This is a genomic window from Treponema sp. B152, assembly GCF_024181665.1.
In the GTDB taxonomy this organism is placed as follows: domain Bacteria; phylum Spirochaetota; class Spirochaetia; order Treponematales; family Treponemataceae; genus Treponema_B; species Treponema_B denticola.
In genome coordinates, this window is the sequence record NZ_CP058668.1 from 2,421,951 (window position 1) to 2,758,702 (window position 336,752).

The 336,752-nt window shown below is 37.7% G+C and carries 301 protein-coding genes, 6 tRNA genes, 2 other RNA genes, 5 pseudogenes and 1 riboswitch (1 of these 315 only partly in view); of the genes and pseudogenes, 187 read left to right on the top strand and 127 right to left on the bottom strand.

The window, feature by feature from the left end; genetic code table 11:
- The 9 genes from HYB91_RS11365 to HYB91_RS11405 form a co-directional block, all read left to right on the top strand.
- On the top strand, positions 1-842 hold the 3' end of the coding sequence (locus HYB91_RS11365; RefSeq protein WP_253719533.1) for an ABC transporter ATP-binding protein. It extends 922 nt beyond the left edge of the window; 842 of the gene's 1,764 nt are visible here — the last part of the coding sequence; its start codon lies off the left edge, out of view; it ends in the stop codon at positions 840-842.
- Positions 839-2,605 (top strand): ABC transporter ATP-binding protein, encoded by a 1,767-nt coding sequence (locus HYB91_RS11370; protein WP_253719534.1) that lies wholly within the window; start codon positions 839-841, stop codon positions 2,603-2,605. Before HYB91_RS11365 ends, HYB91_RS11370 begins: the two co-directional genes overlap by 4 nt.
- Complete coding sequence (locus HYB91_RS11375) at positions 2,602-3,216, top strand: L-2-amino-thiazoline-4-carboxylic acid hydrolase (protein WP_253719535.1); 615 nt, start codon at positions 2,602-2,604, stop codon at positions 3,214-3,216. Before HYB91_RS11370 ends, HYB91_RS11375 begins: the two co-directional genes overlap by 4 nt.
- Positions 3,217-3,515: 299 nt before the next feature.
- Positions 3,516-3,803, top strand: coding sequence for a hypothetical protein (locus HYB91_RS11380; RefSeq protein ID WP_002666388.1), 288 nt, complete (start codon positions 3,516-3,518; stop codon positions 3,801-3,803).
- Entirely contained in the window at positions 3,796-4,053 is a 258-nt protein-coding gene (locus HYB91_RS11385; RefSeq protein ID WP_002688983.1) for a hypothetical protein, read from the top strand. The genes HYB91_RS11380 and HYB91_RS11385 overlap by 8 nt, the downstream gene beginning before the upstream one ends.
- Positions 4,054-4,363: 310 nt before the next feature.
- On the top strand, positions 4,364-4,579 hold the full coding sequence (locus tag HYB91_RS11390; RefSeq protein ID WP_252507686.1) for a BrnT family toxin: 216 nt from the start codon (positions 4,364-4,366) through the stop codon (positions 4,577-4,579).
- Positions 4,521-4,811, top strand: a complete 291-nt coding sequence (locus tag HYB91_RS11395) for a BrnA antitoxin family protein (protein WP_002676616.1) — start codon at positions 4,521-4,523, stop codon at positions 4,809-4,811. The genes HYB91_RS11390 and HYB91_RS11395 overlap by 59 nt, the downstream gene beginning before the upstream one ends.
- Before the next feature lie 66 nt (positions 4,812-4,877).
- Positions 4,878-5,432 (top strand): GNAT family N-acetyltransferase, encoded by a 555-nt coding sequence (locus tag HYB91_RS11400; protein WP_002676615.1) that lies wholly within the window; start codon positions 4,878-4,880, stop codon positions 5,430-5,432.
- A 98-nt stretch (positions 5,433-5,530) separates the two neighbouring features.
- Entirely contained in the window at positions 5,531-6,604 is a 1,074-nt protein-coding gene (locus HYB91_RS11405) for an NADase-type glycan-binding domain-containing protein (protein ID WP_002676614.1), read from the top strand.
- Between the two features lie 77 nt (positions 6,605-6,681).
- On the opposite strand, the gene HYB91_RS11410 is transcribed toward HYB91_RS11405, so the two are convergent.
- Genes HYB91_RS11410 through HYB91_RS11420 form a run of 3 tightly spaced genes read right to left on the bottom strand, consistent with a single transcriptional unit; the run spans position 6,682 to position 8,525 of the window.
- Positions 6,682-7,140: a flavodoxin family protein gene (locus HYB91_RS11410; RefSeq protein WP_002666402.1), complete on the bottom strand. Its 459-nt coding sequence runs from the start codon at positions 7,138-7,140 to the stop codon at positions 6,682-6,684.
- Positions 7,137-8,048 (bottom strand): 4Fe-4S dicluster domain-containing protein, encoded by a 912-nt coding sequence (locus HYB91_RS11415; RefSeq protein ID WP_002676613.1) that lies wholly within the window; start codon positions 8,046-8,048, stop codon positions 7,137-7,139. Before HYB91_RS11415 ends, HYB91_RS11410 begins: the two co-directional genes overlap by 4 nt.
- Positions 8,049-8,060: 12 nt before the next feature.
- Positions 8,061-8,525, bottom strand: a complete 465-nt coding sequence (locus HYB91_RS11420) for a MarR family transcriptional regulator (RefSeq protein ID WP_002676612.1) — start codon at positions 8,523-8,525, stop codon at positions 8,061-8,063.
- A 262-nt stretch (positions 8,526-8,787) separates the two neighbouring features.
- Here HYB91_RS11420 and HYB91_RS11425 point away from each other — a divergent pair, with 262 nt between their 5' ends.
- Genes HYB91_RS11425 through HYB91_RS11440 form a run of 4 tightly spaced genes read left to right on the top strand, consistent with a single transcriptional unit; the run spans position 8,788 to position 12,354 of the window.
- On the top strand, positions 8,788-9,540 hold the full coding sequence (locus tag HYB91_RS11425; RefSeq protein ID WP_253719536.1) for a class I SAM-dependent methyltransferase: 753 nt from the start codon (positions 8,788-8,790) through the stop codon (positions 9,538-9,540).
- Between the two features lie 21 nt (positions 9,541-9,561).
- Positions 9,562-10,176: an MptD family putative ECF transporter S component gene (locus HYB91_RS11430; protein WP_253719537.1), complete on the top strand. Its 615-nt coding sequence runs from the start codon at positions 9,562-9,564 to the stop codon at positions 10,174-10,176.
- A gap of 55 nt (positions 10,177-10,231) precedes the next feature.
- Positions 10,232-10,930 carry an energy-coupling factor transporter transmembrane component T gene (locus HYB91_RS11435; RefSeq protein WP_253719538.1) on the top strand — a complete coding sequence of 233 codons (699 nt, stop codon included), beginning with the start codon at positions 10,232-10,234 and terminating at the stop codon, positions 10,928-10,930.
- A complete protein-coding gene (locus HYB91_RS11440; RefSeq protein WP_002676608.1) occupies positions 10,930-12,354 on the top strand; it encodes an ABC transporter ATP-binding protein in 1,425 nt (474 codons plus the stop codon). Before HYB91_RS11435 ends, HYB91_RS11440 begins: the two co-directional genes overlap by 1 nt.
- 128 nt (positions 12,355-12,482) lie before the next feature.
- Here the strand turns inward: HYB91_RS11440 and HYB91_RS11445 are convergent, their stop codons facing one another.
- A complete protein-coding gene (locus tag HYB91_RS11445; RefSeq protein ID WP_002676607.1) occupies positions 12,483-13,976 on the bottom strand; it encodes a hypothetical protein in 1,494 nt (497 codons plus the stop codon).
- A gap of 293 nt (positions 13,977-14,269) precedes the next feature.
- On the opposite strand from HYB91_RS11445, the gene HYB91_RS11450 reads away from it, so the two are divergent.
- The gene (locus tag HYB91_RS11450; protein WP_002666415.1) at positions 14,270-15,649 is read left to right on the top strand and encodes a tryptophanase; all 1,380 of its coding nucleotides are present in this window, start codon (positions 14,270-14,272) and stop codon (positions 15,647-15,649) included.
- Positions 15,650-15,730: 81 nt separating this feature from the next.
- The gene (locus tag HYB91_RS11455) at positions 15,731-17,056 is read left to right on the top strand and encodes a sodium-dependent transporter (RefSeq protein WP_002673012.1); all 1,326 of its coding nucleotides are present in this window, start codon (positions 15,731-15,733) and stop codon (positions 17,054-17,056) included.
- Positions 17,057-17,222: 166 nt separating this feature from the next.
- Here the strand turns inward: HYB91_RS11455 and HYB91_RS11460 are convergent, their stop codons facing one another.
- Complete coding sequence (locus tag HYB91_RS11460; protein WP_002666418.1) at positions 17,223-17,786, bottom strand: flavin reductase family protein; 564 nt, start codon at positions 17,784-17,786, stop codon at positions 17,223-17,225.
- Positions 17,787-17,888: 102 nt separating this feature from the next.
- Positions 17,889-18,257, bottom strand: coding sequence for a DUF488 domain-containing protein (locus tag HYB91_RS11465; protein WP_002676606.1), 369 nt, complete (start codon positions 18,255-18,257; stop codon positions 17,889-17,891).
- Positions 18,258-18,587: 330 nt separating this feature from the next.
- Here HYB91_RS11465 and HYB91_RS11470 point away from each other — a divergent pair, with 330 nt between their 5' ends.
- From HYB91_RS11470 to HYB91_RS11500, 7 genes are all read left to right on the top strand, one after another.
- Positions 18,588-19,157, top strand: a complete 570-nt coding sequence (locus HYB91_RS11470; protein WP_002676605.1) for a TetR/AcrR family transcriptional regulator — start codon at positions 18,588-18,590, stop codon at positions 19,155-19,157.
- A 152-nt stretch (positions 19,158-19,309) separates the two neighbouring features.
- On the top strand, positions 19,310-21,028 hold the full coding sequence (locus HYB91_RS11475; RefSeq protein ID WP_002676604.1) for an ABC transporter ATP-binding protein: 1,719 nt from the start codon (positions 19,310-19,312) through the stop codon (positions 21,026-21,028).
- Positions 21,029-21,039: 11 nt separating this feature from the next.
- Positions 21,040-22,764, top strand: coding sequence for an ABC transporter ATP-binding protein (locus tag HYB91_RS11480; RefSeq protein ID WP_002676603.1), 1,725 nt, complete (start codon positions 21,040-21,042; stop codon positions 22,762-22,764).
- Complete coding sequence (locus tag HYB91_RS11485; RefSeq protein ID WP_002676601.1) at positions 22,752-24,227, top strand: ABC transporter ATP-binding protein; 1,476 nt, start codon at positions 22,752-22,754, stop codon at positions 24,225-24,227. The genes HYB91_RS11480 and HYB91_RS11485 overlap by 13 nt, the downstream gene beginning before the upstream one ends.
- A gap of 1 nt (position 24,228) precedes the next feature.
- A complete protein-coding gene (locus HYB91_RS11490; protein WP_002676600.1) occupies positions 24,229-24,939 on the top strand; it encodes an energy-coupling factor transporter transmembrane component T family protein in 711 nt (236 codons plus the stop codon).
- A 10-nt stretch (positions 24,940-24,949) separates the two neighbouring features.
- Complete coding sequence (locus HYB91_RS11495; protein ID WP_002676599.1) at positions 24,950-25,552, top strand: MptD family putative ECF transporter S component; 603 nt, start codon at positions 24,950-24,952, stop codon at positions 25,550-25,552.
- A gap of 267 nt (positions 25,553-25,819) precedes the next feature.
- The gene (locus HYB91_RS11500) at positions 25,820-26,020 is read left to right on the top strand and encodes a hypothetical protein (protein WP_080612178.1); all 201 of its coding nucleotides are present in this window, start codon (positions 25,820-25,822) and stop codon (positions 26,018-26,020) included.
- 67 nt (positions 26,021-26,087) lie between these two features.
- Here the strand turns inward: HYB91_RS11500 and HYB91_RS11505 are convergent, their stop codons facing one another.
- Genes HYB91_RS11505 through HYB91_RS11525 form a run of 5 tightly spaced genes read right to left on the bottom strand, consistent with a single transcriptional unit; the run spans position 26,088 to position 32,235 of the window.
- Positions 26,088-27,458, bottom strand: coding sequence for an ABC transporter ATP-binding protein (locus HYB91_RS11505; protein WP_002676598.1), 1,371 nt, complete (start codon positions 27,456-27,458; stop codon positions 26,088-26,090).
- Positions 27,452-28,090 carry an energy-coupling factor transporter transmembrane component T gene (locus HYB91_RS11510; RefSeq protein WP_253719539.1) on the bottom strand — a complete coding sequence of 213 codons (639 nt, stop codon included), beginning with the start codon at positions 28,088-28,090 and terminating at the stop codon, positions 27,452-27,454. The genes HYB91_RS11505 and HYB91_RS11510 overlap by 7 nt, the downstream gene beginning before the upstream one ends.
- Before the next feature lie 50 nt (positions 28,091-28,140).
- Positions 28,141-28,728 (bottom strand): MptD family putative ECF transporter S component, encoded by a 588-nt coding sequence (locus tag HYB91_RS11515; RefSeq protein ID WP_002676596.1) that lies wholly within the window; start codon positions 28,726-28,728, stop codon positions 28,141-28,143.
- Between the two features lie 21 nt (positions 28,729-28,749).
- Positions 28,750-30,474: an ABC transporter ATP-binding protein gene (locus tag HYB91_RS11520; protein ID WP_253719540.1), complete on the bottom strand. Its 1,725-nt coding sequence runs from the start codon at positions 30,472-30,474 to the stop codon at positions 28,750-28,752.
- 3 nt (positions 30,475-30,477) lie between these two features.
- Positions 30,478-32,235: an ABC transporter ATP-binding protein gene (locus HYB91_RS11525; RefSeq protein ID WP_002676591.1), complete on the bottom strand. Its 1,758-nt coding sequence runs from the start codon at positions 32,233-32,235 to the stop codon at positions 30,478-30,480.
- Between the two features lie 225 nt (positions 32,236-32,460).
- Here HYB91_RS11525 and HYB91_RS11530 point away from each other — a divergent pair, with 225 nt between their 5' ends.
- From HYB91_RS11530 to grdD, 5 genes and pseudogenes are all read left to right on the top strand, one after another.
- Entirely contained in the window at positions 32,461-33,456 is a 996-nt protein-coding gene (locus HYB91_RS11530) for a helix-turn-helix domain-containing protein (RefSeq protein WP_002684831.1), read from the top strand.
- Between the two features lie 239 nt (positions 33,457-33,695).
- Positions 33,696-33,896, top strand: a complete 201-nt coding sequence (locus tag HYB91_RS11535; RefSeq protein WP_002676589.1) for a hypothetical protein — start codon at positions 33,696-33,698, stop codon at positions 33,894-33,896.
- Positions 33,896-34,414: pseudogene (locus HYB91_RS11540) on the top strand (MptD family putative ECF transporter S component); the annotation flags it as partial. The gene HYB91_RS11535 and the pseudogene HYB91_RS11540, both read left to right, overlap by 1 nt.
- Positions 34,415-34,581: 167 nt before the next feature.
- Complete coding sequence (gene grdC, locus HYB91_RS11545) at positions 34,582-36,120, top strand: glycine/sarcosine/betaine reductase complex component C subunit beta (protein WP_002676587.1); 1,539 nt, start codon at positions 34,582-34,584, stop codon at positions 36,118-36,120.
- A 12-nt stretch (positions 36,121-36,132) separates the two neighbouring features.
- Positions 36,133-37,287, top strand: coding sequence for a glycine/sarcosine/betaine reductase complex component C subunit alpha (gene grdD / locus HYB91_RS11550; protein ID WP_002676586.1), 1,155 nt, complete (start codon positions 36,133-36,135; stop codon positions 37,285-37,287).
- Positions 37,288-37,370: 83 nt separating this feature from the next.
- Here the strand turns inward: grdD and trxA are convergent, their stop codons facing one another.
- On the bottom strand, positions 37,371-37,694 hold the full coding sequence (gene trxA / locus HYB91_RS11555; RefSeq protein ID WP_010956703.1) for a thioredoxin: 324 nt from the start codon (positions 37,692-37,694) through the stop codon (positions 37,371-37,373).
- A 237-nt stretch (positions 37,695-37,931) separates the two neighbouring features.
- Between trxA and rny the strand changes: the two genes are divergently transcribed.
- Positions 37,932-39,461, top strand: coding sequence for a ribonuclease Y (gene rny / locus HYB91_RS11560; RefSeq protein WP_002676584.1), 1,530 nt, complete (start codon positions 37,932-37,934; stop codon positions 39,459-39,461).
- Positions 39,462-39,505: 44 nt separating this feature from the next.
- On the opposite strand, the gene HYB91_RS11565 is transcribed toward rny, so the two are convergent.
- The 3 genes from HYB91_RS11565 to HYB91_RS11575 are packed head-to-tail and all read right to left on the bottom strand — an operon-like array spanning position 39,506 to position 42,020.
- Positions 39,506-39,916: a type II toxin-antitoxin system VapC family toxin gene (locus tag HYB91_RS11565; protein WP_002676582.1), complete on the bottom strand. Its 411-nt coding sequence runs from the start codon at positions 39,914-39,916 to the stop codon at positions 39,506-39,508.
- The gene (locus HYB91_RS11570; RefSeq protein WP_002676581.1) at positions 39,900-40,151 is read right to left on the bottom strand and encodes a hypothetical protein; all 252 of its coding nucleotides are present in this window, start codon (positions 40,149-40,151) and stop codon (positions 39,900-39,902) included. Before HYB91_RS11570 ends, HYB91_RS11565 begins: the two co-directional genes overlap by 17 nt.
- Positions 40,152-40,208: 57 nt before the next feature.
- Entirely contained in the window at positions 40,209-42,020 is a 1,812-nt protein-coding gene (locus HYB91_RS11575; RefSeq protein ID WP_002676580.1) for an ABC transporter ATP-binding protein, read from the bottom strand.
- Positions 42,021-42,202: 182 nt separating this feature from the next.
- Between HYB91_RS11575 and HYB91_RS11580 the strand changes: the two genes are divergently transcribed.
- Positions 42,203-43,336: a Fic family protein gene (locus HYB91_RS11580; RefSeq protein ID WP_002676579.1), complete on the top strand. Its 1,134-nt coding sequence runs from the start codon at positions 42,203-42,205 to the stop codon at positions 43,334-43,336.
- Here the strand turns inward: HYB91_RS11580 and HYB91_RS11585 are convergent.
- A complete protein-coding gene (locus HYB91_RS11585; protein ID WP_002676578.1) occupies positions 43,329-43,859 on the bottom strand; it encodes an O-acetyl-ADP-ribose deacetylase in 531 nt (176 codons plus the stop codon). The genes HYB91_RS11580 and HYB91_RS11585 overlap by 8 nt on opposite strands.
- Before the next feature lie 270 nt (positions 43,860-44,129).
- On the opposite strand from HYB91_RS11585, the gene dnaN reads away from it, so the two are divergent.
- The 9 genes from dnaN (at position 44,130) to HYB91_RS11630 (ending at position 52,758) form a co-directional block, all read left to right on the top strand.
- Positions 44,130-45,233 (top strand): DNA polymerase III subunit beta, encoded by a 1,104-nt coding sequence (gene dnaN / locus HYB91_RS11590; protein WP_002673039.1) that lies wholly within the window; start codon positions 44,130-44,132, stop codon positions 45,231-45,233.
- An 8-nt stretch (positions 45,234-45,241) separates the two neighbouring features.
- On the top strand, positions 45,242-46,315 hold the full coding sequence (locus HYB91_RS11595) for a DNA replication/repair protein RecF (RefSeq protein ID WP_002676577.1): 1,074 nt from the start codon (positions 45,242-45,244) through the stop codon (positions 46,313-46,315).
- Positions 46,316-46,486: 171 nt separating this feature from the next.
- Positions 46,487-47,947, top strand: a complete 1,461-nt coding sequence (locus HYB91_RS11600; RefSeq protein WP_002694042.1) for an ATP-dependent nuclease — start codon at positions 46,487-46,489, stop codon at positions 47,945-47,947.
- Between the two features lie 104 nt (positions 47,948-48,051).
- Positions 48,052-49,959, top strand: coding sequence for a hypothetical protein (locus tag HYB91_RS11605; RefSeq protein WP_002676574.1), 1,908 nt, complete (start codon positions 48,052-48,054; stop codon positions 49,957-49,959).
- Positions 49,960-50,216: 257 nt separating this feature from the next.
- The gene (locus HYB91_RS11610) at positions 50,217-50,876 is read left to right on the top strand and encodes a hypothetical protein (RefSeq protein WP_002676572.1); all 660 of its coding nucleotides are present in this window, start codon (positions 50,217-50,219) and stop codon (positions 50,874-50,876) included.
- A gap of 24 nt (positions 50,877-50,900) precedes the next feature.
- Complete coding sequence (locus HYB91_RS11615; RefSeq protein WP_002666489.1) at positions 50,901-51,425, top strand: GNAT family N-acetyltransferase; 525 nt, start codon at positions 50,901-50,903, stop codon at positions 51,423-51,425.
- Positions 51,425-52,087 carry a hypothetical protein gene (locus HYB91_RS11620; protein WP_002676571.1) on the top strand — a complete coding sequence of 221 codons (663 nt, stop codon included), beginning with the start codon at positions 51,425-51,427 and terminating at the stop codon, positions 52,085-52,087. The genes HYB91_RS11615 and HYB91_RS11620 overlap by 1 nt, the downstream gene beginning before the upstream one ends.
- Before the next feature lie 27 nt (positions 52,088-52,114).
- Positions 52,115-52,255, top strand: coding sequence for a hypothetical protein (locus tag HYB91_RS11625; protein WP_002676569.1), 141 nt, complete (start codon positions 52,115-52,117; stop codon positions 52,253-52,255).
- 20 nt (positions 52,256-52,275) lie between these two features.
- The gene (locus tag HYB91_RS11630; protein WP_002676567.1) at positions 52,276-52,758 is read left to right on the top strand and encodes a DciA family protein; all 483 of its coding nucleotides are present in this window, start codon (positions 52,276-52,278) and stop codon (positions 52,756-52,758) included.
- A gap of 242 nt (positions 52,759-53,000) precedes the next feature.
- Here the strand turns inward: HYB91_RS11630 and HYB91_RS11635 are convergent, their stop codons facing one another.
- The 4 genes from HYB91_RS11635 to HYB91_RS11650 form a co-directional block, all read right to left on the bottom strand.
- Complete coding sequence (locus HYB91_RS11635; protein WP_002676566.1) at positions 53,001-53,519, bottom strand: methylated-DNA--[protein]-cysteine S-methyltransferase; 519 nt, start codon at positions 53,517-53,519, stop codon at positions 53,001-53,003.
- A gap of 13 nt (positions 53,520-53,532) precedes the next feature.
- Positions 53,533-54,762: a class I SAM-dependent methyltransferase gene (locus HYB91_RS11640; protein WP_002676565.1), complete on the bottom strand. Its 1,230-nt coding sequence runs from the start codon at positions 54,760-54,762 to the stop codon at positions 53,533-53,535.
- Between the two features lie 239 nt (positions 54,763-55,001).
- Entirely contained in the window at positions 55,002-56,420 is a 1,419-nt protein-coding gene (locus HYB91_RS11645) for an MFS transporter (RefSeq protein WP_002673064.1), read from the bottom strand.
- Positions 56,421-56,435: 15 nt separating this feature from the next.
- Complete coding sequence (locus tag HYB91_RS11650) at positions 56,436-57,611, bottom strand: M20 family metallopeptidase (protein ID WP_002673066.1); 1,176 nt, start codon at positions 57,609-57,611, stop codon at positions 56,436-56,438.
- 170 nt (positions 57,612-57,781) lie between these two features.
- Between HYB91_RS11650 and HYB91_RS11655 the strand changes: the two genes are divergently transcribed.
- From HYB91_RS11655 to ssrA, 12 genes are all read left to right on the top strand, one after another.
- Positions 57,782-59,125: a hypothetical protein gene (locus HYB91_RS11655; RefSeq protein ID WP_002673079.1), complete on the top strand. Its 1,344-nt coding sequence runs from the start codon at positions 57,782-57,784 to the stop codon at positions 59,123-59,125.
- Between the two features lie 173 nt (positions 59,126-59,298).
- Positions 59,299-59,383 (top strand) — tRNA-Ser (locus HYB91_RS11660).
- 26 nt (positions 59,384-59,409) lie between these two features.
- Positions 59,410-59,496 (top strand) — tRNA-Ser (locus tag HYB91_RS11665).
- Positions 59,497-59,505: 9 nt separating this feature from the next.
- Positions 59,506-59,579: transfer RNA gene (locus tag HYB91_RS11670), tRNA-Arg, on the top strand.
- 41 nt (positions 59,580-59,620) lie between these two features.
- A tRNA-Ser gene (locus HYB91_RS11675) sits at positions 59,621-59,705 on the top strand.
- A gap of 47 nt (positions 59,706-59,752) precedes the next feature.
- A tRNA-Ser gene (locus tag HYB91_RS11680) sits at positions 59,753-59,839 on the top strand.
- Positions 59,840-59,938, top strand: an RNA gene (gene ffs / locus HYB91_RS11685) — signal recognition particle sRNA small type.
- A gap of 49 nt (positions 59,939-59,987) precedes the next feature.
- On the top strand, positions 59,988-60,932 hold the full coding sequence (locus HYB91_RS11690) for a cyclic di-GMP binding protein (protein WP_002666501.1): 945 nt from the start codon (positions 59,988-59,990) through the stop codon (positions 60,930-60,932).
- A 44-nt stretch (positions 60,933-60,976) separates the two neighbouring features.
- Positions 60,977-62,119, top strand: coding sequence for a tetratricopeptide repeat protein (locus HYB91_RS11695; RefSeq protein ID WP_002676563.1), 1,143 nt, complete (start codon positions 60,977-60,979; stop codon positions 62,117-62,119).
- An 82-nt stretch (positions 62,120-62,201) separates the two neighbouring features.
- The gene (locus HYB91_RS11700) at positions 62,202-63,179 is read left to right on the top strand and encodes an ABC transporter substrate-binding protein (protein ID WP_002666505.1); all 978 of its coding nucleotides are present in this window, start codon (positions 62,202-62,204) and stop codon (positions 63,177-63,179) included.
- The gene (locus HYB91_RS11705) at positions 63,151-63,882 is read left to right on the top strand and encodes an ABC transporter permease (protein ID WP_002676562.1); all 732 of its coding nucleotides are present in this window, start codon (positions 63,151-63,153) and stop codon (positions 63,880-63,882) included. Before HYB91_RS11700 ends, HYB91_RS11705 begins: the two co-directional genes overlap by 29 nt.
- Positions 63,883-63,953: 71 nt before the next feature.
- Positions 63,954-64,304, top strand: a transfer-messenger RNA (tmRNA) gene (gene ssrA, locus HYB91_RS11710).
- A gap of 5 nt (positions 64,305-64,309) precedes the next feature.
- Here the strand turns inward: ssrA and cobO are convergent.
- From cobO to HYB91_RS11730, 4 genes are all read right to left on the bottom strand, one after another.
- A complete protein-coding gene (gene cobO / locus HYB91_RS11715) occupies positions 64,310-64,825 on the bottom strand; it encodes a cob(I)yrinic acid a,c-diamide adenosyltransferase (protein WP_002666509.1) in 516 nt (171 codons plus the stop codon).
- Positions 64,826-64,894: 69 nt separating this feature from the next.
- Positions 64,895-66,181 carry an ArsB/NhaD family transporter gene (locus HYB91_RS11720; protein ID WP_002676561.1) on the bottom strand — a complete coding sequence of 429 codons (1,287 nt, stop codon included), beginning with the start codon at positions 66,179-66,181 and terminating at the stop codon, positions 64,895-64,897.
- Between the two features lie 46 nt (positions 66,182-66,227).
- Positions 66,228-67,394 (bottom strand): glycerate kinase family protein, encoded by a 1,167-nt coding sequence (locus HYB91_RS11725; RefSeq protein ID WP_002676560.1) that lies wholly within the window; start codon positions 67,392-67,394, stop codon positions 66,228-66,230.
- 23 nt (positions 67,395-67,417) lie between these two features.
- A complete protein-coding gene (locus HYB91_RS11730; RefSeq protein WP_002666512.1) occupies positions 67,418-68,773 on the bottom strand; it encodes a GntP family permease in 1,356 nt (451 codons plus the stop codon).
- Between the two features lie 184 nt (positions 68,774-68,957).
- On the opposite strand from HYB91_RS11730, the pseudogene HYB91_RS11735 reads away from it, so the two are divergent.
- A pseudogene (locus HYB91_RS11735) lies at positions 68,958-69,749 on the top strand (leucine-rich repeat domain-containing protein); the annotation flags it as partial.
- A 143-nt stretch (positions 69,750-69,892) separates the two neighbouring features.
- Here HYB91_RS11735 and HYB91_RS11740 read toward each other — a convergent pair.
- Both HYB91_RS11740 and HYB91_RS12960 read right to left on the bottom strand, forming a co-directional pair.
- On the bottom strand, positions 69,893-70,705 hold the full coding sequence (locus tag HYB91_RS11740; RefSeq protein WP_002676558.1) for a DNA adenine methylase: 813 nt from the start codon (positions 70,703-70,705) through the stop codon (positions 69,893-69,895).
- Between the two features lie 158 nt (positions 70,706-70,863).
- A complete protein-coding gene (locus HYB91_RS12960; protein ID WP_256489021.1) occupies positions 70,864-70,995 on the bottom strand; it encodes a hypothetical protein in 132 nt (43 codons plus the stop codon).
- Positions 70,996-71,085: 90 nt separating this feature from the next.
- Between HYB91_RS12960 and HYB91_RS11745 the strand changes: the two genes are divergently transcribed.
- Positions 71,086-71,904, top strand: a complete 819-nt coding sequence (locus HYB91_RS11745) for a hypothetical protein (protein ID WP_253719541.1) — start codon at positions 71,086-71,088, stop codon at positions 71,902-71,904.
- 239 nt (positions 71,905-72,143) lie between these two features.
- Here HYB91_RS11745 and HYB91_RS11750 read toward each other — a convergent pair whose 3' ends face one another.
- The 16 genes from HYB91_RS11750 to HYB91_RS11825 all read right to left on the bottom strand — a co-directional run bounded on the left by HYB91_RS11750 (position 72,144) and on the right by HYB91_RS11825 (position 87,304).
- A complete protein-coding gene (locus HYB91_RS11750; protein ID WP_002676555.1) occupies positions 72,144-72,980 on the bottom strand; it encodes a hypothetical protein in 837 nt (278 codons plus the stop codon).
- Positions 72,981-72,991: 11 nt separating this feature from the next.
- Positions 72,992-75,358 carry a hypothetical protein gene (locus HYB91_RS11755; RefSeq protein WP_002676554.1) on the bottom strand — a complete coding sequence of 789 codons (2,367 nt, stop codon included), beginning with the start codon at positions 75,356-75,358 and terminating at the stop codon, positions 72,992-72,994.
- 5 nt (positions 75,359-75,363) lie between these two features.
- Positions 75,364-75,945: a hypothetical protein gene (locus tag HYB91_RS11760; RefSeq protein WP_002676553.1), complete on the bottom strand. Its 582-nt coding sequence runs from the start codon at positions 75,943-75,945 to the stop codon at positions 75,364-75,366.
- Between the two features lie 11 nt (positions 75,946-75,956).
- Positions 75,957-76,394: a hypothetical protein gene (locus HYB91_RS11765; protein WP_002676551.1), complete on the bottom strand. Its 438-nt coding sequence runs from the start codon at positions 76,392-76,394 to the stop codon at positions 75,957-75,959.
- Position 76,395: 1 nt separating this feature from the next.
- Positions 76,396-80,100, bottom strand: a complete 3,705-nt coding sequence (locus HYB91_RS11770) for a phage tail tape measure protein (RefSeq protein ID WP_002676550.1) — start codon at positions 80,098-80,100, stop codon at positions 76,396-76,398.
- An 8-nt stretch (positions 80,101-80,108) separates the two neighbouring features.
- Entirely contained in the window at positions 80,109-80,273 is a 165-nt protein-coding gene (locus tag HYB91_RS11775; protein ID WP_002676549.1) for a hypothetical protein, read from the bottom strand.
- A gap of 17 nt (positions 80,274-80,290) precedes the next feature.
- On the bottom strand, positions 80,291-80,680 hold the full coding sequence (locus HYB91_RS11780) for a hypothetical protein (RefSeq protein WP_002676546.1): 390 nt from the start codon (positions 80,678-80,680) through the stop codon (positions 80,291-80,293).
- 71 nt (positions 80,681-80,751) lie between these two features.
- The gene (locus HYB91_RS11785) at positions 80,752-81,597 is read right to left on the bottom strand and encodes a hypothetical protein (RefSeq protein ID WP_002676544.1); all 846 of its coding nucleotides are present in this window, start codon (positions 81,595-81,597) and stop codon (positions 80,752-80,754) included.
- 22 nt (positions 81,598-81,619) lie between these two features.
- A complete protein-coding gene (locus tag HYB91_RS11790; RefSeq protein ID WP_002676543.1) occupies positions 81,620-82,072 on the bottom strand; it encodes a hypothetical protein in 453 nt (150 codons plus the stop codon).
- Positions 82,062-82,688, bottom strand: a complete 627-nt coding sequence (locus HYB91_RS11795; RefSeq protein WP_002676542.1) for a phage virion morphogenesis family protein — start codon at positions 82,686-82,688, stop codon at positions 82,062-82,064. Before HYB91_RS11795 ends, HYB91_RS11790 begins: the two co-directional genes overlap by 11 nt.
- A 10-nt stretch (positions 82,689-82,698) precedes the next feature.
- Entirely contained in the window at positions 82,699-83,172 is a 474-nt protein-coding gene (locus tag HYB91_RS11800) for a hypothetical protein (protein WP_002676540.1), read from the bottom strand.
- A 23-nt stretch (positions 83,173-83,195) separates the two neighbouring features.
- The gene (locus HYB91_RS11805; RefSeq protein ID WP_002676539.1) at positions 83,196-84,188 is read right to left on the bottom strand and encodes a major capsid protein; all 993 of its coding nucleotides are present in this window, start codon (positions 84,186-84,188) and stop codon (positions 83,196-83,198) included.
- Positions 84,188-84,547: a head decoration protein gene (locus tag HYB91_RS11810; protein WP_002676537.1), complete on the bottom strand. Its 360-nt coding sequence runs from the start codon at positions 84,545-84,547 to the stop codon at positions 84,188-84,190. The genes HYB91_RS11805 and HYB91_RS11810 overlap by 1 nt, the downstream gene beginning before the upstream one ends.
- A gap of 28 nt (positions 84,548-84,575) precedes the next feature.
- Positions 84,576-85,571 (bottom strand): hypothetical protein, encoded by a 996-nt coding sequence (locus HYB91_RS11815; RefSeq protein ID WP_002676535.1) that lies wholly within the window; start codon positions 85,569-85,571, stop codon positions 84,576-84,578.
- Positions 85,572-85,685: 114 nt separating this feature from the next.
- Positions 85,686-86,294: a hypothetical protein gene (locus tag HYB91_RS11820; RefSeq protein ID WP_002676531.1), complete on the bottom strand. Its 609-nt coding sequence runs from the start codon at positions 86,292-86,294 to the stop codon at positions 85,686-85,688.
- Positions 86,295-86,455: 161 nt separating this feature from the next.
- Positions 86,456-87,304 (bottom strand): helix-turn-helix domain-containing protein, encoded by an 849-nt coding sequence (locus tag HYB91_RS11825; RefSeq protein WP_002676527.1) that lies wholly within the window; start codon positions 87,302-87,304, stop codon positions 86,456-86,458.
- A gap of 638 nt (positions 87,305-87,942) precedes the next feature.
- On the opposite strand from HYB91_RS11825, the gene HYB91_RS11830 reads away from it, so the two are divergent.
- Positions 87,943-88,242, top strand: coding sequence for a hypothetical protein (locus HYB91_RS11830; RefSeq protein WP_002676524.1), 300 nt, complete (start codon positions 87,943-87,945; stop codon positions 88,240-88,242).
- On the opposite strand, the gene HYB91_RS11835 is transcribed toward HYB91_RS11830, so the two are convergent.
- A complete protein-coding gene (locus HYB91_RS11835) occupies positions 88,217-88,684 on the bottom strand; it encodes a hypothetical protein (protein WP_002676522.1) in 468 nt (155 codons plus the stop codon). The genes HYB91_RS11830 and HYB91_RS11835 overlap by 26 nt on opposite strands.
- 367 nt (positions 88,685-89,051) lie before the next feature.
- Between HYB91_RS11835 and HYB91_RS11840 the strand changes: the two genes are divergently transcribed.
- The 25 genes and pseudogenes from HYB91_RS11840 to HYB91_RS11960 form a co-directional block, all read left to right on the top strand.
- Positions 89,052-89,342 (top strand): hypothetical protein, encoded by a 291-nt coding sequence (locus HYB91_RS11840; protein WP_002676520.1) that lies wholly within the window; start codon positions 89,052-89,054, stop codon positions 89,340-89,342.
- Positions 89,339-89,572, top strand: a complete 234-nt coding sequence (locus HYB91_RS11845; RefSeq protein WP_002676519.1) for a hypothetical protein — start codon at positions 89,339-89,341, stop codon at positions 89,570-89,572. Before HYB91_RS11840 ends, HYB91_RS11845 begins: the two co-directional genes overlap by 4 nt.
- 15 nt (positions 89,573-89,587) lie before the next feature.
- The gene (locus HYB91_RS11850; protein WP_002676518.1) at positions 89,588-89,905 is read left to right on the top strand and encodes a hypothetical protein; all 318 of its coding nucleotides are present in this window, start codon (positions 89,588-89,590) and stop codon (positions 89,903-89,905) included.
- Positions 89,906-90,106, top strand: coding sequence for a hypothetical protein (locus HYB91_RS11855; protein ID WP_002676513.1), 201 nt, complete (start codon positions 89,906-89,908; stop codon positions 90,104-90,106).
- A gap of 3 nt (positions 90,107-90,109) precedes the next feature.
- Entirely contained in the window at positions 90,110-90,766 is a 657-nt protein-coding gene (locus tag HYB91_RS11860; RefSeq protein WP_002676512.1) for a DUF2786 domain-containing protein, read from the top strand.
- 161 nt (positions 90,767-90,927) lie between these two features.
- Positions 90,928-91,248, top strand: coding sequence for a helix-turn-helix domain-containing protein (locus HYB91_RS11865; protein WP_002676510.1), 321 nt, complete (start codon positions 90,928-90,930; stop codon positions 91,246-91,248).
- Positions 91,245-93,143, top strand: a complete 1,899-nt coding sequence (locus HYB91_RS11870) for a Mu transposase C-terminal domain-containing protein (protein WP_002676509.1) — start codon at positions 91,245-91,247, stop codon at positions 93,141-93,143. Before HYB91_RS11865 ends, HYB91_RS11870 begins: the two co-directional genes overlap by 4 nt.
- Positions 93,125-94,066 (top strand): AAA family ATPase, encoded by a 942-nt coding sequence (locus HYB91_RS11875; RefSeq protein WP_002676508.1) that lies wholly within the window; start codon positions 93,125-93,127, stop codon positions 94,064-94,066. The genes HYB91_RS11870 and HYB91_RS11875 overlap by 19 nt, the downstream gene beginning before the upstream one ends.
- A gap of 3 nt (positions 94,067-94,069) precedes the next feature.
- A complete protein-coding gene (locus HYB91_RS11880; RefSeq protein WP_002676507.1) occupies positions 94,070-94,792 on the top strand; it encodes a hypothetical protein in 723 nt (240 codons plus the stop codon).
- Positions 94,789-94,983, top strand: a complete 195-nt coding sequence (locus HYB91_RS11885; RefSeq protein ID WP_002676506.1) for a hypothetical protein — start codon at positions 94,789-94,791, stop codon at positions 94,981-94,983. Before HYB91_RS11880 ends, HYB91_RS11885 begins: the two co-directional genes overlap by 4 nt.
- A 34-nt stretch (positions 94,984-95,017) precedes the next feature.
- Entirely contained in the window at positions 95,018-95,530 is a 513-nt protein-coding gene (locus HYB91_RS11890) for a host-nuclease inhibitor Gam family protein (RefSeq protein ID WP_002676505.1), read from the top strand.
- A 65-nt stretch (positions 95,531-95,595) separates the two neighbouring features.
- Positions 95,596-96,051 (top strand): phage protein GemA/Gp16 family protein, encoded by a 456-nt coding sequence (locus tag HYB91_RS11895; protein WP_002676504.1) that lies wholly within the window; start codon positions 95,596-95,598, stop codon positions 96,049-96,051.
- A 211-nt stretch (positions 96,052-96,262) separates the two neighbouring features.
- A complete protein-coding gene (locus tag HYB91_RS13040) occupies positions 96,263-96,448 on the top strand; it encodes a helix-turn-helix domain-containing protein (RefSeq protein ID WP_371922099.1) in 186 nt (61 codons plus the stop codon).
- A gap of 110 nt (positions 96,449-96,558) precedes the next feature.
- Positions 96,559-97,113 (top strand): peptidoglycan recognition protein family protein, encoded by a 555-nt coding sequence (locus HYB91_RS11905; protein WP_002676499.1) that lies wholly within the window; start codon positions 96,559-96,561, stop codon positions 97,111-97,113.
- Between the two features lie 29 nt (positions 97,114-97,142).
- The gene (locus HYB91_RS11910; protein WP_002676497.1) at positions 97,143-97,433 is read left to right on the top strand and encodes a hypothetical protein; all 291 of its coding nucleotides are present in this window, start codon (positions 97,143-97,145) and stop codon (positions 97,431-97,433) included.
- Positions 97,417-97,713, top strand: coding sequence for a hypothetical protein (locus HYB91_RS11915; protein ID WP_002676496.1), 297 nt, complete (start codon positions 97,417-97,419; stop codon positions 97,711-97,713). The genes HYB91_RS11910 and HYB91_RS11915 overlap by 17 nt, the downstream gene beginning before the upstream one ends.
- 43 nt (positions 97,714-97,756) lie before the next feature.
- Positions 97,757-97,972, top strand: a complete 216-nt coding sequence (locus HYB91_RS11920) for a hypothetical protein (protein ID WP_252508174.1) — start codon at positions 97,757-97,759, stop codon at positions 97,970-97,972.
- A gap of 2 nt (positions 97,973-97,974) precedes the next feature.
- Entirely contained in the window at positions 97,975-98,367 is a 393-nt protein-coding gene (locus HYB91_RS11925) for a hypothetical protein (RefSeq protein ID WP_002676494.1), read from the top strand.
- Positions 98,364-98,654, top strand: coding sequence for a hypothetical protein (locus HYB91_RS11930; protein ID WP_002676493.1), 291 nt, complete (start codon positions 98,364-98,366; stop codon positions 98,652-98,654). The genes HYB91_RS11925 and HYB91_RS11930 overlap by 4 nt, the downstream gene beginning before the upstream one ends.
- A 17-nt stretch (positions 98,655-98,671) precedes the next feature.
- Entirely contained in the window at positions 98,672-99,208 is a 537-nt protein-coding gene (locus HYB91_RS11935) for a phage protein Gp27 family protein (protein WP_002676492.1), read from the top strand.
- Entirely contained in the window at positions 99,208-100,728 is a 1,521-nt protein-coding gene (locus tag HYB91_RS11940) for a hypothetical protein (RefSeq protein WP_002676491.1), read from the top strand. Before HYB91_RS11935 ends, HYB91_RS11940 begins: the two co-directional genes overlap by 1 nt.
- An 18-nt stretch (positions 100,729-100,746) precedes the next feature.
- A complete protein-coding gene (locus HYB91_RS11945) occupies positions 100,747-101,157 on the top strand; it encodes a hypothetical protein (RefSeq protein WP_002676490.1) in 411 nt (136 codons plus the stop codon).
- On the top strand, positions 101,158-102,399 hold the full coding sequence (locus HYB91_RS11950) for a phage portal protein family protein (RefSeq protein ID WP_002676489.1): 1,242 nt from the start codon (positions 101,158-101,160) through the stop codon (positions 102,397-102,399).
- 191 nt (positions 102,400-102,590) lie between these two features.
- On the top strand, positions 102,591-103,865 hold the full coding sequence (locus tag HYB91_RS11955) for a phage minor head protein (RefSeq protein WP_252508173.1): 1,275 nt from the start codon (positions 102,591-102,593) through the stop codon (positions 103,863-103,865).
- 410 nt (positions 103,866-104,275) lie between these two features.
- A pseudogene (locus tag HYB91_RS11960) lies at positions 104,276-105,286 on the top strand (leucine-rich repeat domain-containing protein); the annotation flags it as partial.
- Between the two features lie 12 nt (positions 105,287-105,298).
- Here the strand turns inward: HYB91_RS11960 and HYB91_RS11965 are convergent.
- Both HYB91_RS11965 and gltX read right to left on the bottom strand, forming a co-directional pair.
- Positions 105,299-106,363: an adenylate/guanylate cyclase domain-containing protein gene (locus tag HYB91_RS11965; protein ID WP_002676481.1), complete on the bottom strand. Its 1,065-nt coding sequence runs from the start codon at positions 106,361-106,363 to the stop codon at positions 105,299-105,301.
- 55 nt (positions 106,364-106,418) lie between these two features.
- Positions 106,419-107,939, bottom strand: a complete 1,521-nt coding sequence (gene gltX / locus HYB91_RS11970; protein WP_002676480.1) for a glutamate--tRNA ligase — start codon at positions 107,937-107,939, stop codon at positions 106,419-106,421.
- Positions 107,940-108,064: 125 nt separating this feature from the next.
- On the opposite strand from gltX, the gene HYB91_RS11975 reads away from it, so the two are divergent.
- Positions 108,065-109,087: a hypothetical protein gene (locus tag HYB91_RS11975; RefSeq protein ID WP_002676479.1), complete on the top strand. Its 1,023-nt coding sequence runs from the start codon at positions 108,065-108,067 to the stop codon at positions 109,085-109,087.
- Positions 109,088-109,266: 179 nt separating this feature from the next.
- Here HYB91_RS11975 and HYB91_RS11980 read toward each other — a convergent pair whose 3' ends face one another.
- Positions 109,267-109,545, bottom strand: a complete 279-nt coding sequence (locus HYB91_RS11980) for a flagellar biosynthesis anti-sigma factor FlgM (RefSeq protein ID WP_002676478.1) — start codon at positions 109,543-109,545, stop codon at positions 109,267-109,269.
- A 73-nt stretch (positions 109,546-109,618) separates the two neighbouring features.
- Positions 109,619-110,275: a 16S rRNA (cytidine(1402)-2'-O)-methyltransferase gene (rsmI, locus tag HYB91_RS11985; RefSeq protein WP_253719660.1), complete on the bottom strand. Its 657-nt coding sequence runs from the start codon at positions 110,273-110,275 to the stop codon at positions 109,619-109,621.
- 76 nt (positions 110,276-110,351) lie between these two features.
- Between rsmI and HYB91_RS11990 the strand changes: the two genes are divergently transcribed.
- Complete coding sequence (locus HYB91_RS11990; protein ID WP_002673097.1) at positions 110,352-110,762, top strand: hypothetical protein; 411 nt, start codon at positions 110,352-110,354, stop codon at positions 110,760-110,762.
- Positions 110,763-110,766: 4 nt separating this feature from the next.
- On the opposite strand, the gene HYB91_RS11995 is transcribed toward HYB91_RS11990, so the two are convergent.
- From HYB91_RS11995 to HYB91_RS12005, 3 genes are read right to left on the bottom strand one after another with little or no spacing between them, the layout of a single operon-like run.
- A complete protein-coding gene (locus HYB91_RS11995; protein WP_002676472.1) occupies positions 110,767-111,756 on the bottom strand; it encodes an asparaginase in 990 nt (329 codons plus the stop codon).
- A gap of 9 nt (positions 111,757-111,765) precedes the next feature.
- Entirely contained in the window at positions 111,766-112,146 is a 381-nt protein-coding gene (locus tag HYB91_RS12000; protein WP_002676471.1) for a PIN domain-containing protein, read from the bottom strand.
- Positions 112,146-112,340: a type II toxin-antitoxin system VapB family antitoxin gene (locus HYB91_RS12005; protein WP_002676470.1), complete on the bottom strand. Its 195-nt coding sequence runs from the start codon at positions 112,338-112,340 to the stop codon at positions 112,146-112,148. Before HYB91_RS12005 ends, HYB91_RS12000 begins: the two co-directional genes overlap by 1 nt.
- A 145-nt stretch (positions 112,341-112,485) precedes the next feature.
- On the opposite strand from HYB91_RS12005, the gene HYB91_RS12010 reads away from it, so the two are divergent.
- The 9 genes from HYB91_RS12010 (at position 112,486) to HYB91_RS12050 (ending at position 120,882) form a co-directional block, all read left to right on the top strand.
- Entirely contained in the window at positions 112,486-113,019 is a 534-nt protein-coding gene (locus HYB91_RS12010; RefSeq protein ID WP_002676469.1) for a GNAT family N-acetyltransferase, read from the top strand.
- Positions 113,020-113,079: 60 nt separating this feature from the next.
- Positions 113,080-114,222, top strand: coding sequence for a vWA domain-containing protein (locus tag HYB91_RS12015; protein WP_002676468.1), 1,143 nt, complete (start codon positions 113,080-113,082; stop codon positions 114,220-114,222).
- A 104-nt stretch (positions 114,223-114,326) separates the two neighbouring features.
- The gene (locus HYB91_RS12020; RefSeq protein ID WP_002676464.1) at positions 114,327-116,348 is read left to right on the top strand and encodes a hypothetical protein; all 2,022 of its coding nucleotides are present in this window, start codon (positions 114,327-114,329) and stop codon (positions 116,346-116,348) included.
- Positions 116,349-116,380: 32 nt separating this feature from the next.
- On the top strand, positions 116,381-117,145 hold the full coding sequence (locus tag HYB91_RS12025) for a prolyl oligopeptidase family serine peptidase (protein ID WP_002676463.1): 765 nt from the start codon (positions 116,381-116,383) through the stop codon (positions 117,143-117,145).
- A 10-nt stretch (positions 117,146-117,155) separates the two neighbouring features.
- Positions 117,156-117,584 (top strand): GNAT family N-acetyltransferase, encoded by a 429-nt coding sequence (locus tag HYB91_RS12030; protein WP_002676461.1) that lies wholly within the window; start codon positions 117,156-117,158, stop codon positions 117,582-117,584.
- 11 nt (positions 117,585-117,595) lie between these two features.
- Positions 117,596-118,615, top strand: coding sequence for a virulence RhuM family protein (locus tag HYB91_RS12035; RefSeq protein WP_002676459.1), 1,020 nt, complete (start codon positions 117,596-117,598; stop codon positions 118,613-118,615).
- Positions 118,605-119,165 (top strand): protein adenylyltransferase Fic, encoded by a 561-nt coding sequence (fic, locus tag HYB91_RS12040; RefSeq protein WP_002676458.1) that lies wholly within the window; start codon positions 118,605-118,607, stop codon positions 119,163-119,165. The genes HYB91_RS12035 and fic overlap by 11 nt, the downstream gene beginning before the upstream one ends.
- A 22-nt stretch (positions 119,166-119,187) precedes the next feature.
- A complete protein-coding gene (locus tag HYB91_RS12045) occupies positions 119,188-120,075 on the top strand; it encodes a DMT family transporter (RefSeq protein WP_002676456.1) in 888 nt (295 codons plus the stop codon).
- A gap of 18 nt (positions 120,076-120,093) precedes the next feature.
- Positions 120,094-120,882, top strand: a complete 789-nt coding sequence (locus HYB91_RS12050) for a sulfite exporter TauE/SafE family protein (protein WP_002673114.1) — start codon at positions 120,094-120,096, stop codon at positions 120,880-120,882.
- A gap of 1 nt (position 120,883) precedes the next feature.
- Here HYB91_RS12050 and HYB91_RS12055 read toward each other — a convergent pair whose 3' ends face one another.
- Together HYB91_RS12055 and HYB91_RS12060 are read right to left on the bottom strand one after the other, a co-directional pair.
- Entirely contained in the window at positions 120,884-121,783 is a 900-nt protein-coding gene (locus HYB91_RS12055; protein ID WP_002673116.1) for an adenosine deaminase, read from the bottom strand.
- 108 nt (positions 121,784-121,891) lie between these two features.
- On the bottom strand, positions 121,892-122,659 hold the full coding sequence (locus tag HYB91_RS12060; RefSeq protein WP_002673118.1) for an alpha/beta hydrolase: 768 nt from the start codon (positions 122,657-122,659) through the stop codon (positions 121,892-121,894).
- Positions 122,660-122,855: 196 nt separating this feature from the next.
- Between HYB91_RS12060 and HYB91_RS12065 the strand changes: the two genes are divergently transcribed.
- The 9 genes from HYB91_RS12065 to HYB91_RS12105 all read left to right on the top strand — a co-directional run bounded on the left by HYB91_RS12065 (position 122,856) and on the right by HYB91_RS12105 (position 136,459).
- The gene (locus tag HYB91_RS12065; protein WP_002676454.1) at positions 122,856-124,181 is read left to right on the top strand and encodes an outer membrane protein assembly factor BamD; all 1,326 of its coding nucleotides are present in this window, start codon (positions 122,856-122,858) and stop codon (positions 124,179-124,181) included.
- A 168-nt stretch (positions 124,182-124,349) separates the two neighbouring features.
- Positions 124,350-126,158, top strand: a complete 1,809-nt coding sequence (locus HYB91_RS12070; RefSeq protein ID WP_002676452.1) for an ABC transporter permease — start codon at positions 124,350-124,352, stop codon at positions 126,156-126,158.
- Positions 126,158-127,807, top strand: coding sequence for an ABC transporter ATP-binding protein (locus HYB91_RS12075; protein WP_002676451.1), 1,650 nt, complete (start codon positions 126,158-126,160; stop codon positions 127,805-127,807). The genes HYB91_RS12070 and HYB91_RS12075 overlap by 1 nt, the downstream gene beginning before the upstream one ends.
- 55 nt (positions 127,808-127,862) lie before the next feature.
- Positions 127,863-129,953 carry a methyl-accepting chemotaxis protein gene (locus HYB91_RS12080; RefSeq protein ID WP_002676449.1) on the top strand — a complete coding sequence of 697 codons (2,091 nt, stop codon included), beginning with the start codon at positions 127,863-127,865 and terminating at the stop codon, positions 129,951-129,953.
- Between the two features lie 359 nt (positions 129,954-130,312).
- The gene (locus HYB91_RS12085) at positions 130,313-132,409 is read left to right on the top strand and encodes a methyl-accepting chemotaxis protein (RefSeq protein ID WP_002676448.1); all 2,097 of its coding nucleotides are present in this window, start codon (positions 130,313-130,315) and stop codon (positions 132,407-132,409) included.
- A 72-nt stretch (positions 132,410-132,481) separates the two neighbouring features.
- Complete coding sequence (locus HYB91_RS12090) at positions 132,482-133,156, top strand: DUF969 domain-containing protein (RefSeq protein ID WP_002676447.1); 675 nt, start codon at positions 132,482-132,484, stop codon at positions 133,154-133,156.
- Positions 133,149-134,147 carry a DUF979 domain-containing protein gene (locus tag HYB91_RS12095; RefSeq protein WP_002676446.1) on the top strand — a complete coding sequence of 333 codons (999 nt, stop codon included), beginning with the start codon at positions 133,149-133,151 and terminating at the stop codon, positions 134,145-134,147. The genes HYB91_RS12090 and HYB91_RS12095 overlap by 8 nt, the downstream gene beginning before the upstream one ends.
- A gap of 17 nt (positions 134,148-134,164) precedes the next feature.
- Positions 134,165-134,818, top strand: a complete 654-nt coding sequence (gene pcp / locus HYB91_RS12100; protein WP_002676445.1) for a pyroglutamyl-peptidase I — start codon at positions 134,165-134,167, stop codon at positions 134,816-134,818.
- A 177-nt stretch (positions 134,819-134,995) separates the two neighbouring features.
- Positions 134,996-136,459, top strand: coding sequence for a lipoprotein 17-related variable surface protein (locus HYB91_RS12105; protein ID WP_002676444.1), 1,464 nt, complete (start codon positions 134,996-134,998; stop codon positions 136,457-136,459).
- A gap of 98 nt (positions 136,460-136,557) precedes the next feature.
- Here HYB91_RS12105 and HYB91_RS12110 read toward each other — a convergent pair whose 3' ends face one another.
- From HYB91_RS12110 to sbcD, 5 genes are all read right to left on the bottom strand, one after another.
- Entirely contained in the window at positions 136,558-137,994 is a 1,437-nt protein-coding gene (locus HYB91_RS12110) for a nicotinate phosphoribosyltransferase (RefSeq protein WP_002676443.1), read from the bottom strand.
- 23 nt (positions 137,995-138,017) lie between these two features.
- Positions 138,018-140,531: a DNA translocase FtsK gene (locus HYB91_RS12115; RefSeq protein ID WP_002676442.1), complete on the bottom strand. Its 2,514-nt coding sequence runs from the start codon at positions 140,529-140,531 to the stop codon at positions 138,018-138,020.
- Positions 140,532-140,555: 24 nt separating this feature from the next.
- Complete coding sequence (uppP, locus tag HYB91_RS12120; protein ID WP_002676441.1) at positions 140,556-141,365, bottom strand: undecaprenyl-diphosphatase UppP; 810 nt, start codon at positions 141,363-141,365, stop codon at positions 140,556-140,558.
- A 78-nt stretch (positions 141,366-141,443) separates the two neighbouring features.
- Positions 141,444-144,536: an AAA family ATPase gene (locus HYB91_RS12125; RefSeq protein ID WP_253719543.1), complete on the bottom strand. Its 3,093-nt coding sequence runs from the start codon at positions 144,534-144,536 to the stop codon at positions 141,444-141,446.
- Between the two features lie 24 nt (positions 144,537-144,560).
- Entirely contained in the window at positions 144,561-145,712 is a 1,152-nt protein-coding gene (gene sbcD, locus HYB91_RS12130) for an exonuclease subunit SbcD (protein WP_253719544.1), read from the bottom strand.
- Positions 145,713-145,757: 45 nt separating this feature from the next.
- Between sbcD and HYB91_RS12135 the strand changes: the two genes are divergently transcribed.
- From HYB91_RS12135 to HYB91_RS12150, 4 genes are all read left to right on the top strand, one after another.
- On the top strand, positions 145,758-147,446 hold the full coding sequence (locus tag HYB91_RS12135) for a methyl-accepting chemotaxis protein (protein WP_371922100.1): 1,689 nt from the start codon (positions 145,758-145,760) through the stop codon (positions 147,444-147,446).
- A 64-nt stretch (positions 147,447-147,510) separates the two neighbouring features.
- On the top strand, positions 147,511-147,870 hold the full coding sequence (locus tag HYB91_RS12140) for a GntR family transcriptional regulator (RefSeq protein ID WP_002666597.1): 360 nt from the start codon (positions 147,511-147,513) through the stop codon (positions 147,868-147,870).
- Positions 147,871-147,887: 17 nt separating this feature from the next.
- Positions 147,888-148,589, top strand: coding sequence for an ABC transporter ATP-binding protein (locus tag HYB91_RS12145; RefSeq protein WP_002687566.1), 702 nt, complete (start codon positions 147,888-147,890; stop codon positions 148,587-148,589).
- Position 148,590: 1 nt separating this feature from the next.
- Positions 148,591-149,412 (top strand): hypothetical protein, encoded by an 822-nt coding sequence (locus HYB91_RS12150; protein WP_253719546.1) that lies wholly within the window; start codon positions 148,591-148,593, stop codon positions 149,410-149,412.
- 23 nt (positions 149,413-149,435) lie between these two features.
- Here the strand turns inward: HYB91_RS12150 and HYB91_RS12155 are convergent, their stop codons facing one another.
- A complete protein-coding gene (locus HYB91_RS12155; protein ID WP_253719547.1) occupies positions 149,436-150,290 on the bottom strand; it encodes an Rpn family recombination-promoting nuclease/putative transposase in 855 nt (284 codons plus the stop codon).
- A 169-nt stretch (positions 150,291-150,459) separates the two neighbouring features.
- Between HYB91_RS12155 and HYB91_RS12160 the strand changes: the two genes are divergently transcribed.
- Together HYB91_RS12160 and HYB91_RS12165 are read left to right on the top strand one after the other, a co-directional pair.
- Entirely contained in the window at positions 150,460-151,044 is a 585-nt protein-coding gene (locus tag HYB91_RS12160) for a DUF3793 family protein (RefSeq protein ID WP_253719548.1), read from the top strand.
- Positions 151,045-151,078: 34 nt separating this feature from the next.
- Entirely contained in the window at positions 151,079-151,516 is a 438-nt protein-coding gene (locus HYB91_RS12165) for a flavodoxin (RefSeq protein ID WP_253683009.1), read from the top strand.
- Positions 151,517-151,619: 103 nt separating this feature from the next.
- Here HYB91_RS12165 and HYB91_RS12170 read toward each other — a convergent pair whose 3' ends face one another.
- The gene (locus HYB91_RS12170; protein ID WP_253719549.1) at positions 151,620-158,303 is read right to left on the bottom strand and encodes a FlgD immunoglobulin-like domain containing protein; all 6,684 of its coding nucleotides are present in this window, start codon (positions 158,301-158,303) and stop codon (positions 151,620-151,622) included.
- Positions 158,304-158,594: 291 nt separating this feature from the next.
- Here HYB91_RS12170 and HYB91_RS12175 point away from each other — a divergent pair, with 291 nt between their 5' ends.
- Complete coding sequence (locus HYB91_RS12175) at positions 158,595-159,629, top strand: NADase-type glycan-binding domain-containing protein (protein ID WP_253719550.1); 1,035 nt, start codon at positions 158,595-158,597, stop codon at positions 159,627-159,629.
- A gap of 210 nt (positions 159,630-159,839) precedes the next feature.
- On the opposite strand, the pseudogene HYB91_RS13045 reads toward HYB91_RS12175, so the two are convergent.
- Positions 159,840-160,669, bottom strand: a pseudogene (locus HYB91_RS13045) (Rpn family recombination-promoting nuclease/putative transposase).
- 216 nt (positions 160,670-160,885) lie between these two features.
- On the opposite strand from HYB91_RS13045, the gene HYB91_RS12190 reads away from it, so the two are divergent.
- Together HYB91_RS12190 and HYB91_RS12195 are read left to right on the top strand one after the other, a co-directional pair.
- The gene (locus HYB91_RS12190) at positions 160,886-161,347 is read left to right on the top strand and encodes a hypothetical protein (RefSeq protein WP_002692056.1); all 462 of its coding nucleotides are present in this window, start codon (positions 160,886-160,888) and stop codon (positions 161,345-161,347) included.
- Entirely contained in the window at positions 161,337-161,561 is a 225-nt protein-coding gene (locus HYB91_RS12195) for a hypothetical protein (RefSeq protein ID WP_002681036.1), read from the top strand. Before HYB91_RS12190 ends, HYB91_RS12195 begins: the two co-directional genes overlap by 11 nt.
- Positions 161,562-161,603: 42 nt before the next feature.
- On the opposite strand, the gene HYB91_RS12970 is transcribed toward HYB91_RS12195, so the two are convergent.
- Positions 161,604-163,376: a KHG/KDPG aldolase/sugar kinase fusion protein gene (locus HYB91_RS12970; protein WP_305880077.1), complete on the bottom strand. Its 1,773-nt coding sequence runs from the start codon at positions 163,374-163,376 to the stop codon at positions 161,604-161,606.
- 197 nt (positions 163,377-163,573) lie between these two features.
- Between HYB91_RS12970 and HYB91_RS12210 the strand changes: the two genes are divergently transcribed.
- The 7 genes from HYB91_RS12210 to HYB91_RS12240 all read left to right on the top strand — a co-directional run bounded on the left by HYB91_RS12210 (position 163,574) and on the right by HYB91_RS12240 (position 172,821).
- Complete coding sequence (locus tag HYB91_RS12210) at positions 163,574-163,861, top strand: TRL domain-containing protein (RefSeq protein ID WP_010693835.1); 288 nt, start codon at positions 163,574-163,576, stop codon at positions 163,859-163,861.
- Positions 163,862-163,915: 54 nt separating this feature from the next.
- Entirely contained in the window at positions 163,916-164,440 is a 525-nt protein-coding gene (locus HYB91_RS12215; protein ID WP_253719551.1) for a hypothetical protein, read from the top strand.
- A 74-nt stretch (positions 164,441-164,514) separates the two neighbouring features.
- Positions 164,515-166,386, top strand: coding sequence for an adenylate/guanylate cyclase domain-containing protein (locus HYB91_RS12220; protein ID WP_253719552.1), 1,872 nt, complete (start codon positions 164,515-164,517; stop codon positions 166,384-166,386).
- Positions 166,383-168,458, top strand: a complete 2,076-nt coding sequence (locus HYB91_RS12225; protein WP_253719553.1) for an adenylate/guanylate cyclase domain-containing protein — start codon at positions 166,383-166,385, stop codon at positions 168,456-168,458. The genes HYB91_RS12220 and HYB91_RS12225 overlap by 4 nt, the downstream gene beginning before the upstream one ends.
- A gap of 22 nt (positions 168,459-168,480) precedes the next feature.
- Positions 168,481-170,178: an FAD-dependent oxidoreductase gene (locus HYB91_RS12230; protein WP_253719554.1), complete on the top strand. Its 1,698-nt coding sequence runs from the start codon at positions 168,481-168,483 to the stop codon at positions 170,176-170,178.
- Positions 170,179-170,188: 10 nt separating this feature from the next.
- The gene (locus tag HYB91_RS12235; RefSeq protein ID WP_002676417.1) at positions 170,189-171,544 is read left to right on the top strand and encodes an APC family permease; all 1,356 of its coding nucleotides are present in this window, start codon (positions 170,189-170,191) and stop codon (positions 171,542-171,544) included.
- Positions 171,545-171,564: 20 nt separating this feature from the next.
- A complete protein-coding gene (locus HYB91_RS12240) occupies positions 171,565-172,821 on the top strand; it encodes a YeeE/YedE family protein (RefSeq protein WP_002676415.1) in 1,257 nt (418 codons plus the stop codon).
- Between the two features lie 47 nt (positions 172,822-172,868).
- On the opposite strand, the gene HYB91_RS12245 is transcribed toward HYB91_RS12240, so the two are convergent.
- The 3 genes from HYB91_RS12245 to HYB91_RS12255 are packed head-to-tail and all read right to left on the bottom strand — an operon-like array spanning position 172,869 to position 175,871.
- A complete protein-coding gene (locus HYB91_RS12245) occupies positions 172,869-174,176 on the bottom strand; it encodes a YhjD/YihY/BrkB family envelope integrity protein (protein ID WP_002676414.1) in 1,308 nt (435 codons plus the stop codon).
- An 11-nt stretch (positions 174,177-174,187) separates the two neighbouring features.
- On the bottom strand, positions 174,188-174,793 hold the full coding sequence (locus HYB91_RS12250) for a response regulator (RefSeq protein WP_002666641.1): 606 nt from the start codon (positions 174,791-174,793) through the stop codon (positions 174,188-174,190).
- Positions 174,774-175,871, bottom strand: coding sequence for a sensor histidine kinase (locus tag HYB91_RS12255; protein ID WP_002694001.1), 1,098 nt, complete (start codon positions 175,869-175,871; stop codon positions 174,774-174,776). The genes HYB91_RS12250 and HYB91_RS12255 overlap by 20 nt, the downstream gene beginning before the upstream one ends.
- A 153-nt stretch (positions 175,872-176,024) precedes the next feature.
- Between HYB91_RS12255 and HYB91_RS12260 the strand changes: the two genes are divergently transcribed.
- Positions 176,025-177,227 (top strand): M20 metallopeptidase family protein, encoded by a 1,203-nt coding sequence (locus tag HYB91_RS12260; protein ID WP_002676412.1) that lies wholly within the window; start codon positions 176,025-176,027, stop codon positions 177,225-177,227.
- A 52-nt stretch (positions 177,228-177,279) separates the two neighbouring features.
- Here the strand turns inward: HYB91_RS12260 and HYB91_RS12265 are convergent, their stop codons facing one another.
- From HYB91_RS12265 to HYB91_RS12275, 3 genes are all read right to left on the bottom strand, one after another.
- The gene (locus HYB91_RS12265; protein ID WP_002676411.1) at positions 177,280-177,912 is read right to left on the bottom strand and encodes an ABC transporter ATP-binding protein; all 633 of its coding nucleotides are present in this window, start codon (positions 177,910-177,912) and stop codon (positions 177,280-177,282) included.
- Positions 177,913-177,968: 56 nt separating this feature from the next.
- Positions 177,969-179,651, bottom strand: coding sequence for an ABC transporter permease (locus HYB91_RS12270; protein WP_002676410.1), 1,683 nt, complete (start codon positions 179,649-179,651; stop codon positions 177,969-177,971).
- Entirely contained in the window at positions 179,635-180,645 is a 1,011-nt protein-coding gene (locus tag HYB91_RS12275; protein ID WP_002676409.1) for a thiamine ABC transporter substrate-binding protein, read from the bottom strand. The genes HYB91_RS12270 and HYB91_RS12275 overlap by 17 nt, the downstream gene beginning before the upstream one ends.
- A riboswitch (TPP riboswitch) is annotated at positions 180,633-180,749 on the bottom strand. It overlaps the preceding gene by 13 nt.
- Positions 180,750-180,881: 132 nt before the next feature.
- On the opposite strand from HYB91_RS12275, the gene HYB91_RS12280 reads away from it, so the two are divergent.
- The gene (locus HYB91_RS12280; protein WP_002676408.1) at positions 180,882-183,344 is read left to right on the top strand and encodes a hypothetical protein; all 2,463 of its coding nucleotides are present in this window, start codon (positions 180,882-180,884) and stop codon (positions 183,342-183,344) included.
- Between the two features lie 90 nt (positions 183,345-183,434).
- On the opposite strand, the gene HYB91_RS12285 is transcribed toward HYB91_RS12280, so the two are convergent.
- The 8 genes from HYB91_RS12285 to HYB91_RS12320 all read right to left on the bottom strand — a co-directional run bounded on the left by HYB91_RS12285 (position 183,435) and on the right by HYB91_RS12320 (position 192,901).
- Positions 183,435-185,195, bottom strand: coding sequence for an FAD-binding oxidoreductase (locus HYB91_RS12285; RefSeq protein WP_002676407.1), 1,761 nt, complete (start codon positions 185,193-185,195; stop codon positions 183,435-183,437).
- Positions 185,196-185,210: 15 nt separating this feature from the next.
- The gene (locus HYB91_RS12290; RefSeq protein ID WP_002676406.1) at positions 185,211-186,770 is read right to left on the bottom strand and encodes an FGGY-family carbohydrate kinase; all 1,560 of its coding nucleotides are present in this window, start codon (positions 186,768-186,770) and stop codon (positions 185,211-185,213) included.
- Positions 186,767-187,123: a DUF1667 domain-containing protein gene (locus HYB91_RS12295; protein WP_002676405.1), complete on the bottom strand. Its 357-nt coding sequence runs from the start codon at positions 187,121-187,123 to the stop codon at positions 186,767-186,769. The genes HYB91_RS12290 and HYB91_RS12295 overlap by 4 nt, the downstream gene beginning before the upstream one ends.
- Positions 187,113-188,519: an NAD(P)/FAD-dependent oxidoreductase gene (locus tag HYB91_RS12300; protein WP_002676402.1), complete on the bottom strand. Its 1,407-nt coding sequence runs from the start codon at positions 188,517-188,519 to the stop codon at positions 187,113-187,115. Before HYB91_RS12300 ends, HYB91_RS12295 begins: the two co-directional genes overlap by 11 nt.
- Positions 188,516-190,267: an NAD(P)/FAD-dependent oxidoreductase gene (locus HYB91_RS12305; protein WP_002676401.1), complete on the bottom strand. Its 1,752-nt coding sequence runs from the start codon at positions 190,265-190,267 to the stop codon at positions 188,516-188,518. The genes HYB91_RS12300 and HYB91_RS12305 overlap by 4 nt, the downstream gene beginning before the upstream one ends.
- 56 nt (positions 190,268-190,323) lie before the next feature.
- Complete coding sequence (locus HYB91_RS12310) at positions 190,324-191,073, bottom strand: FadR/GntR family transcriptional regulator (protein ID WP_002676400.1); 750 nt, start codon at positions 191,071-191,073, stop codon at positions 190,324-190,326.
- A gap of 156 nt (positions 191,074-191,229) precedes the next feature.
- Positions 191,230-191,517, bottom strand: a complete 288-nt coding sequence (locus tag HYB91_RS13050) for a CC/Se motif family (seleno)protein (RefSeq protein WP_331470850.1) — start codon at positions 191,515-191,517, stop codon at positions 191,230-191,232.
- A 10-nt stretch (positions 191,518-191,527) separates the two neighbouring features.
- Positions 191,528-192,901, bottom strand: a complete 1,374-nt coding sequence (locus tag HYB91_RS12320; RefSeq protein ID WP_002666653.1) for an L-cystine transporter — start codon at positions 192,899-192,901, stop codon at positions 191,528-191,530.
- A 296-nt stretch (positions 192,902-193,197) separates the two neighbouring features.
- Between HYB91_RS12320 and HYB91_RS12325 the strand changes: the two genes are divergently transcribed.
- The gene (locus HYB91_RS12325; protein ID WP_002676399.1) at positions 193,198-194,805 is read left to right on the top strand and encodes a bifunctional aspartate carbamoyltransferase catalytic subunit/aspartate carbamoyltransferase regulatory subunit; all 1,608 of its coding nucleotides are present in this window, start codon (positions 193,198-193,200) and stop codon (positions 194,803-194,805) included.
- On the opposite strand, the gene HYB91_RS12330 is transcribed toward HYB91_RS12325, so the two are convergent.
- Together HYB91_RS12330 and HYB91_RS12335 are read right to left on the bottom strand one after the other, a co-directional pair.
- A complete protein-coding gene (locus HYB91_RS12330) occupies positions 194,802-197,207 on the bottom strand; it encodes an EAL domain-containing protein (protein WP_002676398.1) in 2,406 nt (801 codons plus the stop codon). The genes HYB91_RS12325 and HYB91_RS12330 overlap by 4 nt on opposite strands.
- 175 nt (positions 197,208-197,382) lie before the next feature.
- Positions 197,383-197,697 (bottom strand): helix-turn-helix domain-containing protein, encoded by a 315-nt coding sequence (locus tag HYB91_RS12335; protein WP_002673197.1) that lies wholly within the window; start codon positions 197,695-197,697, stop codon positions 197,383-197,385.
- A 162-nt stretch (positions 197,698-197,859) separates the two neighbouring features.
- Here HYB91_RS12335 and HYB91_RS12340 point away from each other — a divergent pair, with 162 nt between their 5' ends.
- From HYB91_RS12340 to HYB91_RS12360, 5 genes are read left to right on the top strand one after another with little or no spacing between them, the layout of a single operon-like run.
- Positions 197,860-199,506 carry a hypothetical protein gene (locus HYB91_RS12340; protein ID WP_002673198.1) on the top strand — a complete coding sequence of 549 codons (1,647 nt, stop codon included), beginning with the start codon at positions 197,860-197,862 and terminating at the stop codon, positions 199,504-199,506.
- Entirely contained in the window at positions 199,466-200,602 is a 1,137-nt protein-coding gene (dgcA, locus tag HYB91_RS12345; protein WP_002676397.1) for a diguanylate cyclase DgcA, read from the top strand. Before HYB91_RS12340 ends, dgcA begins: the two co-directional genes overlap by 41 nt.
- A 21-nt stretch (positions 200,603-200,623) precedes the next feature.
- Entirely contained in the window at positions 200,624-201,253 is a 630-nt protein-coding gene (locus HYB91_RS12350) for a rhomboid family intramembrane serine protease (RefSeq protein WP_002666681.1), read from the top strand.
- Positions 201,254-201,273: 20 nt separating this feature from the next.
- The gene (locus HYB91_RS12355; protein ID WP_002666686.1) at positions 201,274-201,954 is read left to right on the top strand and encodes a hypothetical protein; all 681 of its coding nucleotides are present in this window, start codon (positions 201,274-201,276) and stop codon (positions 201,952-201,954) included.
- Positions 201,955-201,957: 3 nt separating this feature from the next.
- The gene (locus HYB91_RS12360) at positions 201,958-202,971 is read left to right on the top strand and encodes a tRNA-dihydrouridine synthase family protein (protein ID WP_002676396.1); all 1,014 of its coding nucleotides are present in this window, start codon (positions 201,958-201,960) and stop codon (positions 202,969-202,971) included.
- Between the two features lie 40 nt (positions 202,972-203,011).
- Here the strand turns inward: HYB91_RS12360 and HYB91_RS12365 are convergent, their stop codons facing one another.
- Complete coding sequence (locus tag HYB91_RS12365; protein ID WP_002676395.1) at positions 203,012-204,577, bottom strand: LTA synthase family protein; 1,566 nt, start codon at positions 204,575-204,577, stop codon at positions 203,012-203,014.
- A 22-nt stretch (positions 204,578-204,599) separates the two neighbouring features.
- Positions 204,600-205,799 (bottom strand): coenzyme F420-0:L-glutamate ligase, encoded by a 1,200-nt coding sequence (locus tag HYB91_RS12370; protein ID WP_002666702.1) that lies wholly within the window; start codon positions 205,797-205,799, stop codon positions 204,600-204,602.
- A 199-nt stretch (positions 205,800-205,998) separates the two neighbouring features.
- Here HYB91_RS12370 and fliS point away from each other — a divergent pair, with 199 nt between their 5' ends.
- Together fliS and HYB91_RS12380 are read left to right on the top strand one after the other, a co-directional pair.
- On the top strand, positions 205,999-206,439 hold the full coding sequence (fliS, locus tag HYB91_RS12375) for a flagellar export chaperone FliS (RefSeq protein ID WP_002666704.1): 441 nt from the start codon (positions 205,999-206,001) through the stop codon (positions 206,437-206,439).
- Positions 206,440-206,449: 10 nt separating this feature from the next.
- Positions 206,450-206,923, top strand: coding sequence for a hypothetical protein (locus HYB91_RS12380; protein ID WP_002673209.1), 474 nt, complete (start codon positions 206,450-206,452; stop codon positions 206,921-206,923).
- Here HYB91_RS12380 and HYB91_RS12385 read toward each other — a convergent pair.
- Genes HYB91_RS12385 through HYB91_RS12395 form a run of 3 tightly spaced genes read right to left on the bottom strand, consistent with a single transcriptional unit; the run spans position 206,920 to position 209,393 of the window.
- Positions 206,920-207,834: a tetratricopeptide repeat protein gene (locus HYB91_RS12385; protein WP_002676393.1), complete on the bottom strand. Its 915-nt coding sequence runs from the start codon at positions 207,832-207,834 to the stop codon at positions 206,920-206,922. The two genes, HYB91_RS12380 and HYB91_RS12385, sit on opposite strands and share 4 nt — an antisense overlap.
- Before the next feature lie 22 nt (positions 207,835-207,856).
- Entirely contained in the window at positions 207,857-208,738 is an 882-nt protein-coding gene (locus tag HYB91_RS12390) for a nickel/cobalt transporter (RefSeq protein ID WP_002676392.1), read from the bottom strand.
- Positions 208,739-208,745: 7 nt separating this feature from the next.
- A complete protein-coding gene (locus tag HYB91_RS12395) occupies positions 208,746-209,393 on the bottom strand; it encodes a DUF1007 family protein (RefSeq protein WP_002676385.1) in 648 nt (215 codons plus the stop codon).
- 103 nt (positions 209,394-209,496) lie between these two features.
- Between HYB91_RS12395 and HYB91_RS12400 the strand changes: the two genes are divergently transcribed.
- Positions 209,497-209,916: a metal-dependent transcriptional regulator gene (locus HYB91_RS12400; RefSeq protein ID WP_002676384.1), complete on the top strand. Its 420-nt coding sequence runs from the start codon at positions 209,497-209,499 to the stop codon at positions 209,914-209,916.
- 1 nt (position 209,917) lies between these two features.
- On the opposite strand, the gene HYB91_RS12405 is transcribed toward HYB91_RS12400, so the two are convergent.
- From HYB91_RS12405 to HYB91_RS12420, 4 genes are read right to left on the bottom strand one after another with little or no spacing between them, the layout of a single operon-like run.
- Positions 209,918-210,832: a PSP1 domain-containing protein gene (locus HYB91_RS12405; RefSeq protein ID WP_002666715.1), complete on the bottom strand. Its 915-nt coding sequence runs from the start codon at positions 210,830-210,832 to the stop codon at positions 209,918-209,920.
- 10 nt (positions 210,833-210,842) lie between these two features.
- Positions 210,843-211,403, bottom strand: coding sequence for a YaaR family protein (locus HYB91_RS12410; RefSeq protein WP_002666717.1), 561 nt, complete (start codon positions 211,401-211,403; stop codon positions 210,843-210,845).
- Between the two features lie 9 nt (positions 211,404-211,412).
- Complete coding sequence (locus HYB91_RS12415) at positions 211,413-211,832, bottom strand: bactofilin family protein (RefSeq protein ID WP_002676383.1); 420 nt, start codon at positions 211,830-211,832, stop codon at positions 211,413-211,415.
- Positions 211,833-211,834: 2 nt separating this feature from the next.
- The gene (locus tag HYB91_RS12420; RefSeq protein WP_002676382.1) at positions 211,835-212,866 is read right to left on the bottom strand and encodes a M23 family metallopeptidase; all 1,032 of its coding nucleotides are present in this window, start codon (positions 212,864-212,866) and stop codon (positions 211,835-211,837) included.
- A 250-nt stretch (positions 212,867-213,116) separates the two neighbouring features.
- Here HYB91_RS12420 and HYB91_RS12425 point away from each other — a divergent pair, with 250 nt between their 5' ends.
- Positions 213,117-214,664, top strand: coding sequence for a phenylalanine--tRNA ligase subunit alpha (locus tag HYB91_RS12425; RefSeq protein ID WP_002693992.1), 1,548 nt, complete (start codon positions 213,117-213,119; stop codon positions 214,662-214,664).
- 72 nt (positions 214,665-214,736) lie between these two features.
- Here the strand turns inward: HYB91_RS12425 and HYB91_RS12430 are convergent, their stop codons facing one another.
- A complete protein-coding gene (locus tag HYB91_RS12430) occupies positions 214,737-215,051 on the bottom strand; it encodes a hypothetical protein (protein WP_002676380.1) in 315 nt (104 codons plus the stop codon).
- Between the two features lie 182 nt (positions 215,052-215,233).
- Between HYB91_RS12430 and HYB91_RS12435 the strand changes: the two genes are divergently transcribed.
- The 10 genes from HYB91_RS12435 (at position 215,234) to HYB91_RS12480 (ending at position 226,744) form a co-directional block, all read left to right on the top strand.
- Positions 215,234-216,859 carry an alpha-glucosidase gene (locus tag HYB91_RS12435; RefSeq protein WP_002676379.1) on the top strand — a complete coding sequence of 542 codons (1,626 nt, stop codon included), beginning with the start codon at positions 215,234-215,236 and terminating at the stop codon, positions 216,857-216,859.
- 94 nt (positions 216,860-216,953) lie between these two features.
- Entirely contained in the window at positions 216,954-217,958 is a 1,005-nt protein-coding gene (locus HYB91_RS12440) for a lipoprotein TP_1001-related protein (protein ID WP_002676378.1), read from the top strand.
- A gap of 177 nt (positions 217,959-218,135) precedes the next feature.
- Positions 218,136-219,380 carry a DUF3798 domain-containing protein gene (locus HYB91_RS12445; protein WP_002666734.1) on the top strand — a complete coding sequence of 415 codons (1,245 nt, stop codon included), beginning with the start codon at positions 218,136-218,138 and terminating at the stop codon, positions 219,378-219,380.
- Positions 219,381-219,498: 118 nt separating this feature from the next.
- Positions 219,499-221,079: a sugar ABC transporter ATP-binding protein gene (locus HYB91_RS12450; protein ID WP_002676377.1), complete on the top strand. Its 1,581-nt coding sequence runs from the start codon at positions 219,499-219,501 to the stop codon at positions 221,077-221,079.
- A 1-nt stretch (position 221,080) separates the two neighbouring features.
- A complete protein-coding gene (locus HYB91_RS12455; protein WP_002673231.1) occupies positions 221,081-222,121 on the top strand; it encodes an ABC transporter permease subunit in 1,041 nt (346 codons plus the stop codon).
- A gap of 6 nt (positions 222,122-222,127) precedes the next feature.
- A complete protein-coding gene (locus tag HYB91_RS12460; protein ID WP_002676375.1) occupies positions 222,128-223,264 on the top strand; it encodes an ABC transporter permease subunit in 1,137 nt (378 codons plus the stop codon).
- Positions 223,261-223,665 carry a DUF6672 family protein gene (locus tag HYB91_RS12465; protein ID WP_002676372.1) on the top strand — a complete coding sequence of 135 codons (405 nt, stop codon included), beginning with the start codon at positions 223,261-223,263 and terminating at the stop codon, positions 223,663-223,665. Before HYB91_RS12460 ends, HYB91_RS12465 begins: the two co-directional genes overlap by 4 nt.
- Positions 223,666-223,833: 168 nt before the next feature.
- Entirely contained in the window at positions 223,834-224,556 is a 723-nt protein-coding gene (locus HYB91_RS12470; RefSeq protein WP_002676371.1) for a 5'-methylthioadenosine/adenosylhomocysteine nucleosidase, read from the top strand.
- A 17-nt stretch (positions 224,557-224,573) separates the two neighbouring features.
- On the top strand, positions 224,574-225,605 hold the full coding sequence (locus HYB91_RS12475) for a 3-dehydroquinate synthase (protein ID WP_002676369.1): 1,032 nt from the start codon (positions 224,574-224,576) through the stop codon (positions 225,603-225,605).
- Positions 225,602-226,744, top strand: coding sequence for a cysteine desulfurase family protein (locus HYB91_RS12480; RefSeq protein WP_002676368.1), 1,143 nt, complete (start codon positions 225,602-225,604; stop codon positions 226,742-226,744). The genes HYB91_RS12475 and HYB91_RS12480 overlap by 4 nt, the downstream gene beginning before the upstream one ends.
- Positions 226,745-226,770: 26 nt before the next feature.
- Here HYB91_RS12480 and HYB91_RS12485 read toward each other — a convergent pair whose 3' ends face one another.
- Positions 226,771-228,063 (bottom strand): cyclic nucleotide-binding domain-containing protein, encoded by a 1,293-nt coding sequence (locus HYB91_RS12485; RefSeq protein ID WP_002676366.1) that lies wholly within the window; start codon positions 228,061-228,063, stop codon positions 226,771-226,773.
- 63 nt (positions 228,064-228,126) lie between these two features.
- Between HYB91_RS12485 and glgX the strand changes: the two genes are divergently transcribed.
- Together glgX and HYB91_RS12495 are read left to right on the top strand one after the other, a co-directional pair.
- A complete protein-coding gene (gene glgX, locus HYB91_RS12490) occupies positions 228,127-230,271 on the top strand; it encodes a glycogen debranching protein GlgX (protein WP_002676365.1) in 2,145 nt (714 codons plus the stop codon).
- Positions 230,272-230,341: 70 nt separating this feature from the next.
- Positions 230,342-232,312, top strand: coding sequence for an alpha/beta hydrolase family protein (locus HYB91_RS12495; protein WP_002676363.1), 1,971 nt, complete (start codon positions 230,342-230,344; stop codon positions 232,310-232,312).
- On the opposite strand, the gene HYB91_RS12500 is transcribed toward HYB91_RS12495, so the two are convergent.
- Positions 232,302-233,588, bottom strand: a complete 1,287-nt coding sequence (locus HYB91_RS12500) for a site-specific DNA-methyltransferase (protein WP_002676362.1) — start codon at positions 233,586-233,588, stop codon at positions 232,302-232,304. The genes HYB91_RS12495 and HYB91_RS12500 overlap by 11 nt on opposite strands.
- 131 nt (positions 233,589-233,719) lie before the next feature.
- On the opposite strand from HYB91_RS12500, the gene HYB91_RS12505 reads away from it, so the two are divergent.
- Complete coding sequence (locus HYB91_RS12505) at positions 233,720-234,439, top strand: DUF3298 and DUF4163 domain-containing protein (protein WP_002676361.1); 720 nt, start codon at positions 233,720-233,722, stop codon at positions 234,437-234,439.
- Positions 234,440-234,527: 88 nt separating this feature from the next.
- Here HYB91_RS12505 and HYB91_RS12510 read toward each other — a convergent pair whose 3' ends face one another.
- The 4 genes from HYB91_RS12510 to murB all read right to left on the bottom strand — a co-directional run bounded on the left by HYB91_RS12510 (position 234,528) and on the right by murB (position 237,992).
- Complete coding sequence (locus tag HYB91_RS12510) at positions 234,528-235,052, bottom strand: DUF1697 domain-containing protein (protein WP_002666760.1); 525 nt, start codon at positions 235,050-235,052, stop codon at positions 234,528-234,530.
- A 139-nt stretch (positions 235,053-235,191) separates the two neighbouring features.
- Entirely contained in the window at positions 235,192-236,526 is a 1,335-nt protein-coding gene (gene nox, locus HYB91_RS12515; protein ID WP_002676360.1) for a H2O-forming NADH oxidase, read from the bottom strand.
- Positions 236,527-236,706: 180 nt separating this feature from the next.
- The gene (locus HYB91_RS12520; protein WP_002673249.1) at positions 236,707-236,850 is read right to left on the bottom strand and encodes a hypothetical protein; all 144 of its coding nucleotides are present in this window, start codon (positions 236,848-236,850) and stop codon (positions 236,707-236,709) included.
- 170 nt (positions 236,851-237,020) lie between these two features.
- Complete coding sequence (murB, locus tag HYB91_RS12525) at positions 237,021-237,992, bottom strand: UDP-N-acetylmuramate dehydrogenase (RefSeq protein WP_002676359.1); 972 nt, start codon at positions 237,990-237,992, stop codon at positions 237,021-237,023.
- A 51-nt stretch (positions 237,993-238,043) separates the two neighbouring features.
- Here murB and HYB91_RS12530 point away from each other — a divergent pair, with 51 nt between their 5' ends.
- The 4 genes from HYB91_RS12530 to HYB91_RS12545 are packed head-to-tail and all read left to right on the top strand — an operon-like array spanning position 238,044 to position 242,424.
- Positions 238,044-239,522, top strand: a complete 1,479-nt coding sequence (locus HYB91_RS12530; protein WP_002666765.1) for a cysteine--tRNA ligase — start codon at positions 238,044-238,046, stop codon at positions 239,520-239,522.
- A gap of 44 nt (positions 239,523-239,566) precedes the next feature.
- Positions 239,567-240,109: an RNA polymerase sigma factor gene (locus HYB91_RS12535; protein WP_002666766.1), complete on the top strand. Its 543-nt coding sequence runs from the start codon at positions 239,567-239,569 to the stop codon at positions 240,107-240,109.
- The gene (locus HYB91_RS12540) at positions 240,093-240,755 is read left to right on the top strand and encodes an anti-sigma factor family protein (protein ID WP_002673255.1); all 663 of its coding nucleotides are present in this window, start codon (positions 240,093-240,095) and stop codon (positions 240,753-240,755) included. Before HYB91_RS12535 ends, HYB91_RS12540 begins: the two co-directional genes overlap by 17 nt.
- Positions 240,745-242,424, top strand: coding sequence for a transglutaminase domain-containing protein (locus tag HYB91_RS12545; RefSeq protein ID WP_002676356.1), 1,680 nt, complete (start codon positions 240,745-240,747; stop codon positions 242,422-242,424). Before HYB91_RS12540 ends, HYB91_RS12545 begins: the two co-directional genes overlap by 11 nt.
- 32 nt (positions 242,425-242,456) lie before the next feature.
- Here HYB91_RS12545 and HYB91_RS12550 read toward each other — a convergent pair whose 3' ends face one another.
- The gene (locus HYB91_RS12550; protein WP_002676354.1) at positions 242,457-243,899 is read right to left on the bottom strand and encodes a TrkH family potassium uptake protein; all 1,443 of its coding nucleotides are present in this window, start codon (positions 243,897-243,899) and stop codon (positions 242,457-242,459) included.
- A 7-nt stretch (positions 243,900-243,906) separates the two neighbouring features.
- Complete coding sequence (gene trkA, locus HYB91_RS12555) at positions 243,907-245,307, bottom strand: Trk system potassium transporter TrkA (RefSeq protein WP_002676352.1); 1,401 nt, start codon at positions 245,305-245,307, stop codon at positions 243,907-243,909.
- A 127-nt stretch (positions 245,308-245,434) separates the two neighbouring features.
- Here trkA and HYB91_RS12560 point away from each other — a divergent pair, with 127 nt between their 5' ends.
- From HYB91_RS12560 to HYB91_RS12585, 6 genes are all read left to right on the top strand, one after another.
- Positions 245,435-248,266 carry a PD-(D/E)XK nuclease family protein gene (locus tag HYB91_RS12560; RefSeq protein ID WP_002676350.1) on the top strand — a complete coding sequence of 944 codons (2,832 nt, stop codon included), beginning with the start codon at positions 245,435-245,437 and terminating at the stop codon, positions 248,264-248,266.
- A 23-nt stretch (positions 248,267-248,289) separates the two neighbouring features.
- Positions 248,290-251,703 (top strand): UvrD-helicase domain-containing protein, encoded by a 3,414-nt coding sequence (locus tag HYB91_RS12565; protein ID WP_002676349.1) that lies wholly within the window; start codon positions 248,290-248,292, stop codon positions 251,701-251,703.
- A gap of 140 nt (positions 251,704-251,843) precedes the next feature.
- Positions 251,844-253,628 carry a phosphoenolpyruvate--protein phosphotransferase gene (gene ptsP, locus HYB91_RS12570; RefSeq protein ID WP_002676348.1) on the top strand — a complete coding sequence of 595 codons (1,785 nt, stop codon included), beginning with the start codon at positions 251,844-251,846 and terminating at the stop codon, positions 253,626-253,628.
- Positions 253,615-255,045, top strand: a complete 1,431-nt coding sequence (gene der / locus HYB91_RS12575) for a ribosome biogenesis GTPase Der (RefSeq protein ID WP_002676347.1) — start codon at positions 253,615-253,617, stop codon at positions 255,043-255,045. Before ptsP ends, der begins: the two co-directional genes overlap by 14 nt.
- Positions 255,046-255,047: 2 nt before the next feature.
- A complete protein-coding gene (locus HYB91_RS12580) occupies positions 255,048-255,374 on the top strand; it encodes a MerR family transcriptional regulator (RefSeq protein WP_002666779.1) in 327 nt (108 codons plus the stop codon).
- The gene (locus HYB91_RS12585) at positions 255,358-256,743 is read left to right on the top strand and encodes a small ribosomal subunit Rsm22 family protein (RefSeq protein ID WP_002676346.1); all 1,386 of its coding nucleotides are present in this window, start codon (positions 255,358-255,360) and stop codon (positions 256,741-256,743) included. Before HYB91_RS12580 ends, HYB91_RS12585 begins: the two co-directional genes overlap by 17 nt.
- 24 nt (positions 256,744-256,767) lie before the next feature.
- Here the strand turns inward: HYB91_RS12585 and HYB91_RS12590 are convergent, their stop codons facing one another.
- The 5 genes from HYB91_RS12590 to HYB91_RS12610 all read right to left on the bottom strand — a co-directional run bounded on the left by HYB91_RS12590 (position 256,768) and on the right by HYB91_RS12610 (position 264,529).
- Entirely contained in the window at positions 256,768-258,906 is a 2,139-nt protein-coding gene (locus HYB91_RS12590) for a methyl-accepting chemotaxis protein (RefSeq protein ID WP_002676345.1), read from the bottom strand.
- A 78-nt stretch (positions 258,907-258,984) separates the two neighbouring features.
- Positions 258,985-261,225: a peptidase U32 family protein gene (locus HYB91_RS12595; RefSeq protein WP_002676344.1), complete on the bottom strand. Its 2,241-nt coding sequence runs from the start codon at positions 261,223-261,225 to the stop codon at positions 258,985-258,987.
- Between the two features lie 60 nt (positions 261,226-261,285).
- Positions 261,286-262,113, bottom strand: a complete 828-nt coding sequence (locus tag HYB91_RS12600) for a sigma-70 family RNA polymerase sigma factor (protein WP_002673287.1) — start codon at positions 262,111-262,113, stop codon at positions 261,286-261,288.
- A gap of 145 nt (positions 262,114-262,258) precedes the next feature.
- Positions 262,259-263,275 (bottom strand): KamA family radical SAM protein, encoded by a 1,017-nt coding sequence (locus HYB91_RS12605; protein ID WP_002676343.1) that lies wholly within the window; start codon positions 263,273-263,275, stop codon positions 262,259-262,261.
- Between the two features lie 18 nt (positions 263,276-263,293).
- Positions 263,294-264,529 carry a M20 family metallo-hydrolase gene (locus HYB91_RS12610; RefSeq protein WP_002676342.1) on the bottom strand — a complete coding sequence of 412 codons (1,236 nt, stop codon included), beginning with the start codon at positions 264,527-264,529 and terminating at the stop codon, positions 263,294-263,296.
- A 157-nt stretch (positions 264,530-264,686) separates the two neighbouring features.
- Here HYB91_RS12610 and HYB91_RS12615 point away from each other — a divergent pair, with 157 nt between their 5' ends.
- From HYB91_RS12615 to HYB91_RS12630, 4 genes are read left to right on the top strand one after another with little or no spacing between them, the layout of a single operon-like run.
- Complete coding sequence (locus tag HYB91_RS12615; RefSeq protein WP_002673293.1) at positions 264,687-265,934, top strand: Crp/Fnr family transcriptional regulator; 1,248 nt, start codon at positions 264,687-264,689, stop codon at positions 265,932-265,934.
- 14 nt (positions 265,935-265,948) lie between these two features.
- On the top strand, positions 265,949-266,539 hold the full coding sequence (locus HYB91_RS12620) for a hypothetical protein (RefSeq protein WP_002676341.1): 591 nt from the start codon (positions 265,949-265,951) through the stop codon (positions 266,537-266,539).
- On the top strand, positions 266,529-267,053 hold the full coding sequence (locus HYB91_RS12625; protein ID WP_002676337.1) for a DUF192 domain-containing protein: 525 nt from the start codon (positions 266,529-266,531) through the stop codon (positions 267,051-267,053). The genes HYB91_RS12620 and HYB91_RS12625 overlap by 11 nt, the downstream gene beginning before the upstream one ends.
- 28 nt (positions 267,054-267,081) lie before the next feature.
- Positions 267,082-268,398 carry an ATP-dependent 6-phosphofructokinase gene (locus tag HYB91_RS12630; protein WP_002676336.1) on the top strand — a complete coding sequence of 439 codons (1,317 nt, stop codon included), beginning with the start codon at positions 267,082-267,084 and terminating at the stop codon, positions 268,396-268,398.
- Positions 268,399-268,433: 35 nt separating this feature from the next.
- On the opposite strand, the gene HYB91_RS12635 is transcribed toward HYB91_RS12630, so the two are convergent.
- Complete coding sequence (locus HYB91_RS12635; RefSeq protein ID WP_002676334.1) at positions 268,434-269,921, bottom strand: DUF5312 family protein; 1,488 nt, start codon at positions 269,919-269,921, stop codon at positions 268,434-268,436.
- A gap of 180 nt (positions 269,922-270,101) precedes the next feature.
- On the bottom strand, positions 270,102-270,593 hold the full coding sequence (locus tag HYB91_RS12640) for a PTS sugar transporter subunit IIA (RefSeq protein WP_002666808.1): 492 nt from the start codon (positions 270,591-270,593) through the stop codon (positions 270,102-270,104).
- A gap of 195 nt (positions 270,594-270,788) precedes the next feature.
- Here HYB91_RS12640 and HYB91_RS12645 point away from each other — a divergent pair, with 195 nt between their 5' ends.
- Both HYB91_RS12645 and HYB91_RS12650 read left to right on the top strand, forming a co-directional pair.
- Positions 270,789-271,835, top strand: a complete 1,047-nt coding sequence (locus HYB91_RS12645; protein WP_002676333.1) for a Fic family protein — start codon at positions 270,789-270,791, stop codon at positions 271,833-271,835.
- A 59-nt stretch (positions 271,836-271,894) separates the two neighbouring features.
- Positions 271,895-272,209: a hypothetical protein gene (locus HYB91_RS12650; protein WP_080612172.1), complete on the top strand. Its 315-nt coding sequence runs from the start codon at positions 271,895-271,897 to the stop codon at positions 272,207-272,209.
- 445 nt (positions 272,210-272,654) lie between these two features.
- On the opposite strand, the gene HYB91_RS12655 is transcribed toward HYB91_RS12650, so the two are convergent.
- The 7 genes from HYB91_RS12655 to fliQ form a co-directional block, all read right to left on the bottom strand.
- Positions 272,655-273,332 (bottom strand): hypothetical protein, encoded by a 678-nt coding sequence (locus HYB91_RS12655; protein WP_002676328.1) that lies wholly within the window; start codon positions 273,330-273,332, stop codon positions 272,655-272,657.
- Positions 273,333-273,530: 198 nt separating this feature from the next.
- On the bottom strand, positions 273,531-274,517 hold the full coding sequence (gene miaA / locus HYB91_RS12660; protein ID WP_002676327.1) for a tRNA (adenosine(37)-N6)-dimethylallyltransferase MiaA: 987 nt from the start codon (positions 274,515-274,517) through the stop codon (positions 273,531-273,533).
- Between the two features lie 22 nt (positions 274,518-274,539).
- Positions 274,540-274,746: a DNA-directed RNA polymerase subunit omega gene (locus tag HYB91_RS12665; protein ID WP_002666823.1), complete on the bottom strand. Its 207-nt coding sequence runs from the start codon at positions 274,744-274,746 to the stop codon at positions 274,540-274,542.
- 44 nt (positions 274,747-274,790) lie between these two features.
- Positions 274,791-276,887 carry a flagellar biosynthesis protein FlhA gene (gene flhA, locus HYB91_RS12670; protein WP_002666825.1) on the bottom strand — a complete coding sequence of 699 codons (2,097 nt, stop codon included), beginning with the start codon at positions 276,885-276,887 and terminating at the stop codon, positions 274,791-274,793.
- An 8-nt stretch (positions 276,888-276,895) separates the two neighbouring features.
- Positions 276,896-278,068, bottom strand: coding sequence for a flagellar biosynthesis protein FlhB (gene flhB / locus HYB91_RS12675; protein ID WP_002673317.1), 1,173 nt, complete (start codon positions 278,066-278,068; stop codon positions 276,896-276,898).
- A complete protein-coding gene (gene fliR / locus HYB91_RS12680; RefSeq protein WP_002676324.1) occupies positions 278,065-278,859 on the bottom strand; it encodes a flagellar biosynthetic protein FliR in 795 nt (264 codons plus the stop codon). Before fliR ends, flhB begins: the two co-directional genes overlap by 4 nt.
- A 17-nt stretch (positions 278,860-278,876) precedes the next feature.
- Positions 278,877-279,146 (bottom strand): flagellar biosynthesis protein FliQ, encoded by a 270-nt coding sequence (gene fliQ / locus HYB91_RS12685; RefSeq protein ID WP_002666830.1) that lies wholly within the window; start codon positions 279,144-279,146, stop codon positions 278,877-278,879.
- A 130-nt stretch (positions 279,147-279,276) separates the two neighbouring features.
- Here fliQ and HYB91_RS12690 point away from each other — a divergent pair, with 130 nt between their 5' ends.
- From HYB91_RS12690 to HYB91_RS12720, 7 genes are all read left to right on the top strand, one after another.
- The gene (locus tag HYB91_RS12690; RefSeq protein ID WP_002676322.1) at positions 279,277-280,428 is read left to right on the top strand and encodes an iron-containing alcohol dehydrogenase; all 1,152 of its coding nucleotides are present in this window, start codon (positions 279,277-279,279) and stop codon (positions 280,426-280,428) included.
- 1 nt (position 280,429) lies between these two features.
- Positions 280,430-281,218 (top strand): TrmH family RNA methyltransferase, encoded by a 789-nt coding sequence (locus HYB91_RS12695; RefSeq protein ID WP_002673320.1) that lies wholly within the window; start codon positions 280,430-280,432, stop codon positions 281,216-281,218.
- A gap of 193 nt (positions 281,219-281,411) precedes the next feature.
- Positions 281,412-282,302, top strand: coding sequence for an Rpn family recombination-promoting nuclease/putative transposase (locus HYB91_RS12700; protein ID WP_002676321.1), 891 nt, complete (start codon positions 281,412-281,414; stop codon positions 282,300-282,302).
- Positions 282,303-282,677: 375 nt separating this feature from the next.
- On the top strand, positions 282,678-283,313 hold the full coding sequence (locus tag HYB91_RS12705) for a hypothetical protein (protein ID WP_002676320.1): 636 nt from the start codon (positions 282,678-282,680) through the stop codon (positions 283,311-283,313).
- Between the two features lie 25 nt (positions 283,314-283,338).
- Entirely contained in the window at positions 283,339-284,580 is a 1,242-nt protein-coding gene (gene hutI, locus HYB91_RS12710; protein WP_002676319.1) for an imidazolonepropionase, read from the top strand.
- Between the two features lie 69 nt (positions 284,581-284,649).
- Entirely contained in the window at positions 284,650-285,291 is a 642-nt protein-coding gene (locus HYB91_RS12715) for a cyclodeaminase/cyclohydrolase family protein (protein ID WP_002676318.1), read from the top strand.
- A gap of 94 nt (positions 285,292-285,385) precedes the next feature.
- On the top strand, positions 285,386-287,230 hold the full coding sequence (locus HYB91_RS12720) for an ABC transporter ATP-binding protein (RefSeq protein ID WP_002676317.1): 1,845 nt from the start codon (positions 285,386-285,388) through the stop codon (positions 287,228-287,230).
- 29 nt (positions 287,231-287,259) lie between these two features.
- Here HYB91_RS12720 and HYB91_RS12725 read toward each other — a convergent pair whose 3' ends face one another.
- From HYB91_RS12725 to HYB91_RS12735, 3 genes are all read right to left on the bottom strand, one after another.
- Entirely contained in the window at positions 287,260-289,143 is a 1,884-nt protein-coding gene (locus HYB91_RS12725) for a tetratricopeptide repeat protein (protein ID WP_002676316.1), read from the bottom strand.
- A 4-nt stretch (positions 289,144-289,147) separates the two neighbouring features.
- Positions 289,148-290,155: a phosphate acetyltransferase gene (gene pta, locus HYB91_RS12730; protein WP_002676315.1), complete on the bottom strand. Its 1,008-nt coding sequence runs from the start codon at positions 290,153-290,155 to the stop codon at positions 289,148-289,150.
- Positions 290,156-290,276: 121 nt separating this feature from the next.
- Complete coding sequence (locus HYB91_RS12735) at positions 290,277-291,314, bottom strand: biotin--[acetyl-CoA-carboxylase] ligase (protein ID WP_002676314.1); 1,038 nt, start codon at positions 291,312-291,314, stop codon at positions 290,277-290,279.
- 135 nt (positions 291,315-291,449) lie between these two features.
- Between HYB91_RS12735 and HYB91_RS12740 the strand changes: the two genes are divergently transcribed.
- The 15 genes from HYB91_RS12740 (at position 291,450) to HYB91_RS12810 (ending at position 306,500) form a co-directional block, all read left to right on the top strand.
- The gene (locus HYB91_RS12740) at positions 291,450-293,102 is read left to right on the top strand and encodes an AMP-binding protein (RefSeq protein ID WP_002676313.1); all 1,653 of its coding nucleotides are present in this window, start codon (positions 291,450-291,452) and stop codon (positions 293,100-293,102) included.
- A gap of 160 nt (positions 293,103-293,262) precedes the next feature.
- On the top strand, positions 293,263-294,498 hold the full coding sequence (gene fabF, locus HYB91_RS12745) for a beta-ketoacyl-ACP synthase II (protein ID WP_002673329.1): 1,236 nt from the start codon (positions 293,263-293,265) through the stop codon (positions 294,496-294,498).
- Positions 294,499-294,735: 237 nt separating this feature from the next.
- Positions 294,736-294,984 (top strand): AbrB/MazE/SpoVT family DNA-binding domain-containing protein, encoded by a 249-nt coding sequence (locus HYB91_RS12750; protein ID WP_002666876.1) that lies wholly within the window; start codon positions 294,736-294,738, stop codon positions 294,982-294,984.
- Positions 294,981-295,400: a putative toxin-antitoxin system toxin component, PIN family gene (locus HYB91_RS12755; protein ID WP_002676312.1), complete on the top strand. Its 420-nt coding sequence runs from the start codon at positions 294,981-294,983 to the stop codon at positions 295,398-295,400. Before HYB91_RS12750 ends, HYB91_RS12755 begins: the two co-directional genes overlap by 4 nt.
- Before the next feature lie 39 nt (positions 295,401-295,439).
- Positions 295,440-295,865 (top strand): HIT family protein, encoded by a 426-nt coding sequence (locus HYB91_RS12760; protein ID WP_002666879.1) that lies wholly within the window; start codon positions 295,440-295,442, stop codon positions 295,863-295,865.
- A gap of 66 nt (positions 295,866-295,931) precedes the next feature.
- Positions 295,932-296,768 carry a PD-(D/E)XK nuclease family protein gene (locus HYB91_RS12765; RefSeq protein WP_002676311.1) on the top strand — a complete coding sequence of 279 codons (837 nt, stop codon included), beginning with the start codon at positions 295,932-295,934 and terminating at the stop codon, positions 296,766-296,768.
- Between the two features lie 107 nt (positions 296,769-296,875).
- Positions 296,876-297,613 (top strand): hypothetical protein, encoded by a 738-nt coding sequence (locus HYB91_RS12770; protein WP_002676308.1) that lies wholly within the window; start codon positions 296,876-296,878, stop codon positions 297,611-297,613.
- 16 nt (positions 297,614-297,629) lie between these two features.
- On the top strand, positions 297,630-298,349 hold the full coding sequence (locus tag HYB91_RS12775; protein WP_002676306.1) for a response regulator transcription factor AtcR: 720 nt from the start codon (positions 297,630-297,632) through the stop codon (positions 298,347-298,349).
- Positions 298,349-299,095 carry a histidine kinase AtcS gene (locus HYB91_RS12780; RefSeq protein WP_002676305.1) on the top strand — a complete coding sequence of 249 codons (747 nt, stop codon included), beginning with the start codon at positions 298,349-298,351 and terminating at the stop codon, positions 299,093-299,095. Before HYB91_RS12775 ends, HYB91_RS12780 begins: the two co-directional genes overlap by 1 nt.
- A gap of 134 nt (positions 299,096-299,229) precedes the next feature.
- The gene (locus tag HYB91_RS12785; RefSeq protein ID WP_002666892.1) at positions 299,230-299,490 is read left to right on the top strand and encodes a hypothetical protein; all 261 of its coding nucleotides are present in this window, start codon (positions 299,230-299,232) and stop codon (positions 299,488-299,490) included.
- A 127-nt stretch (positions 299,491-299,617) separates the two neighbouring features.
- Positions 299,618-300,397: a prolipoprotein diacylglyceryl transferase gene (locus HYB91_RS12790; protein ID WP_002676304.1), complete on the top strand. Its 780-nt coding sequence runs from the start codon at positions 299,618-299,620 to the stop codon at positions 300,395-300,397.
- A 206-nt stretch (positions 300,398-300,603) separates the two neighbouring features.
- Entirely contained in the window at positions 300,604-302,382 is a 1,779-nt protein-coding gene (locus HYB91_RS12795; RefSeq protein ID WP_002676303.1) for an ABC transporter ATP-binding protein, read from the top strand.
- Positions 302,383-302,395: 13 nt separating this feature from the next.
- Positions 302,396-304,270, top strand: a complete 1,875-nt coding sequence (locus HYB91_RS12800) for an ABC transporter ATP-binding protein (RefSeq protein WP_002676302.1) — start codon at positions 302,396-302,398, stop codon at positions 304,268-304,270.
- A gap of 69 nt (positions 304,271-304,339) precedes the next feature.
- Positions 304,340-305,323 (top strand): DHH family phosphoesterase, encoded by a 984-nt coding sequence (locus HYB91_RS12805; RefSeq protein WP_002676300.1) that lies wholly within the window; start codon positions 304,340-304,342, stop codon positions 305,321-305,323.
- A complete protein-coding gene (locus HYB91_RS12810; RefSeq protein WP_002673350.1) occupies positions 305,310-306,500 on the top strand; it encodes a TraB/GumN family protein in 1,191 nt (396 codons plus the stop codon). The genes HYB91_RS12805 and HYB91_RS12810 overlap by 14 nt, the downstream gene beginning before the upstream one ends.
- A gap of 97 nt (positions 306,501-306,597) precedes the next feature.
- Here HYB91_RS12810 and HYB91_RS12815 read toward each other — a convergent pair.
- Positions 306,598-306,669, bottom strand: a tRNA-Cys gene (locus HYB91_RS12815).
- 82 nt (positions 306,670-306,751) lie between these two features.
- On the opposite strand from HYB91_RS12815, the gene HYB91_RS12820 reads away from it, so the two are divergent.
- The 3 genes from HYB91_RS12820 to HYB91_RS12830 are packed head-to-tail and all read left to right on the top strand — an operon-like array spanning position 306,752 to position 309,788.
- Positions 306,752-307,210, top strand: a complete 459-nt coding sequence (locus tag HYB91_RS12820; protein ID WP_002666899.1) for a hypothetical protein — start codon at positions 306,752-306,754, stop codon at positions 307,208-307,210.
- An 8-nt stretch (positions 307,211-307,218) separates the two neighbouring features.
- Positions 307,219-308,892, top strand: coding sequence for a glycoside hydrolase family 3 protein (locus HYB91_RS12825; RefSeq protein ID WP_002676297.1), 1,674 nt, complete (start codon positions 307,219-307,221; stop codon positions 308,890-308,892).
- Positions 308,892-309,788: a GNAT family N-acetyltransferase gene (locus tag HYB91_RS12830; RefSeq protein WP_002676296.1), complete on the top strand. Its 897-nt coding sequence runs from the start codon at positions 308,892-308,894 to the stop codon at positions 309,786-309,788. The genes HYB91_RS12825 and HYB91_RS12830 overlap by 1 nt, the downstream gene beginning before the upstream one ends.
- A gap of 31 nt (positions 309,789-309,819) precedes the next feature.
- On the opposite strand, the gene HYB91_RS12835 is transcribed toward HYB91_RS12830, so the two are convergent.
- The 3 genes from HYB91_RS12835 to HYB91_RS12845 are packed head-to-tail and all read right to left on the bottom strand — an operon-like array spanning position 309,820 to position 312,815.
- Complete coding sequence (locus tag HYB91_RS12835) at positions 309,820-310,389, bottom strand: hypothetical protein (RefSeq protein ID WP_002673380.1); 570 nt, start codon at positions 310,387-310,389, stop codon at positions 309,820-309,822.
- A 56-nt stretch (positions 310,390-310,445) separates the two neighbouring features.
- A complete protein-coding gene (cpt, locus tag HYB91_RS12840) occupies positions 310,446-311,447 on the bottom strand; it encodes a 1,2-diacylglycerol choline phosphotransferase (RefSeq protein ID WP_002676293.1) in 1,002 nt (333 codons plus the stop codon).
- A 12-nt stretch (positions 311,448-311,459) separates the two neighbouring features.
- Positions 311,460-312,815: a glycine--tRNA ligase gene (locus HYB91_RS12845; protein WP_002666912.1), complete on the bottom strand. Its 1,356-nt coding sequence runs from the start codon at positions 312,813-312,815 to the stop codon at positions 311,460-311,462.
- A 127-nt stretch (positions 312,816-312,942) separates the two neighbouring features.
- Here HYB91_RS12845 and HYB91_RS12850 point away from each other — a divergent pair, with 127 nt between their 5' ends.
- From HYB91_RS12850 to HYB91_RS12860, 3 genes are all read left to right on the top strand, one after another.
- Entirely contained in the window at positions 312,943-314,646 is a 1,704-nt protein-coding gene (locus HYB91_RS12850; RefSeq protein ID WP_002673385.1) for a formate--tetrahydrofolate ligase, read from the top strand.
- Between the two features lie 91 nt (positions 314,647-314,737).
- Complete coding sequence (locus HYB91_RS12855; RefSeq protein ID WP_002666914.1) at positions 314,738-315,238, top strand: LysM peptidoglycan-binding domain-containing protein; 501 nt, start codon at positions 314,738-314,740, stop codon at positions 315,236-315,238.
- 136 nt (positions 315,239-315,374) lie between these two features.
- Complete coding sequence (locus tag HYB91_RS12860; RefSeq protein ID WP_002676286.1) at positions 315,375-316,403, top strand: M42 family metallopeptidase; 1,029 nt, start codon at positions 315,375-315,377, stop codon at positions 316,401-316,403.
- A gap of 78 nt (positions 316,404-316,481) precedes the next feature.
- Here HYB91_RS12860 and HYB91_RS12865 read toward each other — a convergent pair.
- From HYB91_RS12865 to HYB91_RS12875, 3 genes and pseudogenes are all read right to left on the bottom strand, one after another.
- Positions 316,482-317,804 (bottom strand): annotated as a pseudogene (locus HYB91_RS12865) (AAA family ATPase); the annotation flags it as partial.
- Entirely contained in the window at positions 317,797-318,834 is a 1,038-nt protein-coding gene (locus tag HYB91_RS12870; protein ID WP_002676283.1) for a lipoprotein, read from the bottom strand. The pseudogene HYB91_RS12865 and the gene HYB91_RS12870, both read right to left, overlap by 8 nt.
- 19 nt (positions 318,835-318,853) lie before the next feature.
- Positions 318,854-319,471 (bottom strand): TP0733 family outer membrane beta-barrel protein, encoded by a 618-nt coding sequence (locus tag HYB91_RS12875; protein ID WP_002666925.1) that lies wholly within the window; start codon positions 319,469-319,471, stop codon positions 318,854-318,856.
- A 200-nt stretch (positions 319,472-319,671) separates the two neighbouring features.
- Here HYB91_RS12875 and folD point away from each other — a divergent pair, with 200 nt between their 5' ends.
- Positions 319,672-320,553: a bifunctional methylenetetrahydrofolate dehydrogenase/methenyltetrahydrofolate cyclohydrolase FolD gene (gene folD, locus HYB91_RS12880; protein ID WP_002676282.1), complete on the top strand. Its 882-nt coding sequence runs from the start codon at positions 319,672-319,674 to the stop codon at positions 320,551-320,553.
- 85 nt (positions 320,554-320,638) lie between these two features.
- Here the strand turns inward: folD and HYB91_RS12885 are convergent, their stop codons facing one another.
- From HYB91_RS12885 to HYB91_RS12895, 3 genes are all read right to left on the bottom strand, one after another.
- Entirely contained in the window at positions 320,639-322,093 is a 1,455-nt protein-coding gene (locus HYB91_RS12885) for a carbon starvation CstA family protein (RefSeq protein ID WP_002676281.1), read from the bottom strand.
- Positions 322,094-322,205: 112 nt separating this feature from the next.
- Positions 322,206-322,853 carry a peroxiredoxin gene (locus HYB91_RS12890; protein ID WP_002666928.1) on the bottom strand — a complete coding sequence of 216 codons (648 nt, stop codon included), beginning with the start codon at positions 322,851-322,853 and terminating at the stop codon, positions 322,206-322,208.
- Between the two features lie 261 nt (positions 322,854-323,114).
- Positions 323,115-323,681, bottom strand: coding sequence for an NUDIX hydrolase (locus HYB91_RS12895; RefSeq protein ID WP_002676280.1), 567 nt, complete (start codon positions 323,679-323,681; stop codon positions 323,115-323,117).
- Positions 323,682-323,765: 84 nt separating this feature from the next.
- On the opposite strand from HYB91_RS12895, the gene HYB91_RS12900 reads away from it, so the two are divergent.
- Entirely contained in the window at positions 323,766-324,587 is an 822-nt protein-coding gene (locus tag HYB91_RS12900) for a cytidylate kinase family protein (protein WP_002676279.1), read from the top strand.
- 107 nt (positions 324,588-324,694) lie between these two features.
- Here HYB91_RS12900 and HYB91_RS12905 read toward each other — a convergent pair whose 3' ends face one another.
- Positions 324,695-327,325, bottom strand: a complete 2,631-nt coding sequence (locus HYB91_RS12905; protein WP_002676278.1) for a heavy metal translocating P-type ATPase — start codon at positions 327,323-327,325, stop codon at positions 324,695-324,697.
- A gap of 133 nt (positions 327,326-327,458) precedes the next feature.
- On the bottom strand, positions 327,459-328,313 hold the full coding sequence (locus tag HYB91_RS12910) for an Rpn family recombination-promoting nuclease/putative transposase (protein ID WP_002676277.1): 855 nt from the start codon (positions 328,311-328,313) through the stop codon (positions 327,459-327,461).
- A 164-nt stretch (positions 328,314-328,477) separates the two neighbouring features.
- Between HYB91_RS12910 and HYB91_RS12915 the strand changes: the two genes are divergently transcribed.
- Together HYB91_RS12915 and HYB91_RS12920 are read left to right on the top strand one after the other, a co-directional pair.
- Complete coding sequence (locus tag HYB91_RS12915) at positions 328,478-332,128, top strand: DEAD/DEAH box helicase (protein WP_002676276.1); 3,651 nt, start codon at positions 328,478-328,480, stop codon at positions 332,126-332,128.
- A 69-nt stretch (positions 332,129-332,197) separates the two neighbouring features.
- Positions 332,198-333,253: a threonine aldolase family protein gene (locus HYB91_RS12920; protein WP_002676274.1), complete on the top strand. Its 1,056-nt coding sequence runs from the start codon at positions 332,198-332,200 to the stop codon at positions 333,251-333,253.
- 17 nt (positions 333,254-333,270) lie between these two features.
- Here the strand turns inward: HYB91_RS12920 and HYB91_RS12925 are convergent, their stop codons facing one another.
- The 3 genes from HYB91_RS12925 to gyrB are packed head-to-tail and all read right to left on the bottom strand — an operon-like array spanning position 333,271 to position 336,644.
- Positions 333,271-333,945: a hypothetical protein gene (locus tag HYB91_RS12925; protein WP_002673400.1), complete on the bottom strand. Its 675-nt coding sequence runs from the start codon at positions 333,943-333,945 to the stop codon at positions 333,271-333,273.
- Positions 333,946-333,985: 40 nt separating this feature from the next.
- Positions 333,986-334,705 carry a DUF5058 family protein gene (locus HYB91_RS12930; protein ID WP_002676271.1) on the bottom strand — a complete coding sequence of 240 codons (720 nt, stop codon included), beginning with the start codon at positions 334,703-334,705 and terminating at the stop codon, positions 333,986-333,988.
- A 22-nt stretch (positions 334,706-334,727) separates the two neighbouring features.
- A complete protein-coding gene (gene gyrB / locus HYB91_RS12935) occupies positions 334,728-336,644 on the bottom strand; it encodes a DNA topoisomerase (ATP-hydrolyzing) subunit B (protein WP_002676270.1) in 1,917 nt (638 codons plus the stop codon).
- Positions 336,645-336,752 lie beyond the last annotated feature (108 nt).

Sequence of the window (336,752 nt, forward strand, 5' to 3'; positions counted from 1 at the left end):
GTCTTGCAATGGTAGATTCTACCGTAAAAGAAATTGCAAAACTGTTGGAAGCGGAAGAAATGAACCGTCCGAAAGAAGTTGTACCGCTTAAAGAAAATACTATTGCATTTTCGCATGTGTCTTTTTCATATAGCGATACGGAAGTTCTGCACGACATTTCATTTCAAGCGGTTCCGAATGGGATGACTGCATTTGTCGGTCCGTCGGGTTCGGGAAAATCTACCGTTGCCCGTTTAATCGCCTCGTTTTGGGAAGCGAGTACAGGCTCGGTTATGATAGGCGGCTGCGATGTACGGAACATTCCGCTTTCGCAAGTGATGGAACGTGTCGCTTATGTTTCACAGGATAATTATTTATTCCATTTGTCCATTCGGGAAAATATACGGATTGGGAAACCGGACGCGACGGATGCTGAGATAGAACAAGCTGCAAAGAAAGCAAGCTGTCACGATTTTATCAGCGCACTTCCTCAAGGGTATGATACGGTCGCAGGAGACGGAGGGAATAATCTTTCCGGCGGCGAGAAGCAGCGCATTGCAATCGCGCGCGCAATACTAAAAGACAGCCCCATCATTGTGCTGGATGAAGCGACAGCTTTTACCGACCCCGAAAATGAAGCGGTTATTCAGCGTTCCATCGGAGAACTGGTCGCAGGAAAAACATTGATAGTCATTGCGCATCGGCTTTCGACTATCACGATGGCGGATAAGATTATCGTTATGAATCACGGAAGAATTGAAGCAGAGGGTGAGCATCAATCGCTTTTGGAATCGTGCGAACTGTATCGCACACTTTGGAATGCGCACATCAGCGTAAGCGACAAAAAGGAGGAGGCTGTATGATTAATATGTTTAAACGATTGTTGAATTTTTCAGGTGCGGAAAAAAGAAGATTGATACTCTCTTTTATTTTTCATATCGGTAATTCGTTTTTTGAGATGCTTCCCATTATGGCAATCTTGACTGTTCTCTCCGGAATCCTTTCCGCCATTTCAGGAAATGGGATGCCGTACAAAACGATTTGGGTATCTCTCGGAATTATGCTGCTCAGTGTTGTAGGGAAAATCGTTTTTATCAATATAGCTTCCATAAATAGAACATTGGGAAGTTTTGCTATGTGCAGCGAGTGGCGGATGAACCTCGGTGAAAAATTAAAGCGTGCACCGATGGGGTATTTTAGTGAGCATCGTTTAGGAGATATTACCGCTGCGGTTACCACCACACTCGGCGATCTTGAAACAAGTGCGGTAACGGTGCTGGAGGCGGTTGCAGGCGGATTTATTCACGCCTTTGTTATCAATGTATGGTTGTTGGTTTATGAATGGAGAATCGGATTGCTGATGCTCGCAGGTCTTTTAATCTCGTTCTTTATTTATGCAAAAACACAAGCCGCGGGAAAAAAATATTCGCCGCGCAGGCAGGCAGCGCAGGCACAACTGGTAACCGGCATTTTGGAATACATTCAAGGGATGACAGTGGTAAAAGCATTCGGACTCGGCGAACAATCCGGTAAAACGGTTGATGCAGCAATCAGTGAAAGTGCAGCGGCAAATATCATTTTGGAAAAAATTTTTTCCGAACTCGCGGCTGCTTTTCAGACAGTATTCAAAGTGGTTAGAGCTGCGATGCTGATTACGGTTCCATATCTTTTAATGCATGGAAACATAACACCGGAAAAGTGTTTGTTGCTGACTGTTGCAAGTTTTATGATTTATGCAACTGTGGAGCTTGCCGGAAGTACGGCAGCTGTTGCACGGGTAGTTGATGCCTCTCTTGACCGGTTGGAAGAAATATCGGATATGCCGCTGTTGGACGAAAACGGTACGGATCATATTCCGAATAATTATGACATTACGGTTCGGAATATTTCTTTTTCTTACGATAGGGATGACACAAAAGAAGTGATACGTAATGCCGATTTTACGGTGCCGCAGAAAACAAGCTGCGCGATTGTCGGGCCGTCAGGTTCGGGAAAAACAACACTGTGTAATTTAATTGCTCGCTTTTGGGATGTCGACGATGGTGAAATTTTACTTGGAGGTATCAACGTTAAAGATTACACATGCGATAGTCTTTTAAAAAATTTTTCTATTGTGTTTCAGCACGTATACCTGTTTGAAGATACGATAGAAAACAATATCCGTTTCGGTAAGCCGGATGCAACGATGGACGAAGTGATTGCCGCAGCAAAAAAGGCCTGCTGTCATGATTTTATCACTGCAATGCCGGACGGCTATCAAACTAAAATCGGCGAAAACGGAGCAACATTGTCGGGAGGAGAAAAACAGCGTATCTCCATCGCGCGGGCAATTCTCAAGGATGCGCCTGTTGTTATTTTAGACGAAGCGACTGCCAGTGTCGATCCTGAAAATGAACACGAGCTACAAAAAGCCATAGAGGAGCTGACTAAAAATAAAACGCTCTTGATGATTGCGCACCGTTTAAATACGGTACGCAAAGCGGATCAAATTATTGTACTTGATGAAGGACGCATTGTGCAGCGGGGTACTCATGCCGAACTTATGCAGCAGGATGGGCTATACCGGAGATTCGTCGATATCCGCGAAGAAGCAATCGGATGGAAGATTGATCGGAGAAATGTATGAAATATAAAAGATTTTATTCACGCAGAGGGTTTGTCAGTTCAGGGAAATTAACGCCGCACATATTAGATCATATAGACACAACCTATAAGGAAAAAATGCAACTGCTTATTCAAGAACTCGATCGCGGAGCATGGACAAAAAAACAAAAGGAGCGGCAAAAGAGCAGTATCATATCAAACATAGCGCTTTATAAAACTTTTATCGACAATGGAATTCCTGCGCAAGAGGCAAAGGAACTGGTAAAAGAATATTCTTTTTATATTGCAGGAAAAGCTCACCGTATTTTGAACGCATTGTTCCATATTCCCGGCTTTTTTAAACTGTTCCGTTTTTTTATGAGAAAGGGAATGACCGGTGAAGAAATTTGGATAAGTAAAACTTTAGCCGACAATGCGAATGAGTATTCTACGGATGTTTTAAAATGTCTTTGGTTTGATACCTGTACCTATTTTAACTGTCCTGAAATCTGTGAGATATTTTGTTTATGCGATCATATCGTCTTCGGAAATATAAAAAAATTGCAATTCGACAGAAGCGAAACCTTAGGAATGGGCGGCAACAAATGCGACTTTTGTTTTCATTCTAAGACAAAGTCCGTGAAGAGGTTTTAAACTCATGGCCTAAACCACGGCGGACTAGACATTCAAAGCCCTATAGACAGGATGTGATTTATAATATCTACTTGTATGAGAAAATAAAACTTTTATCTGTGGATTTTAAAACTTATTAAGGAAATCAACTAGTTATAAGTCCTTCGGATGGTCGTGGTAACTATTATAATTATTTGTGAAGAAAATAAAACTATAGTTTTTATGTTTTAATATTGTTATGTAATAGTATAAAAATAAAGTTTATTTGTAGTATTAGGTTTATTGTTAAAAGATTGAAAAAGTGATATATTATTTATAGTATGATATTCGATTGGAATAATGAAAAAAATATGATGCTTAAAAGAGATAGAAATATATCGTTTGAGCGGATTATTGTGGCAATTGAGCAAGATAATTTATTGGATATTTTAGAGCATCCAAATAAAGAAAAATATCCAAATCAACTTTTGCTTCTTGTAGAAATTGATAGATATGTATATGTAGTTCCTTGTGTACTTGAAAATGATGTTTGTTTTTTGAAAACTATTTTTCCAAGTAGAAAATATACGTCGAAATATTTTGATTGGAAAGGAGAAGAAAATGAATAGTGAAAAAGAGTTGTATGAATCTATAGAAAATGATGAATGGAAATCGGTAAAAAATTTTTATGATCTTAGTAATGATTTTAAAAAAGCGGCTGAAAGTATGCTTATGAAAAGCGAGAAGATAGATATAATGCTTGTCAAGCAAGATATGAATAATCTAAAGGCCAAAGCTTTTGAAGAAGGTATGGACTATGAAGTTTTTGCAGGAAGTATTTTACATAAATATTTAACCGGAAAGCTGATAGAAAGATAAATAATTCAATGCGTCTAACACCCGCTTCAGCTCTGACAAACGGGACTATGCCCGTTTGCAGGTTAAGCGAATGTTAGGTTGACCAGCCTAAAGGCAGGCAGGTGCAGAACCGACCTATAATGTTTTCTTCGATTGAAAAATATTGTTAGGAAGCCAAGTATTATAAAGCAGCAGAATAACTATATAAAATATTATTTTCTAAAATAAAAATATATATATTGAAAATATTGCAAAAAGTATGTATAATATACTGTGACATTTGAATGAGATAAGAATAAGAATAAAAATATAAGAAAACATAATATTTCATTTGAAGAAGCTCAGGAAGCTTTTTGATAAAAATAGAGTTATATTATATGATGAAAGACATTCGGATAAAGAGAAAAGATATTTTTGTCTTGGTAAAGTTGAAGATAAAATATTGACGGTACGTTTTACCTTGCGTAATGAGAATATTAGGATAATAGGTGCCGGATATTGGAGAGAAGGAAAAAGAAAATATGAAGAAGAAAACAGAATACAGTGATGCTCCTAAACAAGTAGCTGAATCAATATCATTATCGGAAAGGATAGATGATTTTCTACCACCACCTGACAGATTAATAAGAAAATCTGAAAAAGTAAAAATTACGATAACGCTTGACTGTGAAAGTGTTGCATTTTTTAAAGCTTCGGCAAAGAAAAATAATGTAAAATATCAAACAATGATAAATGAAATATTAAGCAAGTACGCTGAAAGATATAAGTACACAATTTGATAATTATAAAATCTAACACCGCGTCAACGCTGAAAATATTTATTTAAAATGTATGAGAGGAATGATATGAGTTATTTTATGGAGAGTGAGAGAATAAAACTTCGTCCGGTCCAAAAAGATGATCTTAAAAAATTGGCTGAGTTAATGTCCGATAGAGAAATAGGAGTATTAAGCGGAGAAGTATATCCAATAACTGAAAGAGAAATGGATAACTTTTATGATCGATGTCAAAAAACAGATGACAGGATCTGGTTTGTAATTATTGATAAGGAAACAAATTCAATAATTGGAGAAACCGGTTTCCTAAGAATTTTTATGCCATGGAGAACGGCAGATTATTCGCTAATGATTTGGAATAGAAATTATTGGGCTAAAGGTTATGGAAAAGAAACTGCGAACTTAATGCTTGAATATGGTTTTAATAGCTTAAATTTCCACAGAATAGCAATTGGAGTTGTGGGAAGTAACGAAAGAGGATTAAGGTTCTGGAAAAGTATAGGATTCAAAGAAGAGGGTAAGCAAAAGGATGGATTCTTCAATAATGGCGAATATTCGGATTTTATAATGATGTATTTGCTAGATGAAGAGTACAGAGTTACTCGAAACAATAATAAAACCTAACACCCGCTTCAACGCTGACATTGCGGACAAGCCGCAAAATAGTTTAAGTAGTTGTTAAACGAATATGTCGCCGACGTACTAATTTTTAGGAGGAAAAAGTGAAAAAAATAATCTTATTTTTATTGTTAATATTTACTACAATTCCAGGTTTTACTTATGAGTATAGAGAAATTCTTTTTGGAAATAATTATGAAAATATCACAGAATGTACGGATGACGAAATATTAAAATATTTTAAAAGTCAAAAAAGCATACAAGATGAGGATTATGGAGATAAATATGTACGTCTTTTTGAAGAAAATTATGAAAATGGAACTATCTATCGGCTTTTAACAAGTTATGAAACTTTGAATGATGAAAATCTTTCAAAAATATATGAAAATAAAATGAGACTTAGACAATGGGTTTATATAAAAGTTAATGGGGTTTTCCATGAAATATCATATGGATATATTTATATACGGAATTCAGGTGATGGCACGGTAACGAGCTGGAATGAAGATAATTACGGCAATGTATCGGTTATAGAACGAAATAATAACATCATAGGAATTCTGGAGTTCAACAGCGCTAAGCGTGTAATATCTCATTCTGCCGATTCGGATGATGGTGAAAGCTGGGAAACAACAGAACGTTCTACTTCCGCAAATTTTAAATATTGGAAAGATTTACAAAATGAATCTTTTTATAAAAACTGGTTGGGAGATGAATGTTTGCATTTAATAAGGAAAGATGTAGAAATTCCTGTAATTAATATCGATTATTCATATCCTCTTATTGATAAAGTTCGTCCGTTTAAATATACAATTCAAAATGCTTTTGATGGTAATCCATCAACAAGTTATGTAGAAGACACGGAGGATAGCACAATAAAAATTTCATTATATTCAAAAAATCTTAATTCAAACTGCATAAAAATGAAAATCATAAATGGATATGCTCAAAATGAAATGCTTTATAAAAATAATAATCGGATAAAAGTCATTGATTCATTTAATGAAAAATCTACGGCAGTTACCTTAAAAGATAAAAATCTTGAACCGCAAATTATAAATTGGATTGATTATGGTTTTTATGTAAAGGAATTTTATAAAGGGAAAAAATATAATGATACATGTATTGCCGAATTAGATTTTCAATCAGAAAATGGAAATTGGATATTTGAAAAATAATCGTCTAACACCACTCTTAGAGTAGTGTTAGAAAAGGAATAATTTTCAAAATCTATGATCCAGCCTTTATAAAGCTTTTATGCGTTTATAATATTTTTCCCAAAAAAATCGATTGCATTTTTAAAATCGTCTTCGTTAGGTCGGCCTTTGTTTAAACCGCCGATAAGTTTTAAAGGACCGAAGGTGTCAAAGCCTTTGCAGCCGAATATGCCCATACAGATTTTTCCGCTTTGTTCGGTTTTTTTGCGCAAAGTTTTTTCAAAACCGGCATTGACCGCGCCGGCGGTGTAAATAAAAAACAGCTTTTGTACACTGCCCACAAGCGCTTGTTCAAATAACTTATCGACCGGTTTTGCAAATTTAAGGTAAAAAATTCCTGAAGCAAAACCGATTGCTTCATAGCGATTAAAATCATCAGGATTAAAATCACCGGCCTTTATCAAAACCGTTTCAGGAAACTTTTCCTTTATTTTGTTCAGTACCTTTTCGGTATTTCCATGATGTGTTGAACTGTACACAATACATACGTTACTCATAGCAGATCTCCTTTATTATTTATATAGCCGTATTTTTTAGGATATATGGCCGATATATCTTCTTCAAAAACAATATTTCCATCGTTTAATCTTTTTTGTGCAACCGTTCGGTATGCAAAATCGATTGCGTTGCAGCCGCAGTTATAAAAACACTCTCCGCATAATATACAATTTTTTTGATTTTTTATCGATACCCTACCGTCTGTAAATATAAAATTGTTAATGGGGCACACTGAAATACATTTTTTGCATGCACTGCACTTTTCCCGTATAATCGATACGGTTTTAAACTTTCCGTGTATTTTTTCCTGCGAAAGGAGCTTCAGCATAAAGCGCATTGGACCTTTGGTATAGGCAAAAGAAGCACTATTGTCTTTTATGTGTTCTTTATGTGAACACAGAGCAAACACTTTATTTACTGCCGTTTCTATTAAACCCTCTTCCATATCGCCGGGTTTGTTCTCCAGTATTTTGGTATGGAAAAATCTGCTAAGTGTATGAAACGAAGCAAGTTTGATTCCTAAAACCGGTACATATTTTTTCTTCTTTAATGCCCTTCCCATTTCTTCCAATGCGATAAACGAATGTGCTCCTCCATAAGTAATAAACGGAACTGCAATTTTTAAACATTGTTGATCCGGCAAAGGCAGAGCTTCGATGATACTCAGTATGTGGCTTTCAGCGTGTCCTGCGTATACCGGCGCTCCTACAAAAAGTACATCGAAATCTTGTAAGCGTTCTTCCAAGATTTTTTGCCTTTCGGATCTTGAGGCAAACAACAGGCTGTCATCTTTTGTAATATTTATGATATCAGCCGCGCCGCCTTTATCTTTAATTTTTTTCTGAATCATATGTGCAGCAACCAATGTATGTCCTGACGGACTGAATACTATGATAACAGCTTTCATAATAAAACCTCCTTAAAATAAACCCTCCTGTGTACTTAAATCGGGGATGTTGTTGTCTACCAATTCCGCCAAACGTGCAATCGCATCGAACTCTTTTTTTGAAAGAGAACTCAAATATGCTGCAAGTTTCTCGTTAAAACCGGCATGGAATTTTTCGTGATTGTTATATGCAACGGTTCCTTCTTTTGTCAGCTTAAAATAAACGGTTTTTTTGTTATCCGCTTTTTTATATTTTTCTATCAATTTTTTCTTTAGCAGCTTATCTGCAACTTGTGTTACGGCACCGTTTGTAATGCCGAGTTTTTCCGAAAGCTCGGAAGCGCTGTATCCACCGTCTAAACCTATTGCTTCTATAAAATGAATTTCGCTTTGGTACAATTTATGCTGCGTACCGAAAGTTCTGGGTTTTTTATCATTGGCGTTTACTTTGTACTGAATTTTTGCCGTCCGTCGTATAAGGCTTTCTACATCATTCATTGGCATATCCTTTTTATTTTAGTTGCTAAAATAAATATACATCAAAATACTTTTTTTGTCAATATGTTTTAGCATCTAAAATATATTAATATAAGTCTATAATTGCAAAGACATCATTTTCCTTAAATATTAAAAAAATAACACCGCTATCTTGACAATCAAAAAGAAATTATATATACTAAAAATAACATTGCTATTTTTTATTAAACCGCGCAATATTGTGCTTTGCCGGAATCCGTAAATAAACAATCAGAGGAAAAAAATGGATATAAAAGATTTAATGAAAAAATGGTCTGAACAGGCAGAAAATATGCGGATGTTTCACATGCAGGAATTAAAAGAAAACGGGAGTGAATGGAAAAAACTGCTTCAGGAAAATCTCAAGGACTGCAAGGGAAAGAAAGCTTTGGATGCGGGGTGCGGTACAGGCTTTTTAGCCATTTTACTTGCACAAGACGGCTGGGAAGTTACCGCCATAGACAGCAGCGAGGCGATGCTTGAAGAAGGAAAAAAAACAGCGGAAGAATTGGGGCTTTCTGACAAAATCACCTTTTTGCTTAAAGATGCTCATTCAACGGATTTTCCTGAACGTTTATTTGATGCTGTGGTTTCCAGACATGCTTCATGGCTATTCACTGCGCCGGAAACCGTATACAAAGAATGGAAAAGAATACTAAAGCCCGAAGGAATCATGCTGAACATTGACGCTAATTGGCTTAAACCGATGTGGAATACAGATGAGTTTGAAAAATTTAAATCATGCGAAGCGGAGCTTGTTAAGCAATGCGGCGAATTCAGAGATTATTATCATGATGAACAGATTATAAACATTCTGAAAAAATTTCCGCTTGCCTACATAAATCGTCCTGAATGGGATGAAAAAATGCTGAAAAAAATCGGCTTTAAGGAAATTGCGAGCAGGCTTCTTTCCAAAGAGAAATATATGGATGCTTTTCAAGCGGCGAGATATAAAACCATACCTATGTTCGTGATAAAAGCAAAAAACATAGAATAAACAGAAAAAGAGGAGATTCAAATGAATAAAAAAATGAACACAACAGCCAAATGGACGATAAAAGATGTAATAACTACGGTTTTATTAAGTGCTCTTCTTGTCGTTATGCAATTTATTGTAAATATTGTGTGCATGGCAAACCATTTTGTCAGTATGACATTATCAGTCGGTTTTTCAGTATTTATCTGCGCGCCGGTTTATTTTCTCATGGTACAACGGGTGGGAAAACGGGGCGTGTCTTTTATCTACATGACACTTCTCGGCATCATTTTTCTAATAATGGGAAACTGGTATTTATTGCCGTATTACATCGTTATCGGCTTAATATGCGAAGCCATTTTATGGAAACATGGAGCCTATCAAAATCCGCGCCGGCTTACGGCTGCATGGACGGTTTCCAGCCTGTTATTTAACGGAACAAATTTGCTTCCGATCTGGTTCTTCTGGGATGCTTATTATGCCTTTGCCGTTTCAAGCGGAATGAGTCAAGAATATATTGACTCATATGTTCGGTATTTTACCGTTCCTTATTGGATTATTTTTATCGTTGCTTTTACAACCGCCTGCGGTTTTGCAGGAAGTCTGATTGCTTCAAGGTTGATAAAAAAACATTTTGAAAAAGCGGGCGTATTATAAAAACATTTGCAAAAAGCTCATCAGAGTTTTTAAAAATGCCTTGTTAAAAAATTAAATGAAAAAGGTTTCAAAAGATTTTACGGCTCCGGTAAAATTGTGGACGCTTTTGTGCGTTATTGTAAGCTCATTTTTTATCGCCGATTACAGGATAAACGGTATTCTTTCGCTTATCGGACTTTTATATCTTGCCGTCCAGTGTAAATGGCGGCTGCTGATATCATTCGGCCTCTTTTATGCGCTGCTTTTGCTTCTCTTAATAGGTATCCGCAGATATGGTGTTAGAACAATCATCATACCGGAATTCTATATTTTTTTATGCTGGAACCTCTTGCCTGTTATGCTTATAGGATGGGATGTGATAACAACGCCGCCCGGAGAGATTGCAGCTTTCCTTTCCCGTATCGGAATGCCGGCCTCCGTTATTTTAGGACTACTCGTTATTTTCCGTTTTATACCGGTGATGAAAGCGGAAGTAAAAAAGCTCCGCCTTTCAATGAAAACCAAAGGCCTTTTGGACCCGGCCCGCATCCTAACTCATCCCTTAGAAACGGGAGAATATGTACTGATTCCTCTGCTTTTACGCTGCATTCAAATTGCCGATCAACTCGCAGTCTCGGCAGTTGTGCGGGGTATTCAGTGTCCGGTAAAACGGAGCAGCTATTACGGAAAAAAGATGCGGACCTTCGACTATATCGCTGCCATTGTGTGGAGCACTACTATGGCTGCGGTTATCATAGTAAGGAGTCTTGCTTGATGATACGGATGGAAAATGTAAGTTTTCATTATGAAAACAGTGAAAGAGGTGTATCGGATATAAACCTTACAATTAACGAAGGCGAATGTACGGTTCTAACCGGCCCGTCGGGCGGCGGTAAAACAACAGTATTGCGCCTTTTAAACGGATTAGCACCGGGTTATTACAGCGGCACGCTTTCAGGAAATATCTCTATCGGCGGAAAAGATATGTCTTCTACCCCATTATGGGAGAGGGGCAAATTTATAGGCAGCGTGTTTCAGGAACCGCAAAGCCAGTTCTTTTCTTCCGAACTTGCAGGTGAGATTGCTTTTTCATGCGAAAATTACGGACTGGCACAACACGAGATCATCGCCCGCACAGAGGGGGCAATCGAAGCATTTCATCTTGCGGCATTACGAGAGCATACGCTTGACACCTTTTCAAGCGGAGAAAAACAGCGCGCTGCAATCGCTTCGGTCTATGCCCTATCGCCTTCAATATACGTATGTGATGAGCCGACTGCTAATCTCGATGAAGAAAGCTCTATAAGGCTTTCTCATGTTTTAAAGAAGCTCAAAGAAGATGGGCGAACTCTGATTATTGCAGAACATAGGTTAAGCTGGCTGTACGGAATTGCCGACCGTTTTATCTATATAGATGAAGGGACAATACAGTGGGTGCATACGGCTCAAGAAATGCAGAAAATGACGCTTGAGCAAAAAAAGCATTTTGGATTGAGGTCATTTACGCCTGCTCTAAAACCGGCTCTTACCCCTCCTTCATCAAGAGCCTTATCTTCCGGTACGGCAAATGAACCCTTACTGCAAGCAGACGGGATATACCGCAAAGAAAAGGGGAACCTTATTTTGCAAACAATATCTTTTTCCGTATGGCGCGGACAGATTATTGCGCTTACCGGTAAAAACGGAGTTGGAAAAACAACTCTCGGCCTTATTTTGAGCGGGCTTAATAAAGAGTCGGGCGGCACGGTATTCCTTAACGGAAAAAAAAGCAGGCTTCGGGCGCGTCGCAAAGCGGTATGGTACAGCGCCAACGATACTGGAACGCAGTTTTTTACCGAAAGCGTTTCCGAAGAAATTCTATTGAGTATGATGAACACCCCCGATAAGCTTGAACGGGCGCGGAATGTCTTACAGACCATGGGGCTCTATGACCTCAAAGATGTTCACCCTGCAACGCTTTCCGGAGGACAAAAACAGAGGCTTTCCGTTGCCTGCGCCCTGCTGTCCGGCCGCGAAATACTCATTTTCGATGAGCCGACCAGCGGTTTGGACGGCTATCACGCAGACATCCTTGCAAAAGCTTTTTTGGACGCGGCGGCTTGCGGTAAAACGATTATCGTTATTACGCACGATTTTGAACTTATCGCTGCATGCTGCAGCTATGAAATTGTGCTTGGAGGAGAAGCTCAAACGAAATAAAAGTTATTTTTTGATTATACCATAATCCCCAAATTATTTTCAGAATCCTAATATTTCAAAATCTTCACTGTCATATTTATTTATGCCTTTTAACAACAAGACCTTAATCTCTTCAAACATTATTTATCCTAAAAATCCCGTGTCGTATCAAAAATTTCCAAGAGTTTTTCTTTATTGATAGATAGAGAAGGCGGTATTAAATCTAAAAGTTCTGTAAGAGCACAATAAATATCTTCTCTTTCTACTGTTTCAATAAAATACTTGCGTTTGTCCATTTTATTAAAACTTTCGGTATATGCCCTCACCAAAGCTTCGGCAGTCCGGGCAGCTTCGAGCGGCGAGCTTTGTTCCAATTTGAGGATTTCGGCTCTTGTTTTTTTATATACATCTGCTGCTTTCTTGGCATTCGCTGCAGAGATATTTTCTTGTCCGTCCCATGAGCGGAACGGATTGTCAAGGTTCTGCGCCAACCATTCCGGTTTTCGCGGCTTTTGTATCCAAAGGTCAAGCCCTTCTTCTGTTCTCTTTTTATAAAGATGTTTAGCTTTTTTGGCTGCATTTTCCGGCAGGCTGCTCATCCAAAACCAATGTAAGTTAGGTAAATGTTCCGGCTCCGGAATGTCTTCGGCAGAAAAACCGAATAAATCAACCGTAGTAAAGCCCTCCAGTTTTGTAAATTGGGATAGCATAGAAAGGTTAGAAAGAATACCGGGTTTGCCCCATAGCCGCAATTCCCGCAGCATCGGGTATGCTTTTAAAATCTCGGCTACATCAAGTTCTGTAATCTCTGAGCAATGCAGTTTGCCCAAGTCTTTTAGCTCCTGTATTTTAGGCACTATTTTAGTTGCTGTTAAAAGTAATAAAGCTCCGTTTTCAACAGCATGTATTTTACAGTTATTTGTTACTTCACCTAACAGAATAAGTTCTTCCAATTCGTTATTCAGATACAGTTCTTCCACGCCGTTCATATCAATAGAAAGTCTGTGCAAATGCGCATTGGAAAAATCCAATCTTTTTTGCTGATGATTTTCAAGTACCAGCTCATCTAAAAACGGACATGATTGTAAATATTCATATAAACCGATATGCCATTTTTTACATGCCAAATAGGATAAGCATGGAAAGGCTTTTAATTCCAGCACATTTTCAAAAGGAACATCATCATGTATGCGATGTCTGGAAACCGCCATTTCTTTTCCGGCAAATATAATTTTTTCCTTACTGCTCTCCGCTTTTTTAAACGCATCTCTTTGCTCTTTAGGAATTTCCTGCCATTTAAGTTGACGATATACTTCGTATCCGTTTCCCCAAGACCTTGCATAGGTATTTGTGCTTTCATCGGTTAATGGCTGCATGTTACCGATTAACATATGGTTCGCAGGCACCATGACATCAACATTACAAAGATGCAGACCACGTTTCCAGTACATAAAGTCCTGATAAAGCGGCTTTAGTAAAGGTAATTCTTCCTCTTTGAGAGGCTGTTCACCCGACCAATCTAAAGAGAGCAGCACTGCTTTCGGTTTTTTCTCACCTTCCTCTATCTTGGTTATTTGGCACGCAGTATATTTTTTTAAATATGAATTATACACACAATACACATCTCCGCTTTTAGCTTTCATTATCGGAATTCTCCTTGTCTTTTTTTTATTTTCTATAACTTCGTATCTTTCATATTGGAGCTTTTTTGTTCTATAAAACATCTGATTGCTTTTTTAAATTTTATAGCGGTTTATAATTTTTTTCCGTAAGATAATAAATAAAAATCATTGCCGCACCATTTAATATCAAAAGTTATAGATAATATATCATATATTTTTTACCTTTACAATAGAATGATAAAAAAAGAAGACCTTGACAGTACAAAAAAGGCATGGTACACTAAAAGCTATAATAATTTATAGGAGGCTTTTTAATGAAAAAGTATGTACCGGAACCTTTTAGAATTAAGATGGTTGAACCTATCAAAATGACAACACGTGAGGACCGCATTAAGTATCTTGAAAAAGCAAAATACAATATGTTTAACTTACGTGGAGAAGATGTCTACATTGACTTATTGACAGACAGCGGCACAAACGCAATGAGCGATAAGCAATGGGGAGGCGTTATGGTCGGAGATGAAGCCTATGCCGGAGGAAAAAGCTATTTCAAATTGGTTGATGCCGGAAAGGATATCTTCGGATATGAATTTATCCAGCCCGTCCATCAGGGCCGAGCAGCAGAAAAGGTTTTATTCCCCTTGTTGCTCAAAAAAGGCCAAGTTGCTATTTCAAATATGTTCTTTGACACAACCAGAGCTCACGTAACTCTGGCCGGAGGAAGACCTCTCGACTGCGTATGTAAGGAAGCAAAAAAACCTTCCGAATATGCACCTTTTAAGGGAAATATGGATGTTGAAAAGCTTGAACAGCTTATTAATGAGCATGGAAAAGAAAAGGTCGGAATGATTGTAATGACTATTACAAACAACTCTGCCGGAGGACAACCTGTTTCAATTCAGAACATCCGTGATGTTGCCAAAATTGCAAAAAAATACGGCATTCTGTTCAATATTGATGCAGCACGATTTGCAGAAAATGCCTACTTTGTAAAACAAAGAGAAGAAGAATTCAAGAACAAGCCTATTAAAGAAATTATTCGTGAAATGTTCAGCTATGCCGACACCTTTACGATGAGTGCAAAAAAAGATGCTATCGTTAATATGGGCGGTTTGATAGGTATTAAAAACAATCAAGAAATCTATCAGATGATTAAGGGCAACTGTATTTCTTTTGAAGGATTTATTACCTACGGAGGTCTTTCAGGACGCGATCTTGAAGCATTAGCCATAGGTTTATACGAAGGTATTGATGAAGAATATTTAAAATACCGAAACGCTTCTATGGAATACCTAGCCTCTCAGCTCCTTGATGCAGGCGTTGCCATTCAAAACCCTGCAGGAGGACACGGTGTTTATGTTGATGCCAACGCCATGTTCCCGCACATTCCCTATTATCAATTCCCCGGCCACACTCTTTGCGTAGAGTTATACAAAGAAGCCGGAATCCGAACATGCGACATCGGTTCCTTTATGCTCGGAAACGATCCCGAAACAGGAGAACAGATCAAATCGGAATTCGAATTTGCCCGTCTTGCAATTCCGAGAAGAGTATACACCCAATCTCACTTAGACGTTATTGCAGGAGCTTTAATTAACATTAAAGAAAGAGCCTCTCAGGTTAAGGGCTACAAAATTATCTGGGAACCCTCGATTCTTAGACACTTCCAAGCTCATTTGGAACCCATAAAATAACCATTTAGCGGATGGATAGCCGTTAATTATCCTTCCGCCGGTTTGTATTGTATGTTGTATTTATAAAATAAGGAGGTCTATATGGCAAACACAGAATCAAAGCGAGATCAGTTTAACTCAAAGTGGGGCTTTATTCTTGCTTGTATCGGGTCCGCTGTCGGAATGGGAAACATCTGGCTTTTCCCATTCCGTGTCGGACAATTTGGAGGTGCGGCTTTTTTAATTCCATACATTATTTTCGTTGCCGTTATCGGTTATACCGGCGTAGTTGAAGAAATGTGTTTCGGTAGGGCTATGAAAACCGGCCCTCATGGGGCATTTTTAAAAGCAACAAGAATGAGAGGAAGCGAAGCCGGTAATTATATCGGTTGGATTCCCGTTATCGGATCTTTAGGTATTGCTATCGGATACACTGTTGTTGTGGGATGGATTATCCGATTTGCAGTAGGAGCTTTTACAGGTTCCATGCTTGCTGCAGAAAACAGCGGTGCATATTTCGGCACTATCGCCGGACCCTTGTCAAGCTTACCTTGGCACATCATTGCTATTGCATTTTCATTCTTTGTAATGGTTGCAGGTGTTTCAGCAGGTATCGAAAAAATAAATAAAATTATGATGCCTACATTCTTTACCTTATTTATTATTCTTGCAATCCGGGTTGCAACACTGCCTAAAGCTTTGGACGGTTATAAATTCCTTTTTAAACCGGATTGGTCTGCATTAGCCAATATCAAAACATGGGTATTTGCCTTAGGCCAGGCATTTTTTTCTCTTTCATTAGCAGGAAGCGGTACCGTTGTATACGGAAGCTATCTAAATGACAGTGAAGATGCTCGGACCAGTGCAAAGTACACAGCAATCTTTGATACCCTTGCAGCTATGATTGCAGCCTTGGTTATCATTCCGGCAGTTTTTGCTTATGGACTGGAGCCTGCCGCAGGACCGCCTTTGATGTTCATAACAATGCCTATGATCTTCAAAGAAATGCCCGCGGGAACCCTCTTTTCAATTATATTCTTCATTGCCGTATTATTCGCAGGTATTACATCTCTAATAAACTTATATGAAACCCCTGTAGAACTTATGCAGCAAAAGTTTAATCTCAGCCGAAAAGCAGCTCTCGCAATAGTTCTTGGCCTCGGCTTTGCAGTAGGTTTAGTAGTTGAGGACGGAAACGTACTTGGTACATGGATGGATGTAATTAGTATTTACATAATTCCTCTGGGAGCCTTACTTGCCGGAGTCATGTTCTTCTGGGTTGCCGGTAAAGACTTCGTTCTTAATGAGGTTTCAAAAGGCAGACTGAAAAGAGTCGGAGATTCGTATGCTATTCAGGGAAAATATATATATTGCGGTTTAACCTTAATAGTTTATATTCTCGGTATCTTCTATGGAGGCATCGGCTAGAATAAGCCGATCTTTTAAAGACTCAAACAAAAAACCACCGATTAGTCTTGTAGGCTAATCGGTGGTTTTTAACATTCTGATGTTCCTTTGTTCCTTCAGAAAAGGCGCCAAAATACTGTAAACAAATAGAACTTATTTTAAATGAATATTATTAAACACCGGCTTATTATTTAAGCTTTAAACCGTCTTTAAAGGCTTCACCGACACGCTCTGATACTTTGTAATATCCGTGTGTATATGGATCGAAGGCTATGGCATTTACTAACGACATATCAAGCTTTCCATTCGGCATAACACTTTCGTCAGCAGTTACATTGACAACCTTTCCTATAACACCGCAACCATATTTATTATCTTGATACTCAATAAATTCACATTCCAGACAAATCGGAAATTCGTTTATAACAGGAGCGTCAACGGTTTCCGCCTTGCTTGCGGTAAGACCGGTCTTCTCCAGCTTATTAGGAACCTTATTGCCGGAAGCAACACCAAAGTAGTCGGCTTCAAGTACATGAGCAGCATCAGCAATACTAACGGTAAAAGCGCCTCTCGCCTTGATATTTTTTACTGTCTTATGTGTTTCGGTCAAATTAAGAGCTATAATGGAACGTTCTTGCATAGTTCCCCATGCAGCGTTCATAACATTTATGCTTCCATCATCGTTATAGGTAGCAACCATTAATACGGGCATAGGAAAAATTCCGTCGGTAATATTTAATTTTTTTCTCATAGAAACCTCTTCTATACATAATTATATTCAAATTAACAGAAAAAACAAGTCTGATTTGCGCAAGATTTAATTGTATCAATTAAGATTACAGCAGCAGTGCTTTCAGCCGTTCAGAACTTTTTCGATAAAGCGTTGCAAAACGGGAATATGGCTTTGTTCAACATCTTTATTCGCATACAAAACTGTAACATTTCTATTTTTTAATTCGGCCTTGATTTTATCCGTAAAATCTTTTGTGCATGGATTTTGCACCAACTCTTTTGTGTACAGCTCCGAAAAAGTTTTGTAATCGATTTCGTCACGGTGATAAGCTTGCCGTAAACCTGACGAAGGTGTAATTTCCTTTGCCCATTCGCTGATGCAGGCCTTTTCTTTCGAAATTCCGCGCGGCCACAACCTGTCCGCCAAAATCCTAAACCCGTCACCTTTTTCCGGCAGATCGTACACCCGCTTCCACAACAATTTTCCCATAATTTCCCCTTTATTAATACTTATTATACGGCTGTTCTTTCATAGCTGCAAGGGCTCCATCCCTAGATATCCCGGTCCAAAAATGCTATACTCAAATCATTATGAAAAACTATCCCTTTACGGCAATCTTGGGGCAAGATGAAATGAAAGAAGCCTTGATTCTTAATTAAACGTTTTTTATCTTTTATGTTAATCTTTTTAAGAGGCATAGAGGTAAAATAAATAAAATTTGTTTACCTCTATTGACAAATATCGAATAAAGATTTATTATTAAATTATAATTCAGTATTGACAGAATAGAAAGGAGAACGTTTCAGGCGTGCAGGCGGTATGCAGGTATTAAAAGAAGAGGTCAAAAGTAGAATTCTGACGGCTGCGGAAAAAGTATTTTATGAACAAGATTATAGAAGTGCAAAGCTGACGGATATTGCAGAACAGGCTAATATTCCTGTTGCGCTTATTTATACCTACTTCAAAAACAAAGAAGGATTATTTGATGAAGTAGTCGCAGGTGTGTTGGATAACATCATTAAGATGATGGAAGATGAGGAAAAGATGGAAGCCGGAAGCCCCTATGAAAGATTTAATCGGGGCGGAGCATCTCAACTTCCCAAACTGTTAAAGAGTAGAATAAAACTCATCATTTTGATCGACAAGAGCTCGGGAACGAAACATGAGAATGCAAAAGATATGTGGGTTAAACGATTGGAACAGCATATAAAAGACGGTTTAAAGAGATATTCAAAAACCAAGCACGATCCAATGCTTGCTCATATTTTGGCAAATAATTATGTTGAGGGGCTTATGGAAATTGCACGGCACTATAAAAATGAAAAATGGGCAGAAGATATGCTCTTTGTTCTTAATAAGTGTTATTTTAATGGAGTTGAATCATTGTAAGCTGTAATTACAGTAGTATAAAAGAGAATTTATTTTAGGAGCGTTCAATCGCTCCTCATTTTATCTATCAATATTGAATAAATATTCAATATTATTTGGTTTTAAAGATAAACGAATATACATGCGCATTATAGATGTAGAGAGGAGTAGATATGACTGAAAAGGAATTGAAAAAACAGGTAACGGGTAAAACCTTTTTGTCCAATGTGCTGCTTGCGCTTAAAATAGTGTTTGACTTACTACCGCAGGTTTTATTGGTACTGGTGATAAGCAGCTTGTTTTCGGGCAAAGCGGAAAGGGAATATTTTAAAATGATTGCCGTAGGTATTTTCATCTCGTTTATGCTCAAGGCGTGTTTTAATTATCTTGCCGTAAAGACAGCTCATGACAGGGCTTTTAGTACATTGACGGAATTACGGCTTGCCATAATTGAACACCTCAAAAAATTGAATTTAGGATTTTTTAAAAAGCATACTACCGGCGAGCTTACAAGCATTGTTGAACACGATGTAGAACAGATTGAAATATATCTGGCGCACGGTCTTCCGGAAATTATGGCGGCAACACTTCTTCCTGTTCTGGTTTTTATTGCAATGCTTTTTATAGATTACCGGCTCGCATTAATAATGATTGCAGGGGTACCGCTCATGTTCCTTGTACAACAATTATCTGCAAAGACCATGCAAAAAAAATTTCAAATATATTTTGAACGAGAAATGCAGATGAGGAAAGACATGATGGAATATGTAAAAAACATTGCCGTCATAAAGGCCTTTGCAAAAGAAGAGTGTTTTAGCGGCAGGACTTTGGATTCCGCACGCTCTTATGTGCAAGATGTAAAAAAGAGTATGGGTGCCGTTACGGGCCCAATGGTGCTTATAGATATTTTTATGGAAGCCGGAGCGGTATCGGTTATGATGTTAGGAAGTATACTGCTCTTACATAACAATATTTCTACCGCTCAGTTTATACTGTCCGTTATCTTATCTTCGGTATTTGTGTCGGCAATAAGTAAAACCGCAACGCTCCATCATTTTTCCATCGTGTTTACTGAAAAGCTCAAAAGCATAGCGGTGATTCTCTGTGCACCTCTTGCAAAAGAAAAGATCAGCGAAAAACTGAAAACGGGAGATATAGAATGCAAGAATGTACATTTTAAGTATGAAAAAGACAGCTTTGCGTTAAAAAATATTACTGTACAATGTAAAGAAAACACTTTAAATGCGCTTGTCGGGCCGAGCGGCTGCGGTAAAAGCACGCTTGCGAATCTTATCATGGGTTTTTGGGATGTTGATTCAGGTGTGCTCACAATTTCGGGTAAAGATATTTCACGCTATGATACGGACAGCATTTCCGCTCTTATCGGAAGTGTTCAGCAGGAAGTAATTCTTTTTAATATGAGCATCTTTGAAAATATCGCGATCGGTAAGGAGGGCGCTTCGGAAGCGGAAGTGATAGAAGCCGCTCAAAAAGCACGATGTCATGATTTTATTTCCACCCTGCCTCATGGCTACAACACACGGGTGGGAGAGATGGGCGTAAAACTTTCGGGAGGAGAAAAGCAAAGAATATCCATTGCCCGGATGATTCTTAAAAATGCCCCAATTCTTATTTTAGATGAAGCGATGGCTGCCGTAGACAGCGAAAACGAAAAACTCATAAACGAGGCGATCGAAGAATTAAGAAAAAACAAAACGGTCATCACGATTGCGCATCACCTGAACACTGTACAAAACGCGGACAAAATAATCGTTATTGATAAAGGCCGCATACTGGACTTTGGCACACATGAAGAATTGATTTCGCGATGCACCTTTTATAAAGAAATGGTCGAAGCCCAAAACAAAGTAGACAACTGGCGGGTGGGGTAAAGGAGACATTTATGTATAAAGAATTATTTGCATTTTTGAGTAAGAGGGGAAAAATCGATGTATGTATTTCTTCTCTGTTTTTTACCTTGTACGGGTTGAGTTCCGTGGGGATGTTACTTACGGTGTTTTCGATTTTGTTTAAGATTGCTGCCGGGACTGATATGCAGGGGCTCTACGGGGCTTTTGCAACGCTGATAGGCTTGGTCGTTTTTAAGGGACTTTGCAATATGATTGCCGACTTAAAAAAGCACGGAGCCGGCTTTGATGTGGTGCAGCAAATACGGGAGCGGATGATTGTAAAATTAAAGCTGTTTAGTTTGGGATTTTATACGAATGAACGGCTGGGAGAATTAAATACGATTCTTCATAAAGATGTGGACAATATGTCCATGGTAGTCGGTCATATGTGGCCGCGGATGTTCGGTGATTTTCTCATTGCTTTTACGGTATTTATCGGCCTTTGCTTTATCAATCTTAGTGCAGCCCTTGTTATGGCCGCGTCGATTCCGCTTCCGCTTGCCTACCTTTTTTACACAATTAAGGGAGCACAAAAAACGGAGCATAACAATAATTCCGCACTTGCCGATATGGTGAGCTTATTTGTCGAATATGTACGCGGTATTCCGGTGCTCAAAAGTTTTTCGCATAATAAAAGTCTGGATAATGAACTTTTTGAAAAGACAAAAAAATTCGGAGAAACAAGTAAGGCTGCGTCCCATTTTAAGGCAAGACAGCTTTCGGTTTTTGCATTTTTAATCGATGCAGGGTATTTTGTTCTTTTCATTTATTCAGGTCTTGCCGCGTTATGTGGAAGCATTGATGTGCTCAGCTTTATGATTATCGCAGTCATTTCAAAAGAATTTTATAAACCTTTTGCAGCGATGGAAACGCACTATATGTATTATGTGTCTGCCGTAGACAGCTATCACCGCTTGGGAAAAATTCTTCATGCTGAGGTAATAGCCGATAAAACGGACGGAGTTACTCCTGCGCAAAACGATATTGTTTTTAAAGATGTAGAGTTTTCTTATGAAGAAGATGAGTTCAAAATGAATGGGGTAACTTTTTCCGTTCCGGAAAAAACGATGACCGCGCTTGTAGGAGAATCGGGAAGCGGTAAGACGACGGTTACGAATTTGCTTTTGCGGTTTTACGATGTGCAAGGCGGAAGTATTACGCTCGGCGGAATTGATATACGGGATATTCCCTACGATGAACTTTTGGATCGCATCAGCATTGTTATGCAAAATGTGCAGCTTTTCGATAACACCATCGAAGAAAATATCCGAGTAGGAAAAAAAGGAGCAACAAAAGAAGAAATCATCGAAGCTGCAAAAAAGGCAAGGATTCACGATTTTATTATGAGCTTACCGAAAGGCTATGAAACGGATATTGGAGAAAACGGAGGTCTCTTATCCGGCGGACAAAGACAGCGGATTTCCATTGCACGCGCCTTTTTAAAAGACGCTCCGATTTTAATCCTCGACGAGATGACCAGTAATGTCGATCCCGTAAATGAGGCTTTAATACAGGATGGCATTACCGAACTTGCAAAAAACAGAACCGTACTGGTCATTGCTCATCATCTCAAGACTATTCAAAAGGCAGATCAAATCCTTGTGTTTCAAAAAGGCTGTCTTATCGAAAAAGGAAAACACGATGAACTTTTGAAAAAGGACGCTTACTATGCTCGGCTTTGGAAAGCACAATACGGGAGCGGAATGTGCTCTCGCTAAAAGATATTTCGTATAAAACAAGGACAGGTCTTCTCATTCTCGACAATATAAACCTCGAAATAAAAAAAGGAGAATTTGTTGTCATTACCGGAAAAAGCGGAAGCGGGAAGAGCACACTCGGCTCTGTTATCAACGGCCTTATCTCGCATTACTATGACGGAGTTTTAACGGGAGAGGCTTGTCTAAACGGAAAAGATATACGCACTATGGAGCTTTCACAAATAGGCTGCATGGTAGGCTGTGTATTCCAAGACCCGCGAAGTCAGTTTTTTATGACCGATCCTTTTAGTGAAGCGGCATTCGGCTGCAGCAATATGCTTTTGAACAGGGAAGAAATACTGAAAAAGGTAGACAACAGTTTGAAACTGCTTGGAATAAATCATCTAAAAGAGAAGAGTATCTTTAAACTTTCAAGCGGTGAAAAACAAAAACTGGCTATCGCGTCATGCTATGCGATGTCGCCTGACATTTTTTTGTTCGATGAGCCTACAGCTAATCTGGATATTCATTCCATCTTTGATTTGGAAAACATATTACGGAGCTTAAAAGACGAAGGGAAAACCATTATCGTTTTGGAGCATCGATTATTTTATCTTTCGGCCTTATGCAGCCGTATGCTCGTTATGGATAAGGGAAGAATTACGGGCGAATACTCAAAAGACGAATTTTTTGAGCTGCAAAAAAACAATAAAAATATTCGACCCATATATTTGGAAAATCTCGATACGGTTCATTCTAAAAGTATTATCGATAAAACCACCCCATTGCTTGAAATAAAAAATATTTCATATTCACATTCAAAACAGGAAAAAACCGATGTGCTTAAAGACATATCGATAAGAGCTTATGAAAAAGAAGTTATCGGCATTATCGGTGAAAACGGAGCGGGTAAAACAACTCTCGCTAAATTGTGTACAGGCTTATTAAAAGAAAAAAGCGGAAGCGTTTTGATTAAAGGAGAAAAGCGGAGCTATAAGAAAAGGGCGGGGAGTATATATTTTGTCATGCAGGACTCCGACTATCAACTTTTCGGTAATACCGTAGAGGATGAATTGGATATAGGGAAAAAAGGCGGCGGTTTGAGCGGTACGGAAAAAGAAACCGTTTTATCGGATTTTGAAATTCTTGATTTAAAAGAATGGCATCCGCTTGCCCTCTCAAGAGGTCAAAAGCAACGGCTTACCATTGCAGCGGCTTTTTGCAATAACTGTAAGATACTTTTTTTAGATGAACCGACAAGCGGCTTGGATAAACATTCTATGGATTTGGTTTCTAAAAGTATTCTCACTGAGGCAAAGGCAGGTAGGCTTATATTTGTAATATCGCATGATTATGAATTTTTACTGTCTGTCTGCAACAGAATTATTTATTTAAAAAGCGGAATGGTTCACGCTGATTTCAATTTAAATAATGATACCAAGAAAATGCTCTGGGAGCTTTTAAGTAAAAAAGAGGAAATGTGAAGTGAATACAAAAAGAAAAGCGGATCCGAGAACGGTACTCGGCATTGTATTTATTTTTATCTCGTTTGGTCTTGCCGTCAATAAGCCTCTCCCCTCACATGTTTTACTTATTATTTGTAATTTCTATTTATGGGATGTACGCGCTTACCGTGAATCCGTTTTATACAGCGGAATGTATAGTATCATTGCTGTGTCGATGTTTTATATTCATTATATTCCGAATTCGACAATTGCTCTCATGATTGTATCTTTAAGTTATTTTATTCAAAAATTCGTTATTGCGGTTATGATGATTATATTCTTGAAAAAGAAAACTTCCATGCCCTCTATTATATCGGCTATGCAGACGATGAAATTTCCAAACATAATAGCAATTCCCTTAATCGTTGTATTTAGGTATTTACCGTCCTTAAAAGAAGATTACGGCTGTTTAAAAGATAGTTTAAAAATAAGAGGGATTTTTATTTCGGGCATACGCTTTTTAATGCATCCCATTCGTTCTTTGGAACTTATAATTGTTCCGATTTTATTTAGAAGTCTTCGCATAGCTGAGGAACTTTCCACATCGGTTTTGCTGAGAGGAATTGAAAATTATAAAAACAGAACAAATATCTATCCGCTCAAATTTACGAAAACGGATTTTGTATACGGATTATGTACGGCTATTGCTGTGGGTGCGGTATCGTACTTACAGTTTAGTAATATTTTTTAAGGAGAATGTCATGGAAACAAAGACAAACAAATTGAATGCACGGGATTTTATTTTTATCGGAATCTTCGCTGCGGTTGCACTATTAATTTTCTTTATTACGGGAGCACTCGCTGCATTAACACTTTTCGGAACGATAGCCAATATCCCGATTACGCTGTTTTTTGTATCGATAGCATTTATGCTGGCGGCATCAAAGGTAAGAAAAACGGGCGTCTTTTTTATTATGGGGATAATTATCGTTTTACCGGGATTTATGGCGGCAAACGGAATAGGTGTCGGCCTTTCAATTATCGGCTGGTTCATTGCGGAGACTCTTGCGTCAACGATGAAGTACAAAGATAAAAAAGCAATTATTCTGTCCTATGTGCTGGGCTCCACGTTGCAGACAGCCTTGTTCACCCTGCCCATGTATGTTTCGCATGGAGAATACTTTGTGCAAAGAAAGGAGATTTTACATTTAACGGATGAAGCTTTACAACAGTATTTGCACGTTGTAGGCTCATGGCAGATGTACGGTTCTATGATTGCATTGACGGTTATAACAAGTTTCGCGGGAACGTGGCTTTCTATGCGGATATTAAAAAAGCATTTTGAAAAAGCGGGGATGGTATAGGGGGAATTAGCAATGGGTAATTGTAAATTGAACTTCTGAATCCTTTGCGTTTAAATTCTATCACATATACAGGGCAATCGCACCATAAATAAATCAACATACCCCGACGCAAGCGTCGGGGTATTAAACCCTCCGCACGAATAAAGCATTCTGTACATAACTGTTTTTACCATTGCCGTGAACCGTCCATCTAACTACCGCTTAACCTGCATTTGCGGCTTTGCCGAAGCGCCGGTGATTATATCAGGCGTGCGCACATCGGCGGTGATGATTATCGGTACGGCAACACTTGCCGCGCTTATCGGAGCGGTCAGCTCTGCGGCGCTTGCCGGATTTACGCTGGAGTTTAACGACAGGGATGACGGCACGCGCGGCTTAAAACGCCTCTATGGTCTTAATTTGAATGTAAAGACGATGGAACCGGCGCTCCGGTATCAGGCGCTTGAAGCGGGCAAAAAATTATGTTGATAGTATGTTGATAGTATAATACAGGAATTGGAACCAACTACGCAGGCACGTCAAAAATATACGTCTCCTATAAATGTATAACATAATCAGCTATCGAATTTAGAAATTCTTGGTCATGGGAAACAATGAATATTATTTTCTTATCATTTTTGCATTTATTGATTAGATTGGATATATTCATCATATTGTAATAATCCATTCCACTTGTCGGTTCATCAAAAAATAAAAGCTTGGAATTTTTACATAATACAGACGCTATTGCTACCCTTTGCTTTTGACCACCCGACAAACTCATCGGATGACGATCTTTCAATTCATACAAATCAAGTTTTCTTAGAATATCTTCAACATAACTGATTTCAATATTTTTTATTCCAAGGCATACTTCATTTATAACAGAATCGGTAAAAAGCTGATGATTAACATCTTGCATTACAAGAGATGATATTTTCAGCCTATCTGTTTTTGAAAGCCTTTTACCATCCAAATAGATTTCATCTTTAGATTTCTTTTCGCAACCTATAAGACACCTCAGCAAAGTAGATTTACCAAGTCCATTTGTTCCCACTATGCCATATGTTTTACTCATTTCAAATAAGATATTTTTAAAAATCAATTCGTTATCTACACCATTAAACTTAAATTCAATATTTTTTACTTCAAAATTCCCCTTTTTTTGAATCTCTGGTACTATAAGTTTTGTTTTACTCTTATCTCTTAAACCTAACTCATTAAGTTTTTTAGATGGTATTTTCAGAAAATCTATTTTCGTATATTCCTTTTGTATTATACCATCTTGGATAAAAAAAACTCTATCTACAATATCCATAAGATAAAATATTCTATGCTCTGAAATTATAAGAGTTTTTCCCGTATCTTTAAGTTTTATAAGCATTTCTTTTATAATCATAATATTTTCTTCATCAAGATTTGACGAAGGCTCATCTAAAACTATTATTTCCGTTCCCGATATATAACTTGCAGCAATACATAAAATCTGCTTTTCTCCACCTGAAAGCTTGAAAATATCTCTATTTAAAAGGTGGTTTATTGGAAATACCCCCAACATATCATTTAGTCTTTCATCCATTTGTTTTTTTGAAAGCCCTATGTTCTCTAAATAAAAAAGTAATTCAAGGGTAGTATTTATATTGAAAAAGTGTGTCTTTGGATTTTGAAATACGCTTGATACTAACATAGATATTTCATACAATTTAAGATTTTTAATATCTTTATTACCTATCCTGATGGTTCCCTCCGTAGAAGCCCCATCATATCGTACAGCTAATCCATTGATAGAATTTATAACTGAAGATTTTCCGCTGCCGCTTTTCCCGGTAAATAATACACATTCACCCTTTTTTACATTTAAAGAAATGTTTTTTAATACTTTGGAGGAATTTCCATAAGAAATAGATAAATTTTTGATTTCTACCATAAAATTCCGCCGATAATCATAATCAGTATCAAAAACACATAAACAAAATCGACTGTTTTCATTTTAACAGATATATACCTTGTTTTTTTAGTAGGATTTTCAATACATTTTGTTTCTGCTGCCTTTGCAATATCATCAGAAATATTAGACGATATAATAAGTAAAGGTACCATTACATACTCAATGTATGAAATCGGATTTTTAAATGTAATTCCTCTTATCCTCATAGCAAGTTTTATATTCCGGCTTTCTTCTTTAAATGATGGGAAAAACCTAAACATTACAGCAATTGGTATGGAAACAGTGCGAGGTAATTTAATTTTATCCATCGAAGATATTACACTTCCTACATCTGATGTTTTTACAAAAAAACTACCTGCACTAAATGGAAGATAAAACATCCTGCATACGGCAAACAACATAAAAAACATCATCAAAATTGCATTCATGTTTCTAATTACATCAAGATTAGGTATTATTGAAGAAAAAACACCAAAAAACAATATATTTTTCAAGGCTTCTTTCTTCAATCCATTCTTATAAAAAAGAAACGAAATGAGAAGTATAATACCCCATTCAAAATAAATATTTACCTTCTGGAATACAGCAAACCCAAGTAAAAAAGTTACCAAAATCTTACTAATAGGATTGGGGTTATATGGGTTGTCCAAAAAAATGGGCATTATACAATACCTGCTTTTTCAAAATGTTTTTTCAAAAAAACTTTACCGATATATGCACCGACTATTCCACCGGCAATTGCACCGATATATACCAAAATCATGCTTCGATAATTCACAAGTGCGATGAGTTTCATTATATAATCATGTCCCATTCCTCTTGTTTCAGCCAGTCCAATAACCTTATCTTTAGCCAACAATATTTGCATAAGGAAACCGCAAATCCAAGTATTGAACACGGCAAAGGAAAGCATATTACATTTGAAAGATTTATATTCTCCTTTTTTTCTTAACAGTTCGGCAATCGCCATGCTTATTGCAACATGTATCAATATTACATAAGTGTTTCCCATTGCAATAACAATAAAACCGCAAATCAGACCAAGTATAAACAATCCCCACGGCTTTTGAACTTTTGCCATAAAAAGCATAATGACTATACCTGTTATAATCCCCGCCAGTGTAGGATATGCCAAGTATAAAATCGGCACCATACCAACCATTCCCGAAAGGAACATAAGCACAAAATATATTACTGTAAACACGCCTATTGTAACTAAATCCTTAATTACTAATTTTTCCATTTTCATAATATCCTCCTAAATAAACTTTTACCGAACGTTTGATTTTTCAAGCATCGCTTTATAAAATTCCGATGTTTTGCAAAGTTCATCGTCTGTACCGACCGCCTCTATTTTTCCGGCATGTAATAAAACAATTTTATTTGCATTTCTTATTGTTCTTAGTCTATGAGCAATAACTATGACTGTTTTTTCTTTGATAAGTTCGGATAAAGCTTCTTGAATAAGACTTTCATTTTCAACATCAAGAGATGCCGTCGCTTCATCAAGCAGTATAATCGGTGCGTCTTTCAAGATAGCCCTTGCTATTGATATTCTTTGTCTTTCGCCGCCTGAAAGTCTTTGTCCGTTCTCACCTATTAGCGTATCTATCCCTTCCGGCATTTTATTGATAAATTCATAGCATTTTGCTATTTTAGCCGCTCTCATAATTTCTTCGTCTGTAGCATCCTTTTTGCCGATTTTAATGTTATCTTTTATGCTTGAATTAAAGAGGGTAACATCTTGAAATACTATAGAAAAATTTTTGAGGAGCGTTTCCGGATCAACCTTACCGATATCCTCTCCGCCTATCAAAATCTTCCCTCTATCTATATCCCAAAATCTTGCGGCGAGCTTGGTAAGAGTTGTTTTTCCGCTTCCGCTTGAACCGATGAGCGCAGTGATTTCACCTTGCTTTGCGGTAAAACTCACACCATTTATTACGGAATAATCATCATACCCAAAATAAACATCCTTAAATTCGATATCATAATTTTTAATTTCCATACTCTTTTTGCCTTCTTGAATAGGCATGGTTTTTATTTCTTTTATTCTTCCAACCACAGCATCGAGCATAACTATCATGGACATAAAAGAGATTATCCCCTCTATAGGAAGATATATGCTTGTCGTCAGCATTAAAAAAACTATATACACCAGCACGCTTACTTCACCGGTCATAAGCATATTTACACCGATAACGGCAACACTTATAATACCAAGTTTTAAAATTGCAGTAGCTATTCCTATAAGTATTCCCGCAACAATTTCACCCTTCGTTTTCTGTTTTGTAGACATATTTAATTTTTTAAAAAAATCATTGAGCATTCGCTCTTCTAAATTGTAAGATTTTATTTGTTCTATCTGCTCGATCTTTTCCTGCAAATCATCAAATACCTTGCGATTATCATCTATCCACTTTTGTACTATTTTTTTCTGACTTTCCCTTGATAAGAATATTATTAGGAGTGAAATCGGAATGACCCACAATGCTGCAAGAGCCAATTTCCAATTATAGATAATAAGCATTAAAGCGATAACGCTTGTGGAGATAGCAGTTGCGTATATATGAGGGACGGCATGAGAAAAAATTGTTTCATATAAGTTCATGTCATTCATCATCGTTTCTGCAAGGTCTGCCAAATCTCTTTTACCAAAATAAGAAAGAGGCAATTTCTTTAATCTTTCCGCCAAATCGATCCTTGAATCCGCACTCTCGTTATACACATTGGTATATAGTCTTACATAATCCCATCTTGCGATGAAAAACATCACAATCATCATTACTACAATGAGCGCAATGTAATGGATAGGAGTAAAATGATAACTTTCAATACCTTTTAAGATTCCGATATACTGGAACAAAAACATAAAGGCAATCATCGGTGCAAATAATTTTGTGATATTAACAAAGGTATGCGACAAGATTGCTTTTTTTAAATTAATTGCACCTTTCTCCGACATAGCATATCTTTTCATAAAATAAGAAACCATGTTTTAACCCCCTATCTTCCAATTTACGGATTTTTGATATTCTTCCCAAAGCTTTTTATAATGCCCATTCATATTTATTAAATCCGCATGTTTGCCTTCTTCTATAATTTTACCTTTATCAATAACGAGAATCTTGTCCGCATCTATTACTGTAGATAGTCTGTGAGCAATCATTAGTGTTGTCTTGTTTTTTGACAACTTCTTAAAAGACTCCTGAATTAAATGTTCATTTTCGGGATCTGCAAAAGCGGTTGCTTCATCTAAAATGATAATATCCGCATCTTTAAGAAAAGCTCTTGCGATAGAAAGCCTTTGAGCTTCTCCGCCCGAAAAATATGTACCCTTTGTTCCGTAAACGGTATCAAGACCGTTTTCTAATCTTTCGATTATCTCTTTAGATCCTGAATTTATCAAAGCGCTCTCTATTTCTTCATCTGTTGCATCAGGCTTTCCGATGAGAAGATTTTCTCTTAAACTCATTTTAAATAGCTTTGAGTTTTGAAAAACAAAAGCGATTTTTTTCATTAAAGATTCTTTTTCGAAATCTTTTATGTTAATCCCCCCAATAAAAATTTCACCTGACTTAGTATCATAAAATCTGGCGGCAAGCCTTGCTACAGTAGTTTTACCGCTGCCTGATGAGCCGACTAAAGCAACTCTTTCTCCCTTGTTTACTTTAAATGAAATACTATCTAAAACATTTTCACCGCCATAAGAAAAACTTACATTTTTAAATTCGATTCCAACATCAGAGCTTGTCTTATCTCCATACATGAAATCATCAAATTCAAGTATATTTTCAATTTTGTTTAAAGCAAGCTCTGCAAAATAGCTGAATTGTGTAATCGTCGCCGATCTCATAATAAAAACGGCAAATGTCGGCCCTATCAGAAAATAAATCACAGAATCCGCAACCACATTAGATAAGTTGCCGTTACATTTTATTAACAATAAAGCTACGGGCACTAAGAAAAATGCTGTCGATGTGGAAACAGTTTCAAACCATGACATTTTATTCGTATAGCTCATTGTAAGCTTTAGTACGCCGTCTTTTATTTTTATGATTAATGAATATAGCTTATTAAAACTTTCGACACTTTGTGCAAATGTTTTTACAACAGGAATTCCCCGAACATATTCCACAGTCTGAGAAGACAATTCGGAAAGTTCTGCATAATATTCATCTTTCATTTTCTTGGTTTCGGATGTCATCATCGCTGACATTAATATCATGCCGATAATCATCGGTATCATACTTGCAAGTCCTAATTTCCAATTAAACATAAAGAAAAACACAAGCAGAACTATCGGCGATATAATCGTCATCGCCATATCCGGAAGCTGATGCGCTAAAAAAGAATGGGTTTCAGAAGCTCCGGAGACAATGACATTTCTTATCCTTCCGCTTTCTTTGTCGTCAAAATATCCGAGCGGCTTATGTATCAACTTTTTTACCGAAGTCTTAATGATAGTGTCTTCCACTTCAAATGCGAAAATATGGGATAAAACAAGACCGATAAGATATATACATAAACCCAACCCCGCGAATGCCGCTGCGTAAATTGAATTTTCCCTTACATAAGAAAAATCTACCGTTTCATTTAAAATTAAAGTATTTACAATCCTATGAATAAAAACCATAGGCATTAAAACCATAATACCTGAAACAGCAGACATAACCATGGCGATATAAAGCAAGACACTTTTTTTACCGGCATAAGGCATCAGTCTTTTTAGTATTGATTTTTTCTTATTCTTCAATGAATAATTCCTCCTTTCCTTTAAATCAGTAAGCTATATAAATATCCCGTTTAGACTAATCGGAAGAGCTGTCCTTTAAAACGTTTTAATATCATGTAGCTTTTTACTTGTTTTTATTTTTTATTTATTATATAATTAACAAAGAGTTCAGTCAATTAGCTATAGCTAACTATGTCTATTCAGGATAATGTCTATTCGGGATAAAAATATAAAACGGAGGTAGGCATGAGTGATTTTTACACCTTTGTTAAAAACTTTTTTTCTACAAATGAATGCACTGAGCATACGAAATACTCCTGTGCAGGACATACATTCTATTTTAATACGGATGATGCGGAAGGCATATATTGGTTTTATGAAGGTAAAAATTTTATAATTGATATTCATGATGTTTTCATAAAACAAGAGATTATCCACACAAGTTTTTCCGGTTTGGAGAATTTCTATTCCTTTTATTCATCTTATTTAGTTACGGCAAACGGAGAATGTTTTAATCCTTATCAAAATCTTTCTTCAAACTCGCTGTATATTGTAAATACAAAAAATTCTAAAAACTATCGGTTTATATTACACAAAAATTCTCCCTATTTAGGAATAGGTATAAATTTCGAACAATCTATGATAGACAAATGTCTCGCCTCTTACAAAGACAAAGTTTGTAACTATGAAAATTTATTTTTTAATACCAGCACTATTATAAACAAGCCCCTCGAAAGAATTGCAAAAGATATACTAAATTGTAAGATGGTGTCTCCTGCTGCTGAAATCTTTTTTGAGTCAAAGGCAAAAGAATGGTTGAGTATAACGATAGACGCATTTTTACATAAGTACAATAATCCAATATTCATCGCCGATGATAAAGCTTTGGAAATTGTCGCTAATTATATAGACGATCATTATGCAACCTCAATTCCGCAAAAAACTTTGGAAAAAATAGCGGCCATGAGCGGTACAAAGCTTAAAAAATTATTTAGACAAAAATATCAATGCACAATTACCGAATACACTCAAAGACGGCGAATGAATATGGCAGAAATTCTTCTATTAAATTCCTCTCTTAAAATTCAGGATATAGCTGAAGCTGTCGGTTATTCTTCTCATAGCAAATTCAGCACTTGCTTCAAAAAATACAAAGGAATGTATCCCAAAGATATAAAAAAACATAGCGTTAAGAATGCTTCTGTTTCCGATTGTACCTGTTCGAAAAAAAATACAATTTAACAAGAGGACAACCGTATTGGGAACCTCTAAAAACTTCAGTTTTGAGAGGTTTTCCTTAGATTTAATTTGCGCTACTGCCTAGAACCACCGCCATCCGTGGCGGGGCTGTTCCGCAGGAATGGAGCGATAGCGGAACCCCGAAAAGCCTGTTTTTTGCGATGTGTCGCAAAAAGTCGCCCTAAAAATATAGTATGATAAAACAAAATATTCAAAGCAAATATAAATATAAGGAGAATGTCATGGAAACAAAGACAAACAAATTGAATGCACGGGATTTTATTTTTATCGGAATCTTCGCTGCGGTTGCACTATTAATTTTCTTTATTCGTGCGGAGGCTTTAATACCCCCGATGCTCTGCGTCGTAATAAAGGGTATTAAAGCTGACTGCAACCACCTTATAAGAACAACATACCCCGATGCCCTGCGTCGGGGTTGTTGATTACGGGAGCACTCGCTGCATTAACGCTTTTCGGCACGATAGCCAATATCCCGATTACGCTGTTTTTTGTATCGATAGCATTTATGCTGGCGGCATCAAAGGTAAGAAAAACGGGCGTTTTTTTTATTATGGGGATAATTATCGTTTTACCGGGATTTATGGCGGCAAACGGAATAGGCGTCGGCCTTTCAATTATCGGCTGGTTCATTGCGGAGACTCTTGCGTCAACGATGAAGTACAAAGATAAAAAAGCAATTATTCTGTCCTATGTGCTGGGCTCCACATTGCAGACAGCCTTGTTCACCCTGCCTATGTATCTTTCGCATGGAGAATACTTTGTGCAAAGAAAGGAGATTTTACATTTAACGGATGAAGCTTTACAACAGTATTTGCACGTTGTAGGCTCATGGCAGATGTACGGTTCTATGATTGCATTGACGGTTATAACAAGTTTCGCGGGAGCGTTGATTTCTATGCGGATATTAAAAAAGCATTTTGAAAAAGCAGGGATGGTATAGGGAAAATTGGCAATGGGTAATTATAAATTGAACTTATGAATCCTTTGCGTTTAAATTCTATAATATATAGACCCTTGAATAATAAACGAATTTAATATAGAATAAAAAAGCCATCATTATTAATTGGCAAAGCATTTTAAATTTTATATAAATTTTTTGGAGGCATTATGGCAAAAGTCGCTATAAAAGGAGCAAGCTACATCTTAGTTCATGCTCCCGATCTTCTTTTTCACAACGGTTCAACTCAAACAGGCACAAGGCTTGCAAACCCTGAGGATGAATATTTAAAGGCAATACCCTCTCACTTACGCAGCTTTGAAGAGGCAGTAAACTATCCGCCTAACCAAGTTTATATCGGAAATATGACTCCCGAAGACTTGGAAAAAATCCCCGAACCTTGGTATAAGGATGCAAAAAAGGCCGAAAGAAAGGGTAAATTCGGCGAAATTATGACTCAGGCCGAGTTCTATATTTTGATGAAACATGCCGATGTTTTTGAGCTCGTTTACTTCTCAAAAGAATTCACAGCTCAAGCTGCAAAACTCATCGAAAATCACCCGATGATGAAAACTCAAGACATTAAGCTTGGAGAAGGCCACGACATTGCCGAAATCAAAAAAATGGTTGATGCCCACACAGCAGAAGGTCTTTACGAACAGGGAAAACTCATCGGTTGTGTAAAGCAGGCTCACGATACGGACGAAAACTTAAGTGCCCACACCATGCTTGAAAACCTCGCCACAAAGGCTTCCGGTATTCTTTCCGCATGGCACATGGGAAAACTCGAAGGCATCGATATGAAAGATGTCGAATACATCATCGAATGTTCTGAAGAAGCAGCCGGCGATATTAACCAGAGAGGCGGCGGAAACATTGCAAAGGCAGTCGGAGAAAAATCGGGCTGTGTAAACGCAACAGGTTCAGATGTTCGAGGCTTCTGTGCAGCTCCCGTTCATGCAATTATCCACGGAGCAGCCCTTGTAGCAGCCGGTATCTTTAAAAACGTAATGGTCGTTTCGGGAGGCTCGGTACCCAAGCTCGGTATGAACGGAAAAGACCATGTAAAAAAAGACCTCCCTCTCTTTGAAGATATGATCGGAGGCTTTGCCGTTATGCTCAGTGCGGACGACGGAGTAAACCCCGTTATCAATACCGAAGTTGTAGGAAAGCACGTAATTTCTTCCGGTTCCGCCCCTCAGGCCGTTATGAGCGTATTGGTTTATGATCCTCTTAATGCAGCCGGTTTAAAGATGACCGACATCGAAAAATACTCGGCAGAGCTTCAAAACCACGAAATTACCGCTCCCGCAGGTGCAGGTAACGTACCCGAAGCAAACGTAAAGATGATTGCCGCTTTAAGCGTTATGAAAGGCCAGCTTGAAAAAACTCAAATTGCCGAATTCGTAAAAAAACATGGAGTTGTAGGTTTTGCTCCCACTCAGGGACATATCCCTTCGGGTGTTCCCTTTATCGGACATGCACGCCGCGATATGATGGCAGGAAAACTCAAAAATACAATGATAATCGGAAAGGGAAGTTTATTCCTCGGCCGTCTTACAAACCTCTTCGACGGCTTAAGCTTCTTAATTGAAGCCAATGACGGAAAAGGCTCCGCATCTGCCGGTCAGGACACAGCCGGAATAAAGAAGATTGTTGCCGAAGCAATGAGAAACGTAGCCGAAAATATTCTCAAATCCCAAAACTAAGGAGATAAGAATATGGCAGATAAAAAACAAATTGCTGATTTATTTTTAGGACTTGCCGAAGGGCTTGAGGGCGGCTCCTTTGCCGGCCGATTCCCTGTCGGTTTAACCATTCCGGGAAGCGAGCACGGCGAAGCGGAACTTGTTTATGCCGCAGAGCTTGCCGCAAAAAGAAATCCCGATCTGGATGTGATCCTCATCGGAGGACCGGAAGCAAAAGGCTTAAAACATTTCCCCGCAGCAACTCTCGAAGATGCTCATAAAGAAATGGAACGCCTTTTTAAAGAAGGAACAATTAAGGCTTGTGTAACCATGCACTATAACTTCCCCTTGGGCGTAAGCACCGTAGGAAAGGTTGTAACCCCCGGAAAGGGCCGCGAGATGATTCTTGCTACCACCACGGGAACAACCGATGCAAACCGCTACAAGGCCATGCTTTTAAATGCTATCGGCGGTATTGCCGTTGCTAAGGCTTCCGGAATAGCCGAGCCCACCGTAGGTCTTTTAAACATTGACGGTATCGCCGTTATTGAAAAGGCTCTAAACAAAATGAAGGAAAAGGGCTACAAGGTAAACTACACCGAATCGAACCGTGCAGACGGAGGTGTCCGCATGAGAGGAAACGACCTCTTGCAGGGAACTCCCAATGTAATGGTTTGCGATACCCTCACGGGAAACTTGCTGATTAAGCTCTTTTCTTCCTTTGTAACGGGCGGAAGCTATGAAGGCTCAGGCTTCGGTTATGGCCCCTGTATCGGTTCGGGCTATGATGATGTTGTCGGAATTATTTCGAGGGCATCGGGAGCTCCGGCCATAGCCAATGCCTTAAAATTCGTCGCCGACTGTGCAAAGAACAATGTTCACGGTATCTATGCAGAAGAACTCAAGGCCGCTAAAAAGGCCGGCTTGGATGAGCTTTTGGAAGATATGCCCGGAGCAAAGCCCGTTGCAGCAGCCGCTGCCGAAGAGGTAAAGGCTCCGCCTAAGAAAACCGTTGATGCCGGTATTCCCGGAATCGATGTTATCGAAATCGAAGATGCATGCAAGGCTCTTTGGAAGGAAGGCATCTATGCCGAAACGGGCATGGGTTGTACCGGCCCCGTAATCATGGTAAGCGAAGAAGACTTACCTAAGGCAAGGGATGTACTCCATAAGGCTGACTATATTTAAAAATATCCGGTTTTAGAGATACTCTTTAAACCGATATAAAGCACAAAAAAGGCGGGGGCTTTTAAAGCTTCCCGCCTTTTCTTTTAGATATGCTTTGAAACAAAGTTTACAAGGCTCTTTTTATCCATATAACCTGTGTGCCTATCCACCTCTTTTCCGTCTTTTAAAACGATGAGGGTAGGAATTGACATAAACTTAAATTTTACTGCCAATTCTCGTGCATTATCCACATTAGACTGTGCAATCACAGCCTTGTCGCCGAGTTCCGCCTCGGCAGCCTGCAGCTCAGGACTGAGCTGTACGCATCCCGGTCACCACGGTGCCCAAAAGTCAATTAAAACGGGCTTGGCGGTTTTTACGGTTTCATCAAAATTAGCATTTGTAATATCCAATACTGCCATAATCATCTCCTTATAATCTTAGATTAGAAAAAATCTTTTTTCCCGATTAGTTACAATATACAATATTCTAAAATATAGGGCAAGCCGGAAAATCGATTTATTCGTGCAGAGGGTTTAATACTCTGTTGCCGTGCAACGTACGACAAAAATTTTTTATAACTTATTTTCAACATTTTATTGACTTTTTTTTCAATTGCCTGTATTATGAGACTGGACAGTAGTACACTTTTTAGGAGCATACCGATGAATTGGATTTTGTATGTCATCCTTCCTGCTGTCTGTATAATTCTTGGATGGACGATTCGCTGGCTTTATGCCAGATTTCAACTATCTGCTTCTGAACAACGTGCAGAACGGATTTTACAGGAGGCAATAAAAGATGCTGAAGCTCAAAAGAAGGAATTCCTTCTTGAAGCAAAAGAGCAGCTGATTCGGGAACAAAAACAGCAGGAACGGGAAAATAGGGAACGCAGGAGTGATCTCCAGCGTTTCGAACGCAGATTGGCACAAAAAGAGGAACTCCTCGATAAACGTGTCGAAACTGTAGAAAAACAAGAAAAAGAGCTTGTCAAGAGAGAAGCCGCACTTGATGAGCGGACTGAAATTTTAAGCGGTGAAGAAGAAAGATACAGGGAAGAATTGGAAAGAATTTCCGGTTTGACCCAGCAGCAGGCAAAGGATTTGATTATCCGTGACTTGGAAACTGAAGCAAAGCATGATGCGGTTACTATCATAAATAAGATAGAACAAGAAGCTCAGCTGACGGCAGAAAAAAAAGCACAGGATATTCTGATTACGACGATTCAACGTCTTGCAACGGAAACGGCCAGCGACATTACTGTCTCAACGGTCAGCTTGCCCAGCGATGAGATGAAAGGAAGGATTATCGGCCGCGAAGGCCGCAATATCCGAGCCTTGGAAACTCTTACCGGTGTAGACATAATCATCGACGATACCCCTGAGGCTGTTGTAGTATCTTGTTTCGACCCTGTACGCAAAGAAATTGCAAGGGTTGCCTTGGAAAGATTGATTCTTGACGGCCGAATTCACCCGGCTCGTATTGAAGAAATTGTACAAAAGGTAACCAGAGAAATTTCGCAAAAGGTTTATGAAGAAGGAGAAAGAGTTCTATTCGATCTCGGCATCCATAATATGAACCAAGAAGGCGTAAGAGCCTTGGGAAGGCTTTATTTTAGAACAAGCTATGGGCAAAATGTGCTTCAGCATTCTAAAGAAGTAGCCATAATCGCAGGAATGATTGCAAGCGAAATCGGTGCAAATGTCGAAATCGCAAAACGCGGTGCCCTACTGCATGATATCGGAAAGGGAGCAGAAACCGATTCCGATAAAAACCATGCCGAAATAGGAATGGAGCTTGCAAAGAGGATCAATGAAGATCCGAGGGTTGTCAATGCCGTAGGTGCTCACCACAACGATATAGAGCCTACCTGCATTGAATCGGTAATCGTACAGATTGCAGATGCAATTTCGGCTGCAAGGCCTGGTGCAAGACGCGAAACTATGGATAACTATGTTAAGCGGCTTGAAAACCTTGAACAGCTGGCTGAAGGCTTTAACGGAGTTGAAAAAGCTTACGCAATTCAAGCCGGAAGGGAATTACGGGTTGTTATCAACAACGAGAAGATTTCCGATGCCGATACCAAGATTTTGGCTCGGGACATTGCAAAAAAAATCGAAAACGATTTGCAGTACCCCGGAAGAATCCGCGTAACCCTTATACGCGAAACACGTATCGTAGAATACGCCCGCTAAAAAAATCACTCAAAAAAAGCCCTCGAAATCGAGGGCTTTTTTGCTTATAAGCTCTTTAAAAACTCGGAAGGTGTATAAACCGGTATTTTTGAAGAGAAAAAATTTTTTTTATTCCGTGTAATTATACAGTCAACAAATTCTTCTAAGGCACATTGATATTGCAATCCGTCTTCAAAATCAGTAAATTCCGTATTTTTCAAGGCCTCCAAAACGGAATTCTTATCGGCTCTTCCAATTTCAATAATTTCAAATAAATTATAAAAAATATCTCTCAAGGTTTCCGGTGAAACATATTTTTTTAATAAATAAAACAGAGTAGAAACCGTATGAACTGCCACTATGCCTATTATTTCTCCATCTCTGCATTTACTTATTATTTTTTCAGCCTCATTAAAAAACACTGGCCGTTTTGATAGAAAATCGACTATTATGTTCGTATCAAGTAATACTTTCATATTTTTTTAAAGCCGCTTCCATATATTCCTTTTTATAATCAATATCGGAAGGTATGCATCCTGTATAGTTTAATAAATTTTCATATGCAACAATTTTTTCTTTGCGGCCATTTTTTTTAGAGCAGCCTTTATTATTTTTTTTTGATTTTAAGAGCAAGTATTCAATATAATTTTGAACCTCGCTCTGAAATTCTTTTGGAAGTAAATTATATCGTTTCAATAACAAATCACTCATAAATGCCTCCACTAATAATATACTTTATGCCCTCATATCTGTCAATATATTAATTTATCAGCCATACCGGGCACTTTGTTTTTTAAACATTTCGGCATAGCGGCCGTTTTTGTTTATAAGCTCGGTGTGAGTGCCGGTTTCGGCGATTGAGCCGTCTTCAACTACGATTATTCTATCGACACTGCGGCAAAGGGCTAGCCTGTGTGTAACGACTATCGCCGTTTTTCCTTTCATAAGTTCAATCATAGCTTCAAGAACCTCGTGCTCGGAATCGGGATCAAGAGCCGAGGTAGGTTCGTCCAAAAGGATTATTTCCCTATCCGCCCAAGCACAACGCATTAGGGCAAGCCTCTGCCATTGGCCTCCCGATAAATCAAGCCCTCCTTCAAACTGTCTGGTAAGCAGGGTTTTAGGTTCTAACATAGAGTTTGCTATCGGAAAACACTTACAAAGCTCTTCAAATTTAAAGGCATCTATCTTAAACTCTTCTCTTTCAGCTTTAAAAGAATCCGGCTCATCATTAAACTGCTCGGCAATCTCGGAAATTGCCGCATTTTCTTCAAATGTCATAGGAAAACGGGCAAAGTCTTGGTAAACGGCCGCAAAAGACCTTCTTAAATCATTAACCGCAATCTCTTTTGAATTTTTCCCATTAAAAAAATAGGCTCCTTCAAAATCGGGATACATTCCGCTTATGATTTTAATCAAAGTAGATTTACCGGAACCGTTTGCCCCGACAAGGGCTATTTTTTCTCCTTTTTTAATTTCAAGGTTTATATCTTTAAGAGCCTTTTCTTCACATTTAGGATAAGAAAATGAAAGAGATTTTAAAACTATAGCATTTTGTGCTGTCTGAGGAGGATTTATTTTCTCATCATAGAACTGACTTTTTTCGATCATAGTTTCATCGTAGTTTATAACATCAAAATAAGGCTTTAACCTGTTAAAATCGCTTTTAAGATCGACACCGAATAAAAGCACAGTAAAGGCATTTTGCCGTAGCTGAATAACCGCCGTAACCGCAAAAACGAAGGCTCCCGTTGTTAAGGCGTTTCGGCTTACAAGCATATATAAGTATGCAATCACAGCACAATCTACAAGCCCCTCAAAAATATGGGCTAAAAGGGTCATTCCCATGCTTTTATTTCTAAGACGGGAAGTTTCCCTTAAAAGATTATATCTATTTTTCTTCCATCTTTTTAGAATAAATGAAGCGGCATTCCACAGGCGTATTTCTTTTGCAAAGGCAGAATCCAAAAGAATGTGCTCATGAACAGCGGCCTCCTTATAGGACTCTCCGTTTTGAATTTCCAATGCCCATAGCCTTTCTTCAAGATTCCATTTTATAATTAAACTCGGTAAAAAACCCGTTATCAGAGCAAGGGGCACCCACCAAGCTGTCGTAATTCCAATCCATAAAAAAGGCAAAGAACCCAACACTCCCGAAAAAAGCATAGCAAGAGAATTAAAAAAGCTGTTAAATTTGGGAATGAGTTGATCGGCCAGTCTTAGCTTATTTAAAAAATCCGGATTTTCAAAGATGTCTATGTACGCATATTTTGAAACCTTTTCCAAAAGCCTTTCTTTCATTTCCAAAAAGATTTTCCCTTCCATATAGGTAGAATAGGTCCAGCGGATAGCTTCAAAACTGTCGTTTGTAACTAAAAATGCCCCTATAAAAATTATGTATAGAATGACATTTTGAATTTGGGAAATGCTTGAAAGAGCATCGATTGTTTTTGAAAGAGCCCAAAAACTCACAAAGGGAGCCAAGGCCGACACAAGGGCCAAAAAGAACAAGACCGAAAGCTGTCTAAAAGGCAATATCGAAAAAAAATTATTTTTAAAGTTTAAAGTCTTAGGAGTCATTTAAATTTACCTAAATTGAGTACATTATAAATAAAGAAATTATATTGTCAAGCACGAAAATACACCAAGAATCGTCGTTAAAGTAAATTATAAATTCTCATAATTTACTTTAAGCCTTTAAAGTAAATTATAACTTGCTATTTTGCTAAATTTATGTTAAAATAAATCCATTGGGAGAAAAAATGGATATAAAAGACTTTAAATCCGGCAGCTTAAAACAAGGATATAAATATCAATATTTTATGCCTGAAAAGATAAATCATGATTTTTCATGGGAAGATACCTCTATTAACACTCTTTTAGAAAAAGCTTCTTTTCATTTAGGAGCCTTAAATTCTTTTTCATCTCTGGTTCCTGATGCAGATATGTTTATCATAATGCATATTTTTAAAGAAGCCGTTATATCAAACCGTATTGAAGGAACTCGAACAAATATTGAAGAAGCATTAAATGAACAAGACAATTTAGACCCCGAAAAAAGAAACGATTGGCAGGAAGTTCATAATTATGTAAAAGCCATGAATAACGCAATACAGGAGCTTGAAAATTTACCCCTTTCAAATCGTCTGATTAAAAATACTCATAAAATATTGCTTTCAACCGGAAGAGGAGAACATAAAAGTCCGGGAGAATTCCGGATTTCTCAAAATTGGATAGGCGGGACAACTCTTTCGGATGCAGTTTTTATTCCTCCTGCACATGAAGAACTTCCCGAGCTTTTATCGGACTTGGAGCTTTTTTTAAATAATACCAATATCAACATTCCGCACTTAATACGTATTGCAATAGCCCACTACCAATTTGAAACAATACATTCATTTTTAGACGGAAATGGACGAATCGGCAGACTTTTGATAAGTCTTTATTTGGTACACAGTAAGGTCTTACAAAAACCTCTTTTATATCTTTCCGATTTTTTTGAAAAAAATAAAACCCTTTATTATGATAACCTCACCTTTGTGCGGACAAAAAATGATATGTCTCAATGGATAAAGTATTTTTTAGAGGGAGTAAGTCAAACTGCCGAAAATTCGGCACAAACCTTAAAGAAAATAATTGAGCTAAAAACCGATTTGGAAAAAAACAAGCTGCTTTCTCTTGGTAAACGTACCAAAACGGCAAACGAATTTTTATATTTCCTTTTTCATAGTCCCGTTATTACAAGTACTGCCCTCCAAAAAGAAATGAAAATTACAGCCAAAACAGCCAATAGCTTAATAGATGCCTTTATCGGACTGAATATACTCAAAGAACGTACAGGATATTCACGAAATAGAATATTTGTTTTTAATAAATACGTCGAACTTTTTATGTAGTATAATTTTTTTCCATTAATTTTTTATAAATCTCCTCATTTTCTTTTCCAAAGCAGACGATAAAAACCTTCATACAATACTTATGTTCTTTTAAAAATAAGGAAATCTCATTTAAGGCTATTTTTGCAGCCTCTTCTTTAGGATAACCGTAAACTCCGGTACTTATACAGGGAAAAGCGATGGATTTACAGCCGTATTCAAAAGCTAAATTCAAACAAGACCTATAAGAATTCGCTAAAAGTTCCGCCTCTCCGTTTTTTCCGTTCTTATAAACAGGGCCGGGAGTATGAATCACATATTTTGAAGGAAGTTTATAGGCTCCCGTTATCTTAGCTTCCCCTGTTTTACAGCCCTTTAAGGTTCTACATTCTTCCAATAATTCAGGGCCTGCAGCGGCATGAATAGCCCCGTCAACACCGCTTCCGCCTAAAAGAGTAGTATTTGCAGCGTTTACGATAGCATCTACTTTTAATTTTGTAATATCGGCATTTATTATTTCTATTAAAGTACTTGTATTTTCCATAATTATAGATTATAACATAAAAGTCAAAATAAAACACCATATTTTGACTGTATAACCTCTGTATTTTTTTTAGAATATATGTTAATATATAACCAAGTTTTGTGGATAACTTTTTTATTGCTGTATAACCAGTAATAAGGTGTTTATAATTTTACGGACTTATAAATATTTTAATTCCATATTCAATATAGAATTAAGTAACTTATCAACAAATTCACATGGCTTACTACTATAACTACTAATTATTATAAAAGATATAAGGAGAAAAAAATGAAAATAAGTTTTGACAGAGACACTCTTTTAAAAGAAATATCCATCGCTCAGGAAATTATCGCTACAAAAACGGCTTTAACGATTCTTTCAAATGTATTGTTATCGGTTAAAGACGGAAGCCTTACAATAAAGGCTACCGATATAAAAGTCAGCTTTGAAACAAAAATACCTGTAAACATAATAGAAGAAGGCTCAACAACTGTTTTTTGCGATAAATTCGCAGGTATTCTTTCATCTCTGCCTTCTGGTGAAGTAGAAATAGAACAAAAAGACCAAAAACTCACGATAAAATCGGTAGTAAAAAAAGCAAAATTCCAACTTAAGACAATACCTGAAAACGACTTCCCTGCATTTACGGAACCCACAAATGTAAACTTCTTTAATATTCCTACAAAAGAATTTAAAGAAATGATTCATCAAACTATCTTTTCGGTTTCAGATGATGAAACACGCTATTTTATGAACGGTGTTTATATCGAAAATAAAGAAGATACCTTATATTTTGTTGCAACTGACGGAAGACGTCTTGCTCATATTAAGAAAAATTTCGGAATACCTATTCCCGAGTTTAAAGGAGTAATTGTTCCTCCTAAAATTTTGAACATCATCAACAAAAGAGCATCTGATGAAGGAAATATAGAAGTAGGAATCGGTGAAAAAAACATATTCTTTAATTTTAATTCTTATAAATTCTCTTCTGTTTTGATTGACGGTCAATTCCCCAATTATGAAAGAGTAATCCCTGAAAATCAGAACCTTTCTTTTGAAGTTTCAAGAACTGAATTTATAGAAGCTTTAAAACGAGTTTCTCTTTTAGTAGAATTAAAAACAAGAAGAATATTTTTAAACATTCTTCCCGGCTCTCTTATTATTTCTTCTCAAGAAAATGAAATAGGAAGTGCACGCGAAGAAATTCCTTGTAAATATGACGGTCAAGAAGTTATGCTGGCCTTAAACTATGTTTACATAGAAGATCCTTTAAAGACCATCACTTCAGACAGAATAAAGGTAGAATTTACCGAAGCTATGAAAGCTATAACTTTAAAACCTGAACCTGAAGAAGACTTTTTCCATATAATAATGCCTATGCAGACGGAGTAAGGTTATAAGTGCCCTTTCTTTCCGCTTCTTTCTATAATTTTAGAAATCTGGAAAATGCCACAGTAGATATTTCTTCCCCTGAAGTTTTTTTAGTAGGAAAAAACGGACAGGGGAAAACTAATTTTTTAGAAGCTCTCTATGTTTCTTCCTATGGAACTTCATTTAGAACCCGTTCTTTAGCTCAGATATGTACAAAAGATGAAAAAGAATTCAGTATAAGAGCTCTTTATAAAGAAAGCGATAATATAAGTCATACTATTTCGATAATAATTCAAGATAAAAAAAAAGACATTCAAAAGAATTTTAAAAAAATTAAAAATTCTAAGGAATTGATAAGCACTATTCCATGTATTTTGTTTCATGGGGATGATATAGAATTTGCAGTCGGAACTCCTTCAAGAAAGAGGTTTTTTATAGATCAATCGGTTTCGCTGTGTAATTCCGACTTTATAGAAGCCTTAGTAAAATATTCAAAGGCCTTAAAATCAAGAAATATAATTTTAGAACAAAAAAAAGCTTCTCTTTTAGATTCTATAGATGAAATTTTTGCTTCCCTTGCTCTTTTAATCACAAACGAAAGAAAAAATATTGTAGAAGAGTATGCAAAGCATTTTTCTTTAATTTATGAGGAAATAAGCGGCGTTTCCGGTGTAGAAATGGTTTACCGCCCTTCGATTAAGGTAGAAAGTGAAGAAGATTTGCTTATCTTGCTTGCAGAAAAACGCCAAAACGATTTGATTGATAGGACAAGTTCTATAGGCCCCCACCGTGACCGCATTCATTTTATAAAAGATAAAAAGCCCTTTACCGAAAGAGCCTCAAACGGCCAAAGGCGGCTTATCTCCCTTGTTTTAAGAATGATTCAAGCTAAAATCTATTCCGAAAAAACCGGCCGAAAACCCATTTTTTTGATGGACGATATTCTTTTAGAACTCGACCCCGAAAAACGCCAAAAGTTCATGGAACTCCTCCCCCCCTACGAACAACTCTTCTGCACCTTCCTCCCCGGCGAACCCTACAAAAACTACCAAAAAGAAACCACCAAAATATTTTTCGTTGAAGATGGTAGGTTTAGTGTGTAGAGGGAGTAGTATTTTTGTTATTATTAATATAGTAAAAAAGTTTAATTTATAAATTTTTATCATTTTATATTGAACCAAATTGATTTTTATGGTATAGTGAGGAAGAGTTGAAATGATATTATGCTTACACGATAGGGTTGTGGTAGTTTAATAAACTATGAAGAGAAAATTATGGATTCACTGAAAATAAGTATTAAAAATATTAAAAACATTAAAGAAGGGTATTTTGAATTTCCTTTACAAAACAGTTTAAATTTAATTGTCGGTAATAATGCATGTGGAAAAAGTACGCTTTTACTTACTTTATCACAAGCACTGTTGAAAAAGAATTTTAAGGGATTAAAAAATGATGATTATAATCAAGATTCTATTGTAGAGACTGATATTGATGGACAGAAAGATAAATGGTGTGCGAAAAATGGTTGGAGATTGAATAAAATAAATAATGCTTTAAATGGTATGTATGAGGGAAGTCTTTTTTACGGGACAAGATTTGATAATTCTAAAAAAATTGACCAAATATTAAAAGAAGGCAGACTTGATATCAACAATATTGTTGATGCTGATGACTATGTAAAAGAAAAATTAAGTTTTATTTTACATGGAGTACCTAATAAATATCCAAAACTTAAAAGAATTAAAAATAAATATATTACAGAAAGATATAAACTTAATAATACGCCTTACTTTAATGAGATTGATAAACATTTAATAAGTCAATATAGAATGAGTTCTGGAGAGTGTTTACTTGTTTCTCTTTTACACTTTATTTATAATGCTATAATTAGAAAATCTCTGCCTACAGATAAAATAGTTTTGATTTTAGTCGATGAAATTGAACTTGCTCTTCATCCAATTGCTGTTAGTAGATTTATAGATTTATTAAATCAGCTTGTTAATGAATATAATAATCTTATGGTCATTTTGACATCACATTCTCCTGAAGTTATACAAAAAATAAAGCCAAATAATATTTATAAAGTTGAAAATGAAAATGGTATTATAAATGTTGTAAATCCTGGATTTCCAAGTTATATTATACGCGATGTATATCGTCATGATGGTTATGATTTTCTTTTTTTAGTGGAAGACCAATTAGCAAAGATTATTATAGATAAATTATTTGCTTCTGAAAACCTTTGCTCAAGTAAACTTATTCATGTAACTCCAGTTGGAGGATGGGAGAATGTCTTAAGATTACAAAAAGATTTATTATCAAATAATGTACTTGGTGTTGGCAAACAAATAATTAGTATTCTTGATGGAGATATAAGAGACCATGTACCAAGCGAGTATAAGGATTTGAAAAAACTATTTTTACCAATCCAAAGCGTTGAAAAATTTCTGTATGATGTTATTATAAAAAATCCTGATATAAAAATAAAGAAAATAATTAATGATAAGTATTTTAATGTTAATAGTTTAGATACGTTAATTTCTGAATTTTATGAAAAATATAAGGAGGATGTTTCTCAGCCAGATAAAAAATTATATTTTAAATTAAGAAAAGATTTGGAAAATAGACATATCTCAGAAGATGTATTTATAAATAGATTATCTGATGACATTATGAATAATATTAGTTTTGATACATTAAAAAATAATTTAAATAAAATCGTTATGTCTAAATAGTTATATTAAAAAAGCATAACACCGTTTTTAAAGCCGACATTGCGGACAAGCTGTATTGCAGTTTGAAACTCTGTTAGGATCTTTTCGGGCGGAGGTTTTTAGTCTTGGAAAGATGTAGAATAAAATATTACAGCCCTTCTGATCTCGCGACTTCGTATAATATACACCTTGCTAAATCTATATTAAAGAAAATCGACTTTTCATCCGATTTAAAAAATCTGAATGATGTTTTAGAGTTATACTCTATTTTGAAATACATTGATGCAGGACTTATAGTTGATTGGAAAATAGGAGTTGAAAATGATATAAAAAAAATGATAAAATCCTTTTTGTTATCAATTAAAACGAAATCTCTTAGTACATTATATCTATCAGTTGAAAAAGAATATTATTCTGAGTTTTGGGAATTTATTACTCAATACAATATATATAAAAACTTCAGTAATGAAGAATTTTATGCATTTCTTAATATGGAAAAACCTCATATAAACTTGATATTACAACATGAAAAAATCGTGAAACAATTTGATACATGTTTAGGAGTATATTTTAAAAATGATCCTAGTAATGCAACCATAATTTTAGATATCTATGAAGCAGATGCCTTTGTAAATACAGAACATCTGTATTTACCAGCATCTATAACAGAAAACGATAAGGAAGAATTATTAAAAGGCTATATTGAAAGTGATAATCCCAATGTTAATTATCTTGAATTAATCACTACAATAATAAACCGTAAAGGATTAAGAATTTCGGATAAAACGAAATTACTTGCATCAAAGAGGTTTGATAAAGAATGTAATTTATTATTCAAAAATAGTTATAAGTTTACTACTGGTATTAGTATTGAATACTCAAGAGATACTTGTGTAGAATCTCTTGTTACACATGAAAACGGAGTAACTCATTTAGTATATAGTTATAATTGGGTAAAAGATAATTTAGACTTTAATACACTATTGAACAACTTTATATACTTATTTGAATATGCAGATGAGCAAATGCGAATAACTCTCACAAGTAAAGATAGTGAAGCTGGAATAACAGAAAAATTTTTTGGCGTAAAGGGTAGAAACAACTATAATGTTAATATGTTTTTTCACCAAAAAGAATACATAGCCGATATACAATTACATACGTACATACATTTACTTAAATCATTTAATATAAATATTGAAAATGTTCTGTCATGGTTTTTTACAGATTACCTTCCTGAATATTTTCAAGTAGATAATTATTCTATTATCTTACCAACATATGGTACGACATATTTTGAAAAATGCAGAACAATAGTTCCGGAACTTGAAGGATTATTGAAAAAGTTCAATCTATTGGTTGAAAATGGATATATCGACAAAGATTTGTTAGAAATCTCCACAAATGCCTTATCTTTCTCTAGTTGTAAAAGTTTTTTTAAGAAGAAGTACGTATACCCTAAAAGTAAGGAATTCAATCAAGTATGCTATCTTCTGTTTTCAGATCAGTGTATGCTTAGTTATATTGAAAATGACACGGTAACTTATAAATGTTTTTTCGATTTAATCCGTAAACGCATAGTGCGTCGTTCTGATTATAACGATTATTTACAGAATAAGATAGACTGGCTGCTTGAGAAACAAATTCTCGCAGAAAACAGTAATAATGAATTAGTTTTGAAAGATATTTCTTTTATTAAAATTATTTACGAACTATATTATTATGAAACAATTAATTACTTAAATATCCCTACTCTCTTACAACGAAAAGTTGATGAACTAATTGCTGCTGATTACCTTTATTTTGAAGGAACTTTGTTTTCTCAAAGTGAACAGGATTATTTAAATTACTATCTTAATAGGTCTAAATATGGGAATTCACTTGATTTACGAAATAGATATGTGCATGGTACACAACCTCAGGTAGATAAGAGTAGTAATATATATTATAATCATTATTTGACGTTTATAAAAATACTTGTAATTTATATAATAAAAATAAATGATGAATTATGTAATATAAATAAAACCTAACACTCGCTCCAACGCTGACAACTTCTATAAACATGCAATATAGGATAGCAATTGATTTTCAGATTGAAAATGAAACAATAATTCCAATAAACATTGGCGATCGTAAATTAATTTACGGATAGAAAAAAATCTTATAGACTTTGCTTCTGCAGATATAAACAATAGTCTTTATATATAATATTATTGTTTCAAAACCTTGTATTTTTGTGCAAAAAGCGATATTATTATATAAAAATATTACTGAGAAGGGGAATAAAATGGCTATTCGTAAAGTTATTTTTTTAACACTCTTAATTATGATGCTTTCAAGCTGTACAACCTCCGGTTATGATAGTTTTCGAACAAGAGAAAGCTCCTTTAACCAAACACAAATCGTTACGAGTAATTCTGCTTTTTCAAAAGAAATGATAGCAACAATCCTTGAAACGAAATTTCCTCCAAATAAAATTGTTTCTATAGCGATTTTATTTATAGATAAGCAAAGTCCATATTCTGCAGATTTTTCTATTGAAATAATGAAAAAAAGTAATTTAATAAACGGAGTAGAAAAATTTGTTTCTGTACCATCAATAATGATACCAAATAAATTAACTTTTGATGATATTCAGCAAATTGGAATTCGCTCACTTTGTGAATATACTTTAGTCTTTTATTCAGAATCAAGAACAGAGATGTCATTCACCCAATTTATAAAAGGAGAGATAGAATTTAAATCTGATGTTGAATTTTCATTAATAGATAACCAAACGACTGCAGTAATTGCTTCTGATAGACTTGTAACAAAGATAATGAAAAAAAATAAGTTTTTTAACGATAAAATTATTGAACAAGCAAAAAATGAAGTATTTAATGAACAAGCAAATATTTTAGCAGTTAAATTAAATGCCCTTTTTAGTAGTAAATACCAAAAAAAGTAACCACTTAAAACAGATATATAAAGAATGAGTGATACAAGAATTATTAACATTTCTAAAATAATAGCAAATGACTGTTATGAAATTTCAAAAAGCTTTGAAGAACAACAATGGCAAAAACCAATTGAGCAATATATCCAATACATGGATGATCAAAACAATGGTTTAATTGATGTTCTATTGGCTAAAGATAATAATAAATTTGCAGGATATTGTATAATTCAATGGAAGTCAGAATACACATTCTTTTATAAAAATGATATTCCTGAAATAAAAGATTTGAATGTCTTAAAAAAGTACCAAAGAAAGGGAATTGCTACGGCATTAATGGAAGAAGCGGAAAGACGAATATTTTATAAGAGTAATTTATGCGGTCTTCAAGTTGGTTTAACAAATGATTATGGAAAAGCTCATCAACTGTATATAAAAAGAGGATATGTCCCTGATGGAAACGGATTAATTTATAAAAACATAAATGTAAAATACAATGAGAGGGTTGTTGTAGATGATGATCTTACTATTGCATTGTTAAAAGCAAAAAAGGAGAACTAATGCAGCAAACCTTTTCAGACCTAAAAACAAAAATAGATAATCTCTTAAAAGAAACATCACATAAAAAAATAGTTCTTATCCTACAAGATATAATGTACACCCTTTTATCGGGTTATGTATTTAAAATACAAGGAAATAAGGGCTTTGTTACAATTGATCCCATCGAAATAGAAGCGTATTTTTTTAAAGAAGCTTGCTTTGAAGATGATTGTGTGCATCGCAATGAGAAGCAAAAAAACAATTTCGGGAAGCTCTATGTGCATAAAACTAAAAACAATCACTTAAAAGGCGGAACAAGGAAGGGAATGGACTTTTGTCTTTCCGACAGTGAAAGCTATACCCTTGCCTTCTTAATAAGAAGTGCCTATGTAAACAGCATGAAAAACAGGATTTGCGGTCCTTCTTTGTTGACTGATGGAGTATTTGAAGAGCTCGGATTCGATTATAAAAAATACTATAATAAACTTGAATCCCAACTTGTGCTTTTCAAAGAAAAAAAGCCGGAAGCCGAATTTTACATAAGTACAAGAATAAATGTAAATTCAAAGATGCAGAGCTCTCTTTTAAGAATGGTGCGGATAAAAGATAATTATTTTACAGGCTTAAAAGAAATTAATAAACTTAAAGCCGGCCTTTCTCCATTGTTTAATCATATAAAATGATGTATAGTGTATGCAAGGAGGTGCGATATGCCGCTATTGCAAGTAAGAGAATGTCCTGAAGATATTTATAGAAAAATTACTTATGCCGCAAAAAATGAAAATAGAACTATTGCACAGCAAATCATTATTTTACTTGAAAAAGCCTTGGGGCAAATTGTATTAAGTTAAAATCTTTATGAATAAAAAATATGAAACTTTTTAAAACATCAAAAGAAATAGTAGATAATTTTTCTCAAAAGTTTAATGAAATGGCTGAAATTTCCTCGAACCTTAATAACGAGCAAGCCCTATCCGTTTTTGAAGGATGGGAAAAAGTCATAGGCGATAAAAAATTGGCTGCATATTGCGAGCTTTATGATATAAAAAATGAAACGGCAATCATAAAAACCGAGCATACAGGCTGGAGTCAGCAGCTTTTAATACGGAAGAAAAAAATCATATATAATTTTAACAAATTTTATCCGGCATTAGATGTAAAAAATATTTCGATTTTTGTTGACTCCGAATTTGAACTAAAGAGAAATTCTGATGTATCTGAAAATCTTAATCAGAACTTATCTATAGATATTGAAGAAGATAATCCAAAAACAACTGATGAACCCGATAAACATCTTCCGCCCGAATTAGTAAAAGCTTTAAAAGCTCTAAAAAAATCCATATTAAAAAAATAAATAAAAAGAAATATATTCACAGTTATTCAAATTTAATAAACAAGTTATCCACAGGCAAAAATTAGAATATTTTATAAAATATTTTTATATCAATATCTCTTTTTTGAAAAAGGAAGAAAAAAGGTGATAAAACTCTAAAAAGTCCACCAAAAAGGCTATTTTATGCTTATTTTTGCTTATGCCGCAACTAAAAATGTTTCACGTGAAACATTGCTTTGATGCTAAATTTTAACCTAAGTTTATCACAAGTTATCCACAAGAGGAATTAACTCGATTTGACACTCTTTTTGCTCAAGACTCAGAAGAAATCTTTTGCGATCCAAACCTGCAGAAAAACCGCCTAATTTTCCGCCTGTGCAAATTACTCTGTGACATGGAATTATAATTGGGATAGGATTTTTTCCATTAGCATTTCCTACGGCTCGGCAAGATTTGGGATTATTTATATTTGCTGCTATTTGTTTATAGGATAGAGTTTTTCCATAGGGAATTTTACAAAGCTCTTTCCACACGGACTTTTGAAAATCCGTACCTTCAGGAGAAAGCTGTACCGTAAACTGTTTTAAACTTCCTTCAAAGTATTTTTGTAATTCTTCTTTGGCTTGTTGGCATATTTTTACGGCCTTTGTAAAATTATCTTGAGTTTGTTCAGGTAGATTTGTAATGGAATCTTTTTTTATAAATCTTAACTCTTTTAGACCTGAATTATCTGCAATAATTAGTATCTTTCCAATCGGACTATCAAAATTTTTGTATACCATAAATACCTCAGTCTTAGTTTTCATTTAAAAGTTTTTCTAGACAAGCTTCAATTAAAAAAGCTTTTTTTATCTCTTTAAATTCTTCTTTGGCTTTTTCAATAAGTACCGTTTTACTTTTTGCCTCATCATCAAGTTTTATCGCCTTGATTAAAATATTTTTAGGCGTATGTTCCGTTTCGATAAACTCTTCAACGCTTACCTTATACCCTTCCGATTCCAGTAATTTTCCTCTAATCGTATCTGTAAGCAAGGATGCAAATTTTTCGGTAATAATGCCGTAATCAAGTATCGGGGATAGCGACTTTATTATCTTCTCCTTATTTTTACGAATTTGAGTGTTAAGCTCATGCTGGCAGCAGGGAACTGCGAATATTATTTTTGTATTGCTTTTGACAGCCTTGGCTATAGCTAAATCCGTTGCCGTATCGCAGGCATGGAGGCTTATCACCATATCCGGCGGTGTATTAAACTTAAATCGGCCTATATCTCCGACTTTAAAGACTAAATTATCAAAACGGCATTCCCGGCTTAATTGATTACAAAAATCTATTACATCTTCTTTTAGATCCAAGCCGCATATCTTAACGGGTAATTTTTCGATTTCAGTTAAATAATAATAAAGGGCAAAGCTTAAATAGGCCTTTCCGCAGCCGAAATCAACAATCTGCAGCTCTTCCTTTTCTTTTAAAATATCTTTTAGTTCAGGTAAAACGGATTTTATAAATTCCAGATATTTATTTATCTGCCGGAATTTATGGTATTTGCTTTGAATAATCTTTCCGTCATCGGTAAAAAAGTTAAGTTTTTTTAAAAAGAGCGGCATTTCGGAAGTGCTTAAAATATATTCTTTTTGCTTATTGTGTTCAAAACTTTCGTTTATCGATGCATTCCCTTTACTTAAAAGTTTTTCTTTTTTTATCGGTTTTGTCTTAAAATGAATAACCCCTTTATTATTTTGCAAAAAAATAAGTTGATTATTTGAAGCGTTAAATTCTGCAATCTTAAATTCAAAAAAAAGATCTTCAAGTTCTTTTTGAAGATTTTGAGGTAAAAGATTTTTATGAAAAACCTTTGCGGCTTCAAAGATTTCTAATTGATATTGTTCTTGATTTTTTAACATTATTTTTCTTAATTTTATTTTTTGAATATGTGAATCTTTTTTTACCGGCTTTGAAAAAAAACCTGAAATAATATTATGCTCAATACAAAGTTTCGCTGCTTTTTCTATTGATACTGTATTCATACAATGCTCCGGTAATATCTTATCATAAAACCTTATGTGATACAAGAATGCAAAATGTTTCACGTGAAACATTTATGTTTTAATTATATAGATAGCTAGTAATATGTAGTTTAAAAAGAAGTTCTATATAGTATATTTATTTTACTAGGGTAACTCCACAAGAATCAAATGCTTTTTGAAAATATACTCTGTAAATCGAAAGATTTACAGAGTAAAAAGTTATTATGTTTTATAATTTTTTAATTGGAAGAAGCTTTTGCCGTATCTTTTTTATCTTGCTTTCTTACTATAAAAGCGGCTATGAGCACTCCCAACAAAGATACGGCTGCAGTAAGCGTAAATATCTTATTTATAGCTGTACCCATATTATTTTTATTTGAGTCAAATATTATTCCTGTTGCAGTAGCCGCAACAAGGGAAGAAATGGAATTCATGAAAGTAATTAATGATGTTCCGATACCAAGTTCTTGCGGCTGCAATGTTGCCTGTGCTGCCGGCGTTATTGATACAGATCTAAAACTTTCTGCAATACCGGTAAGAGAAATTGCGATATAGAACAACAAAACCGGAGAGGCTGAATTTGTAAAACTTAATGAAAGAAAAGCTATAAAAGGTATGCCTGCGGCAAATGTAATGGCAAGCCAATATTTATCTTTTCTTTTGCCGAGCCATGTTCCGAAAATAATCGGTAAAATCATTGTAATAATTGTTCTGGGCAGTTGTAAAGCTCCGGAAACCGTTGCCGATTTATTAAGTATATTTTGAATCGCCAAAGGAGCATATACATTCATTTGATTTTGATAGAAATAACATATAATACCGACAATCAATAAAACCGAATACTTTTTATTTAGGAATAAATGTAATGGTATTATCGGTTCAAGTGATTTTTTTTCCGTTTTGATTAAAAGGAATAAAAATACAATTGAAGATAGTAAAGCCGTAATAATGATTATATTGTTCCAGCCTATTTTCGGTCCGTAATTTAAAGATAACAGTAAGGAACTTAAAAAGAGAGCCAAAAACAATATACCTAAAATATCTATAGATGATTTTTTGCCTTTCTTTCTATTGGGAAGATTTAAAGCTATTAAAATAATTCCAGCTAATAAAGGTATAGAAGGAAATAAAATCGCTGCTTTTAACAAGCCTCTATCGCTTAAGAATCCTGCAATGATACTGCTCCCAAAACCCCCTACCGCTATAGCACTTGATAAATAACCCATACTTTTTGGAATATCCTTTTTTTCATTAATTTCACCCATCAATATATATGGTGCGGAGATAAATGTTCCCTGAGCGACTCCCAGTAATAATCTTAATGTCATAAAGATAAAAGCATTGTTTGTTAAAGCCATACCTACACCGCATAATACGGCTATTAAACCCGATATTATTATAATATTTCTTCGTCCGTAAAGATCTCCGAGTTTTCCTCCTATGGGCGTAAGTATTGTCAAGCCTAAAGATGCAAATATAGTCAATGTAGAAAAGTAATTCATTGCATTCATACTTTCTAAAATTCGCCCCTGCAGTAAAGCCAGACTTAAACCAAAACCTGCAACCGAAAACATCAAGAAAATTGAGCCCAATATAACAGCAATTTTTTTATTTCGCTGAAGGGGGATGGCAACTTCGTATATAGTATTGTTATTCATAAAATTTACTCCTATTTAATTATTTTTTAACCATTCTGTTGCGCAATGCGCAAGATAAGCGGCTCCTATCGGAAGGACATCTTCATTAAATATAACTTTGGGATTATGGGCTTGATATGTTTGCCTATCTGTAAAACCGGCAGATAAAAACATATATGTACCTGGTACTTTCTCTAATATTAATGCAAAATCTTCAGAAGCACTCGCTTGTATACCGCCGATTGCATTTTGGTTAGGAACATTAACCTGCTTCATATATTTTAAAATTTCATCGGTAAATGCCGTATTACATAAAAGAGGCGGTACATCCGATGTAATTTCTACCTCGGCACGGCCTCTGTATGCTTTTGCTATATCAGCACTGAGTTCTTTTAACCGAGTTGTTAATTGATTCTTTAACTCGGTGCTGACTGTTCTAAGGGTCCCTTCAAGCTCAGCTGTTTCAGGTATGGCATTATTTGCCTGCCCTGAATTGAATTTTCCTATTGTCAGTACACATTTTGCCGCAGGATCGGCTTCCCGTGCTATTAATTCCTGTAATGCTAAGTAAGTGTGTACAGCAATATTAATAGGGTCAACGGAAAAATGAGGGTATGCTCCGTGGCCTCCTTTTCCTGTGATTTTAATTTTAAATCCTGTATTGGAATACAATAATGCCTCTTTATTATTGTATAAATGAATACCTATGGGCATATTTCCTGCACCTACATGGTATGCAAGAGCTGCATCAACCTTAGGATTTTCTAAAAGGCCGTCTTCAATCATTGCCCTTGCTCCTGCAAAAACCTCTTCTCCCGGTTGAAACATTAATTTTACTGTTCCGGCTAAATTTTTTTCATTTTCTTTAAGCATTTTCGCTGCGGTCAAAAGCATGGCACTGTGCATATCATGTCCGCATGTATGAGCTGAATTTGTATTAATGCTTTTAAAATCCAGATCATTTTCTTCCGTCATTGGAAGAGCATCCATATCTGCTCGTAAAAGGATTGTTTTCCCTTTGGGACTGCCGACAAGTGCGACGATACCTCCTTTTTTCGGTTTAGTCGGGCTGTACCCCATTTCCGAAAGTCTGTTAAACACATACTCGGTAGTATAGGGTAAATTCATTCCTGTTTCGGCATGGGAATGGATATGCCTTCTGTCCTTAATAAGTTGTTCGGATAATTCCCTTGCTCTTTTTAAATAATCCATATCTTTCCTCCTCATAATAAAAGTTATGTCTTTTAATGTCTTTTAATATTTTAATAGAAATCATCTGTTCTGTCAACAAAATTTTATTATAAATTACATAAAATACTTGTATATTTTTATATACTGTGTTATAACAAGACTTGTGTTGTAAAGAAAATAGGACTTGATAAATGAACTGTACAAATACGAAAATAACTATAGGTTTGATTATAAGCGAAGGATATGAAATATATTTAAAAAAAATTGAAAAAGATATATCTAAGGACTGTAACTTATTATTTTTGGTTGTAAAAAATAACCTTGATATAATCACATATTTTCAACAAAATTATGATAAAGTCGATGCTTTTGTATTTAGCGGTATTATGCTATATAACTACATTGAAGATAAAATAAAAGAATGTAATAAGCCATGCTATACTATAACGGATGATATCGCAAATATATACAAAGAATTATTAAAAATTTTTGTTTTAAATAAAAAGTTAAAACCTGAAAGAGTATATATAGATATTGAAACGAAAAACGGAGATCTGGGATTGAAGTCGATTTTTCCTGAAAATAAAAGGCCATATATGTTTCCGTGGGATGTAGGAACTCCCGAAAAAATTATATCGACTGTTTTTGAAAATCATAAACGATTATGGCGGGAAAAAAAGATAGATTTATCAATTACAAAATTCGGGATGCTCTTGAGTGATTTTAAAAATGAGCAAATAAAATATCATTTTATTTACCCGTCGAAAACATATTTACTGGATTTTTTTAAAGAAATTATAGATGAAATTCAAATAAAAAAAGTAATAAACAATAAAATTTTTTCGGCTTATATATATGCAGATTCAATTTCGTTAAATAAGGCGGGATGTCTCGAAAATGATATTATTCAATTAACATTACAAAAAAATTTATACCTGTTTATAAAAGACCGCAACCCTGAAATTATTTTACAAAAAAAGGAGACGGGTTTTTATCTTTTTACAACTATCGAAGATTTACCTTGTTTTATACATGATATGACGAGCTGTAATTTGCAAAACTTTTTAAAAATGGAAAATATTAGTATTACCATAGGTTATGGGAGCGGGAAGACTATAAGCCAGTCAAAGCGTAATTCTATCAATTCTTTTGATTTAGCTAAAAAATATGGAGGAAATTGTAGTTTTTTTATTTCCGAAAACCAATGTATAACGGGACCATTAACTGGTGATAGACAGTGTACAGTTTATAATGCGAACCCTTGCATAGATAATCTTGCAGAAAAAATGGAAATCGATAAAATCTATCTATACAAGATAATATCATATATAAAAAAGACCGGTGATAATGTAATAACTGCAAAAATTTTATCGCAAATACTGAATGTTACAATCAGATCTTCGAATAGAATCTTAAACGAATTACAAGATAACTCATATGTAAGAGAATATTCACATAAGATAAATCCAAATAGGGGACGGCCTTCTAAATTTTATAAATTATTATGTGTCGATTCACAAGGGAATATAATCTAAAAAACTTAATATTTTTTTTAATTTAAGATAAATTTTCCTCGAATATCAGAGGTCTAGCAGTATAGGTATATTTATTGTCATATTAAAACAATCGCATAAACTTTCAAGAATAAAACAAAATTTTACCTATTGACAAAAACCATATTTTTAGGTTAATATATACCCTACATTTTGGAGCGATGGCCGAGCGGTTGAAGGCGGCGGTCTTGAAAACCGTTGTGCTGAGAGGTACCGGGGGTTCGAATCCCTCTCGCTCCGATAATGTTTGTAACTGTACAAACTCTGGAGTGGTGCGAGAGCGGCCGAATCGGGCTCCCTGCTAAGGAGTTGTACCCTTACGGGTACCGGGGGTTCGAATCCCCCCTACTCCGAATAGTTTTGAGGCTATAGCTCAGCTGGATAGAGCGTCAGATTGCGGATCTGAAGGTCGGCAGTTCGAACCCGCCTAGCCTCGTTAAAAGCCGGCTGAAGATTTCAACCGGCTTTTTTATTTTTGGAGAGATGCGAGAGCGGTCGAATCGGGCGGTCTCGAAAACCGTTGTACCGCAAGGTACCGGGGGTTCGAATCCCCCTCTCTCCGTTTTATGACGGAGAAAAGATTGTACTGTAAACGCATTCCTTATTTTTGGAGAGATGTCCGAGTGGTCGAAGGTACACGATTGGAAGTCGTGTGTGCCAGAGATGGTACCGAGGGTTCGAATCCCTCTCTCTCCGTCCCGGGGCCTATGCAAAAAAGGTTTTTCGAACCCCGTCAGATCCGGAAGGAAGCAGCGGTAGATTAATTCTTTTTGTGCCGTAGTGTTCCCGGGTTTTTTATTTTAGCCTTATTGACCTTTTAACAAATAACTATTATCATATAAGTATGGCCTTTGCAGCAAGTCAGCAGTTAAACAGATATTATAATCTATATAAAAATATAGATGTAACTTTCTCAAAAGAAGTCGTTTCTACCCTTAATTTTGAGCCTAAACAGGTTTTTGTTCGTTGTTCCGGCGGACAATGGCCATGTATTATCAATTCGGCTTCTATGACAAAGGCTAAAATAATTTGCGGCAAAAAAAGCGGTTTTCTGGCCAGGTTGAGGAGCGGCATAACATCCGTAAATATAAGATTTGCCTTTTTTGATACTGAAGGAAAAGATTCTCTTTCTTTTTTTGTTGCAGCTAAGTTGGTCGGTATTTCTTCTTATGAAGCCGGAAACCAAGATCTTGTTTTAATAACCTTCGAATATACCCAGAGAGCTCCGGATGATTTAATAGAAAAATTAGGCATCTTACTTGAAGCTAATATCAATTCACAAAAACGCCAAAATGAGCGAGTTGTTATCACTCCCGAGATAAGCAGAAAAATAGGTCTTGTAGAAAAAGGAACGGTTGTATATATTGATGCCGTTCCCAGACGCTGTCTTATTAGGGACCTTTCTTTTTCGGGCGCTAAAATTCTTCTTGTCGGTATTGCTAACTTTTTAATAAATAAAGAAGTAATTCTCCGCTTTGCTTTTGATGATCCGCAGTCTGTTTTTGGAATAAAGGGAAAAACTGTGAGAACCGAACCTGTTGAAGGTAGAAAAGACTTGGTTGCTCTTGCAGTTCAATATTATCCGAAGAATATCCCAATGATGTATAAGATGTACTTAAATAAGTATTTTTCCGTTGTGCGTAAACCTGCTTCGGATGGTTTTGGTGATGACTTCTTGGAAGATGTGGCTCCTGCTTCATCCTTTGCGCCTGTTTCTTCTCCAATCGGTACCAATACGGCTCCTCTAACGCCGCCCCCTGCTGATTCTGCTCCGGAACAAATTTCTTAACAATGACCTGCTGAAATTTCAAATTACCATATTTAGGAGATAAAATGCAAAATCCTATCGATTCGCTTTTATATGTAAAAATATCGGCTGAACAAGCCGGCAAGATTTTTGAAAATCTTGAGTCTTCAATTCCTCTTCCTATTCAATTATCCGAACCCGGCCAAAAAGAAGATTTTAAGGCCGAAAATATAAAGCCGGAAATGATTTTAGCCGGAATGCTTACCGTTTTTGCCTATGACAGGGAAAATCCAAATATTCAGTATTACAGAAAAATATTTAATTTACTCCGTCCCGATATCCGTAAAGAAATGACTGAGGCTGCAATTATCAAAATCAAAAATAATGATTTTGATATGGCTGAAGAGATTTTACTTTCTCTTGAAGGTTTAAATCCGGATGACGGTATAACCAAATTAAACCTTGCTCTTTTGATGGAGGAACGTTCTCAATTCTGTGAGATGAGAGAACTTTTTGATGATGCTTTGAGCTTTAATAAAAGAGCCGAAGAGCTTTATTCAGAGCTTATACTTTTTGAGCCTCCATTGCCGGGCGTTTTTTTTAATGCTGCATATTTTTTTATAAAACAGAAAAACTATATAAAAGCCAAATCTCTTTTAAAAACATATTTGGAAATAGAAAATGACTGTGCAGAAACAGCCGAATTCCGAAAAGCTAAGGCTTCCGAGTTGCTTAAAATTATTTCGGAACAAGCCCTCGACGATGAACTTTTCCAAAAAGCCTATAAATATATTGATTTAGGCGAAGAAGAAAAAGCCGCCGAAAGTATAAAGCTTTTTTTGCGAAAAAATCCTAAGGTTTGGAATGCTTGGTTTTTGTTGGGCTGGGCTTTAAGACGGATGAGCAGATGGGAAGATGCCCGATCTTCTTTTTTAAAAGCTATTGAACTTTTAGAAAATTCCGAAATTTCAGACAAAGCACCTCTTTGCGATGTTTACAATGAGCTTGCAATTTGTTTGATGGAGTTAAAACTTTTTGATGAAGCTGAAAAACATCTTATAAATGCCCTGAGTTTAGATTCCGAGAATATAAAAATTATTTCCAATCTTGGCACCCTCGCTCTAAAACAGGGAAAACAAGAAGAAGCAGAAGCCTTTTTTAGAACCGTTTTAGAAATAAATCCTGACGATAAAATCGCTTTAAATGTTTTAGGTAAATCGCGGGCGTAAGTTAAATCAGGTTAGTCTCTTGACCTAAAAAGATTATTTGTAGTATTCTTATCCGGCCGGAAAATCGGCATTGGAGGAAAGTATGAAAAAAATATATTCGAGTTTCTTTTTCTTGTTTGTTGGCCTTAGCTTACTATTTGCAGGCGGAACCAAGGAAAAATCTGTAAATGACAGCTTTAAAGTTAAGGTTGTATTACCCGCAGGAGCTCCTGCTGCAGCTCTTTCAAAACTTGTGTATGAAAAAACACAGTTTGATAATTCTGAAACGGAATATGAAGTTGTTTCAGGTCCGGAGCTTTTACAAGCGAGGGTTTTATCTGGGGAGGCCGATATTATAGCCGTGCCTACCAATCTTGCATCGGTCTTATATTCCAAACAGAAAAATATAAAATTGTTGGCTCCCATTGTTTGGGGAAATCTTTATTTTATAAGTTCGGAGCCTGTTTCTTCGATAGCAGACTTAAAGGGCAAAACTATTTATTCTTTCGGAAGAAATAATACCCCCGATTTGACAGCCCGCGAAGTGCTGAAGAAGAACGGTATTGATCCTGATAAGGACGTGAGTTTTGAGTATTTAAGTGCTGTCGGGGATATTCCCTCTGCTTTTATAAGCGGGAAAGCGAAGTATGCCCTTGCTGCAGAACCTTCTCTCAGCATGATCATGACAAAAAAGCCCAATACTAAGATTGTTGTTGATATTCAGGAAGAATGGAAAAAAGCTTTTTCAGGAGCGTCTTATCCTCAAGCTTCTTTAATTGTAAACGCCGAATTTTTACAAAAACATCCCGAATATGTAAGTGCTTTTTTAGATAAGGCTAAAGAGTCTTCCGAATGGGTAAAGGAGAACCCTCAAAAGGCTGCCGAGTATGCTTCCAAAATTGCTGCATTGCCTCCTCCGCCCATTTTATCCAAGGCTATTCCTAAGCTGAACATAGTTTTTGTTGAGGCCGGAAAAGCAAGACCTGCTGTAGAAGCTTATTTGAAGGTTTTGGCTGAAGCCGATCCTAAATTTATAGGCGGAAGTTTGCCTGATGATGCTTTCTACTATAAAGCAAAATAAGTTTAAAATAGGCGGGGCTTTTTTTTGCCTTATCCTTTGGGAAATATTTGCCCAAGGCTTAAAAGCTCCGCTTATTATCCCCCCTATAAAAGAAATATTATCAGCTCTTTTTGTTATTATAAAAGCTCCGGAAACTTATGTTTTTATTTTAAGCACCCTTATAAGGATTTTTATAACATTGACCATAGATTCCTTTATTGCCTTTCTTTTAGGCATAGCTTCCGGCTTAAATAAAAACATTGAAGATTTTTTATCGGTTCCCGAAAATATTTTAAAATCCAGCCCTACAATATCCGTTTTGCTTTTAGCCTTAATTTGGTTTAAATCGAATATGACGCCCATCTTTGTAACAAGTTTGATTGTTCTTCCTCTTCTGTATAGAAACATTGTAGACGGAGTAAAAAACATAGATAAAGGTCTGATAGAAATGTCTTACGATTTTAATGTTCCTTTCGGTAAAAGATTAAAAAGTTTATACCTTCCCTGCATAAGACCTTTTTTGAAGAACGGTTATATTTTAAGTACGGGCTTTGCCGTGAAGGTTGTTATAATGGCAGAGGTCTTAAGCCAGCCGAAATACGGCATAGGCTCTGCTTTTCAAACAGCTAAGATTCAGATAGAAACCGCTTCTATCTTTGCATGGACGGGAATAGCCGTCTTACTTGCCTCCCTCTTACAAAAGGGAGTAAAAAAAATTTTATAGTATAATTTTTCGATTTTAGTTTTCTGTATTCTTGACTTTTTAATATAAATATAGTAATTTATTCACAGCTTGGGGATGTTCCGGTTTCGACCGGAAAGACGGAGGCTTAAGCTGCAGGCGGAGTGCCGATCTCCTGATTCGGCAAACACTATAACTGCCGAAAATAACGACAGTTTCGATTACGCCTTAGCTGCATAATCGCGGAATCTGCTTTGCACTGCTCCGAGCGGAGCATGATTCCGACGCCAATCGGGGCTTGCTTTTTAGCGGTGTGTAAACGTTAAAAGGGACTTTTTTTACACTAAGGATTCGACGCTTTCGGTGCTGCTACCGGATCCCTACAACCACCTCGCACCGATAAGCCTGTAGACGCTTCTGATTCCCTTTTCGGGACGGGGGTTCAATTCCCCCCATCTCCATCGGCTTTTTAAGATTCTATACCACGCCTTGCTTGTACACCGTCATTAAAATAGTGCTTTATCATCTTCATTTCGGTTACAAGGTCGGCCGCTTCAATTATTTTTTTATTTGCATAGCGGCCGGTTAAGACGAGTTCTACGGATTCGGGCTTATTTTTGATAATATGCAGGATGCGTTCAATATCAAAAAGACCATATAAAAGGGCAACATTTACTTCTTCCATAATTACAACATCGTACTCGCCCGACATAATTATCTTTTCAATCTTATCCAAGCCTTCATTTGCTCTTTGAATATCCTTTTCCGTAGGATCATTATGAACAAAGTGAGCTTCTCCGTATTGCTCTATTGTAAGATTGGGAAGGTACTCAGGGGCTTTTAACTCGCTGTAATTCATTCCCTTTAAAAATTGCCCGATATAAACCTTGTATCCGGCACATACGGCTCTAAGAGCAAGCCCGAAAGCTGCTGTCGTTTTTCCCTTACCGTCTCCGGTATAAACTTGGACATAACCTTTTTTCATATTTCCCTCCAGAAAAATTAAGCAAATTCGCTATGCCTTGATTATACCAGCTTTTTATTAAAGATACAATTACACGCCGTAACAAAGCCAAATAAGAATATAACCTATTACAACTGCAGTAAGGGTGTAAGGAACGCTCATCTTCATAAATTCGCTGTTTTTTACCTGATGGCCTTCGTTTCTTAAAATACCGAGAGATGTAATATTTGCAGAAGCCCCAATGGGCGTAATGTTCCCGCCGAGGGTTGCACCTGAAAGAAGTCCGAAAAACAAAATGGGCGAAGCTATATTAAGGCCTTCCGAAAGTATTTGTATAATAGGTATCATGGCAGCAACATATGGAATATTATCTACAAATGCAGAAATTAAAACCGAACCCCAAACTATTATTGTGTAAATTAAAAATACATTTGAGCCGAGGGTCAAAAACCAGTCGGCAATGGCCTGTATAACTCCTGCCCTTGTAACGGCTGCAATAACAGTAAAAAGGCCCATCAGTAAAAAGAGAGTTTCAAAGCTGAGTTCTTTTTTGACGACTTTTAAAATATCAAGTTTTTTTGTTTTTATGATATTATAGATAATGCCTGCTATCATAAGGCCTGTACAAATTAAACCGTTTATTGTTTGAGGCTTTTTGTCTTCCGGCAAAAATGAGGCACCAATCATAAGCACTATCATTACGAGAAGTAAAATTGAAGGGAAATAATCCGTTACCTTGGTAAGTTCAACCTTATCTGGCTTTTGGACGGCTTTTCGGAAAATAAAATAGATAATTCCGGTGGCGGCAACAGCTGCAATTTCGACGGCAAAGAAAAGAGAGGGTTTTCCCAAATACCAAAAAAAGTCGAAGAAGGTCATGTTTAAATGGCTTCCTAAAAGAATTGAGGTAGTGTCTCCTACCAAGGTGGCTGCTCCTTGAAGGTTTGCCGAAATCGAAATAGCAATTATGGGTTTAACAGGCGACATGTTGAGCTTTTTCGATAATACAACAGCAATGGGAGCCAGCATTAAGACTGTGGCAACATTATCCATAAAGGCTGAAATAAAACCCGCAAAGAGGGATAGACATACTATAATCCATTTTACATCGGGTACATTGTTTATAATCTTATCTGCAATGCGTTGCGGCATTTTAGATTCGGTAAAAAGGGCAACCAAGCCCATTGTTCCTGCAATCATTAAAATAACATTCCAGTCAATGGCAAAAAAAACTTCATTATAAGGGAGTATCCCTAAAAGTACGAAGATTAGGGCCGATGAACAGGCCACTATCGGCCTGTGGTTTGTCAAGGTAATCATCAAAACATAGGTCAATCCGAATAAGACGGCCGCTAAAATGAGAGGATCTGTAACCATGGTAATCTCCTAAAGGGTAAATTTTTACACTAAATGAGAAAATTTGTCAACATATGGAAAAAATCCTGATTAGGCGCAAGACATCCTTTATTGTTGAGGTCAAATCCGTTTCGGCTGTTTTTTTTGCTTGGCTGAATGGGACGGCAAGACGGTTTATACTGAATACGGCAGAAACTCCCATTTTATAGATATCGTCTATGCCCTCTTCTGCATCGCCTACGACAGCTATTACAGGTACATTTTTCTTTTTGGCTCTTTGGGCAACGCCTGCAATAACCTTTCCTCTTAAACTTTGACTATCCAATTTGCCTTCTCCCGTAAAAACAAAATCGGTATTATCCAGTTTTTTCTCAAAGTCAACCGTATCAAGAACAATTTCAATACCCATTTTTAACTCGGAACCTAAAAAGACAAGAGTTCCGTAGCCCATGCCTCCGGCAGCTCCTGCACCGGGGATTTCGGCCGTTTTAGAACCGGAATTGAGGGATTCGGTTTTTCCTGCAACCAAGGCCAGATGTTTTAGGCCTTGGTCGAGTTCTTCAACCATGCCGGGATCTGCACCTTTTTGCGGAGCAAAGATGTAGGCTGCTCCGGTTTTTCCGAAAAGGGGATTATCTATATCGCACATAGTCGTAAACTTTGCTTTTTTTACAAGAGGGTTTAGGCCTGTCATATCTATGCGTTCAATATTTTTTAAGGTTCCGCCTGCCGGAATAAAACTTTTTCCTTCCTTATCAAAAAACTTAACTCCCAAGGCTGCTGCAGCTCCGCAGCCTCCGTCATTTGTCGCACTTCCTCCCAAACCGATTATAATATTTGTACATCCGTTTTTAAGGGCATCGGCTATGAGTTCACCTACTCCATAGGTCGTGGTAAGGGATGGATTAAGCCTTCCTATCGCAAGAGGGAGACCCGCACAGGCGGCCATTTCAATTACGGCAGTCTTTTCGGCATTCGGCTCTTCATTTTTTAAAATACCGTAAAAGCCTTCCATTTCTTCAAAAAAAGGATTTTTGACTTTAACCGTTTTTCTTATTCCGCCTACAGCTTCTAAAAAGGCGTCGACACTGCCCTCCCCGCCGTCTGCGACAGGGATTGAAAGGGTTTGAGCTTCAGGGAAAATTTCTTTTATCGCATTTTTCATCAAAGTGCATATTCGAGCCGAGCTCATTGTTCCCTTAAAGGAATCGGGGATAAGCAGTATCTTTTTCATCTTTTAACCTCTTTTAAATCGTTCTATAAAAATAAGGATATGATAAATATACCTATAATTGCGGCAATACCGATTACAAGAGTCATAAGGGTTTGCGTCTTGTATCCGTCTTCAGCTTTTAAACCGCCGAAGGTTGTGACTACCCAGAAATAACTGTCATTTGCATGAGAAACGGTCATTGCTCCTGCTCCGATTGCCATAACGGTTAAGGCCGATAGAGGAACGGTAGCAAGGCCCAGGGGAGCCATAAGAGGAGCAAGGATTCCTGCAGTAGTTGTAATCGCAACCGTCGATGAACCTTGTGCAGATTTTAAAATAGCAGCCAAGAGGAATGGGAAGAAAATGCCGACGGTTTTTAAAACGGCAGCATGTTCAGTAATATAACCTACTAAGCTTGATGAAGCTATAACCTTGCCTAAAACACCGCCTGCGGCAGTTACAAAGAGAATGGGGCCTACAACCTTTAAGGTTTCATTTGTGAGAATATAAAAGTCCTCTGTCTTTTTTTGGCTTGCAAAAAGAATGACACCGAAAATGAGACCTACCGCTAAGGCCATAATCGGAGCTCCCAGGAATTTTAAGATATCGGCACCGGTACCGCTCATATTTGCCATAGAAGCAACTGAAGAAAGAGCCATGAGGAGGATCGGCACAATAATAGGAGCTATGGCAGTAAAACCGTTTGGAAGAGTTCCATAACTTGCAACCAGTTCTTCATAGGATTGTGAAACCTCATCTGTAGAGCTGTCTTCTGAAGCCTTTACCTTAGTTCCTATATATCTTGCAAAAAAATAACCTGCAATGAGGGGGAAAATAGAAGCTAGGGCTCCCATGCCGATTACTAAAAGAAGGTTGTTTCCTATGCCGAGAGAGCTTGCAGCTGCAATAGGCCCGGGTGTAGGCGGAATAAATACGTGAGAAATATACAAACCGGCCGATAGGGCTACAGTCATTGCAACGCTCGATATTCTTGTTCTTTGAACAAGAGCCTTGCGTATCGGGTTTAGAATAACAAAACCGCTGTCACAAAATACGGGAATTGAAACTATCCAGCCCATAATCAGCATAGCAAGTTCAGGATGCTTTTTACCTACAACCTTGATAACCATATCGGAGAGCTTTAGGGCTGCTCCTGTTTTTTCAAGGATTGTTCCGATTAGGGCACCAAGAATAATAACAATACCGATACTTGTAAAAGTTCCGCTAAAACCGGCTCCTATTGTGCCGGGAATCTTTACCAACGGTATTCCTGCGGCCAGAGCCAAAAGGAGCGAAACTCCCATAATCGATAAAAAGGGATGAATTTTCAGCTTTGAAATAGCGAAAATCATAAGAGCAATAGCAATAACAAATGTAATAATAAGTGCTATACCTTGCATATAAACCTCCGGACATTTAATAAATGTAAGAAGAATTATATCATATAAATGTTTATAATGCAAATTTAAATATGGTAAAGGCTTTCAGTTTTATGTTTCAAGTTGATAAAGTCTTGACATCATTTTGAAAAACCGTCATCATAGCCTTATCATGTTTAATTATTTTAATGCGAGGTTTTGTTTTATGGGTATAAAAAAACTAAAGAAGACTATAATTTTTATGAGTTTTATTTTTCTTGTTGCGGCTTGTTCGGATAATAAGCCGGAGAAAGAACAAGATATAAAAACTGTTGACGGCAAAAACGATGTTAAAGAAGAAGAACCCATAAATTTGCCTAATACGGAATCTATAAGCTTGACCACGGCAAAGTCAAAGGGTGAAAAAATAAAGCTTAGGGTTGAAAGATTTGTTTCCAATCGTGAGCCTATATGGATCGATTTAAATTCAAATAAAAAAATGGATGAAAATGAAGATATAACGCCTTTTGTTGTACCGGGTATGTCCGCTTATCGTGATTATACTATTGATAGTGAGGTTATAACTATATATGGTAAAATAAATAGGTTTTTTTGTGAGGGAAACCGTATAACAAGTATTGAGTTAGCTAATAATCCTTCATTAACACATCTTTCTTGTTCCGATAATAACCTTCAAGACTTATCTCTTATAAATAACAGGAATCTGGTATATTTATCTTGCGGTAAAAATAATTTGACTTCTATAGATTTTAGCCAAAATTTCGATTTAAAAGAAATTTTTTGTGATGAAAATCTAATCAGAGAACTCGATGTTTCTCATATTAAGGGGTTAAGAACTTTAGAAGCTCAAAAAAATAAATTAAAATTTCTTGATATGTCGAAAAATACTTCTCTTATAACTTTATATTGCTATGAAAATGAGCTGACATATTTAAATACGGATAATTGTAAAAATTTAAAATTTCTTGCTTGTTCCGAAAATGCTCTTACATCCATATGTAACGGGGCGCAAAAAATGGCAAAATTTTGCATTTAGTTTGGCAAAATAGCGTGTTTTTTTATGTTTTATACTGTTTTTTCGTGCATATAAGTAGTGTTCTATAAGCTTTTTACGGCCGATAGAACACTTTTTACTTTTGGCTATAACAATTGAACCTCATTATCGACGAGCCCTATAGGATAGTTTGCCGTTAGAACTTCTATTTTAGTTCTACTTGGAGAAGATGCTGCTCCAGGATGATTGTTTATTTTAAGTTCAATTTGATACCAGTTATTTTCTTTTACAGATACTGTTAAAGATTTGTTTCTGTAAGAACTTAAAAGGAATTTACCTTCAATTTTTGAAAGTTCTGTAATTAAGGCATTAAAGTCTTCTTGAGTATAACCATCATAATGCCCTTGATCTGCTCCGACATACGGCGGGTCGAGATAAAAGAATGTGTCTTTATTGTCCCTAGATCTAATGATTTTTAAAGCATCGCAACATTCGATTTGAACATCCTGAATTCTCATGGCCAATTCTTTTTTAAAACCAGCTCTTTTCATAGACAACGAGCGTGTAAGCTTACCTTGTTTATCATGGGTAAAGCCACCTGTCATAGAGTTATTGAAAGACATATTTGCCAACATCCATATTGCCCAAGCCCGTTTTACGCGGTCAAACATTTCAGGGTTGTCATAGATGACTTGCGCATGTTTATGAAGTCTTCGGCTGTGGAGGCTTATAGCAACTTCCGATTGCAAGGCTGTAAAATCTCTCTGTAAGACTTCATAAAAATTAACGATTTCGGAGTTGATATCGTTGATGATTTCCGACTGTGATTTAGGCTTTGCAAAAAAGACTGCTGCCCCGCCTATAAAAGGTTCACAATAAATCCTATGCTCAGGAATAAGAGATACAATCTTGGAAGCAAGTTGTTGTTTGCCGCCATAATAGGTCAAAGGTGTTTTCATAACACGCCTCCTAAAATATAAAATTTTAGGGCTTAATCAAAAGACAAAAATAACCGATACTTTTATTACCTATGCGCTTAGGTCGGGTGAAAGCCGGTTATCCGGTAAGTGCCGATAGCACTTGTCGGCGTGGACTGAACGCCGATTTTTGCCCGTTATTAAAGCAAATTAATATCGCTTACATAATTCTTATAAAACTTCCACCCCCTTGCTTTAGCCCCATTAAAAGCCTCGACCAGCTCAGGCGGGCGGGTAAAGTCTTTGTAGTTGTTGTCATTGTCATTATACACAACAGCTTCTCCGTTTTCTGTTTGAAGTAGATTATTAAATATATTTTTAAAATTTTGAGCAGTAAGCTGATTAGAGGAGCAGTTAAGAGATTGCAAACTATTCAAGCCTTGGACATTAAGGTTTGTAAGCGGATTATAGGAGCAGTTAAGAGATTGCAAACTATTCAAGCCCTGGACATTAAGGCTTGTAAGCTGAGTAGAGGAGCAGTCGAGAGATTGCAAACTATTCAAGCCCTGGACATTAAGGCTTGTAAGCGGATTAGAGGAGCAGTTAAGATATTGCAAACTATTCAAGCCTTGGACATTAAGGTTTGTAAGCGGATTATAGGAGCAGAAGAGATATTGCAAACTATTCAAGCCCTGGACATTAAGGCTTGTAAGCTGATTAGAGGAGCAGTCAAGAGATTGCAAACTATTCAAGCCCTGGACATTAAGGTTTGTAAGCTGATTAGAGGAGCAGTTAAGAGATTGCAAACTATTCAAGCCCTGGACATTAAGGCTTGTAAGCTGATTAGAGGAGCAGTTAAGATATTGCAAACTATTCAAGCCCTGGACATTAAGGTTTGTAAGCGGATTATAGGAGCAGAAGAGATATTGCAAACTATTCAAGCCCTGGACATTAAGGCTTGTAAGCTGATTAGAGGAGCAGTTAAGATATTGCAAACTATTCAAGCCTTGGACATTAAGGTTTGTAAGCGGATTATAGGCGCAGGAGATATGTTGCAAACTATTCAAGCCTTGGACATTAAGGTTTGTAAGCGGATTATAGGAGCAGTTAAGAGATTGCAAACTATTCAAGCCTTGGACATTAAGGTTTGTAAGCTGATTAGAGGAGCAGTCGAGAGAAGTTATATCTTTCCCTTTAATAATAACAGCTTCATTTTTATTAGGTATGGGAATAGATGTTGATTGATAATTATTTAACACACCTATCTTATTCCCTGCATTCCAGACTTCACATGGACTGAGGTCTTTCGTTTGTACTGTTATGGTTATGGAATCTTGTAAAATCCGCATTGTAACAGTATTATTAAACTGAACCTTTTCAAAAACAATTACACCGTTTACAAGCACTTTATCTAAATCTACCCCGTTAAATTTAACATTTTTAATTTCGGTTCCGTTTACTTTAAGCATAGTTTTACCTCTTATATCGTAATTTCTAATGTTGTATCGGTTAATTTAAAAGAAGCTTTTGCAATAAACTTTTCATCCGTTTCTTGTTTTGTGTAACGGTTTGCAAGAGCTGCGTTGATGGCTGTTATGCCGTCTTTGTTTTCGGTGAGGGCATCAGCGAGTTCTTTTAATGTGTTTAAGGCATCGGGAGCATTATCAATGAGTTCTTCTATTTTTGTGTTAATTTGATGAGTCAGCTCATCTTTAGCTTCTTTTAGTTTGGCGGACATTTCGCTTTTTGCGTCACTTATTTGATTTTTTGTTTGAGCAAAAGTTGTTAGGTCATCATCATTTTGAGCAGCTGAAGCTTTTAGCGTTCCGGAGTCTGTACGAAGAGCAATTGAATTATTAACGACACTTTCAGTTGCAGCATGGGCAGTTGTTTCGTTAATATGCTTTGTCATTTTTTTTGATAGGTTTTCGACTCTCCCGGAAATTTCTTTAGAAGTTTGAAGAACCTCATCTACATTATTCAAAAACTTATTAAAGGTATCCGCAGATACAAAATCTCCATAGGAATGATAGTCTATGTAAACATCAGAGAAAGATTTTAAAAATAGAATAGCTCTATAACAATCTTTATTTGATTGTTCCGAAGCAATAGAATCCAAAATATTATACTCATAATCAAGACCGAGGACTAATCTTTTCGTTTTAGAAATATCTTCAAAAACAGAAAGAGTTTCAGCAAAATAAATGCTGTGCTCAACATAGTACGGATTATTCGGAACAATATTTGATATTTTTTCTCCTCGAATATAGTTTTCGGGGTTTTCCATAAAAATATCTGCATTTAAAAGTTTACTCATTTTAAATCTCCTTATATAAACTGTAAAAGTTTTTTATCTTGTAATGGTCTATCAGATAAAACAAAGTGTGAAAAAATTCTTGAATCTCTATTATGTTTCTTTGTTTGCCGGATCTTTATTTTTTGAGAAAGAGAACCGTTATATTCAAGTTCAATTTCGTCTATAATGCCTTGGACGAATCCATAGCCTCTTAAACTTTTAAAAGCGATTAAGTCAAAGAGAATAAGCCTAGGATCAGCCCATGCTTGAACCGATAAATTGTTAGAAAATTGTCTGTAATAATAAGCCATAGAATTTAAGACAGTCCGCGCAATGTCATCGCTTGCTAAAGCTCCGACTTCTATATTTTTAATTATTTCTCCATTGACTTGTATGTCATCATTATTTCTAGCTGTAATGGTTTTCTTTTCCTTTCCGGGAATAAGCCTATTGCCATAAATATTAACCGTTAAAGTTTGAGGAACATCGGGAAAGTAGTTCCAGACTTTGACATGAAGTCCTTCGGCTGTTTTTCGATAAGAGAATTCGAATTTATTTTTTAAAAACTTATTCGCAATTTCAACAGAGGAAACGCTTACAGAATCCTTTAGTTCTATTTTAAATTCTTCAGGTTTATTTTTTTCGTTTCTGCTTTCAACAGCTGTAGGATCGGCTATATCAAAATTTTCATTTTCATCAGGAATTATGTAAGTTTTGGGCATTTTGGGAATTTCAAAATTTTCTTTTTTTAAAAGGATCTGAATAGGCTTTTCCTTAATCATAATAAGAATTGAAAGCTGCTCCCCTTCATTTCTTGTGATAAAATTCCAGACTTTAACGGTGGCCTTAGTAGCTTTCCCTTCCGGAGAATAAGAATACTCAATAGAATATTCTAAGCCCTTTGGAATAAAAGTGTCAGAAAATTCTATTGCTTCAAAGTTAGATGGAAGATTGAATACTTTAGTCCAAGAAGGAGAAAGCCCGCCGCCAATAGGATATTCTCCATAGGGCGTATTTTTATATTGTTCAGGGAAATCGAGTTTACCGATTTCAGAATATAAGACGACATCCTTTTGACCGATTTGATATTCTCCTTCATACTCATAATTTGAGTATGAAAGATTTATTATATTGGGAGCAGCACTAGATGATTCGCCTAAATTGTTTGATTTAAACTCATTCAGTAAAAAGTATCTTACGGGATAACGGACTGATCCATGTTTAGAAAGAATAAGAGAGGCGATAAGAGCCGATCCTGTTTCATCGCAGGAGCAAAAAGCGTTCGTTAAAATGCAAAGATTATTTAAAAGACTTCCGACCGTTCCGTTTAAAGGGAGTCTTTTTAATTTTATAAGTTTTAAACTTTGGTCAATTCGAGAAGCTGAAAGACTTAGAGCATTTGCAATTTTAACAAAACAAGAGTAAGCATCGGAATTATCCTGAATACCAAGAGATAGATAGTTATTCTTATTAACACCGATATAGTCTTGAGCTTTAATCGATACGGTCGCTTTTTGCTCAGCATTTTTTATATTCATAATATAAAATGAACCGAAGTTTAAATAAAATGGTTTATTGTGTTTGCTCTGTTTTAATAAAAGCGAAACTGAACATGTCGTATTTGAATTGAAAAAACCGAACAAAGGGCTGTTTATATTTTGATTATCATAAAGCCTTGTAAGGTTGTTTAATTCCAAGTCTAAAGAATTAACATAGAGCCTGCCAATAGAGCCTTCTTTGTTTTCGGTTTTTCTTTTTTGATGTTTAATTTTCACAATATCGTTTTCATGTATTAAAAATTCAAAACCCGGATAAAAGGCTAAAATCCATATATGCTTATCCGGAGTTGCCTTAGTAACATGAAGCTCCAATATACCGGCCTTATCACAAGGTAAATCGAATACTATTTTATTTTTTAAGTTGTTTGTAATTGTAAAACTCGCAATAGTTTTACCGAATCGAGTTTTAGCTGTAATAACAGCGTTTGTGATAATTCTATTATCACTTGTTATTAAGGTTATTTTTTTTAAAGAAGTTTCAGGAAGATAAAGAGTAACTGTGTCATCTACATCCCCTGTTTGAGAGGCTTTTTTCCCGATATAGCCGATTCGTGAGTAAGGCCTATTTTTTACAGGATGAAGCCTTCCGTCTTTATGAATATTTTCAGCATTCGGAAAAAGACGGGAAGCAAAATTACTCCGGACAAAGAAACGGTTTTGAATATAAGATAAAAAGGGAGAAACAATCTGGTCGGGGACAGAACCCTTAACGGCATTCGGAGCTTGAATTTTAATGCTTTCAGGAATTTTGCAGGAGAGGAAATTAAAACATACAGAAGCTTTGTACAGTCTGTTATTTCCGAGGATTGTTTTCTCGGTTTCTTTTTTTACGGGTATCATAACATTTATCCTGCGTAAATATAAAGTTCTATAGTTACATTTGAGGGTCGAGTTTCTTCTCCTGTTCTACCGCTTGCGCCTCCTGTTGTCTTTGAAGAAGAAGAGCTTGAACTTGCCCAATAATCATAATCTGCAAGCCATGACCCACCCCAACCTCCGATGTGTTCATCGGTGTATGGGTGCGTGTGATTTTGCATTGTATCTATCTGACCTCCGCCGTCTCCTTTGATTCCGGGATCATGGTATATAGATGTTCCCGATTCTTTAAACTTGCTTGCATTTCCGCCTGCAAGACGCATAAAATCTCCGGGATAAAGAGCATGAATAGCTTTCCATTGGGCTTCAGTTGTTTGAGGATATTTTTCCCAAGGAACAGACATTCCGGGGCATCTAAAATAAGGAAAGCCGGGTAAAGGTATATCCGGCGGAAGTTCTTTTATTTTTTTTAAAGCTTCGGTTAAAAGTTTAATTGAAGTACAGACGCTGTTCCAGTTGTTTTCCAAAAGCGGTTCATCGCTTAATACGGTCGTTGGAACATTAGATTTTAATTGTAGTAAGATTTGTTCAAGCTCGGGGCGTAGTTCCATTTTTTTCTCCTTTAGTTCAATTTTAAAGTAATTCCTGAATACAAGAATTCGGAGTTTTTTCTGAAAGAATGAGAGTATTTAATAGGGTGTACAATGTCTATTTTTATGGCTGTAAAAAAGGCTTTAAAATCACTTTGAGGACTGATCGGCATGTTTTCTTTTTTTAAAAACAGATATTTCGAGCTATCATAAAAAGCATTGTCGATTTTTGTTATAATTTCACAAACACTCTCGAAGTCTTTTTGCGGCAAAACAGAAAACTTGATAGAGGCTGATTTATATTTACGGATTATATCTTTCCGCTTTGAACCGTCGGCCGTTGTAAAAGTTGAAGATATTTGTTTATCCTCGATGTCGATTTTACCGCCTTTAGGGAGAGGAAAAAATTCATCCTGTATACAAATAAAATCATGCGGATAATGATTCTTTAAATATTCTGTTTCAGTCATTTTAACCTCCAACAAACCAATTTTGTTTACCTGTCTCAACGATGTTTAAAAGTTCTCTGTCATGAGAGCGAAGCACATTAAGCAAAGCTTCATCTAAAGACTTTTCACTATTTTGACTTATTTCGATACTGTATGACGGAGAGTAGCTAAATGATTTTGAATTATCTGTTTGATTTAGCCCTGCAGCCTTAAATACATTTTGCAAATTAGGAACATTTATCGGAAGAACGAGCTCAGGTAGGCCTGCTTCTGCAACAAGCCCCGCATTTCCGTTAGGCAGTGTAATCCCTGTCCCTGCACTTGAAGGCATGACGATACCGCCTTGCGCAAATTTAATTAACCGCGGGGCCGGCGGCAAGGGCTGTTGTATATAGTCGGGAGGTGCAGGTTGACCCGCAATAACACCAGCCTGAATACCTGCAGCAACGGCCGCGGCAATACGGGCCGGAGCTTCTATAGCACCGGATGGATCACCTCCAAGAGCTCTAGCAATAGCTACTGCTGCAAGAGCTGTTTGTTCAGCTCCTTTAATAGACATGCTTATAATTCCTTGAGCTTTTTGCCATTTAGCTGCCTGCTGAGCGGCCTTTGCGGCTGCATCACCTGAAGCATTTTCCGTTTGGATGCGAGCTATGGCAAATTCATGTTCGGCTTGAGATTTTGCATTTAACAAAGATATCTCATAAAGACGGGCTTCTTTATCTCTTTTTTTCTTTTCATCATCTTCTTTTTTGCGTGCAGACTCTTCGGCTTTTTTCTTTTTTTCGGCTTCAAGCTGTTTTTCAAGGTTGCGTAATTTTTCAAGATTTGTTTCGGCCTCAAACTGTCCCTGAAGTTCCTGAATATTTCGCTCAGAGGATAAAAGTCTTTTTTCGTATTCTTCATTACGCCTTTGTTCTTCCCGCTCGGAATCTTCCTGTTGTTTTTGTTCTCTCATTTCAGAAAGTTCATTATCAAGTTCTAAAAGAGTTTCATTTTTTTCGCGTTCTATTTCGGCCAATTTTGCTGCTGTTTGAGCCTTACGCTCAAGTTCTTTGTTTTCAATCGACGCTTTCGCAGCATCGGCAATTGAAGAAAAGACTTGTACAACTGAATTGCCTATTGCAGAAATTTTATCGGCTATGTCTTTGGCTGCTTCAGCAAACGACTTTTTTATTTTTTTACTTGATTCTTGTCCTTCATCAGCAAGAGCCCCTAACGCTTCAACCTGTTTTTTTATAAGGGCAGCTTTTTCCTTGTCCTTTTCATTCCCGGAATTGATAAGGTTTAAATACTCGCCCATGAGTTCTTTTTGTTTTTCCAAATAAGCTTTAGTTTTTTCGAGTTCCGCATTGCGTTCTTTTTCTTTATCTGTGTTGCCGGCAATTTGCCCTAGTTCTTTTTTTAATGCGATTTCATCTTCAACAGCCTTTTTTGTTTTTCCGGCTATCGCATTTATATCGTCTATTTCTTTTTTATGTTTTTCATCGGCAATACGGGATAGTTCTGCATTTGTTTTTTCTGTTTCGGTTTTTATACTTTCATTTGCAGCACCTACTATCTCTCTTTGAGATTGTGCAAATGTTTTACCTTTTTCCAGATTTTCATTATGAAATTGCTCAAGAAGATTAAGCCTATTGTTATAGTATTTTTCTTCGGCAGCTTTTAATTCTTCATCTTTTTTATTTTTTTCGATATTGCGATTTGAAATGATTTCTGTTTCTCTTTTAAAGGCCGCATCTAAATCATCTAATTTTTTTGCATGTGCAGATTTTTCATTTTTGCCGGCATCCGGTTTTTCTTTGGTTTCAGAGTCCAATGCAGTTTTACTGTCTTTTAATTGGGCAAGTAAAATCTCATTTTTTGAAATTTCTTCCGAAAAGATTTTTTCTTTTTCAATTAATTCTTTTAAAGCAGCCTCTTCTTTTTTTATTTGTTTATCGTTAATACCATAACCATAATCACCTTTTGCATTTACTTTATATTCGTTTGTTTGTTTTAATAATTCAAGGTGCTTTTTATTATCTTCTATAATTCTTGAAATATTTCCATGAGCGGTTTTTGCATTTTGAATATTAAGTTCGATCTCTTTTATTTTTTCGGCATTAAAATTTTTTAAAACTTCTAAATTGTTTTTATAACCGGATTCTTCCAGTGATAACTTACCTGCAAGTTCAGGAGATAATTGTATAAGCTGCTCGGTTTGCTTTTGAAGTTTTAGTTTTTCTTCCGCCGTTAAGTTTGTTTTGTCTGCCAGTTCTATGTATGCTTTTGAAAGATAGATTGCACTTTCTGCTTCTTTAGGGAAAGAAAGAGATGAGCGAAGAGCTTGGCGTTCTACTTCTTTTTGCTTTTCGGAAGCACGGTCTAACCAAGAACAGAGTTCTTTAATGGCAACTATTGCAGTTGTTACACCAACAACAAAAAGACCAAAAGGATTTGCAGCAAAGGCTCCTTTTAATGCAATCATCGAAAGTTTAACGGCATCGACAGCTTTTTTTACACCCATGACGACAGCCGTTAATGCTGTTGCAGTAAGAATTATTTTACCGACGCCGACTATAGTTTTAATTGTTTGAGCATCTAAATTTTTTAAATATTCAATGCCTTTAAAAAGAGGATTTAAAAGAGATTGTAAGGTAGGAATCAATTCTTGTCCGACTTTAACGGCAAAGGCTTGAGCATTCAGGCTTGCTTGTTGTAGTTGAAAGCCGAAGGCGTTAGGGCCTTCGGTCGTGGCGTCTTTAAAAGCCTGCTCGGTGGCTCCTGCTGCCTGATTCATAGCTTGAAGGTCGCTTGTAAATTTGGCAGCACCTTCCCCTGAAGCATAGAGAGCGAGTTTTCCGGCTTCGGCAGAACCGAAAAGATTGCTTATAGGTTCTCCCGTTTTTTCGGCTTCGGATTTTAAGGCCTGCAATGCACCTTGAAGACCTCCAAAGTTTTCGATAAGTTCAGTTCCTGATTCGACACCAAGAGCCTTGAAAGTTTTTGCGAGCCTGTCCCCCGGCTTTTGCATTTCGGTAAGCAGTGCAGAAAATTTTGTCGAGACTTCCGCAGCTCCTCCTATAACACCGGTACCGGAAGAGAATACGGAAAACAATTCTTCTTGACTTATTTTTAAAATATTGCTTTGAGAGGTAACACGCTGAATTGAAGCGGCAAGTTCCGGAAAAGAAGTTTGTCCGAGTTTTACGGTTGTGAAAGCAAGGTCTGAAACTTTTTTTTGAGCGATGTTAGATGTATCGCCATAACCTTTTGTAACGGCTGAAAGAAGAGCTATAGAGTCTTTTGTGGTCGCTCCTCCTGCCGTGGCACCCTTTGCGGCAAGCTCCAAGTTTTTAGCACTGTCGGCACTGTCTCCGAAGGCAGAGATAACTTCGTAAAGACCGTCGGTTAAATCTTTTGTGGTTTTCCCTACGGCAGGAGAAAGGTTTAAAATTTCATCTTGGAATTCTTTTACCCGTTCTTTTGCACCCGGAATGAGGGTTTGTACTTTTCCGAAGCCTTCGTTAAAGTCTCTAGCCATTTTTGCGGCCGCAATCCCCAAAGCGGCTATTGCCGTACTTGCAACGGCCGCTTGCTTGGAGACTTGGCCAAAAAGTTCGTTAGCGTCCTTTGTTTTCTTTTTAAAATCATCAAGCCGGTTTGTGCTTTCTTCTACAGCCTTATTAAATTGCTCCGAGTCGCCTATTATTTTAAATAAAAGTTCCCTTGCCGTTACTGCCATTTTTATTCCTAATTATAAAGTTTACTTATTTCATCATCACTTAAAGGCTTTTCTTTTTTTTCTTTTACAACACCTTTTTGTAAAAGAATAAAGTCAAAGCCGTGTCGTACCTTTTTTATAATAGTTTCTAAAGACCAAGTTTTTAATATAAGATCTTCTGAAACTCCATACATAAGCATTGCCTGATCTATCAGTTCTCCCCAGTCGTTTTTTTTTCAACAGAGGTAGAAGATTCAGAATCATCATTTGAGACTGCCGCAGAAAAGTTTTTAAGTATTGCTAAAACGATGAGCTGATACATTTGCTCGATTTGTTTATCGCTTGCTTGTTTTGATAAAAACTCTTCGGTAAAATCCGGTTCATAAAATGAGCAAAAAAGAGAAACGGATTTTATATTGTCCTTTAAAAGCTTTTCCTGACTATCACTTTCTTTTTGCTCTTTTATGTTTTTGTTATGATTTTCGATCAAAGGGATTGCAAGCCCTGACGGGATATAACCTACTTCAAATTCTTTTCCTAAAAATTTAACCTTTTGACTTTCAGAACGCAGAAGATCAAGATTGATTAAGTTTTTTGCCATTTTTTTTATCTCTCCTATATTTTAGCTAGGAATTTGGGTTAGAGCCAATTCCTAGCTATATGTTTTTTTTGTTAATTTTCAGGGGTTTCCTTGTAAAGACTTTCCGATTCCATTTCATTATCTAAGACCAAATCGGGGTGCGGGGAAAATTCAAAGCTGACAGGAACTTCAGCAACATTATCCGAATCGTTTTTTGATTTGAAAGTGATTGAATCTTCACCGTCATAAAAGCCGTAAGGGAATGCAAAAGTGCGGGCTATAATTCTGCCGTCTTGAGACTTACGATTATTTGTAAGCTTTAAAGCGATAGGCTCTACAACCCCGCCTGAACCTTTACAAAGAGAATAGGCTTTAATGCGTGTAACCTCATATTCTATTGTAACAGGTTTTGAAACATCCAAAGTACCTGCAGCGGGGAATTTATAACCCCATATATCTGCCGAATTTTTCTCAACGATATAATCGGTGTTTGAGGTTAAAGTTTTCGTGCCCTGTTTAATGACAATATTTTCAGGTTTGGAACCGTCATAGTTCGCATACTTAAATTCGTAAAACTTATCTTTTTCGGCGGTAAAAACTTCCGTTTCTTTTTTCTTGGTACCCGGAACAATTTTAACGGTAACTATTCCTTTCATGATTTTCCCCAAAAGAGGAACATACCGTTCAAGCAATACAAATTCGACTTTTGCTTTATTGTCGATTTGACCTTTTAATGGAACGGTGCCGTTATCGGCTTTTACATCGATCTTACTCGACGAAAAAGAAATCTTAATTCCTCTTGCTAATCCCAGATCTTCAAGATCTTTAAAATCCCAAGTTTTTTTTATTTTATCGATTTCAATCCCTTGAGTTGAAAGTTCAATTTTAGCAGAACCCAGAACCATGCTGTCGGGGTTTTGAGATTTTGTCAAATCCATAGTTTTTTTCTCCTTAAAAAATTTAAATAAAATCGTCTGAATTGATTTCCAATTCAACGAGCCAGCTTTCGTTATACGAAAATGAACGATCTTCAGTTTCCTGTAAGTCGGAAAAAAGATCGTCATCTTCCCGAAGGGATGTGTGATAAGCCATGCCGTACACAGCCTGTCCCTCATGTGATTGCTCGCGGACGGTAAAACCTTCCGCTTGGTCAAAGAAATTTGCTAAAAGAACGGAGCGCTTTAAGCAGTCGTTTATACCGGGATCACTTGCGGGGATTTCGGCGTAGACGGTTGCTCTAAGTCTAAGACGGATTCTGCCGTTGCCTACGATAACAGGATGAGGTAAAAGATTAAGCTCCACATGGAACTTTTCACTTTTAAGCAATGACGGCATGATAACAGCCTGAGTGCCTGTTTGTGATTGTAAGTGTGCTGCATAGGCTTTGACTGCTTCAAGGAAATTAGGCTTCATAATATTCTCCTATCCTTTGTTCTATAGCTGCGATTACTTCATCAGGCAAAAACATAAAAGGACGAACCGGAATCTTTATGCTTTTTTTTAAAACAAAAACAGCAAAAGGTTCTTTGCCTTTTTCTTTTGCCATAATTACATTGCTGCGTTCCCCGCCGCCTCTTTTGTACGGGCGATAAACCGCAAAGCCTTTAGCTTCAAGAGCTGCAATTACTTCACGAGGAGACCAACCGTATTTCCGGAAGAGTTTACGAGTTTCGGGCCCCGCGGGAACACATAAAAACTTTGCATTTTTAGGACGGATTACGGTTTCCGTTCTTCCGTCTTCGGGATTGTGAATATGAGCGTAAAGTACATTTGTACCTACAACTGCTTCCGTATCCGAATGACGGGCTGTTAGACTTGCCCTAAGGCGGCCTGAATCACGCAAGGTATTATTGCCCTGCTTTACAGTCTTAGTTAAGGGTGCATTATCGGGCTTTATACCGCCTTCGATGTTCTTTTGAATTGCCGATAAAGCTTTAAGAGACAGCTCTTTCATTAAGGGTTTAGGGTTCGCAAGACGATTGAAAAAACTTCCTTTTATGTGTTCTTCAAATTCGATTTTTACCTGCATTTACTTTCTCCTATTTAATTTTAAAGCTTTCTTTTTTGGCTTTTGAAACAGCAATAAAAGGAATTGCAGCTTCTCTTTCTTTTTCGATTGAACGGTAACGGTCGCTTATTAACCGTTCGGCTTTTTCCATGTAGCCCTTTGCTCTGTAACGATCACCGTTATACATATAAAGTTCGTAGACCGTAAGCGTTTTAATAATTTCAGCTTGGGTTTTGCTGTACTCGTTTAATTTTTCGTCCACGAGATGAAGCATAGTTTCGGCTAAGGCGGTTGCCTTGACGATACAGTCTTGAGTTACTTCTTCTGCACTTCGGTTTTCATCCCAGCTTAATTCACCGTAGAGCTTAGGGCTTATGAAATCTTTTATGTCGGATACGGAGATTGAAAAGCGAAGAGGATTATTTTCTTGCTTGAGCGGCTCATGAGCGGAGGGTTGCTCATTTGAGTAAACAGGGGTTGAAGGCAAATTAAACATATCACTCATCGCTTTTTTCTCTCTTCTTTTTTTTACGCAAGGTACTTGCGGTCAACCGTTTTTGAGACTGCAACGGCAGGGAACGGCTTACTCATTCCGATTATTTTGTAACCGGACGGATCTTTGCTTTCTACCTGTTTCGCAAAAAACGGCATGGATCTTAATCCTGCATCAAGGTCATCAAGAGCAAGGTAAAAAAGAGTTCCGGGATTTGCAAGGTCTATCGTCTTTATCGTTTTTGATTCGATAACATTGGTAAGACTTGTCGAGCCCGGGACTGCATAGGTTGCACTTAAGGGCATGATTTTGTATTTGCCGAAAAGAACGCAGCCCCAATCCGTCCACTGTACGGGAATGCTTGCGTTTTGAGTGCCGGATATTATTTTGACAATTTCTGCGTAAGCATCACTTCCTGCAAGGAAGCGGATATCGGCTGAATAACCCGTTTTCATTTGCTCCAAAAAATGCTGCTCAAGATTTGCCTGCAATATGTTGATAGCCTTACCGGTGATGTCGGTGTCTGTCATTTTTTGAGCCTTGCCGATTTCGACTTTGTAGGTGTCGAATGCACCGCCTGCAGTTGCAGCAGGGTAAGCGATAGTTCCAGAAAGAGATTGAGCACAAAGAATTTCCGTTGAGGTTATGATTCTGTTTCTAAGCTCTTCTACCTTGTCGGTGAGCTTTTCGTTAATGCTTTGAACATCGCCCAAAGCAATAGAATCGTTTAGGTCTCTTGCGGAAATAAAACTTGATGGCTTAAAGCCTTCAGGCTGAATGAGTTCTATTTCTTCAGAACCGGACCCGACGGGGTAAGAGGCGGCCCCTCGCTTTACAACGGGAACAGCTCCCGTTACATCTTTAACTTCCGAGACTGAAAGAAAGGGAGATGTCTTTTGTTTTTTGTTGCTCTCCGAAAAGAGTAAGTCCTTGATAGAGCTTTTCGGTTTAGGCATCTTAAGCAAAACATCTTGAATGTTTCGGGGCGTAAAATACGCGCTCAATGTTGATTGAATGTTTAAAGGCATTATTTTTCTCCTTTGGTTGCATAAATTCCGTTTTTGCGCAATGCCTCAACCTGTGCATTGGTAACGGCGGTTCCGTCCTTAAAGGTTAAGGCTTCTCTTTTTACCCTGCCGAAAACGATAACTACGGCGGAGGTGTCTTTGCTTTCTCCGTCGATTGTTTCGTTTAAAACGGCAATCGGATCTTCCGAGCCTGTGCCCTCAAGGTGTTCCAACTTTTCGCCGGCTCCCATTTTTAAAATGGTTCCGGCAAACAAGTTTTTCATGCCGTCTTTTAAAGGCATTGTTTCAGTAAAGAAATTTTCGCCAACGACAACTGCCGTTTCGCTCACCTTTACTTTTCCTAAATTTCCAAGTATCATTTTTTTCTCCTTATGATTTTAATACATGCTAAATGCAGCCCATCATTTTAGCGGCACTTACCGGCTCTTGGGTTTTACCCGAATCGGGATCGGATAGCCCTATAACTTCCTGCGTTAAAACTTGGTCGGGGATAGCGTTTAAGATATCTTTAACCAAATCGAATCCTGTAGTTTGCTTGCCGTCCGAAAGGGCGATAGTTCCTGTTGCAGGCAGCATACCGGCAAGGGCCGACACAGCACCATGAGCTGCAGGCGGAAGTTTTGCCTTTGCCAAGCCCAACAAACTTTCAGTTTTGGTCTTGCGGATTTCGGACAAAAGCGCTTTGGTTTGCGGATTTGAATCGGAAAGAGCCAAGTCCTCTTCCGGATATTTTTCCGCGAGCTTTGCGAGTTTTGTTTTAAGCTCCTCGTTTTCGGCTTTGAGCTTTTCGGTACTTTCCGAAGAGCCTCCTGTCTGTTTTGCTTTTTCAAGCTCCTGTTTAAGAGTTGCATTTTGAGCTTCAAGCTCTGCAATTCTTTTTTTCAATTCCTCTTCGTTCACTTTTGAACCTCCTATATCGCTTAATGCGATTGTTTTAGATTTGATGGATGGGAAAAACAACACATCCTTTATGTCCGAAGCTGCTATTGCAGCAAGGGATTCGGTAATTGAAGAACGCAAATTTTTAATTGCAGGAGGCTCTTCTCCCAAATAGGCGAGATGATGAAGATAGAGTTTTCCAGTTTCGGCAGAACGCTTTGCTCCGATTGAAAGGTCGGGAAAGAAGCCTTGCTCTACGGCATCGGCAAGAGCATCCTGCTCTTTTGTAATACCGTACAAAAAGCCGTCTTTAAGCTCCAAGCCGACTACTTCACCGAAGCGGGGATTGCTTCCTGAAAAGTCGTGTCCCAAAACAATGGGACTGGAATTCATTTCTGCAAAAGATTCGTAGATTTCTTTTAAGTCTTGTTCCGTTACAGTCTGCGGGTTTTCGGTTGAACCGAAAATACCAGCCCGTGCAATTTGTCTTATTCGTGTTTTCATACGGGCAGTATACAAAACTTAAAAAAGGCTTAACGGAGCATAGCTAAAGGATTGTGTATTTTTATGAAAAAGGTTTTGGATAAAAAAAAGCCCCGCAAGATGCGGGGCCGTTGGTTACCAGTTTTTACTGGGTGTTGTTATTATTTCGCTTTTTATAAATTCTTTGATTTTTTGTATTGCTTCTTCCGGTAGTTTGATTATGGGAGAGCCTGTGTATTGGATGGACAGGCTCTGAGTATTTAATAGGCTTTTAATATCATCTTCATTTGAAAGAAAAAAGTCAGCCTTCTCTACACAAAAAACAGTACTGAGTGTGATGGTATGTCTTTCAGGATTATTATCTTCAAGGTTAACAATTCTATCATCAGTTTTAAAATTTAACTTTTTTATAAATTGCCAATCCTTTCCCTGGTAATTAACAGAAAAATAATAAACGGCGTCAAAGTTATATCCTGCTTTTTTTAAAGCAGACATTCTTTCATCGCTTGGTTTTCTCTTACCTATTGATACTATATTCATAGTCGCAAAAAGCTTATTGTAATCTTTATAAATAGGCATGATATTATTTATCCACGATTCCTCTATATTTTCATGAGTCTTTACTAATATTTCGTAAGGTTGCGCCCAATATAATCTAGCGGCTTTTGTTGTTGCCATTGAAGCACATCCAATAAGTAAAATTAAAGTAAAAAGACTACAAATTAAAATTACCGTTTTTTTCATTTTTTCTCCTAGTTTCGTGTTTTTTTTATTATATCAGCCATAAGCCGAATTTACAAGCTGTTCTCCACCTAAAATACCCCTATTCGAACGAAATTCTAACAGTTTTTTGGCGTTTTATTTTAAAAGCCGTTAAATGTTCCGACTTAACCCCAAAAGACGCGTTATTGGCGTTTTTTGGGCAAAACCGCAACGAACCGCCCCTTGACTTCCCAGTCCCCATCTTTAAGCTCTATTTTTGCCCCGGAACCGTCTTGATATAAAAGTTCCCATTCTCCTTTTATGTTTTGATGTAAGAGTTTAAGCGTTGTGTTTGAGTTGTAACTTACGACCATAATATCTCCGTCGATGGGCTGATCGGTGTATTCCAATAGGACGCAGGAGCCGTTTTCAATTCCTGCTTCGGTCATACTGCTTCCTTTAATCTTTGCAACACAGTATTTTTTTCGTTTATTGGGGATTAGTTTTTTAGGCACAGGAAAGGTGTCGTTTACATCTGAGGCTTCAACAGGAATACCGGCTGCAAGATTTTGAGCCAACGGCAGGTCTACAGTTTCTTCCGGTTCTTCATAGGCTGCGGTATACGACGGGGCAGGTTCGGAGACGCTGTCAGGCTGCGGAGGTTCGTTTTTAAATTTTTGTTCATACAGAGAGCGGAGTTCTCGAAGTTCTGCTTCTATTTCTGTAAAACGGTTTTCGTGTTCTGCAAATTTTTGAGCCGTTGCTTCTACAGCCGTTTTTTCAAGTTCTTGTAAGATTGCAGGTTTCTCCGACTCGCTTCCTTCTTTTAGAAAAGGTTCTCCTTCACCTGTAAGGAGCCAATGAACATTTATTCCTTTTTCGCTTAAAATAAATTTAATATCATCGGGTAGTGCTGTAGAACCATTCTCATATTTTGATAATGTGGTTTGATTTGTATTCAAATCTAAAGCAAAAGTAGTCTGATTTAGCTTAAAATATCTTTCTCGTATATATTTTAAGCGATTTCCGATTATTTTTTGTAAATTTTCCATCTTTTTTCCTTAAATTATTCATTTTCCGCTTGACATTATTCTAAAATAGCGTATACTATAAACATATCGGCGAACATTTTTCGCCACTTTACCCAACACTTGGGAAAAACGGCGAATATTTTTCGCCACAAGATTATACCCTAAAACGGGATAATTTAATAGAGGGGAACGGAGCAGGTTCCTAAAAAGACTATTAAAAGATATTTGACAGCGGTTTTATTATTGCAATGCGATAGGCAAGGATAAGACCTGACAAAACAGAAAAGCGTTTTAAGAGACCGACTTTTAGCGTAACCGCTTATACCGATGTGCGGCTGTTTTGCCAAAATAAAAAAACGGAATCACGCTCCGGAAGGTTTCTTAAAGGAAAGCATAATTCTCCTAAATATTATGATTTAAAAAAGTCAATAGACATTTCTTTAATGCAGGTTCAAGTCCTGCACGGGGCTTAGCGGAGATTTTTCGCTTATGGAGGGTTTATTTATGATTAGCATAAAAACATTTTTATATTATTGCTTATTGGGTATAATAGGTATTTGCGCCGGATCTTTAGCTTTTGCTATTATGATTTATTTTATGAGGCTTTGGGATGAGATAGAGGACTTATTGAGTTAAAAATAAAACAGGAGGGTTTATTTATGAGTGATATAATAAGGGATTATTATTTATTTAAAAAATGGGAAAAATCGTGGGAAAGATATCCTGTAAGAAAGTCTCTTAAAGCATTGGCTTTGTGGGCATCCGACTACGATCCTCAAAGGTTTTCTGCAAAGGTTAAAAACGGATGTATACAACACAATCGGCGACATTACAGTAATGAAACACTACGAATGTTTGAGAACCGTACTGTTGTCGCCGCTCCGAACAGGGGGAAAAAATCTTTATTAGTATGTACAAAAAAATCTAAGGAATTTATTTGTTTTGCAAATGTTCTTTGATTTCTTTAGGAATTTTAGGTTTTGGACAAGGTTCTTTTTCTTCTACCGGATATTGGGCTAAAAAACTTTCAGGAAGATTGAATGATTTCCGTTTTATTTCATAATCGTGAATTTCCTTATAGCCTTTTAAAGCAAGCTCCGCAGCTTCAACAAGGCTGTCTTGAATTAGCCCATCAATCATACTTTCAGGATGTTCATTTGCCGTGCTTTCAATCAGCCGAAATTCGTTTGTATTTAAAGCCCGCATAAAATACAAGGTTTTGTAATATTTCCAAAAATTAGACGGATCTTTTACAAATTGATAAACCGGTTTTAAATGCAAGTCAAATTTTTTTTGATCCTCGCATTCTTCATCATTGAAGTTTCTTAAAATAAATCCTGATACGGCTGTAGCAAGGATTTCGGCAAAGGGATAAAGATTTTCTTTTGTTCTGTAATTCATAATTTCACTCCTTAAATTTTATAGGTTTTCGACAAAGGCATTATATCAAATTTAAGGGTGTTTTTATAGCCTTAAAGCATTGATTTTAAGGCTGCTCCGATTGGTTTTTAGACCTTTTTTGCCCGTTATTTTAAAGGTTTATGCAGGTTCAAATCCTGCACGGGGCTTATTCAATTTTTAATTATAAATGCTTAATTAGGAATTGGAGAACCTTTCGGTTAGCCGCGAAAGGCAGCTAGATGACGGCGGCACCGTAACCCGTTAGGGGGATTCGTAAACCCACGCTGAGCCGCAGGCGGTCCGGCAAGGGACAATACTTGCAGCGGCATTTTTTTAGAGGAAGTTTTTCACAATGGAGGAATAAGATATGAAAACGAACCAAATATTTTCTAACAAAAGATTTCCTGATAAAGATTTTTGTGTTGTATGGGTTTTATTAAACAGCATAGATAACAATTGGAGTCTGGCTCTTTATGACAAAACAGGAAACGAACAGGATTTTTATCTTTTTGGATCCCCTTGCACAGAGCACGTGATAGCATGGAAATATGCAACGAAAGCAGAATTAAGAAGCGACAAGGGACATAAAGAACTCACAAAAAAAGAAAAGATTTTTATTTCATCACTTGATGATAAAAATAAGGAGGTAGAAAGATGAGTCAACTAACCGAACGACTAACCGGCTTACAACAGGCAATCGCTCAAAAAGAAGAACGCAGAGCTTCAGGCGAAAAAGAGCCTTGCACCATCGACCTAATCAGGGCAGATAAGGAAAAAGCGCTTTCAATCATAAACAGCTGGCGTAAAAATGCTGTTCTCTATAGTAAAAAGCAGGCAATAGAGGACTGTAATTTTTTAATCAAATTTTTAAACAAACTAATGAAATAAAGGAGTAAAGAAAATATGGATTTTGATTTTTCAACCTATACTAAAAAACATAATCTTCAACGATTTGTCGCTAAAATAACGGTAGAATTTGAATATGACCAAACCACCGTTTTCAATGAAGTTATTTACGCAAAAACAAAAGAGGATGCAGAAAAAATTCTTCAACAAATGGTTGATACAGATGTTCCAATCCAAAAAGGAGAAAAACCTCCGGTAATAACTTTTAAGGTTTTTCCTTCATCTCTTACAAATAATCTTATCAAAGGACACAAAGAATTTTCGAGGTTAGCTGAGGGAATGACAATGAGCTTTTATGGACTGGAGGATGAGTAAATGAGTTCAATCTTTTTAAACGGTAAACATCCGCCTTACATGGAAGGCACTGAATACCTTGCACTATCTAACGGTCAAATCCAACACGCCGTTATGTCAATGACTTATTCAGGCAAAGAACGGGCCGCCGCTGTTGCAATCTTAACATTAAACAAACAAGGCTTAACCCCCGCACAAATTGTATCATTACTTGAGGAATAAAAAATGAATGAACAAATAAAGAAAAAGATAAAAAAATTATTGGCACTTTCCAAAAGTCCGAATGAAAATGAAGCTATGGCAGCATTGGAAAAGGCTAGAAAACTTATGGAAGAAAACGGATTAAGCGAGCAGGACTGCAATGTCTATACAGAAGAAACAAAGTATTTGAAATCACGTCCTCATTGGCAATATATAATAGCAAAAGGTGTTGCTTGGATAAACGGCACCGTTATTAGAATTGTTAATGACTACAATTCGCTGGTTGTCCGCTTTCACGGAGCCGAAACTGATGTATTTATCTCTAAAGAAATGTACCAATATCTTGTTAAGACCGTAAACAGGATGGCAAAGCAAAACATAAGGAAAAATGCCAAGAAGCCTTACATAAATTCTTATAAAGAAGGTATGGCAGCGTCTCTTTACAAAAGAATGCTGCAAGCAGGAGAACTTTATTCTTGGGCAAATAAAAGAGAAAGTCAGTTAGAGGCAATAGAAAAATATATTGTTGAGCTATACAAAGTGCATTATGAAACAAGCAGGATTAAAAGTAAAAACCAAAAGACCAATAATATTGCTTTTTATCGGGGCGCTAATGACGCAGAAAGAATCAACTTAAACAGGCAGACAACAGGAGGAAAACAAAAATGTATAGACAGATAAAAAAGAAGCCGTGCGGATTTGAGGCTGCACGGCTTGACAAACAAGTAATAGGGCACAAAGCCCTAACAGATGAGGATATTATAACAGAAAACAAGAAATTATGCAAGAGCTTTTATTTAAGCTTAAAAAAACAGCAAAATTTATTTTAAGCGGAGGTTACTATGGCTTTAACTTATGAGGAGTTTAGAAAATACAAGGTTACCCAAAGACCTTATCCAAAGGATATTGAAAGGCTTTTTAATGTAAAAAAAGCAATGGTAAAATTTAAGATTGCAAGCGTTTCCGAATTAGCCGTAAAATTAAAAATAAACTACACAGTTTTAACTGAAATAATAAACGGAACAAGGCGAAGTCCCATAAATGAAAAACGGATTGCAGCCTTTTTTAAAATGCCGGTATCAGAGCTTTTTCCGCCTAGAACTCAAGATGAAATAGCAGAGATGAATAAAAAAGAACAGGAGCGGAATAAGGGGGCAGCATGAAAACGGTAGCAACTAAAGACATCGCTGAAGTTTTGGACTTGAGTAAAAAAAGTATCTTGGAGCGGGCAAGGAAAGAGCATTGGCAATACATGAAGAAAAAAGGTGCGATGTTTTGGCTTTGCGATAAGCTTCCTGCAGAAGTACAATTGGCTTTAATCCAAAGAGGAAAGACTATTGTATCCGAAACAAAGGAACCCTTAACTTTTTTACAGGCTACTGAAGTCGAACGCAAGACAGCAAAACTAAAGGCAGGAATAATAAACAGCTATAAGTGTGCAGGATTAAAAGTTCAGGATTTTTGTATAGCATTTAATGCAGGAAGGATAAGTATTGCATATAGAAAAAAATATGGGAAAGAGTTAAACGACAGAACTCTGTACCGATGGCTTAAGGATGAAAAGGAGACCGGCCTTTCCGGCATTACACCGCTTTATTCAAAAAGCGGTAAGGAATGTGGGGCAGGATCCAGTCTTACTGCAACAGAAAAAGAATCTCTTATATTCTTTTATCTTGATTATACCAAACGGAGTATAAGACATTGCTTTTTAAGTATGAAAGCTAACATAAAGGAATCCACAGCAACATACGCCACCTGTAGAAGGTATTTAAAAAGCCTTCCGGAGGTTATGGTGGATTTTTATCAGTTGAGTCAAGAAGCTTTTGAGGCTAAGCATTTCCCATATATAGAGAGGGACAAAAAGTTATTAAAAGCTATGGATCAGGTACAAGGCGACCATCACAGAATTGACCGCGTTGTAATGCACAACGGGAAACTTGTAATTCCTTGGATTACTACTTTTGCTGATGTACGATCCGGGGCTATTTTGGGCTGGTGTGTAAGTATCAATCCGAATTCTCAAACAATTTTAGCGGCTTACTACATGATGATTATGCGCTTCGGAATTCCTGAAATGGTGCATGTCGACAACGGAAAAGACTATAAGGGAAAAACTATCAAGGGCCAAAAAATAAAGATGAAAGCTATTGATAAGGACGGAATAGAGCATGAGGAAGAAGTTATCATCACGGGAGCAATAGTAACATGCGGAAGCAGACTTCAATATGCAAGAGCCTATCATGGCCAATCAAAGGGTGTCCAAGAAAGGTTTTATAAAATCCTTGAAGAGTATTATTCCAAAAATACAGGGAACTATATCGGCAGTAATACGGCAGCAAGAGTTGACGAGCAAAAACTTTATTGGCGAGCTATGAAAGGAAAAGCTAAGCGAAACGATGTAGGAAGCTGGGAAGACTTTATCAAAGAAATTACCTATTGGGTAAATTGGTACAATACCGAATGGGTTAGCGATGCTAAAGATAGAAAAGGCTTAACCCCTGAACAAGCATTTATTCAAAATATGCCTGAGGCAATAAGAAAGCCCGATCCTGCAACCGTGCAGCTTGCACTGACACGCGGTGAATTACGAACCGTCAGAGAAAACGGAGTAAGTGTAGGAGGAGCCGATTACTGGGCAGAAGAGCTTATAGGGCTTACTGGCCAACAGGTTATAGTCCGCGTAAACCTTACAAACAGGAACGAGGCTTTAATCTGTAACAATAAAGGACAACTTCTTTGCAAAGCTTATGCAGATGTCTTTATGGAAACGGGAAACATGGAAAAAGATAACGAGTTTGTAAACCGTGTAAGAAGGGATATAAGGCAGAAAGTTAAAGAGCAAAGCAGATTAACTCACCTTACAACAAAACCTAAAAACATGCTTGAAATTGCGATGGAAGCTACAGGAGTTGAAATTCCGCGTGTGGAACAATATATTCCGCAGATTGAAGAAGAACCAAAAGCAGCCGGAGCAGAAGACAGGCAGATAACCAAAGGTAAATATCAAAATTATTTTAATATTGATGAGGAGGCATTTATATGTGCGACAGACAAGTAAAAGAGAATCTTTCTATAAAAGAAAGATTAGCGGAAACTTTAGCCCGTTACGAAATAAGTCAAAACAAGGCGGCTAAAGAAATGGGTTATACGTCAAGCGTTTTAAGTCAATACTTAAACGAAACGTATAAGGGAGATACGGCGAAGGTTGAAGAGGCTATCATTAAATGGATAGCCAGAAAGACTGAAGCTGCAGAGCGGAAGCATGTTCCAATTGTTGAAACTTCCGTAATGAAGCAGATGACACGTGCTATCAGACTTGCGCATGATGAAAAGGATATTGCTTTAATTGTATCCGATGCAGGAGGCGGAAAGACGACAACCGCCGAAAGGTATGCAGAGGAGAACGAAAGGAATACAGTCTTAATAAAATGTTCCGGGGCAATGAATAAAAAAGTTATGACGCAAGAAATAGCCAAGCAGCTGGGGCTTGATACATACCGGATCAATTTTGATGCCCTTGTTAATAATGTAACAAGCACATTAAAGGACAGGGATATGATTGTTATTATTGATGAAGCGGACGGGTTAAAAAGTGATGCATTGGAGTTCAGCCGTCGGCTTATAAATGACTTGGGGGAAACAGGCCTTGTGCTTATCGGCTTACCTAAACTGGTTTGGACTATTCAGAATTTAAAGAATGACCACAGACAGCTTGAAAGCCGAATAGGTGTTTTTTTGAGACTGGACGGGCTTACAAAACCGGATGCACAAAAGATTGCTGTAAGTGTTTGGGAAAATGCTTCAAAAGAGGTTATCGATTCGATTTATGAGATAAGCCGAAAAGATGTAAGGCAATTCGTAAAAATTATCAACCGTGCACAAAACATTATGACAGTGAACAAAATATCAGAGCCTGATGTTGAAGTTATCGAAATGGCAGGAAGCATGATATTACGCCGTAATTATGGGAAAGGAGTGTAAAACATGGATAATTCAAAAAGCCTTGTAAATATAAAATCTTTATATAAGGATGAGGCAAAAGAGATAAATAAAAATCATAAAAAGCTTTATGATCTTATGAAAAAAGGTGTTTTAATAGCCTTTGAAATTGGAGAGCAGCTTGTTAATGTTCAACGATTTTTAGCTTCAAACGACAGAAATGCTTTTAAGGTTTGGGCCGAATCTAATCTTGATATATCTCCGGCAACCATAAGAAACTATATAAAGCTTTACGATTATTTTTATGACAAGCCCGAACTTTTAAACACTCTGACTTTAATGGAGGCCTATTCGGAAGCCGGCATATCAACAAGGAAAGCTCTTCCGGCTCCTTGTGATGAAGAAGACGGGAAGATTTATACCGCAGGATTGGAAGATGATGACGGGACTTATGATGAGGAGCTTGCAACAATTTTTAAGCGTAAAACAAGAAGCGGTATTAAACTTGAAAATTACCGTGTAGAGATTTACGGCGAAGAATTGTGGGGATTTCGGCGTGGTATGGGCCGTTTCCCCGTTGCTGATATTTTGTTTACTCGCCCAGCCGGATTACCGGAAATTGAATGGCAGGACATGCAAAAGAATGTTTGTATGGCTTTTGAGGCATATTACGCAAAAATCGAGATGTACGAAAATAACGGGAAAATAGAGGCTCCGGAAGATACAAGATTCGGGACAATGATGGAAAGTAAGGGAGGTATAAAATGAAAGTAAATGAAAAAGCTTACGAGCTTTTGATGGACAAACTTTTGCAAATTGAAAATACGGCATCGTGCGGTATCATAGAAGATCAGGGCACTGAATCCTGTTTAGTTATCCGCAGTCTGGTATTTGATATACGCAAAATTATCAATGATAATTTTTATGTTGCAGGTGATGATGAACCGCCTGCAGCGTAAAAGAGAAAAATATTTTATTACAAGGAGATGTTTTATGGCAAGAACAAAATCAAATGCAGCAACGATAACGACTATCGAGGAAGCTGAAAAGATTTTAAAAGAGATGTGCGAACTTGAAGCACAGTGGGAAAAGATTGATAATGCTGCAAATAAAAAAATTGCAGACATTAAAGAAAAAGCGGCAAACGATGGAAAGGTGTTAAGAGATACATACAAGTCGCATGTGGATTCTTTAAAAGCCTATGCCGTTTACTTTAGGTCCGAATTATTTCAAGACAAAAAAACTATTGATTTACAATTCGGTTCTATAGGATTTAGAAAGGCTCCGGATTCGATTTCATGTACAAAACAGACAGCAGAGCTTTTACAGAAACTAGGCTTAAAAGAATTTGTCCGTGTTAAAATTGAGCCGGATAAAGAAAGAATGTTAAGCCTTGATGATGAAACATTGAGCCAAGTCGGAGCTGCGAGAAAATCTAAAGAAGATTTTTTTGCAGAAACCAAAAGGGATTTGGTCAATCAAGAGCTGGCAAAATTAGCAGGCTAAATATTAAAAAAAAAGATGTAAGGAATACTAAAAAGTATTCCTTACATTAAGATAAGGAGGGGAAGATGCTTAAAGACAGAAATAAAAAACTAGCAGCAATACATATTGCAAAAAAAGAATTAAAATTAAATGAAGAGGCATACAGAGCCCTTCTTTCCGGGGCGGGGATTTATTCGGCTTCAGAAATAAGAACAGAAACTCAATATAAAATAATAATGCAGGGCTTTAAAAATTTGGGTTATACATTCAAAAAAGAAAAGAGAAGTAATTATTCTTTTAAAAATCAACGAAGCGGAGGCGGGAAAGATCGTCTTACAAAAAAACAAGAATACTATATAAGAGGTCTTTGGGATTTAGCTTCCCGTGTAAAAGATGAAAAAAGTTTAAATGCCTTGATTTTAAGAATAGGTAAAGTCATAGATATATCGCATTTAACCGTATTTAATGCTAGCAAGGTTATTCTTGCATTAAGAGATATTTGTAAAAAAGCGGGATTTAATCCCGATTCAAAATATAGTTAAAAGGGGGGGTAAATGTTATTAACACCAATTGAAACGGCAATAATCATGACGGCTGTTGAAGGAAAACTTGTTACAACAAGACAAGTTTATTACAGATTAGAAATGTATTTAATACTGGGCGTTAAAGTAGGCACAGCATTAAGAATTCCTGAAAAAGAAATAGAGGTTTATTATGACGATGTTGGAAAGCGAGGGTTTGGAAGAAGAGTTAATGAGTTTACAAAATACTTTAAGCATCTCGGAAGCAGCATTCTTTCTGAGAGTGAACTATCATACGATTTACCGCCTGATTTGTTCAGGGCAATTAAAAGCGTCCAAGAATGGAGACGAACAAAACTGGAGGATAAGCAAAGAAAGCTTAATCCGCTATTCGGAAAAACACGAAACAATCAATTAGAATTTAATTTTGCAGCTTGAAAAAAAACACCGCACTTTTTTGTGCGGTGTTTTTTTATTCCGGTTTTACTACGCTCCGTTTATTTTTTCTTTAAAGATTAAAATATAGTTATGAAAATTGAAAGAAAATTTTTAACGGAGAATAAATTCTCTAGGCCCAATAAGAACCTTATAGGGGTAAAGGGAATCGTTATTCATTGGGTAGGAAATGCCGGAACTTCGGCATTGGCAAACAGAAACTATTTTGAAAATCTTAAGAACCAAAAAGATATTAAAAAGGCAAGATATGCGTCTGCTCATTTTATTATAGGCTTGGATGGAGAAATAATACAATGTCTGCCGGTAGACGAAATGGCTCATCATGTAGGTGCTTATTCCTACTGTCAGGGAATAAAAGAAAGTCTAGGTTATTATCCTAACAACAGCACTATAGGGCTTGAGCTTTGTCATCCTGATTGGACGGGCCGTTTTACTAAAGAAACATACGGTGCGGCAGTTGAGCTTACAGCTACATTGATAAAACAATTTAATTTAAATCCGCAAAAAGATATTTACAGGCACTTCGACGTAACAGGGAAAATATGCCCTAAATATTTTGTCGAAAAAAATGAAGCTTGGAATAACTTTAAAGCAGATGTAGAAAAGTTTTTAATAAGCATTTTATAAATGCTAAAAAATAAATAGGAGGTCTTGTTATGGGATCATTGATTGGATTTTTACCGCTGTTTGTGGTTATAGCGGTACTGTTGACGGTTATCTTTACCGAGCTCGTTAAGAAGCTGGATAAGAAGGATAAGCTTACGGGCTATCGAGTCTGGATACCTGCCTTATTCTCGGCTTTCTTTGCATTCCTTTTATGGCATGGAGCTTTTTTTGCTCCACGGGAAGTTTGGTTTTGGTGGGCGACTATATTCGGCATAAGCGTATTCTTTTATGAAGCTATTTTAAAAAAATTAAAAGAAGCGTGGCATGAAAAACATACTTAGTAAGATTGTAAAAACTGTTGCAGCCGTGATGTCCGCGGCTGTGGCTTTCTTTGTGTTTATTTTTTTTAATAACAGAAAAAAAACAAAACAAAAAATTGATGAGGCAAAAATAAAAGCTCAAGATAAAAAGGAAAGTGTTTATGAAAAAATTAAAAAAAGCGATGGCAGCGATCTTGTTGACACTGCGTGTAATGCAAATGAGTTACACGCAATCACAGGAAAGCTCAAACAAGATGCAGCCGAGTCAATTCAACATAAAATTAGCGAAGCAGGTTTATAGCAAAGAGGAAGTAGAAAAAATTTTACTTATCTGTTTAGGCGAAATGAACAAGAACATAGATGCTTCTTTTGCAGAAGGCTATAAACAAGGATTGCTTGCAAGTGCTCCCGATGCAGAATATTACAAAACACTTTCTTTAGAAATTGAAAGAGAAGTCAAAAGATTAAACCATAAGATGAATGTTCCGTGGTGGAGTATTCCTATTTCTATTTTAGGCGGGACAGCATTAGGGTTCGGATTAGCTCAAATAAGGTGGTAGACATGGGATTTGAACAACTGATTATTGCAGCAAAAGACTGGGGGCCTACAGCGATAACTACAATTATCGCTTTTGTTATTTCGTATCTTTTTAAGCAGCAGACAAAAAATGCGGCTGAAGATGCAAAGCGGTCAAATGAGTTTAAAGAGAGCTTATCAAGCGGGTTAAGCAGGCTTGAAGAAAATTTCAATAAAACAATTTTTGACCTAAAAAAGGAAATTGATGTGCACCGAAAGGAAATAGGTGCTTTAAAAATGGATAAGCTTGAGAAAGATGATTTTTATAAAGACATGGGCGGATGGCGCAGTGAATTAAACCGTGTACAAGATTTAATCATTGCTCAAAATAATACGACACTTGAAAAAATTATTGAACTTTGGAAGGGACAGAAATGAAAGTAAAAACTGCATATTTGAGAGGCGAACTTATTACCTTTTTACACACCGTATATCCTGACGGAATCCCCGAACAGGTTATTGTACGGGCTTTTTACGATTATAACGAACGGGATGTTATTATCTCATCGCTTGAATATCTGGCTGAAAAAGGCTATGCCGAAAAAAAAGAAATTCCTCACCCCTATAAAGAGCGTTCTTTTGTGCGTTGGTTTAAAATCACCGCAAAGGGAATCGATTTAATTGAGGGAAATATCGAAAGCGATGCAGGCGTGAATATTCCTTAATCGAAAGGCAGGCAAGTATGGGAGCTAAGAGTAAAGCACAGGAACACGGTCTTGTAGAACTCATTATCGATAAATGGGACGGCGGAAAAAATACGATAGTCTATGTTACCGAAGAGGTTAATAAAAAAATTCAGGAACTGGGCCTTAAAGTAACAATCAGCCGTGAGGGAATCCGCCGTGTAATAAAATCGCATAAAGAAGAAATCGAGGATACTCAAAAAGCAATAGAAGCTGCAAAGGCAATGGCAGAAGTTTTAAAGGACTACCCCGGAACGGAAATGAGTGAAGCCGTTCTTATGCAGATGACAAGTCTTATTGCTAAAGACTTACGAACTATAGACAGCTTGGAATTTGATGATCCCGTCGACTTATTCCAGTCTGCCGCTCGTGTTGCAGAAGCTCAATTAAAACTTTCCAATTATCGAACCAAAGCAATTAAAGCCCTGGAAAAAGCAAAGGAAGAAATAAAAAAAGAATTACAAAATGCAATTAAAAACGACACTGACCTTTTACAAAGGCTTTATGTAATCATCGATAAGGTTGAGGTTAAATAATGAGCGATATTTTAACAGAACTTGTCGGGGATAACACAAAAGAGGTTTTAGAAAAGAAAGCACGTCTTGCAAAAGCCGAAAACGATTTTTTTTACTTTTGCAAAACGTACTTGCCGCATTACTTTTCTTCGGAACCGGCACCTTACCATAAAACTTTAATTGATATTGCAAACACTCAAAGCCTTACACAAAAGCATATTGAAGAAATTAAACCTCTTATTAAAGAGCAGTATCATTCTTATTTGATACCCTCCGAAAAAGTAAAAGCCGTTGTAGATATTGAACCGCGCGGATTTTCAAAATCCACGCGCTGGGCATTGGCGTTTCCGCTTTGGCGGATTCTTTTTAAGAAAAATAATTTTGTTTGTATTTTTTGCGCTACTCAGGATATGGCAAACAGAGCCTTACAAAGTATAAAAGATGAAATCGAGGGAAACGATTTTATCTTTGAAGACTTTGGAGCAATGGAAGGTAAGGTTTGGAAAAGTGATTTTATTACATTAAAAAATGAGACTGCAATTAAAGGGTTCGGTTCAGAGGCCGCCGTGAGAGGCGTTAAGTTTAGGCAGCATCGTCCCGACTTAATTATTTGCGACGACATTTTAAAAGATGAGGCGGCCCGCACTTTCACCCAAAGAGATAAAATATATCAGTGGTTCTTGCGTGCTGTTATTCCTCTAGGTCAAGATGTTTTTACAATTATTATAAATACTATTTTTCATTCAGACGATGTTCCGAGCCGCTTATTAAAACGCATTGCAGACGGAGAACTTACAAATTGGATAGGCTTACGCTTTGCAGCCTTTACGCCGCAAGGGACTTCTCTTTGGGCTTCATATTGGACTGATGAAAAATTAAATACAAAAAAAAGAGAGATAGGCAGTGCCGCATTCAGCACAGAATACATGAACGAACCTTTAAGCGATGAGGAGCGTATTTTTAAACCTGAATGGTTTATCCGGTATAACGCAGTCGACATAAACACCTTGCGTGTTTATATGGGCGTCGATCCGTCGGCAGGGAAGCATGACGAATTTGCAATCTTTATTTTAGGTATTGCGGAATCAGGCGAATTGTACGAGCTTGACGAATGGGCACAATGCTGCTCCGTTGATATGGCAGTAAATAAATTGATTGAAAAATATTTAATTTATAAACCTATTTTAATAGGCTTTGAAGAGGTCGGTTTTCAGTCAATCTATAAAAAGCACATTATGGAAGCTGCCGCCCAAAGGAGCGTTTACTTACCCATTAAAGGGCTTTCAACACGGGGGATCGGAAAAGAAAGAATCTTATCCTTATCTCCTTTAATTGAAAACGGCTTTTTCAAATGGAAAGAAAATCACAATAAAACGATTGATCAATTAACGATGTATCCTAAAGCGGAGTTTGACGATTTGCAAGATGCATGTTATTACGCTTGGGAAGTTTCGCAAAATACAACAAACGAAGTATTTGCGTTTAAATTGCAAACAGCCCCGACAAGGCTTAAGGCTGCGTTAAGCAGGTTCAGACATTAAATAATAGGAGAGAGGAAAATGAAATTTGATACGACCAAAGTTTATACAGCGTTAAACGCTGATGAGTTGAAAGTTGGTTCAAAAGTTATATGCGGAAATACATTAATGGAATTAAAAAAAAAGGTTCATTCAGCTGAAGACATTAAGCATCTAAAAAGAATAAATGATGAATTTAAGGAGTATCGTTTTTACTGCGGAGCAGACAGCTACTCATTGGCTTATCTCATAGAAGTTCCTGATAATATAGAATCCTATGAACAATGGGAAGCGATATATAACGAAAACCGCCCTATCGAGCCATACAGTATTGATTCAGAAGGTGCTGCCGTATTGTATGAAGCCATTGCTGATTATGCAGAACGTAATTTGAAAAACGCATTTATTGCAGGACAGCAGGTAGAACGCTTGAAAAAAATAACGGAGGAATAAATGAAACACGAATTAGCAATGGAGATTATACAGCCGGATCAGTTTTGGTCGGTTATTTCTTATTTACCGAACCCTGCCGATTTATGGGCGGATAAGGTAAGTTTTTATAGAACAGTAGACGAAATGATTTTAGACGCTAAAATCGGTTCGCACTTACGGCTTAGAAAAGACATCGTTACAAGTTTTCCTTTTGTAATTAAGCAGGGAAACGCAAGCGATGAGGTGTATGAATTTATCCGCGATAATTTAACGGCTAATCTAAATTGGGAAACGGATGTTAAAGAATTTTTAACGGCAATAGAATACGGGCACTCATTCAGCGAAGTTTTGTGGAAAGAAAATGCGCAAGGTAAAATCGTTCCCGATTCTTTACGGAATAAATACCCTGAAGACATAGTATATAAAATAGGTTTTGTAAAAACTCAAGGCGGTAAAAAATCGGTCTGGGTTCCTGTCTTGAAAAAGACAAACGAGGAGTTAAACGCTTCTTATAAGTTTTTAACTTATCGAAATAATCCGAGAGCCGAAAACCCTTACGGGTTTTCCGACCTTTTGATGTGCTATTGGCCGTGGAAGTTTAAACAATTAGGCTGGGAGTTTTGGCTTAAAGCGGCACAAAAAGCCGGTGTTCCGTCGTTGGTAGCTTTATTTGACGCTCCCGATGGAGATAAGGCCAGGAAGAATGCGCAAGTTATTTCCGACACTTTAAGCGAGTTAGGCGGCGGGGACGGGCTTGCTCTTGCAAATGTAAAAGAACTAAAAGTGCTGGAAATGTCCGGAGCTTTGCGCGACCATAAAACGCTTATCGACACATGCAATCAGGAAATCAGCTTTGCCCTTACAACTCAATCATTAAGTACACAAGAAGGCGAATTCGGCACAAGAGCGCAGGCAACCGTTCACGATGAAAATTTGGTGCGCGTATGCCACGGGGACGCTCTTGCATTGCAGGGAGTGTTTCAATCGCTTATAGACTGGATGGTGGAGCTCAATTTCGGTAAAGAAATTCCTTCACCTAAAGGAGAATTCGATTTACAAAGTTATGCAAGTTTTGAAGAAATCATGCAGGCAATTCAAAATAAAATTCCCGTATCAAAAGAAGCCTTATACACTCGATATAAATTGCCGAGACCAAAGAACAGTGAAGATGAATTCATGCTTCCTGAAATTCAAAACGAGGGCTTTGCCTTGTCGGATAAACCTTCAAAAAAAAAAGACCGCTTACCCGCACGAGTGTTTTAGAGCAAGAAAAAGCAAAAGCAGCGGAGCTTGAAAGTCTTGCGGCCGCTTCAAAAAAACGATTCTTAACGGCTATTCAAAATACGGTTAAAGCCTTTTTAAATACTCTTTCACAAAACGGTGAGCCGCCTAAAAAAGAAGATTTAAAGGCGGCTCCGCTTCCCGACTTTAACAGTGAACTTTTCTCAATGACAATGAATACTTTTGCATCGTCCTTGCTTATCGGGATGGAACATGCCGCAGGGAATATAAGTCTTGCAGATGACACAGGACAGCCCGATTTGGATATTTCTTTTTCAGTCGAGCATTTACCTTTTGAAGAAGCTATAGATTTTTTTAAGGGTAAGGTTTCTTTGATAAAAAAAGAGTGGGAAGAACTTGAACCTAAATTAAGGTTTAGGGCTTTTACGGTCGCCCGACTTGCAGAGGCTGACCATATCGAAATGCTTAGAGGCAGGCTTTTACATGCAATGGAAAAAGGAGAATATTTTACCGAAACTTGGAAAGATATAAAGGCTTTTACCGAAGATGCAGGTCAGCCTTTTTCGGCTAGGTATTTTGAAACAGTTTACCGTACTAATATGCAGTCGGCGTATAATGCGGGACGGCTCATGCAGTATCAAAACAATATGCCGCCTGCGTGGGAACTTCTTTTCATTGAAGACGGCCGAACAAGCGATATTTGCCGTGGGCTTGCCTCTATTGCCGGAAACGGGAAAGCCTTAGCAGCTTCACATTCATTCTGGAGTACATACGGGTTTCCGCCTTATCACTTTAATTGCAGGACAACTTTCCGAGCCGTTTATGATTATGAAATCGGGCATGGAATGGAAATTGAAAATGTTCCGATGAAACAGATAAGGCAAAATTTTAAACCTCAAGACGGCTTCGGCGGTAATCCGATTGAGAAAGAGAGCTGGTGGAAGATAACGCCTGCAATGCTTGAGCGTGCGGATAAATACGGTGTTACTGCGGATATAGTTGCACAAGCTAGGGATTTAGACATGCAAAGTTATTTCCCCGAATTATTACAAGATTATGATGTTATGTATAAAGGTAAAAAAGGCGGTTATGTTCAAATAGCTAAAACAAATAAGAAAAATAAAAATAAAGTAGAGCATAATGACAATGAAATTGCTTCAGCTAAACGGCTCGCAGACTTGGGACATAAAGTTTATTTATTGCCCCGTTCTGATTTTGCTTCAAGCCCCGATATGTTAATTGATAATGAAATAGGAGAAATGAAACACATAGAAACTATAAAACGAGGTACAATAAGGGAACATATAAGAAAAGGCGGAGATAAACAAAGAGCTAGAACTTTATATATTCAAATTCAATCACAAAAACAAAAAGATAGATTGCTTGAAGTAATGAAAGAAGAAATAGAAAATCTTCCGACACAGACATTGTTACTTGATTTTAACGGATCTATTATCAAATACGGTAGAAATTTCTTCTTAAGATAAAAAAAGGGCCCCGCCCATCTTCGCTAAAAGCTACTTAGACGCAACCCTTTTATAACGGTATAGCAATCTACCGTGTTTATTATATTATACCCTATTATCGGTAAAAGTCAAGTGTTTTATAGTCTTATTTTGCAATATTTTAAATAAAAAAAGGTGTTTAAACAGGTATTTAAAGACTGAATAATAAGTTTTTAAATGGATTTTTAATTTATTTTTTATAGGTAACGGAAAGGGTAACGATACAGGCAGAAAAAGGGATTTTTTAGCCGTTTTTGGCCTAAATTCGCTAAATTTCAGGCTTTTTTATGTACACGGGAATTTTAAGGTATTGGCTTGTAAGTTTATGCTCAATATAGAATTATAGAATTTATATATTAAAGTGGGGATTGCCATTGTGTGTGTAAAATAACACCATAGATATAAGTTCAAATCCTATTTTGCGTAAATTATGGTGTGCAAATAATAAACTTAAAAATATCGATTTATCGAAAAATGTGAACCTTACATTTCTTGTGCTGAATAATAACTTATTATCGGAATTGGATATAAGCAATAATCCCGGCTTAAAAGAGTTTTGGTGCTATAAAAATAATCTAACCAATTTATCTTTAGATGGTCATGAGAATCTTGAAATATTATCTTGTTATGATAATCAACTGAATTCGCTTGATATTTCTCATCTTCCGGAATTACAAGAATGCTATTGCTACAATACAAATATAAGCGAGCTGGATGTATCTAAAAATAATAAGTTGATAAGATTGTCTTGCGGTAAAAATAATCTTTCTCAAATAAACTGTTCTAATCTTAAAGATCTTGAGTTTCTTTATGTATCTGAAAACAGCCTTTCAGCTTTGGATATAACGCAGAATTTAAATCTTACGGAGCTTGATTGTGGAGGAAATATGTTGACAGAATTGAATATAAACAGTAATAGAAAACTAAAAGAATTATATTGCAGAAATAATAAACTAAAGGCTCTTAATACATCTAATAATGTAAAATTAATTTATCTATACTGTAAACAAAATGAAATTACAGATATCGATCTTACAAAAAATACGGAATTGCAGTTTTTGTCTGTAAGCGAAAACCGTTTGAAATTTTTGAATTTACGAAATAATGTAAAATTGGAAAAGCTATGGTGTTACGATAACTTACTCATGGGGCTTAGTGTTTTAAATAATAAGAATATAAAACTTATATCTTGTTATAATAACCAAATAAAAGAAAAAGAGATGGATAGGCTCATAAAATCTTTACCGACCCGTTCAAGCGAAGAAAATGGAAGATTTTACGTAGTCGATAGACGGGAAAATAGTACAGATAATAATATCTGTACTATTCAGCAGGTTAATGATGCAAAGAAAAAACATTGGAATGTTCTAAAATCCGATAGCGGCGAATTTACGGGCCATTAAAAATTTTATAGGCTAATCTTTAACCTTTATGTGGTAAATCGTCGATTCTTCTTTTATTCCCTTAAAAGTAATACGTTGGCGCTGAACTTTGTTTGTGATTGCTGCTATGGATTTTTGTATTTCGTTATTGTTAAAAAGTTCTTCTGAAATTACTACCTCATTCGGCTGAGCTGCATTTTGGATACGGGCAGCCATATTTACGCTTGTACCGAAGTAGTCTAAGCGGTTGTTTAAGGTAACGACCAGAGCGGGGCCTGCATGAATGCCGATTTTCACTTCAATTTTTTCGATTTCGGGGTTGTTTTTATAATGCTCGTGCAATTCTTTTTGCGCTTCAATGCTTGCATCTACGGCATTTTTAGAATTCATAAAAACGCCCATAATTGCGTCTCCTATGGTTTTTACCGGTACACCTCTAAACTTTTTTATTACATTAAATAGAATTATAAAATGATCTCTGACAAGGGCAAAGGCCTTTGCATCTCCTAATTCAGAATACATAAGGGTTGAACCCTTAATATCCGTAAAGAGAATTGCAGCTTTCATTACTTGGAGGGATTGCCCCGGTATTAAAACATCCGATCCCATGAGGTCCCTGTAAAGGTTGTTTTGAATTAAATCGATTCCCTTTATGGAATTAGGGGTTTTCCAAGTAAGATAGTTTCCTTCATTTACATCAGTTTCTATTTTTGCAAGATAGTTTTCCTTCAATGAAGAATCCAAGGGTAGTATATTCGGGTGAATGGAGAAGAAAACTTCAATATTGTCGTCTAAGGTATTGTTAAAGTTTTTTTGGCAAGCCGGACAATAGTTTTCTGAAACAGCTTCATGTATTGAAAGGGTTTCATGAGCTACACTTCCGCAGGTCGGGCAATGATATATCCAGTCGATTATAAAAAAACCGTCATATACGCCTTGGATAAAAATATTTAAGGCTGTTTCTCTGCTTAGACTTAATTCTTCTGCAAGACCATACACATCTATGTGAAATAATTTTTCTTCTTGCAGTGCCGATAAGGATGCAGCAATTTTATCTGCTGCTTCTTGATTTTGATTGTATTGTAAATTTAAATTCATATAATAACTCCGAAGATTTAACCCGGAGTTATTATAAAAGTTACAAATTCGATATTTAAAACCTTTCTGCTATAGCTTTTTCGATGCGTTTAATAGCTTTTTCTATCCCTAAAATTTGGATTGAGCCCACAAGGGGCGGGCTTATTCTGCTGCCGGTAACGGTCATTCTGACAGGCATCATAAAATCTCCCATCTTAATACCCATAGCATCGGCTTCCGCCCTAAAGACTTCTCCGCCTGTATGGTCGTCAAGACCCGCAATTTTGGGCATTACTTCGATTGCCTTTTGAAGAACTTTTTTTGTAGTTTCGGCATCAAGTTTTTTCGGTATTATTTCTTCTGCCGGAGGAACAGCCGGTTCTTCAAAGAGAAAGCGAACCATTTCGGTTATTTCGCTTAAAAGGTGAAGTCTCTCTTTTACCAAAGGCATCACCTTCATTAAAACTTCTTTTTGTTCTTGAGTCGGCTTTAAATAGGTTTGATTTTCAAAGCGGCATCCGGCTTTTTTCAGCTCTTCTTCATCTACTTTTCCGAAAAGGCCTGAGTTTGCAATATAGGGCCATGTAAGAGCAAAAAGCTCTTCATCGGTTTTTTCCCGCATATACTGACCGTTAAACCATTCCAGCTTTTTATAGTCGAATACGGCCGGAGCTTTGTTTAGATGCTTAATGTCAAATAGTTTTTCCAAGTCTGAAAGGCTGTACATATCACGGCCGTCTTCATAAGAGCAGCCAAGCATAGCAACATAATTGATAATGGCTTCCTTTAGGTAGCCCTTATTTCTGAATTCGTTGCAGCTGGTGGCTCCATGCCGTTTTGAAAGCTTTTGTCCGTCATTTCCCATAACCATGGGCAAATGGCAAAATTGAGGCGGTTCCCAGCCGAAGGCCTTGTACATTATAACATGCATTGGGGTGGATGGGAGCCATTCTTGGGCACGCATAACATGGGTTATGCCCATAAGGTGGTCATCTACTATGTTTGCCAAGTGATATGTCGGGAACCCGTCGCTTTTTAAAAGGATTTGGTCGGGGTTTATATCTTCATTTTTCCATTCAATATCGCCTAAAAGGGCATCTGTAAATTTGGTGCTGCCTTCAAGCGGAACCTTTAAGCGGATAACATAGGGAATACCCTCATCCATTTTAGCCTTAATTTCTTCATCGGTTAAATTGCGGCAAGCCCTGTCATAGCCCGGAGGCATCTTATTCATTGTTTGAATTTTTCGGATTCTGTCGAGCCTTTCCGAATCGCAAAAGCAATAGTAAGCAAAGCCCTTATCGACAAGCTCTTGGGCATATTTTCGGTAAATATCGAACCTTTGAGACTGAATATAGGGTGCACAGGGGCCTCCCTTTGGTCCTCCTTCATCCCATTCAAGGCCGAGCCATTCAAGGGTATCATAAAGGTTCTGTTCATATTCTTCGCTGTATCTTGTTCTGTCGGTATCTTCAATACGCAAAACGAATTTTCCGCCTTTTGAGCGGGCAAAAAGGTAATTAAACAAGGCTGTACGGACTCCGCCTATGTGCTGAAAGCCGGTGGGAGAGGGAGCATATCTGACTTTAACTTGCATAGTTACAAAACCTCCTAACTGTTATAGATAATGTCAAGTTTATTAAGGGGCCTATTATACATTTTTTTAGTCTTAGGTGCAAGGCTAAATTAAAGCTTATTTTTTTTAAGCCGATACAGGTACTAATGAAGACTTCTCGTATTAAATTTGCCATTAGGCTAATGTTTTTTTTATTTTGTGTTTCAGCCGTTTTTTCCGAATCCGGAGATATAAAGCAAAATATTCCGGTTACTTCGATGCCTCCTAAGTGGGAACCCTTGTTTCCGTCAGCTTTGTGGGTAAAAAATATTCCAATCAAACAAGAAGTTTTGATACAAACTGTAAAAACAAAAGAAGAAATGGATGCTTCTCTTAAATTTGACGAATCAAAGCTGCAATCCGTTTTATTGAATAACGATATTTTTGCTCTTTATGGAAAACCGGGAGCCTATACTATGGGCATTTTAGGAAGATATTCTCCTGAAGAAATCGAACCGATTATGAATGAGTTTATAATAACTTATGATGAAGTAAACAAGGAAAGAGGAATTATACCGGCTTTTTATCTAATTTACGGAACATGTTGGCCAGAAGGCGAAATCGGTCTTCTTCGCTTATCCACTGTCAAAAAATATATAGAATTTGCCGCCGAAAGAGGCTGGTATGTATTTATTGACCATCAAATCGGAAAATACACGGTAGAACAGGCTATGAATGCAATCTTGCCTTTTTTGAAGTACCCAAACGTGCATTTGGCTCTGGATCCCGAGTGGCGTACAACTCAGCCGATGAGGGTTATCGGCTCGGTTACGGGTGATGAGATAAATAAAGCTCAAGAAATGATGGATAAATACATAAAGGAAAATAATATTACGGGCAGAAGAATGCTTGTAATTCATCAGTTTAATTCTATAATGATTAAAAAAAGGGCTAATGTAAGAAGCGATTATGAAAGAGTTCAGCTTATTCACTGTGCGGACGGATTCGGTTCTCCTCAATTAAAGAAAGATTCTTATGCCTATAATGCTCTAGCACAAAATATTCCGCTTAAATCTTTTAAGCTTTTTTCAAAACCGACTGTTGCAGGTGCAGGTTATGACCAGCCCATGATGACCCCTGATGAGGTCTTTAACTTAAACCCTCGCCCCTACCTTATAATGTATCAATAAAAACACCAAATCAACAACCCCGATGCTCTGCGTCGGGGGATTGATTAAACCCTCCGCACGAATAAAAAAGGCTGTAAGCTCATAAAGAGATACAGCCTTTGTTGTTTTAAAGATGATATAGAAACCATGATGTCGGTTCGGCACGGTTTATCCATGCTTTTATCAATAAATTATTCTAATTAAAATCCTAAAGAGTCTAAAATTTTATCTGCTGTTTGATCCAAAATACTGTCTATATATGAAGGATCTTGAAGTTTTCTTGCAACTTCTTCTATCTTTTCCCGGCGGATATCCGGAGCAGCCTTTACTGCATCCATTGCAAAATAAATTTCCGATAATTTTTGAGCCTCAGGAGATACTTGCACTGAATCGGAAACTTCTACCTTTTCCATTCTTCTTGGTTTTTGAGTGTTTTGTAAATTTTTGATCGGATCAATTCCGCCCAATTTTTCTATCATCATGTTTTCCTGCCTTCCTAACCGATTATCGGTTAATCTTAGTCAAAAGTTAAGGTTTTATTTTTATAAAAGTCTATTTTCCTGTAACAAAAACAGAAAATTCCCCTTTTATCGAGGTCCTTTTTTCAAAGTTTTGTAAAACTTCAGCAGCCTGCCCCTTGATAATCTCTTCATGGAGTTTTGTAAGCTCCCTCCCTACAATAAGCTCACGGTTACTATCTATTTCGGCAATATCGGCTAAGAGCTTTACAATTCTATAGGGCGATTCGTATAAAACAAAGCCTGCCCCAAAGTCAAATAGCTCTTGAAGCCTCCGTTTGCGTTTTCCTGCCTTAGGCGATAAAAAGCCCTCAAAAACTACAGTTTTGTCGTAGGTTCCTGCTATACTCATTATAGCACCAAAGGCTGAAGCACCCGGAATCGGAATTATTGTATGCCCTGCTTCCCTTGCTGTCCTTACTAAAATAGAACCCGGATCACTGATTGCCGGTGTTCCCGCATCGCTTGCATAGGCTATTTTTTTCCCTTCATCTAAAAGTTTTACAATTTTTTCGGAGGCAGCGGCTTCATTTACAGCCCTGCACGAAATTAAAGGCTTTGAGATCTCATAATGAGTTAAAAGGCCTAAAGTGTGCCTCGTATCCTCACAGGCGATAAAATCGGCTTCTTGAAAAGTCTCTAAAGCTCTAAAACTGATATCTTTTAGATTGCCTATAGGAGTGGCAACCACAAATAAAATTCCCACTTATTCATTATATCATAGTTTTAGTATTGAATCAATAGAAAAAAAGGTGTATGATGTATTTATGACGGATTTACAGCCTTTATCATGGATGATATTAGTTTTTATAGGGCTCTTTTTAATTGTATTCGCTTATGTTCTTTTCAGTGCCTCTGCAAAACATGCAAGCGGCAAAAAGATTAGGCAAACGGGGAAAAAAGGTGCCCCCGGAGTTTGTCCCGTTTGCGGTACTGTTTTGGCTAGAGATGAACAGGTAAAATCGGCTGTGTATCCTGGAGCAGATGATCGATTATGCTATATATACGGCTGTCCGCATTGTTATCCCGGTTGTGAAAAGGGTGTGCAGCGTCAATGTCCTGTTTGCCATAAGACTGTTCCAAATGAAGCTCATCTAATTGCAAGATACTTCGACCGAAAAAAAGGAAAAAAACGGGTTCACATTCTAGGCTGTTCAAACTGCCGTTTTATGAGTTAAAAAGTTAAAACTGAGGAACAACCTCTCCTGCTATTTCGCCTCTGTGATTTTTGATGTTTTTATCGGCAATGCTATCAAAATATTCGTAATCGGCTTTATCAATTACACCGAGTTTTTTTAACAAGTGAACCAAAACGATATCTCTGGTTTTTGAAATTCCGTCATAGGTTTTGACGGCAATGCCGTATTTTTTATCGGGTAAAAGGCCGCCGAAATATCCGTTTGCTCCCGATTTTACAACAAGTTTTCCGGGATATTTTTTGACCAAAAGATGGTCTATTCTATCAGTACCGGAAGTGTATTCGGAACAGGCTGTTATGGAATCTATTATGTCTTTTGCATGAGTAGATACATTTTGAGGCAAATTTTCATAGTCGGCCATTCTTGCCATTCCGAATGCAAAATTGTAGAGGGGCAGAGAGTGAACCGGAACTCCGCAGCCGTCAACCGAGATATTATCATCGGGAATCTTGCAATCGCAGATCAGCTCTATCATTTCTCTTATTTTTTGCTGAACGGGATGCTGAGGTTTATAATAATCGTCAGTGGAAGCCTTCATTAATACGGCTGCCGCCAGCATACCGGAATGTTTTCCGCTGCAATTATTGTGAATGTCGCGAGGTTTTTCGTTATTTACCTTCATTCTCAATTCTACTTCCGGTTTAAAAGGGTAGTGAGGGCCGCACTTTAAAGCTCCTTCGTCAAGCCCGATTTTTTTTAATATTCCCGTTACGGTTTTTATATGAAAATCTTCTCCTGAATGGGAGGCACAGATTTGAGCTATTTCTTCATGGTTTAGATTGAACCTTTCCTTGGCACCCAATGAAAGAGGCACCAGAGCCTGAATAAGTTTTGCACTTGAACGCGGAAAGGAAACTTCCTTTGGGTCTCCTGCCGAGTATACAATCTTGCCATTCTTATCGACTACGGCGATTGAACCGAATGTATAAAGGTCTTCAATTTTTCCTCTGTAAGATTTTAAAAGTATTTCCATTTTGATCTCCTATTTATGTATAAGTTTTAGCCCAAATAATGAGCTCATTAATTTGAAATGTTTATCTAAACTATAAAGATGTAAATTGGTTTGTATAGCATTTTGTGCTATAATCAAATCCGGAATGCCGACTTTGTTTATTCCGTTTTGCAGATTTAATGTTTGCATTTGAATCAAACCGTTCCAATCTATATTCATCTTTACCCTGTCCAAGTTCAATAACAGTTTTTTTAGCTTGTTTTCTTTTTTTTGTATTATAAATGGCAATAGTTCTGTTAAAATCAAATCATTTATCGCAAGAGTATTTGAATCTATAAGGTCATTTAAATTTTTAACCTGTTCGTTCCCTCTAAAATATTCAATCCAAACAGACGTATCTACTAAAACCATTAAGCTCTATTCCTTAAAGTATCAAGGTTTATTTCTAAGTTGCATTTACCAAAATAGTTTTTTAGGTCTTGAATTTGATATTTTTTTATTAAATTATCAATGGCAACTTCAATAAGCTCTGTTTTGGTTTTTATTTTTGTCAATGCAAAAGCTTGTTGAATCTTTGAATCATTTAATACAATAGTTGTTCTCATTTTATCCTCCATACATAATTCTATTATACTTTATGCATATAGTCAATAGTGATTATATGTCTTTGTCAAGAATATTACAGGAAAGCCGAAAATAGCATTATTTTTATACTTGAAATTTATACATAAATCTTATAGTATGTCTTCTATGAAATTCGAACCTATAAAAACGAGCAGGCTGGTTATTGTTGAATATGCTCCGGAATATTTAAATGAGGTGTTTGCATACCGTTCCCTTCCTGAAATTTATAAACCTTACACTGCAAAAATGGATAGCCCTCAAGCTCTTGCAGAATATTTTGAAGAACAGATTACCGAATTTGATAATCCCGAAGGCGGTTATTCGGTTTTTCTTATTCTTTTAAATTCAAAAGTAATAGGGGAAATTACCGTATCGTTTTGGGATCATAATAACGAAATTAATGAAATAGGTTTTGCCGTTCATCCTGATTATCAAAAACAGGGCTTTGCCTCTGAAGCATTAAAAGCCTTTATCGATTTTCTTTTTAAAAAAATGAAACGGAACCGTATTCAAGCAGGCTGCGATTATGACAATATAGCTTCCAGAAAATTACTCGAAAAGGCAGGGTTAAAAATGGAAGGACATTTCCGCAAGTCTAAATATGACGGCGGAAAATGGGTTGATACTTGTTATTATGCGGTTTTAAGGGATGATTTATAAAATATTTTTTGCATAAAAATTTCTATTTACAAAATAATAATTTTATCCGATAATTAATATATGCAAAAAAGAAAGTTTTTATGGATTCTTGTTGTCGGATTTCTTTCTGTTTTTCTTGAGGCTGAAGATTTAAGCCTTTCAAAAGAAGATTTGCTTGTTATACAAAACCCCAAGGGCGGCTACCATTTATATATAAGAGCCAAACCCGATATAAAAAGTGTTCTTTTAACGGAGACGACAAAGGATCCCGATTTAAAATTGGATAACTATGCCTACCGTGATCCCAATTATAATGAAATAAACGGAGATGAAAAAAGGCTTTTAAACGGTGAATTTTTGCTGCCCGAAAAAAAACTTTACAGCCTTATAGATTCTACTCCCGAAAAAAATACGCCTCTGGGGGAGGCCTATCATATTTGGATTCCCTATATAATTTTGTACGGGTATGATTGGTCGCGAAGCGGCGAAATCGAAGTAAAAGACGGAACCTTTTTTAATATAAGAACCTTTGCAAAACCTTACGGAGATTATACGGGAAATTTTCAGGATAATCCTTTTACCTTGAGGGTAACCCAAAAACCTGTTGAAAAAGACCCTCCCCCTGATCTTTCGTATAGTGATGAGGCCGTAAAAACTTTTACGGATTTAGCCGACACGACTGAAGGAGAAATGATTTATGCAAAGGGGCCTGAGGATATTCTTTCAACAATAAAAGAAATTTTAAAAAAGGGAGAAAAGGACCATCTTGATTTACTCTTTGCTTTAGATTCCACCGAGAGTATGAAGGATGATGTTGAAGAAGTGCGTAAAAATATCAGCTCAATGCTTGCCGAGACTTTGCCTCAATATAAAACTTATAGAATAGCCTTGGTTTTATACAAGGATTACCGTGAAGACTTTTTAGTGCGGGAAGCCTGCGTTTTTACCGATAATTTAAAAAAATTTGAAAAAGCCTTATACGGCTTTAAAGTTTTCGGAGGGCGGGATATTCCCGAAGCCGTATATGAGGGTATCTTCTTAGGGCTTCGTCAGTCATGGCGCGCCTTAGATGCCAATGTTGATAAAAAACTTATTCTTATAGGAGATGCTCCTCCCCATCCCAAGCCTCGAGGCAAGGTAACAAAAGAAGATGTAGATAAACTTGCTGCAGAAAAGGGAGTAAAGATTTACCCCATAATATTGCCGCATACTTTGTCGTATTAAGAGCTTTTAAGGCCGTCAATTTAGCCTCCTCCTACTTTTATTTTTTCATCTTATGTGATAAAATATCACCTCGCTAAAAAGTTTTCGATAAGAGGAGGTAAAAGATGAACCCCAAAGATGTTGCCGAATGGCGGGAAAACATTATAAAGTTGCCCGATCATCATTTTTTTGATTTAATACAGCTGTATTTGGGAAAAATTAAAACCCCCTTTAATAAGCAGCGTCTTGCGGAACAGCTCAGTGCTTTCTTGCGAAAACCGGCAATACAAGAAAAAATTGCAGAAAGTTTGGATTCTTACGATATATTGATTTTAAAAGCCGTAAGCGAAATCCCCAATCCAACACAGGCGATGCTGTCTATATTTTTTTCAAAAAAAATATCTTATTCCGAATTGTCCGAAAAACTTTTAAATGCGGAAGAGCGCCTTCTTTTGTACCGTGTTCAAAACAATGACGGGGATAAGATATACAGGATAAATCCTATTTTACAAAAAATTATAAACCCCTTTTTATCAACCAATCTTTTTTTTATGCCGGAAAAAACAGGACAGGTAAAATCGAAAGAAATAAATATAAACGATACGGCCCTTGCCGGAATTTATTCCTTTTGTATTCATAACGAAGTCGTTTTAAAAAATGACGGTTCTTTTAAAAAAAAATACGAAGATTTAATCAAAGAAGTTTTTCCGTGGCTTTCGGAAAAGACAAAACATATTGACTCTATTTTTTTAGCATGTGAATCTTTAGGGCTTGTTTTTAGAACCGAAAACGGATTTGCAGTTCAAAAAGCAAAATGGGGCGCTTTTTCGCAATTAAGCAAACTTGAGCGTTTGGTATATTTTACGGCTGCATCTTTATTTAAAATGAGGAAAGAAAATTTACAAAAACTTGTTATAATCCTTTTCGAATTTTTAAATAGTTTTTATCCCGATGCATATTATGAAGAAGAAGATGTAGAGCAATTCTTTCTTCTTTTGTATATGCAGAATTTTTCTTCGGCAGTACAAAATGAAATTGGAAACGAGAATATTTTACATACAAACTTTATCGACACCGCAGAGCTGTTCGGAATTTTATGCAGAGAGAAAAATTTGATTTATTTAAATCCCGAATTGTTTAAAAATGCGGAAGAACCTCAAAAGCCTCTTTTAATTGACCCCTCATTTGAAGTTACGGTTTTGCCCGACAGCAACTTAAAACATCTTCTTCCTGCAGCGGAGTGTATGGAGCCTGTTTTAATTCAAACGACAGGAAAATTCGAAATCACAAAAAAAGCTTGTTCCAAAATTTTTCAGTCGGAATTAACTTCCGAAAATATATATAAAATCTTATCTGATGCAACAGGGCATGAGATTCCGCAAAATATAAGAGTTTCAATAAACGAGTGGTATAAGAATTTTACTTCATTGGAATTATATAGCGGCTTTGTTGTTTCAGTAAACAAGGAAAAGGAAAAGTTTTTTGAACTTGATACGCCTTTAAAAAAACTTGTCCGTAAAAAAATAGCGGAGGGCGTTTATCTTTTAAATGTTCAAGATTTAAAAGATTTTGAACAAGCTGTTTATAAAAGCGGTTTGGAATTTATCTTTTATAAAAATAAACCTCCTCAATCCTCGTCCATAAGAAATTTTCAAAAGTTGAATTTATTTTCTCAAAAAGAAAAAAAAGATTATACAAGAAAGCTTGATTGGGTAAAGCAGCAAAAAGAAAGAGAAAATAAATACTCAAAAACTTTATCTCAATTAAGTGCAATACTAAAAGATTTGCACTTAACAAAGGAAGATGCTAAGGCCGTAAGCAGCCGCATAAACCGTAAAGCTATAATTACGGAGGAGCAGCTTAAAGACGGAGTTTTTAAATTTACAAAAAAAGAAGCTTCCGGCCTTGATTTTTTAGGGAAACAAAAAATAGCAGAACAGGCAATCTTAGGAAATCATTCTCTTGAGATAGAGCTGCACACTGAAAAAGGAAAGGAAAAGATAAGCGGGGTTCCTGAAGATATTTTAAAACAAGAAAAAGATGCTGTTCTTATACTTGCATGTGATAATCTTAAGGACAAGCTGAAAATTTCTATTGCCCATATTTCAAAAATAAAGCTGATTCAAAATTCTATTTTTTCGGAATAAGGGGAGAGACAGGATAAAAAGGGGGCAAAGCTATGGGTAAATACAAAAATCAAAACATAATCGAAGAACGTATAGAAATTGAGGGCATACCTTGCTTGCGTTTTTACCCTTCAGAAACAAGCGGCTTTGTTTGGCCTTTCCCTACCGTATTTTATTATCACGGCTGGTCTTCAGAAAAGAATAAGCAAAAGCTGATGGGCTATGTTTTTTCAACTTTGGGTTATCAGGTAATCTTACCCGATGCAGTCCATCACGGTGAAAGAAATAAATTTGAAGATTATGATAAGGCTTTAAACGAATTTTTTTTGCCTACAATTATGCAAAACCTTGCCGAGTTTCCCGTACTAAAAGATTATGCCGTCAAAAATTGTAATGCCGATAAAAACAGGATTGCCGTTTCCGGGCATTCTATGGGCGGCTTTACTACGGCAGGAATCTTTACCCATAATCCAAGCGTAAAAACTGCGGTCGTTTTTAACGGTGCCTGCGATTGGCAAAATGCAATCCTTCAAATTGAAAAAGAGTATGATGAAGCCCATATCGAATTTGATGAGGCAACAAAAAAAGCCGACCCCGCACAAAACATCGATAAACTCCTAAACCGTCCTCTTTTCCTCTTACATGGAATAAAGGACTCCCTTGTTTCTTATAAGATTCAAAAACAATTTTACGATTCAACCTTACCGCTTTATAAAAACAAGGAGCTTTTAAGGCTTATGAGCGTCGAAAGAATGAACCATTATATAAGCATTCAAATGCTGGATGAGGCCATTCTATGGCTGAACGAAAATCTATGAGGAGGCTGTTATGATAATACGAGAAGTTACTATAGATGATTATAAAGATATCCGGAATTTAAATAAAAATGCTCTGGGTTATGATTTTCCTTTGGAAAAAACAAAAACACAGTTGGAAAAAATTTTGACCGGCAAGGGAGCTAAAATTTTTGGAGCCTTTGTTGACGATAAATTAATCGGCTATGTACATATTGCCGATTATGAATGTTCTTTTAATGACAGTTTGAAAAATATCATGGGTATTGCCGTTGACCCCTCATATCGAAAGCAGGGAATCGGGCGTGCCCTTCTTACTAAGGCTGAAACTTGGGCAAGGGATACGGGAGCCGCAGGTATAAGACTTGTTTCGAGTGTAGGCCGCATCGAGGCCCATAAATTCTATGAGGCAATGGGATATACCAGCAAAAAAGAACAAAAAAATTTTAGAAAAATATTTTAGAGGGTTGAGCTATGAAAGAACTAAAAGAACTTTCGTTTTTAATGTACACCTCAAAAGAAGAAAACATATCGGTTAATGTTGTTGTAAAAGATGAAACTATTTGGCTTACCCAAAAAGCCATGGCTGAACTTTTTGGTGTGGGAATTCCGGCCATATCCAAACATTTAAAAAATATCTTTGATGAGGGAGAACTAGACCGTTTTTCAACTATTTCCATTTTGGAAATAGTTCAAAAAGAAGGGAATCGGAATATAAAACGAGATACTGAATTTTTCAATTTAGATGCAATCATCTCGGTCGGTTACCGCGTAAATTCCCAAAAGGCAACTAAATTCCGTATTTGGGCGACTGGAGTTTTAAAAGAATATATGATAAAAGGTTTTACCCTTGATGATGAAAGATTAAAACAGGGTAAAACACTTTTCGGTCAGGACTATTTTAGAGAATTATTGGAGCATGTCCGCTCAATCCGTGCAAGTGAAAGGCGTATATGGCAGCAGATAACCGATATTTTTGCTGAATGTTCCATAGATTATAATAAAGACGATCAAATTACAAAAGATTTTTATGCTATGGTGCAAAATAAATTCCATTATGCTATAAGCGGAAAAACTGCTGCTGAAATTGTATATGAAAGTGCAGACAGCAAAAAGGAAAATATGGGACTTATGACATGGAAGAATTCTCCTAAGGGGCGTATTTTAAAATCTGATGTCAGTATTGCAAAGAACTATCTTGATGAAAAATCCATAAAAAGACTTGAACGGGCTATTACCGGATATTTTGATTATATTGAAGACATAATCGAAAGGGAGAATACCTTTACCATGCAGGAATTTGCCCACAGTGTAAATGAATTTTTAGCTTTCCGCCGATATGATATTCTTCAAAATAAAGGAAAAATTTCACATGCTAAGGCAAAAGAAAAAGCCGAATCGGAATATGATATATTCAATAAAACACAAAAAATAGAATCGGACTTTGATCGGGAGTTAAAAAAGCTTACAAAGGAGATGAGCCATGAAAGATGAAGAAAAGCTGACAAAGATGCGGGCTCTCGAACTTTGGGATAAAAATTTAATTGACAATATTGAAGTTGGAACCTTTAAGGGCTTGCAAGAAATACATAGGTACCTGTTTCAAGATATTTTTGATTTTGCAGGAGAGATTAGAAAGGTAAATATTTCAAAGGGGAATTTCCGCTTTGCTCCGATTTTATTTTTGGCTGAAAACCTTAAAATAATCGATAAGATGAAGTCGGAATCCTTTGACGAAATTGTGGATAAATATGTAGAACTAAATGTTGCTCATCCTTTTAGGGAAGGCAATGGAAGAAGTATGAGGATATGGCTGGATGCTCTTTTAAAACACCATCTGGGACGCTGTGTTGATTGGTCAAAGATAGATAAGTTTTCTTATTTAAGTGCGATGGAGCGCTCTCCGATAAACAGTCTGGAACTTAAGGTTTTATTGGAATCTGCTCTGACTGATGATATTCAAAATAGGGAAATTTATATGAGGGGTATACAGGCATCTTATGAATATGAAGGCATGAGCAGTTATGATATAGGGGATATGTAAAATTATTTAGGAGTTGAAAAAAATGAAATTAACATCGAAACAAAAGGGTATTATGTTTTTAATTTTGTCGGCTCTTTGCTTTGCATCGATGAATTTATCGGCAAAGCTTGCCGGTAGTTTGCCTTCAATGCAAAAGGCTTTTTTTAGAAATCTAATAGCGGCTGCTGTATCCTTTGCCGTGCTTATAAATTCAAAGGAAAAATTTCATTTGAATAAAAAAAATCTGCCCTTCTTTTTTATGAGGGCAATTTTCGGAACTATGGGCATTGTCGGGAACTTTTATGCGATAGAGCACATGCTTCTTGCGGATGCTTCTATTCTTGCAAAACTGGCACCTTTTTTTGCCATTCTTTTTTCTTTTTTATTTTTAAAGGAAAAAATAAAACTATATCAAATCCTTGCGGTAATTACGGCTTTTTCGGCAAGCCTTCTTATAATAAAACCGACTTTTGCAGACACAGGCCATGTGATTGCAGCTCTTGTAGGGGCGTGCGGAGGAATGATGGCCGGTGCCGCCTATACTTGCGTCCGCTGCCTTTCTCTTAAGGGTGAAAAGGGGCCTCTCATAGTCTTTTTCTTTTCATTTTTTTCGATTTTAATGCTGTTTCCGCTTTTTATCATCTTTTATCATCCGATGAGCCTTTATCAAATCATTATGCTATTGATTGCGGGTTTTTTTGGAACAGGAGGTCAGTTTTGTGTAACCGCAGCTTATGCTTATGCTCCGGCCGGTTCAATCTCGGTCTATGATTATACCCAAATAGTTTTTTCTGCAATTTTCGGTTTTGCTTTTTTAGGAGAGCTTCCCGACCGATGGAGCCTTTTAGGTTTTGCCATAATTTTTGCAGTGGCTCTTTTTATGTTCTTACACCATGAAGATAAGACAGAAGTTCATGTAGATTTAAATTGATATAGAGGAGAATAATTTATGTATATATCTTTACAGGCAATGATTTTTTTATGTTTTTGTGTTTTTCTTGCAGGTTTTGTAGATTCGGCTGCCGGCGGCGGAGGCCTTATTTCTATTCCGGCCTATTTTTTTGTAGGGCTTCCGGCTCATACGGCTATAGGCTGCAATAAGTTTTCGGCAGCATGCGGGACAACTTTTTCGGCTTTTCGATTTTTTAAGAATGGAGCTCTTGAGTGGCGTATAGCCTTAGTTTCTGCCTTATTTTCTTTTATTTCTTCCTATCTGGGAATGAAAATTGCCTTGGGAATAGACCAAGTTTTTTTAAAAAAAGCTATGATTTTAATACTTCCGGCAATAGCTGTTATTCTTTTGCTAAAACGGAATTTCGGCAATGAAAACAAATCAAAGGAAATACCTCAAAAAAAGACCTTTGTTTTGGCGGCCTTGATAGGTGCTTGTGTAGGTTTTTATGACGGGCTTATAGGTCCGGGAACAGGTACGATTGCAATTATTGCTTATTCTGCATGGATGAAGTATGACCTAAAAACGGCATCGGGGAATGCTAAACTTTTAAACCTTGCTTCAAACTATGCTTCGTTGACAGCCGTTCTCATAAATAATAAGGTTATTTTTTCAATTGCAATTCCTGCTGCTGTTTGCGGTATTATCGGTAATTACTTAGGTGCCGGATTTGCTTTAAAGAAAGGAGCTGCATTTATCAGGCCTCTTATGATTGTTGTTATAATTTTATTGTTTGCAAAATTATTTTATGATGTATTCGGTAAGATGATATTAGGATTATTTTAAATTATCTAATTGCCATCAACTGATCGGCTTCTTCCTCGGTTATAACTTTTTCGCTTACAAGGTCGTAAAACTGCTCGCTATTTGTTTTTCCGAAGAACAGAATATCATCGGTTCCTATGCTTATAGGAACTCCTGCATCCATCATTTTACGTAACGGATGGGATTTTAGGTCTTTGGCTGCCCCCAGCATGATATTGCTTTGCGGACAAACATTGCAGCGTATCTTTCTGTCGGCTAAAAATTGCAACACCTTATCGTTTTGGGCGGCCCCTATGCCGTGCTGAACTTCGTCTAAATCAAACATTTCAACAAAATACTTGACTGATGCCGCATCTGAAAATTCTCCGACATGAGCCTTCTTTTTTAAGCCGTATTTTTCGGCCAATTTAAAGATATATACGCATTGTTCAATACCCTCGGAAACTTCAGGCCCGTAAAGGTCTATATTTTTAAAAACCTTTGATGATATCATGGGTTCTATCCATTGTTTTAAAAAACTTTGATCTATGGTCTTTGATATTCCCAGTTCAGGAATGATTTTGATTTTATTTTTATATTTTTTTACTATACCGCTTATCCCTTCCAGAAAAGCATCCAAATTCTCATTAAACTGCTTTATAAAGCCAATATCGACGGATCCTTCGATACAAACAACATTGTCTTTTATTGCGGTCATTATGGACATTTCTATTAGATCTATTACATGTTGTGCCGTAGTACATGCAGGGCGAGTATATTGTCCGATTATTTCATGCATTTCATCAAGACCGTTCATTTTGCGGGGAAAATTGGGAATTTCAAAGCCTGCCCATTTTTTATAGTCTGAATACTCCATACTTAAATTCAGATGATTATGAGTATCAGCCTTGGGCTGCTTTTTATAGTAATCAAAATCTCTCATTAATACTTCCTTGTAACCATATAGTATAAGTATATCACTCTTTTTTAAAAAAGTCATATCAAATATACAATAATCCTGCAATATTATCGGTAAATTTTATTAAAAAGTTTAATCCTTTAAGAATTCTATTATTTTTTTTGCGACAAGCTCCTTTTCAACATCATTTGTAACTATGTGACTGCTTTTTTCAAGGATTAGATAGTCGTTTTGATTTCTTAAAGTCTTATCTATGAGGTCTTTTACCTTAAAGGGCACTAATTTATCGGCTTTTGATAAGACTGTAAGGCTTTGCGATCTTATAAAAACCATATTTCTTAAGGCTAATCTTTGTAATTTATAAAGGTCAGCCGTTTTTGCTAAGTATTCTACACCGTTATAGTCCGATATGGCTCTGCCGTATTCGGGGTCATTTTCATAAGTTTTTTTGACGGTTGCTATTTTTTTGACAAAAAACTTTAAAAAAGGAGTAAGTTTTATTCGATTATCCGCTGCTATAAAAGCCGGAGCACATAAAAATATCTTTTCAGGGTTAAAACGGGCTGCAATCAGAGAGGTTAATACCCCTCCCATTGAAAGGCCCCCTACAAAAACTCGTTCATACATTGCACAGAGGTCAATATACTCATCACAAACCTTGCGGAGCCAATCTTTCCAATTAGTAGTCAAAAAATCATTCTTATTTGTGCCGTGTCCGGGAAGCCGAGGAATATATATATTGTAGCCGGCTTCATTTAGCTGATGCCCCAGCCAAATCATATCTCTGGGAGAACCCGTGTAACCATGAATCAGCAAAATAGCCGGAGCGGTTTTCAGACCTTTTAAAAAAAAGGGTTTTGTTGTATCTGAAAGTTTGATAGGATAATTGTCAAAAAACACGAAAAATCTCCTTTAAGTCTAAGTACATTCTAACATTATATACCTTTTTTTGCAAATAAACTAGGTATTATACCGTAAATTTTTAACCTTTTCAAATAAGGAGAATCGCTTATTTTATAACTTAAAGGTAATAGCCCTTGTGTATTTAAAGAATATGTAATATATTTAATATTATAAAGATATAAGGAGACTTTAAATGAAAAAAATTATTTCAGTATTATCAATCGCAGCGCTATTATTTGCAATTTCCGGCTGCGGAGGCAAATCGGAAAAGAACAACACTGTTCTTAAAGTAATAAAGGAAGCCGAAGGTATGACTCTTGATCAGCTTTTCGAAAAGGCCTATCAAGAATCAAACGGAAAGGTTCTAAAAGGTTTGGGTAACTCAAGCCGAGGTAAGACTGCAGGAGAGACCTTTGTTGAGGCAATGAAGGCAAAATATCCCGACTATACCGGAAAAATAGATTGGTCTCAGCCTAAGAACAATACTATTTTTGACCAGCTTACAAACGATAATAAGAACGTTAATCCCGAATTTTCTATGACTCTTATTCAGGATGGAGCTCAGATTAAGGCTAAGATGATTGATACGGGCATCTTACATAATTTTGTTCCTAAAGAGTGGAAGGAATCTGCGGGTACCGACATGAAAGAAAACGGAAATCCCTTGGCCTTGCAAACTTTGAGCAAAGTTTTTATGTACAATAATGTTGAAGCTTCAAACAAGTTTTTAAATGTCTGGGATTTTGTAAAAGAAGGTCAAAGTCCTTTGTTTATGGGATTGGAATCCGAACCTATCGGAAAAAACTTTTTGCTCATGCTTACTCATGAAAAGTATTCGAAGGTTGTAAAAGCCGCTTATGATGCTTTGCCTGAAGCAGATAAAGCTTATTTTAAGCCCATTGTAGACGGCTTGGAAAAAACAGCTAAAGAACTTGGTTTAAACGAAAACGGAAAATATGCCCTCGCATGGATCAAACTATTTGTTTCTCAGTTTAACTTAAAAACCGATGACGGCCCCATCAGCGTAGATTTGGTAAAAAAATCTTCTAAGGATCAAACTGGTTTATTGGTTTACTCCAAATTGCGCTCAATTAAAGAAACAGACGAATCTTCCGTAAACAATATTACCGTTGCTGCCTATCAGGACGGATATACCGGCTTTGGAGGTTATGCATATAAGCACTATTTGCAGGTTTTAAACAATGCTCCTCTTCCTTGGACGGCATGTGCCTTTATTGCTTACATGGTAACAACAAAAGAAGGCTTCCATCCTTGGGGAAAAGACATGGGAGGATACAGCTCCAATCCTGCTATCAATCAAGATCACAGCATGGACGGCTATGTTGATGAAGAAGTAAACGGCGAGACCAAAAAAATAAATAAATTCCCCGCTAAAAACGATAGGGGCTATGACTGGTGGACAGGCGAAGGAAAAGGCGGTTTAATTGTCGAAGAGCCCGTATACTGTGCAAGTGTAACATTTACCGTAGGTGAGTGGATCAGCTCCTTAAGAAACTAAAAGATTATTAAAAAATTAATCTGAATTTATAAAGCCTCTAAAAACTATGTCAGGTGTTTAGAGGCTTTATTATTAAATGTATGCTTCCGCCTATACATCCGCCTGTGCAGTAAAGAATAATATTGCGTAAAAGCTCGAGTTATAGTATAATCGTAAGGAAGTTAATTTATGGAGGAGACTTTGACTAAGACAATTCCGGTTTTTTTAAATCAAAGTAAGGATTTTTTTAGAAAACCTCAAAACCTGATATTGCTTATATTCGGTGTTGTGCTCTCTGTTACGACTATAGCTCCGGTAGTAACTATTCTTTTGGACACGGTTGCGGTTCATCCCGGGACCATAGATGCTATGCATGGGCCGAACGGTTTTACCGTCTTTAATTGGAAAGATATTTTTACCGGCTCCCTTTCGTCGAGAAATTTTTGGAGTCCGCTTACAAACACGCTGTTGCTTTCGATATTCAGCTGTATAGGAGCTATCTTAATAGGCGGAGTTTTTGCATATTTGATTACACGCACAAATATAAAATGCAAAAAATATCTGAATGTTGTTTTTATTTTTCCGTATATAATGCCTCAGTGGACATTGGCTCTTACTTGGATAAACTTATTTAAGAGTACTGCCGTCACGGGAGGCTCTAACGGAATACTTGCAGACCTTTTCGGAGTTACAATGCCTGCATGGTGGGCTGAGGGCCTATTCCCCGCAATTGTTGTACTGTCCTTGCACTATGCAGCCTTTGCCTATATTTTAATCGGCGGCATATTTAAAAATATGGATTCCAATTTGGAAGAAGCTGCCTTGATTTTAAATACCTCAAAATCAAAAATTTTCCGCAAAGTAACCCTTCCATTATTAAGACCTGCCATCCTATCTACCATCTTGCTCGTTTTCGGCAGTGCTATGGGAAGCTATCCTGTTCCACACTATTTAAAACTTACAACCCTTTCCACCAAATATATAGACTTAAAGGTTGTAAGGACGGGGCAGGCAAGTATTATCGGCGTAGTGATGATGCTCTTCGGAATTTTAATTCTGATTACAAACAGGCTCAGCATGAAATCCCGAAAAAACTATACCACAATTACCGGAAAGAGCGGACAGGTCAGCAAGGTAAATGTGGGAAAAATCGGGCAATATTTAATTCCTGCTATTTTAATTATCTTTACCTTATTTACCGGAATATACCCCGTTATTTCCTTTGCCTTTGAAACCTTTTTGCCCAACCCCGGAGACTACAGCTTTTTTCGGACAGGTAATTTTGCAAACCTAACCTTAAAATGGTGGACTCATCACTCGACCGAAGATGTCGGTATGTACGGACAATTCGGTATTTTATATAACCGCGCCTTTTGGATGAGTTTTAAAGGAACAATGATTGTTGCCTTTTTCTGCGCCTTCCTTGCAGGAACGATAGGGCTTTTGATAGGCTATTCGGTAAGCAAGCACAGAAGAAACAAGTTTGCAAATTATGTAAACGATATAGCTTTTTTGCCCTACCTTTTGCCTTCGCTTGCAGTAGGCATAGCCTTCTTTATATTTGGGTCTATGCTGGGAATCTATGATACCTTTTTGCTTTTAATAATAGTCGGAACAATTAAGTATATTCCTTTTTCATCGAGGAGCTCTCTTAACTCGATGCTTCAAATCAGCAATGAAATAGAAGAGTCGGCTTTGATACAGGACACGCCTTGGCATAAGCGTATGACAAGGATAATAATTCCCATTCAAAAGACGGCAATTTTAAGCGGCTATCTTTTGCCATTTATAACATGCGTTCGGGAATTAACCTTATTTATGCTTTTGTGCAGTCAGTCCAAGATAAGCACAACCATGCTTGACTATTACGATGAAATGGGCTTATACGCCTTTTCAAGTGCAATCAACTTAATTTTAATTATATTTATTTTGGCCGTAAATTTCGGATTAAACAAGCTTACAAAGGCCGGAATCGATACGGGTGTAGGAGGTCAATAATGCCTGAGATAATTTTACAAAACCTTACAAAAAGATGGGGAAAATTTTACGGAACGGATAATTTAAATTTAACCATAGAAAATAATTCGTTTATTACCCTGCTGGGGCCTTCAGGCTGCGGCAAAACAACAACTCTTAGAATGATTGCCGGTCTTGAAACTCCGACAAGCGGAAAGATAATCATCGACGGGGAAACGGTTTTTGACAGCGAGCAAGGTATAAACATTCCTGCAAACAAAAGAAAGGTCGGTTTTTTGTTTCAAAACTATGCCCTTTGGCCGAATATGACCGTTTATGAGAACATAAGTTTCGGCTTAAAAAACATCAAAGAAATCATGCCTCTCTGCGATTTTGAAATTAAAAGAATAGATGACTTAAAAAAGATTTTAAATGAATGTGAAAAAACTGTGGAAATTATCAGTGATTCTCAGACTAAAGATAAGAAAAAAGGTAATAAACTTGACGAAAAAACTGCCTTGATAAAGTTAATAGACAACTTTATTATTTCGGAATATACGGCAAAAACGATTTTGTCTTACGGGCTTGAAAAAGCTGAAAATCGTGAAGAAAAAGTAAGATCAATAATTTCCGGTTTGGATGAAAAGAGGGCATCTCTTTTAGAGAAGCACAAGAAAACCGGATTCTCGGTAAATAATAACTACGAACTTGTAGATGAAAAAGGCGAAGTTATAAAAAAAATACGCAAGCTTGAAAACGAAGAAATAGACTTAATAGTTCGCCGTGTTTCCCGCATCGTAAAAATCGGAATGTTTATGGATCGGTATCCCAATGAGCTTTCAGGAGGACAGCAGCAAAGGGTTGCCATTGCCCGAACCCTGGCTCCCGGGCCCAAGGTGCTTTTTATGGATGAGCCCCTTTCAAACCTTGATGCAAAACTCCGGCTTGAAATGCGGAGCGAATTGCAGCGCCTTCATTTGGATACAAAATCGACCTTTATCTATGTTACCCATGATCAGCTGGAGGCTATGACTCTGGCGACAAAGATATGCTTGATGGATAACGGTCTTTTACAGCAATATGATGCACCATTGGATATCTATGAAAAACCGGTAAATTTATTTACCGCAGACTTTATAGGAAATCCTTCGATAAATTTTATAGAAGCTGCGGGTGAAACTTCTGCAGACGGAGATTTTAATTTAAGCTGTTTAGAAGGCTTGCAATTTAAGTTTAAGCCGGCTCAAAAAATCGATTATAAAGAATGGCTTTTGAAAACGGAGGCCGAAATTAAAAAACAAAGAGAAGAAGAAGCCGAACGCACAAAAAATGCAGAAAAGGAAAATAAGATTTTGCCTTTTAAGTATCACATTGCAAAGGCCGATGAAGCGGAGTTTGATTTAAATTCTCCCATACCGACTGAAAAAGATTTTATCATCGGAGTCCGCCCTGAGTTTATTAAAATACACGAAAACGGAAAACTGACAGGTTCTATATACAGCTCGATGCCCACAGGTATGGAAACTACCGTCAAAATTAAGGTGGGGAACCTTCTTTTAACGGGTGTCGTGTTTTTAAATATAACCTACAAAATAGGCGAAAAAATAAAATTCGACATTGAAGGCGATAGAATTATGCTCTTTTCAAGCCTTAATCAAAGATTGATTTCCTTGGGATGCTTGGAAAAATAAGATATACATCATGTCGTGGATTGAGACCCATCAATCTAAAAAAGGAGTACCATAAATGAAAAAACGTTTTTCAATCCGCTACAAACTGATTATTGTCTTCGGAGTATTGATAGCCATCGCTTCTTCGATGGAAGGTTTTCTTGCAACTCGTACTGCCCGCAATGCGTTAGCCGAAAAAGTCGATACGCATTTACTCGACAAGGCGGCCGATATTGCAGAAATTATTGATGGGCGCGTTACTGCTCTTTTTCAGTTTCTCGAGGGCATTGCCCGTATGCCTGAGTTGTCTGGTTCTTCTTATTCTTATAGCCAAATAGTATCCTTTTTACAAAAAGAGTCTCGTTTTAACGACCGTATAAAAGAATTAGATATAACGGATACAAATGGAACCTTTTATTATGCGGGAGGTTCAGTTCAGGTAAGCGACCGCGAATGGTTTAAAGCGGCTCTTGCAGGAAAAAAATTTGTTACTGAACCGTATATAGAAAGGGCAACCGGAACACTCGTAACAACATTTGCCGTCCCTATTCTCGATTCTACCAATACCATAGTCGGAGTTTTGTCCGCCGACGTTAAAGGCTTACTGTTATCGGAATATATATCTGACATAGTTGTCGGGAAAACCGGTATTTGCTACATTTTAGGGCTTACGGGAACTACCATTGCCGATAGAGATGAAGAATTGGTAACCGGCCATATGAATTTCAGTGAAGAGGCAAAAAAGAATGCAGCTTATGCTTCCCTTGCAGAATTTGAAAGAATGGCGGTAAAAGCCGACGAGTCTTCCATCGGTTTTTATGAATACAAGGGCGTAAGTAAAATCGCTTCACATGCTAAGATGAAAACTACCGGCTGGACTATTGTTATAAATGCCCCCGTAAACGAATTTATGGGATCGGTAAATACCCTGGGTACTTCAATGATCGGTACAGGTGTGATAACCTTTTTGATTGCACAATTAATTGTCTTTTTTATAGCCGGCACCATAGTAAAACCGATAAAAACTGCCGTTTCTGCATTGAAAAATATTGCACAAGGAGAGGGAGATTTAACTGTGCATCTTCCGATACGCGGTAACGATGAAATTACCGATTTGTCGGGATATTTTAATCAAACTATTTCAAAGATAAGTTCATCGGTTAAACAAGTAAGTCTAAACACCGGGAATATGGAAGATATCGGCAACGAGCTTGCGTCGAATATGACCGAAACCGCCAGTGCCATACATCAAATAAGTGCCAACATTGACGGCGTAAAGCAGCAAGCTCTTACCCAAGCGGCAAGCGTTAGCGAAACCGCAGCTACCATCGAAGAAATTATCCGCACAATAAAACAGCTGAACGGAAGTATTGAAAATCAGGCAGCGAATGTCGCAGAATCTTCTTCAGCTATCGAGCAGATGGTAGGAAACATAGCTTCTATTACACAGACGCTCGGCAAAACCGATGATGTTATAAAAACGCTTGCGTCCGCTACCGCTGACGGTAAAGACACTATTACCGGAGCAAACAGCGTTACGCAGAAAATAACGGAAGAATCGGGTGGTTTATTGGAGGCCTCTAGTGTCATTCAGCACATAGCCTCACAGACTAATCTTTTGGCGATGAACGCTGCCATCGAAGCTGCTCATGCAGGAGAAGCAGGCAAAGGTTTTGCCGTTGTAGCCGATGAAATCCGAAAGCTCGCAGAAGAATCCAGCAGCCAAGGAAAGGCAATCACTTCTACCCTCAAACTTCTGTCGGGAGAAATTGAAGCTCTTTCATCCTCTTCAAAAACGGCAGAAGAAAAGTTCAACGCTATTTTTACCCTTTCGGAACAAGTCAAAACGATGAGCCAAAACCTAATGGACGCTATGCGTGAACAGGAAAACGGCAGCAAGGAAGTCTTGTCGGCTATTCGCGATATAAACATGGTAACCAGTCAGGTAAATGACGGTTCCGCAGAAATGCTGCGAGGCGGTGAGAATGTAGCTAAAGAAATGCAAAAACTTGACGCTCTGACCCGCATAATTACCGACAGTATGAACGAGATGGCTGCCGGTGCGTTGCAGATTAGCAATGCCATACAGGAAGTAAACGATATAAGCCAAAAAAATAAGGCCAGTATACAAAATCTTGTGGAAGAAGTTGGGAAATTTAAAGTGTAAGCCGGTGTTGTTTTTATTGAATTTTTGGATGATGTTTTTCTATCTTCTCAAGGAAGCGCTTGAAAGTTCAGAAAAACTAAAAAAAATTCTTTTAAAGCTTGCAGTATGCGGGAAGGCATGGTATACTTTATAACAATGATAGAGAAGTACTTCAATAGCAATTACAAGTCTTCTCGCAAAAAAAGTGCAAAAAGTTTTTCAAAAATACTTGGCATAAAACGTGCATGCCGGATAAAATTCGAAGCCTAGCAGCCGAGGGATGCCTCTGACCAAATATTTTTAAATAGCTACAGCTCTTTGATAAGGTATACATCGTGTCTTGGATTGAGACCTGTCAATCTAAAAGAGGAGGACCATAGATGAAAAAACGTTTTTCAATCCGCTACAAGCTAATCATAGTTTTTGGTCTATTGATAGCCATAGCTTCTTCGATAGAAGGCTTCCTTGCGACCCGTATCGCCCGTAAAGCCGTTACCGAAAAGGTGGAAGATCACTTAATCGACAAGGCGACTGATGTTGCCGAAATTATTGACGGGCGCATTACCGCCTTATGGCAATTTCTTGAAGGTATTGCACGTATGCCATTCTTACGCGATATGCAAATGCCGTATATTGAAAAAATGAAAAAACTCGCTGAAGAAGCGCAATTCAACAAAACAATACGCGCCTTATACATAACGGACGAAAAAGGCATTATTCAGTTTTTGGATGGCTCTACACCATCCTGTGCGCAAGAGCAATGGTTTATTGACGGAATGCAGGGCAAACGATTTTGCGGTGAGCCGTACATTGATGCTCGTACAGGTAATTCTTTTGTTGCCGATATTGCTGTACCTGTGTATGATGATAACAAAAAAGTTATCGGAGTACTCATTGCCGATATGGATGCCTTTTGGTATTCCGATCAAATAGATGACATAGTTGTCGGCAAAACAGGTAATTGCTATATAATGGGAGATACAACAAACATTGTTGCAGATAAAGATATCGAGCTGGTTAGAAATCAAGTGAGCATTATCGAGATGGCAAAAACGGACAAAGAGCTTGCTTCGTGTGCCGATTTTTTGGAGTATGTTTGGGATACAGATGAAAGCGAGGTCGGCTATTACACATACAAAGGAGAATCTTACATAGCTTCTTTTGCCACAATGAAAACCACTGGTTGGTCTGTTATTATCCGCGCACCGGTAAATGAGTTTATGGGAGCAGTTAATACTTTGCGTAGGTCGGTGTTCGGTATCGGAACAGTGGTTATATCTATTGCACTGGTCATCGTTTTCTTTGTAGCCCTTGCATTGATTAAACCCATAACGGCTATCGTTTCCGCACTTAAAGACATCGCAGAGGGTGAAGGCGATTTAACGGTACGCCTTCCTGTACACGGCAATGACGAGATAACCGACCTCTCAGAATACTTTAATCAGACTATTTCGAAGATAGGCTCATCGATTAAGCAAGTAGGCCTTAACAGCGTCGATATGGAAAATATCGGCAACGAGCTTGCAAGCAATATGACCGAAACCGCCAGCGCCGTACACGAGATAAGCGCCAACATCAACGGTGTAAAGCAACAGGCTCTTACCCAAGCGGCAAGTGTTACCGAAACGGCTGCAACCATTGAAGAAATTGTTCGTACGATTAAACAGCTAAATGGAAGTATCGAAAATCAGGCTGCCAGCGTCGCCGAATCCTCCGCTTCAATCGAACAGATGGTTGCGAATATTGCATCCATCACACAGACGCTGGGTAAAACCGATGACGTTATAAAAACTCTTGCTTCCGCCACAGCCGACGGTAAAGAAACAATTTCAGGAGCAAACAGCGTTACTCAGAAAATAGCAGAAGAATCGGGCAGTTTATTGGAAGCCTCAAGTGTTATCCAGCACATTGCAAGCCAAACTAACCTTTTGGCAATGAATGCTGCAATAGAAGCCGCTCATGCAGGAGAAGCAGGCAAGGGGTTTGCCGTTGTAGCCGATGAAATCCGAAAGCTTGCAGAAGAGTCTTCCGCACAGGGCAAAACAATAACTGCAACGCTTAAAGCGCTTTCGGGTGAAATAGAAGCTCTTTCCACCTCGTCAAAAACCGTAGAGGAAAAATTTAACGCTATTTTCAATTTGGCCGAGCAAGTTAAATCGATGAGTGATACTCTTACCGAAGCTATGCATGAGCAAGAGAAAGGAAGTAAGGAAGTTTTGTCTGCCATTAAGGGTATCAACACGGTAACGGTTGAAGTGCAGGCAGGCTCTGAAGAAATGCTGAAAGGAGGGGAGAGTGTTGCCGAGGAGATGCAAAAACTGGATGGACTGACCCGCGTTATAACTGACAGCATGAACGAGATGGCCTCCGGTGCGGTACAGATTAGCAATGCCGTACAGGAAGTAAATGATATAAGCCAAAAAAATAAGGCCAGCATCCAAAACCTTACGGAAGAAGTTTCTAAATTCAAAGTGTAATTATTTATAATAGACAAAGCTTTATTTTTTTGGTAAAATACGCCGGATATAAACCAATAAAAGGAGAATTGTATGAACTATTTGGTTTTAATAGGCGTTGCAATTATTATTGCCGGTTTTATTTTAAAACTCGATGTAGTTGCAGTTGTTTTGATTTCAGGTCTTGTAACAGGCTTGATTGCAAAGATGGGATTCGTTGAAGTCCTTAATGCAATAGGTACAGGTTTTGTCAACAACCGCTACATGAGCTTGTTTTTTATTTCTTTTCCTGTAATCGCTATTATGGAGCGTTACGGATTAAAGGAAAGAGCTGCAGACTTTATTAAAAAGATAAAGGGAGCAAGTGCCGGTATGGTTATTTGGCTCTACATTCTTATACGAACAATTGCTTCTGCATTTTCTATTAGATTGGGCGGTCATGTTCAGTTTATAAGACCCTTAATCCTCCCCATGGCTGAAGGAGCTGCTCAAAAACATGTAAAGCTTACCGAAGATGACATCGAAAAAATTAAGGGGCTCGCAGGAGCTTCCGAAAACTACGGAAACTTTTTCGGTCAAAATATTTTTCCTGTTGCATCTGGTGTTCTTTTAATTACAGGAACTCTTAAGGAACAAGGCCTTGATATTACAAATACTGATGTAGCTAAGTACTCAATTTTAGCCGGTGTTGCAATGGTTCTTATAGCCTTGGTGCAGTGCTGGCTATTTGAAAAGTCACTTAGAAAAGGAGAAAAGGCAGATGTTTAGTTTTATTCATAATAATACAATGATTATAGATGAAATTGTTTACGGCCTTTGCGGTCTAGTTTCTATTATCACAGCCGTAATCTCCTTAAAAGATAAAAAGAATCCAATCGGAACATTTTTGTTCTGGGGCATCTTAGGTCTCTTGTTTATGTTCGGTAAAGTTATCGTTCTTAACGTACCTTACGGAGGTGCCATTATCGGAGGCTTACTCATTGTTTTGGGCGGTTTTACTCTTACAAAACAAGTAAAAGTTGCAGATATTAAGTCGGCAACAAAAGAAGAGATTACCGAAAATTCAAAAAAGGTAGGCAACAAGATTTTTATTCCAGCCGTTTTGATAGGTGTTGTTGCGATGTTATTGGCTCAAATGAAGAGCTTTAAAATTTCGCTTGGAACAAATGCTGCCGGAAAAGAAATAATCTTCGGTTTTTCTACTGCACAAGTTGTAGGCCTTGCTTCGATAGTTGCCCTCATTTTTGCAATACTTTTAACCAAACCTAAGATGAAGGATACTATCAACGATACTTCAAAGATGCTGATGCAGGTAGGCTCTTCAAGTTTACTTCCTCAGCTCCTCGGCGTTTTGGGTGCAATCTTTGCAACTGCCGGAATAGGCAAGATAATCGGCCATTTTGCAAGCGGTATTGTTCCTCAGGGTGTTCCCGTATTGGGCGTTATCGCTTATTGTCTTGGAATGGTAATCTTTACGATGATTATGGGAAATGCTTTTGCCGCTTTTACCGTTATTACAATCGGTGTAGGCGTTCCCTTTGTAATTGCTCAAGGCGGAAATCCTGCTGTTGTAGGAGCCTTAGGTATGACTTGCGGATACTGCGGTACTCTTTTAACACCTATGGCTGCAAACTTTAACATTGTTCCTGCCGCAATTTTGGAAACTAAAAATAAATATACATTGATTAAGGCTCAAGCCCTTATGTCCTTTGCTTTGATTATTGTTCATATTATTTTGATGTTGATATTTGCGTTTTAAAATTAGTGAGGAGATAAATGAAAATTTTAGTTACCGGTTTTGATCCTTTCGGCGGTGAAAAGATTAATCCGGCTCTTGAAACAATTAAACTTCTTCCCAATGAAATTTTGGGAGCAAAAATTATCAAGCTGGAAATTCCGACAGTTATCGGAAAATCAGTAGCAAAGATAAAAGATATGATCGAAAAAGAAAACCCTGATGTGGTTTTAAGTATCGGTCAAGCCGGAAACCGGGCTGATATTTCGGTTGAAAGAATCGGTATAAATATTGATGACTGCCGAATTCCCGATAACGAGGGTAATCAGCCCATTGATGAACCCGTTGTAAAAGATGGGCCCGCTGCCTACTTTGTTACTCTGCCCATTAAGGCCATTGTCGAAAAGATAAAAGCCGGTAAAATACCTGCTTCAATATCGAATACGGCAGGAACTTTTATCTGCAACCATGTCTGTTACGGTGTAGCTCATATTGCTGCGGCAAGAACGGCTCAGGGCAAACCGATGAAAAGCGGTTTTATTCATATTCCGTTTTTACCCGAACAGGTTATCGGAAAGCCCGCTTTAACGCCTTCAATGAGTTTGGAGATGATTGTAAAAGGAATTGAGCTTGCAATCGAAGCTATTGTCCAAAATAATTCCGACATAAAAGTTTCGGGCGGTAAAATTTGCTAAAATACATTTTTTAAGAATTTATCTTAAGTTTTAAAAACGCCTATTAGGATTAAATATCTTAATAGGCGTTTTTTATGCTGCTATGTAACTTTTTTGCTTTATTACTTGTTATGGAATTTTTGCCGGCTATCTTATAATCCGAATATATAAGTAGTAGGCAGTTAAGGATATTTTAGTATGGATAAAATAAAACACAAAAAAATTATATTACCTTTTATTTCTGGTTTGCTTTTACTGATTTCAGGCTGTGCGCAGAATTATAATAATAAAACAACTTTTACTCAAGATGAACTTTTGGCTGCTTTAAACATGGTACGGGGTGAAATTACCGCCTCGGATGCCGCTAAAAAAATTGCCGAAAAAAACGGCCAAAACATTGGTAACCTTGGGTTCACGGAAGCGAAGTATCTTGCCTATGACGATAAGGCCGGAACCTTTACCGTAAAAGTAAAAGGTACAAAGGATGGAACCCCCTTTGATACAACTTTTAATGTAAGCGGTTTTATCCATCCGTATCGTAATACGCTTCTTAATTCGCCTGTGTATCAAGAGGGCAATAAACTTATATTCAATAAGGTGATTGAAAAAAATACCGGTCTTCAAGAATTTATTGCTGAAGCAAATGCGGCCAAGGGGATAGGTTATACTTCTTTTTCTTACACATTGATGGGAAGCGATAAAACCGTTTCTATCGGAGACCATTCCGCCTATAAGCTTGTTGCTGGTTTTAGTGAAAATGCAGGTAAAATAAAAATAGAAGCAAAATATTATATAAAATATAAAACATATACGGGAAGCGGCGAAGAAAATGTTGAGACAGATCCCGTTTCAAATAAAACGGTATCGTCAGATGAACCTTATTTTGCAAAAGAAGATGTATTTAAATATATTTTGGACGAGGTAAAAAAAGATGATGGTTTTATTCAAACAGGGAATAAATTCGCTTCCGAGTTTTATGCCCGCGCCGTAACCTCGAATAAAACGCCTGCCGGTTTGTTCGATACATCAAAACTGCAAAAATATCGGGATGTGTACAAACCAGGCTCCGGCGGATATCTTGTTTTGCCGGATATCGATGCTGCCGTATATGATCCGCGCAATAACGGTATAAAAGCCGACGATTTTGCAGGCACTCTTCATTTAACTTATTATATTGCCACACAGGATTTAATAAATAATATCGGTTCCAACGGTTTTATTCCTAAAACCCTTGAAACAACAAAGACCGGTTTTAGAAAAATCGATGAAGCGACGGCAAAGGATTTGTTTTCTTTTGCTCTCGCAAAATCGATCGGTAATTTAACCGATTGGAAAGCGTCATCTATATCTGAAGATTCTTTGATAAAAGAACAAGGTACTTTTAGCGATATGTCTTGGCTTACTGTTCTTGAAAATGTTGTATTGAAGGGATATACACTCTCTTTAAACGGCTATTCAAACTTTGTTTTTGATAAGGTTTTAGCCGATAAAAATAACGCCTTTCTTTCGAAGGGCAGGAACGGTGAGTTGATGCTTATAAAGAGTATCAAATTTTCTAAAGAGGCGAATACGCAAGCTCTTAAGATAAGTATAATATTCGAAGGTAAAAATAACGGGACAGACGGAGAACCGATAGTGTTAACCGCAATTCCTAATTTTTAATTGACTTTTTATAAGAGAATTTTTATGAATAACATAAAACGAAACACTTTTATATTCGCGGTTATTATCCTTTTTAAAAACTAAGGTTCGGCAGAATATCAGTTTTTAAAAACCGGTTTATTTTTTATCAGCTGCTGTTTTAAATCCCTCATCTTTTCGCTTAAAGAAACCTTGTATATGTGAGGGTTTAAAAGGCGCTTTGAAGTGTAGTCCAAACTGTCGAGCTGTTTTTCAGCATAGGCTTTGATTTCTTTAAGACTTGGAGCCTTGCCGACAGCCTTGCCGTTTTCAATACGTTTTTCTAAAAGAGCTTCAACCTTTGCCGGTGTAAATGTAAAATTCTGATAATCGTTTGCAGGATGATAAAAAGTTTGTTCCACACCCTCTTCAATTTTTTCCTCTTCAAGGGTCAACACATCTGCCTTAAAGGTTCCGTCGGGATTGTATAGGCGCCAAACCTGTTTACATGCAGGGTTAGTCATCTTTGCGGGATTATCCGAAAATTTCATAACAGGAGTCCATTCCGTTTCTCCTAAACTCTTGCGTGCTGCCATTTTGTATACGCCTGTAAGAGATGCTTCATTTCCGCCCGTAACCATGTGAGTACCTACTCCCCAAGAATCTATAGGTGCATTGTTTTGAACTAGGGATTCTACAATTTCTTCCGTCAGTTCGTTTGAAACGGAAATCTTTGCTTTAGTACAACCTGCTTCATCAAGCCGCTTCCGCACATCTTTACTCAAATAATAAATATCGCCCGAATCGAGGCGCACTCCGAAGTTTTTCCCCTTTTCTTGCAGCCGCTTTCCTACCTTGATAGCATTTACAATACCCGAACGGAGCGTATCATAAGTATCTATTAAGAATATTGAATTGTCGGGATACATGTCGGCATAGGCCTGAAAGGCATCTTCTTCGCTTTTAAAAGACATTATCCATGAGTGAGCCATTGTTCCGAGGGCGGGTATGCCGAGTTCCTTGGCAGCAAGGGAATTGCTTGTGCCGAAGGCTCCGCCTATGTAAGCAGCTCTTGTTGCACTCATAGCACCGTCATTGCCTTGAGCTCTGCGGAGACCGAATTCCATTATAGATCCCTTTTTTGAGGCCAGCCAAATTCGGGCTGTTTTGGTTGCTATAAGGGTTTGGAAATTTATCATGTTTAAAATCAGGCCTTCCAAGAGCAGGGCTTCAACCGTATCAGCTTCGATACGGATTAAGGGTTCATTCGGGAAAACGAGACTGCCTTCTTTCATTGCCCAAATATTGCCCGAGAATTTAAAACCGGCAATATATTCTAAAAAATCTTTTTCAAATATTCCTAAAGACTTAAGCCAGTCTATATCGCTTTTTTCAAAGTGAAAATTTTGAATGGTTTTTAAGAGGGGTTCAAGGCCTGCAAAGACGGAATAGCCCCCCTTAAAAGGATTTGATCTAAAAAACATTTCAAAAACGGTTTTTGTGTTATTTCCTTTTTTCCAAAAACCTTGAGCCATTGTCAATTCATAAAAGTCTGAAAATAAAGCATTATCAATCATAAATTTTACCTCACATAATTATTTTAAGAATGCGTAATTACTTCCCTCGGTTTTGAGCCGTTTGCAGGGCCGACTACTCCGCGTTCTTCCATTTCTTCTACTATTCGTGCAGCACGATTATAGCCTATTTTAAGCCGCCTTTGAATGTAAGAGGCTGAGGCTTTTCCCTCTGCCAAAACAATCTCTAAAGCTTCATCATAGAGCGGATCGCTTTCTTCTCCGAAGAGGGTTCCTTGCGAATATTCTTCATCGTCTACAAATATTTCGTCATCTATGTAATCGGGTTCTCCGAAGGTTTTTACACATTCCACGACTTGCTCTACCTCATCATCGGAAACAAAGGTTCCTTGGATTCGGGCGGGGAAGGGTTTGGTTGTACTTACGTAGAGCATGTCACCCTTTCCTAAAAGCTTTTCGGCTCCGATGTTATCGAGGATAATTTGGCTGTCTACACGGGAGGCGACCATAAAGGCTATCCTGCTTGGAATGTTTGCTTTAATTAAACCTGTAATTACATTGGTTGAGGGCCTCTGGGTTGCAAGTACCAAGTGAATACCTACGGCACGGCTCATGGCACAGAGCCTTGAAACGGTAGCTTCAAGTTCCTTTCCTGTAGTAGACATAAGGTCGGCGAATTCGTCAATTATTATTACGATGTAGGGCAGCGGTTCGGCTGCAATCTTTTCTCGTTTTATTTTTTTATTGTAGCTTTTAATATCTCGAACGCTCATGGAGTCAAGCATCGCATAGCGCCTTTCCATTTCGCAGATACAGTACTGCAAGCCTTGAAGAGCTCTTTTGGGTTCTGTAATAACCGGAGTCAATAAATGGCCGATGCCGTTATAAAGTTTAAGCTCTACTATCTTTGGGTCAACCAATAGGAGCTTTACCTCTTCGGGGCTCTTATTATAAAGAATTGAAAGAATAATGGAGTTTACACAAACGGATTTACCTGAACCGGTAGCTCCCGCTATCAAAAGATGAGGAGTCTGACAAAGGTCCAAGGTTTGAGGTTCTCCCGTTACATCTTTTCCAAGAACTATAGGTATGCCCATTTTTTCGGTTTCGGGAATTTGAGTTTCGATTAGCTCTCTAAAGCCGACTATTGCCCTCGATTCGTTAGGAACTTCAATACCGACAGCTTGTTTTCCCGGAATGGGGGCGACAATACGAACGCTTTGAGCAGCAAGGCGGAGGGCTATATTATCTTGAAGGGCTGTAATTTTACCCAGTTTTATTCCGGGAGGAGGCAAGACCTCAAACATGGTAACTACAGGCCCCTTCCTTATACCTGTAATTTCAATTGCTATATTAAATTCTTCAAAGGTGTTTTTTAATGCTACTGCGGCTTTTCGGGTTGAATCGTCAACTATCCAGTATTCGTTTCCGGGATATTTTGTTAATAGGTCATAAGGAATATGGTAGCCCTTTTTTTTATCTTTGGAGTCCTTTTTCGGTTTTAAGGGCTGGGCCGCACTGATTTCTATATCGCCGCTCAATTCTTCTGAAAGAGGAGCCTCTGCTTCATCTTGATCCTCATCATCAGTATCGATATCGTCAACATCGGTATTTTCAGAATCATCATCATTTTCAAGATCGTCGTCTTCAGCAATTTCAGGCTGTTCAAATTCAGCGTATTCAGTAAGGTCATTCTCATCGCTTTCTTCTTCTGAAGATGATAAAAATACTTCATCTTTACCGTCATCTATGGAGTTAAGCTCTTCTAAGTCCTGTTCAGTGTTTATATCTTCTATTACGACAAGGGATTCTATAATGCTTTTTTTGGATTCTTCAGGAGCTGCGCTTCCTATGTCTACCTGTATATCTGCATCTATGTCTTTAAGAGGGGGGGGGGCTTCTTTTGGTTCTTCTGTTCTGCTATTTAGCTGAGATTTTATAAACTGACTTCGTGTAAGGCCGGCCTCCGACATAGTTTGTCTGTTGGTCTCCAGGGCTGTCTTTATATTTGATTTTAGCCAAAATCCTGTTTTGACTGTCTCTTTCCCTTCTCCGAAAACCATGGGTGTTTCTGAAGAAGAATAGCTGTCACCTATGATATCCTCTATTTCGTCTTTTTCTTCAGGTTGAACAGAGGCTTTTTGATGGATTTTTTCACTTAATATAAGGGTAAGAAATACCTCCATCAAGAGTAAAAGGCCTGTTGCAAGAGTTACGGCAATTTTTGTAAATTCTTGAACCGTGTTATTTGCAATTTTAGGAAGTAGAAAATAAACTAGGTGCTCTCCCATAACACAGGTTAAAAAATACACCGGCATAAATGACAATAAAAATTTTGAATGAAGAGACCAGCCCGGAATCATCAATAAAATTGAAGAATAAAGAAGAATAATAGGTATCAGCAAAGAAGAAAATTTATATGTGGAAAAAAGAATCGTGCCTATTGTTTCAAAGGGGAATATATAACCTTTAAAACCGAAAATAGGTAAGAGAACCGCCAAGGCTATGTAGATTGCGATCATAAAAATTAAAATACCCAAAGTAATTGATATGACCCTATATTTTGATTCTTCTATCAAATTTTAACTCCGAAAACGTAAAAATTATCCGGCAAAACCCCAAAAATAAATACTAAGACCGAGTCCCAGCGGAATCAGATAGAAAGCAAAGTACATAAGCTTTCCGTTTTTTATAAGTTTAAGTAAAAACCGGAGAGAAAAATAACCTACAACAAAGGCGCTTATCATTCCGGATATTAGGTTTATAGGGCTTACACCTGCAAGAAGATTATCGGCAGATTTGATTTCAAGTATAAATGCGGCAAGAATTGCCGGTATTGATAATAAAAAGGAAAATTCTCCGGCCTTTTCCCTATCAAGACTTGCAAAAAGAGAGGCCGAAATGGTGCTGCCCGAACGCGAAATACCGGGGATAACTCCTATGCCTTGAGCAAGGCCTGTAATAGCTGCCGTAAGGAGAGTTACGTTTTTTGCCGGTTTATTGTGTTTTATCTTAGACGATGCGATTAAAAGGAGCCCTGTTATTATAAAGCAAAGGGGGATAATACGAATGTCGATGGTTTTTACCCAATCTTTTAATAAAAGGCCTATTACACCTGTGACTGCGGTTGCAACTATAATGGCTGCTATCATCATAAGGTCGCCCTTATCTTCAGGCTTGGATTTTCTGATGATAAATCGGCCTAAAACACAAAAAAGGCCGGCAATTCTTTTTGCAAAAACCGTACAGACAGCTGCAAGGGTTGCGACATGCAGGAGAATATCAAAGAGGATAGGAAGGTCTTCTTGTTTAAAAAAATATTCTACAACGGCTAAATGACCGGAACTGGAAACAGGCAGAAACTCGGCTAGGCCTTGAACCGCCCCTAAAATAATAGCTTGAAAAATCGACATAAATTTCTCCCGAAAGGTTTTACATACGATAAAGCAACACTATATCACAAAAAAGAGAAAATTTCCAGCAGGGAATGCTTAACCCCTTATTTTTATTGCCGAGCCGTTGGCGGTTTTTTCTATTTCGATTTTTTGGGGGATGCGGTTTTTTAGCTCGCTGACATGGGAAATTATCCCGACCATGCGGTTACCCCTTACCTCATCGAGAATGCTTATGGCGTTTTCAAGGCTTGCTTCATCGAGGCTGCCGAAGCCCTCATCTATAAACATTGAATCCAATCTTATGCCTCCGCTTCTTGTTTGAATGGAGTCGGCAAGGCCTAGGGCTAAGCTTATGGAAACCATAAAGGTTTCTCCTCCCGAAAGACTGGCTGTGGGGCGGATGCCGCCCGTATAGGCATCATAAATTTCCATGTCCAATCCGGAAAGATTGTTACCCGAAAGCTCCTTGCTCAACTTTAAGACATAGCGGCCTCCGCTCATGCGTTCAAGACGGGTGTTGGCATAGACGATTATTTCGCGTAAAAAGGCCGAGAGCATCCAAATATCGAATTTCAGTTTGTATTTATTGCTGCCGTTTAAACTTAAAGAAAGTTCGGTTATAAGTTGAGCCTCTTCGGCCCTTTGTTTTAATTCGTTTAAAAGGGTCTGTCGTCTTTCAAAAAGGTCTTTGAGTTTGTCGAGGGAGCTTTTTATTTCTGCAAGACGGTCTTGCTCTTCATCAAGATTTTTTTGCAAGATTATAATTTCGTCTTCGAGCTTTTCGGGCTGAATAAAAGTTTTGCCTTCAATATCTTTTTTGAGGCCGGCAGCGGAATGTTCCAAGGTAATTTTTTCTTCTTTAAATTTCGTTATGGTTTCTTCAAAATCGGAGATTTTTTCTTCGGGCAAAATAGAATCTAAAAGCTCTTTTAAGGAAGAAAAGCCTTTACGCTCAAAAGAATCTTTTAAATTTTCTTCTTCTTCCAATAAAGATTTTTCCCACTTGGCCAACTGCTCCTGCCTTTGAATAAGGCCGGCTTTTATGCTTGTATGACGGTCATTGCTTTCTTTGAGCCTTTCCTCATAGCCGCTGATTTTGCGGTCGGAGGCAAAAATCATTTCATTACAGCCTTCGATAGTGTCATCTATATTTCCCTTTTGGATATCGGAGGGGATAGACTTAAAGGCTTCATCATATTGTTTTTTCTTTTCATGGAGGATTGTGTTTAACTCGCTTTCTTTTATCTTGATATTTGTAAGAGCCTCTGTAAGAGCTTCTTTTTGGGTTTGGATAGAAGAAAGCTTTTGCTCCAAATTTATTTTTGCAGTATTTGCGGTTTGGGCTTCTTTAAAAAGAAGGGAGTCTTTTTCGGCTTCCTTTCCGGCTTGCGGAAGGAGGTCTTCTACTGTTTTTTCCGAGGGCATCTCTTTAAAAATAAAAGAAGCGTTTTTAAATTCTTCATTTAGGTTGAAAAAAGAGCGGTCAAGCTCTTCCAGCTGCTCCTTGTGCCAGTCTGCATCTTTATTGCGGGCTGTGAGGCTGTTGCTGAAGTTCTCCTTATCGTGATTAAACTTTTCGATGCTGCGTTCGCATTTTTGTATTTTTTCGTCCAGCGAAAAAATACTTTCCGTATTTTCGACGGCGGGGGAAGGATGATGGATTGAGCCGCAGACAGGGCATGGCTCTCCGTCTTTTAAGTGAACGGCAAGGGCTGAAGCCTCTGCATTTATTTCCAAATCTTTTTTTTCTTTTTTAAGTTTTTCAAAAAGCTCTTTTTCTATTTCGATATCCTTTAAAATTAACTGTAAATCGTTGTAGTTTTTTTCGGCGGCTGCCTTATGGGTGGTGTAGAGCTTTGAGGTTTTTTCTTTTTTTACGGCAATATCAAAAAGTCTTTTTAGGTAAGAAAGTTTTTGGCTTGAGGTTTCAGCCCTTTCTTTTCTGTTATCGAGTTCGCTGATTATTTCAAGGTATTCCGAAACTTTGTCTTTTAGTTCCTGAATGTTTTTTTCGGTTTGAGCAAGTTTTTCGGTGTTTTCTTTTTTTTGTAAAGAAAGGCCTTTTTTTTCATAAGAGCGTTCTTCTATTTCTTTGTATACCTCGGCAGCCCTTTTGAGGCGGTCGAGGCTTTGCTTTAGGGCAGCATTGTTTTCTTTTTCGGCTTCGATTTCTTTTTCTTGTGCTTTAAGAGAATCCAAAACTTGGGTTACGGCATTTAAGTCTTTTATCTTTTTTTCGATGTCGGCTTTATATTCGGCTATGTTGTTTTTCAGTTTTTTTACGGAATCGGCAAGCACTGCAAGAGAGGAGGCTCTGCGGGCTTTTTCGACAGCTTCTTCCATCAGGCCTATTTCCTCTTTATGGGCATTAAGATTTTCGAGCCTTGTTTTTATTGTTATAAGTTCTTCCTTTTTTTCTTTGAGAACCTTGGCCTGTTCTTTTTCCGAGATTTTTTCCTCTATTTTTTTTGATATTTTGTTATAATTTTTTTTGATAAGTTCTATCTCTTTTTCAAAACTTTCTTTTTTTGAAGGATAGGAATCGGCATCGAATTCTTTGCCGAGGGCTTCAAGGGCATCTTCCGTGTTTTTTATTTTATAGGACTCCGCTTTTTCTCTTTCCTTTAGATTTTCCATTATTTTGGTATAGCGGGAAATCGGAAAAAGCTCTTCAAGGGTTTCTTTTTTTTGGCTTGAGTTTTCGCGTAAAAAAGCGGCAAATTCGCCTTGGGGGAGGAGGACAATGCGGGCAAATTCTTTTTCGTTTAGGTTTATTATGTTCAATATTTTTTTATCCGTGTCCCGCTTATTTGTAGAGCTTAAATCTTTCCAAGTTTTGCCGTCCCATTGGGTTAGGGCCGATTCTTCAGGGCTTTCGTTTTTCTTTCCCGGGCGTAAAAAAGGGAGCCGCCTAAAAATCCTGTATTTGGAAGGTCCCATAGTAAAGATAAGCTCAACCTCGGCCGTTTCCTCCTCAGGGGCAAACTGACTGCGGAGGCTGCGGGTAATTTGGGAGCGGCTCCCTAAAGGCTTTGAATAAAAGGCATAGGAGATTGCATCGAAGATGGTTGTTTTTCCGGCACCGGTTTTTCCGCATACCAAAAAAATAGAATCCATGAGGCTAAAGTCTATTGTATGAGTTCCTCGAAAGGGGCCTATATTGGTTAGTTTTAAAATTTCAGGCTTCAAATTTATTCCTCCGGTAATGTCTTCTTATGTAAACTGCTCCCTGCAAAGGCTTTTGAAAAGTTCCTGTTTTTTTGCGGAGGGCTCTTCGTCTATGGCTTTTTCAAAAAGCATAAAGTTTTCGAAGATAACATCTTCGTCTTCAATGTTCTTTTTTAATATATGAATTTGCTCCTCGTCTTTTAATTCGGCGGCGACGGCTTCTTGATGCAGGTTTAAAAGATAGGGAAATTTTTGCTGCAAAAGGCTCATAGGGCTTTGAATGACGGCGGAACCTGTAAGATTTATTTCTAAAAAATCGTCTTTATAGGCATCGAATTTATCCGTATTAAAAAAATCGAAAAAACTGCCCTCTAAACGGCTCATCTTCCGCAATGGGCTAATCGGAATTTTTTCTACCCTTACGGGGAAGCCTTGCGTTTTACAGTCTATATCTACGGATAGGACAACTTTTTCGGTTGAACATTCATCAAAGGCGTATGTAAGGGGGGCTCCGGAATAGTACATTCTGTCGGTAACTTTCTGCATTTTGTGCAAGTGTCCCAAGGCCGTATAGGTAAAAAAATCGAATAGAGCGGGCGAAACATATTCCGCAGTGCCTAAAAAAGCTCTTTCAGAGGAGGAGCTTTCTCCGTTTAGGGTAAAAATATGGGCTGCCAAGACCGAAGGCATTGAGGGGTCTACGGCTTCTTTTAAGCGGCGGGAGGCTTCTTGAGCCATCTCGGACTGAGATGTCAACTTTAACTCCGAATTTTCTTCGGAAAATGAGCCTAAATGTAAAAAAGGCATTAAAAAAAATTGAACTTTTTCTCCATTTTGTGCTATAATGATAGGCGAGCATAATTTGCCGATGTCTGCAGCAATGTGGATATTACTCGAACTCAAAATTTTGGAGCCGAAGGAGAGCCTTTCGGCGGAGTCATGGTTTCCGGGTATGATAAACACGGCTGTATTGGGACAATCCTTATGGACGGCGGATAAAAATGAATCGAAGAGAGCTACATATTCTGCAGGAGGAATAGAACGGTCGTAGATATCGCCTGCAATAATAAGGGCTGCATAATCATCTTTTAGAAGAATTTTATGAATATCATCGAGCATTTTTTTCTGTCTTTCTATCTGGGGAGATTCATATAGGCTTTTCCCCAAATGCAGATCGGCGGTATGCAAAATTTTCATACTTCTAATGTATGGGTATTTAAGGATTATGTAAAGGACCTTGGAATGAAAAACTACATAAAAATTGTTTTTGCTTTGTGCGGTATTGCTTTGGCGATAGGGATAGGAGGAGCGGCTTTTTTTATTGCTGCAAAACCTTCGTCGGATTTTCAGCTCAAGACGGATTATTTACTTGAGTACAGGTTTTATCTTGCAAGTTTAAAAGCGGATATGTATAGAACTGCATGCAAGGATGGGGAATTTTCGGTTCAAAACCTTAAAGCAAAAATAAAAGAAACGGCCAATTCTTTTGAAAATTTAAAAAAACTTTCAGCTGCCGACAAAAATGATTCTAACTTAAGGTTTGCATACAATGATTATGAGAGCTCGAATGATAAACTTTTTAAAAGCATAGAGTCCTGGAGGCAGGAATTTGAACTCACCGGAGATTCTTCAGCAAAAACTTTTTTTCCTGTTTTAAAAGAATTCGATGCCGTACAAAACAGTTTTGAAAGGCTTAAAACGGAATATAAGGATGGCTTTACAAAGCAGGAGAAAAGGTCAAAAACTCTTGCCGTCTTATTGATTGTTTTAGCCTGGGGCATAGGCGTGTTTTTAACATGGTTTGTTTCTTCGGTTATATACAAACTTTATATAGAAAGAGAAAGGGCTAAAAAAGCAAAGCTCAGGCTCCATGTCGGGCCTAAAACCGAGGTACAAAGACCTTCTCTTGATGGACCTGCGGATAAAATATTGTCTGCACAAAGCCCAAGTTTAAGCAGTCCTTCGGTAAGTACAGCTACGCTAAACACTGTTTCGCCGAACACTTCTTCGATAAGCAACGTTTCGGTAAATGCCGCTTCAGTAAGTGCAGCCTCAGCAAGCTCCGCTCCGCTAAAAGCTGATTCGATAAGCTCTGCTTCGGTAAGCTCTGCTACTATAAGCAAGGCAACGGCCGAGATACATGAAAAAAGCATCCGGCCGCCGGTTATGGGGCAAGGCTCTTATACCGAAACGGCCCCTGTCCGCATAGGGGAACCACCTGTTTCTATAGAAAGTTCGCCCGTTTATCTCAAGCTTCAAAACGATTATAAAGAATTAAAAGAAATGTCTGACGAATTAAACGGCGCTTATAATGAACTGCAAACAAAATATAATGAGCTGGGTTCATCGTATAAGGAGCTGCAAGAGTCTTTAAAACAAGGCGATGAAAAAAAGGCCGAAAAATGTGAAACGGTAAAATTATTTTTGAGCGATATACAGATGGAAGCTGCCGAAGCCCAAGAAGATGCTCAGGCTGCACAGGAACTTGTCGATACCTTCCAGGGCGGGCATAAGCTCTTTAAATCTACTTACGAAAAAATCGTTCATATAAATCAGAGCATTGCGGATATACAGGAAATGGCGGAGGTAATAGCCGGTATTGCCGAGCAGACAAAGATGCTTAGTATGAATGCCGCCATCGAAGCCGCCCATGCAGGAGATGCCGGAAAGGGATTTGCCGTTGTAGCCGAAGAGTTGGGACGCTTGGCCGCAGCTTCGGTTGAAAGCTCTGCCGGAATAGGAAAAACGGTAATTGAGGTGGTAAAAAATATTTCGTTTATGGCAAAAAGCAGCGAGGATTTGGATAAGGCCTTTAACGATATAAATATAAAAACAAATCAGGTCTATACAACCGTTATGAATTTTTCGGATAGAATGATTCAGACCTTCCAAAAAACAGACAATGTTTTAAAAGGACTTGACACAATTTAGCAATTATAGTATTATAGACAGATAGAAGAGTCGTTTTACTCAAACTTTGCGGAGGTTCTTTTTTGTGAAAGTTATATATGATCAAAATCGTCCAATATATTTACAAATAGTTGAAAAAATCAAATGTAAGATTGTCTATGGAGAGCTTAAACCGGGGGATAAAATCCCTTCAATGAGCGACATGTCCGTTGAGATGGATGTAAATCCGAATACTATATTCAGAGTATATAAGCAGCTTGAAGGTGAAGGTATAACGGAATCGAAACGCGGCCTAGGCAGTTTTGTTGTAAATGAGCCTGATTTGGTAGGAAAATTGACGGAAGAGATGGCGGATCAGATTATACTGCCGGCTATTGAAGGCTTAAGGAATTTGAAGTTTTCTGATGAACAAATAATTGAGTCTATAAAGGCAAAGCTAAAATAATTTTTTTGGAGAAAAAAATGAGTACAATACTTGAAACGGAACACTTAAAAAAAACATACTTGGGGAAAAAAACTGCTCTCTATGATGTCAGTCTCAAGGTAGAAAGCGGAAGAATCTACGGCCTTTTGGGGCCGAACGGTTCGGGAAAAACAACCTTTTTAAAAATAATTGCCGGGCTTATAAAACCGACTGCCGGCAATTTTAAGGTATGCGGAAAAGAATTCGGCATAGATACAAAAAAGATTGTAGCCTTTTTGCCGGATAAAAATGTCGTATATCCTTGGATGACCTCGGAAGATGCCATTAATTTCTATGCAGATTTTTTTGAAGATTTTGATAAAAACAAGGCCTTGGAAATGCTTAAATTTATGAAGCTGGAACCTAAACAGACCGTAAAAACTATGTCGAAGGGTATGATTGAAAAACTTAATTTAAGCCTTACCTTTTCGAGGGCTTCAAAGCTGTATATTTTGGATGAACCGCTGGGAGGCACAGACCCTGTAGCCAGAGAGCAAATTATTAAAACTATAATCAAAACATGGACCGAAGAAAGTGCAATCCTAATAACAACTCACCTGGTTTCGGATATAGAGCATGTGTTTAATGATGTAGCCTTTTTAAAAGAAGGCGAGATTGTTTTGGAAGGCGATGCGGAAGATTTGCGTACCACAAGAGGCAAATCTATTTATCAAATCTATCTTGATGTTTTTGGAGCATAAAATGGGAAGAATTTTTAAATATGAAATAAGGCGAAGACTGAATACTATTTTAATTTTAAGCGGAACTATGGCTGTATTGGCAATCGGGTCAATGATTCTGTTAGGCATCTTTAAAACGCCCTTCTGGTCAATGGGAACGACGGGAAACCTTTGGCTGGGACTAACTTTTTTTGCCCTTGCCTTTATACCCATCGTAATGTTTTTTACATGCAGTAACGGGCACATAGATGAGCTTTTGTACAAGGATACCAACTACCTTATGCTCACCATCCCTATAAGAAGCGAGGCTATACTGGGAGGCCGAATTCTCGCAGGTTTTGTGGAATATTTAATATATGCTCTGATTGCATGTATATTTTTTATAGTAATCGGAGCCCAGCAAGCCGTTTTTTATGGAACTGCCGGACAAAATCTTATATCGGTTTTGGGAGATATATTCTATCAAATATTTGCACAGAATTTTCTTCCCTTTCTTTACGGCGTTTTATTATTGGTTTCATCATTTTTACTTGTGGGAACGGCTTTTATGTTTGTTAAGGCTCTGACGCGTTCTTTTATAAGAAAAAAGATGGCAGCTCAAATTATTGCAGTAATTCTTTTTATCTTAATTTTTGAACGAATAATAGCCTTAGGAACTTATTTAAGTACAAGGTGGGATCTTGTGCAATACATAGACCTAAGACTTATGTCTTCCCAATATGATGCCTTTGTAAATATCCAGCCGATGCCGGTTCATTTGGTTACGGTAATTATGACCATGCTTATTTCAGCCGGATTTTTTGCAGCTACAAGTTGGTTATTTAATAAAAAGGTTGAGCTGTAATTTAACTGCGGCAAAGGAGATTCTTATAGGGCTTCTATTTCTTCAACAGGAAGCCCTGTTCCTTCGGCTATTTTATTGATATCAAAGCCAAACTGCTTAAAAGCCTTAGCCGTTTCAAGAGCTTTTTGATGGGCCCCTTTATCAAGACCTCGTTGATAACCTTCATTTATACATGAAGCCCTATCATGTTCATATTTCATACGGGAATCATAAAGCCATTTATCTCTAGGACTCATTTCCATTATTGTAATAGTTTCATTTGCCTTTCTCATCATCTGTGATTCTTGTGCCAGCATATTACGTACCTCCACATTATCAGTTTCGATAAATTTCAACCAATTTAATAAGCGTTTTATTTTATTATTTTTATATTGACCTTCCTTTAAGAGCCTTGCCTTTTCAAGGTTCAATATATGAATCTCAAGTTTTGAAACTAAAGGCTCTTTTGTGTCTTGTTCTAAAACAAGATACTTATTGTGCAAACGTTTATTTTTATCAAAGCCTTTTCCTATCAAGTTTATTGTAATACACTTTGGCAGTTTTGTATAGTCTTGACCTTGTTTTATGTTTTCGTTGTACATCTTAGACCAATAATACAAGGTCCTTTCAGGAAAATCAAAATGCCAACTGTTTTGAATTTCAATGTCGACAAAGGTTCCGTCTTTTAGTCTTAACTTGATGTCCAATATACCTAGCTTTTCACTTAAAAGTTCCTTATGAAACTCCTTATCCAGAAGTTCCAAACCTGCGATATTCTCAGGCGGAATATCCAGTATACATTCCAACAAATCCTGAAGAACGTCCTTGTTTTCTTCCACTCCGAATACACGTTTAAAAGCGTAGTCGTTTTGGAGGGTAATTTTAAAAAGTTTTTGCATGTTTAACTCCAATAAAATTATTTATAAAAAGAAAGATTTTTCCCCTTTCATAATTATTATAGAAATTGTTTGTAATAAATAGTAAAATTTAAAATATTAAGTCTATAATTTGATAAATATTTAGTAAGCAATAGTTGACATTATTTAAAATCTGTGCTTAAATAGGTTTATGTTGAGTATTGCTAACATCGAGTACAATTTAGCTTATTCTTGCGCCCCCTGTTTGGCAGGGATTAAACCCTCAAATTTATTTTCTATTTCGGCAGAGGATTTTAAGCAATTCTTTTTGCTTGATAAGGATTTGTTTGAAGCTAAGGGGTTCTTCCTAAAAGTGTTGTGTGCCTGTGAACGGGGCGTACAGATTCTTCTGTATAAAAAAGATGCTCTTGAGGCTTTGATTAAAGAAGAAAGGGTACAAGCTGCTTTATTAATGTTCGGGTATGAGCCGGGGATGAGTTTGGAAGATATGCTAAATCTTTTAGCGTCCAGAATGCACAGCTCGCAGGCAGACAGGCATTGTAAGAGATGCTGCTCTTTTCCGCATGAGATAGGGCTTTTTTTGGGTTATCCGGTGTACGATGTTTTGGAATATTACAGACGGAATGGAGAAGGCTGTATTTTTTCGGGCTATTGGAAGGTTTATTCAGATGCTGAAAAGGCAGCCGAAACCTTTGAGCAATATAATGAATGCAAAAAGCATTTTGCTTTGCAGATAGAAAAGGGCTTAAGACTTTACGATTTGTTAAGTGCTTAATCTTTAATTAATTTTTAACCATTGGAGGTTTTTTATGGCAAAAATTGCTGTTATTTATTGGAGCGGAACGGGAAATACTCAGTCAATGGCTGAATCCGTTCTTGAAGGTTTAAAGGCCGGCGGAGCAGACGCTTCTCTTTTTACCGTTTCGGAATTCGGATCAAAAAGCATTGATGATTATGACAAGATTGCATTCGGATGCCCCGCTATGGGAGCCGAAGAGCTTGAGCCGGATGAATTTGAACCCTTCTTTGCTTCTATTGAAGGAAAATTGTCCGGCAAAAAAATTGCCTTGTTCGGTTCATATGAATGGGCCGGTGAAGGTTCGGGCGGAGAATGGATGAGGAACTGGGAAGCAAGGTCTAAGGATAAGGGCGCCGACTTATTTGAAGAAGGCTTGATTATCTATGATGCACCCACTGCCGCCGGAAAAGATAAGTGTAAAGAATTCGGCGAGAGATTTGCAAAATAAATTCAGATAAATCCTGTTTGTTTTTATAATTAAAAAAGTTTAAAAATTGATTTTTTAGGGCTTAGAAAACGGCAGTCTAAACTGCCGTTCTTTAGGCCTTTTTTTATTTAATAATCAGAATTTTTCTCACTTCGTCAATTTCGGGGCCGGCAATTCTGACAAAATACATACCGCTTGCAACGGGATTTCCGCCATTGTTTCTTCCGTCCCATAGATAAAAGTGGTCACCTGCATTGTGGTGAGAACGGGTTAAAGTGCGTACTATATTGCCGTCCAAGGTCATAATCTGAATTGTAAGCATTCCCGATTTTTTTAGGTGCGCAGCTATTGTGGCAGACTGCCCCTTGTGAGGATTTACAACATTGTCAAAGATTGACACGCCGCCCTTTTGCATTCGTACTCCTACAATTTTAAAATTCCAGACATCGAAGGAAAGGATATCGTTTGGTTTTCGGAGTCTTGCACAGGGAAGCCAATTATTATAGACATACATAAACTGCCCCACCTTTCCTTCTTTTAAGGAAGGATCAGTTGATGGAATAATGGAGGTTATAAGGTTACCATTCAATGTAGGAGAATAATTTGTTGTGCCTACCTGAGAATTTGCAAAAGAAGATAAATTAATTGGAGGCAGACTTGGCGGTGGGGGCATAGTACTTGGGTACCAAAATTCATGCTCCGCAGAGTTTTTGGAGAAAAAGTGCAAGATGACATTGGAAGAAGAAGGTGCTTTTTCGGCGAGGACTCTAACATCAAGTGTAGGTAAGGCCGGGTCATTATCACCTGCATCAAAGTTACGTAAAACTATCGAGTTAGAAGCCGTCAAAGGTTCTACCATTCCGATTCCTATATCTGAAATATAATTTTTTATTTTATGTGTGCCGAAATAATTTAAATCTACCTGATAGGCGGAATTAAGAATATCATCAGGATTAAATTTTTGAGTTCCGTCAAGTTGAATCTTCCATAAAGAATGTCCGGAAGGTATATATAAACTTGGTTCCTCGTCGACTGTTTGCAGATCAGAGCTATAATTGGTGCCTCCTCCTGTAATTTGTAAGGAATGGTTTAAAGCTTTTAAACTACCAAATTCTTCTGTAGATAAGCTGTTGTCATCAAACAAAAGATAGATATGGTTATCGTTGGGTTTAGCAAAGGAATTTACTATTTGCAGACTATCTTTATAAAATATCCAGCCGTTTTTACTAATTTTTTTGCCGCTATCATCTTTACTGTCTTTTACGACATAGTATTTACCTGTAGGTTGAATCCTTACTTTGCCGGTATATATCATTAGAAAATTTCCTTTTGCAGTACCTGAAGTTAAACCATGGCTGTCGGTTAGATGAATTTCGGCACTATTAGAGCCGTCTATTGTTAATGGCTTACCACTTGCTCCGGAGAGAGTTAACGTTCCGGTTACAGAAATTTTGCCACTTATGTTAAGAGTTTTTGGGGTAGTACTTGTTGTACACTCAAGGTTGCTGAATTTTGTATTGGCTGGATTATTTGTGCCTGTAATCGTATGATTCTCATTAGTCAGTGTTACTGTGTGTGCGTCGGCATCAAAGATTCCATGATTGGTAAACTTACTTGCAATGGCAACAGGAGAAAGTAATTTTACCTTTGCAGAAGTGTTGATTATAAGATTAAAAATATTTTTCTCGCCGCTGCCCGTAAAGTGCAGGTTCTGATCAGTTGAACCGTTAAAGGTAAGAGTTCCGCTTGTTTGATCAAATTTACCGGCGGTCAGGTTGCCTTTAAGTTTTATATCTCCAGCTGTAGACTTCCATAAATGAGTATTACTGACTGTGATGTCTTTACTTGCTGTAATATTTCCTGAAGATATCCAACTATTGTTAGCAGTAATATTCTTTGCTGTAATGGTGGAGCCTTTAGAGTCCCAAGCTCCCGTAACGGTAATATTATTTTCGGCATTAGTTATAACTCCGTCTGCAGAAGTCCATTTAGCTGCTTCTATGTCTGTGTCGGCTGTTATATTACCGCTGGTTGAGTTCCAGTCTCCTAGTACCTTAATTTTATTTGCTGTAATATTGTCTTTTGTAGTTATTGTTGAACCTTCGAGAGTAATATCTTTCCCTGTAGCATTTATTGCTCCATTATAAGTTTGAGTTGCAGTACCGCTATTGATGGTAACATTGGAGCCTTTAACAGTAAGCTCTCCGTTTACTTTTAAATCACTGTTTTGTGTTCTGCAGGTTCCTATATTGTTTAAAATCAATTTATTATAACCTGCCGCACCTCCGCCCCATAGCTTTATTATTGGCGGTGCACTGTAATATTCAACCGTAGAATTTTGGGTTATTGTCATTTTGTTTGAAGGATTAGAATGTTCAAACCAGCTTTTTTGACCATCTGTGCCTTTGAGTCTGAGGGTGCCTTTGGCGGTAAGTTCTGCGGTTGCAGTTTTTGCCATATTTGAGTATATAAGTTTATCGGCTAGATCGAGGGTTGCGGTGCCTACAACTTCTACTTTTTTCGCATAATAATCTCCGCTTCCCAATATGGGGTGGTTACCGGCTGCGACTGCACGCACTGTTGCAAATTGAGTTGGTTTAGGGGCATGAGAAGTTCTGGGTCTCCAGTTATTTGGATTATTCCAGTTATTATCGTTAGCCTCACCTGTCCATCTTAATTCATATACATTTGTGAAAATCCAGTTTTCAGGTTTACCGGCTATTATAGAATTAATGTTTCCGGTAGGCTTACTTTCGTCAGTGGTACAGGTATACGTAGAAGAAGTCAGAGATTTTATCGGAAGATTTTCAGCAACACCAAGCCACTTACATTCATAGCCTGAGGCGGTTCCCTGATTTGACTTTACATAAATTTCGGCATCATTATCTGTTCCCGATATATTAAGCAAGTTACTTATGCTCGATCCTTGCAAGGTTAAATTACCGTGTACGGAAATCTTTTTGTTAAATTGGATTTGCTTTCCGCCCGCATTAATACAGACGAGGTGGTGGAAGTCGGTGTTGTTTTGTGTACCTATAGCCCCTGCTGCCGTATTGCCTGTAATCTTGTGGTTGACATCATTCGTCAGAGTTACCGTATATCCGGGAGCTGTTGTTGCGTCAAAGGTTCCGTTGTTGGTAAAATTACCCTGAATCGTAATATCCGAGGCGAGTTTTACGCTTGCATTGGTATTTATTACAAGACTCTTTATTTTTGAATCGGATGAATTTGTGGAAAGCTGCCGGTTTCCCGTACCGTTAAAGATAAGATCTCCCTCAGTTTGAACAAATTTTGCGGCGTCCAAATTACCGGTAAGAGTTATTGTTCCTTTTTTGGATGTCCAGCTTCCTCCTAATAAAACAGTAACCGTTTGCGCGTTAACAGTCGAGTTACTTGTCCAATCTCCGTTTACAGTGATGTTTGCAGCGGTAACCGCCGTCAAGTTGGCGGGAGTGTCTTTCATTGTTTTTAGAGAAGCTGTTTTAAAACTGAGATTGATTCCTGTTGCAGTAATACTGCCCTTGTAATGTTGCGCTCCGGTTCCCGTATCTATTTCAAATATTGTAGGCGGTGTAGTATGAGTAACTTTAAATGTACCTTCAACGGTAAGAGGGGCTCCTCCCGTTACTAATTTATTCCTATTTTGGACTTGCAATTTATAATAAGTTCCGCCCCAGATATTGGCTGTTGAATTATCATAGTATACAACAGTTGAAGTGTTTTGAAGAGTAATTTTATCGGCAGGAGAGGCGGCTGCAAACCAATTTGTTTGGTCAGCCGTACCTTTTAGCTTTAGCATTCCATGAACGGTAAGCGGACTTCGTCCAGAGTTATCACTTATAACAAATCCGGCTATGTTCAAACTTGCGTTACTCTGCACGGTAACGGTGTTTGCTTCCGCATTAGTGCTAAGCAGGGGATAGTGGTGAGCGGATTCCGTTTTTTGCGGAATGGTTACATCCGTATTTTTTCCCGGAATCGCAAGAGCCGGCTCCCAGTTTCTTCTATTGTTCCAATTACTGTCAACAGAGCCTTTCCAAGTTAAAGTTCCATTATAATTCGTAAAAATCCAGTTTTCGGGTTTACCGGCTTGTATATCGGTATCCGAACCATCAGGCAGACTGTCTTCTGCCGTATAGGTACCGCCTGTAATTGGTATATTGGTTCTGACTTTGAGATATTGACCATGTGCTGAATTGGCTGTGGTAAGTGCAATGCTAGAGTTGGTTGAGATGCCCTCGATAGTGAGCTTATCCGTACTTGTTCCTGTAAGGGTTAAATTCCCCAATACCGATATTTTTTTGTCTATAGTAAGCGTTTTCCCGCCTGCACCTGTAAGGCTTAGATTATGAAACTTTGTATTGCCCGCATTGCCGGTACCTGTAATCGTATGATCCGCGCCATTAGTCAGTATGACGGTATTGTTTGTTCCGGCAGCAAAGGTGCCGCTGTTGGTAAAGGTTGTGCCGGTAAAAGTTATGTTGTCGGCATTGGCATTGAAAGTTCCGCTGTTGGTAAAAGAGCTGTTAAATGTAAGTGAGTTATTTGTACCATCTGTGGAATTAAAAGTGCCGCTGTTGGAAAAGGTTCCGTTCAGAGTTATATTATAAGTACTTGCATTAAATGTTGCTCCGTTGTTATTTATAAAGGCTCCTCCGACTGTTATATTTTTATTGAGGGTTACACTTTTACCGCTTGCTACGCTCAAGTTGTTAAAGTTTGTGATTGTGTTTCCGCCTATAGTGGAGGTGCCGTTAAAGGTTACGATATTGGAACCCGGCGTAAAGGCACCGTCATTCGTAAAATTACCGCTGAAGGTTATATTTTTATCATTTGCATTAAACGTTGCTCCGTTGTTATTTATAAATGCTCCGCCGACTGCTATATCTTTATTAAGGGTTACACTCTTACTGCTTGCTACAGTCAGGTTGTAAAAGCTTATCGTTCCTGTTCCGCCTATAGTTGAAGAACCGTCAAAGATGAAGGTTCCTGCCGCTTGAGCGAAAGAAGCAGAGGCAACGGTAAAGTCTTTATTTATGGTTATAGACGCAGCTCTAAGATTTTGTCTTGTACCGCTTACTTTCAGATTTTCGTAAGGGCCTGCCCAAATGTTTGCATTGGAAGGGGGGGCATCGTAATATTCAACAGTGGATGTGTTTCCGAGTGTTATGTTATCGTTATTTCCCGCACTAAACCAGCTCAACTGATCTCCGCTTCCCGTCATTTTAATAGTACCATTATTGGTAAGCTTTGCTGTAGGGGGGCCTTTTTTTATAGTATAATGAGTCAAGTCAAGTTCCGCTCCCGCGTTCACCGTGACGGATTTAGCAGATACGTTCGCTGTAAGTTTGGGATAACGGCTTGTTGTCTGAATAGTAACGGGTGTATGGATACCGGGGATTCCATTGGGAGACCAGTTTGCATAATCGTTCCAGTTTTGTGTTGGATTTCCCCCTGTCCACGTCATATCACTAAGGCAATCTTCAAATATCCAATTAGCAGACGGGATTCCTTGAGGTTTGCTCTGGACTACAGTATATGTTCCTCCGGCTATTGGAATACCAGCTTTTACCGTTAAATATTTTCCTTTGGGAGGGGTGCCTGTTATAGGCGTGGGAGGGGTGTAAAAGTTAATCTTTCCGGCACTTTCCGGAGATACCGTAAGAGGATCTTTACTTGGAGGAGAAGCAGTACTTCCTTCTAGTTCAAGACCTTTTTCCGCTACTGAGATTTTGTTTTTTATTTTAAGCGTTTTATTTCCGCCGTTTATCAGCTTAAGTTTATAAAATTTAGTGTCGGTCGCATTGCCGGTGCCTGTAATTGTTACGGTATTGCCGGAAGGTATAAGTTTAACCGTAGATGTTTTTGGTTCAAAGGTTCCGTCAGTATTATCAAATTCTTCTGTAACAGTTATTTCTGTACCGCTTCCTGCATTAAAGGTTCCCTTATATATATTTTTAAAAACTTTAATTTTTATTTTTTTGCCATCCGCAAGTGTTACCTTGTTGTAAGGCGGGGGCGCAGGCAATTCTCTTTTATCTATTGCCAACGTTGAAAATTCCGTTTCGGTTGCGGTGCCTGTAATTTCAGATCCGAATCCGACAAAGGTTACCGCTTTGCCGTTGTGAGTAAAACTTCCGTTATTTGTAAACGTCCCTGCAACTTTAATATTGCTCCCAAGTTGTAATCCTGCACTGCCCGCTATCGTAAGGTTCCAAAACGTTGGTTCCGAATTAACAGGAGCAGTTATTGTTGAAGTCGAATTGGTAAAAGTAACGGTTGTATTATTGTTTGCATAAAAACCGCCGTTTTTTGTAAATGTGCCGGCAATCTTAATATTTTTTTCAAGTTCTAACTTTGCAGGGTTTGCAGCTACCGTCAGATTCCCAAACAGCGGTTCCGAACTGCCTGTACCTGTTATTTTGGAGTTGCTGCCGTTAAATATTACTGTGGTGTTAGGCCCTGCACTAAATGTTCCTCCGTTATGTGTGAAATTGCCGGAAAGGGTTAGGTTTGTGTTTCCCGTTATGGTAAGAAAACCTGAATTAATTTTAAGTGAATTTAAATTTATAGGTATGGAAGTGTTAAGGACAGGCGCGTGTCCGTTAGAAGTTATAATCGCAGTATCGGAAGAAGTAGAGGGATATCCCAGATGGCCGGGAGGAAGCGTTCCCGAAGGTGTCCAGTTGCTTGAAGCATTCCAGACTGAGCTATTGCTTCCGTTCCATGTAAAATCTGCAGCAAATCCCGCCGCCATCATTAAAAAAGTAAGTGAAATTGCAAAAAATGTTTTCTGTATTTTCTTCATAACATTATAATTATACATCTTTTTTTCTGAAAAATCCAGTCCGGATATGGAGAAATTTGAGAAGTACGATGTTTAACCTCAAAGGGCGCTAACACCGCGAAGATGATATTTTTTTAATATGTCATTAAAAAAATATCTAAAATTATTAGGTTAAGGGATTGAAAAAATAGGTTTTTGGGGTATATTTATGAGGACATGTTTAATATGTATTATACAGACAGCTCGGTGAGCTGCTTGTTTGAAATATAGACATTTTAGTAGAAAAATAAACTATTGCCGGAAGGGGGAAAAATGAAAAAGAACTGTTTATTAATCTTATTGATTGGATTTTTGTGTACAAATGTATTTTCACAAAGTTATGACGAGCGAAGAATCCTTTTTGGTGAAAACTATCAGGCGATTCAAAAAATCTCAAAGGAAAGTGAATCCATAATAAAAGATTCCTATTCGAACGTGCTTGCTTTTGCAAATAAATTTCATTTTTTTTCAGACTCTTCATTGATAGAACATGGTATTTATAAGGAAGTCCATAATTCATTTGTTTTTTATAGGTTTTTATTTACCGATAATCACACGTATGGAACTTTTGTTTTTAACTATTTGCAAATTTTTTGTCTTGCATACAAAAACAAACTTTACATCTTGGGTTCTTCTTATTTGCATGAAGAACATTTGATAGAGGAAACGATTCACGGATCTGATGAACATATATATTCAAATTATTCTGTCATTCAAGAGAAGGGCGGACTTGAAATTATCATGCACCAAACAAAAGACAAAACCGAATTCTATGCTGATGAGGAAGATGATTCAGAAGAAACTATTAAAGTACCAGGAGCAGGAGTCGCGTATTTTTATAAAATATCGGATATTCTTAAAAGAATAGAAAAAAGTGATAGTATAACAGATACTATCGCGCAAGTAGAATTGAAAGAGTATAAAACGGTACATTGCGACAGCACATTGATTGATGAGAAACGTCCGTTTTTATATACAATTCAAAATGCATTTGATAAAAATCCTGAGACAGCTTATGTAGAAAAGAGTGAAGATGATGACATTAGTATTTCGATAGTGAGTGATAAAAAAATAAAACGAGTCGGTATCATAAATGGGTTTGTAAAAACTCAAAATCTCTATGCAAGTAATAATCGTATCAGAAAAATAGATATTAATTGTAAGCTTTTTGAGTTAAAAGACATGCATTCAAAAGATTTCGTGTTTTTCGATATTCCGCTTTCTTCCGACATTTATATTCAAACTGTAGAATTATATAAAGGAAACCGTTATTCCGATACTTGTATTGCAGAAATACAAATTGAATAGTAAGCAACATATAACACCCGTTTCAACGCCGACATTGCGGACAAGTCGCAAATGCAGGTTAAGCAAGTATTATATAAATACTCTTTGTGCATGTAGAATAAAAACATGAAAATTTCTAATGAGCATGGATTTCTGTATAGCAGCAAAGCTTCAAGGCTAAACCCTGCTCTGACTTGAAAAGCCCGTAAGGGACGGGGCTCCTACCCCTGATTATAGAGCCTCTACTTCTTTAATGCTTAAACCTGTAGCTTTTACAATATTTTGAATGGGAAAATTCATTGCAAGCAAATTTTTTGCCGTTTCAAGCTTGGTTTGGTATGCACCCTTTTCAATACCCTTTATTTCACCTTGCAACATTCCTTTTTCAATACCCTGCCGATAACCTTCACTTATACATGAAGCCCTGTCATGTTCATATTTCATACGGGAATCATATAGCCATTTATCTTTAGGACTCATTTCCATTACAGAAATAGCGGCATTTGCTTTTTTCATTATCTCTGAATTTTCTGCTAACACTTCTCTCACCTCCCAATCAATTAGGGGAGGAAAGACAACCCGACAGAACAGGTTTTCTTTCCTCCCCTATAACCCCTCCTATCTTTTCCGTCTGCCAAAGGGAGTTCCCTTTGGAAACCCCTTCTTAACTTTTGATATATTAAATTGTATTCCCATTATTATAATAACATTCGGCTAAAAATTTTACAATAGTCTTGACCTTGTTTTATGTTTTCATTATACATCTTAGACCAATAATATAGGGTTCTTTCAGGAAAATCAAAATGCCAGTTGTTTTGAATTTCAATATCGACAAAAGTTCCGTCTTTTAGCCTTAACTTGATATCCAAAATACCTAGCTTTTCACTTAAAAGCTCCTTATGAAACTCCTTATCGAGAAGTTCCAAGCCCGCGATTGTTTCAGGCGGAATGTCTAGGATACATTGCAGTAAGTCCTGTAGAACATCTTTATTTTCCTCCGCTCCGAATACGCGCTTAAAAGCATAGTCGTTGCGGAGAGTTAGTTTAAACAATTTTTTCATTTTTTGCTCCAATAAAATTATTTAAAAGAAAAAATTTTTCCCCTTTCATAATTATTGTACGAAAAGTTTGCAATAGATAGTAAAATTTGAAAAAAGGAATTTCGATACGAGATATAATAATTTTCTATATTATCAGACTTTATTCTAGAAAAATGGCGGACACCAGATAACGTTCAATTTAATATAGTGCAAGAATTTTCAAAATGTGATATAATTATGACCATGAAAGTTTATCTTGATAACTGTTGTTACAATCGGCCATATGACGACCAAAATTATTTGTCGATTTCACTTGAAACACAGGCAAAGTTGCTTGTTCAGTTGCTTATAAAAGAAAAACATCTGGAACTAGCTTCTTCGTTTATTTTAGATTATGAAAATTCTTGTAATCCCTATATGGATAGAAAAACTGCCATAAAGAATTTTTTAAACGACAATGTTTCTGATTATGTCTGTAGTGAAAAATCGGAAGAAGTCATTACAAAGGCAGAAATAGTGATGGCAACGGGAGTAAAGATGAAGGATTCTTGTCACATAGTTTGTGCTGAAATGATGAAATGTGACTATCTTTTGAGCACGGATAAAGGTATGTTGAAATATAAAAGCGATACTTTAAAATTACTTAATCCGATAGAATTCATAGATTTATTAAATGGAGGTAATAAAAATGATGACTGAAATGATTGTACCGCCGACTACGATAGAGCTTCTCTCTCGTGGTATGGAATGTCTGATAGAAACAATGGGTGTCGTTGAAGCAGAATACTTTATTGCTGCTGTACGAAGGGAACGATTCGATTATACAAAATGGCAAAGAGAATATTTTGACAAAATGGATTTAAAAACTTTTGTTAATAATGCAAAATCTCATGCTCAAAGTATGGAAAAATAAAATTACCCACCACCCGCCTCAGTTTACGCTTTTCCTATCCCCCTACCGCTGCACCCTTCCCGATGCATCTCCTTGGGCAAGAGTTAAAACTTCATCAAAAGAAACTTGGTTAAAGTCGCCGTTTATAGAGTGTTTTAAGCAAGAGGCGGCTGAAGCAAAGTCGATTTGTTTTTGAGGTTTAAAGCCTTTTAATTCGGCACAGATTAAGGCTGCAGCAAAACTGTCACCGCCTCCTAGCCGGTCAACAACCTGCATTGTGTATTTTTTGCTAAAATATGCTTTACCTTTTGTATAAAGCATGGCCGACCAGTTGTTTTCACTGGCTGATGTGGATTCTCTCAGGGTTATTCCTACTTTTTGAAAACCGAATTTTTTGCATAACTTTGCAGCAACCTCTTTGTAGCCTTTTTCATTTAACTTGCCGGAACTTACGTCCGTGTTCTTTGAGGTTATACCGAAAACCTTCTCAGCATCTTCTTCATTTGAAATACAGATATCGACAAATTCGCAGATGCGGCTCATTGTTTCTTTTGCTTCATCGGGGGTCCAAAGTTTTTTGCGGTAGTTGAGGTCGCATGAAACGGTAATACCCATTGATCTTGCCGTTTTGCAGGCTTCAAGGCAAATTTCGGCAGCATTTTTGCTTAAAGCGGGAGTAATTCCCGTAAAATGAAACCATGAGGCTCCTTTAAAAATTTCTTTCCAGTTAAAGTCGCTTGGTGCTGCCTCAGCAATGGCAGAATTAGCCCTGTCATATATTACCTTTGAGGCACGCTGGGAGGCTCCTTTTTCTAAAAAATAGATACCTATACGCTTCCCTCCGCGGATTATGCCTGAAACATCTACCCCGTATCGGCGCAAAGAGTTTACTGCCGCTTGGCCTATCTCATGGGCCGGCAGTTTTGTTATGTATGAGGATTGCATTCCGAAGTTGGCTAAAGAAACTGCGACGTTTGCCTCCGCTCCGCCGAAAACCAATTCCAGTGCGTCGGCTTGAACAAAACGGTTAAAACCTGTGGGTGAAAGGCGGAGCATTATTTCGCCCATTGTTATAACTTTGGGTGCTTGGTTTGTTTCAATGCTTCCGCTTAAAGAGCTTTCATTTGATGTTGAGGCTTTTGTTTCTGTTGAAGTTTTTGGGTATGAAAATGCAGTTAAAGCGCTTGGACTTTTTTTAGGATTACGAGCCTCTTTTACTGTTTGTAGTGCAATGATAGACTCTTCTTCTATTTTTTTAAAATCTTTTGAAGCTATAAGCTCTTTTGAAACCATCCAGCTTCCGCCGCAGGCTATTACCTTTGAAAAGGCTGCATATTGCGCAATATTTTGAGCATTTATTCCTCCGGTCGGCATAAATTTTATATTCGGGTATGGTGCGGAGATAGCCTTTATAAATTTTAAGCCTCCTGCAGCCTCAGCCGGAAAAAACTTGACTACTTCAAGGCCGAAGCTCATAGCCTGTTCGATTTCTCCTGCGGTGGAAACTCCGGGAATTATCGGGTAGCCTGACTTAACGCAGTGCTCTACAACCTTAGGATTGAGTCCGGGGCTGACGATGAACTTGGCTCCTGCAGCGATAGCTTTGTCGGCTTGTTCCGGGGATAAAACCGTGCCCGCTCCTACAAGAAAATCCGGAAAGTTTTTTGAAAAAACTTTAATAGCTTTTTCGGCTGCTTCCGTTCTAAATGTGATTTCGGCACAAAAAAGGCCGGCAGCAGAGAGGGCTTTCCCCAATGGAAGCGCATCTTTTTCATTGTCTAGAATGATGACAGGTACGATGCCTATTTTTTCTATTTGTTTAAAGATTTTATTCATAATAGCCCCTTATTAAGTTTATTTTGTATTTAAGATTTATATCGAGATATTTTAGCATAATTCTTATTGTTTGTCACTTAAACTACAAAAAACGATAAATTTTTTAAAAAAATATGTAATAATGAGTGATCCCCATGTTGACATAAATATAAAAAAATGGTAAGCCTCTATTAGACTAATAATTTAAGGAGTGACTAATGAAAAAAATTGCTTTAGTTTTGTTTGTTGTACTTGCTGCTGTTTTAATTGCATCATGTTCAACAGTAAGACCTGTTGCAGGTGCTTCAGGTGTTGTAGGACGAAAAACCGGTGAAGCTTCTCAGGCATTTTTTGCTGCTTTCCCTATAAAAGGTGAAGGCGGAATTGCTCAGGCTGCAAAAAATGGCGGTATCACAAAAGTAGGAACAGTTGACATTAGAGTTGACTATCCTGCCAGTCCTGCTATCCCCTATTATATTGTAACTACAGTTGTTACAGGGGAATAGGCTATTATAGCTTCGACAACCTCACTAGTTTGATAGTGGGGTTTTTTTTATTGTATGAAAAAGTATTTTTTTGTTTTAATATCATTTTTGTTTTTGTTTTCTTCATGTATAAGCACCCTTCCTTCAGGGAAGGAAAAGGTTATTACGGCTTATATGGAATCAGGGAATATGAAATACTATATCCGTCCCGAAAAAATGGTGCTAAAGGGTGAAAAAGACACCTCAAGCCATGTAATGGCCGATTTTACCTATCAAATGAAGCAAAGAGAATATGTTTCAGATGCATATTTTAATTTTACCTTACATAATAAAGCCGATGCCTTTATTTTAAAAGCCTATTTTATTTTAGATTCTAAAGAAATTGTAGAACTTTTTGACCTTAATACTCTTGATAGAAATCTTTCTTTAGGATATGTGCGAGTTTCCACGATTGTAAAACAAGAAAAAGTTAAAGACGTGTTGCTTGGAATTCATAAAGGGTCGGCTGTACTAAAGGTGGTGCTTGATAATAATACCGAAATGGAATTCATAGCCTCGAAAGAGTTAATAAGCCGTATTGAAGAAGCTTTTTATAAATAATCATCACCTATTGACAATATCCATTATTGAGTATATGTTTTTACACTCAAGATCCCCGCTTGTGGAGTAAGTGTGTGAAAAAGTTTACTCTGATTTTTATCTGTTCTCTATTTTTAGCTTCGTGTATAAAGCCTGCCGAGCCTAGTTTAGATTCTGTTGTAAAAGGTGTTTTTGATGCTGAAAATATATCCGTAGGTGGTATAAAGGTATTGGAAGGAGAATGGATTTTTATTCCAAACAAATTTGTCAGCCCTTTGGAAGATTTTACTAAATATACCCGTTATGAGAATATAAATACATCTTGGCATAAGTATGGGGACGGTTTGTCGATTTACGGATATGGTACCTATGCTTTAAGAATAAAAAATCTTTCTACAAGCGGTGTATATGCAATAAAAACGGCAACAGTTTCTTCCGCTTTTATTGCATATCTTGAAGGGAAGGAAATTTATAGAAGCGGTGTTGTGGGTAATTCCCGTAAATTTGAAGTCTTTAATTGGGATGCCCCGTTTATTATCCTTCCGACTTTCGGGAAGGAAGAAGTAACATTAGTTTTTCATGTTTCTAATTTTTGTGATAATAAGGCCGGGTTTTTAAAGCCTATAGAATTCGGTTTTTACTCTGATCTTTTAAATGCAAAAAATGCAAGTGTTTTAACTCTGACTATATTGGCCGGTATACTTTTGTTAGCCGCTGCATTTTTTATTTCTTTGTTTATTTTTTATCCTAAAGAAAAGCAATCACTTTATTTCGGTTTGTTGGCGGCTAATTTTTCTTTAAGAATTTGCTGCTATGATGAATTTTTGCTTGCAACAATAATACCCGGTATTAGCGGGGAGGCTCTTTTCAGAATAGGTTATATGACACTTTCATTGGGTATCATATTTGCAGCATTGTTTATAAACAACCTTTTTAGCAAAATAAAAAGCAGATATTGGTTTATTATGCTTGTTCCCGGAATATTGTACATTATCATAAATATTTTTGCTCCTATCAGAATTTCGGCTGCGCTGCTTCAGCCTGCGCAAATCTATGTTTTATTGTTTGCAGCATATAATGTAATAATTGTTATGAAAGCCGCTTCACGGAAAGATGCATCAGCAATCCTTTTTTTGACGGGGTTTTCAATCTTTTTAATTTTAGGTGTAAGAGATGTTTTAATTGCAAATAGGATTATACAGGGCTTTTTCCTATCACATATAGGTGTTTTGGTCTTATTGATTCCAATGGCCATTGTTGTTTTGCGTAATTTTAGAGACAGCTCTGATAGGGTTATCGGAATTACGAAGCAGATAGAAGCTACAAACGAAGCTCTTGCAAAATTTGTTCCTAACGAATTTATGAATTTTTTACGAAAAAAACACGTTGATATTAAGTTAGGAGATAATATTTTAAAAGACATGTATATAGCTTTCATTCATTTAGGTGTTTATACAGATTTAGAAACAGAAAAAGACAGACTGGGTCTTCTTAAAATTTATAATTATACTCTGGCAAATATCAATCCTATTATTCAGGCCCATAGCGGATTTATTGATAAGTATTTAACTGAAGGCTTAATGGTTCTTTTTCACGGCTCGGCAGATGATGTTATAAAGTGTATGCTTGAAATTAAATCCGTAGTTCAACTTGAAAATATGGATAGAGAAATAAGTAAATTGCCTAAAATAGACCTTGCTGTAGGTATTCATTATGGAAGGCTTATGCTTGGTACGATTGGAGAAGAAGAAAGAATGGACAGCACCGTTATATCCGATGTTGTTAATGTTGCTTCCAGACTTCATTTTTATGCTCTAAAAAAAAGAGTAAATATTTTTATCAGCGAAGTTGTTAAAAAGAATATAACTAATCTTCCCATAAATGAAGTTAAATTTGAATATAACGGCTTGGTAAGATTTAGAGGAAAAGATGAACCGGTTAGAATATATGAGGTAAAAAAATTATGACAATAGAAAAGAAAAGGTTGTTTTTAGGGTCTATTCCTTTTTTTTGTTTGTTTATTCTTTTATATCTAACTAATTTGTTTAAACTTGTTTATGAACAAAAAATCATAGATTTGGAAGTAAAAAACGGTAAGGTGTCTATTCCCGCGAAGACCTTATCAAAGTCCTCTCTTTTTTCTTTAAGCGGAGATTTTTATTATACGCCTAATCAGTTTTATTCTTTAAAAAATAGCCATGAAGAATCTTATGCTAAGGTTCCGGGTGATTTTGCAAGTAAGGATTTAGGGAATGTTTTTGGTTACGGTTCTTACGGTTTAGAATTATATGGTTTAGATCCCGGTACCATTTATGCAATTCATGTCCCCCATATTTTTAGCAGCTGCAGTATTATAATAAATGGAATAGATCGTGAAAGTCAGGGGCAGCCCGGTATAGATCGGGAGACAGAAAATCCGGGAACCAGATCATCTCAAATAGCTTTTAGACCCTTAAAAGACGGAACAGCTACTATAGTTATTAATGTTTCTAATTTTTTTAACAAGAAAGGTTATATTTCTTCTCCGATTATTTTAGGTGAAGCCTCTCAAATAGGACTAATGTTTAGAGGTGATTTGATCTTTTATGGTACTATATTTGCCGTGACTTTTTCGGTTGCTTTATTTTTCTTTATGCTTTCCTTTTTCCATAAAAACTCCTTTGTAATTTGGTTTGCATTAACGTCCATGGTTTTAGCCGTTCGGGGAATTTTCTTTTATCCTCATATTTTTATGATTTTATTTCCGGACATTCCATGGATTGCTACTTTTATTATGAGGTATATTACCGTTCCTCTTCCTATAATTTTGTTTACGGTTTTTATAAGTATGGCTTTAAAATTACGATATAAGATTCCTTATGCAATTATATTATCGGTATCTATCTTATATGCGGTTTCCACTATAGTTTTTCCGCCTGAAGTTTCAACGTTTTTATTGATTTACTATCAAATCTTTGCGTTGTTTTGTGTAAGTTATATTATTGTTATTGCAATAATAGGCTTGAAAAAAAAGAAAGAATTTGCTGTTTGGATATTTACGTCAACAGTTGTTCTGTTTTTATTCGGTGTTTATGACTTGTTGGTTTCTTTAGGTATTATACCGGGAGAATTTTTTCTTCAGATAGGAACGGTTTTTGCCGTTATTATTTTATCTGTAATGGTATTGGATGATTATTCGGGTTCAATAAATAAAATAGAAGATCTAAGTGTAGAAATGAAGCTTATAAATCGATCTCTTATTAGGTTTGTGCCTGATCAAATTGTAGAGCTTTTAAATAAAAAGTCTATAACGGATGTTAAACTGGGAGATAATGTTGAACTTACAATGCCAATCCTTTCGATAGATATCCGTTCCTTTACTCACACTTCAGAAAAACTTGCACCCAATCAAGTTTTTGAATTATTGAATGAGTATTTTGCATTGGTAGCTCCAATTGTTCGGAAATATAATGGTGTAATAACAAAATACTTGGGGGACGGTTTTTTTGCTTTATTTCCTGACGGAGCGAATTCTGCTCTTTTATGCGGAATAGATATACAAAAGGCTATCCGAGATAATAGTATTGCAGTTCCTAACTCATCCCCTATAAAAATAGGTATAGGAATTGATATGGGGGATATTCTTTTAGGTATCATAGGTAATTCGACACGAATGGATAGTATTATTATTTCCAATTCTTACCACATTGCAGAAGTTTTGCAGGAATCTACAAAAAAATATTCTTCCTATATGATTATTTCCGATAGAATTTATGAGGCCCTTAATGATATTTCTGAGCATTATATTAGACCTATACAAAGGGTTAAAAATTCATCGAACAAGGAAACATTCTTATATGAAGTTTATGATTGTGATGATGGTTTTATTCGTGATTTAAAGTACAGCTCTCAGGGCTACATGGAAAAGGCTTTAAAAGCTTTATCGAACGAGGGGGTTGGATCTGCAGCTAAATATTTTGATAAGGTTTTGAGTATATTCCCGGACGATCCTGTATCTCTCTATTATAAAAAAATGTTTGAAAAAATCAATTTAGAATAAATTTTATTTTAAGGAGTAGTTTATGGCAAAGAAAGTTGTAATTGTAGGAGGCGTAGCAGGCGGAGCTTCAGTTGCCGCGAGAGTTAGACGCTTGGATGAAAATGCTGAAGTTATTATGTTTGAAAAAGGTCCCAATGTATCCTTTTCAAATTGTGCTTTACCCTTTTTTTTGAGCAGGATTGTTCCTGAAAGCGAGAATCTTGTTTTGATGACTCCCGAACGGTTCAAAAAGCAATATAATATTATTGCAAAGACTTCTCATGAGGTTTTGGCTGTCGATTCATCAAAAAAAATCGTTAAGGTAAAAGACTTAAATACCGGAACGGAATTTGAAGAATCTTATGATGTTTTAGTTCTTTCTCCGGGGGCTGCACCTGTGGTTCCGCGTTCAATAGCGGGATATGATAAGCCTCATGTTTTTACCGTAAGGAATGTTGTAGATATCAAAAAACTTGATGATTATGTTAAAGCCAATAATGTAAAAGATATTGCGGTTATAGGTGCAGGTTTTATCGGTATTGAGGTTGCAGAAAACTTTAAGCTTGCAGGTAAAAATGTTTCCCTTGTAGAAAAACTTCCGCAGGTAATGGCTCCGTTCGATTATGATATGGCCCAAATTCTTCATAAAGAGTTGTACGATAAGGGCGTAAACTTAGTTTTAGGCGACGGTATAAAAGAGATAGGAGACGGTTTTATTATCCTCGAGAGCGGCAAAAAGCTTGATGCCGGAGCTGTTGTTCTGTCGTTGGGTGTCCGTCCTGAAGTTGCTTTAGCTCAAGGTGCAGGAGTAAAACTTGGAGATACGGGAGCTATTTTAGTAGATCATAATTACCGCACCAATGTAGATGGCATTTATGCTGTAGGAGATGCTATTGAAGTAAGTCATTTTATAACAAGCAAAAAGACCAGGCTTACTCTTGCAGGCCCTGCACAAAGACAGGCCAGAGCAGCTGCAGATGATATGTACGGTATTCCTCATAGAAATACGGGAGTCATCGGTTCTTCGGTTATCCAATGTTTTGATTATAATGCCGCATGTACGGGTCTCAATGAAAGAGAGTGTCAGGCACAGGGAATTAATTACGACTTTGTCTATGTTATTCCGGGAGATAAGGTAGGTCTTATGCCGGATTCGCACCCTCTTTTCTTTAAGCTAATTTTTGCCAAGCCTTCCGGTAAGATTTTAGGAGCACAAGCAATAGGAAAAGGAAATGTCGATAAGCGTATAGATGTTATAGCTTCGTTTATTATGTTGGGCGGAACTTTGGAAGACTTAAAAGAGTTGGAGCTCTGCTACTCACCGATGTTCGGGACTGCAAAGGATATTGTTAACCACGCAGCCCTTGTAGGTTTAAATATTTTAAACGGAGTGTATAAGCAGATTCCCGTTACAATGGTAAGAGAGCTTGTAGAAAACAATGCTTTTATTGTTGACGTCCGAGAGCCCAAGGAATTTGAAGCGGGCCATCTTTTAAATGCCGTAAATATTCCTTTGAGCCAATTACGTGAAAGAATGGATGAGATTCCGAAAGATAAACCGGTATATGTACATTGCCGCTCAAGCCAGAGAAGCTACAATGCTCTTTGTGCTTTAAAAGGAAAAGGATATAAGAACATAGTAAATATTATGGGCTCATTTTTAGGGATAAGTGTTTATGAATACTTTAATGACATTACTCAAAACCGAAAGCCGATAGTTACTAAATATAATTTTAGATAGGAAAAAGCTTTTGGAAGATAAAAAAATACCGGCAAAGGTAAAGGGTCTGTCAAAATTCGATGTTTTAAATCTTGTAATAGGATCTATTATCGGATGGGGTTCTTTTATTTTGCCGGGAACTCTTTTCTTACCTAATTCGGGGGTTATAAATACCGTCCTTGGTCTTTGCATAGGAGGCCTTTTTGTTATAGTAATACAAAAGTCTTATCAGGTTATGCTTAGAAATCATGTAGGCGAGGGCGGTGAATTTTCCTATACCTTGACAAATATGGGAAAGGTGCACGGTTTTGTTGTAGGCTGGTCATTGAGTCTTTGTTATTTGAGCATGATTCCTTTAAATGCAACAGCTTACGTTCTTATATTGCGTAAGATTTTCGGTAAAGCGATGCTATGGGGCTATATGTATGATTTCGGACCTACAAGCGTTTATCTTGCCGATATTCTTATAGCCTCAGCTCCGATTATAGTTTTCACTATAATCAATTTAAGAGGTCTTTCCTTAAGTTCAAAGATACAAAACATCATGAGCTCTGCACTTGTTCTTATCGTTATAGTTTTATTTTTTATAATTTTGGGAAAAAGCGATTTGAAAGTCTTTTCCGATAATTATTTGGGCTATGATAAAATATCTTTGGCAAAAACCGCATCGATAATAGCTATAATTCCTTTTTTGTTTGTGGGCTTTGATGTAGTTCCGCAAGTGTCCTGCGATTTGGGCTTTGCTCCGTCTAAGACACATTTGCCTACGATTATTTCCATAATTTTCGGCATCTTGCTATACAGCCTTTTAAACATGATAGGAGCTTTGAGCTATGGCCCTGAAGAAGCTGCTAAGGTTGAGTGGGCGGTCGCCTCATCAGTAACAAGCAAGACCGGCTTTATCGGTTTTTTCTTTTTACTCATTGCAATTTTTTCGGCTGTTACCGGAGGTATTAACGGCTTTATGATAAGCAGCAGTAAATTGCTTGGAGCCTTGTCCAATGAAAAGCTTTCTCCGGCTTTTTTGGGTAAAAAGAACGATAAGAATTTATACCCGAATGCAATTTTGTTTATTGCGGGCATAAGTTTAATAGGGCCGTGGATAGGACGAGAAGTAATTATTTTGATTGTGGATATGGCCTCCGTGTTGGCTGCATTGGCTTATACCTATGTGGGTATAATAGGAATTAGAAAAGGTAAAAATTTATTTGAAAAAACGATGTGTGCTTTTTCGGGTCTTATAGGTTTGATATTTATAGGCCTTCTTTTAATTCCGGGTTCACCGGCACAGTTGACAAAGGGTTCAATATTTTTTTTGATAGCTTGGACGTTGCTGGGTTTTCTATTTTATAGATTCGGTACCCGCCGAAAAGAAAAAAGTACATAATAGTTTATAAGGAGTTTTGTATGAAAAAAATCGAAAACATTATCGGTTTTGCAGTGCTGATTTTAAGCATTGTTTTGGGTTCCGCTTTATTAAAGACGGATATGTTATTTTTTAGATGGGTTATAGGAATAGCCTTAGGCTATGTTTTAACCCGTTCATTGTTCGGCTTTGCAGGAAGTGTAAACAGAGCATATCGAACCGGCTCTACCAAACTTATGAGAGCTTTGATGTTGATGTTTGTAATTTCTGCAATTCTCACTTCTGCCTTTCTTATTTTTGGAGACGTTAAAAACTATGACCTTTGGATTAATCCTATCAACTTAGGCCTAATCTTAGGAGGCCTCCTATTCGGTTTCGGTATGAGTTATTCTTCTTGCTGTGCAACGGGAACTCTTACGGACTTGGTTACGGGTTTACCGAGAGCCCTTATTACCCTTTTATTTTTCGGAATAGGTGTTTTTGTAGGTCTTCCCATTCAGGCTAAGCAGTCATGGATCAGAGATTCATTATTTAAAAGCGGAACAGGCAGCGGCGTTTTTATACCCGATTGGTTTGCTTCAAATGGAAAGGGCGGATATTTAGGTGCAATCATTGTAACTGCTTTATTTGCAGGCATTGTTGTTGTAATTTCATATATGTATGAAAGTAAAAGGAAAAAGCAAAACAAATATTCAGGTGTAGGCTCCGAAAAAGATCAGGACGCAGTAAAAGAACTTGATACACATAACTATAAATTTTTTAGTGCAACAACTTATAAAAAACTTTTTGTTGAACCTTGGTCTTTAACTATGGGAGCTGTTTTACTTTCGGTTTTGTTTACTCTTTTGATGGGTGTTACAAAGGAAGGTTGGGGTGCCTCAACTCCTTTTGGTTTTTGGTTCGGAAGACTGTTAAAGTTTTTTGGAATGAGTGTTGATTCCATTGTTGCTTTTACCGGAGGTAAACCGAAGCCCTATACAATGCCCTTCTTTGAACATCCGGTTTTCGTTCAAAACATAGGTATTGTAGCCGGTACCGCAATATGTCTTCTTCTTGCAGGAAGCTTTACAAAAAGCTTTACATCGGAGTTAAAAATTAGAGTAAAAGACGTTATCGTTTTTGCAATCGGCGGTTTTGCGATGGGCTTTGGAACAAGGCTTTCAAACGGATGTAATGTCGGCGCCTTGTATACTCCAATTGCAAACTTTTCACTTTCAGGATGGATATTCTTAATTTGTCTTGTCGGCGGAGGTTTTTTAGGAAACTATACCTTAAAGCTGATCAATAAAAAGAAATAAATTTAAAGAACCTCGAAGAAGCTCTGCTCTTCGAGGTTCTTTAAATTTCAGTTTTGGTCTATTAAAGATTCGGCTAAAATTTTTAAAGCCTGCCTTGAAACATTTCCGTCGATTGAAATTGCTTCTAAAAAAATATTTTCCGGAACAACGGCTAAAAGACAGTCTGTTACTGCAACAGCCGTACCCGTCCTCTTTCCGTTTAAAAGACATGCAAACTCTCCGAACAAGTCGCCTTTTTCGAAATTCAAAATTTTGTTTAACCTTGTGACTCTTACGCTTCCTTCTATTATGTAGTAAATCTCACTTGATTCATCTTCATAATTAAAAATAGTTTCTCCCGCTTTTATTTCTATAGCTTGTTTTCTGTATTCTTTTGGCGGACTAATAAAAAGATGCCTTAAAAGCTGATTAAAAAAACCGGGAGCATCTTCTTTTGGGAGTCTGTAAAGTTGTGATATTATAAAGCTGTTGAAAAACTGATTTACATACATAAACTGTGCAAAAAATACAAAAAAGAAAAAGAAAAACCAGACCTGAATTAGGACAAGGATTACATTTGTAAAAAGACCGTATACAAATGTAAATTTAACCGTAGACCTAAAAAAAATAAAAAATATCTTTACAAAATAATAGGATATAGTGCAGGCTGCAGATGAAAGCAAAGCCGTTTTAAAAGAGGGTTTTATAGGCGGCATCAAATAATATATCAAACAGACAAACAGCTGCATAAAAATGACGGGAATAAATCTAAATAGATTTCTTAAAAGACTGAATAAATTCGGCGAAAAAACAGGCTGAGCAAAATCGCTTCTAAATACTGCAGAGCCTGTTATCAAAAATATAAATAAAAAAACAAGCAGGATGACAACAATTATTTCGCCTAGAATAACTATAAGACTGGTTTTTAAAGGGGTTATTTTTATTTTCTTACGGTATACTTTTCTGATTGAATGCTGAATGGTTGCAAAAAAACGTCTGGCCATCCATAAAACAAAAATCAAAACAATGAACTCAAAAAAAGAGAAACTATTTACATTCAATAAAAAATGGAAAAACCTGTCAAGATTAACCGTGTTTTGAAAAATTGAAAGAGTTCTGAGAGCTTCTTTTATTTGCTGAGGACTTTGCTTTAAGACACGGAGTAAAATAGTTAATGTCAAAATAAAAATAGGAAGAGCGGACATTAAAAAATTATATGCCCCTGCTGCCGCAGTAGTTAAAAGATCATTATTTACAAAACTTACAATTGTAATATATATTTTTTGGTTAAAGTCATAGAGCCCTTTTTTTTGTTCTTGAACAACTCTTTCATACCAAGCTAAAAATTTCTGACTATTGCTTTTTTCTTTTTTCAATCAAGGTCCTCCTATTTTGTGTAATAATATACAACTAATTGTGTTCTATCTCTTAAATTCAGTTTTTCGAGTATGGAAGAAACATAATTACGGACAGTTCCTTCACTCAAACTAAGTCGGTTTGCTATTTCTTTATTATTAAGCCCATCTGCAACCAATTCCAAAATATCGGTTTCTCTATCGTTTAAATCTTCTTTAAATTGTGAGCGCGCCGGTTTTGTTTGAGGGATTTTTGATATTATCTCCGAATCGAATACGATGCTCCCTGCGCCGACTGCATTTAATGCAGGTACCAAAGAATCTATGTTTTGTTTTAATATATAACCCTTACATCCGAAGTTAATTGCTTTTGTAATATATTCTTCATCGTTAAAAGTTGTAAGCAATAATATTTTTGCATCGCTATGTTCGGCTAGAATTTTTTCGCTTGCTTCTATTCCGGTCATATTTTGCATTCTGATATCCATTAAAAGAATATCCGGTTTGTATTCATTAAAGAGGGTAATCGCTTCGTTTCCGTTTGAGCCGGTTGCAATAATATCGAATCCGTTGGCTTTTAATATTGTCTTTAAAGAGGAAACGACAAGACAATCATCATCAACTATTATTATCTTCATTGTATTTATCCTTTATTTTTGGAAATATAATATGAGTTTTAAATCCGTTTTCGGAATAAAATTTAATTATGCCTCTATGTTTTTCTACAAGGTCGGCTATAACCTTTAAACCTATTCCATAATTTAGATTTCTGATTTGTTTTCCTGAAAAGCCTCGCCCATTATCTTTTATTATAAGAGAGTAAAAGCCGAGGTGTTCCAGTACGCTCAGATTCAATTCACTTGCTCCGCTGTGTTTGATGGTATTTGAAAGGCTTTCTTTTACTATTGAAAAGATATCGTATTTTAGCTCATAGGGTATAGAGTCTACCTTATATGTTAATTGTATTTTAGTTTTTTTTGTGCTTTCAACAAGTTCTTCCAATCCTGTTTGTAAATTAAAAGAATCATTATGCATATTATGAAGACATTCTCTTATTTCGGTCATACCGTTTTCTAAAGAATTTTGTAAAATATTTAAACTTTCTTTTACGTCCTCTTGATTTGAAATATATTTTAGCGCATTCACCTGTAAAATACCGGCACTAAGTGTATGACCTATGGAATTATGAAGACTTCCTGAAATTCTGTTCCGTTCGGCGAGGATTAAAACTTCAGCATTTTTTAAAACCTCGTTTTCTAAAATTCGTTCCCTTTTTTCCGAATTAATTTTGCTTTCGGCAAGTTTATCTTTTAGTCCGGTTACTTCCAATGTTTTAAGTAGATAGTTTTCTTTAACACCCGAATAGAAGAATATAATCAAAGTAAATAGAAAGAAAATAAGATCGAAATTAAAAAACACACACAATAAAGGAAGAAATTTAAAAATAAGGGACAAGTGCTTTTGATTTTCTTCGGCTTCTAAATTCATGGCGATAAAAACGGGAGAAAAAAATGCAAGATTTTTATTGAATGCTGCTGTAAATATGACAAAGACGATAAAAATAAAAGGCTTTATATTGCTGTGTATCATACCGCTCCATAGCCCCATAGAAAAAAATATTATAAAGCAGGGAATAACTATAAACGATCCGGTTTTAGAAAATACAAAAAGAGAAGAAAAAAGAACTATCAAAAAATTTTCTAAAAATAAAAGCATATAATTACAGAGCTCTCTATTAAAATATCTACCGTTCATTAAGTATAAAGGAAAATGCTAAAAAAATCAATAAAGAAAAAATTAGTGTTGACTTTTGCAAAAGACTATGCAATACTTTATTATACAATTTACATAAGGAGGTTTAATTTAAATATGTATAATATAATTGATTTGGTCAAACAAAAAGAAGCTAAGATTATTCAAATTAGGAGGGACCTGCATCAGATTCCCGAATTGGAATTATCCCTTCCAAAAACTGTGGACTATGTTTGCAAGCAGCTTGATGCTCTGCAAATACCCTATCATAAACTTGTCAACGGGAATGCTATTGTTGCCCTCATTGAGGGAAAAGAAAAGGGCAAATGTATAGCAATTAGAGCCGATATGGATGCCTTACCTATAAAAGAAAATACGGGCCTAAGTTTTGCCTCAAAACATGAGGGCTGTATGCATGCCTGCGGTCATGACGGACACATGGCTATGGCTCTTGGAGCCTGTATGGTGCTTAAGGAACTGTCATCTGAATTTAAAGGCTGTGTAAAAATTCTTTTTCAACCGGGAGAAGAGTATCCCGGAGGAGCACTCCCTATGATTGAAGAAGGCTGTATGGAAAATCCAAAGGTTGATGCCGTAATAGGCCTTCATGCAGGTTATATTTATCCGGGTGTTGAAAAAGGAAAGATAGGTGCATGTAAAGGGCCTTTTTTTGCCGCAGCCGATAAATTCAAGATTATCGTAAAGGGATATGGTGCGCATGGGGCTTATCCGCATCTTTCGGTAGATCCTGTTCCCATAGCTTGTGAAATAGTTTCCGGTTTACAAAAGATTATAAGTCGTGAGCTTCCCCCAACTTCTCATGCCCTGATTTCCGTAGGACAAATACATGGCGGATCCGCTTTTAATATCATACCCGAGGAAGTTTTTATTGAAGGAACGGTACGTTCTGCTGATGAAAAAGAACGCAGCTTTATTGCAGAAAGGATTGAAGATCTTGCTTCGGGTATTTCAAAATCTTACAGGGCCGAAGCAAAAACGGTTTATGATTTTAGGTATCCTGTTTTGCTAAATGATAAAGGTTTTACGGAATTTTTTATTGAAAGTACAAAAGAAATTTTGGGAGAAGATTCTATTCACGAAATTTCGGTGCCTACAATGGCCGGTGAAGATATGGCCTACTTTTTGCAAAAAGCTCCTGGTACGTTTTTTGTCTTGTCCAATCCTATAATACAGAAGGACGGTAGTATTTATCCTCATCACTCAGATAAATTTGATATGGATGAAAGTTTATTTTATAAAGGGACCACAGCTGTACTGGCAGCTGTCCTAAAATATTTGAATTTAGGCGGCTTAAAATAAAGCCTCCCACATAGTTTCTGCATATAAGTTTTTGATTTATATGCAGAAAGGCCTAGCCCATGTAGAGTACCTCATCGGCAAGAGCGGCTGCCTCATCTTTGTCATGGGTAACGTAAACGGCTGTGTAGCCCAAGCTCTCCTGCTTGGCTCTTAATTCTTTACGCAAGTGCAGGCGAAGGTCTGCATCGAGGGCAGAAAGGGGTTCATCAAAGAGGATGAGGGAAGGATTTACTGCAAGGCTCCGTGCTAGAGAAACCCTTTGTTTTTCCCCGCCCGAAAGAAGATCCGTTTTGCGTTTTTGTAAGGCTTCCAAATGAAAGAGCTCGACGAGGGGGGCTATGGCCTTGCGGGCTTCCTTTTTGGACATGCCTTGGGAAACCAAACCGTAGATAATATTTTCTTCAACATTGAGATGAGGGAAGAGGGCGTAGTCCTGAAAGACCATTCCGATTCCGCGTTTGCCGGGAGGAGTGTGATTGATATTTTTTCCGTCCAAAATGATTTCGCCCGAATCCGGAGGGACAAGGCCTGAGATTATTTTTAAAACCGTTGTTTTGCCGCAGCCCGAAGGCCCGAGGAGGGCAAGAGCTTTTCCTTTTTTTAATTCAAAGGAAATGGAAATATCTTTTTCGGTAAAATGTTTTTTTATGTTTTTAAGCTGTAAAAATGCTTTTTCGTTTTCCATCGGTTTCTCCTATAAAAATTTTTTGCAAGGATTATCAAATCCTGAAAAAAGTTTTTTCAAGTTTCTTTTTCCTGTAAAAAGAAAACAAAGCCGGTTATGAGGCTTAAGACGACTGCAACTGCAGAAGATTCTACAAAGCGGTATGAAGAAGCGTAATCGAAAATCAGCAGGGCAAGGTTATTAAACCGCGGTATGTTTAAAACTATTGGTAAGGAAGCATCTCCCGCACTTATGGCAAAGACAAAGGCCAAGGCGGAAAAGATGCCCTTCTTGCACATGGGTACTATCACCTTAAAAAAGGCCGTTTTTTTGTCCGGTGAAAGCAAGACAGCTGCATTGATAATATTTTGAGGAATGCGTAAAAGCGAGGTCTGTATTTGAGTCCACGCAAAGGGCCATGCAAGGGAGCTTTGTGCAAAGATTAAAATGAGCTCCGTTCCGTTGGGTTTTAACAAGAGCCAGCCGAAGCCTAGCATTACTGATGAAACGGCCAAGGGCAGATAAGGAACCGCATATATTTTTCTCAGGTTATAAAAGACGGTAATGTATGCAAAGAACAAAGAAGCTATCAGGCTTACAATGGCCGTAAGAACGCCGATTTTGATGCTTGTCCAAAGAGCCGTCCAAAAAGTTCGGGATAAAAAAATATTTTTCCATGCTTTAAAATAAAAGAATTTATTAAATATAGAAGTATAATTTACATTATATGTAGAATGTAAAAAGATAGAAAACAAGGGTGCTATTAAAAAAAGAATAATTATAAAAATCGTAAAACTAAAAAAGATTTTTTGTCCAAAGCCCTTTATTGCAGTCCGCTCCCCTATTCCCTTTAGGTTTTCGTTTTGTACCTTCATCTTTTTTTGCAGGTTAGAATAGATTAAGATTAAAATTAAGGCCGCAGAGATTTCGGTGAGGGCTATCTTTGCGGCAAGGTTCATATCCAATTTTGTGCGGGCGGCCTTGTAAAGTTCTACCTCTAAGGTGGTAAGGGCAAGGCCTCCGAAAAGCAGGATTATTATAAAACTAAAAAAGCAAAAAAGGAAAATCAGCAAAAAGGAAACGGCTATCGAATTTAAAAGAGCCGGAAAGGTTATGGTTTTAAAGATTCTAAATTTACTTGCCCCTAAAAGGAGGGCAGCATTAGGTTCATCTTCGCTTAAGCGTTCCCAAACTTGAGAAATTGTTTTCATTGCAAGGGGAAAGTTGTAAAAGCCGTGGATTATAATTACTCCTGTCATCGAAAACACAAAATTGACAGGCGGTTCGTCTTGGTTTAATAAGCTCTTTAAAAAAGAATTTAGGATGCCGTTATTTCCGAAAAATATTATAAAGGAAAGAGCAACGATTATTGCAGGCACGCAGAGGGGGACGCTCGACAGAGCTATTAGAAATTTTCTACCCCGAAAGTTTTTTCTTGCACAAAAATAAGCTGCGGCAAAGCCTACCGTGCAGGCAAGGGCTGCGGAAAAAAAGGCCTGAGAAACCGTAAAGGCTGCAATCCTAAAAATCTGCGAAAAATCAAAGGAGCTTTTTACTCCCGTAATATACGAAAAGTCAAAGCGTGAAGAAAATAAGGGAACAAAGCTTAAAATCAGCGGAAGAAAAAAAGAAAGCAGAACAAGAAAAAAGATAAGGCCGCCGAGCGGTAAAACAAGACGGCCTACGTTTAATAGGCCGCTCGGCTGAGAAACTCGGTCAGGCCGAGTATCTCGGCCTTTCTGTTTATTTTTGTAAAACATTGATTACGGCATTTACCGATTCGGTTTGATCTTCTGAAGGAATACGCAAAACTTTTGCAGGTTTGGGAACATCCTTATAAGAAGCAGGAAGGGCAAGCCCCTTGATGACAGGATACATAAACTGGGTTTCGGGAAGGAGGCTTTGAGCTTCTTCCGTCAGCATAAAGTCTATAAATTCCTTTGCTCCTTTAGTATTGGCTGCATTGGCGGCAATACCCATGCCTTCAATCTGAATAATATGCCCTTCTTCAAAAATCAATGGTTGAAATCGGTTTGTTTTGTCATATAAAACATGGGAGGCTAGGCTGCTTGTGTAAGAGATGGCTATGGGAGCTTCTCCGGCTGTAAAATATCCGTAGCCCGTACTCCACTTGGGGGCCATGGCAAAGATATTCGGCTTGAGGGCTTTCCAAAAGTCTAGGTAATTATCTCCAAATACAGCTCTTGTCCAAGCGGCCAAGCCAAGCCCCGTTGTGCTGGAACTCGGATCCAAAATGACAATCTTTTTTGCATAAACAGGCTCGGTCAACTCTTTTAAGGATGAGGGCTTTTTGATTTTAGCTTTTGTGTCGAACATAAAGGCAAAATAGCCGTAGTCGAAGGGTGTTAAAAGCCAGTCATCGGCAATAAGAACTTCCGAATCTATCTTATCTGAGGCCGTAGGTTTGTAGGCTTTTAAAACCTTTGCTTTGCGGGCCTTTTCGATAAGATGGTTATCTATTCCGATTAGGACATCCGCTGTAGAAGCCTTGCCTTCCAATATGACCCTGTTTAAAACGCCTTCTTTGCAGATAACGTACTCAACTTCTTTGCCCGTTTTTGCCTTAAAGAGTTCGGCAATTTTCGGACCTGGGCCGTAGTCGGCAGCAAAGGATTTTGTCGTGTAAACCACAACCTTTGTTCCGTCAGATTCTTTTGCACCGCCTGCAAAAAGAGCGGCACAACCGATAATTAAAAAAGAGAAAATTAAAATAGAGCGTAAATGATTTTTCATATGCTCCCTCCGCCGGTATTATCCGGATCAGGTAATAGGGCATCCGTGCGGACAGCCCTTTGCGGGTATGTTCTCAGCTTGTAAAAGCACCCCGGCAATATGAGTTTAGCATAAGGAAAATAAAAATTCAATAGGCGGACAAAAATACAAATATTTGTTATACGAACTTTCCGGAGTAGACAAAAACTTAAAAATAGCTTATGCTTTTTAAAACTTAGATTAAAGGAGACGTATTAATGAATAGAAGGTTGTTTAATTTTTTTGTGATTAGTGCTCTTTGTGCTGTGATTTTTAGTGCCTGCGGTCATAAGCCGAATTTAGACGGGGGGAGTACTCCTTTAATTACTCCTAAACCTGTAAAGGTTACTTGGTCTATTGATGGAGGCGGGGCAGAAAACCCAAAAGCTTCAGTAGAGAAATCAACAAACTCAGGATGGACTCCTCTATCATCAGGTGATGAAGTCTATACAGGCTCTGTGCTTGCATTGGATGCATGGAATGAGGGCTCAACAAGGTATTCCATTGACAGAGATAAAACAAAGATAAACGGAAAAACCGTAGCAGAGCTGGGTAAAGCTATTGCGTATTTTACGGACCAGGGTTGGATCAAATATACTATTCCACAAGATACAAAAGCAGTAAATATAGAATTTGTGCTTAAAAAAGCTGACAACATGCAAGTTGAATGGAAGAGCAAAAACCCTGCGGATGGTGAAGTAAAAAAATGGAAAGAAAACGATCCATCCAATAACCCTATATATGATACTGCATCAATCGGTAATTTTTTTGAAGGAACAACACTACGCTTTGATGCTTTACCAAAAACAGGAAAGATTATTAAAAAATGGTACATAAACGGCAAGATTCAAAACAATGCTGGGACTAGATTTTGGTATAATGTTCAAAAGGCAGATCTTGTTGACGGCAAAATCCTGATAGAAGCCGAATTCGGAGATAAGGAAACAGAGATACCTGTTTATTGGAAGAGCTTGGATGAAACAAAGGGAACTGTCTATGCCGGACGGCAAATCAATGGGCAATGGAAAACTTTCACCTCAGGTGATAAATTTGAAGAAGGGTATTTCTTTTATGTCAATGCAAATGTAAAACCGGGCTTTATCTCGGATAAATGGTATATAAACGGAAAAGAAGTTCCTGCTACAAATATTAATCAGCTTAGATATACAGTAGCGTCAAAGGACATAAAGGACGAAAAAATAGAGATAAGCGTCAGTTTTAAAGAAGCTCCGAAAATTAAGGTAGAATGGTCTGTAGATGAGACGGACAAAGGAAGTATTAGGGCAGAACAGCTTATAAACAATAAATGGACTGAGGTTCAATCAGGAAATCTTTTTGGTCAAAGCTCAAGAATCCGTGTTATTGTAGAACCTAAAGAAGGCTTTGCTCCCGATACATGGTATATCAACGGCAATCAGGCTGGGGAATGGACTGAGGGAGAACTTGAGTTTTGGTATGAAGTCGATATTAATGACATAGTAAACGGCAGTATCAAGATAAGTCATAATTTTAAAAATGCTGAAAAAATCGATATGGAATTTACCATAGAAGGAAGCGGAAAAATAAGTGTTTATAATTCAAAAACCGGAGAGCTTATTACCGATACTCAAATATACGAGGGTACGCAGCTGAGAATAAAGGCGTTTCCCTTTTTAGGCTTCAAGTTTAAACAATTTGAGCATAACGGCACGAAAATAAATTCTTGGAATTGGGGAAATGGAGCTTACACCGCAAATTATATGGTAAAAGGAAAAGATAAGGATAAAGATACAGGTAAAATCAGCATAAAAGCCATTTTTGAAACCGATCCTGATGCCCCTCAAGGTACCATACCTGTAGAATTTAGTGTTGCATCAGGCCATGAAGGAAACGGCATAATTATTGCAAAATTTAAGGAAAAAGAATTTGCAAGCGGTTATAAATTTAAAGAGAGGGATGATGTTGTCTTTTATGCCCTTCCGAAGGCTGGTTATCAGGCTAAATGGTTTGTAAACGGAAATGAGCATCTTACAGGTAATAGAATTTGGTTGCGTGTAGATAATCCGTTTATTGGAGGAGACGGAAAAGTATCCGTAAAGGCTCAATTTGTTCCTGCTAATCCCGTAAAGATTAATTTCAGTACGGAAGGACAGGGATCAGTAAAAGTCGAAAAGCTCATGGGAGACGAATGGCTTACTATCAAGTCCGGTGATACGGTTTATGAAGGAACTTCGGTACTTATTCAGCCTGATACTTCTGCAGATAATATTGCAGATTGGTTTATAAATGACACAGATGCAAATAATGAAATGAATGGCGATGGAAATTTATATTTAAATAATATTATTGGTTACGCTCAAAGCGGAGTCTGCAATATTGAGGCTAAGTTTAGGGCTGCCCTAAATTATTCTGTTTCATTTAAGATTGCAGAAGGCGGAGAGGGTAAGGGAAACCTTTCAATTAGGTACCGGGATATAGAAACAAAAAAATGGATAACCTTACAAGGGCAAAATATATCCCTTAAGGAAGGTTCAAGTAATTTAAGATTTATGGTCAGATTAAATAGCAGCGCACAGGTAGAAAAATGGACTATAAGCGGAGAAGATAAAAATTATACTTCAGAAGAGTTTTGGTTCGGAGTCCTTCATAAATCTAGACTAAAGGGTAAAGACAAGCTGGAAGTTGTTGTACATCTAAAATAAAAAGACTTAATTAAAAAAGCCGATTTGGACATGCAATGTCTAATCGGCTTTTTTTTGTATACAGTTTTTTTGAGTAAACTTTATAAGCTGCTAAAAATTTTCCTCCCAAGTTTTTCCGGCGTATTTAGGTTTTCTCTTTTGGTCTTCCGTCATGTCTAGGCCAAGGGTCCCGCCCGGATTCATTATATTGTTCGGGTCGAAGTGTTTTTTTAGAGCCTTAAAGATTTCAAAATTGGTTTGTCCTATGGATTCTTCTACCCAAGCTGCCGTCATCTTGCCTACACCGTGGTGGTGGCTCATGGCCGCCCCTGCCTTCATTATGTTATCGAAGATGCCGTACTGGTATTCTAAATATTCTTCCTTGTTTTTAAAAAGGCCTATAAAGATAAAGTACAGGTTTGCCCCTTGCGGATAGGCATGGGAAAGATGGGTCATGCAGACCGTGTGAGGGCGGGATTTTGCAAATCTTCTTACCTCTTCGTGAACTTTCGGCATCATATCCCATGTTACGCTGCATTCCATTGTGTCTATTATTACTCCGTAATCTTGTAAGGATTCTCTTAAATACGGATCCGTAAAGCGGCCGTGCTCCCAGCCGTCTACAGGCTTGCCTGTTAAAAAGAGTCCTCCGTTTTGTTTACATATTCGTTTTACCTTTTTGTAAAGCTGCTTTGAAAATTCTTTAGCACCCTCGCTCCAGCCTAAAAAGAGGCAGCGTTTCATCGGCTTATATCCCATTAGGTTCATCGCTGTTTCGGCTATGGTGCCTTCAACTCCGTAGAGCTTTAACGCCATGTCGGTTTCTTCCGCATCCGAAAGCCTAAACACCGAGGGAAAGCCCGATTCGTTTTGCATAATCTCTCGGCAAGCCTTCATTCCGTCTTCCCAAGTTTTAAATATAAAGCTGAACTTTTTGCGGGTTTCCGGCCTGTATTTAAAAAACCGCAAGGTAACATTTGTAAGAATTCCGAAAGAGCCCTCGCTCCCCATCATGAGCTCGTCTATGTCCGGTCCGACCGCATGGGCGGGAAGCCCGTAGCTTTTAACGGTGCCCGCAGGAGTTACATATGTTTGTTGAAAAACTATGTCTTTTATGTTCCCGTAGTATGTGGAATTTTGTCCTGCCCCGCGCGTAACTACCCAGCCTCCCACGGAAGAATATTCAAAGGATTGCGGGAAGTGTCCGCAAGTGTAGGCCATCTTTGCATTGAATTCTTTTTGAGCATTGTTTAAGTGAGCTTCCAGTTGGGGCCCCGACATTCCGGCTTGAACCGTAATTGTCTGGTCAGTTTCGTTAAAGGCTAAAACCTTGTTAAAGTTTTTACGCATATCGAGGGATATGCCGCCCCTTACGGCCTCAACGCCTCTGGTAACGGAAGAACCGCCTCCGTACACATAGAGGGGAATTTTGTTCTCATTTGCATATGTTACGAGTTTAACTATTTGGTCATGATCGGAAGGGTATACTACAACATCGGCGATGTTTTCAAGGATGCCCTCACGGAGGCGGTAGGCATCGTACATGGTTTTTCCGTAAGCAACCGATACCCTGTCCTTAACGGCTGTGCTGACATCCGCCTCTCCGAAAATTTTCTTTAAGGCCTCAATATGTTTTTGGTCGAGGTTTACTGGAAGGCTTTCAGGCAAGGCTTCAAGTCCTTCAAACCGCTTTTGTTTAAAAACCTCATCTCCTATGCCGAAGACCGTTTTCATATATTTATAAAGTCTTTCGTTAGGCTCCTTAAATTCGTTTGGGTCTCCCCACTTTGCCGCTTCTCTAAAAGAGCCCTTTGGAGGCGGTACCTGTTCCCAAACCGGTTTAAAATCCTTGTACTCATATCTTTTTCCCATAGCTTTCTCCTTATCTTACCCGTTCATCTTTTTTGTTTCGGGATAATTTGTTACTCTTTGTATATCCTTATAAATATCTTTTAGTGCAGGATATATTTTTTTATATACGCTGAAAAGGCCGTCATAAAGGGTGCGGTGTTCATGGTTCGGTGTAAATTCCTTTTCGTATAAGACCATTTCCTTTACGGCATCTTTGATTGAAGCATACTCCCCGATTCCTGCAGCGGTTATGATTGCGGCTCCTAGGGAAGAAGCTTCCGGCGTTTTTCCCCGTACAAGGGGACGGTTTAAAATGTCTGCGGTAATCTGGCAGATTGCATCGCTTTGAGAAGCCCCCCCTGAGGCTGCAACTTTTTCGCATCTTAAATTTCCTTTTGCTTCGATTAATTCCAAACCTTCACGCAAGGAATAGGCAAGGCCTTCGATTATAGCCCTGTATAAGTCTTCTCTTCCGTGAACATCGCCGAAGCCTATGATACTCCCCTTTGCATAGCGGTCAAAGATACTTGCTCCCCAGTAGGGCTGGAGCATGAGGCCCCTTCCGCCCGGAGGCGAGGCATGTAAAAGTTTATCCAAAATAACTTCAGGGATGATGCCCTTAGATTCGGCTGCCTTACATTCTTCCTTGCCCAGCTCTTCCTTAAACCAGCTTATCATCCAATAGCCTCGGAAGATTTCCAATTCCGAAAGCCATGTATCGGGGAGAATGCCGCAATAGGCAGGAAAGAGTTTTTTATATTCAAAGTATTTTTTTGAGCAGACTTCGATTGTGGCCGTTGTACCGAAACTTAAAGAGGCCATGGAAGAGTCTATTACGCCTGCCCCTATGGTCTCGCAAGCCTTGTCGCTTCCGCAGGCAACAAGAGGAATACCTTGCGGGAGTCCCAATTCTTTTGAAACTTCGTCCGTTAAAGTGCCGATTATTTTTCCGCTTTCTATAAGGCCATGCCTTTTTTCGTTTTCTAAGGGCATGAGAGTTTCTTCAATCGAATGTTTTTTTGCCCATGTTCTTTTTCGGTTTACAAAGGGAATGTAGCCTACCATCGAGGAGACTACATCGCAAGGCTTTCCTGTCAGCTTATAAATAAACCAACCCGAAAGAAAAAACATCTTCCATGTTTTATCCCATATTTCAGGCTCGTTTTCTCTAAACCAGTTTATCTTACAATTTGATTGAACCGTAACTATAGAATCATAAACTCCCGCAGCATGAAAAGCCGTGCGTATAAGACGGTTGGGATGATAGGGGCCTCTGGCTGTTCTGTTGTCGAGCCATACGATTGCGGGCCTCAGCACCTTTCCGTCTTTGCCGACAAGAACCGTTGTAGCCCTCATCGAAGAGATGCCCATTCCGGCAATATTTTCAAAGTGAAGAGGCTCTTTTTCTTTAAGACCGGCAAGGCCTTCTTTTAGAGCATTCCAGTAAACTTCTACATCTTGTTCGGCCCATGCAGGTTGAGGGCTTGTATGAGGCTTATACGGAATGCGGTTTGCCGCCAAGATATTCCCCTTTAAGTCAAAGAGCATTGTACGCAGACTTTGGGTTCCGCAATCGACCGTTAAGATGGTTTTCATAGGGAGCCTCCTGCTGCGATTAAATCTGCCCCGCTTTCGGCAAAGTTTTTTACGATTATGTCGCCGGGCATTTTTGGTGAGTCCGCTTTAAGCTTGCGGATAAGATGCATATATTCTGAAAAGTTTTTTAAGGGAACTTCTACGCTTGTTTTTACGGGGAGCCTCGGAAAGCCTTCTACCGAAGATGCTATCGTGCTTGTAAGAATTCTCATCGGGCAGACGGCTTCCGATTTTCCGTAGGAAAGGCCCTTGGGACATTTATTCCCGGAAACGCTGATGTTTCCATTTTCGATTTTTACGCTCAAGCGGCAGCCTCTGGGGCAGGCTGTGCAGATAAGGCTTTTAGTTTCCATTATCGACCTCCTTTTTTTCCGATGGAGTTTCGATGCCTTTTTGTGGAGATTCGCTTAAAACTATCTCAAGCTTTTCGGCTCCTCTTAATTTTTCGCAAGGCAGAATAAAGCGTTTCATTTCGGGAGGTTTAAGCTCCTCGTATTTCCGCTCAAAGACGGTTTTGCCGTCTGCTTTTAAGCTTAGGCTGGTGTTTTGCATTTCTTCTGCGGCTCTAAAATAAAAGATAATAGAGCCCTCTGCCTCAGTATCGATTTTTTGCGGAACAACATAGAGAATTTTTCCGATGATATTTAAAGGCAAAAGTTTTTTAGTCTTATTGCTTATTTTTAAAGGTAAAAGTTTTTCGGCCCCGGCACTAATCTTTAACGGCAAAAGTTTTTCAGACCCGGCCCTCATGTTTAAAGCAAAATCGGCGGCTGCTTCTCCTGCGATTTTTCCCGACTCGGAAACATAATCTACAAGGTCGTTTACATGCAAGGCATTTCCGCAAGAAAAAAGTCCCGCAGCTTCCGTGTGCATAAACTGGTCAACGATGGGCCCCTTTGTTCTTCCGTCTATAGGAACATTTAAGCTTGACAGTATATCGTTTTCGGGGATGAGGCCTACGCTTAAAATCAGGGTATCGCAGGGGATTCTTTTTTCGGTTCCTGCAATCGGCTTCATTTTTTTATCTACTTGGGCAATCTTTACAGCCTCGACTCTTTCCCTGCCCACAACCTCGGTAACCGTCGCGGATAGATGGAGGGGAATGCCGTAGTCATTAAGGCATTGCACGATATTTCGGCTGAGGCCTGAGGGGGTAGGCTTAATTTCGTATACCCCCTCTACATGAGCCCCTTCAAGAGTAAGGCGGCGGGCCATTATAAGGCCTATGTCTCCCGAACCTAAGATTACGCATTTTTCTCCGGGCATGAAGCCGTGCAGGTTTATGAGGGCTTGTGCCTGTCCTGCCGTAAAAATACCTGCGGGCCTTTCCCCGTGAATGTTTACCTGCCTGTCTGTTCTTTCGCGGCAGCCCATAGCTGCAACAAGACTCCTTGCCTTTAGCTCAAAAATTCCGTGTTCGGGATTTGTAAATTCCATGCAGAACAAATCATTTTCTTTTTTTAGCTTGGTTAAAAAGGTAAAAAGAAAAATATCTATATTTTCTTTTGCTTCTGCCATTTCTTTATAACGCCACGCATATTCGGGGCCGGTTAAGCGCTCTTTAAAACGGATTAGACCGAAGCCGTCATGAATGCACTGTTTTAAAATGCCGCCTATCTGCCCCTCTCTTTCGATAAGGGCAATTTTCAGTTTAGGATTTTTTTCTGAGGCAGCCAGAGCCGCGGCCATTCCTGCAGGGCCTCCGCCTATAACGATAACATCATAATCGGTAAATGCAAGTGGTTTCATTTTTCGCCTCCGCTAAAGGCTTCAAACTTTTCTATCGGCTGAACAATCTCGGAACCCTCACCCTTTTTTGTAAGCTTTTCTATCGGGATGCCTTTTTCTTCCGCAATAATTTTTAAAATATGGGGAGTACAAAAGCCTCCGTGACATCTGCCGGCTCCGGCTCTTACTCTTCTTTTAACGGAATCAAGGGTAAATACGTTTAGGGGATTGTTTACCGCATACCTTATTTCGCCTTCGCTGACCTGTTCGCAGCGGCAGATGATTTTTCCGTATTGGGGATTTTTTTCGATTAGTGCCTTCCTTTCATTAGTTTCCATTTCGGAAACGGGCTTCATAGCCTTTCGGACGGGTGAAAAAGTTTCTTTTAAACTTACATCTATTTTTTTCTTTAAAATTGAAACGGAAATCTTTACGATGTCCTCCGCAATGGCCGGAGCGGAAGCAAAGCCCGGGGACTGAATCCCTGCAGCGTGTACCAAGTTATCGACCCGCTCTGAAGCTTCAACGATAAAATCTTCTTCCCATGTGCAGGCCCTTGTTCCGCTGTAGTAGGTTATTATGTCTGAAGGCGAAACCTTTGAATTAAGCTTTAAGTGTTTTTTTATTTCTTCAAGGGCTTCGGGTTTTGTAGAAAAGTCCTCCCTATCCATAACTTCTACTGCATTAGGGCCTATTAAAAGATTGCCTTCAACACAGGGCATGATGCCGCCTCCCTTTGAGTGCCCCTTGCGCAGTCTTAAAAGATTCGGCATGGCGGAGCATGTTTTTTGTAAACCCTTTAGACTCTTATCGAGAATAGCATCCGTTCCCTTGCGTGCATGTATCGAAAAAAATCTGTCGCCGGCAAGGCCTGCAACCTTATCGGCCCAAACCCCGGCAGCATTTATAAGAAGTTTTGTTCGGCAAGTGCCGCGGTTGGTTATAAGTTCGGTAATAGTGTTGCCTTCTTTTTTGATGCCGATAAGGGCAGTGTTAAAAAAGAATTCGACTCCGTTTTCGCAAGCGTTTTCTGCATAGCAAATAGTAACCTTCATGGGCGAAGCGACTCCCGCCGAAGGAAGCCAAAAGCCGCCGTAGTTTTTATCGGTCATAAATGGGTCTGTTTTTTTTACTGCTTCTCGGGAGCGGTAGCCGTAATCTCCGTCCACCCCGTTGAGGCGACATCTTTTTTTCATGATGGGAACCAGTAATTTTAAAATAGGATGGTGAAAAAGAAAAAAACTTCCGCAGCGGTTTATTTCAAAGCCCAGCTCTTCTGAAACCTTTGTGTACATCCTGTTTCCGCGAGTGTTAAGCTTTCCCTTTATTTTTTTAGGATTATCTGCAAAGCCCGGATGAATCATTCCGTCATTGTGTCCCGAAGCCTGCATCGCAACATCGCTTTCTTTTTCAAAGAGGGCTATTTTTAAATCGTAGCGGGATAGTTCGCGGGCGATAGAACAGCCTATTACTCCTCCGCCTATAATTACCGCATCAAAGTTCCTGTCCTCTAAAAGAGAATCCTGGATTTTGGGTAAACGCATAGGTTCTTCTCCACGGCCGTTTATAGTTAAATCGTTTACAACTCCCTTAAACCCGCAGCGGGCAGCCGCATAACCTGCTTCCATTCTTTCTTCCATTGAAGAAACATCGCCTTCTAAAATAACGGATTTTACATCGAGGGAAATTTTAACCTTTTCGCTGAGATTAAGCCGCTTTAATTTTTTTTGTAGAAGTGAGAGCTTCTTTTTAAAATCCTCTTTTTGCATAATTTTATTCGTGCGGAGAGTTTAATACCCCGACGCTTGCGTCGTAACGAAGGGTATTAAAGCCGCCTGCAACCTCCCCTCATACTGTTATCGAGCTCCGCATCTCTGTATGTTTCGGGCTGAGTTAATTTTATCATTACTTTTATGGAGTTTTCTTCATCCGCCTCGATGAGGGCATTAAAGAAAAGTTGTTTGTATTCAGGGATTCTATCTGCATAGGAGATATTTTCGCATAAAAATTGTTTAAATTGGTATTTATAAATTTCTTTTGCCGTTTCAAGGCTGAGTAGAAAAATAGGACTGTCCGATAAATCTATTAAGGTACGATAAAATTCAAAGTCTTCAATTGCCGAGGTTTCAATATCTTCAGATCGGGAAAAGTGTATTTTATTTTTTAAAGGAAGAAAAAAATGGTAGCGCTCTTTTACCGATAATTTTGAAATTCGATTTATAAGTTTTTTTATAATGTGAGTTAAAATAAGCTGCCTAAATTCGACCAGCCCGGCTTCAATCTTTTCGGGTTCCGATATCTGTTTGTTCCGATAAAGCTCGGTTAAAAGCCTCATCGATATGGAGGAACTAAGGTCGTTTACAATGCATCCGTGACGCGGACGCATTGTTATGAGCCCCTTGGATTGAAGAATCAGCAGAGCTTCATGCACTACGGGTCTTGATACGTCAAAACGATCTGCAAGCTCTCTTTCAGGAAGAAGATATTCTCCGACTAAAAATCGGCCGGTTAAAATTTCATCCTGAATAAGCGATGCAATTTTTTCTTTTTTTAAACTCTGTTCCTCCGATTTCATAACATACTCCCGATACTTGAGCTGTGGTCTTACCACCAACATATTAACATAGAGGCTGAAATTTGTCAAGTTTTATTTGCTAAATCTTAGAAAAATAAAAAAGCGGCAGAGACCGCAAGATCTTTCTGCCGCTTTAATTAGTTCTCGGTAAATTCTTTAAAAGACGATACCTTCGACGATTAGTTTTTCGGAAAATAATACCTTCTTGTATTTTACAAAAAGAGTATCGTTTGATGCGTTGATTTTATTTTTTACATAAACATCAATATCTCCCGACTTTACCAATTTGAATTCTTCCTTATCTTTTTTGGGCTCTACCGGTGACACGACCGGCTGGGGTTCTCCCACGCCTCAGGAAGCGCAGCCTATAAGGTCAATAGTTATGGCCTTAGAATTAATTTTTTTTAAATAATCCAAAACTTTGTCATCAATATTTATTGTCATAAATCACTCCTTATTCAACAATAATTTCTTTTCTGTTATAGATAGATTCATCCAATTCACCTGTTCTTTTTGCTGCAATTACGCCTGAAAGAAGAGAATCGCTTACGTTTAAGGCTGTTCGGCCCATGTCGATAAGGGGTTCAATAGCAACAAGAAGACCTGCAAGAGTTATCGGAAGTCCCATTGAGGATAGAACTATGATTGCGGCAAATGTTGCTCCGCCTCCTACACCAACGATTCCGAAACTGCCCAAGGCTGTAATTACGATAAGCTTTACAAGGAAGACAGGAGCCAGTGGATTGATTCCTAAAGTGGGTGCAATCATAACAGCCAACATCGCAGGATAAATTCCTGCACAACCGTTTTGTCCGATACTTGTACCCAAACTTCCTGCAAGGTTAGCGATACCTTCCGGAACTCCTAAGTTGTTTACTTGGTTTGAAACGGTAAGAGGAAGAGCTCCTGCGGAAGACCTTGATGTAAATGCAAACATGAGGTTTGAAACACTTTTCTTAAAGAAGGTTATGGGGTTTAATCCTGCCGTAAGCAAGTATAATCCGTGTACAACAAACATTATGATAATTGCAATATAGCTTGCTCCTATAAATCCGATAAGCCTTAAAATTTCAGAGAAATTTGAGGTTGAGGTGATATTAATCATAAGAGCTAAAACTCCGTAAGGCGTAATGCGGAGAACCATTCGGACAAGCCTCATTACTACATCGGAGCAAGAATTAAGCCATTTAATAAATACGTCTGCACTGTCGGGATTGCTTCGTTTTAAGAATAAGGCTGCGAAGCCAAGCATTGCCGAGAAGAAAACCGTAGCCAAGGTTGCATTTGAGCCTTGACCTGAAAATGCGTAGAAGGGATTGGTCGGGATAATTTCAAGAATTTGCTGCTGAATCGGTTTTGCCTCAAAGTCATGAAGTCTGCCTTCCATTGCCTTTCCTCTTGCAATTTCACTTTCACCGGCTGTAAGATTTTCTGCCGATAGGCCGAACGCAGAAGTTGTAAGAGCTCCCACAAGTGCTGCTATTGCAACAGTTATTACAAGAACAGCTAAAATCCTTCCTGCTGCTTTTCCGATATTTTGTTTTTGTGTAGCAATTGATTTTGTAATGCTTACAATGATTAGAGGATAAACAATCATTCTAAGCAATCTTACATAACCGCTTCCTACTAAAGTAATCCAGCTCATAGCCTTTTTTATCAGAGCTGAATCTTTAACTGTAAGCTGTAGTATTGCACCAAAGATTATGCCTACAACAAGAGCTGTAACTACACGTACATTAAAGCTCATATTAAGTTTTTTCATGTATCTAATTCCATACATGAGTAACAACGCTGCGGCTACAATGCCGCATACCCAAATTATATCCATCTAAGACTCCTAATATAGTGGTATTTTATAATGCGCAGCGAGTTTATCATAATACAAGATTTTTTACTAGATGGGGTAAAATAAAACTCAATAAAAAAAAGTCTATTGACAGTTTTTTTATTTTTTGATAGAATCCCTTCCAATATGTACGGTTGAGTCCGTATCTTCATGGAGGGGCCAAGATGATTTATTCCTTAATTACTAGAAGCTGCAAATTTTGCCACCCTCGTTTATTTTGATAACATCGGTTTTGCCGATGTTTTTTTTTGCATTTTTGTTTTTAACAGGAGTTTAAAATGGAAAACAAATTTATGGGGCGTTCATTGACGGTTATCGATGACTTATCGATCGATGAAAGAAAATACCTTTTTGACAAGACAAAGCGCTTAAAAAAAGCCATTCAAGAAGATGATCAAAGGGTTATGGGTGAATTTAGAATTAACGACAAAGATTTCGGTATTTATGAGGTTTTTTTGGAACCCAGTACCCGCACAAAGGAATCATTTAGGAATGCAGCCAAATTTCATCAAGTAAAATTAAGCGATTTAGCCGCTGAATCTTCCTCTTTTAACAAGGGAGAAAGCTATGCCGACACCTTTAATACTCTTGCAGGTTATCAAAACAGCATTTTTATTGTACGCAGCAAGGTAGAGGGGGTATGCCGCTGGCTTGAAGATGAGGCTCAAGCCTTTTATCAAAGAAATAACTTAAAAAGAAAGCCTGCCTTTATAAACGCCGGAGACGGAAAGCATGAGCATCCCACTCAGGAGCTGCTTGACGAATTTACCTTTATCGAAGATAATAACTGGTCATTCGATAAGATTCACATAGCCTTAGTAGGCGACTTGTACCACGGAAGAACTGTACACTCAAAGGCTGACGGTCTTAAAATCTTTAAGTCCGTAAAGGTTGACCTTATAGCTCCTGCCGAACTTGCTATGCCTGAATATTACAAGGTCAGGATGCAGGAAAACGGCTTTACCGTAAGGGAATTTTCTTCGATAGAGGAATATCTGAGACAACCCGATGTCGCTCTTATTTGGTACTTTACCCGTCCCCAGCTTGAAAGAATGGGCGAGCAGGTTTTAAAAAAGCAAGACGAGCTCCGCCGCTCCATAACTTTCCGAAAAGAATTTATCGAAAAACTTCCCAAAAATACCCGTTTTTATCATCCTCTCCCAAGACATCGTGTACATCCGACTATTCCTACTTTTTTGGATGCAACCCCTCTTAACGGCTGGGAAAGACAGTCCATAAACGGAATGTACGTCAGAATGGTACTTCTTTCGATGATAGCAGGTAAAATAGGCGATGACTATAAGGGTCCTGAATCTAAATCTTGTGAACGTGCCGCAGATGAAGACTACATAGTCGAAGTTCCCATAAGCAATTCCAAAGAAAGCAAGGTTGAAACCTTTTCCGAAGGTGTACGTCCCATACAAAACGGAATAGTTATTGACCATATTTGCCGAGGAGAGAAGCCTTCAGTAATCAGGCATCACATGTCCAAGATTATAAACGTTATGGGACTTGAAGAAGGCAAGGGCGGCGAATGGGTGTCAACTTCTACAAAAGATAAGGGAACCTTTAAAGGTATAATTTTCCGACCGGGAGAGTATAAGTTTTCGAGGGCAGACTTAAAGAGGCTGTCTGCCGTTGCTTCGAGCTGTACCCTCAACCTAATAAAAGACGGAAAAATTCAAGCAAAGTACAGGACGCACCTTCCGCCCCGAATTTACAACTTTGAAGACTTGATTTGCAAGAACGAGGCCTGCATTTCACATCCGGCACAATCGGAAGGTGTCCCTGCAATTTTCTACCGCACTATCGACAATAGATATACCTGCCAATATTGCGGAACAATACATACCTTTAAAGAAATATGGGGCGAAAAAAAGAACTAAAATCTATATCCGTTCCTATCGTTTTGAAGCTTTATAGCTTCTGCGATAGGAATAGGCTTTTGAAAAGCATACCCCTGTCCGTAATCGACACCTATATCTTTTAAGATTGAAACTATTTTCTCGCTTTCCGCATATTCGCCTATTGTGTAAAGACCTAAATGGTGGCACATATCTCTCATGGTCTTAACCATAGAAAAATCTATATAGTCTTTATCTATGGACTTTATAAAAGACCCGTCAATTTTTACGTAATCTATGGGAAGAGTCTTTAAATAAGGGAAAGAAGAAAAGCCTTTTCCAAAATCGTCCAATGAAAAAGAGAAGCCTTGTTTTCTCAATTCGGTAACAAATGTTGATGTCGCTTCCAAGTTTCTTACTGCACAACTTTCCGTTATTTCAAAGCAGAAGTTATGAGCCGGTACATTTAATGTTTTACGGCTTTCAGCTATGAATTTTACAAGGTCATTTGAGAAAAACGAGTCTGCCGAAATATTAATTGAAAATATTGCATCTTCATTTAAATCCCCTTTACTTGTAGCTTCTGCAAAAAAGGCAAAAGCATTTCTTATAACCCACTTATCTACTTCATATATGAGATTATATCTTTCGGCTATAGGAATAAAGACATCGGGCATAATAATATGATCATCATTAGTTTTAAGTCTTATTAAAATTTCATACTTAGGATGGTGAAGCAAATCATTTAGAGGCATAATTGCCTGTGCATATAAAACGAACTTATTTTCTTTAAGAGCTTTTTGGATTGTGTTTAACCAAAATGAAATATTTCCTCTGGAGAAGCCTGCTATTCCTGAAGACAATAAAAGTTCGTAACATCCTCCGCCTTTTCTAAAGGCTATAGAGCAAGCATCATATGCATTCGATATTATTTCTTGAGAGCTCTGGGGTATTTTAGGAATATTTACAATGCCGACACTTATGGAAATAGTCAATTTTTTTTCGTTCCAAGTAAAGTGTTCACTATTTATTTTATCGATAAGGGTTTGTGTAAACCGGCATACTTCTTCCTCGTTTCCGAAATAAAAGATTGAAAATTCGTCACCTATGACATGCATAAAAGAGTCTTCAGGAATATTAAATGATTTTATATGAGCTAAAATCATAGAATATATGTGCTGTATTAGGGCATTTCCTGCATAATATCCCCAAAGTTGATTTATAGTTTTAAATTTATCTATATCCAAATATAAGAGATAGACCTCTTCATCGGCATTCATGTTGATAATTATGTTATCTATTTTTTGAGTCAGAGTGGTTGAATTTAGGGTAAAATTTGCGCCATCCTGAAGATTCGATTTTGCATTTTTCACTACGGAATTAAAACTCTTTGCAATTCTTGCAAGTTCGTGATTTTGCCTATCTAAAAAATCGAACTTAATAAGCTCATTGTTTTTTGCAGCTTTTTCCAGTCTGTTTGTAATAGTTTCTATGGGTGAAGCTACTTTTTTTGCTATTAGGAAAGATAGGATACTTACGAAGACAATAAAGATACATGCAAATAATATTGCTCTGAATTTTAGACCGTTTATAGGACGATAAAAATCCGATGCAGGTATTGTAAAACCGACCGTCCAGCCAGTAGTTTCTGACCTTGCAAAGTAAAAGAACCTTTCAACTCCGTCATAATCTTTTACTATGGGTAAGCTTCTGTTATAGCCGTCATCGATTTTTAATTTGGCTATATATTCTATAAAATCTATACCGCCTTCAATATTGTAAATCTCCGTAAAATTATCAAGATTGAATTGATATTTTTCATTAGGATGAGATAATATGCGGTAATCTTTCCCTATTAAAAAAGCATAACCCCCGTCTTCATTTTTAAATTTTTCTATAAGGGATAAAAGTTCCTTTATTCTTATTTCGCCTAAAAAGACTCCATCAACTCCGCTTTTTGTAGTAAATTGTTTTACAATGGAAAACGCTATTGAGTCAGGGCGGGAGCTTATGCTGTGATACGGATTGGTTATGATTGTTTCTTTGGTGCTTTTTGCTTCAATGTACCAAGGCCTTTTTCGAGAGTCATAAAAAGCCGGAGGAACCCAATTTTGACCGTTTGCAAAAAGTCCTGTTTCGTAAAATACAGCATAATCGGTTTCAGGGTTGAGTCTATTCAAGTTTGCCAAAAAATCGGTACATTTTTCATAATCGGTAATGTCCATATAAATCAGAGTATCTATGGTTTGCTCTATAACAGTTTTTTTTTCAATAAGCCATTCGTCTATCTCTTGGGCTATAAGCTTAGCCTTTAATTTATTCTTATTGTTGAGATTTGTTGAAAAAATATTTGCCGCATAAAAAAAGTTTAAAAATACTGAAATAATTATAAGAGCACTAAATACTATTGCATTTGAGAGAACAATTTTCTGCTTTAATCTCATGCCTCCCTCCTTCAACCGGATGCTAAAATTTATGCATAAATCTATATAATTGATTTAAAATAGATATGCTGTATTGTTCTTGCTGAAATATAACTAAATTTCAAACTAAAAGTTACTTGTTTTTCTTTATTATCTTTACAAAGTAAAATTGTTGATATTTATCTAAAGACTCATCTTAAAAACAATTGGAGGTGTATTTTTTTAATAACTTATTCAAATCTTTTATAAGCTCATCATGGCGCCCTGCTATTATCGTTAAGTCTTCTTGGCTGATATCATCTGTAAGAAATAGTTCATAAGGAGTGGTATTGAGTGCATCTGTTATTTTTGATAAGGTTGCGGCGGACACCCATTTTTGTTTGTTTTCGATTGCATTAATAAATGCAATTGACACATCAGCCCTTAGAGCCAATTCCATCTGAGAGATTTCCAATTTATGCCGAATTCTTCTTATATTTTTAGCTAAAATAGATTCATAATCATAACTCATAATTAATAATACCTCCAAAATTTGATGACAGCAAAGAGCTAATGGTGTAATAAAATATTCTATCAGTTGAAGATCTGAATCTTAACTAATGGATAATTTAAACTTTGTAGAAGAATTAGATAGCTATCTTGAAAATAAGAGTAATTTTTGATAATATAGAAAGTGTTAATTTTATCCAATTTAATTCAGCATATAAAGGAATTCTTCTACTCCTTGTTTTACTTGAGTGAAGAAGAGATAAGCTCCCAAAATGCCCTGCGCAATATTGTTCAAGAACTAAAGCGGTGTAAGTACCCCGTATATCGTAATGATAATACCGTTTTAGCCGGCTTACCGATAATTATCTATGAGATTTATAGGATAAGCTTGCCCCTTAAACATATTTTACAAGAGACCATCTGTTCCAATGATATCAGGCTTTCAGCTTTATTTTTAGATAAGCTGGTAGAGTCTTCATTTTCGGATAATCAAAAAATTCTAAAGGAGAATCTGTCTTTTAGCAGCCGGATGGAAAAGATTTCGGATTTGATGAGGGAGGATTTTGACCAAAAACTTAAGGACCAGACAAACGAATTCGATGAACTTATATTTTCCTTGACCGATCCTGTCTTTAAACCTGTAGATGTTAAAATAAACAAACTGTTTGCATTTTTTGATTTTTGCAGTTTTCAATTTAATACTTTTTTTGCTTATTTTGATCCCGGTTTTAATACGATTGTAAATACGGACTCTGTGAGAGATCATTATAACTTTGAAAATGTAGACGGGATGATTGTTCTTCAAGAGATTCTTGATTTGGATTATCTTATTCGGAATATATCTATAGATGAACAGCTGGTGGATGGAATCTTGTTTTTAAATTCCGTCCTTCCACAAGATAAGCAGCTTGATGAGGTTTATATAAAAAAGAATTTAAAGAATTTTTTCTCAAAGCTTGAAAATAGTCTGGGTAAGGATACGCTAAAAAATATTGCGAAATTGATTAAAAAGGATCCTAAGTTTGAAGATAAAACAAAGGCGCCACGTGTTTTTTCGGAAATAGAAGAGTACAAAGCGCGCTTTACTACGAATTTTAGTGCAGATACAAAAAAAATACTTAAACTAAGGCAGGATGTCCAAATGTCATCGCTTATCAGCGGTTTATTTGGAGATATTGAAATCCTCAAGCTGGATGTCTATAACGAAGACTTGAACAGCAAAATTCAAGCTTTAACCGGCCTTTCATTAGATTGGATAAAACCCTTGGAAATTTTAAAAACATATACAAAAAATTTCTTTCAGCCTTCGATAGAGCCTTTTTTGAGGGAGCTTTTAGTAGAAGGTCTTTTTGAAGATAAAAAAATGAAGTCCGACTTTGCGGCAAATTATTATTATTGCTCGGCTGTTGCAGACAAAATAGATGAACTGGAAAAAGTAATGTATGGTAAGAATGAGTCTTCAGTAGAACTTATAAGAGGTTATTTAACAAGAATTGAGGCCGGCGGTGATTTTGAAAGACCTTTATCAAAAATTATCGACGAGATTAACCTTCGTGCAAAGAAATTTTTGGAAGATTCCGGCAAGCACTATTTGGACCTTCTTAAATTTTGTAAGTTAATAATAAAGGATACGTATCGACCGGTACCCGAAAATGTGCATAATATAACGACAATGATAAATTCCACAAAAAATAAAGAAAGATTCGCTGTTTTTGCAAATGGAATGGAGAATTTTGAAAAAATGATCGAACTTTTAAAAAGATATGTTGTTATCGATATATCGGAGCTAAATGAAAAGGCTGGTAAAAATTATGAAAACAACTCCAAATGAAAAATTATTAAAAAAGGCATTGCACTCATGCAATAATAAAAAATATGCCGATAAAATTCTTCATCAGGAAAAAGAAATATTTGATTTAAAACAACTGCTGCAAATTTCAAAAAGTTTAAATTCTGTTTTGGAATTTGACCGTCTTATTGAAGCAATATTATATATAGTTATGGCTCAGCTAAAAACCCTCGGAGCCGCAATTTTTACAAAAAAATCCTTTGATGATAACCTTTTTGTATTAAATAGGGACCATTACGGTTTTGATATAATCCGCGATGCTCAATATTCTATAAATGTAGATCATCCGCTTATAAATTTTTTGGATAAATCCGATTCGGGATGCACTCCCGATGAGATAAGTAAGAACATAAAAACGGATAAGATAGTAAAAGACTTATTCAGTCTTAGCCCTTCTTTTTTTGTACCCCTAAAAGCAAAAAATAGGATGATAGGTTTTTTGCTTTTAGGTGAAAAAATGGAAAGTTCCCATCAATTTACGGATTATGAAAAAAACATTATAGAAAACATAGCTTCCTTAGCTGCTATAGCCATAAACAATTCTCAGCTTTTAGAAATGACTACAACCGACATAATGACTCACCTAAAACTAAAGCATTATTTTTTTACTCTGTTGATGGAGCATTTGTATACTATAAATTCTTCAGGCGAAAAAAAAGAAACTCTTTCAATTTTGATGATTGATATAGACTTTTTTAAGAATATAAACGATACCTATGGTCATGCTGCCGGAGATATTGTTTTAGAAGAGGTTGCAAAAATTATAAAATCATGTACAAGGAATGCAGATACGGCTGCAAGGTATGGCGGAGAAGAATTTGTAGTAATGCTTAACAATACTTCGGCTAGCGCTGCTATGGCTGTAGCCGAAAGAATAAAAAAATCCGTAGAAGAGAAGTCCATTATGTACGACGGTAAAAAAATTAATGTAACTATTTCCATAGGGGTATCAAGTTATAACTTTGATCTTGAGTCGGCAAAGTCTATAGTTGAAAGAGCTGACAAGGCCCTATACGAATCCAAGCAAAACGGACGGAATCGTGTAACATTATCCAAAAATAACTTGCCTAAAGCTTAATAATTTTCGATATTTTATAGTATGAAGTATTTAAGAAAACCTTTTAAATATACATATAAGAATGCCGTACTTATCATAGCCCTGATAAATGCCGGTGTTTTTGTTTTTACAAGTCTTTTTAGAAATTTAAGTGCATATTTAGGCCTTGTACCTATTCTTGTAGTGGAAGCACAAACTTATTGGCAGTTTTTCACTTATCAATTTGTCCATGGGGACTTTTTTCATTTGGCATTTAATATGCTTGCCTTATTCTTTTTCGGCGTTCCCGTAGAACGCAAGATTGGAACAAAGGAATTTATACTTTATTATCTTTTGATAGGGACAATTGGTGGGATCTTGAGCTTTTTGGTATATGCTGCAACAGGCTTTTATACTATTACCCTTATAGGTGCATCAGGAGCAATTTTTGGAGTTTTACTTTTATATGCAGTGCTTTATCCCAATTCTGTGATCTACATTTGGGGTGTGATTCCCGTGCCGGCCCCTCTTTTGATTTTAGGTTATGCCGTAATCGAGTTAATAAGCATTTTTTCCATAGGTGACGGAGTAGCTCATTTGACGCATTTTATAGGACTCATTGCAGGCTGGGTATATATAAGAATCCGTTTCGGAATAAAACCGCTTAAAGTCTGGAATTCAACGGGGCGGTAAAACTGTCCGATAATTAGGCTATGAGAAAGTTCATTGCGGTCCTTCTGTTTTTTATAAGTTTTTACCTATATGCGGATACCTATTCCGGATCTTCCGATAGCGATGCTTTGATTGTAAGAGCTCCTGTGTGGGTATTTGTAGAAGAAGCACCCAAAGGAATCGATGATGAGAATAAGGCTAAATTTACTCCGCCTAAGGAGGCTTTGCTTGAGCTTTCAGCCTATATTTTATCAGGCATGACCTACGGTTTAAACTTTGTATATACTCCTTTAGACAAAAAACGTAATGTAGAGGAGTACTTTGAGCTTGAGCCTGTTTTTAAACCAAGTACCGAAAATATAAAAATTACGGATGTAAGGGTTAAATATCCTTATTGCTATTCTTGGGCCGAATACGGTATCCCCGAATCCTATGCAGGGCATTTTAAACTTTGGACAAAAAATGCTCATAAGACGATAAAGGGAAGGGGAAAGGGAGACCGATTTGATGAGCTTGAAGGGGTCTATGCCGCTTATACTGAGGCGGTAAAAAATGCTGTTCGGGAGTATGCGAGAACCTTTTTAAAAAATAAACCCAAGGAAATTCGAGGGGCCGTTTTGATAAAATCTCCTCCCCGCCTTTTTGTAGAATCGGGCTTTTTTAAGGCGGAGCTTGAACTTTATATCCAAATAGATGAAATCATAAAATATACGGTTTTTTAACTTATGAAATTGATATCGGCACCCATGGCTGCAATAACTCATTCCGCTTTTAGAAGGCTTACAGCCTGCTTTAAGGAACCTGACGAGTATTTTTCGGAAATGATACATGCTCCCTCGGCTATTTCAGGCGGGGGTTTTGAAAAATGGTATTTTAGATCAAATCCGTCTCCTGAAAAACTTGTTTGGCAGATTACAAGCCCTGATGAAAAGTCCGCTGCTGCTTGTGTTCCTCTTTTGCTTCAATACGGAGGTTTCGGCATCGACCTAAATATGGGCTGCTGTGCTCCGCAGATTGTAAACACCGGAGCCGGTTTTGCATGGATGAAAAAGCCGCTTTCAGAGACGGCCTCATTGGTAAGCAAAGTCAAAAAAGCCGTCCTCTTGTATGATGAGCAAAAGGCCGGGCCGCAAACGGAGCCTATCCGCCTTAGTGTAAAACTGCGCTTAGGCGAAGAAGAAAACTATGATAGGCTTTTATCCTTTTGTAAGATGCTTGTTTCGGAAGGCGTAAACCTAATTACCCTCCACCCCCGTACCCAAAAGCAAAAATACTCACGCCCCTGTAAGCATGAGTACACAGCCCGCCTTGCCTCCGATTTGCCGATTCCGGTCTACGGTAACGGAGATATAAATTCCCTTGAAACCTTAGAAAAAATCGCCTCAAAATATCCGTGTTCCGGCTGGATGATAGGAAGGTCTGCCGTGCAAAAGCCTTGGATTTTTTATGAACTTTCAAAAGGTATTTTAAAAAACGGAACAGCCGAAGATAAGGACGAAAAAATCGAAATAGATTTATTAAAAACGGCGGAACTCTTTTTAAGTTTTTTAAGGGAAGAACAGCCTCAAGAGTTTTACCTTACAAGGGCTCAAAGGTTTTTTGCTTTTTTTTGCGATAATTTCAGCTTTGCCCACCACATAAAAAGCAAGGTTCTAAATTGCAAAAATCTTGAAGATATGCTTCACAGTTTAAGTGACTATTTTGAAGAAGTACCCGAAGACAGGTTGATAAATGTTTAGTTCTTTTGATGTGAACATTCTAATAATACATATTCATAATTCAGTGTTTTTTCATCAGTTTTTCTTCATAAAAGATTGAAGGCTTTTCAATTTCGGAGTTAAGCTTCTTTAAGCCTTTTTCTTCAAGAAGAGTTTTTTCGCCCGAAAAAAGAGAGCGGCCGAGGCCTAAGCCCTTTGCATTGAATTCGATACCCATACTTTCTACGACTGTGGGAAAAAGGTCAAAGGTTGTAAACAGCCTATTTTTGTTCTTATCCGTGGTCTTTGCAGAATTTATAAAAGCATTGTAGGGGTGCCTATCTTGTAACTTTACGGTCGGCAGGTATAAATCTCCGCCCATGTACAAGTGATCTCCCAAAATGACTATTGTGGTATTTTCATAAAAGTCTTGAGTTTTAGCCCATTCTACAAAATCATAGGCTTTTTTTGATGCCCCGGCGTATACGTTGTGTATTTTTTCAAAATAAATGTTGGGGCATTTTTCATCGGCATAACCGTGGGGAGAGTGTGTATCGGCAGTAAAGAAAATATAGGCAAAAGGTTTATCTTCTTTTGAAAGCTTTGTAAGGTCTTCCCGTGCAAATTGATAGAGCTTTTCGTCTTCAAAACCCCACCATACACTGTAGCCTTGAGGAATTCTTCCGTTTTCAACAAAATAAGAATAATCCTGAATTTTAAAATTTTTATGACCGGTCAAAAAGTTTCCCAAACAGCCGAAATCTTTGTCTCCTGCCATACTGAACACCAGATTGTAACCGTTATCATATAAAAGGTCTCCAAGTCCGTAACCTCCTTCCATAAACCTATCGATTTTTATTGAGGCGGTACTCAGAGATGAAATTTTTAAAGAAGACGAATCAAAAGAAGGAAGATTTAAAATTAACGGGACTCCCATGTTGAGGGAAGTAAGGGATGCTATGGAATGTGATGTTCCCATAACTTGGGTCCCTCCGCCCAGCTTTTCACAGTGGCTGAATGAGAGGTTTTGTTCGGCTATCCCGCGTAATTCGGGAATAAGATCGTAACGGGATAAGCCTCCGAATTCTTTTGATGTAGCAGTTATTTCCATCGATTCAAGGTAGAGGATTATAAGGTTTCGCTTTTTTTGAGGAAAATGAAATTCTACCTTTGAAGGGTCTATATAGTTAGTTTCATAAAGGTCCGTTGGGGGGCTTAATTTATAATAAATATATTGAATGTACCCGAATTTATATTGGCTGTAGCCTAAAAAAATACAAATGTAAATTAAAATATAAAGGCGGGGCCTTCTTATCAAAACAGGGAAGATGCGGTAAGTCTTTCCTTTCTTTGTTTTTAAAACAAGTTTTACTTCTTTTAGGATTAAAACAAGATTTATCAATGATAGGATTATCGGAATTACAAGGGCTTTTAGATAAAAACTTAAAAGGATCTCACTGCTTGTACCGTCAATGGGCGTTACGGCAGTAAAGATAAGCTGATCTATCTGGGCATGAGGGAAAACTCCCAAAAGCCAAATTATTAACATTATAAGAAAAGAATATAAAAGTACGAAGAGGCTGCCTAAAAAAGCCAGCTTTTTCTTTTCTTTTTTATTTGTGAATTCAATTTTTTCCCGTATAAACATAGCACATCTTCAAGTTAAAAAATTATCCCGTATATTTGTCGAAATATCCCTGTATAAATATTATAGGGGTTCCCTTGTCTCCGCTTCCCGATGTAAGGTCTGAAAGTGAACCGATTAGGTCGATAAGCCGCCGCGGGGTCGTTCCCTGAGACTCCATAGAGTCTATATGGGAGGCGGTTTCTTTTTGATGTTTTTCGATATATTCTGCGATTTTTTTCTTTTGCTCTTCTTCGCTAAGGCCTTTGAAGTTGTTGTCTGCCAAATACTTTAACTTTACCTCATTGGGTTTGCCTTCGAGTCCCTTTGTATAAGCAGGCGAAACAACCGGATCGGCAAGCTCCCAAATTTTCCCTATCGGGTCCTTAAAGGCTCCGTCTCCGTAAACCATAACCTCGATGGTTTTTCCTGTTTTTTCTTTTATTATAGCCTGTATCTTATCGACAATAACTTGTGCATTATGGGGAAAGAGTTTTACTCTATCTTCCCCGGACTTATTGGAACCAAGAAGTCCGTAATCCGAATTAAAGCCGCTTCCATTTACCGGACTGCTTAAAATATCGTCGAGGCCTAAAACGGTCTTTGCACCGGCCTTTTTTAAAAGTTTTTTTGTTCTATTCCGCGTATGAATATCGCAGGCTAAAACCGAATCGGTGTATTCTATTATTTTTTTCGGATCATTGGACAGGATTACAAAGGATTCGGGATTATGTTTTTTGATTATCGAATCATAATATTCTATATAATCCATTCCCGTGAATTTATGCTTGTGGTCTCCGAATTTGCTTCTAAATTCTTCTCTTGTAAAGGAATTTGTCCATGGGTTTACATCGGAGTCTTCAAAAACGTCCGGGTCAATCAGATGGTTGCCTACCTCATCACTGGGATAGCTTAACATAATGATGAGTTTGTTTTTTGAGCGGGCTATGCCTTCCAAACAAACCGAAAAACGGTTCCGGCTTAAAATCGGAAAAATTAGGCCTATACATGAGTTTCCGAATTTTGCCTTTATGTCGGCTGCTATATCGTCGGCTGTTGCATAGTTCCCCTGTGCACGGGCAACTATGGACTCAGTAACGGAAAGAATATCTCTGTCTTTTATTGTAAAGTTCTCAGCTTTTGCGGCATTTAAAAGAGTTTCGGCTGCAATGGAGGCTATGTCATCCCCCTCGCGGATTATCGGAGCAATTAAGCCTCGCGATATAGTTCCTACAAATTTCTTCATTTTGAACCTCAGAAAAGTATTATAGGTTCTTTTTTTTTGTTTGTCAATAAGTTTTAAGTAAGGCTCTTTTATGTAACTTTTTGTATTTTAATCTGTATTTTAAGGTAAATGGTAAATTGAAATAAAGGCTTTTTCTAAAGCCCTTATTTTAAATACCGATAAATTTAGGAGATACCTATTTTTATTTTTGGAGGGGGGTATGAGTTATAATAGTCAGGCTGCAGCAGCTTACAAAGAAACAAGTGTTAAAACGGCAAGTCCGGGTTCTCTTATTCTTATGCTTTATACTGAGGGGATAAAAGAAATAAATCTGGCAATTTCAAAGATGCGTGTGCCTAAGATTCCTGCAAAGGATATAGAAGCCATCAATAATCACATAATTAAGGCTCAAGAGATTATAACGGAGCTTATGGCAGCCTTAGATATGGATATAGGCGGAGAAATAGCTGCAAATCTTCTTTCAATTTATTCATATTTTAATCAACAGCTTTTAACTGCAAATCTAAAAAAAGACTATAAACCCTTGTTGGATGTAAGCTCTATGATGCAGGAATTATATGACGTATGGAAGCAAATTCTTGAATCTCAGCCCGTACCTCAAAGGTCTGAGGTTTCCGTAGGCGTAAACATAGCCGGATAAGGAGATTCTTATGAAGCAAGTATTAAGCCGACAAGAAATCGATCAGAGGGTGGCTGTTCTCAAGAGGTTTAAAGCCCTTTTACAAGAACAAAGAAAAAAATTCAGCGACTATCTTGTTGTTCTTGAAACGCAGGAACGCAGTATTCATGAGGAAAATATAGATGCTCTTGTGCATCACACGGAGTTGGAGCAGTCTATAATAGGGGATATTTTTACAATTCAAAAGGTAATAGATCCGATAGAAGAAATGTACCGTTTAGGTATGCCCGATAAGGACGATACCGAGGTTGTAAGGCTTAAATCCGATCTTAACAAACTTCAATCCCAAGTAATTGATCAAAATCAAAAAAATAGAGAGCTTTTGCAGTCCAGAATGGCCGATTTACGCCAAGAGATGATATCTATAAAGCCGGACTATCGATACTCCAAACAAGCTCTTTCAAAGCAAGAAGTTTCTGCAAGTTTGGTGGATATCAGCATTTAATTTTTAGCTTTTAAATATTCAATATCTTCTTTTATTGTTTTAGCTCTAAAGGAATTAGGAGCTTTTTTTAAGGCTGCTTCAAGATATCCCAGTATCGTTTTTATTGGAGCATTCGGCAGTCGGGAATAAAATGAAGCTATATTGCACAAGGTAAGCTGCTCTTCTTCGGGGCTTAAAAAACCTGTTTCTAAAATCTTTTTTAATTCTGCTATTATTTCCGTATATTTTTGCTGTTTAAATAAGGGTTCGATGTTTAGGCTGGTTCTGGCAAGTATAAATGAGCCTACTAAGCCGCTTTCATTTGAAGGATCGCTTGCTATGCCCTCATCAAAAAGAGGCCGGTATTTTTCTGAATCGACAAGATAAATTTTATCAAAAAATGCGTTTATAGCTTTTATTTTTTCGGGGCCGTTTACCTCATTGATGTTTTTTCGTAAATTTTCTACGGTTAGCCTCTTTTCCTTTAGTTTATTCAAATGGTCTAAAAATGAAGAAGGGGTATTAATCTGCTCGGGAATCAGATCAGAATGGTAGACGTCTCCATGTTCATTAATCAAGCAAAGATAGGGTACTTGAGTAATATTATAATCGGAAAAAAGAATATAGTTTTTTTCCAATTGGACCGAATCAGCCGAGCCGGCTTCTTTTACTATATCTATATTATAAAAAATAAAATCCTTATTTATCTTTGAAAATAAGCTGTCCGTAAAAACATTTTCCAATAAGTTTTTACTTTGCGGATCCGTATCGGAGGCGCTAAAAAACATGAGGCCTTGCTTTTTTGATAAGGCTATGTCCTTTTCGATAGTTGAACCGTCTGTTTTCCAATTCTTTTGTATGCTTGAACAGCTTGTAAGAAACAGAATAAAAAATACAAACAGGCAAATTTTCATAAAGTTTATAGATTTCATATTAACTCCCGCAAAACAAATTCTATTTTAGCATTCTAAACAAACTTAGAATAAAAGGCAAGGCCGTTTTTACCGAAATGTAAAGTAAAAAGCCGTAAGCTGCAATTTGGAGGATAGAACCTATCAGGGCTATAATCCTTTCTTTTCCCTTTAATTTGTAAAAAAGCCCCGTTCTTCCGGCCCAAGCCAAATATCCCGAAGCTATTATCGGAATACTCATGCCTACGGACATAGCTATTACTGCAAAGATTCCTAAGGCTAAGAGATTTAGGCTTACGGCTAAGACCAAAACAAGCATTGCTGCAGGGCAAGGATAAATACCGCTTAATAAGATTGCTCCAAGTTTAAGCTTTTTATGGTTTGAATCTTTTTTTGTATTTATATCCTTTACCGCATCGATTATTCCGTAAAGGGATAAAATTATTAAGATTAAAAAAGAAGCTCCCTCCATATATATCATTGCATCATTTGAGCGTGAGAGGATGGCTCCGGAAAGGCCCTTGAAAATCATCATTAGGACTATGGCTGCTCCTCCATGCATTCCTGCCAAAGCAAGGCCTGTAAAAAGAGGTTCTAAGCGTTTTGATTCTTTTGTAAGGTAAAAAGAGAAGATAATGGTTTTACGGTGTCCCGGACCTGCCGCATGTACCAAGCCGTATAAAAATGAAAGGGCCAGAATGGACAATAAAACAGCAAAATTTTTATTTTCCTTCCAAGCGTTTATATAGTCTCCCAGCTTTTGGTTTAAAATACGCTGTCCCTTTAAAATATTTTCTGAAGGCTGTCCCTGATATACGGGTGTGGGTGAATTTTTTTTCCCCGTAAAGGGATTTGCAGACAGTTTTGCAGATAGCAAGGCGAGATTAAGAATAAAAAGAATGACAAAAATACCTTTTTTTTTCATAAGCGTTTTAAAACCTGATTCTTACCTCTTTTGGATAATAGGTATTAAGGCCGGGTGCCCACTTATAATATATTCTATTATCATCCATCGCTCCCAGAGGGTCATAGTAAACGGGATAGTTTTTATTTTCGATAATGGAGTATGAGGGGCTTATTAGACTCTTGTCATATATGAATTTTGCGGCCGTATTTTCAGGATAGGTAATATCGCAAAAGAAAGTATAATCGTAACAGGCTAAAAAGATTTCCTGACCCTTAAACCCGCTTAAATCTATAAAAAAGCGGTAACTTACAATCCCCTTATTTTGCCAAACGGAAAAGGAAGCCTTTTCAATATGTTCGGGACTTGTACGCTTTTCTCCCTGCCTTATAAATGTAAAATAGTAATAATTTTCAGTATAACTAAAAGCATTTTCGTATACATCAGCTGTTTCCGCTGCACTAAATATACCGTCTCCGTTTAAGTCATAACCGCTTATAATATCCGCACTAAAAAATCTATCAAAGGTCCATGTAACATAGGCTCCTTTTAAGGTTTTCCCTGCAAAAATGACTTCAAGAGAGCTGGTAAACCACATATGAGGGTGAGAAAAGGATTGAAAATTTATCAAAACTAAAAAGGTAAATAACAGTATATTTTTTTTTGATCTTAACATATTTCTATCTTGCCGCCGGAACATAAAGTTAGAACAAATATTCTTTTGATATGATACAAAAAAGTTCTTGTTTTGTCAAAGGAAATAGTGTATAATATGAAATATGAATAAACGAATACATGTAACAGGAACTATTACTTCCTCAAAAGAAGATTATCTCGAGCGGATTTACGACTTATCTTTGATTGATGAGCAGGTAAGATCAATTGATGTTGCAAGGGCATTGAATGTTTCTCGGGCAAGTGTTAATAAATCGCTTGGAGGACTAAAAGAGGACGGATATATTGAACAAGAACCTTATGGAACAATAACCTTAACAAAAAAAGGCAGAGCCATAGCAAAAGATGTCCGTACCAGACACAATGCGCTTAGAACTTTTTTAACTCAAGTTCTTAAAGTAGATTACGAAGTTGCGGATGTTGATGCCTGTGAAATGGAACATGCAATAAGCAAGCATACCGCAGATAAGCTTTATGCCTATTTAAAAAAACTTGGTATAACGGAAGATGATGCTGGCAAATAGTTTATCTTACTTGCCACTTTCCTCCGATATTGACCACACGCTTTGAGGGCAAAGAAAGGATTCGTCCGTCTTCTCCCAATAAGGAAACCATTTGGGTAAGAAGATTTACCTCGGTAATCTTAAAGGTTGTGCCGTCATATGGGAATCTTGCGCCTTCAGGCGGCATTAATCTTCTAGCTTCTGCATACCAATCATATTCATAAGACAGGCAGCATAATAACCTTCCGCACTGTCCCGATATTTTTGATGAATTGAGCGATAGGTTTTGTTCCTTTGCCATTTTTATAGAAACAGGTTTGAGTTTATCGGTTACGTTATGGCAGCAATAGGGCCGTCCGCAGCAGCCGAGGCCTCCTATAATGCGGGATTCATCCCTAACGCCTATTTGCCTTAATTCAACTCTTATTTTAAAAACGGAAACAAGATCCTTGACCAATTTTCTAAAATCAATCCGAGTATCGGCACTGAAAAAGAACAATACCTTAGGTTCATCAAGTAAAAAATGGCAGCCTATAAACTTCATTTCCAAGTTATTTAAGGCAACCTTTTCTTTAAAAATCTTGGCAGCTTCTTTTTCTTTTTTGTTGTTTTCCTCCAATATGCTCTCTTCTTCAGCATTTATTTTTCGAATAATTTTTACAACCTCATCCGGATTGGCATTGATGGGAGCCTTGACAGGACCTCCGAAACGAGCTGCATCATTACCGTACCGTGTAGGCACAAGAACAAAGTCGCCCGTTTTAAATTCTTGATGTTCATCAGCTGTCGCATAAAAGCTTTCTTTTGAGTAATCCAAATTAAGCTCATATAGGGGTTGAGGAAAATCGTTGGGATTTGAGCTCATTTTTACAGGTCTTTGATCTTTATCTTCAAGAGATTCAATATCTTCTATATTTTCGTTAATATCATAATCCATTATTGCCCCGCTATGTAGTCAAGTTGACTAAAAGACCTTTTATTTCATCCAGTTTAGCTAAGATTTGCAGTTTTTCAAGTTGATTAAATAAAAGTTCCTGTGTTAGTTTGTCTATTTTTTCATCAATGACTTTTACTATTACATAATTACGCTGTTTTAGCGGATTTAAACCGCCTGAAGTTACCGCTTTTACATTAAGTGAATGTTGAAGTGCAAAGTTTACAAAGCTTTTGACTGCTTTTTTATATTTGTTTATTGTTTCCTCATTTACGTTTTCGGCCAGATTAGCCCCGCTGGAATAAACCTCGTCCTGTAAGACGGCTAAAATATCGTCTACAGCTTTTTTTCTTTCTTCAGGATTAAGACCTTCCAGTTTTTTTTCGTAATAGGATTCCTCAGACTCCTGAATATTGCTATCCAAAATTGTATCTAAAAAAGTTTTTTGCTTTTTTACTTTGGTATTTTCCGTTTTTCGTGTTTGATTTTTTTGAATGTGCGAATCTTTGGCTATTAGAGGCGCGGCGGTATTAAGAGCGGAAACATAGTTGCTTGTATCCACGGAGTTTCCCATAATTTAACCTCACCTGGAATGTACAAGAGCAGAAGCCGCAAGGCCCTGTCTGTTTTTGTATTCTTTTTCCGCCTTTTCAAATTCGGCCTGATTATCTACGGCAAAGCAGTAGCCGTGTAAAAATACATCATCATCTAAGCGTATTTTTTTTGTCAAAACCGAGCCTAAAATAAGGCCTGTTGACAGGACGATCACGCTTTCCGGAGCTATAACATCGCCTTGAACCATTCCGCCTATGGTTATCGACTTGGCATGTACGTTTCCTCGGACTCTTGCATTCTCTGCAATTATAACTCTTCCGGGGGTTTTTATGTCTCCGTTTATATCTCCGTCTACACGTAAAAATCCGGGTACGGTTAAGCTTCCGTTTACAAAGGTTCCCGGGCCTATGATTGTGTTTATGGAAATATCGTCAATAAAATCAGCCATGACTATTTTTTTCTTCCGGTATTTTTTATGTTAAGATATTTCATAGGATCTACAACATCGGAACCTATGTGAACCTCATAGTGTAAGTGGGGGCCGGTAGATATACCTGTGTTGCCTATATAGCCTATGACCTGACCCTTTTGCACATGCTGTCCTCGTGTAACCCTAAATGAGCTTAGGTGAGCGTATCTTGTAAAGAAACCGTGCTTATGCTTAATAATAATATAGTTACCCCAGCCCGGATCCGTTTCTACCGTAATAACCTGTCCGTCAGCCGTAGCCATAATCGGATCGCCTGAGCGGCCTGTTGCAAGGTCTATACCGGTGTGAATATACCATTGGCCGGTAAAAGGATGGCGGTTTTGACCGAAGGCCATCGTGATATGTCCGATGCCGCCCTTAATGGGCCAAAGACTCGGAATATCCGAAAAGAGGGCTGTTTGAGTGTCCATCAGTTTTGCCATTTCCTGTACGGGCTGAATGGTGTCCTGTAAATAGGCTGAAAGTTTTTTAAGCTCGCTTACTTCTCTTGCCGTTCCTTGGGCCTGTTCTTGGACATTAAACAGGAGTGAAAGGTCGCTTGAATCGTCGTTTTCTGCACCTGTTTCCATAATGGACTGTAAACCCAAAGATGTTAATGTAGAAGAAAGAGTGGATTGAAAATTCTTTGCATTTTTTAAGAGGTCATTGGTTTCATTTTTTAAAACATTAAGGCTGGCTTGAGTTTTACGTGTTTCTTCCTTTAGGTTGGCCAGTTTTCTGGCAGAAGCTACAGATTCGGCTGCAAACCAAAAAAATGAAGCTAAAATACCTACAAGCAAAACCGAAACAAAAACAATCGAAAAAATACTTGCCTGAAAATTTACGATCCTCTTTTGAGAATGCGGAACAACCATTACGGTAAGCTTTTTGCGTCCGCCGTTGATGAATTTCATTACACCCTTGGATACGCTTGTACAAAAAGCCTTAAAAAGCTCATTAAAATAGCGTACCAAGTTGTTTTCTGCCCGTTTATATGTTCGTGTTCTTGACACTTTAAACTCCTCTTCTGACTATACCATAATTAAATAATAAAAAGTACAGATTAAAATTCCAAAAATTAAAGGTATTGTCTTTTTTTTATCGGCTTTTTAAACCAAATTATTTAGCACACAACCGACACAATATTATACAATAAGTAAGATTTTTTGTAAAGTCCTAAAAAATTATATAATCCGAATTGTGTACAAAGAATTGAAAATGTGCTATAATCCCTTATCTTTTTAGATGAATTTCGGAGTAAATATGGATATCAAAAGCATTATAAAAAATCTTCATCCTCTTGAGATTAAGGTTTTAAAAAATTTTAAAATAGGCGAGTATCTTGATAATAAAAAACTTGAGCTTAAACTTTCGTATAAAGAAGGTCATGCAAATCAGGTTTTTTCGTGGCTTAAGATGAAGGGCTTAATAAAAGAAACCGACCGCAAAAAACACATATTTTTTGAACTTACAAATATCGGGACAGATTTTGCCGAACGCGGTACTCCGGAACAAAGAATTTTACAGCTTTTAAAAGAAAAAGGCGAACTGAAGCTTCCTGAAATTGCTGAAGCCCTTAATTTGGAAAATAAGGATGTAGGTTCGGCCTTCGGTGTTCTTTCAAAAGAAGGTGCCGTCAAGATGAATGAAGAAAAAAAGGCTTCCTTTGTGCAAGAACCGCAGTCAAAACGCTTTAAGATAACCGTCGAATTGTTGAAAAAAGGCCTTAAAACCGAAGGCCATATCATAGCCGAGGAAGATCTTGATGATGAAGAACGCGAGATTATCAACTCAATTGCAAAAAAACGCGGAGCAGCCGACAGCCCTTATAAGATCGTAGAGCGGGATTCGGTTGTTTACGGGTTTACTGACGATGTTCCTTCTCTTCAAAAAGAGCTTGAATCAGAGGGGATTACAGGCGATGAGACGGGACAGCTTACAGCCGAGAGCTTAAAAACCGGAAGCTGGAAAAATCAAACATTTAGAAGCTACAATATAAATCTCCCGCCTGCCCGTATAATTTCGGGAAGGACTAATCCCTATTGCGACTTTTTGGAGGGAGTAAAGGACAAGCTCGTAGGCTTAGGCTTTGAAGAATTTGACGGCCCTCTCGTAGAAACCGATTTTTGGAACTCGGATGCTCTTTTTATGCCCCAATTTCATGCTGCTCGTGATATTCATGACGTTTACTACATAAAAAATCCGACTCATGCAAAGAGTATTGAAGAGCCTTTTTTATCCCGCGTTGCCGAAACCCATGAGACAGGAGGAAATACAGGAAGCCGAGGCTGGAATTATTCCTTTGACAGAAACTTTACAAAACGCCTCTTGCTTAGAAGCCAAGGTACGGTTCTTTCAGCCCATCAGCTTGCAAAGGCAAAGATACCCGGCAAATATTTCGGCATAGCCCGATGTTTCCGGTACGATAAGGTGGATGCTACCCATTTGTCCGACTTTTATCAAACCGAAGGAATAGTTTTAGGCGATGAGGTTAATTTAAAAACCCTTTTAGGCATCCTCAAAATGTTTGCCGTCGAAATAGCAGGCGCTACCGAGGTTAAATATGTCGGCGGCTATTTCCCCTTTACCGAACCTTCGATTGAAGTGCATATAAAACACCCTGTTTTAGGCTGGTTCGAGCTTGGCGGCTCAGGTATTCTCCGCCCCGAAGTATCCAGAACAATGGGAGTTGATGTCCCCGTATTGGCTTGGGGGATAGGCATTGACCGAATGGCCCTCATGGCTCTTGGCTTAAACGATTTGCGAGAGCTTTTCAGCTCGGACATTGAGGGAGTCAGGCTCAGGAAGTAAAAAAAGCCCCATCGGAGGACGGAATCTTCCGATGGGGATAAAACTTTGCTTGATAAAAAACAGGTTTTGCAGTTACTTTATCTTCTTGGGTACAAAGCGTTTTCTTAATTCAGCTGCTTTAGTACCTGTTGCGATATCTGTGCCGGGTTTTTTATCTATAACTTGATAATTTAAATTTTTTGCAAGGGCATCTATATTAACTGCCCCAAGTGCTTCTACTACAACTTGTGCATCTATTGGATTCCTTTCTGCATCCTTTTCAAGCACTTTTATAAACGCTTCATAATGTGCTTTTTGTGCAGTATTCATTTTAAAAGCACAAGAAGTAAACAACAAAGCGGACACAGCCAACAAAAGTACAACTGTAAAAATTTTTTTATTTTTCATAAATAACTCCTTATAAAAACTTTTTGCAAGTGTTTATACAACCATACTATACTACACTATACGTACTGTCAAGAGCCCGCATATTCTCTATATCTTTTTGAAATATATATCCCTTAAATATAGACAAATAATAAAAAACAATTAAAATATAAGTTAGATAAAATTTATTTAGGAGAAAATGTATGGAATGGTGGAATAAAAGGGTTTTTTATCAGATATATCCCAGAAGTTTTTGTGATGCAAACAATGACGGGATGGGGGACATTCAGGGTATTATCTCAAAATTGCCTTATTTAAAGGAACTGGGTATAGGGGCAATTTGGCTTTCTCCCGTAACCGCATCCTCCGATTATGATAACGGCTATGATGTTTCCGATTATTGCGATATCAATCCTAAATTCGGCACAATGGATGACTTTAAGTCTCTATTAAAAGAAGCAGATAAACTGGATATCAAGATTGTGATGGACTTGGTTATAAACCATACAAGTGATCAGCACAGATGGTTTATAGAATCTAAAAATCCCGAATCGCCCTACCATAATTATTATGTTTGGAAAGAACCTAGGCTTGTAAAGAGTAAAAAGCTGCCCCCAAATAACTGGGACAGCCTTTTTTTGGGTTCTGCATGGAAGTATTGCGAGGAAAACGGACTCTATTATCTTCACCTTTTTACCGAAAATCAGCCCGATCTAAACTATAACAATCCTGCGGTTATTGAAGAAGTAAAAAAGATATTGAAGTTTTGGCTGGATATGGGTGTTGCGGGTTTCCGCTGCGATGTTATAAACTGCATTTATAAAACCTCTTACGAGGATGCAAAAAAAAGAAGGATTAAAACAGGCAAAGAGTTTTATCTTTCTCAAAAGGGCTGCCACGATATTCTAAAAGAATTAAATAGAGATGTCCTAAAACCCTACAATGCCTTTACCGTAGGAGAAACTATGGATGTTTCTTTAGAAGAAGCCAAAGATTTTATTCAGGACGAATTGACTCTTGTTTTTCCTTTTGAACATCACACGGGGGTAGACTGCTGGTTTCAAATTCCGGTTTTAAAACGGAAATATAAACCTTTCCGAATGATTAAAATCCTAAAAAAATGGCAGACTAAAATGTCGTGGACTCCTCTTTTCTTTGAAAATCACGATCAGGTACGTTCCGTTTCGCGGTTTGGGGATGAGGGAAAGTACTACAAAGAAAGCGTCAAAATGCTTGCAACGGTTCTTTTAACCCAAAGAGGAACTCCCTTTATTTATCAAGGTGAGGAAATCGGGCTTACCAATACCGATTTTAAAAGCATGGATGAAATCGACGATATAGCCACAAAGAATATTTATGACACTCTCCGCCGTCTTAAATTCGGTAAAAAACGGGCCTTTAAAATGACAATGAACTATGCCCGGGACCATGCAAGAACTCCCATACCGTGGGATGATTCCGAAAACGGGGGCTTTTGTACCGTAAAGCCTTGGCTGCGGCTTAACGAAAAATATAAAGAAATAAATGTAAAGAAGAATCTATCGGAATCCGATTCCTGCTTTAATTATTATAAGAAACTGATAGCCTTAAGAAACGAGGAAGAAGCCTTACAGCTCGGCGATATAGAATTTGCGGATTTGGGAAAGGATATTTTTGCATATTACCGTAAAAAAGACGATAAAACTTTTTTTATTGTTTCCAATATGTCAGGCAAGGCTCAGAAGATAAGGGAAGAGGTTAGAGGTCTTCCGATTCTATTTAATTATAGAAACTTTAACCCTCAACAGAAGATTTTACGTCCCTTTGAGTCTGTAATTACAAGAATTTAGGGTATCTCTAAAAAACTTATTGGATTTTAAGAAATATTTTAAAATTTTACTATAAAGGCTAAAAAAAACATACAAGATAGGTAGGAGGTCTTTTATGAAAAAAAGATTTTTTTTATCTGTTTTGTTGGTTTTGAGTTTATGTGCTTCTTGCAGCGGAATGATTGAACAGCCGGGCTTTGTTTCAATTTTTCTTGGTGATGGTGAGAGCATTACTCTCAAAGAATTTGAGCAGTCCCCAAATAATGAGATAACTCTTATTTTTGAAGGGCGAGTCACCGGTCTCCAAGCTTATGCCTTAAAAGGAAATTTACCCGAAGAAATTTTGTGTACTGTTGAAGAGATTGAAGCAGCCGATTTTTCGCAGGACAAGGCTTATAAGGCTAAGAACGGAGACCTTTCCGTTTTTAAGATTAAGCCTGGTGCAAGCTTTGAGATAGGCGAAGATTTTAAAATATGCGGAAAGGTTAAAGCTCAAAATCAATTTCTTGATTTTGAGCTTCCCTTTAAGGGTGCAAACACTAGGCCTGCAAAGCTGTCTTTTTCTTCTTTAAAGCTAGGCTCCGCATCTAAAGAGGGCTTTATAAGATTCAGCGTAAAAAAAAGCGGAAACTTATTCGGGATAAGTCTTGTAAATGCGGGAAACTCAAAAGAACCTGACTATGTGTTTCCTGCTTTTGAGGTAGAAGCAGGAGATATAATTGTATTCTATTGGTATTTACCGCTAGACGGTTCAATGCCTGAAGACGGTATTTTAGTTTCCGCCGATGCTTGTAATGCTCTTGAGCCGGGAGAAAAGGCTTTTTGTTTTTGGGCTAAGCTGCAAAAGTTTCAGCCGAAAAGGACGAATGCCGTTCTTATTAGAACAAGTCAAAATGAGGGTTTACAGGATGCCGTCTTGTTTAGGAATCCCAAGGATGAGGAATGGGGAAGACCTGAAATTGAACGAGCTGCATTGGAAGCTGCCGAAGCCGGTTTATGGCAGCCTGATGGAGATATTTTAAATGCAGTACAAGCAAATATAACTCCTACAAAAATGATTAAACGGATTTCGCAGGTAACAATAAATCATAATGCAGCGGACTGGGTTTTAACAAAATAAATTTAAAAAAAATTATAAAAAACTTGACGGCTAAATACATGTGTGCTACAATTTTAACCAACAGTTTAAAAGTGTCTATTTTGTCTTTAAGATACTCTCTTAATTAAGCAGGTAATACACAAAAAGCTGCAAAATTTTTAAACTTTTATAGTTTTCTTAAAAAATGGAGGTTCATTTATGAAAAAGAGAACTTTGGTGTTCGGTGTTTTTTTGATAGCATTGTTTGCTTTTATCGCAGGATGCAGCAAAGAAACTGAGGAAAAAGGATCTGCAAAAACAGAAACTAAAGGTCCGGCATATCACATTGGAATTATGACCGGAACAGTATCGCAATCTGAAGATGACTTGCGCGGAGCTGAAGAGCTTATCCGCATTTACGGTTCTGTAAAAGACGGAGGAATGATTCAGCATATTACCTATCCTGATGATTTTATGTCTCAGCAGGAAACAACAATCTCTCAGATTGTAGCTCTTGCGGATGATCCTAAAATGAAGGCTATCGTTACAAATCAGTCAATTCCGGGAACAGCAGAAGCTTTTAAACGCGTAAAAGAAAAGAGACCCGATATTCTTTGTTTTGCCGGTGAAGCTCATGAGGATCCGCTTGTAATTGATGCCGCCGCCGATATGGTTGCATCTCAGGATTTTATTTCTCGAGGATATACAATCGCTTGGGCTGCAAAACAAATAGGAGCAAAACATTTTGTTCATATTTCTTTCCCCAGACACATGTCATATCAGACCTTAGGCTTACGCCGACAGCTTCTTGAAATTGCTTGTAAAGAGGATTTGGGTATGGAATTCCATTTTGAAACAGCTCCTGATCCCACAAGTGATGTCGGAACAGCCGGTGCTCAGCAATTCATTTTGGAAAAAGTTCCTCAGTGGATTGAAAAATATGGAAAAGAAACCTGTTTCTTCTGTACAAATGATGCTCATACGGAACCTTTGTTAAAGCAGCTTTTTGCTTACGGCGGTATGTTTATTGAAGCAGACTTGCCCTCACCATTGATGGGATATCCCGGAGCTTTAGGTATCGACTTATCTGCAGAGCAGGGCGACTTCCAGAAAATATTAAAGAAAGTCGAAGATACTGTTATTGCAAAGGGCGGAAAAGGAAGATTCGGTACTTGGGCATATTCTTTAGGTTTTACCGTTTCTGCAGGTTTGGGCGAATATGCCCGCCGTGTTATTGACGGAGAAGCAAAACTACATAATATGAAGGATTTGTCGGAAGCCTTTAATAAGTTTACTCCGGGAGCAAAATGGAAGAGTACTGCATATGTTGATGCAAGCACGGGCGTTCGCTCAAAGAATCATGCCTTGATGTTTATGGATACATATGTTTTCGGTCAGGGTTATCTGCCGTCTACAGCACAGGAAATTCCGGAAAAATATTATACCACTAAATTCTCCAACTAAATTGGGGCTAATTATTGGTTAATTTATTTTTAAAGGATTATTTAATTTTCCTTAACTCGTAATTTTATAGGGGCGGATTAGCTTCGCCCCTTACTTTTTGATTTAGGACAGAACTGTTATGAATGACAATAAAGATTTTTTGACATTGGAAAATATCACAAAAGATTTTTCCGGTACACAGGTTCTGCAAGGTGTGAATTTTTCGTTAAAAAGAGGAGAAATAATCGGTTTGGTAGGAGAAAACGGGGCCGGTAAAACAACTCTGATGAGCATCTTGTTTGGAATGCCTGTTATTAATGATACAGGAGGATATGGCGGACGTATTTTGATCGAGGGAAAAGAAGTCAAATTTAAGTCGCCTTTTGATGCTTTGGATGCCGGAATCGGAATGGTTCACCAAGAATTTTCGCTGATTCCCGGATTTTCGGCAATGGAAAATATTATGCTGAACAGGGAGCTACAAACCCCTTCTATCCTTTCAGACTTATTTACCCCCCGATTAAGTTTATTAAAGAGAAAAGAAATGAATGATAGAGCTCAAGCCGTTTTAAACGAGCTTGGCGTTTCAATAGATGCCCGCACATTAATTTCGGAAATGCCTGTAGGCCATAAGCAATTTACCGAAATTGCACGCGAAATAGACAGAGATAATGTAAAACTTTTGGTTTTAGATGAGCCGACTGCTGTTTTAACCGAATCCGAGGCGGATATTCTTTTAGCGGCAGTAAAAAAACTTGCAGATAAGGGAATAGCCGTAATTTTTATTTCGCATAGATTGCAGGAAGTTATAGACATATGCGATAGAGTCGTAATCCTAAGAGACGGAAAAACGATTCAAGATAAAAAAACAAGCGAGATAACAATTCCTGAAATTGCTGCAGGTATGGTAGGCCGCGAAATTTCCAATACGGAAAAAAAAGACAAGGAAAAAAAGACAGGGTCTGTAGTGCTTGATGTAAAAAATCTTTGGGTCGATATGCCCGGTGAGATTGTCCGAAATGTAAACTTTTCAGTTCACGAAGGCGAAATCTTCGGTATAGGCGGTCTTGCAGGTCAAGGAAAGGTCGGTATTCCCAACGGAATTATGGGTATCTTCCCGGCCGGAGGAACTGTAACCTTTAAAGGAAAAGAGCTCTCGTTAAATAATACTAAGCAGGCCTTACTGGACGGATTAGCATTTGTTTCTGAAGACAGACGAGGTGTAGGTCTTCTTCTTGATGAAAGCCTTGAGTGGAATATCGCTTTTACGGCTATTCAATCTAAAAGAGCATATCTAAAAAGTTATTTGGGCGGGCTTCTTAAAATAAGAGATGAAAAAGTGATGAAATCTCTGGCAGACAAATATATAGATATGCTTCAAATACGATGTACGGGAAGTCATCAAAAGGCAAAGGAGCTTTCGGGCGGAAATCAGCAAAAGATTTGTTTGGCTAAGGCTTTTTGCCTTGAGCCTGAGATTCTTTTTGTTGCAGAACCTACGCGAGGTATTGACGTAGGTGCAAAAGCCCTTGTTTTGGATGCCTTGAGAAAAATAAATAAGGAACTCGGTACTACAATCATTATGATTTCAAGTGAGCTGGAAGAGCTCCGTTCCGTCTGCGACAGGGTTGCAATCGTTTTCCACGGAGAGATTTCAGGAATTTTGCCGCCGGAAGAAAAACCGGCAGAATTTGCTTTATATATGGCGGGGGTAAAATAGTATGGAAAAGTTTAAAAAAATACTTGCGGATTTCGGTATACCTAGAATAATTATTCTATTATTTCTTCTCAGCCTTTTTATAATTGCCCCCTTTGTTAAGGTAAGCATAGGAGCTTCTCTTTCGGACGTTGCAAACCGTTTCGGTATGAATGCCTTGATGGTTTTGGCCATGGTTCCGATGATTCAAACAGGCTGCGGTTTAAACTTCGGTCTTTCATTAGGAGTTTTGGGAGGGCTGCTAGGTTCTACTTTAGCAATGCAATTCGGGCTTGTCGGTATTGCAGGCTTTTTTACTGCCGTGTTTCTAACAATTATTTTTTCAGGAATAATAGGCTTGGGTTATAGTCAGATATTAAATAAGGTTAAAGGAGAAGAGATGACAATAGCCATGTATATCGGCTTTGCATCGGTTACCTTTATGGCTATTTTATGGATAGTACTTCCTTATTCAAATCCGAGTATGGTTTGGGCTTATTCGGGACAGGGCTTGCGTACAACAATAACTCTTGATGGGTATTGGGTAAATATTTTAAATGATTTTTTACCAATTAAAATCGGCTCTTTCAAATTCCCTACTGGTGTAATATTGTTCTGTGCGGTATGTATGTTCTTAATGAAGCTTTTTATGAAAACGAGAACAGGTACGGCATTGACGGCTGTCGGTTCAAATCCCGATTTTGCAAGGGCAAGCGGCGTAAGTATAAACAGGGCAAGAACTATCAGTATAGTCCTTTCAACGATATGCGGAGGAATAGGAATCTTATTGTATCAACAAAGTTTCGGTTTTATTCAGCTTTATAAGGCTCCGCTTTTTATGGCCTTCCCGGCAGTAGCTGCCATTCTTATAGGCGGAGCTTCGGTCAATAAGGCTTCAATTTTAAATGTCGTTATAGGTACTGTTCTGTTTCAGGGAATTTTGTCGATGACACCTTCAGTTATAAACAGTATTTTGCAGACCGATATGTCCGAGGTTATCCGAATTGTGCTTTCAAACGGTATGATTTTATATGCTCTGACAAGAAAAACACAAAAGACGAGGTAATTGATTATGAATAAAATAACGGAAAAATTAAATAAAAAATTAAAGAAATTTTCGGTACTCGATTTTTTGGCTGATAATCTTGTTTCGCTTATTTTCTTATTGATTTCTTTTGTGGCTATTCCCGTATCAGGCCTTTCGGCTCATCATATTATAGGTGAGATTTTAACCCGAATAGGAAGAAACTCCTTTTTGGTATTCTCCCTTATCTTACCTATTATGGCCGGTATGGGTATAAACTTCGGTATGGTTTTAGGTGCAATGGCAGGACAGATAGGCTTAATCTTTGCGATGGACTGGGGTATCGGCGGTATTTACGGTTTGGTATTTGCAGCCTTGATAGGAATGCCCATTTCGGTACTGCTCGGCTGGATTGCCGGCTCAATATTAAACAAAGCAAGAGGCCGTGAAATGGTAACAAGTTATATCTTGGGTTTTTTCTTTAACGGCGTATACCAGTTCTTTGTTTTGTATCTTATGGGTTCGGTTATACCGATGCACAACAAAGCTATAAAACTTTCGCGCGGTTTCGGTGTGCGGAATACTCTTGAGCTTGCCCCTGTAAGACAGGTATTGGACACGACTTTCTCATTCAATATAGCAGGGTTACGTATACCAGTCTTATCCTATCTTATTATTATTGCTCTTTGTTTATTTATCGTATGGTTTAGAAAAACAAAGCTTGGACAGGATATGAGGGCCATCGGACAAAATCAATCGGTTTCAAATTCGGCCGGTATCGCCGTTGAACACACAAGGATTATTTCGATTATAATTTCGACTGTATTGGCCTGCATAGGACAGATTATTTTCTTACAGAATATGGGAAATATGAGCACTTACAATGCCCATGACCAGACGGGCTTTTTTGCCGCCGCCGCTATCTTGGTTGGAGGCGCTTCGGTCAGCAGGGTAAGTATAAAGAATGTTTTTATAGGCGTTGTTCTCCTCCACTTCTTGTACATTGTTACCCCGATGGCAGGTCAACAGCTTCTTGGTTCTGCAATGATTGGAGAATACTTTAGAGATTTTGCCGGTTATGCGGCAATAGCTCTTTCATTGGTGCTCTATGCTGCAAGAAATCAGAGAAATGCGGAGAAGAAACGTTCCGAATTACGTTTGCAAACTGAAGGAGAAAAAAAATGAGAATACAATCGAAAAAAACGGTTTTAGCAATAAGAATTATTTTGCCTATTCTTTATGTTTTGCTGCTTATCCTTATGTTTACTATGGGTAGAACTCACGCAGTTTTATTTGAAAACAAAAAAGCCGATGACGGCAGCTTTAAGGCCTTTGATTCAATTGAGGTCAGCTTTAACGGACAAGAACCTTTAGAGCTTTTTAAGGGTGATAGGGATCAAATACTTTTGAGGGGGCAAAAACACAAGGTCATTATAAGATTTACTGATGGAAGAGATGACTTTGTCGGAGAATTTAGAATACCTCTTTTTCAAGATACCGTCTTATTGTCTCTTCCTGCCTTGGTGGAAAATTTGCCTTCGGCAGTAAGTCCTTTTGATCTATATACCGAGCCTACAAAAGAATAGGGCTTTAAATATTTTAGATCAAATCAACCGCCTTGTAAAACAATTAAGTTTTTCGAGGCGGTTTTTGTTATATATGGAATGTTGATAACTCAAGGTGTAGAATACCCAAGTATTTTTATGCTATAATCCTGATATGACGTTTATTTTGAATTTAAGAAGAGGTTAATAATGAAGATAGGAATTTTTGGTGCTGAAGAGCAGGAAGTTAAACTTTTAAAAAAGCATTTAGTTGGGGAAATTCGAAAAATTGCCGGTCTTAGTTTTTTTACGGGAACGATAATGGGAAAGGATGTTGTTCTTGTGTGCAGCGGAATAGGTAAGGTCAATGCGGCTCTGTGCTGTCAAATTCTTATTTCGGAATTTAAGGTTGATGCCGTAATAAACACCGGGGCGGCCGGAGGGCTTTTGGAAGGTATAAATGTTTTCGATATGGTTGTTTCCACCGATGCAGTTCAGCATGATGTAGATGCAACAGCCTTTGGACATCCCATTGGGCAGGTACCTATGACAAAGTCTCCTTTTTGGCCTGCCGACAAAAAGCTTAAAACCCTGGCACTTAAAGCTTTTAAGGCTATGCAAAAAGAAAGTGATGATGAGCATATAAAAAATTTAAAGCTTATTGAAGGCCGAATTGCTTCAGGGGATACCTTTGTTTCAGATAAAAAACTTAGAGAAAGGATTATCAAAGAATTTAATCCTGCCTGTGTTGAAATGGAAGGGGCAGCAGCTGCTCAAGTTTGCTGCATAAATAAAATTCCCTTTTTAATTTTGAGGAGTATTTCCGATACGGCCGGAAAGGATGAAGCTGCTAAAATTTCTTATGAGGTTTTTTCGGCACAGGCAGCAAAGGATTCCTCTCTTTTGGTGCTGCAGCTGCTGAAAATGCTTTAATAAAATTTTGATAATTTATGGATAGTTTTATTTTTACAACGGTTCAAGGGACAACCGAAGTGTTTTACTGCGATGAGCCTTTTGTACCGCCTGTAGGTACAGCCGGCGGAATGTATATCGCCGATTCAAATACTGCTCCTATTGCAAAGGGTGCAAGAAATTTTCGTTCGGACCTTCCCTTGGTTGTCATTGAAGCCGGAGAAGAAAATAAAAATTTTACTTCCCTTGTATCTATTTTAAAAACCGCCCTTGATGCGGGCTTAAGCCGGAACTCTGTTTTTATCGGGGTTGGTGGAGGTCTTGTCTGCGATTTGGCGGCCTTTGCTGCCTCGGTTTATATGAGGGGGGCAAAATGCAAACTTGTTCCTACCAGTCTTTTAGCCATGGCGGATGCAGCCATCGGCGGAAAAACTGCAATAAATTTTGACGGTTATAAAAACATGGTAGGAACTTTTTTTAAGGCTGATGAAATTTACATAAGTCCCAAAGTCTTAAAAAGTTTAAGCGAAGCGGAATATCTTTCAGGAATGTTCGAGATATTTAAGATGGGCCTTTTATATTCAAAAGATATTTACCAAGTTTTTAGAACACAAAGAGAAAAAATTTTTGCAAGAGATGAAGGCCTTTGCTTGGACCTTGTTAAAATAGCTGTTGAGGCAAAAGCACTGGTTGTAAGCCGCGACTTTGGCGAAAAAAATGAAAGAGCTTTTTTAAACTTGGGGCATACCTTTGGCCATGCGTTAGAATCCGTTTTAAATTTTTCAAAGATTTCTCATGGGGAGGCTGTTGCTTGGGGAATGTCAAAGGCGATGCTATTAGGTAAAAAATTAGGCTTAACCGATTCTTCCTATGCGGATGAGGTTTGCTCTATTATACATTCTTATAGCCGCATAGATGCTCCGCTCTTATATGATAAGGAGAAGGTGCTTTTAGCAATGAAAAAAGATAAAAAAAATATGGACGGTAAAATCCGTTTGATTTTACAAAAAAATATTTGCGAGACTTTTATGTATGAAGCTTCTGAAAAAGACATCAGGGAGGTTCTATGATTTATTTGGATTGGGCGGCAACAGCCATTCCTCAAGAAGATATAATTACGGAGGCCTTAAAAAAAGCTTTTAAATATTTTGCAAACCCTTCTTCAAAACATTTTTTAGGTAAGGATGCTCGAAAAATTTTAGAAGACACTCGTTCGGAAATTGCAGAACTTTTGAATACGGCACCCGATCATATTATTTTTACATCGGGAGGAACTGAGGGGAATTATATTCCTATGCTCTCTCTTTTAGCCCTTCCTTCTCCTTGCTCGATTGCGGTCAGCAGTATAGAACATTCCACAGTCAGGGAACAGGCTGCCGTTATGAAGGCACGGGGTTATAAGATTTTACAAATTCCTGCGGATAAAAACGGCTTTATAAGTGCCGATGCGGTTTTAAAAACCATAGGGCCCGATACGGCCTTTGTTTCGGTAATGGCGGTAAACAATGAAACTGGAGCAATTCAGCCCATCGCCGAAATAGGAAAGGCTCTTGAAGAATATTCTAAGGGAAAAAGAAAAATCCATTTTCATACCGATGCTGTCCAAGCTATAGGAAAGATTCCTTTTGAGCTTTCAAAACTATCCATTCATTCGGCTTCTTTTAGCGGACACAAAATAGGAGCCCCCAGAGGAATCGGTTTTTTGTATCTTGCTAAAAATATGGAGGCCTTTATCCGAGGGGGCGGGCAAGAAAATGGAATAAGGCCCGGAACCGAAAACCTTGCAGGTATTTTAGCTCTGTCCGGCTGCTTAAAAAAATATTATAAAAATTTAGACGGCTATGTTTTTCATGCAAAAGAATTAACGGATTTTTTAATTGAAGAACTGGCAGGTATTGAGGGCCTAAGCTTTATTCCCGAATCCCGTCCGCAGTTAAAGGATAAATTTTCTCCGTGGATTTTACAGTTTGCGGTTAAAGAATTAACCGGTGAGGTCCTTGTCCGCTGCTTGTCGGAAAAGGGAATCTGTATTTCTACAGGTTCTGCATGTTCATCAAAAAAACAAACCCGCCCCGTTTTAGAGGCTATGAAAATTGATGCTAAGGTTCAGCAAAATTCAGTGCGTGTTTCAATAGGGCCCTTAACACAAAGGGGAGAGCTCGAAGTCTTTGTTAAAACCCTAAAAGAAACATTAATAGAATTCCGCTGATTAAATTAAGGGCTTTATTGGAATTACTACTTGTTATTTTCTTGTTCTTCTTTTAGTTGTGCCGTAATCTTTGATTGACGGGCTAAGCGGTTAGCCAACAATCGGGATAAGAAAATACCGTAATGAGGATATTCTTCTATCAGCTTCATAAAATTCATCTTAGGAATCTTTACAAGAGAGCCTTCTCCGATAGATACGACAGTAGCAGATCTTCTGTCATTCATTAAAAAGGCCATTTCACCTATAAAAATATCAGCCGGTGTTAAAACCGACATCAATTTATTGTTTACATAGACTGCATAGCGTCCCGAACTTATATAAAAAAGATCGCTTGAATCCTCGTTTTCGCGGCAGACAATCTGCATGTGTTTGAAGGTTAGTAATTGCTGGGATTTTAAAATAGCAGGTGTCAAGTTTGCTATATTTCTTTGGTTATTTACCTCAAATGAAACCTCATTCCCAATATTATTATAGCGTAGATTTTTAACAAGGGTTTGAGAAAGTTTAATGCCCATTCCGTGAAGGCCTGCTTCAAAGTCTGATTCAAGATGGCTTTTCCAGTCAAAACCGTTTCCTTCATCCTTGATAGTTATCTTTGTTTTTTCAGGCAGTACCGAATATGTGATATAAACTTTTTTCTTTCTTATTTCAGGCTGTTTTTGTTTTTCGGCAATTAAATCGAGCATATTTTTTCCGCTTCGCAGCCATTTATTCTTTTCCTCATAAGAGATATTACAGTTTCCGTGTTCTACTGCATTAAGTAAAAATTCCATCATTGCAGTTTGTAAGGAAGATCGTTCTTCTTCATTTACTCTGTTGGTATTGTAAAGATAAGTTCCTATCAGGTTTGCGTAGAAAACTATTTCAAATGGGTCGGTATCGCTTACAAAATGACCTGTCTCTTTTTCATCAGCCCTCTGGTGCATTCCTCTGTTAAAAAGAAAATGTTGATGTTGGTTTAAAATCTTTATAATCTGTTCGGTGTTTTTTTCAAAATCTTTTCTTGTACATACAAATAGAAAGTTAGGTTCCTTTATTTGTTCAAGTTTTGCTTTTTCTTGACGGTCGTTGGTAATGGCTATAATTCCTCCGAATAAAAGCCACGGATCATCTTTTATAATCCTAACACAAGCCTCGGCATCGATATTAGGATCTCCGAAATCGATAATCTTGATTTCAGGCATTTCATATTTAAAAAACGAAACAATGTCTTCATATTTATCAAGGACTGCAATATCGACGTTTTCTATGTTTTGTGCAGCATTTTTTAATCCGTCCACGGTAGTCTGTATTGTGCTTATTATGGGAACCTTTTTCATTATTATTTCCTTTAAAACGTTGTTTTCATTATAGCATAAATTTAAAATACATACTATACTTTAATGATGAATATGAACGATTTATCTTTTTTTCAGGGAAAAGCTTCTCCATTAGGCGCAAAATTAAGCTGTGATGGAGTGAATTTCAGCGTCTTTTCACGAAATGCAAAGGAAATAGTTCTACACTTATTTGAAAATGTAGAGGATTCCGAGCCGATAATCTCATATAAACTGGATCCTCAAATAAATAAAACCGGTGATGTTTGGCATGTGTTTGTTTCCGGTTTAAAAAGTTGGGCATTTTATTTGTATACGGCTGACGGAGAGTTTTCGCCTTCAGCTGGTTTTTTATTCGATGAAAATAATTATTTACTTGACCCTTATGCAAGACTTATAAGTTCTCATTCGGTATTTAATTCGGAGCAAATTTTTAATCAAAGAGAAAGTAAAGCTTCCGGCGGTAAAAATCAACATAAAAGAACGGCAAAGGGATTCCCAAAATGTGTAGTTATCGATGATAGGGAATTCGATTGGCAGGGAGATAAACCCTTAAATATTCCGCTCCAAAAATGTGTGATATATGAAGCTCATGTAAAGGGCTTTTCTTTTTTAAACGATAAAATAAGTCCTACAAAACGGGGTAAATATTCAGGTCTTGTGGAGCTGATTCCGTATTTAAAGGATTTGGGCATTACTTCTCTTGAGCTCCTGCCCGTTTTTGATTTTGATGAAAATGAAAATATGAATATAAATCCTAAAACCGGCGTTAGGCTAAAAAACTATTGGGGATACAGCACAATTGCTTTTTTTGCACCTAAGGCCCTCTATGCCGAAGATCCGGGTAATGCCGTAAACGAGTTTAAATTTATGGTCAGGGAATTTCATAAAGCCGGTATCGAAATAATATTGGATGTGGTGTTTAACCATACTGCGGAAGGAAACGAAAACGGTCCCGTTTTTTCTTTTAAGGGATTTGATAATTCCATTTACTATCATCTTGAAGATAATAAGCTTTATTATAAAAATTTTTCGGGCTGCGGTAACAGTCTAAAAACCTCGGAAATTCCTGTTATAAAATTTATATTGGATTGTCTGCGGTATTGGGTAACTGAAATGCATGTAGACGGATTCCGTTTTGATTTGGCTCCCGTTCTGGCACGCGATAAAACCGGAAGTATAGATTTAAATTCTTTTATGATACAGGCTATCGCAGATGATTCCATTCTTCGTTCTACAAAGATTATAGCTGAAGCTTGGGATGCTGCCGGTGCATACATGGTAGGAAAATTTCCCGGGCGTTGGGCGGAATGGAACGATTTATTCCGTAACTCCGTCAGAGAGTTTTGGCTGCAGCCCAATCCTGATATAAGACACTTGGCAACCAGAGTAACCGGTTCTGCGGATTTATATTCTCAAAAAGGCAGAAGGCCTTATCAGTCAATAAATTTTGTCTGCTGTCATGACGGCTTTACCCTTTGCGATTTGCTAAGTTATTCCGAAAAACATAACGAAGAAAACGGGGAAAATAACCGTGACGGCTCAAATGAAAATTTAAGCTATAATCATGGAATAGAAGGATCCGCATCTGTCGAAATTGAAAGAATGCGTATGAGGTCTGCAAAAAATATTTTGACAACGCTTATTCTTTCAGCCGGCACGCCCATGATTAACATGGGAGATGAGGTATTCCGTACACAAAACGGAAACAATAATGCTTATTGTCAGGATAATGAAATGTCGTGGTTTGATTGGGGACTTTTAAATGAAAATAAGGACCTATTCGAATTTACCAAAAAACTTATCAATTTAAGGAAGACTCATTTTTCTTTTTTAAGAAAACATTTTTTTACCGGAGCTTCGAAGATTAACGGCACTCCAAGCGATATAACTTGGTTTGATTATCAGGCACAAAAACCCAATTGGAATGCGCCTTCAAATTTTTTAGCCTTTTTAATAGACGGCAACAAAATTAATTTGGAAAGCGATGAAGATGATAACGATTTTTATGTTATGACCAATAGTTATAATAACGATATAACCGTGAGACTTCCCCCTCCGTCTTCCGGCGGGAAGATATGGCATCGTCTTATAGACACCTCGTACACGAGTGGACAAGATTTTTTAGATGAAGAACATACCGAGCAGATTATGAATCAGCAAATATATGTCGTGCTTGCCCGCACAACTGTAGTTTTAATTGCAAAGTGACGAGTCCCCTTGTTTAAACTGCCCGATAGTGTTATACTTATTTAACAAAAATTCTTAAAGGAGAACTTTGATGAAGACAATAAAGTTGGACGATTTTAAAAATTACGAATTTTTAAGTAACCTTAAATTTTCGGAAGACGGAAGATATGCGGCCTATATTTGTGCTCATGCCGATCTAACCGAAAACGATTATAACAAGGCTCTTTTTCTTTTGGACATGGAAACAAAAAAGACAAAGCAGCTTACGGGCGAGGATGTAAATTCTTTTTACGGCTTTGACGGCGATCGCCTCCTTTTTTCTGCAAGAAGAACGAAAAAAGAAAAGGAAGAAAAAGAGAAAACCTTTGTTTATGCTATCCCCGTTTCGGGCGGTGAGGCCTTGCTTGCCTACACCTTCCCCCATCCCGTTTTAAAAATGGAATTTGCCGATAAAAAGACGGCTGTTGTTTTACACTCATGGAAGGATGACCCGTTTAAAAAGCTGCCTAAAGAAAAAGCAGAAGAAGCAAAAAAAGATGAGGCCGATTATGAAACCTTTGAAGAGATTCCGTTTTGGAGTAACGGGGGCGGTTTTACCTCGCGCAAGAGAAACCGGCTCTTTGTTTATAATCTTTCAAACATGAAGGGTACGGCTCTAACCGATGAGTTTACTCAGGTTGACGGTTTTGATTTTGATAAAAAGACCCAAGAGATTCTATTTACAAAATCAACTTATACCGATAAGATGCCCATCTATAATGAGCTGATGCTCATGCCCTTAAAAACAAAAAAGGCAAAGCTTTTAAATGGCGGTCAAGATTTTATGTACGCCGATGCCAAATTTTTCAAAGATAAAATTCTTTATACGGGCGCCGACGGAAAAAAATACGGCGTAAACCAAGATGCCGATATTTATCTTATTCCCAAAACCGGAACGGGAGCGAAGATGATTTCGCCCAAGGATTATGACAAGAGCTTATGGAATTCCGTGGGATCCGATTCAAGGTTTGGAGGCGGTGCTAACTCCCATGTCAAAGACGGAAAATATTATTTTATTACAACCGAGGATGATTCTTCCTTTGTAAATGTCATTGACGAAAAAGGAGAATTAAAACAGCTTATTTCCGAAAAAGGTTCTGTGGACTGCTTTGCCGTTCATGAAGAAAAAATTCTTTTTATCGGTTTTAGAAAACAGGAATTACAAGAAGTTTATCTTTTTGAAGATAAAAAAGAAACCTGCCTCACAAAGCATAATACCTATGCTTCAAAGTTGCAAAAGATTGTGCCCGAGGAATTCGAGTTTACAAATGACGGTGTTAAACTCCACGGCTTTGTTTTAAAGCCTTTAAACTACAAGGCCGGAAAAAAATATCCCGGTATCTTGACAATTCACGGCGGACCTAAGACCGCTTACGGTTCAATTTTTCATCACGAGATGCAGTTTTTAGCTCAATCCGGTTACTTTGTGTTTTATACGAATCCCCGCGGTGCCGACGGAATGGGTCGAGCCTTTGCCGATATCCGGGGCAAGTACGGAACAATCGACTACTCCGATTTAATGAAGCTTACGGATGAGGTTTTAAAGAAGTATAAAGATATCGACAAGGAAAAAGTAGGCGTTATGGGCGGCTCTTACGGCGGTTTTATGACAAACTGGATTATCGGCCACACAAACCGCTTTGCGGCAGCCTGCTCTCAGCGTTCTATTTCAAACTGGATTTCCAAATTCGGAATTACCGATATCGGTTATTATTTTAATTCCGACCAAAACGGAGGAGTTACTCCTTGGAAGGGTGTAGAAAAAATGTGGGATCACAGCCCGCTCAAGTATGCCGATAAGTGCAAAACGCCGACCCTTTTTATTCAGTCGGATGAGGACTACCGCTGCTTTGAGGCCTGCGCCTTCCAAATGTTTACGGCTCTAAAATATCACGGCTGCGAAGCAAAGCTTGTCTTGTTCCATGGGGAAAATCATGACCTATCCAGAACGGGAAAACCCAAGCACCGAATCCGCCGCTTAACCGAGATATTCAACTGGTTTGAAAAGTATCTTAAAAAATAAGGCCTTGCTCTCCGCTTAATTCCAAATACTTAAACCCGAAAGTTGTTTGAGAAAATCTTTTTTGGATTAAGGCGGAGGCTCTTATAATTCTTTCCCTGCCCAGCTCGGCTATTGTTTTAAAGCCGGCCTTGAGGGCAGGGGAATCCTCAGGGCAAGGCTCTCCTCTTTGTACCAAGATAAATTTTCGGTTTTCGTTGAGCTCTGCGTTTAGTTCCATCACGGCATGGGCTGTTGTTGCCGAACCCGAAAAAAAATCTAAAACAACCGCATTGTCCGAATTCGGAACCAGCTTAAAAAGATATTTTAAAAGAGAAACCGGTTTTGCATAATCGAAAATCTTTGCTCCGAATAAGACTTTTTGTTCATATACACTTTGTATATTTGTTTTAACATATTCTGCAGGCAGGAGCGATTTCGGAACCGTTTCTTCCCTTTTTTCAAGGTAGGTTTTTACATAGATAGTCCATTTTGTAGACCGCCCATTTATATCGGTAAAAACGGATTTGTCCGATTTTTTAAATTCGATTAGATTTTTTTCTAAAAGATTAAAAAAACTTTTTTCGACAAAGCGGTAAATATAGCCTGCCTTAGGAACGATAAAATTCCCGTCAGGCGTTTTTATAGGATATTTTTGCCTTTTTGCATCCGTTTTATTTTTCCATGCAAATTGTTGGTATCTAAAAAATCTTCCGTCAGCATCTCTGTATTTATACATTTTCTTCGCCTTTTCCGGCATCGGGGCAGTCATGGGCTTAACCTTAGTTTTATCCTTGGCGTATAAGACAATGTACTCATGCGATGTGTTGATATGCTTTTTGCGTAAGCCTCCGCCGGTCGAGTTATTCCATACAAGGGTAGAAATAAAATTTTTCGTACCGAAGATTTCATCAAGGATTATCCTTAAATAAGGGCAGGTCTTATCGTCAATGCTTATAAAAATAAGACCGTCATCAGTTAATAAGTTTTTTGCAAGGCTCAATCTTACATAAAGATAATTCATCCATTCTGTCTTAGTTTGAAAATTATCGGCATAAGTAAATTTTTTCCCCGTATTGTACGGAGGATCAATGTATATTATTTTGATTTTATCTTTATAATCTTTTTGTAAAAAAAGAAGGGCATAGAGATTGTCGGATTCAATGTATAAATTTTTTGCATCTTCAGAATTAAAACTTTTTACTTTGTTTTCAGTAAAAGAAAATTTACTTTGATTTTTTAATAAAAGGTTCAGTTCGGAAAGAACCTTATTCTTTCCTTCCCATGTGAAAACACCCATATTCGGCCCTGAAAATGACTATATAATAAAAAAGGCTTTTATTCAATAATGTGTTAAAAAAAGGTAAAACCCTCTTTACATTTTTTCTATATATTATACAATGTTCAAAATATTTTTATATGGAGAATATTATGAAATCAAAAATTATGGTTCTTTTTTGCTTTGTTCTTTTTGTGTTTTCGCTTAATGCTTCAGGTGCTGCAGAAACATCTTCTCATGATGCAATAGGGGGCGCTACCGAAAGCAATTCAAAGGCTGAGGTTAAACAAGCTGCCGTTCATTGTGAGTTAAAAATAGATTTTCCGATTTTTGAAGATGTTCCGGCTTTAAATGCTATCGTGTCAAAAACGGTAAAAGGCAAGGTTACCGCATTTTGGAATAATTATTATTCCGTTTCTCCCGATGATATGGCAAAATCGTCCACTCCTCAAAATTTTGAGCTGATTATCGGTTATGATGATATTGTACGGGATGGAAATTATATAAGTTTTGTTTTATCGGTCTATGAATATATGGGAGGTGCTCACGGCCTTACATCGTTGGTTCCTATAAACTATGATATAAAAACAAAAAAACTCGTATCCTTAGCTGATGTTGTACGCCCTGCTTCAAAAAACTGGCTTGTCAAGTTATCGAATGAGGCAAGAAAAATACTAATGGAGAAGGTTAAGAAAGGGGATTTATCATCCGATGAGTCGATGATAAAAGAAGGAACGGAACCTAAACTTGAAAATTTTAAAGTTTTTAAAATCGAAAACGGAAAAATAAAAATTATTTTTGAGCAATATCAGGTCGCTCCATATTCAGAAGGATTGCCTGAAATTATAATTCCGATAGATTTTTTTAAATAACATCCGCTTAACCTGCATTTGCCGCTTAACCTGCATTTGCGGCTTGTCCGCAATATCAGGTTGAAGCGGATGTTAGGTAAGTTTTTTATCAGCACTTTGCAAGATATCGAGCCGTATTAACATTTCGTATTGTCATATCTTTATATGCTTTATGCGATATTATTTTATTTAAATGGCTTTTATTATAATCTTCTCGCCGAACATTCCAGATTAATGCACCCTTAACATATATTACTTGTATATATTCCTTTTTTATCGGTAATTCATTTATTATATTTTCATTATCTATTGATTCAAATAAATACGCTACATCGGTCTTTAGATCATCATTATTTTGCCAATCACCGGGGATACTATTTGCTATTTCTACCACTTCACTTTTTGTCTTTACTAATACTTTTACTTCATTTCCGCTTGTTATATGTAATGCTTTTTCAATATTCTCTGTGATACTGTTTTTCTTGTCATTTGATTTAAAAATGACATTTCCGGAATTGATATATGTTGAAACATTTGAAAAACCGCATTGCTCAAATAATGTTTTCAATTCTTTCATGTTAATTTTTATTGAGTTTCCAACATTGATACCCCTGAGTAATGCTATATAATCCATAATATCCCTTATTAATTATACTTACTAAATACTATAGTTTTATTTTTTAGTAATATTTTATCTACTGAAAATCCATATTGAAATCGTATTTATTCATAATATTAATCACTCTCAATTTTTTTTCTTAAAAAGCTAAAACCTATTTTGCTCCCAAGGCGGCCATGGTTATGTAATTATACGGCTTATTAAAGTGGGGCAAAAAGAAGATGTCTAAAAGTTTAAGCTTATCGATTGTAAGCTTTTCTTGGATTGCAAGGGAGAACATGTGAATACCCATAGACATATCATAGGTCGAAGCCATTTGAGCACCGATTATAACCCTCGTTTTTTTGTTATACACAATCCTTAATTTTACCGGAGGATTATCGTGTTCCATAAATTCGGGACGCTGCAAATCTTCAAAGTCGGTAAACTCAACATCAAGCCCCAGCTTTTTTGCACGCTCTACAGTAAGGCCGCTTGATACCATTTTCAAGTCATATATATTGATTCCGTTAGAACCTTGGACTCCTATGCCTTCTAAGGGAATTCCTGCTGCGTTATGGGCGGCTATAATTCCGCTTCTTACCGCATTTGTTGCAAGGGCAATGTAGGATTTTTCTCCTAAAGAGTTATCAAAAACTGTTGCACAGTCTCCTATTGCGTAAACATCTTTTATGCTTGTCTCTTGCTTTAGGTTGACCGAATAGGCTCCGTTTTTAAAGGTTTCAAGTTTATCTTTTCCAAGGTCGGTATTGGGCCTAAAACCGATACAGACGACTACCATGTCGGCCGGATATTCTCCCTTGTCCGTAACAACGGCTTCTACCTTTGTTGTTCCTTTGATTTCTTGGACGAGCTGATTATATGCAAGTTTGATTCCGTGATCGTTTAAATTTTTATCCATTAAATCGGTAAAAGGCTTATCGTAATAGTTTGAAAGACTTGACGGCATTGCATCAATGAGCACAACTTCCTTATTATGCCTTTTAAAGGCTTCGGCAAGTTCAACACCGATGTATCCGGCTCCTACAACTGCAATTTTTTTAATATCGGGATTTTTTAGCTTGTCGATAACTTCTTGGGCATTTTGAAAAATCTTTACCTGCTGAACATTTTCCAAGTCCATGCCCTTAATCTTCGGCATTATAGGAATTGAACCTGTTGCAAGGATTAATTTATCATAGGATTCTTCGATGGGCTGTGAACCCTTTACCGTTCCGTATACGATTTTTTTATCGAAATCTATGCGTGTAATATCGGCTTCCATTGTAACCTTAGCACCCTTTGCTTCCAGTTTTTCCTTATTGGAATAAAAGAGACCTTCGGAACCTCTGATCTGATTTCCTATCCAGAGGGCCATTCCGCAGCCTAAAAAGCTGATATTGGTATTTCTGTCAAAGACAACGACTTCATTTTCTTTTGAAAGTTCAGTTAAAAAATTAATGGCCGACGTTCCGGCGTGATTTGCACCCACCACTACAATTTTGCTCATATTTAGCTCCTTCGCTGCCTTAAAATACAGCTCTTATATTTTACATATAAATTCTTATTTAGTATAGGGTGTAAGTTGTTTTCGGTGTGCGCAGATAAAAAAAGACCCGCAAAAGCGGGTCTTTAGTTTTATGGATAAATCTTTACCTAAAGATTTTATAGCCTCAAAGTGTTTACAAAATTAGATTGTAAAGTAATTGACTCCTACATGAGCTTTCCAAACAAGGGCCTGCTCTTGAATTTTTTCTTGCGGTGTAAGTAGTTCAGATCTTTGAGGGTTTCCGCTTTTTCTGTTTGACTTAATAAATCTTAATAATGTTTTCATCTTTTTCTCTCCTTAAAGATATTGGCAGTTTTATCTGCTCTTGATATATCTAATATACTTTAAAAAAATAAATAAGTCAAGCGATTTTAAAAGAATTTTATGTATTTTTGTGTAAAAATTAAGAAATACTTGTAATTTTTTGCGTTTTATTGCGGTAATCTCTAAAAAGTCTAGCCCCAATCGCCTGCAAAAATAACTTCCGGTTCAAGTAAAAAGCCCGTCTTATCTTTAACCGTTTTTTGAACCTTTTCTATCAAAGTTTTTATATCCGAGGCTGAAGCATCATGCTTGTTAATTATAAAATTTCCGTGCCAAGGAGCGACCTGAGCCCCTCCTTCGCAGAGACCTTTTAATCCGGCATCCTCTATCAGCTTGCCGCTGGGCTGCCCGAAGGCTCTGTTATTTTTAAATGTACTTCCTGCAGAAGGTTCCTTAAAATGTCCCTTTGAAATTCTATCTTGAACTTTTTCCTCGGTTTTGACAGCAATTTCTTCTTTTATTCCATGGGTTAAGGTAAAAACGGCAGAAAGAACTATCTTTCTATTTTTTGTAATCTCGGTACTTACCGGATTTTGTTGAAACGGCGAAACCTTATAATCCCAATCGGAAGGATTATATTCATATTCTGCAAATTCCGTTTTATCGCCATCGGCTAAGATATATTTTATCGATTTTAACCTATCCGAGATTGAAACATCATAGCAGCGTGCATTCATAAATACGGCCCCTCCGACGCTGCCGGGAAGGCCTCCGAAACATTCCAGGCCCGAAAAAGCTTTTCCTACAGCCCATTTTGTAAGCTTATCGGTGAGGACGCCTGCTCCGGCTCTTACAAAAACCTTGTTTTCGGATTCGCCTATGATTTCTATCTTGTTTAAATTTTTTAGGCTTATTAAAATACCTTTAAACCCCTTATCGGAGACAAGAATGTTTGTTCCGCCGCCTATTAACGATGCCGAAATCTTATTTTTGCTTAAAAAAATTAAGGCTTCTTTTAAATGGTCTTCATCTTTAGGACAAAAAAGAGCTTCTGCAGGGCCTCCGATTTTGTATGATGTAAGAGGCTTTAGGGGTTTATAGAATTCTATAGTTCCCTCTTGAAATAAAGGGGTATTATGAAGTATACTAAATAAATTATTCATTTGATTTTAGTATATACTATTATGTATTAGGTAACAAGATAGGGGAGACGTATGAGTTTAAAATTACATAATACCTTAGGTAATAAAAAAGAAGAATTTATTCCCATTCATGAAGGCAAGGCCGGAGTTTACGGCTGCGGGCCTACCGTATATGACTATGCACATATAGGAAACTTACGCACCTATGTTTTTCAAGATATTCTTGTTAAGACTTTAAGATTTTTAGGTTATGATGTTACCCATGTTATGAATATAACCGACGTCGGGCATCTGACGGATGACGAAGATTCGGGTGAAGATAAGATGGTAAAATCTGCAGAAGAACGCGGAAAATCGGTGCTTGAAATTGCAGAATTTTATACAAAGGCCTTTTTTAACGATACCGAAAGGCTGAATATCGAAAGGCCCGGTATTGTATGCAAGGCTACAGAGCACATAAATGAAATGATAGAGCTTATAAAAAGAATAGAAGCGAACGGGCACACCTACATGGCCGGAGGAAACCTCTACTATGATATTTCTACCTTTCCTAAATATGGAGAATTGGCAAACATAAACCTTGAAGACCTTAAAGCCGGTGCCCGTATCGAAATAGATAAAAACAAACGCAATCCTCATGACTTTGTTCTTTGGTTTACAAAGAGCAAGTTTGAAAATCAAGCCCTTGTCTGGGATTCGCCTTGGGGACGAGGCTATCCCGGCTGGCATATCGAATGTTCTGCCATGAGTATGAAGTACCTGGGTGAACAAATCGATATTCACAAGGGCGGTATAGATCATATAAGGGTACATCATACCAATGAAATAGCCCAATCCGAAGGAGCAACGGGTAAAAAATGGGTAAATTATTGGCTTCATAACGAATTCCTGGTTATGAATAAGGGCAAAATGTCTAAGTCTGCAGGTTCTTTTATCATTTTGGAAGATGTTATCAATAAGGGTTTTTCAGCTCTTGACTACCGTTTCTTGCTTTTGGGCGGGCATTACCGAAGTCAGCTTACCTTTTCATGGGAAGCTATGGAAACGGCAAAAAACGGCCGAAAAAACTTAAATAACAGAGTTGCAAAATGGTTGGATGGATTATCGGATTCCGAAATAATGGAGTATGCAGCCTTGACAGAAAACCTTAACCTTAAAAGTGCAAAAGATATGATAAAAAATGAAAAAGCACGCAGTTGCTTTGATAATTTTATTGCCGCTATGGAAGATGATTTATCTACACCAAAGGCCTTATCGGAGTTGCAGCTTTTGATAAAGGAAAAAGACATTCCGCAAAAGGATGTGTTAACGGTTCTTGCCGCTATGGATTCGATTTTGGGCATCAAATTGATAGAAGAATCCTTTAATACGCTAAAGGATAAAGGTTCTATTGAAATCGATGAATCCGAAATTCTTAAATTAATAGAGGAGAGAGCTTCGGCAAAACTTGACAAAAATTATAAACTGGCTGATGAAATTCGGGATAAGCTAAAGGGTATGGGCATTATCCTTGAAGACCAGGCCGGTAAAACAACATGGAAAAAATTATAAGTTTTGTGATTTTTTAATAAAACTGTAACGTCTTGGAGTTCGGAATGTTTAAAGGAAAAGGTATTTTGAGGGCAACATCAGATGAAGATTTTAGAGCAATCTACGAAGCCCTTATGCCTGTTATTTATAAAGTAGCTTACAATATAGTCAGAGAAGGGGACATAGCAGAGGATATATGCCATGATTCTTTGATAAAAATGACCGAAAAAAAGATGGAGTTTCCGTCTATAGATGATGCTAAATACTGGCTCATTAGGGTTACGAGGAATGCATCTCTTAATCATGTAAAAAGGTGCGGCCGTGAGCGAAAGGCTTATGCTAAAGCGCTAAAGGAAGACACGCGCAAAGTCGATACTGGTGAAGAGATTATATTGAAGCAAGAGTCTATAAATTCGGTTCAAGCCGCTCTTGAAAAATTGCCTAAAAATTTAAGGGCTGTTTTACAGCTTAAAGAATATGGCAGTTTGAATTACAAGGAGATAGGGAGCATTCTTGGAATAAGCGAAGGTAATGTGAAGGTTCGAGTTTTTAGAGCTCGTGAACAATTATCAAAGTATATAGGAGAAAGCGATGTCTACATGCCCTGATAAAGATTTATATTCGGCCTATGTTGATGGAGAATTACAGTCCCCATGGAAAGAAAAAATTGAAGTTCACTTGGTTTCTTGTGAAAAATGCAGGAGTGTGGTTGACTCATATAGAAAAATCAGTTTAAAACTATCTGAAAATTCTTTTCCTGAGCCTGACCTTGACGGTTCTTTCCTTAAACTCTATGCCAAAAGGCAGGATTGCCTAAAAAAAATGGAATTCAACAAGAGCAAACCTACAAGCTGGTTCTATAAATCGAATAAAATTCCTATCCCGGCCTTAGCGGCGGCTGCCTTGTTTCTTTTTGTGTTGACACCTATTATTGTTTTGAGTACGCAAGAAAGTTTAGAACCATCCGGAGCTGTTGCAGCTACCGAATTTAAAGCTATTGATTCTATAATTAATGGTTTAAAACCCGTAAATAAATTCAAGTTAAATGTTTCAAATGTTTTGGGCGTAAATGAAGATGTATCGGTTTTTGAAGGCAAAAAGAAGGAAATAAATTTAAGCCAATATGTAAATTTATACTTGCCTCCCTCAAATAACGCAGAATTTGATATATTAAAGCAAGAAATAAAGCCTCAAGTTTTATTTCTTAACACTCAAAATGCAATAACCCGAACCTCCGTAAACAATGGGCAATAGATTTACTTATTTATTTAGAAAATATTTTGTTTTTAGGTTTTTTGTATTCCTCCTTCTTTTCTGCGGCCTAGCGGCTCTTATTTTTTATTTAACATCTTTGACTGCAAAATATCCTTTGATAACCGAAATTAGTCCCCCGATTGCTCAAGCCGGTGATGAAATTGTAATAACCGGAGAGCATTTCGGAAACGAAGTAGACTCTTCATGGATTGAAATCGGAGATGCTATCATTCAAGCGGAAAATTGTACTGTCTGGACAGATAAAAAAATTGTTTTTAAGTATCCTGAATATCAAAACGGCGGCATAGTATATGTTGTTGTACAAAATAAAAAATCTTTGCCTTCATTTATGGCTTCAGTTGAATCAATGCCTGTAATAAAAGATAAGGCTCATTCGGGCGGAATTCCTTCAATAATTGCTTTAAACAGGGATTTTGCCGAGGTAGGAAGCATTATAAAAATTTCAGGTGAAAATTTTGGTGAGACAAGGGGAAGCTCCCAAGTTTTGTTTGTATCCGATTTTAATGCTTCAATGATTGAACAAGTTGAAAAAAAAGAAGAAATAGAGGCCGCCCGTTGTTCGGACTATGATTACGATTTTGTGTTTTGGTCAAATCAGGAGCTTCACGTAAGGGTTCCGGATGGAGCGGATTCCGGAATGCTTTTGGTTGTAACTTCTTCAGGAGCCAGCAACACTGTTCCCTTTAGAGTAAAAAACAAGATAGGCACAAAGACTTATTCAAACAAAAAGAATTTTACAATTGCTGCCGAGGTTGATATTTCAAATGTAGAGGCCATAGAAAAAAATTCTCTTTTTATAAAGGTTCCGCTTCCGATTCAGTCCTATTCGCAGAGAGATGTTAAGGTTTTGTCTATTAATCCCACTCCTTTTGTAGCCGATTATCAGGGGGCTGCCATTCATCAGTATGAAAATATAAATTCTTCTACAAAAATTCACATAAGACAAGAGTATGGCGTAAACACCTATGAGGTAAATACAAGGATTAATCCCGTTAATGTAAGAGTTAACTCCCGTCAAAACAAGGCTATCTATGATAATTATGCTATTGCTACCGAGTTAATTCCGGCGAATGATCCTCTTATTCAAAAAACGGCAGCCGAAATTGTTCAAAATGAAAGAAACCCTTACAATAAGGCAAGACGCATATATAATTATTTATTAAAAAATGTCGAAATAATTCCGGCTTCAATATTGAATTCCGGGGCTTCGCCTGTAAATGCATTAAAAGAAAAAAAGGCCGATACCTACGATATAGCTATTTTGTTCGCAGCTCTTGCAAGAGCTGCCGGTATACCCGCTCAGCCTATTGCCGGAATCATTGCAGATGTTTCTCAAACAAGTTATCTTCACTGGTGGGCAGAGTTTTATCTGGAAGGCTTCGGATGGATACCTGTAGACCTCGGTTTAGCAAAGTCCGTTCCCTTTGATATGGGCGTTCCCCAAAGTGAAAACTGGTACTTCGGTAATTTGGATGCTTTTAGGATCGCGTTTTCCCGAGGTGAGAATATTCAGCCGCCGATGGCATCTAACAGTACAATGGTATCAAAAGAAAGAAGTTATGCCTTTTATAACGGCTGGGAAGAGTTTTCGGGCCTTACAAAATATAATTCCGTTTGGAAAACTCCGAACATAATCGCTATTTACTAAAAAGAATATCCTCAAATACAGCTGCCGGAAGTTTATCTTTTCCAAAATGCAGGCATAAAATAAATTATCATTGTGTATAGTTCCAACCGCCCTGCAAGCATTACAAAAGAAAAGAAAATCTTTACAGGGGATGAAAAAAATGCAAAGTTTCCTGCCGGGCCTACTCTTCCAAAACCGGGGCCTATGTTTCCTATAAGGGCAAGAGAAGCCGTAAAGCCGCTCAATAAGTCAGCTCCGTCGGCAGCTGCAACCAAGGCTGTAATAAGGGTCAAGAGGAAGTAGCAAAACATAAAACCTGCAACGCTGTAAACTATGTCCTTTCTTCCCGGGCGGTTATTAAGCTGAATACCGAAAACACCGTGCGGGCTTAAAAGCCGTTTTGCTTCCATTCCGGCTTGCTTTTGCAGTATCAGCCAGCGGATTACCTTGATGCTTCCTGCCGTTGAGCCTGAGCAGCCTCCGACAAACATCAAGAAAAACAAGACCATTTTTGCGAACTCCGGCCATGCGTTATAGTCGGCCGTTGAAAAGCCTGTTGTCGTTATTATCGAGGCGACTTGGAAAAAGCTTTGTCTTAAACCTCCTCCGATTCCGTAAATTGGATAGATAGAAAGAGCAATTAAAACGGTTGATACAAATACTATTTTAAGATAGGCTTTAAGTTCCGAATTATGGAAAAATTCTTCAGGGTTTCCGGTAAACAGGTGAAAATAAAGACTGAAGTTGACGCCTGCCAAAATCATAAAGACAGCACAAATAATTTCAACCGACGGAGAATTGAAGGCTCCAACGCTTGCGTTTCTTGTAGAGAAGCCTCCTGTGCCCAACGAGGCGAAGGTGTGGCAGAGGGCTTCGAGAAATGGAAGTCCTGCAAGCATTAAAAGGATTATCTGCACTATAGTCATTCCAAGATAGATAAACCAAAGAGCTTTTGCCGTGTGGGTTATCTTTGCCGTTACCTTTCCCTTGTCGGGGCCGGTAGTTTCACTTTTGATTAGATGAAAGCCTCCTACTCCCAAAAGAGGAAAGAGGGCAACGGTGAGGGCTACTATTCCCATCCCTCCAAGCCAGTGCATCTGGGTACGCCATACATGCATTGTCATTGGGCATGCTTCGACATTGGTAAGAATCGTTGCTCCCGTTGTTGTAAAACCGGATACGGATTCAAAGATGGCGTCTGCAAAGTTGGGTATCACGCCTGAAATACATAATGGTATTGCTCCTAAAATACCCGCAGCTATCCATGCTGCTGCAACCAATATTATACCGCCCGAAACCGAAAGTCTGACTTTTTTGTTTCTCAAAAAAAAGAAAAAAGCTGCTGCAACGGCAAAGACAAAGGCTGTAGGAATTAAAAAAGACGGAATCAAATAAGCTTCGTTTTCATAGAGGGCTGTTCCAATCGGAATGATGAAGCTTATGGAAATTATTGCGAGAATCATAAAAATTATTCGGACATATTGTAAGGCTTTCATTTAAAATCTAATTGCCTCCGAATATTTTTATAATTTCGTCGCTTCTCGAAGATTTTACTATAAAGACAATTTTATATCCGGCCTTGACCTCCGTATCTCCGGTAGGAATCTGTTCGCCGTTTTCATCCGTAACAAGAAGAACAAGATAGACTCCATGCTGAGATATATCTTTTAGTTTTTGTCCGAGAACAGGACTTTTTTCGGAAACCTGCAGTTCTATTATTTCAAGTTTACCGTCACCCATTGTATGAACGCTTGTTACGTTTTCGCTTACAAGATGACTCATTATAGAATCTACAACTACATCCTTAAAAGAGACTGCAACATCGACACCGATCTTATATGCAACATTTTCAAGTACGGCGCTTTGAACGAGGGATATCGTTTTATAAACACCAAGGGTTTTTAAGTATGCACAGGCAATCATATTAAATTCATAGTTCGGTGTTGTGCATATTACCAAGTCGAATGAGTCAAGGCCTATTTCGTCCACAAAGGATTCGTCTGTAACATCGGCTTTATAGATAGAAGCTTCGGGGAATTCGGCAGCAACTTCCTTTGCCTTTTTATCATTGGTCTCGATAATGGAAATCTTCCATTTTTGATTTAGATTTATCGGCAAAAGTTTTGAAAGAAAAGATTTTCCTTTTGAATTTTTAAGCAAGTATTCCGCAATGCTTTTTCCTATTCGGCCCATTCCTACCAAGGCAATTTTTTTAAATTCTTGAGTTTCGAAGCCTGACAATTCATAAAATCTTTTTATATGCTCCGGCTTTGTTAAAATTGAAACCCGTGTTCCTGCCGTTAAAATAGTATCGCCTGACGGAATTCTATTTTTTCCGTTTTGCTCAACACTTACAACTATGAAGGGAATGTCAACATATTTTCTGATATCAAAAACGGCAAGACCGTCCAGAGTGCTTTTTTCGCAAACATTAAATCGGGAAAGTTCATAGCTTGAATTCTCAAAGGATAGAATATCACTGACTGCTCCGTGTTCGATAGCTTGAATCACAGCGAGGGCGGCTTCTTCATCGGGATAAACCAGAGCGTTTATACCCAGAGTTCTTTCTTCCGAAAAATTTAAAGCCTTTACATAGTCTTCATTACGGACTCTTGCTATTTTTATAACTTGGGGGGCGAGACTATCCGCGATACCGCAGATTATCATATTGAGTTCATCCGAGTCGGTTACGGCTATCATGGCTTCGGCCTTTTTTATGCCTGCATCCAAGAGGATTTGAGTATCGTTTCCTGCGGCCTGTACTACCATACAATCCAGCCTATTAGCTGCATGGCGGGCTGTTTCTTCATCTCTTTCTATCAAAACAACATCATGTTTTTTTCTTATGAGCCTGCGGGCTAATTCACTTCCGGTAACGCCGCCGCCAACTATAATTATTTTCATATTTTTATAGTACTATAAATTTTGTTTTTTGAAAAGGGCATAAAAATTCTTAATTAAAGTATTCTTAATTTAAGAAAAAAATAAGCTCTTAATAATTTTTATATTTTATGATATAATCATAACCGGTATGAATTTAATAGAACAAACAATAAAGACTTATGGAAGAAATTTACAAAACGTTTTTGTATTTCCTTCGAGGATTGCTTCAAGGTTATGGTTTCAAAAATCGCTTAACATTACCGGATTGGGGACTGTCCCTTCGGAAAATTATATGTCGTGGGACGGTTTTAAAGAATCTTGTCTTGTCTCTCAGGCGGCTTCTTTAAGTCCCGTATCAAATACGGTGCGCAGAATTTTTGCCCAATATATAAGCCGTCTTAATTCGGAAAAGGCAAAAGACGGAAAACCGCTGTTTAAATTTCTTATTCCGCAAGACTATGCCGAAACGGGTGCCGTATTTTCCGAATGGATTGCAGGGATTTTGCCCCAGCTTGATCACTTTGAAAAGCGGTATGCCGATAAAGGTTCCGATTTTTTAGAAGATGATGAAATGAAGGACTATCTTGTTTTAAAGAATGAGTATACCGATTTTTTAAAAAAGAATTCTTTGTTTGAGCCTTCTTGGGTTTCTTCCGAATTTTATTCATACCAAAAAAAATATATTATTATTTATCCCGAATTAATGGAGGATTTTAGTGAACATGCGGAGCTTTTAAAGCAGCAGGAAGAAATCGGCTATATCCCATGTCCTAAATTCAATCAAAAGAAAAACTTAATTGATGTTTATAAAAATTCCAGAAGCGAATTAAAAAATACCGTTTTACAAATCGAGAAACTTCTCAGTGAAGGAGTGAGAGCCGATGAGATTGCCGTAAGTGTTCCCGATATTGAAAACTATGCGGCTTATATAAAAAGAGAATTTTATCTTAGAGGGATTCCAGCAGAATTCCGGTCGGGTTTTAAGTTGGGGCTTGAACAAGCCGGTAAACTTTTTTCTCTTATTTATGATTGCGTGCAAAATAATTTTGCTTTTGAATTTATGAAGCCTATTGTTTTAAATAAGCACATCCCTTGGAAGGATAGGGAAGGGGCTGAAGCCTTAATAGATTACGGAGTAAAAAACAACTGTGCAGTATCGTGGAAAGAAAATAAAGAAGATACTGTGTATAAAAATATTTGGATAGAATCTTTTAAAATAAATTATGAAAGAGATGAAATTGAAGTTGAGCAAAAGAAAAAAGCGAGAGATTGGTTTTATAGTTTTTATTATGCCGTAAATAGAATTTGCGAATCCAAAACTTTTGCAGATTTACAAAAAAATTATTTTTTATTTAGAAATGAATTAATAGATGAAAATCTTTTTTCCGAAAAAGATAATGCAATCTTGGGCCGCTGTATTTCTTGTCTTCAAGAACTTTTATATTTGGAAGATAAGTTTGAAGCCTATATGCCTTGCGATAGGTTTAAGTTTTTTATTTCGGAATTGGATAAGGCTATCTATGTTCCTCAAAATACAGGGCTTGCCGTAAGTATATTTCCTTACAGAGTTGCCGCTGCAACTCCTTTTAGCTATCATTTTGTTTTAAATTGTAGTCAAGACCATACAAATATTATTTATAATAAACTTTCTTTTTTGCGTAAGGATAAAAGAGAAGCTTTGGGTGTTTTTGAAGCCGATGCATCTTCTTATTTTTTTGAAGCCTATACAGAATCTCCCAATACCGTTTTTAGTTTTAGTCCTCACAATTTTAATTCGTATTTGATTATAAATAATCTTTTTGAAATTTCTGAAGACGAAGAAATTAAAAATGCTGAACGGGTAAATAAAAAAATAAAAGAATTAAAATACTATGATTCTTTTTTACTTGATTATCCCGAGAAGAAAGAAGATTACTCAGAGGAAACTTCTGCAATATATAAGATTCAAAAAAATGCAGTCTCAACATTTTCAACATTAAAGAGGAAAAAAGATTTTTCTTATTTGCAAAATTCATACGATAGGATTAGCGAAGAATTAAATTCGTATATGGAAGAAAATTTATTTAAGGAAGGTGCTCTTAAATTAAGTCAAACCGATTTAAAAATATTTACCGAGTGTCCCGTTTCATGGTTTTTAGAAAAAGTTCTTTCCGTCTTTTCGGAAAACTATGATGCAGGTATCTTTGATGCCAGAAATATCGGCAACCTTTCGCACAATGTTTTGGAAGTTCTTTATAAAGAGATAGGTTCAACGGATAAATATTTTAATTCTAAAAACTTAGATACTTATATTGAAAGAGCTTCTTTAATATTCGATGACCTTGCAGAAAAATCCATGGATTTTAGAGGTGCTTTAGCAAAGCCCTTTATTCAATCCTTAAAAAAAAGGGTGATGGAAGCCGTCAATTTTGTTTTAGAAAGCGATGCTTCGCTTTTGGATGGATATGCTCCTAAATGGGTAGAAGAATGGATAGAAATAGAAAATGACGGCATTTTATATCGGGGTAAAATAGACAGGGCTTCTTTTCCGCAAGATGAGAGGAGCGGAGTAATCATAGATTATAAAACAAATAATATGCCGTCTTATTCTTCCTACGGTAAAAAAAATTCAAGTGTAGAAGAAATAGAATTGACTGATTTTCAGATACCAATGTATATCTTTTTAGCTGAATCCAAATTAAAAAAGGATTCAAAAAATGAAAATTTTGAAACTATAGAACATGCATGGTTTTTAAGTTTTGTGCAGCAAAAAATAAACAAGGTTGTAAACGATAATGAAGCTATTCCGGTTACACGGAGCGGATCCGAAAGAACCCGTGAAGATTTTCAATCTTCAATCGACGCATTTATTAATGAAGCGGAAAGATTTGCAGAGCAGGTGAAAACCCAAGATTTTACAAAGCCTTCTACCCTTTCATTTGAAACATGCAGTACATGCGGGTTTAAACATATTTGCAGGACAGCTTATTCGGTTAAGTAAATTTTATTGGAGATAAGATTAAGATGAATGATTATATAAAAAATATAATGGATAGTTTAAATGAAAATCAAAAAAATGCAGTAAGCGTTGAAAAAAATTCCGTAATTGCGGCGGGAGCCGGTTCCGGAAAAACGAAAGTTTTGGCTGCGCGCTATGTTTATTTTGTTGTTGAAAAGGGTGTCAGCGTAGAAAAAATAATAGCTCTAACATTTACCGAAAAAGCCGCAGCCGAAATGCACAAAAGAATTTATAACGAGTTAAAAAAAATAGATCATCCGAATGCAAGAAATGCTATCGAAAAATTTCATCTTGCAAAAATTTCGACGATAGATTCTTTTTGCAATCGAATAGCAAGGGATGCATGTAAATCCTTCGGTATTTCTCCTGATTTTAACATTGATAATACCGAATCGGAAAAGTTAGCTTACCGCATAGGCTTGGATTTCTTTTTGAAAATGCGCTCGGATAAAACCATGCAGTTTTTTTTGGGAGATAACGGAATAGATGATTTTGTGTCGGGGCTTTTTGTAAAATTATTAAGTAATTATGTTTTGATTTCAAGGCCAATTGATTTTAAAAAAAGTTTAGAAACTCAAATAAGATATCATGATGACGAAGAAAGAAAAACTTTAGCTGAATGTTTTGATGTTTTTGAATTTATAAAAGAAAACGATCCTTCTAAAAATTTTACGGAAGAGGCTATGAGCGAGTATTCAACTCTTCCTAATTTCCCTGAATCGGTAAAAGATGAAGCCTTTATTAAGCTACTTCCTATTGTCGACAAAATTTCTAAAACAGCAAAAGGTAGAGGAAATGATACCGTAAAAGAAATAAAAGAAAAATTAAAAGTCATATATGAAAAACTTGTGTGTATTTATAATTTTGACTACTCGCGTGAGTTTTTGGCTTCTTTTTTTGATATGCTTAATGAACTTCAAAAAGAATACATATATGAAAAAAAACAAAGAGGTCTTTTAACTTTTTCGGATGTGTCACAGCTTGCTGTGGATGTTTTAATAAATGATGTGGACTTAAGAAACTTTTATAAAAAGAATGCAGACATTATTATGATAGATGAGTTTCAAGATAATAACAGCTTGCAAAGAGATTTACTTTTTTTAATTGCTGAAAAACTTGAACGCTCCGAAAAATCGGTTCCTAGTCCTCAGGAGCTTTGTCCCAATAAACTTTTTTTTGTCGGAGATGAGAAGCAGTCGATTTATGCTTTTAGAGGGGCTGATGTTTCCGTATTCCGAAAACTTGCGGACGATATTTCGGATAAAGAAAGGCTTGCCGCTACAAGGCTCTTGATAAATTACCGCACGGAGCCTTCTCTTATAAATTTATTTAATACAATATTCTCCAAAGTTTTTTATTCCGAAATAAATAAGCCCTTAGAAAAAACCGGAGCGGTTCCCGCCTATGAGGCAGAATATGTGCCGACTGAGACTAGAGCTCCCGTAAAAGGAGTTGAACCGAAAATTGAAATAATGTTTTTTGATAAAAAAAGATTTAATGCTTTGGAAGATTCAAGCAGGTTTCTTAGTCCTGTAGAAACTGAAGCTTTTTATCTTGCAAAAAGAATTTTAGAATTGCATAATCAAGGTTTTAAAGTTAGGGACGGTAAATCTGCAAGAGCTTGTTCATGGAGCGACTTTGCCGTCTTGCTTAGGGCTTCTACAAAGCAAAGTACATACGAAAGAGTTTTCCGCAATTTTGGTATTCCCTATAGGAGTGTACAGCAAAGAGGTTTGTTTAATGATGCGCCTATAAATGATATTTATGCTATGCTTAAAATTATAGCCTATCCTTCCGATAAAAAAACTTATGCTCAAGTTTTACATTCGCCTTTTGTAAATATAGATGATGATGCCTTTGCAGTTTTACTTTTAAATTTTACAAAAGCTTTCGATATTTCTTTAGCGGAAAAATTAAATGAAAAAAATAAAGATGCCTATTTGCGGGCTTGCGATTTATTTGCTCGCTTAAATAAAAATATTTTAACTATGAGCTGTGCCGAGTCGGTTACATATCTTTGGTATGAAGAAGCTTATAGATATTTTTTATTGAGCAATGAAGAAAATCATCACTATATGGATTTGTATGATTATCTTTTTGAGCTTGCATGTCAGGCCGATATCAACGGATTAACTTTTTCTCAATTTGTGGATTTGCTTTCATCTCATATTGAAGATAATGAAAGACTTGATGATATGGAGCTTCCCTTAGATGATCAAAAAGACTCCGTTCAATTTTTAACTGTGCATAAGAGCAAGGGTTTGGAATTCCCTATTGTTATAGTTCCCGACTGCGGAAATAGGGGTATCCCTGAAAAAAAAGAGGGGCTCGTTTTTTATAATGAAGATATGGGGCCTGTTTTGTATTCTCCCAAGGCGCCGGGTTTGTCTGCGAAAGCGGATAATTTGATTTTTGAATCATTACGTGATGAGGCTAATGCAAAGCTTGTTGCAGAAACGAAACGGCTTCTTTATGTTGCAGCTACAAGAGCCGAATCCTATTTAATTATAAGCGGTGTATATAATCATTTACAAAATGAAGACTCTAAAGATTCTAAAAAAGATGAAGATAACGATTACTCATCTTCAGATTCGAGAAGTCTTAAGGAAATAAAATCCTTGCTTAAGCTTTCGCCCACAACTATAAGTTTTTTTGAATTACTTTTGCCTGCTCTTCCCGATGAGCATGAAGATATTATTTTTAATGAAATCTTACCTCTTGAAAGAGAGGCCTTATTTAACAATGTCAAAAGGCAAAAATGCGAAAGAATAAATTTTGAAAAACTTTTTGCTTATTCTAAAATAAAAGAATTTAATCTTGCAGAAAAAAGAATAACAACCGCTACAGGTCTTGCCCATGAGGTAAATAAAAAATTACGAGAAGGTTATTTGTATTCTTTAACTTCCGAAAAAGATAAGCTGCCTAATTCTTTTGAAGATAAAGATGAACAAAAAGAATTTACGGCTGCCGAGCTGGGAACTCTTACCCATTCCTTAATAGAAACCCGTCTTTTAAATAAGGAATTTATCTATCCGAAAGGTCATTCCGAAGCTGAAAGAAAAAAGATTTATGCTTGGGCCGATAATTTCTTTAATTCGGATATGTATGCTCTAGCAAAAGAAGCCGAAAAATTAAAAAGCGAATACGGTTTTTTAACGGATTATGAAGGAGAAATTGTAAGCGGGCAGATAGACTTACTGTTTAAAAAAGGCGGAATAGTCTATGTTGTAGATTATAAAACCGATGAGATAGAAAACCCAGATGCACACTTGACCCAGCTGAAGATTTATAAAAAAGCTGCCTTCGATCTTGCAAAAACCGAATCGGAAAATCTTAAAGAAAATTCGGATAAGCCCATCGAGGTCAAGACATTTATCTTCTATCTAAAAACGGGACATTGTGTTGAGCTTGAGATATAGGTAATGTGATATTTCCGTTTCGGAGCTATGTGTTTTTCTTTTAATTTTTCTAAAAAAGGATGATGCCTTGAGAGAATGACAAGGGCTTTCTTCCCCTAATAGTTGTCAATCCCCTCGTTTTCTACTATAATAAAGACAGTATGAAAAAACTTAACGGACTCATAGCCTCCGACGGTTTAGCTGCCGGACCGCTGTATTGTATAATGGAACAGCCCGAAACGGTGATTCCTTCTTATTCCATATCTGAAAATGAAATTGATTTGCAAAAATCGAGATTGGCCGGTGCCGTGGAAAAGGCAAAAAACGAGCTTTCGGAACTGATATCTTCATCATCTGATGTAGAAAAAAGCGAAAACGACAAGACCGGTGAAGATATTATATCAACCCACATTCTTATGCTGTCGGATACGGCCTTTTTGGATTCCGTTTTTGCCGCCATCGAAAAAACAAGGATGAATGCCGAGTTTGTTTTAAAAAGAAAATTGGACGAAACCATTGCAATGTTACAAACAGCCGGAGATAAATACCTTAGCGCAAGAGCTGTAGATATTCAGGATGCTTTTGAATCCGTTTTTGTTCATCTCCTTAAGCAGGGGGCAAGGGATTCCCGATTTACAAAAGTTCCAAAGGGTTCGATTATTGCAGCAAAACTGATAAAACCCTCCGAGGCCCTTTTGGTAAAAAATGCGGGAGTGAACGGTATAATTATGGAAGAGGGCGGCGTTACCAGCCATATTTCGATTATGGCCCGTGCTTGGGATATTCCCATGCTTGTGGGTGTAAAAAACTGTATGGATTTTGCCCGAACAAATATGCCTGCGGCTCTCGATGCGGACGGAGGCTTTGTTTTATTTAACCCTTCCAAGATTCTTATAAAAGAATATGAGGAACGTATCGAAAAAAGAAATGCTGAAATTAAGGAACTCCTAGAAGCTCAAAAAAATTATACTGAGCGTTTTTCGATTACGACAAAGGACGGAGTTAAGGTTTCGGTAAATGCGAATATTGCCTTCCCTGAAGAAATTGAAAATAAATTCGTTACCATATCAAACGGCATAGGTCTTTTCCGCTCCGAGTTTTTATTTTTAGAGGACGGTAAAATTCCCGATGAAGACACTCAGTTTGAAGCTTATAAAAAAGTTGTTGAAGCTATGGGCAAAAAGCCCGTAGTTATCCGAACCTTCGATGTGGGTGCCGATAAGATGATTGATGAACAGGAAACCTTGCGTGAAAAAAATCCTCTTCTCGGCTGGCGGGCTGTCCGCTATTGCATAGAAAGAAAAGAAGTATTTAAAACTCAAATAAAGGCTATCCTGCGGGCCGGAGTTTTCGGAAATGTTTTTCTTTTGATTCCGATGATTTCAAATATTGAAGAAATTATTGAAGTTAAAAAAATAATCGAAGAATGTAAACTTGAATGTAATGCTGACGGGAAAAAAATAATTGAAAAGGTTAATGTAGGGATTATGGTTGAAGTTCCCTCCACGGCTGTAGCTGCCGACCTCTATGCTCCGTATCTGGATTTCTTTTCTATCGGAACGAACGATCTTATTCAATACACGATGGCGGCTGACAGGGAAAACACAAAGGTTGCTTATCTTGCAAATTATTTTGAACCGGCCGTTTTGAGACTTATCAAAAACGTTATTGATGCACAAAGGTTTATAAAAGAACAGGTAGGGCATTTGGTTTCTATGTGCGGAGAAATGGCTTCGCATGAAGATGCCGCCTTTTTACTTTTGGGAATGGGCTTGAGACATTTCAGTATGCCTGCCGGGAAAATTTTAAAAATGCAAAAGTTTATGCAGTCCGTAAATGTCAAGGATGCGGAAGTCTTATATGAAAAAATTAAAAAATTAAATTCCGCGTCTCAAATAAAAACAGAGGTACAAAAAGCATTGGAGATCTATTATGCCGAAAACTAAAGATGAAATTATTGATGAAGAAAATATAAGTCCGGATAGCTCGGAATTTTCTCATCAAAAAAAACATAAAAACATTCCTTTGATAGCTATTGTGGGCCGTCCCAATGTCGGCAAGTCTACATTGTTTAACCGATTTTTAAGAAAACGCCGGTCCATTACCGATCCGACTCCCGGCGTAACCCGCGATCCTGTCGAAGCGCAGGCAATTATAAACGGCCTTCCTGTCATGCTTGTAGATACGGGCGGCTTTAAACTTACAAGAAGCGGTGATGCGTTTGAAGATACGATAGATGAACTTGTCATGGAAAAAACTATTTCCACCTTAAAAAAAGCCGACAGGATTTTACTTCTTCTCGATGCAGGTCTTGCAACTGCAGAAGACGAAGAGTTTATTCAATTTTTACGGCCATATTTTAATAAGCTGGTTGTTGCCGTAAATAAGACCGAGGGCGGAAGGCTCATGGCGGAGGCTTGCAACTATTACTCTTACGGTTTTAAATCCTTGACCTGCATAAGTGCCGAGCACGGCGACAATATTTCGGAGCTGGCTGAAGAGTTGACAGCCGGTCTTGATTTTAGCAAGGTAGAAGAACTTGAAGAAGATGATACAATAAGAATTACGATTGTCGGTAAACCCAATACGGGAAAATCAACATTGGCAAATTATCTTACAGGTTCTTCCGCTTCGATAATTTCAAATGTTGCAGGAACTACCCGCGATATTGTTGAAGGAGAATTTTCTTATAAAAATAAAAAATTCCTTATTCAGGATACTGCAGGAATAAGGCGCAAGGCAAAGGTCAATGAAGATATAGAATATTATTCCGTAGTGCGTGCAATTAAAAGCATGGACAATGCCGATATAGTTTTTCATCTGATAGATGTTCAAGAAGGCTTAACCGAGCAGGATAAAAAAATTATAGTGCAGGCTACTAACCGCGGCCTCGGCGTTATCTTTGTTTTAAATAAATGGGATTTGATGGAGCAAACAAAAAAAGCTTTTAAGGATGAAGAAGAGCGCATAAAAGTTATGTTCGGCAAAATGGATTATGCTCCCGTACTTGCTATTTCTGCAAATGAAGGAACGGGAATCAAAGAGCTTTTAAACACGGCCGTCAAAATGTTCGAGCAGTTAAATAAAAAAATAGAAACCTCGGCTCTAAACATTGCCTTAAAAGATTGGCTTCAGGCTGCTCCTCCTCCGCAAGGCCGTCAAACAGCCTTTACATTTAAGTACATTGTGCAGACAGGTTCCCGTCCGCCTGAATTTCTATTGTTCTCAAACAGGCCCGATTATGTAACCGAGTCTTATATGAGGTATATTCAAAATAAAATCAGAAGCGATTTGGGTTTTGAAATGATTCCTATCTTGCTTAAAGTTAAGGGAAGCCGAAAACGCTGGGAAGAAAGGCTTTAGGAATGAAAGGTTTTTCGATAGGTGAAGTTGAAAAAATTACAGGGATAAAATCTCATACTTTAAGATATTGGGAAGACAATATTCCTGTCTTGCAGCCTAAAAAAGATTTGGGCGGAAGGCGTATTTACAGCTCCCATGATTTGGGAATCATCTATCGGCTTGATTATTTAATAAATAAAAAAAAGTACACGGTTGAAGGAGCTGCTGCCGAAATAATAAACCAAAGTGCAGCCCAAGGCTCCCTTACAGCTAAAATATCCGAGCTTAGGGATCAGCTTTTAGATATTTACGGAATTATACGGGAAGAAAAAAATGACGGAACAAAATAAACCATTTTACGAAAAGTTTGTAAAGAAGAATGAGACAAAAATTCATCATCAAAAAAAGAAAGAAATTGATGAAAATCTGAATGAAAAGAAAATCAAAAAGAAAAATAATCGGGAAGAGTTTCCGGTAAAGATTGTAAAGACAAAAAATACCGATAAAAATATTTTTAAAGAAAATGATGAGGACACAAAGGCTCTTTTAAATTCTTTTGATTTAATAATAAAGGATGCTCTAAAACTTTCTTCAAAGCAAGCTGCTTCGGTTTCAAAGGATATCCGCATCCTATTCCATGAGCTTACAAATGAAAGAGGCTCGCGAAAAGTAAATTACCTAAACAATCCCGTAAAATTAACGGCCTATATTTACCACTATATGTGGTGGAACTTGGTGCGTATTTCAAAATTGATAGGCAATCTTGATTTTGATTTAAAGGACGGAGACATAATTGCAGACTTCGGCTGCGGACCTATGACCCTTATGTGTGCTTTTTGGATTGCCAAACCTGAATTGCGCTCAAAAAAACTTCATTGGTATTGTGCCGATATTTCGGGGAAGGCTTTGGCGGCAGGAGAAGCTTTGTTTAATTCTCTTTTTACTTTTACAAATCAAAAAGCCGGAATAGAACAAACATCGAATTGGAAGCTTACAAAATTAAACGGCAGCTTCGGTCTTCCGTTAAAAGAAAAGGTAAACCTTTTTGTAAGTGCAAATATGTTTAACGAAATATTTTGGGATTCTTCAATTAAGATTGAAGGTGAAGCTGAAAGAGCTGCAAAAACAATTCAGCATTATATTCAAGATAACGGAGCAGCCTTGATAATTGAGCCAGGCATTCCCCTTGCCGGCGAATTCGTTTCGGCCTTGCGAAAAAACTTTATCGAAAAAAAATATAAAATAATTTCTCCCTGCCCCCATGCAGAAATCTGTCCTATCCCCGGTAAAAAAACGGCTGAACAAAAAAATATAAAATATCCTATAGCTTCGGATAAGTGGTGTCATTTTTCTTTTTATGCAGATGATGCCCCTCCAAAACTTGTTGAGCTTTCTGAAGCTGCAAGACTTGAAAAGACCAGAGCAAGCCTTTCTTTTATATATTGCAGAGGCGAAGGAAAAAAAGAAAAGCAGGCTGAGTCGAAAAAGGAAAAAAAAGACTTCCTTGCACGCATAAGCTCCGAAATAATAAAACTTGACGATGGAAAGATCGGCCGTTATGCTTGTTCCGAAAAGGGCTTTTTACTCCTAACCGAAAAAAAAGGAGCCCGGTCAAAGCTTAAAGAATATGTAGACGGCTCTCTTATAAAAATTGAAGACGAAAAAATAAACCGGTTCTTCCATGACAGAAAAACCGGTGCTTTGATTATAAGAGTTTAATTATAGCGTTTCCGTCAGAATACCTTATACTTTAAATTTATTTACCTCTAGTGATAAGTGTTCGATGCTATCCTTATTTTTTTGCGATATTTCGCTTACTTCTTTACTTGATTCATTTATTGCAAAAGCTGCCGTAGCCATTTCGTTCATGCTATTGTTTATATTTCTGGTAAGAGCATCAAGTTTTTGCATTTCTTCTGAAACCTTAATACCTCCGGACAGCATTTCTACTGATCTGGTCTTTACTTCGCCCGTAATTGTGTTTATGTTTTTTATTGCATGAAGGACTTCATTACTTCCGTTTTCTTGTTCTTTCATTGCAAATACCATAAGTTCTTCTTGCTGTGAAATTTGATTTACCAGTTCATACACCTTAATAAAAGATTTTTCAGCTTCTTTACCGACGACTGTGAGCTTTTCGATAATCTGGGTAGATTTTTTCATAACCTCACCTATCTGCTTACCCTGCATATTAGACTGTTCTGAAAGTTTTCTTATTTCATCGGCTACAACGGCAAAACCTTTTCCGCTTTCGCCTGCATGAGCTGCTTCAATTGCGGCATTCATAGCTAAAAGATTTGTCTGACTTGCAATGTTTTGAATAATCTCACTCGTTTCAAGCAAGGAAGCCGATAAGGATGCTATTTGAGCAACTACATCATTTGCTAATCTTGCACCTTCTTTACCGCTCTTTGTTTTCTCATATACGGTTTTAATAAGAGTATTGTTTTTTTCAAGATTGTTTGTAACTGAGGCTATGTTAGCAACCATTTGTTCAACTGCTGCGGAAGATTCCTCAATACTTGAAGCTTGTACTTCAATGTCGCTGTCCAATTCTCCAAGCCTGCTGATAACCTGTTCGATTGTTGCAGATGTTTCCGTGACACTGGCTCTTTGATTGACTGTTTGTGTTTTTACCGATTCTATATTTTGAGTAATTTGGTGTATGGCACTTGCTCTGTCGGATATATTTTGTGCAAGTACATCACCGACATCCTTCATTTTTTGTGAATTCATTAAAACGGCTTTTATCATATAGCTTATTTTTGCAATTGTGTCGGCAAAATAATCCGTCAATTTTCCAATTTCATTATTACCCGTTGAAGGAAGCGTAACACGTAAATCTCCTTCCGATACGGTTTTAAGAGCAGCGATAACCTTATTAACCGGGCGTATGATAAAGAGCTTTGTAAATATCATGATTGTTAAAACAAATAGAATAAATATAAAAAGTAAAACAGCTGCCGTCTTTATGAAGAAGTTTGTTTGACTCCTTTGAATTTCTTCAATCGAATATAAAAATTTTGAGTACCCTATTATATTCCCTGAAAAATCATACATAGGATAATAAGCGGCGGCATTGGTTCCGTCAATTTTGATAAGGTTCTCTTTGTTTCCCAATTCTTCCATAATTGCAGCAGAATCTTCAGAATTATCGTTTTCAAAATTGGAACCTATTATTTTATAAGTGTTATCTAAAGTGCGGGCACATACGCTTATATTTAAACCGCCTTCCAATACTTCCCTGGAACAGTTATTAAGAAAACCCTGTATAAAGTCGCTATTAACATCTCCCCCATATTCTACCGACCCTATGTGTTTATTGTTTTGATCGAAAAGAGGTTTTACTACTCTAAAGCCCAAATCGGTTACTCCGACTTCAAGCCCGCTTATTTCTTTTTTTTCGGAGTTTGCCTGTAAAATTGTTTTTCTAAACCCTGAAAGATCATCATTGAATTTCTTTGGGTTTTGAACACGTAAAAATGAAATTGCCGGCGGTATATGAAAATGGAATTGTTTAGCTTTATAGTTTTTTTTCATTTCATCAAACAGAGGTAAGGTAAGTTCGGTAAGAGTTTTCCTGTCTCTTGCTGCAAAAGCCTTTATTATTTTTTCATCTTTGGAAATATTATTCAATATCATCTTGCCCATAAGCTCATACGTATTTAACTCATGGTTGAAAGCCGAGTGTTTTATGTCTGCCATCATCTTTATTTGATTTGAAGAGAATTTTTTAAGACTTCGCCAATCCTTGTATGCGATTATTAGATATTGGGCTAAAAGCAATATAACGGTAAAAAGTAAAAGTCTGCTTCCTATGGAATAGAACCTCGTTTTTGCCGAATGAGAAAGCTGAGTTGAGGTACCTTTTGTTCCCGACATAAAAAACTCCTTGGATAACAATATTAGATATATTCATTATACTGCAAATTATCAAAAATATCAATAATTTCTAGAATATTACTTTTGTTTTCTCGCCTCAATTTTTGCAGGGTCATAAAAACCTTCTTTCCAGTTGAAGCGCGAAGTATCTTCGAGAAAAATTCCTTTCCTGCATGAGTTTACAATGTGTCTGTACTCACCGCGTTCGATTTCCGTGTGAGAAAAATCAAGAAGGAATTTATCAAAGCCTTTTTTTTCCAAAGAGCCGATGCGGTCGGTTATCGAAAAAGGTTTTTCCGGTAGCACAAATGAAGCAGACGGTGTTGAAAAAGCCTTGAAAGCCTCTCCTTGTTTATCGGAAAAATATAAGAAATCATAAGTTTTTGGAAGTGTAAATCTCATTCTAAATAGGGCAGGATAGGCAAAAACAGGAATCAGTACCTGTTTTCTCATACCGGGAGCATAAACCTCTTCAAGGTTTTTTTGAGAGTTTTCGATGGGAGATATAAACTTTAAAATATTATTTTCTTGAAGCCATTTTACAGCCCAGCGGTTAAAGCTGTAAAGATAGGGGCCGGCAACAAGGTTTAGATTTTTATTTTTTAGCATTGTAATATGGGCAGGATTATTGATTACAAATTGAGTATAACCCTTTTCGATTAGGCTCATAAGATAGAGTTCAAGCTCATCGCTTTCGGCTTGTCCCATAAAAGGATCAAGTGAAATAAAGATTTCCCGTTTTGAGAATGGAAGAGGTTTGCCGCTTTTTCCCGTACCGGCTAAGGCTTCTCTTGTATCTTCATTTAGGTTTATAATGACCCGCACAGGTTTGTCGGAAAGAATGGTGTGGAGGCTGTTTACTGAAGATACTTGAACATAAAAACCGTCAGGGAAGATATCAATATTGGATTTACTCAAAATTTTTTTAGCCCGCTTGTCGTCCTGTTTGTTTTTTGCTCCTTCCTTTACATTCTCATTACCGGCAGGATTCCCTTCGGGATAAAGTTTAAGTTCGGGAAGCTTGTCGTCTCCGGGCCTTTTTCTAAAAGGACTCAAAGTTTTGGGCAGCACCGGAGTATAACGCTTACTCATGCTTTTAGTTTGCAAAAGGTAAACGCTGTCGCCTATGCCGAAATCGGCAGGGACCTGAATCCATACTTTTTCGGCCGAACCTGATTTTTTTGAAGAGGCTTTTTCAATCCTTATATCTTGAATTTTCCAGCTTTCTCTTCCTCGGTCATCCTTTGTATGAAGCCGAATCGAATCCCCGAAATCGGGAGTATAGGAGCCACCCTTTAAAAGCACATAGTGAACCTTGCGCATGGGATCTTCCTTTGTTTTTCCTTCAACTTCTTTAATCTTAAATTGGGCGGTTTTGTCTATCGTTCCTAAAAAAATACCCGTGCCGCCCGCCTGATTCGGGTTTAATATTTCCTCAGCCTTTGAAGAAACAAATAAAAAGCTAGTCTTTTTTCGGGCAAAGTCTCCGGCTAGAATGCGGCGGCCTGTTTCGACGGCTTCCTTTTTATTCTTTTCCCAGTTGTCGATTACATGGCGGTAGGCTGAAACTACCGTTCCTACATATTCTGCACTCTTCATTCTTCCTTCAATTTTAAAGGAGGAAACTCCCGCTTTTATAAGGTCGGGAACATAATCGATGAGCTGCAAGTCATGGGGAGAAAAATAATAGCCGTCTTTGTCGCCTTGAGGTGTGTGGGCTGTGTACAGTCTTCGGCAGGCTTGGGCACACATCCCTCGGTTTGCCGATTTTCCTCCGAGGTATGAGGAAAACATACATAACCCCGATTGGCAGACGCATAGGGCTCCGTGCACAAAAACCTCAAGCTCGCAGGAGGTGTTTAAGTTGACCGCTTCGATTTCTTTTAATGAAAGCTCTCTCGCTAAAACGGCTCTTGATATTCCGAAGCGGCTTAAAGCATTTGCAGCCTTGGCCGAGGCTATATTCATCTGGGTTGAGGCGTGAAGCTTTAATTTTGGAAAGTGTGTTTTTGCCATTTGAACTATGCCCAAATCTTGAACGATGATGCCGTCGGGAGAAACGGAGTCAAGGTATTTTAAAAAGCGGTACATCTTTTCGGTTTCTTCTTCGGTTAAAACCGTATTAACGGTAACATAGACCTTTTTATTCCGCTTGTGAAGGCTGTCTACGGCTGCTTCAAATTGGCTCCATGCAAAATTGGAGGAACGCATACGCGCATTAAAAGTTTTTAAGCCTAAATATACGGCATCGGCTCCTTCGTTTACGGCAGCATCAAGGGCCTCAGTATTCCCTGCCGGAGCTAAAAGTTCTATGTTCATGTTTATACCTCTAGCTCATTGTATCATATTTGATAAAAAAAATCAGGTAGGAAAGAAAAGCTATACCGAGACCATTGCTTTAATCTTATTCGTATCGGCTCTTAATTTTTTTAGGGCTCTCAGCTGGGTTTGACGGATGGATTCAGCCGAGATTGAATATTTTTTTCCTAAGACGGCAAAGGTGGTCGAGGTCATAGTACCGTCAAGACCGTATCGGTTTCTTAAAACATCTTTTTCGCGGTCATTAAGTATTTCCAAACACTTATTTAATTTTTCTTTGAATTCGTTATCTATAAACTCTTCTTCGGGGTTATAGGTATTACACGGAATAAAATCATACAGGTTTGCCGATCTTTCGTTATCAACCGGATCGTCTAAACTGCATATATCGGTATAATTAAAAGATTTTATCTGAGCGATAATATCTACTTTTTCTTTCATTATTTCTGCAAGCTGGCTATAAGAAGGTAAAATTCCGTATTTTATTTTATAGTTTTCTTCTTCTTTGTGTACTTGCCGGATTAAGGCTTCTTTTCTTACGGGAAGTTTTATAACTTTGTCGGCAGAATTTAAGTATCTTATAAAAGATTGTTTTATCCACCAAGCTGCATAGCTTGAAAAACGGACTTTAAACGATTTTGAAAATTTAGAGGCCGCCTTCATAAGGCCCATATTGCCTTCTTGAATGAGTTCCAAAATTTGGTTTTCATTTGAGCTAAACTTTTTAGCCATTTTTATTACAAGCCTTAAGTTTGATGTAACAAGAACCTCTATAGCCTCTGTATTACCTTTTTTTACTTCATCGGCTAATTCTGCTTCTTGCTCGGCTGATAAAAGAGGATACTTTTTGCTATCCTTAATGTATTGTAAAAGCAGATTTTCCGTCATAATTTATTACCTCATAATTTAGTAAGCAAAAAACGTGCTAAGATAATCAACTTTTTAGTCGTAAATAATGGACTTATTACAATTTTATGAAGATTTTAAATCGGAAAATCAAATATTTAATAATTGCTGTATATTTTTGTATACATTAATATGTATACTTATGTATAACACCGTCCGCACCAAGGGCACTAAAACTTGAATCCTCTTTTTGATCGATGATTTTTTTGGAATAAATAAGAGCCGAAAGAGAAAATTTTCCTCCTCCTCCCGGAAGGTCCGCCGCAAACTGAGGACGGGATAGGCCTGAAAGTTTCGGCTCGGTTCTTTCCCAAAGCTCTAAGGCCTCTTTTAAGGGAACACGGAAATGGGAGGTCCCGGCTGCAGGATCCAACTGAAAAAGATAGCCCGGTTTTATGCCCATGCAGGTAAGCTTATGAAAAAGTTTAATCAAAGTTTTTTCATTATCGTTTACACCTTTTAGAAGAACCGTTTGGCTTTGAATGGGTATACCGGCTTCAATGCAGGCATTTAAGGCATTTGTTTGCTCTGCTCCAAGCTCTGCGGGATGGTTTATATGAGGAATAAGCCATAGGGGTTTTGTTTTTTTTAACAGGTTCAAAAGTTCTTCAGTAAAAAGTTCGGGTGCAAATATCGGAGCCCTCGTGCACAGTCTTATCAAAAGGTCTTCCTTTATTGTTCTCAGGCCGTCCAAAACCTTTTCAAGCTTTTTAAAACCTCCGCTTAAAGGGTCTCCGCCTGAAACAAGGATTTCCGTAACCTGAGGCTTGCTTTTGATGTAGTCCGTAACTTCTTTTAATTCTCTGTCTCCAATATAGCTTTGAGATCTGGCGGTTAGACCCCGTCTAAAGCAATAACGGCAATATGAAAGGCATTTTCCTGTCGTTATAAGAAGTACCCTGTTTTCGTATTGATGAACAAGATAGGGGGTGATGCAGTATTTTTTCTCGCCGAGAGGGTCGGCAGTTTCGTAAGAGCATACGGTTTTTTCGCAGGCTGAAGGCTCAACTTGGAGGCGGAGGGCCTTTGAGTCTTCGGGCTCTGCTTCTTCTATCAGTTTTTGAAAAGCGGAGGAAATTAAGACGGGCTGCTCAAAATCTGCTGTTTCAGCGGCCGAAAATTCCCTCCAATTTTTTTCGCTCATATTTTAAGTTTTTGCTCTTTAAATATTTTCGACACCGAACATCATAGCTGCCATAACCTTTGCGTCGCTTATGATATTCTTTATAAAAGCATATTCGTTGGGCTGATGGCAGCTGTCATCAAGGGAGCTCCAAACAACGGCATTAAAGCCCTTAGAGCGCAGACAGGCAGCGACCGTTCCGCCTCCTATTCCTATCGTAGAGGTTTCAATTCCTTTTACCTTTTTTACGGCAGATGAAAGAAGGCTTACAATCTTCGCATCCTTAGGTGTTGCAGGGGAAGCCTCAGGCTCATCATATTCAAACCTGATACCCACTCCGTACTTTTTTTCAACCTCTGAAGCTCTTTTTTGCATTTCTTTTAAGACTTCGTTTATATCGTAAGAAGGAAGAATGCGGCAGTCTACATAAAAAACGTCATCTCCCGGAATTGTGTTTACATTCGGTACATTGGCTTCTTTTTTAGTCGGTTGGAAGGTTGAATAATTAGGCGAAAATAAATCGTCTTTTTTGTTAAAATGATTTTCCAAGTCGTTTAAGCGGAGGGCAAGGTCGCAGGCTGCAACAAAGGCGTTTTTGCCCGTGTTAGGCATTGAAGCATGGGTTTGGACGCCCTTCGTAATAACCTTTAGCCAAAGGCCGGTTTTTTCGGCTATTTCTATCGTTTCTCCCTTAGGATCGCCTCCATCTGGTACAAGAATCAAATCATCGTTTGTAAAAAGATTGTGCTTATTGAGGAGGTAAATTATACCGTATTGGGAGCCGACTTCTTCATCGGCCACAAATAAAAGCTTAATAGTATGTTCCGGGGTGATTCCCAACTTAATAAAGGCCATGGCTGCAAAAACCGAAGAAACAAGGCCCTGCTGATTGTCTTCAACTCCGCGGCCTATAAGTTTTCCGTCCTTTTCGATTACAGTCCAAGGATCGCTTTCCCACTTGGACAGGTCTCCGGGCGGAACAACATCCAGATGGCTCATAATCCAGAGCCTTTCCTTATCGTTTTTTCCGGGAATGGTAACAATCAGATTAGGGCGTATTTTTGAAGAAACCCTCTCATCAGGGGCATCTAAGCGTTCAAAATTGCTAAAACCCGCTTCTTTTAAATATTTTTCCAGGGCTTCACATTTTTTTAATTCTCCGTCCCCATCGGATTCCGGAGCCATGGCAGGAATGGAGGTTAAAAGCCTTTCCAATCCTATAATATCGTTTGTTTTGGATTCAATAAAATCGGTAATTTTTTTAAAGGTGCTCATTTGCCTATTCTATCAAAAAAGGTGTAAAAATACAATCGGAAGAAAATAATTAATAAAGTATTTTAGGTAAGTAGGTTGACAATTCGACTTTTTCAAAATATACTATAAATGTGCAATGTTTCTATTTATCAATGCACAAAGTATGAGAGGTTAAAACTTGTTACAGCTGTCATTTTTGAATTTTAAAAAAGGCTCATATATTCTCATAGAAGGAAAGTCGGATACCGATCATTTTTATATTATACAAAGCGGAAAGGTGCAAGTCGCAAAGGAAGATGAGGTAGTTGCTGAAGAAGGCGGCAATGTTCTGGGGCCGGGAGATTTTTTAGGTGTTGTTTCCTGTATGTCCGGGCATACCCAAATCGAAACGGCTATTGCTTTGACCGATGCGCTTTTAATTTCAGTTCCATATGGTCAGTTCCCACATCTGATTGAAAAGAATACTTCCGTTGCAATGAAGATAATTTATTCTTTTTCAAAAAAGATGCGTTATTTGGATGAGGCCCTAACCCGCATTACTTTAAAACGGAATGTTGTAACCGGCATTTCCCATCTTTTTACAATCGGTGAATATTATTTGAGGATGTCCAAATTTGATTTGGCCCTTTATGCATATTATCATTATTTAAAGGCTCAGCCCAAGGGTGAATTTGCCGACGCAGCTCAAAAAAGGGTTATGGCTATCAAGGCTATGGGGGTAAAAATCCCTATGGAAGTTCTTGAACCTCCTACAAACCAAATGATAAGGCTCTACGATAAAGAACACATGATTTTCTGTGAGTGTCAATCCGGAACCGAGCTCTATATTATTCAAAAAGGTCATGTAAAAATAACAAAGATTCTTGATAATAATGAAGTTCTGTTGGCTGTATTAAAAGAAGGCGATATGTTCGGCGAAATGGCCCTTTTGGAAAATAAACCACGTTCTGCAAGTGCTATTGTTACCGAAGAAGGATGTCAGCTTTTAGCTGTAAACCGCCAAAACTTTAATCAAATGGTCTCAACTCAACCGCAGCTGATTGCCCGTCTTACAACTACCTTTGCAGATAGAATTTGGGCAATGTACAAGCAGCTTGCCAATACCCTTATCAAAGACCATGTCGAAAAAATGTATGATATGCTTGCTATTCAGCTTGAAAAATCCAGAATTAAACCGGTAAAGGGCAAGTACCATACCTTTAACTTCGGCCCCGTCGAGTTGGCAAATATGTGCGGCATACCCAAAGAAGAAGTATCCGAGGCCGTTACAAAATTTTTAAAACAACCGATAGTAAGATGTGACGGATCTAAAATTTCCATAACGGACGAGTTGGAGCTTTCAAAGCAGGCCGCCTACTTTAAGAAGATGCAGGAAATTGAAAAATCCCGTATAAATGCCCGTGCAAAGAGCGGCGGATATTGGTAGAACGGAAACGCATTATGAAAAAATTATTTTTTTGTATAGTCTTTATTCTGATAGGCTTTGCTTTTTCCGAAGAAGCAGAGTCCAATAAAGAAATTCTTAAAAAAACTGAAACCGAAAAAAAAGAAGAGAAGCCTGAGTTTGCTGAACTTCCTGCCGGATATAGAGAAATAAGCCTCGGAATGAATATGGATGCTGTTAAAGAAGCCCTTTTAAAAGACCCTATATTCGGATATCGGGGAGAAAGGGATATTTCGCTTTTACCCGGTAAAAACCGAAGCCTTATTGAAACAAGGGGCTCAAGCAATATTAAAAGGGCTTGGTTCCAGTTTTATGAAGACAACCTATATATTATTATTATCCAGATGGATACCGACAAGATAGATTATTATTCGATGTATTCTGCTCTGACTTCAAAATACGGAGAGCCTTTAAGTATAGACCCAAAAAGGGCTATTTGGAAAAACGAAACCGTTTCAATGATTTTAGAGCGCCCTCTGGCAATAAAGTATATTGATTTAAAGGTATTTAATGAGCTTTTGGAAAAAAGTCAAACCGATAAGGCCTACAGTGATATTTTGCGAGAGGAATTTATAAATGATTTTTAAAAAGGTTATAATAGTATTTTTAATGCTTTGTTTTTTTGCTTCGTGCTCTTCTCAAAATAAAATGGAAACTGAAGATATCTTTATAGAAAAAATCTCAAGAGAAGAGACAGAAGAAACAAATAAAGAAGCAAAAACCGAAGAATCCGTTAAGAAAAATATCGAAAAAATAAGTGTGGAACTTGCAATCACTCCTGCCCAGCAGCAAAGGGGCTTTATGGAGCGGAAGCTTATCCCTGAAGGTACGGGAATGATTTTTTTGTATAAGGAAGATACTAAGTTAAGATTTTGGATGAAGAACACGCCTCACCCTCTTTCAATTGCTTTTATTGACAGCTCCGGTATAATTAAAGAAATATACGATATGACGCCTTATAGTTTGGAAACAGTCGAAAGTACTTATTCCGTACGCTATGCTCTTGAAGTTCCTCAAGGTATGTTTAAAAGAATGGACATAAAAGAAGGCGATAAATTGACGCAAGAAACGATTTTTCTTTTAAAGAGAAAAATTAAATAATTCATTGAACGGGAGTTAGGAGGTTATTATGAAAAAAACGGACTTTTCCATTCCTTCATTGGGAGAATGTAAAATACAGTCTCCTATTATGCTGTCGGAGACACACGGAGATCTGATTGCAAACTATGTTACCGATAACGAATTTATAAGATATAATTTGGATGCCTCCTTGGGTGAAACAGGAGAGCCTTTAACTCACGCCGACATTATCGAAAAGGCCGGGCCTCGTCAAAAGATTTACTTTAGCCCTAACTATGTACATGCTGCAATTGCTACCTGCGGAGGTTTATGCCCCGGTATAAATGATGTTATAAGGGCTATAGTACGCTGTCTTTGGACAAGGTACGGAGTCCGCCGAATCAGCGGTATAAAATTCGGATATAAGGGATTTATTTCCGAATATGGGTTTTCTCCCGTTCCATTGACTCCTGAAGCAGTAAACGGAATCCATAAAACGGGAGGTTCTTTTTTGGGCACTTCGCGAGGCGGAGGTACAAGGGTCACCGAAATAGTAGACGGAATCGAGCAGATGAATATCAATATGGTATTTTTTATCGGCGGTGACGGTACGCAAAAAGGAGCTCTCGAAGTTTCAAGAGAAATTGAAAGACGTAAATTAAAAATTTCTGTAATAGGTATTCCCAAAACGATAGATAATGATCTTTCTTTTATACAAAAGTCTTTCGGATTCGATACGGCTATTGCAAAGGCTACCGAATCTGTTGCAGCGGCCAATATGGAGGCCAGTTCTCAAATCAACGGTATAGGCTTGGTAAAGCTCATGGGAAGGGAGTCGGGCTTTATCGCAACCCATACGGCTATTGCCTGTCATGAGGCGCACTTTGTTCTTATACCCGAAGTCCGCTTTGAATTGGGCGGCGAAAACGGTTTTTTAAAGCTTTTGGAAAAAAAGCTTATTGAAAATGGTTATGCCCTCATTGTTGCAGCCGAAGGCGCCGGTCAGCATTTAATGAATATTGAAGAAGAAACGGATGCCTCAGGAAACAAAAAACTTGCGGATATAGGTTTGTTTTTGAAAAAAGAAATAACCGAGTATTTTGATAAGATCGGGATGCACATAAACTTAAAATACATTGATCCCAGTTATCAGATTAGATCTTCAATTGCTGCTCCCATTGACTCGGTTTATTGCGAACGCTTAGGAAACAATGCGGTTCATGCTGCTATGGCAGGGAAGACCCGCACCCTTATAGGGCTTGTAAACAATAAATTTGTGCATCTGCCGATTGAACAAGTTGTTTCGGAAAGGAAATATGTTAACCCTGAAAGTTCTTTGTGGCGTGATGCACTGGATGCTACAGGCCAGCCCACTATAATGATATAAACTAAATATAGGGAGATATTTTGTAATGCAGCTTTTTATTCTTTTTTTATAAAAAGCTGCATTAGCATGGTAAAATCGTAGATTTTTTTGTAGGCTTCGACAAGCCATTCTCTTACAGGCCTTTCCGAATTTTGTTCAATTTCTTTCCAGTTTTGAATTAATTCACGGCGGGGTTTGTCATAATCGGCTATGATTGTCTTAAAGTTATTGCCAATCACTATTATATGTTTTAGTGAAATATTTATAAGCTTAAGGGCTGTTTCGTTTACATCATTTAGAAGTTTTGCGGCCTGGCGTCCTGCTTCCTTTTCTCTTTCCATTCTGGAAAGAAGGGTTCGGAACTTTACTCCTATATCGGAGACCTCGGAAAGTTTATCATCAAACTCTATTGTTTTGGAAGTTACTTGCATTATTGCATGAAAACTATTGGAGAAATCTGCTGTAGTGCCGGCAAAGCCTCCCCAATTTCCCCGTACTAAAAATAGGTCGCACAGAGCCCGTATATCCGTTTTTACATATTCTATTAAAAAAGATTTTAGATAACTCATTTCTTCGGCATAGATATATCCCGATAATCCTCTTCTTGTAAAAGCTCGGTTTGCATCGATGACGTAGTTTTTCATGCCGGAGATGACTTGCTCCCCGAATATTTTGTTTATTAAAACCGCAACCTTTGATGATCTTTGCTCTTCGATGAGTTTATGGATAACGTTTTGGGTGTTTGTTTTAATTTGTGATACGTAGGTATCGGTTACTTTTTCGGTAAATGGGGTAGTTTCAACCGTGTAAATTATATCCTCGGTAATATGTTGGATAATATATTCGAGAGCCCGTGAGCGGCGAAGGTCGCCTAAAGCTCCTAAAAGTTTTTTCCATTGGCCTGCATGAACCGGTTGAATGTTTTTATAGGTCTTTATTATATCGAAGATAAGATTCCAGTCGGTATCGAAACTTAACTGATAAAAAACCGATGCAAAATCTTTTAAGTCTTCGGAAATATATTCTCCCCTTATTGCCTGAAAGTTGGGGGTATAGTTGAAATTATTTTCAATAAAGTTGGAATCGAATTTTCGAAGTAAAAAATAATAATCGAAAAGGACAAACTGAATAAAGGCATCAAGATGTTGGTAACTTAGATCTATTTTTTGTATTTGATTGGAATCAAGTTCACCTATAAAGGTTTTTAATTCCTTTTTTACCTTTTCTGCGAGGACCTCGGCATTTGTATTTTTTGATTGTTCTATTATTGATTCTTCGGATAAATTTTCAATTAACTTTCTTTGTTTGTCTGAAAGAGAATTCTCTACAGTAACGTTTTTTAAAACCTTTGAAGAAGCTGCTCCTGCTAAAAGGGGCCGGGCCGGGCCTACGACCTTATAAATGCTGTAAAAAAATTGTGCCGCTTGGGGTAATACCTCTTGAGAACTAGATTTATACCATTTACTGTATCTGGTTTTTCCTATGGTTTTTGCAATATCCTTTAATTTACGTCTTTTGACGGCCTCGGGACTCTCTGAGGACATAAATAAACCTATTATTTTTTGGAAAAAACTCTCTTTTTTATGGGCCATGTTAATAATATGTGTTAAATTTGCTAATTTGTCAACCGGTACAGCGGTTCATGGAGCAAAAAATAAGTTGAGCAAAAAATAACGGTCTGTACCAAGTCCGGCATAGACCATTATTCAAAGCTTTTTAACCTGTTACTCTTCGTCGCTTTCCATTAAAAGCTTGATGACGGCTTGTTCGTTTGTAGCCCTTAGAAGTTCTTCTCTTTTTTCTGCACTTTTGAATAATAAACTTATCTGTGCAAGGAACTGCAAGTGGGGCCCTGTCTTATCCAGAGGGGAAAGAGTCATAATAAATATTCTGGCCGGTTCTTGATCCAAAGAATCGAAGTCTACCGGATTATCTGCAATGCCTATACAGGCAACGAGATCACTTACAGAGTCCGTCTTTCCATGAGGTATGGCTATGCCATGCTTCATACCTGTAGACATCTTGCGTTCTCTATCTAAAACGCAAGCCTTTGTAGCAACCCTATCCTTTACTTTTCCGGCTTTTACAAGCGTATCAAGTAACTCATCAATAATAGCTTCTTTTGTAGTCCCTTTTAAGTGCAGATTAATGGTTTCAGGAGTTATAACATCCTTTAAATCTACAGAATCGGGTTTCAATGCATCTTTAAATTCCATGAATACATTCTAAGCCTCTTTTGAGTAAAAGTCAAGTTTTTTTTAGTTTTTTTTCAAATTTCTTTTTAATTGCAAAATAAAAGCCTTTATCCGGCGGTTGAAGAATATAACAGTTACAAGAATGAATATCTAAATTGACTTGAATTTACCCTTATTTTCTGCTATAATTTAAGGGAAAATATCGGAGGCAAAACAATGAGACCATTTAATTATTCTGAAATCAAAAATCAAAAGTGGGATTCCGGCACCCTTGGTCTGATTGCTGCAATATATAAAGAAGCCGGAAAACAGGAAATGTACTTGAAACAACGTCCTGAAGAATTAGAGAAACTGGTCGAGATTGCAAAGATACAAAGTACAGAGGCATCGAATGCAATTGAAGGTATTGTAACAACAAGTACTCGTATCAAGCAGTTGGTAAAAGAGAAAACAACACCTAAAAATCGTGATGAGCAAGAAATTGCGGGTTACCGTGATGTATTAAATATAATTCACGAAAGTTTTGATGTGATTCCTCTTTCCCAAAACTATATTCTGCAGCTCCATAAGATTCTGTATAGTCATATGAACAATCCAATGGCAGGCAGAATAAAAAGTGTACAGAATTATATCACTGTTACATACTCGGATAATCATGCGGAAACATTATTTACGCCGCTTGCTCCCTTTGAGACACCGGAGGCGTTGGATAAAATTTGTGAAGAATATAACCGAGTAATTGGAAATATGGAAGTGGAGCCCTTAATAGCAATTCCTGTTTTTATTCATGATTTTCTCTGCATACATCCTTTTAACGATGGTAACGGAAGAATGAGCCGGCTGCTGACAACTCTTCTGTTATACAGAAACGGCTTTTATGTAGGAAAATATATCTCTTTGGAAGCAAAAATTGCAAAAAACAAGGATTTATATTATGACGCACTTGGTAGAGCTCAGATTGGTTGGCATGAAGGCGAAGAAGATGTTGTTCCTTTTATCAAATACTTGCTTGGAACGGTTCTTGCGGCCTATAGAGATTTTGCAGACCGCTTCGCTTTAGTAGAAATAAAACTTCCTGCTCTTGAAACTGTAAGACGTGCCGCTCTAAATAAGATTGGCCGATTTACTAAGCAGGATATTCGTGAGCTTTGTCCTTCTCTGAGTATAAGTTCTATCGAGGGTGGACTCCGAAAATTAGTATCAGCCGGTGAATTGAAAAGAGAAGGCTCCGGAAAAAACATTTGCTATTATAGATTAAAGTAATTCCCATAAACATTTAAACTTTCCCTTAAAAATGCAAATAAAATAAGGGGAACGGTTTATTGATAAGGTTAAGAATCTCCCATTTTGACAAGCTGCAAAGAGAGAAGCTTCTAAAAGTTTTTATAAGTTTTTCCGATAAAAGAAATATGAATTCGCCCGATTTTTTTTATGTTATAAAAAATGTTGTACTCTCCCCCATAGTGATCGGAGTAACCATTGTTTGCGGTCTTATTTTAAGCTTTATTTTTTATGTAATGAGCTATAAGAAAAAACCGAGGCGTTTTGCTATAAAAAAGAAACAGCCTAAGCCAATAAAGGAAAAAACGCCTACCTCCAAAGAAGAAGCTGAAGGTGAGGAAAGAGACGTTCAATAAGTTTTACCCAAGTTTTTCATCTCTATGAGAACATCTTTAATAAATAAAATTGCAATTTTTAAAAGAAGAGACTTATGAAGATATACCGATTGTGAATTGGAGCTTGCATAAAGTAGAAGATATGGAGGTGATTTTATCTCTCAAAATAATTATTTTCAACAAATAATGGAATATATCCTTAATAATCTAAACGAACCAGGATTTAAATTGCTTAAAAATGGAACATTTAGTGTAGACTCTGTATCCGTTTATGAACACCCATATATAGGTAGCGGGATGAGAATTGCGGGAACCAACGGCAAGGCTTATACTCCGGCTGAAACAGTTTTTCCATCCCCTCTTAGAATTTTTCATAAGAGGGTAAGAAATATAATGTTAGTCCCAATAAATACACAGTTTGCTTCAGTTTTTAAAATAAAAACAAAGGATGGACTGCAAGAAATTACTACCTTGAGTTAATAATAAAACCTATTCCAAAGTATGGCAAAAACTCAAAAGAAAAGAATCCTTTAGCCCATTTTGAGGTTATATTATTATTTAAATCTGATTTGCTAGATTGCTTAATATGTTTTGCGAAAGCAAAATTTAAATTAGCTCCAGTATTAAGGTATATATTGTTATTGATATTATATTTATATCCTATATCTGAGATTAAACGAAAAGTAACTTGATGTGAATATATTTTTGTATTAAATTTTGGAAAATTTGAATCTTTAAGTTTTGTAAAAAATAAATTAAAATTAAGATCAAGTCCTACAGCATAATGAATATTAGATTTTTCTGATAAAACATGACGAAACCCTACACCAGTTCCAAATGATAAAGGAATACCAATATAGTGTCGATAGTAATTTTGATTATAAGTATTATAAAAATATGGTAAATCTAAACTTGTTTTAATAAATAATCCTATGTTTTGGTTGTTCCAAAAAACATATGTTTTGATATTAAAACCATGGCCACTAACTCTAAACGCCTTTTCATCAGGATGGCTTTCATAGCTCAAATCTTCTCCTTTTAAAAAAGAAAAACCATATTGATATTCAGCTGATAACCAAGTTTCGGCAGTATATGCCGAAATTATTATTAAACTAAAGAATAAAATTATAAAATGTTTTTTCATATTTATTTAACCCTAGCTCTTATATCGGTAGATGATTATTTTGCTTTAATGTGGCTCAAAAAAAGCCAGTTTTGGGTGTTTGTAATAGGCTAAAAGGCAAGTGCAAAAAAGTCATTTTTTGTTATAATTTAAGGGGCATAATAAGTTATAAATAATAGCCTTGTCAAATAAATCATTCCACTTTTTTAGCACTCATAATCATTTTAATAGTTTTTCATAAAACCCGCAAACGTCCTTATAAAGCCTTGATATTTCAGCTTCATCTTCTATAAAATAGCGGTGAACATCGGGGATTGTTTTAAAAAAGGTTTCTTGACGCTTGGCATAGTGCTTGGTATTTCGTTTTATAATGGCCGAGACTTCCTCCAAGTCCGATTCCGGTTTTAAACGCTTATTTTCATCGAAAAATTCCCTGTAACCTATGGCTTTAAGTCCGGGGCTTTCGCTTGTATAGCCCATCTCATAAAGCTTTTTTACTTCATCATATAGGCCCTTGGCAAACATAGCATCGACCCTCTTTTCGATTCTTTCGTATAAAAGGGAGCGGGTTCTTTCGATGCTTAAGATAAAAAACTCGTATTTTTCTCTTGGGTTTTCGGGGAGGGCAAAAGAGCTTAAAGGCTTCCCTGAAGCGGCAAAAACTTCGTGAGCTCTTATTATTCTGTATTCGTCATGAACATGGAGCCTCTCTGCCGTCTCGGGGTCTATTTTTTTTAGCTCTTCCAAAAGAATGCCGGCTCCTTCTTCCTTTGCTCGTTTTTGAAAATGCTCGCGGATTTTAGGGTCGGCTGTAGGCGTAACGGGAAGGCCGTATAGAAAATTCTTTAAGAAAAAAGCCGTGCCTCCCATCAAGACCGGAAGTTTTCCCCGCCTATATATTTCGGGGCAAAGTTTATCGGCTTCTTTTACAAAATCGGCTGCCGAAAATTCTTCGGAAGGGTCTTTTATGGCGATTAAATGATGTGGCAGATCATCCAATTCTTCTTTGGAAGGAGAAGCCGAGCCGATATGCATATGCTTATACACCTGAACCGAGTCGGCGCTTATAATTTCTGCACAAGCTGAAAGAGCCGAGATTCCGCCTTCTTTTGAGAAATCTTTTGAATGTTTATAAGAAAATATTTCGGAAGCTAAGCTTGTTTTTCCCGAAGCCGTCGCTCCGAAAAAAATCAATACTGGAACCACGCAAACGTTTGAAGCAGAAATTTTAGTTGAATTCGGGGTGACGCTCTATCTGATAGTTTACTTCACCGGTAAAAATTTGCTTTGCTCCGGCTGAAACAACCTTGTCTCCGCTTTTTTCGACATTGGGATCTTGGATTTTAGCCAGCTGATAGGCCCTTCTTGTCGATGCACATGTAATCTCGTAAATATTGTCATCAAACTCGATGAGTTCTTTTAATGGAAATATCATAGGCTCATTCTACTATTATTTAAGAAAAAAGTCAATATTTTCACTTATTGAATTTCAGGGGTGATGTTTCCCATACCGATGACCGAAACATCCTTTGGAATCTCAGGGACGGATAAGACCGGAACCATGGGCATTTCATATTCAAGAAGCCGTTTTATCAAAAGTCTGCCTTCTTCGGGAACGAGAATAACTGCGATGCCTACAAATTGTGCATTAAAGTTGTTGTATGCGTTTTGAACGGCTCTAAGCCATGCCTTTTTCGATTCAGTATCTATTGCAGGTTGAGGGCCGGTCAGGGTATCTATGCGGCTTGCCAAAACGGTTTGGAAAAAGGCTGAATCTACCATAAAGGCCCTCAAGGCCTTGTCTTCTCCCAGATATTGCTGAACAATTTGTCTGCCTAACCTTTGTCTGACTTTTTCGGCTATTAGATACATGTCCCCTGTTATGCGCCTATAGTCTGATATGGTTTCAAGAATGGCCGTGGTATTGCGTATGGAAACATTTTCCCTAAGGAGACACTTAAAGACCGTTTGCAAGTCTCCCAATGTCAGCTTATCGTTTGACTGAATTTCTTCGACGACGATTGGGTTTAATTTTTTTGCGGAATCCAAGATGTTGCTTACCATCTGTCTTGAAAGGATGTCATCCGCATGTGTTTTTATAACCTGCGTTAAATGAGTTGCTATTATGGAAGGCGGATCTATAACCGTATATCCTGCCCTTTCTGCGGCTGCTTGGTTTGATTCGGAAATCCAAATAGCCGGAAGACCGAAGGCCGGATCTAAGGTTGGTTCGCCGGGGATTTCATCTTGAACATTTCCAGGGTTTACTGCGAGGTATGCTCCCATTCTTATCTTTGATCTTGCTACCTCGGCTCCCTGTATTGTAATACAATATTCATCGGGAGGAAGGTTCATGGCATCCATCATTCTGATAACCGGCATTACAAGACCGGTTTCGAGGGCTATTTCTTTTCTTATGCGTTTAACTCGCGGAACGAGGTCTGAGCCTCTTTTTTCATCGACCAAGGGAATAAGGCCGTATCCGAATTGCAAGGATAGATCGTCATATGGGCTTACAGCCTTGGTATCGTCGGTTTCGGTTTTTGCCGCTTTTTCCGATGCGGCTTGGGCTTCTTTAGCCGCCTGTTCTTTTTGAGCCCTTGTTACCTTTGTTGTCTGCAGCCTCCAGCCTAAAAAGGCAAGGCTTAAAGCAATTATAATTAAGATTATTGACGGGAAGCCGGGTAAAACTGCCATCACAGTCAAGGTGATAGCTGCTATGTAATAAACAGTCGAATTGCGTGCAAACTGGTCCGTGATGTCTTTTCCGAAAGAGCCTGTTGAAGCTGAGCGGGTTACTACAAGACCTGTTGCAACCGATATAAAAAGAGAAGGAAGCTGAGCTAAAAGTCCGTCTCCTATTGTAAACCTTGTGTACATCTGCATCGCTTTAGTGAATTCTTCTTGTCTAAATACTATACCGACGATTAAGCCGGCTACAATATTTAAAACCGTTATAAAGATTCCTATTTTTACGTTTCCCGAAACGAATTTACTCGCACCGTCCATAGCTCCGTAAAAATCCGTAGACCTTTGTAATTCTTCCTTTTTCTTTCGGGCTTCGGCTTCAGTGATAACGCCTGCATTGTACTCTGCTTCTATAGACATACTTCTGGTATTATTGAAATCTAAGGCAAAACGGGCTGCAACTTCGGCAATTCTTGTTGCACCCTTTGTGATTACAAAGGCTTGAACGGCAATCAAGATAATAAAAACTACAAAGCCTATTACCAAACCTTGATTTCCTGTAGAGCCGATAACAAATTGACTGAAGGCTGCGATCATCTTTCCGTTAAATTTTTCTCCATATGTTAGAATAAGCCTTGTAGACGAAACGTTTAGGGCAAGGCCGAATATGGTGGAGACTAAAAGCAATGAAGGAAAAACCGTAAACTCCGTAGGCTTATCTACAAATAAAACTATGAGTAATATTATCAAACTGAATATAAGATTCAGTGCCATAAAAAAGTCTAAAAGAGCTGTAGGCAGAGGAATAATAATCACAAATATTACCATGATAGCTCCAATAGCTACCAAGGCATTCGGTACTTCTTTAAAAAATCTGTTTTCGGCCATTTATCGTTTTACCTCCATCTTTTCCTTAACATTTCTTTTTCTTTCATCGAGTAAATTTTTAAGAAAATAATCGAAAGCGATTTATAATACTCGCTTGGAATTATCTGTCCTAAATCTACGTTAGCGTAAAGGGCTCGGGCTAGGGGAACATTTTCAATCGTAGGAATATTGTTTTCCCGGGCAATTCTTTTTATGTTTTGGGCTGTTGCATCAACTCCCTTCGATATAACCATAGGAGCAGGCATGACGCCTTGTTTCCATTGAAGAGCAACAGCATAATGGGTAGGGTTTGTAATAACAACATCGGCGTCCGGAACGTTTTTTATACCGGTTTTTTGCAAGATTGCCTGCATCTGCCTGTTTATTTGGGCCTTTACCATCGGGTCGCCTTCCAATTCTTTGTATTCATCGGTTACTTCCGTTTTTGACATTTTTAAAGATTCCGAAAACTGACGTTTTTGAAAAAAGTAGTCGGGAATACTTAAAAGAACCAATGCGATCGCAGCATACACCAATATTTGTGCAGCTGTTTTTGCTATAAAAATTATCGAATTGGGAAAATCGGATTGAAGCAGGGCTATCATCTTTGTGATATTGTTTTTTATAACAAGATATCCTATAAAACCTATAATGACAACCTTAAAAAGCGATTTGGCTAAATTAAAAAGCCCTTCAGCAGAAAATAGAGCTCTTTTAAAGAACCTTGCAAAATTGGGAGTAACTCTTTTAAAATCGGGCTGAATAGGTTTTGTCGAAAATAAAAAGCCTCTGTTTTGAATAATGTTTCCTAAAACTCCCGAAATTAAGGCTACCCCCGTTATCGGGAAAACCGTTTTAAAAAAATATAAAACAAAAATCCTGAACCAAGTTCCGTTTACAACATCTTCTGTTGTGCAGCGTTCAAAAAAGAAGGCGATGACCTGCATTAAAGATTTAAATATATAGGGCCCCATTATGATAAGGCTGATTACGGGAAGCAGCACAACCATTGCAGCATTTAAGTCCTGACTTTTTGCAACCCTTCCTTCTTCCCTGGCCTTGCGTATCTTATATTCGGTCGGGTCTTCCGTTCTGCCCTCATCTTCGGCAGCGAACCACTGCAAGCCTATCGTTTTATTGAGGAGGAGATCTTCTTGAGAAAAATATTTTCGGTAAAGGAGGGGCGATTTTCCCGATATCATTTAGTACCCCCTAAACTGTCTAAAAGCCGCCAAAAATCCGAAAAGCCTTTTTCCAAAATAATTTCAAAGGTGTTTATAAAAAAAGGCAGAGCAAGGGCTAAAATAAAAAAGGCTGTTAAAATAGTAATGGGAAAGCCTTCCGATAAAAGGTTCATCTGAGGGGCAGCCTTTGTTAAAAGTCCCATTGTTATGTGAATTAAGATTAGGGTTCCCATGACCGGTAGTGCAATTATCATTGCGTTTAAAAAAAGATTTCCAATCGCTCCTAAAAGATAGGTCGAAAGCTCCTCCTGCCTTTCTAAAAACAAAAAGCAGTTTACATGCTCAATGCTCTTCATTATTCCGCCTAAAAAAAGACGTTGGAAACCGTTTATGCGTAAAAAGATAAGGACTGCAATAAAGTTAAAATATTGACCCACGAGGGGGTTTTCAACTTGAGCTAGGGCATCAAAAACTCCCGATGCACCGAAGCCCATCTGGAACGAAAAAAACTGTCCTGCCGTGCTGAATGTAGAAAATAAAATGCTTATAAAAAAACCGGTTAAAACACCGATAAGCCCTTCTCCAAGAAGTAAAAGAAGATACTCAAGACTGAAGGCATTTAGATTTCCGAAGTTGGGATAGGCATAGGGGGTTACCATAAATGCAGTTAAGCCCGCAAGAGCAACCTTTGCAATTCGTGAAACATTGCGCATAGACATTAGGGGAGATGTCATTAATATGGCAAAAATGCGTACAGCTGCGAGTAAAAAAATGGGTTCTTTATTTAGGATAAAATCGAAGGGCTGCATTTATTTATAGAATGCCCTTATCTTACCAGCTGCGGAATTAAATTCATTAAAGAAACAAAATATTCCCTTAACACCGTAATCATCCAAGTTGCCAGAAGCGCAATCATTCCTAAAATAGTTAAAATTTTAGGAACAAAGGTCAGCGTCTGTTCTTGTATAGAGGTAGTCGCCTGAAAGATTGCAACAATTAAGCCTACTAAAAGAGCTGCAACTAAGATGGGTGCGGAAAGCATCAGTATGATACCTATACCTTCACGCATTAAAGTAACTATAGTACCTGTAGTCATAGTCCCCTCCATAATGACCTAGGGTTTTCTGTCATTATAAACAAAAATGCTATATTTTGCAAGGCAGCAATTAAAATTCAAGTTTAAAAAAAATATGCCGAAAATTTATTCTGTAGAGGAATTTGAAAAGATGGCAGATTTTGTATTTAAACTTTCATCAAAGGTTATTTTAGGTAACTATTCTCTTGCCCGTATCGGTGAAGAAGTCGTAAAATTCGGAAATAATTTTATGTTTGTGGTTGATCCTTTTTTTGAAGATATGGGTTTAGTCGATAAGGTCCGAAAATCTCTTGAAGAAAAAAATATCTCCCTTTTTGTGTTTAACGGTTTTGAGCAGACAGCCGATTCTGAGGTTATAGAAAGAGCTCTTTCATTAGCCAGAGGTGCTCATATAAGAGGCGTAATTGCCTGCGGAGATATGACTGCATGTGCCATAGGGAGGGCTATTGCCGCTCTTTATAATGAGGATAAACCCGTATACAGATATATTGAAGGAGAACCTATCACGGCAGAGTCCTTACCTCTTATTCAAGTTCCTACGACATGCTGTGATCCGTTTTTATTTGGGAATTCCAGTTTTATTGTAGATTCCAGAAATAGAACAGTAAATTTATTAAAGATAAAAGAAGATTTATGCGACCTTGTAATTTTTGATTCAAATACATATGCAGGTCTTGCGCCCAATGCAATGACTTCAATGATTTTTGCAGGTTTATGTTCTACCTTTGAAGCCTATGTTTCGACGAGGGGAAGCTTTTTTTCGGAAACTATCTTGGGAAAGGCTGTCGAGATATTTTTAATTTCCCTTGATCCTCAGCATGAAAAACTTGTCGGAATGCCCAGAGAAGAACTTGTGGCTCAAGCTGCTTGTCTTTCCGCTATCGGAATTGCGGCTTCCGCACCCGGACTTGGAACAGCTATAGCTCTTGCTGCGGGAGGAAGATATAGAATTTCAAAATCCCTTATTGCGACGATTTTACTTCCTCATGTCATTAATGATGCGATTTCTTCAAGCCTTTCAAAGACCGTTGCCGTAGCGAGAATGTTGGGTGAAACCATGCTTGAAGGCGGAGATGCTGCCGAAGTTGCAAAACGCGGCGTTGAGGAAATTAGAAGAAGGCTTGCTGAAGCTAATTTACCTATACGCTTAAAAGATATAGATTTAACTATCGAATCTCTTGTTCCTGTTGCAGAAGATGCCGCCCGCTTAAGTTTTATGAACTATAGCCCAAGGCCGCTTGCAAATCACGATATTTTTGAAATTATAAAACAAGCCTTTTAAGATGCCTGAGATTTTCAAGCTTTACAATTTACCCCAAAAACAAAGATGCCGTAAAATATTGCGGATATTGGAATCGGCTGAAACTGCACTTGTTCAAAATAAGGCAGACGAATTCTTGGATGCCTTTTATCTGCGTTCCCTTTTAAAAATTATTTTAGACGATTTGGATTCTGTCTCTGCCTTAAAAGTTCAAAATTGGATTGAAGACCCTCAAGAAGAAGATAAAAGAAAGATTATCAATTTTGTCAGGTACGAGCTTTATAAAAAACTTGATACAACACCTGCCGAGTGGGACTTGATTTTGCCTAACTCCTCTGCAGATGAAATTGCAAATTTCAGGCGGACTTTTTTTGAAGGGGTTTATGTCTATGCCGAAGATATCCGGACGCCTTTTAACATAGGTTCGATTTTTAGAACAGCAGAATCTTTTGGAGTTGAAAAAGTTTTTTTGTCTCATGATTGTGTTTCCCCTGACAGTCCCAAGGCTAAAAGAACGGCGATGGGATGTACCGAGTATCTCCCGTGGGAGAGGGCCGATCTTGAGAGCCTTCCCGATCTTCCGCTGATTGTACTTGAAACGGGCGGCACCGATATTTCAAAGTTTGAATTCCCCAAGAAAGGAATTGTCGTTATCGGCTCGGAAGAACTGGGGGTCAGCCCCGAAGCCGTAAAAAAAGCCCAAGGACGGGTTATCACAATTCCTATGTACGGAATAAAGGCCTCGATAAACGTAAGCGTTGCCTTCGGTATCTGTATGCAAAAATGGTGTGAGGCTCTTACAGCCGATTAAATTAAAAGGAAACCGTAAAGAACGCTAAGGAAAATTCGGAAATGGAGCATAAATTCAACGCTTTGTATCTTTGTGGATAAATAATAAATAAAATTTAATTTTTTAAAATTTTACTATTTATTGCAAACTCTTCATACAATAATTATGAAAGGGGAGGATTTTTCTCTTTTAAATAATTTTATTGGAGTTTTATATGAAGCGACTATTTAAGGTTACCCTCCGCAACGACTATGCATTTAAACGAGTCTTCGGAGTGGAAGAAAACAAAGATGTTCTTCAGGATTTACTGGAATGTATATTAGACATTCCGTCTGAAGACATCGCAGACTTGGAACTTCTGGATAAGGAGCTCCATAAGGATTTAATAAGCGACAAAACAGGAGTTTTAGATGTGAAATTACGCCTAAAAAACAATACAATTATCGACATCGAAATTCAAAACAGATGGAATAGCGAGTTTGTTCAGCGTACTATCTTTTACTGGGCTAAAATGTATACGGAAAACTTGAAAACGGGCGAAGTATATACAAAACTGCCCAGATGTATTACAATAAATATAGTGGGTGAAGGCTTTGATTTAAATAATCTTATTCACAGTGAGTATAATGTGGTAGAAAAGCACATAAACGACAGGCTTTCCGATGAGCTTGAGATCCACTTTTTAAACTTAGCCAAAATTAAAGAACAACAAGAAAACATTGAGCAGGATGAAAAGAAAAAGAAACTTTACAGTTGGTTGAAATTTATTGAAACTGATGATGGGGAGGTGAGGAATATGTTAGCAGAAAACTCTGAAATGATGGCAAAAGCCAATACAACAATAAACATAATGGAAATGAGTCCAAAAGAGAAGTGGCTCTATGAAAACCGAATGAAATATGAACATGACAAAGCCTCTTGGAAACATATGGGTTATCAAGAGGGAATCTTGCAGGGAGAAATAAATGGCAGAAAAGAAGGCATTAAACAAGGAGCCTACCAAACTAAACTTGAAACAGCAAGAAATTTATTCCGCTTAGGGTTATCGATTGAGAATATAGCAGAAGTTACCGGCCTCAGCAAAGAAGAAGTGCAAAGCATTTGAACCCACCGCCATCCGTGGCGGACGCATGCGTATCGAGTATACGTTGAGGACTGTTTTTTGTGGAGTAACGCAGCACTGACAGTACTTTTGCAAATAGGCAGAGTAGATGCAAGGAGATAGCCGAAAATAAAGCGTAGGCGTACTTCCTGTACGTTGAGGACTGTTTTTGTGGAGTAACGCAGCACTGACAGCACTTTTGCAAATAGGCGAGGTAAGTACAAGGAGTTTAACAAAAGCGAAGCGGAGGCGTACTTGCTGTACGTTGAGCATTCGCTTTTGTGTAACGACGCAGTAATTGCCCGCCTATTTGCAAAAGCCCTATTGAAAAACATTTTTTTTAATGCTATCCTATCTCCGCTAATTGCGGAGGTAAAAATGAAAAAAATTAAAACCGTTTTTTTTATGACTATTCTTGTATTTATTCTTACAGGATGTGAACTTTTGGATTCTTTAGCCAAAGAAACCGAAATAATTAAACAGATAAAAGATGAAGATTTAAGGGGTTATACCGTAACATGGCTGATTTTTGCGGATGACAGCGATGCCTTAAAATCGGCAGCCTATAAAAAAGCAGCTTCTTATTATAAAAAGACTTCTGAAAACGCCGGTTTAAAAGATCAATTTCAAATTATAGTTGTTTCCGATGGTATCGAAAAAGCAATTCGTGAGAAGGTAAAGGAAGCAGGTTTTGATGCGGATTGTTTCCCGCTAAAATGGAACGGCAATTTAAAAAACAAGTATAATCCTAACGATAAAAAAAATTATTCCGTTTTTTTCGATAAAAAGGGTAGAGCTCTTTTTAGTATGACGGAAGATTGGAAATTCGAAAATTACGGCGGTCTTGCCGATTATTCTCTTGAGGCTGCAGGTTTAAATAATATCAACGAATTAAAAAATCCTCTCACCTTTTTTAATACCTTAAATAAATTTAAGGAAGACGATATTTTTAAATTTATAAACAATGCCGTTAACTTAAACCTAAAAGATATTTTAAGATATTTTATAAACTAATTTTATTTTTTATGGAGGATTCAAGATGACTTTATTTATAAGCGACAGTATTTTTTCTTCTACCGAAAAAAAAGGAGAAGACTTTGATAAGGCCTTTGCCGGCTACATCGTTGTAGAAGACGGTCTCATCCAAAAGGTGGGTAAGGGAGAAGCCCCCGAAAGTTTAAAAAGCCAAGCCGAAAAAATAATAGATGCACGGGGAAAGACTATTACGGCAGGGCTTGTCGATGCACACACCCACTTGGTGCACGGCGGTTCACGCGAGCATGAGCTTGCAATGAAACTTGCAGGAAAAACTTATCTTGAAATCCATGCAAGCGGAGGCGGTATTTTCAGCACTGTAAGAGCTACCAGAGCCGCTTCAAAAGAAGAGTTAACGCAAAAAGCTTTGACTAGCCTTGATCGAATGCTTGTTCACGGTACAACCACCGCCGAATCAAAAAGCGGTTACGGCCTCGACATGGAAACCGAAATTAAGTGTCTTGAAATAAATTCTTATCTGAATAAAAACCATCCGATCGATATTGTTTCAACCTATATGGGTGCTCATGCAACCCCGCCCGAATTTAAGGACAACAAGGAAGGCTATATCAAGTTTATGATAGAAGAGGTTATGCCAGAGGTTAAAAAACGCGGCTTGGCGGAATTCTCCGATGCCTTTTGTGAAGACAAGATTTTTTCCGTAGAAGAAACCGAAAGAATAATGAAGGCCGCTGCAGGCTTAGGTTTTAAGCTGAAACTTCATGCCGATGAGATTATTCCTTTAAAGGGAGCGGAGCTTGCAGCAAAGATGAATGCTCACTCAGCCGAGCACTTGATGGCTATATCCGACGAGGGTATTACGGCTCTTGCAAAATCGGGAACTGTTGCCGTTCTTCTTCCTGCAACTTCTTTCTTTTTGATGTCGCCTATTTATGCACCTGCAAAAAAGATGATTGAAGAAGGCGTAAGGGTCGCCCTTGCAACCGATTACAACCCCGGAAGCAGCCCGACAGAAAACCTGCAAATGGCTATGTGGGCAGCCTGTTATAAGATGAAACTTTTACCTGCACAAATTTTACGCGGCGTTACAATAAATGCAGCTTATGCAATAGATCGTGAAAAAACTATAGGCAGCATCGGAGAAGGAAAGCAGGCTGACCTTGTTATCTTTGATGCCCCGAATATAGATTTCCTTGTTTATCACTTCGGCGTAAATTCCGTCGATCAGGTTTGGAAAAAGGGAAAACTTGTTGCCGAAAATGGCAGGCTTGTTTACAAGATCTAACTTTTTTAGTTGTAATACTTGAAGTTAATTAATTTGAAAAAAATAATTTGAATAAATAGGAGATATTTTATGGAATTAGTAAAGATGACGGTAAGTGCCTTTGTTGACGAAACAGCCAGCGATTCTCCGGCCCCCGGAGGCGGTTCCGTTTCTGCCTTGGCAGGTTCTCTAGCCTCGGCCCTCGGTCAGATGGTTATCCGCTTGACAACAGGAAAAAAAGCCTTTGCTTCTCTTGACGAAAAAACTCAAGAAGAATTTAAGGCTCAGCTCCCGAAATTAGAAAAGGCTCAAAAACGATTGGTCGAAATCATTGATGAAGACACTCAGGCCTTTAACGCCTTTATGGAAGCTCTAAAGCTGCCCAAGGACACCGATGAGCAAAAGGCAAAGCGCAACAAGGCTATGTCCGATGCTACTGTCGTGGCAATGCAGGTTCCGCTTGAAACAGCTAAGACCTGTTTGGATGTGCTGCGCTTTTTACCCATTGTTGCCCTTCACGGAAACAAAAATGCCGCTTCCGATGCCGGTGTTGCAGCCCTTAATGCCCGCTCCGGTTTGGAAGGTGCTATATTAAACGTTAAGATAAATCTAGGCGGAATCGATGATGCATCCCTCTGCGAAAAAACAAGGGCTGAGTGCAATAAGATGCTCGAAGAAGGTGAAAAGCTAAAGACCGAAATTTTAAAAACAATCTATTCTAAGATTGAATAGGTTTAAAGTTTCACGAAATTTAGCTTTAACCTAAATAAAAAAGGCAAGCTTCAAAAAAGAAGCCTGCCTTTTTGAAGCAAAATAATGATATAGAATGAAGTCTAAATTTATACGAACTTTTATTTTGTTTTTTAAGGCCTCACCTTTCAGGGTAAGTGCCGTAATTATGCTTACCCTTGCCTTGGGTGTTTTCCCGTCTTTGAGAATTTTTATTTCGATGAAGCTTATAGACTTAATTGCTGATCTTTTGCAAAGCTCAGCGGAAATCGCCTTTGGAAAGATTTTTAAGCTTTTGGCAGCTTGGGCTGTTATCTCCCTAGCTTCCGAATTAGCCGTAAAACTTCAAGGTACCTTAAATGCCCTCATAAATGAAAAATTTTCTGCATCCATTATGACTGGTCTATCCGAAAAACTGGCAGGCCTTACCGATCTTTCTTTTTTTGAAAAAAGAGAAAACCTAGTAAAGGTCGATATGGTAAGAGAACAATTACAGGTAAGACCTCAAAACTATGTTTTTAATATCATTTTAAATTTTCAGCGCATTGTAAATTTAATAAGCATGTTTGCAGTTTTGTTTTCGATCGATTATCTTTTGCCGATTTTGATGATTTTTTCAACCCTGCCTGTATTTTTAATTTCGCAAAAGGCGGGAAGAGTTCAGTGGGCCGAAACCGAAAAACTTCAAGATAAGAGGCTGAAGATGGCTACATACATCAAGCACGGACTTGAAGGTGAAAAAGCAAAGGATAATTTTTTATTCGGCTTTACCAAAAACTTTAAAAATACTTATTTGAGCATAAGAGATGAATACTTAAAAAGTTTTATCAAAATTGCTCATAGAGGTTTGGCCTTTCAATTAATTACAAGTTTTGTTTCCGCCCTGATTATGATAGCCTTATTTTTCTTAATGATTTTTATTGTTATAAAAAAAAGAATTGCCGTCGGGGCCGTAGCAGGTTATGTACAAGCCTTTATGTATACCCAATACGAAATACAGGATTTGGCTATGTATGGAAGATGGTATTTTACAATAATGGGATACTTTCAAAACTATTTTGATATTATGGATTGGACCGGGAAACATCGGGGTATTGAAGATGTTGAACAATCCGAGCGGATAATCTTAAACGAAAAAATAGAATCCATCGAATTAAAGAATGTCCGCTTTGCCTATAGAGGAAAGGAATTCGACAATGGCGGAAACGATATAAGCGATTATGCAATAAAAGATTTATCCCTTTTTATTGACGGTAAAAAAACTTATGCAGTTGTAGGAAAGAACGGCAGCGGTAAAACTACTCTGATAAAACTTTTAACGGGCTTTTACACGCCCCAAGAAGGGAGTGTCATAATAAACGGCAAATATAATCTTTCTGATTTGGATATGGATTCATATCGGGAAAGGCTATCGGCAGTATTCCAAGATTTTGCCGTTTATTCAGGCTACACTGTAGATGAAAACATTTTTGTAAAACCTGAACACTCTGAGGAAGAAGAAAAAGAAAAGATAGAAAAGGTTAAATATTTAGGGAAAGACTTTGAAAAGAAACTTGAAAATAATTATTCCCTTGTTTTGGGAATGCAATACGGCGGCAAAGAATTTTCAGGCGGACAAAGGCAAAGGCTTGCAGCTCTTCGTTCCTTTATCAAAAAAAGCGATATAATATTTTTTGACGAACCTACCTCTGCAATAGATCCAATAGCCGAAAACGAATTTATCGAAAGCATTCTTATGCAGGGTAAAGGAAAAATCTCTCTTATCGTAACTCATAGAATGGGAAGCGTAAAATCCTGCAGCGATATAATCGTAATCGATTCGGGCCGTGTAATTGAAAAAGGAAACTTTGAAAGCCTCTTAGCCCAAAACGGATTATTTGCGAAACTTTATAACAGCCAAAGAAAAAACTTTGTTGGAGAAGAACTTGACCTAAGAAATTAGTCTAAGAGCTGCTTCTCATACACTCCAAATTATTTCCCATAGGCCTTTTCCAAGAATTCGGCAGCATGTTTGTTTTTAGGTTCTTTTTCCAATATGTATTGAAAAGTTTTTATTGCATCTTCTTTCTTTTTTAGGCGCATTTGAAGGATGCCTTTGATGAGCATGGAATCGGTCTTAATGCCGAACATTTTTTCTGCAGCTTTTAAAAGATCGAGGGAGACTTTTGTTTGTCCCATTTTATCAAGACAGAAGACGAGGTTGTGTAATAAGAGTCTTTCTTCCGGTTTAGCCCTAAGCATCTTTCTATAAAGAATAGCGGCTTTTTGGTATTGTCCTGCCTTTCTTCGGAATAAAGCAAGCTCAGGATCAAAATTAACTTTTTTGCCTTGACTCATTAAAATTTCAAGCTGATTGCCGGCATCTTCCCAACGCTCGCATTTTTCTAAAAATAGTACATAGTCCCGCCTTATGTAGATATTCTTTCCCCATTCATTTAGATATGAGTTATATGCTTCATCAGCTTCCTTATTTAATTGTAAATTTTCGTAAGAGGCGATAATTCCTATTTTAGCTTCTTCATCTTTTTCATTGATGCTCAAAGCTCTTTCATACCAGTTTAGGGCAAGGTCGGGCATGTTCAGTTTTATGTAGCAGCAGCCCATCGCATTAAAGATGGCCGAATCGGCTCTTCCGTTTTGAATAAGAGCTTGAAGATGAGGCAATACCTCTTCGGGGGGATTATCGATATGGGCAGCGGTAATTATTTTATAATAATAAATATCGTTCGCATCGCAAACACCGCTTGCTTCGGCCCGCAGAATTTCGGCACTAAGCTCCTCCCAGCGGTATGCTTCTTGGAGGGCAAGCATTATACCGTAATGCGGATAAGGATTTTCAGGTTCATGCTCAAGTGCACACTTATAATGTCCCAAGGCTGTGTTGGTGTTCCCCATAGAACGCTGGGCTTCTGCAGCGAGGAGGCGTATTTCGGCATCGCTTCCAAAGGTTTTAATAAAGATGCGGGCAGCAACGGCAGCTCTTGAGTAATCTCCCCGCTCCATATGTTTTTTGATAACGCCCATTGCAAAAAAGCGATCCGAAACTCCGTCATCGGGAATCTCAATACCAAGCTTTGCAAAGTCTTCTGCAGCAGCGGCCGTATCGCCCAGCTGCATCTTGATCATTGCGGGGTACCACTTTAGCGCCGGATCATCCGGCTCGAATTCGCAAGCCGCCTCGTATTGGCCAAGAGCTTCGGGAAGATAGCCTTCCATTTTTAGGGCATGGGCAAGATAGAGGCGCGGAGCAACCCCGTCTATGCCGTTTTTTATTGCAAAGCTGAACATTTGGCGAGCCATATCTGCGTTGCCGTTTCTTAATTCATAAATTCCTTCAACAAAAAGAGAATTTAAATATCCGGCATTCAGCTTTGCATCCGAAGGAGCAAACTTTAAGGCTTCTTCAAAGGTTTCTCTGGCAAGACGGGGTTTTTTCCATTTTAGATAGGCCGATCCGAGCATTGCCCTTGTTTCAAGAGGATGGGGATTTAGCTTTAAGCTTTTTTCAAGACAATAAACTGCCCTGTCATATTGCCCTGCGGCCAAATATGAGCGGCCCAAAAAAAAGAAACCCATAGGAAGGTCTGTACTATTTGCAGACGAGTCCGATGAGCATCTTTTTATATAGGCCTTACCATAGGCTATGGATCTTCCGTAATTGTTTACGGCAGCCCAAGCCCTTGAAAGGTATAAATATATTTCGGGATTTCCCTTTTTTTCGCCGTAAAAGGGAGAAGATACTTCGGCTAAGCCCTCTGCGGCTAAGTTTTCTAAAATTAAAATTGAAGTCTTATAGTCGCGTTTTTTCCCGGCTTCAATAGCTTCATTTATAAGCGCATTTACAGACTTAGCCATAAGTTTATTTTCTTCCGGCTTGAACCAAGGTTACAGCCGAGGTTGTGATTATGTCGTCTACCGAGCAGCCTCTGGAAAGGTCGGATATGGGCTTTGCAAAGCCTTGGAGGAAGGGACCGAGGGCTTCTGCTCCGGCAATTCTCTGTACCAATTTATATCCTATGTTTCCGGCTCCGAGGTCGGGGAAGATAAGGGTATTGGCCTGTCCTTTTACGGGAGAGTCGGCGGCTTTTTTTTGCATAACTGAAGGAACTATGGCGCAGTCCAACTGGATTTCTCCGTCAAAGACAAAGTCGGGTTTTCTTTCCTGTAAGATTTTTACGGCTTCGCGGACGCGTAAAATATTTTCATCCTTGTCGCCGCCCGAACCCTTGGTAGAAAAGGAGAGCATTGCAACTATCGGCTCTGTACCGGCAAAGGTTCGGCAGCTCATAGCTGCAGAGCAGGCAATGTCGGCCAACTGTTCAGAGCTGGGAGTCGGAATTACGGCACAGTCCGAAAAGATAAAGACTCCGTTTGCTCCGAGTTTAGGATTTTTTGTATCCATCAAAAAGCAAGAAGAAGCGGTTTTCATTCCCGGAAGAGTTCCGATAACTTTTAAGCCTGCACGGAGTACATCGGCTGTTGTGTTTAAAGCTCCTGCAACCATTGCATCAGCCTTATCTTGAACCAACATCATCGCTGCAAAGCCCAGCTCCGCACTCATTTCTATTTTAGCCTGTTCAAGGGTCATACCCTTGGCCTTTCTTTTTTCGTAATAGTTTTCGGCAAAGGAATCGAGCCATTCCGATTTTTTCGGATCGATTATCTTGATTCCGTCAAGTTTTACCCCTGCCTTAGAAGCCGCTGCAGAAACAGCATCACCGGAACCGATTAAAAAAAGCTCCGATACCAATTTTTCATCTACGATAGATCGGGCTGCTTTGAGAGTCCTTTCTTCAGTACCTTCAGGCAAAACAAGGCGGTTAGCATACATCTTTGCCTTTCTTTTCATTTCATCTACAAAACTCATAATTTTTTCTCCTTAATCTTTTCCGTATGTTTAAATTGGACTAACAATTTTTATTTACATCGTATTTTAGCACTTTTCAATATTTATGTCTAGCAAAGCATCTGTTCAAAGATAAGCTTTTTTAAGGTTCAAGCTCCAAACTAACCTCGCCTGAAATCAACTCTTCTTTTTTGCCGTCATCGGTTTCTATGATAAGATGTCCTAAATCGCTGATTCCCAAAACCAAGACTTCATAAGGGGTACCGGCAAATGGAAGAACTCTTACCTTTTTTCCCGTAAGGAGGGAGAGGCTTTTATATTCTTGCATTAAGTTTTCTTGAGAGAGCAGACCGTAAAGGGCTTCAATCAAGCTCGATATGATAGAAGAAGCTAAAACATTCCGGTTGGGGGAAGGAACTTCAGCTTCGGTAAAAAGAGAGCCGGCCTTGTTTTTAAGTTCTGGAGGAAAATTAGACTCTTTTACATTGAGGCCTATGCCTATAATTACGGCCTGCACCGAGGATGTTTCCATATCGATAATTCCCTCGCTTAAAATGCCGCAGATTTTTTTTCCATTAAGATAAATATCGTTTACCCACTTAATTTGCGGAGCAAAGCCCAGTGCCTTTAAGCAGCGGCAGATAACCGTTGCCGAAATTGCCGTGTAAAGAGCGGAAGCGGGCACTTCCCTTTCGGTCCTTGCCGGAATTGAGGGGCAAAAAATCAGACTAAAATATAAACCCGCTCCTTTTGACGAATAAAAACTGCGTGAAAAGCGGCCTCTGCCTGCGCTTTGATGCTCGGCAAAAAGAACCGTTCCGTGAAAGGACTCGGCTCTGCTTGAGGAATTTAAACGCCTTTTTGCCTCGGTATTAGTGGAGTCTATTGTCTTAAAAACTTCAACCTTCCCCTGGCAAACGGATTGAGCAAAGGCAGATAGGTTCTTTTCAATTGAAAAGGCGTTCAGCACATCTGAAGAGGATTTTAGAATATAGCCCTTGTTTTTTCCGCCTTCAATATCATAACCTTCGTCCCTTAGCTTTTGCACGGCCTTCCAGACGGAAACCCTGGAAAGGCCTAAGTGCAAAGCTGCTTCTTCGCCCGAAAGAGGCCTTCCGTTTTGTTCTATAAGCATATCCAAAAGGATATTGCTCGTCGTCCTTGATATAAGCTCTCCCATAAAAATCTTTTAAAATAAGCCTCCTTTAAAATACCCCGTTCTTTAACATTAAAAGGAATTCTAGCATATTTCTTCTTTTTTTTCTATTGCAACCTTTTCGGAAAAGCCTTGTCTATAGTCTTATAGGGTGAAACTATGTTTTATAAAGAATATATAAACTATATTGAAAGCGATGATTGGGAAACCGTACATAATTCTTTTTCAGTCAAAGCTCCCGAAAATTTTAATTTTGCTTATGACATAATAGATAGAATGGCTAAGGAATACCCCGAAAAGGAGGCTCTCGTATGGTGCGATGAAACCGAAGAAAGGATATTTTCGTTCGGAGAATTGGCAAAGCAGATAAATAAAACAGCCAACTTTTTTAAGGCCATGGGAATAGGAAGAGGCGACACAGTTTTGCTTTTTTTGCGAAGAAGATACGAGTTTTGGTTTGTTCTTCCTGCCCTGCACAAAATAGGAGCTATAGCCGTTCCTGCAACGGTCCAACTCGCAGCCCACGACATCGAATACCGTATTCAATCCGCCAATATAAAAATGGTAATGGCCGTACAAGAAAAGAATTTGCAAGGAGAAATTCAAAAAGCTGCCGAATCCGCTTATAATAAGCCCCTCCTCGTCTGGGTACATGATGAAATGGACGGTTGGATTTCCTTTGATGAACTTGTAAAAAATATGAGTGAAGATTTTACACCTCCTCAGGGAGAAGCCTGCCCTTGCGGAAAGGACATAGCTCTTTTGTACTTTACCTCAGGCACTTCGGGTAATCCCAAAATGGTGGAGCATAATTTTTTATATCCGCTTGGGCACATTGCAACCGCAAAATTTTGGCAAAACGTCAAGGAAGGCGGAAGGCATTTAAGCGTTGCCGAAACAGGCTGGGCAAAGGCCATGTGGGGAAAGATTTACGGTCAATGGCTTTGCGGCTGTGCCGTCTTTGTATACGACATGAAAATGTTTATCCCTAAAAACCTCCTCGAAAAATTATCAAAATACAGGATAACTTCCTTTTGTGCACCTCCTACCGTTTACAGGTACTTAATCCGCGAAAAAATAGAAGATTACGATTTATCCTCATTGGAAGAATGTACAACGGCTGGTGAAGCCCTGACAATGGATATCTTTAATACATTTAAAGAAAAGACCGGAATAGAACTGCGGGAAGGTTACGGGCAAACAGAGCTTACCCTCACAACTGGAACCTTCCCCGGCATGAAAATCAAACCCGGCTCGATGGGAAAACCCGCCCCCGGCTATGAGATAGATATTATCCGCCCCGACGGATCTTCTTGCAAGGCAGGAGAATCGGGAGAAATCATCTTGCGTTTGGATAAAAAGGTTCCCTTTGGAATGTTCGGCGGTTATTATAAAAATGAAGAAAAAACGGCCGAGGTTTTTAAGGACGGAGTTTACCATACGGGGGATGCCGCCTATAGGGATGAAGACGGTTATTTTTGGTTTGAAAGCCGAACCGATGACCTTATAAAAAGCTCCGGTTTCCGTATAAGCCCCTTTGAGGTGGAGTCGGTTCTTCTCCAGCATCCGGCAGTCTTTGAATGTGCGGTAACAGGCGTACCCGACCCTAAAAGAGGACAGGCGGTAAAGGCCTTTGTTGTTTTAAATAAAACCTATCAGCCGAGCCAAGCCTTAGAAAAAGAGCTTATGTTCTTTGCAAAGAAAAATGCGGCCCTCTACAAGGCCCCGCGTTCTCTCGAATTTGTAGAAACGTTGCCTAAAACCCATAACGGCAAGATAAGCCGGGCTGCAATCAGAAGCCGAAAGGCCTGATAAAAGTCGACGGATAAAAACCGGCCTTGACAGAGAAGCCGTAAGCAAGTAGACTTTGTTCTATAAGCTGTTCTGTAGACAGCCTGACATAAAAAAAGTTCTTTAATAAAGAACAATAAAGAGTACAAAAATGCGGAAATTTACGCAAAAAGGAGTTTATATGAGAAGAGTTGTAATTACAGGCCTCGGTGCCGTAACCCCCATAGGAAACACCCTGGATGAAACATGGGAAGGAATCAAAGCAGGTAAATGCGGAATCGGAAACATTACCCAATTTGATTGTTCCGATTTTAAGATTCAGATAGCGGCAGAAGTAAAAAACTTTGACGCTTCACAATTTATGGATAAAAAAGATGCCCGTAAAATGGCGCGGTTCACTCAATTTGCCGTAGCCGCAGCTTCGCAGGCAATGAAGGATGCCGGCCTTTCAAAAGAAAACATCGATGCAAACCGCACAGGTATAATACTCGGAAACGGTATAGGCGGTTTTGAAATCTACCAAGAAGCCTTTAAAAAATACTTTCAAGTTGCTCCGGATCGTATTCCGCCTATGACTGTTCCTCTTCTTATTCCGAATGAGGCAGCCGGAAACATAAGTATGCAGTTCGGCATAAAGGGGCCTTCTTGGACCTTGGCCACAGCCTGCGCTTCCGGTACCGATGCCCTCGGAAATGCTTTAGACCTTGTCCGCTCAGGAAGGCTTGATGTATGTGTATCGGGCGGTACGGAAGCAACAATTACCGGTTTCGGCATAAGCGGTTTTACGATTTTGCAAACCCTCGCCTCAGGCGATCCTGCCAAGGCTTGCTGTCCCTTCGATAAAAAACGTTCAGGCTTTGTAATGGGCGAAGGCTCAGGCATTCTCATTCTTGAAGAATATGAACATGCAAAAAAGAGGGGCGCTAAAATATATGCGGAATTTGCAGGCTATGGAGCTTCCTCCGATGCCTACCACTTAACCAGCCCCGACCCCTCAGGTGACGGAGGAGCATTGGCCATCACAAACGCACTCGCCGATGCAGGCGTAAAACCTGAAGAAGTTCAATACTATAATGCTCACGGAACATCGACGCCGATTAACGACCCTGCAGAAACGGCCATGATTAAAAAAGCTTTCGGAGACCATGCATATAAAATGAAGGTTTCTTCAACCAAATCGATGATAGGCCACTGCTTAGGTGCCGCAGGAGCCCTTGAAGCCATCTTCTGTATAAAGGCCATGGAAGAAGGATTTTATCCTCCGACCATCAACCTAACCGAACCCGACCTTGAAGCCGGCTGTGATTTGGACTATGTTCCGAACAAGGGCGTCAAAGGCGAAATAAACTGCGCCGCCTCAGGCTCTCTCGGCTTTGGAGGCCATAACGGTGTCGCCGTCTTTAAAAAGATAAAGTAATGGCTTTTTAAAAAACTGTAAATGAGATGAGTTAAAGCCGAAACAACACATTTAACTTCGGCCTTCGGAATTTCCGTACCGAAGTTAAATGTGCAATTCTAAAAGAAAAAGAAATCGAAGACTTCATAAGAATAAATTTTTCAAATAAATAGGATAAAAATATTTAATACAAATTATTGACAGAAAGTAATTAATTATTATATAATAGTATGAGTAAGGAAAGTAAGGAGGCGTTTTATGGAACTTGCAAAACTAACATCTAAGGGTCAGATTACAATTCCGCTTGCGATAAGAAATATGCTCGGATTAAAAACCGGCGATAAAGTCTTTTTTGAAGAAAGCAGAGGAAAAGTTTATATTACAAATGCTTCTCAAATAACTTTAGCAAATATTCAGACTCAAATGCAAGGAGAAGCAGAAAAAGCCGGCTTTCAAACAGAAGATGACGTTATTGCTTATATTAAAGAGCTAAGGAAAAAGAGTTGAGGATTTTCATAGATTCAAACATTGTGATTTCTGCGATACTTTTCCCTGATGGTAAGGTTGCTAAAGTTTTTTCTCATTTGCTTGAAAATCATACGGTAATAATTTCTTCATATACAAAGGAAGAATGCAAAAAAGTTTTTGAAAATAAATTTCCATTTAAAAAAGAGTTATTGGGTATTTTCTTTGATGGAATTACTTTTGAAGAATTTAAGAGTCCCGATACAATTGATGAAAATAAATATCCAAAAGTTCGTGATATAAAAGATTTGCCGGTTCTTGTATCCGCAATTTTATCTGATTCAGATATTTTGATTACGGGAAACAAGGATTTTGAAGATGTAAAAATTGATAAACCGTTAATTTTTACACCATCAAAATATTTCGAATTGATTGCAGGAAAGTATGGATATATTTAGGGGTGAAAATAATTTTAAAAACCGGAGGATAAAATTAAAATGGATAATTGTATATTTTGTAAAATTATTAAAGGCGAAATACCCGCAAGTAAGATTTATGAAGATGATGATTGCTTAGCATTTTTGGATATTCAGCCTGTAAACGCAGGCCATGTATTAATAATTCCCAAAATACACGAACAATACATATATAAAATCGATGACAAGATAACATCTAAAATGTTTATGGTAACAAATAAAATTAACAAAGCAATACGTCAGTCTAAAATAAAATGTGAGGGTATTAACTATTTTTTAGCAGATGGAGAAGCGGCCTTTCAAGAAGTGAGCCATGCTCATATACACTGTTTCCCAAGATATAAAGATGACGGATTTAAACTACAGTTTTCTGGAAGGTACTATAATCACAAGCCGAATAGAGAAGAATTAGAAAGAGTAGCTAAGGAAATACGAGAAAATTTGTAAAGTAAAACAGTATACCTTTATAATTTTTTGTGTGTGCTATAGCAATACTTTAAGCATGGAGAAAAAATGGAAAAAATAAAATCATTGTTTGATTTATACAATCGTAAAGAAACCGGCTTATCAAGAACTTTGGCTTGCTTATTTTATTCTGACTATAGGGTAATTCGAGAAATTATAAAAGGCGAAAACTTTAAATTTAAAAAGGAAGATGTTAAGACACTAGAAGTTTATTATGAGCCCAGTTTTGGTTCTGCACGTTTTGATATCCTTTGTTTAAGCAAGAATTATGCAATAGTTATAGAAACTAAAATAGGACTAAGCACTGTTGGACAAGATCAAATGAATAGGTATTTAAAAATTCTTGAAAATTACAGTCAGCCGAAAAAGATTCTTATATTGCTAACACAGTATAATAATCAAATTGAATTTTCAGCAAATACTAATGTAAAGATTCTGTATAAAGAATGGAAAGAAATATATGAAGTAATCAAAAAATACAACATAACTATAAATATCGCAGATGAATTTGATAGTTATCTTACAGGGAGTCAAAATATGAAAATATCGGATATAGACATATGGGCGGTTGTCATCAATAAAGATGCTGAGATCAAAAGAATAGAGGAAGACCTTGTTTATAGAAATGACAATTATCACCAGCCAATATTTATCGGGATTCGTGAATGGGATACAGATGCAAAAAAAGTATTGATAAAAAAATTATATCCCGTAAAAGAAATTATACCGCCTAAAACCCCTCGTTCTCGTATTTATAATTCTGATGATGATAAAGCATACATCTATGTTTTGGATAATCCGCTAATATTGGAAAAACCAATATATAAAAAATTCAATCAAAATTCAGCTATAAGCGTAAGTTTTTCTGATCTAGAATTTGCATAATATACACTTCCCGATAATAATTTGTTATTTTACCGGCACCTTGTACTTTCTACCTAAAAGATATACAATAATGCTAATATAATATTCATAAGCGTAGGAGATATAAAATGAAAAAAATATCGTTTGAATTAATCAAAAAAATCGATTTTGTGTTAATTTTTATTTTCTTGATTTTGGGAATTATTACATGGGGTATTGTTATGATAAACATATTTAACCCATTTAGCGGCAGCCATACTGTATCAAATGCAGTAACAATTGTTGAAGATGATACAAAAGAGGAGATACGGGAATATATTGAATTCAATAAAAAGCTAAAAGATGTTTTTGTCTTTAATCTTAAAAGCTCAAAAATAAAAGCCGATGGATTGTATGACGATATATCTGCATCATCCATTAAATCGAGTTTAAGTTTTTCAGGGAAAACACATAACGAAGGAATCACCAACTTTATCTTTATAAAAGATATAAGTTATGAAGAGTCTAAATTATTTGACTCAAATATTTTTATATATAAATATAAATTTGCTGAAGAAAAAACCGGAAAGGATATTTATTGCGATAAAAATATTTATGCTGTTGTAAATGAAGACACAAATAATGATAAGACTCTAAATTCGGAAGATAATATAGCCTTATATATTTCCGACTATGACGGTAAAAATTTAATTAAACTTTCAAACTCGGTATATAAAGTTAGAATTACAGACAATAACCAACTCTTATTTACTGAATATGACGGAAGCCTTTTGACATTCTTTTTATATGATCTTAATTTAAATAAAAAAACTAAATTAAAGTCAGCCGAACAAGAAGCTCCGGAGAAATATATTTCTTTCTATTGATAAGATTAGCAAAACCATGCTTAAAATAGCTGTCATCGAAGATAATGAAGTTCAATCCCGACTCCTAAAAGACTATGCAAAAGAATGGGCAAATAAAAATAGTCTTTTGCCGGAAATTAAACTTTTTTCTTCAGGCGAACAGTTTTGGTTTGAATTTGAAGAGCTTTCCGGTATAGATATAATCTTATTGGATATACAGATGTCTAGGATAAGCGGTATCGAACTTGCAAAGAAAATAAGAAAAACAAAAAGCGATGCTGTTATCATCTTCATAACAGGTATACCCGACTATATGCAGGAAGGGTATGATGTTGAAGCTTTACACTATCTTTTAAAACCTGTAAAAAAAGAAAAGCTCTTTGATTGCTTGGATAGAGCCTTAAAAAAACAGGATAAAGTTAAAGAAGAAAATTTTGTATTTTCATGCGAAGGCTGCCTTACAACATTAAAGCAATCTGAAATTGTTTTTATAGAATCTATTTCACATAATCTAAAAATAAAAACTTTAAAAAGCGAATACATAACAAGGATGAATTTATCGGAGGCGGAAGAAAAGTTAAATTCCAAACTATTTGTAAAAACTCACAGAGCCTTTATCGCAAACCTGATGCACATAAGGCAGCTTCAAAAAGACAAGGCCGTCCTTGCGGATAATACTTTAATTCCGATAAGCCGCAGAGAATATAAAAATGTCAACACCCTCTTTATCGACTTTTTTACCCAAGGAGAAACATGATGTTCATTTTTATACTTGTTTTAAGCTCAATCCTCTTGCTGTTTATACTTCTGTACTTTTTAATTAGAAGAGCCGTCAATAAGCGTTTCGATGATTTTGAAAACGGTCTTATTAATAAATACTACGAGGATGTAGATTCCATCTATAAAAAAATGCGCGGCTGGCGGCACGACTTTCATAATCATATTCAAGTTATGAAGGCTTATCTTGAATTTAAAAACTATGATGAACTTGAAAGCTATTTAAACAATTTGACCGAAGACTTGATTAAGGTAGACAGTGTAATTAAAACCGGAAACCTGATGAGCGATGCAATCTTAAATACAAAGGCTGCTATCGCTCTTTCCCATGATATAAAACTAAACATAAAAGCCTCCATTCCTCAAAACATAGCCTTAAGCGACCTTGAACTTTGCGTAATAATAGGGAACCTTTTTGATAATGCTATTGAGGGGGCTTTAAGCCTAAAAGAAAAAGAGAAAAGATTTATAAGGGTGTACATAAGAAAATTAAACGACAACCTCTATATCTCGTTTACAAATTCTTGCGAGGGCCGCCGCAAAAAGACTCAAGGAAAATTTCTTACAACAAAAGAAGGTAAAGATCACGGCTTCGGCTCAGGACGCATCGATGCTATAGTAAAAAAATATTCCGCCTTTATAAACCGCCAAAGCGAAGAAGGCGCTTTCGCCGTCGAACTCATGTTTCCGCTTGTTTTATCCCCTAGTTTCCCGAATGTTTTATAGCCAAAAACTAAACATTTCAAACTACATATGTATCGATTTGATTTTTTCTTTTATATTTTTTAATAGAAAGTAATTTGTACTTGATAAATTTTATTTTTTAGACTATACTGAGAAATAATTTAAGGAGGTTCTTAATGGCTGTCGCATCTTTGGTATTGGGTATTATTGCCCTTGTAATCGGAGTAGTTTCCGGAGGCTCTCTTGGTTGGTTTGGCTCAATTCTTGCAATTCTAGGTATAATTTTCGGTGCACTTGGCAGAAAAAATCCTGAATCTAAGGGGATTTCGACCGCGGGTCTTGTTTTGTCCATTATAGCTCTGCTGCTGGGAGTTATATTATGGATTGCATGCTTTGCGTGCCTTGCAGGAACTGCAGCTGCTTTATCAACTATGTAAAGATATCTAACAAAATTAAACCAAAACTATAATTCGTGACAAGATAATCTTTACAATTAAGAATAGATAGTCGAATATTTAATTCGATTATCTATTTTTATTTATAAAACACCATCATTCAATTAATATGCAGCCTTATATATCTTTTTTTAAATTTGAAATTCCTTCCTATGGGTTAATGATTGCTCTTGGTATTATTGTTGCAAATATAATAGGCGGAATAGTTATTAAAAAAGAAAAGTTGGATATCAACGATTTTATAATAATTGAAGCCTACCTTTTTTTAAGCGGAATCATAGGCGCAAAGTTCTTATATCTTTTAATGGCCAAAGATTCAATTGAGTGGTCAAAAATATTCGACTTAAACTATTTTCATAGCTTAATAGAATCAGGCTTTGTTTTCTATGGAGGGATCATAGGAGGTATATTAATAATTCCTTTTATAAAAAAAATACATAAAATAAAAGTCGAGGAATATTTAAAAAAATCAATATTTATGCTGCCGCTTATACATGCTTTTGGAAGAGTAGGATGCTTTTTAGCCGGCTGTTGTTATGGAATTCCTTACTGCGGATACTTTAATGTAGTTTTTCCAAAAAACTCATTTGCTCCCCAAGGCATAAATCTCTTTCCGATCCAGCTATGTGAAGCTTTTTTTCTGATTTTATTATCGTTTTTTTTATTATACTTAACCTTAAAAAATAAAAGTAGGCTCACAGTCCTTATATATTTATTTTGTTATAGCATAATCCGTTTTATCTTGGAATTTCTTAGATATGACTCCGCACGAGGAAAAGTTCTGTTTTTTTCCACTTCGCAATGGATAAGTTTTATAATTTTAATTTACACAATTATATATTTTTCAAAACACTGCATATTTTCAAAAAACCGTTTGCGTCAAATTTGATACCATCTATGCCATTCTCTCCCAAAACCTTAGTTTTTATTGTATAATAAGGCTCATTAAAACAAAGAGGGTAAATACCATGAACTCTGGAATGCCCAGGCTCAATATTATAAGGAAGAGGAAATTGAAAAGCTTTTAAGATAAATAATATCTTTTAAAAGCTCATAAGGATTTTTAACTATATAAAATATTCGGAGGAAATTAAAATGAAAAAGCGAGGTATTTTACGGAATTGGGGCTATCTATTAAAAAACATAGCCGAAACCGACAAGCTATTATTTTTACTTATATTTGCCTGTGTACCGATTGCAATACTCATGCCTTACCTGCAAGCTTTTTTACCGAGGGCTGTAATCGAGGGTTTACAAAATAAAACGGAGCTTCAATCCTATCTGCTAAAAATTCTTTTAATAGCAATGGCTCTTGCCGTTACAGTGCTTTTAGAACAAACCGTAAAATGGCTGCTCGAAATGAAGGGGCAAGACCAAAGAGGAAGGTTCTCAAAAGAACTCCGTAAACACGCAATAAAGGTTGACTATGAAAAAATGGCAGCAGTTTCCTTTGCTCAAAGCTTCGACCTTTCAATAGAAGCAATTGCCGGAGATATAGCTATTACAGGACAGTCTGCAAATATAACCGCAAATTTTTTAACAAGTCTTTTAGGTATAATTGCATTTGCTCCATTAATCATCAATATACAACCTATTTTAATTTTAATCATCTTTATTTCATTTTTGACAAATTATTTCTATGGAATTTTTCTAACAAATTATGATGAAAAGATAACCGAACAAAATAAGGGAGTAAACCGTAAGCTGCACTACATTGCTTATAAGAGTATTAATTATAAATATGCAAAAGATATAAGACTATATAAAATGTCCGATTGGTTTTTTAAAAGCTATCAAACCTACAACAACGAAAGAAGAAGATGGGAACGGAAATTAAGCGGCAAGCGTTTTCTAGGCGATTTAATCGCAGGACTTTTTGTATTTATCAGAGACGGCCTTGCATACTTTTATCTTATTACTCAAATATTTACAGGAAAAATCGGAATAGCTCAATTTGTCTTCTTGTTCCCTATTATTACAAGTTTTTCGGATTGGCTTATTTCCCTTTCTACTCAAATAACCGAATTGCGTACAGGCAGTTTAAAACTGGATTATCTTCGCAATTTTTTTGACACATGTAATGATAACCGTAAAAGCAAGGGCGCCCCGCTGCCGGTTTCTTTTAATATAGAATTAAAAAATGTTTCTTATAAATATCCTGAATCGGGTAAGCTTATTTTAAAAGATATTAACTTGAATATTAAACAAAACGAAAAAATTGCCATAGTCGGAGTAAACGGAGCCGGAAAAACAACCCTCATCAATTTGATTATGAATTTATTTTTCCCGACTCAAGGAGATGTTTTTATAGGAGGAAAAAATACAAAGAACTATTCCCAAGATGAACTCCTTTCGATTTTTGGAGCGGTTTTTCAAGAAACATTTATACCTCCTGAAACAATTAAGAATATCATATGTGCGGCTTCCGATTCACATGATGAAACGAGGTTCCAAAAAGCCGTAAAGGATTCCGGCTTTGAAAAAACTATTTTAGAACTTCCTCAAAAAGAAAATACTTATTTGGTAAAAAGCACAAGAAAAGAAGCCGTCGATTTATCGGGAGGACAAAACCAGCGGTTAATGCTTGCAAGAGTTTTATATCGAGATGCCCCAATCCTTATTTTGGATGAGCCTACTGCGGCCCTAGACCCGATAGCCGAAAGTGAAATATACGAGCATTACAATAAAATGACTCAAAACAAAACATCAATCTTTATTTCGCACAGACTCGCTTCAACCCGTTTTTGCGATAGGATTATTTTAATAGAGGACGGAAAGATTATCGAAGAGGGAACCCATGAAAGCCTTATGGCTAAGGGCGGCAAGTATGCCGAAATGTTTAATATACAGTCAACATATTATACGGAAAAATAATAGGGAGGAAACAATGTTATTAGAAAAAAAAGGGCACACAACAAAGGAAATTATTTCTACATTTTTTAAGTCGATTAAGTTTTTAAATACTTTGGATAAGGGGCTTTGCTTTAATTATGGATTGATAGGTATTGTAACAGGCTTGCGTCCCTTTGTGAATATCTACATGCTTAAAAAGATTATAAACGCTCTCTCACAAGGTTTACCTAAAGACCATTTATTTTTGCTTGCAGGGATAAGCATTGCAATAAATTTATTATTATTTTTATGCGAAAAATTTATAGGGCACAATTCCTATTTTAGAATGGAAAATTTAACGCAGCTTCGAAATATGGAAATAGCAAAAAAGAATACCACAATGGATTATGAATTTATCGAAGATGCCGAACTCCAAATCGAAATGGAAAAAATGTATAACATGGATTATAACGGAGGCTTCGGCTTATTTTCACAGCTTATGAATATTCATAATCTTAGCCAAAATATTGTGTTGTTTATCATCGGCTTAATTCTTTCAATTCCAATGTATACATCTTATGCTCCGATTTTAGGAATACCTTTATGGATTCAAAACAGTATTTTCACTTTCTTTATTATTTTGATATCCGTTTTAAGTATAAGAATAAATAAAAGAGCTTTGGAAAAAAGAGATGCATTTATGAAAAACAATCTCTTTGAAGAAATGAGACCTTACAGCTATGCCGTAAGTCTTGCTCCGGAATACAAAATAGGAAAAGATATACGGCTGTACAACAAAAAATTATATAATGAATATTTTACAGGCTCAAGCGATTTTCAAATAAAAATAGTAAACGCATTTTTAAGATTCAGCCTTTTTCCACAGCTTGCTCAAATCTTTTTTAACATGTTCAGTTTAGGTTTAATCTATATCTTTGTGGGAATAAAGGCCTATTACGGAGCAATTCAGATAGGAGATATAATTCAATATTCGGGAGCCGTTACTCAATTTGTTTTTGCGGTTGCAGGTCTTACAAGAGCTTATAATCAAATTGCAGCAAACTGTGATTTCTTCGATCTTTGTTTAGGCTATATCAACTTAAAAGAAACAAAATACAAGGGAAGTCTTCCTATCGAAAAACGGGATGACAACGAATACGATTTTGAATTTAAAAATGTAAGTTTTAAATATCCTCAAAGTGAAAAATATGCATTAAAAAATGTCAACCTAAAATTCAAGATAGGAAAAAAACTTGCCATAGTCGGCATGAACGGAAGCGGTAAAACAACTCTGGTAAAATTATTAACCCGCCTCTATGATCCGAGCGAAGGCGAAATTTTACTTAACGGTATCGATATTAAAAAATTCGATTACGATGAGTATCTGGATATTTTTTCGGTTGTCTTCCAAGATTTTAACCTTTTTGCTTTAAACATTGCCCAAAATGTAGCCTCTTCAACAGACTACGATAAAGCAAAAGTAGAAGAAGCCTTAAACCTTTCAGGCTTTTCCGATTCGCTTAAAAAAATGCCTCAAGGCATCGAAACATACCTCTACAATGATTTTGAAAAGGGCGGTGTTGAAATATCGGGCGGTGAAGCTCAAAAGATAGCCATGGCAAGGGCTATTTACAAGGACTCTCCTTTTATAATACTCGATGAGCCTACCGCTGCCCTCGATCCGATTTCCGAATTTGAAATTTATTCAAAGTTTGATACAATTATAGGGAATAAAACAGCCGTTTATATTTCGCACCGTCTTTCTTCATGTAAATTCTGCGATGAGATTGCAGTTTTTGATGAGGGCAAGTTAGTACAGCACGGTTCCCACGATGCTCTTCTTCAAAACAAAGAAGGTAAATACCATGAACTCTGGAATGCACAAGCTCAATATTATAAGGAAGAGGAAATTGAAAAGCTGTTAAAATAAAAACTCCGGCCGATTGAAAAACACTTTTTTTTATGCTATATTATTCCTCAGTTTACTTTAGGATTAATTATGCAAGAAAAATTATCTACGCTTTGCTCGGTTTTAAACAAAGATCAACCGGTGCTTGTACAAACTCATGATTTTCCCGATCATGATGCCCTGGGTGCCGCTTATGCTCTTTTAAAACTTTTAGAAACTTACGGCTACAAAGTAGAGATTGCTTACGGCGGTCATATTCAAAGTCTATCTTTAATAGAATTTGTAGAATATTTAAACTACCCGCTTTTAAAACTTGATGAAATAGAAGATTTAAAAAAATACCAAGTTGTAATTGTAGACGGCTCTCCTTTTAAGGGAACCGTAAAATATGTAGGCGGTATCTTAAAAGCCGTAATAGACCATCATCCTGAAAGAATTCAGTCTACGGCAGCTTATACGGATATAAGAGTAGGAATCGGAGCCTGTTCTTCCATTATTTGGTCTTATTGGAAAGAATCCGGAAAAGAATATGACGAAATAACTGCAACAGCAATGATTGCGGGTATACAGCTGGATACGGCTTTTTTATCCAGAGGTGTAAGTAAACTTGATCTGGATGCTTATTATGAACTTTACTTTAAATCGGATGTGCAGAAGACATACCAAATGATTAAAACGACCATAAACATCTGCGACCTCGAAGAAATAGGAAGAGCTTTTACCGACTATTTACGCATAGATAATTTTTTAATTGTAGAATTAAGTGAAGACTACTCAAGAGCCATTTTGTCGGTTGTAGCCGATTTTTTAATTTGGATAAAAGATATTTCTTTTGTTATTGTACTGGAAACAGACGGCCCTGAATATAAACTCTCCGCACGCAGCCGCGATAAAAACCTTGATGCAGGCTGGTTAATTCAAGAAGCAGTAAAAGACATGGGCTCGGGAGGCGGTCATGCACACATGGCCGGCGGAGTAATAGATGCAGAAAGATATTGCGGTAAAACCGTATTTTTAAACTCTATCATTAAGTTAGCTAATTCTGAACAAGGAAACAACTGTGGACGAAAATAACGAAAAAACTTTAAAGCGTATTCTTTTAAAAGACCGCGAAATTATTCTTTTAGGAACGGCTCACGTTTCTAAAGAAAGCATTAAGGATGTTGAATCTACAATTAGGGAAGAAAATCCCGATTGTGTATGTGTAGAATTGGATGAAGTAAGGTATAAGTCCTTAACCTCAAAAGATACTTGGCAGCAAATCAATATCTCCCAAGTTTTACGGGAAGGAAAAGGATTTTTACTCCTTGCAAATTTGGTTCTTGCCTCTTTTCAAAAAAAACTGGGAAGCGACCTCGGCGTAAAACCCGGCGATGAAATGAAGGCTGCAATTGAAGTTTCTCAAGAACTGAATATTAAAACCGAAATGGTTGACCGCCCGATTCACACAACATTAAAAAGAGCTTGGGCAAAAAACCGCGGCTGGGGAAGATCAAAACTATTGGCAACCCTTTTAAGTGCTGCCTTTTCCAACGAAAAACTTGAAGAAGACGAAATTGAAAAATTAAAAAATCAAAGCGCAATGGACAACATGATGCAGGAAATGGCCGAGTATCTTCCGAACATAAAAGGCGTTTTAATAGATGAGCGGGACCGCTATCTTGCATCAAAAATTTGGGAAAGCAGCGGCAAAAAAATTGTGGCTGTCTTGGGTGCAGGTCACCTTCCCGGAACGGAGCGCTTTATAAAAGAACTGGAAGCAGGTACAAAAACAACAGACGTATCCGACATTGAAGTAATTCCGCCGAAAAGCACAGTAAGCAAAATTGCCGCTTGGATATTTCCCATAGTTATAATAGGCTTGATTGTTCTAGGCTTTTTTAAAGGAGGCGGCATAAAAACCGGCCAAATGCTCTTATCTTTTGTTCTTTGGAACGGAGGACTCGCAGCGATAGGAGCCATTATCGCCATGGGGCATCCTCTGGCCATCCTAGCTTCATTTTTAGGAGCTCCATTTACAACGATAAACCCGTTTTTGGGTATAGGAATGATTTCAGGCCTTGTACAGGCTTGGGCAAAAAAGCCGCAAGTAAAAGACATGGAAAACCTTACACATGATGCAGGAAGCTTTTCAGGCTGGTATAAAAACAGAATCACAAAGGTCCTTCTTGTTTTTATTCTATCTTCTCTCGGAAGCTCGATAGGAACATTTATGACGGTTCCGGCTCTTATTGCTAATCTGATTAAATAAAAAAGCCCGACAAAAAACTTCTGTAAGGGCTATAAAAAAGGAGGGGAACCTCTTTGAGGAGGTTCCCATTATGAAAAAAAAACTAAAAAATGGAAAAAGGCGCCGATCAGAATCGAACTGATGAATGAAGGTTTTGCAGACCTGTCCCTTACCACTTGGGTACGGCGCCGAACTTTGCCCAGTATATCAAAAAATACAAACTTTGGCAAGGGCTTATAGCAATTTTAATAAAAAAATAGTATAATGTACTCATGTTTGACATGGAACCTGTTATAATAAAGAAGATATTTAAAAATCAGCCTCACTATATTCTTACATGGTCGCCTCTTAAGAAGGCTGATAAGTATCAGATTAATCGCGCTGTACCTGCTATGTCAGGTGTTTATGAACTTTATAAAATGGATAAAGAAAAACATCTCAATCTTTTATCGGTAACCCATGCGTGGTACGGCGGTTTAAGAAGCAATATCAGGGAAGCTATAGACCCCGATACAAAAACAGATCCTGAAAGAAGAAAAATATTGGAAGACGACGATATAGAGCTTTATTACAGGTATTCATGCTCCGATTCTTTTGGGGACCTGTTGGATGTTGTCTGGTTTTTACATTCAACATATTTTCCTGATGATATTCGTGTAGAATCATCAAACCGATATGAAAATTTTTTCCTTACAGAAAGAGCACCCGATAAGGTTTACTGGCTGGAATAAATAAACTTATGAAAACCGAATTCTCACTTGCAAAAAAGAGCATACTATTTTTTTTATGTATTTTTTTATTGGCGGTCGATTTGAACTCCGCTTCTTCCGTAAAACGATTACCCAACTTTTACGATAATGTACCGAACGAAGAACTGGCCGCCGAAATAATTGAGAACATGACCGATGAGGAACTTTTGGCTCAAACCTTTATGTTCGGCTGGGCAGGCCAAGATCCCGGGGACTTACTTTTGTCATGGATTCAAGACTCCGGATTGGGCAGTATAAAAGTTTTCGGCTGGAATACCGGCGATTCCCGCAAACTTGCAAAATCCATTTCCATTTTACAAAAAAAATCCCTCGAAGGAAGATTCGGTATTCCGCTTTTTGTTGCAACCGATCAAGAAGGAGGCTGGGTTCGGCATGTAAAGGGTCTGACCTCTGAAACTCCCGGAAATCTTGCAATAGGAGCATCGGGCATACCTCAAGATTCTTACTATTCCGGCTATTATATTTCAAGAGAAATAAGGGCGCTAGGCATAAACTTAAACTTTGCACCGACAATCGATCTTTTAACGGATCATGACTCATCAATAATAGGCCCTCGCTCTTTCGGAGATTCCCCTCATGCTGCAGGAATATTAGGCGCCGCCTTTGTACGAGGAAGCAGGGATGCAGGCGTTCTTACAACGGCAAAACATTTTCCGGGGCATGGAGATACCAGCATCGACAGTCACGGCCGTCTGCCTAAAATCGACATATCCGAAGAAACTTTCCGCAACAGGGAACTGATTCCCTTTAAATATCTGATAGATGCCGGCGTACCTGCAATTATGACAGGACACTTAAACTTTTCATCAATCTTACCTAATGGAGAGCCTGCAACATTTTCCAAATATCTTTTAACGGATATACTGCGCGGAGAAATGGGTTTTAAAGGCCTTATAATTACCGATGACATGATGATGCATGGGGCTATGAATTTTGCAGGGGGTATTGCAAAGGCTGTTAAAATGGCCTTAGAAGCCGGAAACGATATAATCGAATCTTCCACAACGCCTCGGCACTACCAAGCTTTTTGGAAGGATAATATCAGGGCAATGAAGGAGGAACCTCAATTTAAAGAAAGGGTAAAGGATGCGGCCTTTAGAATTTTACTTGAAAAATTGAAGTATTTTAAAAGCGATAACTATGTTCCCATTCTGCCTGATATGGAAAAACTGGATGAAAGAATTCCCGATAAGGAAGGCCAAAAGTTCTTTTTGAGTTTGGCCGGCCGCGCCACTACAATAGTGCGTGCTGCCGATATCCCTTTTAAGCCTGAAGAAAATGAGGATATACTTCTTGTATCTGCCTATAAAGATTTTTTTAAATACGGCTTAAAGCGTTTCCCCAAGGCAAAAATAATTGAAGTAGATTCGGCCTATTACCACGCACGGAACTTTGACACAATTATCTTTTGTCTTTCCGACAAATATTCTTTAGGCGTTTTGCAAAAAATAATGTACTCCTATCCTAAGAAAAAATACATAGTTATCTCGGTTTTATCTCCTGCATTTTTGGTAAAGGTCCCTAAAGTCCAAACGGCAATAGCCATTTACAGTTATTCGCCGGCATCCTTTACTGCTGCATTCGGAGCTCTTTGCGGAGACTTTATCCCTAACGGAAAACTTCCTATTTCAGGAATAGAGTAATGAAATGCTCGGTTATTCACCTTACAAATAAAAATATAGATCTCTTTATTGATAACATTCTTCCTTACGAGTACCTATGCATAAACCTTGCCGAATGCCTAAAAAAACAAAAAAGATTTTTTGATACGGGCCAAGAGCTTTTTACATTTATAAAGGCTGACATTTTTTTTTCACGCGATAAAGAATTTATAGGTGTTTTGTTTTTGGCAGCCCACGGCGTTTTACTCCATTGTTTTACCAAAGAAATTACTCACGATATTGCAAAATATATAAAAAATAATTTTTTAAAGCACACGGAACCTCTTTCCGTAATGGGGGAAAAAAACACATCCATTTATTTGGAACAATTAATAAATGAAAGTCTATCGCTTGTGCCGGCTCGTTTTGAAAACTACAAGCTGCTTACGCTCAAAACAAAACCTTCAACACCGAACTTTTTTTGCACAAGAGCTTCCGATAATCTGGATACCAAATTGGAATTTATAAAACCGCAGATTGAAGATGCGGAACTTCTCTGTCCTATGGAAATAGAATACAATGAATCGGAAGTATTGGCGCCCGGAGTAAAAGCCTCTCACGAATCATGTCTAAAGCTTTTAAAAAAAAGAATAAACAACCATGCCCTATATGCAGTAAAAAAAGACGGTAAGTATATTGCAAAGGCCGGAATAAACGCATCCGGTTTTAGATGGAATCAAATAGGCGGAGTATTTACAATTCCTGAATATAGAAATAAGGGTGTGGGAGCTGCAAACATGATGATGCTGACAAATGACTGTTTCCAATATAAGAAAAAGAGTGCTCTTTTTGTAAAAATTAAAAATCCGGCAGCAAGGCAAATGTATAAAAAAATAGGATTTACCGAATCCTGTGATTTTAGAATTTCATATTTTTAGATTTGTCATCTAATTTTTAAAAGAGCTTATTTTAAAAATTTGCTAAAAAGAACATTGCAAGCAAGGAAGCATATCTGGCCTTTTCTTCAGATATAATTTCAACCTTTGAAAGACGAGTAACATAATACCAAAAAAATCCGAAGTCGGGATCAATGCGGAAGGCATACTCCACAAAAGAATCGGTTTTTACCAAATCTCCAAAAAGAAGGGTAACAACATCGTGCAAAATTGCAAAGCAATCTTCAAACGATTCCTTGTATGTGGCAGAATGCTCCGAGCTTATCAGTTTTTCACATAAACAATTTATCCTGTACAAGGTATCTTCTTTACATTCTTCATCATCTTTTTCAACCCAAGTTTTTTGTACAAGAAGCTGAATGTTTTTCCTAAAACTTTCTATCAAGTTTTTTTCGGCATCTACATTGGTTTTATCCGTATAAATTTCAAAAGAAGCGCCTCTGCCGAAGGCCTTTGATATTTTTAAAGCCGACGCAGCAATTTCATTATCGGCAGCATCTATAAATTTAGGAATTTCAAGAACTGCTATATCTTTTATTTCGGGAGACATCAAAAATTCATCACTAAATATCGGATCAACCATGGCTATACCTTGCTATTTTATCAAGATTTTGTCAATACCTTAAAAGCATTTTTTAATTACTTTTTTGAAGGAATAGGATTTTTCCAATACCAACAATCCGTATATTTCTTAAAGAAAATAAGAAACCTTATGATTATTCTAACTAAAAGATAAACAATTTGTATAACTTGAATAATCATAAAATATTCAAATGCTACAAAATATAGAATACAGCTGATAGGAACCAAAAAGTCGGGGAATGATTCTTTTACTTTTTCTGCCGTAGCCGATAAAACCGATTGGATAAACAGAACATTATAAAATGTAATAATTACAGTTTGTGTAAATATCGGAGTTTTCACCTTCCAAACTAAAACGGCGCCTATGAGGGCAGAAAAGAAAAGATGTAAAACTAAGCGGATGCTTATTTTTTTTGTCTTAAAAATAGCTATAAGACCTGTAAGCCAAGCTGCTCCAAAACCCATAAACATAATTATGTATGGAATACTAAATGTAAAAAAAATATTTTTTAAACTGCTCTCTCTCATAAAAGAAAAAGAAGCAAGGGCAGCCATAATTGCAATGACCATAGTTCCTTCACTCGTACTAATGCTTGAAAAATGCATAACCCCGTCTTTAAAACGTCCCCAAAATGTTCCTATTTGTCCCAAATATAAAAACTGATATACGCAAAAAAGTAAAATAGGGTTTGTAACCCGAAAACAAAGCATTAAAATGCCGGTAAGAAGCCCCGTAACAAAACTGTCTAAAAAATGATCAAAGTATTCGCCGAGCGGGGAACCGGTTTTTGTACGTCTTGCCTGTACTCCATCCGAACAGTCTCCTACAATATAAATCCAGCAAAAAATAGGAATCAACCACAAAAATCTATAAGTATCATGAAGATAATTTAGATAAGCGACAACGAATGAAAGCACAACAAAGCTATTGGAAAAGATAGTTATTATGTTTGCCGGAATTGATTCGGGTAAAATTTTTATAAGAGGAAACACAAAATATCTGTAAACCAGAGGGCTCAGCAATGATCTATCCTCTGCACTGTAGGAGTAATTTTCCATTTGCAGTTCTTTTTAATGTGCCCTTTTATAGTTTTTAATTTCGGTTTTTATTCGTGAAATTAATTCCGTTCTGGGAATTCTAACTTGCTCCATAGAATCCCTAAATCGCAATGTAACCGTATTATCCTCTTTTGAATCATAATCTACTGTTACGCAAAAAGGAGTTCCGACCTCATCTTGGCGGCGGTATCTTTTTCCGATAGCTCCTGACTGGTCATAATCGGTTTTAAATTCCTCTTTAAGCTCATTTCTAATTTCTTCGGCCAATTCTGCAAGTCCGTCTTTTTTCATCAAGGGAAGAACAGCAACGGTTATAGGAGCAATATTAGGATGGAAGTGTAGTACGGTTCTCCAATCATCATCATTTCCCTTATCGGCAACCTTTTCTTCATCATAGGCATCACAAATAAACATAAGGACATTTCGCGTTAAGCCTGCCGAAGTTTCAATTATGTACGGAATATATTTTTCGTTTCCGTTATCTTGATCGATGTATTGCATGTCTTTGCCTGAATACTCGGTATGACGTGTAAGGTCATAGTTAGTTCGGTTATGTACACCTTCAAGCTCCTTAAAGCCCATCGGGAATTCGTATTCGATATCATAAGCATCTTTTGCATAATGAGCAAGTTCGTCCTTACCGTGCTGATGCCATTGGAGCTTATTTGTTCTTACCCCATATTTTTCATAGAAGGCCCAGCGCTGTTTTTTCCAATAGTCGAACCACTCGTCATCAGTTCCGGGTTTTACAAAAAACTGCATCTCCATTTGTTCAAATTCGCAGGTTCTAAAGATAAAGTTTTTTGTAACAATTTCGTTTCTAAAAGCCTTTCCGATTTGAGCAATACCGAATGGAATCTTCATCCTGTTTGATTGAATAATATTTTTATAGTTTACATAAATACCTTGGGCTGTTTCGGGGCGAAGATAGATAACGCTTGAATTATCATCTGTGGGGCCGATGTGAGTCTTAAACATAAGGTTGAATTTTCTGGTATCGGTAAGCTCACCTCCGCAATCGGGGCAAACTCTTTTTTCAAGGTTTTCAGGAGGTAAATGGTCTGCTCTAAAGCGGGATTTACATTTTTTGCAGTCTACAAGAGGATCGGTAAAATTTTCAACATGACCTGAAGCCTCCCATGTGCGGGGGTGCATCAAAATTGCGGCATCAAGTCCTACTATATTATCATGAAGCTGGGTCATCTCCTTCCACCAAGCGCGGGAAACATTATTTTTTAATTCTATCCCTAGGGGGCCGTAATCCCATGCACCGTTCTGTCCTCCGTAAATTTCGGATGACTGAAAAACGAAACCTCTTCTTTTACAAAGGCTTACAATTTTTTCCATTGAAATTTTATGATCTTCCATAATTTATCTCCCTTATTGCAATTATAAGTGTGAATTATAGTCTTTTTTTTATCTTTGTACAAGTACCGATTAAAACAGTCTGTATTACGTATAAATTGTAAGAGGTATTGCCCAAAAAAAGAATTTTATGGTTGCAAATATAGATTTTTTATGTCATAATATTTGTATGAAAACTGATATAGAAATAGCTAGAGAAGCGAAGCTAAAAAAAATCGCTGAAATTGCAGACGGTTTAGGGATTCATGACGATAATGTCATTCCCTATGGAAAGTATATAGCCAAGGTTCCCTATAGCGTTATAGATGATGCAAAGGTAAAAAAGAATAATTTAATTCTTGTTACTGCTATCACGCCTACAAAGGCCGGAATCGGAAAAACGACCGTTTCTATCGGCCTTGCCTTGGGCTTAAACAAGATCGGAAAGAAGGCTGTTGCAGCCTTGAGGGAGCCCTCTTTGGGTCCTTGTTTCGGTATGAAGGGCGGGGCAGCAGGAGGAGGCTATGCCCAAGTTTTGCCTATGGAAGACATTAACCTCCACTTTACGGGAGACTTCCATGCAATAACTTCGGCTCATAACATGATAAGCGCCCTTTTTGATAACTACATTTTCAGAGCTCAAGGAACTCCGAAGGCTATAAAAACCGTACTTTGGAAAAGAGTTTTGGATGTTAACGACAGAAATTTACGCCAAGTTGTTACCGGCTTAGGAGAGGGTAACGGCGTAGTAATGGAATCGGGCTTTGATATTACGCCTGCTTCCGAAATTATGGCTATTTTCTGCCTTGCAAAAGACATTGAAGATTTACGCCGAAGAATCGAAAATATCATATTGGGTTATGATACCGAAAACAATGCCGTAAAGGTAAAAGATTTAGGTATTGCGGGTTCAATAGTAGTTCTTTTAAAGAATGCCATCAACCCCAACCTTGTACAAACAACGGAAAATACTCCTGCCTTTATCCATGGCGGTCCCTTTGCAAACATTGCTCACGGATGTAACTCGGTAATAGCGACAAAAACAGCCCTTACCTACGGAGAATATGTAATTACCGAAGCAGGCTTTGCCGCAGACCTCGGTGCGGAAAAATTCTTCGATATTAAATGTCGAAAAGCAGGTTTAAACCCGAAATTGACAATAATTGCGGCCACTACAGGCGGGTTAAAAATGCACGGAGACGTTCCCGAAAAGGAAATATCCAAACCCAATGCAGAAGCCCTCAAAAAAGGCTTGGCCAACCTTGACAAGCACATTGAAAACATGAAAAAATTCGGACAGACTGTAGTTGTAGCCCTTAACAGATACGGCTATGATATTGACTCCGAATTGGATCTGGTTAGAAAACACTGTGAAGCACAAGGTGTAGGCTTTGCCGTAAACAATGCCTTTGTTGAAGGCGGAAAAGGTGCCGTTGAACTTGCCGAGCTCGTTGTAAAGACAATCGAAACAAATCCGTCAAAACCATTAAAATTTGTTTACGAAGATAAAGACTCAATAAAAACAAAGATAGGAAAAATCTGTAAAGAAATCTATGGGGCTGCTGATGTTACATATTCGGGAGCTGCCGACAAGATGATCAAAAAGATTGAAGAAGCCGGAATGGCAGACTTCCCTGTTTGTGTCGCTAAAACACAGTATTCGTTCTCATCGGATCCTAAACTTTACGGAGTTCCTACAGGTTTTGAAATGAATGTCAGGGATATAGTTTTAAATTCGGGTTCCGAAATGATTGTAGCCATTATGGGTGACATGATGAGAATGCCGGGCCTTCCGAAAGATCCGCAGGCCGTCAGAATTGACCTTGTAAACGGAAATGTTGAAGGCTTGTCATAAAATTTGTTAAAAATACGCGATACTATTTGATTTTTATAAAATAATATCGTATAATGTAAGGTAGTTATCAATAATATTTAAGGAGCAAAAAATGAAAAACATTTTGAAAATTTTGGCAATTATGGCCCTTTTTTCTTTTGTACTTACGAGCTGTGGAACTCCCCCCACTCCTCCTCCCGAAGAAAAACCCGCACCCGTTGTTGTAGAAGAGCCTACACCGGCGCCGGAACCTGTAAAGGAAGCCGCACCCGAGCCAAAACCGGTTGTTGAAGAGCCGAGAGATGTACCTGTAAAGGAATATGTAGTTGTAGAAGGTGACACTCTGTCCGAAATTGCTTTGAAATTTTACGGAACAAGAGAAAAAGCATACTACTTCCCCATAATTATGACGCTCAACCCCGGTAAGATCCAGCATCCGGACAAACTCACACCTAAGACCAAACTTTTAATCCCCGATTTTGAACTTTTCATGAAACACTCAGCTTCAAAAATGCTTGCAAGACCTGAGTTTGAAAAATGTATTAAAATTTATGAGGATGAAGGAAAATCCGGAGTAGTTGAGTCTTTAAGACGAAGGCTTAAAGAGTTTTAGTTTTTGATAAAAACTTCCTTCCGAAAGGGGAGGAAGTTTTTTTTATTCGTGCGGAGGCTTTAATACCCCGATGCTTTACGTCGGGGCATATTGATTTCCGCAAAGCAATTTAAAAACAATCAGGAGAATCCAATTTATGAATGTCAGATATGCTGTCGAGCTTTCAAAAGAACTTTTACAAATACACAGTCCCGGAGGCTATACAAAAAATGCCATAGACCGAATAAAAAAAGAATTCGATTCATTAGGCATAAAATATACCGAAACGAATAAGGGTGCTATTTACGGTACCATCGAAGGAAAAAATACGGCTAAACACAGAGTTGTTTCAGCTCACGCAGACACCCTCGGCGCTATGGTGCGTCAAATAAAACCTAACGGCTGCTTAAAACTTGCGGCCATTGGAGGTATAGCCTTTAACAGCATCGAAGGAGAAAATCTTTACATCATTACAAGAACGGGGAAGGTTATCACAGGCACAGGTCTTCCCGAAAAAGCCTCTGTTCATATTTTTGAAGCTATCGAAAAAGAAGAAAGAAACTTGGAAACCTTTGAAGTGCGCCTTGATGCGGAAACTCATTCAAAGGAAGAAACCTTGGCTCTCGGTATAAACATAGGCGATTTTGTCGCCTTTGAGCCACGCACAATCGAAACCGAGGACGGCTACATAAAATCCCGCCATCTGGATGATAAGGCTTGTATCGGTATGCTTTTTGCCGCTTGTAAGGCCCTTAAAGAAAAGGGAGAAAAACTGGCTTATACTACCCACTTTTTTATAAGCAATTATGAAGAAATAGGGCACGGCTTTTACGGTATTCCTAAAGAATGTTTTGAAGTTTTAGCTCTGGATATCGGAACAGTCGGAGGCGAGCAAAATTCGGATGAGCATGCAGTAACAATCATCGCTAAGGATTCACGCACACCCTACGATTTCGGCTTTAGACATAGGCTTGAAAACCTTGCTATTCAAAATAAAATCAACTACAGAACCGATGTTATGTTTAGATACGGCTCGGATGCAAGTATGTATGTATTGCAGGGATTCGATATCAACTTTGCCTGTATGGGGCCGGGAGTAAGTGCTACCCACCACTATGAAAGAACCCATATCGACTCCTATAAAGAAACTATAAACCTATTGTACGCTTATTTAATGAGCGAATAGTTTTTTAGGATTGAATTTACTTTAATATTATCAAAGCGATAATTTTTAATGGCGGTAAAGCGATAATGTAAGGCTTTAGCTTTGCCGCTTTTTTAAAATCTCTGGTTTTATCTTGCCTTCATAGCCTTGATCACTCGGATCATAAAAATGAGTGCCCTCAAGCCCATCCGGAAGGTATTGCTGTTTGACCCAGTGCCCCTCAAAGGCATGGGGATAAAGATAGCCTTCACCATGACCTAAAGCTTCTCCGTCGCGATTTGAATCTTTTAAGTGGTTAGGAACTTCTTTATTTTCCTTTTGAACACAATCTAGGGCTTTGAAAAAAGCTTCGGCACTGTTTGATTTAGGGCAGGTTGCCAAATAGAGGGCAGCATGGGCTAGATGATACCTGCCTTCAGGCATACCTACCCTGTCAAAGGCTTCGGCCGCACCTGCAACAACGCTTACAGCCCCGGGGGATGCAAGCCCTATATCTTCACATGCTGAAATTAACATTCGCCTAAAGATAAAGCGAGGGTCTTCTCCTGCCGCTATCATTCTGGCAAGCCAGTACACGGCAGCATCGGGATCGCTCCCTCTGATAGATTTTATAAAGGCACTTATAACATCATAATGATAGTCGCCGTCCCGATCATACAAGACAACCTTCTTTTGGATACTTTCTTCGGCTGCTTTTAGACTAATCTTGATTTTAAAATTTTCTTCAGGAGGCCAGTGCTCCGCACTCGTTTCAACGGCAAGTTCAAGAGCGTTTAAAAGACTTCGCGCATCGCCTGATGCCGTATCGATAAGATGCTCCACGGCACCGGCCTCAAATTCTATTTTCCAGTTACCGTAACCCCTTTCTTTATTTGTCAAAGCAAACTGTGCAACTTTTTTTAGGTCATTATCGGTTAAAGGTTTTAATTCAAAAACGCGGCTGCGGCTTACAAGAGCCTTGTTCACCTCAAAATAAGGATTTTCCGTCGTAGCACCGATTAAAATTATCGTCCCATTTTCTACCCATGGCAGGAGGGCGTCCTGTTGGGATTTATTCCAGCGGTGAACTTCGTCAACAAAAAGAATAGTTTTGCGGTTATAGAGCTTTTTGTTTTCCTCAGCATTGGTTACGGCTTCCCTTATCTGCTGCACACCGGCTAAAACGGCATTTAAACTTAAAAAATTGCTTTTAGTGGTATTTGCGATAACTCTGGCAAGGGTGGTTTTTCCTGTTCCGGGAGGGCCGAAAAAAATAAGTGAAGAAAGTCTATCAGCTTGGATTGCCCGCCTTAAAAGGCATCCCTTTCCGATTATATGTTCTTGGCCTATATATTCGTCCAAGCTGATAGGCCTCATGCGGGAGGCAAGAGGTTCATTTTGTTTAGAACTTGAAGCCGCAGCTTCAAAAAGATCCTTACTCACGGTTCCATTCGCGCTTTTTATCGCTATAAAAACCCCATAGACCGGTGTTTCTTGTAATTGTGCCTGAATAAATGCCCATAAATACGGCATATTTACCGCTCCCCGCATTTCCTCTTTCAACACCCAACACAGGATATGTATAATAACTTCCAAGGGTAGTTTGGTATTGGGAATAAGATCCGGGAGGGGTTGTAGAACCTGAATTGCCGGGGTTAAGCTGTTTTGCTTTTGAAAGATCCGTAGTATGTGCATTATCCAGCTGTATCTCGGTATATCCCTTGTCACAGCCTAGCAATATGGTTTTTCTTTCCTTAAAGTAAGAAATACTTACAGGACTTTTTGATATTGATATTTTATTATTCCAAGTTCCGCCATTTATGTAATAGACTGTTGATCCGGCAAGTACAAATACTTCATTTGGATTGCCTGTTGAGCACATCCCCTTTACTCCGCTCGGTAAATTTGATATCTCAACAGCAGGAGAAGCATCTGCTTTATATAGCTTTGCAGAGTTTTTTGACTGTACCACAACATAGTTTCCTGCCGCATATAGGAAGTTTACTTCGCCTGTAGCTATAGGATTATTAATACCTGCTATTCCTATCTTAAAAACTTTTTTTTGGTTCGAATCATATCCGAAAACAGTCGTGTCACCGGCAATAACATGGATATCGTCTGAACCTGATACAGCACTCCATGTTTTAGTTGATTCATCATAAAATTTTACGGGTCCTGTAACAAAGCTTGCAAAGACATTAGCAGCATTCTTTGCAAGCTTTTGAGTACGTTCGGCGGGTAAAATCTTTGACCAAGGGCCATCGTAATTTTTTGATTTTGAGTAAACGCCTGCCAGATTTGAGGCATAAACCATTGTATCGGTTGCTACCAAACTTAAAACATTCCCTCCAACCGAAAACTCTTTTAACTCGACCTCTTGTTCAATGGCTGCAAATATGGGTCTATTATTACAAGCCGTAAAGCCGATAAAAATCATTGGTATTAAAATAAAAATATATCTTCTAAATTTCATACTGAATTCTCCATATTGATTAAAGATGATATCTGGCAGCAAAGCTGATGCCTAAAAAATTTCCCGTTCGGTTATTTGTTTTATCTTTGAACCACTGGGGGACTACGTTCCAAGATACATCGCCTCCGAAAGACCATTCGGGAGAATACTGATAGTAAGTTCCTGCATCAAACCTAAAAATCATGCCGAAGTATTGGGCTCCGTTTCCGCTATAAGACTGAACAGAAACCCCTATACCTCCTCCAAGAGGGATACGCCATTTCCCGACAGCAAAGGTATAGCCCATATCAAAGGTTATAGGTACGGCAAAGTAAAGATTTTTTGCCAATGTGGGATAAAACTGAAAACTTATAGTTCCGCCCAAAGAAAAACCATCTAAGATATAGTAGCCGAAAGCTGCATTGATGGTGCCTCCCGGCCAAATATTCGGTTTAATAGCAAATTTCTCGGCTGAAGTATTAAAAAGAGGGACTCCTAAGGATAAGCCTACTTTTATGAATTTATCGCCTTGTCTGACCGGCCGAAAGACTGCAGTTCCGTCTATTTTACTATTTGAAGGAGTTTCAGCCTCTTCTTGTGCAAAAATCGGAATCAAAAAAACGCTGATAATCAAAAAACAAGAAATAAATCTCTTCACTTTTTATTCACCTCTAACTTAAAAAATAGTATATCTTATTTTTTACAAGAATGTCTATATGTAAGTCTTGCACAAAATCATATTATGTTATAACATAGTAGATATAAGATAACATAACAATCTTATCTTGTTTAAACTAACACAAGTCTAGAACAAACCGGAATAAGAATAGTTACTTATACAAGTAAATGGAGGAAAAAATGAGTGCAAAAATTATTGACGGTGCCCAGATAGCGGCAGACTTACGGGCCGATATTGCAAAAGACGTTGAAAAAATAAAGGCAAAGGGAGTCCAACCCACCTTGGCCGTTATTTTGGTAGGAAATGACCCTGCGTCCCAATCTTACGTAAAGGGAAAGACAAATGCTCTTCATGAAGTAGGAATGAATGACAGGACATTCAGGCTTCCGGAAACTACTACGCAGGATGAATTACTAAAACTTATAAAAGAGCTGAATGCCGATAAACTTATAAACGGTATTTTAGTGCAGTTACCTTTACCCAAACAAATCGATCCCGATGCCGTAATTGAAGCTATAAATCCCGAAAAAGACGTAGACGGTTTCCATCCTGTAAATGTCGGGAAACTTCTTTTGGGACACGATACCTTTATTCCTTGTACCCCCCATGGTGTAATTCATCTTTTAAAGAGAACCGGAGTTGAAACAAAAGGTGCAAAGGTTGTAATTGTAGGACGCTCCAATATCGTTGGGAAACCTCTTTCCGTTTTGATGATGAATAAGGATGTAAACGCAACAGTAACCGTTTGCCACAGCGGTACAAAGAATTTGGCGGAAGTTACAAAAGAGGCTGATATACTGGTTGCAGCTATGGGAAAGCCCCAGTTTATCAAAGCCGATATGATTAAAAAAGGCGCCGTCGTTATAGATGTAGGTGTAAACCGGATTGATGACAGTACGAAAAAAAGCGGCTTTAGGCTTGTAGGCGATGTTGACTTTGAACCCGCCTGTGAAATTGCTTCTGCAATAACACCTGTTCCGAAAGGGGTAGGCCCAATGACCATAGCTATGCTCGTTGCCAATACCCTCATCGCAGCAAAAAGGCAAAACGGTTTGGAATAAACCGAATCGATTTAATCCGGAAAATAAAAAGGTTAGGATTATAATAAGAAGCCCCGAATTGAGATTTTCAACTCGGGGCTTTTTTTTAAACTGATGGGGCCGGTATAGGCGGCACATCCGTACCGTTTTTCTTTTTTCTCATAATTACAAATATAAAGGCGCCCAGACAAATAAGAGCAGCAGCAATTCCTATGGGATAAGAAATCATCTTATCAAGCTTAAATCCTTCAGGAGCCATTAAAATATATGTAACCGAAACAGCTGTCATAAAAGTTGCCGGAACCAGGGCAATGATAAAATTCTTCTTATTTAAGAATAGATACATTGCTCCTACCCATAATGCAATCATTGCCAAAGTTTGATTTGACCATGCAAAATATCTCCAAATAATATTAAAGTTTATTTGGGATAGAAGACCTCCTATAGCTAAAAGAGGAATAGCCAATAAAAGTCTTTTATTAATCGGTTTTTGATCTACCTTGAACCAGTCAGCAAGAGTTAAACGGGCACTCCTAAATGCCGTATCTCCGGATGTTATAGGGCATGCAATAACACCTAATACTGCCAAGAAACCGCCAATATGTCCCAATAACTTGAAGGAAATATCGTAAACAACACCTGCAGGACCGCCCAATGTGTTAAGAGCTTCTTGTAAGCCGCCTGTTCCATAATAGAATGTCATACCGGCAGCTGCCCAAACAAGGGCAATAATTCCTTCACCTACCATTGCGCCATAAAATACCTTTTGTCCGTCAGCTTCGGATTTAATACAACGAGCCATTAAAGGGGACTGAGTTGCATGGAATCCTGAAATAGCGCCGCAAGCAATGGTGATAAACAGCAAGGGCCAACGCGGTAAATTGGAAGGATGAACATTAGCCAATGAAAATTCGGGTATAGTCATTGTTCCGCGGAAAGCATTAAAAAGAATACCGGCGCCGATACCTAAGGCCATGATTATAAGGACAATACCGAAAATCGGATAAATCTTTCCGATAATCTTGTCTACCGGTAAAATTGTAGCAAGGAAATAATAAGCAAGAACAATAATCAGCCAAAAAGTCGAGCCGAATTTTTCCGGTGTTAATATTGCTAAAAGATCGGCCGGTCCTTTCATAAAAACCGTACCTACAAATATAAGTAAAACAACGGCAAAAACTCTCATGATAAATTTCATAATCGGGCCCAAATATACCCCTGAAAGTTCTGAAATACTGGCACCGTCATGTCTTTCGGAAATCATTCCCGAAAGGTAATCATGCACTCCTCCCGCAAAAATCGTTCCAAGTCCGATCCAAAAGAAAGCAGAAGCTCCCCAAAGAGCTCCCGAAATCGCTCCAAAAATCGGTCCCAATCCCGCTATATTCAATAATTGAATCAAGAATACGCGGCCTGTCGACAAAGGAACATAGTCTATCCCGTCCTGCTTAGATATTGCCGGCGTCGGTGCAGAAGAAATACCAAATACTTTTTGGACATATTTTCCATAAATAAAATATCCCACAATAAGTATTGCCAAACAGATAAAGAATGTAATCATACCAGCCTCCTTGTGATATAGTAATAGTGTACCATATTTTTAAAAAAAATACACCCAAAAATGGCCTTTAATATAAAAAAATAGCCGATTAAACTAATCGGCTATTTAAATTTTATAAAGATTTGTGACAGAACCAGAAATCGTAACCGTCATATTCCTTTAAGCGCTTTTTAGCTTCCGCTTCTGTAGGAGGCGGCGGAATGATGGCTCTGTCCTTGATAAGCCCGTTATTAGGCCAGTCGGCAGGTAAAGCAACCTTATTCTTATCGGAGGTTTGAAGAGCTTTAACGGCTCTAACAATTTCTTCCATATTTCGGCCGATTTCCTGAGGATAGTAAAGAACGAGTCTTACCTTTCCGTTGGGGTCAACAATAAATACGGCGCGAACGGTGTTTGTGCCTTTCCCGGGGTGTAAGAGTCCGATTTGGTTTGCAATGCTGTCATTTGCAGCAATTACAGGGAAGGTAATCTCTACACCTAGTTTTTCCTTAATCCATTCAATCCATTTTAAATGGCTCTGTATTTGGTCAATAGAAAGACCGATTAGTTTTACACCGAGTTTTTCAAACTCAGGCATGAGCTTTTGAAAAGCTACAAATTCCGTAGTACATACGGGTGTAAAATCTGCAGGGTGGCTAAAAAGCACAAACCAACTGCCTTTAAGATCACAGGGAAGCTTCATAGGTCCGTGTGTTGTCGAAACCGCTAACTGGGGGAAGTCGTCTCCCAAGAGGGGCATATTCATTGTCATTTGTTCCATAATTTTCTCCTTAAAAAATTATTTTAAAGCAAACTTTTTTAAATAAACTTTTAGTGCTTTTTAAAGGTTTTTTAGTGTCTTTCGGTTATATATAAGCAAATTTCATGCTAAAGATAGTAAAATCAAAATAAGACGTATTTTTAATAAAAATACGGGAATTTGTATTAAAATATTTAGAATTTCAATAAAACTAAGGTAGTCTAGGTAAAATTCACACCGTTATATCGGTGGTTATCACTGATATATCGGTGCACCGACATATCAGTGATATTGCTTTTCTTTTAAGTATAGGAAAAGAGCTGCGTTCATAATAGCATGAGTGTAGGGCGGATTACCCATGTTTTGAATAACTTTTTTAGCGGGGATTTCAAGAATATTTAAGAATTCATCTTCATCAAGATTTTGCTTAACTTCTCCCTTGTCCAGCTCCGCCAAAAAAACGGTACAAGAGTTTTCCATTATTGCGGGATTGGGGGACAGTGTAGATAAGCATTTTATATTTTTAGGAGTTCGGCCGGTTTCTTCTAAAAGCTCCCTTAAAGCAGCATCTTCCGGTTTTTCTCCTTTATCGACAACACCTCCGGGGAATTCGATGCAGACGCTTTCCGAACCGTGCCTCCACTGCTGTACCATCACAAAGATATCTTCTCCCGATGAGTTTTGGTATACGGGAATAACAATAACCCAACTAGGCGCTTTTAGAGAAATAAAGGTCTTTTTTTCTCCTTCAGGAGAAATGCTGTCTTTCTCACAGACACTAAAGACCCTTGTTTTTAAGATCTCTCTGGAAGCAGCAGGCTTCCAGACAATCTCGTTATTCTTTTCCATAAAAATTGCAATTCTCCATTTGACATATCAAGAATTTCGGGTTATTCTATTATAAAGCGAATTTAATTGCAATAGGAGGTTTTTATGGCAATTATAACTATTTCACGCAAAATCGCTTCCTTTGGTGACGAAACAGCGATTGAGCTGGCCAAACTTTTAAATTACAACTTTATTGACCGTAAGTCGTTGGAAAAAGATTTGCTTGCAAAAGGAATTTCGGAAGTACAGCTAAAAAAATATGATGAGCGCAAGCCCGGCTTTTGGGCATCCCTTTCAAGGGAAAGAGATTCTTACTTTGATTATTTGCGTGAAGCAGTATATGAGCATGCTTCTTCAGGCAACAGCATTTTTATAGGCAGGGGAGGCTTTGCAATCTTGAGAAATGTGCCGGGACTTTATTCGGTACGCTTGGTTGCTGCCGACGATATAAGAATTTCGAGATTGATGAAGGAATTCAATTATTCCGAAAAAGAAGCGCGAGCACTGATGGAGGAAAGCGATAATAATAGAGACGGGTTCCATAAGAATTTTTTTAATACGGTTAATGAAGACTCTTCCGAATATAATTTAGTTATAAATACGGGGTATATAAGTCCTCTTCAAGCCGCCGAGATAATCAAATACGGGCTTGAAAAAACCATAAGCAAAGAGGATGCCGCTTTAGGCGATAAAAGATTAAAAGAGCTTTTATTGGCTCAAAAAATCGTCAATCATATTTCTTTTGATTTGAAACTTCAAATATATTTCCTTGAAGCCGATATTTCGGAACATGAAATTATTTTACACGGTGTCGCCGACAACGCAGGTCTTATTCAAAAGGCCATAGATGTTGCTCAAGAAATGGCAGGAGGGCGCAAGGTTTCTTCAGCGATAAGCATGGTAAACGAGTACAAGCCTTTTCCATAACAGTTAAAAGCATGTTGCAAGGCTTATGAGAAAATCGGCCGGAATTAAGTTTCGGCCGATTTTTTTTCTTTTACTAAATCTAAGGTAGACCTCTAAAGTTTTTTAAGCTATTCTACCGTATAACCCGCATCTTCAATAGCTTTTTTTAGGTCTGCAACTGAAACGCTTTCAGGATGGGTGATAGTTGCGGTTTTTGCACCTAAATCTATTTCGGCTGAAACACCCGAAATCTTTGTCAAAGCTTCCTTAACATGGGAAACACAATGTTGGCACTGCATGCCGTTTACCTTTAATACAGTATTCATAAGTTCTTTCTCCTTAATTTTATTTTTATCCGCTGCGCAAGATTCTGTAGAGCCTGCATCACGGCTTATTTTGCATTTTCTTTTGGGCTTAAAATAATTTAAACGCAAGGCATTGCTTACAACAGACACCGAGCTTAGACTCATGGCAGCTGCTGCAATCATCGGGCTTAAAACAATTCCGAAAAGAGGGTAAAAAACTCCTGCCGCTAATGGTATACATAGAGAATTATAAAAGAGAGCCCAAAAAAGATTTTCTTTTATATTCCGCATAACGGCACGGCTTAACTGAATAGAATCTACAGCCGTTTGTAAATTATCGTTCATCAAAATAATGTCTGCGCTTTCGATAGCTATATCCGTTCCGTTTCCTATGGCTATGCCTACATCGGCTGTCATAAGGGCAGGGGCATCATTGATTCCGTCGCCTATCATAGCCGTTTTAAGACCGGCTTGCTGCAATTTTTCGATTTCGTTTTTTTTGTTTTGGGGCAAGAGCTCGGCAGAAAAATCATCTACTCCCGTCTGAGCCTTTATTGCATTTGCCGTTTTTTTGTTGTCGCCCGTAAGCATTATGGTCTTTATCCCCATCGCCTTAAATTCTGCTATTGACTCAATACTGCCCTCCTTAATTTTGTCGGCAACAGCTATAATTCCTATGAGCTTTGCACCCGTATCGGTTTCCGAAGAACTTCCGCCTGTACGGCCGCTTACGCCAATCAAAAGAGGGGTCGCTCCCTTTTCCGCAAGGGCATCAATTTCGGCCTTGGCATGGGAAATTTCGATATTGTTTTTTTGGAAAAGCTTTTCATTCCCTGCAAGGATTTTTAGGCCCGAAGCTTCTTCAATACCCGAAATCCCGAAACCGTGTTCAGCCTTAAAGTCCTTAATTTTCAAAGCCTCTAAGTTTTTTTCTTTTGCTCGTTTTATAACGGCATTTGCGAGGGGGTGCTCGGAAAGCACTTCAAGACTATAGGCAAAGCTTAAAACTTCGTCCTCGCTAAAGTTTTCGGTTTTTTTAATATCGATTACATCGGGGCGGCCTTGGGTTATTGTACCGGTCTTATCCAAGACTACGGTATTTGTTTTGTGAGCCGTTTCAAGGGCTTCTGCAGAGCGGATTAAGATACCCAGCCGAGCGCCCTTGCCTGTTCCGGCCATAATGGCTGTAGGTGTTGCAAGGCCTAGGGCACAGGGACAGGAAATTACAAGCACCGAAATTGCTCTGGAAAGAGCGAATTCAAAGCCTTCGCCCGCAATCAGCCAGATAAAAAGCGTAATCACCGCAATAGCTATGACCGCAGGCACAAAGTAGTTGCTTATCTTATCGGCAAGCTTAGAAACGGGAGCCTTCGAGGCCGAGGCTTCTTCCACAAGGGCAATTATTTGGGAAAGGGTTGTATCATCGCCAACCCTTTCAGCTTTAAATGTAAATGTTCCTGATAAGTTTATGGAAGCACTTACCACCTTGTCGCCTGCGGCCTTTTCGACAGGGAGGCTCTCGCCCGTAATTGCAGCCTCATCTACCGAAGAATTCCCTTCCACTATAATACCGTCAACGGGAATGGAAAAACCGGGCTTGATTAAAATCAAATCACCCTTTACAATTTCTTCAACAGGAATTTCTTCTTCCTTACCGTTCCTTATAACAAGGGCGGTTTTGGGCCTAAGGTTCATCAGCTTTGTAATTGCCTGAGAAGTTTTTCCTTTTGCATTGGCTTCAAGGAATTTCCCCAAGCTTACGAGGGTTAAAATCATCGCAGCCGATTCAAAGTAAAGGTCCCCGGCAAAAAGCCTTACCGTTTCCATATCTCCATGCCCCATTCCGTAGGCCATCTTATAAATAGCAAAGATGCCGTAAATAAGGGCTGCGCCGGAACCGACCGCAACGAGGGAGTCCATATTGGGAGCCTTGTTTAAAAAAGCCTTAAAGCCTCCCGTAAAGAATTTTTTATTTATAATCAGCACGGGAAGAGCAAGCAGAAATTGAGTAAAACTAAAAATAAGAGCATTTTCTATTCCGTGCAAAAAATGAGGAATCGGAAGAGAAGCCATGTGTCCCATCGATACATAAAAAAGAGGAATCATAAAGACTAAAGACAAGATTAGCCTTTTTTTTATCTTATCTCTTTCAAGTTTGGCGGCATCGTTTTGAAATGAGCGGGTACCGGAAGTCTTACCGTCAGCCGAGTTTTTATTTGAAGAAGAGTTTTTTAAACCCTCGGCAAGCGAGGCTCCGTATCCGGCTTTTTCGACAGCATCTATAATCTTATCTGTACCAAGGATAGCCTCATCGTAATTGACGCTCATGCTGTTGGTTAAAAGATTTACCTGTACCTCGGCGGCTCCTTCAAGTTTTTCGACAGCCCTTTGAACATGGGAAGAACAAGCCGAGCAAGTCATTCCCGTAATATTGAACTTTATTTTTTTACCCATGTTACTAATATACAACTTTTAAACGGAAAGGTCTAGGATTTTTTTAAGGGGCTGTAATAAAAAACCCCGAAAGGAAGCGGAGCATTCTGGACGGAAAAAAACAAAAATACTTTTTAAAAGATGATAAAGTTGATTATAGTTTTTCAATTTCTTCTTTGGTAAGGCCGGATATTGTGCAAATATCACTAATCGGATAATTCATCTTTTTCATCAACTTTGCCGTTTCAAGTTTATTTTGGTAAGCCCCTTTATCAAGACCTTGTCGATAGCCTTCGCTTATACATGAAGCCCTGTCATGTTCATATTTCATTCGAGAGTCATAAAGCCATTTATCTCTAGGACTCATTTCCATTACAGAAATAGCGGCATTTGCTTTTTTCATCATTGTCGATTCTTGTTCTAACATTTCCCGCACCTCCGGATTATCAGTTTCGATAAATTTCAACCAGCTTAATAAGCGTTTTGTTTTATTATCTTTAAATTGGCCTTCTTTTAAGAGTCTTGCCTTTTCAAGGTTTAGTATATGAATCTCAAGTTTTGAAACTAAAGGCTCTTTTGTATCTTGTTCAAGAACAAGATACTTGTTGTGTAAACGCTTATTTTTATTAAAGCCTTTTCCTATCAAATTTATTGTAATACACTTTGGCAGTTTTGTATAGTCTTGGCCTTGTTTTATAGCTTCGTTGTACATTTTAGACCAATAATACAAGGTTCTTTCAGGAAAATCAAAATGCCAGTTGTTCTGAATTTCAATGTCGACAAAGGTTCCGTCTTTTAGTCTTAGCTTAATATCTAAAATACCGAGCTTTTCACTTAAAAGTTCCTTATGAAACTCCTTATCCAGAAGTTCCAAACCTGCGATATTCTCAGGCGGAATATCCAGTATACATTCCAACAAATCCTGAAGAACGTCCTTGTTTTCTTCTACTCCGAATATACGCTTAAAAGCGTAGTCGTTGCGTAAAGTTATTTTAAACAATTTTTGCATTTTTTACCTCTCATAAAAATTATTTTTAAAGAAGAAAAATTTTCCCCCTTTCATAATTATTATAGAAATTGTTTGTAATAGATAGTAAAATTTAAAAAATAATTTATCGATTATGTATATCGATTATGTATGCCGTAAATACGTCATAGCTATGAGACGCTCACATGATGAAGATGCTTTTGCTTGATAAGCAATTGCAAGCCCTCCCATCTTTTGGTATACTTCTCGCTATGGCAAGACAGACTTACGGGACGACACCTTGGGGTGCATGGTTTTTGGATATGCTGAAGGCCTATGATGATTCAGGCCGATTGTCCAGAGGAAAAACTTATGCAAACACAGGGAAGGTAAATTCTCTTGTGGTAAACGGGCAAACGGCGGGAGCAAAGGTTAAGGGGAATTATTCTCCTTGGTATCATGTGTATTTTAAATTCCCGCCCCTTTCAAAAACAAATGAAACCGCAATCCGCTCAATCTTAGAAAAACATCCGATTGAACTTGCAGGCCTTAGGGCGGGAATTATGAGCCCGGCCCTCATCGAAGCCCTAAAGAAAAAGAAAGTGAGGCTCATTCCTGCCCGCTGGAATTTAATCGAAAGGGACTGCACCTGCCCCGATTCGGGAGACCCTTGCAAGCACATGGCGGCCGTTCTTTTTTTACTTGCCAAAGAAATAGACCATGACCCTCGCCTCTTGTTTAAGCTTGCGGGCTTTGACATCGATTCTATAAATGTACCGGAAACCGAAGTTTTCGAAAAAGGAGGAACACAAAAACTTGGGCTCCTCCAAGAGCAGCCCGTTCCGTTGAGCCTCCGTAAAAATGAAACCTTAAATAAAGCAGCAGACTTATCTTCAGACTCATCAGTCAGTGAGACCGCTCATAATTCTTGTGAACTGCAGAGTCCTTTAAAATTTTCCCTTGGAGAATCCTATCTTCCGCTGATAACAAATATTCTTCCTCCTGAACCTAATTTTACATCAAGCGATTTTATAATCAAGCTGACGGAATTTTATCATAAGGCGGTTTTAAATTACGGACTCAACTTTTACAGTCAAGAAAAGCAAAACGAAAAACAAGAAGAAAAATCGGTAAACCCTTTTTTGTTTGCGAGGGTAAAAATAAATATCGACAATATCCGAAAACAAAAAAGAGCTTTCCCCCTTGAGCCTAAAAGCCCTCTAACGGTAAACATAAAATTAGGCGAAACCCACGAAATAAATCAAACTCTTTTGCAAGCTCAAAATTTTTATAAAACAAGAAACAGCTTAAATGAGATGAGCCCATCGGTTAAAATTCTTTTTTCTCTCTTTGCTCTTGCAGGGAAATTGATTCAAAGCTCCGCATTTATACCTGCCGTATTTACCGAAAACAAAAAGCTTTTTATCTTTTGGAAAAGCCTTTCTGCTTCTTCCGAAATAAAGGCCGACATTTTTAAATTTGCAGCTTCCCTCACAAAGGACTTTTTTCTTCCGGTTGAAAAATGGGGAAGACTCTATTGTGCAGAACTTTTGCTTACAGCCTTTTTAACCGAATATGCGGCATCTTTAAAATTCTTTCCTAACAAGTCCTATACTAAGGACAAAGAAATAGACAAGCTTTTTTTTTCAAATGAAGAAATCGATATAAGCATTCCCGGCAAGCGGAATTTGTATACGGTAATTTATTCTTGGCTTTCGGTTTTAAATTACAGTAATTGCGGATATGAATACCGCTTAACCTTGGAGGCCTTAAAAGACGACGAATTCTTTTTGCTTTCCGCCCTTGTCCGTAAGGCTAAAGAAAAGCAACTAGAGGCAGGCGATGATTCCTTTGCTCTTGAAGCAGAGGCTCCCTTTGCCGAATTAAATACCGCAGCAAAGAGGAGTAAAAACCCTGACGATATTTTGCGATTTCCTGCAACCCTTGCGGCTTACTTACCGGCTCTTTCGATTCTTGCAATTAAAAAAAATGTGATGCTTTCGCGGGAAGAAACGGGGCTTTTTTTACAAAAGTCGGCAAAGCTTTTACAGCGTTTCGGTATCGATATAGTTTTACCTAAAAGCCTAAAAAACGTTTTGACTCCCAAACCTGTTATAAGCGTAAAATCCGTAAAGGGAGCAGGAAACGTAGTTTCGTTTTTAAACCTTGATGATGTTCTTTCTTATGACCGAGCTCTAATGTTGGGAGATACCTTAATAGATATAGACGAATTTAAAAAGCTCTTTTTAAATAAATCGGGCTTGGTAAAATTTAACGATCAGTTTCTTTTACTTGATCCCGAAGAAGTTGCCAAGATGTTAAAAGCCCTTGAAAAACCGGCAGATACAAAAGAGGTTTTGCAAGCGGTTCTTTCGGGAAACGCAGTTTGTTCCAAACCCGCCTCAGAAATTATCAAAAATATTTTCAGGCAAGAAGAGGTTCCCGTTCCTCAAAATCTAAATGCGGAATTAAGGCCTTATCAAGAACAGGGCTACCGCTGGCTTTATGCAAACATCAAAAGCGGCTTCGGCTGCCTTTTGGCCGACGACATGGGCTTGGGCAAAACCGTACAGATTATAAGTTTAATGCTTAGCTTTAAAAATTCAAAAGAAGCGGAATCCCCTTTTTTGGTTATAGCCCCAGCAAGCCTTCTTTCAAACTGGGAACACGAAATAGCAAAATTCGCTCCTTCTCTTAAAACCGCCGTTTATCATGGGGCAGGGCGTAAGTTCACTACCGAAGCAGATGTAATAATAAGCACATATCAAACTATGCAAAAAGATATAGAAAAATTAAAAGACAAAAAAGTTTTTTGCATTATTTTAGATGAAGCTCAGGCTATAAAAAATTCCGGAACAAAAAAGGCTCATGCCGTAAAGGCAATTCAGGCGAGGGGCAGAATTGCTCTTACAGGCACACCGGTCGAAAACAACCTTGAAGACATGCGTTCCATATTCGACTTTTTTCTTCCCGGTTATTTAGGTACGGCCGACGAGTTTAGAAAAAAATGGCGTATTCCGATTGAGCTTCATAATTCGGAAACCGAAGCGGATGATCTAAAAAAAATTACTTCACCCTTTTTGCTCCGCCGTCTAAAGACCGATCCCAAGGTTATCTCGGATTTGCCGGATAAGATAATTACAAATCAATATTGCAATTTGACGCCTGAGCAGCTGGCAATTTATGAAAACCTTGTAGAAACGGAATTGCACAAGGTGATGGGAGCCGAAACTAAGATTGAAAGACAGGCCTATGTTCTAAAACTTTTAACGGCCTTAAAACAGGTGTGCAATCATCCTAGAGCCTATGATAAGGAAACTCCAATCGAAATGAAATACTCAGGCAAGGCCGCTGTCCTCATCGAGCTTTTAAACGAAATAATTTCTTCGGGAGAAAAGGCAATTATTTTCAGCCAATATGTAGGCACCCTCGACATTTTAAAAAACATCATTCAAAAAGAATTGGGGACCGAACCTCTTTTGCTCCACGGTCAAATGCCCGCCTCAAAAAGAAAAAAGGCTGTAGAGGTTTTTCAAACGGATCCTGCTTACCGCATCTTTTTAATTTCGCTTAAGGCGGGAGGTACGGGCCTTAACTTGACGGCAGCTAACAGGGTAATTCACTTTGACCTTTGGTATAATCCCGCAGTTGAAGATCAGGCCACAGACAGGGCATTTAGAATAGGACAGACAAAAAATGTGTTCGTGCACCGCCTTATCTGCTCCGGTACTTTTGAAGAAAAAATTGATGAGATGATTCAAAAAAAGCGGGAAATAAGCGGCATGAGCATTTCTGCAGGTGAAACGTGGATTTCAAAATTGAGCAATGAAGAATTGGCCGGCCTTTTTAAGAGTTAATTCAAACATGAATCCAAACATTGATAAGCCCCTTTTTTTATGATATAATCTAAATTTAGGGGGCTTAATATGTATTTTTTTATAAATGATTACAGTGAAGGTTGTCATCCAAAAATTCTTAAAGCATTGACGGAAACAAATGAAGAGCAAACCGTCGGTTACGGCTGTGACGAATATTGTGCAGAAGCTGCAGACCTTATCTTAAAAGAACTGGATGCACCTCAAAGTAAGGTTTATTTCTTTTCTGGCGGAACACAAACCAACCTGACCATGATAGCCTCAGTACTAAGACCACATCAGGGAGTTATCGCCGCCGATACAGGACATATAAACGTGCATGAGTCGGGAGCTATTGAAGCTTGCGGACACAAGGTTCTAACCATCGAATCGGCAAACGGAAAAATAACGGCAGATCAGGCTGATGCTCTTATAAAGGCTCATTACGATGATCCCACAGCCGAGCATATGGTTCAACCCGGAATGATTTATATTTCAAATCCTACGGAACTCGGCACCATTTATTCAAAAAAAGAATTACAGGCTTTAAAGCTGACCGCTCAAAAATATTCCGTACCCCTCTATGTTGACGGCGCCCGCCTAGGGACAGCCCTCACCGCTGACAATAACGACTTAAGCCTTGCAGACATGGCAAGATATACGGATGCCTTTTATATAGGCGGAACAAAGATGGGCGCTCTTTTCGGTGAAGCCCTTATCATCAACAACCAAGATCTTCAAAAAGACTTTAGATATATACAAAAACAAAAAGGCGGTCTTTTTGCAAAGGGCAGACTTTTAGGCCTTCAGTTTAAAACTCTTTTTACGGATAAGCTTTACTTCGAAATAGGAAGAACAATGAACGAAACGGCAAAGATGATCCGTAAAGGGTTTTCCGATAGGGGCTTTTCTTTTTTTATGAAAAGCGAAACAAATCAAAGTTTTCCCATAATCGAAAACGGCCTTTTAGCTAAAATAGAAAAAGAATTTAAATGCGAATTTTGGGCAAAAATTTCAGAAAACCAAACAGCAGTTCGCTTTTGTACCTCATGGGCAACAACAAAAGAGGCGGTAAAAAAACTTTTTGAATACGTGGACGAGATAAACAGCAATGCGATTAAAAGATAATAAGGGATTCGGTTATTTTAAATTTTTCCTTTCTTATACATTATCCTCGTGTAGATGATTGTAATTGCGGCTCCTACGGGAATGAGCATACTTATGGCCTTTCCAAGCTGGGGCATTGCAATAAAAAGAATCAGCATAAAGGCAAAGGGAACTGCGGCAATCTTAGGATTTTTTGCAACAAAGACTACCAGAAGGCCGCCGAAAAGGGCCGGCAAGATATTTTTAAAGGCCGGGGCCATGATGGGTGATTCCAATATGGGTTTTAACTGAGTCAATAAGAGCATTCCCAAAACCAAGATAAGGGTTGTAGTAATGGAAGAAACTGCGACGGCTATTGTGGTAACTACATCTCCTTCTTCGGTATTGGCTTCAACCTTTGCCGTCTCCAAAGCCAAGACTCCGCAGGGCACTTTTAGGTTTGTCAAGTTTCCTGTGATAAAGCCTACATAGGTTCCGCCCGCACCGAGCATGGGTGCGAAGGTAAAGGCTTCAATAATTCCTACCGGCCAAAAAACAACGGCAACACCGAAAAGCCCCCGTAAAAGGAGCCAAAAATTAGGCCAGGTATTATAGTAAATACAGGTAAAAAGAGGATAAGAAAGAAACATTATAATAGCTATTACCATCCATGTTCTTCCCCACCTATGTATGCTTTTTTCATATGAACCGAATTCTATTTGTGTATCTTGCATAATATCCTCCTATAAGAAGTTCCATAAAACCTTAAACGGTTTAAGCTATCAACATGGTAATCGGAATGGAAAAAGCCATTCCGCCCAAAAGGCTTATCGGCATAGCATAGCTTTCAAGCCACTTAGCCCTTGTCTTTTTTACGATTAAACCGCAGACAAGCATTAAGAAGGCCGAAAAGAACATCACAAAAACGGGAATCCAACCCTTAAGTCCGAGCCTGATTTCAGAAAATATCATTCCTAAAAAGGCGGAAATCATTCCCATAAAAAGGGCATCGATGAGGAGTTTACTCCATTTTTCATCCTTGGACTTCATCTTAATAAGATTTTTTTGCATCTTGGGCAGAAAAAGAGCAATCACGACAATCCCCGAAATTATTCCGAGGGCCATAACCCAAGAAATAGTCGTATAGGCTGTTGCATTTGCAATCGGCTCATCCAAGGGAATGTCTAAAACGGAAGCAGCTGTGCTTGCCGCAGTAAGCTCATAGGTTAAGGCTCCCAGTACCGAAAGACGGAGCCAAGGCAGGGGAAGTCCTAAAAATTTGGAAAGGCTTATCATGCCTAGAATGATTGAAATGGCGGGTGCAACCGTAAAAATCGCTGCTCCGGAGATAATTTGCTTTATCTTTTTTTGGGGCATATTGAGCTCTTTTGCCCGCTTCAAAGCCTTTATCAAAAAGAAGACGGACTGAATTAAAACAAAGAGTATCACAATACCTGCAAACCAAAAGAGCACAGAACTATTAACATCAAACATACATATTCCCCTTAATTACACATCACACATCCAGATTTGCATAGACGGCGTTTTCTTCGATAAACTTTCGGCGGGGCTCAACTTCTTCGCCCATCAGCGTACTAAAAATTCTGTCGGCTTCGACGGCGTCCGGAAGGGTAACCCTCATCATTTTCCGCCTTGCAGGGTCCATAGTTGTTTCCCAAAGCTGGGTCCCGTCCATTTCGCCCAAGCCCTTGTAGCGCTGAACAGCAGCATTGTTTCCGCGTCCTATTTGATCCAAAACGGAATCTCTTTCATCATCATTATAAACATACCATTCTTTTTTATTGTGTGAAATTTTATAAAGAGGCGGCATCGCAAGGTAAACGTGCCCCTTTTCGATAACCTGAGGCATGTACCTAAAAAAGAATGTTAAAAGAAGAGTCCGGATATGGGAGCCGTCAACGTCGGCATCGGCCATTATTATAACCTTGTGATAGCGTAACTTTTCTATATTAAAATCCTTGCCTATGCCGGTGCCGAGGGTCGCAATAATAGGCTGAAGCTTTTCGTTGTTTACAACCTTGTCTAGGCGGGTTTTTTCGACATTGAGCATTTTTCCCCAGAGGGGCAGGATAGCCTGCGTCTTGCTGTCCCTTCCTTTTTTTGCAGAGCCGCCTGCAGAGTCTCCCTCAACTATGTAAACTTCACAAGACTCAGGGTCTTTTAAAGAACAGTCTGCAAGTTTTCCGGGAAGGCCGAAACTGTCCAAACCGCTTTTTCTCCTGGTAGCTTCCTTTGCTCTTCTGGCAGCAATTCGGGCTGCGGCCTCGGCGACGCATTTTTCCAAAACCTTTTCGACCTCATTAGGATTTTGCTCAAAAAATAAGGTAAGCTTTTCGTTTACAAATGAGTCAACTATACCCCGAACATCGCTGTTTCCCAGTTTTGTTTTTGTTTGCCCTTCAAATTGAGGTTCGGGAACCTTTACTGAAACGATGGCGGTAAGACCTGCGCGGACATCTTCTCCGGTAAGCTTTTCTTCCTTATCCATCTTTTTTACAAGCTTAGGATACTTCTTTAAAAAGTCGTTCATTACACGGGTAAGGGCTGTTTTAAAACCTTCAAGGTGAGTGCCCCCTTCGCGGGTGTTTATATCGTTTACGAAGGAAAGGAGGTTTTCGTTATAGCCGTCATTGTATTGAATGGCAACCTCGCAGAGAATATCGTTTTTTTCGCCTTCGATAAAAATGGGACTTTTCGGAAAAACTTGTTTTGATTCGTTCAAATAAGAAACAAACTGCGATATTCCGCCCTCAAAGGCGAAGGTAACCTCTTTTGGGGTAGAAAGGCGCTCATCCCTCATCGTAATGGAAATTTTGCTGTTTAAGAAGGCCAATTCCCTTAAACGGGTTGCAAGCACTTCAAAATTGTATACGGTGGTTTCGGTAAAGATAGAAGGATCCACTGCCCATCTTATAACAGTACCGCTTTTTTCGGTTTCTCCTATTTTTTTTACGGGCTCAAGAATGGAGCCTTTTTCAAACTTTGCATAGTGCTCAAAGCCGTCCTTGTAGACCTTGGCCTCCATCCAAACGGAAAGAGCGTTTACAACCGAAACGCCTACTCCGTGCAAACCGCCTGAAACCTTGTAAGAACCCTTATCGAACTTACCGCCGGCATGAAGGCGGGTTAAAACCAGCTCCAAGGCACTTATTTTTTCGGTAGGGTGAATATCTACAGGAATACCTCGGCCGTTGTCCTCTACACGGACAATATCGTTCGGCTCAAGAACTACCAAAATTTTATCGCAAAAACCGGCCATAGCCTCGTCTATACAGTTATCTACAACCTCATAAACTAGATGGTGAAGACCGTCCGGCCCCGTTGAACCTATATACATACCCGGTCTTTTTCTGACCGCTTCCAAACCCTTTAAAACCGTAATATTATTTGCCGAATAATTTGACTTTGTCATTTTTTTTCCTTAAAAGCTTATAAATTCCCATAAAATTTGACAATAAATGCCTTTTTTCATTCTATCATTATTGCAAAAAAAAGTAAAGAAGTAGTATAATGGCGAGCT

What these genes read in the sequence shown, in the direction of transcription:
- HYB91_RS11700 (WP_002666505.1), top strand. Translation starts at nt 62,202, where the DNA reads ATGAAAAAAATATATTCGAGTTTCTTTTTCTTGTTTGTTGGCCTTAGC.
- HYB91_RS12165 (WP_253683009.1), top strand. Translation starts at nt 151,079, where the DNA reads ATGGCAAAAATTGCTGTTATTTATTGGAGCGGAACGGGAAATACTCAG.
- HYB91_RS12905 (WP_002676278.1), bottom strand. Translation starts at nt 327,325, where the DNA reads ATGGGTAAAAAAATAAAGTTCAATATTACGGGAATGACTTGCTCGGCT.
- HYB91_RS12175 (WP_253719550.1), top strand. Translation starts at nt 158,595, where the DNA reads ATGAAAAAGAACTGTTTATTAATCTTATTGATTGGATTTTTGTGTACA.
- HYB91_RS12295 (WP_002676405.1), bottom strand. Translation starts at nt 187,123, where the DNA reads ATGGAAACTAAAAGCCTTATCTGCACAGCCTGCCCCAGAGGCTGCCGC.
- HYB91_RS12645 (WP_002676333.1), top strand. Translation starts at nt 270,789, where the DNA reads ATGAGACCATTTAATTATTCTGAAATCAAAAATCAAAAGTGGGATTCC.
- HYB91_RS11640 (WP_002676565.1), bottom strand. Translation starts at nt 54,762, where the DNA reads ATGAATACAGTATCAATAGAAAAAGCAGCGAAACTTTGTATTGAGCAT.
- HYB91_RS11950 (WP_002676489.1), top strand. Translation starts at nt 101,158, where the DNA reads ATGAAACACGAATTAGCAATGGAGATTATACAGCCGGATCAGTTTTGG.
- HYB91_RS11870 (WP_002676509.1), top strand. Translation starts at nt 91,245, where the DNA reads ATGAAAACGGTAGCAACTAAAGACATCGCTGAAGTTTTGGACTTGAGT.
- fabF (WP_002673329.1), top strand. Translation starts at nt 293,263, where the DNA reads ATGAGAAGAGTTGTAATTACAGGCCTCGGTGCCGTAACCCCCATAGGA.
- HYB91_RS12885 (WP_002676281.1), bottom strand. Translation starts at nt 322,093, where the DNA reads ATGATTACATTCTTTATCTGTTTGGCAATACTTATTGTGGGATATTTT.
- HYB91_RS12085 (WP_002676448.1), top strand. Translation starts at nt 130,313, where the DNA reads ATGAAAAAACGTTTTTCAATCCGCTACAAGCTAATCATAGTTTTTGGT.
- HYB91_RS11825 (WP_002676527.1), bottom strand. Translation starts at nt 87,304, where the DNA reads ATGGAAAATTTACAAAAAATAATCGGAAATCGCTTAAAATATATACGA.
- HYB91_RS12045 (WP_002676456.1), top strand. Translation starts at nt 119,188, where the DNA reads ATGAAATTAACATCGAAACAAAAGGGTATTATGTTTTTAATTTTGTCG.
- HYB91_RS12385 (WP_002676393.1), bottom strand. Translation starts at nt 207,834, where the DNA reads ATGAAATCTATAAACTTTATGAAAATTTGCCTGTTTGTATTTTTTATT.
- gltX (WP_002676480.1), bottom strand. Translation starts at nt 107,939, where the DNA reads ATGCAAGTTAAAGTCAGATATGCTCCCTCTCCCACCGGCTTTCAGCAC.
- HYB91_RS12630 (WP_002676336.1), top strand. Translation starts at nt 267,082, where the DNA reads ATGAAAAAAACGGACTTTTCCATTCCTTCATTGGGAGAATGTAAAATA.
- HYB91_RS12475 (WP_002676369.1), top strand. Translation starts at nt 224,574, where the DNA reads ATGGATAGTTTTATTTTTACAACGGTTCAAGGGACAACCGAAGTGTTT.
- HYB91_RS11760 (WP_002676553.1), bottom strand. Translation starts at nt 75,945, where the DNA reads ATGGAACTACGCCCCGAGCTTGAACAAATCTTACTACAATTAAAATCT.
- HYB91_RS12545 (WP_002676356.1), top strand. Translation starts at nt 240,745, where the DNA reads ATGGGCAATAGATTTACTTATTTATTTAGAAAATATTTTGTTTTTAGG.
- HYB91_RS12160 (WP_253719548.1), top strand. Translation starts at nt 150,460, where the DNA reads ATGTTGAGTATTGCTAACATCGAGTACAATTTAGCTTATTCTTGCGCC.
- HYB91_RS11850 (WP_002676518.1), top strand. Translation starts at nt 89,588, where the DNA reads ATGGATTTTGATTTTTCAACCTATACTAAAAAACATAATCTTCAACGA.
- HYB91_RS12365 (WP_002676395.1), bottom strand. Translation starts at nt 204,577, where the DNA reads ATGTTTATACGGGAAAAAATTGAATTCACAAATAAAAAAGAAAAGAAA.
- HYB91_RS12070 (WP_002676452.1), top strand. Translation starts at nt 124,350, where the DNA reads ATGGAGGAGACTTTGACTAAGACAATTCCGGTTTTTTTAAATCAAAGT.
- HYB91_RS12330 (WP_002676398.1), bottom strand. Translation starts at nt 197,207, where the DNA reads ATGAGATTAAAGCAGAAAATTGTTCTCTCAAATGCAATAGTATTTAGT.
- HYB91_RS12690 (WP_002676322.1), top strand. Translation starts at nt 279,277, where the DNA reads ATGGCAGATTTTGTATTTAAACTTTCATCAAAGGTTATTTTAGGTAAC.
- HYB91_RS12920 (WP_002676274.1), top strand. Translation starts at nt 332,198, where the DNA reads ATGTATTTTTTTATAAATGATTACAGTGAAGGTTGTCATCCAAAAATT.
- HYB91_RS12395 (WP_002676385.1), bottom strand. Translation starts at nt 209,393, where the DNA reads ATGTTAAGATCAAAAAAAAATATACTGTTATTTACCTTTTTAGTTTTG.
- HYB91_RS11940 (WP_002676491.1), top strand. Translation starts at nt 99,208, where the DNA reads ATGAGCGATATTTTAACAGAACTTGTCGGGGATAACACAAAAGAGGTT.
- HYB91_RS11810 (WP_002676537.1), bottom strand. Translation starts at nt 84,547, where the DNA reads ATGATACTTGGAAATTTAGGAAAAGTAAAGGTGAGCGAAACGGCAGTT.
- HYB91_RS12170 (WP_253719549.1), bottom strand. Translation starts at nt 158,303, where the DNA reads ATGAAGAAAATACAGAAAACATTTTTTGCAATTTCACTTACTTTTTTA.
- HYB91_RS12640 (WP_002666808.1), bottom strand. Translation starts at nt 270,593, where the DNA reads ATGGAATTTAAAGATGCATTGAAACCCGATTCTGTAGATTTAAAGGAT.
- HYB91_RS11385 (WP_002688983.1), top strand. Translation starts at nt 3,796, where the DNA reads ATGAATAGTGAAAAAGAGTTGTATGAATCTATAGAAAATGATGAATGG.
- HYB91_RS11930 (WP_002676493.1), top strand. Translation starts at nt 98,364, where the DNA reads ATGAAAGTAAAAACTGCATATTTGAGAGGCGAACTTATTACCTTTTTA.
- HYB91_RS12415 (WP_002676383.1), bottom strand. Translation starts at nt 211,832, where the DNA reads ATGGCTGATTTTATTGACGATATTTCCATAAACACAATCATAGGCCCG.
- HYB91_RS12715 (WP_002676318.1), top strand. Translation starts at nt 284,650, where the DNA reads ATGGAATTAGTAAAGATGACGGTAAGTGCCTTTGTTGACGAAACAGCC.
- HYB91_RS12425 (WP_002693992.1), top strand. Translation starts at nt 213,117, where the DNA reads ATGGATATCAAAAGCATTATAAAAAATCTTCATCCTCTTGAGATTAAG.
- HYB91_RS11965 (WP_002676481.1), bottom strand. Translation starts at nt 106,363, where the DNA reads ATGAATTTAAATTTACAATACAATCAAAATCAAGAAGCAGCAGATAAA.
- HYB91_RS12215 (WP_253719551.1), top strand. Translation starts at nt 163,916, where the DNA reads ATGAAAAAGTATTTTTTTGTTTTAATATCATTTTTGTTTTTGTTTTCT.
- HYB91_RS11575 (WP_002676580.1), bottom strand. Translation starts at nt 42,020, where the DNA reads ATGACTCCTAAGACTTTAAACTTTAAAAATAATTTTTTTTCGATATTG.
- HYB91_RS12460 (WP_002676375.1), top strand. Translation starts at nt 222,128, where the DNA reads ATGAATAAAATAACGGAAAAATTAAATAAAAAATTAAAGAAATTTTCG.
- HYB91_RS13040 (WP_371922099.1), top strand. Translation starts at nt 96,263, where the DNA reads ATGAGTTTACAAAATACTTTAAGCATCTCGGAAGCAGCATTCTTTCTG.
- HYB91_RS11500 (WP_080612178.1), top strand. Translation starts at nt 25,820, where the DNA reads ATGATTATCGGTACGGCAACACTTGCCGCGCTTATCGGAGCGGTCAGC.
- HYB91_RS12695 (WP_002673320.1), top strand. Translation starts at nt 280,430, where the DNA reads ATGCCTGAGATTTTCAAGCTTTACAATTTACCCCAAAAACAAAGATGC.
- HYB91_RS12035 (WP_002676459.1), top strand. Translation starts at nt 117,596, where the DNA reads ATGAAAGAACTAAAAGAACTTTCGTTTTTAATGTACACCTCAAAAGAA.
- HYB91_RS11775 (WP_002676549.1), bottom strand. Translation starts at nt 80,273, where the DNA reads ATGTATGGAGTTTCAGAAGATCTTATATTAAAAACTTGGTCTTTAGAA.
- HYB91_RS11915 (WP_002676496.1), top strand. Translation starts at nt 97,417, where the DNA reads ATGAAAAACATACTTAGTAAGATTGTAAAAACTGTTGCAGCCGTGATG.
- HYB91_RS12910 (WP_002676277.1), bottom strand. Translation starts at nt 328,313, where the DNA reads ATGCAAAAATTGTTTAAAATAACTTTACGCAACGACTACGCTTTTAAG.
- ptsP (WP_002676348.1), top strand. Translation starts at nt 251,844, where the DNA reads ATGAAAAAACTTAACGGACTCATAGCCTCCGACGGTTTAGCTGCCGGA.
- HYB91_RS12225 (WP_253719553.1), top strand. Translation starts at nt 166,383, where the DNA reads ATGACAATAGAAAAGAAAAGGTTGTTTTTAGGGTCTATTCCTTTTTTT.
- HYB91_RS12510 (WP_002666760.1), bottom strand. Translation starts at nt 235,052, where the DNA reads ATGGATTATATAGCATTACTCAGGGGTATCAATGTTGGAAACTCAATA.
- HYB91_RS11815 (WP_002676535.1), bottom strand. Translation starts at nt 85,571, where the DNA reads ATGAAAACACGAATAAGACAAATTGCACGGGCTGGTATTTTCGGTTCA.
- HYB91_RS12665 (WP_002666823.1), bottom strand. Translation starts at nt 274,746, where the DNA reads ATGATATTTCCATTAAAAGAACTCATCGAGTTTGATGACAATATTTAC.
- HYB91_RS11865 (WP_002676510.1), top strand. Translation starts at nt 90,928, where the DNA reads ATGGCTTTAACTTATGAGGAGTTTAGAAAATACAAGGTTACCCAAAGA.
- HYB91_RS12495 (WP_002676363.1), top strand. Translation starts at nt 230,342, where the DNA reads ATGAAGACAATAAAGTTGGACGATTTTAAAAATTACGAATTTTTAAGT.
- HYB91_RS11625 (WP_002676569.1), top strand. Translation starts at nt 52,115, where the DNA reads ATGCCGCTATTGCAAGTAAGAGAATGTCCTGAAGATATTTATAGAAAA.
- HYB91_RS11470 (WP_002676605.1), top strand. Translation starts at nt 18,588, where the DNA reads ATGCAGGTATTAAAAGAAGAGGTCAAAAGTAGAATTCTGACGGCTGCG.
- HYB91_RS12595 (WP_002676344.1), bottom strand. Translation starts at nt 261,225, where the DNA reads ATGAACATAGAACTTTTAGCTCCGGCAGGGAATACTGAGGCCCTTGAT.
- HYB91_RS12355 (WP_002666686.1), top strand. Translation starts at nt 201,274, where the DNA reads ATGAGAAAGTTCATTGCGGTCCTTCTGTTTTTTATAAGTTTTTACCTA.
- HYB91_RS12000 (WP_002676471.1), bottom strand. Translation starts at nt 112,146, where the DNA reads ATGGTTTTAGTAGATACGTCTGTTTGGATTGAATATTTTAGAGGGAAC.
- HYB91_RS12410 (WP_002666717.1), bottom strand. Translation starts at nt 211,403, where the DNA reads ATGGGAAACTCCGTGGATACAAGCAACTATGTTTCCGCTCTTAATACC.
- HYB91_RS11370 (WP_253719534.1), top strand. Translation starts at nt 839, where the DNA reads ATGATTAATATGTTTAAACGATTGTTGAATTTTTCAGGTGCGGAAAAA.
- HYB91_RS11520 (WP_253719540.1), bottom strand. Translation starts at nt 30,474, where the DNA reads ATGGTTTCTTATTTTATGAAAAGATATGCTATGTCGGAGAAAGGTGCA.
- HYB91_RS12020 (WP_002676464.1), top strand. Translation starts at nt 114,327, where the DNA reads ATGAACCCCAAAGATGTTGCCGAATGGCGGGAAAACATTATAAAGTTG.
- HYB91_RS11975 (WP_002676479.1), top strand. Translation starts at nt 108,065, where the DNA reads ATGAAGACTTCTCGTATTAAATTTGCCATTAGGCTAATGTTTTTTTTA.
- HYB91_RS11875 (WP_002676508.1), top strand. Translation starts at nt 93,125, where the DNA reads ATGTGCGACAGACAAGTAAAAGAGAATCTTTCTATAAAAGAAAGATTA.
- HYB91_RS12280 (WP_002676408.1), top strand. Translation starts at nt 180,882, where the DNA reads ATGAATAGAAGGTTGTTTAATTTTTTTGTGATTAGTGCTCTTTGTGCT.
- HYB91_RS12825 (WP_002676297.1), top strand. Translation starts at nt 307,219, where the DNA reads ATGAAAACCGAATTCTCACTTGCAAAAAAGAGCATACTATTTTTTTTA.
- HYB91_RS11955 (WP_252508173.1), top strand. Translation starts at nt 102,591, where the DNA reads ATGAATACTTTTGCATCGTCCTTGCTTATCGGGATGGAACATGCCGCA.
- HYB91_RS12635 (WP_002676334.1), bottom strand. Translation starts at nt 269,921, where the DNA reads ATGTCCTCAGAGAGTCCCGAGGCCGTCAAAAGACGTAAATTAAAGGAT.
- cobO (WP_002666509.1), bottom strand. Translation starts at nt 64,825, where the DNA reads ATGAAAAAAGGTTATGTCCAAGTTTATACCGGAGACGGTAAGGGAAAA.
- HYB91_RS11980 (WP_002676478.1), bottom strand. Translation starts at nt 109,545, where the DNA reads ATGATAGAAAAATTGGGCGGAATTGATCCGATCAAAAATTTACAAAAC.
- HYB91_RS12585 (WP_002676346.1), top strand. Translation starts at nt 255,358, where the DNA reads ATGACGGAACAAAATAAACCATTTTACGAAAAGTTTGTAAAGAAGAAT.
- HYB91_RS11905 (WP_002676499.1), top strand. Translation starts at nt 96,559, where the DNA reads ATGAAAATTGAAAGAAAATTTTTAACGGAGAATAAATTCTCTAGGCCC.
- HYB91_RS12590 (WP_002676345.1), bottom strand. Translation starts at nt 258,906, where the DNA reads ATGTCGGGAACAAAAGGTACCTCAACTCAGCTTTCTCATTCGGCAAAA.
- gyrB (WP_002676270.1), bottom strand. Translation starts at nt 336,644, where the DNA reads ATGACAAAGTCAAATTATTCGGCAAATAATATTACGGTTTTAAAGGGT.
- HYB91_RS12400 (WP_002676384.1), top strand. Translation starts at nt 209,497, where the DNA reads ATGAATAAACGAATACATGTAACAGGAACTATTACTTCCTCAAAAGAA.
- HYB91_RS12230 (WP_253719554.1), top strand. Translation starts at nt 168,481, where the DNA reads ATGGCAAAGAAAGTTGTAATTGTAGGAGGCGTAGCAGGCGGAGCTTCA.
- HYB91_RS12835 (WP_002673380.1), bottom strand. Translation starts at nt 310,389, where the DNA reads ATGGTTGATCCGATATTTAGTGATGAATTTTTGATGTCTCCCGAAATA.
- fliR (WP_002676324.1), bottom strand. Translation starts at nt 278,859, where the DNA reads ATGCAGCCCTTCGATTTTATCCTAAATAAAGAACCCATTTTTTTACTC.
- HYB91_RS12600 (WP_002673287.1), bottom strand. Translation starts at nt 262,113, where the DNA reads ATGACGGAAAATCTGCTTTTACAATACATTAAGGATAGCAAAAAGTAT.
- HYB91_RS12080 (WP_002676449.1), top strand. Translation starts at nt 127,863, where the DNA reads ATGAAAAAACGTTTTTCAATCCGCTACAAACTGATTATTGTCTTCGGA.
- HYB91_RS11415 (WP_002676613.1), bottom strand. Translation starts at nt 8,048, where the DNA reads ATGAAAGCTGTTATCATAGTATTCAGTCCGTCAGGACATACATTGGTT.
- flhB (WP_002673317.1), bottom strand. Translation starts at nt 278,068, where the DNA reads ATGATATCGGGAAAATCGCCCCTCCTTTACCGAAAATATTTTTCTCAA.
- HYB91_RS12445 (WP_002666734.1), top strand. Translation starts at nt 218,136, where the DNA reads ATGAAAAAGAGAACTTTGGTGTTCGGTGTTTTTTTGATAGCATTGTTT.
- dgcA (WP_002676397.1), top strand. Translation starts at nt 199,466, where the DNA reads ATGAAAAGGCTGGTAAAAATTATGAAAACAACTCCAAATGAAAAATTA.
- HYB91_RS11585 (WP_002676578.1), bottom strand. Translation starts at nt 43,859, where the DNA reads ATGGAAAATACAAGTACTTTAATAGAAATAATAAATGCCGATATTACA.
- HYB91_RS12520 (WP_002673249.1), bottom strand. Translation starts at nt 236,850, where the DNA reads ATGAAAACATTATTAAGATTTATTAAGTCAAACAGAAAAAGCGGAAAC.
- nox (WP_002676360.1), bottom strand. Translation starts at nt 236,526, where the DNA reads ATGAGCAAAATTGTAGTGGTGGGTGCAAATCACGCCGGAACGTCGGCC.
- HYB91_RS11880 (WP_002676507.1), top strand. Translation starts at nt 94,070, where the DNA reads ATGGATAATTCAAAAAGCCTTGTAAATATAAAATCTTTATATAAGGAT.
- HYB91_RS12455 (WP_002673231.1), top strand. Translation starts at nt 221,081, where the DNA reads ATGGAAAAGTTTAAAAAAATACTTGCGGATTTCGGTATACCTAGAATA.
- pcp (WP_002676445.1), top strand. Translation starts at nt 134,165, where the DNA reads ATGAAAATTTTAGTTACCGGTTTTGATCCTTTCGGCGGTGAAAAGATT.
- HYB91_RS12005 (WP_002676470.1), bottom strand. Translation starts at nt 112,340, where the DNA reads ATGAGAACAACTATTGTATTAAATGATTCAAAGATTCAACAAGCTTTT.
- HYB91_RS11990 (WP_002673097.1), top strand. Translation starts at nt 110,352, where the DNA reads ATGACGGATTTACAGCCTTTATCATGGATGATATTAGTTTTTATAGGG.
- HYB91_RS11860 (WP_002676512.1), top strand. Translation starts at nt 90,110, where the DNA reads ATGAATGAACAAATAAAGAAAAAGATAAAAAAATTATTGGCACTTTCC.
- HYB91_RS11755 (WP_002676554.1), bottom strand. Translation starts at nt 75,358, where the DNA reads ATGATACCCGTAAAAAAAGAAACCGAGAAAACAATCCTCGGAAATAAC.
- HYB91_RS12430 (WP_002676380.1), bottom strand. Translation starts at nt 215,051, where the DNA reads ATGAAAAATAAAAAAATTTTTACAGTTGTACTTTTGTTGGCTGTGTCC.
- grdD (WP_002676586.1), top strand. Translation starts at nt 36,133, where the DNA reads ATGGCAGATAAAAAACAAATTGCTGATTTATTTTTAGGACTTGCCGAA.
- HYB91_RS12485 (WP_002676366.1), bottom strand. Translation starts at nt 228,063, where the DNA reads ATGAAAAAGGTTCCCATAATAAGCACAATACAGACTACCGTGGACGGA.
- HYB91_RS11785 (WP_002676544.1), bottom strand. Translation starts at nt 81,597, where the DNA reads ATGGATTTGACAAAATCTCAAAACCCCGACAGCATGGTTCTGGGTTCT.
- fliS (WP_002666704.1), top strand. Translation starts at nt 205,999, where the DNA reads ATGAGTTATAATAGTCAGGCTGCAGCAGCTTACAAAGAAACAAGTGTT.
- HYB91_RS12735 (WP_002676314.1), bottom strand. Translation starts at nt 291,314, where the DNA reads ATGGGAGAGCTTATATCAAGGACGACGAGCAATATCCTTTTGGATATG.
- HYB91_RS11730 (WP_002666512.1), bottom strand. Translation starts at nt 68,773, where the DNA reads ATGCAAGGTATAGCACTTATTATTACATTTGTTATTGCTATTGCTCTT.
- HYB91_RS12095 (WP_002676446.1), top strand. Translation starts at nt 133,149, where the DNA reads ATGTTTAGTTTTATTCATAATAATACAATGATTATAGATGAAATTGTT.
- HYB91_RS11400 (WP_002676615.1), top strand. Translation starts at nt 4,878, where the DNA reads ATGAGTTATTTTATGGAGAGTGAGAGAATAAAACTTCGTCCGGTCCAA.
- HYB91_RS11530 (WP_002684831.1), top strand. Translation starts at nt 32,461, where the DNA reads ATGAGTGATTTTTACACCTTTGTTAAAAACTTTTTTTCTACAAATGAA.
- HYB91_RS12335 (WP_002673197.1), bottom strand. Translation starts at nt 197,697, where the DNA reads ATGAGTTATGATTATGAATCTATTTTAGCTAAAAATATAAGAAGAATT.
- HYB91_RS12210 (WP_010693835.1), top strand. Translation starts at nt 163,574, where the DNA reads ATGAAAAAAATTGCTTTAGTTTTGTTTGTTGTACTTGCTGCTGTTTTA.
- HYB91_RS12795 (WP_002676303.1), top strand. Translation starts at nt 300,604, where the DNA reads ATGAAAAAGCGAGGTATTTTACGGAATTGGGGCTATCTATTAAAAAAC.
- flhA (WP_002666825.1), bottom strand. Translation starts at nt 276,887, where the DNA reads ATGGCCGAAAACAGATTTTTTAAAGAAGTACCGAATGCCTTGGTAGCT.
- HYB91_RS11805 (WP_002676539.1), bottom strand. Translation starts at nt 84,188, where the DNA reads ATGCCTTTAAACATTCAATCAACATTGAGCGCGTATTTTACGCCCCGA.
- HYB91_RS11410 (WP_002666402.1), bottom strand. Translation starts at nt 7,140, where the DNA reads ATGAGTAACGTATGTATTGTGTACAGTTCAACACATCATGGAAATACC.
- HYB91_RS12720 (WP_002676317.1), top strand. Translation starts at nt 285,386, where the DNA reads ATGAAGTCTAAATTTATACGAACTTTTATTTTGTTTTTTAAGGCCTCA.
- HYB91_RS12065 (WP_002676454.1), top strand. Translation starts at nt 122,856, where the DNA reads ATGAAAAAAATTATTTCAGTATTATCAATCGCAGCGCTATTATTTGCA.
- HYB91_RS12025 (WP_002676463.1), top strand. Translation starts at nt 116,381, where the DNA reads ATGGGTAAATACAAAAATCAAAACATAATCGAAGAACGTATAGAAATT.
- HYB91_RS11690 (WP_002666501.1), top strand. Translation starts at nt 59,988, where the DNA reads ATGGCCTTTGCAGCAAGTCAGCAGTTAAACAGATATTATAATCTATAT.
- HYB91_RS12870 (WP_002676283.1), bottom strand. Translation starts at nt 318,834, where the DNA reads ATGAAATTTAGAAGATATATTTTTATTTTAATACCAATGATTTTTATC.
- HYB91_RS12785 (WP_002666892.1), top strand. Translation starts at nt 299,230, where the DNA reads ATGGCTGTCGCATCTTTGGTATTGGGTATTATTGCCCTTGTAATCGGA.
- HYB91_RS11800 (WP_002676540.1), bottom strand. Translation starts at nt 83,172, where the DNA reads ATGAGTGATATGTTTAATTTGCCTTCAACCCCTGTTTACTCAAATGAG.
- HYB91_RS11515 (WP_002676596.1), bottom strand. Translation starts at nt 28,728, where the DNA reads ATGAAAATGGAAAAATTAGTAATTAAGGATTTAGTTACAATAGGCGTG.
- rny (WP_002676584.1), top strand. Translation starts at nt 37,932, where the DNA reads ATGAATTGGATTTTGTATGTCATCCTTCCTGCTGTCTGTATAATTCTT.
- HYB91_RS11475 (WP_002676604.1), top strand. Translation starts at nt 19,310, where the DNA reads ATGACTGAAAAGGAATTGAAAAAACAGGTAACGGGTAAAACCTTTTTG.
- HYB91_RS11770 (WP_002676550.1), bottom strand. Translation starts at nt 80,100, where the DNA reads ATGGCAGTAACGGCAAGGGAACTTTTATTTAAAATAATAGGCGACTCG.
- HYB91_RS12800 (WP_002676302.1), top strand. Translation starts at nt 302,396, where the DNA reads ATGTTATTAGAAAAAAAAGGGCACACAACAAAGGAAATTATTTCTACA.
- HYB91_RS12320 (WP_002666653.1), bottom strand. Translation starts at nt 192,901, where the DNA reads ATGGATATAATTTGGGTATGCGGCATTGTAGCCGCAGCGTTGTTACTC.
- HYB91_RS11535 (WP_002676589.1), top strand. Translation starts at nt 33,696, where the DNA reads ATGGAAACAAAGACAAACAAATTGAATGCACGGGATTTTATTTTTATC.
- HYB91_RS12135 (WP_371922100.1), top strand. Translation starts at nt 145,758, where the DNA reads ATGAAAAACTACATAAAAATTGTTTTTGCTTTGTGCGGTATTGCTTTG.
- HYB91_RS12535 (WP_002666766.1), top strand. Translation starts at nt 239,567, where the DNA reads ATGTTTAAAGGAAAAGGTATTTTGAGGGCAACATCAGATGAAGATTTT.
- HYB91_RS12750 (WP_002666876.1), top strand. Translation starts at nt 294,736, where the DNA reads ATGGAACTTGCAAAACTAACATCTAAGGGTCAGATTACAATTCCGCTT.
- HYB91_RS12505 (WP_002676361.1), top strand. Translation starts at nt 233,720, where the DNA reads ATGAAATCAAAAATTATGGTTCTTTTTTGCTTTGTTCTTTTTGTGTTT.
- HYB91_RS12970 (WP_305880077.1), bottom strand. Translation starts at nt 163,376, where the DNA reads ATGAATAAAATCTTTAAACAAATAGAAAAAATAGGCATCGTACCTGTC.
- HYB91_RS11580 (WP_002676579.1), top strand. Translation starts at nt 42,203, where the DNA reads ATGGATATAAAAGACTTTAAATCCGGCAGCTTAAAACAAGGATATAAA.
- HYB91_RS12470 (WP_002676371.1), top strand. Translation starts at nt 223,834, where the DNA reads ATGAAGATAGGAATTTTTGGTGCTGAAGAGCAGGAAGTTAAACTTTTA.
- HYB91_RS11910 (WP_002676497.1), top strand. Translation starts at nt 97,143, where the DNA reads ATGGGATCATTGATTGGATTTTTACCGCTGTTTGTGGTTATAGCGGTA.
- uppP (WP_002676441.1), bottom strand. Translation starts at nt 141,365, where the DNA reads ATGTCGATTTTTCAAGCTATTATTTTAGGGGCGGTTCAAGGCCTAGCC.
- HYB91_RS12565 (WP_002676349.1), top strand. Translation starts at nt 248,290, where the DNA reads ATGAATGATTATATAAAAAATATAATGGATAGTTTAAATGAAAATCAA.
- HYB91_RS12370 (WP_002666702.1), bottom strand. Translation starts at nt 205,799, where the DNA reads ATGAAGAAATTTGTAGGAACTATATCGCGAGGCTTAATTGCTCCGATA.
- HYB91_RS12055 (WP_002673116.1), bottom strand. Translation starts at nt 121,783, where the DNA reads ATGAGAGATTTTGATTACTATAAAAAGCAGCCCAAGGCTGATACTCAT.
- HYB91_RS11925 (WP_002676494.1), top strand. Translation starts at nt 97,975, where the DNA reads ATGGGATTTGAACAACTGATTATTGCAGCAAAAGACTGGGGGCCTACA.
- HYB91_RS12255 (WP_002694001.1), bottom strand. Translation starts at nt 175,871, where the DNA reads ATGCTTTTATTTTTAGAAAATTTTTTGATAGTTCTTTTTTCTTCTCTT.
- HYB91_RS12915 (WP_002676276.1), top strand. Translation starts at nt 328,478, where the DNA reads ATGATGAAGATGCTTTTGCTTGATAAGCAATTGCAAGCCCTCCCATCT.
- HYB91_RS12150 (WP_253719546.1), top strand. Translation starts at nt 148,591, where the DNA reads ATGGGAAGAATTTTTAAATATGAAATAAGGCGAAGACTGAATACTATT.
- HYB91_RS11695 (WP_002676563.1), top strand. Translation starts at nt 60,977, where the DNA reads ATGCAAAATCCTATCGATTCGCTTTTATATGTAAAAATATCGGCTGAA.
- HYB91_RS12075 (WP_002676451.1), top strand. Translation starts at nt 126,158, where the DNA reads ATGCCTGAGATAATTTTACAAAACCTTACAAAAAGATGGGGAAAATTT.
- HYB91_RS12550 (WP_002676354.1), bottom strand. Translation starts at nt 243,899, where the DNA reads ATGAAAGCCTTACAATATGTCCGAATAATTTTTATGATTCTCGCAATA.
- HYB91_RS12930 (WP_002676271.1), bottom strand. Translation starts at nt 334,705, where the DNA reads ATGTTTGATGTTAATAGTTCTGTGCTCTTTTGGTTTGCAGGTATTGTG.
- HYB91_RS11835 (WP_002676522.1), bottom strand. Translation starts at nt 88,684, where the DNA reads ATGAATTACAGAACAAAAGAAAATCTTTATCCCTTTGCCGAAATCCTT.
- HYB91_RS11630 (WP_002676567.1), top strand. Translation starts at nt 52,276, where the DNA reads ATGAAACTTTTTAAAACATCAAAAGAAATAGTAGATAATTTTTCTCAA.
- HYB91_RS12610 (WP_002676342.1), bottom strand. Translation starts at nt 264,529, where the DNA reads ATGAGCACCTTTAAAAAAATTACCGATTTTATTGAATCCAAAACAAAC.
- HYB91_RS12010 (WP_002676469.1), top strand. Translation starts at nt 112,486, where the DNA reads ATGAAATTCGAACCTATAAAAACGAGCAGGCTGGTTATTGTTGAATAT.
- HYB91_RS12110 (WP_002676443.1), bottom strand. Translation starts at nt 137,994, where the DNA reads ATGATTGATAATGCTTTATTTTCAGACTTTTATGAATTGACAATGGCT.
- HYB91_RS12820 (WP_002666899.1), top strand. Translation starts at nt 306,752, where the DNA reads ATGTTTGACATGGAACCTGTTATAATAAAGAAGATATTTAAAAATCAG.
- HYB91_RS11765 (WP_002676551.1), bottom strand. Translation starts at nt 76,394, where the DNA reads ATGACTGAAACAGAATATTTAAAGAATCATTATCCGCATGATTTTATT.
- HYB91_RS11460 (WP_002666418.1), bottom strand. Translation starts at nt 17,786, where the DNA reads ATGAGAAAAAAATTAAATATTACCGACGGAATTTTTCCTATGCCCGTA.
- HYB91_RS12405 (WP_002666715.1), bottom strand. Translation starts at nt 210,832, where the DNA reads ATGGATTATGATATTAACGAAAATATAGAAGATATTGAATCTCTTGAA.
- HYB91_RS11440 (WP_002676608.1), top strand. Translation starts at nt 10,930, where the DNA reads ATGATACGGATGGAAAATGTAAGTTTTCATTATGAAAACAGTGAAAGA.
- HYB91_RS11565 (WP_002676582.1), bottom strand. Translation starts at nt 39,916, where the DNA reads ATGAAAGTATTACTTGATACGAACATAATAGTCGATTTTCTATCAAAA.
- HYB91_RS11830 (WP_002676524.1), top strand. Translation starts at nt 87,943, where the DNA reads ATGAGTGATATAATAAGGGATTATTATTTATTTAAAAAATGGGAAAAA.
- HYB91_RS11480 (WP_002676603.1), top strand. Translation starts at nt 21,040, where the DNA reads ATGTATAAAGAATTATTTGCATTTTTGAGTAAGAGGGGAAAAATCGAT.
- HYB91_RS12240 (WP_002676415.1), top strand. Translation starts at nt 171,565, where the DNA reads ATGAAAAAAATCGAAAACATTATCGGTTTTGCAGTGCTGATTTTAAGC.
- HYB91_RS11740 (WP_002676558.1), bottom strand. Translation starts at nt 70,705, where the DNA reads ATGAAAACACCTTTGACCTATTATGGCGGCAAACAACAACTTGCTTCC.
- HYB91_RS11725 (WP_002676560.1), bottom strand. Translation starts at nt 67,394, where the DNA reads ATGAAAAAGATACTGCTTATCCCCGATTCCTTTAAGGGAACAATGAGC.
- HYB91_RS12360 (WP_002676396.1), top strand. Translation starts at nt 201,958, where the DNA reads ATGAAATTGATATCGGCACCCATGGCTGCAATAACTCATTCCGCTTTT.
- HYB91_RS12195 (WP_002681036.1), top strand. Translation starts at nt 161,337, where the DNA reads ATGATGACTGAAATGATTGTACCGCCGACTACGATAGAGCTTCTCTCT.
- HYB91_RS12540 (WP_002673255.1), top strand. Translation starts at nt 240,093, where the DNA reads ATGTCTACATGCCCTGATAAAGATTTATATTCGGCCTATGTTGATGGA.
- HYB91_RS11820 (WP_002676531.1), bottom strand. Translation starts at nt 86,294, where the DNA reads ATGAAAAAAACGGTAATTTTAATTTGTAGTCTTTTTACTTTAATTTTA.
- HYB91_RS11430 (WP_253719537.1), top strand. Translation starts at nt 9,562, where the DNA reads ATGAATAAAAAAATGAACACAACAGCCAAATGGACGATAAAAGATGTA.
- HYB91_RS12845 (WP_002666912.1), bottom strand. Translation starts at nt 312,815, where the DNA reads ATGGAAGATCATAAAATTTCAATGGAAAAAATTGTAAGCCTTTGTAAA.
- HYB91_RS11420 (WP_002676612.1), bottom strand. Translation starts at nt 8,525, where the DNA reads ATGAATGATGTAGAAAGCCTTATACGACGGACGGCAAAAATTCAGTAC.
- HYB91_RS12285 (WP_002676407.1), bottom strand. Translation starts at nt 185,195, where the DNA reads ATGGGAAAAAGATATGAGTACAAGGATTTTAAACCGGTTTGGGAACAG.
- HYB91_RS12925 (WP_002673400.1), bottom strand. Translation starts at nt 333,945, where the DNA reads ATGCAAGATACACAAATAGAATTCGGTTCATATGAAAAAAGCATACAT.
- hutI (WP_002676319.1), top strand. Translation starts at nt 283,339, where the DNA reads ATGACTTTATTTATAAGCGACAGTATTTTTTCTTCTACCGAAAAAAAA.
- HYB91_RS11655 (WP_002673079.1), top strand. Translation starts at nt 57,782, where the DNA reads ATGAACTGTACAAATACGAAAATAACTATAGGTTTGATTATAAGCGAA.
- HYB91_RS12770 (WP_002676308.1), top strand. Translation starts at nt 296,876, where the DNA reads ATGAAAAAAATATCGTTTGAATTAATCAAAAAAATCGATTTTGTGTTA.
- HYB91_RS11380 (WP_002666388.1), top strand. Translation starts at nt 3,516, where the DNA reads ATGATATTCGATTGGAATAATGAAAAAAATATGATGCTTAAAAGAGAT.
- HYB91_RS11570 (WP_002676581.1), bottom strand. Translation starts at nt 40,151, where the DNA reads ATGAGTGATTTGTTATTGAAACGATATAATTTACTTCCAAAAGAATTT.
- HYB91_RS12250 (WP_002666641.1), bottom strand. Translation starts at nt 174,793, where the DNA reads ATGAAGATAATAATAGTTGATGATGATTGTCTTGTCGTTTCCTCTTTA.
- HYB91_RS12380 (WP_002673209.1), top strand. Translation starts at nt 206,450, where the DNA reads ATGAAGCAAGTATTAAGCCGACAAGAAATCGATCAGAGGGTGGCTGTT.
- der (WP_002676347.1), top strand. Translation starts at nt 253,615, where the DNA reads ATGCCGAAAACTAAAGATGAAATTATTGATGAAGAAAATATAAGTCCG.
- HYB91_RS11635 (WP_002676566.1), bottom strand. Translation starts at nt 53,519, where the DNA reads ATGGTATACAAAAATTTTGATAGTCCGATTGGAAAGATACTAATTATT.
- HYB91_RS11600 (WP_002694042.1), top strand. Translation starts at nt 46,487, where the DNA reads ATGGATTCACTGAAAATAAGTATTAAAAATATTAAAAACATTAAAGAA.
- glgX (WP_002676365.1), top strand. Translation starts at nt 228,127, where the DNA reads ATGATGAATATGAACGATTTATCTTTTTTTCAGGGAAAAGCTTCTCCA.
- HYB91_RS12050 (WP_002673114.1), top strand. Translation starts at nt 120,094, where the DNA reads ATGTATATATCTTTACAGGCAATGATTTTTTTATGTTTTTGTGTTTTT.
- HYB91_RS11450 (WP_002666415.1), top strand. Translation starts at nt 14,270, where the DNA reads ATGAAAAAGTATGTACCGGAACCTTTTAGAATTAAGATGGTTGAACCT.
- HYB91_RS11840 (WP_002676520.1), top strand. Translation starts at nt 89,052, where the DNA reads ATGAAAACGAACCAAATATTTTCTAACAAAAGATTTCCTGATAAAGAT.
- HYB91_RS12480 (WP_002676368.1), top strand. Translation starts at nt 225,602, where the DNA reads ATGATTTATTTGGATTGGGCGGCAACAGCCATTCCTCAAGAAGATATA.
- HYB91_RS11610 (WP_002676572.1), top strand. Translation starts at nt 50,217, where the DNA reads ATGGCTATTCGTAAAGTTATTTTTTTAACACTCTTAATTATGATGCTT.
- HYB91_RS11495 (WP_002676599.1), top strand. Translation starts at nt 24,950, where the DNA reads ATGGAAACAAAGACAAACAAATTGAATGCACGGGATTTTATTTTTATC.
- HYB91_RS12765 (WP_002676311.1), top strand. Translation starts at nt 295,932, where the DNA reads ATGGAAAAAATAAAATCATTGTTTGATTTATACAATCGTAAAGAAACC.
- HYB91_RS12390 (WP_002676392.1), bottom strand. Translation starts at nt 208,738, where the DNA reads ATGAAAAAAAAAGGTATTTTTGTCATTCTTTTTATTCTTAATCTCGCC.
- HYB91_RS11945 (WP_002676490.1), top strand. Translation starts at nt 100,747, where the DNA reads ATGAAATTTGATACGACCAAAGTTTATACAGCGTTAAACGCTGATGAG.
- HYB91_RS12030 (WP_002676461.1), top strand. Translation starts at nt 117,156, where the DNA reads ATGATAATACGAGAAGTTACTATAGATGATTATAAAGATATCCGGAAT.
- HYB91_RS11750 (WP_002676555.1), bottom strand. Translation starts at nt 72,980, where the DNA reads ATGAGTAAACTTTTAAATGCAGATATTTTTATGGAAAACCCCGAAAAC.
- murB (WP_002676359.1), bottom strand. Translation starts at nt 237,992, where the DNA reads ATGAATAATTTATTTAGTATACTTCATAATACCCCTTTATTTCAAGAG.
- HYB91_RS12015 (WP_002676468.1), top strand. Translation starts at nt 113,080, where the DNA reads ATGCAAAAAAGAAAGTTTTTATGGATTCTTGTTGTCGGATTTCTTTCT.
- HYB91_RS12760 (WP_002666879.1), top strand. Translation starts at nt 295,440, where the DNA reads ATGGATAATTGTATATTTTGTAAAATTATTAAAGGCGAAATACCCGCA.
- HYB91_RS11780 (WP_002676546.1), bottom strand. Translation starts at nt 80,680, where the DNA reads ATGGCAAAAAACTTAATCAATCTTGATCTTCTGCGTTCTGAAAGTCAA.
- HYB91_RS12260 (WP_002676412.1), top strand. Translation starts at nt 176,025, where the DNA reads ATGTATAATATAATTGATTTGGTCAAACAAAAAGAAGCTAAGATTATT.
- HYB91_RS12325 (WP_002676399.1), top strand. Translation starts at nt 193,198, where the DNA reads ATGGAAAACAAATTTATGGGGCGTTCATTGACGGTTATCGATGACTTA.
- HYB91_RS11425 (WP_253719536.1), top strand. Translation starts at nt 8,788, where the DNA reads ATGGATATAAAAGATTTAATGAAAAAATGGTCTGAACAGGCAGAAAAT.
- HYB91_RS11375 (WP_253719535.1), top strand. Translation starts at nt 2,602, where the DNA reads ATGAAATATAAAAGATTTTATTCACGCAGAGGGTTTGTCAGTTCAGGG.
- HYB91_RS12740 (WP_002676313.1), top strand. Translation starts at nt 291,450, where the DNA reads ATGTTTTATAAAGAATATATAAACTATATTGAAAGCGATGATTGGGAA.
- HYB91_RS12090 (WP_002676447.1), top strand. Translation starts at nt 132,482, where the DNA reads ATGAACTATTTGGTTTTAATAGGCGTTGCAATTATTATTGCCGGTTTT.
- HYB91_RS12440 (WP_002676378.1), top strand. Translation starts at nt 216,954, where the DNA reads ATGAAAAAAAGATTTTTTTTATCTGTTTTGTTGGTTTTGAGTTTATGT.
- sbcD (WP_253719544.1), bottom strand. Translation starts at nt 145,712, where the DNA reads ATGAAAATTTTGCATACCGCCGATCTGCATTTGGGGAAAAGCCTATAT.
- HYB91_RS11650 (WP_002673066.1), bottom strand. Translation starts at nt 57,611, where the DNA reads ATGGATTATTTAAAAAGAGCAAGGGAATTATCCGAACAACTTATTAAG.
- HYB91_RS12860 (WP_002676286.1), top strand. Translation starts at nt 315,375, where the DNA reads ATGAATGTCAGATATGCTGTCGAGCTTTCAAAAGAACTTTTACAAATA.
- HYB91_RS11920 (WP_252508174.1), top strand. Translation starts at nt 97,757, where the DNA reads ATGAACAAGAACATAGATGCTTCTTTTGCAGAAGGCTATAAACAAGGA.
- pta (WP_002676315.1), bottom strand. Translation starts at nt 290,155, where the DNA reads ATGAGTTTTGTAGATGAAATGAAAAGAAAGGCAAAGATGTATGCTAAC.
- HYB91_RS12625 (WP_002676337.1), top strand. Translation starts at nt 266,529, where the DNA reads ATGATTTTTAAAAAGGTTATAATAGTATTTTTAATGCTTTGTTTTTTT.
- HYB91_RS11890 (WP_002676505.1), top strand. Translation starts at nt 95,018, where the DNA reads ATGGCAAGAACAAAATCAAATGCAGCAACGATAACGACTATCGAGGAA.
- HYB91_RS12725 (WP_002676316.1), bottom strand. Translation starts at nt 289,143, where the DNA reads ATGGCTAAGTCTGTAAATGCGCTTATAAATGAAGCTATTGAAGCCGGG.
- HYB91_RS11855 (WP_002676513.1), top strand. Translation starts at nt 89,906, where the DNA reads ATGAGTTCAATCTTTTTAAACGGTAAACATCCGCCTTACATGGAAGGC.
- HYB91_RS12805 (WP_002676300.1), top strand. Translation starts at nt 304,340, where the DNA reads ATGCAAGAAAAATTATCTACGCTTTGCTCGGTTTTAAACAAAGATCAA.
- HYB91_RS11620 (WP_002676571.1), top strand. Translation starts at nt 51,425, where the DNA reads ATGCAGCAAACCTTTTCAGACCTAAAAACAAAAATAGATAATCTCTTA.
- HYB91_RS11465 (WP_002676606.1), bottom strand. Translation starts at nt 18,257, where the DNA reads ATGGGAAAATTGTTGTGGAAGCGGGTGTACGATCTGCCGGAAAAAGGT.
- HYB91_RS12655 (WP_002676328.1), bottom strand. Translation starts at nt 273,332, where the DNA reads ATGAAAAAACATTTTATAATTTTATTCTTTAGTTTAATAATAATTTCG.
- HYB91_RS12500 (WP_002676362.1), bottom strand. Translation starts at nt 233,588, where the DNA reads ATGGGTGTTTTCACATGGGAAGGAAAGAATAAGGTTCTTTCCGAACTG.
- HYB91_RS11705 (WP_002676562.1), top strand. Translation starts at nt 63,151, where the DNA reads ATGATGCTTTCTACTATAAAGCAAAATAAGTTTAAAATAGGCGGGGCT.
- HYB91_RS11615 (WP_002666489.1), top strand. Translation starts at nt 50,901, where the DNA reads ATGAGTGATACAAGAATTATTAACATTTCTAAAATAATAGCAAATGAC.
- HYB91_RS12450 (WP_002676377.1), top strand. Translation starts at nt 219,499, where the DNA reads ATGAATGACAATAAAGATTTTTTGACATTGGAAAATATCACAAAAGAT.
- HYB91_RS11790 (WP_002676543.1), bottom strand. Translation starts at nt 82,072, where the DNA reads ATGAAGCCTAATTTCCTTGAAGCAGTCAAAGCCTATGCAGCACACTTA.
- HYB91_RS12435 (WP_002676379.1), top strand. Translation starts at nt 215,234, where the DNA reads ATGGAATGGTGGAATAAAAGGGTTTTTTATCAGATATATCCCAGAAGT.
- HYB91_RS12530 (WP_002666765.1), top strand. Translation starts at nt 238,044, where the DNA reads ATGAGTTTAAAATTACATAATACCTTAGGTAATAAAAAAGAAGAATTT.
- HYB91_RS12300 (WP_002676402.1), bottom strand. Translation starts at nt 188,519, where the DNA reads ATGAAACCACTTGCATTTACCGATTATGATGTTATCGTTATAGGCGGA.
- HYB91_RS12890 (WP_002666928.1), bottom strand. Translation starts at nt 322,853, where the DNA reads ATGGAACAAATGACAATGAATATGCCCCTCTTGGGAGACGACTTCCCC.
- HYB91_RS12605 (WP_002676343.1), bottom strand. Translation starts at nt 263,275, where the DNA reads ATGAGCGAAAAAAATTGGAGGGAATTTTCGGCCGCTGAAACAGCAGAT.
- dnaN (WP_002673039.1), top strand. Translation starts at nt 44,130, where the DNA reads ATGAAAATAAGTTTTGACAGAGACACTCTTTTAAAAGAAATATCCATC.
- HYB91_RS11795 (WP_002676542.1), bottom strand. Translation starts at nt 82,688, where the DNA reads ATGCAGGTAAAAATCGAATTTGAAGAACACATAAAAGGAAGTTTTTTC.
- HYB91_RS12705 (WP_002676320.1), top strand. Translation starts at nt 282,678, where the DNA reads ATGAAAAAAATTAAAACCGTTTTTTTTATGACTATTCTTGTATTTATT.
- HYB91_RS11845 (WP_002676519.1), top strand. Translation starts at nt 89,339, where the DNA reads ATGAGTCAACTAACCGAACGACTAACCGGCTTACAACAGGCAATCGCT.
- HYB91_RS11720 (WP_002676561.1), bottom strand. Translation starts at nt 66,181, where the DNA reads ATGGTTACAGATCCTCTCATTTTAGCGGCCGTCTTATTCGGATTGACC.
- HYB91_RS12780 (WP_002676305.1), top strand. Translation starts at nt 298,349, where the DNA reads ATGTTCATTTTTATACTTGTTTTAAGCTCAATCCTCTTGCTGTTTATA.
- trkA (WP_002676352.1), bottom strand. Translation starts at nt 245,307, where the DNA reads ATGAAAATAATTATAGTTGGCGGCGGCGTTACCGGAAGTGAATTAGCC.
- HYB91_RS12790 (WP_002676304.1), top strand. Translation starts at nt 299,618, where the DNA reads ATGCAGCCTTATATATCTTTTTTTAAATTTGAAATTCCTTCCTATGGG.
- HYB91_RS11645 (WP_002673064.1), bottom strand. Translation starts at nt 56,420, where the DNA reads ATGAATAACAATACTATATACGAAGTTGCCATCCCCCTTCAGCGAAAT.
- HYB91_RS12580 (WP_002666779.1), top strand. Translation starts at nt 255,048, where the DNA reads ATGAAAGGTTTTTCGATAGGTGAAGTTGAAAAAATTACAGGGATAAAA.
- HYB91_RS11455 (WP_002673012.1), top strand. Translation starts at nt 15,731, where the DNA reads ATGGCAAACACAGAATCAAAGCGAGATCAGTTTAACTCAAAGTGGGGC.
- grdC (WP_002676587.1), top strand. Translation starts at nt 34,582, where the DNA reads ATGGCAAAAGTCGCTATAAAAGGAGCAAGCTACATCTTAGTTCATGCT.
- fliQ (WP_002666830.1), bottom strand. Translation starts at nt 279,146, where the DNA reads ATGACTACAGGTACTATAGTTACTTTAATGCGTGAAGGTATAGGTATC.
- cpt (WP_002676293.1), bottom strand. Translation starts at nt 311,447, where the DNA reads ATGGAAAATTACTCCTACAGTGCAGAGGATAGATCATTGCTGAGCCCT.
- HYB91_RS12895 (WP_002676280.1), bottom strand. Translation starts at nt 323,681, where the DNA reads ATGGAAAAGAATAACGAGATTGTCTGGAAGCCTGCTGCTTCCAGAGAG.
- HYB91_RS12270 (WP_002676410.1), bottom strand. Translation starts at nt 179,651, where the DNA reads ATGTTTTACAAAAATAAACAGAAAGGCCGAGATACTCGGCCTGACCGA.
- HYB91_RS12310 (WP_002676400.1), bottom strand. Translation starts at nt 191,073, where the DNA reads ATGAAATCGGAGGAACAGAGTTTAAAAAAAGAAAAAATTGCATCGCTT.
- fic (WP_002676458.1), top strand. Translation starts at nt 118,605, where the DNA reads ATGAAAGATGAAGAAAAGCTGACAAAGATGCGGGCTCTCGAACTTTGG.
- HYB91_RS12350 (WP_002666681.1), top strand. Translation starts at nt 200,624, where the DNA reads ATGAAGTATTTAAGAAAACCTTTTAAATATACATATAAGAATGCCGTA.
- HYB91_RS12465 (WP_002676372.1), top strand. Translation starts at nt 223,261, where the DNA reads ATGAGAATACAATCGAAAAAAACGGTTTTAGCAATAAGAATTATTTTG.
- HYB91_RS12190 (WP_002692056.1), top strand. Translation starts at nt 160,886, where the DNA reads ATGACCATGAAAGTTTATCTTGATAACTGTTGTTACAATCGGCCATAT.
- HYB91_RS12290 (WP_002676406.1), bottom strand. Translation starts at nt 186,770, where the DNA reads ATGAAAACCATCTTAACGGTCGATTGCGGAACCCAAAGTCTGCGTACA.
- HYB91_RS12850 (WP_002673385.1), top strand. Translation starts at nt 312,943, where the DNA reads ATGGTTGCAAATATAGATTTTTTATGTCATAATATTTGTATGAAAACT.
- HYB91_RS11435 (WP_253719538.1), top strand. Translation starts at nt 10,232, where the DNA reads ATGAAAAAGGTTTCAAAAGATTTTACGGCTCCGGTAAAATTGTGGACG.
- HYB91_RS11995 (WP_002676472.1), bottom strand. Translation starts at nt 111,756, where the DNA reads ATGGAAATACTTTTAAAATCTTACAGAGGAAAAATTGAAGACCTTTAT.
- HYB91_RS11885 (WP_002676506.1), top strand. Translation starts at nt 94,789, where the DNA reads ATGAAAGTAAATGAAAAAGCTTACGAGCTTTTGATGGACAAACTTTTG.
- HYB91_RS11445 (WP_002676607.1), bottom strand. Translation starts at nt 13,976, where the DNA reads ATGAAAGCTAAAAGCGGAGATGTGTATTGTGTGTATAATTCATATTTA.
- HYB91_RS11895 (WP_002676504.1), top strand. Translation starts at nt 95,596, where the DNA reads ATGCTTAAAGACAGAAATAAAAAACTAGCAGCAATACATATTGCAAAA.
- HYB91_RS12900 (WP_002676279.1), top strand. Translation starts at nt 323,766, where the DNA reads ATGGCAATTATAACTATTTCACGCAAAATCGCTTCCTTTGGTGACGAA.
- HYB91_RS12560 (WP_002676350.1), top strand. Translation starts at nt 245,435, where the DNA reads ATGAATTTAATAGAACAAACAATAAAGACTTATGGAAGAAATTTACAA.
- folD (WP_002676282.1), top strand. Translation starts at nt 319,672, where the DNA reads ATGAGTGCAAAAATTATTGACGGTGCCCAGATAGCGGCAGACTTACGG.
- HYB91_RS12700 (WP_002676321.1), top strand. Translation starts at nt 281,412, where the DNA reads ATGAAGCGACTATTTAAGGTTACCCTCCGCAACGACTATGCATTTAAA.
- HYB91_RS12105 (WP_002676444.1), top strand. Translation starts at nt 134,996, where the DNA reads ATGGATAAAATAAAACACAAAAAAATTATATTACCTTTTATTTCTGGT.
- HYB91_RS11935 (WP_002676492.1), top strand. Translation starts at nt 98,672, where the DNA reads ATGGGAGCTAAGAGTAAAGCACAGGAACACGGTCTTGTAGAACTCATT.
- HYB91_RS12305 (WP_002676401.1), bottom strand. Translation starts at nt 190,267, where the DNA reads ATGCAAAAAGAGGATTTTAAAAAGAAGCTCTCACTTCTACAAAAAAAA.
- HYB91_RS12775 (WP_002676306.1), top strand. Translation starts at nt 297,630, where the DNA reads ATGCTTAAAATAGCTGTCATCGAAGATAATGAAGTTCAATCCCGACTC.
- HYB91_RS12830 (WP_002676296.1), top strand. Translation starts at nt 308,892, where the DNA reads ATGAAATGCTCGGTTATTCACCTTACAAATAAAAATATAGATCTCTTT.
- HYB91_RS12265 (WP_002676411.1), bottom strand. Translation starts at nt 177,912, where the DNA reads ATGGAAAACGAAAAAGCATTTTTACAGCTTAAAAACATAAAAAAACAT.
- HYB91_RS12275 (WP_002676409.1), bottom strand. Translation starts at nt 180,645, where the DNA reads ATGAAAAATCATTTACGCTCTATTTTAATTTTCTCTTTTTTAATTATC.
- HYB91_RS11505 (WP_002676598.1), bottom strand. Translation starts at nt 27,458, where the DNA reads ATGGTAGAAATCAAAAATTTATCTATTTCTTATGGAAATTCCTCCAAA.
- HYB91_RS12145 (WP_002687566.1), top strand. Translation starts at nt 147,888, where the DNA reads ATGAGTACAATACTTGAAACGGAACACTTAAAAAAAACATACTTGGGG.
- HYB91_RS12155 (WP_253719547.1), bottom strand. Translation starts at nt 150,290, where the DNA reads ATGCAAAAACTTTTTAAAATTACCCTCCAAAACGACTACGCTTTTAAA.
- HYB91_RS12620 (WP_002676341.1), top strand. Translation starts at nt 265,949, where the DNA reads ATGAAAAAATTATTTTTTTGTATAGTCTTTATTCTGATAGGCTTTGCT.
- HYB91_RS12855 (WP_002666914.1), top strand. Translation starts at nt 314,738, where the DNA reads ATGAAAAACATTTTGAAAATTTTGGCAATTATGGCCCTTTTTTCTTTT.